This is a genomic window from Streptomyces violaceus (assembly GCF_036014075.1).
GTDB classification, from domain to species: domain Bacteria; phylum Actinomycetota; class Actinomycetes; order Streptomycetales; family Streptomycetaceae; genus Streptomyces; species Streptomyces violaceus.
Genome location: NZ_CP107911.1, coordinates 7068490 through 7526501 on the forward strand (window position 1 = coordinate 7068490; position 458012 = coordinate 7526501).

The window sequence follows — 458012 nt, forward strand, 5'->3', positions numbered from 1 at the left end:
CAGTGCGGAGGAGCTGAAGCCCGACGTCATCCTCATGGACGTCAAGATGCCGGGCATGGACGGTGTCGACGCCCTGCGCAGACTCCGCGAACTCGACAACCCCGCGCGCGTACTGGTCGTCACCAGCTTCACCGAGCAGCGCACGGTGGTGCCGGCCCTGCGCGCGGGCGCCGCCGGATACGTCTACAAGGACGTCGACCCCGACGCCCTCGCCGGAGCCATCCGCTCGGTCCACGCCGGCCACATCCTCCTCCAGCCGGAGGTCGCCGGCGCCCTGCTGTCCCAGGAGGAGGCCAACTCGGGCCCCGGAAGGGCCGGTTCGCTCACCGAGCGGGAGCGCGAGGTGCTTGGCCTGATAGCGGACGGCCGCTCCAACCGGGAGATCGCCCGTGCGCTCGTCCTCTCCGAGAAGACCGTCAAGACCCACGTCTCGAACATCCTGATGAAGCTCGACCTGTCCGACCGAACCCAGGCCGCCCTGTGGGCCGTTCGCCATGGCGTGACCGGCTGACACGCTCACCCCACGGCAACGCGGAAGGTTCCAGTCCGGACCGAGATTCATACTGTCGTGGGAATGTCCCCCGCATGGCGCATCCTCGGTGGATCCCCGCCGTTCTCCAGTGCGTGCTGCGGCGCCTGCCGCGGCGATCGCAAGGAGGGCTCAGAAGTGAAGAACCTGAAGAAGGCCGCTGCCGTGACGATGGTGACCGGTGGACTGCTGGCCGCGGGCGCGGGCATGGCCTCCGCCACCAGCGCCCACGCCGACGGCCAGGCCGTGGGCTCCCCGGGCGTCGCCTCGGGCAACGTGGTCCAGGCCCCGGTACACGTCCCGGTCAACGTGTCCGGCAACAGCGTGAACGTCGTGGGCATCCTGAACCCCGCGTTCGGCAACCTCGCCGTCAACCACTGACCTTCACCTCCGTCTCCGAGCCGAAGGTGACCCCCGGCCTCCCAGGCCCCCCTGGGAGGCCGTTCGGCTCAGCTGCGGGCAATCGCGAGCCGCCCCAGCTGCGGGCATGCGTGCCGCTAGGGGCGGCACGGGTGGGCGCAGCGGCACCCCGCTCCGCCGGGCTGCGCACCCACCCGACCCCAGCACAAACGCCGAGAACCATCACACCCCCCGGTCAGCACCCCGCCCCAGCTCAGCACCGACGCCGAGCCCTCACGCAACCCCCAGTCACCGCACCCCCCGCTCCCGCTCCTCCACAACGGAGTTGTACGCAGCGACCTGCGCCCGCCGAGCCGTCCGCTCCACCGGCCGCAACGCCTCCCGCCGCGCCCCCATCTCGGACGCACTCACCGCACCCCCGTGCCCACTCTCCGTCGCCACCACGATCAACGTCCCCACCCGCTGCGCCAGCTCCAGCACCCGCACCGCCCGCGGCGGATACCCCGGCGCCAGCACCTCCCGCCCCCGCTCGGCCCGCGCCCGATACGCGTCGACCGCCGCCTCGGCCACCGGCCCCGACCCGGCCACATCCAGCCGCGTCAGCACCTCCGTCGCCTCCCGCAGGGCCTCCGCCAGCTCCCGCTCGGCCTCACCCAGCGACGGCACATCCGCGGGCGGCGCCTCCCGCACGGGCAGCACATGCCATACGACCTCGACATGCACATCGCCCTCGGGCCCGGCCTCGTGCACCTCAGGCACCAGCCCGAACGAGGCGCCGTAACAGACCACCGCCTGCTCGGCATCCAGCGCCCGCGCGTTGAACTCGGGCGGCCCGCTCAGCCCCAGCGGATGCCCGGGTGCGGGCAGCGCGAGCCGCAGCCCGGTCACCCCGAGCGTCCGCAGCCGCCCCAGCGCGAGTGTGAGCCCGACGGGCGCCGACTCCCCGGGCAGCCCCTCCACCCGGTGCACCGCGTCCTCGCCGACGATGGCGAGCACGGCGTCATCAGGTGAGACAAGTCCGGCCAATAGGGCATTTCCCCAAGCTGCGAGACGTCCAGCACGCGGTTCCGAGAGCATGCTCCCACCCTAAGAGAGCCCAAGACCCGGACCGAGGGAATGCCCGGACCGACCGGTGGCGTAGATTTCATGGAGGGCTGCGCCCACCGGCGCGGCGGACCGAGCCACAGGCTTACGCGACAGCCGAGACGGCCACACTGCAAGGGGAGACAACGCGCTCATGAGCGATGTTCTGGAGCTTCAGGACGTATCCGTGGTCCGCGAGGGCCGGGCTCTGGTGGACCAGGTCTCCTGGTCGGTCAAGGAGGGCGAGCGCTGGGTCATCCTGGGCCCGAACGGCGCCGGCAAGACCACCCTCCTCAACCTCGCTTCCACCTACCTCTACCCCAGCGCGGGCACCGCCGCCATCCTCGGCGAAACCCTCGGCAGGCCCGGCACCGACGTCTTCGAGCTGCGCCCGCGCATCGGCATGGCCGGCATCGCCATGGCCGAGAAGCTCCCCAAGCGCCAGACGGTCCTGGAGACCGTACTGACCGCCGCGTACGGCATGACCGCCACCTGGCACGAGGACTACGAGGAGATCGACGAGCAGCGCGCCCGCGCCTTCCTCGACCGCCTCGGCATGAGTGACTACCTGGAGCGCAGGTTCGGCACGCTCTCCGAGGGCGAGCGCAAGCGCACCCTCATCGCCCGCGCTCTGATGACCGACCCCGAACTGCTGCTCCTCGACGAGCCCGCCGCCGGCCTCGACCTCGGCGGCCGCGAGGACCTCGTCCGGCGCCTCGGCCGACTCGCCCTCGACCCGATCGCCCCCTCGATGCTCATGGTCACCCACCACGTCGAGGAGATCCCCCCGGGCTTCACCCACGTCCTCATGATCCGCCAGGGCAAGGTTCTCGCCGCCGGCCCGCTGGAGCTCGAACTCACCTCCCGCAACCTCTCCCTCTGCTTCGGCCTCCCGCTCGTCGTCGAACAGGCGGGCGAGCGCTGGACCGCACAGGGCCTTCCGCTCTCCTGACCCGGCCGCCGCGCCACGCAAATCCCAAAGTAAGAACGGCATTTCACACGCCGGGCGCCCTGTCGGCGACAGGGGCGTCGGACCTACCATGACCATGTGGAAATCGACGCATGGCTGTGGTGGCTGATCGGCGCGGCAGCGCTCGGCATCGCGCTCGTGGTCACCGCGATGCCCGAACTCGGCATGCTCGCGGTGGGCGCCATCGCCGCGGCGGCGGTCACCGGCGTCTTCGGCGGCGGAGCCGTCGCCCAGGTCGTGGTCTTCGCCGTCATCTCGACCGCGGGTATCGCCGTCGTACGGCCCATCGCGAACCGGCATCGCGCCTCGCGGCCCCAATTCGCCACAGGTGTGGACGCGTTGAAGGGAAGACGAGCAGTCGTCCTGGAACGCGTCGACGCCTCCGGCGGCCGGATCAAGCTGGCCGGAGAGGTCTGGTCGGCCCGCGCCCTCGACACCGACCGCGCTTACGAAGTAGGCCAGGAAGTGGACGTCGTGGACATCGAGGGAGCCACTGCGATCGTCATGTGACCTCGCAGGACGTAACTGGAGTGAACTCCTCGCCAGCTACGCGACGGTCTGACAGACTCGACCAGCAAGATCTTCAACAACCATAAGATCTGCCGAAGTCGCCGAGGCGGAGAAGGGTACGGGGAACGACGATGGAACCGGTCATCATCGTCCTGATCATTCTGGTGGTGTTGGTCTTCATCGCCCTGATCAAGACGATCCAAGTCATCCCACAGGCCAGCGCGGCCATCGTCGAGCGGTTCGGCCGCTACACGCGGACACTCAACGCGGGCCTCAACATCGTGGTCCCGTTCATAGACACCATCCGCAACCGCATCGACCTGCGTGAACAGGTCGTCCCCTTCCCGCCCCAGCCGGTGATCACCCAGGACAACCTGGTGGTCAACATCGACACCGTCATCTACTACCAGGTGACCGACGCACGGGCCGCCACCTACGAAGTCGCCAGCTACATCCAGGCGATCGAGCAGCTCACCGTCACCACCCTCCGCAACATCATCGGCGGCATGGACCTGGAGCGGACCCTGACCTCCCGCGAGGAGATCAACGCGGCCCTGCGCGGCGTCCTCGACGAGGCCACCGGCAAGTGGGGCATCCGCGTCAACCGCGTCGAGCTCAAGGCGATCGAACCGCCCACCTCCATCCAGGACTCGATGGAGAAGCAGATGCGCGCCGACCGCGACAAGCGCGCCGCGATCCTCCAGGCCGAAGGTGTCCGGCAGTCCGAGATCCTGCGCGCCGAAGGTGAGAAGCAGTCCCAGATCCTGCGCGCCGAAGGTGAGGCCAAGGCGGCCGCCCTGCGCGCCGAGGGCGAGGCCCAGGCCGTCCGTACGGTCTTCGAGGCCATCCACGCCGGAGACCCGGACCAGAAGCTCCTCTCCTACCAGTACCTCCAGATGCTCCCGAAGATCGCCGAGGGCGACGCCAACAAGCTCTGGATCGTCCCCAGCGAAATCGGCGACGCTCTCAAGGGCCTCTCCGGCGCCATGGGCAACTTCGGCGGCCTCGGCGGTGGTTCCGGCGGCAACGGAGGCGCGTCCGGAGCCGGCGTCCCCGCCCAGGAACGCCGCGAGAAGCCGTCCATCGACTGACCCGGCACACACGAAGGGGGCCCGCTTCCCGGAGAAGCGGGCCCCCTTCGCATGACCGCTAGGCAGCGGGCTGCGCCAGCCACTCCGGCAGCGCGTCGAAGTCGTCCTGCCCCAGCGCCAGCAGCATCGCGTCCGCCGGCGTCGGCTCGAACGGCTCCCGAAGCAACGGCATACCCGCCTCCACCGGAGTCCGGTTCGCCTTACGGTGATTGTCCTCCGCACACGAGGCCACCGTGTTCAGCCACGTGTCCTGCCCGCCCCGCGACCGCGGTACCACGTGGTCGACGGTCGTCGCCCGCCTCCCGCAGTACGCGCACCGGTTCCGGTCCCGGACCAGAACACCCCGCCTCGACCACGGCGCTCGTCTTCGGAAGGGCACCCGCACGTACTGGCAGAGCCTGATCACACGGGGCGCCGGTATGTCGACCGCGGCTCCCCGCATCCGCAGTTCGGGGTGGGACTGCTCGACGACGGCCTTGTCCTGAAGCACCAGAACGACGGCTCGGTTCAGCGTTACCGTCGACAGCGGCTCGAAGCTCGCGTTGAGTACCAGCGTGTCCCGCATACCAGCCCACCTCCCGTGTGCACCGGCCCACCCCCTGGCGGGCTGGGATCAACTCTGGCCGGGCACGCCGAGATGGACAACGCAATATCTGCTGCTCCCACGGGGGGTGACCCCCATGACCCCCGGCAACAAAAATGCCCGCTCCTGATCAATTCCAAGACCAGGAGCGGGCAAACGTTCTGTGAACGCTGGGATCGCCGGGCGGTTGCTCAGCTTTCGGCGGGCACCTCGTACTCACCGATCAGCTGCGCCCGCGCGATCGTGTGGAACCGCAGGTTGAAGCCCACGACCGCGGGAGAAGCCTCCGCATCCGGACCGAGCTTCTCCGTATCCACGGCGTACACCGTGAACACGTAACGGTGCGAACCGTCCCCGGGCGGCGGCGCGGCACCACCGAACTCCTTGCTTCCGTAGTCGTTACGCGCCTGGATCGCGCCCTCGGGCAGACCCTCGAACGCGCCGCTGCCCGCACCGAGCGGCAGCTCGGTCACCGAGCCCGGAATGTCGAACACCACCCAGTGCCAGAACCCGCTGCCCGTCGGGGCGTCGGGGTCGTAGCAGGTCACGGCGAAGCTCTTGGTCTCGGGCGGGAAGCCCTCCCACCGCAACTGCGGCGAGGTGTTGCCGGCCGCGTAGACCTGAGCGTCCTGGAGCGTCGCACCTTCCTCGACATCCTTGCTCGTGACCGTGAACGACGGCACGGGCGGATGGAAGTCGTGGGGGAGCGGCCGCCGCTTGAGCTCGGTCACCTCGGTACCTCCTGATCGATTCGTTCAGTCAGCCCCGAGCCTAGGGCCTGCGTCTAGAACCAGTTGCGCTTGCTGCCGACCTCGGACAGCCACTGGTTGAGGTACGCGGTCCAGTCGGTGCCCTGATAGTCCTGGAGCCCCACCTTGAAGGAGCGGAAGGTGTCGCTGCTCTCGCTGAACAGCCCCGGCTTCTTGTCCATCTCGAGCACCACGTCCATGGCCTGCTCGTCGGCCACGAAGCTCAGCTCGACCTGGTTCAGCCCCCGGTACTGCTGCGGCGGGTAGAACTCGATCTCCTGGTAGAACGGCAGCTTCTGCCGCGTACCCCGGATGACACCGCGTTCCATGTCCGCGTTCTTGAACCGGAAGCCCAGCTGGATGAACGCGTCCAGGATCGCCTTCTGCGCCGGCAGCGGGTGCACGCTGATCGGGTCCAGGTCACCCGAGTCCACGGCCCGCGCGATCTCCAGCTCCGTGGAGACACCGATGTGCATCGAGCGCAGCGCCTGCCCGTCGATCATCGTGATCGGGGTCTCCCACGGGATCTCCAGCCCGAACGGCACCGCGTGCACCGCGTTCGCCTGGAGCTCGAACGCCCCGCCCAGCCTCGACTTCGTGAACTCGATGTCCTGCTTGTACTCCTGGTCGCCGCTCTCCACTTCGACCTTGGCCTGCAGCCCGACCGAGAGCCCCTCGATCTGCTGGTTCACGGACCCGCCCTGGATCCGCACCTCGCCCTGGACGACACCGCCCGGGACGACGTTGACCTCGTGCAGCACGGTCTCGACCGAAGCCCCGCCGGCCCCCAGGCTCGCGAGCAGCTTCTTGAACGCCATGTCTCTCCCTCTCGCCCACTACGGGTGGATCCTTGATCCATACAAACGCGATCCGGCCGTGGCCGGTTCCATTCCCTCACCCTGGCAAGGCCGGTGCCCGCTGGCCACCCCGCCGCACCACCTGTCTTTAGTACCCTCGGACGGCATGATCGCGACCCCCGACCGTACGCCCCTGTCCAGGGAGTTCTTCGACCGGCCCGTCCTCGATGTGGCCCCTGACCTCCTCGGCCGCATCCTGGTACGCACCACCTCGGACGGTCCGATCGCCCTCCGCCTCACAGAGGTCGAGGCCTACGACGGCTCCGACGACCCCGGCTCCCACGCCTATCGCGGTCGCACGGCCCGCAACGACGTGATGTTCGGTCCGCCCGGACACGTCTATGTCTACTTCACCTATGGCATGTGGTTCTGCATGAACCTGGTGTGCGGCCCGGAGGGCAAGGCGAGCGCGGTCCTGCTCCGCGCCGGCGAGATCATCGAGGGCGCCGAACTGGCCCGCACCCGTCGACTCTCGGCCCGAAACGACAAGGAATTGGCCAAAGGTCCCGCACGACTGGCCACGGCCCTGGGCGTGGACCGCTCCCTGGACGGCACGGACGCGTGCACCCCCGAGGACACCCCTCTCCGCATGCTGACCGGCAGTCCCGTGCCGTCCGACCAGGTACTCAACGGACCCCGCACCGGGGTGTCCGGCGACGGAGCCGTGCACCCCTGGCGCTTCTGGGTCGCCAACGACCCGACGGTGAGCCCCTATCGCGCCCACGTCCCGAGGCGCCGCCGAAGTTGACGCGTCCCCGCAAGGTGCGTAATGTGGCCCGAGCCGCTGAACCGGGTACGGCAATCGCCAGCAGTCGGAAGCGGCCAACCCACTACCTAGTTATCCCCCTCAGCAGGGGCGAATTCGGCGTGCCCGCATGCCTGAATTCGATGCCGACAGACTCGATTATGAGTTGGACGGCGAATCGGCTAACGTAGTGAATGTCGAAAGGCCGACAGGCGAAAGCCAGAGTCCAACGGCAAATCCCGCCGACAGGGAATCGGATCGAAAAAGGATCTGATAGAGTCGGAAACGCAAGACCGAAGGGAAGCGCCCGGAGGAAAGCCCGAGAGGGTGAGTACAAAGGAAGCGACCGTTCCTTGAGAACTCAACAGCGTGCCAAAAGTCAACGCCAGATATGTTGATACCCCGTCTCCGGCCATCAGGCTGGGACGAGGTTCCTTTGAAAAAACACAGCGAGGACGCTGTGAACGGTCGGGCTTATTCCGCCTGACTGTTCCGCTCTCGTGGTGTCATCCCGATTACGGGAAAACATTCACGGAGAGTTTGATCCTGGCTCAGGACGAACGCTGGCGGCGTGCTTAACACATGCAAGTCGAACGATGAACCACTTCGGTGGGGATTAGTGGCGAACGGGTGAGTAACACGTGGGCAATCTGCCCTGCACTCTGGGACAAGCCCTGGAAACGGGGTCTAATACCGGATATTGACCACCGCAGGCATCTGTGGTGGTGGAAAGCTCCGGCGGTGCAGGATGAGCCCGCGGCCTATCAGCTAGTTGGTGAGGTAATGGCTCACCAAGGCGACGACGGGTAGCCGGCCTGAGAGGGCGACCGGCCACACTGGGACTGAGACACGGCCCAGACTCCTACGGGAGGCAGCAGTGGGGAATATTGCACAATGGGCGAAAGCCTGATGCAGCGACGCCGCGTGAGGGATGACGGCCTTCGGGTTGTAAACCTCTTTCAGCAGGGAAGAAGCGAAAGTGACGGTACCTGCAGAAGAAGCGCCGGCTAACTACGTGCCAGCAGCCGCGGTAATACGTAGGGCGCGAGCGTTGTCCGGAATTATTGGGCGTAAAGAGCTCGTAGGCGGCTTGTCACGTCGGTTGTGAAAGCCCGGGGCTTAACCCCGGGTCTGCAGTCGATACGGGCAGGCTAGAGTTCGGTAGGGGAGATCGGAATTCCTGGTGTAGCGGTGAAATGCGCAGATATCAGGAGGAACACCGGTGGCGAAGGCGGATCTCTGGGCCGATACTGACGCTGAGGAGCGAAAGCGTGGGGAGCGAACAGGATTAGATACCCTGGTAGTCCACGCCGTAAACGGTGGGCACTAGGTGTGGGCAACATTCCACGTTGTCCGTGCCGCAGCTAACGCATTAAGTGCCCCGCCTGGGGAGTACGGCCGCAAGGCTAAAACTCAAAGGAATTGACGGGGGCCCGCACAAGCGGCGGAGCATGTGGCTTAATTCGACGCAACGCGAAGAACCTTACCAAGGCTTGACATACACCGGAAACGTCTGGAGACAGGCGCCCCCTTGTGGTCGGTGTACAGGTGGTGCATGGCTGTCGTCAGCTCGTGTCGTGAGATGTTGGGTTAAGTCCCGCAACGAGCGCAACCCTTGTCCCGTGTTGCCAGCAGGCCCTTGTGGTGCTGGGGACTCACGGGAGACCGCCGGGGTCAACTCGGAGGAAGGTGGGGACGACGTCAAGTCATCATGCCCCTTATGTCTTGGGCTGCACACGTGCTACAATGGCCGGTACAATGAGCTGCGATACCGCGAGGTGGAGCGAATCTCAAAAAGCCGGTCTCAGTTCGGATTGGGGTCTGCAACTCGACCCCATGAAGTCGGAGTCGCTAGTAATCGCAGATCAGCATTGCTGCGGTGAATACGTTCCCGGGCCTTGTACACACCGCCCGTCACGTCACGAAAGTCGGTAACACCCGAAGCCGGTGGCCCAACCCCTTGTGGGAGGGAGCTGTCGAAGGTGGGACTGGCGATTGGGACGAAGTCGTAACAAGGTAGCCGTACCGGAAGGTGCGGCTGGATCACCTCCTTTCTAAGGAGCACTTCTTACCGATCCCTTCGGGGTGAGGTCAGAGGCCAGTACATCAGCGAATGTCTGATGCTGGTTGCTCATGGGTGGAACGTTGACTATTCGGCCAGACCTCGGGTCGGAGGCTGCTAGTACTGCTCGTAAGAGCGTGGAACGCATGATCTCCGGGCGGGATGTGGCCGGGCACGCTGTTGGGTGTCTGAGGGAACGAAATTTCCTCAGTCGCCGGCCCCAGTGAACTCGCCTGTGAAGGGTGGGGTGATGGGTGGCTGGTCGTTGTTTGAGAACTGCACAGTGGACGCGAGCATCTGTGGCCAAGTTTTTAAGGGCGCACGGTGGATGCCTTGGCACCAGGAACCGATGAAGGACGTGGGAGGCCACGATAGTCCCCGGGGAGTCGTCAACCAGGCTTTGATCCGGGGGTTTCCGAATGGGGAAACCCGGCAGTCGTCATGGGCTGTCACCCTTGCCTGAACACATAGGGCAAGTGGAGGGAACGCGGGGAAGTGAAACATCTCAGTACCCGCAGGAAGAGAAAACAACCGTGATTCCGGGAGTAGTGGCGAGCGAAACCGGATGAGGCCAAACCGTATGCGTGTGAGACCCGGCAGGGGTTGCGTATACGGGGTTGTGGGATCTCTCTTTTACGGTCTGCCGGCCGTGAGACGAGTCAGAAACCGTTGATGTAGGCGAAGGACATGCGAAAGGTCCGGCGTAGAGGGTAAGACCCCCGTAGTCGAAACATCAGCGGCTCGTTTGAGAGACACCCAAGTAGCACGGGGCCCGAGAAATCCCGTGTGAATCTGGCGGGACCACCCGCTAAGCCTAAATATTCCCTGGTGACCGATAGCGGATAGTACCGTGAGGGAATGGTGAAAAGTACCGCGGGAGCGGAGTGAAATAGTACCTGAAACCGTGTGCCTACAAGCCGTGGGAGCGTCGCGCATTGAGTTTACTCAATGCGTCGTGACTGCGTGCCTTTTGAAGAATGAGCCTGCGAGTTTGCGGTGTGTTGCGAGGTTAACCCGAGTGGGGAAGCCGTAGCGAAAGCGAGTCCGAATAGGGCGATGGAGTAGCACGCTCAAGACCCGAAGCGGAGTGATCTAGCCATGGGCAGGTTGAAGCGGAGGTAAGACTTCGTGGAGGACCGAACCCACCAGGGTTGAAAACCTGGGGGATGACCTGTGGTTAGGGGTGAAAGGCCAATCAAACTCCGTGATAGCTGGTTCTCCCCGAAATGCATTTAGGTGCAGCGTCGTGTGTTTCTTGCCGGAGGTAGAGCACTGGATAGGCGATGGGCCCTACCGGGTTACTGACCTTAGCCAAACTCCGAATGCCGGTAAGTGAGAGCGCGGCAGTGAGACTGTGGGGGATAAGCTCCATGGTCGAGAGGGAAACAGCCCAGAGCATCGACTAAGGCCCCTAAGCGTACGCTAAGTGGGAAAGGATGTGGAGTCGCAGAGACAACCAGGAGGTTGGCTTAGAAGCAGCCACCCTTGAAAGAGTGCGTAATAGCTCACTGGTCTAGTGATTCCGCGCCGACAATGTAGCGGGGCTCAAGCGTACCGCCGAAGTCGTGTCATTGCAGCATAAGGGCCAACGCCTGCTGTGATGGGTAGGGGAGCGTCGTGTGCCGGGTGAAGCAGCCGCGGAAGCGAGTTGTGGACGGTTCACGAGTGAGAATGCAGGCATGAGTAGCGATACAAACGTGAGAAACGTTTGCGCCGATTGACTAAGGGTTCCTGGGTCAAGCTGATCTGCCCAGGGTAAGTCGGGACCTAAGGCGAGGCCGACAGGCGTAGTCGATGGATAACCGGTTGATATTCCGGTACCCGCTGTGAAGCGTCAAACATCGAGCATCGTGATGCTAAGGCCGTGAAGCCGTTCCGGACCCTTCGGGGAAAGGAAAGTGGTGGAGCCGCCGAACCAAGCGGTTAGTAGGTGAGTGATGGGGTGACGCAGGAAGGTAGTCCATCCCGGGCGGTGGTTGTCCCGGGGTAAGGGTGTAGCCCGTCATCTAGGTAAATCCGGGTGACATGAGGGTGAGACCTGATGCCGAGCCGATTGTGGTGAAGTGGATGATCCTATGCTGTCGAGAAAAGCCTCTAGCGAGTTTCATGGCGGCCCGTACCCTAAACCGACTCAGGTGGTCAGGTAGAGAATACCGAGGCGTTCGGGTGAACTATGGTTAAGGAACTCGGCAAAATGCCCCCGTAACTTCGGGAGAAGGGGGGCCACACCTGGTGAGAACACTTGCTGTTCGAGCTGGGGGTGGCCGCAGAGACCAGCGAGAAGCGACTGTTTACTAAAAACACAGGTCCGTGCGAAGCCGTAAGGCGATGTATACGGACTGACGCCTGCCCGGTGCTGGAACGTTAAGGGGACCGGTTAGTCACTCTTCGGGGTGGCGAAGCTGAGAACTTAAGCGCCAGTAAACGGCGGTGGTAACTATAACCATCCTAAGGTAGCGAAATTCCTTGTCGGGTAAGTTCCGACCTGCACGAATGGCGTAACGACTTCTCGACTGTCTCAACCATAGGCCCGGTGAAATTGCACTACGAGTAAAGATGCTCGTTTCGCGCAGCAGGACGGAAAGACCCCGGGACCTTTACTACAGTTTGATATTGGTGTTCGGTTCGGCTTGTGTAGGATAGCTGGGAGACTTTGAAACTCGCACGCCAGTGTGGGTGGAGTCGTCGTTGAAATACCAGTCTGGTCGTGCTGGATGTCTAACCTGGGTCCGTGATCCGGATCAGGGACAGTGTCTGATGGGTAGTTTAACTGGGGCGGTTGCCTCCTAAAGAGTAACGGAGGCGCCCAAAGGTTCCCTCAGCCTGGTTGGCAATCAGGTGTTGAGTGTAAGTGCACAAGGGAGCTTGACTGTGAGACCGACGGGTCGAGCAGGGACGAAAGTCGGGACTAGTGATCCGGCGGTGGCTTGTGGAAGCGCCGTCGCTCAACGGATAAAAGGTACCCCGGGGATAACAGGCTGATCTTCCCCAAGAGTCCATATCGACGGGATGGTTTGGCACCTCGATGTCGGCTCGTCGCATCCTGGGGCTGGAGTCGGTCCCAAGGGTTGGGCTGTTCGCCCATTAAAGCGGTACGCGAGCTGGGTTTAGAACGTCGTGAGACAGTTCGGTCCCTATCCGCTGTGCGCGTAGGAATATTGAGAAGGGCTGTCCCTAGTACGAGAGGACCGGGACGGACGAACCTCTGGTGTGCCAGTTGTTCTGCCAAGGGCATGGCTGGTTGGCTACGTTCGGGAGGGATAACCGCTGAAAGCATCTAAGCGGGAAGCCTGCTTCGAGATGAGTATTCCCACCTCCTTGAGAGGGTAAGGCTCCCAGTAGACGACTGGGTTGATAGGCCGGATATGGAAGCACGGTAACGTGTGGAGTTGACCGGTACTAATAGGCCGAGGGCTTGTCCTCAGTTGCTCGCGTCCACTGTGTTAGTTCTGAGACAACGAACAGTTGTCGGCTTTGAGCAGAACGAACAATTAAAGAGTGTGCTTGTTCGCTCGAAACCATTAGGGTTTCGGTGGTTATAGCGTAGGGGAAACGCCCGGTTACATTTCGAACCCGGAAGCTAAGCCTTACAGCGCCGATGGTACTGCAGGGGGGACCCTGTGGGAGAGTAGGACGCCGCCGAACAATCTTTGGAAGGACCCCTGGTCCCAGCGTTCAGCTGGGACCAGGGGTCCTTTTTTATTTTGCGGTGCGCGCCGGATGCCCGGCTGCGCGAGAATGACTTGCGGTACCGAAGACAGGAGTCACCATGTCCACCAACTCTCCCGACGACCGACCGGAGCGCGACCAGCGGCGACGGGAGGGGGACCGGAGCGACCGGAACGACCGCGGCGGTCAGCGCGGGGGCCGCGGCGGAGAGCGTGGAGGCTTCCGCCGCGACAACGACCGAGGCGGCAGCGACCGTGGCGGCAGCGACCGTGGCGGGTTCCGTCGGGATGACCGTGGTGGCCGCCCCGATCGTGGGGAGCGTGGCGGTTCCCGGCGTGACGACAACCGTGGCGGTGGGTACGGCCGGCGTGACGACCGCGATCGTGGACCGCGCAGGGACGATCGCGACCGTGGCGGGTTCCGCCGGGACGACCGCGGCGACCGCCCCGCCTTCCGGCGCGACGACCGGGACGACCGTGGTGAGCGCAGGGACGACCGCGACCGTGGCGGGTTCCGTCGGGACGACAACCGTGGCGGTGGGTACGGCCGGCGTGACGACCGCGATCGTGGACCGCGCAGGGACGACCGCGACCGTGGCGGGTTCCGCCGGGACGACCGCGGCGACCGCCCCGCCTTCCGGCGCGACGACAGGCGTGACGACCGCCGCGACGACCGTCGGGACGACAGGCGTGACGACCGCCGCGACGACCGTCGTGGCGAGCGGCGCGAGGGCGACCGTGGTGGGTTCCCCCGTCGCGACGATCGGGACCGTGGCGGTTTCCGTCGCGACGACAACCGCGACCGTGGCTTCCGCGGTGACGACCGGGACCGCGGGTTCCGCGGTGGCGATCGAGACCGCCCCAGGGACAGTGACCGCGGCTTCCGGCGTGACGACCGCGGTGGTTTCCGTGGCCGTGACGAGCGCCGTGACGAGCGTCGCGGGGACGACCGCGGGGAGCGTGGCGGCTTCCGGCGCGACGACGCCGGCCGCGGCGGGCGCCCCGGATTCCGTCGCGAGGACGGCCCCCGCAGCGACCGCGGCGACCGCGGCGACTTCCGTCGTGACGACCGTCGTGACGACCGCCGTGGGGACGACCGCGGTGGCTTCCGCGGCCGTGACGACCGCGGCGGGCACGGGCCCCGTCGGGACGACCGTGGCGACCGTCCGGCCTTCCGGCGTGACGGCGGCCGGCGTGACGGCGACCGGGGCGGCTTCCGCGGCCGGGACGACCGGCCGGGCGCCGGCCGGTTCCGTGAGGAGCGGGAGCGGGACAGGGAGCCGATCAAGCGGCTGCCGATCCCCGAGGACGTCACGGGCGACGAGATCGACAAGGACGTACGGCAGGAACTGCTGAGCCTGCCGAAGACGCTCGCGGAGGACGTCGCCAGGAACCTGGTGATGGTCGCGCGGCTCCTCGACGAGGACCCCGAGGGCGCGTACGGCTACTCGAGGGTCGCGCTGCGGTTGGCGTCGCGTGTCGCCGCCGTGCGGGAGGCCGCCGGGTTCGCCGCGTACGCCAATCAGAAGTACGGCGAGGCGCTGGCCGAGTTCCGGGCCGCCAAGCGGATGACCGGGAACATCGATCTGTGGCCCGTCATGGCCGACTGCGAGCGTGGGCTCGGGCGGCCGGAGAAGGCGCTGGACATGGCCGGGGCCCCCGAGGTGCACAAGCTCGACAAGGCCGGACAGGTCGAGATGCGGCTGGTCGCCGCCGGTGCGCGGCGTGACATGGAGCAGCTGGACGCTGCCATCGTGACGCTGCAGAGCCCCGAGCTGGCCGCCAACTCCGTGCAGCCGTGGACCGCGCGGCTGCGGTACGCGTACGCGGACGCGCTGCTTGCCGCCGGGCGGGAGAGCGAGGCGCGGGAGTGGTTCGCGAAGGCCGTGGAGGCCGACCGGGACGGCAGCACGGACGCGTCGGACCGGCTCGCCGAGCTGGACGGTGTGGAGTTCGTCGACGTCATGACCGATGACGAGAGCGGCACCGACGACGAGAGCGACGGCGGGGACTCCTCCGAGGAGGAGAAGGACTGACGTCCGGTGGAAGGGGGCGGATCCCGTCGGGGATCCGCCCCCTTCTCGTGTTCAGAGGTCCAGCGTGCGCAGTACCAGGCCCGATGCCGGCTTCGGGCCGAACGACGTCGACTTGCGCGGCATCGTCACGCCCTGGCGGGCCAGGTCGCGGACGACCTCCTCGCGGACCGGGTGCATCAGGACGGCAGTACCGCCGTCGTGTTCCGCCTTGGCGACCGTGGCGGCCGTGTCGTGGATGTAGGCGATGTGGGCGGGTGAGTCCTCGGGGATGTGCCAGACGTGCTCGAGGAGCGTGGCATGCAGGACCGTCGCGTCGAGGGTGCGCCAGGCCGCGGGGCGGTCGGCGGGGATCGTACGGGCCAGGAGATCCGGGTCCGGGTGGTCGACGAGGTGGAAGGAACCGTCGCCGGCCAGCAGGAACGCGTTGCTCTCGCAGGCCGCGTCCGCCAGCGCCTCCAGGGCCTCGGGCAGGGGGGCCACCAGGCGGCGTACCCGGAACAGACCGTGCAGGGCCGCCACGGCCCGGTCGACCGGCAGGTCGTGGAGGAGACGGTGGATGGCGCGGACCCGGAGGGGGTAGCGGGCGGTGTCGACCAGGAGGACCAGGCCGTGGTCCCACGGGCTGGGGGAAGGGTGTTCCGTGCGGAGCCGGCGGTAGGTCGCCCAGCGGTGGTGGCCGTCGGCGATGAGGGCCTGGTGACGGGCCAGGTCGGTCTGGATCGCAGCCAGGTCGGCCGGCGAGGTCACGGACCACAGGCGGTGGCTGAACCCGTCCTCCGTGGTGGTGGAGAGGAGGGGAGGCCGGTCGGCGGTGCGCTCGATCAGGTCTGCCGTGGCGGTCGTCGAGCCGTCGCCGCGGTAGGTCAGCAGGAGGGGCTCGAGGTTCGCGGAGGTGGCCCGCATCAGGGCCGCGCGGTCCGCGACGATGTGCGGCATGACGTCCTCATGCGGCAGCACCACCTGCTCGGCGGGGTCCGACACGCGCAGAGCGCCGATGATGCCGCGTTGCACCATGCCGTCGCCGTCCCGCTGCTCGTAGATGTACAGGCCGGGTTCCGGATCGGCGGCCAGGACGCCCTCGGAGAGCCAGCGGTGCAGGGTCTCGGCGGCCTGTTCGTTGCGGGCGCTGGGCGTGGCGGCCTGGGGCAGGATCAGACGCACGATGTTGTGCGGGTCGGAGGACTCGAGGTGGTGCAGGCCGTCGGGGCGTACCACGACGTCGTACGGCGGAGATGTCACGGCGGCAAGGCTGCCGACCCGGTCAGGGTCGTAACGAAGGCCTCGGAACGGGGTGAGTTCCAGGCCTCGGTGCTCCGTTGCCGCCGAGTGACCTGCTGTGTTCATCCCGGCATCGTACGGGTGTCAGTGGCATGGGGGATGATCGGGGGAAAGCCGTCGAACGAGGAGCGATGCGGGATGAGCCGGAGCGTCAGGACGAGGCCCGAGGGCAGTGGGCAGGCCCTGAGCGAGGCGTACGACACGGCGCTGCTCGATCTGGACGGGGTCGTGTACGCGGGAGGGAGCGCGATCGCGTACGCCGTCGAGTCCCTGGCCGAGGCACGGGCGGGCGGGATGCGGCTCGCCTACGTCACGAACAACGCGCTGCGGACTCCGGACACCGTGGCCGCGCATCTGACCGAGCTGGGGATACCGACCGGCGCGGACGACGTCATCACCTCGGCGCAGGCGGTCGCGCGGCTGATCAGTGAGCAGGTGCCGCAGGGCGCCCGGGTGCTGGTGATCGGCGGCGACGGGCTGCGGGTGGCGCTGCGCGAGCGCGGGCTCGTGCCCGTCGAGTCAGCGGACGACGATCCGGCGGCGGTGGTGCAGGGCTTCGGCGGGCCCGAGCTGCCGTGGGGCCGGTTCGCGGAGGCCAGTTACGCGGTCGCGCGCGGCGTGCCGTGGTTCGCGTCCAACACCGACCTGACGATTCCGAGCGGACGCGGGATCGCGCCGGGCAACGGCGCGGCGGTGGAGGTCGTCCGGATCGCCACGGGCGCCGAGCCGCAGGTCGCGGGGAAGCCGCTGCCGCCGATGCACCGGGAGACCATCCTGCGGACCGGGGCGAAGCGGCCGCTCGTGGTGGGGGACCGGCTGGACACGGACATCGAGGGCGCGTTCAACGGGGACGTCGACTCGCTGCTCGTCCTGACCGGGGTCACCGACGGCGCGCAGCTGCTGGCCGCGCCGCCGCAGCACCGGCCGACGTATGTGGACGCCGATCTGCGGGGGATGCTCAGCGGCCAGCCGGACATCGACGCCGCGGGTGACGGCGGGTTCCGGTGCGGAGGCTGGACGGTGACGGCTGGTGCGGAGGTGCTGGAGCTCGACGGGGACGGCGAGGCGCTGGACGGGCTGCGCGCGCTGTGTGCGGCGGCGTGGACGGCCGCCGGTGAGGGTGTGTGCGAGCTGGACGGGGGGAAGGCGCTGGCAAAGCTGGGCCTCTGAGCACCGGTTGGGATCCGCGGTGCGCGGGCACGCTACGGCTGCGCGTGCGTCCGGAGGGCCGTGGCCGGGCTCCGGAATCGTGATCGAATGGCAGGGTAGGCTAACCTAACCTGCGTGTTGGTCGAGAGTCCCCCCGAACAGCGCGCGGAGACCGCCCCCGCGCCCCCGACTCGACGGGTGGTACGAGCCTTTGGGCTGGTCCTGGCCGTCGCGATCCTGGTGCTCGTCGCGCTGGCGAGTATCGCGATCGGAGCGAAAGAGCTGTCTCTCGGGCAGGTCTGGCACGGTCTGTTCGAGGACTCGGGGACGTACGGCGATGTCGTCGTCGCTGAGCGGATGTCACGAACCGTGCTGGGGCTGCTCGCCGGTGCCGCCCTCGGTCTGGCCGGCGCGGTTCTGCAGGCCCTCACGCGCAACCCGCTTGCCGATCCCGGGCTGCTCGGCATCAACGCCGGAGCGTCCGCCGCGGTCGTCACGGCGATCACGTTTCTCGGGGTCACCTCGCTCAGTGGGTATGTCTGGTTCGCGTTCTTCGGCGCCGCCGCGGTCGGGGCGCTGGTCTGGTTCCTCGGTGGCAGCCGGGGTGCGACGCCGGTGCGGCTCGCGCTCGCCGGTACGGCGATCAGCGCCGCGCTCTACGGCTATCTCCAGGCCGTGATGATCATGGACGACGCGGCGCTCGGCAAGATGCGGTTCTGGACGGTGGGTTCGCTCTCCGCGGCGACCGACTCGACCATCGAGCAGGTCCTGCCGTTCCTGCTGGCCGGGACGGTCCTGGCGCTGGCCCTGGCCCGGCCGCTCAACGCCATGGCCATGGGAGACGACACCGCCAAGGCGCTCGGCGCCAACCTGAACCGGACCCGGGCGCTGTCCATGCTGGCCGCGACCGTGCTGTGCGGGGCCGCGACCGCCGCCTGCGGGCCGATCGTGTTCGTCGGGCTGATGGTGCCGCACGTGGTGCGTTCCTTCACCGGGCCCGACCTGCGCTGGATCCTGCCGTACGCGGCGATCCTGTCGCCCGTGCTGCTGCTCGGGGCCGACGTCATCGGCCGGATCGTGGCCCGGCCGGCGGAACTCCAGGTGGGCATCGTGACCGCGATCCTCGGCGGACCGGTGTTCATCTATCTCGTACGACGGCGGAGGACGGCGCAGCTGTGAAGACCATCAACCGTGCTGTGAGGTCCCCGGGCGGGCTCTCGATACGCCTGGACGTGCGGGCCTTCATCGTCGTGCTCGTGCTGCTGGCCGCGGCGCTCACGGCGAGTGTCGTGCTCATCGGCACCGGCGACTTCCCGATCCCGGCCGCCGATGTGCTGCGGACGCTGTTCGGCCAGGGCAACGAGGGCCAGGAGTTCATCGTCAACGAGCTGCGGCTGCCGCGGGTCCTGGTCGGACTACTGGTCGGCGCCTCCCTCGGACTCGGCGGCGCGCTGTTCCAGTCCATCTCCCGCAACCCGCTGGGCAGTCCGGACGTACTCGGCCTCGGACAGGGGGCGACGGCCGGCGCGCTCACGATGATCGTGCTGTTCTCCGGGGACGCGAACCAGGTAGCCCTGGGCGCGCTCGTGGGGGGCCTGGTGACCGGGCTCGCGATCTACGTGCTCGCCTGGAAGCGGGGCGTGCACGGCTACCGGCTGGTGCTGGTCGGCATCGGCGTCTCCGCGATCGTCACGGCGGTCAACGGCTATCTGCTCACCAAGTCCGACATCGTGGACGCGGCCCGCGCGGTCGTGTGGATGACCGGATCCCTCGACGGCCGTGACTGGGACCAGGTGTGGCCGCTGCTCGGGCTGTGCGCCGTGCTCGTGCCGCTCGCCCTCTGCAACGCGCGTGGGCTGCGGATGATGGAGATGGGCGACGACTTGTCGTACGCCCTCGGGGTGCGGGTGGAGCGGGTGCGTCTGCTGCTGATGGTGGCGGCCGTGCTGCTCACCGCGTCCGCGACCGCCGCGGCCGGTCCCGTCAGCTTCGTCGCGCTCACCGCGCCGCAGCTGGCCCGGCGCCTGACCCGTTCGCCCGGCCCGAACCTGCTGCCCTCCCTGTGCATGGGCGCGGCCCTGCTGGTCACCGCCGACTGGCTCTCGCAGCGGGCGTTCGGCGCCGAACAGCTGCCCGTGGGCGTGGTCACCGGCGTGCTGGGCGGTGTCTACCTGCTGTGGCTGCTGGTCACCGAACGCAGGGCGGGCCGGATATGAGCAAGAACCAAAGGAGCACTGTGAACCGTCTGTCCGCCGAGAACGTCACACTCGCCTACGACCAGCGGGTGATCGCCGAGCAGCTGTCGGTGGAGATACCCGACAACTCCTTCACCGTGATCGTCGGCCCCAACGCGTGTGGCAAGTCGACGCTCCTGCGGGCACTGTCGCGGATGCTCAAGCCCAGCGAGGGCCGGGTGCTGCTCGACGGCCAGGCCATCCAGTCGATGCCCGCGAAGAAGGTCGCCCGCACCCTCGGTCTGCTGCCCCAGTCGTCCATCGCGCCCGACGGCATCACCGTCGGCGACCTGGTGGGCCGTGGCCGCTACCCGCACCAGGGCATTCTGCGCCAGTGGTCGGCCGACGACGAGCGCGTCGTCCAGGAGTCCATGCGGCAGACGGGCGTCGCCGAGCTCGCCGAGCGTTACGTCGACGAGCTCTCGGGCGGTCAGCGCCAGCGTGTGTGGATCGCCATGGCGCTCGCCCAGCAGACCCCGCTGCTGCTGCTCGACGAGCCGACGACGTACCTGGACATCCAGCACCAGATCGACGTGCTGGACCTGTGCGCGGAGCTGCACGAGGAGCAGGGGCGCACACTCGTCGCCGTGCTGCACGACCTGAACCACGCCGCCCGCTACGCCACGCACCTCATCGCCCTGCGCGAGGGAAGCGTCATCGCCGAGGGCGCGCCGAAGGACATCGTCACGGCCGAGCTGGTCGAGGAGGTCTTCGGGCTGCGCTGCCAGGTCATCGACGACCCGGAGACGGGCACGCCGCTGGTGGTGCCGGCGGCGCGGCGGGTACGCGCCGGGGCAGCGGCCGGGGCCGAGAAGGTGTCCGCTACAGAAGCTTCCTGAGCTGGAGCAGGTCCCGCACGCCCGCGTGCAGCTTCACCCGGCCCGAGCCCCAGGCCTTTGCGAAGCTCAGCTCGCCGTCGACCAGCGCCACCAGATCGTCGCCGGCCATGACGAGTCTGATCTCGGCCTTGGCGGGCGGCGGTCCCTGCACGGTGTCGTGCACCTCGATCCGCCCGCCGCGCATCCGGCCGACGAAGGTGACGTCCAGGTCCGTGATGTGGCAGCTCACCGAACGGTCCATGGCCGCGGCGTCGCGGACGTCCCCTTCGGCGCGCTGCATGTTGTCCGAGAGCTTGTCGAGTGCGCTGCGGCACTCCTCGATCGTGGCCATCGCCGACGACGGTACCGCAGCGGTTCGCGGTAGCGTCGTGGCATGGACGACGCAGTTCCCGAAGCGGCGCCGGTGCGGGAAGAAACCGAGCCCGAGTGCGACCCCGCGGCCCCCGCGCCCCTGAACGTGCCCCGCACCCCCACGGGCGTCGCCGACGTGGACGCGTCCCTGGACCGGCTCGGCGACGCGGACCACCTCGCCACGGACGGACACATCGAGGTGTACGAGGATGTACACCGGGGGCTGCGCGACGCGCTCACCGCGCTCGACGCCCGCCCGGGACCTCCGGCGCCCCCGTCGCAGCACCAGCACGGACCTAGGAGCTGAACCGAACGTGGCAGGAGTCGCACGCCGCCGTCTCGACGCGGAGCTGGTCCGCCGGAAGCTCGCGCGCTCGCGTGAGCATGCCGGCCAGCTGATCGCCGCCGGGCGCGTCTCCGTCGGCAAGACCGTCGCGACCAAGTCCGCCACACAGGTGGAGACGGCGGCCGCGATCGTGGTGGCCCAGGACGACGGCGATCCCGACTACGTGTCCCGGGGCGGCCACAAGCTCGCCGGCGCGCTGGAGGCGTTCGTGCCGCAGGGGCTGGCCGTCGAGGGGCGCAGGGCGCTCGACGCGGGTGCGTCCACCGGCGGTTTCACCGATGTTCTGCTGCGGTCGGGCGCCGCTCATGTCGTCGCTGTGGACGTCGGATACGGACAACTCGCATGGGCCCTCCAGAACGATGAACGCGTCACCGTCAAGGACCGTACGAACGTACGCGAGTTGACGCTTGAAGCGATCGATGGGGAGCCAGTGGATCTTGTCGTGGGGGATCTGTCCTTCATCCCGCTCGGGCTGGTCCTGCCCGCCTTGGTGCGGTGCGTGAAACCGGACGCCGATCTGGTGATGATGGTCAAGCCGCAGTTCGAGGTGGGCAAGGAGCGCCTCGGCAGCGGGGGAGTCGTACGCAGCGTCCAGCTGCGGGCCGAAGCGGTACGGGGGGTGGCCGGGAAGGCCTGGGGGCTGGGGCTCGGGGTGAAGGGCGTGACGGCCAGTCCGCTGCCCGGGCCGTCGGGGAATGTCGAATACTTTCTGTGGCTGCGGGCCGGGGCACCGGAACTGGACCCGGCCGATGTCGACCGTGCAGTGGCGGAGGGGCCGCGTTGACCGAGAACCGAGCTCGTACTGTTTTCCTGCTCGCCCACACGGGGCGGCCCGCGGCCGTGCGCAGTGCCGAGCTGGTGGTGAAGGGGCTGCTGCGCTCCGGCCTCGGCGTGCGAGTCCTGGCGGCCGAGGCGCGTGACCTGCCGCTGCCGGACGAGGTGGAGCTGGTCAGGGAAGCCACTCCGCAGTGCCTCGACGGGTGCGAGCTGCTCATAGTGCTGGGCGGTGACGGCACGCTGCTGCGCGGCGCCGAGTTCGCGCGGGCGTCGGGCGTACCGATGCTCGGCGTCAACCTCGGACGGGTCGGGTTCCTCGCGGAGGCCGAGCGGGACGACCTCGACAAGGTCGTCGACCGGGTGGTGACCAAGGCGTACGAGGTCGAGGAGCGGATGACCGTCGATGTCGTGGTGCACCGTAACGGCGACATCGTGCACACGGACTGGGCGCTGAACGAGGCGGCCGTGCAGAAGGTGTCCGCCGAGCGGATGCTGGAGGTCGTCCTCGAGATCGACGGGCGGCCCGTCACCGGGTTCGGCTGTGACGGGATCGTGTGTGCGACGCCCACGGGGTCGACCGCCTACGCGTTCTCGGCCGGTGGACCGGTGGTGTGGCCGGAGGTCGAGGCGTTGCTGATGGTGCCGATCAGTGCGCACGCGTTGTTCGCGAAGCCGTTGGTGACATCGCCGGATTCTGTGTTGGCTGTGGAGGTTCTGCCACACATTCCGCCGGGTGTGCTGTGGTGTGACGGGCGGCGGACCGTGGAGTTGCCTGCGGGGGCGCGGGTGGAGGTGCGGCGGGGGGCTGTGCCGGTTCGGCTGGCCCGGCTGCATCATGCGTCCTTCACGGACCGGCTGGTGGCCAAGTTCGCGCTGCCTGTTTCCGGGTGGCGGGGGGCTCCTCATTAGCGTGGTTGCTCGTCGTCGGCGGGTGCGGGGTGTCTGTGGCTTGTCGCGCAGTTCCCACCAAGAAGGGCACTACCACTCGCGTGGGTGACAGGGGTGGGCCAGTCGCAATTGCTTGCCCGGACCTCGTAAGGTCGTGTCCGTGTTGGAGGAGATGCGGATACGGTCGCTCGGTGTGATCGACGATGCCGTGGTCGAGCTGTCACCCGGGTTCACCGCTGTCACCGGTGAGACGGGTGCGGGCAAGACCATGGTGGTCACCAGCCTGGGATTGCTGCTGGGCGGGCGCGCCGACCCTGCGCTCGTGCGGATCGGGGCTGGCAAGGCGGTCGTGGAGGGGCGGATCACCGTCCCGGACGACGCCACGGCCGCCGTACGCGCCGAGGAGGCCGGGGCCGAGCTCGACGACGGTGCCCTGCTGATCAGCCGTACCGTTTCCGCCGAGGGGCGCTCGCGGGCGCACCTGGGCGGGCGCAGCGTGCCCGTGGGGGTGCTCGCCGAGCTCGCCGACGAGCTGGTGGCCGTGCACGGGCAGACCGATCAGCAGGGGCTGCTCAAGCTGTCCCGGCAGCGGCAGGCGCTCGACCGGTACGCGGGCGACGCCGTCGCCGTGCCGCTGGCCAAGTACGGCGAGGCGTACAAGCGGCTGCGGGCCGCCTCCGTCGAGCTCGACGAGATCACCACGCGCGCGCGGGAACGGGCCCAGGAGGCCGACATGCTGCGCTACGGGCTCGACGAGATCGCCGCCGTCGAGCCCCGGGCCGGTGAGGACGTGGAACTGGCCGAGGAGGCCGAGCGGCTGGGGCACGCCGAGGCACTGGCATCCGCCGCGGCGGCCGCCCACGCGGCGCTCGCGGGCAATCCGGAGGACCCCGAGGGCGTCGACGCGGGGACACTCGTCGCGGGCGGCCAGCGGGCCCTGGACGCCGTACGGTCGTACGACCCGGCGCTGGCCGCGCTCGCCGACCGCATCGGGGAGATCGGGATCCTGCTTCGCGACGCGGCGGGGGACCTGGCCGGGTACGCCGACGATCTGGACGCCGATCCGCTGCGGCTGTCGGCCGTCGAGGAGCGGCGGGCCGCGCTCACCGGGCTGACCCGGAAGTACGGCGAGGACATCGCCACGGTGCTGGCCTGGGCCGAGACGAGTGCCGCCCGGCTGACCGAACTCGACGGCGACGACGAGCGGATCGGGGAGCTGACCGCCGAGCGGGACGCGCTGCGGTCCGAACTGGGTGGTCTCGCACAGGCGTTGACGGACGCGCGGGCGGAGGCCGCCGAGCGGTTCGCCGCCGCCGTGACCGCAGAGCTGGCCTCGCTCGCCATGCCGCACGCGCGCGTGTCCTTCGACATCCGGCAGACCGAGGACCCGGAGGGCGTCGAGGTCGGCGGACGGGCGGTCGCGTACGGGCCCGCGGGTGCCGACGAGGTCGAGCTGCTGCTGGCCCCGCACCCGGGCGCGCCGCCGCGGCCGATCGCCAAGGGGGCGTCCGGTGGTGAGCTGTCGCGCGTGATGCTGGCCGTGGAGGTCGTGTTCGCGGGGACGGATCCCGTGCCGACGTATCTCTTCGACGAGGTCGACGCCGGTGTCGGTGGCAAGGCGGCGGTCGAGATCGGCCGGCGGCTCGCGCGCCTGGCGAAGACCGCGCAGGTCGTGGTCGTGACCCATCTCCCGCAGGTGGCGGCCTTCGCCGACCGGCAGTTGCTGGTCGAGAAGACCAACGACGGCTCGGTCACCCGTTCCGGTGTGAAGGTGCTGGAGGGGGAGGACCGGGTCCGGGAACTGTCCCGCATGCTCGCGGGCCAGGAGGACTCCGAGACGGCCCGGGCGCATGCGGAGGAGCTGCTGGCGACGGCTCGGGCGGACATGTAGCGGGAGGGCGCACTGGCGTTCGGTCGCATGGTCGGGCAGGCGTGCCCCATCTTCACTCGTGTGGGTGACCCGGCCCGGCGCATTCCTCCCGATGCCGCGCCCCGCTGTCGCGCCGCAAGGCTTCCGGCGTTCCCGGGACCCCCGTATGTGCTGGCATCCTTGGCGGAGTACGCGTAGGAAACCGCGCGGTGCGTTCCCCGCGCTCGTTCGTTCTGTACGTTCGTCGTGACCGCCCGACCCGAACCAGGAGCCCGGCCACGTGACCCCCGTGAGCAGCCACTCACCGCCTGGCCAGTCGCCGCTGCGCACCGTGCAGGTGCTGGGTGGAGGCAATGCCGCCAGCAGTGCGCATGTGCGCTCGCTGGCCGCGGGGCTCGTCGCGAGGGGCGTGAAAGTCACGGTGTGCGCCCCCTATGAGGCGGATCACGCCTATGACTTCAGCGGCGTCGGGGCCGATCATGTGCACGTGCCGCGCAGCAGTGACCCGGTGTCGGTGGCGGCCCTGCGGGCGGCCTGCGCCAACGCCGATCTGGTGCATGCGCACGGGCTGCACGCCTCGTTTCGTGCCGTGCTCGCGCTCAGCGGGCGGCGCGTGGGTACTCCGCTGGTCGTGACGTGGCACGACCGGGCGCACGCCGACGGTGCGCGTGCCCATCTGCTGCGGGTGCTGGAGCGGCGGGTAGTGAAGGCGGCCACCGTCGTGCTGGGGACGACGTCGGCGCTCGTGGACGCGGCGCGGTGGACGGGTGCCCGGGACGCGCGGCTCGCGGCCGTCGCGTTGCCCGTCCCCCGCAGGCCCGTGGAGCCCGACGATCCCGACGGACTGCGCCCCAAGGTGCGTGCCGAACTCGGTGCCATCGGGCGGCCGCTGCTGATGGCCGTCGGCTCCCTGGAGCGGCATCGTGGCTACGACGTGCTGCTGGACGCCGCGCGCGCGTGGCGCCGCCTGGACCCCGTCCCCCTGGTCGTGATCGCCGGGGAAGGGCCGCTGCGCGGCGAGCTCCAGGAGCGGATCGAGGGCGAGGGGCTGCCCGTCCGGCTCATCGGGCGGCGCGACGACATCACCGACCTGCTCGCGGCCGCCGACCTCGCCCTGCTGCCGAGCCGGTGGGAGGAGGCACGCTCCGTCCTCGCCCAGGAGGCGCTCCATGCGCGCGTGCCGCTCGTCGCCACCGACGTCGGCGGTATTCCCGAACTCGTCGGCGACGCGGCCGAAGTCGTCCCGCACGGGAACGCGGAGGCGCTCGCCGACTCCGTCGTACGCCTGCTCGGCGACCCGGCGCGCAGGGAGTCGCTGCGGGAGAAGGGCGCCCGGCAGGCGGCCACCTGGCCGAGCGAGGACGAGACCGTCGCCCAAGTGCTCAGCGTGTACGACGAGTTGACCCAGATTCGGCCCCTCACCTGAGGATCTGGGAGACGTGCCTGCGGGCCCGCAGCGCCAGGCTCAGGGCCAGTACCGTCTGCGGGTCGTCGAGGTCCGTGCCCAGCAACTCCCCGATGCGGGCCAGGCGGTTGTACAGGGTCTGCCGGTTGAGGTGGAGTTCCCGGGCGGTCTCCGCCTTGCGTCCCGCGTGGGCGAGATACGTCGCCAGAGTGGGCAGCAGCGGTGGCCGGGAGCGGCGGTCGTGCTCCAGGAGCGGGCCGAGGGCCCGGTCGACGAAGGCGGCCAGGTCGGGGTGGTCGCGCAGCCGCCACAGCAGCAGGTCGATGTCCAGACGCCGGGCGTCGTACCAGGGCCGGTCCGGCAGGCCCTGGGCCGCGGTCGCCGTCTCGGCGGCGTGCCGCAGGCCCGCAGCCGCCGCCGTCCAGCCGCCGGCCATCCCCACGACCACCACCGGCGGCTGTCCGCCCGGCCGCAGCATCCCGGCCCGCTCCACCCCGGCCCGCAGCGCCGCCGCGACCCGGTCCGCGACCGTCTGCCGTTCCGGCTCCGAGCGCAGCCCGAGCAGCACCGGCACCCGGCCCTCCACCGGCCGCACCCCGAGCAGCACCGGTACGCCCACCGACGCCAGTTCCTCGGCGACCGCCCGGGCCAGCACGGCCCAGCCTCCCCCGCTCTCGGCTCCGCTCGAGCGGGCGGTACCCCCATCCGGGGACAGGGCGTCTCCGAGCCGCATGACCATCGGCAGCAGCGGGCCCTCGCCCGGTCTGAAGCCCAGCACGCGTGCCTGCGCCGGGGCGTCCTCCGCCGTGACCCGGCCCTCGGCGAGGTCCGTGAGGAAGTCGCCGCGCCCGCGTGCGGCCAGTTCCTCCTCCTGCCGGGCCTGCATCAGCACCACGGCCAGGATGCCCGCGGCCCGCTCGGCCGCCATCCGGTGCACGGGCGCCAGGGAGGTCCGCACGGGCAGCAGGACGAGACGCGCACGGACGCCACCGCTGCCGGGCCCGCCGCCCGGTACGTCCACCAGGACCGAGCCCGGGAGCGGCGGCTCGTCCTTGTGCTGGTCGCGCAGCCCCTCCCACACCTGGAGCGGGTCCGTACCCTCGGGACCGGCCCCGGCGGCGTACAGCAACTGCCCGTCCGCCGTCTCCAGGAAGACGGGGTTGGTGCCGAAGTCCGCCAGAATGCCCAGCACTTGGGGCACACCGCCACCGCCCAGGAGGGCCTCGGTACACCGCCGGTGCACCTCCTCGGCCCGCTGGAGCAGCGCGTAGTGGCCGTTGACGATCTCGGTGTGGACCTCCTCCGTGACCGTGACGAACGGCACCTCCCGGTGCAGCTGGACGAGCGGCAGGCCGGCCGACCGGGCCGTGTCGACGAGGGCGGCGGGCAGCCGTGTGAAGCGCGGGCCGAGCTCCACCACCAGGGCCGCGATACCGCGCTCGGCCAGCGTGCGCACGAACGCCCGCTGTTCGGCCGGGCGGGTGCCGAGGCCGTAGCCCGTGGTCAGCAGCAGTTCGCCGCCCTTGAGCAGCGAGGCGATGTGCGGCACCTCACCGGCGTGCACCCAGCGCACGGACCGCCCGAGCCGGTCGGCGCCCGCCAGCACCTCGGGCAGCCCGCTGCGCAGCCCAGGCAGCTCCAATGCCCGCTGCACGGTGATCCCGGCGCCCTGGGTGTCGTGACCGCTGTCCGTCCCGCTGTCCATGTGCCGGACGCTACCCGCGCCGGTGCCTCCCGGACATCTCCGGCGGGGCACGGAGTCGATCACGCCCCGGATTACGGCCTGATCGACCGGGTACGGGCGCTGTCATGGACATCAGCGTGGTGGCGGTAGGGCGGGAGGACGACAGTCCGGTCGAGGAGCCGTTGCGGGTCGCGGTGCTCGCCGACCGGCTCGGGTACCGGGAGGTGTGGGCGGGCGAGGGACCGACGTGGGACTCGTTCGTCCTGGCGGCGGCGATCGGCGCGGCCACCGAGCAGGCCGTGCTGACGGCCGGGCCCGTGCCGGTGTCGGTGCGCGACCCGCTCACCATCGTCCGGGGCGCTGCGTCCACCGCGGCCCTCACCGGCCGGCCCGTCGGTGTGGCACTCGGCACGTCCAGCAAGCGGGTCGTCGAGGGCGTGCACGGGCGGCCGCGGACCCGCCCCGCCGCCGCTCTCGAGGAGTCGGCGGCGGCCGTACGCGCGATGTGGGACAGCGTGCCGGGCGATCCGATCGTGCCCGGCAGCGACTTCCCGCGCCGTCTGCCGCCGCCCGGGGGTGAGGTCACCGTCGCGGCGTTCGGCGAGCGCGCGATCGCCGCCGCCGTCGGGCACGCCGACCGGATGCTGCTCGACATCGTCTCGCCGGAGCAGGTCCGCATCCTGCGGGCGCGTATGCTCGCGGCCGCCGAGCGGGCGGGCCGTACACCGCCCCGGCTGGCCTCCTGGCTGCCCGCCGCCGTGGACCCGAAGCCGGAGACGCTCACGCAGGTCCTGCGCAGCGTCGTCGGCTATCTCGCCGTGCCGGGCTACAGCGACATGTTCGTCGACGCGGGACTCGCCGAGGTCGTCGAACTGGCCGCCAAGGGCGCCGACCGGGACACCCTGCTGCGGGCCCTGCCGCCCGAGGCCGCGGGCACAGTGGCCCTCGTCGGCGACGCCGACACCGTCCGCGCCCGTATCGACGCCTACGCCGAGGCCGGCCTCGACGAGATCGCTCTGGTTCCGGCCACAGCGGGCGATCCGGCGGGGGAGCGCACGCTCACGGCCCTCAGGCCGCGGTGACAGAACGCGCCGCCGGACGCACGATCACCTCGCGTGTCCGGCGGCGCGCAGATCCGCCGTCCGGCCCGTTCAGCCCCCGTAGGCGCCCGAGGCCGTCAGACGCAGAGCCGTGTCGATCAGCGGCACGTGGCTGAACGCCTGCGGGAAGTTGCCCACCTGGCGCTGGAGGTGCGGGTCCCACTCCTCGGCCAGCAGCCCGAGGTCGTTGCGCAGGGACAGCAGCTTTTCGAACAGCTTGCGGGCCTCGTCCACGCGGCCGATCATCGCCAGGTCGTCGGCCATCCAGAACGAGCAGGCGAGGAACGCGCCCTCGTCGCCGGGCAGACCGTCGACGCCCGCGTTGTCGCCCTCCGTGGGGTAGCGCAGGATGAAGCCGTCCGGTGTGGACAGCTCCCGCTGGATCGCCTCGATGGTGCCGATGACGCGCTTGTCGTCCGGCGGCAGGAAGCCCATCTGCGGGATCAGCAGCAGCGAGGCGTCCAGCTCCTTCGAGCCGTACGACTGCGTGAAGGTGTTGCGCTCCTTGTCGTAACCCTTCTCGCACACGTCCCGGTGGATGTCGTCGCGCAGTTCCTTCCACCGCTCCAGCGGGCCGTCGGCGTCACCGGACTCGATGAGCTTGATCGTGCGGTCGACCGCGACCCAGGCCATCACCTTGGAGTGCACGAAGTGGCGGCGCGGACCGCGCACCTCCCAGATGCCCTCGTCCGGCTCCTGCCAGTGGCCCTCCAGGTAGCGGATCAGCTTCAGCTGGAGCAGCGAGGCGTAGTCGTTGCGCGCCAGGCCCGTCATGTGGGCCAGGTGCAGGGCCTCGGTGACCTCGCCGTACACATCCAGCTGGAGCTGGTGCGCCGCGCCGTTGCCGACCCGGACCGGGCCGGAGTTCTCGTAGCCCGGCAGCCAGTCCAGCTCCGCCTCGCCCAGCTCGCGCTCGCCGGCGATGCCGTACATGATCTGCAGGTTCTCCGGGTCACCGGCCACGGCCCGCAGCAGCCACTCGCGCCAGGCGCGGGCCTCCTCGCGGTAGCCGGTGCGCAGCAGCGAGGACAGGGTGATCGCCGCGTCGCGCAGCCACGTGTAGCGGTAGTCCCAGTTGCGGACGCCGCCGATGTCCTCCGGCAGGGAGGTGGTGGGCGCTGCGACGATGCCGCCGGTCGGGGCGTACGTCAGGGCCTTCAGCGTGATCAGCGAGCGGATCACGGCCTCGCGGTAGGGGCCGTGGTACGTACAGTGGTCGACCCACTCGCGCCAGAAGTCCTCCGTCGCCTCCAGCGACTGCTCCGGCTCGGGCAGCGGCGGCGGCTCCTTGTGCGAGGGCTCCCAGGAGATCGTGAACGCGATCCGGTCACCCGGCGCGACCGTGAAGTCCGCGTACGTCGTCAGCGACTTGCCGTACGTCTCCGCGGATGTGTCGAACCACACGGAGTCGGGACCCGCGACGGCCACCGTCCGCCCCTCGTGCTTGTGCACCCACGGCACCACGCGCCCGTAGGAGAACCGCATCCGCAGCGCCGAGCGCATCGGCACCCGGCCCGAGACGCCCTCCACGATCCGGATCAGCTGCGGGGCGCCGTCACGCGGCGGCATGAAATCGGTCACCCGGACCGTGCCCCGCTGGGTGTCCCACTCGGATTCCAGGATCAGCGAGTCACCGCGGTAGCTGCGCCGGGCGGCGGTGGGTGGCTCCTGGTCGGAGGCGTACGCGGGGCCGAGCCGCCAGAAGCCGTGCTCCTCGGTGCCCAGCAGGCCGGCGAAGATGGCGTGCGAGTCGAAGCGGGGCAGGCACAGCCAGTCGACTGTCCCGTCCCGGCAGACCAGGGCAGCGGTCTGCATGTCTCCGATGAGTGCGTAATCTTCGATGCGCCCGGCCACGTGCAACTCCAGTCGAACGGCCACGTCACCCCACAAGGGGCTGTCGCTAGTGCGGTCAAGGGGGGTTTCAGCAAGTCTTGCAATGCGTCGTTGAGCGATGAAGCAAAACAGGTAACTCAGCCGTGACGCAAAGCGCCCATTGTTGCTCAACGAACTGACGAGGTCACGTTGTTCCGGCGCTCACGGGCGGGGGGTGGTGCCGTTGGGCCGGGCGGGCTCGGCAGCGAGTGTCCGAGCAGGATACGACGCACGCAGATGATCTGTGTGCCGCTCCGGGCAAGGCGGGTACGCCGAACGAGTGAGCAACGGGTGAGAGACCGGTAACGGTGATCGCCTCCGTGTCGACGTGCGTGCGGAGCGTGGCCGGAAGCCGTCGCCCCGCGGCGCTGATACGCTGGTAGCCCGTGGACCGGTGGGCCAGCAAACCCCCGAACCGCAGCGACGGCAACCCCCGGAGAAGCCTCCGGCAGGCAGCCGAACCGCACCTCCAGATCGCGACCACGGGAGCCCCCTCTTGGCCATGCCGCCCGCTGCTTTTCGAAACTCGACGACCAAGCACATCTTCGTCACCGGGGGTGTCGCCTCCTCGCTCGGCAAGGGTCTGACGGCCTCCAGCCTCGGCATGCTGCTCAAGGCTCGCGGTCTGCGCGTCGTGATGCAGAAGCTCGACCCGTACCTGAACGTGGACCCGGGCACGATGAACCCCTTCCAGCACGGTGAGGTGTTCGTCACGAACGACGGCGCCGAGACCGACCTGGACATCGGCCATTACGAGCGCTTCCTCGACCGCGACCTGGACGGCTCCGCCAACGTCACCACCGGCCAGGTGTACAACACCGTGATCGCCAAGGAGCGGCGCGGCGAGTACCTGGGTGACACCGTGCAGGTCATCCCGCACATCACCAACGAGATCAAGCACCGCATCCGCCGCATGGCGACGGACGAGGTCGACGTCGTGATCACCGAGGTCGGCGGCACGGTCGGCGACATCGAGTCGCTGCCGTTCCTGGAGACCGTCCGCCAGGTCCGTCACGAGGTCGGCCGTGACAACGTCTTCGTCGTCCATATCTCGCTCCTGCCCTACATCGGCCCCTCGGGTGAGTTGAAGACGAAGCCCACCCAGCACTCGGTTGCGGCCCTGCGCAACATCGGAATCCAGCCGGATGCGATCGTGCTGCGCTGCGACCGCGAGGTGCCCACCGCGATCAAGCGGAAGATCTCGCTGATGTGCGACGTCGACGAGGCCGCCGTCGTCGCCTGCCCCGACGCCCGCTCGATCTACGACATCCCGAAGACCGTGCACGGCGAGGGCCTGGACGCCTACGTCGTCCGCAAGCTGGACCTGCCGTTCCGGGACGTCGACTGGACCACCTGGGACGACCTGCTCGACCGCGTCCACAAGCCCGACCACGAGATCACCCTCGCGCTGGTCGGCAAGTACATCGACCTGCCCGACGCCTATCTGTCGGTGACCGAGGCGCTGCGTGCCGGCGGCTTCGCCAACCGGGCCCGCGTGAAGATCAAGTGGGTCACCTCCGACGACTGCAAGACCCCGGCGGGCGCGGCCCAGCAGCTCGGCGACGTCGACGGCGTCTGCATCCCCGGCGGCTTCGGCGACCGCGGTGTGCTCGGCAAGGTCGGTGCGATCAAGTACGCCCGCGAGAACAAGATCCCGCTGCTCGGCCTCTGTCTCGGCCTGCAGTGCATCGTGATCGAGGCCGCGCGCAACCTGGTCGACATCGCCGACGCGAACTCCACCGAGTTCGATCCGGCCACCGGCCACCCCGTCATCTCCACCATGGCCGAGCAGCTCGACATCGTCGCCGGTGAGGGTGACATGGGCGGCACGATGCGGCTGGGCATGTACCCGGCCAAGCTGGCCGAGGGCTCGATCGTGCGCGAGGTGTACGACGGCAAGGAGTACGTCGAGGAGCGGCACCGTCACCGGTACGAGGTGAACAACGCCTACCGGGCGGAGCTGGAGAAGAAGGCGGGTATCCAGTTCTCGGGCACCTCCCCGGACGGCAAGCTCGTCGAGTACGTCGAGTACCCGCGCGACGTCCATCCGTACCTGGTCGCCACCCAGGCACACCCGGAGCTGCGCTCGCGCCCGACGCGTCCGCATCCGCTGTTCGCCGGGCTCGTCAAGGCCTCGGTCGAGCGGAAGACTTCGAAGTAACACACCAGTTGTACGGTGGCCGGGGTGCATCCCTTCAAAGGGTGTGCACCCCGGTTTCTTTTCAGCAGGTCGGGTCGGGTACGTGGAAGGACAGGCATGACGATCAAGGACACCCCGGAGGAGTGGGAGATCCGGGCGACGGACACCCCCTTCGTGGGCAACAAGACCTCCGTCCGCACCGACGACGTGGTCATGCCCGACGGCACCGTGGTCGGCCGTGACTACCAGGTCCACCCCGGCTCCGTGGCCGTCCTCGCCCTCGACGAGGCCGACCGCGTCCTGGTCCTGCGCCAGTACCGCCACCCCGTGCGTCACAAGCTGTGGGAGATCCCGGCCGGTCTGCTCGACGTCCCCGGCGAGAACCCGCTGCACGCCGCGCAGCGCGAGCTGTACGAGGAGGCGCACGTCAAGGCCGAGGACTGGCGGGTGCTGACCGATGTCTACACCACCCCCGGCGGCTGCGACGAGGCCGTACGGATCTTCCTCGCCCGCGATCTGTCCGAGGCCGAGGGCGAGCGCTTCGCGGTCGAGGAGGAAGAGGCCGACATGGAGCTCGACCGGGTCCCGATCGAGGACCTCGTCCGGGGCGTGCTGGCCGGCGAACTCCACAACAACTGCCTCGTGGTGGGCGTCCTGTCCCTGGTCGCCGCCCGCGCGGGCAACGGTCTGGACGCACTGCGCCCGGCCCAGGCACCGTGGCCGGCGCGGCCCTTCGAGGCGTAGAGGCTCCGCTGGGGGGGGCGCGGATGGTGGGTGCCGCGAAGGTCGTCGGTCGGGTGCGGCGTCGCCGTGGTTGGTCGCGCAGCTCCCCGCGCCCCTTCCAGGCGCCCCCGACGCTGTCAGTCCTACGATCTGCTGATCCGATCGGGGGATGTGGCTGCCGTGCCCGTCGTGCTCCACCCGGAACGTTGCAGAGCGTGAACTAGGCTCTGAGGCACGCCCGAACCGGATTCCCGGCGGGCTTGCGTGCGTGGGACGGGAGTGTGGCCCGTGACGGATCAGGTCGTGGAGACAGGCGACGTGCGGCTGACCGGACACGCTGCCGGCGAGAGTCAGTTCCTGGGCCGCACACGGGAGTTGAAGGAACTGCGCGCCGACATCGAGCGCGCCGGCCTGGACACCCTGGCCGGCCGCAAACCCCCACGCGCGCGGGTGCTGCTCATCGCCGGCCGGCCCGGCTCGGGACGCACCGCACTCGCCGAGGAACTCGTACAGCAGGTCGCGGACCGTTACCCGGACGGGGTGCTGCGTGCCCGCCTGACCGACCCCGACGGCACACCCGTACCCATCGAGCGCGCGGCCCGCGACCTGCTCGCCGCCCTGGACCGGGAAGCCCCGGCCGGGGCCTGCGGCGACGACCTCGCCGACTCTCTGCGCAGCGCCCTGGCCGATCGCCGCGCCCTGCTCCTGCTGGACGACGCGGCCGACGCCGAGCAGGTCGACGCCCTGCTGCCCGACACCCCGGACTGCCTGGTCGTCGCGGTCTCCAAGGGCCCGCTGACCGGCATCCCGGACGTCCGCCCCTGCACTCTGGGCGGCCTGGACGCCAAGTCCGGAGTGGAGCTGCTGTCCCGGCACACCGGCTCGGTCCGTATCACCGTCGACCCCCGGGCCGCCGAGGGACTCGCCGAGGAGTGTCAGGGGCAGCCCGCCGCGCTGATGCTGGCGGGCGGCTGGCTCGCCGCCCGCCCCAAGGCGGCCGTCCTGGATCTCGCCAAGCAACTGCGCACCGACCCCGCCGAGGGGACCGCCCTGAGCCGGGTCTTCCGCCTCGCCTACGACGCCCTGCCCGCCACCGCCGCGAGGATGCTGCGCCTGCTCGCCCTCGCCCCGGCCGGACTGGTAGACCCGCAGACCGCCTCCGCGCTCGTCGGCTGCTCGGTCGACAGCGCCCGCACCACCCTGGACGACTTCGTCGCCCTCGGCTTCCTGCACGCGGTGGACTCGCCGCTGCCCCAGTACGAGGTCCCCGGCTGTCTGCACCCGCTGCTCCGCGTCCTCGCCGGGCACCACGAGCGCCCCGCCGATCTCCAGGTGGCCCGGGCCCGGATGCTGGAGCGGACCGTGCGGCTGCTCCAGGTCTGCCGTGCCATCACCGAGACCGACAGCCTCCAGGCACGCCAGAAACTTCTCGACATGCCGCGTGCCCTGCGGTTTCCCACTCCCCGGGCGGCCGCCGACTGGCTGCGGCTGACCCGGCCCGCCCTGCTGGCCTCGGCCCGGCTCGCGGTCGGCGACGGGGAGCTGGACACCCTGGCCCGGCGACTGATGTCCCAGCTGGTGCGGGCGATGGTGGCGCACGTCGGTACCCAGGCGGCCGCGCCCGACCTCTACGACATCCACAGCCTGGTCCTCGAGGTGGCCGAGCGCCGTGACCTGCCCCGCGAGCGGGCCGCCGCCCTGCTCAACCTCGGCGATCTCGACGCCCGGACCGGCCGTACGGCCGACGCGCTGGTGCGCTACCGGGCCGCGCTGGACGCCGGACGCGAGGTCGACGACCCGTACGCGGCCGGACGGGCGATGGAATCCGTAGGCGGCGCGCACCTGGAGCTCGGTGACTTCGACCGGGCCGCCGACTGGTTCGGCCGGGCCCTGGTCGAGCGGCTCGCCCGGGGCGAGCGCGCCGACGCCGCCCGGCTGTACGGGCGGATCGCCGCCGCCCACACCTTCGCGGGCCGCTACGGCGAGGCCCTGCGGAACTGGCGCGCGGCGATCTCCGGGCACCGCAAGCTCGGCGACGTGGCCGCCCAGGCACGGGCCCTGAGCGAATTGGCGCGGGTCCAGGAGTACGCGGGCCGGCCCGACGAGTCGCTGCGCACCTGCCGGGAGGCCGTGGAATGGGCCCGGCGGGCCGAGGACTCGCGGTTGCAGGCCGCGCTGCACCTGCGGGTCGCCGACACCCTCGAACGCCTCGGCGACCCCGCGTCGGCCGGGCTGCACCGGGGCGCCGCCGAGCGGCTCCTCGGGGAGGTAAACCAGGAAGATGACGCTGACGCCTGCGAAATCCGTACCGCATCCGCTGAAGATTGATGTAATGAAAGGCTAGACAGCGGGAACACCTTCATTAGACTGGCTCTGCCGCACGTTCTCCTGCGGTCTCTCCCGGTGTGCCCGTGCGCGGCCGGGTATGTCTAGTAATGCCCCATACCCTCTGAGCCAAGGACCGTGATCGACGTGAAGGTCGGCATCCCCCGCGAGGTCAAGAACAACGAGTTCCGGGTGGCCATCACCCCCGCCGGCGTGCACGAGCTGGTGCGTCATGGCCACCAGGTCGTCATCGAGCGCGGCGCAGGTGCCGGCTCCTCGATCGTGGACGAGGAGTACGTCCTCGCCGGCGCCTCGATCCTGGGCACCGCCGACGAGGTGTGGGCCGCCGCCGACCTGCTGCTGAAGGTCAAGGAGCCCATCGCCGAGGAGTACCACCGCCTCCGCAAGGACCAGACGCTCTTCACCTACCTGCACCTGGCCGCCTCCAAGGAGTGCACGGACGCCCTCCTGGAGTCCGGCACCACGGCGATCGCGTACGAGACGGTCGAGCTGCCCAGTCGCGCGCTCCCGCTGCTCGCCCCGATGTCCGAGGTCGCGGGCAGGCTGGCCCCGCAGGTCGGCGCCTACCACCTGATGCGCGCCAACGGCGGCCGGGGCGTGCTGCCCGGCGGCGTCCCCGGCGTCCTGGCCGGCCGGGCGGTCGTCATCGGCGGCGGTGTCTCGGGCTGGCAGGCCGCGCAGATCGCCATCGGCATGGGCTTCCACGTGACCCTGCTCGACAAGGACGTCAACAAGCTCCGCGAGGCCGACAAGGTCTTCGGCACGAAGATCCAGACCGTCGTCTCGAACACCTTCGAGCTGGAGAAGGCCTGCCTGGAGGCCGACCTCGTCATCGGCGCGGTGCTGATCCCCGGCGCCAAGGCCCCGAAGCTGGTCACCAACGAGCTCGTCTCGCGGATGAAGCCCGGAAGTGTCCTTGTCGACATCGCGATCGACCAGGGCGGCTGCTTCGAGGACTCCCGCCCGACCACCCACGCCGAGCCGACCTTCCCGGTTCACGAGTCGGTCTTCTACTGCGTCGCCAACATGCCCGGCGCGGTGCCCAACACCTCCACCTACGCGCTGACCAACGCCACGCTGCCGTACATCGTGGAACTCGCGAACCACGGCTGGGCGCAGGCGCTGCGCCGCGACCCGGCGCTGGCCCGGGGTCTCAACACCCATGACGGCAAGGTCGTTTACCGCGAGGTCGCCGAGGCGCACGGCGTGGAGCACGTGGAGCTGGCCTCGCTGCTCGTCTGAGCCGCCCTTCCACCCTCGACGGCCGGTAAATCGGCTAAGTCATCAACCGGTAAAGGCGATACGTCAACACAGGCCGTCAACGCCGCGCACCTGGCCGGACCTTGCCCGACAAGGTCCGGCCGGATGTGTGTATGGTCACTTCGCGCTTCTCGAGCAACTCGCCTCGAACGTAACCCTTCAACCGATTCGCACACCGGTGAAACCTGCCGTGCGACGGCCGTACGCCCTTGACAGCGGGATGTTTCATTGCCGACACATCGGGCCGGGTCCGGCGGATTGTGTTGCTGCGGACGCCCGACACGCCATAGAGTCGCCAACCGTCGGCATGGTGCCACGCTGACCTGTCTAGAAGTTTCCTGGTCACCAAGGAGGTAAGACGACTTGTGAATGAGTCGACATTTACTCCCGGGGGTGGTCAACCAGGAATGCCTGCACGGGACCAGGGGCCCGCGGGATTCGCGGCTGTCGGCTCCGTCGCTGTGCGCACCTTCGCAGCCCACCAGAGTCAGCAGGCGACTCACACAGCACACCAGAAGATGGATGGCCATCACGTGAACGCCATGGCCGGCGGCGGAAGTGGCGCGCCCCACAACCAACTCGCCGACTACGACGAACTGCCCGAGGGGCACTTCTACGACCCCGACGCGGAGTACGAGCCCGACCCCGAGTACGCGGCCACTCTCGCGCCCGACGCGGCCAGACAGCGCCGGGAGCGCATCGGTCCGACCGGGCGCCCGCTGCCGTACTTCCCGATCCCGGGCCCGCTGGGCGACCACGGTCCCGCGAAGATCATCGCGATGTGCAACCAGAAGGGCGGCGTCGGCAAGACGACGTCGACCATCAACCTGGGTGCCGCGCTCGCGGAGTACGGACGCCGGGTCCTGCTCGTCGACTTCGACCCGCAGGGCGCGCTGTCGGTCGGTCTCGGCGTCAACCCGATGGAACTCGACCTCACCGTCTACAACCTGCTCATGGAGCGGGGCATGGCGGCCGACGAGGTGCTGCTGAAGACGGCGGTCCCCAACATGGACCTGCTGCCCAGCAACATCGACCTGTCGGCGGCCGAGGTCCAGCTGGTCTCCGAGGTCGCCCGCGAGTCGACGCTGCAGCGCGCCCTGAAGCCGCTGCTGCCCGACTACGACTTCATCGTCATCGACTGCCAGCCCTCGCTCGGCCTGCTCACGGTCAACGCCCTGACGGCCGCGCACAAGGTGATAGTGCCGTTGGAGTGCGAGTTCTTCGCGCTGCGCGGTGTGGCACTGCTGACGGAGACCATCGAGAAGGTCCAGGAACGGCTCAACCCGGAGCTGGAACTCGACGGGATCCTCGCCACGATGTACGACTCGCGCACGGTGCACAGCCGTGAGGTGCTCGCGCGTGTCGTGGAGGCGTTCGACGACCACGTCTACCACACGGTCATCGGGCGCACGGTCCGCTTCCCGGAGACCACGGTCGCCGGTGAGCCGATCACGACGTACGCCTCCAACTCCGTCGGTGCCGCCGCCTACCGCCAGCTCGCCAGGGAGGTGCTCGCCCGGTGTCACGCCGAGTGAGTCTGCCGGGGGCCGACGAACTCTTCCGTACGACAGGGGGGATGGCGCTGCAGTCGTCCACGCCCAGGCGCCAGGCCAATGGCGACGCCCGGGTGCCCGCTCCGGCGGGGGAGGGCGACGCGGCGGCGGCAGCGGGCGCGGAGGACGCGCCGCAGTCGGTGCCCGCGCAGGGCGGCGACGGCAAGGGCGCCGAGCATGTGGCGGCGGACTCGGAGTCGGCCGACGCCGGGGAGTCCCGTAGCCGCTCCGCGGCCGCGGAGCGCTCCGGCTCCGGGCGGCGCCAGGCGGCGCAGGAAGGTTCTGCCGCCGCTTCCGCCGACGCGGCGCCACGCAAGCGCGGACGGGCGGCCGCGCGCCGCCCCAGCGGCCGTGAGCGGCACGACGAGAAGATCACCGTGTACGTGTCCGCCGAGGAGCTCATGGACCTGGAGCACGCCCGTCTCGTGCTCCGCGGCGAGCACGGCCTGGCCGTCGACCGCGGCCGCATCGTCCGCGAGGCGGTCGCCGTGGTCCTCGCCGACCTGGAGACCCGCGGAGACGCCAGCATCCTCGTACGACGTCTGCGCGGGCGGTAACGGTAGCCTGCGGGGGCCATGACCTCGAACGCTTCCCCTCCACCCGCCGACGGCCCGCACGGCCGTCGGCGCGCGTTGGGGCGGGGACCGGGCGCCGGGCCCTTGCCGGGGGCTCCGCCGGTCGAGCCGGAGCCGCCTACGGCGGAGGCACGGCCCGAGGCCGCGCCGCCCGAGCCCATGGCACCGGCTGAGCCGACGGAGGCGGAGGCCTGGGCGCCGGCGGCCGAGCAGGTGGAGCCCGTCGAGCCCGTGCAGGCTGTCGCACCGGCGCAGCCCGTCGAGCCGCTGGCGCCCGTCGAGGCGGGCGAGGTGCCCGCGGCGGCGGTGGCTGGTTCGGCCGCGGTGGTTGCCGAGGAGCCGGTTGTGACGGGGCTTCGGGTCCCGGCCGGGGCGGAGGCGGAGTCCGTCGAGCCGGTCGCGGGGCCCGAGACCCCGGTTGACGCCGGTGACGGGGTCTTCAAGGTCCGGCTCGCCAACTTCGAAGGCCCCTTCGATCTGCTGCTTCAGTTGATCTCAAGGCACAAGCTGGACGTCACCGAGGTCGCGCTGTCGAAGGTGACCGACGAGTTCATGGCGTACATCCGGGCGCTGGGGCCGGACTGGGATCTGGACGAGACGACCGAGTTCCTCGTCGTCGCGGCCACGTTGCTCGATCTGAAGGCGGCCCGGCTGCTGCCCGCCGCCGAGGTGGAGGACGAGGGCGATCTGGCGCTGCTCGAAGCCCGGGACCTGCTGTTCGCCCGGCTGCTCCAGTACCGCGCGTACAAGCGGATCGCGGACATCTTCAGCGGGCGGCTCGATGACGAGGCCCGGCGATATCCGCGTACCGTCGGGCTCGAGCCGCAGCATGCCGAGCTGCTCCCCGAGGTCGTCATCAGCATCGGGGCGGAAGGGTTCGCCAAGCTCGCCGTGAAGGCGATGCAGCCCAAGCCCAGGCCGCAGGTGTACGTCGACCACATCCACGCCCCGCTGGTCAGCGTGCAGGAGCAGGCCCAGATCGTCGTGGCCCGGCTCAGGGAGCTGGGTGAGGTCAGCTTCCGGGCGCTCGTCGAGGACACCGACGACACACTCACCGTCGTGGCCCGCTTCCTCGCACTGCTGGAGCTGTACCGCGAGAAGGCCGTGGAGCTGGAGCAGGAGGCCGCGCTGGGCGAGCTGCTCGTGCGGTGGACCGGCGGGGACGGGGACGAGACACCGACCGTCACCGACGAGTTCGACCGGCCGCCCGAGCCGCCGAAGGAGGAGAAACAGGCGTGAGCGAAGAAATCACCGAGATCCCGGCCGGGCTGCGTACCGTCGCCGACCTCGACCTCAAGCCCGCTCTGGAGGCCGTCCTGATGGTCGTGGACGAGCCCGCGACCGAGGAACACCTCGCGAAGATCCTCGACCGGCCGCGGCGCCAGATCACGGACGCGCTGCGCGAGCTGGCCGACGAGTACACCGTCCAGGGGCGCGGCTTCGAACTGCGGTTCGTCGCGAACGGCTGGCGTTTCTACACCCGCTCCGAGTACGCGCCCGCCGTCGAGCGCTTCGTGCTGGACGGCCAGCAGGCCCGCCTCACCCAGGCCGCCCTGGAGACCCTGGCCGTCGTCGCCTACCGGCAGCCGGTCAGCCGCAGCCGGGTCTCGGCCGTACGCGGAGTCAACTGCGACGGCGTCATGCGGACCCTTCTGCAACGGGGTCTGGTCGAGGAGGCGGGCGCGGAACCCGAAACAGGTGCGATCCTGTACAGGACGACGAACTACTTCCTGGAGCGGATGGGCCTGCGCGGTCTGGACGAGCTCCCGGAGCTCGCGCCCTTCCTCCCGGAGGCGGAGGCGATCGAGGCCGAGACCCAGGAGGGCGTACCGTCGTTCGACCCGGACGCGCCTGATGACGACGTGCCGGGCCGCCCGGTCACCCCGGGTACCGACGACGAAGACGACCAGACGGAACTTTGATGCGAAGCAGCGGCAAAAACGGCGGACACGGCGGGCGCGGCAACCACCGCGGTGCCGGCAACAACAGGGATGACAAGCAGGGGCAGGGCCGCCCCAGCAAGCCCCGCCCCGAGGAGCGCCGCTACGACGTGGGCCCCGGGGCGACGAAGGACGGACCCAAGTCGGGGCGCGGCGGTGCGGCGCGCGGCGGCGCCAAGGGCGGTCCCAAGCAGCCTCAGCAGCGTGGGCGCTCGGCCCCGGCGCGCCCCCGCGAGTACGAGGCGCAGATCGAGGAGCGCAACCGCGACCGGTACGCCGGGAAGAAGGACGTCAAGCTGCCCAAGACCTTCCCGGGCGCCGAGCAGGAGGGCGAGCGGCTCCAGAAGGTCCTCGCGCGCGCGGGCTTCGGCTCCCGGCGCGCCTGCGAGGAGCTGATCGAACAGGCCCGCGTCGAGATCAACGGCGAGATCGTCCTGGAGCAGGGGCGTCGCGTCGACCCGGAGAAGGACGAGATCAAGGTCGACGGGCTGACCGTCGCCACGCAGAGCTACCAGTTCTTCGCGCTGAACAAGCCCGCCGGTGTCGTGTCGACGATGGAGGACCCGGAGGGCCGGCAGTGCCTCGGTGACTACGTCACCAACCGTGAGACCCGGCTCTTCCACGTCGGCCGGCTCGACACCGAGACCGAGGGCGTCATCCTGCTCACCAACCACGGTGAGCTGGCCCACCGGCTGACCCACCCGAAGTACGGCGTGAAGAAGACCTACCTCGCGCACATCGTCGGACCCATCCCGCGCGACCTGGGCAAGCAGCTCAAGGACGGCATCCAGCTGGAGGACGGCTACGCGCGTGCGGACCACTTCCGGGTCGTCCAGCAGACCGGCAAGAACTACCTCGTCGAGGTCACCCTCCACGAGGGCCGCAAGCACATCGTGCGCCGGATGCTCGCGGAGGCCGGTTTCCCGGTCGACAAGCTGGTGCGGGTCGCCTTCGGGCCGATCACCCTGGGCGACCAGAAGTCGGGCTGGCTGCGGCGGTTGTCCAACACGGAGGTGGGGATGCTGATGCAGGAAGTCGATCTCTAGGCGCAGCGCCGACCCCGACGTACTTGAGTTCCCCGTGCCCTGTGGGTGCGGGGAACTGTTCGTGACCGGCCGGAAGGACACCCCGCATGACTCTCCTCGTCCACAAGCAAGCCGCCACCGGGGCGCTCACCGGCCTCGCCCTGGGGGACGCGCTGGGGTACCCGACCGAGTTCAGCGGCGTGCCGGCGATCCTCGACGGATTCGGCCCCTGGCGGCAGCTGGAGCTGCCGACGCCGGCGATCGTCAGCGACGACACGCAGATGACGCTGGCGCTCGGGTGGGCGGTGCGGACGGCGATGGACCGGGGGCTGCTCACTCCGGCGCGACTGGCCCGGCCTCTCCGCGAGGAATTCGTGAACTGGTACCAGTCGCCCCAGAACAACCGGGCTCCGGGCCGCACCTGCCTGAAGGCCTGCTCGCTGCTGAAGGACGAGGCCCGGCCCTGGCAGGACGCCAGCCAGATCCACTCCAAGGGCTGCGGCGCCAACATGCGCGTCGCGCCCCTGGGCCTGATCCAGGGCCTGAGCGACGAACAGCGCGCGGGCGCCGCCCAGTTGCAGTCCGCCCTCACCCACGGGCACCCCACCGCGCTCGCCGCGTCCGACCTCACCGCGCACGCCATACGCCTGCTCGCACAGGGTGCCGAGCCGGCCGCGCTGATCGGCCTGCTCCGCTCGTACGCCCTGGAGAACCGCAGCCACTACCACGAGCGCTGGCTCGGCGACCTGTGGCGCCGGGCCCAGGACCCGAGCCCCGAGCAGTTCATCGCGCGCGGCTGGGACGAATGCCTGGAGATCCTCGACCGCCTCCACCACGCCGTGCGCACCGTCTCGCCCGAGGACGACCCGTGCCTGGCCACGGGAGAGGGCTGGATCGCCGAGGAGGCCCTGGCGACCGGGCTGCTGTGCTTCCTGCTCTTCGCCGACGAGCCGGTGGCGGCCCTGCGGCGCGCCGCCTGCACCGCCGGCGACTCGGACTCGATCGCCTGCCTGGCGGGCGCCTTCGCCGGCGCGTACCTGGGCGCGGAGGCATGGCCGACCGAATGGGCCGACCGCGTCGAGTACCGGAGCGACCTGCTCACCCTCGGGGCCCTCTGGGACGCGTGATGATGATCGACACCCTGGACATCGACCTGGCGCCCGTGGTGGCCGAGCAGCCCGACCCCGTGTTGTTCGCGACCGTCTCCGGCGCCCACCTCTACGGCTTCCCGTCGCGCGACTCGGACGTGGACCTCAGGGGCGTGCACCTGCTGCCGGCCGCCGACCTGGTGGGCCTGCGCGACCCGGACGAGACGCGCTCGCGGATGTGGGAGCGGGACGGCGTCGAGATGGACCTCGTCACCCACGACCTGCGCAAGTTCGTACGCCTGATGCTGCGCCGCAACGGCTACGTGCTGGAGCAACTGCTCTCGCCGCTCGTCGTGCACACGACCGCGACGCACGAGGAGCTGGTCGCGCTCGCCCCCGGCGTCCTCACCAGCCATCACGCCCACCACTACCGGGGCTTCGCGGCGACGCAGCTACGGCTGTTCGAGAAGAGCGGCGAGCTCAAGCCGCTGCTCTACACCTTCCGCGTCCTGCTGACCGGCATCCATCTGATGCGCAGCGCAGAGGTGCAGGCGCATCTGCCGACCCTGCTCGGCGAGGTCGACGCCCCCGCATACCTGCCGGAACTCGTCGCGGCGAAGGCCGAACGGGAGCACGGGGCGGCCGACGTCGACCACCTACGTGTGCGGTCGGACGTCGAGCGTCTGCAGGTCATGCTGGACGAGGCACAGCAGGTCTCAGCCCTGCCTCAGACCCCGGTCGTCCACGACGCCCTGCACGACCTCGTCGTACGGGTCCGTCTGGAGGGCTGAGGCGCGGCGGGCGCGGACGAGGAAGTCCTCCACGCGCCCTCTGTCCGGTTCCGCCGGGAGCGGGCTGTGGTGGGCGGACCGCTCGGCCTCCCGCTCCAGGCGGGTCATCCAGGACTCGACGTCGGACCAGGGCACCTCACCGCGCTTCACCGCGAGCAGGGCCTCACGATGGTCGCCGACATCGATCGTGAGCGTGCCCGTCCGCAGCACATCGCGGGCGCTGATGAGCAAGCGCAGCAGATGCATCGCGTGCTTCCAGCGCGGGGCGCCGTGGGTACGGACATCGGTCTCCAGCTTGCGGCGCTGGCCGTACGCGTACCGCGTGAACGTCTCGTGGACCCGCCGGGAGAGGAACGCCTCCCGCAGGGCCAGGAGTTCGCGGCCCGTGTCGTCGGCGTACTCCACGAGCGGGGAGTGCAGGCACTCCAGGATGTTCGGATTGGCGCGCAGGGCCAGCTCGCAGAAGCGCTCCAGCTCCCAGCTGAACTGCTCCTCGGCCGGGCCCTCGACGTGCGTCGGAGGCTTGTCGAGGCGCCAGAACAGAGGCGTGGGGGCCAGGAACACGCCACGGCGGTCGGTGTCGCTGCCGTCCGTCGCCAGCCCGAAGGCGCGGGAGCCCATCACGCAGGCGTAGATCGTGTGGTCGCGTATCAGGTGCTCGGGCCGCATGCCCGGGAGGGTACGCGGACTCTCACGTGAGGCGGATGGAGTTTCCCTCCACGGTGATCTGCTCGGCGGGCAGCGCCCGCGTCGCCGGGCCGTGGGCCACCGCGCCGTCGGCGATACGGAACTTGCTGCCGTGACAGGGGCAGTTGATCGTTCCGTCGGTGACGGAGCCCACCGTGCAGCGCTGGTGGGTGCAGATCGCCGAGAAGGCCTTGAACTGTCCCTGCTCCGGCTGGGTCACCACGACCTCCTCGTTCTTGAAGATCTTGCCGCCGCCGACCGGGATCTCGTCGGTCGAGGCCAGCTCCTGACCGGCGGGGGCGTCCGTCGTCTCCTTGCCGGTGGGGGAGACCGTCGACGTGGAGCCGTTGTCGCCGCCGCCCCCGCCGCAGGCCGCGACCAGGGCCACCGCGCCTGTCGCGCCCGTCGCGAGGAGAACCGTCCGGCGAGTGGTGTCGTACGTCATGTCGTCACTCCGAAAGCGCCAAAAAGGGAGAAAATGGACTTTTTTGAATCTTGGCACTGAAAATACCCAAAGAGTAGTAATTCCGGTGTCTCATCGGGCGGGCGCCGCGCATCCCGTTCGCGCGGGCTGACTAGGCTGGACGGACGTAGAGCGACACGCACGTCAGCAAGGAGCAGCGCCGTGGCGGTACGAGCGGTCCGGGGAGCCGTCCAACTCGAACGGGACGAGGCCGGGCACATGGACGAGCAGGTAGGAGCCCTGCTCACGGCCATCCTGGAGCGCAATGAACTCGCGGCCGACGACCTGATCAGCATCTGGTTCACGGCCACGCCCGACCTGCACAGCGATTTCCCGGCGGCCGCCGCCCGCAAGCTCGGCATCGTCGACGTACCGCTGATCTGCGCCCAGGAACTGGACATCGAGGGCGCCATGCCGCGCGTCGTCCGGGTCCTCGCGCACATCGAGTCGGACCGGCCCCGGGCTGGCATCGCCCACGTCTACCTCGGCGCCGCGGCCGCCCTGCGCAAGGACATCGCCCAGTGAGAACCGCACTCGTCATCGGCACCGGCCTCATCGGCACGTCCGCCGGCCTGGCCCTGTCCCAGCGGGGCGTCACCGTGCACCTCGCCGACCCCGACCCCGACCAGGCCCGCACGGCGGCCGCGTTCGGCGCCGGCACGGACGAGGCGCCGGACGGGCCCGTCGACCTCGCGATCGTCGCCGCCCCGCCCGCCCACGTGGCGGACGTGCTCGCCGACGCCATGCTCCGCGGTGCGGCGCGCGGCTACCTCGACGTCGCCAGCGTCAAGGGCGGGCCGCGCCGCGAGCTGGAGGCACGCGGCCTCGAACTGACCGCGTACATCGGCTCGCACCCGATGTCGGGCCGCGAGAAGTCCGGCCCGCTGGCCGCGACCGGGGACCTCTTCGAGGGCCGGCCCTGGGTGCTGACCCCGACCCGGGACACCGACACCGAGGTGCTGAACCTCGCCCTGGAGCTGGTCTCGCACTGCCGTGCCGTGCCGGTGGTGATGGACGCCGACGCCCACGACCGTGCCGTCGCACTCGTCTCCCACATGCCCCACCTGGTCTCCAGCCTGGTCGCCGCGCGTCTGGAGAACGCCGAGGAGGCGGCCGTACGGCTGTGCGGGCAGGGCATCCGGGACGTGACGCGGATCGCCGCCTCCGATCCCCGGATGTGGATCGACATCCTCTCCGCGAACCCCGGGCCGGTCGCCGACCTGCTCACGGACGTCGCCGGCGACCTGGAGGAGACCGTGCGGGCCCTGCGTGCCCTGCAGTCCACCGACGACCACAAGCGCCGCGAGGGCAGCACCGGCATCGAGGACGTCCTGCGGCGCGGCAACGCGGGGCAGGTCCGCGTCCCCGGCAAGCACGGGTCCGCTCCGCGGGTCTACGAGGTCGTGGCGGTGCTCATCGACGACCAGCCGGGACAGCTGGCCCGGATCTTCGCCGACGCGGGCATGGCCGGCGTCAACATCGAGGACGTACGGATCGAGCACGCCACGGGGCAGCAGGCCGGTCTGGTGCAGCTGATGGTGGAGCCGAAGGCGGCGCCCGTGCTGAGCGCCGCTCTGCGCGAGCGGGGCTGGGCGATCCGGCAGTAGTGCATGCTGGACGAGGCTGACCGACGCGCGGCCGGACGAGTGACCCGCACCCAGTAACCTTGTGCGGGGCAGTCGCGCCCTCACCCCGCCAGCCCGGTTCAGGAAGGTCTCCACTGTGGAAAGCCCCACGCCCGTGATTGTCGCCATCGACGGCCCCTCCGGCACGGGCAAGTCGAGCACCTCGAAGGCCGTGGCGGCGCAGCTCGGGCTGAGCTACCTGGACACCGGCGCCCAGTACCGGGCGATCACCTGGTGGATGGTGAGCAACGGCATCGACATCGACGACCCCGCCGAGATCGCCGCCGCGGCCGGCAAGCCGGAGATCGTCTCGGGCACCGACCCGCTGGGCCCGACCATCACCGTCGACGGCGTCGACGTGGCCGGCCCGATCCGCACCCAGGAGGTCACCTCCAAGGTCAGCGCGGTCAGCGCGGTGTCCGAGGTGCGGGCCCGGATCACCGAGCTGCAGCGCTCGATCGCCGCCTCCGCGGAGCAGGGCATCGTGGTGGAGGGCCGTGACATCGGCACGACCGTGCTGCCCGACGCCGACCTGAAGATCTTCCTCACCGCCTCCCCGGAGGCGCGTGCCGCCCGCCGCAGCGGCGAGCTGAAGGGCTCCGACGTCCACACCACCCGCGAGGCCCTGATCAAGCGGGACACGGCCGACTCCAGCCGCAAGACCTCGCCGCTCGCCAAGGCCGGCGACGCGGTCGAGGTGGACACCACCGAGCTCACGCTGGCCCAGGTCATCGAGTGTGTCGTCACCCTCGTCGAGGAGAAGCGGGCCGGGAAGTGACCGAGCTGCCTTCGGTACGGGGCGCCGAGGTCGGGCGGCGTATCGGCGTCGGCCTGATGTACGGGCTGTGGAAGCCGCGCGTGCTCGGCGCCTGGCGCGTGCCCGCGAACGGCCCGGTGATCCTCGCCGTCAACCACTCCCACAACATCGACGGTCCGATGGTCATGGGCGTGGCGCCCCGGCCGACGCACTTCCTGATCAAGAAGGAAGCGTTCATCGGCCCGCTGGACCCCTTCCTGCTCGGCATCGGGCAGGTGAAGGTGGACCGCGACACCACCGACCGCACGGCGATCACCCAGGCGCTCGGCATCCTGGAGAACGGCGGCGTGCTCGGCATCTTCCCCGAGGGCACCCGGGGCGAGGGCGACTTCGCCTCGCTGCGCGCCGGGCTCGCGTACTTCGCGGTGCGCAGCGGCGCCCCGATCGTGCCGGTCGCCGTGCTGGGAAGCACCGAGAAGCACGGACGGTTGATAAAGGGGCTGCCTCCGCTGCGCTCGCGCGTCGACGTCGTCTTCGGCGAGCCCTTCGACGCGGGCGACGGCAGCGGGCGCCGTACGCGCAAGGCGCTGGACGAGGCCACCGGCCGCATCCAGAAGCAGCTCGCCGCCCACCTGGAAAACGCCAGGCGCCTCACCAGGCGCTAGGCAACACTGAGTAGTGGATCAGCCCGGAAGACAGCGGGTACTCCACCGACCACCAAGATGAACGACGAGGTACGGACTTCATGAACGACCACATCCAGCCCGACGGCTCGGCCCCGCACGAGCACGACCACGGGGCGCTCGGCGACGCCGAGTACGCGGAGTTCATGGAGCTCGCCGCGGAGGAGGGCTTCGACCCCGAGGACGTCGAGGGCGCGATCGAGGAGGCCGGGCACGGCCCGCTGCCCGTGCTCGCCGTGGTCGGCAGGCCCAATGTCGGCAAGTCGACTCTCGTGAACCGCATCATCGGGCGCCGCGAGGCCGTCGTCGAGGACAAGCCGGGCGTCACCCGCGACCGTGTGACGTACGAGGCCGAGTGGGCGGGCCGTCGTTTCAAGGTCGTCGACACCGGCGGCTGGGAGCAGGACGTCCTCGGCATCGACGCCTCCGTGGCCGCCCAGGCCGAGTACGCCATCGAGGCCGCCGACGCGGTCGTCTTCGTCGTCGACGCCAAGGTCGGCGCCACCGACACCGACGAGGCCGTCGTGCGACTCCTGCGCAAGGCCGGCAAGCCGGTCGTGCTGTGCGCCAACAAGGTGGACGGCCCGAGCGGCGAGGCCGACGCCTCGTACCTGTGGTCGCTCGGCCTGGGGGAGCCGCACCCGGTCTCCGCGCTGCACGGCCGGGGCACCGGAGACATGCTGGACCAGGTGCTGGAGGCGCTGCCCGAGGCCCCGCGCGAGGCGTTCGGCCCGGGCGGTATCGGCGGACCGCGCCGCATCGCGCTGATCGGCCGCCCGAACGTCGGCAAGTCCTCGCTGCTGAACAAGGTGGCGAACGAGGAGCGCGTCGTCGTCAACGAGATGGCGGGCACCACCCGTGACCCGGTCGACGAGCTGATCGAACTCGGCGGCGTCACCTGGAAGTTCGTCGACACCGCGGGCATCCGCAAGCGCGTCCACCTCCAGCAGGGCGCCGACTACTACGCCTCGCTGCGCACCGCCGCCGCCGTGGAGAAGGCGGAGGTCGCCGTCATCCTCATCGACGCCGCCGAGTCGATCTCGGTGCAGGACCAGCGCATCGTCACCATGGCCGTGGAGGCGGGCCGCGCGATCGTCCTTGCCTTCAACAAGTGGGACACCCTCGACGAGGAGCGCCGCTACTACCTGGAGCGGGAGATCGAGACCGAGCTCGGCCAGGTGGCGTGGGCCCCGCGGGTGAACGTCTCGGCGCGCACCGGGCGGCACATGGAGAAGCTGGTCCCGGCGATCGAGACGGCCCTGGCGGGCTGGGAGACCCGGGTCCCGACAGGCCGGCTGAACGCCTTCCTCGGCGAGCTGGTCGCCGCCCACCCGCACCCGGTCCGGGGCGGCAAGCAGCCGCGCATCCTGTTCGGTACGCAGGCGGGCACCAAGCCGCCGCGGTTCGTGCTGTTCGCCTCCGGCTTCATCGAGGCGGGCTACCGGCGCTTCATCGAGCGCCGCCTGCGCGAGGAGTTCAGCTTCGAGGGCACGCCGATCCACATCTCGGTGCGAGTGCGCGAGAAGCGCGGCGCGAAGAAGAAGTAACGCGGAACAGTGGAAGGGCGGCCCCGAGGGGCCGCCCTTCCACTGTTCCGGTGCTCGCTCAGCCGCCGCTTCGCGGCCCCGGCGGCAGTGCGGCCGGCACGTAGTGCATCGCCGTGCCGTGTGCGCTGACGGTCCCGACGCGCTGCCAGTGCGGCTGCTGCCCGGCGGCATGGCGGGCGCTCTGGGCCCCCGCGCTGTACGCACTGTACGAGCTCCCGTACGAATGGCTGTACGAGCCCGTACTGTGCGGGCTGGTTCCGAAGGCGGTGAAACCCAGCTTTTCCTCGCCGCTGCGATCGCCGGGCAGTGCGCGGAAGGACTTGACGTACTCGGCGTAGAGCGCGTCGTAGATCGGCGTGGCCGATGGGCCGCACTGGGAGTCCTGGGCCGACCGCGCGGAGGGGATCGACGAGTAGGACTGGCGGCGTGAAACGTCGTATGCGTGCACGTATGTCCAAACGACCCTGCGGGTCAAGGGATGCGGCCCACGTACGGCTTTCGCAGGTGTGCGGGCTGTGCGGGTGACCCGCGGGCTCAGGTGCCGGCCAGCGGCAGGGCCGCGCCGACCAGCTTTCCGGTCGCCGCCGCCTTGTCCAGGGCGTCCCGCATCAGGTCCTCGCGCGGCTGATGGCCGATCGAGCCGACGGGCGCGGCGAACATCAGTACCTGCTGGTGCTTGTTGGCGGCCGCGCGCCAGGGGTCGGTCACCTGGAGCGGCTGGTGCGCCTGCCACCAGGCCACCGGCTGTCCGCCGTTGCTGCCCGGCTGGAGCACCGCGTGCAGCTGGCCCACGGCGAGCAGCACCGACCAGCCGTGCAGCACCGGCGGTACGGCGGACAGCTCGGTCAGCGGCATGAAGCCCTGCTCGATGAGCAGCGGCAGGAAGTCGTCGCCGGATCCGGTGGCGCCGGGCCGGGCGATCGGCGCGGTCGGCTCCACCACCAGGGCCGGGTGCAGCTCCCCGGCGATCAGGACGAGCCCGCTGGTCACGCCGAGCACCGCCTGCTCGGGCACCATCTGGTCGGGCTCGCCGCCGGCGTCGCCGGCGATGGACTTCACGGCGCCCCGGAGCTGCTCCTCGGTCACCTGGACGACCTGCGAGGGCAGGCAGCCGGAGTGGGCGAAGGCGAGGACAGCGGTCTCGTCCCCGATGAAGAGGACGGTGCTGGTGCGCTCCTGCTCGGAGTCGCCCGGAGTGCGGCAGGACGTGCAGTCGTAACTGCCCGGGGCGGTCTCTCCGGCGAGCAGACGGTCTGCTTCTTCGTCGCCGATCTCGGCGCGTACCTCGTCGCTGACGTCGAGCATGCGCGGCACGGGGGGCTCCCTCGGGGGTGCGGTGCGTGGCAAAGCCGGGTGGCTCCCGGCCTGTGGTCCGGGTAGGCCCCGGCTCATGAAGAAGACAACGGGTGATCTGTGGCGGGAGTCACGCCCCAGGGCGAACAGAATCGAACCATCCAGCGCACAGGGTCACGTTCGGCACGGAATCGCGCACTCACGGTCAAGTCCCTTGTTTGTAAAGGGCGTTGAAGTGGTGAGGTGGGTCACACCTCGTTGAGCCGGTTGGTCGATAAATCACGAAATCCAGGAATGAAGTGGGTGTCCGAAAGTTGCCGTTACCCGAGGTATCGGGGAACTGGCCTGGCATGACGGGCCGCTGCTTGATGACAGACCGTCAACTCCTTAGATTCCTCCGCCGTGTGCAGCGAGCACCGCTCGGGTACGTCCGCCGGCCGCACGGTTCTCCGGAACCGCGCAGCACCACCACCGGCGGGCGGGGCGAGCGCGACCCACGCGCCCCATGGCGCGGGGAGTGGCGTTCCGCCTTGGGGGACCCCGGGTGTTTCGAGAGGGAACTACATGTCCGAATGTGCCGATACCACGCGCGACAACGCTCGGAAGAACCCGGTTCGTACCACGGCGGTCCTCGCCGGGGCGGCGCTGCTCGCCCCCCTGGGACTGCTGGCGGCGACCGGCAACGCCGCGGCGGCTGACAGCGGAGTGTGGGACCGCATCGCCCAGTGCGAGAGCGGCGGCAACTGGCACATCAACACCGGCAACGGCTACTACGGCGGACTCCAGTTCGCCCCCTCGACCTGGCGCGCCTACGGCGGCACGGCCTACGCGGCCACCGCCGACCAGGCGAGCAGGTCCCAGCAGATCGCCGTCGCCACCAAGGTCCAGCGCGCCCAGGGCTGGGGCGCCTGGCCGACCTGCTCGGCTCGCGCCGGGGCGAGCGGAAGCGCACCCGCGGCTTCCGCCGCCGACCCGGCCACCTCCAAGCCCGCTCCGGCGAAGCAGTGGAAGGCGCCGGCGCGTTCCGCACAGCACCCGGACCGCAGCTCGTCCCGCGGCGACTACACCGTCCGCGAGGGCGACACCCTGAGCGGCGTCGCCGCCCGGCACGGGACCACCTGGCAGCGCCTCTACGCCGCCAACAAGTCCGCCATCGGCGGTGATCCCCACATGATCGTGCCCGGCCTGCGCCTCGACATCTGAGCCGCTGCTCCCCCTCGCCGGGACACGGGGTCCCGTCCGGCCGGTAGACCGGACGGGGCCTTGCGCGGGCCGGGCACCGGCCCTCGGTCATCGGCTGAGCTCGCCCGCCTCCCCGGCGAACACGACCGACCCGCGGCGCAGTTCGTAGACGAGGGCGGGCCGGTCCCGCAGATCGGGCGGCAGCCGCTGCTCGGCGATCACCACGCACGCGTCGAGCGCGCTCAGCAGCTCGTACGTCCGGGCCGCGACCGGGGGCGACATGCCCTGGGCGGGCTCGTCGACGAGCACCACGCGCGCGCGTGCCAGAAAGGCCCGGGACAGGGCGAGCATGCGCTGCTCCCCGCCGGAGAGGGTGCCGGCGCGCCGCTCCAGCAGGGGACGCAGCTGCGGATAGGCGTCGAGGGCCGGGGCGGGGTCAGGGGCGGCGAGTCCGAGGTTCTCGCGCACGCTGAGCGAGCCGAACACGGCCTGCCGCTCCGGCACCAGGCACAGCCCGCGCCGGGCCCGCTCGTAGGCCGGTACGCGGGTCACGTCGGCGCCGTCCCACACCACCGCCCCGCCCGACAGGGGCACGATGCCGGCCAGCGCGCGCAGGGCGGTCGTGCGGCCGGAGCCGTTGCGGCCCAGCAGAACGGTGAGGCCGGGGCCGGGGGCGGCGAGGGTGATGCCGTGCAGGGCCTCCAGGGGGCCGTAGCGCACGCGCGCGTGGCGCAGGGAGACGGTCGTCATGGGCCGGCCGCCGTTCCCAGGGCGTTCAGGACGTTTCCGGGTGGACCGGAGGCGACGATCCGCCCTGCGGTCATCACGTGCACGACATCGGCGAGCCCCGCGACCAGGTCAAGATCGTGCTCGACGACGAGCAGAGCCGTGCCGTCGGCGGCCAGGGCCTTCAGGGCCCGGGCCAGGGCGGCCACTTCGGCGCTGTCGAGGCCGGCGGCGGGCTCGTCGAGCAGCAGCGCGTGGGGACTGCCCGCGAGGACCCGGGCCAGTTCCACGCGGCGCAGCGTCCCCGTGGGCAGCCCGGCGGCGGGCAGTGCCCGCACCGGCCCGTCCAGCCCGAGCAGCCTGAGCGTCCGCTCCACGGCGCCCGGGTCGGCCACCCGGCCCTGCTCCGCGCCCACCCGGACGTTCTCGGACACCGTCAGCGACGGGAAGACGGCCAGTTGCTGGAAGGTCCGCGCCACACCGAGCCGGGTCCGGGCGTGAGCGGGCAGCGCGGTGATGTCCCGGCCGCCTAGCCGCACGGTCCCGCGCGCGGGGCGCAGCGTCCCGGCCAGACAGTGGAACAGGGTGCTCTTCCCGGCCCCGTTGGGGCCCACGACGGCGGTGACTCTCCCGGGGAAGAGGTCCAGGTCGACTCCGTCGAGGGCGGTGAAGCCGCCGTAGCGGGCGTGGAGATGGCGGGCCGTGAGGAGGGGAGCGGCAGGGGTGGGTGCTGTGGCTGAGGAGGTCTCAGGTGTGGGGGCGCCCGGGGGTGCCGGTGACCGACCGCCGCTTCCGGGTGCCGTACCCGCCGTCGCACCCGTAGCCACCGCTCCTGTCGCCGTCGCCCCCGTCGGCAGCGGTGCCGACCGGGCCGCCTGTGGTGGTGCCGGGCGCAGCCGTGCGCGGGCTCGGGCGCCCGCCGGTGTCAGGGCCGGTGTGCGGCGCAACCGCAGGCGTTCCGCCGCCGTGCGCAGTGCCTCGTACGGGCCGCCGGGGAAGCGGCCCACGAGGATCGCCAGGACGCCGATCAGCGCCGCGGCGACACCGCCCCGGGTGCCCGCGTCCAGGCCGACCAGGAGGGCCGCGGCGGCGAGGGCGCCGAGGGCGCTGTCGGAGCCCAGCACCACGACCGCCGCGAACCACAGCAGGCCGCGCACCGGGTCGTACGCGGCGGCGTCGAAGGCGCGCAGACCCATGCCGAGCATGCCGCCGCCCAGCGCGGCGAGCGCCGCCCCCGCGACGAAGGCCAGCAGCTTGAGGGACGGCACCTGGACGCCCGCGGCCTGCGCGCCCCGCTCGTGGTCCCGCATGGCCGCGAGGGCCCGGCCCGTCCGCCCCCGGCGCAGGGCGTGCGTCGCCAGCAGCGCGACCGCCAGCAGGAGCAGCTCCAGGACGTAGTAGGCACGGTCCCCGTCGAAGCCCGCCGGACGGCCCAGCGACAGGCCGGACGTGGCGTACGGCTGGGCGAAGACGAAGCGGCTCACCCCCACGCCGACGGCGAACGTCGCCAGCGCCAGCGCCAGGCCCCGGCGTCCGATCGCCGGCCAGCCGGTGAGCAGGCCGAGCGGCGCCACCAGGACGACCGCCACCGCGAGGGCCGCCAGCTCCGGCAGACGGGGCAGCCCCGGGAAGCGGCCGGCCGCCAGCAGCGCGGTGAACAGGGCGCCCAGACCCGCGTACGCCGCCTGTCCCAGAGAGATCTGGCCGCCCCGGCCCGTGACCACCACCAGGGACAGCAGAATCACGGCCAGCGCCGGCACCTGGACCGAGGTGTGCAGGTCCCGGCCGGCCAGGCCCAGCGGCAGCAGGAACAGCACGGCCGCCACGATCCACGCGCCGGGCGGTGTCGGGACCCGGGCGGTGGCGGTGCGCGGCAGCGCGTCCCGCGTGCCCACGCCCGGCAGCACCAGGGCCGCGATCAGCAGCGCGACGACGAACAGGTTCGTGCCGACGGCCTGGAGCAGCGGCTCGCCCCAGCCCGACGGATGCAGCCGCGTCAGCTGGCTCTGCGCCACCCCGATGCCCAGCGCCACCACCACCGCGACCGGCAGGCTCCGCATCCGCGCGGCAACCGCGACGGCCACGACCTCCATCACGAGCAACGGCAGCCCGTACGGGTCGAGACGCACGTACGGCACCAGCAGAACGCCCGTCAGACCCGCCGTGAACGAGCCGAACGCCCAGCCCGTCGCCGCGACCCGGTCCGCGTCGATGCCGCCGAGCACGGCGAGCTGCCGGTCGTCCACCACGGCCCGCAACTCCCGCCCGAACCGCGTCCGGCGGACCACCGCCGCCACCCCGGCGGCCAGCACCAGCACCACCGTCAGCTGCCCCCACGGCTCGTCCGGCACCAGCTCCGGCGCGTCCTCCCGCGCTCCCTGCCCCCACAGCAGCGCCGCCCCGCCCACCAGCAGCACGAACACCCCGATGGACGCCACCAGCGTCTGCGCCGGGTCGCCGCCGAGGACCGCCAGCGGCCGGAAGACGAACCGTTCCAGTACGACCCCCAGCCCCGGCGCCAGCACCAGCAGGGTCACCGTGGCCCCGAGCCACAGCGGCCAGCCCCAGTCGACCACGCACTGCCGCAGCACGTACGCGCACACCATCGCGATCGCGCCGTGCGCGAAGTTGAGCACGCCGGTCGCGCGGTACGTCACGATCAGGCCGATCCCGGTCAGCGCCGCCGCGCTGCCGACCGAGAGGCCGGCGAGAGTGAGGTCGTACGTCAGCGAGGACATCGGCCGGGCTCAGTCGGTTTCCCCGGTGGGCTCGCAGATCGGGCAGGGGCCCAGTTCACCGCTCGCCACCAGCTTGGAGTCCACCGGGACCGCCTCCGCCTTCCCCGCGACCAGCGGGCAGTCCGCGCGGTGCCACAGCGTGCCGCCCGGCACCATCAGCTGCTCGCCGCTGACCGCGAGCGGCGCGAGGGAGGCCTGCCCGGTCCCGGTGCGCCCCTGAGGGCCGTCGGGTTCGGCGGCCACCAGCAGGCCGTACAGCTCCTCCACGCGCGCGGCGGCGATCGAGCCCCGGCCGTGGGCCAGCAGCACCGCCCCGGAGACGATCAGTGCCGCGCCGGGGACCGTGCAGGAGGCGAGATAGGGCAACTGCCGTTCCGCGAAGCGCTCACCGGAGACGCCGTACCAGCCGACGACGCACAGCACCGCGCCCGCGGCCAGCGCGGCCCAGCCGGTCCACAGGACGGGATGCACGGTCCGCAGTCGGCTGGTACGCATCGCTGGCTCCCACACGTCGGTTCGGCTGTGTGCCTGGCTGCCTGTTCAAGTCCGGCGATCGCTTGCACTATGCCCTGTGGAAGCTGACCCTGAAAGCACCGGGCGCACATGGCCCGGACCGACACCCGGTGGTGAGCCAGATGGTTCTCGGCAGCGACCTCAGGCGGGGTAAAGCGACAGAGGGCCCGCGAGCCGCGGGACGGGGCACGGCGATCGCGGCCGCCCTGGTCCTGACCCTCGCCCCGGCCCTCGCGGCGTGCAGTGACGACAGCGGCGGCGGCAGCGAGAGCACGCCCCCCACACCGACCACGGAGCGGACCGCGAGCGCGCCGGCCAGCGCACCGGCGGACCGGGCCGCGGCCGAGAAGGAGATCAAGCAGAACTGGCAGACGTTCTTCGACCCGGGGACCTCGACCGAGGACAAGCAGGCCGTCCTGGAGAACGGCGACCGGATGGGCCCGGTCCTGCAGGCCTTCAGCGGTGACGAACGCGGCGGGCAGGTCCAGGCGAAGGTCACCAAGATCGAGTTCACCTCGGCGACCGAGGCCGACGTGACGTACACGCTCACCCTGAAGGGCGCCACCGCTCTGCCGGACGCCTCCGGGACGGCCGTCGAGCAGGAGGGCACCTGGAAGGTGTCCGCCAAGACGCTGTGCGCGCTGGTGCAACTGAGCGGCAATGCGTCGCCGATCCCGGGCTGCTGAGGTTCTCGCCGCGGTGCTGCTGCTCGCCCTGAGCGCGGCCTGCGGCAGCCGCCTCCCGGAGCGCGACTTCGAGCGCGACGGCCGCACCCCGGCGCTCCGCGACTCCGCGCCCCTGCGGGTCGGCATCATCACCAGTGCCACCAGCCCGGTCGGCGGCAGCGCCTTCACCGGCCCGCGCGACGGCGCCAAGGCCTGGTTCGACCGGCTCAACGCGCGCGGGGGCATCGACGGCCGCCGCGTCGAGGTACGCCTGTGCGACGACGGCGGCAGCGGCGTCGGCAACAACGAGTGCGTGCACAAGCTGGTCGAGGAGGACGAGGTCGTCGCCCTGGTCGCCACCACCGCACTGGACTACGCGGGCGCCTCCCGCGTCTCCCGCGCGCGCGTGCCCGACATCGGCGGCCAGCCCATCGGCGGCGCCTACGACACCTATCCGCACCTCTACGGCATCTACGGCAGCCTCGCGCCCCGCGACGGCACCACCGGCTGGGACGGCAAGCTGTACGGGGGGACCGAGGTCTACCGCTACTTCAAACGTGAGCACGGCGCCCGTACCGCGGCCGTCGTCTCCTACAACCAGTCCGCGTCCGCCGCCTACGCCCGGCTCGTCGAGCGGGGCCTGCGCGCCGAGGGCTACAAGGTCGTCACCGAGCAGGTCGACTTCGCCCTGCCCAACTTCCGCGCCGTCGCGGCCGATCTGAAGGAGCAGGGCGCCGACCTGGTCTTCGACGCCATCGACGGCCACGGCAACGCCCGGCTCTGCCAGGCCATGGACCAGGTCGGCGCCGACATCACCGCCAAGGTGACCAACGTGCAGAACTGGACGTCCACCGTCCCCGACGCCTACAAGGACGCCCCGCGCTGCCGCAACGCCCTCTGGGCGACCGGCGCGAGCCGCGACTTCGACGACACCGGCCACCCGGCCGTACGGGAGTTCCGCGAGGCGACGGAAGGCCTGAAGACACACTCCCAGTGGCAGCTGGAGGGGTGGGCCGCCGCACGCTGGTTCACGGACGCGGCGAAGTCCTGCGCGAGGACGGACATCACGCGCGCGTGCGTCGACGGCTTCATGAACCGCAGCCAGGGCTACACGGCGGGCGGACTGCTCCTGCCCGTCGAGTTCCAGCGGCTCGCCGAGCCCCCGAAGACCCGCGAGACCTGCCTGTCGGTGGCCCGCTGGCAGGACGGCAAGGGCTGGGTCGGCCAGGGCGACATGAACCGCACCTGCTTCGACGTACCGCAACTGGCCTACGAGCCTTGAGGACAGCAGCTGTCCGCAAGGGCTGACAGACTCGCCCCATGTTGGAGACCTCGGCACGCCTGCTGCGTCTGCTGTCCCTGCTCCAGGCCCACCGCGAGTGGTCCGGCGCCGACCTGGCCGACCGGCTCGGCGTCAGCGCCCGCACCCTGCGCCGCGACGTCGACCGGCTGCGCGAGCTCGGCTACCCGGTCAACGCCAGCCCCGGCACGGGCGGCGGCTACCAGCTGGGCGCCGGCGCCGAACTGCCGCCGCTGCTGCTGGACGACGACGAGGCCGTGGCCGTGGCGGTCGGGCTGCGCACGGCCGCCGGGCAGGGCATCGAGGGCATCGGCGAGACCTCGGTACGGGCCCTCGCCAAGCTGGAACAGGTGCTGCCGAACCGGCTGCGCCGCCGGGTGGGCGCCCTCAACGCCTTCACCGTGCCGATGCTGCGCGGCCCCGTGCCCGACGCCGTCGACCCCGTCGTGCTGACCGAACTCGCCCACCTCTGCCGGGACGCCGAGCGGCTGCGCTTCGAGTACCGCGGCTACGACGGCACCCTCAGCCGCCGCAGCGTCGAACCCCACCGCCTGGTGTGCACCGAGCGCCGCTGGTACCTGGTCGCCTGGGACCTGGAGCGGGAGGACTGGCGCACCTTCCGCGCCGATCGCATCACGCCCAGGCCGCCGCACGGCCCGCGCTTCGCACCGCGCGAGCCGCCCGCCGAGGACCTGGCCGCCTACGTCTCCCAGGGCGTCTCCACGCGCGCGTACGCCGCCCACGCCGTGGTGCGGCTCCTGGCGCCCCTGGAGGAGGCCGCCGCCCACATCTCACCCTCCGCCGGGGTGCTGGAGGCCGAGGGCCCCGGCAGCTGCCTGCTGCGCTGCGGCGCCGGCAGCCTCGACGTGATGGTCATCCACGTGGTGATGCTGGGCTTCGAGTTCGAGGTGCTGGAGCCGGTGGAGCTGATCGAGGCGATCAGGAGGACTCGCGACCGGCTTGATGGCGCCTTGGCTCGGGCTGCGCAGTCACCGCCGCGTACTCCGGATGGTGCAGGTCGAACGCCGGGGACTCGGACCGGATCCGGGGCAACGCCGTGAAGTTGTGCCGGGGCGGCGGGCAGGACGTCGCCCACTCCAGGGACCGGCCGTAGCCCCAGGGGTCGTCGACCTCGACCTTCTCGCCGTACTTGGCGGTCTTCCACACGTTGTAGAGGAACGGCAGCGTCGACATGCCGAGCAGGAACGCGCCGATCGTCGAGACGGTGTTGAGCGCGGTGAACCCGTCCGCGGCGAGGTAGTCCGCGTACCGGCGGGGCATGCCCTCGGCGCCCAGCCAGTGCTGCACCAGGAAGGTGGTGTGGAAGCCGACGAAGAGCACCCAGAACTGGATCTTGCCGAGCCGTTCGTCGAGCATCTTCCCGGTGAACTTCGGCCACCAGAAGAAGAACCCGGCGAAGATCGCGAAGACGACGGTGCCGAAGACGACGTAGTGGAAGTGCGCGACCACGAAGTACGAGTCCGTCACATGGAAGTCCATCGGCGGCGACGCCAGGATCACCCCGGTCAGCCCGCCGAACAGGAACGTCACCAGGAAGCCCGTCGCCCACAGCATGGGTGTCTCGAAGGACAGCGAGCCCTTGAGCATGGTGCCGGTCCAGTTGAAGAACTTCACGCCCGTCGGCACCGCGATCAGGAAGCTCATGAAGGAGAAGAACGGCAGCAGCACCGCGCCCGTGGCGAACATGTGGTGCGCCCACACCACCACCGAGAGGCCGGTGATCGCCATCGTCGCGCCGACCAGCGTCAGATAGCCGAACATCGGCTTGCGGCTGAAGACCGGGATGATCTCCGTGATGATCCCGAAGAACGGCAGCGCGATGATGTAGACCTCGGGATGCCCGAAGAACCAGAACAGGTGCTGCCACAGGATCGCCCCGCCGTTGGCCGCGTCGAAGACCTGCGAGCCGAACCGCCGGTCCGCCTCCAGCACCAGCAGCGCCGCCGCCAGCACCGGGAACGCCATCAGGATCAGGATCGACGTGAAGAGCGTGTTCCAGACGAAGATCGGCATCCGGAACATCGTCATGCCGGGGGCGCGCATCCCGATGATGGTGGTGACGAAGTTGACCGCGCCGAGGATCGTGCCGAAGCCGGACAGCGCCAGCCCCATGATCCACAGATCGGCCCCGAGACCCGGCGTGCGCTCCGCGCTGTTGAGCGGGGCGTAGGCGGTCCAGCCGAAGTCCGCCGGCCCCGAGGGCACCAGCAGCGAGCCGAGCACGATCAGCCCGCCGAACAGGAACAGCCAGTACGACAACATGTTCAGCCGGGGGAAGGCGACGTCGGGCGCGCCGATCTGGAGAGGCATCAGCTCGTTGGCGAAGCCCGCGAAGGTCGGCGTCGCGAACAGCAGCAGCATGATCGTGCCGTGCAGCGTGAACGCCTGGTTGTACTGCGTGTTGTCGATGATCTGGAGTCCCGGGCGGGCCAGCTCGGCGCGCATCAGCAGCGCCATCACACCGGCGACCAGGAAGAAGAGGAACGATGTGATCAGGTAGAGGTGGCCGATCTTCTTGTGGTCCGTCGTCGTCAGCCAGTCGACCACCACCCGCCCGTGCCGCTTCCTCGGCACGGGCCGCGCCGTCGCCTGTACGGTCTGCGTCCCCATCGCTCGCTCGCCCCTTCGCTCATCGCGTACCGGGCCGCCGAAGCCCGCGCCGCACATACCCCCGAGCTCACGCCATGATGCTCGGGTCACCGCGCGCTCCGACAGGGGCGTATCGGCCTCTCCGTGCCCGATCCACGCATTTCCCGTGCGGCGCCGGCTCGGCCGGACCGGTGACGGCGCCGGAATGGAATGGAGCTCCAGGGGTACTTCTCCGGGAACTTTCCGCCGGGCTTTTCCAGGAGCCCGCATGACACGCGGGAATTACGATCGAATGCCTGCGGAAGGCCTACAGAACCGCTCGTCCGTGTGACGGACATCGCCGGAAACAGCTGTCGTGATCTTGTGACAGAAGTGTGACCGGGGACGGACGGTCACCGGTCCTCGGGCCCGGACTACCGCGGTCGCGGGGCAGGACATAGCGTGGCGGCATGGCACCGATTCCGACACCTTCCGCGGAACCCGACGACAGCCCGGACACCTATGTCGGCCTGGCGGCCGACCGGGCCGAACACCTCGCGCGTGAGCGCGGCTGGCCGACGGTGCGCTCGCTGCCGCCGGGGGCGATCATCACGATGGAGTACCGCGTGGGACGGCTGAACTTCGAGGTCAAGGGCGGCCGAGTGGCGCGGGCCTGGAAGGGCTGAGACCGAGACACGGCGAAGGCCCCGGTTCCGCTTCGGAACCGGGGCCTTCGTGTGCCGGGAGGGGCGTGCGCGCCGGCTCTGCCGTCCGCCGCGGTCAGCCGCCCGTCAGGGGTGGGCCGAGGAGGTCGAGCCGCGCGGGAGCCGCTCCGGGTGCGGCGGGCGGCGGCTGCCGGCCGGGGTGACCGGGGTGCGCTCCGAGCGGGCCGTGTGCGGGCCCGGGGCCAGGTAGGCCGGGGCCCGGGGCGAACGGGCCGCGACGTCGTCCCGGTCGGCGGGCAGCGGCGTGACCACCACGGGCGGCGCGCTGACCGGGGCGGAAGCCGTACCGCTCCGGCGGGACCGCCAGCGGTCGCGCAGGTCGAAGATCCTGGCCTCGGCACGGGCGATCAGCGGCTCGAACCACGGCAGGGCGAGCAGGATCAGCAGCCCCGCGACCCAGCCCAGGAGCACATCGCTCAGCCAGTGCGTACCGAGGTAGACGGTGGCCATCCCGACGCCGAGCGAGGTCACCGCGGACACGGCGGACAGCCAGCGGCGCGCTCTCGGAGTGGAGGCCATATAGGCCAGGATTCCCCAGGTCACCACGGCGTTGGCGGTGTGACCGCTCGGAAATATATCGCCGCCGCGCCACATCTCGTTCGAGCCGATCACGGTCGCGTAGTGCGGTCCCAGCCGGCCCATGCCGTACTTGGCGGCGCCGACCGTGATGTTCAGCAGGAGCAGCGAGACGCCGAGGGCGAGCAGCGGACGCAGGGTGTGCTGCCGCCAGGAGCGCCAGCCCAGCCAGGCCGCGACCATCACCGCGGTCGGGCCGCGCTGGCCGAGCACCACGTAGTAGTCGACGAACCAGTGGATCTCCGACCACTGCTGGTACGGCCGGAAGAACATGACCTGCCAGTCGAGCCGGACCAGCCAGGACGTGATCACCACAGCCCACACGATCGCGCCGTAGAACGCCGCGGTGGCGGCGATGAGCACGACGCGGTGCCTGCTCATCTTCGGCACATCGATGTGGGCGGGTCGTTCCGGCTCACGATCCAGCCGGGCGAACACCCGGTCCAGACGGGTGAGCTTCGGTTCGGTACGCACCCAATCGACGTTACAGCGAGTGAGCTCTGATCCCGGGCGAATCAACGGCTTTGTGATGACGATGTGATGTGGGATTCCTCTCAGGAGGAGGTTTATTTCCACCGAATCCGCAATCGTCGGCCGCTGTGGCCTTCAATTCCTTTGATCATTCCGGATGGGGGTTTTATTGCGCTTTTGAATTCGTTCACCGGAGCATGGTGCGGAATTCCCCCGGCGCTCACAGCGGGTCAGGGCGGACCGGAGCCGTTCAGCCAGAACGCCCCGTACACCGCAGAGGCTACCGCCACGGACCCGAGCACCAGCGCTGACCTGCGCGTACGCAGCCGGGCCAGGGCCAGTGCGAGGGGCAGCAGAAGCGGGAAGGCGGGCATCAGCAGGCGCGGTTTCGAGCCGAAGTAGCTCGACGCGCACAGCGCGAGCGCGGTGACGACCCCGGTGTAGACCAGCAGCGGCAGCCGCTGGCGCTGACGAACCCCGACCACATACAGCCAGATGACTGACGCGACCCCGACGATCAGCCCGACGCCCGCCAGGGCCGAGGGGAACGACGTGAACTTCTCGGCGACGAACCGGGCGAAGGCGTACCCGCCGTCGAAGCCGTTGCGCCACCCGGCCTGCACGTCGAGATAGCCGAGCGGCCCCTTGCCCGTGTGGTGGCCGACCCACAGCACGTAGCCGGCGGTGCCGAGGGGGGCCAGCAGCATGCCGAGGACGCGAGAGGCATCGGCGGAGGCGGAGGCGGGGGCTGAGCCGGGGGCGGGGCCGGAGTCGGGGGCGCTTGGCGCGATCCGCGCGCCGTCCGGTTCGCTCGCGCGTCGGTCCCGCACGAAAGAGGCGAGGGCCGCCACCCACACCGCCGCCACCACCGCCATCCCCACCGGACGGGTCAGCCCCGCCAGCAGGGCCAGCGTGCCCGCCATCGGCCAGCGGCCGGTCAGGACCGCGTACAGCGCCCACGCGGCGAGCGCCGTGAACAGGGACTCGCTGTACGCCATCGACTGCACGATCCCGACCGGGAGGACGGCCCACAGCAGCACCGCGCACACCCCGGCCCGGCGGCCGTACACATGGTCGGCCACCGCGAAGATCCCCCAGGCCGCGGCGAGAGAGGCGAACAGACTGACGAGGAAACCCCCGTCCGCGTACGACAACGGGGACACCGCCGCCACCAGCCGCTCCAGCCAGGGCAGCAGCGGGAAGAACGCGAGATTCGAGTGCACGTCCCCGTTCGCCAGGCGCACCTCGTAGCCGTAGCCGAGCTCGGCGACCCTGGTGTACCAGAGCGCGTCCCAGCGAGCGGTCAGCAGTGTGTACGCGCTCTTGTCCCGGGCCGCGCTCCACACGGCCAGGGCGAGAAGGCCCAGGGCACGCACGGCCGCGTACCCCAGCAGCGCCGGGGCCGCCCGGCGCAGCGCCCCGGCGCGGGACGACGGGGTCGCGCGCGTCTCGAGATCGGTCACGGGCCCGATTATCGACCCGGGGCGGAACCGGGCGGCCGGCCGGGGCGTGGTCGACCCAGAGGGGAGTGGCGTACGCCACATCTTTCCGCCGGGACTGTGAGAGGTCCGCCACTAGGCTCCGGCGGGGACTCGCGTACGCTGACGTGTCACTCGCTTTTCGTTTGCGCGGGCCGGAGACCACCGCTCCTCTCCGGCCGAGTCGCGGGGGCGTCCCCCACCCCGTGAGCCCGCCGATCGCGAGGGAACATCTGGGAGGTACGTACATGTCCGGGACGACCACGGCTGCCGCTGCGCTGCGCCGTCGGGCGGCCGGGGCCGGTGCCAACCGCTGGGCGGTTCTCGTCGTCCTCTGCGTCAGCCTGCTGCTGGTCGCCGTCGACGCCACCGTGCTGCACGTGGCGGTCCCCGCCGTCACCGAGGACCTGAGGCCCGGCGGGATCGAGCTGCTCTGGATCGTCGACATCTACCCGCTCGTCTGCGCCTCGCTGCTGATCCTGTTCGGCACGCTGGGCGACCGCGTCGGCCGCCGAAGGGTCCTGCTCCTCGGGTACGCGCTGTTCGGCGTGGCCTCCGGTATGGCGGCCCTGGCGGACAACGCCCAGGTGCTGATCGCGGCGCGGGCGCTGCTCGGCGTGGGCGGCGCGATGATCATGCCCGCGACCCTGTCGATCCTGCGCCAGGTCTTTCCGGACCGGCGCGAGCGGGCGCTCGCGATCGGCATCTGGAGCGCCGTGGCCGCGGTGGGCGCGGCGGTCGGGCCGCTGCTGGGCGGCTTCCTGCTGGAGCACTTCTGGTGGGGTTCGGTCTTCCTCGTCAACATTCCGTTGATGCTGGTCAGTCTTCCGGTGGGGCGGTTGCTGCTGCCCGAGTCGAAGGGCGACGGCACCGGTCCCTGGGACGTCATCGGCGCCCTGATGGCGGCGGCCGGGCTGTTCGGCATGGTGCTGGGCGTCAAGCGGCTCGGAGGCGGGGAGCCGGTGTGGAGCATGTTCACCGTGCTGCCGCTGGTCCTGGGTGCGGCGCTGCTGGTGGCCTTCGTACGGCGGCAGCGGCGGCGGGCGTATCCGCTGGTCGACCTCAAGATGTTCGCGCGGCCGGCGTTCAGTACGTCCGTCGGCTGCATCGTTCTGGCGATGCTCGCGCTGGTCGGTCTCGAGCTGATCGCGGCTCAGTACCTCCAGCTGGTGCTCGGGCTGTCGCCGCTGGAGACGGGGCTGCGGCTGCTGCCGCTGACGTTCGCCGCGATGGCGGCCGGGCTGGCCGGTGCGCGGATGCTGCGGCGGTTCGGGCCGCGGCGGATGGTGAGCGTCGGGTTCTGCCTCACGGCGTTCGCGGTGGTGCTGCTGACGGCGCTGGGCCGGACCGACGACTGCGCGTTGATGCTGGCCGCGTTCGTGCTGCTGGGCTTCGGTCTTGAGACGACGCTCTTCGGGGCGTACGAGTCGATGCTGAGCGAGGCGCCGCAGGAGCAGGCCGGTGGGGCGGCGGCGATCGGGGAGACGTCGTACCAGCTCGGGGCGGGGATCGGGATCGCGCTGCTCGGCAGCGTGATGAACGCGGCGTACGCGCCTGGGCTGTCGGGTGTGCCGGGGGTGCCGGCGTCGGCGTCCTCCTCGGCCGGGCATTCGCTGGGGGAGGCGTACGAGGTTGCCGCGCAGCTGGGCGGGTCGGCCGGGGCCGCTCTACGGCATGCCGCCCGGGACGCGTTTGTGCACGGACTGCATGTGACGTTGCTGGTGAGCGCGGGGTTGTTGGTGCTCGGGGCGGTGATGGCGTTGCGGTTGCCGCGGACCATGCAGTGCGAGGAGGCGGGTGCGGGGGCTGTGGAGGTTCCTGCGCAGAGGGACGCCGCGGAGTCGCGCGTCTCGGTGTGAGTCGCCCACCCACGCACCACCCGTAACTGCCGACCGAGGGGTCAGGGTCGCCCGTGGGGGCGGGGCGCCGTCGGCGGCTTGTGGCAGTGGGGCTTCGGCGCCGGCCGGACGGTGCCCTGCGTGCTCTGCCGAGGCAGGAAGGCCCGCAGGCGCCGATGGTGCCCCGCTCCCGTCGGAGACCTGCCCCTCAGTTGGGAGCTACGGGTGGTGCGTGGGTGGGCAGGCGTCGTAGCGTCTTGACTAGCGGTGCTAGTTAAAGAGCCTCGGAGGGTGTCAGCATGTCCCAGTCGTCCAGAATTCCTCCCTTCGACCCCACCGATCCCCTCGGCCTCGACGACCTGCTGGATCCGGAGGACCTCGGCATCAGGGACACGGTCAGGGCCTGGGCCGCGGACCGGGTGCTGCCGTATGTCGCCGACTGGTACGAGAAGGGGGAGCTGCCGGAGATCCGGGAGCTGGCCCGGGAGCTCGGGGGTCTCGGCGCGCTCGGGATGTCGCTGAGCGGGTACGGGTGCGCCGGTGCCTCCGCCGTGCGGTACGGGCTCGCCTGCCTGGAGCTGGAGGCCGCCGACTCCGGCATCCGGTCCCTCGTCTCCGTGCAGGGCTCCCTCGCCATGTACGCCATCCACCGGTTCGGGAGTGAGGCGCAGAAGCAGGAGTGGCTGCCTCGCATGGCCTCCGGCGAGGTCATCGGGTGCTTCGGGCTCACCGAGCCGGACCACGGCTCCGACCCCGCCGCCATGCGGACGTACGCCAAGCGCGACGGTACCGACTGGGTCCTCAACGGCCGCAAGATGTGGATCACCAACGGCTCGGTCGCCGGCGTCGCCGTCGTGTGGGCGCAGACCGAGGACGGGATCCGGGGATTCGTGGTGCCGACCGGCAGCGCTGGGTTCTCCGCTCCGGAGATCAAGCACAAGTGGTCCCTGCGCGCCTCCGTCACCAGCGAACTCGTCCTCGACGACGTACGACTGCCCGCCGACGCCGTACTGCCGGAGGTCACCGGCCTGCGCGGACCGCTCAGCTGTCTGTCCCACGCCCGGTACGGAATCGTCTGGGGCGCCATGGGCGCGGCCCGCAGTTCATTCGAGGCCGCGGTCGACTACGCGAAGTCGAGGGAACAGTTCGGGCGGCCCATCGGCGGCTTCCAGCTCACCCAGGCCAAACTCGCCGACATGGCGGTCGAACTGCACAAGGGGATTCTGCTCGCCCATCATCTGGGGCGGCGCATGGACGCCGGCCGCCTGCGTCCCGAACAGGTCAGCTTCGGCAAGCTCAACAACGTACGAGAAGCGATCGAGATCTGCCGCACGGCCCGCACCATTCTCGGCGCCAACGGGATCTCGCTCGAATACCCCGTGATGCGGCACGCGACCAACCTCGAATCGGTGCTCACCTACGAGGGCACCGTCGAGATGCACCAGCTCGTGCTGGGCAAGGCGCTCACCGGACTCGACGCCTTCCGGTAGACCCCGTCCGGTGAACCCTGCGCGGGGGCAGGGCCGGTGAGCGGCCCTGCCTCAGCTCTGGTTGAAGAAGCCGTCCGTGCGGTGCCCGGCCGGGTCGCCGTTCACGATCTCCGTGTTGGCGGGGGTCAGCAGGAACACACGGGTCGACACCCGCTCGATCGAACCCCGCAGGCCGAAGATCAGCCCGGCCGCGAAGTCGACCACGCGCTTGGCGTCGGCGGCGTCCATGGCCGTGAGGTTCATGATGACCGGCACGCCTTCGCGGAACAGCTCGCCGATGGCGCGGGCGTCCCGGAAGCTGTCCGGGGTCACCGTGCCGATGCGGCGGCCTCTCTCCTCGGCGACGTCCGAGGCCACCTTGACGCGCGGATCGGTGACCCAGGCCTCCCCGGACTCGGTCCCGTCGGAGTAGTCGTCGTCGTAGTAACGCTCGTCTTCGTTGTCGTCGACGAGGCCAAGCCAGGCACTTGCCTTGCGTACCGATCCCATGGACGCCTCCTCTCACAGCGGTCATTCTGCTTTCCGCATCCCTATGGTCGTCCATGATGCGGATGGCGCGCCAAGTGGATAGACGCCGCACGGGGGGTTTGTGACGGTACTGGTGCACAGCGATTCCGTCGAGAGTCCGTGTTTCCCAAGGGCCTTGTCGTAAACGACTGCTGACTGTGAGTGAAATATGATTCTTCACGGCGTACGGGTGATGGGCGGTGCGTACGGGTGAACAGGTTGGCCGATACTATGCGGCCGCCCAAACATCGTACGGAGCGCGGGGGACGTCGTGTTCGGAATGGTCAGGCCCTGTCGGCATCGGCTCGGTGAGAGTCTCACCGCCCAGTGGATGGCGCATTTGTGTGGGCTGTGTCTCGCGTTGCGCGGGGACCACGGTCAGCTCGCGCGCATCGTGACCAACTATGACGGGCTTCTTGTCTCGGTATTGACGGAGGCTCAGACGGGCCTCGCGACCGGCGCGTCGAGTGGCGTGGGACGGCGTACGGCGGGTCCCTGTCCGTTGCGCGGGATGCGCACCGCGTCCGTCGCCCACGGTGAGGGAGCGCGGCTCGCGGCGGCCGTGTCGCTGGTGCTCGCCTCCGCCAAGGTGCGCGACCACGTCGCCGACGGCGACGGGCTGCTGGCCCGGGCGCCGGTGGCGCGCGCCGCGCGCCGGGTCGCGGCGGGCTGGGACCGGGCCGGGGCACGGACCGGCTCCGCCGTCGGGTTCGACACGGCCGTCCTGGTCGATGCCGTGGACCGGCAGGGCGGTATCGAGGCGCTCGCCGGGCCCGGGACGCCGCTTCTGACGGTGACCGAACCGACCGAGACCGCGACCGCCGCCGCCTTCGCGCACACGGCGGTCCTCGCCGGCCGGCCGTACAACGCCGAACCGCTCGCCGAGGCCGGACGCCTCTTCGGGCGCCTCGCCCACCTGCTGGACGCCGTGGAGGACCGGCACGCTGACGCCGCGTCAGGCGCCTGGAACCCGATCACCGCGACCGGCACCTCCCTCACGGAGGCCCGGCGGCTCGCCGACGACGCGGTGCGCGGCGTCCGGCTGGCGCTGCGGGAGGCGGAGTTCACCGACGGGCGGCTGGTGCACCGGCTCCTCGTGCACGAACTGCGCACCTCCGTCGACCGCGCCTTCGGCACGACCGCCTGCGCCCACACCGCCGGTCCCGAGGCGGCCGGCCCTCATGCGCCGCCCGGTACCGGCGCCCCGGGCGGGCCCGGCGCCCCGCTGCCGCCGGAGCCGCCGCGTGGCAACCGGCGCGGGCTGCTCACCGGATGCGCGGTGTGGCTCGGCCTCGCCTGTACGTGTCAGATGTGCTGCGGCACGTACCAGGACCCGTGGACGGGCGAGCGCAAGGAAGGGCAGTGCGGCAACTGCGACTGCAGCGGATGCGGAGACTGCTGCAGCTGCTGCGACTGTTGCGGCAACTGCTGTGACAACTGCGGCTGCGACGGCTGCGACTGCGGCTGCAACTGCTGAGGCACCGGCAGGACGCGTGAGCGCACGCCGGTGTGAGGCGTGGTGGGCAGGTCCCTCGTAGAGGTCGTTCAAAGGGCGACGGCCGAAAGGCACCCTTGCGCCTACCGGCCGTTCGGCCGAATACTCCCCCCAGCGCTTGTCAGGGGCACGGCGTGTTCGGAAACCGGACACGCGGTCCCAGGCTGCGCCTCACGGGCCCGAGACCCCACGAGGGCCCCCTACTTCCCCTGTGGAGGAACGAAAAGTGAGGATCAAGCGCACCACCCCCCGCAGCGGCATTACGAGACGGACCCGGCTGATCGCCGTTTCCACCGGCCTCGTCGCCGCCGCAGCGATCGCGATCCCCAGCGCGAACGCGTCCGACACCCCCACCACCTTCAGCGCCGCCGAGCTCAAGAGCGCGAGCGGCTCGATACTGAAGGCCGACGTCCCGGGCACCGCCTGGGCCGTCGACAGCAAGACCGACCGTGTCCTCGTCACCGTCGACAGCACGGTCACCCAGGCCGAGATCGCGAAGATCAAGCAGCAGGCCGGCGCCAACGCCGACGCGCTCACGATCAAGCGCACCCCCGGCAAGTTCAACAAGCTCATCCAGGGCGGCGACGCCATCTATGCGAGTAGCTGGCGCTGCTCCCTCGGCTTCAACGTCCAGAACAGCAGCGGTCAGCAGTTCTTCCTGACCGCCGGTCACTGCACCGACGGCGCGGGCACCTGGTACTCCAACTCCGGCCGTACCACGGTCATCGGCTCGACCGCCGGCTCCAGCTTCCCGGGCAACGACTACGGCCTGGTGCGCTACAGCGGGTCCGTCAGCCGGCCCGGCACCGCCAACGGCGTGGACATCACGCGCGCGGCCACCCCGAGCGTGGGCACCACCGTCATCCGCGACGGCTCCACGACCGGTACGCGCAGCGGCCGGGTCACCGCCCTCAACGCCACCGTCAACTACGGCGGCGGGGACATCGTCTCCGGCCTGATCCAGACCACTGTCTGCGCCGAGCCCGGTGACTCCGGCGGCTCGCTCTACGGCAGCAACGGCACCGCGTACGGTCTGACCTCCGGCGGCAGCGGCAACTGCTCCTCCGGCGGTACGACGTTCTTCCAGCCCGTCACGGAGGCCCTGAGCGCCTACGGGGTCAGCGTGTACTAGGCCCTACCGGGCAGCAGCAGCAGACAGCGTTCTGAGCCCCCGCACGCATTGCGTGCGGGGGCTTTCCTCTGCGGGGTGGGGCGGTTTGTAGCTGCTTGTCATGATTTAGGGAGAGTGCAGGGAAAGGTGTGTCAATATCCGCCCCTCGGATGCTGATTGCGGTCAGTTGGTTGGGCGATTTTCAGCCATGGCCAGACCTCGCAGAGTGGGCACACATTACTCACGCGTAATGTTTGCAGTGTGAACGCGCGTGAAGCGTGTGCGAGTTGGGTCCGTTTTGACCGTGCCCGGTCAAAATGTGGGGGCGTAGGGTCGGCAATCTACGCGCGTCCTGAACTCGACCTTGTGTGCTCCCCGTTGTCCTCGGAATAGTGGGCGCTCGTCAACAAGGCCTTCCGGCTCGCGAGGTCCCCACAACCTCCCGGGCCGACCCCCCACAGGAGGACGTGAGTTGAAGCACCGACGCATACCCAAGCGACGTGCAGCCCTGGCAGGTGCGGGTATCGCCGCACTGGTCGCCGCCGGAGTGACCTTCCAGTCTGCGAACGCCAGCGAGCCTGCGAAGGCCTCCGCCCCCGAGACCCTGTCGGTCTCCGCGGCCGGAAAGCTCGCCTCGACGCTGGCCAAGGACCTGGGCGCCGACTCGGCGGGTACGTACTACGACACGAAGAGCAAGAACCTCGTGGTGAACGTGCTCGACGAGGCCGCGGCCAAGGCCGTCGAGAAGGCCGGCGCCAAGGCGAGAGTCGTGGCGAACTCCCTCTCCGAGCTGAAGAGCGCCCGCAGCACGCTGAAGGCGGACGCGACGATCCCGGGCACCGCCTGGGTGACCGACCCGACGACGAACAAGGTCGTCGTGACCGCCGACCGTACGGTCTCCAAGGCCGAGTGGGCGACGCTGACGAAGGTCGTCGACGGGCTCGGGGCGAAGGCCGAACTGAAGAGGTCGAAGGGGGAGTACAAGCCGTTCATCGCCGGTGGTGACGCGATCACCGGTGGCAGCGGCCGCTGCTCGCTCGGCTTCAACGTGGTCAAGGGCGGCGAGCCGTTCTTCCTGACCGCCGGGCACTGCACCGAGGGCATCTCCACCTGGTCGGACTCCAGCGGCAAGGAGATCGGCACCAACGCGGACTCCAGCTTCCCGGACAACGACTACGGGCTGGTCAAGTACACCGCTGAGGTGGCTCACCCGAGCGAGGTGAACCTCTACAACGGCTCGACCCAGAAGATCTCGGGTGCCGCCGAGGCGACCGTCGGCATGGAGGTCACGCGGAGCGGGTCGACGACCCAGGTGCACGACGGGAAGGTCACGGGGCTGGACGCCACCGTGAACTACGGCAACGGCGACATCGTGAACGGTCTGATCCAGACCGACGTCTGCGCCGAGCCCGGTGACAGTGGCGGCTCGCTCTTCTCGGGCAGCAGCGCGGTCGGGCTGACGTCCGGTGGCAGTGGTGACTGCACCTCCGGTGGCGAGACGTTCTTCCAGCCGGTGACCGAGGCGCTGTCGGCGACCGGTACCGAGATCGGCTGACTCGTAGCTTTGTGAAGTCCCGCCCCTTGTGTGAGGGGCGGGGCTTTTGCGTGTGTCGCGCGCTGTTTGTCGTGTGCCGGTTGTGGTGGGTCGGGGCCGTGTCGGGGGGTGTCCGTCCTCGGAACGGCGCGTGGGGTTGCGTACCGACTGACTCTTCGTTGACGCGCCAACCAGCTGCGGGCGGACACCCCCCCGACACGGCCCCTTCCGTACGTGGGTGCGGGTGCGTGCGTCCTACGGTGTGTGCGCCGGGGGGCTTGTGTCTGCTCGCCTTCGCAGCGCGGCGGCTGCCAGGGTGATGGCGGCTCCTGTCACGGCCCAGGCCGTCAGCACCAGGAGTGATGTGGCCATGGCGTTGTTCTCGAAGTAGGCGATCGAGCGGGTGGCCCAGGTGCCTGCTCCTGGGGGGAGTGCCGGGCCGATCGCCTTCCAGAAGGGCGGGAGCAGGGGTGGGGGGAGGGCGCCGCCGGCGCTCGGGTTGCCGAGAATCACCACCAGGAGCACCACCAGGCCGATACCGATCGTGCCGAAGACGCCCTGGAGGGCGAGGGTGGCCGCTCCTACGGCGAAGATGATCAGGGCGCCCAGGCCCCAGAGGGTCGCTGTGCTGCCGGGGAGGGCGTCCAGGACCGGCCCGGTGATGAGGGCTCCGCCGAGGCCGCCGGTGATCGCGACCAGGGTCATGACCGCCAGGCGGATCGCGGCGCGGGTGGGGTTGGAGGGTTTCGCCCCGGCGCTGATGGCCAGGGCCGCGGCGCCCAGGTAGCCGCCCACGCACCAGCCGACCACCAGGTAGAAGGACGAGAGCCCGTTGGGGTCGTGGGCGGCGGACGGGATGACGTCGACCGTGCGGAGTGTGCGGTTCTCCGATCTCTCCAGGGTGGTGACGAGGGTCGTCAGGGTGTTGGCGAGGACCCTGCCGCCGCCGGAGGCCACGAGGAGGGTGTCCCTGCCCGCCGGGTTGATGATCAGGGCGCCGTCGATGTCCCGGTTCGTGATCTGGTTCCGGGCTGTGGCCGCGTCGGGCAGTGCGCGGGGGTCCAGGGGGGAGCCGGGCAGTCGTTCCAGTCGGGTCACCGCTTGTGCGGAGGCGGCCTGTGGGGCGACCACCGCGAAGGGCACGTCCCTGGGTTTCGGGTCGTGCAGTGCTCCCACGTAGGAGGCGATGAACAGCAGCTGGAGGGCGATCACGCCGAGGATGAGCAGCGTGGCCCGCGGGGTGACGGCGCCTTTCACCTCGCTGAGGAACGAGCTGTGCGGCATGCCTCCACGGTCGGGGGCGGTCGGGTGTTTCCGCAGGTGGGGCGGGGCCGAACGGATGTCGCACACACATTCGAGGATGGGGGTATGGTGGGGGTGAGGTAGCTGGGAACAGATGTTCGAGAGCTGGTATGGCTCACGAGTGCGGGAGGTGCGTGTGCCGGGGTTCACGCATCTGCACACCGTCTCCGGATTCTCGTTGCGATATGGAGCCTCGCATCCGGAGCGGCTGGCCGAGCGTGCCTCCGAGCGGGGCATGGACGCTCTGGCTCTCACTGATCGCGACACGCTCGCCGGTGCTGTCCGGTTCGCGAAGGCCTGTGCGAAGGCGGGGGTCCGTCCGGTGTTCGGGGCGGATCTGGCGGTGGCGGGCGCCCAGCCTTTGGAGAGCGGGGATCGGCGGGGGCGGCGTCGGACTCCGGTGCGGGGTGGGGCCTTCGTCGACGAGTCGGCTCCCCGCGTGATCTTTCTTGCCCGCGACGGTGCCCGGGGGTGGGCCGGGCTGTGCCGGCTCGTCTCGGCGGCGCATGCGGGGGAGGGGCCTACGCCTCTGCTGCCCTGGGAGCACCATCACGCCGAGGGGCTGACCGTGCTGCTCGGGCCCGAGTCGGATGTCGGACGCGCCCTGGCCGCGGGGCGCCCCGATCGTGCGGCGCGGCTGCTCGTGCCCTGGCGGGAGGTCTACGGCGACGACCTGCGGCTGGAGGCCGTCTGGCATGGCCGAAAAGGTACGGGTCCAGGGTCCCTGCGGCTGGCCGCCCGCACCGTCGGGTTCGCCGCCGAGCAGCGGATCCGGCCCGTGCTCAGCAACGCCGTACGGTACGCCGACTCGGGGCTGGGGCCGGTCGCCGACGTCCTGGACGCCGCCCGGCGTCTGGTGCCCATCGACCCGACCAAGGAACTGGATTCCGGCGAGGCCTGGCTCAAGGGAGCGGGGGCCATGTTCGAGGTGGCGGAGCGGGTCGTGGAGGCCGCGGGGTTCCGGCGGGACACCGCTCATCGGCTGGTGGAGCAGACCGAGGCCACGGCCGCCGAGTGCCTGGTCGATCCCGAGGACGACCTCGGGATCGGTACCGTCCACTTCCCCGAACCGCACCTGGTCGGCGCCGACCGCCGTACCGCCCAGCGGACGCTGGCCTCGCGGGCGGTGGCGGGGATGGTGTCGCGCGGGTACGACCGGCGGCGGGAGTACTGGGAGCGGATGCACCATGAGCTGGACATCATCGCCCACCATGGCTTCGCCTCTTATTTTTTGACCGTTGCCCAAGTGGTCGACGACGTACGGGGGATGGGGATCCGGGTTGCCGCCCGGGGGTCCGGGGCGGGGTCGCTCGTCAACCATCTGCTCGGGATCGCGCACGCCGATCCGATCGAGCACCGGCTGCTGATGGAGCGGTTCCTGTCGAAGGAGCGGGTCGTGCTGCCCGACATCGACATCGACGTGGAGTCCGCGCGCCGGCTGGAGGTCTACCGCGCGATCATCGGCCGGTTCGGCACCGAGCGGGTCGCGACGGTCGCGATGCCGGAGACGTATCGCGTGCGGCACGCGATCCGGGATGCGGGGGCCGCCCTGTCCATGGACCCGGCCGAGATCGACCGGGTCGCCAAGTCCTTTCCCCATATTCGGGCGCGGGACGCCCGTGCGGCACTGGAGGAGCTGCCCGAGCTGCGTGCGCTGGCGGGGGAGAAGGAGAAGTACGGGAGGCTGTGGGAGCTGGTCGAGGGGCTGGACGCCCTGCCGCGCGGGGTGGCCATGCATCCGTGCGGGGTGCTGCTCTCGGACGCCTCGCTGCTCGCGCGTACGCCGGTCATGCCGACCAGCGGCGAGGGTTTTCCGATGTCGCAGTTCGACAAGGACGACGTCGAGGACCTCGGGTTGCTGAAGCTGGACGTGCTGGGTGTGCGGATGCAGTCGGCGATGGCGCACGCCGTGGAGGAAGTGGAGCGGATGTCGGGTGTCAGGGTTGACCTGGATGCCCTGGCGCCGGGGGATCCGGAGACGTACCGGCTGGTGCGGTCCGCCGAGACGCTCGGGTGTTTCCAGATCGAGTCGCCGGGGCAGCGGGACCTGGTCGGGCGGCTCCAGCCGGCCACCTTCCACGATCTCGTCGTCGACATCTCGCTGTTCCGGCCCGGGCCGGTCGCCGCCGACATGGTGCGGCCGTTCATCGAGGCGCGGCACGGGCGGGCGCCGATCCGCTATCCGCACCCGGATCTGGAGGAGCCGCTGAAGGAGACGTACGGGGTAGTCGTCTTCCATGAGCAGATCATCGACATCGTCGACATCATGACCAGGTGCGGGCGTGGTGAAGCGGACCGGGTGCGGCGGGGGTTGTCGGATCCGGAGTCGCAGGGGCGGATCAAGGTGTGGTTCGCGCGGCACGCGGCGGCCCGGGGCTATGACGCGGAAACGATTCAGCGGACCTGGGAGATCGTCGAGGCCTTCGGGTCGTACGGCTTCTGCAAGGCGCACGCGGTCGCCTTCGCCGTGCCGACGTACCAGTCGGCGTGGCTGAAAGCGCATCATCCGGCCGCTTTCTATGCCGGGCTGCTGACACATGATCCCGGGATGTATCCGAAGCGGCTGCTGCTGGCGGACGCGCGGCGGCGGGGTGTGCCGGTGCTGCCGCTGGATGTGAACGCGTCGGGGATCGGACACCGTATCGAACTGGTGTCCGGTAAGTGGGGGCTGCGGCTGGCGCTTTCCGACGTGCATGGCATCAGTGAGGCCGAGGCGGCGCGGATCGCCGAGGGGCAGCCGTACGCCTCGCTGGTCGACTTCTGGGAGCGCGGCCGGCCCAGTCGTCCGCTGGCCCAGCGGCTCGCGCAGGTGGGAGCGCTGGACGCTTTCGGAGCCAACCGCCGTGATCTGCAACTGCATCTGACCGAGCTGCACCGGGGCGCGCGGGGTGCGGGCGGCGGACAGCTCCCGATGACCGGAGGACGGAAGACCGCCCCGGCCGGGCTGCCCGACCTCACCTCGGCGGAGCGGCTCAGTGCCGAGCTGGGCGTGCTGTCCATGGACGCCTCGCGCCATCTGATGGACGACCACCGGCGGTTCCTCGACGAGCTGGGCGTGGTCTCGGCGCGGCGGCTGCGCGAGGCCCGGCACGGGGAGACGGTGCTGGTCGCGGGCGCCAAGGCGGCTACCCAGACGCCGCCGATCCGGTCCGGCAAGCGGGTCATCTTCTCCACCCTGGACGACGGCACGGGCCTGGTCGACCTCGCCTTCTTCGACGACTCCCACGACGCCTGCGCCCACACCGTCTTCCACTCCTGGCTGCTGCTGGTGCGCGGGGTGGTGCAGCGGCGCGGCCCGCGCAGTCTCAGCGTGGTGGGCGCCGCCGCCTGGAATCTCGCGGAACTGCTGGAGGTGCGCCGGGAGGAGGGCCTGGAGGGCGTCGCGGCCCGGCTGGCCGGCACGGAGGGGGCGCCCGAACCGGCGGACTCCGCTGCCCAGGATCCGATGGAGCAGCGGAAGATCCGCATGCCCACGGGGTACGAGATGCACCCCTGGGCCGATCTGCGTCCCGCGGGCGAAGGACCCGCGGTGGGACGGAAGTTGTGGCACCAGAGTCCGGGGAGTGCGGGATGACCATCCTCTGCGTACGTTTCCAGCTGCCTCCGACACGCGAGGCCGATCTGCCCCGACTGCTCGGGATGCTCGAGGAGTTCACGCCCGTCGTCCAGGCCCTGCCACCGGACGGGGCGCTGGCCGACCTGCGGGGCGCCGAGCGGTACTTCGGGCGGGACGCCGTCGAACTGGCCTCGGTGATCCGGGTGCGGTCGCTCGCGCTGTACGGCGTCGACTGCGTGATCGGCGCCGGACCCGGGCCGATGCTGGCCCGTGTCGCGCTGGGCGACGCCGTGCCCGGGGTGACGTCCGCGGTGCCCGAGGGGCGGGACGCCATTGCGGAGTTCCTCGCGGAGAAGCCCGTCGCGGCGCTGCCCGGCGTCGGCACCGCGACCGCCCGTACGCTGGGCGACTACGGCCTCGACACCCTCGGCCTGGTCGCCGCCGCGCCGCTGTCCACGCTCCAGCGGCTGGTCGGCGCGAAGGCCGGCCGGGAGCTGCACGAGAAGGCGAACGGCGTCGACCGCGGCCGGGTCGTCCCGAACGCCGTCTCCCGCTCCCTCGCGACGGAACGCCCCTTCGAGCGCGACGAAGTGGACCCGGACCGGCACCGCCGGGCGCTGCTGTCGGCCGCCGAGGAGATCGGCGCCCGGCTGCGCGCCCTGGACAAGGTCTGCCGCACGCTCACTCTCACCGTGCGCTACGCCGACCGGTCGGCCACCACTCGCAGCCGCACGCTGACCGAACCGACCGCGCACTCACCGGCGCTGACCAGGACCGCGTACGGCATGTACGAGGCGCTCGGTCTGCAGCGCGCCCGGGTGCGTGCGATCGTCCTGCGTGCCGAGGGGCTCGACCCCGCCGACCAGGCCTCCTGCCAGCTGACCTTCGACCCCGTGGACGAGAAGACCCGCCGCATCGAGGAGGTCGCGGACCGCGCGCGAGCGAAGTTCGGGCCGCGGGCGGTGATGCCCGGGGGACTGGGCGGACTGGCGGCGTGAATCCTTCCACGTGACGTCAGTTGGCCCACGGCGGCGCGATGCGGGTGCCGTCGGCCAGGCGGGCCTCCAGACCGATGGAGGTGGTGACCCAGGAGTACGCGGTCCGGTCGGTGGGGTTCTCGACGGTCAGGGTGGCGCCGGGGTTGATGATCACCGTGTCGCCCGCCGTGATCCGGTCGGTGCGGCCGTCGAGGGTGATCAGCAGCTCGCCGTCGAGCAGATGGAAGATCTCCTCCCGGCTGACCGTGTGTGCGGGAGCCTTGAGACCGGCGGGAATCTCACCGCGCCAGGCGCACAGTTCCTTGCTCCCGCTCAGCGGTGTGGCGTACGAGACGAAACGGGTGCCGTGGATCTCGTGCGTGACGGCTTCCGAGGGGCGGATGACGGGCATGGCTGCCTCCGGTCGACTAGTTGGTCAAGCAACTTGACTATATGGTCAAGCTGCTTGACCGTCACGTCAAGGGTGTTTCAATGCATGCGTGCAGAACTCCGAGGCCATGGCCCTGTCCGCCGCCCTGCTCGCCACCGCCGGCGGGCTCACGCAGCGCATCCACGAGGGCGTGGTCGCGCGCGGCTTCGAGGGGGTGCGGCCCGCGCACGGCTTCGCCTTCGCCCGGCTCGCTCCGGACGGCGCGACGGTCACCGACCTCGCCGTCCATCTCGGGGTGACCAAGCAGGCCGCGAGCCAGCTCGTCGACGAGATGGTGCGCAAGGGATACGCCGAGCGGCGGGGGCACCCCGAGGACGCGCGGGCGCGGCTGATCGTGCTCACCGCGCGGGGATGGGCCTGCACGCGGGCGGCCGAGGAGGCGGCTGCGGAGGCGGTGCGGGAGTGGGGTGCGGTCCTGGGGGAGGGGGAGGCGCGGGTGCTGCGGGAGCAGTTGTCGCGGATCGCGCCGCGAGGTCCTCTGCGGCCTGCCTGGTGAGGAAGGGTCAGGCGGGCCGGCCGGCGTCGGTTATCGCTGGAAGTTTTTACTGACACGTAACTTCCCAGTTTGACTACTCGCTCGTAACTTGACGAGTGAACAGCATCCTCGTGATCCGGATCACAGGGCGTCGTGCCGTCGCACCTCCCTTGACCCGCAAGGAGATCACTCGATGCTGCCCTGGAAACGAGTGCTCAGACCCCTGGCCGCGCTGCTGCTGACCGCCGCGGCCGTCACCGTCCCCGCCACCACCGCACAGGCGGCCGCCGCCCCGAGCGCCGGCTGGAACGACTACTCCTGCAAGCCGTCCGCCGCCCATCCCCGCCCCGTCGTCCTGGTCCACGGCACCCTCGGGAACTCCGTCGACAACTGGCTCGGCCTCGCCCCCTATCTGAAGGTCCGCGGCTACTGCGTCTTCTCCCTCGACTACGGCCAACTCGAGGGCGTCCCCTTCTTCCACGGCCTCGGACCCGTCGAGAAGTCCGCCGGACAGCTGAAGGACTTCGTCGGCAAGGTGCTCGCCGCGACCGGCGCCGCCGAGACCGACGTCGTCGGACACTCGCAGGGCGGCATGATGCCCCGCTACTACCTGCGGTTCCTCGGCGGTGCCGCCCAGGTGAACGCCCTGGTAGGCATCGCGCCCAGCAATCACGGCACCACCCTGAACGGCTTCGCCAACCTGCTGCCCTACTTCCCGGGCGCCGCGGACCTGTTGGCGAAGAACACCCCCGCCCTCGCCGACCAGGCCGCCGGCTCCGACTTCCTCAAGCGGCTGAACGCCGGCGGCGACACCGTGCCCGGCGTGCGCTACACCGTCATCGCCACCAAGTACGACGAGGTGGTCACGCCGTGGCGCAGCCAGTACCTGAGCGGGCCGGACGTGCGCAACGTCCTGCTCCAGGACCTGTGCCCCGTCGATCTGTCCGAGCATGTGGCCATCGGGCTGTTCGACCGGATCGCCTTCCACGAGGTGGCCAACGCCCTTGATCCGGGGCGTGCCAGGCCCACCACCTGTGCGTCGGCGTTCGACTGACACGTGTAGGGGAAACGTTTCGGGGCCTGTCCGGCCTGAGCCGCCGGACAGGCCCCGAGTCAGGGGGCGGATGCTGGTCAGCGGCCGTGGCGGCCGCCGCTCACCGCCCGGCGCCGGGCCGACAGGAACAGGGCCGACGAGCCGAGCGCCAGCGCGGCGGCGCCGCCGATCGCGAGGTACGTCGTGCTGCTGTCGCCGCCCGTCTCGGCGAGGTTCTCGGCGGCACCGGCCGCCTTCGGCTGGTTGGGAGCGACTTCGGCCGCCTCGGGCCGGTTCCGTGCGGTGCTCTGCGGGGCACCGGCCGGCTCCGCCGAGGTGCTGGGGTCGTTGTCGCCGTGCCCGTGGTGCTCGATCGTCGACTTGTCGTTGCCCGCGTCGATCTGCTCCTTGGTGGGAGCGGAGGCCGTCGGGGCCGGGGCGGTGCCGCCTGCCGCGCTGTCGCCGCCTCCGAAGGTGACGTCCGAGCAGGAGTAGAACGCCTCCGGACTGTCCGACCGTTGCCAGACCGCGTACAGCAGATGTCTGCCCGAACGCTCGGGCAGGGTGCCGGAGAAGGTGTAGAAACCGCCCCTGGCGGCCGGGTCGGTGGACGTCGCCACCGGGTTCTTCAGATCCAGGTCGCTCCAGGCCAGCGGCTTGGCCGGGTCGTAGCCGGACTTGGTGAGGTACACCTTGAAGGTGCCCTTGTGGGGCGCCGTCACGCGGTACTTGAAGGTGTGCGAGCCGCTGCGCACGCCGGTCGCGGGCCAGTCGGCGCGGGCCAGGTCGAGCCCCTTGAACTGCGCGTTGTTCGCGCTGCACAGCTTGCCGTCCGGGATGAGCCGCCGGTGCCGTCCGCCCGCGTCGCCGATGCGGATGCCGTTCCAGTCGTAGAGGGCCTGCGTGCCGCCCGCAGCGACCGCTGCCTTGCACGCGGCCGACTTCGGGCTCTCGGGGCCCTCGGCGTAGCACTGCGAGACCCGGCTGACCGGGTCGCCCATGGAGCCGTGCGCGGCCGCCGGCGTGGCGGTCAGGGCGAGCGGAAGGCTGCCGAGGGCGGCGACGGTGGCTGCGACGCGGCGTGCGGGCATGCGGGAACTCCTCGAAACGGTTTCATGGGACAGGGCCGGGCCCGGGTGGGCCGGATCCCGTGGGGTGATCCGAAGCTAGCCCCGGAGAACCGCGAAATCGCCTGCTGAGGACGGGTGGAGGAGATCCTTATGGCCGCGTTAAGGGAGTGCTCAGACTGGCATCAGGTAGGTACCGTCGCGGCATGGCAGACGAGGAGATCCGGCCGGCCGGAGCCGCCGACGTACCGGCCGTCGAGGGCGTGATCGACGAGGCCTTCCGCCCCTACGTCGAGCGCATCGGCCGGGTGCCGCAGCCCATGGAGGAGGACCACGCGGCGAACGTGGCCGCGGGGAAGGTGTTCGTGACGGGTGAGCCCGTGACCGGCCTCGTCGTGGTCGAGGCCTTCGAGGACCATCTCTTCCTCGACATCATCGCCGTCCACCCCACCGCGCACGGCAGGGGAGTGGGGCGACGGCTGCTTCGGTTCGTCGAGGCACGCGCGCGTGCGCTGGGCCTGTCCGAGGTCAGGCTCTACACGAACGCGATGATGTGGGAGAACCAGAAGATCTACCCGAGGTACGGCTACGAGCTGGTGGAGCGCCGTGTGGACGGGCCCTACGACCGTGTCCACTACCGCAAGCGGCTGCTCTGAACCCGTCTCATGATCGGCACCGGCCGGTCAGCTGTCCGGCCACCACGTGCGTGCGACGTCCTTGCGGACCTCCGGGCGCCCGCCAGGGCACTCCTCGGCCTCCTCGCGGACCCTGCGGACGTCCGACTTCTTCAGGGGCTTCTGCACGGTCACACGGCGCATGGCTGCCTCCTTAGGGGCTACCGGGTTCCGCGTTCTCACGGAGGTAGACCTTTCGGGGGAGAGTTCCTCATCGCTCCCGGTCTGTCTGTGGCGTCTGTCACCATTCGGCTGTCAGTGGCGGGTGTCACTCTTGGGCGCATGGCGAACGACGGTGAACCCGTGACCTCGGCGAACACCGCCCGCCCCGACGTGGACTGGGACGAGCGGGCCGCCTCCTTCGACGAGGAGCCGGACCACGGGCTGCGCGCCCCCGGGGTGTGCCGCGCCTGGGACGGGCGGCTGCGCGGCTGGCTGCCCGGGCGCGCGGGTGACGTTCTCGATCTCGGCTGCGGTACCGGCAGCCTGTCGCTCCTCGCGTCCGAGCAGGGACACCGGGTGACGGGCGTGGATCTTTCCCCGGCGATGGTGACACTCGCCCGGGAGAAACTGGCCGGGCGCGACGCGGTGTTCCTCGTCGGCGACGGCGCGGCCCCGCCGATCGGGGAGCAGCGCTTCGACGCCGTGCTCGTCCGGCATGTCCTGTGGGCCCTGCCCGACCCCGGCCGCGCCCTCGGCACTGGGCCGGGCTGCTGAGGCCGGGAGGCTCGTGCTGGTCGAGGGCGTGTGGGGGACGGTCGCCCCGGTCGGTATACCGGTGGAGCGGCTCACCGCCCTCCTCGCCCCGGTCGCCGGGCAGGCGCGTGTGGAGCGGCTGTCGGACGATCCGCTGCTGTGGGGCGGGGAGGTGGCGGACGAGCGGTACGCGGTGGTCGTGGTGACGGGCTGAAGCGGGGGACGGGGAGGGCTCAGGCCAGGAGCGCGGCGAAGCCGCCGCCGCGGGCCAGCGCCTCCAGTTCGTCGAGCGCGGCCAGGGCGGCGGCCGCGGCCTCGGGGTCCGTCTCGGACAGGCCGCTGTCGGCGAACTCGTCCTCGTCCAGGCGGCGTACGTCCGTGCCGTCGGCGGAGCGCCACAGGTCCAGGTCGAGGTCCTCGACGACCAGCTCCGGGCCGGAGCGCCGGGCCGGGCGGGTGATGTCGCAGTACCAGCCCTTCAGCGTGCCCGTGGCGGAGCGGACCTCCTTCACCGCGTACCAGCGGTCACGCCAGTAGTACTCCGTGAAGACGTCCCCGGGCTCGAAGCGGACGAACCCGAAGTCGCGTACGCCGCTGCCCGCCCACGGGGCGCGGACCGCGACGCGGGTGCCGTCGTCCGTCAGCAGCTCGCCGGTGTAACGGATCTTCGTACGGCCCGCCTTGACGAGGACGACGTCCACCTCGCGGGGCCGGTCAGCCGAGTTCTCGGACATGGCGCACTTCCTTCGCACAGATCTCGTAGCCGAACCACTTGTTGATGGCGATCATCGGCTCGTTCCCGGTGTCGTTGCCGGTGAACGCCTCCGTGTACCCCGCGGCGCGGGCGCGGTGCAGGGAGTCGTTCTTGGCGAGCTTGGCCAGGCCCCGGCCGCGGAAGGCGCGGGCGGTGCCGGTCATGGCGGTGGCGTAGCGGGTGCCGCCGTCGGTGTACGCCACGCTGAAGGCCGCGGGGCTGCCGTCGACCATCGCGACCGTGGTCAGCTCGCGATCGAGGAGCGGGTGCTTCCAGTTCTCCTCGATCCAGGCCTCGTAGTCCGTGAACTCGACGTCGATGTCGCTCGGTTCGTCCGACGACGTCTCCGCGTCCAGCTCGAACATGGGGCGCGGGTCGTCCGCGAAGTCGGCGGCCGTACGCAGCTCGACGCCCGCCGGCGGCTCCTGGCGGGGTGGCAGGCCGGCAGCCAGGTCCAGGCGCAGGAAGTAGGCGGAGCGGCTGGCCCGGAAGCCGTTCCGCTCGGCGAAGGCGAGGTTCTCCGGCTCGTCCAGCACCCAGGCGAACAGCTTCCTGACGCCCAGTGCGGCCAGGCGTTCCTCGGCGGTGCGCAGCAGGAGCGAACCGGCGCCGCGGTGTCTGCGGTCGGGGCGTACGTAGATGTTGGCGGAGCCCTGGCCGGGTTCCGGGCTGTCGTGGGCGACGCTGATCTGGGCCGTGCCGATGATCTCGCCGTCCTCCTCGGCGACGAGCTGTCCGAAGCGGGCGTCCGGATGGGCGTGCGTCAGGGTGTGCACCACGGACTCGGGGCTGGTCAACATGTAGGGAAGGGCGAGGCTACGGGTGTCGGAGAACCCCTCGGCATCGGCTCGGACGTCGGGTCGCAGGTCGCGCACGATCATGGTCATGGAGGCGGACGTTACGCGGGGGCGCACCCCGGGTGCCTCTTATTTTCCGTCGGGTACGGGACAATCGGCCTGTGACGTTGAAGATCGACATCGATGACAGCGCTCCGCCGTACGAGCAGGTGCGGGCGCGGATCTCCGAGCAGGCCCGGTCGGGGGCGCTGCCGGTGGGCTACCGGCTGCCGACCGTGCGGGGGCTGGCCGAGTCGCTGGGGCTGGCCGCGAACACGGTCGCCAAGGCGTACCGGGCGCTGGAGGCGGACGGCGTGATCGAGACGCGGGGGCGCAACGGCACCTTCGTGGCCGCCGCCGGCTCGGCAGCGGACCGGGAGCTGGCGACCGCGGCGCAGGCCTATGTGGAGCGGGCCCGGCGGCTCGGGCTCACGGAGGCCGATGCGCTGGCGGCGGTACGGGATGCCCTGCGGGCGGCTTACGGGGAGTAGGGCGTCGGGCTGCTGGTCGGGTTGGGCTGTCGGCCGGGCAGGGATCGGCACCGCCGGATCGCGTTTGTGAGCGCACGGCTGTCGTCCGGGTGCGGGCCGGTGGGGGTTGTTCGCGCAGTTCCCCGCGCCCCTTGAGGGCGTCGCCCCGAGGGATCGGCACCGCCGGGTCGCGTTTGTGCGGGAGCGTACGGCTGTCGTCCGGGTGCGGGTCGGTGGGGGTTGTTCGCGCAGTTCCCCGCGCCCCTAGGGCGACGCCCTAGGGGCGCGGGGAACTGCGCGACCGGTCACAACGGCGCCGCAGCCGACGTACGGCCTTCCGCCGCACACCGTCGTGGCGAGCGACGTCGCGGCGGAGAGGAGTGTCCGGCTCAGCCGGCCTGCACCAGACGCTCAGGTGTCCGTGTGATCTCCAGGCCCGCCGACCTCCCCACCCGCGCGAACGTCCTCGCGTCCGCCACCGCCGCGCCCCCCGGGTCGTTGTTGAAGTACGCGTAGACGTCCTCGCCGTCGGACCAGGTCGTGGCGATGCGGTCGAGCCAGGTGGCCAGGGAGCGCCGGCCGTAGCGGGGCCAGGGGCGGGCGCGGCCCTGGTGGAAGCGGACGTAACCCCAGTCGGTGGTGCGCCACAGCGGCGTCGCGGGACGGGCCAGGACGTCGGCCCAGCACAGGGCGGCGCCCCGGGCCCTCAGGACCGCGCGGACCTCCGGTGTCCACCAGGAGTCGTGGCGGGGCTCCACCGCGACCCGGGTCGAGGCGGGGAAGCAGGCGAGGCAGGCTTCCAGGAGGCCCGGGTCGGCGCGCAGGTTGGGCGGGAGCTGGAGCAGGACCGGGCCGAGGCGGTCGCCCAGGCCCGCCGCGTGGCTCATCAGGCGGTGCACCGGCTCCTCGGGGTCCTTGAGCCGCTTGATGTGGGTCAGATAGCGGCTCGCCTTGACCGCGACGACGAAGTCCCCGGGCACCCGCCCCCGCCAGTCCTCGAAGGTCTCCCGCGCCGGCAGCCGGTAGAAGGCGTTGTTGATCTCGACGGTGGCGAAGTGCCCCGCGTACTCCTCCAGCCAGAGCCGCATCGGCAGCCCGGACGGGTACAGGACGTCCCGCCAGTCCTTGTACTGCCACCCGGACGTGCCGACGAACAGGGTCATACACCCATCAAAACACCGGCACCCGTCGGGCCCCCAGAGATGGAGGACCGGGTCAGAGATAGAGCCCCGCGTCGGCGTCCCCGCGCGGCTCCGGCAGGGCCGTCGGGGACGTGCCCCGGCGCAGCGCGTACAGCTCGGCCAGGGTCGCGCCCTCGCGGCCGACGCCGTCCTCGTGGCCCAGCCAGCTCACCGCCTCCCGCCGGGTCAGCGGACCCACCTCGATCCGGGCGAGGCAGCGGCCGGGGCGGACGACGGCGGGGTGCAGGCGCTCCAGATCCTCGTTGGTCGTGACACCGACCAGGACGTTGCGGCCCTGGCCGAGCAGTCCGTCCGTCAGGTTCAGCAGCCTCGACAGCGCCTGGCCGGCCGTGTGCTTGGCCTCGCCGCGGATCAGCTCGTCGCAGTCCTCCAGCAGGAGCAGCCGCCAGCGGCCCTTGCCCGTCGCGTCCTCCTCGCCGATCGCGATGTCCATGAGATAGCCGACGTCGGAGAAGAGCCGCTCGGGGTCCAGGACGCAGTCCACCTGGCACCAGTCCCGCCAGGAACGGGCCAGGGTGCGCAGCGCGGACGTCTTGCCGGTGCCCGGCGGGCCGTGCAGCAGGAGCAGCCGGCCCGCGATGTCCTCCGGCGTCGTCTTCATCAGGCGGTCCATGGCGTCCGCCACCGGCGCGGTGTAGTTGGGCCGCACCTCGTCCCAGGTGCCCGCCGCGATCTGGCGGGTCGTGCGGTGCGGGCCGCGGCGCGGGGAGACGTACCAGAAGCCCATCGTGACGTTCTCCGGCTGCGGTTCGGGTTCGTCCGCCGCGCCGTCCGTGGCCTGGTCGAGGACCTTCTGCGCCAGCTCCGCGCTGGTCGCCGTGACCGTGACGTCGGCCCCCCGGTTCCAGCGGGAGACCAGCAGCGTCCAGCCGTCGCCCTCCGCCAGCGTGGCGCTGCGGTCGTCGTCCCGGGCGACGCGCAGCACCCGGGCGCCGGACGGCATCAGCGTCGCCCCGGACCGTACGCGGTCGATGTTCGCCGCGTGGGAGTACGGCTGCTCGCCCGTCGCGAAGCGGCCGAGGAACAGCGCGTCGACGACATCGGACGGGGAGTCGGAGTCGTCGACGTTGAGCCGGATCGGCAGCGCCTCGTGCGGGTTTCCAGACATGCCGCCATGATCCGGCACAGGGGCGCCGCGTGCACCCGGTTTCCCTGTGCACGCGGCAGGTTCCTCCTGCGCAGGTCAGACCCCGAAGCGGGACACCAGCCGGCGTGCCTGCCGGGTTCTGCGGACCAGGGCGTACCCCTTGGTCAGGGCACGGTCCCTGGCGAACGTACGGGCGATCGCGCGGCCCTCGATCACCCGCTCGAACTCGTCGGTGCCGGTGCCGCGGCGCACCGTCACGCGCCGCAGGGCGTACGGCCCCTGCGCGCGGCGCGCGAGGCCGTTGCCCACGGCGAGTGCCTGGGCGTACCCCGTCTCGCGCACCGCCTGTCGGACCCGGCGGCTGGAGTAGCCGTAGGGGTAGGCGAACGAGGCCGGAACGGTGCCCAGTTGGTCCGCGACGATCTCCTTGCAGTGGATCAACTCGAACCGCAGCGTGGCATCCGAGACCTGGTCGAGCTGGGGGTGGCTGTGGCTGTGTCCGCCGATCTCGACGCCCGCCGAGGCGAGTTCGCGGACCTGGTCCCAGTCCAGCATGGTGTCCAGGCCGCCGCCGGTGTCGTACGGCCCCTGGATCCATCCGGTCGAGACGAACAGCGTGGCCGGGAAGCCGTGCTTGGCGAGCACGGGCAGCGCGTGCCGGTGCACGCCCTCGTAGCCGTCGTCGAACGTGATGAGGACCGGCCGTTCGGGCAGTGGGCGGCCGGAGCGCCAGCCCGCCGCGAGGCCGGCCGTGGTGACCGGCGTCAGACCCCGGTCCGCGAGCACCGCCATCTGCTCGGTGAACGCCTCCGGGGTCACGGACAGGGCGCGGGTCGCGTCGTTCGGATCGGCCGCGACCGCGTGGTACATGAGGATCGGAACGCGTACGTCACTCACGGACCCGCACCTCCGCCGGCCCGGACGGCTGCGCCGTATCCACCCCGGGGACCGAGAACGTGGCCCCGCCCCGGCGGGCCCGCACGCTCCCCACCACGTACCCGCCCGCAGCCGTGACCACCCCGGCGACGATCGCGCCCGCCCGCCCGGCACCGCCCGGCCGGGCCAGCAGGGCGTCCCGCAGGCCCCGGGCCACCCCGGCCGGCAGCACCCGGGACGTGTACCGGCGCTCCGACTCGAGTCCCTTCCCGGCGCCCACACTTCGGGCCACCAGGGCCTTGGACAGGCCCTCGGCGTAGGTGCGCGTACGGAAGTAGCGGAAGTGCTCGCGGACCTCGGGCACCCGGTGGTGGATCACCGCCCGGTCGTCGATCAGCAGCACCGCGTCGGGCCGGGCGCGGCTGAGGCGGATGCACAGTTCCGTCTCCTCGCAGCCCAGCGGGCGTTTGTCGCCGTCCCTGCCGATGCCGGTGGCGAAGCCGCCCGCCGCGTCGAAGGCGGTGCGGCGGAACGAGGCGTTGCCGCCGAGCACGTTGCGCACCCGGACCCGGCCGCGCGGCAGGCCCCGGTAGGTGCAGCCCACCACCCAGTCGAACTCCTCCGGGAACCAGTCCGGCCGCCGCCCCGACGCCCAGACCGGCACCGTGCGCCCGCCGACCGCCATCACCCGCGGGTCGGTGTACGCCTCGGCGAAGTGCCGCAGCCAGTCGCGCTCGGCCACGGCGTCGTCGTCGAGGAAGGCGACGATCTCGCCGCGTGCCGCCGCGATCCCGGTGTTGCGGCCCGCGGACAGGCCGCGGGGGCCCGCGTTGGCGAGCACCCGCACCACAGCGCCGTCGGAGGTCTCCTTGTACTCCTTGTACTCCTGGGCCAACCGCTCCCGGAGCGTCTCGTTGTGGTCGACGACCAGCAGCGTCTCCAGGGCCGGCCGTGACTGCGCCCGCACCGAGGAGACCGCCGCGAGGATGTCCTCCCAGCGGTCCTCGGTGTACGCGCAGATCACGACGGAGATGCCGGGACCGCTCAAGACACCTCTCCCCGCATCGCGTCCAGCATCGGCGACTGGGGCGAACGGCGGCGCAGCGCACGGCGGTTGGAGCGCTCCTGGAGGATCACCCTCAGCACACGCAGCCCGTCCCGCACGGCCCGCAGGTTGCTGGTGCCGTGGATGCGCAGGTACTCGTGGCTCGGGATCTCCTGCACCTTGAGCCCGGCCTTGACGACCCGGATGTTCATCAGGGTCTCGACCTCGAAGCCGGTGCAGTCGAGGTCGATCTTGTCGAGGCAGTGCCGCCAGAACGCGTTGTATCCGTAGCACAGGTCGGTGTAGCGGGCGCCGAACTTGCGGTTGACGACCGTGCACAGCGCCCAGTTGCCGAGCTTGCGGATGAAGGTCATGTCGTCGGTGCCGCCGCCGTTGGCGAAGCGGGAGCCCTTGGCGAAGTCCGCGCCGGAGACCAGGGCGGAGACGTACGACAGGATCTCGCCCCCGTCGGCCGAGCCGTCCGCGTCGACCATCACGATGATGTCGCCGGTGCAGGCCTGGAAGCCGGTGATCAGGGCGTCGCCCTTGCCCTTGCCGCGCTGCTCGACGACCTTGACCTCGGGCCACAGCTCGCGGGCCACCTGGACGGTGTCGTCGGTGGAGTTGCCGTCGACCAGGACCACTTCGTGTATCCAGTCGGGCAGGGACTTGAAGACGTACGGAAGGTTCTCCGCCTCGTTCATGGCCGGGATCACCACGCTCACCGGCGGCGCGATGGCCAGGTGAGAGGAGACGGGCCGGTACTTCCCGGCGGTCGGCGGATACTGCTCCGCCGCGGCCGGCTGCAGAACTGAGCTCATGAGTCTGGTCCCTCTCGTCCGGTGGACCGCCCCCCCAGGGCAGTCCGGATCCAATCCGGTTCGAAAGGGGGGTTCTCACCCGTGGCACGCCGAGATGGAGCTTCGGGCACGCCGGGTGAGCTGGCAAAGCTGGCCGGCAGCGAAAAACGGCAGCCGACCGCGCGGCACGGCTCGGTCACATGGTGCGGTCACCGAGCACGGCACCCCCCTACCGCGCCCCGCGCCGGTTCGTCGCGGTCCTTGAGCCCTCCCCTAGAGCCGCTTGCTGACGGACCGATGCGGGTGAGATGTATGACGGTATTGACGATTGAACCCGTATGGCAAGACCTGGAACGGCCTCTCACGTTTTTGTTGGTTTGGTCGTTACGTACTGTGTTTTATGAGTCGCAAGTTGAAAGGTTCCGGTCACGGAAACAGCCGTTCCCCGGAGGCGGGTCGAGCCTCCGGGGAACGGTTCTTCAGGTGCTTGGGTCCGTGCGGGTTACGGCACGAGCTTCAGCAGCCGGTTCGGCGAGCCCGAACCCGCGCTGGTGACCTTGCCGGTGCCGGCGCCGGCGACCAGGGCCGAGGCGACCTGGGCCGGGGTGGAGGAGGTGTGGCCCGCCAGGTAGACCGCCGCCGCGCCCGCGACGTGCGGGGTCGCCATCGAGGTGCCGGAGATGGTGTTGGTCGCGGTGTCGCTGGTGTGCCAGCCGGCCGTGATGGACGAGCCGGGCGCGAAGATGTCCAGGGCCGAGCCGTAGTTGGAGTAGCTCGCCTTGGCGTCGGTGTTGGTGGTGGCGCCGACCGTGATGGCCTCGGCGACCCGGGCCGGGGAGGACGAGGAGGCGGTGGTGCTGCTGTTGCCCGCGGCGACGGCGTACGTGACGCCGCCGGCTATGGAGTTGCGGACCGCCGCGTCCAGCGAGGCCGAGGCGCCGCCGCCGAGCGACATGTTGGCTACCGAGGGGCCGGAGTGGTTCCGCGTCACCCAGTCGATGCCCGCGATCACACCGGCCGTGGTGCCGGAGCCGCTGTTGTTCAGCACCCGCACGCCCACGATCTTCGCCTTCTTGGCGACACCGTAGGTCGTGCCCGCGATGGTGGTGGCCACGTGGGTGCCGTGGCCGTTGCCGTCGGAGGCGTTGTTGTCGCCGTCGACGGCGTCGTAACCGTGCGCGGCCCGGCCGCTGATCTGCTGGTGCGTGATGCGCACACCGGTGTCGATCACATAGACGGTCACGCCGCTGCCCGCGCTGTCCGGGTAGGTGTAGGTGCCGGAGAGCGGGAGCGAGGTCTGGTCGATACGGTCCAGACCCCAGGGAGCATTGGTCTGGGTGGCGGCGAGCTGCACACGCTGGTTCTGCTCGACCGCGGCCACGGCGGGGTCGGCGGCGAGCCGCTTGGCCTCGTTGGCGGAGAGGGCGGCGGAGTAGCCGTTCAGCGCCTTGCCGAAGGTCTTCTCGACCGTGCCGCCGTACTCCTTCACCAGGCCCTTGCCCGCGGCCGAGGACGCCTTCAGCCCCGCGCTCTTCTTGAGCGTGACGATGTAGCTGTCCTTGATCGCGGTCGCGGAGTCCGCGGCGAGCACCCGGCCCTCGGCGGGAGCGGCCTGGGCGGGGAGGGTGGTGAACCCGCCCACGAGGACGGCGGTCGCCGACAAGGTGATCGCGGCGAGTCCGAGTCTCTTGCTACGCAGTTGTGCCATTACGAGGGAGTCCTCCTCTAGGCGGCGCGCGCCTGGGTGGGGCGCGCGTCATGTGGGGGTGGTGCGCGTGCTCGCGCACCCGGCCGGGGAGCGTCGCGTTCCGCTCCCGGTCGGAGTAAAGCGTCGACCATCTACCGGCGTAGAACAAGAGAGTTGAGCACTAGTCAACAAATATGTCATGAGCACGCAACAAAACAACAGACTTGGCATGGACACTTCCTGTCAACACGCGTAGCTGCTACGACGGTTATGGCAGAGATCCTGCTAAAGGGAGGTTCCATGAGACGTTCCCGATTTGTCGTCCTCGTGAGCTCGCTCCTCCTCGCCGTAGGCACCGCCCTCACCGGGGCAGCGACGGCGCAGGCGTCCTCACTCGCAGCAACTGGCGGCTATGTGGCGCTCGGTGACTCCTACTCCTCCGGAGTGGGCGCCGGCAGCTACATCAGTTCCAGCGGCGACTGCAAGCGCAGCACGAAGGCCTACCCCTACCTCTGGGCCGCCGCCCACTCACCCTCGACGTTCGACTTCACGGCCTGCTCGGGCGCCCGAACGGGTGATGTTCTGTCCGGTCAGCTCGACCCGCTCAGCAGTGCCACCGCCCTCGTCTCCCTCAGCGTCGGCGGCAACGACGCAGGATTCGCCGACGTCATGACGACCTGTGTGACCCAGTCCGACAGCGCCTGCCTGTCCCGCATCAACACCGCCCGGGCGTACGTCGACTCCACGCTGCCCGGCAAACTCGACGGCGTGTACTCGGCGATCCGCTCCAAGGCACCCAACGCACGCGTCGTCGTCCTCGGCTACCCCCGCTTCTACAAGCTCGGCACCACCTGTCTCGGCCTCTCCGAAGCCAAGCGGAAGGCCATCAACGACGCCGCCGACCACCTCGACACCGCCATCGCCAAGCGCGCCGCCGACCACGGCTTCACCTTCGGCGACGTACGCACAACCTTCACCGGCCACGAGATCTGCTCCGGCGACTCCTGGCTGCACAGCGTCAGCTGGCTCAACATCGGCGAGTCCTACCACCCGAAGGCCCCCGGCCAGTCGGGCGGCTATCTGCCGGTGCTCAACGCCAACGACTGACCGGTCACCCGGAGTCCGAGTCCGAGCCTTCGTCGGTCTCCGTGTCCGTGTCCGTGCCCGAAGGAGAAGGGGAGGCCCCGTCCGTCGGGGTCTCCGTCTCGCACGTCACGGAGAACGGCACCCCCTCGGACGTCGTCCGCACCGGCTCCCGCACCTCGACGCTGATCTCGTTCTCGAACGCCCCGCTCTCCGCGTCCGTCGTCACGGTCACCGCGTCCTGCTTCGTACGCCCGTCCCCTTCCGGGAACGACAGCGTCTTCCAGCCTCCGTCGAGCGCCGAGCCGTCCTGCGTCACCCAGCGGTAGCGCACCTCGGCCGGCAGCCGGCCCACCGTGAACGTCGCCGTGAACTGCGGCGCCTCGGCGTTCGGCGGCGGGCACGGGCCCGAGTAGTCCGTGCGCCTGCCCTCCAGAGCCACCCGCACCGACTGCGGCGGCGGGCTGCTCTTCTCGGTCTCGCTCTCGCTCGGCGTCGGGGAGGGGCTCGACTTTCCGCTCCCGGTGTTCTCCTTCGGGCCGGTCTCGGCCGGCGTACTCGCCCCGGCCCCGCGGTCGTTGTCCCCGGAGCCGTCGCCGCCCCCACGGTTCAGCAGCGCGTACGTCAGCCCGCCCACCGCGAGGGCCAGTGCGACCACGCCCGCGACCAGCACCCGGCCGGTCCTGCGGTCGCGATCCTGACGAGTGGCCGTCGTCGTCCCACCCGAGCCGGCGGGCATCGGCTGCCCCGGGAAGGGCATCGGGGGCGTGGCGGCGGGCTCGGCGCGGGCCGCGGCCGCCGGCGGGAACGGGACCGCCCGTGTGGTGTCCGCGCGCGGCGCGCCGCCCGCGCCGATGACCCGCAGGTCCTGCTCGGCCCGCTCGGCCGGCAGCCGCTGCTCGGGATCCTTGCGCAGCAGTCCCTCGATGACCGGGGCGAGCGGCCCAGCCCGGTACGGCGGCGGCAGCTCCTCGTCGACGATCGCGCGCAGCGTGCTCAGCGGCGTGTCGTGACGGAAGGGGGAGTGGCCCTCGACCGCCGCGTACAGCAGCACCCCGAGCGACCACAGGTCGGACTCCGGACCCGGCGTGCGGCCGAGGGCCCGCTCCGGGGCGAGGAACTCGGGCGAGCCGATGACCTCCCCGGTCATGGTCAGCGCGGAGCTGCCCTCGACCATGGCGATCCCGAAGTCGGTGAGCACGATCCGGCCGTCGTTCGAGATCAGCACGTTGGCCGGCTTCACGTCCCGGTGCAGCACCCCGGCCTCGTGCGCGACCCGCAGCGCGGCCAGCACCTCGGCGCCGATGTGGGCGGCCCGCTGCGGGGGCATCGGGCCCTCGGCCTCCAGCACCTCCGCCAGTGAGAGCCCGCGGACCAGCTCCATGACGATCCACGGCCGGCCGCCGTCCGTCGCCACGTCGTACACCGTCACCACGTTCCCGCTGGCGACCCGGGCCGCAGCCCACGCCTCCCGCTCCAGCCGGGCGTACATCCGCTGCACGTCGTCGCCGGCCAGCCCGGCCGGGGCGCGCACCTCCTTGACGGCGACCTCGCGGTGCAGCACCTCGTCGCGGGCGCGCCACACCGTCCCCATGCCGCCCTCGCCCAGCGGCGCCAGGAGCCGGTAGCGGCCCGCGATCACACGCTCATGGCCCGGTTCTTCGGACACGGAGCCCCCATTCGCAGCCGGGCGAAATCTCCACGAGGTCTTTTTTCCCCACGAGGTCGGATTTCCTCACGACGTCCGTTTTCCCTCTGACGCCTGTTTTCTCACGAACGTAGCTCAGCCGAGTGCGGATGCCGCCCCCTTGAACACCAGTCCGGCGCCGAGTACCACCACGGCGAAGGCCGAACCGAGCGGTGCGGTGCGGCGAATCAGGGCCGCCATCGGGCCCGCCGTCCAGCGGGGGCGCCGGTCCAGGAGCCGCGTCATCCCGCTGCCCGCCTTGACGACGGCGTACCCGGCGGCCGTCAGGGTGAGCGCCAGCCCGACGCCGTACGCGACGACGAGCAGCAGACCGAACCAGGCCTGCCCGAGGGCCGCGGCGCCGACGAGCACCACCACGGCGGACGGGCTGGGCACGAGTCCGCCCGCGAAGCCCATGAGGATCGTGCCGCGGAGGGTGGGGGCGACGGCGTGGGAGTGGGTGAAGCCGCCGTGGGTGTGCACGACCGTGTGCGGATGGGAGTGGGGGTGGGCGTGGTCGTGCGGGTGGCTGTGGTCGTGGTGGTGGTGATCGTCGTTCGCGTGATCGTGATGGTGGTCGTGCGTGTGGCCGTGGCCGGTGTGCTCATGCCGGTGGTCGTGATCGTGATCATGTTTGTGGGGGTGGGGGTGAGGCGCGCGGCTGCGCAGCGCGCGGCGGACCAGGCTCGCGCCCGCCAGGGTCACCAGCAGGCCGCTGGCGATGCCGAGCCAGGCGATCACCGAAGGGGCCGCCGCCGAGCCGGCCGTGACCAGGAGGCCCAGGGCGACCACGCCCAGGGTGTGGGTGACCGTCACCGAGGCGGCCATGGGCAGGACGTCCTTCATCCGGGCCGCACCGCCCCGGGCCGCCGCCGTCGCGGCCATGATGGTCTTGCCGTGGCCAGGGGCGAGCGCGTGCATCGCGCCGAGGACGACGGCGATGCCGAGAGCCAGCGCGGCGAAGCCCGCGGTGAGGTCGTGCCGGGAGACCAGGTCGTCCAGGGCACGCGTCCAGCGGTCGGCGCCGCGTGGCAGCACGGAGGCGGCGGGGGCGTCCGACTCCTTCTCGGCCAGAGCCGCCCCGCCGGGGCGCACCCGCAGGGCGGCGGACGCGGTGTCGGCCGGAGAAGAGAGCAACTCCTCGGGGTATTTGGTCAGTTCGGCCGATATCGACTTCTCGGGTACGTCCGACGCGGTGAGCGTCATACGGTCGCCACGGGCCGTGATCTCCCGCCAGCCCGGGCCGGAGGAGGCGCCCGCGCCGCGGAAGCCGAGGGACACACTCTCCTTGTCCGACGGGAGGGGAGCGGTCAGCTCGCACTCCACGCGGAGGGTGTCGAGCCCCGCCTGCCCGGGCCGCACACGGGCGCGGCTGCGCTCGGCGGTGAGGGCGGCGCTGCGGCCGTCGACGGTCACCCTGCTGTCCGCGGCGGCCGTGGCGCACCGCTCGCGGGCCCACAGGGCGATGCCCAGCCGCTCGATGTCCGGCTTCGCCTGGGTCGCCGGGATCTCGGCGAGGTCCTCGACGTGCTGGACCCGGAGTTCGCCGGGAGCGGCGACGAGACCGTCGTAGCGGTTCACGGTGAAGTTGCCCAGCGGGTGGGCGCTCGCCGTGGCGGCGGGCAGCAGAATGAGCGCGCAGGCGGCCGTGAGGACGGCGGCGCCGGACGCGAACAGTCGGCGCAGGGTCACCGGTTCTTCTCCAGGTCCTTGAGCGCGGTACGGGCCTCGCGGGCGCCGAGGGGTGAGAAGCCGGGGTTCAGGTCGAGCGCGGCCTTCAGGTGCTCGCGGGCTTCGCGCTCGTCGCCGGTGGCGCGTTCGATGATCCCGCGGTGGAACAGGAAGGCGGCGTTGCGGTAGCCGGTGGCGGTGGCCCGGCGGGCGTACGGCAGGGCCTCCTCGTCGCGGCCGTTGACGTGCAGGGCCCAGGCGAGGGCGTCGGCGGTGTGCACGCTGTGGCGGCGGTCCCACTCGGCGCGGGCGGCGCGCAGGGCCTCCTTCCTGTCGCCGTGGTCGGCGGCGGCCATGGCCGAGTCGAGGTCGGCGTTGACACCGCCGGCGCGGGCCAGGGCCGTCCAGGCGTCGACGAGGGCGTACTGGTCGCCGGCCTTCGCCCGGTCGCCGTCGGCGCCGCGGTCCTCGTACAGCTCGCCGAGGGCGACGAGCGGGCCGGGCAGCGGGAAGCGGGCGACGACCTGCTCAAGTCCCGTCACGGCGGCCGCGCGGTCACCGTCCGCCGCCTCGGCGCGGGCGCGGCCCTCCAGGGCGGGCAGGTAGGCGTCGTCGACGGCGAGCGCGCGGGCATAGTGGTCGCGGGCGGCCTTGTAGTCGCCCTGGTTCCAGGCGAGTTGCCCGAGAGCGGTGGCTACGTACGCGATGTCGGCGGGTGAGTCGGCGGAGTCCAGGGCGCGTTCCAGCACCTCACGCGCCGTGCGGACGTCGCCGCGCAGCTCCCGCACGTACGCGTACCGCGTGAAGACGGGCACGCCGGGACGCCTGTCGTCGGCGGTGTCGGCGGCCTTCTCGGCGTCGTCGTACCGGCCGAGTTCGACGAGGGCGTCGATACGGGTGCACAGGGCACGTTCGTTGTAGGGGTTCTGCTTCAGGGCCCGGTCGGCGTACTTCAGGGCGCCGGGGAAGTCGTGCCGGGCCGCGGCGAGGGCACCCTGGCCGGCCAGGGCCGGGTCGTTGCCGGGCTTCAGCCCGAGGGACCGCTTCAGCGCACGCTCGGCCTGCGGGTAGCGCGAGGGGTCGCCCTTCGTCCGGGCCTGCTCGACGTAGGCGATGCCGAGGGTGGCCCAACTGCCGAAGTCCCTCGGCTGGGCACGGAGATGCTTCTGCAGGGACGCGATCCCGGAGTCGAGGTCCCCCCGGGCCAGCGCGCCCGGCGACAACGCCCCGGCCGCGGACACGGCGGCCGCGTCGCCGCCTGCCCGGCCGTTTCCCGCACCCCCGAAGGCGATGGCCCCACCGGTGAGCGCGACGGCCAGCAGCGCGGCGCACCCGGCCAGATGAGCCGCCCGCCAGCGCCGCGCGCCGTCAGCGGTCCGCCGCACCGCGGCCACGCGCCGGTCGACGTCCTCGCCGGTGGAGGGTGCGCTGTCGCCCTCGGGCAGGCCGCGCTCCGCATCGGCCTGTACCTCATCGGCCTGTGCCTCGCCGGCCTCCCCGGCACGCCCGGCCGTGGCATCAGCCTCCGGCTCGACGGCCGGCTCGTGGTCCGTGCGGGGACGGTCGTCGTCGCGCCTCTCCGGTGCGCTGTCCGTCGTACGCGGAGGCATGGGTCTCCTCAGTCGGCTGTGCAAGTGCGGGTGCGGGAGCAGACGGCGCGGCCCGTGCCGTGGGGGATGGGTGGGAACGGGCCGCGCCAGTCGGGGGGAGCGGAACGGGTCAGTACGCCCGGTTCCGCATACGGCGCCACCACATCAGGGCCGCGCCGATCAGGACGATTCCGCCCGCGCCGGCCCCGGCGGACGCGGCGATCAGGCGCATGTCGTCCGAGTTCTGCGCGCCGGCCGGCTGCAGCGCGTCGCCGAGCTGACTGCGGACGTCGTTGCCGCCGTCCACGCCCTTGGCGAGCGGGCCGCGCGAACCCTCGGTCGGGTTGGCCAGGTACGGGAAGGACTTGCCGAACTTCTTGTCGTTCTCGTTCACCGCGTCGCCGAGGTCGTTCTTGGCGCCCAGCAGTTCACCCTCGACGACCTGGAGCGACGCGTCGATCACGTCGTCGGTGAGCCGTCGTCCGTTCGGGAAGCCCGCGTTGTCACCGTCCAGGACACCCAGCCGCTTGGGCTTGGCGGCCGGCTTGATGGACGTGTTGAGCCGCAGCTGCTCCGACGGCGTCACATGCGGCGGCTGGTTGAGGTCCTTGACCCCCTTGAGGAACACGTCGACCAGGTCGTTGCGCGGCTCGTCGGGCGCCGGGATCTTGTAGATCCCCTCGATGAGCTTGGGCAGCTCCGGGTTGGTGACGTTCTCCAGGAACTGCGCGTCGTCCCGCGGGGCGGACGCGTTGAACTTGTCCTTGTCCTTCAGCGGGTTGACTACCTCGTTCACCAGCGGCATGCCGAGGCGCGAGACCTGCGCGTAGTAGCCCTTGGCGTTCTCGCGCTGCGTCGTCGACCAGATGCCGACGATCGGCTGTTCGTGCGACTCGGCGATGAAGCTGTTGGGGACCTGCAGGGCGATCGAGTTGACGTTGTAGCCCTTGAGCGTGTCGTTGCCGACCTCGGACAGGTTCCCGCCGTACAGCAGGTCGAAGACCCTCAGGTCCAGGAAGAACGGGTCGTCGGCCTGCCCGGCGAACGTCTGGGCGCCCCCCGCGAGCTTGTGGACCGCCTGCTTGCGCAGGGTGTTGTAGTCCGGCATCGACGCCTTGCCGACGTTCGACGGCGCCACCGGCACGTCGTCGGCGACCTTGGTCTTCGACACCGCCTTCAGATCGCGCAGCTTGATCAGCTCGAGGTCGTACGTCTGCGTGATGTTGAGGTCGGGGTCGTCGAGGCTCTCGACCGGACCCGTGTTGTAGAGGAACGTCTTGTCGTTCTTCGTGTGCGTCTTGAACGTGTACCGGAACAGCAGGTCTTCCTGCGCGTCACCGTTGCTGTCGATGCGCAGGTCGTACTCGGCGTCCTCGGCGAACGTGAAGAAGTTGGGTCCGCCCGCGGGTTCCTCCATCGGGATCCAGTTCGCGACGATGGTCGTCGTGTCCGGCTTGTCCGGGCTGACGAACGCGTACACGTCGGTGTTGTCGTACTGCGGTGTCCCCGAGATCAGCGGGGCCTCGCGGTGACTGGAGGCGGAGGCCTCCTCAGGGGCCAGCGCGGTCACACCGGCGGCGGTGAGCCCGCCGGTGGCCAGCGCGGCACAGATCACAGTCGCGATGCTCCGGCGCCCCGCGCCGGTCCTGAAGCTAGGTGTCATGCCGTCCGTCCTCGGTGCCAACTTGCCTGACACACACCATTCGGAGCGGTCGGCAGAGCGGATTGGTCGAATCTCAAACGTTCTTACGGCGCGACTGGAATGTTGTTTCATCGCAGGAGACCCGCGTTTTCGGCGAGTTGATCCGTAACCCCATCCGGAGGTGTGTGCGTTGCGAATACCTCGTGTGAGGGGACAGGCCCGATGCGGCCTCGGAGAGGGGGAACGAGTGGAGGCGGACGAGCTGCTGCTGCTCGTGGCGGGCGGGAACCACCAGGCCTTCGAGGAGCTGTACGGACTGGTGTCCGGCCCGGTGTTCGGTCTTGTACGGCGTGTGGTGCGCGATCCGGCTCAGTCGGAGGAGGTGGCTCAGGAGGTGCTGCTCGAACTGTGGCGGTCCGCCGCGAAGTTCGACCCGGACCGGGGAAGCGCGCTGTCCTGGATCCTCACCCTCGCCCACCGCCGTGCCGTCGACCGGGTGCGCAGCGCCCGCGCGGCGGGGGAGCGCGAGCAGCGCGAGGCCTGGCGCGCCCACTTCCCGGCCTTCGACCAGGTCACCGAGGAGGTCGAGGCGGGACTCGAACGCGAGTGGGTACGCCGCTGCCTGGACCGCCTCACCGAGCTCCAGCGCCAGTCCGTCACCCTCGCCTACTACGAGGGCTACACCTACCGTCAGGTGGCCGAGCGGCTCTCCCTGCCGCTGGGCACCGTCAAGACGCGCATGCGCGACGGGCTGACCCGGATGCGCGAGTGCCTGGGAGGTGTGGCATGAGCCTCTTCCGCCGCGAGGACCTGCACTCGCTCGCCGCGCCCTACGCGCTCGACGCCCTGGAACCCCCGGAGCGGGTCCGCTTCGAGAGGCATATGAAGGACTGCGACCGCTGCGCCGCCGAGGTGCGCGCTCTGTCCGAGGACGCCGTCCGGCTCGCCTGGTCCACGGCCGCCCCGGCCCCGGCCGCCCTGCGCGACCGCGTCATGGCCGCCGTACGGACGACTCCGCAGGACCCGGTGCCCCAGGAGCCGGCACGCGCGCGTGCGACGCAGCTGCCGCCGCACGTGTGGGGCGCCCAGCCGCCGCCGAGACAGCGGGTGCGGCGCAGGATCCCGCTGTTCGTGCCCTTCGCCACGGCCACCGCCGCCGCGGCCCTCGTCGTCGCCTCGCTGTTCGCCGTCCAGGCGAACCGGACCCAGGACGAACTGACCGCCGAGCGCGACCGGTCACGTGAGATCGCCCACGTTCTGGCGGCTCCGGACGCCCGTGCGAGCAGCGGCCGGGACGGGCGGGGCCGAACCATCGGAGTGATCGCTTCCGCGACGGAGGGGAGCGCGGTGGTCACCCTCGGCGGATACAGCACCCCGCCGGGCGGCCGAGTGCACCAGCTGTGGCTCATGCGCCCGGGCGCGCAACCACGCTCCCTGGGGCTCCTCAAAGGCGACACGCCCCTGGTCGCGACCAGTCTCGGCTCCTCCGCGACGTCACTGGCCGTAACCGTCGAGCCCGCCGGCGGATCACCGCAGCCCACCACCCAGCCCATCGTCCAACTCGCCCTGAAATCTGTTGGATTCGGAGAGTAATCGGAGATACATCGTCAACCCCCTTATGGGGAAGGTGAATCCTGTGACCGCGATACACGAGTGCCCGGGCGGGGAGATAGGGTTAACCTGCCCGGGCCGGGTGGACTCGTACGGGTGGGGAGTGACATGGAACAGATAACAGTGCGCAGCAGGGCGAGGGTCCCTGCGATCACCTGCGGGAGCAGCGCGACCAGTTCGCGCCTCGACCGCCATCTGTCGGTGCTGGGCGGTCCTGCCGTCCCGCAGCGGGAGACGGTCGAGGCGACCTCGCTGATGCGTGAACTGACCGCGCGTCAGCCGCACGACCGCAGTGGCAGGGGAGCGCGCGTACGCCGCGTCTCGCTCTTCGCACCGTTGCGCCGACTGCGCCGCTCGCTGTTCGGCGGCAGGTAGGGGCCCGCGCTCGGGCGGTCACACCGCCCCTGGCGTCACGCTGCGCACTCGTCGTCCGTCATCCCCACGGCACGCGGCAGCGCCAGGTGTGTTCCCGAGCGCGGTACGTCCCCTCCGGTTCAACGCTCCCCGCGCGCGTACTGACGCACGGCCAGCGGCACGAAGATCCCGAGCAGCACGGCGCACCACATGAGTGACCCCGCGACGGGGTGGGCCACCGGCCAGGCCGCTTCGTCGGGCACGGGCGCGTTGCCGAACAGGTCCCGCAGGGCCGTCGCCACCGCGCTGATCGGATTCCATTCGGCGACCGTCCGCAGCCACCCGGGCAGCCCCGTCGTCGGGATGTACGCACTGGACAGCAGCGGCAGCAGGAAGGTCGCCCCGCCGAGCTGACCGGCCGCCTCCTCGTTCCGGGTGAGCAGGCCGAGGTAGATCCCGGCCCAGGTGCACGCGAAGCGGAACAGCATCAACAGTCCGACGGCTCCCGCCGCTTCCAGCGGGCCGCCCTCGATCCGCCAGCCCACGGCGAGCCCCACCAGCAGGAACGGAACCGTCCCGACGGCCGTGACCACCACATCCGCCGCGGCCTGTCCGAGCGGTACGGCCGCCCGGCTCATCGGCAGCGTACGGAAGCGGTTCGTCACGCCCCGGTGCGTGTCCTGAGCCGCCTGGAACATGCCGGTCATGATGCCGCCCGCGGCGGTCGCCACCAGCAGGCCCGGCACGAGGAACGACCGGTAAGCCTCACCCGGCATCGCCAGCGCGCTGCCGAACACGTAGCCGAAGAACAACAGCATGCTGATCGGCATCGTCTGGGTGAGGATCAGCAGCCCCGGGTTGTTCCGCATCCGCAGCAACTGGCGCCCCAGCATCGCGGTCCCGTCGTACGCCAGCATGCTCATGCGGCACGCTCCTTGTCGTCGGCCGTGGTGGTGGCCGTGGTCGTGGTCTCCGTGAGCCGCAGGAACACGTCGTCCAGCGTCGGTGGCCGCAGGCTCACGTCGAGCAGCGGCACGCCCGCCGTGTCCAGTGCGCGCACCAGCAGTGGGAGGGTGAGCGTCGGGTCCTTGCTGACCGCGCCGACGGCGTTCCGCTCGTGGTCGAACGACGGCTGCGCGCCCGTGAGCCGGTCGAGCACGCCCGCCGCCCTCACGAGCACGTCCGTGTCCGTCACGACGACCTCGGCGTGCGCCCCGACGAGCGCCTTGAGCTGCGCCGGCGACCCGGTGTGTGCGACCCGGCCCCGGTCCACCAGGGCGATGTCGTCGGCGAGTTGGTCGGCCTCCTCCAGATACTGGGTGGTGAGGAGCACGGTCGTGCCCTCGGCGGTCAGATCGCGCACCGAGTCCCAGATGAGGTTGCGGCTGGCCGGGTCGAGGCCGGTGGTCGGCTCGTCCAGGAACAGCACCTCGGGGCGGCGGATCAGGCTCGCCGCCAGGTCCAGGCGGCGGCGCATGCCGCCGGAGTAGGTGGACGCGGGCCGGTCGGCGGCCTCCGTCAGCCCGAAGCGGTCGAGGAGCTCCGCGGTCCGGCCGGCCGGACCGCGCACCCGGTGCAGCCGGCCGAACAGCTGGAGGTTCTGGCGCCCGGTCAGGTCCCCGTCGATCGAGGTGTCCTGCCCGGTGACACCGATCCTGCTCCGTACGGCGGCGGCCTCGCGGACGAGGTCGTGCCCGGCGACCCGCGCGGAGCCCGCGTCGGGCCGCAGCAGCGTGGTCAGCAGCCGCACGGCCGTGGTCTTGCCCGCCCCGTTCGGCCCGAGGACCCCGCACACCGTGCCCTCGGCCACCGCGAGGTCCAGCCCGCGCAGGGCGTGAACCTCCCCGAATCGCTTCTCGAGACCTTCACTAAGTACAGCGTACGTAGAAGTCATGGGTCGACCATAGCGCACTACGTACGCTGTACGTAACTAGGATGGTGGCCGAGGTGATGATCGATGGCGGGCCGAGCGGCCGTACCCGAAGTGATCTGGGCGCGCCCCGAGCGCACCGGCCGTGGGCCGAAACCGGCGTTCACCCGCGCCGGCATCGCGGCGGCGGCCGTGCGGATCGCCGACGCGGAAGGGCTTGACGGGGTGTCCATGCGGCACGTCGCCGCCGAGTTGGGCTGCGGCACGATGTCGCTGTACAACTACGTCCCCCGAAAGGAGGATCTGTACGAGCTGATGGTGGACGCCGTCGGTGCCGAGCACGAGATGTTCGAGCCCACGGGCGACTGGCGCGCCGACATGCTCCGCAACGCGGAGGAGACGCGGGCCATCATGTACCGCCACACCTGGGTGCCACGCCTGATGCCAGGCGTGCACGGCTTCAGCCCCAACACCCTGCGCTATCTGGAGCACTGCCTGGCCTGCCTCGAACCGCTCGACGTTCCGGCCGGGACGAAGACGGAGCTGATCGCGCTGCTCAACGGCATCGTGACCACATACACCGCGAACGACATCGCCACCGTCGAGCGCACCCGCTCCATGCCGTGGTCCGAGGAGGAGGAGAACGCGGTGCGTATGGCCTACCTGGGCAGCCAGGTGGCCACCGGCGCGTACCCGCGACTGGCGGCGGCCTTCATGGAGCAGAGCGGGCCGGTCGATCTGGAGGCGGTGTTCAGGCGGGCGCTGGAGCGCGTACTGGACGCCTACGACCCCGAGCTGCGCTAGAGCAGCGCGAGCTGGCCCTCCGGGCCCTCCTCGGGGCCGTCCAGCACCGAGGCCGGCCGGCGGGCCGCCGCGGGCACCGGGAGGAGGCCCGCCTCGCGGAGTTCGGCCGTCGTGATCGGGTCGGGGAGCGCCGGCTGGTCCGCCGGCTCGTCCGAGGGGCGCAGTTCGGCCAGCAGGGCGAGGACCGTGATCAGCTCGAGCAGCTCCGACGTCCAGGTCTGTGTCCAGGTCGCGGGGCGGATCGCCGCGAGGGTGCCCGGTTCGCCCTCGGTGACGCGCGCCGCGAACCACCGTTCCAGGACGCGGACCCCGCCCGCCTCGAAGTCCCAGGCCTCCGGCGGCACCGGGGAGATGCGGCCCTCGTCCAGCAGCAGGGCCTCCTCGTCCCTGTCGTAGTCCAGGGCCAGCGGCCGGGAGGGCAGCGGGGCGCGGACGTAGGGGCGGCGGCCGCCGGGGAGCTTCGGGCGTGCGCCGTCGCGGCGCATCAGCCACAGCAGGCGGTGGCCCAGCTCCACGCCCCGCGTCCACGCGTCGCCGTCACCGGTGAGCGGGACGGTGAGGTCCGCGCGCGCCGTCGCCGTGATCCAGGCCAGTACGTCCAGCGGTGCGGGGGCCTCGCCCAGGCGGGCGCCCAGGTGCTCCAGCAGTCCGGGGGCCAGGTTGGGTTCCCGCCCGCCCGGCCGCCGGAACAGCGGGCGGACGCGGCCGGGGCGGAGCAGCGGGAGCAGTGAGGTGACGACGAGGGGAGGTGCGAGGGACTCGGGCGCCTCCACCACGAAGACCTGCCGCTCGTCCGCCACCCGCCACAGCTCCGGGCGGGCCGCGTCGATCAGCCTCTGGTCGGGGATCAGCCACTGTTCGTCGAAGGGCGCGTGCAGCACGCGCACCGGCTCCGGGCACGGGCCCGAGGCGCGGAGCAGCTTCTCCGTGCCGCCCGTCCGGCCGGGCAACTGGCCGACCGCCGTGTGCAGCGTGCGCGAGCGGGTCGGCTCGAGCAGGGTCTCGCGGTCGGGTCCCTCGGCCTTCACCAAGGCGTCCCAGCGGGCCTTCAGGGACGCCGCGTCGGGGGCCGCCGGCCAGCCCCGGCCGAGCCGCGGCGGTGCGACGGACCACGGCATGAGGTCCGCCAGCAGCGGAGCGTCGTCGTGCGTCACGCAGGGCATCGTACGACCTGGGCGCCACAGTCGGTCAGGTCGCATCCAGGGTCACCGTGAAGGAGAAACGGTCGCCCCGGTAGTGGATGACGGCCACGTCCAGGGGCCGCCCTTCGGTGTCGTACGTGATGCCCGTGTAGTGCAGGATCGGGCTGAGCAGCGGCACTTGGAGCAGCTTCGCCGTCTCCGGGTCGGCCAGCCGGGCCTCCACCGTGTCCGTGATGCGGCTGATGTCCACCCCGGCGACGTCCCGCAGCACCTTGGTCATGGGCCACCGGACGAGGTCGTCCAGGTCGATCCGCGCGGCCAGTTCGGGACGGACGTAGTTCCGGGCGTGATTCGTCGGCTCGCCCGTCTTCTCGTCGCTCCGCAGCCGGTGGTACGTCGAGACCTCCCGCACCCCCGGGAAGAACTCGGCGAGTTCGCCCGGCACGGGGGTCGTGCCGTGGTCCAGCAGTTCGGTCGTCATGCCGGACTGCTGGGCCACGATCGCGTCCACCGAGCCGAGCAGGCGGACCGGGGAACCCCTGCGCGCGTGCGGCTCGATGAAGGTGCCCCGCCGGCGGTGGCGTGTGATCAGCCCCTCGTCCTCCAGTTCCTTCAGCGCCTGCCGCATGGTCAGCACGCTCACGCCGTAGTGCCCGGCCAGCTGTTCCTCGGTGGGCAGGCGCAGCGGGTCCTGGGGCGAGCGGCCGAGGATCGAGGCGCGCAGCGACTGCGACACCTGGTACCAGAGCGGCAGCTTGCGGTTCAGGACGATCGAGTCCGGAGCGAAGGAGGTCACGGGCCATCCGTACCGGTCAGGGGTGTTCAGTGCAAGGGACGGAAGTGCCGCTCCAGGCCCTGCCAGACGTCGTCGTAACGCTGTTGGAGGTGTTCCGCCCGGGCCGCGTGCGGCGTGAGGGCCAGCGGCCAGCGGGTCTCGAACATGAACGCCAGTCCGTCGTCGATCTTCTGCGGCTTCAGCTCGGCGGCGCTCGCCCGGTCGAAGGTCTCCCGGTCCGGGCCGTGCGCCGACATCATGTTGTGCAGCGACCCGCCGCCCGGCACAAAGCCTTCCGCTTTCGCGTCGTACGCGCCCTCGATCAGGCCCATGTACTCGCTCATCACGTTCCGGTGGAAGTACGGCGGCCGGAAGGTGTCCTCGCCCACCAGCCAGCGCGGCGCGAACACCACGAAGTCGACACCGGCCAGGCCCGGGGTGTCCGACGGGGACGTCAGCACCGTGAAGATCGACGGGTCCGGGTGGTCGTAGGTGATGGTGCCGAGCACATTGAAACGGCGCAGGTCGTAGACGTACGGCACATGATTGCCGTGCCAGGCGACGACATCGAGCGGGGAGTGGTCGTAGGTGGCCGTCCAGAGGTTGCCGCAGAACTTGTTCACCACCTCCACCGGGCCCTCGACGTCCTCGTACGCGGCGACCGGGGCGCGGAAGTCCCGGGGATGGGCGAGCCCGTTCGCGCCGATCGGGCCCAGGTCCGGGAGGCGGAAGGGCGCGCCGTAGTTCTCGCACACATAACCTCGGGCCGACGCGTCCAGCAGCTCCACACGGAAGCGGACCCCACGCGGGACGAGCGCGACATGGCCCGGCTCCACATGGAGCAGACCGAACTCGGTGCGCAGCAGCAGCCCGCCACGCTCCGGGACGATCAGCAGCTCGCCGTCGGCGTCGCTGAACACCCGCTCCATCGAGGTGTTGGCGGCATAGAGGTGCACGGCGACGCCGGTGCGCTGGGCGGCGTCGCCGTTGCCGCCCAGCGTCCACAGTCCGGCCAGGAAGTCGGTCTCGGGGGCCGGGTCGGGAAGGGGGTTCCAGCGCAGGCGGTTCGGGTCGGGCACGGTCTGGGTGAAGGGAGCGGTGCGGATCGCGCCGTTGTGGGTCCGGGTGAACGCCGGGTGCGCGGCCGACGGGCGGATCCGGTACAGCCACGAGCGGCGGTTGTGGGACCGCGGTTCGGTGAAGGCCGTACCGCTCAGCTGCTCCGCGTACAGCCCGAGCGGAGCCCGCTGGGGCGAGTTGCGTCCCTCGGGCAGCGCGCCCGGGACGGCCTCGGAGCCGTGCTCGTTGCCGAAGCCGGAGAGATAGGTCAGCCCTTCGGCGGTCTTCCGCGCTCCCTCACGCTCGAACACGCTCGCGCGGGAGGTACCCCCATCGCTCATGATCGCTGCTCCCTTGCGGTCTGATTCCTATGTACCACCGTAGGATTGCGTTTTCCCCGGCGCAAGGGGGACACGCCCCCTCCTCTCGACGGATGACCTGAACCCGACTTGAGGACGATCCGCCGGGCCGGACGCGCGTTCTACGCTCGCGGAATGTCGTGGACACGAAGACCTCTCACCCTCCTCGCTGTCTGCGTCCTGCTGACCGGAGCCGCGGGCTGCGCCTCCGGTGATGCGCGGGAGCGGGGGAGCGGAGCATCGCCCACGCCGGTGGGCACGCTCCTGGAGGACCGGGACACGGAGGGGCGGCCCTACCGGCAGGTGGCCCAGCGGGACGCCCCCGACGTCGGCATCGAGGTGCAGCCCGACGCGGCCGACGGCTGGGACGTCCGTCTGACCGTCCGGAAGTTCCGTTTCTCGCGGGCGGGTGCGGCGGGTGCGGCGGTGGCCGGGCGCGGACTCGCGCATCTCTATGTGGACGGCCGTCTCGTCACCCGGCTCCGCACCTCCGAGTACCGGCTGGCCGCCCACCTCGTGCCGCGCGGCACGCACCACGTCACGGCCCGTCTCTACGCCGACGACGGCACCGCCTGGGCGGTGGACGGCAGGCCCGTGGAGAGCACGGCCGACGTCACCGCGTCGGAGCCCGGCCCGGGCGCGACGCCGAGTGCGAGCGCCCCGGGCAAGCCGAGTGCGACCACCTCGGGCAAGCCGAGTGTGACCACCTCGGGCAAGCCGAGTGTGACCACCTCGGGCAAGCCGGGTGCGACCACCTCGGGCAAGCCGGGTGCGACCACCCCGGGCAAGCCGGGTGCGACCACCCCGGGCAAGCCGGGTGCGACCACCTCGGGCAAGCCGCGTGCGACCACCCCGGGCAAGCCGAGTGCGAGCGCCCCGGGCGAAGCGCGGACGCACGGCACCCGGCGGATCGGGGGGCGAGGTTCACCCGACCGCGCCGGAAAGGCATCATGAAACCCGTGCCCCACGCGACATCGCTCCGTCGTGCGCCCGTCCAGCGGCGCAGTGCCGAACGCCTGACCAGGATCCTCGACGCCTGCGCCGACCTTCTCGACGAGGTCGGCTACGACGCCCTGAGCACCCGCGCCGTCGCCCAGCGGGCCGGCGTCCCCATCGGCTCGGTCTACCGCTTCTTCGGCAACAAACGCCAGATGGCCGACGCGCTGGCCCAGCGCAACCTCGAGCGGTACTCCGTCCGCGTCACCGAGCGCCTGCGGGAGCCGGGCGACGGGGGCTGGCGCACGGCCATGGACGCCGTGCTCGACGAGTACCTGGAGATGAAGCGCACCGCGCCCGGCTTCTCCCTCGTCGACTTCGGCAACCAGATCCCGGTCGGCGCCCGCCACGGCGAACCCAACCACCGCGTCGCCGACCGCCTCACCGAGCTCCTCTCCGGCTACCTCGACCGCGAGCCCGACGAGGAACTGCGCCGGGTGTTCCTCATCGCCGTGGAGACCGCCGACACGCTCGTGCATCTGGCGTTCCGGGTCGCGCCGGAAGGGGACCCGAAGATCATCGAGGAGATGCGGGAGATGCTGCGGGCGTATCTGTCCCGGGTGCTCGACTGACCCGATGCCGTCAGGGCCTCCCCTCCGTGCATACCGGTCGGTATGCTCGGGCGCGTTCGTGCGTCGCCGTAGCCGCCGTCCCCTGGAGGACCCGTGTCCCGCACCGCCCTGCGTATCTGTCCCCTGTGCGAGGCCACCTGCGGCCTGACCCTCACCATCGAGGGGACGCGCGTCACCCATGCCCGCGGTGACCGCGACGACGTGTTCAGCGAGGGGTTCGTCTGCCCCAAGGGCGCCTCCTTCGGCGCCGTCGACTCCGACCCCGACCGGCTGCGCACCCCGCTGGTGCGCAGGGACGGCGAGCTGCGCGAGGCCACCTGGGAGGAGGCCTTCGACGCCGTCGCCGCCGGTATCCGGCCGGTCGTCGAGCGGTACGGCCCGAACTCCGTCGGTGTCGTCCTCGGCAACCCCAACGTGCACACCATGGCCGGCGCCCTCTACCCGACGGTGCTGCTCGCCGGACTCGGCACCCGCAGCGTCTTCACCGCCTCCACGGTCGACCAGATGCCCAAGCACGTCTCCAGCGGACTGCTCTACGGCGACGCGAACGCCATCCCCGTGCCCGACCTCGACCACACCGACCATCTGCTCCTCATCGGCGCCAACCCGCTGGAGTCCAACGGCAGTCTGTGCACCGCCCCCGACTTCCCGGGCAAGCTCAGGGCGCTCAAGGCGCGTGGCGGCACCCTCGTCGTGATCGACCCGCGGCGCACCCGGACCGCCAGGCTCGCCGACCGGCACATCGCCGTGCGGCCCGGCACCGACGCGCTGCTGCTGGCGGCGATGGCGCAGGTGCTCTACTCCGAGGGCCTCGTCGAGCCGACTCCGCACGTCCAGGGTGTCGAGGAACTGGCCGACGCCCTGCGGGAGTTCACCCCCGAAGCCGTGGCCCCGGCCTGTGACGTCGACGCCGGCCTCATCCGCACCCTCGCCCGCGAACTCGCCGCCGCCCCCACCGCCGCCGTATACGGCCGCATCGGCAGCTGCACCGTCCCGCACGGCACCCTGGCCAGCTGGCTCGTCGACGTCCTGAACATCCTCACCGGCAACCTCGACCGGCCGGGCGGCGCGCTCTTCCCGCAGGCCGCCACCGACAAGACCCCGCGCCCGGCCGGACCCGGCCGCGGCTTCGCCCTCGGGCGCTGGCACTCCCGGGTGAGCCGGCACCCCGAAGCGAAGGGCGAACTGCCCCTCTCGGCTCTCGCCGAGGAGATCGACACCGCCACCGAGGAAGGCGAGCCGGTCCGCGCGATCGTCGCCGTCGCCGCCAACCCCGTGCTCTCCGCGCCCGACGGTGACCGGCTCGACAAGGCGCTCGACTCGCTCGACTTCATGGTCAGCGTCGACCCCTACCTCAACGAGACCTCACGCCACGCCCATGTGGTGCTGCCCCCGCCCCCGCCCTCCCGGAGCCCGCACCACGACTTCGCCTTCAACACCCTCGCCGTGCGCAACCAGGTCCGCTACACCCGCCCCGCGATCCCGCTCGAGCCGGGCCGCATGGCGGAGACGGAGATCCTGGCCCGGCTGATCCTCGCCGTGACGGGCATGCACGGGGCCGACCCCGCCGCCGTCGACCAGATGGTCATCGACCAGACCCTCGGCAAGGCCGTCAAGGAACCGCACTCGCCGGTCCACGGCCGCGATCCCCGCGAACTCGCCGACGGGCTCCACGGCGACACCGGCCCCGAACGACGGCTGGACATGATGCTGCGCCTCGGCCCCTACGGCGACGGCTTCGGCGTACGGCCGGACGGGCTGACCCTGGAGAAGCTGCTCGCACATCCGCACGGCATCGACCTCGGCCCGCTGCGGTCCCGGCTCCCGCAGCCGCTGAAGACCCGCAGCGGCCGGGTGGAGCTGCTGCCGGGACCGATCGCTGCGGACCTGCCCCGCCTGCGCGCGGCCCTGGCCGAACGCCCCGAGGGGCTCGTCCTGGTCGGCCGCCGTCATCTGCGCTCCAACAACAGCTGGATGCACAACGTGCCCGCCCTCACCGGCGGCTCCAACCGCTGCACCCTGCACATCCACCCCGAGGACGCCGAACGGCTGGGCGTGATGGACGGGGCGCCGGTACGGGTGAAGGGCGCCGGGGGAGAGGTGACCGCACCGGCCGAGGTCACGGACGCCGTCCGCAGGGGCGTGGTGAGCCTGCCGCACGGCTGGGGCCACGACCGGCCCGGCACCCGCCTCAGCCACGCCTCGACCGACCCCGGCGTCAACGTCAACCAGCTTCTCGACGGCCGTCTGCTCGACCCGCTGTCGGGCAACGCGGTCCTCAACGGAGTGCCCGTCGAATGCGCCCCGGCGGCCGAAAAGCTCATGCCTCTGACCTGAGCAAAGCTGTGACCAGCAGTTTTGCGCTTATTGCTCGCACGTCAACGTCTTGTTAACGCTGCTTGACGGGACCTAACGTCTCGGGAACCGCCGGCCCTGGTGGAATGTTCAAGGGCGAACGTTAGGTACCCACTCATGCTGACCATCCTCGGCTTCGCCATGATCGCGACCTTCCTGGTCCTGATCATGATGAAGAAGATGTCGCCGATCGCGGCGCTCGTGCTGATTCCCGCTCTCTTCTGCGTGTTCGTCGGCAAGGGCGCCAAGCTCGGCGACTACGTCCTCGACGGCGTGACAGACCTCGCCCCCACCGCGGCGATGCTCATGTTCGCGATCGTCTACTTCGGTGTGATGATCGACGTCGGTCTCTTCGACCCGATCGTCCGCGGGATCCTCAAATTCTGTAAAGCGGACCCGATGCGGATCGTCGTGGGCACCGCCCTGCTCGCGGCGATCGTCTCGCTGGACGGCGACGGCTCCACGACCTTCATGATCACCGTCTCGGCGATGTACCCGCTGTACAAGCGCCTGAAGATGAGCCTGGTCGTGATGACCGGTGTCGCCGCGATGGCCAACGGCGTGATGAACACCCTCCCCTGGGGCGGCCCGACCGCCCGCGCCGCGACCGCGCTCAAGCTCGACGCCAGCGAGATCTTCGTCCCGATGATCCCGGCGCTCCTGGTGGGTCTGCTCTTCGTCTTCGGCCTTTCCTACGTGCTCGGTGTGCGTGAGCGCCGCCGGCTGGGCGTGCTGACGCTGGACGAGGTGCTGGACGAGGAGAAGGAGACCGAGACGGTCCTCGTGGGCTCCGGCGGCTCCGGCGACGGCAAGGTCTCCATGCGCAAGGGCGGTGGCACGGGCTCCGGCGCCGACGCGGGCTCCGGCAGTGGCGCCGACGCCGAGGACGACACCGAGGACGACGGCTTCCAGGGCCTCGACCCGAACCGGGCCACCCTGCGCCCCAAGCTCTACTGGTTCAACGCGCTGCTCACGGTCGCGCTGCTCACCGCCATGATCATGGAGTGGCTGCCGATCCCGGTGCTGTTCCTGATCGGCGCCGCGCTGGTCCTCACCGTGAACTTCCCGCACATCCCCGACCAGAAGGCCCGCCTGGCCGCCCACGCCGACAACGTCCTGAACGTCTCCGGCATGGTCTTCGCCGCCGCCGTCTTCACCGGCGTCCTCCAGGGCACCGGCATGGTCGACAACATGGCCAAGTGGATGGTGGACGTCATCCCCGCGGGCATGGGTCCGCACATGGCCATCGTCACCGGTGTGCTGAGCCTGCCGCTGACGTACTTCATGTCGAACGACGGCTTCTACTTCGGTGTCCTTCCCGTCCTCGCCGAGGCCGGTGCCGCGCACGGCGTTTCTCCGGTGGAGATGGCCCGCGCCTCGCTGGTCGGCCAGCCGCTGCACATGTCGAGCCCGCTCGTCCCGGCCGTCTACGTCCTGGTCGGCATGGCCAAGGTGGAGTTCGGCGACCACACCAAGTTCGTCGTGAAGTGGGCCGCCCTCACCTGCCTGGTCATCCTCGGGGCGGGCATCCTGTTCGGGATCATCTGACCTTGTCCGACCCCCGTGGGAGAACATCATGAGGTCCGGTGGGAACCGCGGCTGGCTGCTCCGCCTCGTCATCGCCTTCAGCTTCGCGCAGGCGGCGGTGTCGATGGCGCGGCCCGCCGTCTCCTACCGGGCCCTCGCGCTGGGAGCGGACGAACGCGCGGTCGGTGTGATCGCCGGTGTGTACGCGCTGCTGCCGCTGTTCGCCGCCGTCCCCCTGGGCCGCCGTACCGACCACGGCCGCTGCGCGCCCCTGCTGCCCTTCGGCGTGGTCCTCATATCCGGCGGCTGCGCCCTCAGCGGCGTCGCCGGATCCCTGGGGACGATGGCCCTGTGGAGCGGGGTGATGGGCCTCGGCCACCTCTGCTTCGTCATCGGCTCCCAGTCCCTGGTCGCCCGCCAGTCCGCGCCGCACGAGCAGGACCGCAACTTCGGCCACTTCACCATCGGCGCCGCGCTCGGCCAGCTGGTCGGCCCCGTCGCGGCGGGCGCGCTGATCGGCGGCGAGGACATGGCGCGCACCAGCGCGCTCGCCCTGATCGTGGCGGGCGGGACCGCGGCGGTCGCGTTCACCTCGCTGTGGCGCATCGAGCACCGACGCACGGCAGCCACGTCCCGCACGGACAAGGGCGACCGCGTCCCGGTCCGGAGCATCTTGCGCACCCGGGGCGTGCCGGCCGGCATCCTCATCAGCCTCGCCGTGCTGTCCGCGACCGACATCCTCACCGCCTACCTCCCGGTGGTCGGCGAGCACCGGGGCATCGCGCCGTCCGTGATCGGCGTCCTGCTCAGCCTGCGCGCGGCGGCCACCATCGCCTGCCGCCTGGTGCTGACGCCCCTGCTGCGGCTGCTCGGCCGGACCATGCTGCTCACCGTGACGTGTCTGCTGGCGGCCCTGCTGTGCGCGGGCATCGCCCTGCCGGTGCCGGTGTGGGCGCTCGGTCTGCTGCTCGTACTGCTCGGCTTCTGCCTGGGCGTCGGGCAGCCGCTGTCCATGACGACGGTCGTCCAGGCCGCACCCGACGAGGCCCGTTCCACGGCCCTCGCCCTGCGTCTGACCGGCAACCGGCTGGGCCAGGTCGCCGCGCCCGCCGCGGCCGGGCTGATCGCCGGGGTCGCGGGGGTGGCGGCGCCGTTCGTGATGCTGGGGGTGCTGTTGCTGATGTCGTCGGGGGTCGCGGTGCGGTCGCCGCGGGAGCCGGACGAGGCAGGCGGAGAGGATCCCGAACCACGCCGGAACGGGATGCCGTTGGGCCGGAAGAGCGACATCTGACGCGTCGTGGGCGCTGCTCCGGCGTTTCCGGGTGACATGTGGCAGATAGTCAGGTGACGAGGTGTTTGTATGAAAATCATCTGACTTGGAGGCATGTTCATGCCCGTCGTACCCCTCGCACGCCGTGCCGGCACCCGCACCGCCGTCCTCGCTGCTCTCACTCTCGCCGGGACCACCCTGAGCGGGGTGCTGCCCGCTGTCGCCGCTCCGGGGGACAACGGGGATGTCAAGATCCACGCCACCGAGACGGCCGCCGGCGATCGGCGCAACGATCCGAAGGTCTGCGACTTCTATCTCGCCGCGTTCGACTTCGAGGCGGGCGAGACGGTCAACTGGACCATCCAGGCGCTGCCCGAGGTGCCGGCCAAGAGCGGCTCGGTCACCCTCGACGCGGCCGGAGCGGGCCGCTCCCCGCTCGTCGACCTGCCCAACGGGCAGTACAAGCTGACGTGGCTCACCGACCGTGCTCACGGCGCGGGCAAGTTCAAGGTGTTCCAGGTCGCTTGCCCGGACTCCAAGGCCACCATCACCCCGAACGGCGGTGCGCCGGCGGGTGGTGGTGGCATCGCCCGTGCCGAGGCCTTCACCCCGGTCGCCGGCGCCGCCGCCGTCGGCCTGGCCGCCGTCGCCGGAGCGGTCTGGTTCCGCCTCCGCCGCCGCCCTGATGGCGCGGCGTAGGACACCTTCCGCGTATCGCGCCGCTCCTGTGGGGCGGCGCGAGTCCGGGGTGGGCGGTGGTGCGGGTTCGGTGGGGCGGGGCGGGGGTGGATCTGGAGCTGCCCCCGGGGTTCGGCGTGGGGGCGGGCCGGGGTCTGTGGCTGAGCCGGGGGGCCGGCGAGGGAGTGGGGTCGATACCGGTGGTGTCCCGGTGGGGTGGCGTGGGGTTGGTTCCGGTTCCGACGATGTCCCGGTGTGGTGGCGTCAGGCCGGTTCGGGTTCTGACGGTGGTTCGGTGGGGCGGCGTGGGGCTGGTTCGGGTTCTGACGGTGGTTCGGTGGGGCGGCGTGGGGCTGGTTCGGGTTCTGACGGTGGTTCGGTGGGGCGGCGTGGGGGTGGTTTCCGTTCGGATGGCGCTCCGGTGGGGCGGCGTGGGGGCGGGGCGGGCGATGGTGCGGGCTCGGTGGGGCGGCGGCGTGGGGCTGGGGCTGCGGCTGAGCCGGGGGTTCGGCGTGCGGTCGGAGCCGGTTCTGGTGCTGGTCCGGTGGGGCGGCGTGGGGCTGGGGCGGGGGCTGGGGCCGCCTCGGTGGCTCGGCGTGGGGGCGGGCCTGGGTCCGTTGCCACGTCGGGGGTGCGGCGTGGGGCTGGTTCCGGATCCGTCGCCTCCTCTGCCCGGCGAGGGGCCGGGGCTGGTGCTGCCGCCATGCCAGTGGGCCGGCGAGGCGGCGGGGCGGGGGCCAGTGCCGAGCCGGGGGTTCGGCGTGGGGCCGGTGGCCGGAGTGAGGTCGGAGGCGGTCCCGCGGGGTGGCCCCGGCGGTCGCGCAGGCCCTGGTACCGGACGCGCGCCTACCGGCTGACGCGGACGATCGCGGTGGCCTTCTCGTTGCTGTTGCTCGGTGTCTGCTGGGACCCGGGCGACGAGGCCGGCCGAACCGTCACGGCTCTTCCGACCGGCTCCGCCGGAGCTGCCGCGGCCGCCCTGCCGAGCGACTTCGGCACCGCCCCGGCCCCCTCGGGCGAGGTCGATCCCACCCCTGCCCTGCCCGGGCGCTCCGCCGCGCCCCCTACCCTTCCGGGCGACTCCGCCACCCCCGCCCTTCCGGGCACCCCCTCAGGCTCCCCGGCCGCCCGGCCCGGCCCCTCCCGAGCCCCCGGCACGGCCCCCGGCACCGGCACGCCTCAGGCACCCGCATCCCGTACCGCCCCAGCCCAAGGGCCCGGCCCTCACCCCTCCAAACCCCGCACCGACAGCCGAACCGCCCCGCCCCAGCGCCCCACAGCCGGCACCCCCAACCCGGCCCGCACTCAACCCCCCACCCGCACCCAACCCCCTACCCTCCGCCCCCTGCCCCGCTCCCGAGCCACACGCCTCCTCATCCCTCACCTCCGTATCGACGCCCCGATCATGCCCCTGGGCCTCGACCGCGAACGCCGTCTCACCGCGCCCCCGGAGGACAACCCGAAACTGGTCGGCTGGTACCAGCACGGCGCCTCGCCCGGCGAGCAGGGCACCGCCGTGGCCGTCGGGCATCTCGACACGGACCGTGGTCCCGCCGTCTTCGCGGGGCTGACGGAGCTGAAGCGCGGCCGGGTCGTAGAGGCTCGCCGCGCCGACGGGCGGATCGCCGTCTACACGGTCGACGCGATCAAGTCGTACGAGAAGGCGCGATTCCCGAACCAGGAGGTGTACGGCGCCCGGGGCCGCCCCGAGTTGCGCCTGATCACCTGCGGCGGGGCCTACGACCGCAGGAAGGGCTACTCCGGGAACGTCGTGGTCTTCGCCCATCTCACCGCCATCCGCTGACGCCTTGACCGAATCAGGCCGTCCGCCTTCTCACCAGATGGACCGAAGCCCCCGATCCCGCCCGGTGTCTTCCCCTGGCCGCACACATTCCGTTAACTTCCGTGACCCACAGCCCCGTACGACCCGCACGGGGCTTCCGACTCGCGGAGCACCAGCGCCCTGAAGACCCCTCGGGGGCACTCATGACACGCGCCATCTCCCTGCACGACGTGAGCAAGGCCTACACGCGAGGCGCCCGCGTGGTGGACCGGCTGTCGCTGGACATCGCCCCGGGCGAGTTCCTCGTGCTGCTCGGCCCGTCCGGCTGCGGCAAATCGACCGTGCTCAGGATGATCGCCGGGCTGGAGGAGATCGACGAGGGCGAACTGCTGCTCGACGGTGAGTACGCCAACGACCTGCCGCCGTCCGGCCGGGACATGGCGATGGTCTTCCAGAACTTCGCCCTCTACCCGAACATGACCAGCCGGGCCAACATCGGCTTCCCGCTGCGCATCGAGGACCCCGGCACGGATCCCCGCCCGCGTGTCGACGCCACCGCCCGCATGCTGGGCATAGAGGACCTCCTCGACCGCCTGCCCGCCCAGCTCTCCGGCGGCGAACGCCAGCGGGTCGCCATGGGCCGGGCCATCGCCCGCCATCCCTCCGCGTTCCTGATGGACGAGCCGCTGTCCAACCTCGACGCCAAGCTCCGCACTCACCTGCGCGCCGAGATAACCCAGCTCACCGGGGAGTTGGGCGTCACCACGGTCTACGTCACCCACGACCAGGCCGAGGCCATGTCGCTCGGCGACCGGGTCGCCGTGCTGCGCGGCGGCGTGCTCCAGCAGGCCGACAGTCCGCGCGCGGTGTACGCGCTGCCCAGCAACGTCTTCGTCGCCGCGTTCATCGGCACCCCGCGCATCAACCTCCTGCGCGGCCTGGTGCGCGCCCCGCTGGACGGCGCGATGACCATCAGCCTGGGCAAGCAGTTCCTGCGCCTGCCCGAGCCGCTCTCCCTGGACCACCAGTTGCTGCGGGTCCAGCAGGGCCGCGAGGTCATCGTCGGCCTGCGCTCGGAAGCCGTCCGGATCGCCAAGCACTCCTCGGCCCGTCCCGGCGAGGTGCCGATCACCGGCCTGGTCGAGCATGTGGAGTTCCAGGGGCACGAGATCCTCGTCCACTTCAACACCGGCTCCAGCCCCGCCGTCGTCCCCGACCTGGAGGCCCCGCGCCCCCGTCCCGGCAGCCCCGCCCGGCGCCGCCGCCGCGAGGGCTCGGTGCTCACCCGGCTGCGGGAGCGGTCCGGAGCCGGGCGGGCCGGACCCGTGGTCGCCCTGGACCACTCCGAGGCCGCCGCCCCCGCCACCGCCGAACCCCGCCTGCCCGGGGACCTCATCGTCCGCACCACCCCGGACCTGGCCCTCCGCCACGGCATGCAGGTGCCGCTCCTCGTCGACCTCGCCCACCTCTTCGTCTTCGACCAGAACGGCGACCGCATCTGTCCGCACCCGGCGCGTCTGCCCGACCTGGGGGAGTGAGGAGCCGCACACCCGTGCAGGGCCCTCCCCGTGCTGTGATGACCAGGGTGACCGGGACGTCTGGCGTCAGAAAACTATCGCCGCTAGTTTATGTGCCGGACGACGACGCCCCGCCCCCGGAGGAAGCGCGATGAAGGCACACGACGGCATGTACATCGGGGGCGCCTGGCGCCCCGCCGCCGGCCAGGACGTGATCGAGGTCGTGAACCCGGTCGACGAGCAGGTCATCGGCACGGTCCCGGCGGGCACCGCCGAGGACGTCGACACCGCCGTACGGGCCGCCCGCGCCGCCCTCGGCGACTGGGCCGAGACCCCGCCCGCCGAGCGTGCGACGCGCCTGGCCGTCCTCCGGGACGTGCTCGTGGCCCGCGCGGACGAGATCGCCGAGACGGTCACGGCCGAACTCGGCTCGCCCCTGAAGTTCTCGCAGGCCGTCCACGCGGGCGTGCCGATCGCGGTCGCGGGCTCCTACGCCGAGCTGGCGGCGACGTACGCCTTCGAGGAGAAGACCGGCAACTCGGTCGTGCACCACGAGCCGGTCGGTGTCGTGGCCGCGATCACGCCCTGGAACTACCCCCTGCACCAGATCGTCGCCAAGGTCGCCCCGGCCCTCGCGGCGGGCTGCACGGTCGTCGTGAAGCCCGCCGAGGACACCCCGCTGGTCGCCCGTCTCTTCGCCGACGCCGTGCACGAGGCCGGCCTCCCGGCGGGCGTCTTCAACCTGGTCACCGGCCTCGGACCGGTCGCCGGCCAGGCCCTCGCCGAACACCCCGGCGTCGATCTGGTCTCCTTCACCGGCTCCACCGCCGTCGGCCGCCGGATCGCCGCGATCGCCGCCGGGCAGGTCAAGAAGGTCGCCCTCGAACTCGGCGGCAAGTCCGCCAACGTCATCCTCCCGACCGCCGACCTGGCCAAGGCGGTCAACGTCGGGGTCGCCAACGTCATGTCCAACTCCGGTCAGACATGCAGCGCCTGGACCCGCATGCTCGTCCACCGTGACCGGTACGACGAGGCGGTGGAACTCGCCGCGGCCGCCGCCACCAAGTACGGCGACCGCATCGGCCCCGTCGTCAACGCCAAGCAGCAGGCGCGGGTACGCGGCTACATCGAGAAGGGCGTCGCGGAAGGCGCCCGCCTGGTCGCCGGCGGCCCCGAAGCCCCGCGCGAGACGGGCTACTTCGTCAGCCCGACCGTCTTCGCCGACGTCACCGAGGACATGACCATCGCCCAGGAGGAGATCTTCGGCCCGGTCCTGTCGATCCTCCGCTACGACGACGAGGAGGACGCCCTGCGCATCGCCAATGGCACGGTCTACGGCCTGGCCGGCGCCGTCTGGGCCGGGGACGAGGCCGAGGCGGTGGCCTTCGCACGCCGGATGGAGACCGGCCAGGTCGACATCAACGGCGGCCGCTTCAACCCCCTCGCGCCCTTCGGCGGTTACAAGCAGTCGGGCGTCGGCCGCGAGCTCGGCGTGCACGGCCTCGCCGAGTACCTCCAGACCAAGTCCCTCCAGTTCTAGACAGGGAGTCCCTTCCGTCATGGCTGTCCGCGCCGCCGTCCTGCCCGCCATCGGCTCCCCGCTGGAGATCACCGGCATCGACCTGCCTGACCCCGGACCGGGCCAGGTCCGTGTCCGGCTCGCCGCCGCCGGGGTCTGCCACTCCGACCTGTCCCTGTCCGACGGCACCATGCGGGTGCCCGTCCCCGCCGTCCTCGGTCACGAGGGCGCCGGCACGGTCGTCGCCGTCGGCGAGGGCGTCACCCACGTCGCACCCGGCGACGGGGTCGTCCTCAACTGGGCCCCGTCCTGCGGCGCCTGCCACGCCTGCTCGCTCGGCGAGGTCTGGCTGTGCGCCAACGCCCTCAACGGCGCCGCCGACGTCTACGCCCGCACCACGGAGGGCGCCGACCTCCACCCCGGTCTGAACGTCGCCGCGTTCGCCGAGGAGACGGTCGTGTCCGCGGCCTGCGTCCTGCCCGTGCCTCAGGGCGTCCCGCTCACCGACGCGGCCCTGCTCGGCTGCGCCGTCCTCACCGGCTACGGCGCCGTCCACCACTCGGCCCAGGTCCGGCCGGGCGAGACGGTCGCGGTGTTCGGCGCCGGGGGAGTGGGCCTGGCCGCCCTCCAGGCGGCGCGGATCGCGGGCGCCTCGAAGATCGTCGCGGTGGACGTCTCCGCCGAGAAGGAGGAGCTGGCCCGGGCGGCCGGTGCCACCGACTACGTCATCGCCTCCGAGAACACCGCCCGCGAGATCCGCGCCCTCACCGGCAAACAGGGCGTCGACGTCGCCGTCGAGTGCGCCGGCCGCGCCGTCTCCATCCGTGCGGCCTGGGACTCCACCCGCCGCGGCGGCCGCACCACGGTCGTCGGCATCGGCGGCAAGGACCAGCAGGTCACCTTCAACGCCCTGGAGATCTTCCACTGGGGCCGGACCCTCGCCGGCTGCGTCTACGGCAACTCCAACCCCGCGGAGGACCTCCCGGTACTGGCCGAGCACGTCCGCGCGGGCCGCCTCGACCTGAGCGCGCTGGTGACGGAACGCATCGCCCTGGACGGCATCCCGGCAGCGTTCGACAACATGCTGGCGGGCAAGGGCGGCCGGGCCCTGGTCGTCTTCTAGCCCGGTTCTCCCGCACCCCGGCCTCCACGCGAGGCCGGGGCCTCAGGTGTGCCCGGACGCGTTGTCGGTGTCCCGTACAGGCAAAAGTCCTGGTGCGCGACCCGTTGACGTCCATACCGTCCGGTCAGTACGTTCCCGGAACCCGAACCACCCCCCGTTCCGTCCCCGCACTCACCGGAGCGTGCACCGCATGGACACGGCACCTTCCGCTCAGCCCGCCACCACCACCCCGGCCGCCGGCAACCGCCGCCGGGTAGCCACCGCGGCAGCGCTCGCCTCCGCCGTCGAGTGGTACGACTACTTCGTCTTCGGCATCGCCGCCGCCCTCGTCCTCGGCGATCTCTACTTCCCCGCGGGCAGCCCCACCGCCGGCGTCCTGGCCTCGTTCGCCACCTTCGCCGTCGGCTTCCTCGCCCGCCCCATCGGCGGCATCGTCGCCGGCCACCTCGGCGACAAGCGCGGCCGCAAGCCGATGCTGGTCCTCGCCCTCACGCTGATGGGCGTGGCCACCACCGGCATCGGCCTGCTGCCGACGTACGACACGATCGGCGTCGCGGCCCCGATCCTGCTGGTCCTGCTCCGCGTCGCCCAGGGCGTCGCCGTCGGCGCCCAGTGGGGCGGCGCGATGCTCCTGGCCACCGAGTACGCCCCGGAGGGCAAGCGCGGTGTCTACGGCAGCGTCGTCCAGCTCGGCGTCCCCATCGGCGTGGTGACCGCCAACACGGTCTTCCTCGTGGCCGGCGCGCTCACCACCGACTCGGCCTTCGCGGCCTGGGGCTGGCGTGTGCCGTTCCTGGTCGGCCTGCTGGTCCTCGCCCTCGCCTGGTACATCCACACCCGGGTCGAGGAGACCCCGGCGTTCCGGGAGGCCGAACGCGCGCTCGCGGAGAAGGAGAAGACCGAGCAGAGCTCGCCGCTGCGCACGATCCTGCGCGGTCACCTCGGCACGGTGCTCCTCGCCGGCGGCTCCTTCGCCGTGAACACCGCGACCTTCTACATCCTGATCACCGGCGTCCTCGACTACACGACCCGCGAGCTGGACATGAAGAAGAGCGCGGTGCTCACCGTCTCGCTCTGCGTCAGCCTCACCCAGCTCGTGCTGATCCCGGCCGCCGCCGCGCTCTCCGACCGCGTCGGACGCATCCGGATCTACGCCCTCGGAGCTGTGGGCATCGCGCTGTGGGCCGTACCGCTCTTCCTGCTGATCGACACCGGCTCGCTGCTCTGGCTCGCGGTCGGCACGTTCGTCGCCAGCTGCTTCCTGAGCATCATGTACGGCCCCCAGGCCGCCCTGTTCGCCGAGCTGTTCACGCCCGAGATGCGCTACACCGGCGCCTCCCTCGGCTACCAGATCGCGGCCGTCGCCGGCGGCGGGCTCGCACCCTTCGTCATGGTGCTGCTGCTGGAGGCGACAGGCACCTCGATGGCCGTGTCCGGCTACATCATCGTGCTCTCGGTGATCGCGCTGGTCTCGATCAAGGTCCTCGCGGACCGGGCGCGTGCGGCCGAATCGTCCGAATCGGAGGCCGAGCCGGAGACCAAGTCCGCGACCGAGTCAGCGGGCTGAGTCCGCGGCCTCCTCGGGCCGGGGCTCCGGAGCCGCTCCCGGAGCCCCGGCCCGAGCCGTCCGCGACCGCGAGCGGGACACCGCGACACCCGCCAGGCACAGCGCGCCGCCGACCAGGGTCAGCAGCCCCGGCACCTCGCCGAGGAACAGCCAGGACATCAGGACGACCAGCGCGGGTGCCGCGTACGTCGTCGCGCCCATCTTGCTCGCGGTCGTCCGGGACAGGGCGTACGCCCACGTCGTGAAGGCGAGGGCGGTCGGGAAGATGCCCAGGTACACCATGTTGAGCGTCGCGGAGGCCGGCGCGTCGGCGGCCTCCTGGACGAGCTGCCCGGCGAACGGCAGACACAGCACCGCGCCGACCAGGCACCCGAACGTCGTCACCTGCAAGGGACTCGCCGTGCCCAATGCCGGCTTCTGCGCCACGACACCACCCGCGTACGCGACCGCCGCCAGCAGGCACAGCACCACCCCGAGCACCGAGGATCCGCCCTCACCCGACATCGAGAGACCCACTGTCACCGCGCCGGCGAACGACACCGCCATCCCCGCCAGCAGCCGCGGCGGCATCGCGTCCCCGAGCAGCCGGGCCCCGAGCAGCGCGATCAGGATCGGCCCGGTGTTCACGACCAGGGCGGCGGTACCCGCGTCGACCTGCTGCTCGCCCCAGTTGAGGGCGACCATGTAGAAGCCGAACCACAGCAGTCCCGATATCGCGATCCCGCGCCAGGCCGGGCGCGGCGGCCATCCCTCCCGCCGCAGCAGACAGATCACCCCCAGCGTCAGCGCCCCGGCCAGCAGCCGTCCGAGCGCCAGCGCGCCCGGCGAGTACGCGTCACCCGCGCTGCGGATCGAGACGAAGGCGGACGCCCACAGCACGACGGTGACCGCGGCCGCTCCGGCGGCCAGCAGCTCCGCCCGGCGGGCGGGAGGGGTGGGGGAGTTCATCATGCTCCAGAGGCTAGGAGGGATGGAGGGACGAACGCTCGCGGTTTTCGGACCGGGCGTCGATCCCTGCCGAGCGGTTTATCGGGGATTGTCCGGCCAGGCTTCGGGGTCAGCGCAGCGCCGCCGTCTCCACGCCCAGCAGATCGAGGAAGGCCTGTTCACCGGCCGCCGTCACCTTCACGGCCCGCTCGGAGCCGATGCGCACGCACCACCCCGTGTCCAGGGCGTGCCGGCACAGGGCTGCGCCCGCCACGCCCGCGAGATGGGGCCGGCGTTCGGTCCAGTCGAGGCAGGCACGCGCCAGGGGTCGCCGGCCACGCCGCTCGAGGCCGATACCGGCCGACGCGAACCAGGCCACGCCCGTGTCGGTGAGCGCGAACCCGGTCTCCTGCTGCAGCAGCCCGCGTGCCGTGAGCGCGTCGGTGACCGCGATGCCGAGCCGGCCCGCGAGATGGTCGTAACAGGTGCGGCCCCGGGCCATCGCCGAACCGGCGCTCGACTCCCGCAGGCTCCGCGGTCGTACGGCCGTGCCCGGCGCGACCTGCGCGGCCAGGTCCTCCACCAGCTGCGCGACCCGCGCGTCGGCCAGCCGGACGTACCGGTGCCGGCCCTGCCGCTCCTCGGCGAGCAGCCCGCCCGCGACGAGCCTGCTCAGGTGCTCGCTCAGCGTCGACGCGGCGACACCCGCGTGCCGCGCCAGCTCGCTCGCGGTCCAGGCCCGCCCGTCGAGCAGCGCCAGCAGGCACGCCGCCCGGGTCTCGTCCGCGAACAGCCCGGCGAGCCGTGCCAGGCCCGTGGCCCGCGGGTCCCTCGTCGTCATGGCCCCAGCATGGAACAAGGACCGTTCGGTCGCCGCCGAAGTGTCCCGTCGAAGTGTCCCGTCGAAGTGCGCCTACGCCGTCCGCCGCACCTGCTCGTACTGCCGTGCCAGCCCGTCCAGCAGGGCCGTCAGCCCCGTCTCGAAGGCCCGCTCGTCGATCTTCTCCTGCTGCTCGGCGAGGAGATGGGCCTGCTGGAGATGGGGGTAGTCGGCGGGGTCGTAGGCGCTCGCGTCGTCGACGAAGCCCCCGGCGAAGGAGCCGAGCGCGGAGCCCATCACGAAGTACCGCATCAGCGCGCCGATGGACGTGGCCTGCGCCGGCGGCCAGCCCGCGGCGACCATCGCGCCGTAGACGGCGTCCGCGAGGCGCAGCCCCGCCGGACGGCGGCCGGGGCCGCGGGCCAGCACCGGGACGATGTTCGGGTGGTCGCGCAGCGCGGCCCGGTAGGAGACGGCCCAGTCGTGCAGCGCGGTCCGCCAGTCGCGGCCGTCCTCGAACATCGTCAGATCCACCTGGCCGCTCACCGAGTCGGCGACCGCCTCCAGGATCTCGTCCTTGGTGCGGAAGTGGTTGTAGAGCGAGGGTCCGCTGACCCCGAGTTCGGCGGCCAGCCGGCGGGTGGAGACGGCCGCCAGGCCCTCCGCGTCCACGAGCGCGCGGGCCGTCTCGACGATCCGGTCGGTGCTGAGCAGGGGCTTGCGCGGTCGGGCCATGGCGCACATAGTAGGGCTGCGGACAGAAACTAGCAGTGCTAATTTAAAGGTCCGGCTTTCAATGACGTACGGCTTTCCCTGGGGTGACGTGTGGTGAACCTGGAACTCGGCGAGGAGCAGACCGCGGCCCGGCAGCTCGCGCGGGACTTCGTGGAGCGTGAGATCACCCCGAACGTCATCGACTGGGACCGCGCCGAGGAAGTCGACCGCGCGATCGTCAAGAAGCTCGGCGAGGTCGGCTTCCTGGGTCTGACGATCGACGAGGAGTACGGCGGCTCCGGCGGTGACCACCTCGCGTACTGCCTGGTCACGGAGGAGCTGGGCCGGGGCGACTCGTCCGTGCGCGGCATCGTCTCCGTCTCGCTGGGGCTCGTCGCCAAGACCGTCGCCGCCTGGGGGAGCGAGGAGCAGAGGCGCCGGTGGCTGCCGGGGCTCACGTCCGGCGAGGCGGTCGGCTGCTTCGGCCTGACCGAGCCGGGCACGGGCTCGGACGCGGGCAACCTCGCGACGCGGGCGGTACGGGACGGCGACGACTACGTCCTCAGCGGCACCAAGATGTTCATCACCAACGGCACCTGGGCCGATGTCGTCCTGCTCTTCGCCCGGTCCACGGACGCCCCGGGCCACAAGGGCGTCACCGCCTTCCTGGTTCCCACCGACACACCGGGCCTGACGCGCCGCACGATCCACGGCAAGCTGGGGCTGCGCGGCCAGGCCACGGCCGAGCTGGTGCTGGAGGATGTACGCGTGCCCGCCTCGGCGATGCTGGGGGAGGAGGGCAAGGGTTTCTCGATCGCCATGTCCGCCCTCGCCAAGGGGCGGATGTCGGTCGCCGCCGGCTGTGTCGGCATAGCGCAGGCCGCGCTGGACGCGGCGGTGCGGTACGCGGGCGAGCGCGAGCAGTTCGGGAAGCCCATCGCCCGGCATCAGCTCGTCCAGGAGCTGATCAGCGACATCGCCGTGGACGTCGACGCCGCCCGGCTGCTGACGTGGCGGGTCGCCGATCTGATCGACCGCGGACAGCCGTTCGCCGTCGAGTCGTCCAAGGCCAAGCTGTTCGCCTCGGAGGCGGCCGTCCGCGCCGCGAACAACGCGCTCCAGGTCTTCGGCGGGTACGGATACATCGACGAGTACCCGGCGGGCAAGCTGCTGCGGGACGCCCGCGTGATGACCCTCTATGAGGGCACCAGCCAGATCCAGAAGCTGGTCATCGGGCGTGCGCTTACGGGGGTTTCGGCGTTCTGAGTACCTTCTGAGTACGTCGGCGGATGTGGCACGGGCCACTTCGGCCGAAGCTTGCCCCCATGAGTGACACACCGGGCAAGCAGCAGAACACGGCCGCCTTCTACGGCCAGGCCGTCGCCTCCTTCGCGGTCGCCATGGCGGCCACCGCCATCGGCATCTACCAGCTGAGCGCCGACGCCTGGGTCCGGGGCTTCCTCGCCGTCGCCGTCCTGTACCTGGTCACCTCCGCCTTCACCCTGGCCAAGGTGATCCGGGACCGGCAGGAGGGGGCGGCGGCGACGCCCACGTACACCCCTTTCGAGAAGCGCTGAGCGACCGCACTAAGCGACCGCTCACCTTCGGCGGTATGGTGGTGGCCCTGCCAGTGGAGAGGGGCACGTGATGGGTACGGCGGAGGAGACGGCCGGCGGCGAGGCGCAGGCGTGGGGCGAGGTCACGCCCGACGCGGCGCGGCGGCTGCTGATCGCCGCGGTGGAGGCCTTCGCCGAGCGCGGGTACCACGCCACGACGACCCGTGACATCGCGGGTCGGGCGGGGATGAGCCCGGCCGCGCTCTACATCCACTACAAGACCAAGGAAGAGCTGCTGCACCGCATCAGCAGGATCGGGCACACGAAGGCCCTGGAGATCCTGCGGACGGCGTCCCGGCGCGAGGGCAGCGCCCGCGAGCGTCTGGCCGACGCGGTCGGCTCCTTCGTCCGCTGGCACGCCGGCGGACGCACCACGGCCCGGGTCGTCCAGTACGAGCTGGACTCGCTCGGGCCGGACGCCCGGGCCGAGATCCTCGCGCTGCGCCGGCAGTGCGACGACGAGGTGCACGGGGTCATCGAGGACGGCGTGGCGTCGGGCGAGTTCGACGTGCTCGACGTCAAGGGGACCACCCTCGCGGTGCTCTCCCTCTGCATCGACGTGGCCCGCTGGTTCAACGTCGACGGGCCGTGGACGCCGGACGAGGTCGGCGCGCTGTACGCCGACCTCGTGCTGCGGATGGTCGGGGCCGGGGAGCCGGCGCCGGCTCAGAAGTAGTAGCGCGCCACGGACTCGGCGACGCAGACGGGCTTGTCGCCGCCCTCGCGTTCCAGGGTGAAGGCGACGGTGACCTGGACACCGCCGGTCACGTCCTCGACGCCGGTGATCGTGGCCGTCGCGCGCAGCCGGGAACCGACCGGTACGGGCGCGGGGAAACGCACCTTGTTCGTCCCGTAGTTGACGCCCATCTTCACGCCCTCGACGGCGATCAGCTGCGGCCCGAAGAGGGGGAGCAGCGACAGGGTCAGATAGCCGTGCGCGATGGTCGTGCCGAAGGGGCCCGCGGCGGCCTTCTCCGGGTCGATGTGGATCCACTGGTGGTCACCGGTGGCGTCCGCGAAGAGGTCGATCCGCTTCTGGTCGATGTCGAGCCAGTCGGTGTACCCAAGCTGCTCGCCCACCGCCGACTTCAGGTCGTCGACGGACGTGAAGATCCTCGGCTGTGCCATGTCCCGGCCTCTCGCATGTCAGGGATGCTGTTTGTCTAAGCGACTGCTTAGCATGGTCGGGTGCGGGGGGTCGTGTCAACGGACTGGGTAGGGTTCGATGGGTGCCCCAGATTTCAGAGAAGATCCATGAGCTCACGGTCGGCCAGCTCGCGGCGCGGAGCGGCGCGGCCGTCTCCGCGTTGCACTTCTACGAGTCCAAGGGCCTGATCGGCAGTCGCCGAACCTCCGGCAACCAGCGCCGCTACTCGCGTGACACGCTCCGCCGGGTCGCCTTCATCAGGGCCGCGCAACGCGTCGGCATCCCGTTGGCGACGATCCGCGAGGCGTTGGCGGAACTCCCCGAGGAGCGGACGCCGACGAAGGAGGACTGGGCGCACCTCTCGGAAGCCTGGCGCTCCGAACTGGACGAACGCATCAAGCAGCTGAACCGCCTGCGCGACCACCTCACCGACTGCATCGGCTGCGGCTGCCTCTCCCTCGAAGGCTGCGTCCTCTCCAACCCGGACGACGCCTTCGGCGAACGCCGGGCGGGCTCCCGCCTGATGGTGGACAAGGGGCGCGCGTAGCGCCTGACGCCGGGTGGTGGGTCGGGGCCGTGCCGGGGGGTGTCCGTCCTCGGAACGGCGCGATGGGGTTGCGTACCGACTGACTGTTCGTTGACGCGCCAACCGCTGCGGGCGGACGCCCCCCGACACGTCCCCTTCTCGCCGTACGCGGGTGCGGGCGCGTCGTGGCTTACGCCATCCGCCCCAGCTGCGGGCATGCGTGCCGCTAGGGGCGGCACGGGTGGGCGCAGCGGCACCTCGTCGCGCCGAGCTGCGCACCCCCCGGCCCCAGCAGTAACGCCGAGTACCTGGCAGCTAACCCGCCCCGTACTCACCCAACCCCGCGACCACCAACTCCGCGTTGGACCCGGCCCGCCTCCCGTCCGGCAGCACCAGCACATCCTCCAGCCCGACCCGCGTAGCCACTCCCAACCGCCCCGCGAGTCGCAGCACAGGCCACGCACCCCCGTCCTCCCCGTGCAGCAGCACAGGACGGCCATGGGCAGAACCGATGTCGGACAGCAACGCCCGCGCAGACGAAACGGCACTCTCCGCATCCGCGTCCGTCACCTCGGCCAGCACCCGCAGAACCTTCGGCCCGAGCCGTGAGACGGCGAACCGCTCCGCCCCGTCCGTCCCCGACCAGATGCCGGCCTCAACCCCCACCCCGAGATCGATGAGCGCGGCGGCCACCTCCTCCGCCCCCGGCTCATGCCAGTTGACCGACGCATGATCGGGCAGCACGGTCCAGCCGCGGACGCGGTCCAGCCTGGCGGCAGGGTCCGGCTCCGCCCACGTCCCCGTCGTCACACCGACCGGCACCGACACCCGCGCCCGAATCGCCTCCAGCGTCACCGCGAGCACCCGCGGCGACAACGTGTCCCGCCCGCACGGTGTCTTGGGATGGACATGGATGTCCGTGGCCCCGGCCGCGACGGCCTCCGCCGCCGAATCGGCCATCGCCTCGGGCGACAGCGGCACCGCCGCACCGTCGGCCGCTCCCCGCGCCCCGTTCAGACACACCTGCACCATGTCCCGATGGTGCCACTCACCACTGACAGCCGGTCCCGGCGACGCCAGTGGGGGTGCGGCATCCCCGGCGCACCCCCCGCGCACCCGCGTTCGTCAAGCCGACATCAACAGCGGCCTCGCCCGCCTGGCGTACGCCAGGGACTCGGGCGTGAGCACGGGGCGCGGTACCAGGATTCCGCAGTCCGTGCAGACCGGACCCGCCGATGGTTCGTGGTCCAGGTCGTACTTCCAGGCGAGTTGCTCCCCGCCGCACACCGGGCACGCCGAGCCCGGTTCGCGCTCCAGCGCGGCGATCAGCCGGCGCAGCACCTCGGCCAGCGGTTCACGGGGATGGACCGCCGGATCGTCGCACCACGCCACGCCGAAACCGCCCCAGGTCAGCCGGTGCCAGTCGTCCACGGTGCCCGGCCGGCGCAGTCCGTCGTGCTTCTCCTTCTTGCGGCGCTCGGCGAACTCGACCTCGTAGGCCAGCCAGACCGCCCGCGCCTCCTCCAGTTCGTCCAGTGCGGCCACGAGCCGCACTGGATCGGGGGACCGGTCCTCGGGACCGAACCCTGCCCGGGAGCACAAATGGTCCCAGGTCGCCCTGTGCCCGTAAGGGGCGAACCTCTCAAGGCACTTGCGCAGCGAATAGCGCCGCAAAGCCAGATCGCACCGCGGATCGCGGACCTGTCTCGCCAGACTCCGGAAACCGGCCATCGTCCTGCACCTCCGTCACACCTGCACCTGTAATCCGGTCACTTCGGCGTCGTCGTACGGACGTCGCCGAATAGACGTATCGACAAGCGAATCGGCTCCATCCGATTTCAAATGCCCTCCATAAGCCGACCTAAGAGGCTCGCGAGTCGACTGCCGTGGTCCGTGTGCCTGTTGTGCTGACTCCAAGAAGTGACGCTTGTTCATCTTCAAAGCCGGGGATACCGGCGGTAACATCCGGCCACCCCCTCGCGAGGAGCCCCCATGCCACGGCGTACCCCACGCACCGTTCCCGGCAGAATGAGAACTCCCCGGGGAATCCCCGGGTTCCTGAAGACCGCTTCGGTATGCGCCCTGATCGCAGGACTTTTGTCGCCGCTCGCTCCGGCGGCCGCCGCGGAAACGCCGACCGGGCAGGCCGCGGCCGTGGCGAACGACTACTGCGGCAACCAGTGTTCGGACATCCTCCCGCCCGGCCAGAACGGCAACGCCACCCTCGCCCAGATCCTCCTCAACCAGGCCTTCGGCACCCAGCCCGAGCACGCCGAGGACCAGCTCGGGCCCTACGCGAATCTCGCCAAGGGCTACACCGGCCTCACCAACGACAAGATCAACAGCTTCTTCAACGACGCGTCCTTCGGAGTCCCGGCGGACCAGGTCGCCTCCACCGTCAAGCCCGCCGGGCGCGGCGACGTGACGATCGTCCGTGACAAGAAGACGGGCGTGCCGCACATCACCGGCACCACTCGGTACGGCACCGAGTTCGGAGCCGGCTACGCGGCCGCCCAGGACCGGCTGTGGCTGATGGACGTCTTCCGGCACGTCGGGCGCGGCCGGCTGACCGCCTTCGCCGGCGGCGCGCCCTCCAACCAGGGCCTGGAGCAGCAGTTCTGGCGGCACGCCCCGTACACCGAGGCCGATCTGCAGGCGCAGATCGACAACGCCGTCGCCACCAACGGCGAGCGCGGCAAGCAGGCCCTCGCCGACGCCACGGCCTATCTCGACGGCATCAACTCCTACATCGACGCCTCCGACAGCGGCCGCTACTTCCCCGGCGAGTACGTCCTCACCGGCCACAAGGACTCCGTCACCAACGCCGGGAAGATCGAGCACTTCAAGATCACCGATCTGGTCGCGCTGGCCTCGGTCATCGGCGCGCTCTTCGGTTCCGGCGGGGGCGGCGAGGTCAACAACGCGCTCTCGCTGCTCGCCGCCCAGGAGAAGTACGGCGTGGCGGAGGGCACCAAGGTCTGGGAGTCCTTCCGCGAGCGCAACGACCCGGAGGCCGTCCTCACCGTCCACGACGGCAGCTTCCCGTACGCGACCAAGCCCGACGACCCGCAGGGCACCGCACTGCCCGACGCCGGTTCCGTGGAGCCCGAGCCGCTCGTCCACGACCGCACCGGCAGCGCCACGGCCCCCAGTGCCACCGGTGCGTCCGGCGAGGCGGCCAAGACGGCCCTGTCGTCCGCCAAGCGCGGCATGTCCAACGCCCTCGTGGTCGGCGGCGAGCACACCGCCAGCGGCCACCCCGTCGCCGTGTTCGGCCCCCAGACCGGCTATTTCGCCCCGCAGCTGCTGCTGCTCCAGGAGATCCAGGGCCCGGGCATCAGCGCCCGCGGCGCCTCCTTCGCGGGCCTGAGCATGTACGTCGAACTCGGCCGCGGCCAGGACTACGCGTGGAGTGCCACGACCTCCGGACAGGACATCATCGACACCTACGCCGTCGAACTGTGCCAGGACGACTACCACTACCTGTACCGCGGCACCTGCACGCCGATGGAGAAGATCGAGCAGAAGAACGCCTGGAAGCCGACCACCGCCGACGGCACCGCGGCCGGCTCGTACACGATGCGCGTCTGGCGCACGAAGTACGGCCCCGTCGAGTACCGCGCGACGGTCGGCGGCAAGAAGGTCGCCTACACCACCCTGCGCTCGTCCTTCATGCACGAGGCCGACTCCATCATCGGCTTCCAGATGCTGAACGACCCCGGCTACGTCAAGGGCCCGGAGTCCTTCCAGAAGGCGGTGCAGCACATCAACTACACCTTCAACTGGTTCTACGCCGACTCCGAGCACACCGCGTACTACAACAGCGGCGACAACCCGGTGCGCGCGAACGGTGTCGACGCCGAGTTCCCGGCGTGGGCGCGGCCGGCGTACGAGTGGCGGGGCTGGGACCCGGTGACCAACACGGCCGACTACACCCCGCCCTCCGCCCACCCCCACTCGATCGACCAGGACTACTACATCTCCTGGAACAACAAGCAGGCCAAGGACTACACGACCGCGCCCTGGGGCAACGGGTCCGTGCACCGCGGCAACCTGCTGGAGGACCGGGTGAAGAAGCTGGTCCGGCAGGGCGGGGTGACCCGGGCCTCGCTGGTGAAGGCCATGGCCGACGCGGGAACGGCCGATCTGCGGGCGGAGGACGTCTTGCCCAAGCTGCTGAAGGTCGTCACAGGTTCGCCGGTCACCGACTCCGCCACAGCCGCCGCCGTCAGCAAGCTCCAGGCCTGGGTCGCGGCCGGCGGCAAGCGCACGGAGACCTCGGCCGGCTCCAAGAAGTACGCCGACGCCGACGCGATCCGCATCCTGGACGCCTGGTGGCCGCTGCTGGTCAAGGCCGAGTTCGAACCGGGCCTCGGCAGCGAGCTCTACGCGGCCATGACCGCGAACCTGCCCGTCGACGAGTCCCCGTCGGCCGGCCACGGCCCGACCGGCTCGCACGCCGGAAGCTCCTTCCAGTACGGCTGGTGGAGCTATGTCGACAAGGACATCCGGGGCGTGCTCGGCGAGCAGGTGCAGGGTCCGCTCGCCAGGAGGTACTGCGGCGACGGCAGCCTCGGTGCCTGCCGTGACACCCTCGTCAGCACCCTGAAGGAGGCGGCCGGCAAGACCGCTGCCCAGGTCTACCCCGGCGACGACCAGTGCTCGGCGGGCGACCAGTGGTGCGCGGACTCGGTCATCCACCGCACCCTCGGAGGCATCAAGCACGGCAAGATCAGCTGGCAGAACCGGCCGACCTACCAGCAGGTCGTGGAGTTCACCTCGCACCGGTGACGCAAGGGTCTCTGTGGCTGACGGCGGGTCAGCGGACGCGGCCCGCCGTCAGCACCAGCCGGGCCAGCTCCTCGTGCAGGATGTCGCTGTGGGCGCCGGCCGGCGGGCCGCCGCGTCTGACCACCGCCGACGCGTCGACGTTCACGCACCCCGAGCCGGGCAGTTTCGCCGTCAGGGCCTTGGCGAGGGTGTACGCGCGCGTGCCCGGCATCGCCTGCACCCCGCCGTAACCCATCGCGCCCCACTTCGCGCCCAGGGCCCGCCCGAGGTCGAGGCCTGCGACCGACCGGCTGTCGCCCGCCATGCGCGAGGCCAGCGGATACACCGTGCCGAGGGCCGTGTCGTGCCGGGAGTGGCAGCACACCAGGGGACCGTCGATGCGGTTCTGCTGCCCCTGGAGCACCCCTCCCGCTCGCGCGTCGTGCGGCAGCCGGGCCGCGAACGCGTAGTGCGAGAACGCCCCTTGGAGCAGCGTCACGGACTTCACCGTGCGCACGCCCTCGGGGAGCCCGCGCAGCGCGAACGACACCAGCCGCGCGCCGAAGCTGTGCCCCACGAGGTGCACACGCACGCCCGGCGCCGTCGCCGCGAGCTGCCCGACGACCCGGCCGAGACCGCGCTCACCGACGGTTCCCGCGCGCCGCTTCATCGCGTAGTACGTCGCCTGCCGCAGCAGTTCGTGCGCACCGTCCCAGGGGGTCGGGAGCCGGAAGCCCTGCTGCGCGTCGGACGCTTCGAGCTCCGCGAGCGCCCGCGCGAACTCGTCGCAGGCCGCCGCCGAGGATCCGGCGAACATCTCAGGCTCGCTCTGCGGCACCCCCTCCGCCACCGTGTCCGCCGCGAACAGCGCCTGCGGGCCGGGCGCCACCACCTCCACCAGCAGCCGCACCAGCCGCCCGAACTCCTCCAGCTCGGCCTCCTCCGGCGGCTGCTGCTCCAGCAGCCGCGCGATCTGGTCCACTAGGATCGCCCGGCCCGGGAAGGTCTCCAGCAACGCGTGCCGCGTGTCCTTGTCGAGGACGGGGCGCCTGGAGACGTCGGCCGCCACGGCCCGTGGCAGGTCCGGGATCGGTTCGTCGGAGAACCGCATCGCCGGCCACAGCACCCCGACGTACCCGACCCGGGCCGTCGGGGCCAGCCGCGGGACGGGTGCGAGGAAGCGGTCGTAGAGCCGGGTCGCGCCCGAGCGGTCGTTGTTCCAGCCGTGCGCGAAGACGATCAGGTCGCGCACCTTCCGTTCGCTCACCCCGGCGAGCAGCCGGTCCCGCTGGCGGCCCGCCGGGTCCCCGTCCGCGTCGAAGGTCAGCTCCCAGTAGGGAGTCACACTCATCGCCGGATCCGCCATGACAGGCCCCCTATGTCGTGTCCGCAAAGTCCCGGCGTCCGCCCGGAGGGCGGCCCCGCGGCGTCTGGTGCGTGCTCTCGGCGTGCCGGGTGGAGTCCCTCGTACTGGATGTACTTGGGAGTTCGCCCGGTGCGGCGAGTGGGGGCACCTCCCACGCCCTTGAGGCAGTGGGGGAGCGTGCCAGGCGTCGCGGGGCAGGCGGGACTTTGCGGACACGACCTTAGCCCCCGGGTGACGCCACGATCTGGGCGCATCGTCCTGCCAACGGGGGAGCTTGGCCATACGTCACGGGCTCATTGGGGGGTGGAATGCCGTGCTCAGCGGTAGACGAGGTACTCCCGCCGCATCCTCCGGAACGCCGCCAGTTCGCTCTGCCATCCCGCAACGACCTCGTCGGTGTCCGCGCCCGCGTCGATCATCGTGCGCACGCGCGTGGAGCCGGTGAGCTTGTCGATCCAGTTGTCCGGGCGCCAGGCGAAGCCGCTCCAGACCTGCCTGGCGGTCACGAGCAGGGCGATTCCCGTGCGTACGGGGTCGAACGCGGCCCGGTCGTGCACATGGACCTGTACGCCGCCGATGGTCTTGCCCTGGAACTTCGAGAAGGTGGGCGCGAAATACGCCTCCCTGAAGTTCGCGCCGGGCAGGCGGAGTTCGTTCGCCTCGGCCGCCCAGCGCCGGTCGATGCCCTCCGCGCCCAGCAGCTCGAACGGCCGGGTCGTGCCGCGCCCCTCCGACAGGTTCGTGCCCTCGAAGAGGCACGTGCCCGAGTACACCAGCGCCGTCTCCGGCGTCGGCATGTTCGGGCTCGGCGGCACCCAGGGCAGGCCGGAGGCGTCGTAGAACTCCGAGCGCTTCCAGCCCGACATCGGCACGGTCTCCAGCGGCACGGGGTCGTTCAGGAACTCGCCGTTGAACAGCCGCGCCAGCTCCGCGACGGTCATCCCGTGCGCCTGGGAGATGGGCTGCCGCCCGACGAACGTCGCGAACTCCTTGTGCAGCACGGGCCCCAGCGCCGCCCGCCCCGTCACCGGGTTGGGCCGGTCCAGGACCACGAACCGCTTGCCGGCGAGCTGTGCGGCCTCCATGCAGTCGTACAGCGTCCAGATGTACGTGTAGAAGCGGGCGCCGACGTCCTGGATGTCGAAGACGACCGTGTCCACACCGGACGCGGTGAAGATGTCGGCGAGGGGCCGGCCGCTCTTGAGGTACGTGTCGTAGACGGGCAGGCCGGTCGCGGGATCGTCGTAGCGGCCTTCGGAGCCGCCGGCCTGGGCGGTGCCCCGGAAGCCGTGCTCGGGGCCGAAGACGGCGGTGAGGCCGACGCGGTCGTCCTCGTGCATGACGTCGACGATGTGGCGGGCGTCGCGGGTGATGCCGGTGGGGTTGGTGACGATGCCGACCTTCTGGCCGTCGAGCAGGGTGTAGCCGTCGTGGGCGAGTCGTTCGAAGCCGGTGCGCAGGTGCCTGCGGCGCTGGGCGGCGGCTGCGGTGGAGGTGGCTGATACGGCTGCCGCCGTGGCGGTGGTGAGTACGGCTCGTCTGGAAGGGCGCATGCGGTGACCTCCTTGAGCGGGGGCGGTCGGCATGGGCACGGTATGCGCTTCCGCGGGCCGTGGGGAGGCTGCGGGCCGTCTGTGGCTTGTCGCGCCCACCGGCGGAGCCGCATACGGGTACAGCCCCGCGCCCCTTCGGGGGCGTTGCCGGTAGCCCCTTCCGTGGTACATACCGACCGGTTAGTCTGGCGCCATTGCTGAGCCGCGTCTAAGGAGACCGATGGTGGGAGCCTTTCAAGGGGCTGGAGTCGTTGTCACGGGGGCCGGTGGTGGTATCGGAGCCGCGCTTGCCCGGCGCTTCGCCGCCGAGGGGGCCCGGGTCGTCGTCAATGACCTGGACGCCGAGCGGGCCAAGCACGTCGCGGACGAGGTCGGGGGCGTCGCCGTGGCCGGTGATGCCTCGGCGATCGTCGGGGACGCCCGGGACGCGCTCGGTGGGACCGTCGATCTGTACTGCGCCAATGCCGGTGTCGCCTTCGACGGCCTCGATTCCGGTCGGGCGTTGGACGAAAAGGCGTGGGCGACCTCCTGGGACGTCAACGTCATGGCTCACGTCCGGGCCGCTCAGGAGCTGCTGCCCGCCTGGCTGGAGCGCGGCAGTGGCCGGTTCGTGTCCACCGTGTCCGCCGCCGGGCTGCTCACCATGATCGGCGCCGCGCCCTACGCCGTCACCAAGCACGGCGCCCTCGCCTTCGCCGAGTGGCTGTCGCTGACGTACCGGCACCGGGGCGTGAAGGTCCACGCCATCTGCCCGCAGGGCGTCCGCACCGACATGCTGGCCGCCACCGGCAGCGCGGGCGACCTGGTGCTCCAGTCGACCGCGATCGAGCCGGAGGCCGTGGCGGACGCCCTGCTCAAGGGCATCGAGGAGGACCGGTTCCTGATCCTGCCGCACCCGGAGGTCGCCGCCTACTATCAGGCCCGGGCCGGTGACCCCGACCGGTGGCTGACCGGCATGAACCGCATCCAGCAGCAGTGGGAGGAGACCCGGTGACCGAGTCCCGTTACGCGGCCAAGCCCTGGCTCGCCCTGCTCAGCGAGGCCCAGAAGGGCGCGATAAGCCCGGCCGGCTCCCTCGTGCACGCCCTGCGACGGGTGGTGGCCGAGACGCCGGACAGCGACTTCCTGGCCTACTTCGACGGCCGTCTGACCTACCAGGACGTGGACGAGCTCAGCGACTCCGTCGCCGGGCATCTCGCGGCGCGCGGCCTGGAGCGCGGTGACCGGGTCGCGGTGCTGCTCCAGAACTCCCCGCACTTCGTGCTCGCCGTGCTCGGCGCGTGGAAGGCGGGTGCGGTCGTCGTGCCCGTCAACCCGATGTACAAGTCGGGCGAGGTGGCCCATGTGCTGCGGGACGGCGAGGTGGCCGCGCTGATCTGCTCGGACCGGGCGTGGGTGTCGTATCTGCGCGAGACGGCCGCGGACTCGCCCGTGCGGATCGCGCTCACCGGATGCGAGCGGGACTTCCAGACGCGTGACGACGCGCGCGTGCTGACCTTCGAGCGGCTGCCGCAGGCCCCGGACGCCGATGACCTGGTGACGGTGGCGCGAGCCGGGAACAAGGCGCCGACGGACCGTACGCCCGGGCCCTCCGACATCGCGCTGATCAGCTACACCTCCGGCACGAGCGGCACGCCCAAGGGCGCCACCAACACGCACGGCAACATCATGTACAACGCCGAGCGGCAGCGGACCGGCCTGGGGCTGCCCGAGCGGCCCGTGTACTTCGCGATGGCGCCCCTGTTCCACATCACGGGCATGGTCTGCCAGTTCGGAGCCTGTCTGACCAGCGGGGGCACGCTCGTGCTGGCCTACCGCTTCGAGGCGGGCACGGTGCTGGACGCGTTCGCCGAGCACGCGCCGCACTACACGGTCGGCCCGTCCACGGCCTTCATGGCCCTGGCCGCCCACCCCTCCGTCACCCGTGAGCACTTCTCCTCCTTCCGGGTGATCTCCTCCGGCGGCGCCCCGCTGCCGCCCGCGCTGGTGGAGAAGTTCCGGGCGGGTTTCGGGCCGTACATCCGCAACGGCTACGGGCTGACCGAGTGCACCGCGCCCTGCGCCTCCGTGCCGCCCGGTCTGGAGGCGCCCGTCGACCCGGCCTCCGGGACGCTCGCCGTGGGGCTGCCCGGCCCGGACACGGTCGTACGGATCGTCGACGAGAACGGCGAGGAGGTGCCGTTCGGCGAACAGGGCGAGATCGCCGTACGCGGCCCTCAGGTCGTGCCCGGCTACTGGCGGCGCGCCGACGCCACCGCCGAGACCTTCCCCGGTGCCGAACTGCGCACCGGCGACATCGGCTTCATGGACGAGCAGGGCTGGCTGTACGTCGTGGACCGCAAGAAGGACATGATCAACGCGTCCGGCTTCAAGGTGTGGCCGCGCGAGGTCGAGGACGTGCTCTACACGCACCCGGCGGTGCGCGAGGCCGCCGTCGTCGGGGTGCCCGACGGCTATCGCGGGGAGACCGTCAAGGCGTACATCAGCCTGCGTCCGGACGCCGAGACGGACCCGGATGCACTCGCCGCCTACTGCAAGGAGAGACTGGCCGCCTACAAATACCCGCGCCAGGTGGAGATCCTGCCCGACTTGCCGAAGACGGCCAGTGGGAAGATCCTCCGGCGGGAACTCCGTTCCCGTACGCAAGACAACTGACAGCAGTACGGAAAGGCAGGTGGCGGCAGTGCCCAGGACCACGGACTCGGACGGCACCCCCGTGCCTCAGCGGCTCCTGGCCGCCGCCACCCGGCTCTTCGCCGAGCGGGGTTACGACCGCACCTCGGTGCAGGAGATCGTCGAGGCGGCCGGCGTCACCAAGGGGGCGCTGTACCACTACTTCGGCTCCAAGGACGACCTTCTGCACGAGGTGTACGCGCGCGTGCTGCGCATCCAGCAGGAGCGGCTGGACGCCGTCGCGGACGCGGACGAGCCGGTGGAGAAGCGGCTGCGGTCCGCGGCCGCGGACGTCGTGGTGACGACCATCGACAACCTCGACGACGCGATGATCTTCTGGCGGTCGATGCACCACCTCGGCCCTGAGAAGAACAAGCAGGTCCGCTCCGAGCGCCGCCGCTACCACGAGCGCTTCCGGGCGCTGGTCGAGGAGGGCCAGGAGTCGGGCATCTTCTCCAAGGCGACCCCGGCGGACCTGGTGGTCGACTACCACTTCGGCTCGGTCCACCACCTGTCGACCTGGTACCGCCCGGATGGTCCCATGAGCCCCCAACAGGTGGCCGACCACCTGGCGGACCTGCTGATGCGTGCGCTGCGCCCATAGCTGCCCCACCCAGCCCGTCCGGCGTTTGAGGACGAGGCCGTTCAGGCCGATCGGGGTCCAGGGGGCGCAGCCCCCTGGCGGAGTCGAAGGGGCGGAGCCCCTGGGGATGGGACGGGTAGGGGCGGCGGGGGCGAAGAAAGCCCCACCGCCCGCACCACCTACAGGTACTTCTTCAACTCCCGCCGAGCCAGCGACCGCTGATGCACCTCATCGGGCCCGTCCGCGATCATCAGCGTCCGCGCCCCGGCGTACAGCTCCGCCAGCGGGAAGTCCTGACTGACACCCCCCGCACCGTGCAGCTGGATCGCCCGGTCGAGAATGTCCACCACCGCACGAGGCGTAGCGATCTTGATCGACTGGATCTCGGTGTGCGCCCCCTTGTTCCCGACCGTGTCCATCAGCCACGCCGTCTTCAGCACCAGCAGCCGCAACTGCTCGACCGTCACCCGCGCGTCCGCGATCCAGTTGTGCACCACACCCTGCTGTGCCAGCGCCTTGCCGAAGGCCGTACGGGACGCGGCCCGCCGGCACATCAGCTCGATCGCCCGCTCGGCCATGCCGATCAGCCGCATGCAGTGGTGGATCCGGCCGGGACCGAGCCGGGCCTGCGCGATGGCGAAGCCACCGCCCTCCTCGCCGATCAGGTTCGACGCCGGCACGCGCGCGTCGTCGAAGATCACCTCGGCGTGGCCGCCGTGGGAGTGGTCCTCGTAGCCGAACACCCGCATGGCGCGCTTGACGGTCACGCCCGGCGTGTCGCGGGGGACCAGCACCATGGACTGCTGACGGCGGATGTCGTCCCCGTCCGGATCCGTCTTCCCCATCACGATGAAGATCTTGCAGTCGGGGTTCATCGCCCCGGAGATGTACCACTTGCGGCCGGTGATGACGTACTCGTCGCCGTCCCGCCGGATGTGCGTGGTGATGTTGGTGGCGTCCGAGGAGGCCACCTCCGGCTCGGTCATCGCGAACGCCGAGCGGATCTCACCGGCCAGCAGCGGCTCCAGCCACTGCTTGCGCTGCCGCTCGTCACCGAACTGGGTCAGCACCTCCATGTTCCCGGTGTCGGGCGCCGCGCAGTTGGTCGCCGTCGGCGCCAGCTGCGGGGACCGGCCCATGATCTCGGCGAGCGGCGCGTACTGCAGGTTGGTGAGCCCGGCCCCGTACTCGGAGTCCGGCAGGAAGAGGTTCCACAGGCCCTGCCTGCGCGCCTCGGCCTTCAGCTCCTCGACCACGGGCACCGTCTCCCACGGCGAGGCGAGCCCGTCGCGCTGCTCCTCCGCCACCGCCTCGGCCGGATAGACGTACTCGTCCATGAAGGCGAGGAGCTTGACGCGCAGTTCCTCGGTGCGTGCGTCGAACGCGAAGTCCATACGGATCAGCCCTCCTGAAGGCCCTCGTGAAGCGTGGTCAGCCCGTGCCGGACGAAGACGGGCACGAGGTCGCCGATGCGGTCGAACCCGCGCCCGACCGTCTGGCCGAGCGTGTAGCGGTAATGGATGCCCTCGAGGATCACGGCGAGCTTGAACCAGGCGAACGCCGTGTACCAGGAGACCGCGGAGACGTCGCGCCCCGAGCGTGCGGCGTACCGCTCGATGAGCTCGGACGGCGACGGATGCCCGGGGGCCTCGGCGGTCGTGGAGACGGGGGACTCGGGCATGCCCAGCGGCATGCTGTACATGACCAGCAGGCCGAGGTCGGTGAGCGGGTCGCCCAGCGTCGACATCTCCCAGTCGAGGATGGCCCGGATCGTGTCGTCCTCGCCGATCAGCACGTTGTCGAGCCGGTAGTCGCCGTGCACGACGGCCGGGGCGGGGGAGCGGGGCAGGTCCCGGCCGAGCGCGGCGTGCAGTTCGTCGATGCCGTCCAGATCGCGGTTGCGGGAGGCGTCCAGCTGCTTGCCCCAGCGGCGCAGCTGCCGGTCCAGGAAGCCCTCGGGCCGCCCGAAGTCCGCGAGACCCGCCTCGGCGGGGTCCACCGCGTGCAGCTCCACCAGCGTGTCCACGAGGTTCAGCACCGCGCCCCGGGTCCGCTCCGGGCCGAGCGGCACCAGTTGGTCGGCGGTGCGATAGGGCGTGCCCTCGACGAACTCCATGACGTAGAAGGGCGACCCGAGCACCTCCTCGTCCTCGCACAGCAGCACCGGCCGCGGAACCGGCACGGCGGTCGGATACAGCCCGCTGATCACCCGGTGCTCGCGCTTCATGTCGTGCGCGGTGGCCAGGACATGGCCGAGGGGAGGCCGTCGTACGACCCATCGGGCGGTCCCGTCGGAGACCATGTACGTGAGGTTCGACCGTCCGCCCTCGATCAGCCGGCCGGACAGCGGGCCGTTCACCAGGCCGGGCCGCTCCCGGTCGAGCAGGCCGCGCAGCCGGTCGAGATCGAGTCCGGGCGGGTGGTCGGGGCTCATGCGCGCTCCTACGGGCAGATGGACGGTTCCCGACAATGATGCCGACCGGTCGGTATGTCGTCCAGAGGGGGGCCGAAACGTGATCGGAGCCACGATAGGCCGACGGCTCCTCACGCGAGACGCCGGGGAGCCATCGGAAGGCCCCTGGCCGCTTCGTTCAGGCCATTCCGGCTTGCGTGCCGCGCGGGGAGCCCGGAAGGTCGGAGCCATGAAGGCCATCAGCTACTCACGGTACGGCGGACCCGAGGTGCTGGCGTTCGGAGAGGTCCGCGAACCCAAGGTCGGCCCGGACGCGGTGCTGGTGAAGGTGCGGGCGGCGTCCGTGAACCCCGTCGACTGGAAGGCCCGCGAGGGCTACCTCGACGCCATCCTCGAACCCGCCTTCCCCGTGGTGCCCGGCTGGGACGTCTCGGGCGTCGTCGTACGGCCCGGCGTGGCCGTCTCGGAGTTCGACGTCGGGGACGAGGTCATCGGGTACGTGCGCGAGGACTTCCTCTCCCGGGGCACCTTCGCCGAGTACGTGGCCGCGCCCCTGCGCGCCCTCGCCCGCAAGCCGCGCAACCTGTCCTTCGAGGAGGCGGCCGGGCTGCCGCTGGTCGGGCTCACCGCCTACCAGGTGCTGCTCAAGGTGCTCCAGGTGAAGCGGGGTGAGACCGTCCTGGTGCACGCGGCGGCCGGCGGCGTCGGCTCGATCGCCGTGCAGCTCGGCACCCACCTCGGCGCCCGGGTGATCGGTACGGCGAGCGAGTCCAACCACGACTTCGTGCGGGGCCTCGGCGGGGAGCCGGTGACGTACGGCGAGGGCCTGGGCGAGCGGGTGCGGGGACTGGCGCCCGAGGGTGTGGACGCGGTGTTCGACACGGTCGGCGGGGACGCGATGAAGGTCTCGGCGAACCTGCTGGCCCCCGAGGGCCGCCTGGTATCGATCGCCGACGGCGACGTCGTGAACTACGGCGGCCGCTACTACTTCGTACGCCCCGACGCCGAGGACCTCCAGCGGCTGACCGACCTGGCGGAACAGGGCGTGGTGAGCGTGCACGTCTCCGAGACGTTCCCGCTGGAGCGGGCGGCGGACGCGCACCTGCGCAGCCAGGAGGGCCGGACCCGCGGCAAGATCGTCGTGACGGTGGACTGGGAGACCGAGGGCGTGTAGCCCCCTGGTAGCCGGCCTAGTGCCCCGGCAGGCAACGTTTGCCGTCAAGGAGCGGCGTCCGGTGCGTGCTCTGGGGGTCCCCCCGGCCGAAGGCTGGGGGAGTGCCGGCCGGAAGCCCTCGTACTGGATGTACTTCGGCTTCGGCCGGTGCGGCGAGTGGGGGCACCTCCCGCGCCCTTAAGGCAGTGGGGGAGCGTGCCGGGCGTCGCGACGGGGCAAACGTTGCCTGTCGGGGCACTAGAGAACGAGGGCGGCCCCGCACACCGCCATCGCCACCGTGCAGAGCGCCGCGGCCGTGGCATGCCGGGGCGCGAACGCCGCTGGGCTGCCGGGGGCGGCGAGGGTGCGGATGCGGCGGTGGGCGACACCGAGGAAGCCCAGCCACAGGACACAGCACAGGGCGCACGCGACGACCCCGGCCACCGACGCGCCGCCGTGCAGCGCGGTCTTCACGGCGAGGACGGCGGAGACCGTGCCCGAGAGGGTCGTACGCCGCCACGCGAGCCGGGTCCGCTCGGGCTGGAGCCCGGGGTCGCGGTCAGGGTTGCGAGGCGCGCTGTCGGCCGCGCTCACCCCTCCCACCCCACGAGCACCACAAGCACCATCGCGACGGCGACGACCGCGACGACGAGGCTCAGCAACGCCGGGAACCGGGATACCGGCAGATCCTCGCCCCGGCGCATGGCCCGCTCGCAGCGCACCCAGTGGTTGACCGCCCGCAGCGAGCACAGCACCCCCGCCGCGAGCAGCGCGAGGGCCAGCCCCACCCGCCAGCCCCAGCGCAGGTCCGGCAGGAACTGGTCCACGGCGAAGCCGCCGCCGATCAGCGCCAGCGCGGTGCGCAGCCAGGCCAGGAAGGTGCGTTCGTTCGCCAGGGAGAACCGGTAGTCGGGCGTCTCGCCGTCCTGCCGTACCCCGGCGGGCGCGAACCACAACCGGACGTTCCGTACGAACTCGATCACGTGCGCGACCCTACCCGGGAGGTGCTCGCCGGGCGCTGTGGGTGCCGGGCCCTCAGCCCCTACGCCCATACGCCCTCGGCTCATACGCCCTCAGCCCATCGACCGGAACGCCTTGAGCCGCTCGTACGCCGCCAGCCCGTCCGGCACCCACTCCCAGTCCCCGAGGCGCCGCTCCACCTCGTCCTCGGGCAGGAAGTCGTGCCAGGCCACCTCCTCGACCTGCGGCCGTACGGGAAGCTCGCAGCGGACCTCGTACACCGCCGACCACCAGCTCTGGCCGGCGCCGTTGTCGTAGAGGAACTTGAAGAGGTACCGCGGGTCCGGCAGGCCGGTCACGCCCAGCTCTTCCTCGGCCTCGCGCAGGGCCGCCGTGTCGTAGGCCTCGCCCGCGCCGACCACTCCGCCGACGAACATGTCGTAGAGAGAGGGGAAGACCAGCTTGGTGGGTGTCCGCCGGTGCACGAAGAGGCGCCCCTCGGTGTCCCGGGCCTGGATGAACACACAGCGGTGCCGCAGGCCCTCGGCGTACACCTGGCCCCGGGGGTACTGCCCGATGACCTGGTCGTTCTCGTCGACGATGCCGAGGATCTCGTCAGCAGCGCTCATGCCCTCATCCAAGCAGGGGCCGCGTCCGAGCGGCGGGCGGCGCCGGGTTCACACCTGCTGCGGCTGTGCCTGCAGCGTCCCCGTACGGGCCCGCTCCGCCAGCCCGTGCGGCATCGCCGGATGCAGACCCAGCAGCACGATCCCGGCGACCACGGCCAGCAGACCGCCGACCTCCCAGCTCAGGGCCACCGCGTCGGTCCGCAGGCGGTCGCCGAGGAAGCCGACGCCGCAGATGATCCCGGCGAGCGGCTGGGCCGCGGTCAGGGCGGGCAGCGACTTGCGCAGGGAGGCGGTCTCGAAGGCGCTCTGCACGAGGACCAGTCCCGTGACGCCCAGCGCGAGGACCGCGTACGGCTGCCAGCCGGTCAGCAGCTCGGCGAAGCCGCCCTCGGAGAACTTCTGCCCGCTCACCCGGGTCAGCGCGTCCTGCACGCCGTACAGCAGCCCGGCGGCCAGGGCCAGCAGCACCGGTCCGGAGCTCAGCCGCGAACGCTTGGCGTGTGTCGTGAGCAGCAGGGCGAGCCCGACCATGGCCCCGATGATCAGGTACTGCCGCACCGGATCGGCCGTCGCGGCGCCGCCCTGTGGCTGACCCGCCACGATGAACGCGGTCACTCCGCCCGCCAGCAGCAACAGGCCCGCCCAGCCCTGGCGGCCCAGTGGCTGCTTGGTCTGCCTGCGGGACAGCGCGAGCGCGAACAGCAGATTCGTCGCCAGCAGCGGTTCCACCAGTGACAGCTCGCCCTGCCCCAGTGCGGCGGCGCCCAGCGCCATGCCGACCACCATCAGCGCGATGCCGCCGAGCCAGCGCGGCACCTTCACCAGGTCGATCAGCAGCCGGAAGGAGAGGAAGTCTTTCAGGGGGGCCCGCTGGGCCGCGTTCTGCTGCAGGACGAAGCCGAAGCCCAGACAGCAGGCGGCGCTCAGGGCGAGCACGAGAACTAGAACCGACACGCGGTGTACCTCGATCATCAGGTCGGGTCACGGTTGCGTAAGGGCCGACTGTACCGGCCGGCTCCGCCCGGCGCGCCCGTACGTCCTGCCATCGTCCGGGGCGAACCCGGCCAACGCTATGACGTACGTCACAAAGGGCGAAACGGATAAATCGGGTGCTGTTGACATGAGTCTCCGCCTCCCCGTTGATCACAAGAACCTCACAAGTAACACCAGTTGACGCGTGTAACGCCACGGCGGCCCTTGACGCCAACCGTTGGCTGGGGGTTGGCTGTGTGTGATCAGTTCATGGCATTGCGCACACCCGCGCCCCATTGACCGCCGTGAGCCGAAACACAAGAAGAGCGCGTGAGGAAGTCCCGCGGTGTCCCCACCCCCGCCTCCCCTCGGCCGTGGCCGCAGACGTGCGGCACAGGCCTTCGACGAGGCCCTCGACGACGCCGACCTCGTGACCGCGCGCGCCGCACTGGCGCAGGGCCGCTGGCAGCAGATCCGTTCCCTGCTGGCCCAGACCGGGGACGACTGGGACCGCCGCGGCCACCGCATCACGGTCCTCGCGGGGGAGTCCTACAGCGCCGCCTGGGCCCGTGAGTGGCTGCTCGCCGAACCCGAGTCCGCCGACGCCTCCGTCCTGCTCGCCCTCGCCGAGGTCCGGCGCGTCCTGCGCGGCAAGGGCAAACCGGCCCGCGCCCGCGAGGCCTGTCAGAACGCCGTCGCCCGCACCCCGGCCGACCCCACCCCCTGGCTCGGCCTGCTCATGCTGGAGTGCGCGACCGGCAGTGACATGGACGTGGTCCGGCAATTCGAGGCGGTCCGCGGCCGGTACGCCGACCACCACCACGCCCACCACCTGATGGTCGCCCGGCTCGCCGCGCGCCGCACCGATGCCGGCCCCGACCCGCTGCACGAGGTCTACGACTTCGCCAACTGGGCCGCCGAGCAGGCACCGGCCGACTCCCCGCTCGCGATCCTGCCCGTCATCGCACACGCCGAGCGCTACCGCGTGCTGGCGGCCGCCGGGTACGAGCCCGCCGATCCGGCCACCTCGGGCCACTGGGCCGGCCGCCGCGCCCGGCAGGTGATGAAGGCCGCCTTCGACTGGTGGCTGGAGTGGGAGCTGGAGGGGCACCCGCGCCGGCTGATCGACCTGAACTTCCTCGCCCACGCCAAGTTCTGCGAGGGGCGGGGCGCCGAGGCCGCCGCCCTGTTCCACCGGATCGGCCGGTACGCCACCCCGGCGCCCTGGTCGTACCCGGACCGCGACCCGCACACCGCCTTCGTCGCCGCCCGCGCCGGCGCGCTCGGCACGGCCTGACCCCCGCATCCCAGAAGTGAGGACGCTCTCCCGATGACCACGGACAGTTCGAGCACGAGCACGTCCGCCGCCGACGGCGGCATCAGTACCTTCAAGGGTCAGGAGCGCGCCCTGCGCGCCGACCGCCTCGGCACCGGGGGACTGCTGCTCTCCGTCCTCGCGGCGACCGCCCCGCTCATGGTGGTCGCGGGTGTCATGCCCACTACATTCGCGGTGATGGGCATCGTCGGCCAGCCACTGCTCTTCGTCCTCCTCGGCGTCGTCCTGATCCTGTTCAGCGTGGGCTACGCCGAGATGAGCCGCCACGTCCACAACGCGGGCGCCTTCTACGCGTACATCTCCCGGGGCCTCGGCGGCACCGCCGGCGCGGGCGCCGCCCTGGTCGCCCTCGTCGCCTACAACGCGCTCCAGATCGGCATCTACGGCATCTTCGGCTTCGAGGTCTCCGGACTCCTCGCCACATACGCCGACGTGCGGATCGCCTGGTGGATACCGGCCCTCGTGGCCGCCCTCGCCGTCGGACTGCTCGGCTGGCTGAAGATCGACGTCAACGCGCGGGTGCTCGGGGTGCTGCTGGTCATCGAGGTGCTCCTCGTCGTGATCTTCGACATCGCCGCCCTCGCCGACCCCGGCAAGGAAGGCCTGTCGCTGCACGCCTTCAACCCCGACACGCTCACCGGCGCGGGCGTCGGCACCGCCCTGTGCTTCTGCATCGCCGCGTTCCTCGGCTTCGAGCAGGCCCCCGTCTACGCCGAGGAGACCAGCCGCCCGCACGTCCTGGTGCCGCGCGTGATGTTCTTCGCCGTCGGCGGGGTCGCCGTCTTCTTCGCGCTGAGCAGCTGGGCCCTCACCGTCGCCACCGGCCCCTCCGCGATCGTCGGCACGGCCCAGAAGCAGAGCGCCGGAATGCTGTTCTTCCTCACCGAGTCCCGCCTCGGCGGCACCTTCACGGACGTCCTGCACGTCCTGTTCGTCACCGGCATGTTCGCCGCCCTGCTCAGCTTCCACAACGTCGTCGCCCGGTACGCCTTCGCCATGGGCCGCGAGGGACTGCTGCCCGCCGCCTTCGGCCGCACCAGCGGCACCAGCGGCGCCCCCGGCACCGGCTCGCTGCTGCAGACCGCCGTGGCCGTGGTGGTCGTGGCCGCCTTCGCGATCGCCGACGACAAGCCGGTCGGCGACCCGACCGCGCCCGTCCTGCGGCTGTTCACCTGGCTCGGCAACATCGGCGCCCTCGGCGTGATCCTCCTGATGGCGGCGGCCTCCCTGTCCGTCGTCGTCTTCTTCGTCCGCCGCGGCGCCGCCGGCGCCCAGGCCTGGCGGCTGGTCACCTCCGTGCTGTCGGGCCTCGCCCTGCTCGTGATCGCCGGCTACACGGTGAAGGACTTCGAGGTGCTGGTCGGCGCCGGCCCGGACTCCTCGCTGAGCTGGGTGCTGCCCGGCGTCATCGGGCTCGCCCTGGTCGCCGGCCTGCTCCTGGGCCTGGTGCTGCGCGCCCGCGCCCCCGAGAAGCACGCCCGGATCGGGCTCGGCAACGAGGCGTTCCAGCTGGACAAGGCGGCGTCGTCCTGAGGCGGCCCACGTAAGAAGTGGTTACGGAAGTCTGACGAGCACCCGCGATCCCTGTCCTGCCGGGGGTCGCGGGTGTTCGAATGAGAACGTGGACGAGGATGTGAATGGGGGCGTGCGCGAGGACGTACAAGACGGCGTGAACGACGGACACCCCGAGGAGCGGGGCACCCCGGTCGGCCGCCGCGTCTTCCTCGGCACCCTCGCCGTGGGCGCCCTGGGCGTCGTCGCCGCGCCCAAGCTGCAGCGTGGCCTGGAGGGCTTCCTCGGCGGCGCCGCCGACAAGGACCCCACCGGCCTGACCGGACTGCTCCCGAACGGCGGCGGCTTCCGCTACTACTCGGTCGCCTCGTCCGTCCCGCGCAAGAACGCCGACACCTACCGTCTCAAGATCGACGGCCTGGTCGACCGCCCCACGACCTACACGCTGGACGCGTTGAAAGCCCTGCCGCAGACCCGGATGGTCCGCGACGTCCAGTGCGTCACCGGCTGGCGGGTCCCGGACACACCGTTCGAAGGCGTACGCCTCTCCCGGCTCCTCGACGCGGCCGGAGTACGCCCCACCGCGAAGGCGGTCCGCTTCACCTGCTTCGACGGCACCTACACCGAGAGCCTCACCCTCGCCCAGGCCCGCCGCGCGGACGTCCTGGTCGCCCTGCGCATGCAGGACAAGGATCTCGGCCACTCCCACGGCGGCCCGGTCCGCCTCTATGTGGCGCCCATGTACTTCTACAAGTCCGCCAAGTGGCTCTCCGGTATCACCCTCACCGACGACGTCGAGCCGGGCTACTGGGAGGAGCGCGGCTACGACATCGACGCCTGGGTGGGCCGCTCGAACGGACGCGACGATGCACCCACGAGCTGACACCGCGGCCGATGTCAGCCGCTTCACCCAGGCCGAGCGCTGGATCCACCGCACGACGGCCGCCCTGATGGGCGTCTGCGTACTGACGGCGGCCTGCCTCTACGTCCCCCAGCTCGCCGAACTGGTGGGCCGCCGTGCCCTGGTCGTCACCCTGCACAAGTGGTCAGGCCTCGCCCTGCCCCTCCCGGTCCTGGCAGGCCTCGCCTCCCGCGCCTTCCGAGCCGACCTGGGCCATCTCAACCGCTTTGGCCCGCACGACCGCACCTGGCTGCGCGCCGCCCTGCACCGTGACAAACGGCAGGCCTCCCGCCCGGCCGCCAAGTTCAACGCCGGCCAGAAGGTCTACGCGGCCTGGATCGCCGGAGCGACCCTCGTCATGCTCGCCACCGGCCTGATGATGTGGTTCACCCACCTCACCCCCCTGCTCTGGCGCACCAGCGCAACCTTCGTCCACGACTGGCTGGCCCTCACCATCGGCATCGTCCTGGCGGGTCACATCGGCATGGCCGTGGCCGACCCGGAATCCCGCAGAGGTATGCGCACGGGCACGGTGAGCAAAGAGTGGGCGGACCGCCAGCACCCTCTATGGCGCCAGTAGTTGTCGGACCTCAGGGGCGCGGGGAACTGCGCGACAAGCCACAACGCACCCGCAGCCGCCCGCCGGCATCAACCCCTACGGCGCGCCGTCAAAATCCAACAGCACCTTGCAAGACCGACTCCGATCAGCAGCCAGGGCAAAAGCACCCTCGGCCTCCCCCACGGGAACCACCGCACTGACCAGCCCGTCGAACGCCGACTCCACCGCCAGCAACTCCAGCGCCGCATCGAACTCCGTGTCGAAGCGGAACGCCCCCCGCAGCTCGATCTCCCGGCTCACCACAAGGTTCCCCGCGAACGGACTCTGCCCCGGCGGCAACATCCCCAACTGCACGACAACCCCACCGCGCCGCACCCGCCGCAGACACGTGTCAAGTCCCGCGGCCACTCCGGACGCCTCGATCGCCACATCGACCTCATCGGGCCACCCGGCGTCGTCGGGATCGTCGGCCCGGACAACCGTGTCCGCACCGGCGACCCGGGCATACTCCAACGCCTCGGGCAGCAGGTCCGTCACGGTGACATGCGCCGCTCCCGCCGCCTTCGCCGCCGCGACCACCAGACACCCGATCGGCCCGGCACCGGTCACCAGAACATGCCGCCCGGCCACGTCCCCGGCCCGCCGCACCGCGTGCAGCGCGACGGACAGCGGCTCGGCGAGCGCGGCCCGGCGCAGCTCCAGACCGTCCGGCAACGCCCGCAACTGCTCACACGGCACGGCTACCTGCGCCGCGAACCCGCCCTGCACATGCGGAAAACGCGCCGCACTGCCCAGGTAGCTGGTGTCGCGGCACACGTTCCGCCGCCCGGCCGAGCACTCCGGGCACACCCCGCACGGGGTCGCCGGGTGCACGGCCACGGCCGTACCCGGAGCCGGGCCCGAGGCGCCGGCCCCGTACTCGAGCACCGTCCCGACGACCTCGTGCCCGAGCACCATCGGCTCCCTGAGCCGGAAGTCTCCGACGCCGCCGTGCCGCCAGTAGTGCAGATCGGAGCCGCACACCCCGCCGTACCGGACGGCGACCAGGGCCTGCCCCGGCCCGGGCTCCGGAACCGGCAACTCCGCGACCCGGAGGTCGTCCTGACCGTGGATCACACAACCCAGCATCGAAACCTCCTGAAGGGTCACAGCACGCTCGTCATGCCGCCGTCGACGTACAGCACCTGCCCGCTGACGAAGTCGGCGGCCGGGGAGGCGAGGAACAGCACCCCGCCCACCAGGTCCTCGGTACGGCCCCAGCGCCCGGCCGGGGTACGCCGCCGCACCCAGGCGCTGAACTCCTCGTCGTCGACGAGAGGCTTGGTCAGCTCGGTCTCGATGTAGCCCGGGCCGAGCCCGTTGACCTGCACTCCGCTCGGGCCCCAGTCCGCGCACATGCCCTTGGTGAGCATCTTCAGCGCGCCCTTGGTGGCGGCGTACGGCGCGATCCCGGGCCGCACGACCTCGCTCTGCAGCGAGCAGATATTGATGATCTTGCCGTGGCCGCGTTCCGTCATCCGGCGCGCCGCCTCACGGCCGGTCAGGAAGGCACTGGTCAGGTTGGTGTCCAGAATCCGGTGCCAGTCCGAGTCGGTGAACTCCAGCAGCGGGGCGCGCAGTTGCATGCCCGCGTTGTTGACGAGGATGTCGAGCGGGCCCACCCGCTCCTCGACCTCGGCGATCCCGTCCGCCACGGACGATCCGTCGGTCACGTCGAACGCGGCCGTGTGCACCTTGTCGCCGGGCAGCCCGGCGGCGGCCTCGGCCAGCCGGTCCTTGTCGCGACCATTGAGGACGACCGTGCAGCCGGCTTCCGCCAGGCCACGGGCGAGGGCGAGTCCGATGCCCCGGCTGGAGCCGGTGACCAGGGCCGTGCGGCCACCGATGTCGAAGAGAGGGTGAGCCGTCATAGCAGTGCCTACTCCTAAATCACCAGGGACAACAACAGGACGATGCCGCCGGCGACCACCGAGATGATCGTCTCCATGACGGACCAGGTCTTGATGTTCTGGCCGACACTCAGCCCGAAGTACTCCTTCACCATCCAGAACCCGGCGTCGTTGACATGGCTGAAGAAGAGCGAGCCGGCGCCGATGGCGAGGACCAGCAGGGCCGCGTGCGTGGTCGACATGTCGGCCGCGAGCGGGGCGACCAGACCGGCCGCGGAGACCGTCGCCACCGTCGCCGAACCGGTCGCCAGCCGGATCGCCACCGCGATCAGCCAGGCCAGCAGCAGTGCCGGGATCGACCAGTCCTCGGAGATCTCCAGGACCATCTGGCCCACGCCGGTGTCGATCAGCGTCTGCTTGAAGCCGCCGCCCGCGCCGACGATCAGCAGGATGCCCGCGATCGGCATGAGGCTCTTCTCGACGAGCGGCGATATCCGCTCCTTGGAGAACCCGGCGGGCCGCAGCAGCGTGAAGATGCCGACCAGCACCGAGGCGAGCAGTGCGATCATCGGGGCGCCGACGACGTCGAAGACGCGCTGGACCGGGTTCTCCGGGTCGTCCACGACGATGTCGACCAGCGCCTTGGCGAGCATGAGGATCACCGGCAGCAGCACCGTGAACAGCGTGGCGCCGAAGCCGGGGCGCTTCTCCAGGTCCTCGGAGGCGCGCTGCGGAATCATGTTGTCGGGGGCGGGTACGTCCACCCAGCGGGCCGCGTACTTCGAGAACACCGGACCGGCGATGATCACCGTGGGGACGGCGACGAGGACACCGAGCGCCAGCGTCACGCCGAGGTCGGCCCCGACCGCGTCGATAGCGACCAGCGGACCGGGGTGCGGGGGCACCAGGCCGTGCATCACGGACAGGCCCGCGAGCGCCGGGATGCCGATGCGCATCAGTGAGTAGTTGCCGCGCTTGGCGACCATCAGCACCACCGGGATCAGCAGCACGATGCCGACCTCGAAGAAGAGCGGCAGTCCGATCACGGAGGCGATCAGCACCATCGCCCACGGCATCGACCGCCCGCCGGCCTTCTCGAGGATGGTGTCGACGATCTGGTCGGCGCCTCCGGAGTCGGCGAGCATCTTGCCGAGGATCGCCCCGAGGGCGATCAGCACGCCGACGCCGGCGACGGTGGTGCCGAGGCCGGCGCTGAAACTGAGGAGGACCTTGTCCAGCGGCGCCCCGGCGATCGCGCCGAGCGCCAGCGACCCGATGGTCAGCGCCAGGAACGCGTGCAGCTTGAACTTGGTGATGAGCAGAACGATGACGGCGATGCCCGCCAGGACGGCGATGCCCAGCTGCGCGTGCCCGGCCGAGGTGATCGGCTCGGGTGCGTCCGCTGCCAGCATCTCGACGCTGAGTCTGGTCACGGGAGAGGTGTCCTTGGAGTGAGGGGAGTCGTGGAAAGGGAGTGAGGGGCTACTGGACGGGCTCGGGAAGATCCGCGAGCGCGTTCGCCGCCCGTTCGGTGATCTCCTCCGGGCTGCCCAGGACGTCCACGCCGACCCCCGCCTCGTCGCTCTCCAGCGGCTGGAGCGTGGCGAACTGGGAGTCGAGCAGCGCCGTGGGCATGAAGTGGCCCTCTCGGTGCGACATCCGGTCCTCGATCAGCGCGCGGTCACCGGTGAGGTGCACGAAGACCACGCCGGGCCCGGCGGCCCGCAGCCGGTCGCGGTACGACCGCTTCAGCGCCGAGCAGCTGACCACCCCGCCGAGTCCGGCCCGTCCGTGCGCCCACTCGCCGATGGCGTCCAGCCAGGGCCAGCGGTCCTCGTCGGTGAGGGGCGTACCGGCCGACATCTTGGCGATGTTGGCCTGCGGGTGGAAGTCGTCGCCCTCGGCGTACGGAACGCCGAGCCGGGCTGCGAGCAGGGGACCGATGGTGGTCTTGCCGGTGCCCGCGACGCCCATGACCACGACGACGTGGGGGGTGTTCATCGCTGCCTCACTGTCTGCTGTCTTCGTCGACACGTGATGTCGACGCAACTGAAACCCATTAGGTACGACTAATTCAAGAGGCCGTGACAAATAAGTCTGACTTTTTGTCTCCGTGATCTACCCCGTACGCTGAGTGCATGAGCACACCGGGTCGAGGGCTGCACGGCCATGTACTGGACACCCTCGGCCCCGAGATCACGGCGGGCGAGTACCCGCCGGGCAGCGTCCTGCGCACCGACGAACTCGCCCAGCGTTTCGACGTGTCGCGCTCCGTGATGCGCGAGGCGGTCCGCGTCCTGGAGTCCATGCACCTGGTCGAGTCCCGCCGCCGCGTCGGTGTGACGGTCCGCCCCAAGTCCGAGTGGAACGTCTACGACCCCCAGGTCATCCGCTGGCGCCTGGCAGGAGCCGACCGCCCCGGGCAGTTGCGGTCCCTCACGGTGCTGCGCTCGGCGATCGAACCGGTCGCGGCGGGCCTCGCCGCCCGGCACGCCACCGCCGAGCAGTGTGCCGAACTCACCGAGTGCGCCCTCGGCATGGTCGCCAATTCACGCGGTCACAAGCTGGAGGAGTACCTCGTCCACGACGTCGCCTTCCACCGCGCCGTCCTGGCCGCCTCCGGCAACGAGATGTTCGCCCGCCTCGGCGACGTAGTCGCCGAGGTCCTGGCCGGCCGCACCCACCACGACGTGATGTTCGAGGACCCCGACCCGGCTGCCGTCACCCTGCACGTACAGGTCGCCGAGGCGGTCCGCGCGGGCGACGCGGTCCGCGCGGAGGAGCTGACCCGCGAGATCACGGTCGGCGCCCTCCAGGAACTCGACATCCTGGCGCCCTAGCTCTCAGCGGTTCTCAGTCGAGGATGTCTCCGTCGACGTACACCCAGGCCCCGTCGACGCGCTCGAACCGGCTCCGCTCGTGCAGCGATCCGCCCCGGTACGAGGCCCGGAACGTCACGGTCCCACTGGAATGAAACGCGGACCCCGCACCGGTCCCCAGGATCTCCAGCCCGGTCCACCGCATCCCCGGATCCAGCTCGAGCCGCCCGGGCCGCGTCCTCGGGTGCCACGTCCGCAGCAGGTACGCGACGTCGCCCTGCACGAAGGCGCAGTACCGCGACCGCATCAACGCCTCGGCGGTCGGCGCGGCGGCTGCCCCGATGGGGGTCCCCCCGGTCGAGGTTGTTCGAGACTGGGGGAGGTAGCGCCCACAGCAATTGCCGTAGGCCTCGGGGAGGCCGCAGGGGCAGGAACGCGTAGTCATGCCGGCCATTGTCCTAGACGGCCCCACCCGTGTGGGGCGAGGGCAGCGGCGGCAGCGTCATCCCGTACAGCCACGTGTCGAACAGCGCGTCCAGCGGCTCGTCCGTGAACCGCCCCACGTGCGCGGTGAAGTTCGCCGTCGTCACGGCCCCGCCCCGGTGCTGCCCCGCCCACCCGCGCAGCATGCGGAAGAACGCGTCGTCGCCCAGCGCGCACCGCACCGCGTGCAGGACGAGCCCGCCCCGCTGGTAGAGACGGTCGTCGAACATCGACTTCCGTCCCGGATCGGCCAGCCGGAGGTCCTGAGGCAGCGAGAACAGCAACCGGTGTGCACCGGCGGCCAGTTGCTGGGCGCTACGGCCTCCCGAGCGCTCCGACCACAGCCACTCGGCGTACTTCGCGAACCCCTCGTTCAGCCAGATCTGACGCCAGTCGGCGATGGACACGCTGTTGCCGAACCACTGGTGCGCCAGCTCGTGCGCGACCAGCCGCTCCGAGCCCCGCTCCCCGTCCACGTGGTTGGACCCGAACAGCGACAACCCCTGCGCCTCGACGGGGACGTCGAGCTCCTCCTCGGTCACCACCACCGCGTACTCGTCGAACGGGTACGGCCCGAACAGCTCCTGGAACAGCTCCATCATCGCGGGCTGCCGTGCGAAGTCCCGGGCGAAGCGGGGGAGCAGGTGCGCCGGAATGTGCCCGTGCTGCGGAACCCCGCCAGGGCCCGGGTCACCCAGCAGCACGGTCTGGTACTTCCCGATCGACAGCCCCACCAGGTAGCTGGACGTCGGCGCCGCCTGCTCGTACACCCAGGTGGTCGTCGAGGCCTTCGTCGTGCGGGTGAGCAGGCGTCCACCGGCCACCACCGCGTAGGCCGAGGGCGTCGTGACCGAGATGTGGTACGAGGCCTTGTCGGCGGGCCGGTCGTTGCACGGGTACCACGACGGCGCCCCCACCGGCTGGCTCGCCACCAGCGCCCCGTCCTCCAGCTCCTCCCAGCCGAGGCCGCCCCAGGGGCTGTTCACCGGCCGGGGGTTCCCCGACCACTGCACCTCGACGGTGAAGGCCGCACCGGCGCGCACCGGCTTCGCGGGACGGACGCGCAGCTTGCCGCCCCGGTGCGTGTAGTGCGGCGTACGGCCGTCGACCTTCACCCGGCCCACCCGGAAGTCCGCGAGGTTCAGCTGGAACTCGGTGAGCTGGCCACGGCCCGCGATCGCGTTGATCCGCGCGGTTCCGGAGAGCCGGTTCGGCGCGGGGCGGTAGTCCAGCGTGAGCTCGTACCGATGCACCCGGTACCGGAGATCACCGTTGCCCGGGAAGTACGGGTCCTGACCCACTGACTGCTGAACCGCCACTGTTGCGTCTGCTCCCTGCACTGCGCTCGTACGACATCCGGTCGGCCCCCGGCCCCGCGGGGGTTCCGCCTAGCGACGCCATGCCTCGATCGGGTTGCCCAGCCAGCGCGTGTCGTCGGGCACGGACTCCGCGGCCATCACCAGGGACGCCGGACCCAGCGTGGCGCGGGCTCCGACGGCGCTGCCGGGCAGGACGATTCCGCCCGGGCCCAGAGTGGCGCCCTCACGGAGGACCACAGTATCCGTCCGCAAGATCCGGTCGTGGAAGAGGTGGGTCTGGAGCACACAACCCCGGTTCACGGTCGCCGCGTCCCCCAGCGTCACCAGATCCGTCTCCGGCAGCCAGTAGCTCTCGACCCACACCCCCCTGCCGATGTGCGCACCGAGCCCGCGCAGCCACGCCGACAGCAGCGGCGTGCCCGGCACCGCACCGGCCAGCCACGGCACGGCCAGCACCTCGACGAAGGTGTCCGCCAGCTCGTTGCGCCACACGAAGGAGCTCCACAGGGGGTGCTCACCCGCGCGATGCCGTCCCACGAGCAGCCACTTCGCCGCGATCGAGACGAGCCCCGCCGCGCAGCCCGCCCCGAGCAGCACCAGACCGGACAGAAGGGGAGCCCACACCCCGAGCGCGCACAGCGCCGCCGCCGTCCCCATCGCCAGCGCCGCCGAGCAGAACACCGGCACGATCCGGCAGAGCTCCACCAGCCCGCGCGCCCACAGCAGCCGCGCGGGCGGGTCGTACGTCCGGCTCTGGTCGCCGCCGGACGCGGCACGCGGCAGCTTCATCGGCGGCAGCCCCAGATACGAGCTGCCCTTCTTGGCCTTCTTCGGCGTCGCCGACAGCACACCCACCAGGCCACCGTCCGGCACGCTCCGCCCCGGCCCGGTCATCCCCGAGTTGCCGAGAAACGCCCGCCGGCCGATCTCCGCGCGCCCGACCCGCAGCCAGCCGCCGCCGAGCTCGTACGGCGCGGTCAGTGTGTCGTCCGCCAGGAACGCGCCCTCGCCGACCGTGGTCAGGCTGGGCAGGGCCAGCACAGTGGACACCTCGGCCCGCCGCCCGATCCGCATCCCGAGCAGCCGCAGCCACACCGGCGTGACCAGCCCCGCGTACAGCGGGAACAGCACGTCCCGCGACCGGTCCATCAGCTGGGTCACGGTCCAGGCCTGCCAGCCCACCCGGCTGTGCGTGGCGTGTGTGCCCTCCCGCAGCCCCAGGCTCAGCAGCCGTACGGCGAACACGAGCAGCAGCGCGTACGCCAGCCCGAACGCGAGCGTCGCCGGCACCAACGCGAGCACGGCACCACGCAGTGCCGCACCGAGCCCGGCGTCCGGGGCGACGAACAGCCCCGCCACCAGCAGCGCGGCAGCCGCCGAGACCACCGGCAACGCGGTCAGCGCGAAACCCGTCACGCCGTACATCACCCGCCAGAACGCGCCCCGCCCGGGCCGGTCCCCCGGCCAGTTGCGCTTGGCCCGGCCCAGCTTGACCGCGGGCGCGCCCGCCCACCGCTGCCCGGTGGGAATCTGTCCGGTGACCGCCGAACCCGGCGCCACCTCGGCCCGCTTGCCCACCCGCGCGCCCGGGAAGAGCAGGCTGCGCGTGCCGACGACGGCGTGCGCGCCCACCTTCACCGGCCCGACCTCCAGCCGGTCACCGTCCAGCCAGTACCCGGACAGGTCCACCTCGGACTCGACGGCCGCGCCCCGGCCCAGCTTGAGCATGCCGGTGACCGGCGGCAGCGAGTGCAGGTCCACGTCCGGCCCGACCTTGGCGCCCAGCGCCCGCGCATACCGTTCCAGCCAGGATCCGGTCAGTGAGGTCGCCCCGCTGAACTCGGCCAGCCGCTCGGCCGTCCACAGCCGCAGATGGACGCTCCCGCCGCGCGGGTACCGGCCCGGCCGCACCCCCCGGAGCAGCAACCTGGCCCCGCCCGCGGCGAGCGCCAGGCGCCCGGGCGGACTGAAGAGCAGCAGGGCTCCGGCCGCGACGAGCCACCAGGGCGCGGCCGGCAGCCAGGACCAGGCGGGCAGCACGTTCCCGAGCGCGGCGAGCACCACGGTCCAGCGCAGTCCGAGCAGCGTGAACAGCGGAACCAGCAGCAGGAGCTGGACGAGCTGGGCACGCCTCGGCACCGGTGCCACGACCCGCCGGGCGTTGTCGTCCTGTACCGACTCCTCCAGATGCCGGGCCAGCTTCCGCAGGACGGGCCGCTGGTAGATGTCGAGGACTGCGGCGCTCGGATAGCGCGTGCGCAGCCTCGTCGTCAGCTGGGCGGCGGCCAGACTGCCCCCGCCGATCGCGAAGAAGTCGTCGGAGGCCGACGTGACCGGAATGCCGAGGACGTCCGTCCACTGCTCGGCGAGCCAGGCCTCGGTGCCGTACAGCGGCTCGGCCGGGCCGCCCGTCTCCAGCCCCTCCAGCGGCCAGGGCAGCGCGTTCCGGTCCACCTTGCCCGACGTACGGGTCGGCAGTTCGCCGACCGGCGCGAGCAACGGCACCAGAGCGGCGGGCAACTCGGCGCGCAGCCGCTCGACGGCGGTCGAGTGGTCCCAGCCGTCCTGGGTGACGACGTAGCCGACGAGGAGCTGGTTGCCGCTGCGGGCCGTCCGCACCGCGGCGGCGGCCCCGGCCACTCCGGGCAGCGCCTGAAGCGCCGCGTCCACCTCACCGAGCTCGATACGGCGCCCACCGAGCTTGATCTGCTCGTCCGCCCGCCCGAGGAAGACCAGCCCCTCCGGCTCGGCCCGCACCAGGTCACCGCTGCGGTACGCACGCTCCCAGCCCAGCGACTCCAGTGGCGCGTACTTCTCCGCGTCCTTCTCGGCGTCGAGATACCGGGCGAGTCCGACGCCGCCGATCACCAGCTCACCGCTGCCGCCCATCGGGACGGGCTCCCCGGCCTCGTCCACGACGGCCAGCTCCCAGCCGTCCAGCGGCAGCCCGATCCGGATCGGCTCCTCGCCCCTCATCAGCGACGCGCACGCAACGACGGTCGCCTCGGTCGGCCCGTAGGTGTTCCACACCTCGCGTCCCTCGGTCACCAGACGCTGCGCCAGCTCGGGCGGGCACGCCTCGCCGCCGAAGATCAGCAGGCGTACGTCGTTGAGCGTCTCCGGCTCCCACAGCGCCGCCAGCGTCGGCACGGTGGACACGACGGTGATCTCCTGCTCGACCAGCCAGGGCCCGAGATCGGCACCGCTCCTGACCTGCGAGCGCGGCACCGGCACCAGACAGGCCCCGTGCCGCCACGCCAGCCACATCTCCTCACAGGACGCGTCGAACGCGACGGACAGCCCCGCCATGACCCGGTCACCGGGCCCGATCGGCTCGTCGGTCAGGAACAGCGCGGCCTCCGCGTCCACGAAGGCGGCGGCGCTGCGGTGGGCGACGGCCACGCCCTTGGGCTTCCCGGTGGAGCCGGAGGTGAAGATGATCCACGCGTCGTGCCCGACACCGGGCCGGGCGGCGGTGTGCCCGGCGGCATCGCCCAGGGTCAGCTCGTGACCGGCCCCGATGACCGCCCGCACCCCGGCCTCGCCGAAGACCAGCGCGGCCCGCTCGTCAGGGTCCTCGGCGTCCACCGGCACGTACGCGGCACCGGCGGCCAGTACGCCGAGGATCGCCACGTACAGATCGTTGGTGCCCGAGGGGACCCGGACACCGACGCGGTCCCCGAGCCCGACCTCGGCGGCGGCCAGTCTCCGCCGCAGGTTGTCCACCTCGACGGCCAGCGCGCGGTAGGTGAGCAGCCGATGGCCGTCGTCGAGTGCGGGCTCGTCGGGGAACGAACGCACGGACGCCTCGAAGATGTCGACCAGGGTGCGGGGCGAGGCCGCGGGATCCGCGGCGAAGCGGGCCACGTCGCGCAGTCCTGTGCTCAGCTCCCGGTCCAGCAGAGTGAGGTCGGGGCTTTCGTGCAGGGCGGCCATCGGATCCTCGCGTCTCGAACCCGGACCATCCGGGGCGCCGACGGGCCCGCAGGTCTGCCTGGGGATGTTCCGTTCCGGCGCGAACAAGCCCAATACTCTAGTGGTCGGGTGACTTCGTCCTGTCATGTCCGCCACTCGGAGGCAAACGCCAGACACCGCTCAGATGCGGCGCCGCCCACTCCCACCTGGGCTTCTCCCGGCGGGGCGAGACGTCGCCCACATTCCTCCGGACCCAGGGAGAAACGACGAAAAGCCCCTCGACGAGAGGGGCTTTTCGATCTGTGTCCGAGGGGGGACTTGAACCCCCACGCCCGATAAAGGGCACTAGCACCTCAAGCTAGCGCGTCTGCCATTCCGCCACCCGGACAAGGTGTCTGTCGCGCGGGTTCTCCCCGCGGCGACGACGTAAACATTACCAGGCTTTCGAGGGTGGCCGATCACCCCCGCCGCGCCCCGGCCGGGGTGTGAACGGCGTGTGACGGGCCGGGAGCGGTCTTGGGGACCGGGCCGTGTGGAGAGAGGATGAGAGGGACCCACCAGCAGTGACAGCGGGAGGAAGCACGTGAGCGAGACGGACACGGCCAGGAGCGTCACCGGCGAGGACGAGGTCGTGGACCTCTGCCGCGAGCTGATCCAGATCGACACCAGCAACTACGGCGACCACTCGGGTCCGGGCGAGCGCAAGGCGGCCGAGTACGTCGCCGAGAAGCTCGCCGAGGTCGGGCTCGAACCGCAGATCTTCGAGTCACACCCGGGCCGCGCCTCCACGGTGGCCCGGATCGAGGGCGAGGACCCCTCCCGGCCCGCGCTCCTCATCCACGGCCACACCGACGTCGTACCGGCCAACGCCGACGACTGGACCCACCACCCCTTCTCCGGCGAGGTCGCCGACGGCTGCGTGTGGGGCCGGGGGGCCGTCGACATGAAGGACATGGACGCGATGACCCTGGCGGTCGTCCGCGACCGGCTGCGCAGCGGGCGCAAGCCCCCGCGCGACATCGTCCTCGCGTTCCTCGCCGACGAGGAGGCGGGCGGCACCTACGGTGCCAAGCACCTCGTGCGCAAGCACCCCGGCCTGTTCGAGGGCGTCACCGAGGCGATCAGCGAGGTGGGCGGATTCTCGTTCACCGTGAGCGAGCAGCGCCGGCTCTACCTCATCCAGACGGCCGAGAAGGGCATGCACTGGATGAAGCTCACTGTGGCCGGCACGGCCGGGCACGGGTCGATGATCCACCGGGACAACGCGATCACCGAGCTGTCGGAGGCCGTCGCGCGGCTGGGGCGGCACAAGTTCCCGGTGCGGGTCACCAAGACCACCCGTGCCTTCCTCGACGAGCTCGGTGACGCGTTCGGCACGGAGCTCGACCCGGAGGACATGGAGTCGACCCTCGCGAAGCTCGGCGGCATCGCCAAGCTCATCGGCGCGACCCTGAGCAACACGGCCAACCCCACGCAGCTCGGTGCCGGCTACAAGGTCAACGTCATCCCGGGCGAGGCGACCGCCCACGTCGACGGACGGTTCCTGCCCGGGTTCGAGGAGGAGTTCCTCGCCGACCTCGACGGGATCCTCGGCCCGAAGGTGCGGCGCGAGGACGTCCATGCGGACAAAGCCGTCGAGACCACCTTCGACGGGGCGCTCGTCGAGGCGATGCAGTCCTCGCTGCTGGCCGAGGACCCGACCGCCAAGGCGGTCCCCTACATGCTCTCCGGCGGGACGGACGCGAAGTCCTTCGACGACCTGGGCATCCGGGGCTTCGGCTTCGTGCCCCTGAAGCTGCCGCCGGAGCTGGACTTCGCGGGCATGTTCCACGGCGTCGACGAGCGGGTGCCGGTGGACGGCCTGAAGTTCGGCGTGCGGGTGCTCGACCGGTTCATCGACGCGTCCTGAATCGGACCACCGGTACGACGATATTCGCTCGCCCGTACGGAACCGACTGGGAAGAGTGAATGTGACCATAAGCTCGTAGCCTCATTACTCCCTCCTCGTTACAGGTAATGCGATCGCAAGATGGGTCGCTTTGCCAACTAGGAGGAATAATGATCAAGAAGGTCGTCGCTGCTGCGGCTGCCACCGGTGGGCTGGTTCTCGCGAGCGCGGGCCTGGCCGTCGCCGATTCGGGTGCCCAGGGTGCCGCCGTGCACTCCCCGGGTGTCGTGTCCGGCAACGTTGTTCAGGTGCCCGTTCACGTCCCGGTGAACGTCTGCGGCAACACGGTCTCCGTGATCGGCCTGCTGAACCCCGCCTTCGGCAACACCTGCGTCAACAAGTGACGCTTCCCCCTCTCTGAGGGGAGCTCAAAAGCCATCGGTCCCGGAGCGCGTGCCATGCGCTCCGGGACCGAACGCTTCTTTCGATGAATTCGATAAGAATTCGAGAATTCGAGACAGGGCCGAAGGTAGGTATTCAGCAATGCGACAGGTCACCCGCAAGGGTCTGATGACCGTGGCGGCCGCGACCGGCGTGATCGCCGCCGCGGGCGGCTCCGCTTACGCCGACTCGGGCGCGCAGGGCTCCAGTTCGGGCTCGCCCGGCGTGCTCTCCGGGAACACGGTGCAGGCGCCGGTGCACGCGCCGGTCAACGTCTGCGGGAACACGGTCAACGTCATCGGTGTCCTCAACCCGTCGGTGGGCAACTCGTGTGCCAACAAGGGCGGTGGATCGCCGTCGGGCGGCCACGGCGGCTCGCACGCGGGCGGCCACGCCAGTGACTCGCCCGGCGTCGGCTCGGGCAACCACGTCCAGGTACCGGTCCATGTGCCGGTGAACGCCTGCGGCAACAGTGTCGACGTCATCGGCGTCGGCAACTCGACCACGGGCAACGACTGCGCGAACGGCTCCGGCGGGCATCACACCGACCCGCCCGGCGGCGGATACGAGACGCCCGGGCAGCCTGGCGAGCCGGGGAATCCCGGGAACCCCGGCAACCCGGGGGAGCCCGGCAATCCTGGTGAGCCCGGCAACCCGGGGGAGCCCGGCAACCCGGGGGAGCCCGGCAATCCTGGTGAGCCCGGCAACCCGGGGGAGCCCGGGAACCCCGGTGAGCCTGGCAACCCCGGGAACCCGGGCAATCCTGGTGAGCCTGGCAACCCCGGGAACCCGGGCAATCCTGGTGAGCCTGGCAACCCCGGAAACCCGGGCAACAAGCCGGGCGGCCAGTTCGTCACTCAGCCCGAAGGCGACGCCCAGCTCGCTGAGACCGGCAGCGACCTGCCGCTCGGCCTCACCCTGCCGGCCGGTGCGGGCGCGCTGCTGGCGGGCGTGATCCTCTACCGCAAGGCGCGTGCCTCGGCCTGACACCCCCGGCAAACGGAGCGGGCCCCGCCGATGCGGGGCCCGCTCCCGTGTACGCCTTCTCCCGGTGCGCCGTCTCAGCTCACCACGTGGCCCGCACCTGGCGGATGATCCGCCGGCGCAACCGCACCTTGCGGCTGCCGTCGCGCAGCAGGCTCAGACGGTGCAACTCCCAGTGTCCGTACTCGGCGTGGTCCGTCAGCAGACGTGCCGTTTCCTTGCGGGAGACCCCGCGCGGTACGTACACGTCGACAAATTCGTATTCCGGCATCGCATCTATTGTGCGGGCTGGGGCCTGGTACGGATAGCGTCTGCACTATGTCTGATGCTGCGCAGCCCACCGCTGCCGAGGTACGCGCCGCCGCCGAGGCGGTCAAGACCGCGCTCGACCGCCACCTGGCCGCGGTCGAAGGCAGGTCGGGGGAGGACGACCCGGCCGTCTACGAGGCGTTCAACCAGCTGGCCGCGGCCGCAGAGGTGTACGACGAACTGCTCTACGACCGATACGACGAGGTCACCCCCTTCGAGATCCCCGGTGCGGAGGACGCGCTGCCCCCGTACGCGGGCCCCGAGGAACCGCACGCGCTGAGCGTACTGATCCGCCGCGACTACGCCGTGGCGGAGCCGCAGCGTCTCCTGGCGCAGGCGCAGCGGATCGAGGCCGCGGAAGGCGAGGACGGCCCGGCCGCCTCCGGGACGACCCACGGCGCGCTCGGCCTGCTGTTCGGCGAGTTCGAGCCCGACGAGATCGCCTCCCGGCACAAGGAGTTCGGGCTCGAGGAGGGCGACTCCACGCTCTGGGTGATGGCGGCGGACGAACCGGCCGACCCCGGAGAGTGGCTGGAGGCCCCGTTCGAGCAGGTCGACCCGCAGCAGGTGGTCTGCCGCTTCGACGTCAGCGCCGTCTTCGACGATGTCGAGGACGACGATGACGATGACGACGAAGACGAAGAAGAGGGCGACGAAGGAGAGGACGACGACGGCGACGACCTCGACACCGACCTGGACGAGGACGAGGACGAGGACCTGGAGCGCCTGGACGCGGACCGTCGCTGAGCGCACACGTCAGTCGCCGGACGGCGGTGGTCACGGGGACGGCCCCGTGACCACCGCCGTTGTCAGCTCCCGGCGACCTGCGGAGCGAGCAGCACCGGAAGCCGGGTTGTCCGGGGCTTCGCCGAAACCTCGGCCACGGCTCGGGGCAACGCCTGTTCCACGCCGTGCACCACGGACAGATGGCGCTCGGCCCGCCCGAACGCCGTGTACACCCAGGGCCGGCTGAGCGCCTGCGCGGCATCGCCGGGCAGCACCACGACCACCGCGGGCCACCGGCTTCCCACCGCCTGGTGCGCGGTCAGCGCCCACCCGTGCCGTACCGACTGCTCCACCCGCTCCTTCGGTACGACGACGGCCTCGCCCTCGCACGACAGGTGGAGCCCCTCGGCGTCCGCCTTCACCACCCGGCCCGGCAGCGCACGGCCCGGCACGGGGGAGTGGACGATCCGGTCACCGGGGTCGAAGCCGCCGAAGCGGCCCGGGCCCGGATTGAGCCGCTCCTTCAACGCCGTGTTGAGCGCACGGGTGCCGACGGCGCCGCCGTGTCCCGGTGTGATCACCTGCGTCTCCTCGGCCGGTACACCGATCGCCCGCGGCACCGAGTCGACGACGAGCTGCACCGCCCGGTGCACCGCCTCGCCCGCGTCCCGAACCGGCACGATCACGACCTCCTTGCCGGGGGCCTCGACCTGGTTCAGCTCGCCGATGCCGATACCCGAGACCAGCTCGCCCAGCGGCCCGGGATCCGGCCGCCGCGAGGCGACCTGCGGGCAGATCCGCGCCGCGAGCAGATCCGCGAACACCCGCCCCGGCCCCACGGACCACAGCACCGCCGGGTCCCCGGCCAGCACCAGCCGTGCCCCGTCGGGCAGAGACTCCGTCAGCAGCGCCGCCGTCTCGACGTCCAGCTGCGGCGCGTCGAGCACGATGAGCAGATCGAGATCCAGGGCCCCGTCGGCATCCCGGCCGGGCCCTTCGAGGCCGGCGAGCAGCCCGGAGACGGTGGTGACGGGGATGCGGCCCTGATCCGCCGTGCCGTCCGGATCGGAGCCCAGCAGGGCGGCGAAGCGGGCGCGGCCGATCGGGCCGTGCGTGGCGGCCCAGGCCCGCAGTCCGAGGGAGTGCGCGGCGGTCAGCAGCGCGGCCGGCTCGGCCAGGGACGCCTCCCCGCCGGTGTGCAGGACCAGGCCATGACCGGCGACCGCGCGCAGCAGCTCACCCGCCGACCCCTGGGCCGCGGCGGCGACCCGCTCCCACTCCTCGGCCGAACCGTCCTGCTTGGGCGCCGAGTTGACCAGCCGGGCCAGACCGTCGGCCAGGCTCTCCTCCGCGAGCGCGTACCGCTCGAGACCGACCAGGACACGGACCGGACGCTCCTCGTCCTCCTCCGCGTCGTCCTGCTCCGCCCGGGCCGGCGCACCGGTCTCCTCCAAGGCGTCCTGGAAGGCCAGCGCGTCACCCTCCGCGATCGCGTCCTGCACGGCGCTGTCGGGCTCCGGCACGCCCCGCTGTGCCAGGGCCGCGAGGAGCGCCGGCATCTCCAGGGCGGTGTGCCCGGCCAGCGCGGCCTGCTCCAGAAGCCAGACGGTGACGGCCCGGCCCCGTCGCTCGTCGTCCGGGCCGCACTCGGCGCCGAGCAGCGCCCGCGCGAACCCGTCGGCCTGCTCGGGCCGCACGCCGGCGACCCGCAGCAACTGCCAGGGGTCCGCACGCAGCCGCTCGTCCGCACCCTCGCCGAGTGCCTCGGCCACCTGCGGCGCGAGCGTCTCCGGAGCACCGCCCTCGCCGAGCACCCGCCGCACGGCCTGCACCGCCTCCGGCGCGGGAGCCGGTGACGCGGCGATGGTCTCGGCCGGCACCGGCCGCGGTTGCCGTACCGGCTCCGGAGCGGAGCGCCGGGGCGCGGGCGAGGGCTCTTCGAACACCGTGGCCGCCGGCTTCTCACCGCCCTCCACGGCCCGTACGGCGGCGAGCAGATCGGCGGCCCTGCCGCTCAGCTTGGTGCCGCTCTCGATCGGGGCCTTCTTCTCGGCCTTCCGCTGCTCGATGCGCTCCCGCTCGGCCTGCTGGGCCCGCAGCTCGGCCTCGGCCTCGGTCACCTGACCGGCATCGGCCGCGTCCCCCTGGGCCTCCTCGGTCTCCGCACCACCGGTCGGCTTCCCCGGCTCGTCGTCCTCCGTGGTCTCCGGCTCCGTGCTCACAGCGTGCTCCAGTCGTGATCGGGATAGCGGTGCACAGGCGCCGACACATCGTCGAGCGCCCGGCAGATCTCGTCAGGAAGACTAAGGGCCTCCACTGACAATGCGGCCGTGAGCTGCTGCGCGTTGCGCGCGCCGACGACGGGAGCGGCCACCCCCGGCCGGTCACGGACCCACGCCAGGGCCACCTGGAGCGGCGTCACGGCGAGGCCGTCGGCGGCGGTCGTCACGGCGTCCACGATGCGGCTCGCGGTGTCGTCGAGGTAGGGAGCGACGAACGGGGCGAGGTGCTCCGAGGCACCGCGCGAGTCCGGCGGAGTCGTGTCGCCCCGGTACTTGCCCGTCAGCACCCCACGCCCCAGCGGGGAGGAGGGCAGCAGCCCGATGCCCAGGTCCAGCGCGGCCGGCAGCACCTCGCGCTCGATGCCGCGCTGGAGCAGCGAGTACTCCAGTTGCGTGCCCGCCAGCCGGGTCCGGGTGCCGGGGGAGGCGAGCTGCCAGGTGCCGGCCTTGGCCAGCTGCCAGCCGCAGAAGTTGGAGACGGCGGCGTAGCGGGCGCGGCCGCTGGCGACCGCGAGGTCCAGGGCCTGGAGGGTCTCCTCCAGCGGGGTGTCCGGGTCGAAGGCGTGCACGTGCCACAGGTCGACGTAGTCGGTTCCGAGCCGGGAGAGCGAGGCGTCCAGCGCGGAGAGCAGATGGCCACGGGAGCCGTCGAAGCGGCGATCGGGGTCCGGTACGCTGCCGGCCTTGGTCGAGATGACCAGGTCCCGGCGGGGCACCAAGCCGTCTATGAGCCTGCCGAGCAGGTACTCGGCCTCTCCGTCGCCGTACACGTCCGCGGTGTCGACGAGGGTCCCGCCCGCTTCCCAGAACGTCTTCATCAGGTCCGCGGCGTCGTGCTCGGCGGTGTCCCGCCCCCAGGTCAGGGTGCCGAGCCCGATCCGCGACACACGAAGGCCGGTGCGGCCGAGATGCCTCTGCTCCATGAACGCCGAGATTACTGGCCAGAACCTACGGTGTGGGGGGCTGTGGACGACGGATTTCCGCGCGCTATGGTCTGCGGACAAGGCACGTTACTGATGGGTAAGGGGAATCGGGATGCAGCTCGGTATCAACCTCGGCTACTGGGGTGCCGGCATGGACGCGGACAATCTGGCCGTCGCCCAGGAGGCCGACCGGCTCGGATACGCCGTCTGCTGGGCCGCCGAGGCCTATGGATCCGACGCCGCCACCGTACTGACCTGGGTCGCCGCCCAGACCGAACGGATCGACGTCGGCTCCGCCATCTTCCAGATCCCGGCCCGCCAGCCGGCGATGACCGCCATGACGGCCGCCACCCTCGATTCGCTCTCCGGCGGCCGCTTCCGGCTCGGCCTCGGCGTCTCCGGCCCGCAGGTTTCCGAGGGCTGGTACGGCGTCAGGTTCGACAAGCCGCTGGCCCGCACGCGTGAGTACGTCGAGATCATCCGCAAGGCCATGACGCGTGAGCGCCTGTCGTACGAGGGACAGCACTGGACGCTGCCGCTGCCCGGCGGCCCGGGCAAGCCCATCAAGCTGACCGTGCACCCGCAGCGCGAGCACATCCCGCTCTACATCGCCGCGATCGGCCCGAAGAACCTCGAGCAGACCGGCGAGATCGCCGACGGCGCCCTGCTGATCTTCCCCTCCGCCGACCACCTCGAGGACACGGCGATCCAGTACCTGCGGGCCGGCCGTGAGAAGGCGGGCAAGACCCTCGACGGCTTCGACATCTGCCCGACCCTGCCCCTGGCCGTCGGCGACGACAAGGACGTGGCCACGCTCGCCGACACCTTCCGCCCCTACACCGCGCTGTACGTCGGCGGCATGGGCAGCCGCAAGCAGAACTTCTACAACCAGCTCGCCCAGCGCATGGGCTACGAGAAGGAAGCAGCCGAGATCCAGGACAAGTACCTGTCCGGCGACAAGCAGGGCGCCGCGGCCGCCGTACCTCACGACCTGATCGACAAGACGACCCTGCTGGGTTCCGTGGAGCGCATCGCGGATCGGATGAAGGCCTATGCGGAGGCCGGTGTCACCACTCTCACCCTGGCCCCGGCGGGCTTCACGCTCGACGAGCGGATCGCGTCCCTGCGCGCCGGCACGGAGGCCCTGGAGCGCGCCGGGCTCGCCTGACGCGGCTGAGCCGACGGAGATTTCTGCGGCCGTGGTGGGGGCTCGGGGGGTCTTCCCCGCCACGGCCGTCACGCAGAACAACGCGGGGAGCCGCCGACGGTTACGTCCTCCATTTGGCGGAGTTGTCCGTCGCACCTGTTGCAGCACCGTACGGCCCGCACTTGACTCGTTCTTTGCGGAAACTGCGGAATCCTGCAGCACGCGCACGCGCGCGGGAGAGGTGCCCACGATGCTTTCGGCCAAGAGTCTGTTCCAGGAGATCCTCGCCAACGACGAGTCCTTCGCCCTGTTCTGCTCCATCGCCGCGAGCGGTGAGTCCCAGGGCGGCTGGGAGAACGCCCGTATCGCCGCGCTCGTCCCGGAGAGCGAGCGGGGTCTCGCCCCCAAGATCACCCGCCACGGTGCCGACGAGGACAAGCACGGGCGGATCTTCAACGCCCTGATGAAGAAGCGCGGTCTCGATCCCGTCCCGGTCCCGCCGGAGACCGACTACACAATGCTCCTGGAGAAGAACGGCATCGGCCTCGCGCACGAGCAGCTGGGGCGCGACGAGCGGCTCGCGGTCCAGGACATCGTCACGTACCTCTCGCACAGCAGGGTCACCGAACAGCGCGCCTCCGAGCAGATGGACCTGCTCCGCAAGCACTTCGCGGACGACCCCGACATCGGCCGCGCCGTCAAGCAGATCTCCGACGACGAGGACAACCACCTCGCCTACTGCCACGAAGAACTGCTGCGCTTCGCCTACGCCGGGCACGGCCGGGCCATCCAGCGGACCCTGCGGGAGTGCGCGCTCGCCGAGATCCGGATCTACCGGGACGTCAGCCTCGCGGTCATGGCGAACATGGGCCGCATCCTGGGCTGGTCGAAGGCCAAGTCCGCAGTGCTCGCGGCGGGCATCCACGCCGTGTACGCGTACGAACGGCTGGGCGGCTGGCGCCGGATGGTGTCCCTGGAGATGCCCGAGCGCCGCGACGCGCTCGGCGGACCCGCGTCCGCGGCACCCGAGTTCGCCTGAGCCGGCCCGCCTACAACCAGCCCCGGCGTTTGAACAGGCGGAACACCAGCACCTCGAGGACGGCCATCACCGCGATCAGCACGGGGTAGGACCACTCCCAGCGCAGCTCGGGCATGTGGTCGAAGTTCATGCCGTAGATCCCCGCGACCATCGTGGGGATCGCGGCCATGGCCGCCCACGCGGAGATCTTCCGCATGTCGTCGTTCTGCCGGACGCTCATCTGCGCCAGATGAGCCGAGAGGATGTCCGACACCAGCCGGTCCAGGTTCTCCACCGACTCGTTCACGCGCGTGAGGTGGTCGCTGACGTCCCGGAAGAAGGGCCGGGCCCGGTCGTCCACGAACGGCACCGTCACGCCGGACTGCGCCGTGCCCGCCAGCCGGCTCATCGGCAGGGCCAGCGGCCCGGTCGCCCGGCGGAACTCCAGGACCTGGCGTTTGAAGTCGTAGATCCGGGACGCGGTGTGCCGTGAGCCGCCGTCGTCCGGCGAGAAGACCTCCGTCTCCAGCCCCTCCAGGTCGGCCTGCAACTCGAACGCGACGTCCAGGTAGTGGTCGACGGTGGCGTCGGCGATCGCGTACAGCACGGACGTGGGGCCGTTGCCCAGCAGCTCCGGCTCCTGCTCCAGCCGGTGCCGTACGGCCTTGAGCGGGGCGCCCTCGCCGTGCCGGACGGTGACCGCGAACGAGTCACCCAGGAAGATCATGAGCTCGCCGGCGGAGACGGCGTCGCTCCGCGGCTCGTACACCACCGGCTTGAGGACCACGAAGAGCGAGTCGTCGTACACCTCCAGCTTGGGCCGCTGGTGGGCCTTGAGGGCGTCCTCGACGGCCAGTGGATGCAGCCCGAACTCCTGGGTCACATGGTCGAATTCGCGCTCCGTCGGCTCGTGCAGCCCGATCCACACGAAACCGCCTGCCGTACGGGCCGCACCCAGGGCGTCGGAGAGATCCTCGGGCCCTTCCGTGCGCTGCCCGTCGCGGTAGATGGCACAGTCGACGATCACGAAGCGAGTCTCCCGTCACTCGAACGACACCGTACGCACGCGTGCGCCTACGCTGGATCGCATGCCCACGTTGATCCTGGTCCGGCACGGACGTTCCACCGCCAACACCGAGGGACTGCTCGCCGGCTGGACGCCCGGTGTCGCCCTCGACGAACGGGGCGCCGCGCAGGCCGCCGAGCTGCCCGGGCGGCTCGCCGAACTGCCCCTCGCCGAGATCGTCACCAGCCCGCTCCAGCGGTGCCAGGAGACGATCAGGCCCTTTCTCCAGGCCCGGCCGGAACTGAACCCGCACACCGACGAGCGCATCGGCGAGTGCCACTACGGCGACTGGTCCGGGCGCAAGCTCGCCGAGCTCAAGGACGAGCCCCTGATGGAGGTGGTGCAGGCGCACCCGTCCGCGGCGGCCTTCCCCGGCGGCGAGTCGATGCGGGCCATGCAGACGCGCGCCGCCGAGGCCGTGCGCGAGTGGAACGCGCGCGTGGAGCGCGACCACGGCGCCGACGCCGTCTACCTCATGTGCTCGCACGGCGACATCATCAAGTCGCTCGTCGCCGACGCACTCGGACTTCATCTGGACCTCTTCCAGCGGATTTCCGTTGAACCGTGTTCCATCACAGCGATCCGTTACACACGACTGCGACCGTTTCTCGTCCGCCTCGGCGACACCGGCGACTTCACGTCCCTGGTGCCGCGCGAGGAACCGCCGGGCGACGAGGCCCAAGTCGGGGGTGGTGCGGGCGCACCGTGATCGTCGGCCGCAGTAGGGTGAAGCGGTCGCACCAGTGCCGTAGTCACACGGTTCCCACGATTCCAATGGAGACAGGACGTGTCCCGTCAGGTGTTCCTCTACGACCATCCGGAGCGTTTCGTGGCCGGTACGGTCGGGCTGCCCGGGCGCCGTTCGTTCTTCCTCCAGGCCACCGCCGGCTCCCGGGTGACCAGCGTGGCCCTGGAGAAGACTCAGGTCGCCGCGCTCGCCGAGCGCATGGACGAACTGCTCGACGAGGTCGTACGCCGTAGCGGAGGCAGCGCCTCCGTCCCCGCCGTCGCACCGTCGGAGATCAACGACAGCGCCCCGCTGGACACCCCCGTCGAGGAGGAGTTCCGGGTCGGCACCATGGCGCTCGCCTGGGACGGCGACGAGCAGCTCATGATCGTCGAGGCGCAGGCGCTCGTCGAGCTCGACGCCGACTCCGAGGAGGACCTCGCCGAGGCCGAGGAGCGGCTGCTCCAGGACGAGGAGAACGGGCCGCCGATGCTGCGGGTCCGGCTCACCGGCGCGCAGGCGAGGGCCTTCGCCAAGCGCGCCCTCGACGTCGTCAACGCCGGGCGGCCGCCGTGCCCGCTGTGCAGCCTCCCGCTCGACCCGGAAGGACACGTATGTCCGCGCCAGAACGGATACCGCCGCGGAGCGTGACACCTCCCGAAGACCCCGCCGAGCTGCTCGCCCGGGGCGAACTCACCGCACGCGGACGCATCCGTGACGCATCCAACGCCGCCCTGTACTGCACGGTGTCGTACGACGGCCGGGAAGCGGCCTGCATCTACAAACCGGTCGCCGGGGAGAGGCCCCTGTGGGACTTCCCCGACGGGACGCTCGCCCAGCGCGAGGTCGCCGCGTACGAGGTCTCCGAGGCGACCGGCTGGGGCCTCGTACCGCCCACCGTGCTGCGCGACGGCCCCTACGGCGAGGGCATGTGCCAGCTGTGGATCGAGGCGGCGCCGGACAAGGAACTGCTCGCGCTGGTCGACGGTGAGGAACCGGAGCCGGGCTGGAAGGCGATCGGCTTCGCCGAGGTCGGCGAGGGACGAACCGCGCTGCTCGTGCACGCCGACGACGAGCGGCTGCGGCGGCTCGCGGTGCTGGACGCCGTGATCAACAACGCCGACCGCAAGGGCGGACACCTGCTGCCCACCGGCGACGGGCGGTTGTACGGGATCGACCACGGGGTGACCTTCAACGCCGAGAACAAGCTGCGGACCCTGTTGTGGGGCTGGGCGGGGGAGCCGTTCACGCGGGAGGCCGCCGACGTCCTCGAGGGCCTCAGGAAGGATCTGGCCGAGGGCGGGGCCCTCACCGCGCGGCTCGAACCGCTGATCACCGGCGCCGAGATCGACGCCGCACGCGCGCGTGTCGGTGCGCTGCTCGCCTCGGGGACGCATCCGGAGCCGAGCGGGGAATGGCCGGCGATTCCCTGGCCACCCGTGTAGCAGCACAGACACCGAGCTCGCGCAAGAACGCCTTCTCGGCCGTCCGGACCGCTCCCATTCGTATATGGAACTTCAGTCCGGTTACGCTCATGACATGCATGCCTGGCCCGCTTCCGAGGTCCCCGCCCTGCCTGGTCAGGGCCGCGACCTGAGGATCCACGACACCGCGACCGGCGGTCTGGTCTCCCTCGACCCCGGTCCCGTCGCCCGTATCTACGTCTGTGGCATCACCCCGTACGACGCCACCCACATAGGGCACGCGGCGACGTACAACGCGTTCGACCTCGTGCAGCGCGTGTGGCTCGACACCAAGCGGCAGGTTCACTACGTCCAGAACGTCACCGACGTCGACGACCCGCTCCTGGAGCGGGCGCAGCGCGACGGTATCGACTGGGCCGCGCTCGCCGAGAAGGAGACGGTCCTCTTCCGCGAGGACATGACGGCCCTGCGGATGCTGCCGCCGCGGCAGTACATAGGCGCAGTCGAGGCGATACCCGGGATCGTGCCGCTCGTCGAGCGCCTGCGGGACGCGGGCGCGGCGTACGAACTCGAGGGGGACGTCTACTTCTCGGTCGAGTCCGACCCGCACTTCGGCAAGGTCTCGGGTCTCGACGCCGAGGCGATGCGGCTGCTGTCCGCCGAGCGCGGCGGCGACCCGGAGCGGCCGGGCAAGAAGAACCCGCTCGACCCGATGCTCTGGATGGCGGCCCGCGAGGGCGAACCCAGCTGGGACGGCGGATCGCTCGGGCGCGGACGTCCCGGCTGGCACATCGAGTGCGTGGCCATCGCCCTCGACCATCTCGGCATGGGCTTCGACATCCAGGGCGGCGGCTCCGACCTCGCCTTCCCGCACCACGAGATGGGCGCCTCGCACGCCCAGGCCCTCACCGGCGAGTTCCCCATGGCCAAGGCGTATGTGCACGCCGGCATGGTCGCCCTCGACGGCGAGAAGATGTCCAAGTCCAAGGGCAACCTGGTCTTCGTCTCCAGGCTCCGGCACGACGGCGTCGACCCCGCCGCCATCCGGCTCGCGCTGCTCGCCCACCACTACCGCGCCGACTGGGAGTGGACCAACCTGGTCCTCCAGGACGCCGTGGCCCGGCTCGGCCGCTGGCGCGCCGCCGTGTCCCGGCCCGACGGCCCGCCCGCGGAGGCGCTCGTGGAGGAGATCCGCGAGGCCCTCGCGAACGACCTGGACGCCCCGGCCGCGCTCGCCTCGGTCGACCGCTGGGCCGCCCTCCAGGAGAAGAGCGGCGGTACGGACATGGGCGCCCCCGGGGTGGTCTCCCGGGCGGTGGACGCCCTGCTGGGCGTAGCGCTGTAACCGAAGAGCGACTGAAGGGGCGCCTCCCGGCCGGGAGGCGCCCCTTCAGCTGTGCATACGTGCCTCAGTCCTCCGACGACTCCTCGTCGTCCGTGCCCGGCTTGGGCTGAGCCGACGACTCCTCGTCGTCCGTGCTCCGCTTGGGCTGAGCCGACGACTCCCCGTCGTCCGTGCCCGGCTTGGGCGGCTTCGGCGGTCGCGTGCGGCCGCTGGGGCTGTCCCGCAGATACGACGTGCTGTCGCTGCCGTCCGCCGTCGCGTGTCCGCCGGAGGCGGTCGGTCCGCCGCCGTCCCGGCGTCTCAGATAGCGCTCGAACTCGCGCGCGATGGCCTCGCCCGAGGCCTCCGGCAGCTCGGCGGTGTCCCGGGCCTCCTCCAGCGACTGGACGTACTCGGCGACCTCGCTGTCCTCGGCGGCCAGCTGGTCCACGCCCACCTGCCAGGCGCGCGCGTCCTCGGGCAGCTCGCCCAGTGGGATGCGCACGTCGATCAGGTCCTCCAGGCGGTTCAGGAGGGCCAGCGTGGCCTTCGGGTTCGGCGGCTGCGACACATAGTGCGGCACCGCCGCCCACAGCGAGACGGCCGGCACGCCCGCGTGCGTGCACGCCTCCTGGAGGACGCCGACGATGCCCGTGGGGCCCTCGTACTTGGTCTCCTCCAGGTCCATCCGGCGGGCCAGGTCGGCGTCGGACGTCGTCCCGCTGATCGGAACCGGACGGGTGTGCGGGGTGTCGCCGAGCAGGGCGCCCAGGACGACCACCAGTTCCACGCCCAGTTCGTGCGCGAAGCCCAGCAGTTCGTTGCAGAACGAGCGCCACCGCATGGACGGTTCGATGCCCCGGACGAGAACGAGATCGCGCGGCTTGTCCCCGCCGACCCGGACCACCGACAGCCGTGTCGTCGGCCAGGTGATCTTGCGGACGCCCGCTTCCATGAACACCGTGGGGCGGTTCACCTGGAAGTCGTAGTAGTCCTCGGCGTCCAGCGCCGCGAACACCTCGCCCTTCCATTCCCTGTCCAGATGCGCGACCGCGGTGGAGGCGGCGTCGCCGGCATCGTTCCAGCCCTCGAACGCGGCCACCATGACCGGGTCGACCAGCTCGGGAACCCCCTCGAGCTCGATCACCCAGTGCCTCCTTCCGACGTACCCTCGCGAACGCCCCAACCTTACGGCGTGCCAAGGGGGCGCCCGCAGCCCCCTCGCAGGGGGAGTGACCCCATCACTGCCCCGCGATCCGCCCCTGAACACCCTGGATTCATCCGAGCTGTCCGTGAGGCGCCGGTCACAGGGTCGAGCGCAGCCACTGCTCCACGCTCGCGATGTGCACGGTCGCCCACGAGCGTGCCGCCTCGGTGTCCCGGTCGCGCAGGGCGGCGAGGATCGCCCGGTGCTCGCGCAGGGTGCGGGCGACGGCGTCCTCCTGGGTGAGGCCGCGCCAGATCCGCGCCCGGGTGGTGGGGCCGGACAGCCCGTCGAGCAGCGAGCACAGCACGGAGTTGCCCGAGCTGTGCACGATGCCCCGGTGGAACTCCAGGTCGCAGGCGACGAGATCCTCCACGGACGGGGCCTCACCGAGCTTGTCCAGCTGGGACGTGAGCGCGTCCAGCTGCTGTTCGCTGATCCGCAGCGCCGCCATGGCCGTCGCGGCCGGCTCCAGGATGCGGCGTACGGCGAGGAACTCCAGGACCGTGTCGTCGCGGTGGAAGTCCACGACGAAACTCATCGCCTCCAGCAGGAGTTGCGGGTCGAGGCTCGTCACATACGTGCCGTCGCCCTGCCGGACGTCCAGGATCCGGATGAGGGACAGCGCGCGTACGGCTTCCCGCAGGGAGTTGCGGGACAGGCCGAGATCGGCGGCGAGTTCGCTCTCCTTGGGCAGCCGGTCTCCCGGGCGCAGCGCGCCGGAGACGATCATTCCCTTGATTTTCTCGATCGCCTCGTCGGTGACTGCCATGGCCGGCCTCCTGTCGCTTAAGACCTCCGACGTATCACGTCATTATGCGGGGACGGACACGCGGAGGGGGCGGCTCCGTCGGCGTGGAGCCGCCCCCTCGGGTACGGGTCGAGAAATCGCGCCTACTTCTTGTCGAGCAGATCCTGGACCTTGGCGCGGACGTCGTCCGTGGCCAGGCCGCGGATCGTCAGCGTCGTCCGGCGGCGCAACACGTCGTCCTGGGTCTCGGCCCACTCGTGGTCCCGGGCCCAGACGACCTGCGCCCAGATCTCCGGGGCGTCCGGGTGCACGCGCTCGGCCAGCTCCGGGCTGTCGTTGGCCAGGCGGGCGATGTCGAACGCCAGCGAGCCGTAGTGCGTGGCCAGGTGCTTGGCGGTGTCGGCTCCCATACGCGGGCCGGGCGCCGGGCGGTCGGTGAGCAGCCGGTGGGCGACCGCGCGCGGGTTGGCGATGCCGGGCAGCGGCAGCTTCTTCGGCAGCGAGCTGATCGGCTCGAAGTCGTCGCCCAGGGGGTGGCCCGGCAGCGACTCCAGCTTCTGCATGATCGTCCGGCCGATGTGCCGGAAGGTGGTCCACTTGCCGCCCGCGACGGACAGCATCCCGCCCCGGCCCTCGGTGACCACCGTCTCCCGCTTGGCCTTGGAGGTGTCGCCGGGGCCGCCCGGCAGCACCCGCAGGCCCGCGAAGGAGTAGGTGATGAGGTCGCGGCTCAGCTGCTGGTCGCGGACGGAGAAGGCGGCCTCGTCGAGGATCTGGGATATGTCCTTCTCGGTGACCGAGACATCCGCCGGGTCGCCTTCGAACTCCTCGTCGGTGGTGCCGAGCAGCAGCATGTCCTCCCAAGGGAGGGCGAAGGTGATGCGGTACTTGTCGATCGGGGTGGCGAGCGCGGCCTTCCAGGGAGAGGTGCGCTTCAGGACCAGGTGGGCGCCCTTCGACAGCCTGATGGACGGCGCCGAGTTCGGGTCCTCCATCTTCCGCAGGTGGTCGACCCACGGGCCGGTCGCGTTCAGCACCAGCCGGGCGCTGACGCCGAACTCGTCGCCGGACAGCCGGTCCTTCAGCTCGGCGCCCGTGACGCGGCCCTGGGTGAAGCGCAGGCCCGTCACCTCGGCGTGGTTGAGGACGACCGCGCCCGCCTCCACGGCGCCGCGGACCGTCATCAGCGCCATGCGCGCGTCGTTCATCTGGTCGTCGCCGTACACGGCCACGGCCTTGAGGTTCTCGGTGCGCAGCTCGGGCACGTCCTGCGCGGCCTTGGCGGGGGAGAGCAGGTGCCCGACGCCGTCACCGAACGCGGAGAGCGCGGAGTAGGCGAAGACGCCCGCCCCGAGCTTCGCCGCGCCGTGCGGCCCGCCCTTGTACACGGGGAGGTAGAAGGTGAGCGGGTTCGCCAGGTGGGGGGCCACCTGGCGGGAGACCGCACGGCGCTCGAAGTGGTTCTCCGCCACCAGCTTCACCGCGCCGGTCTGCAGGTAGCGCAGACCGCCGTGGAGCAGCTTGGAGGAGGCGGAGGATGTGGCACCGGCGAAGTCGCCGGCGTCGACCAGAGCCACCCTGAGGCCGGACTGCGCGGCGTGCCAGGCGGTGGAGATGCCCAGAATGCCGCCGCCGATCACGAGAAGGTCGTACGACGCCTTGGCGAGCTGCTCCCTGGTCTCGGCTCGGCTCGGGTTCGAGCCGGAGGCCGGGTGCGTCCCCAGGGCAGGCACGGACTGCAGGGTGGACTGAGTGGTCATGCTGTTTCTTACTCCTCGTCCTCGAGCCAGCCCATGGTCCGCTCGACGGCCTTGAGCCAGCTCTTGTACTCACGGTCGCGGATTTCCGCGTCCATGCGGGGGGTCCACTCGGCGGCCCGGCGCCAGTTGGCGCGCAGGTCGTCGGTGCTGTTCCAGAAGCCGACGGCGAGGCCGGCGGCGTAGGCGGCGCCGAGGCAGGTGGTCTCGGCGACCATCGGGCGCACCACGGGGGCGTCCGCGAAGTCCGAGAGCGTCTGCATCAGCAGGTTGTTGGAGGTCATGCCGCCGTCGACCTTGATCGCCGCGAGCTCGACGCCGGAGTCCTTCGTCATGGCGTCGGTGATCTCACGGGTCTGCCAGGCCGTGGCCTCCAGGACGGCGCGCGCGAGGTGCGCCTTGGTGACGTACCGGGTGAGACCGGCGATCACACCGCGGGCGTCGGAGCGCCAGTACGGAGCGAACAGACCGGAGAAGGCCGGCACGAAGTAGGCGCCGCCGTTGTCCTCGACCGAGAGCGCGAGCGTTTCGATCTCGGCGGCGGTGGAGATCAGGCCCATCTGGTCGCGCATCCACTGCACCAGCGAACCGGTGACGGCGATCGAGCCCTCCAGGGCGTAAACCGCCTTCTCGTCTCCGATCCGGTAGCCGACCGTGGTCAGCAGCCCGTTGTACGAGTTGACCGGCTTCTCACCGGTGTTCATCAGCAGGAAGGTGCCGGTGCCGTACGTCGACTTGGCCTCGCCCTCGGCGAAACAGGTCTGGCCGAACAGGGCCGCCTGCTGGTCGCCGAGCGCGGAGGCGACCGGGATGCCGCCGAGCAGGTCACCAAGCTTGCCGCCGGTGATCGCGCCGTAGACCTCGGCGGAGGAGCGGATCTCGGGCAGCATGGCCAGCGGGACGCCGATGGACTCGGCGATCTTCTCGTCCCACTGCATGGTGTGCAGGTTCATCAGCATGGTGCGGGACGCGTTGGTCACGTCGGTGACGTGCTTGCCGCCGTTGACACCGCCGGTCAGGTTCCAGATGACCCAGCTGTCCATGGTGCCGAAGAGGATGTCGCCCGCCTCGGCGCGCTCGCGCAGGCCCTCGACGTTGTCGAGCAGCCAGCGGGCCTTGGGGCCGGCGAAGTACGAGGCCAGCGGAAGGCCGGTCTCGCGGCGGAAGCGGTCCTGGCCGACGTTGCGGCCGAGCTCCTTGCAGAGGGCGTCGGTGCGGGTGTCCTGCCAGACGATGGCGTTGTGGACGGGCTCACCGGTGTTCTTGTCCCAGAGCAGAGTGGTCTCGCGCTGGTTGGTGATGCCGATGGCCTTGATGTCGTCGCGGGTGATGCCGGCCTTCGCGACGGCCCCGGCGACGACCTCCTGGACGTTCGTCCAGATCTCGGTGGCGTTGTGCTCGACCCAGCCCGGCTTCGGGAAGATCTGCTCGTGCTCCTTCTGGTCGACGGAGACGATCCGGCCGTCGCGGTCGAAGACGATGCAGCGGGAGGAGGTCGTGCCTTGGTCGATGGCGGCGATGAAGGGGCCGGCGGTGTGCGCGTCGGTCACTGTGTGCTCCTGGAAATTCCGTGTTTATGGGGCTTTACGTACGGCGCGTGCTGAGAGTTTCACGCGGAGCGGGAATGGCCGCAGCTCCTGCGCGAGGAATACCGCTCCTAAGCGAATGCGACGTTGTAGATGCCTGCGGCGATGGCCCCGCCGATGAGCGGACCGGCCACCGGGATCCAGGCGTAGCCCCAGTCGGAGCCGCCCTTGTTGGGCAGCGGCAGCAGGGCGTGCACGATACGCGGACCGAGGTCACGGGCCGGGTTGATCGCGTACCCCGTCGGGCCGCCGAGAGACAGACCGATGGAGACCACCACGAGCGCGGTGATCAGGGCACCCAGGGTGCCCAGGCCGTTGCCCTCGTCGTTCAGGCCCTGGGTGAGGACGGCGAGCACCAGCACGATCGTGCCGATGATCTCCGTGGCCAGGTTCTGCCAGGCGACCCGGACCTCGGGCCCGGTGGAGAAGACGCCCAGCACGGGGCCGGCGCCCTTCTCCTGGGCCTCCACGGCCTTGGCCGCGGTGTCCTGCGCACCCGGACCGCCGACGATCTCGCGGTCGGTGAGGTGGGCGTGGAACTGACCGTAATAGGCGATCCAGACCAGTCCCGCGCCGATCATGGCGCCGAGGATCTGTCCGGCCCAGTAGACCGGGACGTTGTTCCAGTCGCCGTCCTTGATGGCGAGGGCGAGCGTCACGGCCGGGTTGAGATGGGCGCCGGAAAGCGGCGCCGTGGTGTAGACCGCCGTGAGCACCGCGAAGCCCCACCCGAAGGTGATGGCGAGCCAGCCGGCGTTACGGGCCTTGGAAGCCTTCAGTGTGACGGCGGCGCAGACTCCGCCGCCGAGGAGGATGAGTATGGCGGTACCGATGGTCTCGCCGATGAAGATGTCGGAGCTGGACACCCGCGACTCCTTTGTCCTTCGTCCAGGGGGAAGTTCGATACCGGCCTGGCGTTGTCCCACTCTAGCGCGTATTGCCGGTAGCTGTTCGACAATGTCGACCGATGGACGGGAGTCTTGCTTCGGGGTTACGAGCACGTCAAGAGCTCTGTTGGCGAAAACACGATCGTTACTGATCGCTGCCCGTTCTGTGGATCTCCGATGCCCGCGTCGCGGACATGCCGAGGACCGGAACGCCGTACGACGCCCCGGTCCCGCTGTGTGCCGTCAGAACCGCCCGGCGCCCAGGTCCCGCGACACCGCGCGGGCGCAGTCCCGGACGGCCGCGATGAGCTCCGGCCGCACCGCGCCCTCCTCGTCGGACCGGCACAGCCGCTCCACGGCGCCGGTGATGCCGACCGAGCCGACCGGCATGCGCCGCCGGTCGTGGATGGGCGCGGCCAGGGAGGCGACGCCCTCCCAGGTCTCCTCGACGTCCGCCGCGTAACCACGCGCGCGGGTGAGGTCGAGGATGTGCTCGAAGTCCTCCGGGTCGCACACGGTCCGGTCGGTGAACGCCTTGCGGTCGTTCTCCAGGGCCTCGCTGTGCGCCACCGGGTCGTAGGCGGACAGCACCTTGCCCAGGGCCGTGGAGTGCAGCGGCTGCATGGCCCCGATCTCCAGGACCTGCCGGCTGTCGTCGGGCCGGAATACGTGGTGCACGATCAGCACGCCCTGCTGGTGCAGGACGCCCAGGTAGACGCTCTCGCCGCTGGAACGGGCCAGGTCGTCGGCCCACACCAGGGCGCGCGCCCGCAGCTCGTGCACATCGAGGTAGGTGGTGCCCAGGCGCAGCAGCTCCGCGCCCAGCTGGTAGCGGCCGGAGGCGTCGTCCTGCTCCACGAAACCCTCCTGCTGGAGCGTGCGCAGGATGCCGTGGGCGGTGCCTTTGGCCAGGCCCAGCGACGAGGCGATGTCCGACAGGCCGAGCCGCCGCTCGCCGCCCCCGAGCAGCCGCAGCATCGCGGCCGCCCGTTCGAGCGACTGGATGTTCCGTGCCATCGCCGTACTGCCTCCGTCCCCTTTGACCGCCGACAAGCGGCACCACAGCCCTTGTTCGGCAATGTCGAACACTACCGGTCGATGCCAACCTCCCGCTAATGGCCGGACGCCATTTGTTGCGTCACAGACGGTTCATCGGACGCCCGACGGCCGCCCCGCCGCCATCTGCGTCCGCCTCGTGGACGCGCTGCCCATCCAAGCCGACTCCCGGTTACGCTGGCGCGGTGCGCCTTTCCCGGATGACCTCCGGATGTCCGGGAAGCCGCAAAGCCGACAGCCGTCGCATCCGAGGGAGCCCCGTACATGGCCTCGTTGCCGCTGACCCCTTCCGCTGACAGCCGGACCCGTGTGTCCGCGCTCCGAGAGGCCCTGGCCACCCGTGTGGTGGTGGCCGACGGAGCCATGGGCACCATGCTCCAGGAACAGGACCCGACCCTTGAGGACTTCCAGAATCTCGAGGGCTGCAACGAGATCCTGAACCTCACACGGCCGGACATCGTCCGTTCGGTCCACGACGCGTACTTCGCGGTGGGCGTGGACTGCGTCGAGACCAACACGTTCGGCGCCAACCACACGGCCGCGGCGGAGTACGAGATCTCCGACCGCGTGCACGAGCTGTCCGAGGCGGGTGCCCGGATCGCCCGCGAGGTGGCCGACGAGTACGCGGCCCGGGACGGCCGGCCGCGCTGGGTGCTCGGCTCCGTCGGCCCCGGCACCAAGCTGCCCACGCTCGGCCACGTCGCGTACGCCACCATCCGCGACGGCTACCAGGCCAACGCCGAGGGCATGCTCGCCGGCGGCGCGGACGCGCTGCTCGTGGAGACCACGCAGGACCTGCTCCAGACGAAGGCGTCCATCCTGGGCGCCCGCCGGGCCATGGAGGCCACCGGCGTCGACGTGCCCCTGCTGTGCTCGATGGCCTTCGAGACCACCGGCACCATGCTGCTCGGCTCCGAGATCGGCGCGGCGCTGACCGCGCTGGAGCCCCTCGGTATCGACATGATCGGCCTGAACTGCTCCACCGGTCCCGCCGAGATGAGCGAGCACCTGCGCTATCTGACGCGCCACTCGCGCATCCCGCTGCTGTGCATGCCGAACGCCGGCCTGCCCATCCTGACCAAGGACGGCGCGCACTTCCCGCTCGACGCCGAGGGCCTGGCCGACGCCCAGCAGAACTTCGTCCAGGACTACGGCCTGTCCCTGGTCGGCGGCTGCTGCGGCACCACCCCCGAGCACCTGCGTCAGCTGGTGGAGCGCGTCCGCGACGTCACCCCGACCGAGCGCAGCCCGGAGCCGGAGCCGGGCGCGGCCTCCCTCTACCAGAGCGTGCCGTTCCGGCAGGACACCTCCTACCTGGCCATCGGCGAGCGCACCAACGCCAACGGCTCGAAGAAGTTCCGCGAGGCCATGCTGGACGCCCGCTGGGACGACTGCGTGGAGATCGCCCGGGAACAGATCCGCGAAGGCGCGCACATGCTCGACCTGTGCGTCGACTACGTCGGCCGGGACGGCGCCGCCGACATGGAGGAGCTGGCCGGCCGCTTCGCCACCGCCTCCACCCTGCCGATCGTGCTGGACTCCACCGAGATCGACGTCATCCAGGCCGGCCTGGAGAAGCTCGGCGGCCGCGCGGTGATCAACTCGGTGAACTACGAGGACGGCGACGGTCCCGAGTCCCGCTTCGCCAAGGTCACCCAGCTCGCCAAGGAGCACGGCGCCGCCCTCATCGCGCTGACCATCGACGAGGAGGGCCAGGCCCGCACCGCCGAGAAGAAGGTCGAGATCGCCGAACGGCTCATCGACGACCTGACCGGGAACTGGGGCATCCACGAGGAGGACATCCTCGTCGACTGCCTGACCTTCACCATCTGCACCGGCCAGGAGGAGTCCCGCAAGGACGGCATCGCCACCATCGAGGGCATCCGCGAGCTGAAGCGGCGCCACCCGAAGGTGCAGACCACGCTCGGCCTGTCCAACATCTCCTTCGGCCTCAACCCGGCTGCCCGCATCCTGCTCAACTCCGTCTTCCTCGACGAGTGCGTCAAGGCGGGCCTGGACTCGGCGATCGTGCACGCGAGCAAGATCCTGCCGATCGCCCGCTTCAACGAGGAGGAGGTTCAGACTGCCCTGGACCTCATCCACGACCGCCGCGCCGAGGGCTACGACCCGCTGCAGAAGCTCATGCAGCTGTTCGAGGGTGCCACCGCCAAGTCCCTGAAGGCCGGCAAGGCCGAGGAGCTGGCCGCCCTGCCGCTGGACGAGCGCCTCAAGCGGCGCATCATCGACGGCGAGCGCAACGGACTGGAGGCCGACCTGGACGACGCCCTCCAGGAGCGCTCCGCCCTCGACATCGTCAACGCGACCCTGCTGGACGGCATGAAGGTCGTCGGCGAGCTGTTCGGCTCCGGCCAGATGCAGCTGCCGTTCGTCCTCCAGTCCGCCGAGGTGATGAAGACCGCCGTCGCCCACCTCGAACCGCACATGGAGAAGACCGACGAGGCGGGCAAGGGCACCATCGTCCTGGCCACCGTCCGCGGCGACGTGCACGACATCGGCAAGAACCTCGTCGACATCATCCTGTCCAACAACGGTTACAACGTCGTCAACCTCGGCATCAAGCAGCCGGTCTCCGCGATCCTGGACGCCGCCGAGGAGCACAGGGCCGACGTGATCGGCATGTCCGGGCTCCTGGTCAAGTCCACCGTGATCATGAAGGAGAACCTGGAGGAGCTGAACCAGCGCGGACTGGCGGCGAACTTCCCGGTCATCCTCGGCGGCGCCGCCCTCACCCGCGCCTACGTCGAGCAGGACCTGCACGAGATCTACGAGGGCGAGGTCCGCTACGCTCGCGACGCCTTCGAGGGCCTGCGCCTGATGGACGCCCTGATCGGCGTCAAGCGGGGCGTGCCGGGAGCGAAGCTGCCCGAGCTGAAGCAGCGCCGCGTCCGGGCCACCGCCGCGGCCGTGGTGGAGGAACGCCCCGAGGAGGGGCACGTCCGCTCCGACGTCGCCACCGACAACCCCGTTCCCGAGCCGCCCTTCCGGGGCACGCGCGTGATCAAGGGCATCCAGCTCAAGGAGTACGCGAGCTGGCTCGACGAGGGCGCCCTGTTCAAGGGCCAGTGGGGCCTGAAGCAGAACCGCACCGGCGAGGGCCCGTCGTACGAGGAACTCGTCGAGACCGAGGGCAGGCCCCGGCTGCGCGGCCTGCTGGACAGGCTCCAGACGGAGAACCTGCTGGAGGCGGCCGTGGTCTACGGCTACTTCCCGTGCGTCTCCAAGGACGACGACCTGATCCTCCTGGACGACCGGGGCAACGAGCGCACCCGCTTCACCTTCCCGCGCCAGCGCCGGGGCCGCCGCCTGTGCCTGGCCGACTTCTTCCGCCCGGAGGAGTCCGGCGAGACGGACGTCGTGGGCCTCCAGGTCGTCACCGTCGGCTCGCGCATCGGCGAGGAGACCGCCCGGATGTTCGAGGCCAACGCCTACCGCGACTACCTCGAACTGCACGGGCTGTCCGTGCAGTTGGCCGAGGCGCTCGCCGAGTACTGGCACGCGCGCGTGCGCTCCGAACTCGGCTACGCCGGCGAGGACCCGGACGAGATGCAGGGCATGTTCGAGCTGAAGTACCGGGGCGCCCGCTTCTCCCTCGGCTACGGCGCCTGCCCCAATCTGGAGGACCGCGCCAAGATCGCCGACCTGCTCCAGCCGGAGCGCATCGGCGTCCACCTGTCCGAGGAGTTCCAGCTGCACCCCGAGCAGTCCACGGACGCCATCGTGATCCACCACCCGGAGGCGAAGTACTTCAACGCCCGCTGAGCCGCCCCACCAGGCACACGGGCCAAAAGAGGCGCTTCGTCCGCGCAGGACGTAGACTGGTCGGTCCACCGCAGGCCGGTTCCCCCGTGGGAACCGGCCTGAACGTCCCTCAAGGAGGTACGTGGATGACCAGTACGGTCCCCGCGCTCGGAACCCGCACGGCCGAGGGCTCCGCCCTGCAGGCGGTGCTCCTCGACATGGACGGCACCCTGGTGGACACGGAGGGTTTCTGGTGGGAGGTCGAGGCGGAGGTCTTCGCCTCCCTCGGCCACACGCTCGACGAGTCCTGGCGCCATGTCGTGGTCGGCGGCCCCATGACCCGCAGCGCGGGGTTCCTGATCGAGGCCACCGGCGCCGACATCACCCTCGACGAGCTCACCGTGCTGCTCAACGACGGCTTCGAGGACCGCATCGACCGCGCCCTGCCGCTGATGCCGGGCGCGGGCCGGCTGCTGGCCGAGCTGTACGAGTACGAGATCCCGACGGCCCTGGTCTCCGCCTCGCACCGGCGCATCATCGACCGGGTGCTGACCTCGCTGGGCGCGCACCACTTCCGTCTGACGGTGGCCGGTGACGAGGTGCCGCGCACCAAGCCCCACCCCGACCCGTACCTGGCGGCCGCCGCCGGACTCGACGCGGACCCGGCCCGGTGCGCCGTCATCGAGGACACCGCGACCGGGGTCGCCGCCGCCGAGGCCGCGGGCTGCCACGTCGTGGCGGTGCCCTCCGTGGCCCCCATCACCCCGGCCCTCCGCCGTACGGTCGTCACCTCCCTCGAAGAGGTCGACCTGACATTTCTGCACGGTCTGATGACGGAAATGCGCTAGCTGTTCACCCAGCGTGCAGCGGAGTTAAGACAGCAATTTCGCAGATGAATTCGACCCTCTCCGGACGATCTCCGGACGGTCGAATTACCGTACTCCGGAACCCGTTTGCAGTGTGACGTTCCCCACGCGGCCAGGGGTCGACAGAGGATCCGGCGTGTGCCCAGGGGGGCCGCTGACGTGCCCTTGTGTCCCGATTGGTGGAACGCTGTACCAAAGCTTCCGCCATCGGGTTTTCGGTGTGTCCACGCCCGGTTCCGTAGCGTGATGAGGGCTCAACTCCGGTCGCTGCGAACCTTCCTGCCGGCCCGGACTAATCTCGTTGCGAGAACATCGCCCCACCCCCCGTGATCCGCTGCGCCACCCCTGCATGCCGGATACACGGAGTCGACAGCTCTGGAGTAACTCGAGCATGAACCGCAAGACTTTGGTGCTGCCGGCCGTGATCGGCCTGCTCGCGCCGGTGCTCGCCGCCTGCGGCGGGTCCGGCAGCGGGAGCGACGACGGCGGCGCGATCGTCGTCGGCACCACGGACCGGTTCACCGCCTCGAAGGAAGCTCCCGCACCCCTCGACCCGGCGTACGCCTACGACGTCGGCACCTGGAACATCCTGCGCCAGACCGTGCAGACCCTGATGATCCAGCCGCGCGGCGAGGGCGCCCCGGTGCCGGAGGCGGCCGAGAGATGCGGCTTCACCGACACCGGCAACGAGCGCTACGCCTGCACCCTGCGCGACGGCCTGAAGTTCGCGAACGGCGACCCCGTCACCGCGTCCGACGTGAAGTACTCCATCGACCGCGCCCGCTCCCTCAAGGCCGACAGCGGCGTGTTCGCGCTGCTGTCCACCATCGACACCGTCGAGACGCAGGGTGACCGCGACGTCATCTTCCACCTGAAGACCGCCGACGCCACCTTCCCGTACAAGCTGTCGACCCCGGTCGCCGGCATCGTCGACCCCGACGACTACCCGAAGAACAAGCTGCGCGACGGCTTCGACCTCGGGGGCTCGGGCCCGTACACCGTCAAGGCCGACGTCGAGGGCGACGAGCTGGTCAGGGCCGAATTCACCCGGAACCCCGACTACAAGGGGAGCCTGAAGGTGAACAACGACAAGATCGACATGGTCTCCTTCAAGGACACCGACTCCATGGGCGAGGCGCTCGACAAGGGCGACATCGACCTCATGACCCGCGCCATGTCGCCGGACCAGATCCGCAAGCTCTCGGGTGACGCGGACACCGGTGTGGACCTTGTCGAGATGCCCGGCCTGGAGATCCGCTACCTGGGTTTCAACACCGACGCCCCGACCGTGAAGTCCAAGGCCGTACGCCAGGCGATGGCCCAGGTCGTCAACCGCAGCGAGCTGGTCTCCAAGGTCTACGGCTCCCAGGCCGAGCCGCTGTACTCGCTGGTCCCGGCCAGCGTCACGGGCCACTCCAACTCGTTCTTCAACAAGTACGGCGACGCGAACGTCACCAAGGCCCGGTCCCTGCTGAACCAGGCGAACATCACCACCCCGGTGAAGCTGACGCTGCACTACACGACCGACCACTACGGCCCGGCCACCAAGAAGGAGTTCGAGGTCCTGCGCGACCAGCTGAACTCCAGCGGCCTCTTCGACGTAGGTATCAAGGGAACGCCGTGGGACACGTTCCGCCCGGCCGAGAAGAAGGGTGAGTACGACGTCTACGGCATGGGCTGGTTCCCCGACTTCCCGGACGCCGACAACTTCCTCGCGCCGTTCCTCGACAGGGACAACACCCTTGGCTCGCCGTACGACAACAGCCAGATCCGCAACACCCTGATCCCGGAGTCCCGCCGCGAGGCGGACCGGTTGTCCGCCTCCACCAGTCTGACGGACATTCAGGACATCGTCGCCTCCGACGTGCCGGTGCTGCCGCTGTGGCAGGGCAAGCAGTACGTCGCCGCGCGCGACGACATCACGGGTACCGCCTACGCGCTCAACTCCGCGTCGACGCTCCAGTTGTGGGAGCTCGGCCGGGGCGTGAGCGGCTGACGTACCCGCTGGAACCCCGGGGCCTGTGACCACGGCCCCCGGGGAACCGTGCCCCGGAGCCAGGGACATGCTCCGGGTGTTCTCGAGAACCGACGACAAGGCACACACGTGAACATACGCAACCAGTGGCCGGTCCTGCCGATCGTGGCGGGGCTCGCCTCCGGCCTGCTGACCGGCTGCGGCACGGAGACCGGGGACTCCGCGGGAGAGGGCTCCAACGTGGTGGTGGGGATGTCCGATGACGTCCTGGCCACCGACCCGGCCTCCGGCTACGACCCCGGCTCCTGGCTGTTGTTCAACAACGTCTTCCAGTCGCTGCTCAGCTTCCCCAAGGGCGCCACGGAACCGCAGCCGGAGGCAGCAGAGAGCTGCGCCTTCACCGACACGCAGTCCTCGGTCTACAGGTGCACGCTGAAGGACGGCCTCAAGTTCAGCAACGGTGACGCCCTCACCTCGGAGGACGTCAAGTTCTCCTTCGAGCGGATGCTGAAGATCAACGACCCGGACGGGCCCGCGATCATGTTCCCCACGCTGGACGAGGTCGAGACCCCGGACGAGCAGACGGTCGTCTTCCACCTCAACACGTCCGACGCCACCTTCCCCAGCAAGATCGCCTCCGGTGCCGGCTCCATCGTCGACCACAACGAGTACGACGCGGGCAAGCTGCGCAAGGACGGCGGGGCCGTCGGCTCCGGCCCCTACAAGCTCGACTCGTTCGACGACGGCCAGGCCGTCTTCTCCGTCAACGAGAACTACAAGGGCACCGCCAAGGTGAGCAACACCGGCGTGACGCTGAAGTTCTTCGACGGCGACCAGACCGCCCTGAAGCAGGCCATCCAGAACGAGGAAGTCGACATCGCCTACCGCGGCCTCACCGCGGGCGACGTCGCCGACATGGAGAAGGCCGACGACGGCACCGGCACCGAGGTCGTCGAGGGCAGCAGCGCCGAGGTCCAGCACCTGGTGTTCAACATGGACGACCCGGTCGCAGGAAAGCTCGGCGTACGCAAGGCCATCGCCCACCTGCTCGACCGCGAAGCCCTCATCAAGGATGTCTACCAGGGCACCGCGACCCCGCTGTACTCGATCATCCCGGCCGGTGTCGCGGGCCACAACACGGCCTTCTTCGACACCTACGGCGCCCGCCCCTCCCGGTCCAAGGCGGCCGACGCGCTGCGCGCCGACGGCATCACCGGAAAGGTGAAGCTGACCCTCTGGTCGACACCGTCCCGCTACGGCCCCGCCACCGACCAGGAGTTGACGGCCATCGCCGGCCAGCTCAACGCCAGCGGCCTGTTCGACGCGGACGTCAAGTCGGTCTCCTTCGCCCAGTACGAGAAGGACATCGCGGCCGGCAAGTACGGCGTCTACGTGAAGGGCTGGGTGCCCGACTACCCGGACGCCGACAACTTCACGGCCCCCTTCTTCGGCAAGGGCAACGTGCTGAACAACAACTACGACAACGACACCATCACCGGCACGCTCATCCCGAGCACCGCGGCCCTGACCAACCGCGCCGCCACCGACAAGGAGTTCGGGGAGCTGCAGGACATCGTCGCCGACGAACTCCCCGTCCTGCCCGTGTGGCAGGCCAAGCAGTACGCGGTCGCACGTGAAGGTGTCTACGGACTGGAGTACTGCCTCGACGCGTCGACCGTGTTCCGCTTCTGGGAGCTGAGCAAGGATTCCTGACGCACACACGTGAAGGGCGCCCCCTGCCTCGGCAGGGGGCGCCCTTCACGTTTCCGCTGCGCCGCGGGCTACTGTGCGCCGGGGCGCACCAGCCCGCTCTCGTACGCGTACACCGCGGCCTGCACACGGTCGCGCAGGCCCAGCTTGGTCAGCACATGCCCGACGTGCGTCTTGACGGTGGTCTCGCTGACGAACAGGTCGGCGGCGATCTCGGCGTTGGACAGCCCGCGCGCCACCAGCTTCAGCACCTCGACCTCGCGGTCGGTGAGCGTGTGCAGCGTGTCCGGCACCGGCTCCTCACCGGAGGGCAGATGCGTGGCGTACTTGTCGAGCAGCCGGCGCGTGATGCTCGGCGCGAGCATCGCCTCGCCCGAGGCCACGACCCGGATCGCCTGCACCAGCTCGTTGGCCGGGGCGTCCTTCAGCAGGAAGCCGCTGGCACCGGCGCGCAGCGCCTCCACCACGTACTCGTCGAGGTCGAAAGTGGTCAGCACCAGCACCTTCGCCGGGCCGTCCCGCTCGGGGCCCGTGATCTGCCGGGTCGCCTCCACACCGTCCATCCGCGGCATGCGGATGTCCATCAGGACCACGTCGGGCTGCAGGGCCCGCACCTGGTCGAGCGCCTGGAGGCCGTCTCCGGCCTCGCCGACGACCGCGATGTCCTGCTCGGCCTCCAGAATCATCCGGAAGCCCGTGCGGAGCAGCGGCTGGTCATCGACCAGTAGGACGCGGATGGCCACGTAAGTCTCCTTCGCTAGTCCGGCCCCATTCTGCCCTGCTCGGGCCCGCCGAACTCCGCCGCCCTCACCGGCAACGGGTAGGGCGGGGGAGTGCCGCCGAACTCCGGGCAGTGGGCCTGGTGGTCGCACCAGCCGCACAGCTTCGTGGGACGGGGCCGCCAGTCGCCCGTCTCCGTCGCCAGCCGGATCGCCTCCCACAGCGCCAGCAGCTTGCGCTCGACCCGCTCCAGGTCGGCGAGGACCGGGTCGTACGTCAGCACCTGACCGCTGCCCAGATACACCAGCTGGAGCCGCCGGGGCACCACGTTCTTCAGCCGCCAGACCACGAGGGCGTAGAACTTCATCTGGAACAGGGCGCCCTCGGAGTACTCGGGCCTGGGGGCCTTCCCCGTCTTGTAGTCGACGATCCGGACCTCGCCCGTGGGGGCCACGTCGACCCGGTCGATGATCCCGCGCAGCCGCAGCCCGGAGTCCAGCTCGGTCTCGACGAACAGCTCCCGCTCGGCCGGCTCCAGCCGGCTGGGGTCCTCCAGGGAGAACCAGCGCTCGACGAGCTGCTCCGCCTCGCCCAGCCAGCGCGCCAGCCGCTCGCCCTGCGGATCGTCGGCGAACAGCTCCACGACCTCCGGCCGCGACTCGCGCAGCCGGTCCCACTGGCCCGGGATCAGCGACTTCGCCCGGGGCGCCGTGCGCTCGGCCGCCGGGGCGTCGAAGAGCCGCTCCAGGACCGCGTGCACCAGCGTGCCCCTGGTCGCCGCCTCGCTGGGCTTCTCCGGCAGCCGGTCGATGACCCGGAAGCGGTAGAGCAACGGGCACTGCATGAAGTCGCTCGCACGCGAGGGGGACAGCGTCGAGGGAGGTATGGCGGTGGGCGCGGTCACGGTCGCCGTCTCCACTGCCGTCTCGATGACCGCCTCCACGGGCCCTGCCGGGACCGGCGGATCCACCGCCGCGGCAGGGCTGCTGTCGGGCTGCGCCGCGCCCTCGGTGCTCGTCTCCATGCCCCAGACCATACGGCCCGCCACTGACAGTGACCCAGCCGCGGTCGCGCCGTGTACGACGCCGGGAGCCGGGAAGGGACGGGACGGACGGGAAACACAGGGGTGCCGGGGCGGAACGCGCCTCGACGGACGCATACCATCGACTCGAGACCCTTCCGGCCGGCAGGCGCGGGAGACGCTTCGAACGAGGGGACACCGGTGGACGAGAGCGGCGGGCGCGGGGAGCCGCGGTCCGGCAACGACGAGTCGGCCGAGCGCCACGCAGGTGCTCCGGCCCGGGCCGCCGACCCGACCCCCGCCGACGAACAGCCCGCGGACGGACGGCGTTTCACCTCAGAGCAGCACGACGACGCCCCGGAGGCAGGCCCCGCGGCCACACCGCCGGCCGGGCCGGACGGGCCCGAGGACGACTCCGCGGCGGACCAGGACCCCGGCGCAGCCGAAGGAGAGCGCCCGTCGTTGCGGAAGCCCGGCCCGCAGGGCGACTCCGGGACCGGCCAGAACGCTGGTGCGGCCCCCTCCCCGGACCCCACCTCTGACCCGAACAGCCCGAACAGCCGCACCGAGCCCGCCGCGCCCGGCACCGGCGACCGCCCCCTCGCCCACTCCGCCGACGGCAAGGGGCCCGCCCCCCAGCGGCCTCCGGAGCCCCGGGGCGGCCTGCTCATGGGACGGCCCTTCGGGGTGCCCGTGTACGTCGCGCCCAGCTGGTTCCTCGTCGCCGCGCTGATCACCTGGGTGTTCGGCGGGCAGCTGGAGCGCGTCCTGCCCGAGCTCGGCGCCGCCCGGTACCTGGTCTCCCTGTTCTTCGCGGTCGCCTTCTACGCCTCCGTGCTCGTCCACGAACTGGCCCACACCGTCGCCGCCCTCCGCTTCAAGCTCCCGGTCCGCCGCATCCAGCTCCAGTTCTTCGGCGGCGTCTCCGAGATCGAGAAGGAGGCCGAGACCCCCGGCCGCGAGTTCGTGCTCGCCTTCGTCGGGCCTCTGCTCTCCCTCCTGCTCGCGGGCGTCTTCTACCTCGCCATGCAGATCGTGGACCCCGGCACCGTCCCGGGCGTCCTGCTGGCGGGCCTGATGATCTCCAACCTCATCGTGGCCGCGTTCAACCTCCTGCCCGGCCTGCCCCTCGACGGCGGCCGCATGCTCCGCGCCGTCGTCTGGAAGATCACCGGCAAGCCGATGACCGGCACCGTCGCCGCCGCCTGGGTCGGCCGCGCCCTCGCCGTCTGCGTCCTCATCGGCCTGCCGCTGCTGACCCAGTCCGGCGCCCTCGGCGCCGACGCCGTCGACAACGTCGGCATGGACACCGTCCTGGACGCCCTGCTCGCCGCCATCCTCGCCGCGATCATCTGGACCGGCGCCGGCAACAGCCTGCGCATGGCCCGGCTGCGCGAGCACCTCCCCGAACTGCGCGCCCGTGCGCTCACCCGCCGCGCCGTCCCCGTCGAGACCCACACCCCGCTCTCGGAGGCCCTGCGCCGCGCCAACACCGCCGGAGCCCGCGCCCTGGTCGTCGTCGACGCCGACGGCAAGCCCCTCTCACTGGTCCGCGAGGCCGCCATCGTCGGCGTACCCGAGCACCGCCGCCCCTGGGTCGCGGTCAGCGGCCTCGCCCAGGACCTCACCGACGGCATGCGCGTCTCGGCGGAACTGTCGGGCGAGGAACTGCTCGACGCCCTCAGGGCGACGCCCGCCACCGAGTACCTCGTCGTCGAGGAGACCGGCGAGATCTACGGCGTGCTGTCGGCGGCCGACGTGGAGCGGGCCTTCGTGAAGGCCATGGCGAGGCCCAGCTGAAGTGGTCGGCACCCCCTCCGGGGACCGGTAGGCTGTTCACATGTCCGAACCGACCGGTGCCGCCCGCAGGCGCGGGCCCTTCAAGGTCGGGGACCAGGTTCAGCTGACCGACCCCAAGGGCCGCCACTACACGTTCACGCTCGAGGCCGGGAAGAACTTCCACACCCACAAGGGTTCCTTCCCCCACGACGAACTGATCGGCGCTCCCGAGGGCAGCGTTGTCCGCACCACAGGTAACGTCGCCTATCTCGCGCTGCGCCCCCTGCTCCCCGACTACGTCCTGTCCATGCCCCGCGGGGCAGCCGTCGTCTACCCGAAGGACGCGGGGCAGATCCTCGCCTTCGCCGACATCTTCCCCGGCGCTCGCGTCGTCGAGGCCGGCGTGGGCTCCGGCTCGCTCAGCAGCTTCCTGCTGCGCGCCATCGGCGACCAGGGCATGCTGCACAGCTACGAGCGCCGCGCGGACTTCGCCGAGATCGCCCAGGCGAACGTCGAGCGCTACTTCGGCGGCCCGCACCCCGCCTGGCAGCTCACCGTCGGTGACCTCCAGGACAACCTGTCCGATGCCGACGTGGACCGCGTCATCCTCGACATGCTCGCCCCCTGGGAGTGCCTGGAGGCCGTCTCCAAGGCGCTCGTCCCCGGCGGCATCCTGTGCTGCTACGTGGCGACCACCACCCAGCTCGCCCGGACCGTCGAGTCCATCCGCGAGATCGGCTGCTTCAACGAGCCGACCTCCTGGGAGACGATGATCCGTAACTGGCACATCGAGGGCCTGGCCGTCCGCCCGGACCACCGGATGATCGGCCACACCGGCTTCCTGCTCACCGCCCGCCGCCTCGCCGACGGAGTCGAGCCGCCCATGCGCCGCCGCCGCCCCGCCAAGGGCGCCTACGGCGAGGACTACGCCGGACCCAACGCCGACGGCGGCACCGGCCGCTGAGGCGACCCCGCCGCCGCACACAACGCACCGGCGCCGTGGCCAAGTTCCCTGATCCACTCCGGGAACTCCGCCACGGCGCCTTTCCGTTGTCCCTGACGGCCGCCCCGGGTGAACCACGGCGCACACCGGTTGACCCCACAGATCACGACCGCGGCCGGCCCCGCCGACACGATGCGCGGCGGCAGCGGCCCGTGCCGCAGCGGGCCCGCTGACACAGCGGCAGGAACCGTAACTCTTCTGACTTCCCCGGCACAGGACGTGCACACCCCGCCGTTCCCACGTGATGTGACGTGTGGCACCATCTTGGCCATCCCCCCTTGGCCATCCCACCGGCACAGCCCTCAGGAGACACTCCTAGTGCAGCCTTCCGCCGTCCCGGAGCTCGCCCACACCCACACCCGCCCCATCCACTGGCTCGCCACCGCCACGGCCGTCGCCGGCGTCGTGGCCCTCTCCTCGTTCCTGCAGCCGGGTGCGGCGACAGCGGCCCAGGCGGCCGCCCCGGAGACCAGAAGCGCTCCGGCGGCCGTCGCTCCGCCCGACCCGGCCGCGGTGACGTTCCCGATCGAGTGCGGCCCCGTGAAGGCCGTGGTGAAGAAGCGGGCTTCCGGAGACCTCGACGGCGACGGTTCCCCCGAGACGGTGGCCGTGGTCCACTGCGACTCCCCGATGGGCACCCCGCCGGACGGCGTCTACGTCCTCACCCGGGACGGCGACGGCGGCAAGCCGCGCGTGGTGGCGACCCTGCTCGACCCCAAGGACGGCAACACCGTCAGTGACTTCGCCGTACGTCAGGGCGCCGTCGCGGCCACGCTTTTCGGCTACTCGTCGGCCGACGTGCCGCGTTGCTGCCCCGACGTGAAGAGCGACGTGAAATGGCGTTGGCAGAACGGCGCGTTCGTCCGCTCGGCACCGTCCGGGGCCCGCAGCGTGTGAGGCGCCCGCGTCCCGCGTGTGAGATATCAAACAGCGGTGACGGAGTGTATGGAAGGAGTCACTCTGCGTCCGGACCGTAGACCTCGGCCCTGTCCGAAACTCGACGTACGTGGATGCACTCGCCCGGACACTCCTTCGCGGAGTCGACCACGTCCGTGAGAAGCGGCAGCGGTACGGGCGTTGTGGCGCCCTTGTCCTGGAGCAGCTCGTCCTCGGCGCCCTTCACATAGGCCAGACCGTCGATGTCCAGCTCGAACACCTCGGGCGCGTACTGGGCACAGATGCCGTCGCCGGTACACAGGTCCTGGTCGATCCAGACCTCCAGAGCCTCGCCGTCGACCCCGGCCTCCTGCTGCACGCTCATGTCTCCTGCCGTTTCATGCGTCGAGCCGTATCGGGAATCCGGCCAGCTCTGACGGGTGTTGAACGCTTCGACCCTACCTCCGGCTGGGTTCCATTCATGTTCGGTGGGTATTCCCCTGGCGTGAGGGAGAGCGCAAGGGTGAAGATCGGACACACCCCGACCGTCTTTGTGATCTAGGGGTTTCAATCGACACCCGCCCAGGTAGGGTCTGGAAGCGTCCAGCTCCCCTTGGAGGAGGTGAGGACCGTGGCAGCCCACGACGACGACATGAACCGCGGCATCCGCCCGGGACGGGGGTCCGACGACCCGGCCGGGCAGATTGCCTATCTTGAGCAGGAGATCGCCGTCCTGCGACGCAAGCTCGCCGACTCTCCGCGACACACGAGGATTCTCGAAGAGCGGATCGTCGAGCTGCAGACCAATCTGGCCGGCGTGTCCGCACAGAACGAGCGGCTCGCCAACACGCTCCGTGAGGCCCGTGACCAGATCGTGGCCCTCAAGGAGGAGGTAGACCGGCTCGCGCAGCCGCCGGCCGGCTTCGGGGTCTTCCTGCAGGCGAACGAGGACGGCACCGCCGACATCTTCACCGGCGGCCGCAAGCTCAGGGTGAACGTCAGCCCCAGCGTCGAGCTCGACGAGCTCCGGCGCGGCCAGGAATTGATGCTCAACGAAGCGCTCAACGTGGTCGAGGCCATGGAGTACGAGAGCGTCGGTGACATCGTCACACTCAAGGAGATCCTCGAGGACGGCGAGCGGGCCCTGGTGCTCGGGCACACCGACGAGGAGCGGGTGGTACGGCTCGCCGAGCCGCTGCTGGACGTCACCATCCGCCCCGGCGACGCCCTCCTGATGGAACCCCGCTCCGGCTACGTCTACGAGGTCGTGCCGAAGAGCGAGGTCGAGGAGCTCGTCCTCGAAGAGGTCCCCGACATCGGCTACGAGCAGATCGGCGGTCTCGGCGGCCAGATCGAGGCCATCCGCGACGCGGTCGAGCTCCCGTACCTCTACCCGGACCTGTTCAAGGAGCACGAACTGCGGCCGCCGAAGGGCGTCCTGTTGTACGGGCCCCCTGGATGCGGAAAGACCCTGATCGCCAAGGCCGTGGCCAACTCGCTGGCCAAGAAGGTCGCCGAGGTGACCGGCCAGGCCGCCGGCAAGAGCTTCTTCCTCAACATCAAGGGCCCCGAGCTCCTGAACAAGTACGTCGGTGAGACGGAGCGGCAAATCCGCCTCGTCTTCCAGCGGGCCCGTGAGAAGGCCAGCGAGGGCACCCCCGTCATCGTCTTCTTCGACGAGATGGAGTCGCTCTTCCGTACCCGTGGCTCCGGTGTCAGCTCGGACGTGGAGAACACCATCGTCCCGCAGCTGCTCGCCGAGATCGACGGCGTGGAGGGCCTGCAGAACGTGGTCGTGATCGGCGCCTCCAACCGTGAGGACATGATCGACCCCGCCATCCTGCGGCCCGGCCGGCTCGACGTGAAGATCAAGATCGAGCGTCCGGACGCCGAGGCGGCCAAGGACATCTTCGGCAAGTACCTCACCGAGCGCCTCCCGCTGCACGGCGACGACGTCGCCGAGCACAGCGGCTCCAAGGCGTCCACGGTCCAGAGCATGATCCAGACGGCCGTCGAACAAATGTACGCCGAGTCGGAGGAGAACCGCTTCCTGGAAGTCACCTACGCCAACGGTGACAAGGAAGTCCTCTACTTCAAGGACTTCAACTCCGGCGCCATGATCGAGAACATCGTCGGCCGCGCCAAGAAGTCGGCGATCAAGGACTTCCTCGAGAAGAACCAGAAGGGTCTCCGCGTCTCCCACCTCCTCCAGGCCTGCGTGGACGAGTTCAAGGAGAACGAGGACCTGCCGAACACCACCAACCCGGACGACTGGGCCCGGATCTCCGGAAAGAAGGGCGAGCGGATCGTGTACATCCGTACGCTCATCACCGGAAAGCAGGGCGCGGACACCGGACGCTCCATCGACACGGTGGCGAACACCGGTCAGTACCTGTAAAAGGCAGGGCGGCTGCGGGTGCCCTCGGCGGGTACCCGCAGCCGACTGTTTTTCAGGCCACGGCTGGAGCAACGCAATGACGCAAATGATCTCCCCACCAGCGCAAAGGCGTTCTAGGCTCTTCCGTACCGCCGAGTCGCGCAGTGCGGGGACGGGCACCGCACACGCAACCGAGCGCCAGCGGTATCTGAGTGGCGCCCACGACCGAGGGTGCCGCCGGGCAAGGAGGGCCGCATGACCGTACGGCGAGTAATGGGCATCGAGACGGAGTACGGGATCTCCGTCCCCGGCCACCCCAACGCCAATGCCATGCTCACCTCGTCCCAGATCGTGAACGCCTACGCGGCGGCGATGCACCGGGCCCGCCGGGCTCGCTGGGACTTCGAGGAGGAGAACCCGCTGCGGGACGCGCGAGGCTTCGACCTCGCCCGCGAGGCCGCCGACTCCAGCCAGCTCACCGACGAGGACATCGGCCTGGCCAACGTGATCCTCACCAACGGTGCACGGCTCTACGTCGACCACGCACACCCCGAATACAGCGCCCCCGAGGTCACCAACCCCCGGGACGCCGTCCTCTGGGACAAGGCCGGCGAGCGGATCATGGCGGAGGCCGCGGAACGGGCCGCCCAGCTGCCCGGTGCCCAGCCGATCCACCTGTACAAGAACAACACCGACAACAAGGGCGCGTCCTACGGCACGCACGAGAACTACCTGATGAAGCGGGAGACCCCCTTCTCGGACATCGTGCGCCACCTGACGCCGTTCTTCGTCTCCCGTCAGGTCTTCACCGGGGCGGGCCGCGTCGGCATCGGCCAGGACGGGCACGAGCACGGCTTCCAGCTCAGCCAGCGAGCCGACTACTTCGAGGTGGAGGTCGGCCTCGAGACGACGCTCAAGCGCCCGATCATCAACACCCGCGACGAGCCGCACGCGGACGCCGAGAAGTACCGCCGCCTGCATGTGATCATCGGCGACGCGAACCTGTCGGAGATCTCGACGTATCTGAAGCTGGGTACGACGGCTCTCGTCCTGTCGATGATCGAGGACGGCTTCATCGCGGTGGACCTGGCCGTCGACCAGCCCGTTCGCACGCTGCACCAGGTATCGCACGACCCCTCACTGAAGCGCCTGGTCACCCTCCGTAGCGGCCGGACGCTCACCGCGGTCCAGCTGCAGATGGAGTACTACGAGCTCGCGCGCAAGTACGTGGAGGAGCGCTTCGGGGCCGACGCCGACGACCAGACCAAGGACGTCCTGTCGCGGTGGGAGGACACCCTCACCCGACTGGAGCACGACCCGATGAGCCTGGCCGGCGAGCTGGACTGGGTTGCCAAGCGGGAGCTCATGGAGGGCTACCGGCGCCGGGACAGCCTCGACTGGGACGCGGCACGGCTGCACCTGGTCGACCTCCAGTACGCCGACGTGCGCCCCGAGAAGGGCCTGTACAACCGTCTGGTGGCCCGTGGGCGCATGAAGCGGCTGCTGACCGAGGCGGACATCGAGCGGGCCCGTACGGCGCCGCCTGAGGACACTCGCGCGTACTTCCGCGGTCGCTGCCTGGAGCAGTACGCGGACGACGTCGCGGCGGCCTCCTGGGACTCGGTGATCTTCGACCTGCCGGGCCGCGATTCCCTGCAGCGCGTTCCAACCCTGGAACCGCTTCGCGGAACGCGTAATCACGTCAAGGAGCTCCTGGACCGCTGCCGCACGGCGGAAGACCTGGTCAGGGTCCTGTCCGGCGGATGATCGCGTTCCGTGGGTACTCGGGAGGAGACGGCCGGACAGGGTGGAAAATCCCAGGTCCGGGAATCATCGAGGTGGTCCCCGTACGTTGGAGCAACTGCGGGGCCATTGTCAGACCCGGCGAGTAGGGTCTGATCTTGACCGAGCAACTGTGTCGGGCGAACCGAGCGGGGTGAGGGATATGGCGACCAAGGACACCGGCGGCGGACAGCAGAAGGCCACCCGGTCCACCGAGGAGGTCGAGGAGCAGGCGGCGGAGACGCAGGCTTCGGAGGACCTCAAGGAGCGTCAGGAGAAGCTGAGCGACGACGTGGACTCGGTTCTGGACGAGATCGACGACGTCCTCGAGGAGAACGCCGAGGACTTCGTGCGCTCCTTCGTTCAAAAGGGTGGCCAGTAAGGCGCCTTTGCCTTCATTCCGAAGGTGAACGGGTGTGGGTGATGGACGGGCGGAGCGCGGAGCGCTGCGCGCGGGGCAGTGAGTGATGTGATGCCCTCGTGTGCGGCGCTCCGGGCGTCGGTGACGTCCGGCAAGTGCGGCGTCGATCCGGTGGAGTTGGTCCCGCCGGACATGTGGATCACCGCCGAAGGACGGGTAGGGTCCGAGGCATACCGTGCCCCCGGTCACAACCGGACCGGGGTTGTTCCAAGGATCGGCCCGACGTCACAGGGCGGGCTGTCGCATACGTGGAAGGAATCGCGTGGAAGCCAACACTCGTAGCACCGGGCGTCTACCAGCTGCCTTCCTGACGCCAGGGTCTTCCTCCTTCATGGACTTCCTGTCCGAGCACCAGCCGGAGATCCTGCCCGGCAACCGGCAACTGCCTCCCACCCAGGGCGTGATCGAGGCGCCGCACGGGACCACGATCGTCGCCGTGACGTTCCCCGGGGGCGTCGTGCTGGCCGGTGACCGCCGGGCGACGATGGGGAACGTCATCGCGCAGCGGGACATCGAGAAGGTCTTCCCGGCCGACGAGTACTCCGCGGTGGGCATCGCCGGTACGGCGGGTCTGGCCGTGGAGATGGTGAAGCTGTTCCAGCTGGAGCTGGAGCACTTCGAGAAGGTCGAGGGCGCGCAGCTGTCCCTGGAGGGCAAGGCGAACCGGCTGTCGACGATGATCCGCTCCAACCTCGGCATGGCCATGCAGGGCCTGGCCGTGGTGCCGCTGTTCGCGGGGTACGACGTGGGGCGCGATCGGGGCCGGATCTTCTCCTACGACGTGACGGGCGGCCGCTCCGAGGAGACGAACTTCGCGGCCACCGGCTCGGGCTCGATCTTCGCGCGTGGCGCCATGAAGAAGCTCTTCCGTGACGACCTGAGCGAGGAAGAGGCCACGACCCTGGTGGTCCAGGCCCTGTACGACGCGGCCGACGACGACTCGGCGACAGGCGGTCCCGATGTCGCCCGCCGGATCTACCCGATCGTCACCGTGATCACCGAGGACGGTTTCCGCCGGCTCACCGAGGAGGAATCCTCCGGGATCGCCCGCTCGATCCTGGCGCGGCGCCTGGAGCAGCCGGACGGCCCGCGGGCCGCACTGCTGTAGACAGCGGCCGTTTCTTGTCAGGGTGATCCAGTGACTTCCACAGAAAGGGACGGATAACCGGTGTCGACGCCGTTCTATGTTTCACCTCAGCAGCAGATGGCCGACCGGGCGGAGTACGCCCGCAAGGGCATCGCCCGTGGCCGCAGCCTGGTCGTGCTGCAGTTTGCCGACGGCATCGTGTTCGTCGGCGAGAACCCGTCCCGTGCGCTGCACAAGTTCAGCGAGATCTACGACCGGATCGGTTTCGCGGCCGCCGGCAAGTACAACGAGTACGAGAACCTGCGGATCGGTGGCGTGCGGTACGCCGACCTGAGGGGTTACACCTACGACCGCGACGACGTGACGGCCCGTGGCCTGGCCAACGTCTATGCGCAGACCTTGGGCACGATCTTCTCCTCCGCGGCCGAGAAGCCGTACGAGGTGGAGCTGGTGGTCGCCGAGGTGGGGGAGACCCTGGAGGGTGACCAGCTCTACCGTCTCCCGCACGACGGCTCGATCGTGGACGAGCACGGCTCGGTCGCGGTGGGGGGCAACGCGGAGCAGATCAGCAGCTACCTGGACCAGCGCCACCGGGACGGTATGACGCTGGCCGAGGCCCTGAAGCTGGCGGTGCAGGCGCTGTCGCGCGACACCAACGGCAGCGAGCGGGAGATTCCCGCGGAGCGGCTGGAGGTGGCGGTGCTGGACCGTACGCGGCCGCAGAAGCGCAAGTTCAAGCGGATCGGTGGGCGTCAGCTCTCTCGCCTGTTGGGGGCGGAGGGGGACGGGGGCGCCGAGGAGACGGCGTCCGAGGACGCCGAGGACTCCGAGTAGCTCGGCTCGATCGTTTACGTCGCGCGCCCTGGTCGCTGTTGCGGCCGGGGCGCGCGTCGCGCCTGCGCGGTGGTGGTGGGTCGGGGCCGTGTCGGGGGGTGTCCGTCCTCGGAACGGCGGGATGGGGTTGCGTACCGACTGACTGTCCGTTGACGCGCCAACCAGCTGCGGGCGGACACCCCCCGACACGGCCCCCTCCGTGCGTGCGCATCTAGCTGCGGGCAATCGTGCCGCTAAGGGCGGCACGGGTGGGCGGTGGGGGTCCCCCCGCTCGAGCGAAGTCGAGAGTGGGGGAGGCACCTCGTCGCGCCGAGCTGCGCACCCACCCGGCCTCAGCGCCCACGCCGAGTGGCTACGGCAGCCCCGGCGGCGCCGTGGAGCCCCGTACCACCAGTTGCACCGGGATGTCCCCGCCCTCGGGTGCGCGGCCCTCCAGGACGGCCAGCAGGGCCCGCATGCCCCGTTCCCCGAAGAGCTCCGCGTCCAGGCGGACCGTTGTCAGTTCCGGGTCGATGGCCGTGGCAAGGGCCAGATCGTCCAGGCCGGTGACCGAGACGTCGTCCGGGACGCGCAGACCCAGGCGGCGAACCGCCTTGTACGCACCGGCGGCCAGCTTGTCGTCGTCGCACACCAGGGCCGTGGGGCGCGGCCCGGGGAGCGAGAGGGCGGCCTCCGTGGCTGTCACGGCGCCCTCGATGGAGATCGGCGCGCGGGTCGTGCGTACCGACGTACCGGGCAGATCGCTCAGCCGGCTCGCCAGTTCCCGGGCCCGTACCTCGAAGGTCCAGGACGGTACGTCCGCGGCCAGATGGAGGAAGCGGCGGTGGCCCAGGGACAGCAGGTGTTCCGCGACCTGGCGGACACCGTCGGCGATGTCCAGGTTCACGGTCGCCGCCCCCAGGCTCCCCTCCGGGTCGCTGTCCAGCATCACCAGGGGCAGCTGGTCCCCGCGGATCGCGGTGAGCGCGTCGGCGGCCATGGAGGAGGCGATCACGCCGTCCAGGGCGGCCTGCGCGGAGGCGAAGGGGTCGCGGGCGGGTCCGACGCCCTCGGGGGAGGGGTAGAGGACGACGCCGAATCCGTGTTCGGCGGCGACTCGGGCGGCGCCCGTGTAGACGCCCGCGAAGAACTCCGTGGTGAGGGCCGGTACCACCAGGAGGACCGTGCGGGTGCGGCCCAGGCGCAGGTTGCGGGCGGCCAGGTTCGGGCGGTAGCCCAGGTCGCGGGCGGCCTCGCGGACCCGCTCCGCGGTCGCCTCCGAGACGCGGCCGCGCCACTTGTCGCCCAGGACCAGGGAGACCGCCGCCTGGGAGACGCCGGCGGCCTGGGCGACGTCCCGGCTCGTGGGGCGTGTGCTGCCTCGTGCCACCGTCGGGCCGCTCCTTCGTCTGGACTCGTGAACAGCGGACATGGTACGTATGAAACGTTGACGTTATACGTAAAACCTAGGGCGGGGACATGGCTACGGGATACCTGGAGATCCTTCGGGCGCGACACGCCGCCCGGCTGCTCGTCGGCACGCTCGTGGGCCGGCTGCCCAATGCCACCGGCGCCATCGCGATCCTGCTGTTCGTGCGGGCGGAGGGCGGCTCGTACAGCCTGGCGGGGGCGCTGGCGGGGGTCTACGGCGTCGCCAACGCCGTGGGGCAGCCCGTGCTGGGCAGACTCGTGGACCTGCGCGGGCAGCCGCGCGTGCAGTTGCCGGCGGCCGTTCTGTCGGGGCTCGCCATGGCCGTGTTCGCCTTCGCCGGGATCGGGTCGCTGCCGCTCGCGTATGCCGCCGTCGCGGCCGCGGGGCTCTTCACGCCGCCCCTGGAGGGCGGGCTGCGGGCCCTGTGGTCCTCGGTCCTCCGAAAGGAGGACCAGGTGCACACGGCGTACGCCATGGACGCCGTGGCCCAGGAGGTGATGTTCACCGTCGGGCCGCTGCTCGTGACGCTGTGCGTGTCCCTGTGGTCGGCCCAGGTCGCGCTGCTCGTGCTGAACGTGGTGGGAGTGCTGGGGGCGCTGTCCGTGGTCGTCTCGCCGCCCTCGCGTGCTTGGCGATCGGCGCCGCGGGAGGCGCATTGGCTGGGCGCGCTGCGCTCGGCGGGGCTGCTGGCGCTGCTCGCGGCGTTTCTGTTCATCGGGATGGCGCTCGGGTCCATCACCGTCGCCTCGGTGCCCTACGCGGACGCGCACGGCGGTGACGCCGTGTACGGCTGGCTGATGGCGGCCCTGGGATTCGGGGCGCTGGTCGGCGGCGCCGTCTACGGGGCCCGGCAGTGGGCCGGTGAGCCCGCGCGGCGACTCCAGGTGCTGGTAGCCCTTCTGGTGGTGTGTTACCTGCCGCTGCTTCTCATGCCGGACGCGGTGCCCATGGTGGCGCTGACCGCGCTCGCCGGAGTCTTCCTCGCACCCGCCATCGCCTGCGCGTTCGTCCTGGTCGACCGTCACGCCCCGCGCGGCACGGTCACCGAGGCGTTCTCCTGGCTGGTGACCACGTTCACCGTGGGCCACTCGGTCGGCGCGGGCGTCGCGGGGCCCGTCGTAGAGGTGGGCGGGGCCCTGTGGGGCTTCGCCGTGCCGGGGGCCGCGGGCGGCGTGTCCCTGCTGGTTTTGGCCGCCACAGGACGGGTACTCGCAGCTCCCGGCGGGGGAGCGGTTGTTGTGTCCGGTTCGGAAAATGATCCAAACCGTGCCCCCGAACCCCGTTTCAGTTCAGGGGATCGGGCGTAATGTTCCCTCATGGACCGCCGCATTTTCGGGCTGGAGAACGAGTACGGCGTCACGTGCACGTTCAGGGGACAGCGCCGCCTGTCTCCTGACGAGGTGGCGCGGTACCTCTTCCGCCGTGTCGTGTCATGGGGCCGCAGCAGCAATGTCTTTCTGCGAAACGGCGCCCGCCTCTATCTCGACGTGGGCTCACATCCGGAATACGCCACACCGGAATGTGACAACGTGACCGAACTGGTCACCCACGACAAAGCGGGCGAGCGCATTCTCGAAGGACTCCTGGTGGACGCCGAACGACGCCTGCACGAGGAGGGAATCGCGGGCGACGTCTACCTCTTCAAGAACAACACCGATTCGGCGGGCAACTCCTACGGCTGCCACGAGAACTATCTGGTCGCCCGGCACGGGGAGTTCTCCCGGCTCGCGGACATTCTCATTCCGTTTCTGGTCACGAGGCAGCTGCTGTGCGGTGCCGGCAAGGTGCTGCAGACGCCGCGCGGAGCCGTCTACTGCGTCAGCCAGCGTGCCGAGCACATCTGGGAGGGCGTCTCCTCGGCGACGACCCGCTCCCGGCCGATCATCAACACGCGCGACGAGCCGCACGCGGACGCCGAGCGCTACCGCCGCCTGCACGTCATCGTGGGCGACTCCAACATGTCCGAGACGACCATGCTGCTCAAGGTCGGCGCCACCGACCTGGTGCTGCGCATGATCGAGGCGGGCACCGTGATGCGCGACCTGACCCTGGAGAACCCGATCCGGGCGATCCGCGAGGTCAGCCACGACATCACCGGCCGGCGCAAGGTGCGCCTGGCCAGCGGCCGCGAGGCCTCCGCCCTTGAGGTGCAGCGCGAGTACTACGAGAAGGCCGTGGACTTCTGCGAGCGCCGCGGCATCCGCACCGGCACCGTCGAGCAGGTCCTGGAGCTGTGGGGCCGCACGCTGGACGCGATCGAGGCCGAGGACCTCGACCGTATCGGCACCGAGATCGACTGGGTCATGAAGTACAAGCTCATCGAGCGGTACCGCAGCAAGAACAACATGACCATGTCGCACCCGCGGGTCGCGCAGATAGACCTCGCCTACCACGACATCCACCGCCGTCGTGGCCTGTACTACCTGCTCGAGAAGAAGGGTCAGGCAGCACGCATCTGCAACGACTTGAAGATCTTCGAGGGCAAGTCGGTTCCGCCGCAGACCACTCGGGCCCGGCTGCGCGGCGACTTCATCCGGCGGGCCCAGGAACAGCGCCGTGACTTCACGGTCGACTGGGTTCACCTCAAGCTCAACGACCAGGCCCAGCGCACCGTCTTGTGCAAGGATCCGTTCCGTTCCGTGGACGACCGGGTGGAGAAGCTGATCGCCGGAATGTGAGGAAATGCGCCGGCGGGGAATTAGCCGGAACGCCACACGGGCGCCGTACGTTACAAGTACGGCGCCCTGCTCACGCCGTAGAGTTGCGCGCACGCCATCAAACGAGATCGATCGATTACGAGGCCCCCACAGTGCGCCGACGCTCACTTCTCATCTCTGTACCCGCAGGACTGGCCACACTCGCCGCATGCGGCGACGACAAGTCGGATTCGAGCAAGGCCAGCGACAGCCCTTCGCCCTCGCCCTCGGCATCGGCCCCGTCCTCGGCGCCGCCGCCGAAGATCGTGGACGGTCCGCTGCCGGCGGTCACCGCGGGCACCAAGCTCGACGAGAAGCCGACGATCGCCAAGGGCAGCGGAGAGCCGTCGAAGCAGCTCGCGGTGAAGACGCTGATCGCGGGCAGCGGCAAGACCGTCGCGGAGAACGACTTCGTCGTCGCGAACTACCTGGGCCAGGTCTGGAGCACCGCCAAGGTCTTCGACAACTCCTACGACCGCAAGACGCGCCTGGCCATCCAGCTCGCCCAGGGCCAGATCATCGACGGCTGGCGGTACGCGCTGGCCGGCAAGAAGGCCGGCAGCCGTGTCGAGATGGCCGTCCCGCCCACCTGGGGCTACGGCTCGCAGGGCAACCCGCAGGCAGGCATCAAGGGCACCGACACGCTGGTCTTCGTCGTCGACGTGCAGGACACGTTCAACGCGACCAGCTCCGCCAAGGGCGAGGAGGTCGCCCAGGGCGACGCGGACCTGCCCAAGGTCGGCACCAACACCGACGGCAAGGCGCCCTCCATCGAGGTGCCCAAGGCGACCGCCCCGAAGAAGCTCGTCGCGGATTACGTCCTGGAGGGCGACGGCGAGAAGGTCGCCGCCGACGACAGCGTCCTCGTGCAGTACAAGGGCGTGCTGTGGGACGGCGGCAAGGAGTTCGACTCGTCGTACGCCAACAAGCAGCTGGTGTCGTTCTCGCTCCAGCAGGTCGTCAAGGGCTGGGCGCAGGGCCTGACCGGCAAGAAGGTCGGCAGCCGGGTCCTCATCGTCATCCCCCCGGAGCTGGGCTACGGCGACAAGCCGCCGCAGGGCAGCGGCATCAAGAAGGACTCCACGCTGGTCTTTTCGGTGGACATCCTCGCGAAGCTGTGACGTGCGGGGGATGTAAGACTGTGCGTGTTCGCCTTTTCGCAGACAAGCAGGAGCCAGAGACGTGAGCATCGACAAGCCCGAGATCGACTTCCCGGGCGGCGAGCCCCCGGCGGACCTCGAGATCAAGGACATCTGGGAAGGCGACGGCCCGGTCGCGCAGGCCGGCCAGACCGTCACCGTGCACTACGTCGGTGTCGCCTTCAGCACCGGCGAGGAGTTCGACGCCAGCTGGAACCGTGGCACCCCGTTCCGCTTCCCGCTGGGCGGCGGCCGGGTCATCCAGGGCTGGGACCAGGGCGTGCAGGGCATGAAGGTCGGCGGCCGCCGCCAGCTGACCGTCCCCGCCCACCTCGCCTACGGCAACCAGAGCCCGACCCCTCTGATCAAGCCCGGCGAGACGCTGATCTTCGTGGTCGACCTGCTCGGGGTCTGAGCAAGGTTCGACAGACTCGATCACCTGGGGCCCATGCCTGTTCGGGCATGGGCCCTCGGCTTTGCCGGGCCACCGCGGGGCGGTACGGTCATCGGTCGTAAGCACCATAGGGAGGCGAAGGGCGTCGATGGCCATTGCCAAGGCCGAGCGGCTGATGAATCTGGCGCTGTGTCTGCTCGGGACGCGGCGGCCGCTCAGCAAGCGTGAGCTGCGCGACTCCATCGAGGCCTACGTCGAGGCCTTCGGTCCGGGGAACGGCGCCACCGGCTCCGACGACTCCTTCAACCGCATGTTCGAGCGCGACAAGGACGACCTGCGCGAACTCGGGCTGGTCATCGAGACCGTCGAGAGCCTCGACGGCGACATCGGCTACCTGGCCCGGCGTGACAGCAACCGCCTCCCGCCCATCACCCTGGACGCCGAGGAGGCCGCAGCCCTCGGGGTCGCCGCCAAGGTGTGGCAGCAGGCCCGGCTCGCCGGCGCGGCCAGCGGCGCGCTGCAGAAGCTGCGCGCGGCGGGCCTCCCCGAGGATGTCGACCCCTATGGGCCGCACGGCGCTCTGGAGCCGCGGATCCCCGTGCACGAGGCGGCGTTCGAGCCGCTGATGCTCGCCTGCCGGGACCGCCGCCCCGTTGCCTTCGACTACCGCAAGGCCACCGCCGCCCAGCCCGAGCAGCGGCACGTGGAGCCGTGGGCTCTCGAGTGCTGGCGCGGTCACTGGTACCTCGCGGGCTGGGACCGCGACCGGGGCGCCGAGCGGGTCTTCCGGCTGTCCCGGATCACCGGCAAGGTCCGCTCGCGCGGCGGCCGGTACACCGCTCCCGTGCCGGACGTCGTCACCGTCCGTGAGACCGTAGCCGGCTGGGCCGGGGAGATCGCCGACCGCTCCGCCCGGATCCGGCTGCGCTCGGGCGCGGGATACCCCCTGCGGGCGAAGGCCACCGCCGTACGGGAACTCGGAGACGGCTGGGACGAGTTGGAGATTCCGTACGGCCACGGGCTGGACGCCTGGCTGGTGGAGTTCGGGCCGGACGTGGTCGTCCTGGAGCCCGCCGAGCTGCGGGCAGACGTGGTGGACCGGCTGCGGGCCGTGGCCAAGGGCTGAGGGGGAGCGGACGAGACAGTGGCAGGCAAACCGGTCAGGCCCGTGAACGCCATCGACCAGACCCGGCGGATGCTCTCGCTGGTGACGTATCTGAAGGAGCGCCCCGGTGCCCGGGTCGAGGACGTCGCGCGCGCCTTCGGCATCACCGAGGACGAACTGGTCTCCGACCTCGACGTGCTGCCCATGTGCGGCACCAGCTTCCGCGGCGGCGACCTGCTCGACATCGACACCGACGGCGAGCGCATCTGGTGGCACAATTCGGCCGCCTTGGCGGAAGAAGCCGCCGAGCCGCTCAGGCTCGCCGCCGACGAGGCCACCGCCCTGCTCGTCGCCGCCCGGGCCGTGGCCACGCTGCCCGGACTGCGCGAGAGCGACCGCCAAGCACTGCTGCGGGCGACGGCCAAGGTGGAGACCGCGGCCGGCGAGATGGCGGGCGCCAGCTCGCGCCTGTCGGTGACCTTCGAGTCCGAGGGCGGAGTCTTCGCTGACGTCGACCGGGCGATCGCCGAGCGTCGCCGCTTGTGGATCCGCTACTACTCGCCCGCGCGCGACGAGGTCACCGAGCGGGAGATCGACCCCATCCGCTTGGTCAGTGTCGGGCACACCTACGTCGAGGCCTGGTGCCGGCGTTCCGAGGCGCGCCGCACGTTCCGGCTCGACCGGGTCGCCGAGATCAAAATCCTGGACGAGCCGTCGGCGCCGCCGGAGATGGAGCTGCGGGACCTGTCGGAGGCCTTGGTGCAGCCCGCGGCCGAGGACCCGGAGGTCGTGGTCGAGGTCGGGCCCGGCGGCCGCTGGGTCGCCGAGTACTACCCGCACGACAGCGCGGACGAGCTGCCCGACGGCGGTCTTCGGATCACCCTGCGCACGCCCGACCCGACGTCGCTCCGCCGCCTGGCGCTGCGGCTCGGGCGGGACGGCCGGATCGTCTCGCCGCCGGAGCTCGCCGACAGCGCCCGGCAGGCGGCCCACGAGGCGCTGACGGCGTACGACGGGATCGAGGCGGTCGGGACGGCCGGCGGGGCGGAGACGGCCGAGGCCGGCGGGCCGCGTGGCGTGCGCGCGGTGCGCCGCGTCCCGGACGGGCCGGACGGCGGTCTCGAGTGATGCGAGGGTGCCCACGGCGTCGACTGCCGGGTGGGGCCGCCCCCGGCACCGGCCGCGGTGCCGGGGCACGGACCCGGCCGACGTCGGTGGTGGGCCGGCCCGCACCGGCGTCCCCCGGGCGCCCCGGAGGCGTACCACCCGAGAAAGAGGAGCGAGGCCTGTGAGCGATTCGGCGACGCCCGGTGCGCGCGGCATGACGGTGGAGTCCGCGTTCGCCGGGATGACGAGCGTGTCCCCGGTGGTCTTCAAGGCGGGCTGCCCGGACTGCCGGGAGCGCTTCGAGCTCACCGCCGGCGCCCTGCGCCTCGCCATAGGCGCCACCAGCCGCACCACGTTCTACTCCTTCACCTGCCCGCAGTGCGGCGCGTCCGTCCGCAAGCCCGCCGGGGAGCGGATCGTGGAGCTGCTCACGGGCGGCGGCGTGCGGACCCTGCGCCTTGCTCCGACCCCCTGAGGGTCTGGGCGTCCGCCCCTCCCGGAGGGTCTAGGCTCGACGGCATGTTCTGGCCGATGTTCGCGGTTGCCGTGGGGTTCGTGGGTCTCGTCGTGCTCGGGGTGTTCGCCGTCCGGGTCTTCGTGGAGGCACAGCGCCTGGGCAGGCAGGTCACGGATTCCGCGCGTCGTATCAACCGGGCCGCCGAGGACCTGGAGCGGGCCGCGGGGAGCGCGGCCCGGTCCGTGGACGCCCTCTGAGCCGTTCGGCAGGCGGCTGTGAGTTGCGCTTTGGGCCACTTCGCCCTGTCACCTCCGCGGTTCGGACAGGTACGCTGCTGGTCGCGGCCCGGTTAACGAGGCACTGGCCGCGGAGCGGGAGTACGTACAGGGGATGCAGAGGGATTGCCTCACGTTTACCCCGGAGCGTTACGATCGCTGTCAACACGACCGTTCGGACAAGTGTCCGACCGGTCGGACAGCACCCCACCCCAGCCGCCTCGGTGAGAAGGTAAAGACTTATGTTCGGAAGGCTCGGAGCCCCCGAGATCATTCTCATCCTCGTCGTCATCATCCTGCTGTTCGGCGCGAAGAAGCTTCCGGACATGGCTCGGTCGCTCGGCAAGTCCGCCCGCATCCTCAAGAGCGAGGCCAAGGCGATGAAGGACGACAGCAAGTCGTCCACGACCCCGGCCGGCCCGCCCAACAACGACGAGCAGCCCTCGCAGCGCACCATCCAGGCGGCGCCCGGTGACGTGACCAGCTCGCGCCCGGTCAACGAGCCCACGGACACGACCAAGCGCTGAAGCCGGGCCGGTGACCTCCGGCCCGCCGCACGAGATGGGAACGTGGGTTGCTGAAGTCTGCCCGCAAGCAGGAGAAGGATCCGGAGGGGCGGATGCCCCTCGCGGAGCACCTTCGCGAGCTCCGCAACCGGCTCGCCAAGGCGATGCTGGCGATCGTCCTCGTCACGGTCGTCGCCGCCTTCTTCTACAACGACATCATCAACTTGATCACCAAGCCGATCCTCGACTCGGTCGGCTGTGACAAGACCTTCCAGGAACTGGCCAGGTCGCAGTCCTCGAAGCCGTGTGCGCAGATCACCATCAACGGTCTGATCACCCCCTTCACGCTGGCGCTGAAGGTGTCCCTGATGGCCGGTGTCGTGCTGGCCTCGCCGGTCTGGCTCTACCAGCTGTGGGCCTTCGTCGCGCCGGGCCTGCACCGGCACGAGAGGAAGTACGCCTACGCCTTCGTCGGCACGGGCGCCCCGCTGTTCATCACCGGCGCCTACTTCGCCTACACGGTGCTTCCCACCACGGCGAGGGTGCTCCTCGAGTTCACCCCGGGGGGCACGTCCAACCTCCTCCCGCTGGACGACCTGCTCGACCTGGTCATGCGGATGGTGATCGTCTTCGGCCTCTCGTTCGAGCTGCCCCTGCTGCTGGTCATGCTCAATCTCACCGGGGCGATCACCGGCAAGCGGATGCTCGGCTGGTGGCGCGGCATGATCATGGGCATCACGGTCTTCGCGGCCATCGCCACGCCCAGCACCGACCCGCTGACCATGCTGATGCTCGCCGGGCCGATCTGGATCCTGTACTTCGCGGCCGTCGCCTTCTCCCTGCTCAACGACCGCCGTCGCAGCCGTCGCGAGGCCTTGGGCCCCGCCGACGACGAGGCCTCCGAGCTGGACCTCACGCCCGACGACATCGGCGAGATCGAACCCGTGACCACCGGCCGCGCCGCCCTGCCCGAGCAGGCGAGTTCGGAGCGCTCGGACCGGGTCAACGGTTATGACGACGTGACCTGAAGATCGGCGGGCAGCTCATAGGGTCGGTCGCGTGACCAGCGAGATCACCCTCTTCGTCAACCCCACCGCGGGCCGCGGCCGGGGCGCCCGCGCGGCGCAGCCGGCCGCTTCCGCTTTGCGGGCGGCCGGTTTCTCGGTGCGTACGGTGCTCGGCGAGGACGCCGCGGACGCCCTCACCCGCGCGCGTGCCGCCGTCGAAGGCGGTACCGGAGCGCTGATAGCCGTCGGCGGTGACGGCATGGCCAACCTCGCGCTGCGGGCGGTCGCGGGCACCCGTACCCCGCTCGGCCTGGTCGCCGTCGGCACCGGCAACGACTTCGCCCGCGCCCTCGGCCTGCCCGTGCGCGAGCCGGCCGCCGCGGGACGCATGATCGCCGACGCCCTCAAGTGCGGCCGGATCCACGACATCGACCTCGGTCAGGTGGGCGACCGCTGGTTCGGCACGGTCCTCGCCTCCGGCTTCGACTCCCGCGTCAACGACCGCGGCAACCGCATGCGGTGGCCCGCCGGCCGCTTCAAGTACGACCTGGCGATGATCGCCGAACTCGCCGCTTTCCGGCCCGTCCCGTACTGGATCAGGCTCGACGACGGCGAGGTCCGTGAGGTCGAGGCGACCCTGGTGGCCGTCGGCAACGGCTCGTCGTACGGCGGCGGTATGCGGATCTGCCCCGGCGCCGACCTCACCGACGGGCTGTTCGACATCACCGTGGTCGGGGACTGCAGCCGTACGACACTGCTGCGGGTGTTTCCGAGGGTGTACCGGGGGACCCACGCGGGGCATCCGGCGGTGACCGTGCTGCGGGCGGCCCGGGTCGAGATCGCCGCTGAGGGGATCACCGGGTACGCGGACGGGGAGCCGCTCGGCCCGCTGCCCCTGAGCGCGCGCTGCGTGCGCGGGGGCGTACGCGTCGTCGGCCCCTGAACTGCGCCGATCCCCGGTTTCACAGGAATGGATCCGGATAATGATCGTCCTGTTGTCAGTGCGGCCCGGTACGCTCGAAAGCACGATGACAGAGGACCTCTCACCGGCCGAGCGGTACGCGGCAGCCCGCAAGCGTGCTGTCGAGCAGGCCACCGCGCTCGCCTCCTTCCGCGAGATGTACGACTTCGGCCTCGACCCCTTCCAGATCGAGGCCTGCCAGGCGCTCGAGGCTGGGAAGGGCGTCCTGGTCGCCGCGCCCACCGGCTCGGGCAAGACGATCGTCGGCGAGTTCGCCGTCCACCTCGCTCTCCAGCAGGGCAAGAAGTGCTTCTACACGACACCCATCAAGGCGCTGTCGAACCAGAAGTACGCCGACCTGTGCCGCCGTTACGGCACGGACAAGGTGGGCCTGCTCACCGGCGACAACAGCGTCAACTCCGACGCCCCGGTGGTCGTGATGACCACCGAGGTGCTGCGGAACATGCTGTACGCCGGTTCGCAGACCCTCCTGGGCCTCGGCCACGTGGTCATGGACGAGGTGCACTACCTCTCCGACCGGTTCCGGGGCGCCGTGTGGGAAGAGGTGATCATTCACCTTCCCGAGTCGGTCACGCTCGTGTCGCTGTCGGCGACCGTGTCGAACGCCGAGGAGTTCGGCGACTGGCTCGACACGGTCCGCGGCGACACCGAGGTGATCGTCTCCGAGCACCGGCCCGTACCGCTGTTCCAGCACGTGCTGGCCGGGCGGCGGATGTACGACCTGTTCGAGGAGGGCGAGGGCCACAAGAAGGCCGTCAACCCCGACCTCACGCGCATGGCGCGCATGGAGGCGAGCCGGCCGTCGTACCAGGACCGCCGGCGCGGCCGGTCCATGCGCGACGCCGACCGCGAGCGCGACCGCAGACAGCGCTCCCGGGTGTGGACGCCGAGCCGGCCCGAGGTCATCGAACGGCTCGACGCCGAGGGGCTGCTGCCCGCCATCACCTTCATCTTCAGCCGCGCCGCCTGCGAGGCCGCCGTCCAGCAGTGTCTGTACGCGGGGCTCAGGCTCAACGACGACGAGGCGCGCGAGCGGGTACGTGCCCTCGTCGAGGAGCGCACGGCGTCCATCCCGAACGAGGATTTGCACGTCCTCGGCTACTACGAGTGGCTGGAGGGCCTCGAGCGCGGCATCGCCGCCCACCACGCGGGCATGCTGCCGACCTTCAAGGAGGTCGTCGAGGAACTGTTCGTACGTGGCCTGGTCAAGGCCGTGTTCGCGACCGAGACCCTCGCCCTCGGCATCAACATGCCCGCCCGCTCGGTGGTGCTGGAGAAGCTCGTCAAGTGGAACGGCGAGCAGCACGCGGACATCACGCCCGGTGAGTACACGCAGTTGACGGGGCGTGCGGGGCGGCGCGGCATCGACGTCGAGGGCCACGCCGTGGTGCTGTGGCAGCGCGGCTCGAGCCCCGAGCACCTGGCGGGTCTGGCCGGCACGCGCACGTACCCGCTGCGCTCGAGCTTCAGGCCGTCGTACAACATGGCGGTCAACCTGGTCGAGCAGTTCGGCCGGCACCGGTCGCGCGAGCTGCTGGAGACGTCCTTCGCGCAGTTCCAGGCGGACAAGTCGGTCGTCGGCATCTCCCGCCAGGTGCAGCGCAACGAGGAGGGTCTTGAGGGCTACAAGGCCTCCATGACCTGCCACCTCGGCGACTTCGAGGAGTACGCGCGGCTGCGCCGCGAGCTGAAGGACCGTGAGAACGACCTGGCCCGGCAGGGCGCGGCACAGCGGCGCGCCGAGGCCGCCGTCGCGCTGGAGAAGCTGAAGCCCGGTGACGTCATCCACGTGCCCACCGGCAAGTACGCGGGCCTGGCACTGGTGCTGGACCCGGGCCTGTCCGCGGGCCGTTCGAACGGCCACCGGGGCTTCGAGCACCACGACGGGCCGCGCCCGCTGGTGCTGACCGCCGAGCGGCAGGTGAAGCGGCTGGCGTCCATCGACTTCCCGGTACCGGTCGAGCCGCTGGAGCGGATGCGGATCCCGAAGTCCTTCAACCCGCGTTCCCCGCAGTCCCGTCGGGACCTCGCCTCCGCGCTGCGCACCAAGGCCGGGCACATCCCGGCCGACCGGCACCGCAAGCGGCGCTCCCAGGCAGCCGACGACCGCGAGATCGCCCGGCTGCGGACCGAGCTGCGGGCACACCCCTGCCACGGGTGCGACGACCGTGAGGACCACGCCCGTTGGGCCGAGCGCTACCACCGGCTGCTGCGGGACACCTCGCAGCTGGAGCGGCGGATCGAGGGCCGTACGAACACGATCGCGCGGACGTTCGACCGTATCGTCGCGCTGCTGACCGAGCTCGACTACCTGCGCGGCGACGAGGTCACCGAGCACGGCAAGCGGCTCGCGCGGCTGTACGGCGAGCTGGACCTGCTCGCCAGCGAGTGCCTGCGCGAGGGGGTCTGGGAAGGGCTCGGCCCGGCTGAACTGGCGGGCTGTGTCTCGGCGCTGGTGTACGAGGCGCGTGCGGCGGACGACGCGATGGCGCCGAAGCTGCCGTCAGGGAAGGCCAAGGCCGCGCTGGGGGAGATGGTGCGGATCTGGGGGCGGCTGGACGCGCTGGAGGAGGAGTTCCGGATCACCCAGACCGAGGGTGTCGGACAGCGTGAGCCGGACCTGGGATTCGCCTGGGCCGCGTACATGTGGGCCTCCGGGGCGGGGCTCGACGAGGTGCTGCGCGAGGCGGAGATGCCGGCGGGGGACTTTGTGCGGTGGTGCAAGCAGGTCATCGATGTGCTGGGGCAGATCGCGGCGGCGGCGCCGCAGGGTTCTTCTGTGGTGAAGAACGCGCGTAAGGCTGTTGATGGGTTGCTGCGGGGAGTTGTCGCCTACTCGTCCGTGGGGTGATCGTTTGGCGCGCGGGTGCCGGCCGTACGTGGTTGCTCGCGCAGTTCCCCGCGCCCCTTTAGGGGCGTTGTTCTGAGGGTCCCTCACCCGTAGCGGTGAGGGACTTTCGTATGCCTGTACGTCGTTACGTACAGCATTCGAACGATGTCGCAGCGTGTAAACGACCGAGCGTACTATCCCTTCGCGTCCGGTTTCCGGCAGTTGCTGAATATGACACGGCGATGATCCGGTCGGACTAAGCTCGCCCGCAGCGCACCGGCTTGAGATGAATTCGTGCGCTTGTTCCCCAATGTGTGGAACCCCAGCCGACTCCTGTCAGAAGGCCTACATGGTGAGTGTTCAATCCCCTCCCGTTCGCCGTGAACTTCCTTACGCGCGCGTGCTGCTGCTGCCGGCCATAGCGATGGCCGCGGCGTCCGGATCCGCCGTCGCCCTGGTGACGGAGTCGGCCCGGCTCGCCGTCGGCTGGTGCGGCGGCATCGCCACCGCGCTGGTGATCGCGACGGCGGCCGAGGCGGTCCGCCGCGGCCGTGCCCTGCGGAACCAGCGTGCCGAGCACGCCCGCCACAGCGCGTATCTGGAACAGCGGATCGCCGGCCACGAGCACGAGTTGGTCCGCTTCTCGAGGGAGATCGTCCCTGCCGCGCTCGACCTGCTGCGCACCGGAGAATCCCCCAGGGAGGTGATTCGCAAGCTCGGCCTGGCCGACCCCGCGTACCGCGACCTCCCCGAGCCGGAGGTGGAGACGCTCCTGACGGTGCTCAGGATCGTCGACCACGAAGTGACCATGCGTGACGCCGCCGCTCGCTCCTTCGTCACGGTGGCCCGCCGCGTCCAGGCGATCGCCCACCAGCAGGCCGAGGAACTCCGGGAGATGGAGGAGGACCACGGCCGCAACCCCGAGGTCTTCGACGACCTGCTGCGCATCGACCACGGCAACGCCCTGATCGGCCGCCTCGCCGACTCCGTCTCCGTCCTCGGCGGCGGCCGCCCCGGCCGCCAGTGGCCCGAGCCGGTGTCCCTGTACAGCACGCTGCGCGGCGCCATGTCCCGCATCCTGGAGTACCGGCGCATCCAGCTGTCCTCCATCGCCAAGGTCAGCGTCAAGGGCATCTACGTCGAGCCCGTCATCCACGCCGCCGCCGAACTCCTCGACAACGCCACGCGCTACTCGCCGCCGCAGACCAAGGTGCATGTCACCGCCACCGAGGTGCAGACCGGCGTCTGCATCGAGATCGAGGACGGCGGCGTCAACCTCAACGAGGAGGCACGGGCCCGGATCGAGGGCATGCTGGAGGCCGCCAAGGCGGGCGTCGACCTCCAGGACATCGGTGAGCACCCGCGCCTGGGCCTGGCCGTCGTCGGCCGCCTCTGCACGGCGTACAACATGCAGGTGTCGCTGCGGGCCTCCGCGTACGGCGGTGTCCGCGCCATCCTCATCGTGCCGAGCGAGATGATCACCCACGAGCCCGGCGTCGGACTCGCCCACGGCATCGGCGCCACCGGCATCCCCATGACGGTCGGCATTCCCGAGGGCCCGAAGCGCGCGCCCAAGAGGCGACGCCCCACCAGCCCGAAAGTCCCCGACACAGTCCTGCTGGAGGACGACGACGTCCCCGAGGTCACCGAGTGGACGACGAACGGCCTGCCGCAGCGCCGCAGCCGGGTGAAGATGCCGCTCGCCGAGCGACTCGCCCAGCAGGCCGCCAACGAGAAGGCCGACCGGGAGGCCGCCGAACGGGGTGAGTACAACCCCTGGGCGGCGGTATCGGAGCCCGAGACCAAACCCCTGCGTGACATGTCGGCCCCCGACGCCCCGGGCAAGGGCCTCGAGGCCTTCTGGGAGGGACTCAAGCAGGGCATCGAACCCGGCACCCACCCGACCGACTTCATCCGGAACCCGACCAAGTACCTGCACCTGATCAACGACCCGGCCCCCAGCGAGGCCGACGACGAGGGGGACCTCAAGTGATCCAGCAGCGAGGCAACTTCGACTGGATGCTCAAGCAGCTCGCCGACGGCGTGCCGGGCATCGAGATGATCGTGGTGCTCTCGGCCGACGGCCTGCGCATCGCCCGCCACGGCGGCGAGCCGGACGCGGCCGACCGGGTCGCCGCAGCCTGCGCCGGCCTGCAGTCCCTCGCGGGCAGCATCTGCCAGGAACTCACCGTGGGCGAGGGCGAGATGAAGCTCGTCATGATCGAGATCGACCGCGGCTACTTCTACCTGATGAACGCCGGCGCCAACGCCTTCCTCGCGGTGCTCTCCGACGTGCGGTGCGAACCCGGCCGGATGAGCGCGATGATGCGTGACCTCGTCGTCCGGATCGGCGGCCATCTGACCAGTCCGCCCCGGCGGAACGGGCAGATCGTATGACGCCTCCGCAACGCCAGAGGCGCGACCCCACCCCGGAATCGCCCCCGCCCCAGGAGGGCGAGGGCAAGGTCAGGAACCCCGAGCGGATGTACGTGGTGGCCGGCCCGGACGGTGAACGGGCCGAGCTCGACCTGGTGACGTTAATCGTGGCGCGTGCCGAAGACCCGCCGCCTTCCGCCTCCCCCGAGCAGGCGGCGCTGCTCCGGCTCTGCGCCGCCCCCCTGTCCGTGGCCGAACTCTCGGCCTACCTCCACCTGCCGTTCAGCGCGATGGGCGTGCTGCTCACCGAGCTGCTGACGGCGGAACTGGTGCAGGCGCGCGCCCCGATCGTCCGCCAGTCACGCACCGACCGTTCCCTCCTCGAAGCGGTGATGAATGGACTTCAAAGGCTCTGACACCATCCCGGGCCCCCGGGCCGAGGACCAGTTGCCCCACACGGCACAGTCCGCGGCCAAGATCGTGATCGTGGGTGGCTTCGGCGTCGGCAAGACGACCATGGTCGGCTCGGTCAGCGAGATCACACCGCTGACCACCGAGGAGACCATGACGCAGGCCGGCATCGGTGTCGACGACAACTTCGGCTCCGCGTCCAAGACGGCCACCACCGTCGCCATGGACTTCGGCCGCATCAGCATCACCGACCAGCTCGTGCTCTACCTCTTCGGCACACCCGGCCAGCAGCGCTTCTGGTTCCTGTGGAACGGCCTGTTCGAGGGCGCGCTCGGCGCGGTGGTGCTGGTCGACACCCGTCGGCTGGAGGTCAGCTTCGATGTCATGGGGCGCCTGGAGGAGCGCGGTGTGCCGTTCGTGGTGGCGGTCAACTCCTTCCCGGACGCGCCCCGTTACGACCTCGAGGAGCTGCGCACGGCCCTCGACCTCACCCCGGACATCCCGATCATGGAGTGCGACGTACGCCGCAGGGCGTCCAGCCGTGACGTCCTGATGACCCTCATGCGCTTCCTGCACTCGCTCGCCATGACGGGCTCGCTCACCTGACCCCGCACCTGCCCGCCCCACCCCCACCTTCCCCCACCAGACACCTGGATTCACTTCAGTTTCGGAGCGACCACTGTGACGCCTGAATCCCACGCCCCGACCGATACGGACGCCCCCCGGATCGGCCCGCCTCCCGGCTGCCCCGCACACGGCCTCGGGCCCGGCGGACTGCACCGGCTGCACGAGTCGGAGGATCTGGGAGCGCTGTACGAGCAACTACGGAAGGACCACGGCCCCGTGGCGCCCGTGCTGCTCCACGACGACGTCCCGATCTGGGTCGTCCTCGGCCACGCCGAGAACCTGCACATGGTGCGCTCGCCCTCGCAGTTCTGCCGGGACAGCCGTATCTGGACCCCGCTCCGGGACGGCCTGGTCAAGCCCGACCACCCGCTGATGCCGCACATCGCCTGGCAGCCCATCGCCGCGCACGCCGAGGGCGACGAGCACAAGCGGCTGCGCGGCGCGGTTCAGGGCGCCATCTCGACCATCGACTTCCGCAGCCTGCGCCGCTACATCAACCGCAGCACGCAGGCCATCGTCAACCGCTTCTGCGAGGAGGGCGAGGCCGACCTCGTCGGCCAGTTCGCCGAGCACCTGCCGATGGCCGTGATGTGCGAGATCCTCGGCATGGCCGACGAGTACAACGACCGTCTCGTCGAGGCCGCCCGCGACGCGCTCAAGGGCACCGAGACCGCGATCGCCAGCCACTCCTACGTCATGGACGCCCTGAGCCGGCTCACCGCACGGCGTCGCGCCCGGCCGGAGGAGGACTTCGCCAGCTATCTGATCACCCACCCGGCCCGGCTTACGGACGACGAGGTCAGGGAACACCTGCGCCTGGTGCTCTTCGCCGCCTACGAGGCCACCGCCAACCTGCTGTCCAACGTGCTGCTCACGGTGCTGATCGACCCGCGCTTCCGTGCCCAGCTCAACGGCGGCCAGATGACGGTGCCGGAGGCGGTGGAGCAGTCCCTGTGGAACGAGCCGCCGTTCAGTACGGTCTTCGCCTACTTCGCCAAGCAGGAGACCGAGCTGGGCGGTCAGCGCATCCGCCGGGGCGACGGACTGCTCTTCGCCCCGGCCCCGGCCAACGTCGACCCGCGGGTTCGGCCGGACCTGTCCGCCAGCATGCAGGGCAACCGCTCCCACCTCGCGTTCGGCGGCGGCCCGCACGAGTGCCCCGGCCAGGACGTCGGCCGATCCATCGCCGATGTCGGCGTCGACGCGCTGCTGATGCGGCTGCCCGATGTCGAACTCGACTGCGACGAGGAGGAGCTGCGCTGGACGGCGTCCATCGCCTCCCGGCACCTGGTGGAAATGCCGGTGCAGTTCTCGCCCAAGCCGCCGCAGGACGTGACGGAGCCGCCGAACCACAAGCAGGTCCCCGCGCAGCGCTCCGACTGGCAGATCGGCACCCCGCAGCCGCAGCCCGCACCGGTCACCCCGCAGCCGCGGCCCGCACCGGTCGCCGCGCAGCCGCAGCCGGCCCAGGCGCAGCCACAGCCGGCCCCTGTGCACCCGCAGGTTCAGCCGACGGCTCAGGAACCGGCCCGCCGCAAGGGCGCCTGGCAGCGCTTCCTGAGCTGGTGGCGCGGCTACTGACCGGCTGACGGGCCGTCGTACGTCCCGGCGGCCCACCGGTCGTACGACGCCCACGCCGCGAGCTCCCGGCCGCTGCGGAACCGGTGCTCCTCGCCCGTGACCGGATCGGTGAACCCCAGGGCCCGTGCCAGCAGTTGGAGCGGGCGCCGGAAGTCACCGGCCGGTACGGGTCCGGACACCTCCGGGTAGAGCGGGTCGCCGAGGATCGGCACGCCCAGCGCGGTCATGTGTACCCGCAGCTGGTGCGTCTGCCCGGTGCCGGGCACCAGCCGGTACCGGGCGAGTCCGCCGGCCCCCTCCGGACGGTGCCCGACGAGTTCGACACGGCTCACCGCGTTCGGCTCGCCCGCCACCTCCCGGGCCTGGAGCACCCCGCGCTCCTTCACGATCCGGCTGCGTACGGTCCGGGGCAGGGTGAGACCGGGGTCGTACGGGGCGACGGCCTCGTACTCCTTGTGGACCCGGCGGTCACTGAACAGCGTCTGGTACGCGCCGCGCTCCTCGGGGCGCACGGTGAACAGCACGAGTCCCGCGGTGAGCCGGTCCAGGCGGTGTGCGGCGCCGAGCGCGGGGATGTCCAGCTCCCGGCGCAGCCTGGCCAGCGCGGTCTCGGTGACATGGCCGCCGCGCGGGGTGGTGGCGAGGAAGTGGGGTTTGTCGACGACGACGATGTGCTCGTCCCTGTGCACGACCTCCAGCGGGAAGGGCACCGGCACCTCCTCGGGCAGCTCCCGGTGGAACCACACGAACATTCCCGGCACGTACGGCGCGTCCGCCGCCACGGCCCGTCCGTCCGCCCCGACGATCCGACCCGCGTCGAACATACCGTCGACGACACCGGCACCCGCCCCGCTGAGCCGCTCCACCAAGTGCTCACGCACCGTGGCCCAGGACCCCGTGACGGGCAGCCGCACCCGCACCGGATCCACGCCATGGCGCTGCGGCAGGGGAGAGGGCGGGATGCGGGGCTTGCGTCTCATCGGGGCCCAGCGTACGAGGCCCGGCGCGCCGGGCGGAAAACCACTGTTACCGCCCCTCGCGCCCTTGTCAGGATGCGGGGCATGCCGTTCCTCACCAGCCCGGTCCTGACCGCCGGGACTCTCGCCCGCCGTCCGCAGCCCACCCTCGCCACCGGCGACGGACTCCTCCTGCGTCCCTGGCGGGCCGCGGACGCGCCCGCGGTGTACGAGGTCTTCCAGGATCCCGTGATGCACCAGTGGCACGCCCGGGCCGCCGACTCCGAGGAGGAGGTCGCCGGCTGGATCGGCGACTGGCACCGGACGTGGGAGGAGGAGCGGGAGGCGCAGTGGGCCGTCACCGACGCGGACTCCGGCTCGCTGCTGGGGCGGGTCGCGCTGCGCGAGATACGGCTCGACGACGGTATGGCGGAGGTGGCGTACTGGACCGTCCCGGCGACACGGGGCCGGGGCATCGCCGCGCGTGCCACGACCGCGCTGTCCCGCTGGGCCCTCGACGAGACCGGCTTCCACCGCCTCGAACTCCTGCACGCCGTACGCAACGAGGCGTCCTGCCACGTCGCCACCAGGACGGGCTTCCCTCTCGAGGGGACGAAGCGCAGCGCCGTCCTGCACGCGGACGGCTGGCACGACATGCATCTGCACGCGCGGGTGCGGGGCGACTGAGGGGCGTCGCGGCAGGCCGTCGCGCTCGCGTCGCTCAGGCGGCCGGGCTGCTCTCCTGTTCCGCTTCGATGCGTGCGTTCCAGTCCCGCTTCGAGGCCTGCCAGCCGTCCTCGTTGTGGCCGCGCCGCCAGTAGCCGGAGATCGACAGGTCCTCGCGCGCGATCTGGCGCTCGACCCGGAGCAGATGGCGCAGCTCCTTCACGAAGTGCGCCTCGCCGTGGACGAAGGCGTGCACCCGGCCCTCGGGGAACTCCAGGTTCCGTACCGCCTCGACCAGCGCCTCGCCGAGGGGCCTCTCGCGGCGGTGCAGCCAGACGACGTCCACGTCCGAGTCGATCTTCTGCTCTTCCTCGGGGCCGGAGATCTCCACGAAGGCGTAGGCCTTGGCGCCGCGCGGCAGGGCCTCCAGGGCGCAGGCGATCGCGGGCAGCGCGCTCTCGTCACCGACGAGGAGATGCCAGTCGGCGTCGGTGTCGGGCGCGTACGCCCCGCCGGGGCCCATGAACCGCACGGTCTCGCCCGGCTGGACGCGCACCGCCCAGGGGCCGGCCAGGCCCTCGTCACCGTGGATGACGAAGTCCAGGGTCAGCTCGCGGTGCTCGGCGTCCCACTGGCGCACCGTGTACGTCCGGGTCACCGGCCACTGTTCGCGGGGGACCTCCTCGCGAATGCGCTGCATGTCGAAGGGTTCCGGGTAGGTCACGCCCTCGGGCGCGAACAGCAGCTTCACATAGTGGTCGGTGCACGTGCCCGCCGCGAAGTCGGCGAGGCCCTCGCCGCCGAGCACCACACGCTGCATGTGCGGAGTCAGCCGCTCGGTGCGGACGACCTGAGCGGAGTGCGGCTTGCGCGGCTGGCGTCCCGGTCGCTCTGCCATGAGGACCTCCCTGTCTCGCATAGTTAGGCTTACCTAAGTTAGCACCTCGCCCCCACTTAACACCTCTTGAATGAGAGGTTCATGAACACCGCCGGTCTCCGGAAGGCCGTCGGCCCGCCCCCGTCACACCGCCAGCGTGGTCAGCAGACGCTCCAGTGAGCCGCCCAGGCCCCAGCGGGTCGCCAGTGTCCGAAGCTCCGCCGGGTCGCGCGGGGCCCGCGGCAGCGCCGTGGTGACATCGGGCAGGGGTACGTCGTCCGCGACCCGGACCACCTTCGGCGCGACCGCGAGATAGGGGCGCGCTTCGTCCAGCCGCCTGCGCTGCGTCGGCGTGAGCTTCGACCGCCGGTCCTCGATCGCCGCCATGATCCCGGCCAGGTCCCCGTACTCGGCCAGCAGCTTGGCGGCCGTCTTCTCTCCGATGCCCGGCACGCCCGGCAGGCCGTCGCTGGGGTCGCCGCGCAGCAGGGCCAGATCCGCGTACCCGCTCCCGTCGACCCCATACTTCCCACGGAGCCATGCCTCATCGGTGAGCTGGAGGGTGCCCACGCCCTTCAGCGGGTACAGCACGCGGACCCCGCGCGCGTCGTCCACCAGCTGGTACAGATCGCGGTCGCCCGTGACGATGTCGACCGGGCCCTTCGCCCGCGCGGTGAACGTGCCGATCACATCGTCCGCCTCGTACCCCGCGACGCCCACGCGCGCGATGCCCACCGCGTCCAGCACCGCCTCGATGACCGGCACCTGCGGCGACAGCGTGTCGGGCACCTCCTCCTCGTCCGGGCCGGCCGCGTGCTCCTCGGCGACGCGGTGGGCCTTGTAGGACGGGATCAGCTCTACCCGCCAGTGTGGCCGCCAGTCGGCGTCCATGCAGGCCACGAGCTGGTCGGGCCGGTGGTCCTTGACCAGCCGGTCGATGAAGTCGAGCAGTCCGCGCACGGCGTTCACCGGCGTTCCGTCCGGGGCCCTGACCGAGTCCGGGACGCCGAAGTAGGCGCGGAAGTACAGGGAGGCGGTGTCGAGGAGCATCAGTCGTCCGGTCACGCCACGCATCATGCCGTAAGCCACTGACAGCCACTTGCCGCTGCGCGGCGGGTCGCCGTGTGTGCGTCTTGTGTGAAGCGCCCCACTTGTGGGTTTGCCTTTCCCGATCGGGGGGAGGCGCCGCCGCAGAGCGAGGCTGGTTGCGCATTTCAACTGTTTGCGGCCCTGTCCTCGCTCTGTTCTGTTGCCGTCGAGATTGAGGTGCACGTGTCAGCGAGGCTTCAGGCAGAGAGCCTGTACAAAGTGTTCGGCAGGAGACCGGACCGAGCGGTCGAGCGGCTCCGCGACGGAGCCGACCGGGAGGAACTGCGTGCCGAGGGCACGACCGCCGCCGTGATCGACGCGTCCTTCACCGTGGAGCCCGGCCAGATCTTCGTCGTCATGGGTCTGTCCGGATCCGGCAAGTCCACCCTGCTGCGCATGCTGAACGGCCTGCTCGAGCCGACCTCCGGGCACGTCCGCTTCGACGGCCAGGACCTGACCACGCTCGGCGACCGCGAGCTGCGCAAGGTCCGCTCCCGGAAGATCAGCATGGTGTTCCAGCACTTCGCGCTCTTCCCGCACCGCAGCGTGCGCGAGAACGCCGCCTACGGTCTGGAAGTGCAGGGCGTGCCCCGCGCCGAGCGCGTACGCCGCGCCGACGAGGCGCTCGCCCTGTGTGGCCTGGCCGGCTGGGAGAAGTCCTGGCCCGACGAGCTGTCCGGCGGCATGCAGCAGCGTGTCGGTCTCGCCCGCGCGCTCGCCACCGACGCCGACCTGCTGCTGATGGACGAGTCCTTCAGCGCCCTGGACCCGCTGATCCGCCGAGACATGCAGGACCAGCTGCTGGAACTCCAGCAGAAGCTCAAGAAGACGATCGTCTTCATCACCCACGACCTGAACGAGGCCATGCGCCTGGGCGACCGCATCGCCGTCATGCGCGACGGTGAGATCGTCCAGATCGGCACCGCCCAGGACATCCTGCTGCGGCCGGAGAACGACTACGTCGCCTCCTTCACCCAGGACGTCGACCGCTCCCGCGTCCTGACCGCGGGCGAGATCATGGACCCCTCGGTCACCGCCGACGACCCCGGCTGCCACTGCCGGACCGCCACGGCCGACACCCCGTTCACGGAGCTGTGCGCGATCAGCGCCGGGCTCTCCCACCCCGTCTCGGTCGTGGACCAGGACAACAAGCAGATCGGCGTCGTCCCCCGGCAGCGTCTGATCGGCTTCCTCGGCGACGAGCAGGACGCCACCCCGCAGCCCTGCGACTCCCCGCAGGACAAGGGCGGAGAGAAGGTGACCGCCCGTGCCTAGGATCGAGCTCGGCAGCTGGGTCAACGACGCGGTCGACTGGCTCACCACCCACATGGCGTGGCTGTTCGACTTCTGCAAGACCGTCTTCCTCGGCCTCTACGACGGCATCAACGCCGTCCTCCAGGCCCCCGAACCGCTGCTCCTCGCGGGCATCTTCGCCGTGGTCGCCTTCTGGCTGCGCGGCACGCTCGCCGGTGTCCTCACGTTCGCCGGATTCGCGTTCATCGACTCCCTCGAACTGTGGGAGAACGCGATGATCACCCTGGCGCTCGTCCTCGTGGCGACCGTCATCGCGCTCGTGATCTCCATACCCGTGGGCATCTGGGCGGCCCGCTCGGACCGCGTCAGCGGTCTGGTCCGGCCCGTCCTGGACTTCATGCAGACGCTGCCCGCGATGATCTACCTCATCCCGGCGATCCTGTTCTTCGGCACCGGCGCTCCCGCCGGCATCGTCGCCACGCTGATCTTCGCGCTCGCACCGGGCGTGCGCATGACCGAGCTGGGCATCCGGCAGGTCGACAAGGAACTGGTCGAGGCCGCCGACGCGTTCGGCACCACGCCCCGCAACACCCTGCTGCGCGTCCAGCTCCCGCTCGCCCTGCCCACCGTCATGGCCGGCGTCAACCAGGTCATCATGCTCGGCCTGTCCATGGCCGCGATCGCCGGCATGGTCGGCACCGGCGGCCTCGGCGGCGACGTCAACGAGGCCATCGGCCAGCTCAACGTCGGCCTGGGCTCCGAGGCCGGTGTGGCCATCGTGATCCTCGCGATCTACCTGGACCGCATGACGAGCGCCCTGGGCACCCAGGTCTCCCCCCTCGGCCGCCGCGCCGCCGCCAAGCTGCGCGCCGCCCAGGGGCTGAAGATCTGGTCCTACCGGCCCCGCCCGGTCGTCGCCGTGATCGGCGTCGTCGTCCTCGCGCTCACCGCGGGCGGCATGGGAATGTTCGGCGGCAGCACCGGCACCACGGCCGCGGCCGACGGCAAGAACGTCGGCCAGGGCAAGAAGATCAGCATCGGCTACATCCCCTGGGACGAGGGCGTCGCCTCCACCTTCCTCTGGAAGGACGTCCTGGAGCAGCGCGGCTACGAGGTCGAGGCCAAGCAGTACGACGCGGGCCCGCTGTACACCTCGCTCGCCCAGGGCAACGTCGACTTCCAGACGGACGGCTGGCTGCCCACGACCCACGCCCAGTACTGGAAGAAGTACGGCAAGCAGCTCGACGACCTCGGCTCCTGGTACGACAAGACGTCCCTCGAGCTCTCCGTGCCCTCCTACATGAAGGGCGTCGACTCCCTGGAGGACCTCAAGGGCAAGGCGTCCGAGTTCGGCGGCAAGATCACCGGCATCGAGCCGAGCGCCGGCGAGATGGCCCTGCTCAAGAGCAAGGTCCTCAAGGACTACGGCCTGGACAAGGAGTACAAGGTCGTCGACAGCTCCACGCCCGCCATGCTGGCCGAGCTGAAGCGCGCGTACGCCAAGAAGGAGCCGATCGTCGTCACGCTCTGGTCGCCGCACTGGGCCTACAACGACTACGACCTCAAGAAGCTCAAGGACCCCAAGGGCGCCTGGGGCAAGGGAGACGGCGTGCACACGCTGTCCCGCAAGGGCTTCGCGGACGACGACCCGACGGTCGCCAAGTGGCTGAAGAACTTCAAGATGACCGAGAAGGAGCTCACCAGCCTCGAAGCCGGGATCAACAAGGCGGGCAAGGGCAACCAGCAGGAGGCCGTCCGCGCCTGGCTGAAGCAGAACCCCGGCTTCGCCGACAAGATGGCCCCGGTCGCGAACGCCGCCGGCAGCACACCCGCCGAGGCCAAGCAGCCCCTGGACGTGGCCTGGTTCCCCTGGGACGAGGACATCGCCGTCACCTACCTGTGGAAGAACGTCCTCGAACGGCGCGGCTACAAGCTGAACCTGAAGCAGATGGACGTCGGCCCCGTCTACACGGGCCTGGCTTCGGGCGATCTCGACCTCAACTTCGACGCCTGGCTGCCCTACGCCCAGAAGAACTACTGGGACAAGAACAAGGACCGGCTCAAGGACCTCGGCACCTGGTACGAACCTACCTCCCTGGAGATCGCCGTCCCGTCCTATGTGAAGGGCGTCGACTCCCTGGAGGACCTCAAGGGCAAGTCGGGCACCTTCAAGGGGAAGATCATCGGCATCGAGCCGGGCACCGGCGAGATGGATCTGGCGAAGAACAAGGTCCTGCCCGGCTACGGCCTGGACAAGGAGTACGAGGTCGTCGACGGCTCCACCCCGGCCATGCTGGCCGAGCTGAAGCGCGCGTACGCCAAGAAGGAGCCGATCGCCGTCACCCTCTGGTCGCCGCACTGGGCGTACAGCGACTACGAGCTGACCAAGCTGAAGGACCCCAAGAAGGCCTTCGGCGAGGGCAACACGATCCGCACCATCTCCAACGAGAAGTTCCCCGGGCAGTACCCGCAGCTCACGAAGTGGATCAAGAACTTCAAGATGAGCGAGGGCGAGCTCGGCAGCCTGGAGAGCGAGATCAAGAACCGCGGTCAGGGCCATGAGGAAGAGGCCGTCGCCGCGTGGCTGAAGGAGCACCCCGACATGGTGGGGCGCATGACGCCGCAGTGAGGCCGGACGCGGGGCGGGACGCGACACGACGCGTCCCGCCCCGCACCCGTATCCACGAGCGGGATCCGGACAACCACAGAGCGCAACGCCACCCCCCAAGCCTCGTCTCTCGCTCTGTTCCTCCCGCCTCCCACCCGGTTCCTCCCGTAGGAGGAAATCCGTACGCTGCCCCGGGAGCGGCGGATCCCCTGGCGCGAACTGTGAGGTCGTGCACCGCCCTGTATGACGTCGATGTGACGGGCGCGGGAAACGGTTTGCCGAACATGCGTAGGGTGCAGACAACTCAACAGAAGCAGTGCGCCGGGACGCCGGTGCACGGGGACCGGATCGACGGGCGAAGGAGGGAGCCGGAGCGATGGGCGACCACAAAGAGCAGTCCCTTCGGGTGGGCGCGGCCGTGCGCCGCAGGCGCCGCGCGCTGGAGCTCACCCTCGCGGCCGTGGCCGAGCGCAGCGGCCTGTCGGTCCCGTTCCTGAGCCAGGTCGAGAACGACCGGGCGCGCCCCAGCCGAAGCTCCCTGGAGAAGGTCGCCGACGCCCTGCGCACCACCGCCGTGGAGCTCCTCGCCGCGGCCGACCCGGCGTGCAGCGTGGACGTCGTCCGTGCCGACGGCGCCGAGCCGCCGCCCCAGCCCCGGACCCGGTCCCTGGTGCGCGGCCACCACCAGATGCACGCCTCCGAGTTCATCGGCGACCACGACGCGGGCCGTGAATTCCAGTACCGCAACGACCAGTTGATGTACGTCGCCGACGGCGCGGTGGAGATCGAGGCGGAGGGCCGCGCCTACCGGCTCGGCCGCGGCGACACGCTGTACCTCACCGGCGGCGTTCGGCACCGCTGGCGTGCCACGGAGTCGGACACCCGCGTGATCGTCGTCGCCGTGGCGGAGCACATCGAGGCGGTCCGGGACCGGCCACGCCGGTGAGGGTCGTCTCGCTGGTCCCCTCGCTGACCGAGGCCGTGGCCCGGTCCGCCCCCGGCACCCTGGTCGGCGCTACCGACTGGTGCACCCATCCGCCCGGCCTGGACGTCGTACGCGTCGGAGGCACGAAGAACCCGAAGCCCGACCGGATCGTCTCCCTCGCCCCCGACCTGGTGATCGCCAACGAGGAGGAGAACCGCGAGCCCGACCTCGCGGCCCTGCGCGCGGCGGGAGTCCAGGTCCTGGTGACGGAGATCCGCGACGTGCCGGGGGCCTTCCGGGAACTGGCCCGGGTCCTGGACGCCTGCGGGGCGACGGCGCGCCCGCGCTGGCTGGACGAGGCGGAGGACACCTGGTCCTCCCTGCCGCGGCCGGTGACCCGCCTGACGGCGGTCGTGCCGATCTGGCGCCGCCCCTGGATGGTCCTGGGCCGCGACACCTTCGCGGGCGACGTCCTGGCCCGCCTCGGCGTCGACCACGTGCACGCGGCGCACCCCGACCGCTACCCCCGCATCGCGCTGGAGGAGTTGCGCGCGGCCACACCGGATGTGGTGATCCTCCCGGACGAGCCGTACCGCTTCACCGCGGACGACGGCCCCGAGGCCTTCCCCGGCCTGCCCTGCGCGCTCGTCAGCGGACGGCACCTCACCTGGTACGGGCCGTCGCTGGCCGAGGCGCCACGGGTGCTGGACCGGGCCCTGCGAGCAGTTCGCCCCTGAGCAGCCCGCGTACGGTGCCCGCGGCGGCGGTGGCCCACGCGACGACGAGCACCGCGTACAGGACGACCGCCGGCCCTTCGTAGGCCACGAGCCCGGTGTGCCGGCCCAGGGCCTCGGCGCCCGTGACACAGGTGCCGACCGGGAAGGTGAACGACCACCACGTCATCGCGAACCGCAGCCCGTGCCGCCGGGCGCGCAGCACATGAACGGTGGCGAGGCAGAACCACAGCAGCGCGAACGCCATCACGGGCACGCCGTAGAGCACGGCGAGCACACCGAAGCCCTGGCTGTACGGCGCCGGTACGACTCCGGGGGCCGTGTCCGCGAACGCTCCGACGGCGGTCGTCGACTGACCGAGCGGCCCCAGCACCAGGAACAGTGTGGGGGTGAGGGCGACGGGCAGCGGCCCGCCGGTGATCAGCCGCCCGAAGACCAGCGGCAGCATCACGAGCGTGGCGAGCAGACTGAGCCCGAACAGCGCGAAGCAGACGAGCAGCAGTGTCTCCCGGGGCTGACCTGGAGGCAGATGAGGAACCAGCAGCGGCCCGACGGCGGCCGACACCATGGGCGCGACCAGCGGCAGCAGCCAGACGGGGGTGGCCTGTCCCGGCTCCACCCGGTGCCGTACGGCCATCAGATACGGCACGGCGACGGCGGCGGCCAGCCCGAGAGCCGTGCCGGCGCTGAACAGCACGGCGTCGAGCGCGACGGCCGCCCGCATGCCGATCACGTCCCGGCCCACGGTCAGGGCACCGCCGCCCACGGCGAGCAGGGCCATGGCGAGACAGCCGTAGAAGGGGGCCGTCGCCGGGTCGAGGAGATGGGCGCGGGCCTGGTCCCGGTGGTGGACCCAGTGCGCCGCCCGGGCCCCGAGCAGGGTCAGGAGCAGGACGAACGCGAGGGCCCAGACACCGGCGAGCACGGGACGCAGCCCGGGAAGGTGCGTCGGGAGGGCGGCTCCGGCGGTGGCGACGACGGCGGTGCCCATGACGGTGGCGTACCAGTTCGGCCCGAGGTGACGGACCGACACGGGGTACGCGAGGGGCTGGGCTGCGGTGACCATGACTCTTACGGTCGGTGAGCCGGAGCTGTACCACCAGGGAGCAAGCCTCTATGGCGACATAAGCTGGGTTTATGAGCAGGACGGATGAGCAGGGTGACGTGCCGACCGCCGGAGCCGGGTCCTTGGGGCACCGGGTGCCGGATCTCGGCGCACTGGAGCTGCTGTTGGCGGTGGCGCGGCTCGGCAGCCTCGGTGGGGCGGCGCGGGAACTCGGCATCACCCAGCCCGCCGCGAGCAGCCGGGTCCGGTCGATGGAGCGGCAGCTCGGCGTCGCACTGGTCGACCGTTCGCCGCGCGGGTCCCGGCTGACGGACGCCGGTGCGCTGGTGACGGACTGGGCGCGGCGGATCGTCGAGGCGGCGGAGGCGTTCGACGTGGGGGCGCAGGCGCTGCGCGATCGCCGTGACTCGCGGTTGCGGGTGGCGGCGAGCATGACCATCGCCGAGTACCTGCTGCCGGGCTGGCTGCTCGCGCTGCGTGCCCAGCGGCCCGACACGGCGGTCTCCCTGCACGCCGGCAACTCGACGGTGGTGGCGGAACGCCTGCTGTCGGACGAGGCGGATCTGGGCTTCGTGGAGGGCTTGTCCGTTCCGACAGGGCTGGACTCGGTGGTCATCGCCCACGACCGCCTGATAGTGGTCACGGCCCCCGGCCACCCCTGGGCCCGCCGCCGACGGCCCCTGGCGGCGGGGGAGTTGGCGTCGACGCCGCTGATCCTGCGCGAGAAGGGTTCGGGTACGCGGCAGGTGCTGGACACGGCGCTCGGGGGACTGGCCCGGCCGCTGATCGAGTTGTCCTCGACGACGGCGGTCAAGGCGGCGGCGGTGAGCGGGGCGGGGCCGTCGGTGCTGAGCGAACTGGCGGTGGGGGAGGAGCTGGCGATGCGGCGGCTGGTGAGTGTGCCGGTGGAGGGGGTGGCCTTGGCGCGGGATCTGAGGGCGGTGTGGCCCACGGGGCATCGGCCTACCGGGCCTGCCAGGGACTTGCTGTCGCTGACGCGGGGGTAGTTTTCTCGCCCCCGCCGCCCCTGCCCGTCCCATCCGCAGGGGGCTCCGCCCCCTGGACCCCCGATCGGCCTGAACGGCCTTGTCCTCAAACGCCGGACGGGCTGGAGGGGGGCGAGCTTGGCCTCTCGGCTGACCGATTCGGGTGGTGGGTGGGCATAGGCCGGGGGTCCAGGGGGCGGAGCCCCCTGGGGGTCAGGTCACCGACGCTGCCTCTACCAACGCCCGCATCACCCGCACGTCATCTCCCATCTCCGGGTGCCACTGCACACCCAGCACCCACCCCGGGTGGGTCGGCAGTTCCAGCGCCTCGATCGTCCCGTCCGCCGCGTACGCCGACGGGACCAGACCCTTGCCCAGCCGGTCCACGGCCTGGTGGTGATACGTCGGTACGAACGTCTCCTCCGGCACGACACCGCCGTACAGACTCCCCGGCACCGGCTTGACCGCGTGGCCGCCGAAGACGCCCACGACCTCCGCATGCCCCTCGATGTGCTGGACGAGCGTCCCGCCGAGGGCCACGTTCAGCAGCTGCATGCCCCGGCAGATCCCCAGCAACGGCACACCGGCCGCCAGCGCCGCGTCGATCAGGGCCAGCTCCCACGCGTCCCGCTCCCGCGCTGGCGGCCCGGTCCGCGGCTCGCGCTCCGCGCCGTAGCGGACCGGCTCGACATCCGGCCCGCCCGCGATGACCAGCCCGTCCAGCCGGGCCACGATGTCGGCCGCGTGCAGCGGGTCGTCCGGCGGAAGCATCGCGGCCAGGCCGCCCGCCCGCCGCACCAGCCGCGGGTAGCCGGCCGGCAGCAGTGCCGCCTCCAGCTCCCACACGCCCCAGCGCGCACCGGACTCCAGATACGTGCTGACCCCGATCAGCGGCTTGGACACAGAACCTCCCGCACCTCGACTCCTCGGTCCACCTCAGTCCCGTGACAACTCTGCCTCGGCCGCCGCCAGCGCCGCGAACTCCTCCTCCGGGGCCTTCGCCACCAGCCGCTTGCGGCTGTACAGGCCGAAGTACCCGATGGCGACGACGTACACCACGAGCGCGATGACCGCCGCCGTCACATCCACCAGGAACGTGGCCACCAGCGCCGCACAGGCCAGCACCAGGGCGACCGAGGAGGTCACCACGCCGCCCGGCGTGCGGTAGGGCCGCGGCAGCTCCGGCTCGCGGCGGCGCAGCACGATGTGCGACAGGGACATCAGCGCGTAGGAGATGGTCGCGCCGAAGACGGCGATGTTCAGCATGCGGGCGCCGTTGCCCGACAGCGCCGCCAGCAGGAAGCCGATCGTGCCGGGCACCAGCAGGCCCAGGTACGGCGCCTTGCGGCGGCTGGTGAGGGACAGGAAGCGGGGCAGGTATCCGGCGCGGGACAGGGCGAAGAGCTGGCGCGAGCCCGCGTAGATCAGGGAGAAGAACGAGGCCACCAGGCCGGCCAGGCCCGCGTAGTTCACGATCCGGCTCAGTGTCGTCGCCTTGCCGTTCGGCTGGAGCGCCTCGACCAGCGGATTGCCCGCCTCCTGGATCGCCGCGGAACCGCGTGCGCCCGCCGCCGCGAAGAACGTGACCACGGCCAGCACCACCAGGATGCCCATCGACCAGCGGATCGCCTTCGGCAGCGTACGGGCCGGCTCCCTGGTCTCCTCGGCGGCCAGCGGCACCCCTTCGACGCCCAGGAAGAACCACATGCCGAACGGGAACGCCGCCCAGATGCCGAGTAGGCCGAACGGCAGCCAGGAGCTGGATCCCGCGGCGGAGGCGTCGACCGGGATGTCGTCCAGCGACGCGAAGGAGAAGTCGGGCAGAGCCGCCAGCGCGAACACGATCAGGGCGACCACCGCGATGCCGGTGACGACGAAGCTGAACCGCAGCGCCTCACCCACGCCCCACAGGTGGATGCCCAGGAAGATCGCGAAGCAGACCAGGTACATCGGCCAGCCGGACTCCAGGCCGAACAGGCCCAGAGACTCGACGTAGTCCCCGATGAAGATGACGATCGCGGCGGGCGCGAGGACGTACTCGATGAGGATCGCCGTACCGGTCAGGAAGCCGCCCCAGGGGCCCAGCGCCCGCCGGGCGAAGCCGTAGCCGCCGCCCGCCGTCGGCAGGATCGAGGACAGCTCGGCGAGGGCGAAGACCATGCAGGTGTACATCGCGCCCATGAGCACCATGGCGATCGCCAGGCCCCCGAAGCCGCCCTCGGCCAGGCCGAAGTTCCAGCCCGAGTAGTCCCCGGAGACGACGTAGGCGACGCCGAGACCGGTCAGCAGCACCCAGCCGGCGCTGCCGCGGCGCAGTGCTCTGCGTTCCAGATAGTCGTCCCCCTCCGGGGCGGCTGGTGTGCTGGTGGGTTCCTGGGACATGGGCAGACTCCCGAAGGGCGGCGGCGGTTCACGGGGTCGAGCGGGCTGAGACTCAATGGAATGGAGCCATACCTTTGCGGTGCCGACCAGGGGAAGGCAATACCCGTGCGTTAATCGCCCGTAAATCCTCACCACGCCGAGACATGGCCGGGCTCAGCCGAGGAACCCCCGCAGCAGCGCCGCCGTGCCCCCGCAGTGCTCGCGCATGATCTCCCGCGCCTGATCGGCGTCGCCCTCGATCACGGCCTCCACCAGGGCGGTGTGCTGCCGCTGGGAGTGCTCCAGGTTGCGCACGAGGAGCGGGATGCAGTCGAGCAGGTCGTTGACGCTCGCGCGCACGGCCGCGTACTGGGCCGTGAGGGTGGGGGAGCCGGACAGCTCGGCGAGCGTGAGGTGCAGCAGCGTGTCCAGGCGGCGGTACTCGGCGAGCGGGGCGTCGTGCGTGCGGGACAGGGCCTCGCGGAGCTGCCCGGCCTGCCTCTCGTCCAGCCCGTGCGCCGCGCACAGCCCCGCGGCGCCCACCTCCAGCACCTCCCGGAAGCGCAGGACGTCCTCTATGTCGACCTCGGCGACCCGGCGCCGCAGCTCGTCCTCACCGCCGGCGTCCGTGCGCGGCCGTACGAACGTCCCGCCGTACCGGCCGCGCCGTGACTCGACCAGGCCCTGGTCCTGGAGCACCTTCAGCACCTCGCGCAGCGTCACCCGGCTGATGCCCAGCCGCTCCGCCAGCTCCCGCTCGGCCGGCAGCCGCTCGCCCCCCGCCACCAGACCCAGCCGTACGACCTGAAGGATCTGCTCCAGCGCCTCCTCGAAGCCGTTGCCCGCGCGTACCTGCCGCAGCACCGGCGTCAGCCGGTCCCGCACCTCGCCGCCCGTTTCCTCCGGCATGTGGCCGTACCCCCTTCCCAAGCAATGGTTCTCCGCAATACCTTATGGCTCCCGGCGGATCCAAGGAGCCTAGGAGGCTTTCCCGTGGCAGACCGCACACCCCCGCTGAGCGTCGAGGAGCTGCACGCCCTCGTCGCGGGCGGTGAGATCGACACTGTCGTCCTGGCCTTCCCCGACATGCAAGGGCGGCTCCAGGGCAAGCGGTTCGCCGCCCGTTTCTTCCTCGACGAGGTGCTCCAGCACGGCACCGAGGGCTGCAACTACCTGCTCGCCGTCGACACCGAGATGAACACCGTCGAGGGCTACGCGATGTCCTCCTGGGACCGCGGCTACGGCGACTTCGCGATGCACCCGGACCTGAGCACGCTGCGCCGCGTCCCCTGGAACGAGGGCACGGCCATGCTCCACGCCGACCTCGCCTGGAGCGACGGCTCCCCGGTGGTCGCCGCGCCCCGCCAGATACTGCGCCGCCAGCTGGAGCGCCTGGCCGAGCTCGGCTACACCGCCCAGGTCGGCACCGAGCTGGAGTTCATCGTCTTCAAGGACACCTACGAACAGGCGTGGGACGCGAACTACAGAGGCCTGACCCCGGCCAACCAGTACAACATCGACTACTCGGTCCTCGGCACCGGCCGTATCGAGCCCCTGCTGCGCCGGATCCGCAACGAGATGGCGACAGCCGGCCTCACCGTCGAGTCCGCCAAGGGCGAGTGCAACCCCGGCCAGCACGAGATCGCCTTCCGCTACGACGAGGCCCTGCTCACCTGCGACCAGCACTCCGTCTACAAGACCGGCGCCAAGGAGATCGCCGCCCAGGAGGGCATGTCGATCACCTTCATGGCCAAGTACAACGAGCGCGAGGGCAACTCCTGCCACATCCACCTCTCGCTCGCGGACGCGGACGGCGTCAACGCCATGGCCGGGGACGGCGAGGGCGGCATGTCGGACGTCATGCGGCACTTCCTCGCCGGCCAGCTCGCGGCCCTCCGCGACTTCTCCCTCCTCTACGCCCCCAACATCAACTCCTACAAGCGGTTCCAGCCCGGCTCCTTCGCCCCGACCGCCGTCGCCTGGGGCCACGACAACCGCACCTGCGCGCTGCGCGTGGTCGGCCACGGCCGCTCGATGCGCTTCGAGAACCGGCTGCCCGGCGGCGACGTCAACCCCTATCTGGCCGTCGCCGGACTCGTGGCGGCCGGGCTGCACGGCATCGAGCAGAAGCTGGAGCTGCCCGAGCCCTGCCCCGGCAACGCCTACACCGCCGACTTCGCCCACGTCCCCACCTCCCTGCGCGAGGCCGCCGAGCTCTGGGAGAACAGCACCATCGCCAAGGCCGCCTTCGGGGACGAGGTCGTCGCGCACTACCGCAACATGGCGCGGGTCGAGCTGGACGCCTTCGACGCCGCGGTGACCGACTGGGAGCTGCGCCGCTCCTTCGAACGTATGTGAGGCCCTCTTGTCTTCCGAGCACCTCCTGGAAGTACTGAACCCCGCGACCGAGGAGGTCGTCGCCGCCATCGCGGCGGCCGGCCCGGCCGACGTCGACGCGGCCGTCACCCTGGCCGCCCGGGCGCAGACCGTCTGGGCCGCCCTCGCACCCGGCGACCGCGCCCGGCTGCTGCGCCGCTTCGCGGCCAAGGTCGACGAGCATCTCGAGGAACTGGCCCGCCTGGAGGTCCGCGAGGCCGGCCACACCATCGGCAACGCCCGCTGGGAGGCCGGCAACGTCCGTGACCTGCTGGACTACGCGGCCGGGGGAGTGGAGCGGCTCACCGGCCGGCAGATCCCGGTCCCGGGCGGCCTGAACGTCACGATCCTCGAACCGCTCGGCGTCGTGGGCGTGATCGCGCCCTGGAACTTCCCCATGCCGATCGCCGCCTGGGGCACGGCACCGGCCCTCGCGGCCGGCAACGCGGTCATCCTCAAGCCCGCCGAGACCACCCCGCTCACCGCCCTGCGCCTCGCCGAACTCGCCCTGGAGGCCGGGCTCCCGGAGCACCTCCTCCAGGTCCTGCCGGGGCACGGCGCCGTCGCGGGCGAAGCACTGGTACGGCACCCCGGCGTCGCCAAGATCGTCTTCACCGGCTCCACCCGCACCGGAACGCGCGTCGCCGCGCTCGGCGCCGAGCAGGTCAAGCCCGTCACCCTCGAACTCGGCGGCAAGAGCCCCAACATCGTCTTCGCCGACGCCGACCTCAAGACCGCCGTCGACCCCTTCTCCTTCCTGGACAACTCCGGCCAGGACTGCTGCGCCCGCACCCGCGTCCTGGTCCAGGAGACGGTCTACGACGAGGTCCGCGAGCTGCTCGCCGAGGCCCTGGCCGCCGTCGTGGTGGGCGACCCGGCCGACGAGAAGACACAGATGGGCCCGCTGATCTCCCGGCAGCAGCTCGACCGCGTCCGGGGCTTCGTCCCCGAGGACGCCCCGGCCCTGCGCGGCAGCGCACCCGAGGGGCCCGGCTTCTGGTTCCCGCCGACCGTGCTCACCGGCGAGCGGCCCGACTCCGCCGCGGCCTGCGAGGAGATCTTCGGCCCGGTAGCCGTCCTGCTGCCGTTCACCGACGAGGCGGACGCGATCCGCCTGGCCAACGACACCCCGTACGGCCTCTCCGGCTCCATCTGGACCCGGGACGTCGGCCGCGCCCTGCGCGTCTCCCAGGCCGTCCGCGCCGGCAACCTGTCCGTCAACTCCCACGCCAGCGTCCGCTACTGGACCCCGTTCGGCGGCTACAAGCAGTCGGGCGTCGGCCGCGAGCTCGGCCCCGAGGCCCTGGCCGCCTTCACCGAAACCAAGAACGTCTTCATCAGCACGGAGGGCCCCGCACAGTGACTGCTCAGGACACCATCTGCCGCCGGCTGGTCGGCCGCACCGCCGTCGTCACCGGAGCCGGCAGCGGCATCGGCCTCGCCGCCGCGCGCCGCCTCGCCTCCGAGGGCGCGCACGTCGTCTGCGGCGACGTCGACGAGGTCCGCGGCAAGGCCGCCGCCGAGGAGACCGACGGCACCTTCGTCAAGGTCGACGTCACCGACCCCGAGCAGGTCGAGGCCCTCTTCAAGGCCGCCCACGACACCTACGGCAGCGTCGACATCGCCTTCAACAACGCCGGCATCTCCCCGCCCGACGACGACTCCATCCTGGAGACCGGCCTGGAGGCCTGGAAGCGCGTCCAGGAGGTCAACCTCACCTCCGTCTACCTGTGCTGCAAGGCCGCCATCCCGTACATGCGCCGCCAGGGCAGGGGCTCGATCATCAACACGGCGTCCTTCGTCGCGAGGATGGGCGCCGCCACCAGCCAGATCTCGTACACGGCCTCCAAGGGCGGCGTCCTCGCCATGTCCCGGGAACTGGGCGTCCAGTTCGCCCGGGAGGGCATCCGCGTGAACGCCCTGTGCCCCGGCCCGGTCAACACCCCCCTCCTCCAGGAGCTGTTCGCCAAGGACCCGGAGCGCGCCGCACGCCGCCTGGTGCACATCCCGCTGGGCCGCTTCGCCGAGGCCGAGGAGATCGCCGCCGCCGTCGCCTTCCTGGCCAGCGACGACTCCTCCTTCGTGAACGCCACCGACTTCCTGGTCGACGGCGGGATCGCGGGGGCGTACGTCACACCCCTGTAGGCCCCTGGCTCTAGAGTGCCGGGATGAGCATGACGCCTCCGCCCGGCTGGTACCCCGACCCGCACGGCCCGCACCAGGAACGCTGGTGGGACGGCACGGCCTGGACCGAGCACCGCCGTGCGCCCGGGGCCACCCCGGTGCCCCCGCCCCCGGGCGGCGGCACCGGGCGCGCGAAGGCGGTCGCCCTCGTCGCCGCCGGGGCGGTCCTGGTCGCGGCGACCGTCACCGGAGTCCTGGTCCTCACCAGCGGCGACGACAGCGGCTCGGAGACGAGGACGGCTCCGACATACCCCGGCCCCACGGCGTCACAACCGTCGGAGCCGACCCCCGAGACGTCCACATCCGAGCCGTCCGCCGACGACCCGGCCGTCGTCGAGGACCAGCTCAACGGCGTCACCTTCCCGCTGCTCGACGGCTGGGTCCGCCCGCAGCACGTCGCCGAGGACGACGTCGTCATGACGACGGACGGCACCTACGACTGCCCCGGCGACGGCACCGTCTGCCGCCACGGCCTCGTCGTCTCCCGCACCGTCACCGCGAACGACGAGAAATCCCCCGAGGCCCTCGCCAAGGCGGACATCTCCGAGGCGGCCGAAGAGGCCTTCGACCGCGACAGGATCGGCCGCAAGCCCTACGGGGGCATGGAATCCCACGAGGTCGTCAAGTCCGGGCCGGTCGCGGTGGCAGGCCGCGCCGGGTACTTCGTGCGCTGGCGCGTCCACACCGCCAAGGGGCCGGGCGGCTACGTCCAGTCGCTCGTCTTCCCCTCCAGCGTCGGCACCGAGTCACCGGTCCTCGTCCGGTACGTCTTCGACGCGGGCGAGGACGGACCCCCGCTCGCCGACATGGACCGCGTCACCAAGGGCATCCGCCCGGTCGGCGACGCGGACACGGGCGGCGGCGTGGGCAGCAGCATCGGCCCCTCGGACTGAACGGCCGACCGGCTGACGGGCTACAGGAACGTGTGCCCCTCGCCGCGGTAGGTCGGCACGGTCGCCGTCACCGCGTCGCCCTCGATCAGCCGCAGTTGGTCGAACCGCTCGCACAGCTCACCGGCCTTCGCGTGCCGGAACCAGACCTTGTCACCGATCAGCAGATCGTCGGCGGGCGAGCCGAGCAGCGGCGTCTGCACCTCACCGGCCCCCTCCTGCGGGTCGTAGCGCAGCCCCTCGGGCAGGTACGGCACGGGCGACCGGTCGGCCCCGGCGGCCCCGGAAGCGGGATACCCGCCACCGAGCACGGTCACCACGCCCACCCCCGGCCGCCGTACGACCGGCTGCGCGAACAGGGCCGCCGGACGGCCGCTGAACGACGTGTAGTTGTCGAACAGCCGCGGCAGGTACAGCCCCGACCCGGCGGCGATCTCGGTCACCGATTCCTCCGCCGCCGTGTGCTGCACCGAGCCGGTGCCGCCGCCGTTGACGAACTCGAGACCCGGCACGACGGCCCGCACTGCGCGCACCACCTCCGCACGCCGCTCGGCGAGTTCACGCTTGGCGGCGGCCTGCATCAGCCGTACGGCACGGGACCGCAGAGGGCGGCCCGCCACCGCGTCACCGACACCGGCGACGTGTCCCTCGTACGCCATGATCCCCACGACCTCGAAGCCGGGCCGCCGGGCCACCGCCCTGGCCACGTCCGCGACCTGCGCGGGGGAGTGCAGCGGCGAACGCCGGGCCCCGACGCGCACGCGTCCGCCGAGCAGCCTCAGGGACGTGTCCAACTCCAGGCACACCCGCACCACTTCACGGCCACCGCCCCGCGAGGCGTCGATCAGATCGAGCTGGGCGACATCGTCGACCATGACGGTGACGGCGGCGGCGAGCTTGGGATCACCGGCGAGTTCGGCGTACGCGGCACGGTCGGCCGACGGGTAGGCGAGCAGCACGTCCTCGAACCCCGACCGGGCCAGCCACAGCGACTCGGCGAGCGTGAAGGACATGATCCCGGCGAAACCGTCCCGGGCCAGGACGCGTTCCAGCAGCGCCCGGCACCGCACGGACTTGCTGGCGACCCGGACGGGCTTGCCCCCGGCGCGACGCACCAGATCGGCGGCGTTGGCGTCGAAGGCCTCCAGGTCCACGATCGCGAGAGGGGCGTCGAGATGGGCTGTGGCCCGGTCGTAACGGGCCCGGTCGGCGGCGCGCGCAGTCATGAACGCAGCCTGCCAGACTGGATTACCGCAGGGTAGGGGGACGTTCCGGGCAGATGCCCCGGGGTCGTGGACTGGTTCCCGTTCGTGCAGGAACAAGCCGTAGAGTGACGCGCACGTACGGCGGAACGAGCCGGCCGGGGATCCGCGCCGGGATGACGCTCCGTTCGTACGGGTATGTGTGCCCGGGACGATTCCGTGCCGGGCCTCGGGCAGGACGCCACCGGCCCGCGCGGAACGCAGCGGCCCGGGCGAGGAAACGGGGGGTGCATGAGCACGGAAGCGCGGCGCGCCTCCTTCCCCCCGCGCCCGAGCAGCCCTCCGGGCCCCAGCAGCCCACCGCGTCCCCCACACCCCCCGCAGAACACGGCAGCCGAACCGTCCGACACAGCCGCGGACGACGCCACTCCGGGTGCGGACGGGCGCGAGTCTTCCGACGCCGGCCGGTCGAGTACGACGAGGGGCGAGGGCTCGACGGCGGGTTCACGGAGGCCGTCCCCGGCGCGGGACACCGACCAGGCCGGGCCTGCCACCGGGCGTGTGTCGTCGGGTGGCGGTGTTTCGGTGCCGCGTGCGTCGGCTCCGGCGCAGACGGACGGGCGCGGGCGCTCCGGCGGCGGCCCGGCGGCGGGGTCGTCGCGGACGTCCGCGGGGCGGGACACCGACCGGGCCGGGTCTGCTGACCCCGGGACGCGTGCTGCGTCGGACGGGCGCGGATTCTTCGGTGCCGCGGGCCCGATGACAGATGCGCGGCGGCCCTCCTCGGCGCGTGAGGCGGCCCCGACGGGCTCTGCCGCCGAGGGCCAGGGCTCGTCCCGCGGGCGTTTCGGCACGGGTGGTACATCGGCAGAAGAGGTCCCCGGCCCCGGAACGGCGGCTCGGGGCGGCGGTACGGCCGGTCCGGCGTCACCCGGCTCCGGTGGCGGCTCGAAATCCGGCGGCGCCTCGAACGGGCGCCCTCGCTTCCCGAGCCTCGGCGCCGCCGCGCCCGAGCGCACCGAGTCCACGGCACCGCCCCCGCCGCTCGCCTCCGCCCGCTTCCCGGACACGCCGCCCGGCGTCCGCCCCGAGACCCGGTCCGAGTCGAACAGGCCGTCCGCCCCGCCGGACACCCCTCCGCGACCGCGTCACCTTCCGGGCCCCTCCGGCAGGCCCGGGCCGCTCCCCGCGCCACGCCGTACCGGCGCCCCCGCCGAGAACGCGGCGGAGACGACCCGACGCCTGCGGCCGATCCCCGCGGACCCGTCGCCCGCCGAGCGGTCCGAGCGGCCCGACTCCGAGACCGCCGAAACCTCCGGCCGTCCCGGTTCCGTACGCCCCGGCACCCCGCCGCGCCCCACGCGTGAGCCGCAGGCATGTGCGGGCTTGCCCGCCGGAGCCGATACCGGTTCTGGCGCCGGCCCTGGTATGCGCATGCCGCCCGCGCCCACCCAGCGGCCACGCTCCGCGGCCCCGGCCCCTCCGCCCCCGGACTCCGCCCCCGCCTCCCGCGTCTCGCCCGACCCGGCCTTCTCCTGGAGCGCCCCCCTGACGCCCGGCGGGACATCCACCGGCGCGCGGCCCGTCGTGTGGTTCGGGGAGCCCGAGGGATACGACGGTGACGCACGGCCCCGCCCGCTCGGCCGACGCGGCGCATCGCAGGCCGCCGCGGCCGCCGCCTGTCTCGTGCTCGGGCTGGGACTCATCTCGGGTGCGGTCACCGGCAGCTGGCTGGTCGGCGACTCCGGCGAGGAGGGCTCGCGCAGCACCTTCGCCACGGCCGGAAGCCTCTGGCACAGCGTCCCCGTCGACCAGCTGTTCCCGCCCACCGTGCAGGGCCAGGGCGCCGGCCCCGGCGGAGCCGACCGCACCTGGACCCGTATCGCCGTCGCCCCGGACAGCGGCTGCAAGGACGCCTTCGACCCCCTGCTGCGCAAGGCCCTCGCCCCCGTCGGCTGCGAGCGGCTCCTGCGCGCCACCTACACCGACGCCACCCAGAGCTACGTGACCACCGTCGGCCTGCTCTTCACCACGGCCGACGCCCCGGGCATGACCTCCCTCGCGAACCGTTTCCGCAAGGAGCGCCTGGACCGCCGCAGCGACCTGATGCCCCTGCCGTACGCCGCGCGGAACACCCCCGCCGCCCGCTTCGGCACGGGGCAGCGCGCCTCCTGGACCGTCTCCGTGCTCACCGAGGCCCCGGTCGTCGTCTACGCCGTCTCCGGCTGGGCCGACGGCCGCACCGTCGACGACCCGCAGCCCGCCGAGGACGCCATGGAGCCCAACGCCACCACCGCCCCGGCCCAGGCCGGCCTCGGCAACGAGGCGCAGGGCCTCGCCGACCGCGTCGAACGCGGCCTCCGCAAGAACGTCCGCTCGGCCACGGAGCAGCCGTCGTGAAAGCCGCAAGCCGCCCGGCCAGGCGCGCCGCCGCGACCCGGCGGGCCGGAGCCGTCGGCGTCCTGCTCGCCGCGGGCCTCGTCCTTCTCCCCGCTCCCGTCGCGCACGCCGACAGCATCCGCGCCCAGCAGTGGGCCCTGGAGGCCATGCACACCCAGGAGGCCTGGCAGACCACGAAGGGCGACGGCGTCACCGTCGCCGTCCTGGACACCGGCGTCGAGGCCGACCACCCCGACCTGGTCGGCAACGTCCTCACCGGCAAGGACCTGGTCGGCTTCGGAGCCGAGCCGGGCGACCGTGCCTGGGCCCGGCACGGCACCGCCATGGCCGGCATCATCGCCGGCCACGGACACGGCCCGGGCAACGCCGACGGCGTCCTCGGTATCGCCCCCGAGGCGAAGATCCTCCCCGTCCGCGTGATCCTGGAGGACGGCGATCCCTCCCGCGCCAAGGCCCGCAGCACCCGCGGCAACGCCCTCGCCGAGGGCATCCGCTGGGCCGCCGACCACGGCGCCGACGTCATCAACCTCTCCCTCGGCGACGACTCCGCCTCCGCGCACCCCGAATCCACCGAGGACTCGGCCATCCAGTACGCCCTGAAGAAGGGCGTGGTCGTCGTCGCCTCCTCGGGCAACGGCGGTGAGAAGGGCGACCACATCTCCTACCCGGCCGCCTATCCGGGCGTCATCGCCGCCACCGCCGTCGACCGCTCCGGGACCCGCGCCTCCTTCTCCACCCGCCGCTGGTACGCCACCGTCAGCGCCCCCGGCGTCGACGTCGTCATCGCCGATCCCGACCACAAGTACTACGAGGGCTGGGGCACCAGTGCCGCCGCCGCCTTCGTCTCCGGCGCCGCCGCCCTGGTCAAGGCCGCCCAGCCGGACCTGACCCCGGCCCAGATCAAGTCGCTCCTCGAGGACACCGCCCGCAACGCCCCCGTCGGGGGCCGCGACGACTCCCGGGGCTTCGGCTTCGTCGACCCGGCCGCCGCCATCAAGGCCGCCGACGGGCTCGAGCCGGAGGGCCTGCGCTCGGCGGCGCACGGCGAGAAGTACTTCGGCAGCGGCCCGGACGCCGCCTCCGGCGACGACACCGCCGACTGGGCCGCCCCCCTCGCGGGCAGCGCCGGTGCTGTCCTGCTGGTGGCGGCCGTGGTCCTGTGGCGCGGCCGCCGTACGAACCGCGACGAGTTCTAGCAGCCGGCCACCGGAACCGCTGCCGAAGCGGCGGCACCCGGCCGATAGGGTCGAGGACCGTGGCGAACAAGAACATCCCCGACCCCGGCTTCTCCGACGACGACGGCTCCGCCGACCCCCGGCTGAGCGCGGCGCTCGCCGCCTGGTCAGAGGACCGCGGCGCGGTCGGCCCGGTCCTTGACGCCCTCAAGGGCGCCCGGCTGCTCGTCCCCGTCGTGGCCGTGCTCGGCGAGGTCGAGGAGGACGAGCGGGGGCTGCGCCGCGAGAAGACCAGCGACATGGCCGTACCGACGCTGAAGGCCGGGAGCCGCACCGCCCTCCCCGCCTTCACGTCCACGGACTCCCTCGCCCGCTGGGACCCGGCGGCCCGCCCCGTCGCCGTCCCCCTGCACCAGGCCCTCCAGGCCGCCGCCCACGAGAAGGCGGACACGGTCGTGCTGGATCTGGCCGGACCCGTGCCCTTCGAACTGACCGGCTCCGCACTGCTCGCCCTCGCGGAGGGCCGGTCGACCACCGACCCGCTGGCCGACCCGGCCGTGATCACGGCCGTACGCGATGCCGTGGCCGCCGAGCCCGCCGTCCTGCGTGCCCATCTCGGACCGGGCCGGGCCGACGGCACCCTCGCCCTGGTCCTCGACGCGTACGCGCCCCCGGCCGAGGCCGCCCGGGCCGTCGCCGAGCGGCTCGCCGCCGACGAAACACTGAGGGCCCGCCTGGTGCGCGGCCTCGACCTGGCATTGCTGCCGGCCGAGGCGACGCCCCCGGGCGAGCCCTTGTACGAACGCTGACGGACCGGACTGCCGGCCGGCCTCGGGACTAGCCGTAGACCGGGCCCGTGTACTTCTCGCCCGGCCCCTGGCCCGGCTCGTCCGGGCGCAGCGATGCCTCGCGGAACGCCAGCTGCAGCGACTTCAGACCGTCGCGCAGCGGCGACGCGTGGAAGGAGCTGATCTCGGTCGCGGAGGCGTCCAGCAGGCCGGCCAGAGCGTGCACCAGCTTGCGGGCCTCGTCCAGGTCCTTGTGCTTGTCGCCCTCCTCGGTCAGGCCGAGCTTCACCGCGGCGGCGCTCATCAGGTTGACGGCGACCGTCACGATCACCTCGACCGCCGGGACCTCGGCGATGTCGCGGGCCATGGCGTCGAAGTCGGGGGACTCAGGAGGGGTCTCACTCATGCCCCACACGATAGGCGCAGGACGGACGCGCGCCGCACCAGGGCCGGGGGCGCCCCAATTAGCCCTTGCTGGCCATTGCTGGTAACCTCGTGTAACGACCGGTCGGACCCGTATGCCTCACAGCCCGCGAGTCCGGCCCACAAGTGGAGGCTTTCGAACTCCCACCCAGCCGCCCCCAGGGCGGCGGGTCACCGGTCAGGCGGTCCCGTCCCAAGCGGCGGCGATCCGTCCGAAATCGCGCCCCGCGGTCACCGCGGCGGTGCTCCGGTAGTTCGAGGAGCCCCGCCTGGGATCGTCCGGGGCATTTTTTCTGCTTCGACGCGGTTAGGTCTATCGAATAGAGACGTTACGCGGCCGTCCGCCAGACCGTCGCGTGGTGCTACCGAGGAGGATCCATCAGCGCCGAGCCCCGCATCAACGACCGGATTCGCGTTCCCGAGGTGCGACTTGTCGGTCCCAGTGGCGAGCAGGTGGGCATCGTCCCGCTGGCCAAGGCACTGGAGCTTGCGCAGGAGTACGACCTGGACCTGGTCGAGGTCGCGGCGAACGCCCGTCCGCCCGTGTGCAAGCTCATGGACTACGGGAAGTTCAAGTACGAGTCGGCCATGAAGGCCCGTGAGGCGCGCAAGAACCAGGCGCACACGGTCATCAAGGAGATGAAGCTCCGGCCGAAGATCGACCCGCACGACTATGACACCAAGAAGGGTCACGTCGTCCGGTTCCTCAAGCAGGGCGACAAGGTCAAGATCACGATCATGTTCCGTGGTCGCGAGCAGTCCCGGCCCGAGCTGGGCTACCGACTGCTGCAGCGTCTCGCGGAGGACGTCCAGGACCTCGGTTTCGTGGAGTCGAACCCGAAGCAGGACGGCCGAAACATGATCATGGTCCTCGGTCCGCACAAGAAGAAGACCGAGGCGATGGCCGAGGCTCGCCAGGCGCAGGAAGCCCGCAAGGCGGACGCGAAGGCCAACCCCGGCCGCTCGCAGAACGCCGCGGAATCCGACGCTGACGCCGAGGCCGACGTGGACGTCGAGGCACCGGCCGAGGAGCACGCCGAGGCGTGACCCCTGGGGACGCGAGTCCCAGGAAGCAACCGAAACAAGACGACGCTCCACCGTGCCCGGTTTTCGCAACCGGGCACCGGAGCGCCACCGACGAGGAGAGTACGGCGCTATGCCGAAGAACAAGTCGCACAGCGGGTCCAGCAAGCGCTTCAAGGTCACCGGCTCCGGCAAGGTGCTCCGCGAGCGTGCCGGCAAGCGCCACCTGCTCGAGCACAAGTCGTCCCGTGTGACGCGTCGCCTCACCGGCAACGCCGAGATGGCCCCGGGCGACGCCAAGAAGATCAAGAAGCTTCTCGGCAAGTGACGTTTCGGCGCGTGAGCGCCGTACGTCAGGACCGGGACCCAATCGATTTCGGGCCGTGTGAGGACCACCGCGGCCCCGCTACAAGGAGTTAAAAAGTGGCACGCGTCAAGCGGGCAGTGAACGCCCACAAGAAGCGCCGGGCGATCCTCGAGCAGGCTTCCGGCTACCGCGGTCAGCGTTCGCGCCTTTACCGCAAGGCCAAGGAGCAGGTCACCCACTCGCTGGTCTACAACTACAACGACCGCAAGAAGCGCAAGGGTGACTTCCGGCAGCTGTGGATCCAGCGCATCAACGCCGCTGCCCGCGCCAACGGCATCACGTACAACCGCTTCATCCAGGGTCTGAAGGCCGCGAACGTCGAGGTCGACCGCAAGATCCTGGCCGAGCTGGCCGTCAACGACGCCGGTGCGTTCGCCGCGCTCGTCGAGGTCGCTCAGAAGGCGCTGCCGAGCGACGTCAACGCGCCCAAGGCTGCGTGACGCCGCGCCGGCCGCAAGCCGACGTGATTCAAGGACCCGCAGGCCGAACGGCCTGCGGGTCTTGTTGTGCAGCTACGAGAAAGTGAACAGGATGTCCCCCGCCACGCCCGAGCTCATCTCCCCCCGCTCGCCCCGCGTCCTGGCCGCGCGGCGGCTGGCCAAGCGGAACTTCCGGGGGAAGGAGCGGCTGTTCCTCGCGGAGGGACCGCAGGCCGTGCGCGAGGCGGCCGGGCACCGGACCGGGGACACGGCCACACTCGTGGAGCTGTTCGCGACGCTGGAGGCCGCCGAGCGGTACGCCGACATCGTGGGGGCCGTCCGGGACACCGGCGCCCGGGTGCACCTCGCCTCCGAGCAGGTCATCGCCGATATCTCCACCACCGTCACCCCGCAGGGACTCGTCGGCGTCTGCCGGTTCCTGGACACGCCCTTCGAGGAGGTCCTCGAGGCGCGACCCCGGCTCGTCGCCCTCCTCGCCAACGTCCGCGACCCCGGCAACGCCGGGACCGTGCTGCGCTGCGCCGACGCGGCCGGCGCCGAGGCCGTCGTCCTGACCGACGCCTCCGTCGACGTGTACAACCCCAAGGCCGTCCGTGCCTCCGTCGGGTCCCTGTTCCACCTGCCCGTCGCCGTCGGCGTCCCCGTGGAGCAGGCGGTCGACAGGCTGCGGGCCGCCGGTGTCCGGGTCGTCGCCGCCGACGGGGCGGGCGACCGCGACCTCGACGAGGAGCTCGACAAGGGCACCATGGGCGGGCCGACCGCCTGGGTCTTCGGGAACGAGGCCTGGGGCCTCCCGGAGGAGACCCGCGCCCTCACCGACGCCGTCGTGCGCGTCCCGATCCACGGGAAGGCCGAGAGCCTGAACCTCGCCACCGCCGCCGCCGTATGTCTCTATGCGTCCGCGCGTGCACAGCGCGCCGCCGGAGGGTGCCGTTCCGTCACCGGGAACTAGTAGGGTGACCAGCTCAGGGACCCTCCCCCAAGCTGTCGGCTGCGCTCGAGCAGGGGGGACCCCCATGGAACCTGAGAGGTGGGGAACGGGGATGAGCGTCGGCACGAGCAGCGCACCGGGAGCCCAGGACGCCGGGAACCCGCCCGCCGCGTTCCGGCCGCCCGGTGATCTCGCCGCCCTCGGCATCGACCCCGACCAGCTGCCCGACGGACTCGTCGTCGCCGACGAGCAGGGCCGCGTCATCTGCTTCAACGCCGCCGCCCAGCGCATCACCGCCGTCAGCGCCCGGGACGCCCTCGGACAGCAGTTGGAGAAGGCCCTGCCGTTAGAGGACCTGGAGGGGCGCCGCTGGTGGCAGCTGACCGACCCGTACGGTGGCCTCGCCATCCGCGTCGGACAGCCCGAGCGCAATCTCCTTCTGCCCGGCGGGCGTGAAGTGCTGGTCTCCGCGCGCTACGTCCGCACCCGGCCCACCGGGCCCGTCCGGCGACTCGTCGTCACCCTGCGCGACACCGAGGCTCGCCGCCGCACCGAGCGCAGCCACGCCGAGCTGATCGCCACCGTCGCCCACGAACTGCGCTCCCCGCTCACCTCGGTCAAGGGCTTCACCGCCACCCTGCTCGCCAAGTGGGAACGCTTCACCGACGACCAGAAGCGGCTGATGCTGGAGACCGTCGACGCCGACGCCGACCGGGTCACCCGGCTCATCGCCGAGCTGCTCGACATCTCGCGGATCGACTCCGGCCGGCTGGAGGTGCGCCGCCAGCCCGTCGACATCGGCGCCGCCGTCGGACGGCACATCCAGGCCTACGTCGCCGCCGGGCAGTCGGCCGACCGGTTCCTGCTGCGCGTCCAGCAGCCGCTGCCCGATCTGTGGGCCGACCCCGACAAGATCGACCAGGTGCTCAGCAACCTCCTGGAAAATGCCGTGCGGCACGGCGAGGGAACTGTCACGATCGACGTCACGGCCACGGCGTCCCTCCGCGAGGGCGAGTTCGCCGAGAACGCAGCCACGTCGGTCACGGTGAGCGACGAGGGGCCCGGCATCCCGGAGGAGTCCATGAACCGCGTCTTCACCCGCTTCTGGCGGGGCAGCAAGCGCGGCGGCACCGGCCTCGGGCTCTACATCGTCAAGGGCATCGTCGAGGCCCACGGCGGCACCATCACGGTCGGCCGCGCGCCCGGCGCCGGCGCCGAGTTCCGATTTACGTTGCCCGTGAGCGCTCCGGCTTATCTCGCCTGAGCCGCCCGCGGGCGCATTCGTATACCTCCACCCCGTTAGACTCGGCCCTTGGCACCTTTGTGTCCCGGAGACGGCCGTCGGAGTCGGTGACGGGGACCTTCAGCCAGCAATCGGAAGCACGGGAAGAGATGTCGGCACCGAATAAGTCGTACGACCCTGTCGAGGTCGAGACGTTGAAACCGGAAGAGATCGAGCGCATGCGGGACGAGGCGCTCGCCGCCTTCGCCGCCGCGGACTCCCTCGACGCGCTCCAGGAGGCCAAGGTCGCCCACACCGGCGGCACCTCCCCGCTGGCCCTCGCCAACCGCGAGATCGGCGCTCTGCCCCCGCACGCCAAGGCGGACGCCGGCAAGCGCGTCGGCCAGGCACGCGGCGCCGTGAACAAGGGCCTCGCCGCCCGCCAGGCCGAACTCGAGGCCGAGCGGGACACCCGCGTACTCGTCGAGGAGGCCGTGGACGTCACGCTGCCCCACGACCGCGTACCGGCCGGCGCCCGGCACCCGCTCACCACGCTGTCGGAGCGCATCGAGGACATCTTCGTGGCCATGGGCTACGAGGTCGCCGAAGGGCCCGAGGTCGAGGCCGAGTGGTTCAACTTCGACGCCCTGAACATCGGCCCTGACCACCCGGCCCGCGGCGAGCAGGACACCTTCTTCGTCAAGGGCCCGCAGGGCGGCACCGAGTCCGGCGTCGTGCTGCGCACCCACACCTCGCCCGTGCAGATCCGCTCCCTGCTCGACCGCGAGCTGCCGGTCTACGTGATCTGCCCCGGTGTCGTCTACCGCACCGACGAGCTGGATGCCACGCACACGCCGGTCTTCCGTCAGGTCGAACTGCTCGCGGTCGACGAGGGCCTCACCATGGCCGACCTCAAGGGCACCCTGGACCACATGGTCCAGTCGCTGTTCGGCGAGGGCATGAAGACCCGGCTGCGGCCGAACTTCTTCCCCTTCACCGAGCCGTCCGCCGAGATGGACATGGTCTGCTACGTCTGCCGTGGTGCCTCCGTCGGCAACCCTGACCGCTCCTGCCGCACCTGCTCGTCCGAGGGCTGGATCGAGCTGGGCGGCTGCGGCATGGTCAACCCGCGCGTGCTGCGGGCCTGCGGTGTCGACCCGGAGAAGTACAGCGGTTTCGCCTTCGGGTTCGGCATCGAACGGATGCTGATGTTCCGCCACAACGTCGAAGACATGCGAGACATGGTCGAGGGTGACGTCCGGTTCACCCGGCCGTTCGGGATGGAGATCTGATGCGGGTCCCGCTTTCTTGGCTGCGGGAGTACGTCGACCTGCCGGAGACGGAGACCGGTCGTGACGTGCAGGCCAAGCTGATTTCGGCCGGTCTGGAGGTCGAGACCGTCGAGCAGCTCGGCGCCGACCTCAAGGGTCCCCTGGCCGTGGGCCGGGTGGCGACCATCGAGGAGCTGACGGAGTTCAAGAAGCCGATCCGCTTCTGCACCGTCGACGTCGGCCAGGCCAACGGCACCGGCGAGCCCCAGGAGATCGTCTGCGGCGCCCGTAACTTCGCCGTCGGCGACAAGGTCGTCGTCGCCCTGCCCGGTGCCGTGCTGCCCGGTGACTTCCAGATCGCCGAGCGCAAGACCTACGGCAAGATGTCGCGCGGCATGATCTGCTCCAGCGACGAGCTGAACATGGGCGACGACGGCACCAAGGGCATCATCGTGCTGCCGCCGGAGACCGAGGTCGGCAAGGACGCCGTCGAGCTGCTGGAGCTGGTCGACGAGGTCCTGGACATCGCCGTCACCGCCAACCGCGGCGACTGCCTGTCCATCCGCGGCGTCGCCCGCGAGACCGCCATCGCCTACGGCCTGCCGCTGCGCGACCCGGCGCTGCTCGACGTGCCCGGCCCGAACGCCTACGGCTACCCGGTGCGGATCTCCGACCCCACCGGCTGCGACCGCTTCACCGCCCGTACGGTGGCAGGCCTGAGCGCCGAGGCCCGCTCCCCGATCTGGCTGCAGCGCCGGCTGCAGAAGGTCGGCATGCGCCCGATCTCGCTCGCCGTCGACGTCACCAACTACGTGATGATGGAGCTCGGCCAGCCGCTGCACGCCTACGACCGCGGCCTGGTCCAGGGCACCATCGGCGTGCGCCGGGCCGAGCAGGGCGAGAAGCTCACCACCCTCGACGGTGTCGAGCGCACGCTGGGCGCCGAGGACCTGGTGATCACCGACGACCGCGGCCCGATCGGGCTCGCCGGTGTCATGGGCGGCGCCAACACGGAGATCGCCGACCACGACGACCTGGAGAACGCCACGGCCGACGTGGTGATCGAGGCCGCCCACTTCGACGCGGTGTCGATCGCGCGCACGGCACGCCGGCACAAGCTGTCCTCCGAGGCGTCCCGGCGCTTCGAGCGCGGCGTCGACCCGCAGGCAGCGGCGGCCGCCGCGCAGCGCACCGTCGACCTGCTGGTCCTGCTCGCGGGTGGCACCGCCGAGACCGGCGTCACCGAGGTCCTCGCTCCGACCGCGCCGCACACCATCACCCTCCCGGCCGACCACCCGGACAAGGTCGCCGGCGTCGTGTACGGCCGCGAGACCGTCGTACGCCGCCTCCAGCAGGTCGGCTGTGACGTGTACGGCCAGGACGAGCTGATCGTCACCGTGCCGTCGTGGCGGCCCGACCTCACCGACCCGAACGACCTGGCCGAAGAGGTCATCCGGCTGGAGGGCTACGAGAACCTGCCCTCCACGCTGCCCAGGCCGCCGGCCGGCCGTGGCCTGACCCACCGGCAGCGGCTGCACCGCCGCGTCGGCCGGGCCCTGGCCGGGGCCGGGTACGTCGAGGCGCCGAACTACCCGTTCCTCAGCGAGCAGGTCTTCGACCAGCTCGGCCTGGAGCCCGACGACCCGGCCCGCCGTGTCGTGAAGCTCAGCAACCCGCTGAGCGACGAGGAGCCCGCGCTGCGCACCTCGTTGCTGCCGGGCCTGCTGGGTGCCCTGCGGCGCAACGACGGCCGGGGTTCGCACGATCTCGCGCTGTTCGAGACCGGTCTGGTCTTCCAGCCGCGCGAGGAGCAGCCGACCGCCGCCGTGCTGCCCGTCGACCGCCGCCCGACCGACGAGGAACTCGCCGAGCTGAACGCCGCACTGCCCGAGCAGCCGCGGCACGCCGCCGTCGTCCTGGCCGGTGCCCGCGAGCAGTCCGGCTGGTGGGGCAAGGGCCGTCCGGCCGACTGGGCCGACGCGGTCGAGGCGGCGCGGAGCGTCGCCCGAGAGGCGGGCGCCGAGCTGATCATCCACAAGGGGCAGTACGGACCGTGGCACCCGGGCCGGTGCGCCGAGCTGGCGATCACCGTGGACGGTGCCGAGCGGGTCGTGGGGCACGCGGGGGAGTTGCACCCGCGCGTCGTCAAGGCGCTGGGGCTGCCCGCGCGTACCTGCGCGATGGAGATCGACCTGGACGCGGTGGAGAAGGCCGGCGATGCCACGCTGACGGCGCCGCGGATCTCCGCGTTCCCGGTGGCCACGCAGGATGTCGCCCTGGTCGTCGATGCGGTGGTTCCGGCGACGGAGGTCGAGGAGGCCCTGCGTGCCGGGGCCGGTGAGCTGCTGGAGTCGATCCGGCTGTTCGATGTGTACGAGAACGTGGAGCAGTTGGGTGAGGGGCGGAAGTCGCTCGCGTACGCGTTGCGGTTCAGGGCGGCTGACCGGACGCTGACGGTGGATGAGGCGTCGGCGGCTCGGGATGCGGCGGTGGTCCTTGCGGGGGAGCGTGTAGGGGCTGAGTTGCGGAGTTAGCGCCGTGGGGGCGTGTTGTCTGCCGGCCGCGGGTTCGTTGTGGCTGGTCGCGCAGTTCCCCGCGCCCCTGAGGGGCGGGTCGCCTCACTCGTTTGAGTGGTAAAGGCAGGCGATTCTGCCCTTTCGGGTGTGCTGTCGACAGAATCGGACCGGCCTTCTTGGGCCGGTCCGATTCTGTGTGTCTGGGCCTATTTGGGGGGCCATCGGCATGATCCGCATCAGGGGTCGGGTGCGCGGCCTCGGTCTGCCCAGTGCCGTCTTCTTCGTGGTCGGTACCGGGGTGATCCTCCATGTGGGGCGGACGCTGATGCGTGAGCTGCGTCAGCTGCGCCGGGTCGCGGATGCCGCGCAGAACGCGCTGCTGCGGCCGCTGCCCTCGCGGATCGAGGGACTGGACGTCGCCGCCGCCCAGTTGTCGGCGGAGCGCGGGGCCGCGATCGGGGGTGACCTGTACGAGGTCCTCGCCACCGAACACGGCGTACGGGCTGTGATGGGCGATGTACGCGGGCACGGGATCGGCGCGTTCGGGACCGTCGCCGCCGTGCTCGGCTGTTTCCGCGAGGCCGCCTACGACGAGGAGGACCTCGGCGGGGTGCTGCGCCGGCTGGAACGCGCCCTGGACCGGCATCTGCGCCGAGAGCATCCTGCGAGTGTCGCCGAGGAGTTCGTGACCCTGCTCCTCGTGGAGATCCGCGCCGACGGCGAGATGGCAGCCCTGAACTGCGGGCACCCGTGGCCGTACCGGCTGAGCGGCACCCGAGTCGAACAGCTCGCCCCCGTCGACCCGTACCCGCCCCTGGGCGTTTTTCCCTTGCCGGACGTGCTGTCGACCGTAGGTCTGGGGCATCTCCCGCCCGGCGACGCGCTGTTCCTCTACACGGACGGTGCTCAGGACGCGAGGGACGCCCGTGGCCGGTTCTTCCCCCTGTCGGTCGTGCTGGCGAGCGTCGCACGGGAGGAGTCGCTCGCACCGCAGGCGATTCTCCGCGGTGTCCAGAGCGCGCTGGCCGATCATTCCGACGGCACCCCGGCCGACGACATCGCCCTGTTGGTCCTGAGGAACGGCGCATGCATGCCTTCAGGGGCGCGGGGAACTGCGCGAACGCCCACCACGCACCCGCAGCCGACAACGCGCCTCTGACCCACCGGCGATGACTCGCCCGGCCGGCCGGCGATGCCGTCCGCCCCGCCACGGAGTGTCGGGCAGGCAGCCGGGCGGACGGCGGGAGCGGGCCGCCGCACTGTACGAGGGGGAGCCGGCGGCCCGGCCAGCCTCTTGCGAGGCATTTCAGTCAACCGGCTCGCGACTCTGCGCGACAGTGCGCACACAGTGCGGATTCGAGCACTCCGTTCACACCCCGTGTGAAGGCGGAACCACTAATCTGGCCGCACCGAGCCACCGGGGGGCCCACATGCAGCCCAACACTCTGCTCGACGCGATCCTGGACGAAGCCGGGATCTCGCACGCGGGGCTGGCCGCACACGTCAACCAGGCGGGACGGGCACGGGGCCTGTCCCTGAGGTACGAACACACCGCCGTCGCCCGGTGGTTGAAGGGGCAGCGCCCCAGGGGCCAGGTACCCGACCTGATCTGCGAGGTGCTCGCCGCCCGGCTCCAACGGCATGTCACCCTCGACGACATCGGCCTCGGCGTGCCGGGCGAGCCGGCCGCCCCGCACACCGGTTCCCTGTCCGGTTTCGTCGAGCGGGCCACCGCCCTGTGGCGTTCCGACCAGCAGCAGCGCCCGCACCTCCTGGGCGCCCCCGCGCTCACCGGTACGCCCGCCGTCATGCCGGTGTGGGAGTGGGAGAACCCGCCCGAGGACGTGGATGTCTCCCGCGGCGGCAGACACCGGGTCACCGCAGGCGATCTGGAGATGCTGCGGTCGGCCCGGACCCACTACGAGCAGATGTACCGCAAGGCCGGGGGCATCGCGACCAGGGCCCGGATCGTCGGCTTCCTCAACTCCGAGGCCGCCCCGCTGCTGCGCGGCAGCTATACCGACGAGACCGGCCGGCAAGTCCACCGGGCCACGGGCGGGTTGGTGGCCGTCGCCGGCATCTGTGCGTACGACTCCGACGCGCACGGCCTCGCGCAGCGCTACTTCCACCAGGCCCTGCGCCTGGCGAAGGCCAGCGGGGACCAGGGGCTCGGGGCGTATGTGATCGCCCTGCTCGTCAACCAGTCGCTGTTCATGCGGGAGTACCGGCAGTCCGTCGCCTTCGCGGAGGCCGCGCTGCGGGCCGCCGGCAAGCAGATCACCCCGGCGCTCGCCTCCGACCTGTACGCGATGCAGGCCAAGGCGTACGCGCATCTCGGCGACGGCACCAGTGCCCTGTCCTGCATCCGGCGGGCCGAGCGGTCCGCCGAACGCATCCGGCCTGGGTACGAGCCCGACGAGACCGGCTATGTCCAGCCGGGGCTCGTCAATGTGCAGGTGGCGGAGGCGCTGCTCAGCCTCGGGGAGATCGCGGCGGCCGGGGAGCATGCCGCTGCCGCCGTCGACAACCCGGCGCACGACCGCGGCCGGGTGCACCGGCTGGCCATGCTGAGCACCATCGAACTGCGGCAGGGCAATGCCGACAAGGCGGTGGTCATCGCCGTGCAGATGGCCGAGCAAGCCCGCGGCATGGAGTCCCAGCGGCTGCGGGACCGGCTGCGCGCGGTGCGCGAGCATCTGGTGCGCAGCGGTAGCGCGGGCACGGCCGAGGCCGCCGAACTCATCGACGGGGCACTGCGCGTACCGTTGTAGATCCGGGGCAGCGGCGTCCGCGTCATCCCGAGCGACTTCCTGTGCGCCTGCTGCCCAGTACGTCCCTGCTGCGATATTGCCACTTACTCGACGGAAGGTGGCAGAACCGTGCAGTGGACGAAACGCAACGAACAAACTGTGTACGCAAACCGCTGGTTCAGCGTCAATCTCGCGGATGTCGAACTGCCGGACGGCCGGCACCTCGACCACTTCCTCATACGGCTGCGGCCGGTTGCGGTGGCCACGGTGGTGAACGAGGCCAACGAGGTGCTGCTGCTCTGGCGACACCGTTTCATCACGGACAGCTGGGGGTGGGAACTCGCGGCGGGTGTCGTCGAGGACGGCGAGGACATCGCCCGCGCGGCCGCCAGGGAACTGGAGGAGGAGACCGGCTGGCGGCCGGGACCCCTGCACCACCTCATGAGCGTGGAGCCGTCCAACGGGCTCACCGACGCCCGGCACCACGTGTACTGGGCCGACGAGGGCGAGTACGTCGGGCACCCCGTGGACGACTTCGAGTCGGACCGCCGGGAATGGGTCCCCCTCAAGCTCGTCCCCGACATGGTCGCCCGCGGCGAGGTCCCGGCCGCCAACATGGCGGCCGCGTTACTTCTGCTGCACCATCTCAGGCTCGGACAGGACGCGTTGCCCTAGGCCGGGCAGGGCCTAGCGTCCCAGCGCCTGCCAGATCGCCAGGACGAGGGCACCCACGGCGGTGAGGGCGGCGACCGCGGGCAGCGGCCAGCGCGTGTGTTCGAGCGTGTGGATCCGGGTGTTGAGCTCGTCGATTTCCTTGGCGGTCTCCTCGGTGCGGTGGCTGAGCAGAGCCAGCCCGCCCTCGACGCGGGCGTAGGCCACGTCGAGGCGGCGTCGTAACTCTGCGAGTTCTCCATGAACGACGGGATGCTCGGGATCGGCGGCCACGAGTCCGCTCCTTTCCGTAGTCGTTTCACATCCCTTGCATGCGCATGTGGAGTCAACTCGCCTGGTGGGCGCCTGGGGAGAGTGTGCGAGGGGCATATGCGAGCCCGGCGCGCACACGGTGTGTGAATACTGCGGGCCCGGCACTCATTCAGGTGCCGGGCCCGCAGCATGGCCGAAATCTGACCGACCGTAACCGGCCTCGGGGGGTACCCGGAGGCGTATGGCGAAGTGGCAGAAGAACGCGGCGTATGCGCTGGCGCTCTACGCGCTGTTGGTCGTGGTGTTCCGGTTCTCCTCCGGCGGACAGGGGTGGGGCACGGCGCTGCTGCTCGCTCTCGTGGCCACTCCGCTCGCCCTCTGGATGGGCTGGCTGCGCCGTCGCCTCAATGAGCAGGCGGCGGAATGGGGACGCCGCCGGGCCCGGCCGTGGCCGGAGGAACGGCGGCGTTGAGGTGGCGGCGTCGGCCGGCCGGTCAGTCGTACGTGTAGAAGCCCGAGCCCGTCTTGCGGCCCAGGCGGCCCGCGTCGACCATGCGCTGGAGCAGCGGGGGAGCGGCGTACAGGGGCTCCTTGTACTCCTCGTACATCGACTGGGCCACCGACGCGACCGTGTCCAGGCCGATGAGGTCGGAGAGCTTCAGCGGGCCCATCGGGTGGGCGCAGCCCATTTCCATGCCGTTGTCGATGTCCTCGCGGCTCGCGATGCCCGTCTCGAACATGCGGATCGCGGAGAGCAGGTACGGGATCAGCAGCGCGTTGACCACGAAGCCGGAGCGGTCCTGGGCGCGGATCGCGTGCTTGCCCAGCAGCTTCTCGGTGAACTGCTCGGCCCGGCCGATGGTGTCCTCGGACGTGGTGAGCGCCGGGATCAGCTCGACGAGCTTCTGCACCGGGGCCGGGTTGAAGAAGTGGATGCCGATGACCCGGTCGGGCCGCGAGGTCGCCACCGCCAGCTTCACCAGCGGGATGGAGGAGGTGTTGGAGGCCAGGATGGCGTCGGGCCGGTTCACGACCTGGTCGAGCACCTGGAAGATCTCGGTCTTGACGTGCTCGTTCTCGACGACGGCCTCGATCACCAGATCACGGTCGGCGAACTCGCCGAGGTCCGTGGTGAAGCTCAGCCGGGCCTGCGCCGCCTCGTGCTCCTCCTCGGTGATCTTGCCGCGCTCCGCCGCCTTGGCCAGGGAGTTGAACAGCCGGGTCCGGCCGATCTCCAGGGCCTCGCCGGTGGTCTCGGCGACCATGACGTCCAGACCGACCCGGGCGCACACCTCGGCGATCCCCGCGCCCATCTGACCGCAGCCCACGACTCCGACGCGTGCAATGTCTCCCGCTGGGATGTCCGTCACATCGTCCCTTTCGCTGCTGATCCACGTCCGGGCAGGTGCTCCGTGGTCCGGTGCCTGCTCCGTTCGAGCACGTTACTCCCAAGTATCGATGATCGATCGCGGGGGTCGGCCCAGAGTCGGGCATTCTGGGCCCGGAGCGATCCGCGACCGGGCGGATCCGCGGCATTTTGGGGCATGCGGATGGGACGAGTGTCACGCAGGGCGTTCGCGGTGGCGGCGCTGTCGGCTTTCACGATGGTGCCTCCGGCGTCGGCCGCGCCCAAGGAGGACGTCACCAGGGACGGCAAGGGAGGAGACAGGGCGGCCTCCGCGATGCGGGGCGTATGGCTGGCCACCGTGGCCAACCGCGACTGGCCGTCCAAGCCGGGGCTGAGCGCGTCGAAGCAGCGCGCCGAGCTGCGCAAGCACCTCGACACGGCGGTGAGCAGGCGGCTCAACACCGTGTTCTTCCAGGTCCGGCCCACTGCGGACGCCCTGTGGCCCTCACCGTACGAGCCGTGGTCGCAGTACCTCACCGGCACCCAGGGCAAGGACCCGGGCTGGGACCCGCTGGGCACGGCCGTCGAGGAGGCCCACGCCCGCGGTCTGCAACTGCACGCCTGGTTCAACCCGTACCGGGTCGCGACGCACGCCGACCCGTCCCGGCTCGCCGCCTCCCACCCCGCGCGCCGGAACCCGGACTGGGTGGTGACGTACGGCGGGAAGCTCTACTACAACCCGGGGCTGCCCGAGGTCCGTGCCTTCGTGCAGGACGCGATGCTCGACGCGGTGCGGAAGTACCCCGTGGACGGCGTCCACTTCGACGACTACTTCTACCCGTACCCGGTGGCGGGCCAGAGCTTCGACGACGACGCGGCCTACGACGAGCACGGGGGCGCCTTCCCGAGCCGGGCCGCGTGGCGGCGGGACAACATCAACAAGCTGGTGCGGGAGACGGCGGGCCGCATCAAGAAGGTCAGGCCGAGCGCCCGCTTCGGAATCAGCCCCTTCGGCGTGTGGCGCAACGCCGCCACGGACAAGCGCGGCTCGGACACCCGGGCCGGTGTGCAGACGTACGACGACCTGCACGCGGACACCCGCAAATGGGTGCGTGAGAGCTGGATCGACTACATCGTCCCGCAGCTGTACTGGAACATCGGCTTCGCCGCCGCCGACTACGCCAAGCTGGTGCCCTGGTGGGCGGAGGTCGCGCGCGGCACCTCGACGCAGCTGTACGTGGGGGAGGCGCTGTACAAGGCCGGTGACCCGGCGCAGCCCGCCGCCTGGCAGAACCCGGCCGAGCTGTCCCGGCACCTGGCGCTGGCCGAGGACTACGCACAGGTGCGCGGGCACGTCTTCTTCGCCGCCAAGGACGTGGCGACCGATCGGATCGGGGCCATGGCGAGGGTGGTCGCCGACCACTACGAGTAGCCGGCGTCGCCGCCCCGCGCCGCATCACGGCCCGGTGGTGGTCTCCCGGTGCCGGATCTCGGTGTCGGGTCCCGGTGAGCACACTCCCTCGTGCCCGTCCTCGAACCGGACGCGGTACGGGGGATTGCCCTCCTGGCCGAGCACTTCGACGATCTCGCCGACCTTGTCGTGCTGACCGACCACCCTGCCGTGCTGGACAAGCTGGTCGCCCACTATTGCGCGCATCTGGGGCCTCCTCACGAGGTGCGGAGCAGCGGTCCGTGGCCTCGAGTCTACGGTGGGGAGCGCTACTTGGCAGGTGCCGTGCGCGCCCCGCTCAGCCGCGCGCCCGCTGTGTGACGGCGATGCAGACCAGCACCGCCGCTGCCGTCAGCGGGGCGGCCACCGGCAGGTGCTCGCCCAGCAGCAGCACTGACCACACCAGTGTGAGCAGGGGCTGGGCGAGCTGCAACTGGCTGGCCTTCGGGATGCCGATGGCCGCCATGCCCCGGTACCAGACGACCAGGCCGACGAACTGCGAGCCCACCGCGACCCACAGCAGCCCGGTGACGCTGTGCGCCGTCAGCCGCACGGGCTCCTGCGCCAGTGCGAGCGTGGCCATGGGCACGGTCAGCGGCAGGCACAGCACCAGCGCCCAGCCGATGACGTGCCAGCCCGGCATGACCCGGGCCAGCCGGCCGCCCTCGGTGTAGCCGGCCGCGCACACCAGCAGCGCCGCGAAGAGGTACAGGTCGGCCGTGCTCAGGGCGCCGCCGCTCTGCTGCACGGTGAAGGCCAGCACGGCCGCCGCGCCCGCGAGGGCAGCCGTCCAGAAGGTGCGCGAGGGCCGGGTGCCGACCCGCAGGGCGGAGCAGAGGGCGGTGGTGAGGGGGAGCAGGCCGACCACGACGGCGGCGTGCGCGGTGGTCGAGGTCTGCAGCGCCAGCGTGGTCAGCAGCGGGAAGCCGAGCACCACCCCGGCCCCGACGACCGCGAGGCCCGGCCAGTGCCGGCGGACGGGCAGCGGCACGCGAAGGCCGAGCAGACAGCCGCCCGCGATCACCGCGGCCAGGACGCTCCGGACGGCGACCAGCGACCAGGGCCCGAAGCCCTCAAGACCCCAGGCGGTGGCGGGGAACGTGAGGGAGAAGGCGATGACGCCGAGGGCGGCCTGGAGGATACCGAGGCCGGGGCGGTCCCGATCCTTGGCGACTGCTATCCGAGGTGCGGTAGTAGCGCTACTCTGTGCTCTCATGCACGAGCGTAGCAGTGTCGCTGAACTGGCGGAACGGCTCCGGAGGGAGCTCGACCGCTACTCGCCTGGTGGAAAGCTGCCGTCGAGCCGGGCCCTCGTCGAGCGATTCCGGGTGAGCCCCGTGACCGTGTCCCGGGCCCTGGCGCAGCTCGCCGCCGAGGGGCTGGTGGTCACCCGGCCCGGCGCGGGCGCGTTCCGCGCACAGACCAGGACGGCACCGGCCCCGGCCGGGGACACCTCCTGGCAGGAGGTCGCGCTCAGCGCGGACGGCGCCGCCGACCTCGTACCGCGCTCGGTGGACGCCTCCGGGGTGCTGGTGTCGCTGGCCGCCCCGCCGCCCGGCGTGATCGAGTTCAACGGCGGCTACCTGCATCCGTCGCTGCAGCCGGAGCGGGCGATGGCCGCCGCCCTGTCGCGCGCCGGACGGCGTCCCGGTGCCTGGGGGCGCCCGCCCATGGAAGGACTGCCGGAGCTGCGGGAGTGGTTCGCGCGCGGCATCGGCGGGTCCTTCACCGCCGCCGAGGTGCTGATCACCGCAGGCGGACAGTCCGCGCTCACCACCGCCCTGCGCGCCCTCGCCCCGCCCGGCGCCCCCGTCCTGGTCGAGTCGCCGACCTACCCCGGCATGCTCGCCATCGCCCGTGCCGCCGGTCTGCGCCCGGTGCCCGTCCCGGTGGACGCCGACGGTGTGAAACCGGCGCTGCTCGCCGACGCCTTCCGTGCCACGGGCGCGCCGGCCTTCGTCTGCCAGCCGCTCTTCCAGAACCCCACCGGTGCCGTGCTCGCGCCCGAGCGGCGTGGCGAGGTACTGCGCATCGCGCGCGAGGCGGGCGCGTTCGTCGTCGAGGACGACTTCGTGCGGCGGCTCGTGCACGAGGACGCCGGGCCGCTGCCGCGCCCGCTGGCCGTCGACGACCCCGACGGCGTCGTCGTCCACGTCTGCTCGCTGACCAAGGCGACCTCGCCGAGCTTCCGGGTGTGCGCCCTGGCCGCGCGCGGGCCGGTCCTGGAGCGGCTGCGCGCCATCCAGGTCGTCGACACCTTCTTCGTGCCCCGGCCCCTTCAGGAGGCCGCGCTAGAACTCGTCGGCTCGCCCGCCTGGCCGCGTCATCTGCGGTCCGTCTCGGCCGAGTTGAAGGCACGCCGGGACGCGATGACCGCCGCGCTCGGGCTGCACCTGCCGGATTTCACGCTGCCGCACGTCCCGTCCGGCGGCTATCACCTGTGGCTGCGGCTGCCCGACCGTGCGGAAGAGTCTGTCCTGACCGCTGCCGCCCTGCGCGCGGGCGTCGCGATCACTCCCGGCCGCCCCTACTTCAGTGCCGAGCCGCCGGCCGCGCACATCCGGCTGAGCTTCGCGGCGGTCGCGGGGACCGGGGAGATCGCGGAGGGCGTACGGCGGCTGCGTACGGCCTGCGACGAGGCGCTGGGATAACCGCTGAGGTGCTGGGATAACCGCTCGACGCAGCTGTCGCCGCCCTGCGAGCATCGCGCCATGACCGACACGCCGAGCCTGCCCGAGGGCTACGAGATCTCCACCGACCCCGGCCGTATCGACCGCGAACGCGTCCACCGCTGGCTGTCCACCGACGCGTACTGGGCGCTGGGCCGCCCCCGGGAGAAGCAGGACCGGGCGATCGAGGGCTCGCTCAACTTCGGCGGGTACGAGACGGTCTCGGGGGATCAGGTGGCGTACGCCCGGGTCATCACGGACCGGGCGACCTTCGGGTGGCTGTGTGACGTGTACGTGGACCCGTCGGTGCGCGGCAAGGGAGTCGGCAGCGCGCTCGTGGCGGCCGTACGGGAAGAGCTGCGGGGGTACGGGGTGCGCCGGGTCCTGCTCGCCACACACGACGCGCACGGCGTCTACGGGAAGCTCGGGTTCGCGGAGTTGGAGCACCCCGAGCACTGGATGGCGCTCATCTTCGGCCCGTGAGGGCCGGTGCACCCTGGGTAACTCCCCGGTAACACCTCTTGACCTGCGCACTTGCGGGACCCACGATCGCCGCATGCCACTTCGGGTCACGTTCGTCGCCGCAGCGCGCAGCTCCCCGCTGCTCGCCGAGAGATTCGAGGACGACCGGCCGCTGGACCAGGCCGGCTGGGGTGAGGTGGAGCGCGCCGCCCAGGAGCTGCTGCCGCTCGCCGCGGCCGAACTGCGCTACTGCTCGCCGACCCCGCGCAGCCGTGCGACGGGGGAGGGGCTCGGGTATGCGCCGCTGGTGCAACTCGCCCTGCGGGACTGCGGCATGGGCCGGTGGCGCGGGCTGACCCTGGGCGAGGCGATGGCCCGGGAGCCGGAGGCCGTGGACGCCTGGCTCGCCGACCCGCGTGCCACACCGCACGGCGGTGAGTCGCTGGTGGACTTCATCACCCGGGTCGGCCGCTGGCTCGACACCCGGCCCGTCGATGACGGCTGCCGTGTCGTGGCGGTGGCCGAGCCCTCCGTGATCCGTGCCGCCCTGGTCTACGCCCTGAAGGCGCCGCCCTCGACGTACTGGAACATCGACGTCCGCCCGCTGTCGACGACCTCCGTGACGGGCCGGAGCGGGCGCTGGAATCTGCGCTTCGACGGGGTGTCCGCTCAGCCCTCGCGCGCGTAGTCGGTGCGCAGCACCAGGTCCTTGGCCGGGCCGCGCACCCGCCACACCGTCCGCCAGTGGTCCGCGTCCCGGACCGTGAACTCGCCGCGGTAGAGGTCCGCCGCGCAGGGGTGGTCGGCGACGTACCGCCCGGACGTCAGGTCCAGGTCGTGGAACGGCCGGCCGTCCGCGAACCGCACGTCCGCGGTGCCGTCCGGGCCCGGCAGGAACCGCAGCGTGCGCTCGGCGGGCCGGGCGACACCCTGCCAGACGAAGGTGCCCGACTCGTGGTGCAGCAGGCCGCCGGCCTCCTCCGGCCGGAACACGGTGGTTCCGGAGAACTCCCCCTGCGCGCCGCTCGCGAGATCCCGCACCGACCGCGCCACGCTCCAGCGCCCGGCCAGATACGCCAGCACGTCCGGCACTGGCCAGAACTCGCCCATTCCGTCCCGCTCTCCGTCCCAACCGTTGCTGCGTGACCCATTGACGCGCCACAGCCCCCTCCCTATCTTGCCGTTCGAAGTGCTGATCAATGTCTGATATTTCGAACACTCCTCTACCAGAGAGCCGCGGAGTATCCATGCCACGCACCGCCCGCACCCGATGGAGACTGGGTCTCACGACCACCGCCCTCCTGACGGCAGCAGCCCTCGTACCGGCCCCCGCGCACGCCGAGGACGCCACCGACTACGCGATCACCGTCGACCCGTCCGCGAAGGGGGCGGCGATCGACGACACGATGTACGGCGTCTTCTTCGAGGACATCAACCGGGCCGCCGACGGCGGTCTGTACGCCGAGCTCGTGCAGAACCGATCCTTCGAGTACTCCACCGCCGACAACGGCTCCTACACGCCCCTGACCTCATGGACGGTCGGCGGCACCGCCGAAGTCGTGAACGACTCGGGCCGCCTCAACGCGCGCAACCGCAACTACCTCTCCCTGGGCGCCGGTTCGTCCGTCACGAACGCCGGATACAACACCGGCATCCGGGTCGACAAGGGCAAGCGGTACGACTTCTCCGTCTGGGCCCGCGCCGAGAGCGGCAGCACGCTCACGGTGTCGCTGAAGGACACCGCGGGCACGCTGGGCACCGCCCGCCAGGTCGCCGTGAAGGGCGGCTGGGCCAAGTACAAAGGCACCTTCACCGCGACCCGCACCAGCAACCGCGGCCGCCTCGCCGTGGCCGCGACGAACGCCGCCGCGCTCGACGAGGTGTCGCTGTTCCCGCGCGACACCTACAAGAACCAGCCGAACGGCCTGCGCAAGGACCTCGCCGAGAAGATCGCCGCCCTCAAGCCGGGCTTCGTGCGCTTCCCCGGCGGCTGCCTGGTCAACACCGGCTCCATGGAGGACTACAGCGAGGCCTCGAACTGGGAGCGCAAGCGCAGCTACCAGTGGAAGGACACCATCGGTCCGGTAGAGGAGCGCGCCACCAACTCCAACTTCTGGGGCTACAACCAGAGCTACGGCCTCGGCTACTACGAGTACTTCCGCCTCTCCGAGGACATCGGCGCCATGCCGCTGCCCGTCGTCCCGGCCCTGGTGACCGGCTGCGGCCAGAACAAGGCCACCGACGACGACGCCCTGCTCAAGCGGCACATCCAGGACACCCTCGACCTCATCGAGTTCGCCAACGGGCCGGCGACCTCCACGTGGGGCAAGGTGCGCGCCAAGATGGGCCATCCCAAGCCGTTCCACCTCACCCACATCGGGGTCGGCAACGAGGAGAACCTCCCCAAGGAGTTCTTCGCCCGCTTCCAGCAGTTCCGGGCCGCCATCGATGCGAAGTACCCGGACATCACTGTCATCTCGAACTCGGGCCCGGACGACGCCGGCACGACCTTCGACACCGCCTGGCAGCTCAACCGCGAGGGCAACGTCGACATGGTCGACGAGCACTACTACAACAGCCCGAACTGGTTCCTGCAGAACAACGACCGCTACGACTCCTACGACCGCAAGGGCCCCAAGGTCTTCCTCGGCGAGTACGCCTCGCAGGGCAACGCCTGGAAGAACGGCCTCTCCGAGGCCGCCTTCATGACCGGCCTGGAGCGCAACGCGGACATCGTCAAGCTGGCCTCCTACGCCCCGCTGCTCGCCAACGAGGACTACGTCCAGTGGCGGCCGGACATGATCTGGTTCAACAACCGGGCGTCCTGGAACTCGGCCAACTACGAGGTCCAGAAGCTGTTCATGACCAACGTCGGTGACCGCGTGGTCCCGTCGAAGGCGACCACCACGCCGAACGTCAGCGGCCCCATCACCGGCGCCGTCGGCTTGTCGACGTGGGCGACCAGCGCCGCGTACGACGACGTGGAGGTCACCTCGGCGGACGGCTCGACCCTGCTGAGCGACGACTTCTCGGGTGACGCCTCGAAGTGGACGAGCAGCGGCCGTGGCAGCTGGACCATCCAGGACGGGCAGTACGTCCAGACGGACACCGCGACCGAGAACACCATGGTCACGGCGGGCGACCCGGCCTGGAAGGACTACGACCTGCATGTGAAGGCCACCAAGAAGTCCGGCAAGGAGGGCTTCCTCGTCGCCTTCGGCGTCAAGGACACCGGCAACTACTACTGGTGGAACCTGGGCGGCTGGAACAACACCCAGGGCGCCATCGAGCAGGCCGTGGACGGCGGCAAGGGCACCCTGATGACGAAGGCCGGGTCGATCGAGACCGGCCGCGCCTACGACATCGACATCAAGGTGCGCGGCCGCCAGGTCACGCTGTTCCTGGACGGCAAGGAGTGGGGCGGCTTCACCGACGACAAGCCGGCCGAGCCGTTCCGCCAGGTCGTCACCAAGGACGCCAAGACCGGTGACCTGATCGTCAAGGTCGTCAACGCCCAGTCCACCGAGGCCCGTACCGCCGTCGACCTGGGCGGGGCGAAGGTCGCCTCCACCGCCCGTGTCACCACGCTGGCCGCCGAGCCGGACGCGGTGAACACCGAGACGGACACGCCGGTCACGCCGGTGACGTCCACCCTCCGGGGGGTGTCCGGGAAGTTCACGTACACCTTCCCGGCGGACTCCGTCACGTTCCTGAGGATCAAGCAGAGGTAGGGCCCGCCGTCGTGGGCCGCTGTCCCCCGGGCAGCGGCCCACGACCGGCCGTCATCCGTAGCACAGCCCGTTGCGGGACCACGTCCACAGCGTTCCGCATCCGCTGTCGGAGCTTGCCGTCGCAGGCGTGGGAGACGGCGCTGGAGATCGTGCGGCAGGTCGCGCACGATCCGTCGAAGGCGAGCACCCAGCGCGGTTCCGGTTTCTCCATGGCAGCATCCCCTTTGTCCGCCCGGCGGTCGACATCGCTGAGGCAGAGTCTGGGCAGCGGGGCGGATCCGGCGCACCGCCTTTAGAGCGCCTTCGAAAGACCCTTCTCCGGGCGAGCGTCAGACGGCCGAGCCGTGGCGCCCCTCGAGCAGGGCGGCCCCGAGCGGGGTGGTGGTGTGCAGGACCGCGTTGCCCAGCCGGTGGGTGCTGAGCAGGCCCGCGTCGCGCAGTACGGAGGCGTGGTAGCTGGCGGTGGCGGCGGAGACGCCGGTGCCGTGGGCCAGTTCCGTGGTCGTGGCACCGTTCTCCGAGGCGTGGCGGAGGATCTCCGCCCGGGTCCGCCCCAGGAGCGCGGCCAGGGACCGCGACGGTGCCCGGGTGTCGCCGGCCACCCGGTCGGCCGGATTCAGTGCGCCCTGGTGCGTCATGGGATAGACGACGACCGGAGGCAGTGCGGCATCCCTCAGCACGGTCGGATAGCGCCAGCAGAAGTAGGACGGCAGCACCAGCAGTCCGCGCCCGCGCAGATGCACGTCCCGCTCCACGCGCAGCCCGCCCACCGTCAGCACCGGGGGCCGCCAGTGGAGTTCGGGGTGCAGCGCGTCGAGCAGGCTCCCGGAACCGACGCCCGGAGTCCGGGTGCGCAGGGCGCGTTCGGCCTCGAAGCGGGCGCGGACATGATCCCAGTAGGGCGCCAGTCCGGCCCTGACGTAGGTCCGCAGGGTCCGTCCCAGATGGTGGACCGCCGCCCCGTCGCCGTCCGCCAGAGCCCGGCCCCACGGCGGGAGTCTGCGCCCGTCGGCCGAGAGTTCGAGCACGTCGTGGCGTAATCGCGCGCGGGGCGTGGACAGCAGGGCGTCGATCCCCGGCTCCAGACCGCTCTCGCCGGCGGCGGGCGTGAGGAAGTCCGGCGAGTAGCCGACCGGTGGGGCCAGGCGCAGCAGCTGGTGTTCCGGTGCGCCGAGGGCCGGGCGGACCCGGGCCCGCCAGCTGCCGAAGACCGCCCAGCCGTCCCGGGTCTGGAGCATGTGCATGCTCTGCAGGGCTTCCCACATCGGGTCGGGTGCCTCGGCGAACCTGATGCGGGTGAGGTCGTCGTCGGTGAAGTGAATGCGCAGGGCCATGCGAGCCATCCCCGTGGACACCGTGGGCATCCCCCGTGGTTGCCCCCCGGCGCCTCGCCACCCATGGTCGGCATCCGTCACGCGTGTCGCGGGGGCCTTCACAACATACCCACGCCGGGTACGGCTCCATACGCCGCGTTCCAGCCACCGAGCCCCTGCCCGCACCTCTCTCGCCTGCCATGATCTCCCGTAGGCGCGGTCATGCACGGGACAAAGCAGGGATTGCATAAACGTGCAGCGAAACGTATAGTCATGCTCTCTAAGGAGGAGGTTCCATGGCGGTACGTGCGGCAGTGGCCGGAGCGAGTGGATACGCGGGCGGGGAACTGCTGCGTCTGCTGCTGGCCCACCCCGAGGTAGAGATCGGCGCCCTCACCGGCAACTCCAACGCGGGGCAGAAGCTCGGTGCGCTCCAGCCGCACCTGCTGCCCCTGGCCGGGCGAGTGCTCCAGGAGACCACCCCCGAGGTCCTCGCCGGCCACGACGTCGTCTTCCTCGCCCTGCCCCACGGGCAGTCCGCCGCCGTCGCCGAGCGGCTCGGCCCGGACGTGCTGGTGGTCGACATGGGCGCGGACTTCCGGCTGACGGACGCCGCCGCCTGGGAGAGGTTCTACGGCTCGCCGCACGCCGGAACCTGGCCCTACGGGCTTCCCGAACTGCCGGGTGCCCGCGCCGCGCTGGAGGGTTCCAAGCGCGTCGCGGTGCCCGGTTGCTACCCGACCGCCGTCTCCCTGGCCCTCTTCCCGGCGTACGCCGCCGGGCTCGCCGGGAACGAGGCCGTGATCGTCGCCGCCTCCGGCACGTCCGGCGCGGGCAAGGCACCCAAGGCCCACCTGCTGGGCAGCGAGGTCATGGGGTCGATGACCCCGTACGGCGTCGGCGGCGGGCACCGGCACACGCCCGAGATCACCCAGAACCTCAGCGCGGCCGCCGGCGAGCCGGTCTCCGTGTCGTTCACGCCCACCCTGGCGCCGATGCCGCGCGGGATCCTCGCCACGTGCAGCGCTGCCGCGAAGGAGGGCGTCACGGCCGACTCCGTGCGCGCCGCCTACGAGAAGGCCTACGCCGACGAGCCCTTCGTGCACCTGCTCCCCGAGGGGCAGTGGCCCGCCACGGCGTCCGTCTACGGTTCGAACGCCGTTCAGGTGCAGGTCGCGTACGACGAGGCCGCCGGGCGGATCATCGTGATCAGCGCCATCGACAATCTCACCAAGGGCACCGCGGGCGGTGCCGTCCAGAGCATGAACATCGCCCTCGGTCTCGACGAGACCACCGGACTGACGACGATCGGAGTTGCGCCGTGAGTGTGACGGCAGCACAGGGGTTCACGGCGGCGGGCATCGCCGCGGGGATCAAGGAGAATGGCAACCCCGACCTGGCCCTCGTGGTCAACACCGGGCCCCGCCGCGCCGCCGCCGGCGTCTTCACCGCCAACCGTGTGAAGGCCGCGCCGGTCCTGTGGTCCGAGCAGGTGCTGAAGAGCGGACAGGTGTCCGCCGTGGTCCTCAACTCCGGTGGCGCCAACGCCTGTACGGGGCCGAAGGGCTTCCAGGACGCGCACGCCACCGCCGAGAAGGCGGCCGAGGTGCTCGGCCGGGGCGCGATCGAGGTCGCCGTCTGCTCGACCGGCCTCATCGGCCTCCTCCTGCCGATGGACAAGCTGCTCCCGGGCGTCGAGACGGCCGCCGCCCAGCTCTCCGAGCACGGCGGTGAGAAGGCCGCGATCGCCATCAAGACCACCGACACCGTCCACAAGACGTCCGTCGTGACCAAGGACGGCTGGACCGTCGGCGGCATGGCCAAGGGCGCGGGCATGCTCGCCCCGGGCCTCGCCACCATGCTCGTCGTCCTCACCACCGACGCGGACCTGGAGAACGACGTCCTGGACAAGGCCCTGCGGGCGGCCACCCGGACGACCTTCGACCGGGTCGACTCCGACGGCTGCATGTCCACCAACGACACCGTGCTGCTGCTCGCCTCCGGCGCCGCCGGCGTCACCCCCGGGTACGAGGAGTTCGCCGAGGCCGTACGCCAGGTCTGCGACGACCTCGGCCAACAGCTCATCCGGGACGCCGAGGGCGCCAGCAAGGACATCAAGGTCGAGGTGATCAACGCCGCGACCGAGGACGACGCCGTCGAGGTGGGCCGCTCCATCGCCCGCAACAACCTCCTCAAGTGCGCCATCCACGGCGAGGACCCCAACTGGGGCCGGGTGCTCTCCGCGATCGGCACCACGCGGGCCGCCTTCGAGCCCGACCGGCTCAACGTCGCCATCAACGGCGTCTGGGTGTGCAAGAACGGCGGTGTCGGCGAGGACCGCGACAAGGTCGACATGCGCTACCGCGAGGTGCACATCGTCGCCGACCTCGCCGCCGGGTCCGAGACCGCCACCATCTGGACCAACGACCTCACCGCCGACTACGTCCACGAGAACAGCGCCTACTCCTCATGAGTACTACGCGAAAGCACACCGCCCTGCCCAAGGCGCAGATCCTCATCGAGGCACTGCCGTGGCTGGTCCGGCACAACGGCAAGACCGTCGTCATCAAGTTCGGCGGCAACGCCATGATCGACGAGGACCTGAAGGCCGCCTTCGCCCAGGACGTGGTGTTCCTGCACCACGCCGGCCTCAAGCCCGTCGTCGTGCACGGCGGCGGCCCGCAGATCAGCGCCGCCCTGGACAAGCACGGCATCGTCAGCGAGTTCAAGGCGGGGCTGAGGGTCACCACCGAGGACGCCATGGACGTCGTACGGATGGTGCTGGCCGGGCAGGTCCAGCGGGAGCTGGTCGGGCTGCTCAACGAACACGGGCCGCTGGCCGTGGGGCTGACCGGCGAGGACGCGCACACCATCACCGCCACCAAGCACCAGCCCGAGATCGACGGCGAGCTCGTCGACATCGGGCGGGTCGGCGAGATCACCGCGATCGACACGGGCGCGATCGAGGCCCTGCTCGCCGACGGCCGTATCCCGGTCGTCTCCTCGATCGCACGCTCCCAGGACGACAGTGATATGGGGCATGTCTACAACGTCAATGCTGATACGGCGGCTGCGGCACTCGCTGCTGCTCTGGGCGCCGAAACCCTCATGGTCCTCACGGACGTCGAGGGGCTCTACGAGGACTGGCCGAACAGCGACGAGGTGATCAGCCGCCTCACCGCCTCCGAGCTGGAACGGCTGCTGCCGGACCTGTCCTCCGGCATGGTGCCGAAGATGGAGGGCTGTCTGAACGCCGTACGGGGCGGCGTGACCACCGCCCGCGTGATCGACGGCCGTGTCCAGCACTCGATCCTGCTGGAGATCTTCACCGACGAGGGAATCGGCACGATGGTCGTGCCCGACGAGAAGCCCGAGGGACCGGGCGAACAGGGGGAGTCGTGAACAACGCCGTGAACAATGTCGCGGGCAATCAGGAACTGACCGCGCGGTGGCAAGGCGCGCTCATGAACAACTACGGCACTCCGCTGCTGCCCCTGGCACGCGGCGAGGGCACCCGCGTCTGGGACGCCGACGGCACCTCCTACCTCGACTTCGTCGGCGGCATCGCCACCAACGCCCTCGGCCACGCCCACCCGGCGATCGTCGAGGCCGTGAGCCGCCAGATCGGCTCCCTCGGCCACATCTCCAACTTCTTCATGGCCGAGCCGACCGTCGCCCTCGCCGAGCGACTGCTCCGCCTCTTCGGCCGGGACGGCAAGGTCTTCTTCTGCAACTCCGGCGCCGAGGCCAACGAGGCCGCCTTCAAGATCGGCCGGCTGAGCGGGCGGACCCATGTGGTGGCCACCGAGGGCGCCTTCCACGGGCGGACCATGGGCGCCCTGGCGATGACCGGCCAGCCCGGCAAGCGGGAGCCGTTCCTGCCGCTGCCCGACGACGTCACCCACGTCCCCTTCGGCGACGCGCAGGCACTGGCCGCCGCGGTGACCGAGGAGACCGCGCTCGTCATCATCGAGCCGATCCAGGGCGAGCTCGGCGTCGTCGTCCCGCCCGCCGGCTACCTCAAGGCCGCCCGTGCCATCACCGCCTCGACCGGGGCGCTCCTCGTCCTCGACGAGGTGCAGACCGGCATCGGCCGGACCGGGCAGTGGTTCGAGTACCAGGCCCACGAGGGTGTCCTGCCCGACGTCGTCACCCTGGCCAAGCAGCTCGGCGGCGGGCTGCCGCTGGGCGCGACCGTCGCCTTCGGGCGGGCCGCGGAGCTGCTCCAGCCCGGGCATCACGGCACGACGTTCGGCGGGAACCCCGTCGCCTGCGCGGCCGGGCTCGCCGTCCTCGACACCATCGAGAACGAGGGGCTGCTGGAGAACGTCAAGCGGCAGAGCGCGACGTTGCGGGACGGGATCGAAGGCCTCGGCCACGAGTTGATCGATTTTGTCCGGGGCGCGGGCCTACTCCTGGGTATCGTGCTCACCGAGCCTCTCGCGCCCCAGGTGCGCCAGGCGGCTCAGGAGGCCGGTTTCCTGGTGAACGTGCCCGCCCCGGACGTCGTCAGGCTGATGCCGCCGCTGAACCTCGGCGACGACGAGGTGGACGCCTTCCTCGGGGCGCTGCCCGGCATCCTCCAGGCAGTCAGCGGGGACGGACGATCCGGAGAATGAGACGACGATGAGCCAGGCGCAGGAGCACGAGCAGGGGGCGAACGGGTCCGCCGTGCCGCAGACCCGCACCGCACGCCACCGCCGGATCGTGGACATCCTCAACCGGCAGCCGGTGCGGTCGCAGAGCCAGCTGGCGAAGCTGCTCGCCGACGACGGGCTGAGCGTCACGCAGGCGACGCTCAGCCGGGATCTGGACGAGCTGAACGCGGTGAAGATCCGCAACACCGACGGTGACCTGATCTACGCGGTGCCGAGCGAGGGCGGTTTCCGTACGCCCCGGGCGCCGCTGGGCGGGTCGGCGAAGGAGGATCGGATGCGGCGGTTGTCGCAGGAACTGCTCATCTCCGCGGAGGCTTCGGCGAATCTCGTGGTGTTGCGTACGCCGCCGGGGGCCGCGCAGTTCCTGGCGTCGGCGATCGACCAGGCCGAGCTGCACGACATCCTGGGAACGATCGCCGGGGACGACACGTTGCTGCTGATCAGCAGGGAGCCGGACGGGGGGCAGGCGCTGGCCGAGCACTTGCTCCGGCTGGCGCAGAACGGGCACTGAGCGCCGTAGGGGTTCATGCCGGTGGTTGTGTGCGGGTGGACTGTGGCTCGTCGCGCAGTTCCCCGCGCCCCCAAGCGCCTTAGCTGCGGGCAATCGTGCCGCTAAGGGCGGCACGGGTGGGCGCAGCGGCACCCCGCCAGCGGGTGAGCGTAGCGCCCTGACCTCAGCCCAAAGCTACCCCAGCCGCGCCGCCAACCCCCCAGTGCACCGCACCTCGTCACCCGCCGTGATCAGCAGCGCCTCGACATCCGGCAGGGACTCCAGCCAGGCCAGTCCCTCCCGCGACCCCATCGCGAACGCCGCCGTGGCCCAGCAGTCCGCCCACGTCAGTCGAGGTCCGACCACGGTCACGGCGACCAGGTCGGTCACGGCCGCATGCCCCGTACGCGGGTCGAGAATATGCGCGCCCCGCTCCGCAGTACCGGACGTGGCCACGGACAACTCGTCCACCCCGGCCGCCGAGACGACGGCCGCGAGACCCCCCGGCCGCAACGGGTCCGACACACCCACCCGCCACGGCCGCCACGGCCGCTGCGCCCCCGGCGCCCCGAGCAACTGCACATCGCCGCCGCCGTTGACGCTCACCCCGCACACTCCCGGCACCGCGGACAACCGACGCGCCGCCCGCTCGACCGCCCAGCCCTTGACGATGCCGGTCGGGTCGAGGCGGCCCTGGTACGACGTGCTGAACCAGCCGTCGCTCAGCCGCTCCGCCTCGGCCGCCAGCTCCAGGACCTCGGCGACCTCGGGATCGCACTCCGCGACGGTCAGTTCACCGCGTTGCAGCCGGGCGATCTGGCTGTCCTCGCGGTAGGTGCTGAACACCTCGTCGACGCGGTGCAGTCCGGCGACGGCCTCGTCCAGGGCCGCGCGCACGGCGGCCGGTTCCCCGCCGCGGACGTCGAGGGAGAAGACGGTCCCCATCGTCTCTTCCACATGACGTACCGCGGCGGGAGCCTGTGCGGAGTCGGCCACCGTGTCAGCCACCGGCCTGGTCCAGCGCCGACTGGAGGGACTGCTTGTAACCCGCGCTGGTGTAAGTCGCCCCGGAGACGGCGTCGATCTGCGCGTTGCCGGCCGCGACCGCCGCCTGGTTGAGGCGGGGGACGGAGGAGGAGGTGATCTGGTCGCTGCGTCCGCCCTTGGGGGCCTGGACGGCCTCGGCCTTGGTGATCTTCCCGCCCGCGACGGTGATACGGACCTGGACGGGGCCGTACTGCGTCTGCGCGGCGGTGCCCGTGACCGTCTTGGCCTGGGCGCCGCCCGCTCCGGAGCCCTGCCCGGAGCCCTGCGCGGCGCCGCCGCCCCCTGCCGGAGCCTTGTCCAGTGCGGACTGAAGCGACTTCTTGTAGCCCGCGCTCGTGTAGGTGGCGCCCGAGACGGCGTCGATCTGCGCGTTGCCGGCCGCGACCGCCGCCTGGTTGAGGCGGGGGACGGAGGAGGAGGTGATCTGGTCGCTGCGTCCGCCCTTGGGGGCCTGGACGGCCTCGGCCTTGGTGATCTTCCCGCCGGCCACGGTGACCCGGACCTGGACCGGGCCGTACTGCGTCTGCGCGACATCGCCGGTGAGGGTCTGGGCGTTGCCCGAGCCCTGCGCGGCGCCGCCCGCGGCCTTGGCCTTGTCCAGTGCCGACTGGAGGGACTTCTTGTAGCCGGCGCTGGTGTACGTCGCCCCGGAGACGGCGTCGATCTCCGCGTTCTGCGCGGCGACCGCCGCCTGGTTGAGGCGGGGCACCGAACTGGCGGTGATCTGGTCGCTGCGTCCGCCCTTGGGGGCCTGGACCGCCTCGGCCTGGGTGATCTTTCCGCCGCTCATGGTCAGACGGACCTGCACCGGGCCGTACTGCGTCTGCTGCGCGTCACCGGTGACCGCGCCGTTCACGCCGCCCTGCGGCGCCTGCCCGGCCGCAGCGGGCGGGACCTGGCCGCCGGCCGCCTGGGCACCGCCCGGGTCGGAGGCCGGCTTCATGGACAGCAGCAGCACGATCCCGGAGACGGTGGCTGCGCCGGCGAGCACGGCACGCCGGACGGGGTGACTCTTCCTCATCGTTTCTCAAGCTCCTGAAGGGCCGTTGATGTCCCGTCGCTCACATCTCGAACGACTCGTGATGGATACGGCGGGCGGGGACTCCCGCGCCGCGCAGTGCTTCGTAGACCGACTGCGCGAAGCCGGGCGGCCCGCACATGAAGACGTCGTGGTTGTCGACGTCGGGGATCTTCCGCTGGAGGGACTCCGCGGAGATGTCGGGGCGTTCCCCGTCGGGGCTGTTGACCGCGTACATCAGCCGCGCGCCGCGCTCGTCGGCGATCTTGGCGAGCTCGCCCCACAGGGCCAGGTCCTGGGTGCTGTTGGCGCGGTAGAGGAGCGTGATGTCGCCGGACGAGCCCGGCAGTGTTTCGAACAGGGCCCGCATCGGGGTGATGCCGACACCGCCCGCGACCAGCAGCACCTTGCCGCGGCTGCGGCGCTGCGCGGTCATCGCGCCGTACGGGCCCTCGGCCCACACCTTGGTACCGGGCGTGAGCTCGCGCAGCCGGGAGGTGTGGTCGCCGATCGCCTTGACGGTGATCCGCAGCATGTCCGGGCGGGGCGCCGCCGACAGGGAGTACGGGTGCGAGCTGAAGCGCATGCCGGGCGCCTTGAACCGCCAGCGGAAGAACTGCCCGGCCTCCGCGCCCATCCGGTGCAGCTTGCGCCCGCCGATCAGCACGGACACGATCCCCGGGGTCTCCTCGATGACCGCCTCGACCCGCATACGGTGCCGCAGGTTCAGGCGGATCGGGGTGATGATCCGGTACCAGAGCACCAGCGCGGTCACCACGCCGTAGAGCCCGTACCAGAAGGTCTTCGCGGTCGGCTCGACGGCGAACTCGTTGCCGGTCGTGATCTGGTGCCAGAACGTCAGGTACACCGACGCGTAGGTGAGCAGGTGCACGTGGTACCAGGTGTCGTACCCGATCATGCGGCGGACCCCGCCGATCGAGAGGATCCCGATGAGGAACAGCAGGCCCGTGCCGATGGCGGCCTTGCCCATGTCCGGCAGCTGGTTGATGGAGTCGGTCGTCTGCTGGACGATGTCGCCGAGCGTCTTGCCCGCCTGCAGGGCGTAGCCCCACATGGTGAGGAAGACATGGGCGAGGACCAGGCAGAGCGTGTAGCGGCCGGTCATGGCGTGCCAGCGCGCGACCCGGTCGGTGCCCACCCGTCGCTCCAGCGCGGGCACCCGGGCCATCTGGAGCACCACCAGCGCCATGAGGTAGCCGGCGAGCAGGCCGGTGATCCGGCCCGCGGCCAGGATCTTGCTCGTCGTGTCCGCGAGGGACGGTGTGTTGTCCCACCACAGCCACAGCACGGCCGCCGCTCCCGCCCACAGGGCGATCAGCAGCGGGACGGCCGGGGAGCGGCGCGGGCGGATGCGGCGCATCGTCTGGCGACGGGCGGCACGGCCGCCTGCGAGCGTGGTGGTCACGGTTCCTCCGTGGGGACTTGACCCTTGGCCCACAGATACGTGCCGGGACACGGGAGTGTTCAGCCGCGTACCGAGTCAAGTGCGGACGGGAGTGACCGGCGGTAACGCGCACACGTGCCCGCGCGGCGTCCCCGCCTCAGTAGCGTGTGACGGCGGTGGTCCCGCTCGTCGTCCCGACGGCGATGTGGGGACGCTTCGCCGGGTCGGCCCAGGTGAGGATCCGCCGCATCGCGTCCTTCGGCACGGAGACGCAGCCGGCCGTCGCTCCCCGCCCGTTGACATGCAGGAAGATGCCCGCGCCACGCCCCCGGACGGGACGCTCGTAGTTGAAGTCGATGACGAGCGCGTGCGCGTACTGCGCCCGGTAGCTGATCAGCTGCTCGGACTCGGCGGCCCGGCAGTCGGCCGCGCGGGGCTCGGTCCAGCGGTTGTAGGAGCGGGAGTCGTTGTCCTGGCACCACCAGGAGTCCCGGTGCACCCGGCGGTAGGTGTACGCCGTCCCGCGCGGTGCCGCCTTGATGCCGAAGGCGTACGGCAGTCCGTACAGGCCCGTGGGTGTCGTGTCCGTGCCCTGCTTGCGGGCGGTGCCCTCGACGAGTCCGTTCGCTCCGAAGCGCGCGGGCGCGGAGCCGGTCCTCACCCACCGCCGGCCCCTGAGGTCCCACCAGGTGACCGTGCCCGTGGTGGAGGCCCGCTCCGGGGCCACCGCGGTGATCAGCTGGGTGCCGCCGCCGGTGTCCGCCATCCGGTCCGGCAGGGGCGCCGCCCGGTCGGGCGGCCCGGCGCCGAGCGCGAGGAGGGAGGAGACGGCGAGGGCGACGGCACCTGGACGCATGTCTCAGACCGTAGAGGGAGGCAGCGGCAACGGCAGCCCGGGTAGTCCGTCCAGGCTGGTCGCGATGTGCTCCTTCTTGGTGAAGTAGGCGTCGAGCGAGGCGTCGTCCTCGCGTGCGAAACGCTTGCCGTGCAGATCGCGGTCCGCCTCGTACTCCATGAAGGGCACCGCGTAGCCGCAGGTGTCGCGGACGAGTTCGGCCGTCACGACGATGACCGCGCGCAGGCCGTGCTGAGCCGGGTCGATGTCCGGGAAGCGGGCGAGGAGTTCCCGGAAGCGCGGGTCGTCGCGGAAGACCGGCTCGCCCCGCCCGTGCACGCGGACGATGTTCGGCGGGCCCTGGAAGGCGCACCACATCAGGGTGATCCGCCCGTTCTCCCGCAGATGGGCGATGGTCTCGGCGTTGGAGCCGGCGAAGTCGAGGTAGGCGACGGTGTGCTCGTCGAGCACCGCGAAGGAGCCCTTGAGTCCCTTGGGGGAGAGGTTGACCGTGCCGTCGGCGGACAGGGGAGCGGTGGCGGTGAAGAAGACCGGCTGCGCCTCGATGAACGAGCGGAGCCGGCCTTCTATGCGCTCATGAGTCTTTCCCATGTCAGACGATTATGGGCGCAGGTCTTTCGACTGTCTAAGGAATTACGGGATCGGGTCACCTCTGCCGGATCCCGAGCTCAGACGCCTGCCCGTGGCCGCCCCGGCCGGCGCTCACTCGGGGCGGCCACGGCGCCTGTCACCTCACTGGTTGAGCTGGCAGGCGGCGAAGGCCTCGAGGCCCTCGGGCTTCTCGGCGGCACGGCCGATGGCGGTCTCGATGCGGTTGAGGGCGGCGACGCGCTTGTCCTCGAGCGGGCCGAGGATGGCGTTCTGGACGAAGTTGGGTCCGCCCTGGCCGACGGTGTCGACGAGACGCTTGTTGGCCTCCTGGATCTGGGTGTCCAGATCCCCCAGGTTGCGGTCGACCTCGGCCTGCGCCGAGGCGGGGACCGCGGGAAGCTCCCCGGTGACGTCCGGGCAGCTGATCGCGCCGGCCCCGGCGTTCCCCGCCTCGCCCGCACCCGCGCCCGCGTCCTCTCCGGCGCCCGCACCCGCTTCCGCACCGGCACCGGCCTCGGCGCCCGCACCCGCTTCCGCACCGGCACCGGCCTCGGCACCCGCACCGGCCTCTTCACCGGCGCCCGCCTCGCCTCCCGCTGCCTCGCCCGTCCCGGCGCCGCCGTCGGCGTTGAGCTGGCAGGCGGCGAAGGCCTCGAGGCCCTCGGGCTTCTCGGCGGCACGGCCGATGGCGGTCTCGATGCGGTTGAGGGCGGCGACGCGCTTGTCCTCGAGCGGGCCGAGGATGGCGTTCTGGACGAAGTTGGGTCCGCCCTGGCCGACGGTGTCGACGAGACGCTTGTTGGCCTCCTGGATCTGGGTGTCCAGATCCCCCAGGTTGCGGTCGACCTCGGCCTGCGCCGAGGCGGGGACCGCGGGAAGCTGCCCGGTGACGTCCGGGCACGAGATGGTGCCGGGACTCGCCAGCGTCCGGGCGTTCGTCCCGCCGCTCTCGGGCGTCTCCCCGGCGAGGGCGAAGCCGGCGATCACCGTGCCGGACAGTGCCACCGCGGCGGCGCCGCCGATGAACGCGACGCGACGCTTGTTGTACTTCGGAAGAGCCCTGGACATGCGGATGCCTCACTAGGGGTCGGGGGAACGGGGGGTCCTCGGTGTGCGAAACGCGGCGCCTGCGTTCGGCGAGAGGTACGGGTAAGCGGTTTCCCGCGTTCAAAGGATCTTCAAATTCTTCTAGGCCTGGCCAAAAACCGATTCTCGCCCGGAGCTGGATTGACGAATCATGCAGTGCTCTGCATACTCATGCATGTCAGTGTTCGCAGTATGAGGGGAAGAACCCGTGACCGAGCGCGTCGTACTCGCCTACTCCGGCGGTCTTGACACCTCCGTCGCCATCGGCTGGATCGCTGAGGAGACGGGCGCCGAGGTCATCGCGGTCGCGGTCGACGTCGGCCAGGGTGGCGAGGACCTGGACGTCATCCGCAAGCGTGCGCTCGCCTGCGGTGCCGTCGAGGCCGAGGTGGCGGACGCCAGGGACGAGTTCGCCGAGGAGTACTGCCTCCCGGCGATCAAGGCCAACGCCCTCTACATGGACCGCTATCCACTGGTCTCCGCCCTGTCCCGGCCGACGATCGTCAAGCACCTGGTGGCCGCCGCCCGGAAGCACGGCGCCACCACCGTCGCCCACGGCTGCACCGGCAAGGGCAACGACCAGGTCCGCTTCGAGGCCGGCATCGTCGCCCTCGCCCCCGACCTGAAGTGCATCGCCCCGGTCCGTGACTACGCCATGACCCGCGACAAGGCCATCGCCTTCTGCGAGGCCAAGGGCCTGCCGATCGCGACCTCCAAGAAGTCGCCGTACTCCATCGACCAGAACGTCTTCGGCCGCGCCATCGAGACCGGCTTCCTCGAGGACATCTGGAACGCGCCGATCGAGGACATCTACGAGTACACCCAGGACCCGGCCCTCGCCCGGGAGCCGGACGAGGTGGTCATCTCCTTCGAGGCGGGCGTCCCGGTCGCCCTCGACGGCAGGCCCGTCACGGTCCTCCAGGCGATCCAGCAGCTCAACGAGCGCGCCGGCGCCCAGGGCATCGGCCGGATCGACATGGTCGAGGACCGGCTCGTCGGCATCAAGTCGCGCGAGGTGTACGAGGCTCCGGGCGCGATCGCCCTGATCACCGCCCACCAGGAGCTGGAGAGCGTCACCGTCGAGCGCGAACTCGCCCGCTACAAGCGCGGCGTAGAGCAGCGCTGGAGCGAGCTGGTCTACGACGGCCAGTGGTTCTCCCCGCTCAAGCGCGCCCTGGACGGCTTCGTCGACGAGGCGAACCAGCATGTCACCGGGGACGTCCGGATGACCCTGCACGGCGGCCGCGCGGTCGTCACCGGCCGGCGTTCGCAGCAGTCGCTGTACGACTTCAACCTCGCGACCTACGACACGGGCGACACCTTCGACCAGTCCGCGGCCAAGGGCTTCATCGACATCTACAGCCTGTCGTCGAAGATCGCGGCGAAGCGCGACCTGGCGTAGGCATTCACGCGACCTGGCCTGGGCGTATAAAGGTCTGCGTCACATCCACACCCCTCTAGGAGCAACGCAAGTGAGCAGCAACAGCGGTGATGTCCGGCTCTGGGGCGGCCGTTTCGCCGACGGTCCCGCCGAGGCCCTGGCGAAGCTGTCCGCGTCCGTCCACTTCGACTGGCGGCTCGCGCCGTACGACATCGCCGGTTCGCGTGCGCACGCGCGCGTGCTGCACAAGGCCGGGCTGCTCACGGACGACGAGCTGACGAGGATGCTCGAAGGCCTGGACCGGCTCGAAGCGGACGTCGCCGACGGCTCCTTCGTCGGCACCATCGCCGACGAGGACGTGCACACCGCGCTCGAGCGCGGCCTGCTGGAGCGGCTCGGCCCCGACCTCGGCGGCAAGCTGCGCGCGGGCCGCTCCCGCAACGACCAGGTCGCGACCCTCTTCCGGATGTACCTGCGCGACCACGCCCGGGTCGTCGGCGGCCTGATCGCGGAGCTCCAGGACGCTCTGATCGGCCTGGCCGAGGCCCACCCCGACGTGGCGATGCCCGGCCGTACGCACCTCCAGCACGCCCAGCCGGTCCTGTTCGCGCACCACGTCCTGGCCCACGTCCAGTCCCTCTCCCGGGACGCGGAGCGGCTGCGCCAGTGGGACGCGCGCACGGCCGTGTCGCCCTACGGCTCGGGCGCCCTGGCGGGCTCCTCCCTGGGCCTGGACCCGGAGGCGGTGGCGAAGGACCTCGGGTTCGAGCACGGCTCCGCCGGCAACTCCATCGACGGCACGGCCTCCCGCGACTTCGTCGCCGAGTTCGCCTTCATCACGGCGATGATCGGGGTCAACCTCTCCCGGATCGCCGAAGAGGTCATCATCTGGAACACGAAGGAGTTCTCCTTCGTGACCCTGCACGACGCGTTCTCGACGGGCTCGTCGATCATGCCGCAGAAGAAGAACCCGGACATCGCGGAGCTGGCCCGCGGCAAGTCCGGCCGCCTGATCGGCAACCTGACGGGCCTGCTGGCCACGCTCAAGGCCCTTCCCCTCGCGTACAACCGCGATCTCCAGGAGGACAAGGAGCCGGTCTTCGACTCCATCGACCAGCTGGAGGTCCTGCTGCCGGCCTTCACCGGCATGATGGCCACGCTCACGGTCCACCGCGAGCGCATGGAGGAACTGGCCCCGGCCGGGTTCTCCCTCGCCACGGACATCGCCGAGTGGCTGGTCAAGCAGGGCGTCCCGTTCCGCGTCGCCCACGAGGTCGCCGGCGAGTGCGTGAAGGTCGCCGAGGCGGAGGGCAAGGAACTGGACGACCTGACGGACGACCAGTTCGCCAAGATCTCCTCCCACCTGACCCCCGAGGTCCGCACCGTCCTCAACGTCCCCGGCGCCCTGGCCTCCCGCAACGGCAGGGGCGGCACGGCCCCGAGCGCGGTCGCCGCCCAGTTGGCGGAGGTGAAGGCGGACGTGGCGGTCCAGCACGAGTGGGCAGTGGCCAAGAAGCAGGCCTGAGGGAAACGCACCTCTAAGGGGCGCGGGGAACTGCGCGACAAGCCACACACAACCCGCACCCGCCCCAACACAGCAAGACCAGAGCTCTCAGGCGAAGGTCATCGCGGGGGTTACGTTGGTCGAAAGCCGCAGCCGACCGAACGGAGCCCGCGATGCCCTTCGCCCGCCTGGCCACAGCAACCACCCCCACATGCCACATCGGTCTTGGTCTCGCCGCAGTCGGACGCCCCGGCTACATCAACCTCGGCCGGGACGAAGACCTCGGAGACGACCGAAGCGTCGAGACGCTCCGCAACCGCACACACGAACTCCTGGACGCCGCCTACGCCCAAGGCGTCCGCTACTTCGACGCGGCCCGCTCCTACGGCCGCTCGGAGGAGTTCCTCGCCGACTGGCTCAAGGCGAGGCCCGCCTTCGACGACATCGTCGTCGGCAGCAAATGGGGCTACACCTACACCGCCGACTGGTCCACCGACGCCGATCGCCACGAGGTCAAGGACCACGCCCTGCCCGCCTACGAACGGCAGCGCGCGGAGAGCGACGCCCTGCTCGGCGACCGGCTCGACCTCTACCAGATCCACTCGGTGACCCCCGACAGCCCGGCCCTCACCGACAAGGAACTGCACGCGAAGCTCGCGGAGGCCGCGGCCCAGGGACTCACGATCGGCTTCTCCACCAGCGGTCCCGCCCAGGCGGACGCGATCCGCGCCGCCCTCGCCGTGACGGTCGACGGCGAACCCCTCTTCCGTACCGTCCAGTCCACGTACAACGCGCTGGAGACCTCCGCCGCGACCGCACTCGCCGAGGCGCACGACGTCGGGCTCACCGTGATCGTCAAGGAGGGCATGGCCAACGGCAGGCTCGCCGGGCCGCACGCCCCGGACGCCATGAGGGAGGTCGCCGAGGAGGCCGGACTGGGCTGCGACGCCGTCGCCCTGGCCGTGATCCTGCGGCAGCCCTGGGCCGGGGTGGTCCTCTCCGGCGCGGCCACCACCAACCAGCTCGCCTCGAACCTGCACGCCGCGGTCGTCGACCTCGACGACGCCCAGCTGGCCCGCCTCGCCACGCTGGTCGAGGAACCGCACGCGTACTGGGAGCGGCGCGGGCAGCTGCCCTGGCACTGAGTACTGAGCACTGAGCACTGAGCATCACCTCTCCGTAAACCGCCGGCCGTGAGTCACGCATGCCCAGCATGAGACATCAGTGTCTCATCTGGGCTATGCTCGTCTCATGGCTGTCGATCCTGACCACGTGCTGCGCACTGCCGCGGCCCTGCTGACCCGTAAATCCACCGCGACCATGGACGAGGTCGCCAAGGCCGCCGGGATCAGCCGCGCCACCCTGCACCGCCACTTCGCCGGGCGTGACGTCCTCGTCCGCGCGCTGGAGTCGCTGGGCATCGCGGAGTGCGAGGCCGCGCTGGACGCGGCCCGGCTGGAGGAGGGCACGGCGAGTGAGGCCGTACGCCGGCTGGTCGGGGCCATCGAGCCCGTCGCCGGACTGCTCGCGTTCCTCTACTCCGAGAACCAGTTGTTCGAGGGCGAGGAGCTGAACGCGGGCTGGACCCTGATAGACGACCGGATCTCCGCCCTGTTCCGGCGCGGCCAGCTCGGCGGCGAGTTCCGCATCGACCTCACCCCCGCCTGGCTCACCGAGGCGCTCTACGGCCTGATGGCCTCCGGCGCCTGGATGGTGCACAGCGGCAAGGGCGCCCCCAAGGACTTCCAGCACATGATCGTCGAGCTGCTGCTCGGCGGCGCACTACGGAGAGAGGAATCATGACCAGCACCCTGCCGGCGGCGGAAGCGACCGAGGCGGTGAAGCGCCCGGGCCGCTGGCTCGCCCTCGGCGTCCTCGTGCTCGCCGTGCTGCTGGTGGCCGTCGACGCGACCGTGCTCGGTCTCGCGACCCCCTATATCAGCGAGGACCTGAAGCCTTCCGGTACACAGCTCCTGTGGATAGGCGACGTCTACTCGTTCGTCATCGCCGGTCTGCTCGTCTCCATGGGCAGCCTCGGCGACCGCATCGGCCGCAAGCGGATCCTGCTGATCGGTGCCACGGCGTTCGGCGCGATATCCGTGTTCAACGCCTATGCCACCACCCCCGAGATGCTGATCGTCGCGCGGGCGCTGCTGGGCGTCGCCGGCGCCACCCTGATGCCGGCCACGCTCGCGCTGATCCGCAACCTCTTCCACGATCCGCGCGAACGCAGTCTCGCCGTCGGCATCTGGGGCGCCACCGCCTCCGCCGGCACGGCCGTGGGCCCGATCGTCGGCGGGTTCCTGCTGGAGCACTTCTGGTGGGGCTCGGTCTTCCTGATCAACCTGCCCGTGATGGCGGTCCTGGTCCTTGTCGGGATCAAGCTGCTGCCCGAGTCGCGGACCGCGCATGCCGGACCCTGGGACCTGGTCAGCGTCGTGCTGTCGCTGGTCGGCATGGTCGGTGTCGTGTACGCGGTCAAGGAAGCCGCCACACACGGCTTCGCGTGGGCCACCCTGGGTGCCGGTCTGCTGGGCGCGGCCGCCCTGTACGGGTTCGTACGCCGCCAGCTCACGCTCCCCGCCCCGCTGCTGGACATGCGGCTGTTCCGCCACCGCGGCTTCAGCGGGGCCGTGCTGGCGGACCTGCTGACCATTCTCGGCCTGTCCGGGCTGGTGTTCTTCCTCTCCCAGTACCTGCAACTCGTCCAGGGCAGGCGCCCGTTCGAGGCGGGCCTGGCTGAACTGCCGGCCGCGATCGGCGCGGTGGCGGCCGGTCTGATGGCGGGGCGTGCCGCCCGCCGTTTCTCGGTGCGGGCCGTCGTCGCCGGGGGCCTCGCGGCGATCGGCCTCGCGCTGGCCGCGCTCACGGTGATCGGCCAGTCCACCGGCTATCCGCTGCTCGGGACCGCGCTGCTGGTCGTCGGGGTCGGTGCCGGTTTCTCCTTCACGGTGACCGCCGACGTGATCCTCTCCAGCGTGCCCAAGGAGCAGGCGGGCTCGGCCTCCGCCGTGTCCGAGACGGCGTACGAACTCGGCGCGGCCCTCGGCATCGCCGTGCTCGGCTCCATCGTGACCGGCGTCTACCGCGACTTCAACGGCCCGGCGGGCACCCCGGCCGCGGCCCACGAGTCACTCGGCGGTGCCGTCGAGGCGGCCGCGAGCATGCCCGCACACAGCTCAGCGGTGATGCTGGACGCGGCCCGCACGTCCTTCGTCGACGGCCTGGCACTGGCGGCCGGCGTCGGCGCGGTGGTCCTGCTGGCCGCGGCGGTGGCGGCGTGGTTCCTGCTGCGGGGGCAGCGGCTCGAAAGCGGGGCGGGACACTGACGGCAGAACAAGCCGGCAGGGGCGTGGGGCCGGGGCGCGATGCCCCTGCCCCACGCCCCTGACACAGGAGAACTACGCCGCTTCCTTGGCCTTGCTGGCGTACATGTCCACGTACTCCTGCCCGGACAACCGCATGACCTCGCTCATCACCGAGTCCGTCACGGCCCGCAGCACATAGCGGTCCCGGTCCATCCCCTCGTACCGGGAGAACTCCATCGCCTCACCGAACCGCACGGTGACCTTCCCCGGACGGGGGAGACCCGCCCCACCCGGCTGAAGCCGGTCCGTGCCGATCATCGCGAACGGCACCACCGGCGCGCCCGTCATCAGCGTGAGCCGGGCGATGCCGGTACGCCCCCGGTACAGCCGGCCGTCAGGCGAGCGCGTGCCCTCCGGGTAGATCCCGAAGACCTGGCCCTCCTCCAGCACCCGGCGCCCGGTCATCAGCGCGGCGACCCCGCCCCGGCCGCCGTCGCGGTCGACAGGGATCATGCCGACGCCGGTGAAGAACCAGGCCATCAGCCGGCCCTTGAAGCCCTTCCCGGTCACGTACTCGTCCTTGCCGATGAAGAAGACCTGCCGGTCGCAGACCAGCGGCAGGATCATCGAGTCGATGAACGTCAGGTGGTTGCCGGCCAGGATGACCGGACCGTCGCCGGGAATGTGCTCCGCACCTTCCACCTGTGGGCGGAACATCAGGCGCATGACCGGACCGAGCACTGCCTTGATGAGCGCGAAGCGGGACAACGGACCCTCCGGTGTCAAGGGAATCTGTATGAGTATGTGCAGGTGAGGACGATACTCGTGGCCCCGGGGGTCGCGCACATCGGGCACGGCGACTTAACCGAGGCCTTACGCACTGTTGACGCGTGTTTACCTGCGGTGGCGTGTCGTCGGCGGTGTGTAACCCGGCCGCCATGGTGTGACGGACATCGCCTCGGACGCACCGGACGCGTTCCCAGAACCGCCGCACCGAATCGAACGGGATACGACGAATCGTCAGTTCACCGCCCCCACCAGCCACTACGACATCCGGCGTCACCCGCGTGTTCCGCCCGGGGTCTCCCACCCGTCATGTACGCGCCCCTACGATCAGCCCGCACTGACGAGTCGACGGCAGGGAGGGCGCTCAATGGGAACGCAGGAGTCGAACGAAGAAACGAGCGGGACCGGACGGCGGGCCCTGCTCGGCGCGGCGGTGCTGACCGCCGGCGGAGCGGTCCTCGGCATGACCGGCACGGCGCGAGCGGACGGCTCCCGGCACGGCGGCGGACACGGCGGACTCAAGAGCCTGCCCAAGCCGACGATCGTCGGCCACCGCGGGGCCAGCGGCTACCGCCCCGAGCACACCCTGGGCTCGTACCAGCTGGCCCTCGACCTGGGCGCCGACATCGTCGAGGCCGGCGACCTGGTGCCGACGAAGGACGGGCACCTGGTCTGCCGGCACGAGCCGGAGATCGGCGGCACCACCGACGTCGCCGACCACCCCGAGTTCGCCGGCCGCAAGAAGACCAAGCTCCTCGACGGCGTCTCCACCACCGGCTGGTTCGCCGAGGACTTCACGCTCGCCGAGCTGAAGACGCTGCGCGCGATCGAGCGCATCCCGGCCAACCGCCCGCACAACACCCTCTACAACGGCCGCTGGGAGATCCCCACCTTCGAAGAGGTCCTGAAGTGGCAGGACGACCAGACCCGCAAGCGCGGCAAGCAGGTCTGGATCTACCCCGAGCTCAAGCACCCCACCTACTTCCGCAAGCAGGGCCTGCCGCTGGAGGAGCGGGTCGCCAAGGTGCTGCGCAAGTACCGCAAGGACCGGCGGACCTCCCCGGTCATCATCCAGTCCTTCGAGCCGACCAGCATCGAGCGCCTCAACAAGCTCGTCGACAACCCCCTGGTCGTCCTGCTGTCGTCGGCGGACACCCGCCCCTGGGACTTCGTCGAGACGGGCGACCCGCGCACCGTCGCCGACCTGGTCAAGCCGGCCGGCCTCAGGGAGATCGCCTCCTACGCGCAGGGCATCGGCCCGACCCTCGACCTGGTCGTCCCGCGCGACGCCAAGGGCAACCTCACGCAGCCGACGACGCTCGTCCCGGACGCGCACAAGGTGGGACTGATCCTCCACCCGTGGACCCTGCGCAACGAGAACCCCTTCCTGCCCGCGAACTTCCGCAAGGGCACGGACGCGGACGCCTACGGTGACGTCTTCGGCGCGTACAAGGCGTACTTCGCGACCGGCATCGACGGCGTCTTCACCGACCAGCCCGACACAGGTCTGCTGGCTCGCGAGGCCTTCGTCAACGGCTGACCTCACACCACCCGGTCGAGTGAGCTTCGGCCGCCCGGGCAACCCGCCGCCCGGGCGGTCGCGTCGCTCCGCATATGACGCCCGACCTGGTCACCGCCCTGGGCCCGCTGCTCACCGCCGAGGCCTCCGCTGAGGCATATGCCGCGGGAACCGAGCCGAGTGACCTGGAGCAGGCGGTCTGGCTCCGTCTGCTGGAGCGCCTCGACGCCGACGACCCGCCGCTCGACCCTCAGGGATGGCTCCGCCGTGCCGTCCGCTCGGAGGTCCGCCGCACCCGCCGTACGAGCCGCCTCGAACGGCCGTACGCCGGTGAACCGGTCGACGACGGTGACCGCGATCCCGAACAGCTCGCTCTCGCCGCGGCCCGCGGCCGTGCCCTGCGCGAGGCCGTACGCCGCCTCCCGGGCCGCTGCCCCCGGCTGATGGAGGCCCTGCTCTCCCCGCAGGACCTGACATACCGGGAAATCGCGGGGGAGTTGGGTATCTCACAGGGGAGTCTTGGCCCGGAACGTTCCAGATGCCTGGGATGTCTGCGCAGATTGCTCGCGCCGGAGGTTGCGGCCCGCTGAGGACGGGGATAGGAGTGAGGAACGACAGGTGATCAGATGAGCGGGAGGCGTGCGCACATGGGCATGAGCGTGACCATCTCTGCGGCGACCGAGCAGGACGCGGAGCAGATCTTCAGGCTGCAGTACCTGTGCTTCCAGCGGGAGGCGGCGCTGTACGGGAACTACCGCATCGACCCGCTCGTCCAAACCCTCGACTCGGTCCGCGAGGAGGTCACCCGGGACTGCGTCTTCGTGGCCCGGCTCGGCGACGAGGTCGTCGGCTCGGTCCGCGGCTCGGCCACCGAGGACGGCGCCGCCGCGATCGGCAAGCTCTGCGTCCACCCGCGCCTCCAGGGCCACGGCATCGGAGCCCGCCTCCTCCGAGCGGCCGAATCGGCCCTCGCCGACCAGCACGGCGCCAAGCGCTTCCGCCTCCACACCGGCCACCGCAACGAGGGCAACCTCCGCCTCTACCGCAAGGTGGGCTACGAGACCGTAGGCACGTCCCAGGGGGCAGACGGCATCCCCATGATCGTCCTGGAGAAGCCGGCGGGCACCTACGCGGCGACAGCTTGAGGCTTGCCCTCAGGGGCGCGGGGAACTGCGCGACAAGCCACATCCGGCCCGCGGCCGCCTGTTCACCTCAGGCGGCATCCCCATCCCGCGAACGCGAAGCCCGCAGCCAGTAAATGGCAGACAGCGGCAACAGCACGGGGATGAACAGATAGCCCATCCCGAAGTCCGACCACACGGTCGCGTCAGGAAACGCCGACGGCTCGGCCAACGTCCAGGTCCCCACCGTCAGCACACCCACCAACTCCGCGACACAACACACCAGCGCCGCTCGCCGAGCCGTCTCCCCACCCCGCACCAACGAGTACGTGATGAACCCGTACACGACACCCGCCACGGCGGACAGCGAGTACGCCAGCGGCGCCCGGTCGAACTCCGTCGCGATCTGATACGCCGACCGCGACACCGCCCCGACGACCATCACGCCGTACAGCCACACCAGCAGCGTGCCCGGCCCACTGATCAGCCGCTGCCGGCTCACCTCAGCCTCCCCAGATGTCATAGAGCCGCACCTCCAGCACCGCCAGCACCACACCGCCGGCGGCAACCGTCACCGAGCCCCACCGCGTGCGCTCGGCCAGCGACATGAACCCCGCCGCCGGGACGCACGCGAACGCCCCCAGCAGATACGCCACGAAGATCGTCGTGCCCTGCTCCGGCTTCTCGCCCTGCGCCAGCAGCACGATCCCCACCACCAGCTGGACCAGCGACAGCAGGGTGACCACGGCCATCCCGATGAAGTGCCAGTCCTTCGTCGGCTGGTCACGGTAGGCCGCCCAGCCGCACCAGGCGGCGAGCAGCAGCGCGGCGACGCCGGTCACCAGCGTCAGAGCAGCAAGCATGCTGCGACCTTATTACGGCCGAAAAGGCCCGATGCTTCCGGCCCTGGCCTGCACCGTAGGGTCGAGGGCATGAAGATCCACGCGCAAGCCCTGCTGTTCGACAACGACGGAACCCTGGTCTCCTCCCTCGACTCGGTGGACCGCTGCTGGACGCGGTGGGCCGCGGAGTACGGGATCACGGCCCAGGAGTTCGCGCGGGTCGAACTGCACGGCCGGCCGGCAGCCGAGATAGCCGCCGATCTGCTGCCCGCCGAGATCGTGCCGCAGGCCGTCGCGCGGATCGAGGACCTGGAGGTGGAGGACGTACCCAACGGCGGTGTGCACCTCCTGCCCGGGACGCGCGCGTTCCTCGGCTCCCTGCCCGCCGAGCGCTGGGCCGTCGTCACCTCCGCCACCCGGCGGCTGGCCGAGGCGCGGCTCGACGCCGTCGGCATCCTCCCCAAGACGCTCGTCGCCGCCGACGACATCACCCGCGGCAAGCCCGACCCCGAGCCCTACCTGCTCGCCGCCCGCACCCTCGGCGTCGACCCGGCCCGCTGCGTCGTCTTCGAGGACGCCCCCGCGGGTTTGACGGCCGGTCGCGCCGCCGGCATGACCACCGTGGCGTTGACCACAACCCACCAGGCCCACGAGCTCGACGCCGACCTGGTCGTCGAGAACCTGTCGGCCCTGTCCGCACTGGTCACCGAGCAGGGGGTGGAAATCTCCCCCCGCGGCTGACGCGTCCCGGCCCTTGTCCACCGCTGTCCAGCATCCGGACAGCGGCGTGACTGTCAGGACCGTACGCGTGTTTTACTGGCGACATGACCACGACGAGCGACCGCATCCCCGCGACCGAGGCGACCATGACGCCCGGTGCTCGTTGTATGTGTCGAATGTGCGCCTTCTAGAGGGCCCCCGCACCACCCCCTGAGCTCGCGCCCCGAAGCGAGACAGCGGCAGGTCCGCACGCCCCTGAGCGGTGCGAGACGCCACGCCGCCCCGCGCGCATGTTCTCCCCGGTTCCCCGCCTCAGCGAGAACCGTGTCGCGTCCCTGAACGAACGCATCTGTGCCCGGGCACACCCACGCCCGCGCACTCGACAGTGACGGAAACACACGTGATCACCACAACGGACCTGACCAAGGTCTACCGTTCACGCGGCCGCGAGGTCACCGCCCTGGACGGCGTCGACCTGCACGTCCGCGAAGGCGAGGTGTACGGCGTCATCGGCCAGTCCGGCGCCGGCAAGTCCTCGCTGATCCGCTGCGTCAACCTGCTGGAACGCCCCACCTCCGGCACCGTGACCGTCGCCGGACAGGACCTCACCGCCCTGGCCGGCCGCGGCCCGCGCGCCGGAAAGGAACTGCGGGAGGCGCGCAGCCGGATCGGCATGGTCTTCCAGCACTTCAACCTGCTGTCCTCCCGGACCGTCCAGGACAACGTCGAACTGCCGCTGGAGATCCTCGGCAAGTCCGGCGGGGAACGCTCCCGCAAGGCGCTGGAACTGCTCGACCTGGTCGGCCTCGCCGACAAGGCGGGCGCCTACCCCGCGCAGCTCTCCGGCGGCCAGAAGCAGCGTGTCGGCATCGCCCGCGCCCTCGCCGGCGACCCCAAGGTGCTGCTGTCCGACGAGGCCACCAGCGCCCTCGACCCGGAGACCACCCGCTCCATCCTGGCGCTGCTGCGCGACCTGAACCGGCAGCTCGGCCTGACCGTCCTGCTCATCACGCACGAGATGGACGTCGTGAAGTCGGTCTGCGACTCCGCCGCGCTCATGGAGAACGGCCGCGTCATCGAGTCGGGCACGGTCAGCGAACTGCTCGCGACCCCCGGCTCCGAACTGGCCTCCGCGCTGTTCCCGCTCGGCGGCGAGGCCTCCGGGGACGACCGCACCGTCGTCGACGTCACCTTCCAGGGCGAGAGCGCGACCCAGCCCGTCATCTCGCAGCTCGCCCGCACCTACAACATCGACATATCGATCCTCGGCGCCGCCATCGACACCGTCGGCGGCCTCCAGGTCGGCCGGATGCGCATCGAACTGCCCGGCCGCTACGAGGACAACGTCGTGCCGATCGGGTTCCTGCGCGAACAGGGCCTGCACATCGACGTCCTGGGCCACGAGTCCGAACTGGTGAAGGAGGGTGTCAAGTGACCTGGTCCGAGATGCAGCCACTGCTGGAGCAGGCGTGTTGGGACACGCTCTACATGGTCGGCTGGTCCACGCTCATCGCCGTCGCCGGCGGACTGCCGCTCGGGATCCTGCTGGTCCTGACCGACCGCGGCGGCCTGCTCCAGAACCTCGCCGCCAACAAGGTCATCGGGCAGATCGTGAACATCGCCCGCTCCCTGCCGTTCATCATCCTGATGGTCGCGCTGATGGGCTTCACCCGCTCGATCACCGGGACGACCATCGGCGTCGAGGCCGCCATCGTGCCGCTCGCCGTCGGCGCCATCCCCTTCTTCGCGCGCCTGGTCGAGACGGCCGTCCGCGAAGTGGACCACGGGCTCGTCGAGGCCGTGCAGTCCATGGGCGGCAACACCTGGACCATCGTCCGCAAGGTCCTCGTGCCGGAGTCCCTGCCGTCGCTGATCTCCAGCACCACCACCACGATCGTCGCGCTCATCGGCTACTCGGCCATGGCGGGCACGGTCGGCGCCGGCGGCCTCGGAGACATCGCCATCCGCTACGGCTACCAGCGCTTCGAGACCCAGCTGATGTGGATCACCGTCGCGATCCTCGCCGTCGTCATCTCGGTCATCCAGTTCGCCGGCGACTACGCGGCCCGCTCCCTGCACCGCCGCGGCGCCCACTCGGGCCCCGCCCCGAAGCTGCGGCTGCTGAAGGCCGCCTCCTGAACTCCCCCCACAAGGGGGTCGCACCACTCGCAAGGCCATAAGGAAAGGCACTTTTCGTGCGTAACACCGCCAAGATCACCACCGCCGTCCTCGCTGCCGGAGCCCTCACCCTCGGGCTCAGCGCCTGCGGCGCGGGCGACTCCGGCTCCGACGGACCGCTGATCGTCGCCGCCAGCCCCACCCCGCACGCCGAGATCCTCACCTACGTCAAGGACAACCTGGCGAAGAAGGAGGGCCTCGACCTGGAGGTCAAGGAGTTCACCGACTACGTCACGCCGAACACGGCGACGCAGGACGGCTCCGTGGGCGCCAACTACTTCCAGAACCAGCCGTACCTCGACGACTTCAACAAGAAGAACGGCACCGACATCGTGCCCGTCGTCACGGTCCACCTGGAGCCGCTCGGCCTCTACTCCCACAAGGTCAAGAAGGCCGACGCCCTGAAGAGCGGTGCGACCCTCGCCATCCCCAACGACACCGTCAACGAGGCCCGCGCCCTCAAGCTCCTCGCCGCCAACGGGCTCATCACCCTCAAGGCGGGCGTCGGCAACGAGGCGACCCCTTCGGACATCACCAAGAACCCGAAGAACCTCAAGTTCAAGGAGCTGGAGGCGGCCCAGACCCCGCGCTCCCTCGACGACGTGGACGCCGCCGTCGTCAACGGCAACTACGCCCTCGAGTCCGACCTGAAGCCGGCGAAGGACGCCCTCGTCCTGGAGTCCCCGAAGGACAACCCGTACGGCAACTTCCTCGCCGTGAAGAAGGGCGAGGAGAACGACCCGCGGGTGAAGAAGCTCGCCAAGCTCCTCACCTCGCCCGAGGTGAAGAAGTTCATTCAGGACAAGTACGCCGGCGCCGTGCTCGCCTCGTTCTGAGGCCGCTCGAGGCACTCGCCCAGCACGGGGTCCTCCCTCGCCCGGCGGGGAGGACCCCGTGATGCGGATCAGTGCTTTCATGCTGCATGCTGGGCAGTTGAGCAGGCCCCGAAGGTTCACCGAAGGTTACGGAGCGGCGCATGACGAGCACCTTTCCCAACGTCTCCATCAACACGGAGCGGTTGGTGCTGCGTCCCCTTGACGAAGACGACGTCGCCGCCCTCGCCGCGATGATGAACGACGAGCAGGTGGCCGCCTGGACCTCCGTCCCCCAGCCCTTCACGGAGGACGGCGCCCGCACCTGGATCACCGAGTACGCCCCCACCGAGCGCACCGAGGGACGCGGCCTCGACTTCGCGGTCACCGAGTTCCTCACCCAGCGCCTGGTCGGCGTCATCCAGCTCGGCAAGACCAACTGGCACGTACGCTCCACCGAACTGTCGTACATCATCGCCCCCTGGGCCCGAGGCGAGGGCTACGCCTCCGAGGCCGCCCTCGTCACCGCCCGGTGGCTCTTCTCGGACCAGAAATTCGAACGCATCGAACTGCGCACGGCGGCCGACAACACCGCCTCCCAGCAGGTCGCCCAGAAGATCGGCTGTATCAGCGAGGGCGTGCTGCGCAACGCCTGTATAGCCCGCAGTCGTGCCGAGGACGGCACGTGGACGGACGTACGCACCGACTTCATCGTCTGGAGCCTGCTCCCCGAGGACCTGGAGGGCGTCGGCGACCAGCCGGCCGACGGATTCACGTCCTTCGACGACTGGAACTGACCGGAACGGCCACCGTGCGCGACAGCACCGCCGTCCCCTCAACCGGCTCCACCGGGTACTCTCACCAAGCCCGACCACGGGCCGCCCGCGACACGACACGCAGACGACCTGCGACATCCTCTGGAGACTGACGACGATGGCCGACCGGGTCACGGTGATCGGCTGGGACGGTTCGCCGCTGACCGACGCGGCACGCGCCGCCCTGGGCGCCGCCACGCTCGTGGCGGGTGCCGCCCACCACCTGGCGCTCCCCGAGGTACCCGCAGGCGCCGAGCGCATCCGCCTCGGCAGTGTCGCCCTCGCCGCCCGCCGCATCGCCGGACACCGCGGCACGGCCGTCGTGCTCGCCGACGGCGACCCCGGCTACTTCGGCGTCGTACGGACCCTGCGCGCCCCCGAGTTCGGCCTCGAGGTCGAGGTTGTCCCCGCCGTCTCCTCCGTCGCCGCCGCCTTCGCCCGCGCCGGTATGCCCTGGGACGACGCACAGGTGGTCGTCGCACACCGCCGCACGCTGCGCCGCGCGGTGAACGTATGCCGCGCCCACACCAAGGTGGCCGTCCTCACCTCACCAGGCGCCGGCCCGGCCGAACTCGGCCTGCTCCTCGAAGGAGTCCACCGCTCCTTCGTCATCTGCGAGGAACTCGGCACCGAACGCGAGCGCGTCACGATCGTCACCTCCGACAAGGCCGCCGACCACGCCTGGCGCGACCCCAACGTCGTCATCGTCCTCGGCGGCCCGGCCGGACCCGGCACGGCGGGGGAGGCCGGCGGCTGGATCGCGGGCCGCGACCCGTCCGCCGGGCCCCGCGGCTGGTCCCTGCCCTCCGAGGCGTACGGCGCCCACCTCGGCGAGGGCGAGACCCAGCCGCTGCGCGCCTCCCAACTCGCCCGCCTCGGACCGCGCGTCGGCGACCTCGTGTGGGACATCGGCTGCGGCAGCGGCGCCTTCGCCATCGAGGCCGCACGCGCCGGCGCCGCCGTCATCGCCGTCGACAGCGACCGGGCCGCCTGCGCCCGCACCGACGCCACCGCCCGCCGCCTCGGCGTCCAGCTCCAGATCGTGCACGGCACCGCCCCGCACATCCTGGAGAACCTCCCCGAACCGGACGTCGTCCGCGTCGGCGCCGGGGGAGCGGCCGTGGTCTCGGCGGTCGCCGACCGCCGCCCGCAGCGGATCGTCACGCACGCCGGCACCCGCGACGCCGCCGAACTCATCGGCCGCGACCTGACGGAGCACGGTTACGGCGTCGAGTGCGCCCTGCTGCAGTCCGTCGAACTCGACACCCGGGCCTGGACGGAGAAGGAACGGAGCGTCGCGTTCCTGCTCAGCGGCGTGCTGCCGCGGCGCAGCGCCTGATGCCGCCGTCGTCCCCGTGATCGGGTTGTCGTACTGCGCGCGGTAGGCTGGCCGATCGTTGCACCGCACGCGGACGCCCGGCACTTCGTCGGTCAATGTCCGGAAAACCCGCCCGTTTTGGGGTGTGTGTGGTACGGCAGAAGCGGAGGACGCGCAACGTGGCGCAGTCCACAGCGGAACCGTCGCGGATCAAGCTGCCGCGAGGGTGGTACGGCCGCAACAATGCCAGTGAATGGCTTTGTCGCCTTTTTGGGGCGGGCCGCTCGTGCCGCTGGGGACGCACGCTCGTTCTTCACAGCGGGGCGGTCGGTGCGCCGTCCCGGGCGAGCTGGTCGTAGGAGCACTAACCGATGGGCGAGGGGTACGCATGACCGACACCGGCCAGGTCCCGGGCGAGGGACTGCCGGAGAACGCAGGCATGGTGGAGCAGCCGGGCGCCCCCGCGCACGGTTCGTACACCTACCTCTCCGAGCCCGAGACCACCGCCGAGGACGACGACCTGCTGCTGTTGCCGGGCGCCCAGGGCGCCTGGGGCAACGAGGTCGCCCCGCCCGCACCGGAGCCGGTCGCCGAGACCGTGCACGAGCCGGGCCCGCACGAGATCTCCGGCCGCGACAGCGGCTCGGTCGACCTCGGCGGTGTCCGGCTGCCCGACCCTCCGCCGATCCCGCCCGTCACTCCGCGCCGCCCGTTGCACCTCGGCCCGCCCTTGCCGGACAGCTCCGCCAGCCCGGTCCGTTCCCTCGCCGACCGCGGCCCGGCGGACGCGCCGCTGCGACAGCCCGCGCCGTCGTCGGCAGGGCCCGAGTACCTCGACGCCCCGCGCGCCCCGGAGATGTCCTCGCCCCCGGCGGCGCCCTGGGACGCGCAGGTCACCCACCAGGCTCAGGTGAGCGCCGGGGCGGCCCCTGCGGAAACGGTTGTTCCGGAAGCGCAGCCGGTGCCCGCGGACGTCGCGACCAGTGTGGCGACGGAGGCGGAGCAGGCGACGCCGACGCCACCGGCCGGGGCCGAGCAGGGCGCCTACGCCGAGCAGCCCGCGCAGGCGGTCCCGGTGCAGGACGTCCCCGTGCAGGTGGCTGAGGCCGAGGCGGGGGCCGTTTCCGTGCCTGGACCGGTTCCGGGGGAGGTGCCGGTCGTGGACGGTTCTGGTCAGGACGGTTCGGGTCAGGACGGCGAGCCGGAGCTTGTCGGTGGTTCTCCCGAGGCCTCCGAGCCGGGCGCCGTCGGCGACTCCACCGATGCAGGCGAGGAAGTTCCGGCGGCTGTCGCGGAGCAGGACGTGGTTTCCGCTCCTGTGGCTGAGGCCGTACCGGCCCCTGAAGCGGTCCCGTTCCCGGAGGCTGCCCCTGCGCCCGAGGCCGGTGCCGTGGAGGCGGTCGGTGTTCCCGAGGCTTCCGCGGAGGCGCCCGGGGCAGTCGCTCCCGAGGCCGTTGCGCAGGCGCCCGCAGAGGAGGTTGTCGGCCCCGAGGCCGCCCCACCCGGTCCGGACGCGACCGCCCCCGAGGCCGTCACGCGGGAGCCGGACGCCCCCGGCGGTGAAGCCCCCGCGCCGGTTGCCGAGCCGCTCGCCCCGCAGGCCGCCCCCGCTCCTCAGGCAACTGACGCCGAGGCAGCCGCCCCTGCCCCCGAGACGACGGCTCCACAGACCGCCACTCCCACCCCAGAAGCGCCGGCTCCGGTGACCCCGGCCCCGGCCGCCGACGCACCCGAGACCGGGGCACTCGCCGACGCACCGGAGACAGCAGCCGCATCGGCTCAGCCCCCCGCGGCACCGGCCCCTGCCCAGGTCACCGAGACACCCGAGGCAACCGAGGCAATCGAGCCCGCCCTCGTGGCTGAGGCAGTCGCTCCCGAGCCCGCCCCCGTGGCCGAGGCAGTCGCTCCCGAGCCCGCCCCCGTGGCCGAGGCAGTCGCTCCCGAGTCCGCCCCTGTGGCCGAGGCGCCCGAGCCCGTGGCCGAGGAGGTCGCTCCGGAGCCCGCCCCCGAGCCGGTGACCCCCACGCCCGAGACCACGGACGTTCCCCCGGCATCCGCCGAGGACGTCACCGTCGTACTCCCCGAGCCGATCGCGGACGAGCAGGCAGACGTGAAGACGGACGAGCCGAGCATGCAGCCCGTCCAGGGCCCGCAGCAGTCCCAGCCGCCCGCCGCCCCCGAGCCGGCACAGCCCGAGGCGCCGGCGCCGCCGGCCCCCGTCGCCACCGTCCCCGCCCCCCGGGACGGCGAAGCCGAACTCGTACAGAGCGCCGACGACCTGGACACCCGGGCCGCCCACCAGGAAGACCTGGCTGACCAGGCACGCCACGACGAAGAGAGCGCGGCCGCAGTGGCAGAAGCACGACAGTCCACCGGCCCCGCCGCCCCCGGCTACGACCCCGCCGAGCGCGAGGCCGTACTGAAGGTCATGCGCGAACGCCGCGACATCCGCAACGGCTTCCGCAGCGACCCGATCCCGCACGAGGTGCTGCTCCGTGTCCTGGAGGCCGCCCACCACGCGCCCTCCGTCGGCCACTCGCAGCCCTGGGACTTCGTCGTCATCCGCTCCGCCGACACCCGGCGCGCGATGCACGAACTGGCCGTGCGCCAGCGTGACGCCTACGCGAAGTCCCTCCCCAAGGGCCGGGCCAAGCAGTTCAAGGAACTGAAGATCGAGGCCATCCTCGACACCCCGGTGAACATCGTCGTCACCGCTGACCGGACCCGCGGCGGCCGCCACACCCTCGGCCGTCACACCCAGCCCCAGATGGCGCCGTACTCGGCGGCCCTGGCCGTGGAGAACCTCTGGCTCGCCGCCCGCGCCGAAGGCCTCGGCGTCGGCTGGGTCAGCTTCTTCGACGAGCGCGAGATGGTCAGCGCCCTCGGCCTGCCCGAGCACCTCGAAGTCATCGCCTATCTGTGCGTCGGTTACGTCGACGAGTTCCCGGACGAGCCCGAGCTGTTGCAGGCGGGCTGGTCCAAGCGCCGCCCGCTGTCCTGGGTCGTGCACGAGGAGACGTACGGCCGCCGCGCACTGCCCGGAGAGGAACCGCACGACCTGCTCGCCGAGACCGTCGCGCAGATCCGCCCGCTGGACGCCAAGGCGCTCGGCGAGGCGTGGGAGCGCCAGAAGCGCATGACCAAGCCGGCCGGTGCGCTGGGCATGCTGGAGATCATCTCCGCACAGTTGTCCGGCCTGTCCCGCCAGTGCCCGCCGCCCATCCCGGAGCCCGCGGCCGTCGCGATCTTCGCCGGTGACCACGGCGTGCACGCGCAAGGGGTGACCCCCTGGCCGCAGGAGGTCACGGCCCAGATGGTGGCCAACTTCCTCGGTGGCGGCGCCGTCTGCAACGCCTTCGCCACCCAGGTGGGCGCCGAGGTCTGCATCGTCGACGTGGGCGTCGCCGCCGACCTCCCGGCCACCCCGGGACTGCTGCCCCGCAAGGTCCGGGCCGGTACGTCCGACCTGACCACCGGGCCCGCGATGACCCGCGAGGAGGCCAAGCAGGCCATCGAGGTCGGCATCGAGACCGCCCGCGACCTGGTCGCCGCCGGCAACAAGGCCCTGCTCACCGGCGAGATGGGCATCGCGAACACGACCGCGTCCGCCGCCCTGATCTCCGTCTTCACGGGTGCGGACCCGGCCGAGGTCACGGGCCGGGGCACCGGCATCAACGACGAGACCCTCGCCCGCAAGACGGAGGTCGTCCGCCGCGCGCTGGAACTCCACCAGCCGGACCCGGCCGACCCGATCGGCGTGCTGGCCGCGATCGGCGGCTTCGAACACGCCGCCATCGTCGGCCTCCTCCTCGGCGGCGCCTCCCTGCGTACGCCGGTGATCCTGGACGGCGTCAGCGCCGGTGCCGCCGCCCTGGTGGCCCGCGCCATCGCCCCCGAGGTCCTGGCCGCCTGCATCGCCGGTCACCGCAGCGCCGAACCGGGCCATGTCGCGGCCCTCAACAAGCTGGGCCTGCGCCCCCTGGTCGACCTCGACCTGCGCCTGGGCGAGGGCACGGGCGCTCTCCTGGCCCTGCCGCTGGTGCAGAGCACGGCCCGGGCGATGCACGAGGTGGCGACGTTCGATTCGGCGGGAGTCACTGAGAAGTAGGTGCCGAGGGCCGGCCACGGTGCTCAGCCACTGGACCACCGGAGCCGCCCTGACTCCTGCCCATTAAAATTCGCACGTCAGGGCTACCGCACCGCCGTCAACAGGAGCCGCACTCCCATGGCCGAACACCCCGCCTACCCCGTAGGCCTCCGCCTCACCGGCCGCCGCGTGGTCGTTCTCGGTGGCGGCCAGGTCGCCCAGCGCCGCCTCCCGGCACTGATCGCAGCAGGCGCGGACATCTTCCTCGTGTCCCCCGGGGCCACCCCCTCCGTCGAAGCCATGGCGGACGCCGGCGAGATCACCTGGCAGAGGCGCCGCTATGAGGAAGGCGACCTCGAGAACGCCTGGTACGCCCTCATCGCCACCGGTGACACGGAGGCGAACACCCGGGCCTCCGCCGAAGCGGAGCGCCGCCGCGTCTGGTGCGTCCGTTCCGACGACGCCGACGAGGCGACGGCCTGGACCCCGGCCACCGGCCACAGCGAGGGCGTCACGGTCGCCGTCCTGACCACGGACGCCAAGGGGCGCGACCCCCGCCACACCGCCGCCATCCGCGACGCGGTCGTGGAGGGCCTGCGCGACGGCACACTCGTCGCCCCACACCACCGCACCCGTACGCCCGGAGTCGCCCTGGTCGGCGGCGGCCCCGGCGACCCGGACCTGATCACGGTCCGCGGCCGCCGCCTGCTCGCCGAGGCGGACGTCGTCATCGCGGACCGCCTCGGCCCGCGCGACCTCCTCGCCGAACTCCCGCCCCACGTCGAGGTGATCGACGCGGCGAAGATCCCCTACGGTCGCTTCATGGCCCAGGAGGCCATCAACAGCGCGCTGATCGAGCACGCGAAGCAGGGCAAGTCGGTCGTCCGCCTGAAGGGCGGCGACCCGTACGTCTTCGGCCGCGGCATGGAGGAGCTCCAGGCCCTCGCCGAGGTCGGCATCCCGTGCACGGTCGTTCCCGGGATCTCCAGCTCGATCTCGGTCCCGAGCGCGGCGGGTATCCCGGTCACCCACCGCGGCGTCGCCCACGAGTTCACCGTGGTCAGCGGCCATGTCGCGCCCGACGACGAGCGCTCCCTGGTCGACTGGCCGTCCCTGGCCAGGCTGACCGGCACGCTGGTGATCCTCATGGGCGTCGACAAGATCGGAAAGATCGCCGAGACGCTCGTCGCGCACGGAAAGCCGGCCGACACCCCCGTCGCCCTCGTCCAGGAGGGCACGACGGCCGCTCAGCGCCGGGTCGACGCGACCCTCGCGACGGTCGCGGAGACGGTCCGTACCGAGGACGTGAAGCCCCCGGCGGTCATCGTCATCGGCGAGGTCGTGAAGGTCGGCCCCACGGCTTCCGCACCTCGCGAGTAACCCCGGGTAACACAAACCGTACCGAGCCGTTGGCACCGCACCCAGGACAAGGCAGTATCACCCTGTGGCCGATCTCATCACCGTCGAGGATCCCGACGACCCGCGCCTCTCCGACTACACCGGCCTGACCGACGTGGAACTGCGCCGCAAGCGCGAACCCGCCGAGGGCCTGTTCATCGCCGAGGGCGAGAAGGTCATCAGAAGGGCCAAGGAAGCGGGCTACGAGATGCGGTCCATGCTGCTCTCGGCCAAGTGGGTCGACGTCATGCGCGACGTCATCGACGAGCTCCCGGCCCCGGTCTACGCGGTCAGCCCGGAGCTGGCCGAGCAGGTCACCGGCTACCACGTGCACCGCGGCGCGCTCGCCTCCATGCAGCGCAAGCCCCTGCCCACGGCGGCCGACCTCCTGAGGACCACCCGCCGTGTCGTGATCATGGAGTCGGTCAACGACCACACCAACATCGGCGCGATCTTCCGCTCGGCCGCCGCCCTCGGCATGGACGCGGTCCTGCTCTCCCCGGACTGCGCCGACCCCCTCTACCGCCGCAGCGTGAAGGTCTCCATGGGCGCGGTCTTCTCCGTCCCGTACGCCCGTCTGGACACCTGGCCCAAGGGCCTGGAGTCGGTCCGCGAGGCCGGCTTCACGCTTCTCGCCCTCACCCCCGACGAGAAGGCCCGGCCCCTCGACGAGGCCGCCCCGCACACCATGGACCGCGTGGCCCTGATGCTCGGCGCCGAGGGTGACGGCCTGTCCACCCAGGCCCTGGTCGCCGCCGACGAGTGGGTGCGCATCCCCATGTCCCACGGCGTCGACTCCCTCAACGTGGGCGCGGCAGCGGCCGTGGCCTTCTACGCCGTGGCCACCGGCCGCCCTCGGGCCTAGGGACAGCGGCAGGCACCCGACCGCAACCCCGGCCCGTCAGCCGCGCGTCGTACCGCCCGGCCGCGTGGGTACGTCGTCCAGCGGCTGCGACCGGTGGACCTGCTGCTTCCGAACGCCGTCTCCGTCGCCGCCGAGTCCCCGTGCCGGGCCCTGACAGCCCTGCACCAGGGCGATGCCGATCGCCACCACCAGCGTGACCACGACGAACACGAACAGCCGCTGCCGCAGCAACCGTGGATTGGCGGGCCGCAGCCCGGTTCCCGTTCTGGACGGACGTCCGGTACCGCTGTGCGGGGCGGGGCGGCTGCCGCTGCCCGATCGGGTCCCGTTGCGCCCGGTGGGTGTCGGCCGCGTCCCGGACCGCGCAGGTGCGCCGCGGCCGCGCGCCGGAGTCCTGCCGCGGTTCGCGCCACCCGCCGACCGGTTACCGTTCCCGCTTCCCGCAGGCCGGGCTCCGCCCCGGGCACCGGCTCCGCCCTGGGAAGCCGTACCGTCCGCGGACGGAACCCCGTCCCGGGACGGGGAGGAGCCCCGCGGTGGGGGAGTGCCCCGGCCCCGCTGCGCGCCGGCCGCCCCCGAACCCTGCTGTCCCTGCGGACGCCGGCCCCGCTCGGGGTAGGTGTCGACGGGCCGCTCGGTCTCGGCGCCGCGCGGCGCGGGCGGCCGCACCCCGGAGAGGTCCTGCGCCTCCCGGGCCGCGATCTCCTTGAGCCGCAGCGACAGTTGGAGCGTGCTGGGCCGCTCCTCGGGGTCCTTCGCCAGGCACGCCCGGACGAGCGGAGCCAGCGCGTCGGGCACGCCGTGCAGCTGCGCCTCCTCGTGCACGACGCGGTACAGCATCACCTCGGAACTGCCGTGCCCGAACGGTGAGTCGCCCATCGAGGAGTACGCGAGCGTGGCCCCCAGCGAGAACACGTCCGTGGCCGGTGTGACGGCCGCCCCGCGCACCTGCTCCGGTGCGAGGAAGCCCGGCGAGCCGACCGCGGTGCCGACGTGGGTGAGCGTCGAGGCACCCGTGGCCCAGGCGATGCCGAAGTCGATGATCCGCGGCCCCTTCGGGGACAGCAGGATGTTGGACGGCTTCAGGTCCCGGTGCACGACCCCGGCCTCGTGCACGGCGACCAGGCCCTCCGAGAGGGCGGCCCCGACGGCCGCGACATCGGCGGCGCCGAGCGGTCCCTCGGCGGCGATCTTGTCGTGCAGGGAGGGTCCGGGTACGTACTGTGTGGCGAACCAGGGCCGGTCCGCTTCGAGGTCCGCTGCCACGAGCCGGGCCGTGCAGCCGCCGCGGATCCGCCGTGCCGCCGAGACCTCACGCGCGAAGCGTGAGCGGAACTCCTGATCCTCTGCAAGGTCGGGCCGGATGACCTTGAGCGCGACCCGTTGCCCCTTCTTGTCGGAGCCCAGGTAGACCACGCCCATCCCGCCCGCGCCGAGCCGTCTGTGAAGCCTGAACGAGCCGACGACGCGCGGGTCCTCGCGCCTCAGGCGCATCATCGCCATGTTCATCCCCGCTGCCCGGTCCTGTGACGTGCCACAGCTTACGTTTCCACGGCCGCCCACGCGCAGAGGCCGCGCCCTCTCGGGCCGATGGATTGTCAGTGGTGGGTGGGAGACTTGAAGTGTGGTCAGGGGGCGCGCGGACAGGCCGTGTTCACGCGCGGGGTGACCCCAACCACCTGCCGCGGAAGGGGGATTGGACCCGTGAAGGGTGACCGTGTGGAGATAGTGGTGGACGCCGGTGACACGACGCGCACGTATGAGGTGGTGGCGAGCAGGGCGGGCCGCAGGGTGGAGACCGCGGTACGTCGAGGTGTCGTAGAAGTGAGCGAAGTCACCCGTACCGGGGCTGTCGTACGTACGGCCCGCTTTATGGCAAACCGGGTGCTGGCGCTGGTGGAGCAGCCGGTTCCGCGGGAGGAGAGCTCGGACAAAGCGGGGTGAGCCAGGCACCCCTTCGGGGAAGACCCTGAGACCTGGCTCTCCGTCTCCACCCAGGGGAGTACATCGCAGGTGGCGGCTCATCCTCCGGGAGGCCCGGCAATAGGTACGAGGGCATGACGCCCAAGGAGGGCCGGACGCCTAGATTTGAGGTCAAGCGGCGGGTGTAGCACTCGTCCCCCGAGGTCAGACGCCCGCCGCTGCCAATGACAACTGAGAACGGTCAGGAGAGGGACCATGGCCCACACGGCACCGCGGACGTCGGTCCGCACGCGGGAGCGCATCGCGCTCCGGCCCCGCCGCACGGGCCGTCGCCACCCCCTGGTGGCGACGGTGATGGCCCTTCCCCTGGCGGTCCTGCTCCTCCTCGTCTTCGACGGGTGGGAGACAGTGGCCACACAGGCGTCGTCCGTGGGAGAGATGCTGGGGCGCTGAGCGGCGACCCCAGGCCCGGAAGAGCGGTCCGGGCGGGGACATCCACCCATGAAACCCCGTGGGGACGGGGGTGCGGCGGACGGCAAAAAATGCCGGCGCAGCTGGGGAGCTGCGCCGGCATTGCTCTGTCTCGACCCAGCTGCGGGCATGCGTGCCGCTAGGGGCGGCACGGGTGGGCGCAGCGGCACCTCGTCGCGCCGAGCTGCGCACCCACCCGGCCCCAGCACCAACGCCGAGCACCCTTAGCCGACAGCCCCCTACGGCCCCGCCCCCACCTGCCTGCCCGTACCCTCACCCCGTGACCCCCGCCCCGCTCCTGGCCGACCTGACCGCCAAGGCCCGAGCAACCGCCCACGCCCGCTCGTCGTCCTGCCCCTGCGGAGCCGCCACCCTCGCGGACCGCCCCGACGGGATCGTCGTCCGGCACGCGGACACCGTCGCGAAGGCCCACCCCCCGGAATCCGACCCCACCGAACTGACCAGCCGGCTCACGGTCGCCACCCGCAACCCCGAGATCCTCCTGTCACCCCTCGCCCCGGCACCGGCCGACCTGCACGGCCGACTCGTGACGTTCTGGCCGTACGGAACTCCCGTGGACCCGGACGACCCGGACGCCGCGCCCTGGGAAGCGGCCGCCACTCTCCTCGCCCGGCTCCACCGCACCCCCGCCCTCGACGCCCTCCCCACCATGCGAGGCCCCGCCAAGGCGGCCCGCGCCATCGACAAGCTCCGGAACGGCGCCCCGCATCCCGCCGCCGCCCCCGTCCTGCGGGCCTGGGACACCCTCCCCGCCTGGGCCCGTGCCGAGGCCCCGATGCCGCACACCCGCACCCTCTGCCACGGCGACCTCCACCTAGGCCAGCTCATACGCCACCCCGCCCCCGAAGGCCCCTGGCTGCTGATAGACGTCGACGACCTCGGTGTCGGCGTCCCGGCCTGGGATCTCGCCCGCCCCGCCGCCTGGTACGCCTGCGGACTGCTCCTGCCCGAGGAATGGGCCCGGTTCCTCGCCGCCTACCGGGAGGCCGGCGGCCCGGCAGTACCCGCCGACGGCGACCCCTGGCCCGCTCTGGACGTCCCCGCTCGCGCCCTCACCGCGCAGACCGCGGCCCGGGCCGTCGCCAAGGCGGCCGCGGCCGGGCGCGACCTGGACGAGGTGGAGCAGTCCGTTGTGGACGCCTGTGACCGAATGGCTACCCTCCCGCCGCAGTTGACGCAGGAGCACGCGAAGTAGGGTGCAACCGACCACAGCGGGACAGAGTCTGTCCTGGTGAGACACGAAGCAGGACCGACCGGCGAGGAGTTGAACCACCATGCAGTGTCCGAAGTGCCGTGCGCCGATGCACACGTACAACCGCAACGGTGTCCAGATCGAGCAGTGCAGCGGCTGCCGCGGGATCTTTCTCGACTACGGCGAGCTGGAGTCGCTGACCCGTCTGGAGTCCCAGTGGTCCCAGGCCGCGCCGCCGCCCCCGCCCGCCCCGCAGGCCTACCCCGCCCCTCCGGCCCCCGCCTGGGGCGCCCCGCACGGCGGCCACGGTCACCACGGCGGCCACGGCCACCATGGTCACCACCGCAACAAGGGTTTCGGGCACATGCTGTTCTCGTCGTGACGCGAGTCGTGACACAAGTCGCGACGCGGATCGCGACACGACAAGAGCCCCCGGCCGCGAACGGCCGGGGGCTCTTGTGTGGTGTGGACGATACTGGGATTGAACCAGTGACCTCTTCCGTGTCAGGGAAGCGCTCTCCCGCTGAGCTAATCGTCCTCGGGACCATGACCACTCGACGCAGCCGATCATGGGCACTGCGTGCGCGATACTGGGATTGAACCAGTGACCTCTTCCGTGTCAGGGAAGCGCTCTCCCGCTGAGCTAATCGCGCGGGTTCGGATCTTCGAGCAGATCCAGTGGACGATACTGGGATTGAACCAGTGACCTCTTCCGTGTCAGGGAAGCGCTCTCCCGCTGAGCTAATCGTCCTTGGAGGTGGAGACGGGATTTGAACCCGTGTAGACGGCTTTGCAGGCCGTTGCCTCGCCTCTCGGCCACTCCACCAGGAGTGCAGGGGGCCGGGAAGCTCCCTGTTCCTGCGAGCGGACGACCAGGTTCGAACTGGCGACCTCAACCTTGGCAAGGTTGCGCTCTACCAACTGAGCTACGTCCGCTTGTCGTTTCCGGTCCGCTCTCGCGGCCCGGCGACGTGTTGAACTCTAGCGGATTCCGGGGCCAGCACAAAAACGCGTTTGTGCAGCGTGCTGCGCTTCCCCTGCTCAGGGATGCCGCGGAGCCTCCGGAAGGGACATCCTCCGGTCACCCCCAGGACACCGCCATAGACTCGACTGCGTGTCCGAGCTCCCTCCCCTGGCCCGCTTCGGCGACCGCGTCGCCACCGGGCTCCTCGACGTCACCGAGGACCCCGAAGCCCTGGAATCCAGCGGCTTCTGGGCCGTCTGCGCCGACTTCGAGGGCCGTCTGACCTGCGCCCGCTTTAGAGACGTGCGGGAGCAACCCGTGCCCGCCCCCGTGCCCGGCGCGTGGCGTGCACCGGCGGCGGACGACTGGACGTCCTCGCTCGACCACGCCGCGTACACGGCGGCCGTACGGCGGATCCGCGAGCACATCGCCGCCGGCGAGGTCTACCAGGCGAATCTGTGCCGGGTGCTGTCGGCGCCCGTCGCGCCCGGCGCCGATGTGGACGCCCTCACCGCGCTGCTGGCCCGCGGCAACCCGGCGCCGTATGCAGGAACGATTCGCTTGCCCGGTCACGGTGTGGAGATCGCCACCGCGTCCCCCGAACTGTTCCTGCGGCGCGACGGACGGGTCGTCGAGTCCGGACCCATCAAGGGCACCGGCCGCACCGAGGCGGACCTGCTGGAGAAGGACTACGCCGAGAACGTGATGATCGTGGACCTGGTCCGCAACGACATCGGGCGGGTCTGTGCCACGGGCAGTGTGACGGTGCCCGATCTGTGTGCCGTCGAGAAGCATCCAGGGCTGGTCCATCTCGTGTCCACCGTCCGCGGTGAGCTGGGAACCGGGGTTGGCTGGGCCGAGCTGCTCGGCGCCGCCTTTCCGCCCGGTTCGGTCACCGGCGCGCCCAAGTCGAGCGCCCTGCGGATCATCGACGCGCTGGAGACGGCCCCCAGAGGGCCGTACTGCGGGGGGATCGGCTGGGTCGACGCCGACCGGCGGGCCGGTGAGCTGGCCGTCGGTATCCGTACCTTCTGGATCGACCGGGCCGACGGCGTGCTGCGCTTCGGCACCGGCGCCGGCATCACCTGGGGCTCGGATCCCGAGGGGGAGTGGCGGGAGACCGAACTGAAGGCCGCCCGGCTGCTCGCGATAGCGTCGGGAGGGTATGAGGTGAGTGGAGAGGACCTGACGTGAAGATCTGGCTCGACGGCGGGCTGCAGGACAGCGAGTCCGCCCGCGTCTCCGTCTTCGATCACGGACTGACCGTGGGCGACGGCATCTTCGAGACGGTGAAGGCCGTGGACGGCAGGCCGTTCGCGCTCACCCGGCACCTCGACCGGCTGACCCGGTCGGCGCGCGGCCTCGGTCTGCCCGACCCGGACCACGACGAGGTGCGACGCGCCTGTGCCACCGTCCTCGAGGCCAACCCCGCGCCGCTCGGCCGCCTCCGGATCACCTACACCGGCGGCTACGGCCCGCTCGGGTCCGACCGCGGCGAGCACGGCCCGACCCTCGTCGTCGCCCTCGGCGAGACGAGCCGCCGCCCCGACTCCACCGCCGTGATCACGGTCCCCTGGACCCGCAACGAGCGCGGCGCGCTCTCCGGCCTGAAGACCACCTCGTACGCCGAGAACGTCGTGGCGCTCGCCCGCGCCCGCGAACGTGGCGCGTCCGAGGCCCTGTTCGGCAACACGGTGGGACAGCTCTGCGAGGGCACCGGTTCCAACGTCTTCGTCGTCCTCGACGGCGAGATCCACACGCCGCCGCTCGCCTCGGGCTGCCTCGCGGGCATCACGCGCGCGTTGGCGATCGCATGGACCGGTGCCCGGGAGACCGACCTGCCGCTGGACGTGCTCGAGCGGGCCGACGAGGTCTTCCTGACGTCCACGCTGCGGGACGTGCAGGCCGTGCACCGCGTCGACGACCGTGAGCTGCCGGGCGCGCCGGGCCCGGTGACCGCCAAGGCCATGCGGGTCTTCGACGAGCGCTCCGGGCACGACCTCGATCCCTGACAGCCCTCTTTTATTCGGCTGAACAGGGGCCTGGTTGCGGGTAGAACACCCCTGATGACCACGACCCTGCGGCCGACCGAGCCGCTTCAGCAGAACGCCGACGGGACGCGCTCACGCCGCTTCCAGGTGTGTGTGAACAGCCGTCCCGTAGGAGCGATACACCTCGGCACGCATCCCGTGTTCGGCGACGCGGTGGCCCGGATCATGAAGGTGCGCATCGAGGAACCGGACCGCAGACGCGGCCGGGGCACGGTGGCCGCGCTCGCCGCCGAGGAGGTGGCGCGCGGCTGGGGGTGCCGGCGCATCGAGGCGACGGTGCCCGCCGACGCCGAGCCGGCGTTCCGGCTCGCCACCGCGCTCGGCTACGTCGTGCGCAACCGCGGCATGGAGAAGCCGCTCGGCGACACTCCGCCGGAACTGCCGCAGGGCAGCCGGGCCCGGCCCATGACCGAGGCGGAGTTCGGCCCCTGGCTGGAGAAGGGCAAGGAGGACTACGCGCAGAGCTGGATCGAGCGGGGCGTGCCGGAGGCAGAGGCCCGGGCCAAGTCGGAGCGGGACCATGCCACCCTGTTGCCCGACGGCCTCGCCACTGACGGCATGCTCGTCAGTGTCGTGGAACACCAGGGGACAGCGGTGGGCACGCTGTGGCTGGCGGTGCGCGAGACCGGATCCTTCGTCTTCGACGTCGAGACCCACCCCGCCCGCCGGGGGAGGGGACACGGCCGCACCCTCATGCTGCTGGCCGAGGCCCAGACGATCGCCGAGGGCAGGCGGACCATCGGCCTCAACGTCTTCGCCGGCAACACCCCGGCCGAACGGCTCTACGCGTCACTCGGCTACGAGACCCGGCAGTACGCCATGTACAAGCCGCTGTTTTAGGGGGTCTGGCGGGGGCCGGGTCAGCCCTGCTCCTGCCCGGCCAGCAGCCGGTCCGCGATCTCCTCGATCCGCTCGCGCAGCCCCTCCTGGCTCTTGCCGCCGTCGAGCCGCTCGCCGTCGATGACGTAGGTCGGGGTGCCGGTCACGCCGATCGCCTTGCCCTCGGCCTGGTCGGCGTCCACGATCAGGATGTGCCGGCCGTCGATCAGCGCGGTGTCGAACTCCTCGGCATCCAGGCCCAGTTCGCGGGCCACGTCGACCAGGACGGGTTCTCCTTCACGGGCCAGATCCTCCACCCGTCCCAGCAGGGCCTCGGCGTAAGGCCATCCCCGGCCCTGCTCCCACGCCTCCTCCGCGGCCTGGGCGGCGGCGAAGGCGTGCTTGTTCTTCTCCAGGGGGAAGTGCCGCAGCCGCAGCTCCAGACGATCGCCGTAGCGGGCGCGCAGCGATCGGAGGTCGTCCAGCGCGGTGCGGCAGTCCGGGCACTGGAGGTCGCACCAGATCTCGAGGACGGGGGCGGTGGACGGGGCGGGAGAGGAGTTGCTCATGCCGACAGTCTTCCAGTCCGTACACCTGCACCGGCACCTGCGGAGGAGGCGACCCGGAGATCTCCCTGATGTAGGGGCGAGGCATGGCCCGCCGGGGTGCGGCGGGTGCAGGATGGAAAGGACGAAGTGCCCCTGCCCGACCGCGCCACGCCTGGAGGACCGGATGATTGCCGAGACCGTCTGCTCCGCCGTGTCCGCGGCAGGCCTGGGCATTGCGGCCATCACGGCGTACCGCAAGCGTTTCCTGGCCGCGGCCCGAATCGCGGCGTACTCGCTCGTGCCGATCGGCCTGGTCATGACGGGAGTCGTCGAATGGCTGGCCGACACCGCGTTCAGCCCGACCGCCTGGGCGGGCTTCGGTGTGCTGGGCCTCGCGTGGGCGCTGTTCGCGACCACCCGCGTCGTGGAGCGCCGCCGCGGCGGCACCCGCAAGGAACGCAGGGCGGCCCGGGCGGCGGACCGGCCGGAGGCGGTGGCCCCGGCGGCCTCGGCGCCCTCCCTGGGGCAGGGCGGGCAGGTCGGGCAGGGCTCCCGTCCGGCCTCCCGGCCCGCGGCGGCGTCCCGGGGAGAGGAAGACTTCAGCGACATCGAGGCCATCCTCAAGAAGCACGGCATATGACGGCCTGCCGCGCGCCGGACTGAATCGTCACAGTGGGTCCGAGGGCGCGCGGAAGTGATCACAACCCGAACCGGACCTCACGGAATCGGTGCACTCCCGCACGGAACGACTGCGCTGATCGCGCCGGCAGGGCGACTGCGTCATCATCGCCGCGAGATGCTGGACACGACGAGACAGAGCGACCCCGCGCCGCCGCAGGACGAGCCACGTGGTTGTCTCTTCGCCCTTTCCCAGCCACCGCTGATGATCTTCCTTGCGGTGATCGGGTGTCTGCTGCTCATGGCCTCGTTGCATGATCTGCTGTTGCTGTGAGCCTTACCCGCGGTACCCGGCGCCACCCGCCGGGGCCGCGTCGGCATCGATGGCCTTCTGAGTCCCCCGCATCACGGAGACGGCTGTCAGCCGGCCGCCTCCTTGCGGCGCGCCCGGTACGCGGCCACGTGCAGGCGGTTTCCGCAGGTGCGGCTGTCGCAGTACCGCCTGGAGCGGTTGCGGGAGAGATCGACGAAGGCACGGCGGCAGTCGGGCGCCTCGCACCGCCGCAGCCGCTCCTGCTCCCCGGCGACCACGAAGAACGCCAGTGCCATCCCGCAGTCGGCCGCCAGGTGGTCGGCGACGGAGGCACCCGGTGCGAAGTAGTGCACATGCCAGTCGTAGCCGTCGTGGTCCGTGAGCCGGGGCGTGGTGCCGGCGGCCGCGACCAGCTCGTTGATCTGGCCGGCGGCGGCCCGGGCGTCGGGGGCCGCGAAGACGGCGGCGAACCGCCCGCGGATCTTCCGCACCGCGGAGAGGTCGAACTCGGTGAGCGCTCCGACGTCGCTGATCTCGTGGTTGCTCACGAAGTCCGTGAGCGTGGCCACGTCCGGCAGCCCGTCCGCTGCCGTGTCGTCCTCCGGTGCGGTGTTCACCAGATCGACCACGGTGTCGAGGGCGCACCGGGTGTCGTGGGTGATCAGCACGATTCGCTCCCTGGCCTGGAGGGCGGGCAGGTGCCCGCCGATGCTGGCCGATGGTAATGGCTCCGCGTCCACCGGACCGCCCTCATGCCCGCACATGGCTTCGAATAGAACGCTGCCGGGTCCGCCATGGTTCCCGCTACCGACAGTGACGACAGCCGTTCCCGTCACCTCCCCGGCCTTCCCGCCGGCGCACATGAACCGGCGCCGACTCCGCGTGATCCGCGGTGCCGGCGCCGGTGTATCCCGTATGCGGTTGTCCAAGCCCGAGCCGTCTCCCCGAGTCGACGGCGCCGGGCGGCCTTGTGAGGGCCTCGCCCTAGCTTTCCGCCAGGATGTGCGAGAGCTCCTGATCGAGGTCGAAGTGCCGGTGCTCCGTGCCGGGCGGCACGGCGGCGTCGGTCCGCTTCAGGAAGGACTCCAGGGCCCGTGCCGGGGCCTCGAGCAGGGCCTCGCCCTCCGGTGAGCTCAGGGCGATGCACACGACGCCCTGGCCGTGACTGCGCGACGGCCAGACGCGGACGTCGCCGGTGCCGGTAGGGCGGTGAAGTCCCTCGGCGAGGAGGTCGCGGGCGAACACCCACTCGACGGTCTCCTCGGCTCCGGTGTGGAAGGTGGCGTGCACGGCGTAGGGGTCGGCCGTGTCGTACCGCAGGCCTGCGGGGACAGGCAGGGAGGACTCGCTCGACACAACGAGGCGCAGGTGCAGCTCGCAGCTGACCGTGGTGTTCATAAGCGCCAGGGCCTTTCGCTCAGTGTGCGCTCGGGGATTCGCACGTCGGCGAAATCGACATGCCACCTACGGTGCCGTTGTAAACCCCTCTGAGTGTTTTGCGTGCCTTTACGTAACTCTTCCGGCCGAGAGATCGTTCGCGTCGTGCGTCCATTCCGGTGACTGGTTTCGCTCGGGTAGTGTTTGGCCGTATGAATACGGGGAGTAACGAGCCGGGCGAGGTGGCCGTGGCATCGGACGAGACGGGGACGGACGAGGTGCGCAGCGAGCAAGAGCAGGGACTTGGCTCGCGGGCGCCGGAATTCATCAAAGCGCGCCGGGCGCTGCACGTGAGCTGGCAGGTCGGGGTTTTCATCATCGGGCTCGCGGTCGTCGTGGCCGGCATCATCATGCTGCCCCTGCCCGGGCCGGGCTGGGTCGTGATTTTCGGCGGCATGGCGATCTGGGCGACCGAGTTCGTGTGGGCCCAGCTGGTGCTCCGCTGGACCAAGCGGAAGGTCACCGAGGCGGCGCAGCGTGCCCTCGATCCGCGGGTGCGGCGGCGGAACATCATCCTGACGAGCATCGGGCTGGTGATCGTGGCCGTACTGGTCGGTATCTACGTGTGGAAGTTCGGCATAGTCATGCCGTGGAAGATCAAGAACCAGTGAGCCGCGCCGGGGTGCCGGTGCAGGCCCCGTGCTGGTCACAGGCACCCCCTGACATGGGGTAATGTTCTTCCTGCGTCCGGGCGATTAGCTCAGTGGGAGAGCGCTTCGTTCACACCGAAGAGGTCACTGGTTCGAACCCAGTATCGCCCACCCGGATCAACGGCCCACCTGCGATTGAGCGGGTGGGCCGTTGTCGTTGTGTGTGGCCTGTGGGGCTTGGGTGGGGGTGCGCGTAGCGCCATCTCCGCCGGTGGTGGGTCGGGGCCGTGTCGGGGGGTGTCCGTCCTCGGAACGGCGCGATGGATTCGGATACCGACTCGCTGTTCGTTGACGCGCCAACCGCTGCGGGCGGACACCCCCCGACACGTCCCCTTCCGTGCGTCGGCGGGTGCGGGTCCGCCTAGCTGCGGGCATGCGTGCCTCCCCCAGTGCCTTAAGGGCCTGGGCGGTGCCCCCAGGGCGGCACGGGTGGGCGGTGGGGGGCCCCCCGCTCGAGCGAAGCCGAGAGTGGGGGAGGCACCCCGCTACGCCGGGCTGCGGACCCACCCCCGGCCCCAGCCGTCACGGCGAGTACCTCGGACCTGGCTCCGCTCCGGTCTGTCAGTCCTCGTCGGCCATCGCGTGGCCAAATCCAGCCCCCGCCCGCCCCTCCACCTCACCGTCGTCTTTCGGTCGTGCCCGAAATTCCGGCGGCCGGCCCGTCCGTGTTCGCTCCCTCGACCGTGCGCACCTCACCAGCGACGTCGCCCCAGCCGCTCGTCGGCCCCGACACCCCGCCCCGCCCGGCACCCTCCTCCCTCGGTAAGAAATTCTTGTCCGAATCATTGACGCACTCTCAGCCCCTCCGTACCTTGTGCCAGCAAGCGCTTACTTGAAACGATTCATGCGAGCGGGACGACGTGCGGGGAGGTCCAACCGTGGTGAACGGCAGGAATGTTGAGAGACGTACGATTCTGAAGGCGGCCGGGGCCACGGCGGCCACGCTGGGGCTGGCCGCGACCACCGCCTGCGGTGGCGACGGAGGGACCTCCGCGGACGGGACGGTGACGATCCGTTACGCGTGGTGGGGAGCGGAGGACCGTGCCGAGCGCATCAACAAGACCATCGCGCTCTTCGAGAAGAAGTACCCGAAGATCAAGGTGAAAACGGACTTCCAGCCTTATCTCGACTTCTGGAAGAAGTTCAACACCCAGGCTTCCGGCGGAAATCCGCCGGACGTCTTCCAGAATGCCATCGGGTTCCTGCGCAAATACGACGCGAAGAACGTGCTGCTCGATCTCAGCGAGCAGGTCAAGGCCGGCAACCTCCGGATGGACGGATTCCGCGCCGGTCTGGAGAAGTTCGGCGAGATCGACGGCAAGCTCCTCGGAGTTCCGGTCGGTTCCAACTCGATGGCTATGGTCATAGACAAGCCCGTCTACACCAAGGCGGGCGTGAAGCCGGAGATGGGCTGGACCTGGGACGACTTCGACGCGGCGATGAAGAAGATCCGCGACAAGTCGGGCCGCGCCGGCGACAGCGGTATGTACGGCGTCATGTACCTCTACGACCTGTACCTGCGTCAGAACGGCAAGGCGTTCTTCACGGAGGAGGGTCTCGGCTTCACCGAGTCGGACCTGTCGGACTGGTGGACGAAGGCCAAGAAGGGTGTGGAGGACGGCCGCTACGCCGACGCCAAGAAGGTCGCCCAGATCAAGCCCAAGTCCGCGGTCACCGGGGAACTCGCGGGCGGCGAGTTCACCTGGGACAACTTCACGGTCCGCTACACCGCCGAGGGCAAGAGCGAGTACGCCCTCGCTCCCATCCCGACCACGGACGGCAAGAAGACCGGCCAGTACCTCGGCTCGCTCATGCTGAGCGCCTCCAAGCGCACCCAGCACCCCAAGGAGGTCGCCCAGTTCATCGACTTCATGGTGCACGAGCCCGAGGTCGCCAAGATCATGGGCTACGACCGGGGCGTGCCCGCGACGCAGGCCCAGTACGACGCGTACAAGCCGACCGACGAGGTCAACAAGGCGATAGCCGCCTACGAGGAGTCCCTCGTCGAGGCGGGTGTCCTGGAGCCGATCACCCCGCACCCGAACGGGGCGGACATCTGTGAGTCCGCCTTCCTGCGCATCGCCGAGGAACTCGCCCTGGGCAAGCGGTCGGTGGACGAGGCCGTCAAGCAGTTCTTCACCGAGTCGAAGACGGCTCTCGGCACCTGATGGGAACCACCGTGACACACGCCCCTGCGATGGAGGGCCTGTCCCAGGACTCCGAGCCGCGGCACGGTCCGGTGAAGCCCGAGCGCCCCGCCGCCCTCAAGCGGCGGCGGCGCCGGGAGAACCTGGCCGGCTATCTCTTCATGTCTCCCTGGATCGCCGGGTTCCTGCTGCTCACCGCGGGCCCGATGGTCGCCTCGCTCTACTTCGCGTTCACCGACTACAACCTGTTCGACGCGCCCAAGTGGATCGGCCTCGGCAACTTCTCCGAGATGTTCGGCGATCCCCGCTGGCGCCACTCGGTGCAGGTGACGCTCTGGTACGTCGTCGTGGGAACGCCGCTCAAGCTGGTCGCGGCCCTCGGTGTGGCCCTGCTCCTCGCCCAGAAGCGGCGCGGACAGGCCTTCTACCGGGCCGCCTTCTACGCGCCGTCACTGATCGGCGCGAGCGTCTCCGTCGCGATCGTCTGGAAGGCGATCTTCTCGGACGACGCGATCGTGGACCGTACGCAGAAGATCTTCGGGATCGACGTCGGCGGCTGGACCGGCGACCCGGACATGATCATCTACAGCCTGGTGGCGCTCACCGTCTGGCAGTTCGGCGCCCCCATGGTCATCTTCCTGGCCGGCCTCAAGCAGGTCCCGCGCGAGCTGTACGAGGCGGCCGAGGTCGACGGGGCGGGCAAGCTGCGGCGGTTCTGGAACATCACGCTGCCGATGATCTCCCCGGTTCTTTTCTTCAACGTCCTGCTGGAGACCATTCACTCCTTCCAGATCTTCAGTTCGGCGTACATCGTCGGCGGCGGCGCCGGAAGCAACGCCTGCGGTCCCGCTGATGGCTCGATGGTCTACACCTGCTACCTCTACGTCCAGGGCTTCGAGAACAGCCGGATGGGTCTGGCCTCCGCCATGGCCTGGATGCTGCTCGTCGCGGTCGCCCTGGTGACGGCGGTGCTGTTCTGGTCCCAGAAGCGCTGGGTGCACTACGAGGAGGGCGCCCGATGAGTGCGCAGGCCACCGACGCCACCCCACGAGCGGGCGGCCTTCGGCACAAACTGCCCGGATCCCTCGCCTGGCACATCGGGTCCCTGCTGATCCTCGCGGTGATCCTGTACCCGGTGATCTGGGTCATCGGCGGCTCCCTCAAGAAGAGCGAGGACATCGTCGGCAGCCTGGACCTCCTGCCGGGCGAACCGATCCTCGACAACTACAAGAGCCTCGCCGACGGCATCGCCGACATCTCGATCTCCACCTTCTTCTTCAACTCGCTCTTCCTCGCGGTCGGTTCGGTGATCGGGATCGTGGCGTCCTGCTCGCTGACGGCGTACGCCTTCGCGCGGATCAGGTTCGCGGGCCGGAATCTGCTGTTCACGCTGATGATCGGCACCCTCCTGCTGCCGTACCACGTGCTGCTGATCCCGCAGTACGTGCTGTTCCGCAACATGGAGATGATCAACACGTACACCCCGCTGCTGCTGGGGAAGTACCTGGCCACGGAGGCGTTCTTCGTCTTCCTGATGGTGCAGTTCATGCGCAACATGCCCAAGGAGCTCGACGAGGCGGCCCGTCTCGACGGCTGCGGGCACTTCCGCATCTACTGGTCGATCATGCTTCCGCTGTGCCGCCCGGCTCTGATCACCAGCGCGATCTTCACGTTCATCAACTCCTGGAACGACTTCATGGGCCCGCTGATCTACCTCAACGAGCCCGACAAGTACACGGTCTCCCTGGGTCTGAAGATGTTCGTCGACCAGGAAGGGCTGGCCAACTACGGCGGCATGATCGCCATGTCGCTGGTCGCCCTGTTGCCGGTCCTCGCCTTCTTCCTCGCCTTCCAGCGGTATCTGATCGACGGCATGGCGACGTCCGGTCTGAAGGGCTGAGGTGATCCGGCCATGGCCACGACGCGAGTGAAAGCACGGGGGGAGTCGGCCTTCGCCGAGCGGTTCGGCGTGTTCGCCGAGTGTCTGCTGACGGGGGTGTGGATCGCGGTGGCCTCGCTGGGGGTCGTCACGTATCCCGCCGCGTTCGCCGCGGGTGCGCGGCACCTGCGGCGCCGTATCGCGCACGAGGGCGGTGGCTGGGGGGAGTTCGTCGCCGACTTCCGTACGGCCGTGCGCGGCGGGTGGCTCGCCGGGCTCGCCGGGTGGGCGGCGGTGGCCGCGGTCTGGGTGGACGTCCAGGCGGTCCGTGCGGGGATTCCCGGCGGGCCGCTGGTCGGGGCCGTCGGAGTGCTCGCGCTGATCGGCCTCGTCGTGGCCGGGCTGCGTGCGGCGGCGGTCTGGGAGCCGGACGCCCGCTGGCGGACCCTGCTCGCTGCCGCCTGGCGCCGGACGGTCCTCGACCCGGCCGGGTCCTTCCTGATCATCGCCGGGCTGGCCGTGGTGGCCGTGTCCGCCTGGTTCACCGCGCCGCTGGCGATCCCCGTCCTCGGGGCCGTCGCGGCGGCGGCGGTCGCCGTGGAGGAGCGGTACCGGCACCGCTGACCGGCGGTGCCCCCTCATCTCAGGTCGGCGCCTCCGGGCGCCGCGCCTCGCACTGTCATGCCCCTGATCAGCGCACGGATTTGCTTCCCGTACGGACAAGGAAAGGCAGCATCTCTATGTCTCCCATCCCCCGCAGGTCCCTCCTCAAGGCGGCCGCCGTCGCCGGAGCCGCCGCCCAGTTCAGCTGGGCCCTGGGGGCGCAGGACGCGCAGGCCGCCCCCAGAGCCGAGCCCGCCGACGCCGATCCGGTGACCCTCGACTGGCTGGAGGACGGCGGACTCGGCGCGGCCCCCGGCTCCACCGTCGGCGTCCCCTGGCCGAAGGGCGCCTATCAGAAGGACCAGACCTTCGCACTCACGGACGCGGGCGGCAAGGCCGTTCCCGTGCAGTCCTGGCCGATCGCCTACTGGCCCGACGGGTCCCTCAAGTGGACCGCGCACGCGGTCGGTTCGGGCAACGGCAAGCTCACCCTCGCCGCCGGTGCGCCCGCCGCCCCCGAGAAGAAGGTCACCGTCGACAAGAACGGCGGCACCATCGACATCTCGACCGGCGTCATCACCGCGAAGATCGGCAAGTCCGGTTCCACGATCGTCAAGTCGGTCACGCGGGGCTCGACGGAGATCGCGAAGAACGGCCGGCTCGTGCTGATCCGCCAGCCCGAGATCGAGGACGAGGACCAGGGCGCGGTCAAAACCGAGCGCTTCGACGGCGCCGTCTCCAAGGTCGAGGTCGAGCAGGCAGGCCCGGTCCGCGCCGTCGTCCGGATCGACGGCAAGCACCGCAAGGGCGGCCGCAGCTGGCTGCCGTTCTCGATCCGGCTCTACTTCTACGCGGGCGCCGACTCCTTCCGCATGGTCCACACCCTCACCTTCGACGGCACCCAGGAGCCCGCGAAGGCGAGCGGCGACTTCATCCGCGGACTCGGCGTGCGCTTCCAGGTGCCGATGCGGGACAAGGCGTACGACCGTCACATCCGCATCGGCGGCGACGGCACCGGCCTGCTCCGTGAGGCCGTCCAGGGCATCACCGGACTGCGCCGCGACCCCGGCGCTGCCGTACGCACCGCCCAGTTCGAGGGCAAGAAGCTGCCCGACCCGGCCACCTGGGATCAGCGGGTCACCACCCGCCTCCAGTACATCCCCGAGTGGGGCGACTACACCCTGTCCCAGCTCTCCGCCGACGGCTTCACGGTCCGCAAGCGGACCAAGAAGGGCCACGGCTGGATCGGCGCGGGCGGCGGCCGGCGCGCCAGCGGCTTCGGATACGTGGGCGGCGCGAGCGGCGGATTCTCCTTCGGCCTGCGGGACTTCTGGGAGAAGTTCCCCGCCCAGCTCGACATCCGCGACGCCCAGACCGACACGGCCGAGGTCACCCTCTGGCTCTGGTCGCCCGAAGCACAGCCCATGGACCTGCGCTTCTACCACGACGGCATGGGCCAGGACACCTACCCCGAACAGCTCGAAGGCCTCAACATCACCTACGAGGACTACGAACCCGGCTTCGGTACCCCCTATGGCATCGCCCGCACCAGCGAACTCCTCTTCTGGGCCCACGACTCCACCCCGGGCGCCGAGGCGATGGCCCAGCAGGTCGAGGCCGTACGCACTCCTCCGCAGCTCGCCGCCCCGCCCCAGCAGCTCATCAAGGCCGGCGTCTTCGGCAAGCTGTTCTCCGCGCCGGACCGCTCCACCAGCGCCAAGGCGAAGATCGAGGACCACCTGGACTTCCTCTTCACCTACTACAAGGACCAGGTGGAGCAGCGCCGCTGGTACGGCTTCTGGGACTACGGCGACATCATGCACAGCTACGACCCCAGCCGTCACCAGTGGTGCTACGACGTCGGCGGCTACGCCTGGGACAACTCCGAGCTCTCGCCCGACCTGTGGCTCTGGTTCGCCTACATGCGCTCCGGCCGCGCCGACATCTTCCGCTTCGCCGAGGCCATGACCAGGCACACCGGCGAGGTCGACGTCTACCACCTCGGCAAGTGGGCGGGCCTCGGCACCCGGCACGGTGTCCAGCACTACGCCGACAGCGCCAAGCAGCAGCGCATCGCCAACACCACCTATCGCCGCTACTACTACTTCCTCACGGCGGACGAACGCGTCGGCGACCTCATGCACGCCAACGTCGACTCCGACGAGACCTTCCTCGTCCTCGACCCCATCCGCAAGATCCGCACCGAGCCCTACACCCCCGACCGCAACGCCCTGTCCATCGGCTTCGGCACCGACTGGAGCGGCCTGGTGTCCGCCTGGCTCACGGAGTGGGAGCGGCGCGGACCCAAGTGGGAGAAGGCCAAGGCCAGGGTCCTGTCCACGATGGAGACCATCGCCGCCCAGCCCAACGGCTTCGTCCAGGGCAACGCGCTCTACGACCTGGACACCGGGAAGTTCGCCATCGCGGCAGAACCCAAGGTGGGAGTCTCGCACCTGTCGGCCATGTTCGGCCTGGTCGAGCTGTGCGCCGAGCTGATCGACCAGATCGACATGCCGAAGTTCAAGGAGGCGTGGCTCGACTACTGCCGCTACTTCAACGCCACCAAGGCCGAGCAGAAGGCCCGTTACGGCTCCGACTTCGGTTCCCTGCTGCTCTTCCAGGGGCACTCCCGGCAGGACGCTTACGCCGCCGTCCAGGCGGGCGACGACAAGCTGGCCGCCCGGGCATGGCGGCAGTTCTACAACAGCGCGGACACCTGGGACTACAAGGAGTCCACCGACTGGTCCACGAAGAAGATCGAGGGCCCGACCGGCCTCGTCCCCGGCAGCGAGGCGGCCTGGGTGTCCACCAACGCCACGGCGCTGTACGGCCTGGCGGCGATCCAGAACCTGGCGCTGGTCGGGGACAAGATGCCGTAGCCGTTCCGCAGGAGACGGGCTAGTTCATCCTCCCGAGGACCTCCCGTACTCGCCGGACGTCCCTGATCCGCTGCTCGTACGTCGCCCCGAGTGCGAGCAGCAGGAGTCCGGCGAGGGCGGGAGGCGCCCAGCGGGGGAGTGCGCCCGTCACCTGCACGACGTACGGGGCGAGTTCGTGCAGCGTGACCAGGGCCAGCACCGAGCCGCCCAGCACCAGCGGCGCCTGGAGGTGGTGCCGCGCTCCCAGCAGAGTGACCAGCAGTGCCGCCGTGCCCAGCAGCAGCGGTCGTGTCCAGTGCGGGTCGGCCCAGGCCGCGACGAGGCTCGGCAGGAGGGTGGCGGCGAGTCCGGGGCCGTACGCCGTCCAGGAGGACGCCCGCGGATCGCGGCGCCGGCGCAGGGCGCCGACGAGCAGTGCGGGCACGGTCACCGGGAGCGTGTAGGCCTCGGGTGTGCCGACGTCCCAGCCGGCCAGGCGTACCCAGGAGGCCAGCACGAACAGGGCCGTGGCCGCGTAGCCGACGGGACGACGACCGGGACGCAGAGCCGTGCCCGCGGCGATCACCCCGCACAGGGCCAGCACCAGGGCGAGCAGTGGCGGATCGGTGACGGCGAGGCCCACGGCGAGCAGGCCGGTGGCGGCTCCCACGATCTCGACCGGCACGGTCGCCGGGTGCTCACCGAGACGCGCCGCGAGCAGGGCGGCGGACGCGGGGACGGCCAGGACCAGCAGGGCGGTTCCGGCGGGCGGCCAGTCCGCGGCGGCACCGGTCGCAGAGGCCAGGGCGGCGGCGTACACCAGGGCGGCCGGAGCCGTGACGGGGGCGGCGCTCGCCCGCCATGAGGCCGCGGCGAAGAGTGCCACCAGCACGGACAGCACCACGAGGGTCGCGGTCTGGGAGGCGAGCGCGGTCAGGGCGAGGCTGACGGAGGTGACCAGGGCGAGGACGAGAGCGGTGAGTCCCGCGGCCGGCACCGTGGTCCGGCGCACGTACAGCGCGGCCGCCGTCATGACCCCCAGGACCGACATCCCCGCGACGTACGGAATCCCGAGAGCAGCAGGAAGCAGCAGCGCCGTCGCCCAGAGGAGGCCCAGCGCTCCGAGCCGGGCCCGCGCACGCCACCGCTCCGTACGGACCGCCAGGGCGAGTACGGCCGCGACGGCGACCAGCACGGCGGGAGCCGCCGCCGAGTCCGCAGGCCAGGGCGCCTCGACGGTCACCGCGGTGCGGGCGTCCGAAGGAGCGCCGCTCCACACGCGGCCCACCCAGCCGGCCGGTCCCAGCAGCACCACGGTGACGACGGGCAGGGTCCACAGCAGCGCCAGTGCCTGTACGACGCCGGAGGCCCAGGCGTACCCCCGCCGAATCGCGCCGGGCAGCCGCCCGGCCCGCACCGCCGCCAACAAGGCGATCCCGCACACCAAATAGGCCGGAACCGCCCACTCCGACGGCAGTCCGGAGCGAGCGACCCCACCGAACGCACCCACGGTGAGCAGCCCCGAGGCGATCGCGAGACCAAGGGGGTGCCGCGTGCCCGGGCCCCGCCAGGCCGCGCCCAGCGCGATCCCCGCCGCGAGCAGGAGAAGCCCCCCGGCTCGGGCAGCGTCGCCCGGACCGTCAGCCGTCAACGACAGCCAGCCGGCGGCCAGGACGCCCCAGCCACCCATGCCGTATGCCCCGACGACAGCGGTGATCCGCACGGACCCGGCAGTCACCCGCAGCGCCGCCACCACGTCGAGCCCGGCCGTCACCAGCAGCGCGGCCGTGATCACGTACGGACCCGCGTCGGCCGCCAGGGCCCACAGCAGCAGCGGGAACTGGGCCGCGGCCAGGGCGGAGGGCAGGGGCAGCCGCAGGGCGGCCGTCGCCGGAAGCAGGCCGTACGCCGACCAGATCACCGCGAGAACCGCTGACGCGGCAGCGGCGTATCCGGTCCCGTCCGTCCCGGTGAGAGCGGCCTCGTGCAGCGCGTACGCGTCCAGGACGGTCAGGGCGAGCCCGAGCCCCGCCACGGACTCGGCCGTCGAACGCAGCCCCCGCTTCAGCAGAAGGGCCGGCCCGGCGAGCGCGGCCAGCGTGACCGCGCCGAGCACCAGCGCCCGCCCGGTGATACCCATATGACCCCAGCTGACCAGCGTGAACACCGCGGCCGCGAGCGTGAGCAGTACACCGCCGAGGACCAGGAGGACGTTCTGCACGCTGGGCGCGGCGGTCTCCGGGCGGGACGGTGTAGCGGGTGACAGTGCCACCGGCGGCGGCTGCTGGGTCCGTTGCAGGGCAAAGACCAGCCAGGCGCGACGTGTCAGCAACTGGGCCCGGCGGGCGTCCAGTTGCCGGAGTTCGGCATCGAGAAGCCGCAACTCCTCGGCCGGGGGCGGAAAGTGCGTCATGCCTGGCAGTGTGGTCCGCGTCACCTCGGACGGCATGAGTGCGGATACTCAGGCGCGTACTCAGACAAGCCCCCACCAGGAGTGGGCAGACTGCGGGCATGGACTGGAACCACTACCGCTTCCGCAGTCTGTGGCCCCTGACCGCGCCGCCCGCCACCGTCTACGAGGCGCTGGAACGGGCCGAGGACTACCCCCGCTGGTGGCGCCAGGTCCGGCAGGTGACCCGGCTCGACGAGGCCACCGGCATCATCCGGATCCGCTCCGTCCTGCCGTACGACATGACCTTCACGGCACGGGAGGTACGGCGCGACCCCGCGGCCGGTGTGCTGGAGACCGCCCTGTCCGGGGACATCGAGGGCTGGGCGCGCTGGACGGTCACGCCGCTCGGGCCGGGCAGCCTCGCGCGGTACGACCAGGTCGTGAGCGTGACCAAGCCGCTGCTGAGGAGGCTCGCCGTACCGGGACGGCCCGTCTTCCGCGCCAACCACACGCTGATGATGCGGTCCGGGCGGCGCGGACTGGTCAGGCACCTCGAAGCGGTTTGAAGGAAACGTGCCGGGGCCTGTATTGTTCAGTCCGTTCCCGGGCGATTAGCTCAGTGGGAGAGCGCTTCGTTCACACCGAAGAGGTCACTGGTTCGAACCCAGTATCGCCCACCGGAAACAGCCGGTCCGTCTCAGACGGGCCGGTTTTTTCTACCCGGACCAGGTGCTCAGGCCGCCGCCGGCAGGTCCGGACGCAGGGGCCAGGCCGGGTCGACCGACTCCTCGACACCGCTGCGCGCGAACCACGCCTGGAGTCCCCGGGCCTGCGCCGCGTGCCACACCGCCTGCAGGGTATGCAGTTCACCGGGGGCGAGCCGCTCCAGCCGGGACGCGAACCGGCGGCCCACCGCCCGGGTGACCTCCAGTGCCGCCACGGCGTCGGCCGCCGCGTCGTGGGCGCCCTCCAGGGTGACGCCGTAGTGCGCGCACAGGTCGGTCAGCGTGCGGCGGCCCTTGCGGTAGCGGTCCAGGTGCTTGTCCAGGACCCTCGGGTCGAGCACGAGCAGCGGCGCCGGCTCGAACCAGCGGTCCAGGCCCGAGGCGCGATGGCGGCGCAACTCCCGGTCCAGCAGGGTCAGATCGAACGGCGCGTTCATCACCACCACCGGGCGGCCGGCGTGGGCCTGCTCGGCCAGCACCTCCGCTATCTCGTACATCACCGGCGCGGGCCACCTGCCGTTGTGCTGCAGGTGTTCCTCCGTCAGCCCGTGCACCGCCGTCGCCTCGGCGGGCACCGGCACCCCCGGGTTCACCAGCCAGCGGCTGACCCGCGGCCGGACGCCCGGGGCGTCCTGGACGACGACGGCGGCCGACACGATCCGGTCGGTCTCGACGTCCACGCCCGTCGTCTCCGTGTCGAAGGCGGCCAGCGCCCCCTCGTACCAGCACGTCGTCATAGCCACACAACCCCTCGTTCACCTTCGGCAGTTGACGCACCGTCCGCTGCCCGATTCGGTGATACCCGGGCTGTTTGCGTACTACGCCGGAAGGAGACAACAGGAGTACGGGTTGTTGCAGTTCAGCGGCCCGCCACGGGGACTCACTTGTTCTGGAAGGCTGTTGGCCATGGCCATTGCGCAGCCCGAACGGGGCGGGCTGCTGCCCGAGCGCACGGCTCCCTCCCGCGGCACCCTCGCCACCACCGCCTGCATGGAGACACTGCAGGTCGGCTATCTGCACGCCGTCGCGGCGGCCGCCGGCTGCTCGCTGTCCCAGCCGTTTCCCGACAACGGCATCGACTGGCACGTCAGCCACAGCGCCCCCGGGCACACGGTCGACGACGAGGTCACCATCAAGGTGCAGCTCAAGGCCACCTACCAGGTGCCGCCCAATCCGCCGGGCCGCACCTTCTCCTTCACGCTCGACAACGCCCACCTGGCGAAACTCGCCCGCACACCCGTGTCGGTGCACAAGATCCTGGTGGTGATGCTGGTGCCGCGCTCCCAGGACGACTGGCTGCGCGCCGGCCACGACCGGCTCGACCTCAGGCACTGCTGCTACTGGACCAACCTCGCCGGCCAGCCGATCACCGGCCGCGGCCGCACCACCGTGCGCATACCGACCGCACGCATCTTCGACGACCGGGCCCTGTGCGAGATCATGACGCGGGTCGGGACGGGAGGGAAACCGTGACGCACCGCCCGACCGGGGAGCCACTGAGGGCCGTGCGGCCCCACCCCGTCGACTCCTGGAGCGGCCCTCAGCCCGAGCCCCGCGAGGTCGACCCGGCCGTGCTGAGCGCCCTGCTGCGCCGGCACGGCTGGCTGCGGCGCGGCGGCGCCCCCGGACGCTACGGCCGCTGGACCCCGCCCGGCCCCGGCGGCAACGGCACGAGCCTGCTGGTGCCGGAGAGCCGCGCCTTCCCCGACAGCGAGGACCTCCTCGGCGAGGCCCTGCTCGCCCTGTCCCGCAGCGGCTCGCCCTCGGCCCGCGAGGTCCTCGTCTCCCTCGCCGTGCCCAGTGACGAGATCCGCTGGTGGCACGACGTCCCCGCCGGGCCCGCCGGTGCGGCGTCCTGGGTCGTCGAGGACCGGCTGCGCACCGCGGCCCGCCGGATGCTGCTCGCGGCGGCACTCGCGGCACGTGCGCGTGCCGGCTATCACGGCGCCCGCCATCGGCGCTCCGCCGCCGCCTCCCTGGAGGACGTCCTCGTCGGCTCCGCCGCCGACGGCCGGCTCACCGCCTTCGTGCCCGTCGCCGGCGGCCGCCCCGTGGCCGTACGCCTCCACCAGGCGCTGTACGCCGCCCGTGAGGCCATCGACTACCAGCGCGCCACGGGCGGCATGGACGCCTTCGACGCCGCGGTCGAGGCAGGGGTGAGCCACGAGCTCACCGAGGCCCTGGTCGCCCTCGTCCGGGGCACGGAGGGAGCCCGGATCGCCGTCGAGTGGGCCCCGGCGGCCGGTGTGCCGGAGGGCTGCGCGCCCTCCGCCGAGCCCGTCGAGTTCTCGCCCGGCGACCTGCCGGTCCTGCGCGAGGCGGGCGCCCGCTATCTGCGCGAGGAACCCGCCGTGCCGGTGCGGATCACCGGAGCGGTGGTGCGGCTGCGCAGGTCGGGGCCGCGCGGCGAGGGCACCGTACGGCTGCGCGTACTGGCCGGGGCCGAGGTCCCGAACGTGCGGATCACCCTGGACGAGGAGGGTTACCGGATCGCCGGGCACGCCCACCTCGTCGGGCTGCCGGTGCGGGTGCAGGGGCGGCTGGAGAGCCGGGGCGGTTTCCGGCGCCTGACCGGTGCCCACGGCGTCGTACCGGTGCAGGTCGACGACGCCGAACGGGACCGGCTGATGAAGGCGCTCCAGGAGAACGCTGGGATGGCGGCCTTCTTCGAGGAGGCCTGCGGAGGCGATAGCGGGGACCGCGAGGACTGATTTCGCGGTGGGCGGTCCGGGGTCGGTACGATCCATACTCGTGCGCGCTCCCGTATGGCGCCGCAGCCCCCTTCAGTCAGGAGAGACCGGTGTCAGACGTCCGTGTGATCATCCAGCGCGATTCCGAGCGGGAAGAACGCGTGGTGACGACGGGCACTACGGCCGCCGAGCTCTTTGCCGGCGAGCGCTCGATCGTCGCCGCGCGTGTGGCCGGCGAGCTCAGGGACCTGTCGTACGCCCTGTCCGAGGGCGACGAGGTCGAGGGCGTCGAGATCTCCTCCGAGGACGGCCTGAACATCCTGCGCCACTCCACCGCGCACGTCATGGCGCAGGCCGTGCAGGAGCTCTTCCCCGACGCCAAGCTCGGCATCGGCCCGCCCGTCAAGGACGGCTTCTACTACGACTTCGACGTCGAGAAGCCGTTCACGCCCGAGGATCTCAAGGCCATCGAGAAGAAGATGCAGGAGATCCAGAAGCGCGGGCAGAAGTTCGCCCGCCGCGCGGTCACCGACGAGGCCGCCCGCGAGGAGCTGGCCGGCGAGCCGTACAAGCTGGAGCTGATCGGCCTCAAGGGCGCGGCGTCCTCCGACGACGGCGCGGACGTCGAGGTCGGCGCCGGCGAGCTGACGATCTACGACAACCTGGACGCCAAGACCGGCGAGCTGTGCTGGAAGGACCTCTGCCGCGGTCCCCACCTGCCCTCCACCCGGAACATCCCGGCGTTCAAGCTGATGCGCAACGCGGCCGCCTACTGGCGCGGCAGCGAGAAGAACCCGATGCTCCAGCGCATCTACGGCACCGCCTGGCCCACCAAGGACGAGCTCAAGCAGTACCTGGAGTTCCTCGCCGAGGCAGAGAAGCGCGACCACCGCAAGCTCGGCAGCGAGCTGGACCTGTTCTCCGTCCCGGAGCAGATCGGCTCCGGCCTCGCCGTCTTCCACCCCAAGGGCGGCATCATCCGCCGGGTCATGGAGGACTACTCGCGGCGCCGTCACGAGGAAGAGGGCTACGAGTTCGTCTACACCCCGCACGCCACCAAGGGGAAGCTCTTCGAGACCTCGGGCCACCTGGACTGGTACGCCGACGGCATGTACCCGCCCATGCAGCTCGACGAGGGCGTGGACTACTACCTCAAGCCCATGAACTGCCCGATGCACAACCTGATCTTCGACGCGCGCGGGCGTTCCTACCGTGAACTGCCGCTGCGCCTCTTCGAGTTCGGGACCGTGTACCGCTACGAGAAGTCGGGCGTCGTGCACGGCCTGACCCGGGCCCGCGGCTTCACCCAGGACGACGCGCACATCTACTGCACCCGCGAGCAGATGTCGGAGGAGCTCGACAAGACGCTCACCTTCGTCCTCGGCCTGCTGCGCGACTACGGCCTGACCGACTTCTACCTGGAACTCTCCACCAAGGACCCGGAGAAGTTCGTCGGCTCGGACGAGGCCTGGGAGGAGGCGACGGAGACCCTGCGCCAGGTCGCTGAGAAGCAGGGCCTGCCCCTCGTGCCCGACCCGGGCGGCGCCGCCTTCTACGGCCCGAAGATCTCCGTCCAGACCAAGGACGCCATCGGTCGCACCTGGCAGATGTCGACGATCCAGCTCGACTTCAACCTGCCGGAGCGCTTCGACCTGGAGTACACCGGGGCGGACGGCGCCAAGCAGCGCCCCGTCATGATCCACCGCGCGCTGTTCGGCTCGATCGAGCGCTTCTTCGCGGTGCTCCTGGAGCACTACGCGGGCGCCTTCCCGGCGTGGCTGGCCCCGGTCCAGGCGGTCGGCATCCCGATCGGCGACGCACACGTCGAGTACCTGGAGAAGTTCGCGGCGGCGGCCAAGCGGAAGGGCCTGCGCGTCGAGGTCGACTCCTCCTCCGACCGGATGCAGAAGAAGATCCGCAACGCTCAGAAGCAGAAGGTGCCCTTCATGGTCATCGCGGGCGACGAGGACATGTCCCACGGGTCCGTGTCCTTCCGCTACCGCGACGGATCGCAGGAGAACGGAATCCCCTTCGACGAGGCCATCGCGAAGATCCAGAAGGTCGTCGAGGAGCGGGCGCAGGTCTGATCACACGGCGCACGGGCCCCCGGGGAGATCCCGGGGGCCTTTGCCGTCCCCCCAGCTCGACGCCATATGCTGCACTGCATGACGAGTGAGCCGGAGCAGCAGCTGGGAGTGGGGACGCAGGACGCGTTCCAGCGTCTGTGGACGCCCCATCGGATGGCCTACATCCAGGGCGAGAACAAGCCGACCGGCCCAGGCTCGGGCGACGGCTGCCCCTTCTGCTCGATCCCGGCCAAGTCCGACGAGGACGGGCTGGTCGTCCGGCGCGGCGAGCAGGTCTACGCCGTGCTCAACCTCTACCCGTACAACGGCGGTCACCTGATGACCGTGCCCTACCGGCACGTCGCCGACTACACCGATCTCACGGCGGGGGAGACCGCTGAACTCGGCGAACTCACCAAGCAGGCGATGACGGCCCTGCGCACGGCCTCCGGCGCGCACGGCTTCAACATCGGCATGAACCAGGGCACGGTCGCGGGCGCGGGCATCGCGGCGCATCTGCACCAGCACATCGTGCCGCGCTGGGGCGGGGACACGAACTTCATGCCGGTGGTGGGACATACGCGGGTGCTGCCGCAGCTGCTGGCGGACACCCGGAAGATGCTGGCGGAGGCCTGGCCGACGAGCTGAGTCCGGCGCGGCCCGGCACTTCCCAGCCCGTCCGGCGTTTGAGGACGAGGCCGTTCGGGCCGATGGGGGTCTGGGGGCGCAGCCCCCAGGGACACCAACCCCCGGGTCTGGGGGCGCAGCCCCCAGGGACACCAACCCCCACCTGCCCGCGGGTGATCGGCCCGACCGCCGGAGGCTTACGCGTCGTAGACGTCGGCCTTCTTGGGCGAAGTCTCCTGCACAGCCCCACTCAGCGCCGCCGACCTGGACCCGAACTTCTCCACATCCACCCCGTTCTCCCGCAGCACCTTCAGCGCCGCCGCATGCACCACACGCAGCACAGGCGTAGCCGCCCGCAACGCGTCGTCGGCCATGAAGCGGTGCCGCCACGGCTGGTCGGCCCACGCATGCCGCAGACCGAACGGCTCCGGGAGCGTCAGACTGCCGCCGAGCCAGTTCAGCAGCGGCGGATACCAGGTCAGCGGGGCGCGCGCGGCCAGCCGTACCACCTCGTCGGCGTCGATCAGGGGGAGCTTCACGGTGCGGGTCTCCCAGAACCGGAGAGCCTTCTGCACCGCCTTCTCCTTGGCCGCCGGCTTCTCGTTGAACAGCGGGTTGACCGGCCCCAGGGCGTGTCCGGTGACCTCGATGCGCAGGGTGTCGTGGAGCACGGTCACCGTGATCAGCATCGTGATCACCAGATGGCCGTCCCAGAGGGTCCACTGCACGCCGAGGTAGTGCCGGTCGCCGCTGCCGAACTGCTGCTTGTTGCAGATGTCCTGTATGGCGTGCGTCCGGACCGTGTACGCGTCGACGTCCGTGCCGCTCGGCCGGGACACTTCCGTCGCCTTCTCGCCGATCGGCGTGACGACCCAGTGCGTGATGGACGGCTTGGGGAAGCCGCCGGTGTTGATGGACGTGCGCTCCAGCATGCCCAGGCCGCCCTGGATCGCCACGATGACGTCCCAGCTGCGGAAGGGGTGGAACTCCTTGTCCGGATCGGCGGAGACCAGCTCCTCGGCCAGCTGCCAGCTGCCCCACCGCGTGCCCATGCCGAGTATGCCCTTGGGGCCGGCGTAGAAGACCGAGTTGGACCGCTGCTCCGCGCCGAGGCGGGCCAGCTCCTTGCGCACCTGCTCGGCCGCGTCGCCCGGGTTGCCCGGAACTGCTTCGGGGATCTTGGCGCCCACGCCGCCGCCCGACAGCAGGCTCGACCAGCGCTCCCGCAGGTCACGGGCCGTCCGCTCGCAGATCTGCTTGGCCCAGAACCAGCCGACGACCGGCATGATGATCGCCGCGCGCCCGTACAGGGCCCAGAATCCCGTGAAGGGCATTTTGATCAGGAACAGCACGGCGAGCGCGCCCACCGCGACCAGCAGGGTCGTGGCGAGGGCGCCGGCGCGCTTGTCCTCGCGCTTGGCCATGGTGGTGCGCAGCGTGAACACCAGCAGCCACACGAGGAAGCCCGGCAGGAAGAGCACCCCGCAGATGACCGTGATCGCCGAGAGCCAGTTGTCGCGATCGCGGCGGATGCGGTGGGCCGCCAGGCAGTGCTCCACGACGACCTGGGGTTCGATGCCGAAGGACTGGATGACGGGGTTGCGCCCGGCACCCAGCATCCGGTCGATGATGGCGCGGGAAAAGGCCTCGCCGAACCTGGGACGGAAGATCTTCGCCCAGGGGCGCGGCGGTTTCACCTTGGACTGGTGCCACTCGTTGTCGGCGTTCAGGATCTTGGTGACCTCGTCGTCCCGGTACGCCGCCGCGGCCAGTGCGTAGGTCGCCGCCGTCTGCCCAGCCGAACCCGCCAGAGGCACCTGGGCCCCTGGGCTGAAGTCGAATCCGTCTGTCACTGCCGCCCCCATCGCTGCCGCATCCGCATCTGCGGCCTTCCCGACTTCCGCGCTCCGCACACCTGTTGATCAGGTCATCAGCGTATCCGCACGCACCGACATCCGTCGGCGGGCGGCTGTCAAGCCGCCCGCCGATGCGGAGGGAAGCCCTCACGAGGGCCACTTGGTGGCTCCGGGCGCGAACTACGAGGCCTTGCGCTCCTCTTCACGCACCCGGTCCGCGACCTGCTGCGGCATCGGCTCGTGCCGCGCGTACCGACGGCTGAACCCCGCTGTGCCGTGCGCCATCGACCGCAGGTCGATCGCGTACCGGCCGATCTCGATCTCGGGCACCTCGGCCCGGATCAGGGTGCGCCCGCCGGGTGTCTGCTCGGTGCCGAGCACCCGGCCTCGCCGCCCCGACAGGTCGCTCATCACGGCGCCCACGAAGTCGTCGCCGACCAGCACCGACACCTCGGCCACCGGCTCCAGCAGATGAATCTTCGCGTCGGCCGCGGCCTCCCGAAGCGCGAGCGCCCCGGCCGTCTGGAAGGCGGCGTCGGAGGAGTCCACCGAGTGCGCCTTGCCGTCCAGGAGGGTCACCCGTACGTCGAGGAGCGGGTAGCCGGCCGCTACTCCCTTGGCCGCCTGGGCCCGTATGCCCTTCTCCACCGACGGGATGAACTGCCGGGGCACCGCGCCGCCCACGACCTTGTCGACGAACTCGATGCCGGACCCGCCGGGCAGCGGCTCGACCTCGATCTCGCAGATCGCGAACTGCCCGTGCCCGCCGGACTGCTTGACATGCCGGCCGCGTCCCCCCGACTTGACCGCGAAGGTCTCGCGCAGGGACACCTTGTGCGGCACGACGTCGACCTGGACGCCGTACCGGCTGCGCAGCCGCTCCAGGGCCACGTCGGCGTGCGCCTCGCCCAGGCACCACAGGACCACCTGGTGGGTGTCCTGGTTCTGTTCGAGCCGCATCGTCGGGTCCTCGGCCACCAACCGGGCCAGGCCCTGGGAGAGCTTGTCCTCGTCCGGCTTGCTGTGCGCCTGGATGGCCAGCGGCAGCAGCGGGTCGGGCATCCGCCACGGCTCCATGAGCAGCGGATCGTCCTTGGCGGACAGGGTGTCGCCGGTCTCGGCGCGGCTCAGCTTGGCCACGCACGCCAGGTCGCCCGCGATGACGTGCGACACCGGGCGCTGCTGCTTGCCGAACGGCGTGGACAGGGCGCCGATCCGCTCGTCGACGTCGTGGTCCTCGTGCCCGCGGTCGGCCAGTCCGTGCCCGGAGACGTGGACCGTCTGGTCGGAGCGCAGGGTGCCGGAGAACAGGCGGATCAGCGACAGCCGGCCGACGTAAGGGTCGGAGGAGGTCTTCACGACCTCGGCGACCAACGGCGCGTCCGGGTCGCACGGCTTGAGCTCGCGCGGCTTGCCGTCGATCGTCGTCACCCGCACCGTCTCGTGCTCCAGCGGCGTAGGGAAGCCCCGTGTGATCAGCTCCAGGACCTCCACCGTGCCGAGCCCCTGCCGGGCGCCGTCGGACGCGGGGGCGGCGGCCAGGACGGGAAAGAAGACCCCGCGCGCCACGGCACGCTCCAGGTCCTCGATCAGCGTCCCGACGTCGACCTGTTCCCCGCCGAGATAGCGGTCCATGAGGGTCTCGTCCTCGCTCTCCGAGATGATCCCCTCGATCAGCCGGTTGCGGGCCTCCTCGATCAGCGGCAGCTCGTCCTCGCCCGGCTCGGACTCCTTGCGTTCGCCGGTCGAGTAGTCGAACAGCTTCTGCGACAGCAGGCCTATCAGCCCGGTCACGGGCGCGTGCCCGTCGGGCGCCTGCGGGCCGTGCAGCGGCAGGTAGAGCGGCAGGACCGCGTCGGGATCGTCCGCGCCGAAGGCCTCCGCGCAGATCCGCGTCATCTCCTCGAAGTCGGCGCGCGCCGCCTCCAGGTGCGTGACGACGATGGCCCGGGGCATGCCCACGGCCGCGCACTCCTCCCACACCGTGCGGGTCGAGCCGTCCACGCCGTCCGAGGCCGAGACGACGAAGAGGGCCGCGTCCGCCGCTCGCAGACCGGCCCTGAGCTCACCGACGAAGTCGGCGTATCCGGGGGTGTCGAGAACATTGACCTTGATGCCGTCCCACTCGACGGGCACCAGGGAGAGCTGCACCGAGCGCTGTTGCCGGTGCTCGATCTCGTCGTAGTCGGAGACGGTGCCGCCGTCCTCCACACGGCCCGCCCGGTTCACCGCCCCCGCTGTGAGCGCGAGGGCCTCCACCAACGTGGTCTTGCCCGATCCGGAGTGGCCGACCAGCACCACATTCCGTACGGACTGAGGGTGGTCGGCCGCTCGTGCCCTGCCGGCGGCCCCAGGGTGTGTCTGTCCTTTGTCGCCCATGATCCTGCCTCCCGTGCACGGTGAGGTCACTGTGGGCGCGGACACGCGGGATCCGCGTGCATGGCGGCTCCGGCGACGCCCGCGGTTATTCGACCTTCCCACTCCCGTCACGGTGCGTCCATACGAAGGACGCGATCGCGCCGCCCACCAGCGGCTCGCCGGATCCCCCGAAGGGGTCCGGGTGCCCGCCCCTCGCCCACAAGCGCGCGTGGCTACGATGGGCCAGCCGGTGGCCAGCAGGGGCCATGCGGCGACACCGACCCTCGGGAAGGCCATGCTGAACAAGTACGCGCGTGCATTCTTCACGCGTGTCCTCACACCGTTCGCCGCGTTTCTCATCCGGCTGGGCGTCAGCCCCGACGCCGTCACGCTCATCGGCACCGCCGGCGTGGTCGCGGGCGCGCTGGTCTTCTACCCCATGGGCGAGTTCTTCTGGGGCACGGTCGTGATCACACTCTTCGTCTTCTCGGACCTCGTCGACGGAAACATGGCCCGCCAGCTCGGCCGCTCCAGCCGCTGGGGCGCCTTCCTGGACTCCACGCTCGACCGCGTCGCCGACGGCGCGATCTTCGGTGGCTTCATCCTCTGGTACGCCGGGGGCGGCGACGACCTCGTCCTGTGCGCCGTCTCGATCTTCTGCCTGGCCAGCGGCCAGGTGGTGTCGTACACCAAGGCCCGCGGTGAGTCGATCGGTCTGCCGGTCGCCGTCAACGGGCTCGTCGAGCGGGCCGAGCGGCTGGTGATCTCGCTGGTCGCGGCCGGGCTCGCGGGCCTGCACGCGTTCGGTGTGCCCGGCATCCAGTACCTGCTGCCCATCGCCCTGTGGATCGTCGCCGTGGGCAGCCTCGTCACGCTGATCCAGCGGGTCGTCACGGTCCGCCGGGAGTCCGCCGAGGCCGAGGCGGCCGCGCAGGACAATGAGGGCAAGCAGCACAACGCCTCTCACGGGAGCGAGGCGGCCACGTGAACGCACAGGACCGGCTGACGGACGCGCTGTACGGTCTCGGCTGGAGCACGGTCAGGAAGCTCCCCGAGCCGGTCGCCGTACAGCTCGGGCGCACCATCGCCGACCTCGCCTGGAAGCAGCGCGGCAAGGGCGTACAACGCCTGGAGAGCAACTACGCGCGCGTGGTGCCCGACGCCGGTCCCGAGCGGCTGGCCGAGCTCTCCCGCGCGGGCATGCGCTCCTACCTGCGCTACTGGATGGAGTCCTTCCGGCTCCCCGCCTGGAGCAAGGAGCGGATCAAGGGCGGCTTCGACCCCAAGGACATCCACTACCTCACCGAGGGTATGGCCGCCGGCAAGGGCGTCATACTCGCCCTGCCGCACCTGGGGAACTGGGACCTCGCCGGCGCCTGGGTCACCACCGAGCTGGGCATCCCCTTCACGACGGTGGCCGAGCGCCTGAAGCCGGAGACGCTCTACGACCGGTTCGTCGCCTACCGCGAGAGCCTCGGCATGGAAGTACTGCCGCACAGCGGCGGCACCGCCTTCGGCACCCTGGCCCGGCGGCTGCGCGACGGCGGCCTGGTCTGCCTGGTCGCCGACCGCGACCTGTCCGCCTCCGGTGTCGAGGTCGACTTCTTCGGCGACACCGCCCGGATGCCGGCCGGACCCGCCCTGCTCGCCCAGCAGACGGGCGCCGTGCTGCTCCCCGTCACCCTCTGGTACGACGACTCGCCCGTGATGCGGGGCCGCCTCCACCCGCCGGTCGAGGTGCCCGAGTCAGGTACGCGCGCCGAGAAGACGTCAGTGATGACACAGGCACTGGCCGACGCCTTCTCCTCGGGGATCGCCGACCATCCGGAGGACTGGCACATGCTGCAGCGCTTGTGGCTCGCGGACCTCGATCCAGCGAAGGGATCCACGTGAGGATCGGCATCGTCTGCCCGTACTCCTGGGACGTACCGGGCGGCGTCCAGTTCCATATCCGCGATCTGGCCGAGTACTTCATCCGCCTCGGCCACGAGGTGTCCGTCCTCGCCCCGGCGGACGACGACACCCCGCTGCCGCCGTACGTCGTCTCCGCCGGGCGCGCGGTTCCGGTGCCGTACAACGGCTCGGTGGCCCGGCTGAACTTCGGCTTCCTCTCGGCGGCCCGGGTGCGCCGGTGGCTGCACGACGGCTCGTTCGACGTGATCCACATCCACGAGCCGACGTCGCCCTCGCTGGGCCTGCTGACCTGCTGGGCGGCGCAGGGCCCGATCGTCGCCACCTTCCACACGTCCAACCCGCGCTCCCGGGCCATGATCGCCGCGTACTCGATCCTCCAGGCCGCACTGGAGAAGATCAGCGCGCGGATCGCGGTGAGCGAGTACGCCCGGCGCACGCTGGTGGAGCACCTCGGCGGGGACGCGGTGGTGATCCCGAACGGCGTCGACGTCGACTTCTTCGCCGAGGCCGAGCCCAAGGCCGGGTGGCAGGGCGACACGATCGGCTTCATCGGGCGCATCGACGAGCCCCGCAAGGGGCTGCCGGTGCTCATGAAGGCCCTGCCGAAGATCCTCGCCGCGCGCCCGCAGGCCCGGCTGCTCGTCGCCGGGCGCGGCGACGAGAAGGAGGCGGTGGAGACCCTCCCGGCCGAGCTGCGCTCCCGCGTCGAGTTCCTCGGCATGGTCAGCGACGAGGACAAGGCGCGCTTCCTGCGCAGCGTCGACCTGTATGTCGCGCCCAACACCGGCGGCGAGAGCTTCGGCATCATCCTGGTCGAGGCCATGTCCGCCGGAGCCCCGGTCCTCGCCTCCGACCTGGACGCCTTCGCGCAGGTCCTGGACCGGGGGGCGGCCGGCGAACTCTTCCCGAACGAGGACGCCGACGCCCTGGCCGACGCCGCTGTCCGCCTGCTGGAGGATCCGGCGCGGCTCGCGGAGCTGCGTGAGCGGGGGAGCGCGCATGTACGGCGCTTCGACTGGTCGACCGTCGGCGCGGACATCCTCTCCGTCTACGAGACGGTGACGGCGGGCGCGGCGGCGGTGGCCGAGGACGAGCGGACGACGGGGCTGTGGGGGCGCTTGGGGCTGGCGCGGGACTGACGGGCGACCTGCTGACCGGAAGGGCGGCCGAGGACGGACTCGGCTCGCCCGGCGTCCGAGGACGAGGCCGTTCGGGCCGACGGCGGGGAGCCCGAGGCGGCTGCGCCGGCAGCGTCCCGAACACCCCTGGCACGACACCCCGCAATCCCGGGTGAGCGCACCGGTAGCCTCTGGGCCGTGACCGCAACCCTCATCTGGATCCTCGTCGCCCTCGTGGTGATCGGCCTGTACCTGAGCTGGACGGCCGGGCGGCTCGACCGGCTGCACGCGCGCATCGACGCCGCACGCGCCGCGCTCGACGCGCAGCTGCTCCGCCGCGCCTCCGTCGCCCAGGAACTGGCCACCTCCGGAGTGCTCGACCCGGCCGCCTCGATCGTCCTCTACGAGGCCGCCCACGCAGCCCGGCAGGCCGAGGAGGAACAGCGGGAGGTCTCCGAGAGCGAGCTGAGTCAGGCACTGCGCGCCGTGTTCGCCGAATCCGCGCAGGTGGAGGCGGTACGCGAGGCGCCCGGGGGAGAGGAGGCGGCCCGGGAGCTCACCGAGGCAGTCCGCAGGGTGCCGATGGCCCGGCGCTTCCACAACGACGCCGTACGGGCGGCCCGGGCCCTGCGCCGGCACCGCAAGGTGCGCTGGTTCCGGCTGGCCGGTCACGCGCCCTTCCCGATGGCCTTCGAAATGGACGACGAGCCTCCGGCGGCTCTGGTGGAACGGGTCGCCTAGACCGACCTCCTTTGTGCACGAGCGAACGTCAACTGGTCGGCCACCTACGGCGCCGCACGGTGAGCCTTTCTCAGCGACAGGCCCCTCCTCCCGCCCTGAAGTGACGCGGGTGTTCTCGCTCTCGGGCGGGTTCCACGGGAGAGATCAGGCTTTCTCGTGCTGGGCGGGTGGAAGCGGGCGAACCGCGTGCCTCCTGTCGGGAGGTTCCTCCGACACCCTGAAACGAGAGAAGAGAGCCAGCATGGGTCTGGGAATGCGCAGACTGAACCGAGCGCAGGATGTCGTCGAGGAGTTCGGTGACGATGTGGAGGATTCGTTCCTCGCGTTGTGCGCGCGAGCGCCGGAGAGCAGCCTGCGGCGGGGCATCTCGCCGTACGACCTGACGATGTTCAACACCCCCCAGTTGGAGCGCCTTGTGGTGGAACTCGAAGAGCTGCGAGAGGAGGAGAAGACCCCCGTGGTGAGGCGTGTCATCGAGGAGGTCCACCAGGCGATCCGCCGCTCGGGCTACCTGCTGTTCATCGGGGATTAGACGCGCCCTCCGTCGTTGAGGGCGCCGGGCCGGGGGTGGGTCCCGGATCGGCATCAAGCAGGCAAGAAGGCTGGGAGACGAGTATGTGCACATCTTCACGCTGCCGAGCTGCCAGCCATGGCTGACGGATTCATCCGGTGGTACCGGGAGTCGGGGGCCACGTCGGCCTTCGCCGAACAGGTGGAGGTGTTCGAGGCACACGGCATGAGGCTCGTGCACCCGGTCAGAGGTGCGGCCGTGGTGCTCGACATCGAAGGGGAACAGGTCCTCATGCGCCCTCAGGAGCTGGGCCGTCTTCTGGGCCTGCGCATCGCGTCCATCACGATGGAATGGTGGTTCTCCGCCGACATCAACGTCATCGACGCGTACGCGTACGAACCGCTCGGGTGCGAGACCCAGACACTCTGGCTGGACGGCCTCACACTGCAGCAGGCCGACGCGGTCGAGGCAGCCGTCGTCGCAGCGGCGACGGGGCTTCCGACGCCGACCCGCGCCGTGATCGTCGACCGGCGGGGTTACGGTGACCCTGACGACTGGGATTCGGCCGTGCTCTACGACGGGGAGAGGCTGCCGGCCATCGCGGACCGGGTGCTCATGCGCGACCCGCTCAAGGAGAAGCTGCTGAGGTCGTTTCCGGAGTCGAGGAGCGAGGAGGCCGGGGCAGGCCTGACCCTGATCTCTCCCGCTCGTCCGCTCTGACACCCGCTCGGTCCGTGCCCGCGACGGTCTCCGGGCGGAAGGCCCCGCCGAACCACCACGTTCGGCAGGGCCCTCGGCATGCGTATGGGGACGGAAAACGATCCACCGGCTTCCCATTGGCCCTTGCTGTGGCCTGCTCCCCTCACGTTTCCTCGGTGCTGCACAAAACCCCTCTTTCCCAGCAGCGAGGTCACCCGTGTCCATCTCCGAAAACCAGGCTCCCGAGACCGGCACCGCCCGTGTGAAGCGCGGCATGGCCGAGCAGCTCAAGGGCGGCGTCATCATGGACGTCGTCACGCCGGAGCAGGCGAAGATCGCCGAGGACGCGGGCGCCGTCGCCGTCATGGCCCTCGAGCGGGTCCCGGCCGACATCCGCAAGGACGGCGGCGTGGCCCGCATGTCCGACCCGGACATGATCGAGGGCATCATCGACGCCGTCTCGATCCCGGTCATGGCCAAGTCCCGCATCGGACACTTCGTCGAGGCCCAGGTCCTGCAGTCCCTCGGCGTCGACTACATCGACGAGTCCGAGGTCCTCACCCCGGCCGACGAGGTCAACCACAGCGACAAGTTCGCCTTCACCACCCCCTTCGTCTGCGGCGCCACCAACCTGGGCGAGGCCCTGCGCCGCATCGCCGAGGGCGCCGCGATGATCCGCTCCAAGGGCGAGGCCGGCACCGGCAACGTCGTCGAGGCCGTCCGCCACCTGCGCCAGATCAAGAACGAGATCGCCCGCCTGCGCGGCTACGACAACAACGAGCTGTACGCCGCCGCCAAGGACCTGCGCGCCCCGTACGAGCTGGTCAAGGAGGTCTCCGAGCTGGGCAAGCTCCCCGTGGTGCTGTTCTCCGCCGGCGGCGTCGCCACCCCGGCCGACGCGGCCCTGATGCGCCAGCTCGGTGCCGAGGGCGTCTTCGTGGGCTCCGGCATCTTCAAGTCCGGCGACCCGGCCAAGCGCGCCGCCGCCATCGTGAAGGCCACCACCTTCTACGACGATCCGAAGATCGTCGCTGACGCGTCCCGCAACCTCGGCGAGGCCATGGTCGGCATCAACTGCGACACCCTCCCCGAGACCGAGCGCTACGCCAACCGCGGCTGGTAAGGCACAGGAACCCATGAGTGACACCCCCGTCATAGGCGTCCTGGCCCTCCAGGGCGACGTACGGGAGCACCTCGTCGCCCTGGCCGCGGCCGACGCCGTGGCCAGGCCGGTGCGGCGCCCCGAAGAGCTCGCCGAGGTGGACGGCCTCGTCATCCCCGGCGGCGAGTCCACCACCATCTCGAAACTGGCCGTCCTGTTCGGCCTGATGGACCCGCTCCGCGCGCGCGTGCGGGACGGCCTGCCCGTGTACGGCACCTGCGCCGGCATGATCATGCTCGCCGACAAGATCCTCGACCCGCGCTCGGGCCAGGAGACCATCGGCGGCATCGACATGATCGTGCGCCGCAACGCCTTCGGCCGGCAGAACGAGTCCTTCGAGGCGGCCGTCGACGTCGAGGGCGTCGACGGCGCCCCGGTGGAGGGCGTCTTCATCCGCGCCCCCTGGGTCGAGTCCGTCGGTGCCGCGGCCGAGGTGCTCGCCGAGCACGACGGCCATATCGTCGCGGTCCGCCAGGGCGTGGCTCTGGCCACGTCGTTCCACCCGGAACTGACCGGCGACCACCGTGTGCACGGCCTGTTCGTGGACATGGTGCGCGCGAACCGTACAGCCGAGTCCTTGTAGGATTCCTGCGTTCGTTGCTGAGATGGGTTACGCGAAGGAGACAGGCAGATGTCCGGCCACTCTAAATGGGCCACGACCAAGCACAAGAAGGCCGTCATCGATGCCAAGCGTGGCAAGCTCTTCGCGAAGCTGATCAAGAACATCGAGGTCGCGGCGCGCATGGGCGGCGTCGACCTCGAAGGAAACCCGACGCTCTACGACGCCGTCCAGAAGGCGAAGAAGCAGTCGGTTCCGAACAAGAACATCGACTCCGCGATCAAGCGCGGTGGCGGTCTCGAGGCCGGCGGTGCCGACTACGAGACGATCATGTACGAGGGCTACGGACCGAACGGCGTCGCGGTGCTCATCGAGTGCCTCACCGACAACCGCAACCGCGCCGCCTCCGACGTCCGCGTCGCGATGACCCGCAACGGCGGCAACATGGCGGACCCGGGCTCCGTGTCGTACATGTTCAGCCGCAAGGGCGTCGTCATCGTCCCCAAGGGCGAGCTGGCCGAGGACGACGTCCTGGGTGCGGTCCTGGACGCGGGCGCCGAAGAGGTCAACGACCTCGGCGAGTCCTTCGAGGTCATCAGCGAGGCCACCGACCTGGTCGCGGTCCGCACCGCCCTCCAGGAGGCCGGCATCGACTACGACTCCGCCGACTCCAGCTTCGTGCCCTCCGTCCAGGTCGAGCTGGACGAGGAAGGCGCCAAGAAGATCTTCAAGCTGATCGACGCGCTCGAGGACAGCGACGACGTGCAGAACGTCTTCGCCAACTTCGACGTCAGCGACGAGATCATGGAGAAGGTCGACGCGTAACGCCGCCGCGGGCTTCAACGGCTGCACGGGCCGACGGGACATCCCGTCGGCCCGTCGCGTTGAACGGGTGTGGGTGCGGGGCGTTGTCGGTGGCACCCGATAGCCTGCACAAACAGGCAATCGAATGGGAGGGCGCGCGTGCGCGTGCTGGGGGTGGACCCGGGACTGACCCGGTGCGGTGTCGGCGTGGTCGAGGGCGTCGCCGGACGGCCGCTCACGATGATCGGCGTCGGCGTGGTCCGGACACCGGCGGACGCCGACCTCGGCCACCGCCTCGTCGCCATCGAACAGGGCATCGAGCAGTGGCTGGACGAGCACCGGCCGGAGTTCGTCGCCGTGGAGCGCGTCTTCAGCCAGCACAACGTCCGTACGGTGATGGGCACCGCCCAGGCCAGCGCCGTCGCCATTCTGTGCGCCTCACGTCGCGGAATCCCCGTGGCGCTGCACACCCCGAGCGAGGTCAAGGCCGCCGTCACCGGCAGCGGCCGGGCCGACAAGGCCCAGGTGGGCGCGATGGTGACCCGCCTGCTCCGGCTCAGCGCACCGCCCAAGCCCGCCGACGCGGCCGACGCCCTCGCCCTCGCCATCTGTCACATCTGGCGCGCCCCCGCGCAGAACCGACTCCAGCAGGCCGTCGCCCTGCACGCATCGAAAGGCCGTACGGCATGATCGCCTTCGTCAGCGGCACGGTCGCCGCGCTCGCCCCCGATGCCGCGGTCGTCGAGGTCGGCGGCGTCGGCATGGCCGTGCAGTGCACGCCGAACACGCTGTCCACGCTCCGCATCGGCCGGCCCGCCAAGCTGCACACCTCCCTCGTCGTACGGGAGGACTCACTGACCCTGTACGGTTTCGCGGACGACGACGAACGGCAGACCTTCGAGCTGCTCCAGACGGCGAGCGGCGTGGGACCGAGACTCGCCCAGGCGATGCTGGCCGTGCACACCCCGGACGCCCTGCGCCGGGCGGTCGCCACCGCCGACGAGAAGGCCCTCACGGCAGTTCCCGGCATCGGCAAGAAGGGCGCCCAGAAGCTGCTCCTGGAACTGAAGGACCGGCTCGGCGAGCCGCTCGGCGCCCCGGCCGTCGGTACGCCCGTCAGCACCGGCTGGCGCGACCAGCTGCACGCGGCCCTGATCGGCCTCGGATACGCGACCCGGGAGGCCGACGAGGCCGTGACCGCCGTGGCTCCGCAGGCCGAGGCCGCCGAGGGTGCTCCGCAGGTCGGCCAGTTGCTGAAGGCCGCCCTCCAGACCCTGAACCGCGCCCGCTGAACCCCCACACACCGAGGCACATCATGAACTGGGACGACACGACCGACACCTCCGCCGCCGAGCGGCTCGTCGGGCCCGCCGCGGAGCGGCTGGTGGACTCCGTCGCCGACGGTGAGGACCAGGCTGTCGAGGCCGCCCTGCGCCCCAAGGACCTGGACGAGTTCATCGGCCAGGAGAAGGTCCGCGAGCAGCTCGACCTCGTGCTGCGCGCCGCACGCGCGCGTGGCGCCACCGCCGACCACGTGCTGCTCTCGGGCGCCCCCGGACTCGGCAAGACCACCCTGTCGATGATCATCGCGGCCGAGATGGGCGCCCCCATCCGCATCACGTCGGGCCCCGCCATCCAGCACGCCGGCGACCTCGCGGCGATCCTCTCCTCCCTCCAGGAGGGCGAGGTCCTCTTCCTCGACGAGATCCACCGCATGTCCCGGCCCGCCGAGGAGATGCTGTACATGGCCATGGAGGACTTCCGCGTCGACGTCATCGTCGGCAAGGGCCCGGGAGCCACCGCCATCCCGCTGGAGCTGCCCCCGTTCACCCTGGTCGGCGCCACCACGCGCGCGGGACTGCTGCCGCCCCCGTTGCGCGACCGTTTCGGCTTCACCGCCCACATGGAGTTCTACGAACCGGCCGAACTGGAGCGGGTCATCCACCGCTCGGCCCACCTCCTCGAGGTCGAGACCGAGCCGGAGGGCGCCGCCGAGATCGCCGGCCGCTCCCGCGGCACCCCCCGCATCGCCAACCGTCTGCTGCGCCGCGTCCGGGACTACGCCCAGGTCAAGGCCGACGGACTGATCACCAAGGACATCGCGGCGGCGGCCCTCGCCGTCTACGAGGTGGACGAGCGGGGCCTCGACCGCCTGGACCGAGGCGTCCTGGAAGCCCTGCTCAAGCTGTTCGGCGGCGGCCCCGTCGGCCTGTCCACGCTCGCGGTCGCGGTGGGGGAGGAGCGTGAGACCGTGGAGGAGGTGGCCGAACCCTTCCTGGTACGGGAAGGACTGCTGGCCCGCACCCCGCGCGGCAGGGTCGCCACCCCCGCCGCATGGGCGCATCTCGGCCTCACCCCGCCCGGCTCCCAGACCACCGGAAACGGACAACAGGACCTGTTCGGGGCGTGACGACGCCGTCACCGCTCCGGGTCGGCGAGGCCAGTGGCCGCAGCAGGAACCCCGGTGCCATGCTGAGCGTTGTTCCATGCGCGCGGACTCGCTTAGACTCCGCCGATGCCGCCTTTGTCGGCGGCGTACATACCCCCAACCATCTGGCCGCTCACAGCGCGGTCGTGTGAAGGAAGTACCGACCCGTGAGTCTCCTGACCCTCCTCCCGTTCATTGTGCTCATCGGGGCCATGTTCCTCATGACCCGGTCGGCCAAGAAGAAGCAGCAGCAGGCCGTGGACATGCGGAACCAAATGCAGCCCGGCAGCGGTGTCCGCACCATCGGGGGCGTGTACGCCACGGTCAAGGAGGTGCACGAGGACACCGTCCTCGTCGACGCCGGTCCGGGTGTCGAGCTCCTCTTCGCCAAGAACGCCATCGGTGCCGTCCTCACCGACGACGAGTACAACCGCATCGTTCACGGCGTCGAGCACGACCTGAAGTCCGACGCCGACATCGTCCCGGACGACGCCTCCTCCCTCACCGGGACCGACGACTCCGCCGCCGAATCCGGCGCTGACGACAAGGCCGTCGACCTCGGCAAGAAGGACGCGGCCGACGAGCCGGCCGGCGACGACGCCCCGGCCGATGGCACCCCGGCCGCCGAGGCGAAGACGGACGCAGAGCCGAAGAAGACCGACGGCGGCTCCGAGGCGAAGTAGTCGTGTCCCGGGGTGCGCGGGCCCGGCCCGCGCACCCCGGGACACGCCCAGCTCGCACGGAGTCCCGACACCATGTCATGGCCGCCCGTCCGCCGATCCGGAGCGAGGTGGCCCGAGAGGGAGTACGAGAAGGTGGCCACACCTAAAAAGGGCCGGAACGCGAGCGCCCAGAGCAAGCCGGGGCGCTCGCTGGCCCTGATCCTGATCGCCCTCGTGGCGCTCGCCGGTGGGATGTTCGCCTCGGGGCACACGAAACCGCGTCTCGGCATCGACCTGGCCGGCGGTACGAGCATCACGCTACGCGCGGTCCCCGAAGCCGGCAACGAGGCGGCCATCAACAAGACCAACATGGACACCGCCGTCTCCATCATGGAACGACGTGTCAACGGTCTTGGCGTCTCGGAGTCCGAGGTCCAGACGCAGGGCCGGGAAAACATCATCGTCAACATCCCCAAGGGGACGAACTCCGAGCAGGCCCGCAAGCAGGTCGGCACCACCGCCAAGCTCTACTTCCGCCCGGTCCTCGCCACCGAGGTATCCGGCGGCCAGGGCACGGCCAGCCCCTCCCCGAGCCCCACCGGCAGCCCCTCGGACAAGCCGTCCGGCAAGGCCACCGAAAAGCCCAAGGCCACCGACAAGAACTCCGCCTCCCCGTCGGCCACGCCCACCACGCAGGGCCGCCCGGTCACCGACGCGCTGAAGGCCGACGCCACACCGTCGGCGAGCGCCTCGGACGACAAGGCCAAGGCCAGCCCCTCCCCGTCGTCGAGCGGCGGCTCCGCCGAGGCCGACGCGAGCGCGCTGCAGGCGAAGTACGCCAAGCTCGACTGCACCAACGAGAAGACCCGCTCCACCGTGGGCGACGGCGTCAAGGCCTCCGAGATGACCCTGGCCTGCGGCAAGAACTCGCAGGGCCAGTGGCAGAAGTACATCCTCGGCCCCGCCGCGGTCGACGGCACCGACGTCGACAAGGCCCAGGCCACCCTGAACACCCAGACCGGCGCGGGCTGGACGGTCCAGATGGACTTCACCGACGGGGGCGCCAAGAAGTTCGGCGACATCACCGGCAAGCTGGCCCAGAATCAGCCGCCGCAGAACCAGTTCGCTATCGTCCTGGACGGCGACGTGGTCTCCGACCCGTCCGTCAAGGAGGCCCTGACCGGCGGCAACGCCGAGATCTCCGGCAACTTCAACCAGCAGTCCGCCCAGGAACTGTCCAACATGCTGTCCTACGGCGCGCTGCCGCTGACCTTCAAGGTCGACAGCATGACGACCGTGACCGCAGCGCTGGGTGGTGACCAGCTGAAGGCCGGACTGATCGCCGGCGCCATCGGTCTCGCGCTGGTCGTCATCTACCTGCTGGCGTACTACCGCGGCCTGTCGTTCATCGCGATCCTCTCGCTGCTGGTCTCCGCGGCCCTCACCTACACGCTCATGGCCCTGCTCGGCCCGGCCATCGGCTTCGCGCTGAACCTGCCGGCCGTGTGCGGCGCCATCGTCGCCATCGGCATCACCGCGGACTCGTTCATCGTGTACTTCGAACGCGTTCGTGACGAGATCCGCGAGGGCCGCTCCCTGCGCCCCGCCGTCGAGCGGGCCTGGCCGCGCGCCCGGCGCACCATCCTGGTCTCCGACTTCGTGTCGTTCCTCGCCGCCGCGGTGCTGTTCGCCGTCACCGTCGGTAAGGTCCAGGGCTTCGCGTTCACGCTCGGCCTGACCACCCTGCTCGACGTGGTCGTAGTGTTCCTCTTCACCAAGCCGCTGCTGACGCTGATGGCCCGGCGCCCGTTCTTCGCGAACGGCCACAAGTGGTCCGGCCTCGACCCGAAGAGCCTGGGCGTCCAGCCGCCGCTGCGCCGTACCCGCCGCCCCGCCGCCCCTGCCGACCCGAAGGAGGCCTGAGATGTCGAAACTCGGCAACCTCGGCGCCCGACTCCACCGCGGCGAGGTCGGCTACGACTTCGTCAAGAACCGCAAGATCTGGTACGGCGTCTCCATCCTGATCACCATCCTGGCCATCGCCGGCCTGGCGGTGCGCGGCCTGAACATGGGCATCGAGTTCCAGGGCGGCGCCGTCTTCAACACCCCGAAGAACACCAGCGCCTCGGTGTCCCAGGCCGAGCGGTACGCGGAGGAGGCCTCCGGCCACGACGCGATCGTCCAGAAGCTCGGCGACGGCAGCATGCGCATCCAGGTCGCCGGCATCGACACCGGCGCGGCGAACGACATCAAGAACACGCTCGCCGACGACCTCAAGATCGACTCGGAGCAGATCAACGCCGAGCTCGTCGGCCCCAGCTGGGGCGAGCAGATCGCCAACAAGGCCTGGCAGGGCCTCGGCATCTTCCTGATCCTCGTGGTGATCTACCTGGCGATCGCCTTCGAGTGGCGCATGGCCGTCGCCGCCTTCGTCGCGCTGATCCACGACATCACCATCACGGTCGGCATCTACGCCCTCGTCGGCTTCGAGGTCACACCCGGCACGGTGATCGGTCTCCTCACCATCCTCGGCTACTCGCTCTACGACACGGTCGTGGTCTTCGACAGCCTCAAGGAGCAGACCAAGGACATCACCAAGCAGACCCGTTGGACCTACAGCGACATCGCCAACCGCTCGATCAACAGCACCCTGGTCCGCTCGATCAACACCACGGTGGTCGCGCTGCTGCCGGTCGCGGGCCTGCTGTTCATCGGTGGCGGTGTCCTCGGCGCCGGCATGCTCAACGACATCTCGCTGTCGCTGTTCGTCGGCCTCGCCGCCGGTGCGTATTCCTCGATCTTCATCGCCACGCCGCTCGTCGCCGACCTCAAGGAGCGCGAGCCGCAGATGAAGGCCCTGAAGAAGCGCGTCCTGGCCAAGCGGGCCGCCAAGGGCGAGACCCCTCAGGCGGAGACCGGGGACGAGTCCTACGCCGACGAGCCCGAGGACGTCGCACCCGCGGTCGTCGGCCCGCGCAACCAGCCCGCTTCCCGCAATCGCGGCCGGGGCCGCCCCTCGGGGAAGCGCCGATGACCGACATCAAGGAACTGCTGCTCAGCCGCATCAGGGATGTGGCCGACTACCCGGAGCCGGGCGTGATGTTCAAGGACATCACCCCGCTCCTGGCGGACCCGGCGGCGTTCACCGCGCTCACCGACGCCCTCGCCGAGATCGCCGAGGCCGCCGGCGCCACCAAGATCGTCGGCCTCGAGGCCCGCGGCTTCATCCTCGGCGCCCCGGTCGCCGTCCGCGCCGGCCTCGGCTTCATCCCCGTACGCAAGGCGGGCAAGCTCCCCGGAGCCACCCTCGGCCAGGCCTACGACCTGGAGTACGGCTCGGCCGAGATCGAGGTCCACGCCGAGGACCTGACCGCCGACGACCGCGTCCTGGTCATCGACGACGTCCTCGCCACCGGCGGCACCGCCGAGGCCTCGCTCCAGCTCATCCGCCGGGCCGGCGCAGAGGTCGCCGGTCTCGCCGTCCTCATGGAGCTCGGGTTCCTCAGCGGCCGAGCCCGTCTGGAGCCGGCCCTGCGCGGTGCCCCGCTGGAGGCCCTGCTCACGGTCTAGAAAGCCCACAGCAGCCCGGTGGACACCGGCACGACACCGCGGAGGCGGGCCCGGAGGAGTCCGGTGCCCGCCTCTCGCGTTCCCCGGGTAGACGGTCCTCACATTGGCCTGAAGGCGATCCTGGAGCTCAGGATCGCTACCATGGGGTCTCCGGAGCCTGACCGGGGGTCCCGGAACGCGCACGAGGAGCCCTCTTGCCAGACGAGGCCCAGCACCTGACCGCCGCCAAGCCCGAGTCCGCCTCGGCAGCCGCGGCCAAGCCCGCGCCGAACGCGCCGCACGCGAAGAACGACAGCCGCGGGCCGGTCGAGCACGCCCAGGCGGCGCCGGTCGACAAGCCCGCCGAGCAGTCGCGCCCCAAGCCGGTCCCTCCCGCGGTGCGCCAGGCCGGCGGCCAGCCCGCCCGCAGCGGCTCCTCCAACCGCGTCCGCGCCCGTCTGGCCCGGCTCGGCGTCCAGCGTGCGAACCCCTACAACCCGGTCCTGGAGCCGCTGCTGCGGATAGTGCGCGGCAACGACCCGAAGATCGAGACGGCGACGCTCCGCCAGATCGAGCGCGCCTACCAGGTCGCCGAGCGCTGGCACCGCGGCCAGAAGCGCAAGAGCGGCGACCCGTACATCACGCACCCCCTCGCCGTGACCACCATCCTCGCCGAGCTGGGCATGGATCCCGCCACGCTGATGGCTGGTCTGCTGCACGACACAGTCGAGGACACCGAGTACGGCCTGGACGACCTGCGCCGCGACTTCGGCGATGTCGTCACCCTGCTCGTCGACGGCGTCACCAAGCTGGACAAGGTCAAGTTCGGCGAGGCGGCCCAGGCCGAGACCGTGCGCAAGATGGTCGTCGCCATGGCCAAGGACCCCCGCGTCCTGGTCATCAAGCTCGCCGACCGCCTGCACAACATGCGCACCATGCGCTACCTCAAGCGTGAGAAGCAGGAGAAGAAGGCGCGCGAGACCCTGGAGATCTACGCGCCGCTCGCCCACCGGCTGGGCATGAACACCATCAAGTGGGAGCTGGAGGACCTCGCCTTCGCGATCCTCTACCCCAAGATGTACGACGAGATCGTCCGCCTGGTCGCCGAGCGCGCTCCCAAGCGCGACGAGTACCTCGCCATCGTCACCGACGAGGTCCAGCAGGACCTGCGGGCGGCCCGCATCAAGGCGACCGTGACCGGCCGCCCCAAGCACTACTACAGCGTCTACCAGAAGATGATCGTCCGCGGCCGTGACTTCGCGGAGATCTACGACCTGGTGGGCATCCGCGTCCTCGTGGACACCGTCCGCGACTGCTACGCGGCCCTCGGCACGGTGCACGCGCGATGGAACCCGGTCCCCGGCCGGTTCAAGGACTACATCGCGATGCCCAAGTTCAACATGTACCAGTCGCTGCACACGACGGTGATCGGCCCCGGCGGCAAGCCCGTCGAGCTGCAGATCCGCACCTTCGACATGCACCGCCGCGCCGAGTACGGCATCGCCGCGCACTGGAAGTACAAGCAGGAGGCCGTCGCAGGCGCCTCGAAGGTGCGCAGCGACGCCCCCAAGTCGTCCGGCAAGAGCAAGGACGACCACCTCAACGACATGGCCTGGCTGCGCCAGCTGCTGGACTGGCAGAAGGAGACCGAGGACCCGGGCGAGTTCCTGGAGTCCCTGCGCTTCGACCTCTCCCGCAACGAGGTCTTCGTCTTCACCCCCAAGGGCGACGTCATAGCGCTCCCGGCGAGCGCCACCCCGGTGGACTTCGCGTACGCGGTCCACACCGAGGTCGGGCACCGCACCATAGGCGCCCGTGTCAACGGCCGCCTGGTCCCGCTCGAATCCACCCTCGACAACGGCGACCTGGTCGAGGTCTTCACCTCCAAGGCGGCCGGCGCCGGCCCCTCCCGCGACTGGCTCGGCTTCGTCAAGTCGCCGCGGGCCCGCAACAAGATCCGGGCCTGGTTCTCCAAGGAGCGCCGCGACGAGGCGATCGAGCAGGGCAAGGACGCCATCGTCCGCGCGATGCGCAAGCAGAACCTGCCGATCCAGCGCATCCTGACCGGCGACTCACTGGTGACCCTCGCGCACGAGATGCGCTATGCCGACATCTCCGCGCTGTACGCGGCGATCGGCGAGGGGCATGTCTCCGCGCAGAACATCGTGCAGAAGCTCGTCCAGGCTCTCGGCGGCGAGGAGGCGGCCACCGAGGAGATCGACGAGTCGGTCCCGCCGGCCCGTGGCCGCAGCCGCAAGCGCCGCTCCAGCGCCGACCCGGGCGTCGTCGTGAAGGGCGTCGAGGACGTGTGGGTCAAGCTGGCCCGCTGCTGTACGCCCGTACCCGGCGACCCCATCATCGGCTTCGTCACCCGTGGTAGTGGCGTATCGGTTCACCGCAACGACTGCGTGAACGTGGAGTCGCTGTCCCGCGAGCCCGAGCGCATCCTCGAGGTCGAGTGGGCGCCCACTCAGTCCTCGGTCTTCCTGGTCGCCATCCAGGTCGAGGCGCTGGACCGCTCCCGGCTGCTGTCGGACGTCACCCGCGTGCTGTCCGACCAGCACGTCAACATCCTCTCCGCGGCCGTCCAGACCTCCCGCGACCGCGTCGCCACCTCCCGCTTCACCTTCGAGATGGGCGATCCGAAGCATCTCGGCCATGTGCTGAAGGCGGTCCGGGGCGTAGAGGGCGTCTACGACGTGTACCGGGTGACGTCGGCGCGCAGCAGGTCGTGAACACCACGCGAAAGAGGGCCCCGTACGTGCCGTACGGGACCCTCTTCCTTTCGGCTTTCCTTCGACCGCTTCGGCCGACGGATCAGCCTCCGAACTCCTGCAGACCCTTCAGCGCCTGATCCAGCAGCGCCTGGCGGCCCTCGAGCTCACGCTCGAGCTTGTCGGCCCTGGCGTTGTTGCCCTGCGCGCGGGCCTGCTCGATCTGGCCCCGCAGCTTGTCCACGGCGGCCTGGAGCTGGCCGGTCAGACCCTCGGCACGCGCGCGTGCCTCCGGGTTCGTCCGGCGCCACTCGGCCTCCTCGGACTCCTGGATGGCCCGCTCGACGGCGTGCATCCGGCCCTCGACCTTGGGCCGCGCGTCGCGCGGCACATGGCCGATGGCCTCCCAGCGCTCATTGACCGAACGGAACGCGGCCCGGGCCGCCTTCAGGTCCGTGACCGGCAGGAGCTTCTCGGCCTCCTCGGCCAGCTCCTCCTTGAGCTTCAGGTTCTCCGCCTGCTCGGCGTCCCGCTCGGCGAAGACCGAGCTGCGGGCCGCGAAGAAGACGTCCTGGGCACCGCGGAAGCGGTTCCACAGATCGTCCTCGTGCTCACGCTGCGCACGGCCCGCGGCCTTCCACTCCGCCATCAGCTCCCGGTAGCGGGCGGCCGTCACCCCCCAGTCCGTCGAGTTCGACAGCGCCTCGGCCTCGGAGACCAGCCGTTCCTTGGTCCGCCGCGCCTCCTCGCGCTGGGCGTCCAGCTGCGCGAAGTGCTGCTTGCGCCGCTTGGAGAACGCCGACCGCGCGTGCGAGAACCGGTGCCACAGGTCGTCGTCGGACTTGCGGTCCAGGCGCGGCAGGCCCTTCCAGGTGTCCACCAGGGCCCGCAGCCGCTCACCGGCCGCCCGCCACTGGTCGGACTGCGACAGCTCCTCCGCCTCGGCGACCAGCGCCTCCTTGGACTTGCGCGCCTCGTCGGACTGCCGCGCCCGCTGCGCCTTGCGCTCCTCGCGGCGCGCGTCCACCTGTTCCACGAGCTTGTCCAACCGGACCCGCAGGGCGTCCAGGTCGCCCACCACGTGGTGCGCGTCAACCTGCTCCCGGATGTGGTCGATGGCGGCCTGGGCGTCCTTCGCCGACAGGTCGGTGGTCTTCACTCGCTTTTCGAGGAGGCCGATCTCGACAACCAGGCCCTCGTACTTGCGCTCGAAATAGGCCAGCGCCTCCTCGGGGGAGCCCGCCTGCCAGGAACCGACGACCTGCTCGCCGTCGGCCGTACGCACGTACACGGTCCCCGTCTCGTCGACGCGGCCCCACGGGTCGCTGCTCACAGCGCCTCCTCCACATGATGCCTGCGAGGGGCCTCAGCACCCCCGGGCATCGTCCACAGTTTCGTCACGGCCAACATAGGCGACCGGCGGGGGGCGTGTCCGCATCCCGCGCGACCGAAATTTCGCAGTTGGGGGTCAGGATTCGGTGATCGTGGCCTTGTTGATCACGACCGTCGCGTTGGGCGCCGTGTTGCCCGTCTGAGGGTCGGGAGCCTGCGCTCCGGCCTTGGCGATCTTCGTCAGGACCTTCATGCCCGCCTCGGACACCGTACCGAACGGTGTGTAGTCGGGCGGCAGCTGACTGTCCTGGTAGACGAGGAAGAACTGGCTGCCGCCGCTGTCACGCCCCTGCTTCGTCTGGGCGTTGTACTGGTTCGCCATCGCGACCGTGCCCGCCGGGTACACCCCGCCCTTGAGGCTCTTGTCCTTGAGGTTCTCGTCCGGGATCGTGTAGCCGGGGCCGCCCATGCCGGTGCCCTGCGGGTCGCCGCACTGCAGGACGTAGATGCCCTGGTTGGTGAGCCGGTGGCACTTGCTGTGATCCAAGTACCCCTTGCCGAGAAGGTAGTTGAACGAGTTGACGGTGTGCGGCGCCGCCGACGCCTTCAGCGCGACGTCTATCTCACCGCAGGTCGTGTCGAGCTTCATCGTGTACTTCGCCGACTCATCGATCGACATCGCAGGTTCCTTCTTCCAGGTCTGCGACTTGACCTTGCCCGCGGCGGGCTTCTCGCACGGGTCCGGGGCCTTGCTGGGCGAGGCGCTCGGCGTGACGTCCGCGTTCGCGTTCTCCGTCTTGCCGTTGTCCTCGAACGGCTTGGTCAGAAAGACCGTCACGGAGAGCACCACGATCACGCCGAGAGCCGAGGCGATCACGGAGTTGCGGATACGGGCCTTGCGTCGAGCGTCCGTGCGTCGCTGCTGCTGCCGCAAGAACTTCTCCCGGGCGAGCTGACGCCGCCGCTGTTCCTGGCTGACCACCGGGTTCTCTCCTCATTGGGTCTCGAACGTCGACCGGTACGCGTGCGTCCTGTGTGACGGCCGCCTGCGTGTGACCCGTACCGTATATGGGTTCGCTGAGGAATCGGCAGCGCCGGTAGGCTCTGTCACCAGCCGCAGCCTCACGTATCGACACAACGAAGGACGATCGTGCTCATTGCCGGGTTCCCCGCCGGGGCCTGGGGGACGAACTGCTACCTCGTCGCCCCCGCCGCCGGTGAGGAGTGCGTGATCATCGACCCCGGCCATCAGGCCGCCGACGGCGTCGAGGAAACGATCAGAAAGCATCGGCTCAAGCCTGTCGCCGTCGTCCTCACCCACGGCCACATCGACCACGTGGCCTCGGTCGTCCCGGTGTGCGGCGCGCACGACGTGCCGGCCTGGATCCACCCCGACGACCGGTACATGATGAACGACCCCGAGAAGGGGATCGGCCGTTCCATCGGGATGCCGCTGCTGGGCGAGCTGACCGTGGGGGAGCCGGACGACGTCAAGGAGCTGGCCGACGGGGCGAAGCTGGAGCTGGCGGGCCTGGAGCTGTCCGTCGCGCACGCGCCCGGCCATACCAAGGGGTCGGTGACCTTCGGCATGCCCGAGGCGGCGGACATCCCGCCGATCCTGTTCTCGGGCGACCTGCTGTTCGCCGGCTCCATCGGACGCACCGACCTGCCCGGCGGCGACATGGCCGAGATGCTCGACTCGCTGGGCCGCGTGTGCCTGCCGCTCGACGACTCGACCGTGGTGCTGTCCGGCCACGGCCCCCAGACGACCATCGGCCAGGAGCGCGCCACCAACCCGTATCTGCGGCAGGTGGCCGCCGGCCAGGGACCTTCTCCGGCTCCCCGACGAGGAATGTGACGAGACCTTCCGTGAGCACCTTCAAGGCCCCCAAGGGCACGTACGACCTGATCCCGCCGGACTCCGCGAAGTACCTTGCGGTGCGTGAGGCGATCGCCGCGCCCCTGCGGGACTCCGGCTACGGCTACATCGAGACGCCGGGCTTCGAGAACGTCGAGCTCTTCGCGCGCGGTGTCGGCGAGTCGACGGACATCGTGACGAAGGAGATGTACGCCTTCGAGACCAAGGGCGGTGACAGACTGGCCCTGCGCCCCGAAGGCACGGCGTCCGTCCTCCGCGCCGCGCTGGAGGCCAACCTGCACAAGGCGGGCAACCTCCCGGTCAAGCTCTGGTACTCCGGCTCGTACTACCGCTACGAGCGTCCCCAGAAGGGCCGCTACCGCCACTTCTCGCAGGTCGGTGCCGAGGCGATCGGCGCGGAAGACCCTGCGCTGGACGCCGAGCTGATCATCCTGGCCGACCAGGCGTACCGCTCGCTGGGCCTGAGCGACTTCCGGATCCTGCTCAACAGCCTGGGCGACAAGGAGTGCCGCCCGGTGTACCGGACGGCACTGCAGGACTTCCTGCGCGGGCTGGACCTGGACGAGGACACCCTGCGCCGTGCGGAGATCAACCCGCTGCGCGTTCTGGACGACAAGCGTGAGTCGGTCCAGAAGCAGCTGGGGGAGGCCCCGCTGCTGCGCGACTACCTCTGTGACGCGTGCAAGGCGTACCACGAGGAGGTCCGCGAGCTGATCACGGCGGCGGGCGTCGCCTTCGAGGACGACGTGAAGCTGGTCCGCGGCCTGGACTACTACACCCGCACCACCTTCGAGTTCGTCCACGACGGTCTGGGCTCCCAGTCCGCGGTGGGCGGCGGCGGCCGTTACGACGGGCTCTCCGAGATGATCGGCGGCCCGGCCCTGCCGTCCGTCGGCTGGGCCCTCGGCGTCGACCGCACGGTCCTCGCCCTGGAGGCGGAGGGCGTCGAGCTGGAACTCCCCGCCACCACCAGCGTGTTCGCCGTCCCGCTCGGCGAGGAGGCCCGCCGGGTCCTGTTCGCCAAGGTCACGGAACTCCGCAAGAACGGCATCGCCGCGGACTTCTCCTACGGAGCCAAGGGCCTCAAGGGCGCCATGAAGAACGCCAACCGCAGCGGTGCCCGCTACACGGTCGTGGCCGGCGAACGCGACCTCGCCGAGGGCGTCGTCCAGCTCAAGGACATGGAGTCGGGCGAGCAGACGGCAGTGGGCGTGAACGAGATCGTGGCGGAACTGGAAGCCCGGCTGGGCTGAGCCGCCGCTCCTGCCTGGGTGGTCTCGCCCTCTCAGCCCGTCCGGCGTTTGAGGACGAGGCCGCTCAGGCCGATCGGGGGTCCAGGGGGCGGAGCCCCCTGGCGGGGTCGAAGGGGCGGAGCCCCTGGTGGTGGGACGGGTAGGGGCGGCGGGGGCGAGAATCCTCAGTCCAGCAACCCGTACCGCATCGCGCTCGTGACCGCCGCCGTCCGGTCGTCCACGCCCAACTTGCCGAAGATCCGCAGCAGATACGTCTTCACCGTCGACTCCCCGATGAACAACCGGCGCCCGATCTCCGCGTTCGTGCAGCCCTCGGCAACCAGGCGCAGCACCGTCGTCTCGCGTTCCGACAGCCGGGGCCGGTCCGGCTTGGTCCGCAGCTGGTCCACCAGCCGGGCCGCGACGGACGGTGCCAGTACCGTCTCGCCTCGTGCCGCCGCCCGTACGGCCTCCGCGAGTTCGGCACGCGGCAGGTCCTTCAGCAGATAACCCGCGGCCCCGGCCTCCACCGCCCGCAGGATGTCCCGGTCCGTCTCGTACGTCGTCAGCACGACCACCCGGCACGGCAGCCCGGCCCGCGTCATCCGCACGATGGAGTCCACACCCCCGCCCCCCGGCATCCGCAGATCCATCAGCACGATGTCCGGCCGCAACTCCGCCGCCAGCGCCTCCGCCTGCGGGCCACTGGACGCGTCGGCGACGACCTCCAGATCGGACTCGGCACTGAGCATCGCCCGCAGCCCCTCCCGTACGACCGGATGGTCGTCGGCCAGGACGATCCGGATCACGGCGTCTCCCTCCTCACGACCGGCAGCCGGACGGTCACGGCCGTCCCGTCACCGGGGGCACTGCGTACCTCCGCGGTTCCGCCCACCTCGACGGCCCGAGCCCGCAGCCCCGCGAGACCGTATCCGCCGCGGACCGCTGCCGGGTCGAAGCCGCAGCCGTCGTCCCGTACGGACACCATGAGCGAGTCGTCCCCGTACGCCAGCGACACGCCGACCGTCACCGAACTCCCCGCGTGCTTACGGGCATTGGCCAGCGCCTCCTGGCAGGCGCGCAGCGCCACCACCTCGGGCCCGGCGGGCAGCATCCGGACCGGCCCGGTCACCTCCAGCGTCGCGGCATGGCGCGCGGCGAGCCGGTGCAACGCGTCCGGCAGGGACGCACCGTCCAGGTCGGCGGGAGCGCCCCCGGCGACCAGGGCCCGGGCCTCGGCGAGGTTCTGCCGGGCCGTCTCGTCCATCAGCCGCAGATGACGCCGCGCCGTGGGCACGTCGTGATCCAGCTCCGCCTCGACCGCCTGGACCAGCATCACCAGACTCGTGAATCCCTGCGCGAGCGTGTCGTGGATCTCCCGGGTCAGCCGCTCCCGCTCGGCCAGCGCCCCATGGGCCTCGGACAGCCGGCCGATCTCGTGCCGGCTCGCGTCCAGCTCCGCGATCAGCTCGGCCCGTTCCTGGCTCTGCTCGATGATCCGGATCGTCCAGCTGCCGAGCGCCACCGAGAACACCAGGGTGACCAGGCAGAAGAGCAGGTTGAAGACCACATCCCGGGCATCGGGGCGCCACAGCAGCGCCCAGCCCACCACGGGCACGAGGTTGATCACGGCCACGGCCACCAGCGCCGACCGCAACCGCAGCGTCATGAAGCACTGCGGGATCAGCGCGAAGGTCAGCAGCCGCGTCTCACCGGCGAGGACGGCCGACGGCAGGAACAGCGCCAGTGCCGCCGTGAGATAGCCGATCGCCTGCCGCTGGTCGGGCGGGTCGCCCTGGATCAGACGGCGCCCGACCACCACATACAGCGGGAGCAGTGGAACCAGCAGCGAGGAAGCGACCGCACGGACCGGCCAGCCGGGATGTTCCGCGGCCAGCACGTAGGCCACAGTGACCACCCAGATGAGCGCGAAGTACGTGTCCCAGAGCCGGAACGAACGCTCCCAGGTGTAAGCGCTGCCGGCATCCGCCGCATCGCTCATCCCTCGCGCCGGTCCTTCCAGCGGAACGTCAGCAGGCACAGCACCAATCCTCCGACGCACCACGCGGCGAGCACCAGAGCCACGCGTCCGAGCTCCCAACTGCCCGCCTGCTCCAGCACCTGCGCCGACTCCGGCAGGAACACCCCGCGCAGCCCCTGGCACATCCACTTCAGCGGGAACAGCGCACCGACCGTCAGCATCCAGTCCGGGATGGTGCCGATGGCGATGTACACCCCGGAGATGAACTGCAGCACCAGGAACGGCAGGACGACCACGGAACTGGCACTGTTCGCGGACTTCGGCACCGAACTGATCGCGATGCCGAGCAGGGCACACGCCGTGATCCCCAGCACGAAGATCCACGCCAGGTCGAACCAGCGGCCCGCGTCCGAGGGCAGGGCCACGTCGTAGAAGGTGGTGCCGATCAGGAGCAGGATCACCGTCTCCAGCAGACCCGTGAAAAGAACCAGCCAGATCTTGCCGAGGAAGTAAGCCGTCGGCGGCATCGGCGTGCCGCGCAGCCGGCGCAGTACCTTCTCCTCGCGCTCGATCGCGATCGAGACACCGAGCGCCTGGAAGCTCGTCGACATGATGCCGGCGGCCATCATCGCCGGGACGTACAACTGCGAGGCGGTGATCCCCGCGCCCTCCACGTCGTCCCGGAAGATCGACGCGAACAGGAACAGGAAGACGACCGGGAAGGCGAAGGTGAACACCACCTGGTCGCGCTGCCGGAAGAACTGCCTGATCTCCAGCGCGCCCCGCCGCAGCCCGAGCCCCCACGCACCGGGCAGCCGCTGCGCACCGACCTCACGGCGCTCCCGGACGACGGTCGTGGTCATGCCCCCTCCTCCTGTCCGGTGAGCCGGAGGTAGACGTCCTCCAGCGTGGGGCGGCTCACCGTCAGCCCCGGGATCTCGCCGTCGAAGCGGTGCAGGAGCCCGGCGATCGTGCGGGTCGGCGTCTCGGTGCGCGCCCTGCGCGGGCGGCCGTCCGGCTCGGTCCACTCGACGACGGCCTCGGTGCCGTACCGCTCCCGCAGCGCCCCGGGCTCGCCCTCGGCGACGATCCGGCCCTTGGCGACGATGGCCAGCCGGTGCGCGAGGGCCTGAGCCTCCTCCAGGTAGTGCGTGGTCAGCAGGATCGTCGTGCCGTCGTCGGCCAGGGCGCGGATCAGCGACCAGAACTGCCGCCTGGCCGCCGGGTCGAAACCGGTCGTCGGCTCGTCCAGGAGCAGCAGGTCCGGGCCGCCGATCACACCGAGCGCCACGTCCAGGCGCCGGCGCTGACCGCCCGACAGCGCCTTGATCCGGCTGTCCGCCTTCGCCTCCAGACCGACCAGGCCGATGACCTCCTCGGGGTCGCGCGGCCGGGGGTAGTAGCGGGCGAAGTGCCGTACGGTCTCCCGGACCGTCAACTCGGCGGGCGCGGATTCGTCCTGCCAGACGATTCCGACGCGTGAGCGCCACGCGCGCGTGGCGGTCGCCGGGTCCGACCCGAGCACGGACACCTCGCCCGCGTCCCGGGCCCGGTTGCCCTGGAGGATCTCCACGGTGGTGCTCTTGCCCGCGCCGTTGGGTCCGAGCAGGCCGAACACCTCGCCGCGCCGGATGCCGAGATCGACACCGTCGACGGCGGTCACGTCCCCGTAGCGCTTGCGCAGCCCTCGCACGTCCACGGCGAGGTCGTACCCGTGTGCTGTCATGCGACGATCATCGGCCGGAACCGAACCCTCAGGGCCGACCGTGCGGACATGCTTATGTCCACTGAACGGTGGACAGACCCCCGTGTGCGGCACAATGGCCATGCCCGAAGATGGTCAGGCCTCAAGCGACGGAATCGGCGTGATGAGCAAGACGACAGTCAAGGACGTCTCCATGGAGCCCGAGACGGAGCGCGCCGAGATCGCGCCCCGCACCGAGGGCGGCAGCCGGGCCCTCGCCCTGCTGCTGGTGATCACCGGCGCGGCCGGACTGCTCTCCGCCTGGGTCATCACGATCGACAAGTTCAAGCTCCTCGAGGCCAAGGTCGAGGGCAAGACGTTCACGCCCGGCTGCAGCCTCAACCCCGTCGTCTCCTGCGGCAGCGTCATGGAGAGCAAGCAGGCCGCCGTCTTCGGCTTCCCGAACCCGATGCTCGGCCTCGTCTGCTACGGCATCGTCGTCGCCGTCGGCATCAGCCTCCTCGCCCGCGCCCGCTACCCGCGCTGGTACTGGCTCACCTTCAACGCCGGCTGCCTGTTCGGCGTCGTCTTCTGCGCCTGGCTGATGTTCCAGTCCCTGTACCGGATCAACGCACTGTGCCTGTGGTGCTCCCTGGCCTGGGTCGCGACGATCCTCATGTTCTGGTACGTGACGTCGTTCAACATCCGCAAGGGCTTCCTCCCGGCCCCGAACTGGCTCAAGAGCTTCTTCGGCGAGTTCACCTGGGTCCTGCCCGTGCTGCACATCGGGATCATCGGCATGCTGATCCTGACCCGCTGGTGGGACTTCTGGACCAGCTGACCCGGCCGCACCGGGGCCCCGCGGGATTGTCAGTGCCGTGATTTAGGGTTTCTGACGTGGAGCCCGACCTGTTCACCGCCGCAGCAGAAGAACGCCAGGAGAAGGAGCCGTCCAGCAGCCCCCTGGCGGTGCGGATGCGCCCGCGCACCCTCGACGAGGTCGTGGGACAGCAGCATCTGCTGAAGCCGGGCTCGCCCCTGCGCAGACTGGTCGGCGAGGCCTCCGGCCCCGCCGGCGCCTCCTCCGTGATCCTCTGGGGCCCGCCCGGCACCGGCAAGACCACCCTGGCGTACGTCGTCTCCAAGGCCACCGACGCCCGCTTCGTCGAACTGTCGGCGATCACCGCGGGCGTCAAGGAGGTCCGCGCGGTCATCGACGGCGCCCGCCGCGCCTCCGGCGGATACGGCAAGGAGACCGTCCTCTTCCTGGACGAGATCCACCGCTTCAGCAAAGCCCAGCAGGACTCCCTGCTACCGGCCGTCGAGAACCGCTGGGTGACGCTGATCGCGGCGACGACGGAGAACCCGTACTTCTCGGTGATCTCGCCGCTGCTGTCCCGCTCCCTGCTGCTCACCCTCGAACCGCTCACCGACGACGACATCAAGGACCTCATCCAGCGCGCCCTCACCGACGAGCGCGGCCTCAAGGGTGCCGTCGCCCTCCCCGGGGAGACCGAGAGCCACCTCCTGCGCATCGCCGGCGGTGACGCCCGCCGCGCCCTCACCGCCCTGGAGGCGGCCGCCGGAGCCGCCCTGGACAAGGGCGAGACGGAGATCGGCCTGACCACCCTGGAGGAGACGGTCGACCGGGCCGCCGTGAAGTACGACCGCGACGGCGACCAGCACTACGACGTGGCCAGCGCCCTGATCAAGTCCATCCGCGGCTCCGACGTCGACGCCGCCCTGCACTATCTGGCCCGGATGATCGAGGCCGGCGAGGACCCCCGCTTCATCGCCCGCCGCCTGATGATCTCCGCCAGCGAGGACATCGGCCTGGCCGATCCGAACGCGCTGCAGATCGCGGTCGCCGCCGCCCAGGCCGTCGCCATGATCGGCTTCCCCGAGGCCGCCCTCACCCTCAGCCACGCCACGATCGCCCTCGCCCTGGCGCCCAAGTCCAACGCCGCGACCACCGCGATCGGCGCCGCCCTCGAAGACGTACGCAAGGGGCTCGCCGGGTCCGTGCCCGCGCACCTGCGCGACAGCCACTACAAGGGCGCGACCAAGATCGGTCACGGCCAGGGCTACGTCTACCCGCACGACCTGACCGAGGGCATCGCCGCCCAGCAGTACGCCCCGGACGCGCTCAAGAACCGCGAGTACTACACACCGACCCGGCACGGCGCGGAGGCCCGCTACGCGGACGCGGTCGAATGGACCCGGAAGAACCTCGGTCGAAAGCGGTCCTGAGCACCCTGTAAACTCGGTCGGAGTGCCGCGTCCCGTGCAGTCAGAACGGGACAGTCGGCCGGAGCCGATCCTCGGACCGGCTCCAGGAGCGTCGCGCACCGTCGAACGGTGTCGCGGGCAGCCCACCACCACCCGGGGTTCCGGGACCGGCCGGTGGGCCACTCGCGTGCTGCACGTATGTGCCCAGACCAGGGAGCGGCTGCCCACCCCGTCCGCACGGACGAGGCGGGTTTCCCCGGCTGCGGATGCGACCTCCCACAACCCTGACAAGCCGAAACCAGGAAAAGAGAAACAGTGGCGAACCAGTCCCGCCCCAAGGTCAAGAAGTCGCGTGCCCTCGGCATCGCGCTGACCCCGAAGGCCGTCAAGTACTTCGAGGCCCGCCCCTACCCGCCGGGTGAGCACGGCCGCGGCCGCAAGCAGAACTCGGACTACAAGGTCCGTCTGCTCGAGAAGCAGCGTCTGCGCGCGCAGTACGACGTGTCCGAGCGCCAGCTCGTCCGCGCCTACGACCGTGCCTCCAAGGTCCAGGGCAAGACCGGTGAGGCCCTGATCATCGAGCTCGAGCGCCGTCTCGACGCGCTGGTCCTGCGTTCGGGCATCGCCCGCACGATCTACCAGGCCCGTCAGATGGTCGTCCACGGCCACATCGCGGTCAACGGCAAGAAGGTCGACAAGCCCTCCTTCCGTGTCCGTCCGGACGACGTCGTGCAGGTCCGCGACCGCTCCAAGGAGAAGACGCTCTTCACGATCGCCCGTGAGGGTGGCTTCGCCCCCGACGGCGAGACCCCGCGCTACCTCCAGGTGAACCTCAAGGCCCTGGCGTTCCGCCTGGACCGCGAGCCGAACCGCAAGGAGATTCCGGTGATCTGCGACGAGCAGCTCGTCGTCGAGTACTACGCCCGCTGATCCTCGGCAGGCACGCGGTACAACAGCCCGCCGTCTCCCCGTCCCTTCCGGGCGGGCGAGGCGGCGGGCTTTCGCGAATCCGCCGTCGCCGGGCGGCAATCCGGTACGGAGCCGCACCCCCGGCGCGATAGGCTCGTGGCACGACTTTCTCGTATTCAGGCAGATGTTCAGGCACGTTTCAGGGAGCGGGTGCACACAGTGTCCGGTGGAGAGGTGGCCGGAATCCTGGTGGCCGTCTTCTGGGCGATTCTGGTCTCCTTCCTCGCCGTCGCGCTGGCGAGGGTGGCCCAGACGCTCAGGGCGACCACCAAGCTCGTGGCGGATGTGACCGACCAGGCCGTCCCGCTGCTGGCCGACGCCTCCTCGGCGGTGCGCTCCGCGCAGACCCAGATCGACCGGGTCGACTCGATCGCCTCCGACGTCCAGGAGGTGACGTCGAACGCCTCCGCGCTGTCGACCACCGTCGCCTCCACCTTCGGCGGCCCCCTGGTCAAGGTCGCCGCCTTCGGCTACGGCGTGCGCCGGGCCCTCGGCGGCCGCAAGGAGGACGTGCCCGCCAAGGCGTCCAGGCGTACCGTGATCGTGGGCCGCACGGTCTCTCGACGGAACGCCCGAGGGAAGAGGGACTGAGAGCAAGCGATGTTCCGCCGTACCTTCTGGTTCACCACGGGCGTCGCCGCCGGCGTGTGGGCCACCACCAAGGTCAACCGCAAGCTGAAGCAGCTGACGCCCGAGAGCCTCGCCAGAACCGCGGGAAACAAGGCGATCGAGGCTGGCCACCGGCTCAAGGACCGCGCGGTCGACTTCGCGCTCGACGTCCGGGACAACATGGCCCAGCGGGAGGAAGAGCTGGGGGAGGTCCTTGGCATCAACAGCGACCCCGAACTCCCCGCGCCCAGGCGGTTCGCCGCCATCGAGAACCGCAGCACCCCGAAGTCCGTCGACAGCGACAGGACGACGTACTCGTACAACCGGAATGAGGACCACTGATGGAGTCGGCTGAGATTCGCCGCCGCTGGTTGAGCTTCTTCGAGGAGCGCGGTCACACCGTCGTCCCTTCGGCGTCGCTCATCGCGGACGACCCGACTCTGCTCCTCGTCCCGGCCGGCATGGTGCCCTTCAAGCCCTACTTCCTGGGTGAGGTCAAGCCGCCCTTCGACCGCGCCACGAGCGTGCAGAAGTGTGTGCGCACGCCCGACATCGAAGAGGTCGGCAAGACCACCCGGCACGGCACGTTCTTCCAGATGTGCGGCAACTTCTCGTTCGGCGACTACTTCAAGGAAGGCGCCATCAAGTACGCCTGGGAGCTGCTCACCAGCCCCCAGAACAAGGGTGGTTACGGCCTGGAGCCGGAGAAGCTCTGGATCACCGTCTACAAGGACGACGACGAGGCCGAGCGCATCTGGCACGACGTCGTCGGCGTGCCGAAGGAGCGCATCCAGCGCCTCGGTATGAAGGACAACTACTGGTCGATGGGTGTCCCCGGACCCTGTGGCCCCTGTTCCGAGATCAACTACGACCGCGGCCCCGAGTTCGGCGTCGAGGGCGGCCCCGCCGTCAACGACGAGCGGTACGTGGAGATCTGGAACCTCGTCTTCATGCAGTACGAGCGCGGCGAGGGCATCGGCAAGGACAACTTCGAGATCCTCGGCGACCTCCCCAGCCAGAACATCGACACGGGCCTCGGCCTCGAGCGACTCGCCATGATTCTGCAGGGCGTGCAGAACATGTACGAGATCGACACATCCATGGCCGTCATCAAGAAGGCCACCGAGCTGACGGGTGTGGCCTACGGCGACGCCCATGACTCGGACGTCTCCCTGCGCGTGGTCACCGACCACATGCGCACGTCCGTGATGCTCATCGGCGACGGCGTGACCCCCGGCAACGAAGGCCGCGGTTACGTCCTGCGCCGCATCATGCGCCGTGCCATCCGCAACATGCGCCTGCTGGGTGCCACCGGTCCGGTGGTCAAGGACCTGATCGACACCGTGATCGGCATGATGGGCCAGCAGTACCCCGAGCTCATCACCGACCGCGAGCGCATCGAGAAGGTCGCCCTCGCCGAGGAGAACGCCTTCCTCAAGACGCTGAAGGCCGGCACCAACATCCTCGACACGGCCGTCACCGACACCAAGGCCTCCGGCGGCTCCGTGCTGCCCGGCGACAAGGCCTTCCTGCTCCACGACACCTGGGGCTTCCCGATCGACCTCACCCTGGAGATGGCCGCCGAGCAGGGCCTGTCCGTGGACGAGGACGGCTTCCGCCGCCTGATGAAGGAGCAGCGGGAGCGCGCCAAGGCCGATGCCCAGGCCAAGAAGACCGGCCACGCCGGCACCGGCGCCTACCGCGAGATCGCCGACCGGGCCGGTGCCACCGACTTCATCGGCTACACCGCCACCGAGGGCGAGTCGAGGATCGTCGGCATCCTCGTCGACGGCGCCTCCTCCCCGGCCGCCACCGAGGGCGACGAGGTCGAGATCGTCCTCGACCGCACCCCGTTCTACGCGGAGGGCGGCGGCCAGATCGGCGACACCGGCCGGATCAAGGTCGACACGGGTGCCGTCATCGAGATCCGCGACTGCCAGAAGCCGGTCCCGGGCGTGTACGTCCACAAGGGCGTCGTCCAGGTCGGCGAGGTCACCGTCGGCGCCACGGCCCATGCCTCGATCGACTCCCGCCGCCGTACGGCCATCGCCCGCGCCCACTCGGCCACGCACCTCACCCACCAGGCGCTGCGTGACGCCCTCGGCCCGACGGCCGCCCAGGCAGGTTCCGAGAACCAGCCTGGCCGCTTCCGCTTCGACTTCGGCTCGCCGTCCGCCGTTCCCACGGCCGTGATGACCGACGTCGAGCAGCGGATCAACGAGGTACTCTCCCGCGATCTCGACGTGCGCGCCGACGTCATGGGCATCGACGAGGCCAAGAAGGCCGGCGCCATCGCCGAGTTCGGCGAGAAGTACGGCGAGCGCGTGCGCGTCGTGACCATCGGCGACTTCTCCAAGGAGCTGTGCGGTGGCACGCACGTGCACAACACCGCCCAGCTGGGCCTGGTGAAGCTGCTCGGTGAATCCTCCATCGGCTCCGGTGTCCGCCGTATCGAGGCCCTGGTCGGTGTCGACGCCTACAACTTCCTCGCCCGTGAGCACACGGTCGTCGCCCAGCTCCAGGAGCTGATCAAGGGCCGTCCGGAGGAGCTCCCGGAGAAGGTCTCCGCCATGCTCGGCAAGCTGAAGGACGCCGAGAAGGAGATCGAGAAGTTCCGCGCCGAGAAGGTCCTCCAGGCCGCCGCCGGTCTCGCCGAGTCCGCCAAGGACGTCCGTGGCATTGCTGTCGTGACGGGTCAGGTTCCGGACGGCACGACGGCCGACGACCTGCGCAAGCTCGTGCTCGACGTGCGCGGACGCATCCAGGGCGGACGTGCCGCCGTCGTGGCCCTGTTCACGGTGGCGAACGGCAAGCCGCTGACGGTCATCGCCACCAACGAGGCCGCCCGCGAGCGCGGCCTCAAGGCCGGCGACCTGGTCCGTACGGCCGCCAAGACCCTCGGCGGCGGCGGTGGCGGCAAGCCGGACGTGGCGCAGGGCGGCGGCCAGAACCCGGCTGCCGTCGGTGACGCCGTCGACGCGGTCGAGCGCCTGGTCACCGAGACGGCCAAGTAAGAAACGGGTCAGGAAAGATGCGCAGAGGACGTCGACTCGCGATCGACGTCGGGGACGCCCGTATCGGGGTCGCCTCGTGCGATCCCGACGGGATCCTCGCCACCCCGGTGGAGACGGTCCCGGGGCGTGACATCCCCGCAGCTCAGCGGCGGTTGAAGCAACTCGTCGAGGAGTACGAGCCGCTCGAGGTCGTCGTCGGTCTCCCACGCTCCCTCAAGGGGGGCGAGGGCCCGGCCGCGGTCAAGGTCCGTGCCTTCGTCCAGGAACTGGCCCGCATGATCGCCCCGGTTCCGGTCAGACTCATTGACGAACGTATGACCACGGTGACGGCCAGTCAGGGACTGCGCGCTTCCGGCGTGAAGACCAGGAAGGGCCGTTCCGTGATCGACCAGGCAGCTGCGGTGGTCATCCTCCAGCAGGCGCTTGAATCCGAACGGGTGTCAGGTAAAGCACCCGGCGAAGGCGTCGAAGTGGTCATCTGATCGCGATACGGTAACGTTCCGCGCGATGCGCCGGTGTTCGAACAGCTGACGCACCAGAGAGAGGCGGACGGAAGCCCGGCCGGAAGCCGAGCGACCGCCGCCTCGCGGCTCTAGGGGATCGATGACTGAGTATGGCCGGGGCCAAGGCTCCGAACCGTGGCATCCGGAGGACCCGTTGTACGGGGACGGCGGATGGGGAGGACAGCAGGCCCACCAGGGTCAGCAGTCCCCCTACGGCGGCCAGCCGCAGCACTATCCAGAGCAGCCGCAGCAGCCGCAGTACGGCGACTGGGGCACCGGTGAGCAGGCCGGATACGGTCAGGCGCAGCAGCACTACCAGTACGACCAGCAGTACGCGGCACAGACTCACGGGCATCAGCAGTACCCGGGGCAGGGGGACCACGGTCACCCCCAGGACCAGGGGTATCACCAGCAGCAGTACGACAACGGCGGGTGGGCCACCGGCCCGCACCAGCAGGTCTCGTACCCCGGCGACCCCGCCGACCCGTACGGGCAGCAGACCGGTGCCTACGGCGGGGGGCAGTCCGACTACTACGGAACGCCCGACGCCTATCCGCCACCGGAGCCGCCAGGCCGACGGCGGGCCGAGCCGGAGCCGGAGACCGACTGGGACCCTGGACCCGACCAGGGCGAGCACGCGTTCTTCGCGGGCGACGACGATGACGACGGCGACGAGCCGGGAGACCGTCGCCGGCGCGACGAGCAGCGCGGGCGCGGCGGCAAACCCAAGAAGCGCCGCAACGGAATGGCCTGCCTGGTGGTCGTCCTCATCCTCGGCGGAGGCGTGGCCGGCGCCGGTTACTTCGGCTACCAGTTCTACCAGGATCGTTTCGGCGACGCCCCGGACTTCGCGGGCGACGGCAGCGGGCAGCAGGTCACCGTCGAGATCCCCAGGGGAGCGCTCGGCTACAAGATCGGGCAGGTGCTGAAGGACGCCGGCGTCGTCAAGAGCGTCGACGCGTTCGTCACGGCCCAGGCCAACAATCCCGACGGCCAGAAGCTCCAGGACGGCGTGTACACGCTGCAGAAGCAAATGTCGGCCGCCAGTGCGGTCGAACTGATGCTCAGCCCGGAGAGCCGCGACAACCTGATCATCGCCGAGGGCAAGCGCAACGCCGACATCTACCGGCTCATCGACAAGCGGCTGGAGGTCAAGGAGGGCACCACCGCCGCGGTCGCCAAGAAGGACTACAAGAAGCTCGGCCTGCCCTCCTGGGCGCTGAACCAACCGAACGTCAAGGACCCGCTGGAAGGGTTCCTCTATCCCTCCAGCTACGGCATCGCCAAGGGGCAGAAGCCCGAAGGCGTGCTGAAACAGATGGTGACACGGGCCACCGAGACCTACGAGAAGCTCGGGGTGGAGAAGAAGGCCGCGAGTCTCGGACTCGAAGACCCGTGGCAGTTGATCACGGTCGCGAGCATGGTTCAGGCCGAGGGCACGAGCCACGCCGACTTCCGCAAGATGGCCGAGGTCGTCTACAACCGGATGAAGCCCGGGAACCCGCAGACCAACGGCCTGCTGGAGTTCGACTCCACGTACAACTACATCAAGAACCAGAGCAAGATCGACCTCAGCCTGAGCGAGCTGCGGAACTATGACAACCCGTACAACACGTACTTCCACAAGGGGCTGACGCCCGGGCCGATCGATAATCCCGGCGAGGACGCGATCAAGGGCGCCCTCAACCCGACGGACGACGGCTGGTACTACTTCATCTCGCTGGACGGCAGGACCAGTGAGTTCACCAAGACCAACGCCGAGCACCAGAAGCTGGTCGACAAGTTCAACGCCTCGCGGAACAACTGAGGAAGACCCTGATGGCCGCACCACGCCGGGCCGCCGTACTCGGCTCCCCGATCGCCCACTCGCTCTCCCCGGTCCTGCACCGCACGGCCTACCAGGAGTTGGGGCTGAGCGGCTGGACGTACGACAGGTTCGAGGTCGACGAGGCCGCCCTGCCCGGGTTCTTCGAGACGCTCGGTGCCGAGTGGGCGGGGCTGTCGCTGACCATGCCGCTGAAGCGGGCCGTGATCCCACTGCTCGACGGGATCAGCGAGACCGCGGCCTCGGTCGACGCGGTCAACACGGTGGTCTGCACCCGGGACGGCCGCCGGACCGGCGACAACACCGACATCCCGGGTATGGTCGCGGCTTTGCGCGAGCACGGTATCGACAAGGTCGAGGCCGCCGCGGTCCTCGGCGCGGGTGCCACCGCCTCGTCCGCGCTGGCCGCTCTGTCGCGGATCTGCCCCGGCGAGATCGCGGTGTACGTCCGCAGCGAGGCCCGGGCCGCCGAGATGCGGCAGTGGGCCGAGCGGCTGGAGGTCTCGGTGCGCATCGCCGACTGGGCGGACGCCGAGCAGGCCCTGCGCGCCCCGCTGGTGATCAGCACCACGCCGGCCGGTGTCACCGACACCCTCGCCCGGTCCGTGCCGGAGCGGCCGGCGGCCCTCTTCGACGTCCTCTACGACCCCTGGCCCACCACCCTCGCCGCCCGCTGGTCGGCGTACGGCGGCGCGGTCGTCAGCGGCCTCGACCTGCTGGTGCACCAGGCCGTGCTGCAGGTCGAGCAGATGACGGGGCAGGCCCCGGCCCCCCTGGACGCCATGCGAAAAGCGGGCGAACGCGCTCTCGCGGCCCGATAAGATCCGCTCTCGGTTCCGCAGGGGGCGGAACAGGGGAGGGGATAACGAACCATGTCCACAGGCATGCCTCAGGCGTCCGTGAAATCCCAGATATTCGAGTCCCTGCTGGGATTCCTGCCCGACTGGGTGCAGATCACGGTGATCGCCCTGATCGTGCTCGCGGTCCTCGCGTCCTGGGCGGTCAAGATCAAGCGCAAGATCGCCCATCGGCGGGCCGTGCGGGGCGGGCAGCCCGTCCACGCGGCGGCCCAGTACGGGCAGGGGCGCGGAGCGGACTACCTGGGGGAGTACGCACCGCAGCAGGCAGTGCGGCAGGGCAGTGGGGCCGACCATCTCGGCGCCTGTGCACCGCAGCAGGCGCAGTCCGCGCGGCAGCCGAGCGGTGCGGACTTCCTCGGCTCGTACGCGCCGCAGCGGCAGACCGGTGGCCCGGCCTCGTCCGCCTGATGGACCGGCGGCCGGGTCCGCGCCCCGGACGTGGGAGGATCGTAGGTGGCGGACCGGGGCCGCGCACCCGGTCTGGCCGTCGCCGTACGAGATGACGCGCGTACGCAGGGCAGTACGGGCGCGAGCACTGAGGAGCACCGTTGAGCAGGTTGCGCTGGCTGACCGCTGGGGAGTCCCACGGTCCCGCACTCGTCGCGACGCTGGAGGGTCTGCCCGCCGGCGTGCCGATCACCACGGACATGGTGGCGGACCATCTCGCGAGGCGCCGCCTGGGCTATGGGCGTGGCGCCCGGATGAAGTTCGAGCGCGACGAGATCACCTTCCTCGGCGGCGTCCGGCACGGCCTCACCCTCGGCTCCCCGGTCGCGATCATGGTGGGCAACACCGAGTGGCCGAAGTGGGAACAGGTCATGGCGGCCGACCCGGTCGACCCCGAGATCCTCGACGGGCTCGCCCGCAACGCCCCGCTGACCCGCCCGCGGCCCGGCCACGCCGACCTCGCCGGAATGCAGAAGTACGGCTTCGACGAGGCCCGGCCCATCCTGGAGCGCGCCTCGGCGCGTGAGACCGCGGCCCGTGTGGCCCTCGGCGCGGTGGCCCGGTCGTACCTGAAGGAGACGGCCGGCATCGAGATCGTCTCCCACGTGGTGGAGCTGGCGGCGGCGAAGGCGCCGTACGGCGTGTACCCGACGCCGGCGGACGTGGAGAAGCTGGACGCGGACCCGGTGCGCTGCCTGGACGCCGACGCGTCGAAGGCGATGGTCGCCGAGATCGACCAGGCCCACAAGGACGGCGACACCCTCGGCGGTGTGGTCGAGGTGCTGGCCTACGAGGTGCCGGTCGGCCTCGGTTCCCACGTGCACTGGGACCGGCGTCTCGACGCCCGGCTGGCCGCCGCGCTCATGGGCATCCAGGCGATCAAGGGCGTGGAGGTCGGTGACGGCTTCGACCTGGCGCGGGTGCCCGGCTCCAAGGCCCACGACGAGATCGTGACCACCGACGAGGGCATCCGGCGCACCTCCGGCCGCTCCGGCGGCACCGAGGGCGGGCTGACCACCGGTGAGCTGCTGCGGGTGCGGGCGGCGATGAAGCCCATCGCGACCGTCCCGCGGGCGCTCAAGACGGTGGACGTCGTCACCGGTGAGGCGACGGCCGCCCATCACCAGCGCTCCGACGTGTGCGCGGTGCCGGCCGCCGGCATCGTCGCCGAGGCGATGGTCGCGCTCGTCCTCGCGGACGCGGTGGCCGAGAAGTTCGGCGGCGACAGCGTGGCCGAGACCGGCCGCAACGTACGGTCGTACCTCGACAACCTGGCCATCCGGTGACCCCGCTGATCGTCTTGGTCGGCCCGATGGGCGTCGGCAAGTCCACCGTCGGGCAGCTGCTGGCCGAGCGGCTCGGGGCCGGATACCGGGACACCGACGACGACATCGTCGCCGCGCAGAACCGGACGATCGCCGAGATCTTCGTGGAAGAGGGCGAGGCGGCCTTCCGCGCGATCGAGAAGCAGGCCGTGCGCGAGGCGCTGGCCGGGTACGACGGCGTGCTGGCCCTGGGCGGCGGCGCCGTCCTCGACCAGGACACGCGCGAGCTGCTCGCCGGGCAGCGGGTGGTGTACCTGTCGATGGATGTCGAGGAGGCGGTCAAGCGCACCGGCCTCAACGCGGCCCGGCCGCTGCTCGCCATCAACCCGCGCAAGCAATGGCGCGAGCTGATGGAGGCCCGTCGGCATCTGTACGAGGAAGTCGCCACGGCCGTCGTCGCCACCGATGGCCGTACGCCCGAAGAGGTCACCCAAGCCGCCCTGGACGCACTGGAGTTGAAGGAAGCATGAGCGAGGCAGTGACGCGGATCCAGATCGGCGGCACGGCGGGCACCGAGCCCTACGAGGTCCTGGTGGGCCGGCAACTCCTGGGCGAACTGGCCGGGTTGATCGGCGGCAGGGCCAAGCGGGTCGCGATCGTCCACCCCGAGGCGCTGGCCGAGACGAGTGACGCGCTGCGCGCCGACCTGGCCGAGCAGGGCTACGAAGTCGTCGCCATCCAGGTGCCCAACGCGGAGGAGGCCAAGACCGCAGAGGTCGCCGCCTACTGCTGGAAGGCGCTGGGCCAGTCCGGGTTCACGCGCACGGACGTCATCGTCGGTGTCGGCGGCGGCGCGACCACGGACCTGGCCGGGTTCGTGGCCGCCACCTGGCTGCGCGGGGTGCGCTGGATCGCGATCCCGACCACCGTGCTGGCCATGGTCGACGCCGCCGTCGGCGGCAAGACCGGCATCAACACCGCCGAGGGCAAGAACCTGGTGGGGGCCTTCCACCCGCCCGCCGGTGTGCTCTGCGACCTGGCCGCACTGGACTCGCTGCCGGTCAACGACTACGTCTCCGGACTCGCCGAGGTCATCAAGGCCGGCTTCATCGCCGACCCGGTGATCCTCGACCTCATCGAGTCCGACCCCGAGGCCGCCCGCACCCCGGCCGGCCCGCACACCGCCGAACTCATCGAGCGCTCCATCCGGGTGAAGGCCGACGTGGTGTCGTCCGACCTGAAGGAGTCGGGCCTGCGCGAGATCCTCAACTACGGCCACACGCTCGGCCACGCCATCGAGAAGAACGAGCGCTACAAGTGGCGCCACGGCGCGGCCGTGTCCGTGGGGATGCACTTCGCCGCCGAACTCGGCCGCCTGGCAGGCCGGTTGGACGACGCCACGGCCGACCGCCACCGCACCGTCCTCGAAGCCGTCGGCCTGCCGCTGTACTACCGCCACGACCAGTGGCCCAAGCTGCTGGAGACCATGAAGGTCGACAAGAAGTCCCGCGGCGACCTGCTGCGCTTCATCGTCCTCGACGGTCTGGCCAAGCCCACCGTGCTGGAGGGACCCGACCCGGCCGTGCTGCTCGCCGCGTACGGCGAAGTGGGACAGTAAGTCCTCCCGCGCTCCTTCCGCCCGAAACAGCCTTACGGCGCCGGGCACTTCGGGCCGCCCCCGGCCGTTCACACAACGATCGCCGGGGGCGGTACCGTTCGGTAGCAGCGGGATCCGCCCCCGCAGTCAGCGCCCATCGCCTGTACGAGACGGAGTGGCACCGGATGCAGCACGCAGTGGGTTCTCCGCTGCCGCCGCCCCACCAGCCGGGGCAGGGACCGGCCGCCGGCTGGTCGCCGGCCGCACACCACCCGGGTTCGCACCACCCGGGCGCGCACCAGGGCTCCGTCCCCGTGCCCCCGCCGCCCCCGGCACCGGGATACCCCGCGCCACCGCCCGGGCCGGCCGCACCCCCGCACCAGGCCTCCGCTCCTCCCACGCCGGACACCACCGGTCATGTGCCGCTGCCGCCGGGCGGTCCGGTCGCCATGCCCAGCGCGCCGCCGGCCGCGGCGGGCCCCGACCTGGCCGGCACGACGCTCGCGGTGCTGCTCATCGGCCCCGCGGGCGCCGGGAAGACCAGCGTCGCCAAGTACTGGGCGGACCATCGCCGGATCCCCACCGCACACATCAGCCTCGACGACGTACGCGAATGGGTCCGCTCGGGCTTCGCCGACCCCCAGTCCGGGTGGAACGACAACTCGGAAGCGCAGTACCGCCTCGCTCGCCGCACCTGCGGCTTCGCCGCGCGGAACTTCCTGGCCAACGGCATCTCGTGCATCCTCGACGACGCCGTCTTCCCCGACCGGCCCGTCGTCGGCCTCGGCGGCTGGAAGCGACACGTCGGGCCGGGCCTGCTGCCGGTCGTCCTCCTGCCGGGCCTGGAGATCGTCCTGGAACGCAACGCCGAACGCTCCGGCAACCGCCGCCTCAGCGACGACGAGGTCGCCCGCATCCACGGCCGCATGGCCGGCTGGTACGGCTCGGGCCTCCCGATCATCGACAACTCCCAGCTCGACATCCCGCAAACGGCCCAGGTCCTGAACGACGTCCTGACCCGTTCCATCGCCAGCCCGCCCCAGTGGTAGCCACCCCGCTGCCCCACTCGGCCTCTCTCGAACGGCGCCGAACCCGCGAAGCTCATACGCTCGGGTCATGTCAGAGGTGTACGCGGCCCGCCGGACGCGTCTGAAGGAATACTGCAACGCGGGCGGCAGCGCGGCGGCGCTGGTCACCCGCCCCGCCAATGTGCGCTATCTCGCGGGCCCCGCCCCGCGCGGCGCCGTTCTGCTGCTGGGCAAGACCGAGGACCTCCTGGTGTGTGCCGGCCCGATCGAAGGCCGCTCCGCGCAGGAGCGCCCCGACGAGGCCCTGCGCGTCCAGAGCCTGCCCGGAACCGGTGGCGGCGACCCGGCCGTCGCGGCCGCCGGCCTCGCCGCGGGCCAGGGCGCGGACTCCCTCGCCGTGGAGGAGCACCACCTCACCGTGGCCCGGCACCGTGCTCTCGGCTCGGTCGCCCCCCGGCTGCGCCTGGCCGGCCTCGGCTGCGCTGTCGAGCAGCTCAGGGTGGTCAAGGACGAGGAGGAGATCTCCTGCCTCCGCATCGGCGCCGAGATCGCCGACCAGGCCCTGGGCGAACTGCTGGAGTCCATCCTCGTCGGCAGGACCGAGCGCCATCTCGCCCTGGAGCTCGAAAGACGCCTCGTCGACCACGGAGCCGACGGACCGGCCTTCCCGACCTCCGTCGCCACCGGGCCCAACGCCGGCCGCCCCGGCCACCGGCCCACCGACCGCCGTGTCGAGGAGGGCGACTTCCTCTCCGTCTGCCTCGGCGCGACGTATCGCGGCTACCGCTGTGAGATCGGCCGTACGTTCGTCATCGGCACGGCTCCCGCGGACTGGCAGATCGAGCTGTACGACCTGGTCTTCGCCGCCCAGCGGGCCGGACGTGAGAGCCTGGTACCCGGCGCCGCCTGCCGGGACGTCGACCGGGCCGCTCGCCAGGTGCTGGACTCCGCGGGGTACACGGAGGGCCTCACGGCACTGACCGGACACGGGGTCGGGCTCGAAATCGACGAGGACCCTCAATTGAGTCCCGCGGCCATGGGTAAACTGGACGCTTGCGTGCCGGTCACCGTCGAACCGGGGGTCCACCTCCCGGGCCGGGGCGGTGTCCGGATCGATGACACGCTCGTCGTCCGCCCCGAGGCGGACGGCGGACCCGAGCTACTCACCATCACGACCAAGGAGCTGCTCGCCCTGTAGGTAGGCAGGTGCGTGCCCCAGGGTCGTACGTCAGTCCAGGAGATTCCGCAACCGTGGCTTCCACGAACGACCTCAAGAACGGCATGGTGCTCAAGCTCGAAGGCGGCCAGCTCTGGTCCGTCGTCGAGTTCCAGCACGTCAAGCCCGGCAAGGGCCCGGCCTTCGTGCGCACCAAGCTCAAGAACGTGCTCTCCGGCAAGGTCGTCGACAAGACCTTCAACGCCGGCGTCAAGGTCGAAACGGCCACCGTCGACAAGCGGGACATGCAGTTCTCCTACATGGACGGCGAGTACTTCGTCTTCATGGACATGGAGACCTACGACCAGCTGCACGTCGACCGCAAGTCGGTGGGCGACGCCGCCAACTTCCTGATCGAGGGCTTCACCGCCACCGTCGCGCAGCACGAGGGCGAGGTGCTCTTCGTCGAGCTGCCCGCCGCCGTCGAGCTCGTCATCCAGGAGACCGAGCCGGGCGTCCAGGGCGACCGCTCCACCGGTGGCACCAAGCCCGCCACGCTGGAGACCGGCCACCAGATCCAGGTGCCCCTCTTCATCACCACCGGTGAGAAGATCAAGGTCGACACCCGCACCAGCGACTACCTCGGCCGGGTGAACAGCTAACCGTGGCTGCCCGCAACACGGCCCGCAAGCGCGCCTTCCAGATCCTCTTCGAGGGCGACCAGCGCGGCGCCGAGGTCCTGACGGTCCTCGCCGACTGGGTCCGGCTCTCCCGGGCCGACACCCGGCAGCCGCCGGTGAGCGAGTACACGATGGAGCTCGTCGAGGGCTACGCGCAGCGCGCGAAGCGCATCGACGAGCTGATCGCCCAGTACTCGGTCGGCTGGACACTCGACCGGATGCCGGTCGTCGACCGCAACATCCTGCGGCTCGGCGCCTATGAGCTGATCTGGGTCGACGAGACCCCGGACGCCGTCGTCCTGGACGAGATGGTGCAGCTGGCCAAGGAGTTCTCCACGGACGAGTCGCCCTCGTTCGTGAACGGCCTGCTCGGTCGGCTGAAGGACCTCAAGCCCTCGCTCCGCCGCGACGAGGACTGAGAGAGACGGAACGCCGGAGGGCCCGCAGCGCGACTGCTGCGGGCCCTCCGGCGTCCCCGTACGGTCCGGGGGCCGTCAGGCTCCCAGAACGCCGCCGGGGTGGCCGGAACCGTATGGTTCCAGCCACCCCGGCGGTACGTTTCTGCGCTGCCCGCTAAGGGCTCAGGCCTCCTCGTGGGAGGCGACCGCGCGGCGCGCGTCCGCGTCCAGGACACCCCAGCTGATCAGCTGCTCGGTGAGGACCGAAGGCGACTGGTCGTAGATGACGGCGAGTGTGCGCAGGTCGTCCTGGCGGATCGAGAGCACCTTGCCGTTGTAGTCACCGCGCTGCGACTGGATCGTGGCCGCGTAGCGCTGCAGGGGGCCCGCCTTCTCGGCCGGCACCGTGGCCAGCCGCTCCAGGTCCAGAACCAGCTTCGGCGGCGGCTCGGCGGCGCCGCCCGGGGTGGTGCCCGGGAGTAGCTCCTGCACGGGGACGCCGTAGAAGTCCGCCAGCTCGGCGAGGCGCTGCACGGTCACGGCGCGGTCGCCGCGCTCGTACGAACCGACCACGACCGCCTTCCACCGTCCCTGGGACTTCTCCTCGACACCGTGGAGGGAAAGGCCCTGCTGGGTGCGGATCGCCCGGAGCTTGGCCCCGAGCTGTTTGGCGTATTCGCTGGACATATAGCTCCCCGGCACTGTGTCGACGCGGTCAGCTGTGTTGCCGGACCGCGCGGCTGGTAACTCACTGTGAGGTTACGCAGCGTTACTCTGCCGCGTCAAGCCGAATGGTCCGCACCGACTCTTCCGTGGTATCAGCACTCGGTTAGGCCGAACGGGTGATCCGAGGGGCTGTCGGAATGATCGCGGGGACCTGCTACCGTGTATGGCGCAATCCCGACGTCCTTTAAGGTCCGTCCCGTGAGGCGGAGAAGGAGGTCCGTTTCGTATGGACACGCACGACACGCAGTCCGATGCCCGGCCCGTTCTCGAAGGGCCCGACATCGCGCGGGTGCTGACCCGCATCGCCCATGAGATCGTCGAGCGCGCCAAGGGCGCCGACGACGTGGTGCTCCTCGGCATTCCGACCCGGGGCGTCTTCCTCGCCCGGCGGCTCGCCGACAAGCTCGAGCAGATCACCGAGCGCAAGGTTCCGTGCGGCTCGCTCGACATCACCATGTACCGCGACGACCTGCGCATGCACCCACCGCGTGCGCTGGCCCGCACCGAGATCCCCGGTGACGGCATCGACGGCAAGCTGGTCGTCCTCGTCGACGACGTGCTCTTCTCCGGCCGCACCATCCGGGCCGCCCTGGACGCACTGAACGACATCGGGCGCCCGCGCGCGGTGCAGCTCGCCGTCCTCGTCGACCGCGGTCACCGCGAACTGCCCATCCGCGCCGACTACGTCGGCAAGAACCTCCCCACGTCGCTGCGGGAGACGGTCAAGGTCCAGCTCGCCGAGGAGGACGGTCGCGACACCGTGCTGCTCGGTGCCAAGCAGACCTCCCAGTAGCGCTTCAGGCGTACGCCGCTGTCGTACGCCGGCTCAGTGCGCCCCCGGGCGCGCCCGTCTGCCCGAATTCTCCTGAACTGCCTTACGGAGCCTGACAGATGCAGCGTCATCTCATCTCGGCCGCCGACCTCACCCGCGACGACGCCGTCCTGATCCTCGACACCGCCGAGGAGATGGCCCGGGTCGCCGACCGGCCGATCAAAAAGCTGCCGACCCTGCGCGGCCGCACGATCGTCAACCTCTTCTTCGAGGACTCCACCCGGACCCGGATCTCCTTCGAGGCCGCCGAGAAGAGGCTGTCCGCGGACGTCATCAACTTCTCCGCCAAGGGCTCCAGCGTCTCCAAGGGCGAGTCCCTGAAGGACACCGCCCAGACCCTGGAGGCCATGGGCGTCGACGCCGTGGTCATCCGGCACGGCGCCTCCGGAGCCCCGTACCGGCTGGCGAACTCCGGCTGGATCGACGCGGCCGTCGTCAACGCCGGCGACGGCACCCACCAGCACCCCACGCAGGCCCTGCTGGACGCCTTCACCATGCGCCGCCGCCTGGTCGGCACGGACGCCGGACTCGGCCGGGACCTCGAAGGCAAGCGCATCACGATCGTCGGCGACGTCCTGCACAGCCGGGTCGCCCGCTCCAACGTCGACCTGCTGCACACCCTCGGCGCCGAGGTCACCCTCGTCGCCCCGCCGACCCTGGTGCCCGTCGGCATCGAGACCTGGCCCTGCGAGGTGTCGTACGACCTCGACAGCACCCTGCCCAAGTCCGACGCGGTGATGATGCTGCGCGTCCAGCGCGAGCGCATGAACGCCGCCTTCTTCCCGACCGAGCGCGAGTACTCCCGGCGCTACGGCCTCAACGGCGACCGCATGGCGCGGATGCCCGAGCACGCCGTCGTGATGCACCCCGGCCCGATGGTCCGCGGCATGGAGATCACCGCCGAGGTCGCCGACTCCGACCGCTGCACCGTCGTCGAGCAGGTCGCAAACGGAGTGTCCATCCGGATGGCCGTCCTGTACCTGCTGCTCGGTGGCAACGAACCCGCCGTCACCCAGTCCCGTACCGAGGAGAAGTAAGACCCATGAGCAAGATCCTGATCCGTGGTGCGAAGGTGCTGGGCGGCGAGCCGCAGGACGTGCTGATCGACGGCGGGACGATCGCGGAGGTGGGCAGCGGGCTGTCCGCCGAAGAGGCCGAGATCGTCGAGGCCGACGGCAAGGTGCTGCTGCCGGGCCTGGTCGACCTGCACACCCATCTGCGCGAGCCCGGCCGTGAGGACTCCGAGACCGTCCTGACCGGCACGCGGGCGGCGGCGAGCGGCGGCTTCACCACCGTGTTCGCCATGGCCAACACCTTCCCGGTCGCCGACACCGCCGGTGTCGTCGAGCAGGTCTGGCGGCTTGGCAAGGAGCACGGCTACTGCGACGTCCAGCCCATCGGTGCCGTCACCGTCGGCCTGGAGGGCAGGAAGCTCGCCGAGCTGGGCGCCATGCACGAGTCGGCCGCCGGGGTCACCGTCTTCTCCGACGACGGCAAGTGCGTCCACGACGCCGTGATCATGCGCCGCGCCCTGGAGTACGTGAAGGCCTTCGGCGGTGTCGTCGCGCAGCACGCGCAGGAGCCGCGGCTGACCGAGGGCGCCGAGATGAACGAGGGCATCGTCTCGGCCGAGCTGGGGCTCGGGGGCTGGCCGGCGGTGGCCGAAGAATCGATCATCGCCCGGGATGTCCTGCTCGCCGACCACGTCGGCTCCCGCGTCCACATCTGCCACCTGTCGACCGCCGGGTCCGTCGAGATCGTCCGCTGGGCGAAGTCCCGCGGCATCGCCGTCACCGCCGAGGTCACCCCGCACCACCTCCTCCTCACGGATGAGCTGGTGCGCACGTACAACCCCGTCTACAAGGTCAACCCGCCGCTGCGCACCGAGCGCGACGTGATGGCCCTGCGCGAGGCCCTCGCCGACGGCACGATCGACATCGTCGCCACCGACCACGCCCCGCACCCGCACGAGGACAAGGACTGCGAGTGGGCCGCGGCCGCCATGGGCATGGTCGGCCTGGAGACCGCGTTGTCAGTGGTGCAGGAGACCATGGTCGACACGGGGCTGCTGGACTGGGCCGGCGTCGCCGACCGGATGTCCGTCAAGCCCGCGCAGATCGGACAGGCCATGGGCCACGGACGTCCCGTCTCGGCAGGTGAGCCCGCCAACCTCACCCTGGTCGACACGGCATACCGTGGGCCCGTGGAACCCGCGGGCTTCGCCTCGCGCAGCCGGAACACCCCCTACGAGGGGCGTGAGCTGCCGGGCCGTGTCACGCACACGTGGCTGCGGGGCAAGGCCACGCTCGTCGACGGGAAGCTCACGTGACACCTGTACTCCTGCTGGCCGCCGAGAAGGAATCGGCGCAAGTGACCGACTGGGCCGCCCGCATCGGCTGGGTCGTCGGCCTCGCCCTCTTCGTCGCGCTCGTCTACTGGCTGATGCGCGAGGGCTGGAAGTGGCGCGGCACCCTCCAGGGCGACCTGCCCGAGCTGCCCACCGCCCCGGACGACCCGGGCCCCGAGAAGCTGGCCATGAGCGGCCGTTACCACGGCTCCACCACGGCCGGTCAGTGGCTCGACCGCATCGTCGCCCAGGGCCTGGGCACCCGCAGCCGCGCCGAGCTCACCCTCACGGACGCAGGGCTCGATGTCGTACGCCCCGGGGCGAGCGACTTCTTCGTCCCGGCCGCACAGCTCCGCGAGGCCCGGCTCGACAAGGGCATCGCCGGCAAGGTCCTCACCGAGGGCGGCCTGCTGATCGTCACCTGGGCGCACGGCGACCGGCTGATCGACTCCGGGTTCCGCTCCGACCACGCGGCCGAGCACAACGAGTGGGTCGAGGCCCTCAACTCCATGATCGAAACGAACACCAGGGAAGGCGTCGAACGATGACCACCTCCACAAGGGGAGCTGCCAGGACTCCCGCCGTACTCGTCCTGGAGGACGGCCGGATCTTCCGCGGCCGTGCTTACGGGGCCGTGGGGGAGACCTTCGGCGAAGCGGTGTTCTCCACCGGCATGACCGGCTACCAGGAGACCCTCACCGACCCCTCGTACCACCGCCAGGTCGTGGTGATGACCGCCCCGCACGTCGGCAACACCGGTGTGAACGACGAGGACCCCGAGTCGAAGAGGATCTGGGTCTCCGGGTACGTCGTGCGCGACCCCGCGCGCGTGCCGTCCAACTGGCGCTCCCGGCGCTCGCTGGACGAGGAGCTCGCGACGCAGGGCGTCGTCGGCATCTCCGGCATCGACACCCGCGCCCTCACGCGGCACCTGCGGGAGCGCGGCGCCATGCGCGTCGGCATCTTCAGCGGGGAGGCGGTGCGGGAGGACGGCGCGCTGCTGGCCCGCGTCCAGGAAGCCCCCCAGATGAAGGGCGCGAACCTCTCCGCCGAGGTCGCCACCACCGAGCCGTACGTCGTGCCCGCCGTCGGTGAGAAGAAGTTCACCGTCGCCGCCGTCGACCTCGGCATCAAGGGCATGACCCCGCACCGCATGGCCGAGCGCGGCATAGAGGTGCACGTGCTGCCCGCCACCGCGACCGTCGAGGACGTCTACGCGGTCAACCCGGACGGCGTCTTCTTCTCCAACGGCCCGGGCGACCCGGCCACCGCCGACCACCCCGTCTCCGTCATGCGGGGCGTTCTGGAGCGCGGCACCCCGCTCTTCGGCATCTGCTTCGGCAACCAGATCCTGGGCCGCGCGCTCGGCTTCGGCACCTTCAAGCTGAAGTACGGCCACCGCGGCATCAACCAGCCCGTGCAGGACCGTACGACCGGCAAGGTCGAGGTCACCGCGCACAACCACGGCTTCGCCGTCGACGCACCGCTCGACCAGGTCTCCGAGACCCCGTTCGGCCGCGCCGAGGTGTCGCACGTCTGCCTGAACGACAACGTGGTGGAGGGGCTGCGGCTTCTCGACCGCCCCGCCTTCAGCGTCCAGTACCACCCCGAAGCGGCAGCCGGCCCGCACGACGCCGCCTACCTGTTCGACCGCTTCGTATCCCTGATGGAGGGCCAGCGTGCCTAAGCGCACCGATATCCAGTCCGTCCTGGTCATCGGCTCCGGCCCGATCGTCATCGGCCAGGCCGCCGAGTTCGACTACTCCGGCACCCAGGCGTGCCGCATCCTGCGCGCCGAGGGCCTCCGGGTCGTCCTGGTGAACTCCAACCCGGCGACGATCATGACCGACCCGGAGATCGCCGACGCCACGTATGTCGAGCCGATCACCCCCGAGTTCGTCGAGAAGATCATCGCCAAGGAGCGCCCGGACGCCCTGCTGCCCACCCTGGGCGGCCAGACGGCCCTCAACACGGCCATCTCGCTGCACGAGGCGGGGACCCTCGACAAATACGGCGTCGAGCTCATCGGCGCCAACGTCGAGGCGATCAACAAGGGCGAGGACCGCGACCTCTTCAAGGAGGTCGTCGAGGCCGTACGTCAGAAGATCGGGCACGGCGAGTCCGCCCGCTCGGTCATCTGCCACTCCATGGAGGACGTCCTCGCGGGTGTCGAGACGCTCGGTGGCTACCCGGTCGTCGTCCGCCCGTCCTTCACCATGGGCGGCGCCGGCTCCGGCTTCGCCCACGACGAGGAGGAACTGCGCCGCATCGCCGGGCAGGGCCTCACGCTCTCGCCGACCACCGAGGTGCTCCTGGAGGAGTCCATCCTCGGCTGGAAGGAGTACGAGCTGGAGCTGATGCGCGACAAGCACGACAACGTCGTGGTCGTCTGCTCCATCGAGAACTTCGACCCCATGGGCGTGCACACCGGCGACTCGATCACGGTCGCGCCCGCGATGACGCTGACCGACCGCGAGTACCAGACCCTGCGCGACATCGGCATCGCCGTCATCCGCGAGGTAGGCGTCGACACCGGCGGCTGCAACATCCAGTTCGCGGTGAACCCCGAGGACGGTCGCGTGATCGTCATCGAGATGAACCCGCGCGTGTCGCGTTCCTCGGCCCTCGCCTCCAAGGCGACCGGCTTCCCGATCGCCAAGATCGCCGCCAAGCTCGCCGTCGGCTACACGCTGGACGAGATCCCGAACGACATCACGCAGGAGACCCCCGCCTCCTTCGAGCCGACGCTCGACTACGTGGTCGTGAAGGCCCCGCGCTTCGCCTTCGAGAAGTTCCCGAGCGCGGACGCCACCCTCACCACCACCATGAAGTCGGTCGGCGAGGCCATGGCCATCGGCCGCAACTTCACCGAGGCCTTCCAGAAGGCCCTGCGCTCGCTGGAGAAGACGGGCAGCCAGTTCACCTTCGTCGGTGAGCCCGGCGACAAGGAGGAGCTGCTCCGCGAGTCCGTCCGCCCCACCGACGGCCGCATCAACACCGTCATGCAGGCCATCCGCGCGGGCGCCACCCCCGAGGAGGTCTTCGAGTACACGAAGATCGACCCGTGGTTCGTCGACCAGCTCTTCCTCATCAAGGAGATCGCGGACGAGCTGGCCGGGGCGCCCGAGCTGACCGCCGGTCTGCTCGCCGAGGCCAAGCGGCACGGCTTCTCCGACACGCAGATCGGCGAGATCCGAGGCCTGCGCGAGGACGTCGTCCGCGAGGTCCGGCACGCGCTGGGCATCCGCCCGGTCTACAAGACGGTCGACACCTGCGCCGCCGAGTTCGCCGCGAAGACGCCGTACTTCTACTCCTCCTACGACGAGGAGACCGAGGTCGCCGCGCGCGAGAAGCCGGCCGTCATCATCCTGGGCTCCGGCCCGAACCGCATCGGCCAGGGCATCGAGTTCGACTACTCCTGCGTCCACGCCTCCTTCGCGCTGAGCGACGCGGGCTACGAGACCGTGATGGTCAACTGCAACCCGGAGACCGTCTCCACGGACTACGACACCTCCGACCGCCTGTACTTCGAGCCGCTGACGCTCGAGGACGTGCTGGAGATCGTCCACGCCGAGCAGCAGGCCGGACCCGTCGCGGGCGTCGTCGTGCAGCTCGGCGGCCAGACCCCGCTGGGTCTGTCGCAGGCGCTCAAGGACAACGGCGTGCCGATCGTGGGCACCTCCCCGGAGGCCATCCACGCCGCCGAGGACCGGGGCGCCTTCGGACGGGTCCTCCAGGAGGCCGGCCTCCCGGCCCCCAAGCACGGCACGGCCACCACCTTCGCCGAGGCCAAGGCCATCGCCGACGAGATCGGCTACCCGGTCCTGGTGCGGCCGTCGTACGTCCTCGGCGGGCGCGGCATGGAGATCGTCTACGACGAGACGCGCCTGGAGGCGTACATCTCCGAGTCGACCGAGATCAGCCCGTCCCGGCCGGTCCTGGTCGACCGGTTCCTCGACGACGCGATCGAGATCGACGTCGACGCGCTCTACGACGGCCACGAGCTCTACCTCGGCGGTGTCATGGAGCACATCGAGGAGGCCGGCATCCACTCCGGCGACTCGGCGTGCGCCCTGCCCCCGATCACGCTCGGCGGCTTCGACATCAAGCGCCTGCGGGCCTCCACGGAGGGCATCGCGAAGGGCGTCGGGGTGCGCGGCCTGATCAACATCCAGTTCGCGATGGCGGGCGACATCCTCTATGTCCTGGAGGCCAACCCGCGCGCCTCCCGGACCGTCCCCTTCACCTCGAAGGCGACGGCGGTGCCGCTGGCCAAGGCAGCCGCCCGGATCTCGCTGGGCGCCACGATCGCCGAGCTGCGTGCCGAGGGCCTGCTCCCGGCCACCGGCGACGGCGGCGAGCTCCCGCTCGACGCGCCGATCTCCGTCAAGGAGGCCGTCATGCCGTGGTCGCGCTTCCGCGACATCCACGGCCGCGGCGTCGACACGGTCCTCGGCCCCGAGATGCGCTCCACGGGTGAGGTCATGGGCATCGACTCCGTCTTCGGCACGGCGTACGCCAAGTCGCAGGCGGGTGCCTACGGCCCGCTGCCCACCAAGGGCCGCGCCTTCATCTCGGTCGCCAACCGCGACAAGCGCTCGATGATCTTCCCGGCGCGCGAGCTGGTCGCCCACGGCTTCGAGCTGATGGCCACGTCCGGCACGGCCGAGGTGCTCAAGCGCAACGGCATCAACGCCACCGTCGTGCGCAAGCAGTCCGAGGGCACCGGCCCGAACGGCGAGAAGACCATCGTCCAGCTCATCCACGACGGCGAGGTCGACCTCATCGTCAACACCCCGTACGGCACCGGCGGCCGCCTCGACGGCTACGACATCCGTACGGCGGCCGTGGCACGGTCCGTGCCCTGCCTGACGACGGTCCAGGCGCTCGCGGCGGCGGTCCAGGGCATCGACGCCCTCAACCGCGGCGACGTGAGCGTCCGCTCGCTCCAGGAACACGCGGAACATCTGACCGCGGCCCGCGACTAGCAGCCCCGAGGGGGACACCGGAAACGGTGTCCCCCTCTTCGTGAGGACGCCACGTCTTCGTGAGGACATCATGTACAAGATCTTCTTCAGTCTCGTCTTCAAGCGGCTGGACCCGGAGCAGGCGCACCACCTCGCCTTCCGCTGGATCCGCCTGGCCGCCCGCGTCCCCGTGCTGCGCACCTTCCTCGCGGCCGCCCTCGCGCCCCGCCACAAGGAGCTGCGCACCGAGGCCTTCGGGCTGCGCATGCACGGACCCTTCGGGCTCGCCGCCGGCTTCGACAAGAACGCCGTGGGCATCGACGGCATGGCGATGCTCGGCTTCGACCACGTCGAGATCGGCACGGTCACCGGCGAGCCGCAGCCCGGCAACCCCAAGCAGCGGCTGTTCCGGCTGGTCAAGGACCGGGCGCTGATCAACCGCATGGGCTTCAACAACGACGGCTCGCTCCGCGTCGCCGCCCGCCTGGCCTCCCGTACGCCGGTCTTCAGGACCGTCGTCGGCGTCAACATCGGCAAGACCAAGGTCGTACCCGAGGAGGAGGCCGTCGCGGACTACGTGAAGTCCGCCGAGCGGCTGGCCCCCTACGCCGACTACCTGGTCGTCAACGTCTCCTCCCCGAACACGCCGGGGCTGCGCAACCTCCAGGCGACCGAGGCGCTGCGCCCCCTGCTGAGTGCCGTCCGCGAGGCCGCCGACGGCGCGGTGTCCGCGCGGCGCGTCCCGCTCCTGGTCAAGATCGCGCCGGACCTCGCCGACGAGGACATCGACGCCGTCGCCGACCTGGCCGTGGAACTCGGCCTGGACGGGATCATCGCCACCAACACCACCATCGCGCGCGAAGGACTCGGCCTGAAGTCGGACGCCTCCCTCGTCAAGGAGACCGGTGGCCTGTCCGGGGCGCCGCTGAAGGAGCGCTCCCTGGAGGTCCTGCGCCGCCTCTACGCGCGCGTGGGCGACCGGATCACCCTGGTGGGCGTGGGCGGCGTCGAGAACGCCGAGGACGCCTGGCAGCGCATCCTGGCCGGTGCCACGCTGGTCCAGGGCTACAGCGCCTTCATCTACGAGGGGCCGTTTTACGCTCGCGCCCTCCACAAGGGGCTCGCCGCGCGTCTGCGCACCAGCCCGTACGCCACGCTCACCGACGCGGTGGGCGCCGACGTGAGGAAGACGGCATGAGTGGTCTCGAACCCTTCGGCGCGCGCCTGCGCCGGGCCATGGACGAGCGCGGCCCGCTCTGCGTCGGCATCGACCCGCACGCCTCCCTGCTCGCCGAGTGGGGTCTGAACGACGACGTGGCAGGGCTGGAGCGGTTCAGCCGCACGGTCGTCGAGGCGCTGGCCGACCGGGTCGCCGTGCTCAAGCCGCAGAGCGCGTTCTTCGAGCGGTTCGGCTCGCGTGGACTGGCCGTCCTGGAGACGTCGGTGGCCGAGGCGCGGGCGGCGGGTGCCCTGGTCGTGACGGACGCCAAGCGCGGCGACATCGGCTCGACCATGGCCGCGTACGCCGAGTCGTTCCTGCACAAGGACGCGCCGCTGTTCTCCGACGCGCTGACCGTCTCGCCCTACCTCGGCTACGGCTCGCTCAGCCCGGCCGTCGCACTGGCCCGGGAGAGCGGCGCCGGGCTGTTCGTGCTGGCACTGACCTCCAACCCGGAGGGCGGCGAGGTCCAGCACGCCGTACGGTCCGACGGCCGGAACGTCGGAGCGACGATGCTCGCGCACCTGTCCGCCGAGAACGCGGGGGAGGAGCCCCTGGGATCCTTCGGCGCGGTCGTCGGCGCCACCCTCGGTGACCTGTCGTCGTACGACCTGGACATCAACGGTCCGCTCCTCGCGCCCGGCATCGGCGCCCAGGGGGCCACGCCGGCCGATCTTCCGGGGGTCTTCGGGGCGGCGGTGCGCAACGTCGTGCCGAACGTCAGCCGGGGAGTGCTACGCCACGGTCCCGACACGGTCGCGCTGCGTGACGCCGCGGAACGCTTCGCGGAGGAGATCCGTCACGCTGTGACCTCGTCCTGACCACTTCCCGACCTTCTTGTGAGTCCTCCGATGAGTGCGCGGGGGCGGGCTTGAGTCTGAATACATCCTCAAATCCGGGGCAGTATGTCCTAAATGTCTGTTCAGATGAAGGCTGACCAGGACTTTTCCGCTGTTCTCGCTGACTCTGGCGGACTTGCCCGCTAGTCTCCGACGAGAGTCAACGGGCGAGCGTGTTGCTCGTGGCTCCCCAGGTGTGGGGCGACTAGGTTCCTCACCGGTCCGTATCCGACAGTTCGACATCCGAGGTGACGTAGGCGTGGCTCTTCCGCCCCTTACCCCTGAACAGCGCGCAGCCGCGCTCGAAAAGGCCGCCGCGGCTCGCCGGGAGCGGGCCGAGGTCAAGAATCGACTCAAGCACTCCGGCGCCTCCCTCCACGAGGTCATCAAGCAGGGCCAGGAGAACGACGTCATCGGAAAGATGAAGGTCTCCGCTCTTCTTGAGTCCCTGCCGGGCGTGGGCAAGGTCCGCGCCAAGCAGATCATGGAGCGACTCGGCATCTCCGAGAGCCGTCGTGTGCGCGGCCTCGGTTCCAACCAGATCGCCTCCTTGGAGCGCGAGTTCGGCAGCACCGGTTCCTGAACCGGGCACTCCGGGGATGCGAGTCCCGGGCACTCCGGGATTGCTGGATAATCGCTGCATGGCTGCAACACCCCGGGGGACGACCCCCGTACCCCCGGACGTACGTCCGCGGCTGACCGTGCTCTCCGGCCCCTCAGGGGTCGGCAAGAGCACGGTTGTCGCCCATATGCGCAAGGAACATCCCGAGGTCTGGCTCTCCGTGTCGGCGACGACCCGCAAGCCCCGCCCCGGCGAGAAGCATGGAGTCCACTACTTCTTCGTCACCGACGACGAGATGGACAAGCTGATCGCCAACGGCGAACTGCTGGAGTGGGCCGAGTTCGCCGGCAACCGCTACGGCACGCCGCGTGCGGCCGTGCAGGAGCGCCTGGAGGCCGGCGAGCCGGTCCTCCTCGAGATCGACCTGCAGGGAGCCCGTCTGGTCCGGGAGTCGATGCCCGAGGCCCAGCTGGTGTTCCTGGCTCCTCCCTCCTGGGAGGAGCTGGTGCGCAGACTCACCGGGCGGGGTACCGAACCGCCCGAGGTGATCGAGCGCCGGCTCGAGGCGGCGAAGATCGAACTCGCCGCCGAGCCGGAGTTCGACACCACCCTGGTCAACACCTCCGTCGAGGACGTGGCTCGCGAGCTGCTAGCCTTGATGGACGTGGTGTGACCATCGCTGATCGATCCGATCCTCGCTGATCACCCCGACAGACTCTTTCCCACCCATCGGAAGGTAGAGCGTGTCCTCTTCCATCTCCGCGCCCGAGGGCATCATCAACCCGCCGATCGACGAGCTCCTCGAGGCCACCGACTCGAAGTACAGCCTCGTGATCTACGCGGCCAAGCGGGCCCGCCAGATCAACGCGTACTACTCGCAGCTCGGCGAGGGCCTCCTCGAGTACGTCGGTCCCCTCGTCGACACCCACGTCCACGAGAAGCCGCTCTCGATCGCCCTCCGCGAGATCAACGCGGGGCTGCTCACGTCCGAGGCCGTCGAGGGCCCGGCGCAGTAAGTAGCGTTTCCAGCTTCATGCTGACTTTTCCACAGGCCCGGCAGGTCGACTGCCGGGCCTGTGGTGTGTCATGGAGTCGTACGTTGTGCCGGTTGCCGAGGTCCGGGGAGAAGCGGTGGACAAGCCGAAGGTCGTTCTGGGGGTCAGTGGCGGCATCGCCGCGTACAAGGCCTGTGAGCTGCTGCGGCGGCTGACGGAGTCGGGCCATGACGTGCGCGTGGTGCCCACGGCCTCCGCGCTGCACTTCGTAGGCGCCGCCACGTGGTCCGCGCTCTCCGGGCACCCGGTCTCCACCGAGGTGTGGGACGACGTCCACGAGGTCCCGCACGTCCGCATCGGACAGCATGCCGACCTGGTCGTCGTCGCCCCGGCCACGGCCGACATGCTCGCCAAGGCGGCCCACGGTCTCGCCGACGACCTGCTCACCAACACCCTGCTCACCGCCCGCTGCCCGGTCGTCTTCGCCCCCGCCATGCACACGGAGATGTGGGAGCACCCGGCCACCCAGGAGAACGTGGCGACGCTGCGCCGCCGCGGTGCCCTCGTCATCGAGCCGGCCGTGGGCCGTCTCACCGGCGTCGACACCGGCAAGGGCCGGCTGCCCGACCCGGGTGAGATCTTCGAGGTGTGCCGCCGGGTGCTGGCCCGTGGCGTGACCGAGCCGGACCTCAAGGGCCGGCATGTCGTGGTCAGCGCGGGCGGCACCCGCGAGCCCCTGGACCCGGTCCGCTTCCTGGGCAACCGCTCCTCCGGCAAGCAGGGCTACGCCCTCGCCCGCACCGCGGTCGCCCGCGGCGCCCGCGTCACACTGATCGCGGCCAACAGCACCCTGCCGGACCCGGCCGGGGTGGACGTCGTCCCCGTCGGTACGGCCACGCACCTGCGCGAGGCGGTGCTGAAAGCCGCCGCCGACGCCGACGCCGTGGTCATGGCGGCAGCGGTGGCGGACTTCCGTCCGGTGACCTACGCGGCCGGGAAGATCAAGAAGAAGGACGACCAGGAGCCGGAGCCGATCGCCCTGGTGCGGAATCCGGACATCCTCGCGGAGATCTCCACCGACCGGGTTCGCCCCGGACAGGTGATCGTCGGCTTCGCCGCGGAGACGGACGACGTGCTCGCCAACGGCCGCGCCAAACTGAAGCGCAAGGGCTGTGATCTGCTGGTGGTGAACGAGGTCGGGGAGCGCAAGACCTTCGGTTCCGAGGAGAACGAAGCCGTGGTGCTCGGCACCGACGGCAGCGAGACCGGGGTGCCGTACGGGCCCAAGGAAGCCCTGGCGGAGACCGTGTGGGACCTGGTGGCCGGGCGCCTCGGCTGATGTCTCAGTCGCCCTGCGCCTCTGCCGAAACCCGGCCGATCGGGGCGTGGCGCCTCTGGCCAACGGCGCTCGCGATTGGGCAGAATGCCCGTGCCGCAGGTCACAGCACTCCCGAGTGGCGAGACAGGGGGGCCGTGGCCGAAGCGTGACCCGTAAACTGTTCCACGGACGGCGCGAGGTGCAGCCCTCGCCGTCCGCCAATGATCAGACAGCAGCCGCTGCAACCCCAGGGAGCGTTGTGTCCCGTCGCCTGTTCACCTCGGAGTCCGTGACCGAGGGTCACCCTGACAAGATCGCTGACCAGATCAGCGACACCATTCTCGACGCGTTGCTCCGCGAGGACCCGACCTCTCGGGTCGCCGTCGAAACCCTGATCACGACCGGCCTGGTGCACGTGGCCGGCGAGGTCACGACCAAGACGTACGCGGACATCGCGACGCTGGTCCGGAACAAGATCCTCGAAATCGGCTACGACTCCTCGAAGAAGGGCTTCGACGGCGCCTCCTGCGGCGTCTCGGTGTCGATCGGCGCACAGTCCCCGGACATCGCCCAGGGTGTCGACACGGCGTACGAGTCCCGTGTCGAGGGCGACGAGGACGAGCTCGACAAGCAGGGCGCGGGCGACCAGGGCCTGATGTTCGGCTACGCGACGGACGAGACCCCGACGCTGATGCCGCTGCCGATCTTCCTGGCCCACCGCCTGTCCAATCGCCTGTCCGAGGTGCGCAAGAACGGCACCATCCCCTACCTGCGCCCGGACGGCAAGACCCAGGTCACCATCGAGTACGACGGCGACAAGGCGGTCCGCCTGGACACCGTCGTGGTCTCCTCCCAGCACGCCTCCGACATCGACCTGGACTCGCTGCTGGCTCCGGACATCAAGGAGTTCGTCGTCGAGCCGGAGCTGAAGGCGCTCCTGGACGAGGGCATCAAGCTCGACACGGAGAACTACCGTCTCCTGGTCAACCCCACCGGCCGCTTCGAGATCGGCGGCCCGATGGGCGACGCCGGCCTGACCGGCCGCAAGATCATCATCGACACCTACGGCGGCATGGCCCGCCACGGCGGCGGTGCCTTCTCCGGCAAGGACCCGTCCAAGGTCGACCGCTCCGCGGCGTACGCGATGCGCTGGGTCGCGAAGAACGTGGTCGCCGCGGGTCTCGCCACCCGCTGCGAGGTCCAGGTCGCGTACGCGATCGGCAAGGCCGAGCCGGTGGGCCTGTTCGTCGAGACCTTCGGCACCGCCAAGATCGACACGGAGAAGATCGAGAAGGCGATCGACGAGGTCTTCGACCTCCGCCCGGCCGCCATCATCCGCGACCTCGACCTGCTCCGCCCGATCTACGCCCAGACCGCGGCGTACGGCCACTTCGGCCGTGAGCTTCCCGAGTTCACTTGGGAGCGGGCGGACCGTGTGGACGCGCTGCGCAAGGCGGCGGGCCTGTAGGTCCGACGCTCTAACGGCACCGAATGAGGCCCGGCACCCTTCGGGGGGCCGGGCCTCGTCGTACCTCCGGGGGCGTCGCCGGGGCCGCCGGTTGTCAGTGGTGTTTGGTAAGAATGCAAGCGTGAGCAGCGAGAACGGACAGGCGGACGGCGGTGCGGAGGGTGCGCCGCCCGAGCAGCTCGCGCTCATCCGGGAGAGCGTGCGGAAGGCCAAGACGCCCCGGGCGAAGCCGCGGACCTGGCGGGGAGCCGCGCTCGCCAAGGAGCTGCCTGTCGCGCGCGTCCTCGTCGACAAGGGCGTGCTCCATCTCGACCGGTACTTCGACTATGCCGTGCCCGAGGAGCTGGACGCCGAGGCCCAGCCGGGCGTGCGGGTGCGGGTGCGGTTCGGGGCCGGGCGGCACCGGGTGCGGGACGGGCGGCGCGAAGGCGGCGGGCTGATCGACGGGTTCCTCGTCGAGCGACTGGCCGAGTCCGAATACTCCGGGCCGCTGGCCGCCCTCGCTCAGGTCGTGTCGCCCGAGCGGGTGCTGAGCGGGGAACTGCTGGGGCTGGCCCGGGCGGTCGCCGACCGGTACGCGGGCAGCCTCGCGGACGTCCTGCAACTCGCCGTACCACCGCGTAACGCGCGCGCCGAGCAGCGCGCCTCTCCCACCCCCCTGCCGCCGCCCCCGGCCCCCGAGGCGGGATCCTGGCAGCGGTACGACCGGGGAGCGGCCTTCGTGGAGTCCCTGGCGTCCGGCGGTGCGCCACGGGCCGTGTGGAACGCGCTGCCGGGGCCGCGGTGGAGCGAGGAGCTGGCCCGGGCCGTCGCGGCGACGCTGGCGTCCGGGCGCGGGGCGCTCGTCGTCCTGCCCGACGGACGGGCCGTCGCGCGGGCCGACGCCGCGCTGACCTCCCTGCTCGGGGAGGGGCGGCACGCGGTGCTCACCGCCGACGCGGGGCCCGAGAAGCGGTACGCGCAGTGGCTCGCGGTGCGGCGCGGATCCGTACGGGCCGTGATCGGGACCCGGGCCGCGATGTTCGCACCGGTCCAGGACCTCGGGCTCGTGGCCCTCTGGGACGACGGGGACGACAGTCACAGCGAACAGCACGCCCCGCAGCCGCATGCGCGTGAGGTGCTTCTGCTGCGGGCCGCCCAGGACAAGTGCGGCTTCCTGCTGGGCAGCTGGGGCTGCACCGTGGAGGCCGCCCAGCTCGTCGAGAGCGGGTGGGCCCGGCCGCTGGTCGCCGGGCGGGAGCAGGTCCGGGGAGCCGCCCCGCTCGTGCGCACCGTGGGGGACGGGGACCTCGCTCGGGACGAGGCCGCCCGGGCCGCCCGGCTGCCTAGCCTCGCCTGGCAGGCCGTCAGGGACGGCTTGCGGCACGGCCCGGTGCTGGTGCAGGTGCCCCGGCGGGGATACGTGCCGCGCATGGCGTGCGCCAACTGCCGGGCGCCCGCGCGGTGCCGGCACTGCTCCGGGCCGATGGAGACGCGGGACGGCGGTGCCCTGTGCTGCGCGTGGTGCGGCCGCGAGGAGAGCGGCTGGCACTGCCCGGAGTGCGGTGCCTTCCGGCTGCGCGCCTCGGTGGTGGGGGCGCGGCGGACCGCCGAGGAACTCGGGCGCGCCTTCCCCGCGGTTCCGGTGCGGACCTCGGGGCGTGAACACGTGCTCGACACGGTCCCGGGGGCGCCCGCGCTGGTGGTGAGCACGCCGGGGGCCGAACCGGTCGCCGAGGGCGGGTATGCGGCGGCGCTGCTGCTGGACGGCTGGGCCATGCTCGGGCGGCCCGACCTGAGGGCCGGGGAGGACGCGCTGCGGCGATGGATCGCCGCCGGGGCACTCGTCCGGCCCCAGTCCGCCGGCGGGACGGTGGTGGTCGTCGCCGAGCCGACGCTGCGCCCCGTCCAGGCGCTCGTACGGTGGGATCCCGTCGGTCACGCGGTGCGGGAACTCGCCGAGCGGGCCGAGCTGGGGTTTCCGCCGGTGTCGCGGATGGCGGCCGTGTCGGGGCCGGCGGAGGCGGTGGCCGAGTTTCTTCGTACGGCCGGACTGCCGCCGGAAGCCGAGGTGCTGGGGCCGGTGCCGTTGCCCGTCCCCGCCGCGGGGCGACCGCGGCGGGTGGGGGCGCCGCCGCCCGGGGAGCGGTGGGAGCGCGCGTTGCTGCGGGTGCCGCCGGGGAAGGGGGCCGCGCTGGCCGCCGCGCTCAAGGCCGCGCAGGCCGCGCGGATGGCTCGGGGGGGCGGGAGTGGGGCCGGCGTCTGGGTGCGGATCGACCCGGCTGACATCGGGTGAGCCGTGGAGCGGGTGAGCTGCCGCACCAGATCCGGCGGGGCGTCGCCCGGATGTGCGGCTGCCCTCCCGAAGGCGTCCCGGGAGGGCAGGGCAAGGGGCGGTTCAGCCGTTGCGCGGGCCGGGGAACGCCGTCGGCCGTGCCTCGTCGCGGAGTGCGGGGCTGCCTGCCGTCGGCTGTGTGGGCATGGAGCGGGCCGCGGGGACCGTCGGGACCGTGGGCAGGCCGGTGGGCATGCTGACCGTGCGACTGGCCGTCGGCTCCGGTGTGCGCTCCGGCTCGGCCGCGGCCGACTGGGCCGTGGCCGCGGCACGGCGTGCGCCGTAACGGCGGTGCACCGCCTGTTTGGTGACTCCGAGCGCGGAGCCCACCGCGTCCCAGGAGAAGCCGAGTGAGCGGTCGAAGTCCACGGCCGCGGTGACCAGGGTCTCGACACTGTCCCGCAGCTCCTGGGCGAGACGTACCGTCGGGGCGGGGGCGCGTCCGTAGACGACGAAGCCCGTGGCGGGGCCGGAGCGGCGCGGGCGGTAGACATTGCCCAACTGGGCGGTGAGTGTGCGCAGTGCGTCCACCTGCCGGCGGACCCGCTCGATGTCCCGCACCAGCAAGTGCAGGCTGGCCCGAGCCTGGGCGTCGTGGGTTGCGTGGTCGGCCATGAACAAGCCTCTCGAACCGGCGTTGAAAGGAATGGGCCGTGATCACGGCCCGTTGTGGTCAACTCTGTCTTGACCAACGCGGATTCGCTCCGCGGGTCACGGTGTGGGGGCGTGGGGGCATATGCGTGCGCCTGTGCGCCGGGGGAGTGCGCCTCGGCCTGCAGCCTCGGTTTGTCTCCCACCCGCGCACCACCCGTAACAGCCAACCAAGAGGCTGAGCTCTCCCGTGGGGGCCGGGCGCCGTCGGCGGCCTTCCGTCGTGTGGCTCATAGACTGGTGTGCTGCCCGTCGTTCATCCCCGCCCGAGAGGCCCCCACCACCCCATGAAGCTCGTCTTCGCCGGTACACCCGAGGTCGCCGTTCCCGCTCTGGACGCTCTTCTCGCCTCCGGGCGGCACGAGGTGGCCGCCGTCGTCACGCGGCCCGACGCGCCGGCCGGGCGCGGGCGCAGGCTGGTCGCGTCGCCCGTCGCCGAGCGGGCGGAGGAGGCCGGGATCGAGGTGCTGAAGCCCGCGAAGCCGAAGGACCCCGAGTTCCTGGAGCGGCTGCGGGAGATCGCGCCGGACTGCTGTCCCGTCGTCGCGTACGGGGCGCTGCTGCCCCGTGTCGCCCTCGACGTCCCCGCCCAGGGCTGGGTCAATCTGCACTTCTCCCTGCTGCCGGCCTGGCGCGGGGCCGCGCCCGTGCAGCACGCCATCATGGCCGGCGACGAGATCACCGGGGCTTCCACGTTCCTGATCGAGGAGGGGCTCGACTCGGGGCCGGTGTACGGGACGGTGACCGAGGAGATCCGGGCCACCGACACCAGCGGGGACCTGCTGACGCGGCTCGCCTTCGCCGGTGCCGGGCTGCTCGCGGCGACCATGGACGGCATCGAGGACGGCACGCTGAAGGCCGTACCGCAGCCGGCCGAGGGGGTCAGCCTGGCCCCGAAGGTCAACGTCGAGGACGCCCACCTCGACTGGGGCGCTCCCGCGCTGCGCGTCGACCGGATGGTACGAGGCTGCACCCCGGCTCCGGGCGCCTGGACCACCTTCCGCGGTGAGCGGCTCAAGCTCATCCAGGTCGCCCCCGTGCCCGACCGGGCGGGCCTCGCCCCCGGGCAGATCTCCGTAGCGAAGAACAACGTGTACGTCGGCACCGGTTCGCACGGTGTCGAGCTGCTGTGGGTGCAGGCCCAGGGCAAGAAGCCGATGAGGGCGGCGGACTGGGCGCGCGGCGTGCGGATCGGCGAGGGGGAGCGGCTCGGGGGCTGATGCCCCGCTCCATGCGGCGTAGGCTGGACGGCGCACTTCTTCTCACACCCGGAGCACATTTTTCGTGAGCGAACAGCCCCGTCGGCCCCGCACGTCCGGCAAGCCCTACCGTCGGCCCAAGAAGGACCCCGTCCGCATCCTCGCCTTCGAGGCGCTGAGGGCCGTGGACGAGCGGGACGCCTACGCCAACCTCGTTTTGCCGCCGTTGTTGCGCAAAGCGCGGGAGAACGAGGGACCCGAGAAGTTCGACGCGCGGGACGCGGCGCTCGCCACCGAGCTGGTGTACGGGACGCTGCGGTGGCAAGGGACGTACGACGCGGTCATCGCGACCTGCGTGGACCGGCCGCTCGGGGACGTCGACCCGCCGGTGCTGGACGTGCTGAGCCTCGGTGCGCACCAGTTGCTCGGGACGCGGATCCCGACCCACGCGGCCGTGTCCGCCACCGTCGAACTCGCGCGCGTCGTGCTCGGCGACGGACGGGCCAAGTTCGTCAACGCCGTGCTGCGGAAGATCGCGCAGGACGATCTGGACGGCTGGCTGGAGCGGGTCGCGCCTCCCTACGACGAGGATCCCGAGGACAACCTCGCCGTCGTCCACTCGCATCCGCGGTGGGTCGTCTCCGCGCTGTGGGACTCCCTCGGCGGCGGGCGCGCCGGGATCGAGGAGTTGCTGCGCGCCGACAACGAGCGGCCCGAGGTGACCCTGGTGGCGCGGCCCGGGCGGGCCACCGCCGAGGAACTGCTCGGTGAGGACGCCGCGGTGCCGGGGCGCTGGTCGCCGTATGCCGTGCGGCTGACCGAGGGCGGCGAGCCGGGCGCCATCGAGGCCGTCCGGGACGGGCGCGCGGGTGTGCAGGACGAGGGCAGCCAGCTCGTGGCGATCGCCCTCGCCAACGCGCCGTTGGAGGGGCCCGACCGGCGGTGGCTGGACGGGTGCGCGGGGCCCGGCGGCAAGGCCGCGCTGCTCGGCGCCCTGGCCGCCGAACGGGGTGCGATGCTGCTCGCCTCCGAGAAGCAGCCGCACCGGGCCGGGCTCGTGGCCAACGCGCTGGACGGCAATCCAGGGCCGTATCAGGTGATCGCCGCGGACGGGACCCGTCCGGCGTGGCGGTCCGGCAGCTTCGACCGGGTCCTGGTCGATGTGCCGTGCACCGGTCTCGGTGCCCTGCGGCGCCGCCCCGAGGCACGCTGGCGGCGCCGGCCCAGCGACCTGGAGGGGTTCGCGCCGTTGCAGCGCGGGCTCCTGCGCACCGCCCTGGAGTCGGTGCGGGTCGGCGGTGTCGTGGGCTACGCGACGTGCTCGCCGCACCTCGCCGAGACCCGGGCCGTGGTCGCCGATGTGCTCAAGCAGATCCCGGACACCGACCTCGTCGACGCGCGGCCGCTGCTGCCCGGCGTACCGGAGCTGGGCGACGGACCCGACGTGCAGCTGTGGCCGCATGTGCACGGGACCGATGCCATGTACCTGGCACTCATTCGCCGGACCGGCTGACCCCCGCTTGGACACTCTCCCGGTTCGCCGCACCGCCGTCCTCCCTGGCCAGCCGGTGCGGCCACCACACCTTCGGTCCCACGTCCAGGAACAGCGACGTCACCAGGACCGAACGCACGATGAACGTGTCGATGAGGACGCCGAGGGCGACCGCGAAGCCGATCTCGGCGAAGGCGACCATCGGGAGGGTGCCGAGGGCGGCGAACGTGCCGGCCAGCACCAGCCCCGCGGAGGTGATGACCGCGCCGGTGGCGGCGAGCCCCGTGACCACGCCCCGTCTGGTGCCCTGGCGGGCCGCCTCCTCGCGGATGCGAGTGGTGAGGAAGATGTTGTAGTCGATGCCCAGGGCGACCAGGAAGACGAAGACGAACAGCGGGAAGTCGGTCGCCTCGCCCGCGTAGTCGAAGACGTACCGGAAGGCCAGCGCGCTGAGGCCGAGCGCCGCAGCGAACGACAGGATCACCGTGCCGACCAGCAGCAACGGGGCGATCAGGGCGCGCAGCAGGGCACAGAGGATCAGCAGGACGACCAGCAACACCAGCGGGATGATCAGCACGTTGTCGTGCGTGGTCGCCTTGTCCATGTCGAGCAGGGCCGCCGTACCGCCGCCCACCTGGGCGTCGGCGCCCGGCACTCCGTGCACGGCGTCCCGGACCCGCTCCACCGTCTGTTTGGCGGCCTCGCTGTCCGCCGGGGCGGTCATGGTGGCCTCGAAGAGGACCTTGCCCTCGTAGATCGGTTTGGTGCCCGGCGGCAGTCCCAGAGACGTCGGGACCACGCCTTGCGTCTCCGCGACCGCGCGGCCCACCTGCTCGGCCTGCGCCCGGTTGCTCACGATGACCAGGGGATCGCCGCTGCCCGCCGGGAAGTAGCGCGCCGACACCTCCTGGCCCGTGATCGAGTCCGGTTTCCCGGTGAACGCGTCCGCGTTGCTGATGCCCTCCGCGCGCAGTTGGACCAGGCCCAGTGAGCAGACCGCCAGGGCCAGCGCCGTCACGGCCCAGGTGATCCGGGGGCGCCCGGCGATACGGCGGCCCGTGCGCGCCCAGATGCCGCGCTCGGTCGGGTCGGGGCTGCCGTAGTGCGGGATCGCCGGCCAGAAGATCCACCGACCGCAGACCACCAGCAGGGCCGGGAACAGGCTCATCATCGCCAGCAGGGCGACGGCGACGCCGATCGCGGCGACCGGGCCCAGGCCGCTCGTGGAGTTCATCTCGGCGGCCAGCAGCACCAGCATGCTCAGGACGACCGTCGCGCCGGAGGCGAGCACGGCCGGGCCGGCCCGGTGCAGTGCCAGGGCCATCGCCTCGTGCCGGTCCTCGTGCCGGCGCAACTCCTCCCGGTAGCGGGCGACCAGCAACAGGGCGTAGTCCGTCCCCGCGCCGAAGACGAGCACCGTGAGGATGCCGGCGCTCTGGCCGTTGACCGTCAGGCCCGCGTGCTCGGCCAGCAGGTAGATCAGTGCCTGGGAGGTGAACAGCGCGCAGACCACCGCGATCAGCGGCACCACCAGCAGGGTCAGGCTGCGATACGTGATGAGCAGCATGACGATGACGACGACCATCGCCGAGAACAGCAGCGTCGAGTCGATGCCCTCGAAGGCCTCGGCGAAGTCCGCGGAGGTGCCGCCCGGGCCGGTGATGTGCACGGCCAGACCGCCGCCGCCCTCGCCGACGTCGTCCCTGATGGAGTCGACGGCGGGTGAGATCCGCTCCCAGCCCTGCTCGTCCATCGTGATCGGCACCAGGACCTGCGCGGCCCGCGGGTCGACCTGCCGGTCGTAGACCGGCCCGCGCGTCTCCGCGCCCCGGATGCCGTGGTCCCGCAGCTCCTTGAGCTGTCCTACGTCCTCGGCGATCTGCGCCCGGTCCCGGTCCGTCAGCCCGCTGTCGCGGGCGTAGATCACGACCGCCGGGATCTGCTCCGGCCGGAAGTCCTCGGAGATCTCCAGCACCTGCGTCGACTCCGCGGACCCCGGCAGCCAGGACGCCGCGTCGTTGTCCTGGGCATCGGTGAGCTTCATCGCGAACGGTGCCGCCACGAACAGCACGACCAGCCACAACACCAGCACCAGCCACTTGGCCCGCCGCCCGCAGACGAGATGCCCGATACCGCGGTTGCTCGTCATGCGGACCTCCGCACCGATGCCCTGAAGGGGCGCGGGGCCGTGACATGTGCGGCTCCGCCGCGTGGGCGCGACCAGCCACACACGACCCGCGGCCGACGAGAACCGCCAGTCCCGGGACCCCCACCGCCCAAGCCCAGCGCAGCGCATAGGCTTAGGCCATGGCCGCGCAGATCAACCCCAGCATCCTGTCCGCCGACTTCGCTCGCCTCGCGGACGAGGCGAAGGCGGTGGAGGGAGCCGACTGGCTCCACGTCGACGTCATGGACAACCATTTCGTCCCGAACCTCACGCTAGGGGTGCCGGTCGTAGAGTCGCTCGCCCGTGCGACGGACACTCCGCTGGACTGCCATCTGATGATCGAGGCCCCCGATCGGTGGGCGCCCCAGTACGTGGAAGCGGGGGCCGGTTCCGTCACCTTCCACGTCGAGGCGGCCGCCGCTCCGGTCCGGCTCGCCCGGGAGATCCGCGCCAAGGGCGCCCGCGCCTCCATGGCGCTGAAGCCCGCGACCCCCATCGAGCCGTACGAGGACCTGCTCCCCGAGCTCGACATGCTGCTGATCATGACGGTGGAACCGGGCTTCGGGGGACAGGCCTTTCTCGACATCATGCTTCCGAAGATTCGCCGCACCCGCGAGTTGATCAGCAAGCACGGTCTGGAACTCTGGCTCCAGGTCGACGGCGGAGTTTCGGCTTCCACCATCGAGCGGTGCGCCGACGCCGGAGCCGATGTCTTCGTGGCCGGATCGGCGGTCTACGGGGCAAAAGACCCGGCCGAGGCGGTACGTGCACTACGCACGCAGGCTGAGGCGACGACGGCCAAGGCATCCTGGGCCTGCGACCACTGAGCCACAGCAAAGTGAACGGCTCCGATCAGGGCTGATCAAGTGCGCCGGATCTGCAAGGATGAACGGCGAATCCAGAGTGTGAACAGCAGTGAGGAGATCGCCGTGTCGGGTATGTCGGCGGGCCGGTCAGCCATGCGGATGGGACCCGCTGAGCTGGTGCAGGCGGCGGCCATGGCCCGCCGCTTCTACCTAGAGGGCAAGTCCAAGATCCAGATCGCGGAGGAGTTCGGCGTCAGCCGCTTCAAGGTGGCCCGGGTCCTGGAGACCGCCCTCGAACGGGATCTCGTGCGTATCGAGATCCGTGTGCCGGCCGAACTGGACGCCGAGCGCTCGGACGCGCTCCGTGCCCGCTACGGCCTCAGGCACGCTGTCGTGGTCGAGTCCCCGGCCGAGGCCGAGGAGACACCGGACCCCGAGAACCTGGGAGAAGTGGCCGCCGACCTGCTCGGCGAACTGGTCAACGAAGGTGATGTGCTGGGACTGGCCTGGGGCCGTTCCACGATCCACATGGCGGCGGCGCTCGACCGCCTGCCGCCGTGCACGGTGGTGCAGCTGACGGGCGTGTACGACGCCGGGACCGCCGAGCGCGGCTCGGTCGAGGCCGTACGCCGCGCCGCCCAGGTGTCCGGGGGCGACGCCCACCCCATCTACGCACCGATGCTGCTGCCCGACGCGGCCACGGCCACCGCACTGCGCAACCAGACGGGGATCGCACGGGCGTTCGAGCACTTCGACAAGGTCACCGTCGCCTGCGTCTCCATCGGATCCTGGGAGCCGGGCATCTCCACGGTGCACGACATGCTCAGTGACGAGGAGCGCTCCCACTACGCCTCCCTCGGTGTCGCCGCGGAGATGTCCGCGCACCTCTTCGACGCCGAGGGCCGCAGGGTCGGCCGGGACCTGGGCGAGCGGTGCATCACGGTCAAGACCCACCAGCTCCGCCGCGTCCCCGAGGTCGTCGCGATCGCGGGCGGGCAGCGCAAGGGACCCGCGATCGACGCGGTGCTGCGGTCCGGGCTGGTCACCAGCCTGGTCACGGACACGTCTGCCGCGGACTACCTGATGACGGCGGGCCCGGCGCCCAGGTCCGCGCTCAACAGGACCGATCCGGACGGGGTCTGACGAGTGGTGAGGGAGTCGCACGGGGTGCCGGACGACCCGGCGGGCCGGATCGTGGTCGTTCTGGACCTCGACGGGGTCACGGACAAGGCGGGCCTCATGGACCGCTGCGCCCGTGATCTGGCCCTGCCCGACTGGTTCGGCCGTAACTGGGACGCCCTGGCCGACTGCCTGGCCGACCCCGCCCTCTGGCCCGAGGGCTCCGAGGAGCGGGGACTGCTGGTCGTCGTGACGGGCTGGCGGACGTACGCCATGACGCGGCCCGAGGAGTGGCAGGTCGCGGAGGAGATCTTCGCCGAGGCGACGGACCGGGGCCCTGGTCTTTTCGTGACCCTCGGTCTTGGAGCATCCTCCGAGAGGCCCCCTGACCAGCCTGGATGATCAGCTGGGGGACGTCCGGACCTCGGGCATGGGAGAATGAAGTACGTGCTCTTTCCCCCTGGCCGGCCGGTCCGGGGGTCACCTCTGATCGACTGGGATGTGCAGCACGTGCGTTTCCTCAATGACATCCAGCCCGGGTACGACCTGACGTACGACGACGTCTTCATGGTGCCGAGCCGCTCCTCGGTGGGCTCGCGGCAGGCCGTCGACCTCAGCTCCCCGGACGGCACGGGCACCACCATCCCGCTCGTCGTCGCCAACATGACCGCCATCGCCGGCCGCCGCATGGCCGAGACCGTGGCCCGCCGCGGTGGCCTCGTCGTCATACCGCAGGACATCCCGATCGACGTGGTCACCGACGTCGTCTCCTGGGTGAAGAGCCGGCATCTGGTGCTGGACACCCCGATCATCCTGTCCCCGCACCAGACCGTCGCGGACGCGCTGGGGCTGCTGCCCAAGCGGGCGCACAACGCCGGTGTCGTCGTCGACGAGAACCACAAGCCCATCGGGGTAGTCACCGACTCCGACCTCTCCGGTGTCGACCGCTTCACGCAGCTCGCCGAGGTCATGTCCCGGGACCTGCTGCTCATCGACGCGGACAAGGACCCGGGCGAGGCCTTCAACACCCTCGACCACGCCAACCGCCGCTACGCCCCCGCCGTCCACAAGGACGGCACGCTTGCCGGCATCCTCACCCGCAAGGGCGCCCTGCGCGCCACGCTCTACAAGCCGGCCACCGACGCGCAGGGCAGGCTGCGCATCGCCGCCGCCGTCGGCATCAACGGCGATGTCGCGGGCAAGGCCCAGCAGCTGCTGGACGCGGGCGTCGACGCGCTCGTCATCGACACCGCGCACGGACACCAGGAGTCGATGATCAGCGCCCTGAAGCTGGTGCGCGACCTCGACCCGCAGGTGCCGATCGTCGCGGGCAACGTGGTGGCCGCCGCGGGCGTGCGCGACCTCATCGAGGCGGGCGCGGACATCGTCAAGGTCGGCGTCGGACCCGGCGCCATGTGCACCACCCGCATGATGACCGGCGTCGGCCGGCCCCAGTTCTCCGCCGTCCTGGAGTGCGCCGCCGAGGCGAAGAAGTACGGCAAGCACGTGTGGGCCGACGGCGGCATCCGCCACCCGCGCGACGTTGCGATGGCGCTGGCGGCCGGCGCGTCCAACGTGATGGTCGGCTCCTGGTTCGCGGGCACCTACGAGTCCCCGGGCGACCTCCAGCACGACGCGCAGGGACGGGCGTACAAGGAGTCCTTCGGCATGGCGTCCGCGCGTGCCGTGCGCAACCGCACGTCGGAGGAGTCGGCGTACGACCGCGCCCGCAAGGCGCTGTTCGAGGAGGGCATCTCCACCTCCCGCATGTTCCTCGACCCGGCCCGCCCCGGCGTCGAGGACCTGATCGACTCGGTCATCGCGGGCGTCCGCTCCTCCTGCACCTACGCCGGTGCCGGCTCCCTGGAGGAGTTCGCCGAGAAGGCCATCGTCGGCATCCAGAGCGCCGCCGGCTACGCCGAGGGCAAGCCCCTGCACGCCAGCTGGAGCTGACACGCCAACGCCCTTTCGTAAGGCCCCCGGTGTCCCGCCCTGCGGAAACCGGGGGCCGTTCGGCAGGCGCGGGTCCTACCGTCGCGCGGATGGAGATCGCCGCCTGCGGGGCCCAGGACATCGAGGTGCGACTGGCGCGCGAGCGTGGAGTCGGGGACTCCGACGGCGTCCCGCATGACCGGGCCGACCCCTGCACGTTTCGCGTGAAGGCCCTCTGACGGCCCATTACGCAACGGTCGACAGCCATTCCGCAACGAACACCCACCGAGCCCCGAGGAACGCAACGATCTTGCGGGGATGCGCAAGGTTGCTGCATTTCACCAGCAACGCCGATCCTCGTAGGCTGTCGCCTCGTACGTGGCGTGGCAGGGACCCCGCTCGGTGGGTCTCTGCTCCAGAGGTGCCGCCGGTCCCTGCCGCCCTGACCGGCAGCGATAAGGAGCCCAGCACGTGCTCGACCAAGGCGCACCCCCGCACAGCAGTAGTCAGACCACCCCGCCCGCCCCGGGTGTCGGTGCGCGCCTCATGCGTCGCAAGCCGGTGGAACACCTGGTCGCGGAGGGTGGCCAGGGTGAGGGAGGGTCGCTGCGGCGCTCCCTCGGCCTCTGGCAGCTCACCATGATCAGCATCGGTGCCACCCTCGGCACGGGCATCTTCGTCGTCCTCGGCGAGGCCGTCCCCAAGGCGGGCCCGGCCGTCACGCTCTCCTTCGTCATCGCCGGCCTCACCGCCCTGTTCTCGGCCCTGTCGTACGCCGAGCTCGCCGGGACCATCCCGGTCGCCGGGTCCTCGTACTCCTATGCGTACGCAACGATGGGCGAACTGGTCGCCTGGATCTGCGGCTGGTGCCTGGTCCTGGAATACGGCGTGTCCGTCGCCGCCGTCGCGGTCGGCTGGGGCGAATACCTCAACGAACTGCTCGACGGGACCATCGGCGTCACCATCCCGGCCGCCCTGTCCGCCCCGCCCGGCGACGGCGGTGTGTTCAACCTGCCCGCGCTGATCGTCGTGCTGCTCGCGATGGCGTTCCTGCTGGGCGGCGCCCGCGAGTCCGCCCGCGCCAACACCGTCATGGTCATCGTGAAGATCGCCGCCCTGGTGCTGTTCTGCGCCATCGGTGTCCAGGGCTTCCGCTCCGGCAACTACGAGAACTTCATGCCGCTCGGCATGGCGGGTGTCAGCGCCGCCGGGGCGACGCTGTTCTTCTCCTACATCGGCTTCGACGCCGCCTCCACCGCCGGCGAGGAGGCGAAGAACGCCCAGCGCGACCTGCCCCGCGCGATCATGCTGTCGCTGGTCATCGTCACCGCGCTGTACGTCCTCGTCGCCGCCGTGGCGGTCGGTGCCAAGCCCTGGGAGAACTTCACCGACTCCGAGGCCGCCCTCGCCCAGATCATGCGCGAGGTCACCGGGCAGACCTTCTGGGGAACGCTGCTGGCCTTCTGCGCGGTCATCGCCATCGCCAGTGTGGTCCTGACCGTGCTGTACGGCCAGACCCGCATCCTCTTCGCCATGTCCCGCGACGGGCTGGTGCCGAAGGTCTTCTCCAAGGTCCACCCGAAGACCAAGACCCCCCGCGCCAACACCCTGATCGTGTCGCTGTTCTGCGGTGTGCTGGCCGCCGCGATCCCGCTCGGGCAGCTCGCCGACGCCACCAGCATCGGCACCCTGTTCGCCTTCGCGCTCGTCAACGTGGCCGTCGTGGTGCTGCGCCGGACCCGCCCGGACATGCCCCGCACCTTCCGGGTGCCGCTCTCCCCGGTCATGCCGGCGCTGGGCTTCGGCTTCTGCCTGTGGATGATGGGCAGCCTGTCGGCCGTGACCTGGGTGGTCTTCGGTGTCTGGATGGCCGCCGGGCTCGTGTTCTACTTCGTGTACGGCTATCGCCGTTCCCGACTCGCACCATCCGAGAAGTGATCAACCCACTGTGCTGAACGATCTCGACGAACGCATCGTGCACGCCCTCGCCGAGGACGCCCGCCGCTCCTACGCCGACATCGGCCAGATCGTCGGCCTGTCCGCACCCGCCGTGAAACGGCGCGTGGACCGGTTGCGCGCCACCGGAGCCATCACCGGCTTCACCGTCCGGGTGGACCCGGGCGCCCTCGGCTGGGAGACCGAGGGGTTCGTCGAGATCTACTGCCGCGGGAACACCTCCCCGGAGACCATCCAGCGGGGCCTGGAGCGCTATCAGGAGGTCGTGGCCGCGTCCACCGTCACCGGGGACGCGGACGCGATCGCCCAGGTCTTCGCCTCCGACATGCGGCACTTCGAACGGGTCCTGGAGCGGATCGCCGGGGAGCCGTTCGTCGAGCGGACCAAGTCCGTGCTCGTGCTGTCGCCGCTGCTGCGGCGCTTCTCCTCGGGATCGCCCACGTAATTCAGCGGCGTGATCAGCCCGACCGGCCTACCATCGGTGTCATGACCTGGCGACATTGATCCACAGCAGAGCCTTCCGAGGACCGTCCCGGCCGCCGTACGCGCCACCGCTCCGGCGTCCGCCGGCTGACCGGCACGCTGTACGGCTACGCGTTCCTCGAAGACTTCGTCCTGCTCTACCCGGTGTACGCGCTGCTGTTCCGCGACACCGGTCTGTCGGTCTGGCAGATCTCCTCCCTGTTCGCCCTGTGGTCGGTCACCGGCGTGCTGCTGGAGGTCCCCTCCGGCGCCTGGGCCGACTCGGTGTCGCGTCGTCGGCTGCTGTGGATCGGCCCGCTGCTCACGGCCGCCGGCTTCGCCCTGTGGACGTTCCTCCCGTCGTACGGCGCCTTCGCGCTGGGCTTCGTGCTGTGGGGCGCGGGCGGAGCCCTCGCCTCCGGCGCGTGCGAGGCACTGGTCTACGACGAACTGGAGCGGCTCGGCGCGGCCGACCGGTACGCCCGTGTCATGGGCCGGGCCCGTGCGGCCGGCCTGGTGGCCGTGATGGCGGCGACCGGACTGGCCGGACCGGTGTTCGCCTGGGGCGGCCACACGGCCGTCGGCGCCGCCAGCGTGCTGGTGTGCCTGCTGGCGGCGGCGACGGCGGCCCGGCTCCCGGAACACCGGACCCCGGCGGCCGGGCAGGACAGCTGGACCGCGACCCTGAAGGCCGGGCTCGCCGAGGCCCGCGCCGACCGGTCCGTACGCGGAGCGCTCCTGCTGGTCCCGGCCGTCACCGCCGTGTGGGGCGCCCTCGACGAGTACACGCCGCTGCTGGTCCGGGACACCGGTGTCTCCGACGCGCTGGTGCCCTACCTCCTCCTGCTGATCTGGGCGGGAGCCACAGCCGGAGGACTGCTGGCCGGGGCGGGCGAACGCCTCGGCCCGAAGGGCCTCGCGGCGCTGCTCGCGGGTGCGGCACTCGCCCTGGCCGTGGGCGCCGGTGCCGGCACCCTGGCTGGAATCGCCCTCGTGGCGCTCGCCTTCGGCGGCTTCCAGGCGGCGAGCGTGCTGGCCGACGCCCGGCTCCAGCAGCGCATCGACGACTCCGGCCGGGCCACCCTCACCTCGGTCGCCGGGCTGGGCACGGAACTGGCCACCGTCGCCGTGTACGTCGGCTACGGGGCGCTCGGCACGGCCACCGGACATGGCACGGCCTTCGCGTGGTTCGCCGTGCCGTACCTGGTGACCGCGCTCCTGCTGGCTGCTAGAGGTCGGGCTGCCAGGGGGTGACCGAGAAGTCGCCGGTCCCCTTCTTGACCTTCTCGAACGGCGCCGAACCCACGCACTTGGGCAGGTCCTTCGTTTCGACCGGGGTGCCCGTCGAGGCCCAGCTGTAGCCGAGCCGGTCGCGGTGACCGAGGTCTTGCACGGTGATCCCGACCCGCTTGCCCTTCGCGCCGGGCAGGTCGGAGGAGGTGATGACACCGGAGACGACGGCCACCTTGCCGCCGGTGAGCAGGCAGTCCACCTTCGCCTTCGCCCGGGCGCCCTCGCCGTTCAGGTAGTGGCTCCACTCGAAGGTGCCGGTGGCCTTCATCGGGTCGGCCTTGTCCTTCGCGGCCAGGTGCGCGTCGAAGGAGAAGGTGATGTCGTCCCCGGCCGAGCGGTACAGCTTGGCCTTGCCGGTGAGCGCGGCGGCCTCGCGCGCTCGCACCGGGGAGCCGGAGCCGGAGTCGGAGGACGCGGCGGCGGAGGCCGCCGCGGCGGTCGCGGTGAGCAGCAGCGCGGCCCCGAACACGGCGGTCTTCGTACGGCGGTTCATGGCGGTCCTTTCCGCAGGGATGCAGGTCGCTGGAACGCTCACCACTGTCCCGGCGCGGCGCCCGCGCCACATCGCTCCGGGGACGTGACCCCGCCTCCGCCGCCCGGCGGGGGAGCGCCGCACCGGTCTGCGCCCACGGATGGACCGACATACGACCGCGGTCCCGCAACGAATCGCCGCCGAGCCGTCGAGGGACGCAATGATCAGCTCACCGGCGCGCAATGGCTGCTCCTTGTCCGGCCGAGCCCGCCGACCGTACCGTCTATCAGGCCCCCGAAAACCCTCCGCGTCCCGGTGAGGAACACGCATGCGCACCGCCCTGCTCCAGAGCTCCGGCCGCCCCGGCTCCACCGTCGAGAACCTCAAGGTCCTCGACGAGGCCGCGGGCCGGGCCGCCGCCGCGGGCGCCGGGCTGCTCGTCACGGCGGAGATGTTCCTGACCGGGTACGCGATCGGCGACGACATCGGCCGCCTCGCCGAGCCCGCCGGCGGAGACCACGCGGACGCCGTCGCCGAGATCGCGACCGGCCACGGCCTGGCGATCGCCTACGGCTACCCCGAGCGGTCGGGCGACGCCGTGTTCAACTCCGCCCAGCTGATCTCCGCCGACGGCACCCGTCTCGCGAACTACCGCAAGACCCACCTCTTCGGCTGCTTCGAGCGCGACCACTTCACACCGGGGGACCAGCCGGTCGTGCAGGCGGAGATCGACGGTCTGCGCGTCGGGCTCCTGATCTGCTACGACGTGGAGTTCCCGGAGAACGTCCGCGCCCACGCCCTCGCCGGCACCGACCTGCTTCTCGTCCCGACGGCCCAGATGCACCCGTTCCAGTTCGTCGCCGAGTCGATGATCCCGGTGCGTGCCTTCGAGAACCAGATGTACGTCGCGTACGTCAACCGGGTCGGCCGGGAAGGCGAGTTCGAGTTCGTGGGGCTGTCCACGCTCGCCGGGCCCGACGGGGTCGCCCGCACCCGGGCCGGACGGGGCGAGGAGCTCGCCCTCGCCGACGTCGACCCGGCCTTCCTCGCCGCGTCCCGCGAGGCCAACCCGTATCTGCTGGACCGGCGCCCGGGCCTGTACGGGTCGCTCGCCTGATCCCCTCACACCTGTTTGTTTCTTCTGCAAGGAGTCCGTAGCCCATGACGTCCACCGTGCCCAACGCCGTCGAGCACGCAGACGCGCAGCAGCCGCCGATCACCATGTTCGGCCCGGACTTCCCGTACGCGTACGACGACTTCCTCGCACACCCGGCGGGTCTCGGGCAGATACCCGCGACCGAGCACGGCACGGAGGTCGCGGTCATCGGCGGCGGCCTGTCCGGCATCGTCGCCGCGTACGAGCTGATGAAGATGGGCCTCAAGCCGGTCGTGTACGAGGCGGACCAGATCGGCGGCCGGCTGCGGACGGTGGGCTTCGACGGGTGCGACGAGTCTCTCACCGCCGAGATGGGCGCGATGCGCTTCCCGCCGTCGTCCACCGCCCTCCAGCACTACATCGACCTGGTCGGCCTGCAGACGCGGTCCTTCCCCAACCCCCTCGCGGAGGCGACCCCGTCGACCGTCGTCGACCTCAAGGGCGAGTCGCACTACGCCGAGACGATCGCCGACCTGCCCCAGGTCTACCGGGACGTCGCCGAGGCCTGGAACAGGTGCCTGGAGCAGGGAGCCGACTTCTCCGACATGAACCGGGCCCTGCGCGAGCGGGACGTCCCGCGCATCCGCGAGATCTGGTCCCGGCTCGTCGAGAAGCTCGACAACCAGACCTTCTACGGCTTCCTCTGCGACTCCGAGGCGTTCAAGTCCTTCCGGCACCGCGAGATCTTCGGCCAGGTCGGCTTCGGCACGGGCGGCTGGGACACCGACTTCCCCAACTCCATCCTGGAGATCCTGCGTGTCGTCTACACCGAGGCCGACGACCACCACCGCGGCATCGTCGGCGGCTCCCAGCAGCTGCCACTGCGCCTCTGGGAGCGTGAGCCGGAGAAGATCGTCCACTGGTCCTACGGGACCTCGCTCGCAAGCCTGCACGAGGGCGGCGAGCCGCGCCCGGCGGTGACCCGGCTGCACCGCACGGCCGGCAACCGCATCACGGTCACCGACGCGAACGGCGACATCCGCACCTATCGGACGGCGATCTTCACCGCCCAGTCCTGGATGCTGCTGTCGAAGATCGCCTGCGACGACTCGCTCTTCCCGATCGACCACTGGACCGCGATCGAGCGGACCCACTACATGGAGAGCTCCAAGCTCTTCGTGCCGGTTGACCGGCCGTTCTGGCTGGACAAGGCCGTCGACGACAGGGGAAATCCGACCGGCCGGGACGTCATGTCGATGACGCTCACCGACCGTATGACGCGCGGGACGTACCTGCTCGACGACGGCCCGGACAAGCCCGCCGTCATCTGCCTCTCCTACACCTGGTGCGACGACAGCCTGAAGTGGCTGCCGCTGTCCGCGAACGAGCGGATGGAGGTCATGCTGAAGTCGCTCGGCGAGATCTATCCCAAGGTCGACATCCGCAAGCACATCATCGGCAACCCGGTGACCGTCTCCTGGGAGAACGAGCCCTACTTCATGGGCGCGTTCAAGGCCAACCTGCCCGGCCACTACCGCTACCAGCGGCGCCTGTTCACGCACTTCATGCAGGAGGAGCTGCCCGAGGACAAGCGCGGCATCTTCCTCGCCGGCGACGACATCTCCTGGACGGCCGGCTGGGCCGAGGGCGCCGTCCAGACCGCCCTCAACGCGGTCTGGGGCGTCATGCACCACTTCGGCGGCACGACCGACCCGACCAACCCGGGGCCGGGCGACGTGTACGACGAGATCGCGCCCGTCGAGCTGCCGGAGGACTAGGAGTACTCGGGCAGGGGCGTGAGCAGCATGCGCCCCGCGAGGCCCGCCGTCATGTCCAGGTGTTCGGTGAACTCCTGGGCCACGTCGGGGAGTCCGCGCAGTGCCCACAGGGCCCGGGCCGCCGTCCAGGTGGCGTCCCGGGCGCGGTCCAGGCTCCAGGAGCCGAGCAGGTGGGTCAGCGGGTCGGCGATCTGGAGGAGGTCGGGGCCCGGCATCAGATCTTCGCGGATGCGCTCCTCCAGCGAGACGAGGAGATCGCCCACCGTGTCGAACTCGTCCTCCAGGTCGGCGGGAGCGCAGTCGAGCGTACGGCAGGTGTCCACGACGGCCAGGGCGAGATCGTGCCCGATGTGCGCGTTGATGCCCGCGAGGGCGAACTGCAACGGCCGTACCCCGGGATGGCGGCGGAACTGGAACAGCGGCCGCCAGCAGGCGGGTGGGCGCTGTTCCAGTTCCGCCGCCTCGACGGCCTCCAGGTACCGCTCCGCGAACCGTACGTCCAGCGTGATCGCGGCGTGCGGGTTCGCGAACCGCCCGGTGTCGACGTACCGGTCCACCGCCTCCGTCACGGCGAGGTAGACGCGGTTGAAGACCGCCACCCCATCCCGGGGGTGCAGGGCCGCGTCGAGGGCGCGCATGCGGGAGATGACTGCGTCGACCGGAGTGTCCACGGCTGGGGGGACTTGTTCGCATCGCGGCATGCGGGCAGAGTCCCAGCTCTAGGCTGGCGGGAGTACCGGCTGGCCCGGCGCTTCCCCGAAACGGGGGAACGCCGCCCACCGCAGGGGGAGGGGGAGCAGCACCGTGTCAGGCTTACGTGCCCAGCGCCTGGCCGCCCGCAGGGCCGAGCGCAGGCGCGCCGCCCGGCGCGGCGCGATGGTCGTGGCGGCCTCCGTCGTGGTCGCGGCCGGCGCGGTCGCCGGGGTGCTCTCCGCGGTCGGCGACCGGCGATCCTCGGACGAGGCCCGGCCCCCCGAGGTGTCCGCCTCGCCCCGCTTCGCGCCCCTGCCCGCCGTGCCGTCTGTGTCCCCGTCGGTCTCCGGCTCCGCCTCGCCCACACCGTCTGTGACGAAGAGCGCAGTCTCAGCGCCTTCACCCCCGAGGACGGAGACCGAGAAGCAGAAGCCCGCCCGTGCCGTGACCGGCCGGCTCTACCGCCACCCCGACTCCCAGGTGCTCGACTGGATCCGGGCCCACGACGGTGACCCGCGCCACGAGGTCATCGCGTCCCGCATCGCCGGCCGGCCGGCCGCCGTCTGGTTCGCCGACTACTCCCCGGACACGCTCACCGCCCGGGTCGCCGCGGTGACGTCCGGCGGTGCCGCACAGGGCCGGGTGCCCGTCGTCGTGCCGTACGCGATACCCGGCCGGGACTGCGGCGGCTACTCCGAGGGCGGGGCGCCCGACCTGGACGCGTACGACGCCTGGATCGACCGGTTCGCGGCCGGTCTGGGCTCCGGCGAGGTCATCGTCGTCCTGGAGCCGGACTCGGTCGCCCAGACCGAGTGCCTCTCCGCCGGTGAACGCGCGGACCGCTTCGCCTCGCTGGCCCGGGCCGGCCGCGTCCTGAAGGCCGCCAACCCGCGGGCCCGCGTGTACTACGACGCGGGACACTCGGGCTGGAACGCGCCCGGCAAGCAGGCGGCCTGGCTGCGGAAGGCCGGTGCCGCCTCGCCCGAGTCCTCCGACGGGATCTTCAGCAACGTCTCCAACTTCCACACCACGGCCGACGAGGTCGCCTACGACCGGCGGGTCCTCGACGCCCTGACACCAGCCGCAACGGCAACGGCGCCCCGGCCGACGGGGAGTGGTGCGACCCGTCGGGCCGCAAGCTCGGCCGGACACCGACCCTCGCCACCGGCGAGGCCCGCATCGACGCCTACCTGTGGGTGAAGCTCCCCGGGGAGTCGGACGGCTGCAAGGGCAGGCCGGGGACCTTCACGGCGACGTACGCCTACGACTTGGCTTCGTCGTAGGACGCTACGACTTGGCGTCGTCGTAGGACGAAGTGCCCTCGTCCAGCAGCGGATGCTGCGTCTTCAGATGGGCCGGGGCGAAGGCGCGCAGCGCGTGGTAGCCGGTGATGACGACGACCGTGCCGAGCGCGATGCCGCTCAGCGAGAACGTGTCCGTGAACTCCATGGAGACGTTGCCGACGCCGATGATGATGCCCGCCGCCGCCGGGACCAGGTTCAGCGGATTGCGCAGATCCACCCCGGCGTTGAGCCAGATCTGGGCGCCGAGCAGGCCGATCATGCCGTACAGGATGACGGTGATGCCGCCGAGCACACCTCCCGGGATCGCCGCGACGACCGCGCCGAACTTCGGGCAGACGCCGAACAGCAGGGCGAAGCCGGCGGCGGCCCAGTAGGCGGCCGTCGAGTAGACGCGGGTCGCGGCCATCACGCCGATGTTCTCGGAGTACGTGGTGTTGGGCGGGCCGCCGACCGCGGTGGACAGCATCGAGCCGACGCCGTCGGCCGAGATCGCCGTGCCGAGCTTGTCGTCCAGCGAGTCGCCGGTCATCTCGCCGACCGCCTTCACATGCCCGGCGTTCTCCGCGACCAGCGCGATGACGACCGGCAGGGCGACCAGGATCGCCGACCACTCGAAGGACGGGCCGTGCAGCGTCGGCAGCCCGATCCAGTCGGCCTTGCCCACGCCGGAGAGGTCGAGCCGCCAGTGGTCGGTGAGCTTGCCGCTAGCGTCCAGCGAGTGGATCTTGCCGAAGACCAGATCGGACACCCAGGAGACGCCGTATCCGAAGACCAGTCCCAGGAAGATCGCGATCCGGGACCAGAAACCCCGCAGGCAGACGACCGCCAGACCGGTGAACAGCATCGTCAGCAGGGCCGTCCACTGGTCCTGCGGCCAGTACGTCGAGGCCGTCACCGGCGCCAGGTTGAAGCCGATCAGCATCACCACGGCGCCGGTCACGACCGGCGGCATCGTGGCGTGGATGATCCGCGCGCCGAACCGCCGCACGGCGAGCCCCACCAGGAACAGCGCGGCGCCGACGACGAAGACCGCGCCGGTGACGGTGGCGCTGCTGCCGCCCTGCGCGCGGATGACCGCCGCCACACCCACGAAGGACAGCGAGCAGCCCAGGTAACTGGGGACGCGGCCGCGCGTGGCCAGCAGGAACACGACGGTCGCGACGCCCGACATCATGATCGCGAGGTTGGGGTCGAGGCCCATCAGGACCGGAGCCACGAAGGACGCCCCGAACATGGCCACCACGTGCTGGGCGCCGAGCCCGGCCGTGCGGGGCCACGAGAGCCGCTCGTCGGGACGGACCACCGCGCCGGGCGCCGGGGTGCGTCCGTCGCCGTGCAGTTTCCAGCGGACGCCGAGATCCATGGTGCGGTATCGCTTTCGTCGTGCGTGCGAGTATCCGGACCATTGTCCGGGTGCGTCGGCGGCGCTGGTGACCGGGGCTGATCAGGGCGACAGCGTCTCCACCGGGCCGGGCGCCGGCTCAGGGCCGCGGGTCGGGAACCGCCGCCGTCTCCGGGCGGCTGATCTTCGCCCGGTCGCCGGGGCGCAGCACAGGCGCGAACGCCACCAGGCCGCCCGACAGCAGCGTCACCAGGCAGAACGACACCATCAGGCTGGTCGCCTGGGCCAGCATGCCGATCGCGCTCGGCGCGATCAGGCCCGAGGTGTACGTGATGGTCGCGACGCCCGCGATGGCCAGGCTCGGGTTGGAGCCGCTGCGGCCCGCCGCCGCGAAGCACAGCGGTACGACGACCGCGATGCCCAGGCCCATCAGCGCGAACCCGCTCATGGCCACCGCCGGACGGTCCGCGACGACGATCAGCAGACCGCCGAGAACGGCGAGCACACCGCTGACCCGTACGGTCCGTACGGCACCGAAGCGGTCCACGATCCGGTCGCCGGCGATCCGGGCGATGGCCATGGTGAGCGTGAAGCCCGTCGTGCACGCCGCCGCGAGACCGGCCGAGGTCTCCAGCTGCTCCCGCAGGTAGACCGCCGACCAGTCCAGGCTCGCGCCCTCGGCGAACACCGCGCAGAACCCGATCGCGCCGATGAGCAGCGCCGACCGGGGCGGCAGCGCGAACCTCGGGGGCGGCTCCTCGTCCTCGGCGGGCTGGAGATCGAGCACCCACTGGCAGGACAGCACGCCGATGACGGTGAGGACCACCGCGGCCAGCACGTGATGCAGCCGGGCGTCCGAACCGAGGTGTGCGGCGAGCGTGCCGGCCGCCGAGCCGATCAGGGCACCCGCGCTCCACATGCCGTGCAGCCCGGACATGATCGACCGGCCGAGTCGGTTCTCCACCTCGACACCGAGCGCGTTCATCGCCACGTCCGCCATGCCCGCCGTCGCGCCGTACGTGAACAGGGCCAGGCACAGCGTGAGCAGGTTCGGGGCGAGGGACGGCAGGACCAGCGAGAGGGTCCACAGGGCGATCAGTCCGCGCAGCGCGTTGCGGGCTCCGAACCGGTGGCTGACGCTGCCGGCGAGCGGCATCGCGACGGACGCGCCGAGCGCGGGGAAGGCGAGCGCGATCCCCAACTGCCCGGCGCTCACGTCCGCGTGGTCCTGGATCCAGGGCACGCGGGTGGCGAACGAGCCGGTCACGGCGCCGTGCACGGCGAAGACCGCGGCAACGGCGTACCGGGACCGTTTCACCTCGCGCAGTTCGTCGACCACGTTGCCCATTCTGCGGTCCCCCTCCAGATCTCTGCCGCACTCACGTCATGCGGGCGTAAACTATCAGGAACCCTGCCTGATAATAAGAGGGTTTCCCGTCGGGTCACGGCCGACGGTCTCGCCGATCTGGAAGGATCCCGGCATGCCCGCATCCCCGAGCACCGCCCGGGCCATCAACGACCGGCACGCCCTGCGTCTGCTCCAGCAGGAGGGCCCGCTGACGGCAGGGCAGTTGAAGCAGCTCACCGGTTTGTCCCGGCCGACCGTCGCCGACCTCGTCGAACGCCTCACCGCCGCCGGACTGATCGCGGTGGTCGGCGAGGCGGGGGAGCAGCGGCGCGGGCCCAACGCCAAGGTGTACGGCATCGTCGCCGACCGGGCGCACCTCGCCGCGCTGGACGTACGCACCGAGGGTGTCTCCGTGGCCGTCGCCGACCTGGTGGGCCGGGTTCTGGCCGAGGCCTCAATGCCCATCACGGGTGACATGGGAACGGGTCCCGCCGTGGAACAGGCGGTCGCGCTGGTCGAGCGGGTGGTGAAGGAGGCCGATGCCGACCGGCTGCACACCGTCGGCATCGGGGCACCCGGCCTGATCGACCCGGCCAGCGGCGAACTCCGCGACTCCTCCGGGCTGCCCGAGTGGCACCGGCGCCTGGTCGCCGCCCTCCAGGAGCGGCTGCCCGAGGCAGGAGTGAGCGTCGAGAACGAGACCAACCTCGCGGCACTGGCCGAGCAGCGCGACGGCGTCGCCCGGGACCGGGACACGTTCGTCCTGCTGTGGCTGGGCCACGGCACGGGCGCGGCCGTGGTCCTCGACGGCGCACTACGCCGCGGCGCCTCCGGCGGCACCGGCGAGATTGGCTTCCTCCCGGTCCCGGGCACGACCACGCTGCCGTCCGCGCCGGACTGCGAGGGCGGCTTCCACGGCTTGGCCGCCTCAACCGCGGTCGTGGAACTGGCGGCGGCGCACGGGGTTCCGGCGGAGCCGGGGCAGGAGCCGTCGGTGGTGGGGGTTTTGCGGGCGGCGGTGGGAGTGGTGAGGGCTGCGGTGGGCCAGGTGCGGGGGGTGGAGGGCGGCGGGTCTCGGCCTGAGGGTGGGGCCGAGGCGTCCCGGCCCGAGAGACCGGGCGAGACGCCCGGGCCCGCGAGTGAGGACGAGGTGTCCCCGTCCGCGTCCGCCACCCCCGCCGCCCGTTTCCTCGATGCCCTGGCCGATCGTCTCGCCGTCGGAGTCGCCTCGGTGGTGGCGATTCTGGACCCCGGGTGCGTGGTGCTCGGGGGTGAGGTCGGGCAGGCCGGTGGTGAGGAGCTCGCCGGCCGGGTGCGGGACCGTATCGCCCGGATGACGCCCCTGCCCACGGAGGTACGGACGACCACCCTGGGCGGCGGCGCTGTCCTGCGCGGCGCCCTCCTCACGGCCCGAGACCGCGCTCAAGAGGAACTCTTCACCCCCGGAGAGCGGCCGATCCAGCGCTGGTAGGGCGCCCCGGGCCCCCGGCCGAGTCCCCGCTATGCCTGGGACCGCCCGCTCCCCGTCCGCACCTGCCCGCCCCCGAACCGCCCCACCAGATACTCCTCGAACGTGCCCTTGCCGACCGCCCGCTGCGGCGTCAGATGACCCCCGCTCCGGAAGCCCCGGTACGCCGCTCCCCACAGCGGTACGTTCACCACCGCCCGGCGTCGGCCGGACGCCTTCAGATAGGCGCGGGCCAGGGACTCGAACGTCCGTGTCTCCGGCCCGCCCAGGTCCTCGACCCGCCCGGCGGGCGCACCCGCCGCCAGCTCGACCAGCCGGTCCGCGACCTCGGCCACCTCGACGGGCTGGTCCCGGACACCGGCCGGCAGGAACAGTACCGGCAGCTTCGACAGCCCCTGCAGCACCATGACCAGCAGGTCGTGGAACTGCGTCGCCCGCAGCACGGTCCAGCCGAGCCCCGACTCCTCGACCAGCCGCTCCACGGCGAGCTTGCTCTTGTAGTAGCGGAGCGGCACCCGGTCGACGCCCACGATCGAGATGTAGACGAGGTGCCGCACGCCGGCCCCGCGCGCCGCCCTGATCAGGTTCGCCGCCGCCTGCTCATCGCCCTTCTGCGCCGACGCGCAGTGCACGATCGTGTCCACACCCGTGACGGCTGCGTCCAGCGCGCCTCCGCCCTCCCTCAGGTCGACCGCGTACGGCTGGGTGTGCCGGCTGAGCACCCGCACCTCGTGCCCGTCCGCGCGCAGCCGCTCGGCGACGAGCCGGCCGAGTGTTCCGGTGCCGCCGGTCACCAGGATCGTGGTCATGCCGTTCAGTCCCTTCGAAGGCCCGGGCGCTCCGGCTGGAGCGCCCCTCGTCAGCTGAGACCGAACACCCCCTGCCGAATGTGACAGACACGCCCGGCGATCCCGCGACCGCGCCCGACGGACCTACGACCGGGCGAGCTGACGCCGTGCGAACGCCAGCTTCTCCGGATTGACCACGGCCCGCACCCCGGTGACCAGCCCGTCGCGCACCTCGAACGCCGCCAGCCCCACGAGCGTGTCGCCCGCCCAGGTCGCCAGCCCTGTCGCGCCGTTGACCTCGACCGGCACGAAGTCCAGGCCCACCGAGAACTTCGGGCCCCCGCCCGCCAGGAAGTGGGCGATCCTGGGACCGCCCTCGATGGGCCACCGGGCCGCCGTGACCTTGCCGCCACCGTCGCTCCACCACGTGGCATCGGCCGCGAGCAGTTTCTCCAGCCCGGCCAGGTCGCCTTCGCGGGCCGCCGTGATGAACGACGCGACCAGTTCCTCCTGCTGCTCGGACGCGGGCTCGAAACGGGCCCGCGGCTCGCCCACCCGCCGCACGGCCCGCCGGTACACCTGACGGCAGTTCGCCTCGCTCAGATCCAGGACCCCGGCGATCTCCCGATGCCCGTACCCGAACGCCTCCCGCAGCACGTACACCGCCCGTTCGGTCGGCGTGAGCCGCTCCAGGAGCACCAGCATCGCCATCGACACGGCGTCCCGCTGCTCGGCCGACTCCAGCGGACCGAGTGCGCCGTCCCCGGTGGCCACCGGCTCCGGCAGCCAGGTGCCGACGTACCGCTCGCGCCGGGCGCGCGCGGATGTCAGCCGGTTCAGGCAGAGGTTCGTGACGACCTTGGCGAGCCAGGCCGCCGGATGCTCGATCCCCGCACGGTCGGCGCCGCTGTAGCGCAGATACGCGTCCTGGACCGCGTCCTGCGCCTCCTCGGCGGAGCCCAGCAGCCGGTAGGCGAGCGAGAACAGCCGGGGCCGGTGGACCTCGAACTCGTCGGCGATCGTCGTGGTCATGGGGCCCACCCTGCCAGAACGCCGGCCGCACGGCGTGGGAAGGCCCGGCGGCGGGCAAGGGCCGTCGTCACCGCCGCCGGGCCGGTCCGCGAGGTCGTGTCAACCCTGGAGCCGACCCTAGAAAGGACTAGACCACACCGTCAATAGGTGTGTACCAACCTGAGTGAGGGCGACAACACGGTCTGTGAGGCAGCCCACACCGTCCGCCTCTTTGAACGTCGATCAGGCGTGGCACACTGGCCGTGTACCAGTAGCAGCGCACTCCGGGGTCGGTGAAAGTCCGAACCGGCGGTTACAGTCCGCGACCCGGTCGCCTCCAGCGATCGGTTGACCAGGTGAAATTCCTGGACCGACGGTTAAAGTCCGGATGGGAGGCAGTGCGCGGCGGGCAGGCATACGTGTGTGCCGCCGAAGAGGTCCGTCCTCGGGGCGGACTCCGTCCGGCGTCACCCCCGGCGTCCCTGCTCGTACATCTGTCGTCATCGACAGCCCCGGAGTCCGTGCCCGAAGAGGCAGGAGGACCCGGGAAGTGTTCACCGGAATCGTCGAAGAGCTGGGCGAGATCACCGCCGTCGAGACCCTCGACGACGCCTGTCGCTTCCGTCTGCGCGGCCCCCTCGTCACCGAGGGCGCGAAGCACGGCGACTCCATCGCCGTCAACGGCGTCTGCCTCACGGTCGTCGACCACGAGGGCGACGAGTTCACCGCCGACGTGATGGCCGAGACCCTGAACCGCTCCAGCCTGGGCGCCCTCGCGGTCGGCACCCGCGTCAACCTCGAACGCCCCATGGCCGTCGGCGAACGCCTCGGCGGGCACATCGTGCAGGGCCACGTCGACGGCACGGGCGAGATCCTGGAGCGCAAGCCCTCCGAGAACTGGGAGATCGTGAAGATCTCCCTCCCCGCGGACCTCACCCGCTACGTGGTCGAGAAGGGCTCCATCACCGTCGACGGCATCAGCCTCACGGTCGTCGACGCCGGTCCGGACCACTTCACGGTGAGCCTCATCCCCACGACCCTCGCCCTGACCACGCTCGGCCACAAGGGACCCGGCGACCCGGTCAACCTCGAGGTGGACGTCATCGCCAAGTACGTCGAGCGGATGCTGGGCGACCGTGTGCTGGGGGCGGACCGGTGAACTGGCTCAACTCCGAGGCCTTCTCGCTCTTCGGCCAGCACATCAAGTGGTCGGACATGATCGGCAACGTGATCGGCCTGATCGCCCTCGCCCTCGGCTGGCGGCGCTCCATATGGACCTGGCCCGCCCAGTTCGTGTCCGGCCTGATCCTCTTCACGGCCTTCGCCACCGCCCACCTCTCCGGCAGCGCCGGCAAGCAGATCGTCGTGATGCTCGTCGCCGGCTACGGCTTCTGGCAGTGGAACCGCGGCCGGCAGCAGGCCCAGGACGGCTCCATCGCCGTACGGTTCGCCACCTGGCGCGAGCGCGGGGCACTGGCCGGCGCGGCCGCCGTCGGCACCCTCGCGGTCGGCGGCCTGTTCACCGCCTTCCCGACCCTCTCCTGGGACCCGTGGCCGGACGCGTACATCTTCGTCGGCACCATCGTCGCGATGTACGCCCAGGCCCGCGGCATGGTCGAGTTCTGGTTCGCCTGGCTCCTGGTCGACCTGGTCGGCGTCCCGCTGAACTTCGCCAACGGCTTCGCCTTCTCCGGCTTCGTCTACATCATCTACGGCGCGCTCGTCCTGTGGGGCCTGCGCGACTGGTGGCTGCGCTCGCGCGCGGCAGCACAGCCCACCCTGGAAGGAGCGCCGGCATGAGTGCCGCAACCGTCCTGTACACCGACGACATCGAGGACTTCGCGCTCGACCCCGTCGAGCAGGCCATCGCCGACATCGCGGCCGGCCGCCCGGTCGTGGTCGTCGACGACGAGGACCGGGAGAACGAGGGCGACCTCGTCATCGCCGCCGAGAAGGCGACCCCCGAGATCGTCGCCTTCATGATGAGCGAGTGCCGCGGCCTGATCTGCGCCCCCATGGAGGGCGACGAACTCGACCGGCTGCGCCTGCCGCAGATGGTCGAGGACAACACCGAGTCGATGAAGACCGCGTTCACGGTCTCCGTCGACGCCTCCGCCGCGCACGGCGTGAGCACCGGCATCTCGGCCGCCGACCGCGCCACCACGCTCCAGCTGCTCGCCGACGGCGTCACGGGGCCCGACGACTTCGTCCGCCCCGGCCACATCTTCCCGCTGCGCGCCCGGCCCGGCGGGGTCCTGACCCGCAACGGCCACACCGAGGCCGCCGTCGACCTCGCCCGCCTCGCGGGTCTGCGTCCGGCCGGAGCGATCGTCGAGATCGCCGGCGAGGACGGCACGATGCTGCGCCTGCCCGAGCTGATCCCCTTCGCCCGCAAGCACGGCCTGACGATCATCTCCATCGAGGACCTGATCGCCTACCGCCGCGGCAGCGAGCCGACCGTCCGCCGTGAGGCCAAGACCCGACTGCCCACCGCCCACGGCACGTTCACGGCGTACGGCTACCGCTCGACCGTCGACGGCGTCGAGCACGTCGCCCTCGTGCACGGTGAGATCGGCGACGGCCAGGACGTCCTCGTCCGCGTCCACTCCGAGTGCCTCACCGGCGACGTCTTCGGATCCGCCCGCTGCGACTGCGGCCCCCAGCTGGACTCCTCCCTGGCCCGTATCCAGGCCGAGGGCAGGGGAGTGGTGGTCTACCTGCGCGGACACGAGGGCCGCGGCATCGGCCTGATGTCCAAGCTGCGCGCCTACGAACTCCAGGAGCGCGGCCGCGACACCCTCGACGCCAACCTCGAACTCGGCCTGCCCGCCGACGCCCGCGACTACGCCGCGGGAGCCCAGATCCTCGCCGACCTCGGCGTGCGCGGTGTGCGTCTGCTGACCAACAACCCCGACAAGAGCGACGCCCTCGTCCGCCACGGCATCGCCGTCACGGCACGCGTGCCGATGCCCGTGAGCGCCGGCGAGCACAACCTCCGCTACCTGCGCACCAAGCGGGACCGGATGGGCCACGACCTGCCCTGGCTCGACACGACCACCGTGCCGGCCTGCAGCAACCAGTAAGACAGCACAGCAAGTCAGCAGTGCGAAAGCTCTGAGGAGAGACGTGAGCGGCAAGGGTGCACCGGAACTGTCGGTACGCAATGTGGGTGACCTCAGGGTCGCCGTCATCGCGGCACAGTGGCACGAGAAGGTGATGGACGGTCTGGTCGACGGCGCCCTGCGCGCCCTGCACGACCTGGGCATCGACGAGCCGACCCTGCTCAGGGTCCCCGGCAGCTGGGAGCTCCCGGTGGTCGCCAAGGTCCTCGCGGGCCGCGGCTACGACGCGATCGTGGCCCTGGGCGTCGTCATCCGCGGTGGCACCCCCCACTTCGAGTACGTGTGCCAGGGCGTGACCCAGGGCCTGACCCAGGTGTCGGTCGAGACCGGCGTACCCGTTGGCTTCGGCGTGCTGACCTGCGACACCGACGAGCAGGCACTGGACCGCGCGGGCCTGCCGGGCTCGAACGAGGACAAGGGACACGAGGCGGTGACGGCGGCGGTGGCGACCGCCGCCACCCTCCGCTCGGTATCCGAACCCTGGCGCTGAGGCGCCCCCTACACCGCGTAGGCTAGGCGTCACCATGTCCAAGAAGACGTTCGAGGAGCTCTTCACCGAGCTCCAGCACAAGGCCGCCCAGGGCGATCCCGCCACCTCCCGCACCGCAGAGCTGGTCGAGAAGGGCGTCCATGCCATCGGCAAGAAGGTCGTAGAAGAGGCCGCCGAGGTCTGGATGGCCGCAGAGTACGAGGGCAAGGAGGCGGCCGCCGAGGAGATCTCGCAGCTGCTGTACCACGTCCAGGTGATGATGGTCGCCCGCGGCATCTCCCTCGACGACGTCTACGCCCACCTGTAAGCCGCGGCCAGCCGCACCCGTTCCCGTAAGACACCACGCAAAGGAAGCCGACCTCATGCTGCGCATCGCCGTCCCCAACAAGGGTTCCCTGTCCGGCCCTGCGGCGGAGATGCTGCATGAGGCCGGCTACCAGCAGCGCCGGGAATCCAAGGAGCTGCGGATCGTCGACCCGGTGAACGAGGTCGAGTTCTTCTACCTCCGCCCCCGCGACATCGCCATCTACGTCGCCTCCGGTCAGCTGGACATCGGCCTCACCGGACGCGACCTGCTCATCGACTCGGGCGCCGACGCCGAGGAGATCCTCGCGCTCGGGTTCGCCCGCTCCACCTTCCGCTACGCCTGCAAGCCCGGCACCATCGGCGGCCTGGCGGACCTCGCCGGCAAGACCGTCGCCACCTCGTACGAGGGCATCGTCGCGGCGCACCTCGCCGACCACGGCATCGACGCCTCCGTCGTCCACCTCGACGGCGCCGTCGAGACCGCCATCCAGCTCGGCGTCGCCCAGGTCATCGCTGACGTCGTCGAGACCGGCACCTCGCTGCGCAACGCGGGCCTCGAGGTAGTCGCCGAGCCGATCATGAAGTCCGAGGCCGTCGTGATCCGCCGCACCGGCGCGGACGCCGACGACCCCAAGGTGCAGCAGTTCCTGCGGCGCCTCCAGGGCGTCCTGGTCGCCCGGACGTACGTGATGATGGACTACGACTGCCGTGTGGAGCAGCTGGAGAAGGCCGTCGCCCTCACCCCCGGTCTGGAATCGCCGACGGTCTCCCCGCTGCACAACGAGGGCTGGGTCGCCGTCCGCGCGATGGTCCCGGCCAAGGAGGCGCAGCGGATCATGGACGACCTCTACGACATCGGCGCCCGGGCCATCCTGACCACGGCCATCCACGCCTGCCGTCTCTGAGGGGCGTACACCGATGTCCGATCTGCCCACCCTGCCTGTCACCTTCCGGCCGGGCAGCACCCGAGCGGTGCTGCTCACCGCCGCCGTCGCGATCCTGATCGTGATCACGGCCGTCGCGATGCTGCTGAAGCAGCTCGGCCCCGCCGAGCGCCTCAGCTTCGTCCTCACGGCGCTTCTGCTGGACGCGGTGCTGCTCCTGCTGGCCCGGCCCAAGGTCGTCGCCGACGAGTCCGGCGTCACCGTGGTGAACCTCACGAACAAGCGCCGGCTGGAGTGGGCGGAGATCCTTCAGGTGACTCTCCGGCCCGGCGACCCCTGGGTATTCCTCAACCTCAGCGACGGCACCAGCCTGCCTGTCCTCGGTATTCAGCCGGGTATCGCCAGGCAGCGGGCGATCGCCGACGCCCGGGCCCTGCGCGCGCTCGCCGAGGCCCGTTCCGTGGCGGACGAGCGGCATCAGAGCTGACTCGGCACATCCACAGGGCGGCCGCCACTGCCGCACGGGGCCGTGTCTTGATTAATCTGTTGACGGAGGCTTGAACGGATGGGCCTCCGCCTCTGTTGCCCCGCCAGGTGCACAGAGGCTCCTGCTAACCGAGGAGTGACCCTCTCCGGCGATGGACGGATCGTCCTGTAGTACTTGCGCCGCCCCCTGCCGACATAGCGCGGACCCCGTTTTCGAGGTTCGCGACCTTGCGGAGGCGGCGGCATCATGACCACCCCCCTGCTGCTCCTGGCAGCCGCGTTCCTGCTGATTCTCGCCAACGGATTCTTCGTGGCGGCCGAGTTCGGACTCGTGACGGTCGAGCGGCCCGAGGCCGAGAAGGCCGCCGCCGAGGGCGACCGGCGCGCCCACCGCGTCGTCGAGTCGCTCAAGGAACTGTCCTTCCAGCTCTCCGGCACCCAGCTCGGCATCACCATCACCTCCCTCGTCGTCGGCATGCTCGCCGAACCGGCGCTCGCGGAGCTGCTGCACGGCCCGTTCACCTCGATCGGCATCCCCGAGGGAGCCGTCTCCGGTGTCACGGTCGTCGTCGGCATGCTGCTGGCCTCCGCCGTGCAGATGGTGATCGGCGAGCTCCTGCCCAAGAACTGGGCGGTGTCCAGGCCGCTTCAGGTCGCGCGCTTCGTCGCGGGCCCGCAGCATGTCTTCGCCCGGCTGTTCCGCCCGGTCATCGCCGGCCTCAACGCCGTCGCGAACCGGCTCGTACGTGCCCTGGGCATCGAACCCGCCGAGGAGCTGGCCTCCGCCCGCACCCCCGGCGAACTCGTCTCCCTGGCCCGCCACTCGGCCCGGGCCGGCGCCCTGGAACAGGACACGGCCGACCTCTTCGTCAGAACCCTGTCGCTGGGTGAGCTGACCGCGCAGCACGTGATGACGCCGCGCGTGAAGGTCAGCGCCCTGCAGTCCTCGGCCACCGCCGAGGACGTGGTCAACCTGACCCGGGCCACGGGCCTGTCCCGCTTCCCCGTCTACCGGGAGAGGATCGACGAGGTGGTCGGCATGGTCCACCTCAAGGACGCCCTGGCCGTGCCCGTGCGGGACCGGCTGCGCACCCCCGTCGGCCGCATCGCCCGCCCCGCGCTGCTCGTCCCCGAGACGCTGCCCGTACGGCCGCTGCTCGCCCGTCTGCGCAGCGAGCAGCCCATCGCGGTCGTTGTCGACGAGTACGGCGGCACGGCCGGCGTCGTCACACTGGAGGACATCGTCGAGGAGATCGTCGGCGAGGTCCGCGACGAGCACGACGGACACGACCTCCCCGAGCTGGCCTCCGCAGCGCCGGAAGACGGCAGGCCCGCCTGGGACGTCGACGGCAGCTGCCGTGTCGACATCCTGCTGCGCATAGGCCTCGAGGTGCCGGAAGGCCCGTACGAGACCGTCGCGGGCCTGATCGCGGATCTGCTGGGCCGCATCCCGGCCGTCGGCGACAGGGCGGAGCTGCCCGGCTGGCGGCTGTCGGTGCGCCAGGTCGGCCACTACCGCGCGGAGCGGGTCCGGCTCGTGCGGACGGCCCCGGTGGCAGCCATGGTGGAGGCCGTCCGATGAGCGTGCTCCAACTTCTCTTCGCCGCGCTGCTCGTGCTCGCCAACGGCTTCTTCGTCGGTGCCGAGTTCGCGCTCGTCTCCGTACGCCGCAGCCAGATCGAACCGCTCGGCACGGCCCGCGCCCGGCAGGTCCTCTACGGGCTCGAGCGGCTGCCGCAGATGATGGCGGCGGCCCAGTTCGGCATCACCGTCTGCTCGCTGACCCTCGGCGCGGTCGCCGAACCGACCGTCGCACATCTGCTGGAGCCGGTCTTCGAGTGGATCCACCTGCCGCACGGCATGATCCACCCGCTGACCTACGTCATCGCTCTCGCCGCGGTGGTCTTCTTCCACCTCGTCATCGGCGAGATGCTCCCGAAGAACCTGGCGATGGCGGCCCCCGAGAAGGTCGCGCTGTGGCTCAGTCCCGGCCTGGTCTGGTTCGCCCGGTTCTGCAAGCCGATCACCGCCGCGCTCGGCGCGGTCTCCCAGGGCATCCTGCGGCTCTTCCACGTCGAGCCCAGGGACGAGGTCGAGGCCGTCTTCACCAGCGAGCAGCTCAACCGGCTGGTGGAGGACGCCGGCCACGCGGGCCTGCTCGACCCCGAGGAGGCCGAACGCCTGGAGGACGCCCTGGAGCTGGGCTCGCGCCCGGTGACGGACGTCCTGCTGAAGCGCGAGTCACTGGTGACGGTCAGCCCGTCCGTCACCCCCGGGCGCATCGTCGAGCTCACGGCCCGGACCGGGTACTCCCGGTTCCCGGTCGCGGCGGAGAACGGGGCGTTCATGGGCTATCTGCATGTGAAGGACGTCCTGGACCTGGAGCACTCCGACCGGGCCGTGCCGCAGCAGTTGTGGCGGCCCATGACGACGTTGCGGTCCGAGCTGCCGCTGGACGACGCGCTGACGGTGATGCGGCGGGCCGCGACACACCTGGCCCAGGTGGCCGACGGGTCGGGGAAGGTGCTCGGACTGGTCGCGCTGGAGGATGTGCTGGAGCTGTTGGTGGGCGAGGTGCGGGATCCCGCGCATCGGGAAGTCCCCGAGATCAGGCTGACCGAGCCGAGGTCCGGCGAGGAGGTACTGGCGACGTAGTCGCTGTTGGGTGGGTGCGCAGCCCGGCGCCGCGGGGTGCCGCCTGCGTCCACCCGTGCCGCCCCAGCAGCACGACTGCCCGCAGGCTCGGCCGGTCACAGTCCGGGCGGATCCTGCGGCCCCCGCCCGGACAGCACCTCCCCGTACGCCTGCATCAGATCCGGCAACCGCAGGGTCGCCAGGTCTTCCCTGCCCAGCACCCCGGGATACACGGACAGCCGCAGATCCCGGTACGCACAGCTCTTCTCGTACAGGGTCCGCAGGAACCGTCCGTTGCCCAGTTCGTCGATCCACCCCTGGTCGACCACATGCCCGGCGATGGACCGCAGTTCGTCGTGGGCCTCCTCGTCCCAGAGGTCGCCGTTCTCCGCTGCGAGCACCTTGCCGATCTCGGTGAGTTCGAGGGGACGGTAGGAGGGGAAGTCGACGCGGCTGGTGAAGCGGGAGGACAGCCCGGGGTTCGCGGCGAGCAGGCGGTCCATGCCCTCCGGGTAGCCGGCCAGGATCACCACGAGATGGTCGCGGTTGTCCTCCGCCCGCTTCAGCAGCACCTGGAGCGCCTCGTCGCCGTACGCATCGCCCTTGCCGTAGCCCGAGTTGGACAGCGAGTACGCCTCGTCGACGAAGAGGACGCCCCCGAGGGCCGAGTCGATCAGCTCGTTGGCCTTCACGGCCGTCTGCCCGAGGTACTCGCCGACCAGGTCGGCCCGCTGGGCCTCCACGAGATGGTCGCCGCCGAGCAGCCCGAGGGCGTAGAAGACGCGGCCGAGGATGCGGGCGACGGTGGTCTTGCCGGTGCCGGAGGGGCCGGAGAAGACGAAGTGCCGTTTGGGCGGCTGGACCGGCAAGCCCTGACCGGCCCGCAACCGAGCCATGTTCAGCTGCGCCGACAACGCTTTGACCTGGCGTTTCACCGGCTCCAGACCCACCATGCGCTCCAGCTCGGCGAGTGCCTCCTCCAGTAACGCGGGATCGGTGGGCCCGGCGGGCAGGGACGGGGCGGGGGAGAACTTCTCGCGCACGGCCGGATCCGTCACCGGTGGCAGGGGAGCGGAGCCCGGCGGCTCGAGGTCGGGCAGTCTCAGGTCGCGGCCCTCGGTGCCGAAGAGCGGGTCGAATCCGTCCGGCCCGTCCACGGCGTCCTGGCCGAGGCCCGGGAGCGTGATCGCCGCGAGGTCGGTGGAGTCGTCGTAGCCGTCGCCCTCGGCGATCGCGGCGAGCCGGGCCGAGGTGTCCATGAAGGCCGGGTCGATGCGGTGCACGGCCCGGTACAGGGGGAGCGCGGCGGCGCTGCGGCCGGTGCCCTCGTGCGCCCGGGCCAGCCAGTAGCGCAGCTCCTTGCGCTGCGGTTGCTCGCTGCGGCAGCGCATCAGCGCGGCGGACAGCAGCGGTTCGGCCTGGCCGTACATCTCCAGACGGACCCGGGCCATGCCGCCGAAGAGCCCCGTCTCGATGCCGAGCATCGGGTCGGCGAGGAGCGGGTCGGTGTGGCGGACCAGTTGCTCCCAGTCCTTGACCAGATAGGCGCGGCAGGCGTGCAGGAAGCGGACCTGGGCGTCGGTGTCCACCGGCGGAAGCCCGGCGAGGGCCCGGTCCAGCTCGGGGACGTGGCGGCCGTCCAGCCAGTGGGAGGCGTGCGCGAGCAGCAGGTCGCGGGGGCTCTCCAGCACGGGCTGCACCCACCAGCCCAGCCAGTACCAGGAGTTGAGGGTGCGGCGGTAGCGGGAGCGCTGCTCCCCGAAGCGGTCCCGGTGCCGGAACATCCTGAGCAGCGCGGTCGTCGTGTCGACGCGCAGCGCGTGCAGCCCGAGCCAGCCGTCGGCCATCCCGGGGTCCATCCGTACGGCGGCGCGGAACTCCTCCTCCGCCTGCGGATAGGCGCCCATGGTGTAGGCGTCGACGCCTCGCAGCCAGGCGAGGTCGGCCGGGGCCTGCGGGCCCTGCGTGCCGAATTCCATCACGTCCCCCACGAACCGTGCCCCCGTCGGTATGCCAACGAGCCGTCCCCCCAGCCGGCTGCCCTGCTCGAACCGCTGTGCCACGGACCGGAGTTGCGAGGTGCGCGGAGCAACCGTCCGTAGGTCGCGACGAGGGCATCGTACCTGCGGGGGCGGCGCCCCCGAAGGGTGCCGCACGGGCCGTTCGGCGAGGTGGGAGCGGATGCGGTCCACTCGCGCACGGTGACCGAGTGTGAGCGTTCGGCGCCTCACGAGGCCCGGAAAACGGAAGAAGACAGAACGAAGCCCCCGATCACGGGGGAACAACCGGGGGCTTCGCGTCTGTGGGCGGCTCCGAATGGCCGCACATTCAGAACGTAAGTCCTGTACGGCCCACCGGTCAAGCCGAGTTGAAGCACTCCGGCAAGTTGCACCGCAAGGGCTTTCACAAGTTCAGCACACTGCGGGCGGTCCGTCACCGTGCGTGAGGGGCTGGTCCGGTCCAACAGTCCCAGCAGGTCCCGGAAACACCTCGTACCCCTTCTCTCCCTGCCGTACCAGGAGATCCGCGAAGGGCCGCGAGGGATCGTCGGCGAAATGCCGGCGCTCCGCCGGGACCCATCCGTTCCAGAACTCCCGCTGTTCCTCCCCGTCCCGCGACCGTCCCCGCGCCCAGGCCTCCTCGCCCGGCAGCTCCATCCACAGCAGCAGGGCCAGGTGGGGGCGCAGTGCCCGGCGCCCCGCGCCGACGCCCTCGACGAGGATCACCGGTGCGGGCGGCAGGGGGCGGGGAGGGCCGAAGCGGCGGGCCCGCCAGTCGTAGGGGGCGTAGTGCGCGGTCCGGCCGTCGGCCAGCGGCTCGATCACCTGGTCCAGCAGCCGTCCGGTCCAGCCGAACAGTTCGTCGTGGCTGGCGATGTCGTCGAGGCGCAGCACCGGCGCGCCGCCGAGCGCCCCCGCCAACTGCTCGGCGAACGTGGTCTTCCCGGAGCCGGCGTGCCCGTCGACGCCGACGAGACGGACCGGGCCGCAGGAGGGGGAAAGGCGGCGGATCCGGGAGGCCAGGTCGCGGACGGCGGGTCCCGGTGCGGAGCGGAAGGACGGATTCATCTCGCGCAGCACTCTAGGGCCTGCCTGGCGACGCAGTTCACGGCTCCTGCGCTCCTGCCACTGGTCGACGCCAATATTGGTGGGCGTGGCGCGGGTCGAAGTGCTGGCAGGACCCGGCGGGCTGTGCTCATATGTGGCGCACACGCATGCGCGACCGACCGTGCAACGGACCTGCCCCGCCCCTGCCCGACTCCGACATCCGGGGGTCCCCGCCATGAGCAGAGCCGAACAGCCGTCCCGCAGAACCGTCCTGGCCGCAGCGGTCGCCGCCGCCGTCACCGCGAGCGCGGGTCCGGCGGCCGCCGACACCGAGGTCTCCATGACGACCGACACCGCGGACCCCTCCCGGGCGGTCCCGGCCCGCACCGTGGACAACCGGGCCTGGGTCTCGCACGGTGACTGGCGCGGCGGCACCGCCCGGGGTACCCGTGCGGTCGCGGGCGCCCGACCGGGTCTGGTGATCGCGAAGCCCGCCGGAACCGCCGACTACAAGGACCCGCACACCGGCACCACCGCCCCCTGGGAGTACGGCACCTGGACGTCCCCCGTCCACCGGCTCGCCGTCCCCGCGACGGAGGCGATCGTCTCCTGGAACGCGCGCACCCCGGCCGGCACCTGGATCCAGGCCGAGTTCATGGGCACGTACACCGACGGCACCAGCAGCCCCTGGTACGTGATGGGCCGCTGGGCGGCGGGCGACCAGGACATCCGGCGCACCTCGGTCGACGACCAGAGCGACGGCAAGAGCACCGTCTGGACGGACACGCTGGCCGTCGACGACCCGGCGACGGGCCTGCGCCTGGCCTCCTACCGTCTGCGTCTGACGCTGTACCGCAAGCCGGGCACCAAGGCCACGCCCACCGTGTGGCGGCTCGGCACGATGGGCTCCGACGTCCCCGACCGGTTCACCGTCCCGGCGTCCGCGCCCGGCCTCGCGAAGGAACTGACCGTCCCGCGGTACTCGCAGGAGATCCACAAGGGTCAGTACCCCGAGTACGACAACGGCGGCGAGGCCTGGTGCAGCCCGACCTCCTCCCAGATGATCATCGAGTACTGGGGCGGCCGGCTCAGCTCCGAGCAGCTGGCCTGGGTGGAGCCGTCGTACGCCGATCCGCAGGTGTGCCACGCGGCCCGGTTCACGTACGACTACCAGTACTCGGGCTGCGGCAACTGGCCCTTCAACGCCGCCTACGCGGCCACGTTCAAGGACCTCCAGGCCGTGGTCACCCGGCTCGGCTCGCTCACCGACCTGGAGACGCTGATCGCGGCGGGCATCCCGGCCATAACGTCCCAGTCCTTCCTGAAGGAGGAGCTGACCGGCGCCGGGTACGGCACCGCGGGGCACCTGATGACCGTCATCGGCTTCACGGCCGGCGGCGACGTGATCGCGAACGACCCCGCCTCGGCGACCAACCAGGCCGTGCGGCGCGTCTACCGGCGGCGCGAGTGGGAGAACATCTGGCTGCGGACCAAGCGGTACAACGCCTCCGGCAAGGTCGTCTCCGGTACCGGCGGCGTCTGCTATCTGTACTTCCCGGCGCGCCCGACCGCGGCCCAGCGCAGGGCGCTGACAGCCGTGGGCGTGCGCGTGTGACCAAACTCTCGGCCGCAAAAGCCGCTCCGGGTGGCAAGGTGGGCGGAACTTCGGGGGAAGTCCGTCCGCCCCACCGGATCAGCGAGAAGCCATGACCGCACACTCAGCCACCGCCGCCGGCGTCCGCACGGGCGGCCCCCAGGACGACGGCCCGAAGATCGTCGAGCACGTCATGGGCTGGACGCTCGTCGTGGTCGTCGCGATGCTCGTGACTCAGCTCGGGCTGTTGTGACCCTGGCCGGAGCGCTGTGACCTGACCCACGACCCGGCCCTCCGACCTGCCATACTGCGGATGTCCCTCCTCGCCCGCCTGGAACCAGGGTCGAAATTGAATATCAGTCAACAGCCTGCCGCGCGTCCCAGAGCCCGCGGCACCGAGCGCTCGCTGGCGCGCCGTGCCGAACTCATCGCCATCGGCCGGAGGTTGTTCGCAGACACGTCCTACGACGCCCTCTCGATGGACGACATCGCCCGGCAGGCGCACGTCGCCAAGGGGCTCATCTACTACTACTTCCAGTCCAAGCGGGGCTACTACCTGGCCATCATCCAGGACTCGGTCACCGACCTGGTCACCCTGGCGGCGAGCGGACTCGAACTGCCCCCGGTCGACCGTGTCCAGCGCACGATCGACAGCTATCTGCGCTACGCCGAGCACAACCAGGCCGCGTACCGCACGATCGTCAGCGGCGGAGTCGGCTTCGACACCGAGGTGCACGCCATCCGGGACGGTGTGCGCGAGGCGATCGTCGCCACCATCGCCGAGGGCGCGTACGGCCGCGTCGACATCACCCCGCTGGCGCGGATGGGGCTGCTGGCCTGGGTGTGCAGCGTCGAGGGCGCCACCCTCGAATGGATCGACCGCCCCGAACTGCCCCGCGAGACCATGTGCGAGCTGCTGGTGAAGGGCCTCGGCGGCGCCCTGCGGGCGATCGAGGACCTGGACCCCGCCTACCCGGCCCCGCAGGCGGCCGCCCGCCAGGACGCGTGAGACGGGGGCGGAGGGCCCGTCACGGTCCCTCCGCCCCTGATCGCCCTGCCTTATTTGATGGCCCTGATCAGCTCACCGTTCGCCGTGTCGCCGCTCAGCTCCCAGAAGAACGTGCCGCCCAGACCCTGCTGGTTCTTGTACGTCATCTTGGTCCCGATGGTCGCCGGGGTGTCGTAACTCCACCAGTCGTTCCCGCACTTGGCGTACGCCGTGCCGGCGTCCGTCCCCGTCGCCGGGCACTTGGTCTTGAGCACCTTGTAGTCGTCGATGCCCTGCTCGTACGTGCCCGCCGCCGGGCCGGTCGCGGTGCCGCCGGGGGCCGACTGGGTGACGCCGGTCCAGCCGCGGCCGTAGAAGCCGATGCCGAGCAGCAGCTTCGAGGCGGGGATGCCGAGGCCCTTGAGCTTCGCGATGGTCGCCGACGTGTGGAAGCCCGCCTTCGGGATGCCGGAGTACGAGGTCAGCGGAGAGTGCGGGGCCGTCGGGCCGGCGGCGTCCCAGGCGCCGAAGAAGTCGTACGTCATCGGGTTGTACCAGTCGACGTACGGGGCGGCGCCCGCGTAGTCCGCCGCGTCGATCTTGCCGCCCGGGGTGGCGTCGGCCGTGATCGCCGCGGTGACGAGGTTGCGGGAGCCGAACTTGGCGCGCAGGGCCTGCGCCAGGTCGCGGAAGGCCGCCTTGCCGCTGGTGTCGCAGGTCGCGCCGCAGGCGTTCGGGTACTCCCAGTCGATGTCGATGCCGTCGAAGACGTCGGCCCACTTGGAGTTCTCGACCAGGTCGTAGCAGGACTGGGCGAAGGCGGCCGGGTTCCTGGCGGCCTCGCCGAAGCCGCCCGACCAGGTCCAGCCGCCGAAGGACCACAGGACCTTGAGGTTCGGATGCTTCTGCTTCAGTTTGCGCAGCTGGTTGAAGTTGCCGCGCAGCGGCTGGTCCCAGGTGTCGGCCTTGCCGTCGACGGAGTCGGCGGCGGTGTAGGCCCGGTCGGTGGCCGCGTAGGCGTCGCCCATGGCGCACTTTCCGCCGGTGACGTTGCCGAACGCGTAGTTGATGTGCGTGAGCCTGGCCGCCGAGCCGGACGTCTCGATGTTCTTGACGTAGTACTTGCGGTCGTAGGTGCCCCATTCGGTGAAGTACCCGATGACCTTGGAGCCGGCGGCCCTGGAGCCGGGCGCGGCCTTCGATGCCGCGGCGGCCTCCTGAGCCGAGGCCGCCGCGGTGGCGGTCGAGGTGCCGGCGCCGGCCAGCAGACCGGCGCCGAGGACGGCGCAACAGGCCGCGGACACGATGGCCCGGAAGCGGGAGCGGTGGGGGGTGTGCATCCGGTGTCTCCTCGTGGGGAGAGGGAACGCGCGCCGATTGGCATGAACGCGATGACTCGGTGAAGCGAAACGGTAGGAGGACTAGACCAGTTCGGTCAATGGTGCGGACCAATTCCGATCCGGCGGATGTGCTCGGGCATTACCTGAAGTAAGCGGTCGTTAACTGGTGACTGCATGCCTCCGATCGGGCATACTCACAGCGCACAGCCGCTGGTCAGCAGCTTCCGAGACCCGGGACTGCAAGCATCGGCCAGGCACCAGATCGACCCGGCGGCGCCCCCCACCCATGGGCCCGTCCGCCAGTGCCCGACAGGGAGGAGAGCGTCGCCATGCCCGACCGCGCCCCGCAGCCGGTGGACCGACAACTGCCCACGGAGGAGGCCCGGGAGCTGATCTCACTCGTCCGTGACATCGCGCGGCAGGAGATCACCCCGAAGGCGGCCGAGGAGGAGGACGCCGGCCGCTTCCCGCGGGACCTGTTCACCCTGCTCTCGCACTCCGGCCTGCTCGGCCTGCCGTACGCGTCCGAGTACGGCGGCGGCGATCAGCCGTACGAGGTCTATCTCCAGGCCCTCGAAGAGCTCTCCGCGGCCCGCCTCACGGTCGGCCTCGGCGTCAGCGTCCACTCCCTGTCCTCCTACGCGCTCGCCGCCTACGGCACCAAGGAGCAGCAGGTCGAGCACCTGCCCGGGATGCTCGGCGGCGGCTTGCTCGGTGCCTACTGCCTCTCCGAGCCGCACTCCGGATCGGACGCGGCGGCCCTGCGCACCAAGGCGGTGCGGGACGGCGACGGCTGGGTGATCACCGGCACCAAGGCCTGGATCACCCACGGCGGGATCGCCGACTTCTACACGGTCATGGCGCGCACCGGCGAGGAGGGACCGCGCGGGATCACCGCGTTCCTGGTGCCCGGCGACGCGCCGGGGGTGAGCGCGGCGGTGCCCGAGAAGAAGATGGGCATGAAGGGCTCGCCCACCGCCCAGGTTCACTTCGACGGCGTACGGATCTCCGACGACCGGCGCATCGGCGAGGAGGGGCAGGGCTTCGCGATCGCCCTGTCCGCGCTGGACTCGGGGCGGCTCGGCATCGCGGCGTGCGCGATCGGCGTGGCGCAGGCGGCGCTCGACGAGGCGCTGGTGTACGCGGCCGAAAGGCGCCAGTTCGGGAAGGCGATCGCCGACTTCCAGGGGCTTCGCTTCATGCTCGCCGACATGGCGACGCAGATCGAGGCGGGCCGTGCGCTCTACCTCGCGGCGGCGCGGCTGCGGGACGCGGGCCGGCCGTTCGCCCGGCAGGCGGCCATGGCCAAACTGCACTGCACCGACACCGCGATGCGGGTCACCACCGACGCCGTGCAGATCCTCGGCGGCTACGGCTACACCGCGGACTTCGCGGTCGAGCGCTACATGCGCGAGGCCAAGGTGCTGCAGATCGTCGAGGGCACCAACCAGATCCAGCGGATGGTCATCGCCCGCCATCTCGTGGGGCCAGAGGAACGCTGAACTGGTCGAGGCCCCGCCAGGGCGCCGCGAGCCGCATCCACTCCGGGTCGTGCCGGCCCGGCAGGGTGCGGCCGCCCTCGGCCCAGGTCCGCATCAGGTCGCGGTAGATCGGGGGGTCCTGGTAGCGCGGCGCGGTCGGCCGAACCGATTCTGCGGGTGCCGGGACGAAGAGGAGGCGCTGACGCCCGGTCGCTGAGGAGATGGGGGTCATGCCAGGGCAACGCGGCGAAGGCCGGACAGGTCACCGGATGGTGGAATCGGGCGTGCGTTTCAGGGCTCCCCCTGGTCGCTCCGGCAGGGCCCGGGGAGTGCGCGCCACCCGTGTGCTCCGGACGCACTGAACCGCACCACGGCACCCTGCGAGCCGTGGTGCGGAGCAGTCACTGGGGTGGAGCGAGCGGGCCGGGAAGGCCCGCGCTCAGGCCGCCTGGCGGCGCATGACGGGGACCCTGATCGGGCGCGAGCCCGGGCCGCCGACGTGCGAGAAGGGCTGGGTCCGCCAGTCGAGCCCCTGAGGGAGCGTCAACAGCAGGGCGGTGTCCTGCTCCTGAGGATCCGCGGACTCGTCCGCGGGGCTGGCGTCCGTGGCCCTGCGGCCGGTGCCGGCACAGACCGTGAGTCCGAACGGGTTCCACGGCGAGGCGCACAGCGCGTGCTCCGGCAGAACCTCTTCGTCCGCCAGCAGCGCGATTGGCTGAGCGCAGTCCGGGCAGACGACCCGGAACATCTCGAAGGTGTCGTAGGAGTCGAGCTCGTCGTCGAAGGTGTCGGGTTCGACGCCCTCCGGCTCGGGCTCGACGACGAGCTGCGGCCGCTTGGGCGCGGTGCGACCAGGGCGCTTAAGACTCTGCATTGGGTTCTCCCCCTCGGACTGGGCCGTTCAGGCACTGCGGCCTCGACCACAGCAAGCACTTCCCGTCCCCTCTCGGCGGTAATCACGAGAACATCACGGAGACCGTTCGAGCCCTGTGGCGTTCGTCACATGCCGCGCGCAGGTGCCCACTGTGGTGGTTTTGTCCCCCGGGCGGCTGACCGTCGGCTTCCGGCCACATCACGAACCGGGCATGACCTGGGCTGCTCGGGTATCCGAGGAGATCAACCGCACTGTAGGTTCTTGCGCCATGGAGGAGCTGGACCGACAGATCGTGCAGCTGCTCGTCAAGGACGGGCGGATGAGCTACACCGACCTGGGCAAGGCCACGGGTCTGTCCACGTCGGCCGTGCACCAGCGGGTGCGCCGGCTGGAGCAGCGCGGCGTCATCCGCGGCTATGCCGCGGTCGTCGACCCGGAGGCCGTCGGGCTCCCCATGACCGCGTTCATCTCGGTCAAACCGTTCGACCCCAGCGCCCCTGACGACATCGCGGAGCGGCTCGCGGGCGCGCCGGAGATCGAGGCGTGCCACAGTGTCGCGGGGGACGAGAACTACATCCTCAAGGTGCGGGTCTCGACGCCGCACGAGCTGGAGGAACTGCTGGCCCGGGTGCGGACGTTGGCGGGGGTCTCGACGCGGACGACGGTGGTGTTGTCCACGCCGTACGAGGCGCGGCCGCCGCGGATCTGATCACCGTCGGGCGTTGCGGGCGACCCATGTTCGGAGTGACCGGGGTCAGGCGCGAGACTGTTGTCCATGAGTGAGTCCAGCGCCCCGTCGAAGACCGTCCTGCTCCGCCGTGGAGAGGTTCACAGCCCTGCCGACCCGTTCGCCACCGCGATGGTCGTGGAACGTGGCCAGGTTGCCTGGGTGGGGTCGGAGGGGGCCGCCGACGCCTTCGTGGACGGGGTCGACGAGGTGATCGACCTCGACGGCGCACTGGTCACTCCGGCATTCACCGATGCGCATGTGCACACCACTGCCACCGGCCTCGCGCTCACCGGCCTCGATCTGTCCGCCGCTCCCTCTCTCGAGGCCGCCCTGACCCTCGTACGGGACTTCGCCGCCTCCCGCCCGGACGACCGCGTCCTGCTCGGACACGGCTGGGACGCCGCCCGCTGGCCCGGCGGTCGCCCCCCGACGCGTGCGGAGCTGGACGAGGCCGCCGGACACCGGCCCCTCTACCTCAGCCGGATCGACGTCCACTCGGCGGTCGTCACGACGGCCCTGCTCGACCTGGTTCCCGACGCCGTCCGCGCGGACGGACCGCTCACCGCCGACGCCCACCACGCCGTACGGGCCGCCGCGTTCGCGGCCGTAACGCCTCAGCAGCGCGTCGACGCGCAGCGCGCCGCGCTCGCGCACGCCGTCTCCCTCGGCATCGGCACGGTCCACGAGTGCGCCGGCCCGGAGATCTCCTCCGAGGACGACTTCACCGGCCTGCTGCGCCTCGCCGCCGGGGAACCCGGGCCGCGCGTCGTCGGCTACTGGGCCGAGCGGGACGTCGCCAGGGCGCGAGAACTGGGCGCGATCGGCGCCGCGGGCGACCTGTTCGTCGACGGCGCCCTCGGCTCGCACACGGCCTGCCTGCACCAGCCGTACGCCGACGCCGGCCACACGGGCAACGTCTACCTGGACGCCGCCGCCGTGGCCGCCCATGTCGTCGCCTGCACCGAGGCGGGTCTCCAGGCCGGCTTCCACGCCATCGGCGACGCGGCGGTGGACGCCGTGGTCGAGGGCGTGCGCGCCGCCGCCGAGAAGCTGGGCCTCGCCCGCGTCCGCGCCGCCCGCCACCGCGTCGAGCACGCCGAAATGCTCACTCCGGACGCCATCGCCGCCTTCGCCGAGTTCGGCCTCACCGCCTCCGTGCAGCCCGCCTTCGACGCCCTGTGGGGCGGCCAGGACGGCATGTACGCGCAGCGGCTGGGCGCCGAGCGGGCACGTGCGATGAACCCGTTCGCCGCCCTGCTGCGCGCCGGTGTCCCGCTCGCCTTCGGCTCCGACAGCCCGGTCACCCCGCTCGACCCGTGGGGCACGGTCCGGGCCGCCGCCTTCCACCGCACGCCCGAGCACCGCGTCTCCGTGCGCGCCGCGTTCACGGCGCACACGCGCGGCGGATGGCGGGCCGTGGGGAGGGACGACGCGGGCGCCCTGGTGCCGGGCGCCCCCGCCGACTACGCGGTGTGGCACACCGGCGAACTCGTGGTGCAGGCCCCGGACGACCGGGTCGCCCGCTGGTCGACGGATCCCCGCTCCGGCACCCCGGGGCTGCCCGACCTGACCCCGGGCCGCGACCTGCCCGTCTGTCTGCGCACCGTGGTGGGCGGACGCACGGTCTTCGTACGGCCGGGCGAGTGATCTACGGGGGTGGCGCGCACGCGATCGTGTGCCGCGCCCCCGGCACGCGACCTGCGTATCCTCCGCACTGACCAGGCCTTTGGCGGGAGATGCGCAGGTCAAACGGCTGTTGACAGGCGGCCGCAGGTGGCCGGTAGGTTCGGCGGAGTCCACCACCGGACGCCCGACCGGGAACGTCCGCGCACTCGCCGCAGCGCCGCCGGGTCAGGGACGGTGTGCCGCACCGGGCACCGCCACTGGGAGCCAGGCTCAGGCCGGCGCAGCGCCGAGGGAACGTTCCGGCCGGTCGGGGAGGTGTGACCCGGGAGGGGCCCGGACGCTCAGTAGACAACGGCTTTCGGTCGACCCGCAGCCAGCGGGTCCCAGGTCGGCCCGAAGGGCGCCGGGCCCCCATCCGCCGTACGCTCGCCCGCGAAAGCGCATTCTTACCCGCGCCCTGCGGATTCGACACCACGGTTTCGAACGTCCTGTCACGTCACCGCAGGCCGGGCCCACTATGGTGGATCCCTGCGTACGGACTTGAAGGGGCATCAGTGAACGACGGCGACGGAACCCTCGCGGCAGGAGCCCAGGGGAGGAAGTTCGGCCCGCTCGGCACGGCCTTGGTGATCATCCCGACCTACAACGAGGCGGAGAACATCAAGAGCATCGTCGGCCGGGTGCGCGAAGCCGTCCCCGAGGCGCACGTACTCGTGGCCGACGACAACAGCCCGGACGGCACGGGCAAGCTGGCCGACGAGCTGACGGTGGAGGACGACCACGTCCACGTGCTGCACCGCAAGGGCAAGGAGGGCCTGGGCGCCGCCTACCTGGCGGGCTTCCGCTGGGGCCTGGAGCGCGACTACGGCGTGCTGATCGAGATGGACGCCGACGGCTCCCACCAGCCCGAGGAGCTGCCTCGTCTGCTCACCGCCCTCAAGAGCGCCGACCTGGTGCTCGGCTCGCGCTGGGTGCCCGGCGGCCGGGTGGTGAACTGGCCGAAGTCCCGTGAGGTGATCTCCCGGGGCGGCAGCCTCTACTCCCGGCTCGCGCTCGACCTGCCGCTGCGCGACATCACCGGCGGCTACCGGGCCTTCCGCCGCGAGACCCTGGAGGGCCTCGGCCTCGAGGAGGTCGCCTCGCAGGGCTACTGCTTCCAGGTCGACCTCGCGCGTCGCTCGGTCAAGGCCGGCTACCACGTCGTCGAGGTGCCGATCACCTTCGTCGAGCGCGAGCACGGCGACTCCAAGATGAGCCGCGACATCCTCGTCGAGGCGCTGTGGCGGGTCACGGCGTGGGGCGTGGGGGAGCGGGTCGGCAAGGTCACGGGGCGCGGCGGCAAGCCGGCCAAGCCCTAGCGGACCTCTGAGGTCGCTGACAGGAGCGGCTGATCTGCCCTTATCCCGGACTGAGCCGGGTCCAGGCACACTGGAGTCATGACGACTGGCGCTCAGACCCCCAGCACCCCTGCCCGGCCCCGGCGCTCCCGGCTGCGTACGTTCCTGCCGTTGGGGCTCGCCGCGTGGCTCGTGCTGGAGATCTGGCTGCTCACGGTGGTCGCGGGGGCGTCCAGCGGGCTGGTGGTCTTCCTCGTCCTGCTCGCGGGCCTCGTCCTCGGCTCGGTCGTGATCAAGCGGGCCGGCCGGCGCGCCTTCCGCAACCTCTCCGAAGCGCTGCAACAGCGGCAGAGCGGTGCGATGCCGGAGGCGGCCCGGCCGAACAGCGAGGGCAACGGCCTGATGATGCTGGGCGGTCTGCTGCTGATGATCCCCGGCCTGGTGTCGGACGCGGTGGGCCTGCTCCTGCTGCTGCCGCCGGTCCAGAAGGCCGTGAGCCGCTCCGCGGAGCGCACCTTCGAGCGCAAGCTCCGCGAGGCCGACCCGGGCACCCTGGGCGGGGCGTTCCAGCAAGCCCGTATGCACCGCCCCGACGGCAAGGTCGTCCAGGGCGAGGTCATCAGGGACGAGCCGGGCGACGCCCCGAAGGAGCCGCGCCCGCCGCTGACGCACTGAGCGTCCCGGCAGCCAGGCACACGAGGCACAAGAGACACACGAGGCACGACAAAAACCGCGGGCGCCGTACGTGAAGTACGGCGCCCGCGGTTCTGACGCGCTGTTCGGCCGGGCCCGCAGGGGTTCAGGCCGACTTGCGGCTGCTGTCCCGGGGATGAATCGCGATGTTCATCGCACCGGAGCGCAGAACCGCCAGGCGCTCCTCGAGGACCTCTTCGAGTTCCTCACGGGTGCGCCGCTCCATCAGCATGTCCCAATGCGTACGCGCGGGCTTGCCCTTCTTTTCTTCCGGGACATCGCCGTCCACGAGGAGTGCCTGGGCCCCGCAGACCTTGCACTCCCACTCCGGCGGGATCTCCGCCTCGACCGAGAAGGGCATCTCGAACCGGTGCCCCTTCTCGCATGCGTACTCCACGGCCTGGCGCGGAGCCAAGTCGATGCCGCGGTCCGTCTCGTAGCTGGTCACCACGAGGCGCGTGCCGCGAAGAGCTCGCTCACTCATGAATCGTGCCTCCCGGGCTTGTCGCCCACAGGACAGGTGTCGCTGTCGTCGTCATCCGGTCAACGTCCGGTCGGCGGTAAAGATTCCCGTTCCGAGTCCCGTTCCGGGTCATGCGTCGCCGTCGTAGCCGCAGCCTTGTTAACCCTTGCAGTACCCACCAGCGTCCGGTTTGTCACATCTGCTAGCAGATGTAACCCAGCGTTTCGGCATCTTTGACGCGCAGTAACGGTACGCCTGGCAGGCCAAACGCGTACACTACAGCCCTTTCGCGCCGAGTGCTAAATCCTGTCAGGAACCGGATTCCCCGCTTCACGGATCGCACGCCCCACGGGTACCCGGGCGAGCAGGACGAATCCGATGACGAAGAACCCCACCAGCGAGATGATCGCGTCCCGGTAGCTCCCGGTCAGCTGGTAGGTGAGCCCGAACAGCAGCGGCCCGAGCCAGCTCATGCCGCGGTCGCTCATCTCGTACGCGGAGAAGTATTCGGCCTCCTTCCCGGGCGGGACGAGATGGGAGAACAGGGAGCGGGACAGCGCCTGGCTGCCGCCGAGGACCAGGCCGATCCCGGCGGCCAGGACGAAGAACCACACCGGCGCCCCGGCCGGCAGGAAGTAGCCGGCCGCCAGCGTCATCGTCCACGCGACGAGTGAGCCGAGGATCGTGCGCTTGGCCCCGTACGTCCGGGCCAGCCTGCCCATCGTCAGCGCGCCCGCCACCGCCAGCACCTGCACCAGCAGGATGGCGCCGATCAGCGTGGACTGCCCGAGGCCCAGTTCCTCGGAGCCGTAGACCGAGGCCTGGGAGATCACCGTCTGGATGCCGTCGTTGTAGACGAGGTACGCGAGCAGGAAAGCCAGGGTCAGCGGGTGGCGGCGCATGTCGCGGACGGTCGCCGCGAGCTGCCGGAAGCCGGGGAGGGTCGCCACGTGCGCGGTGGACCTGCGGTCGCGCAGCCGCCGGAGCGGAATGAGGGCGAACGCGCCCCACCACAGGCCGGCCGACGCCAGGCAGATGCGGACCGCCGTGCTCTCGGAGATGCCGAAGCTCTCGTGCCCGGTATAGAGGACGAGGTTGATGACGAGGACCAGCGATCCCGCCGCGTAGCCGAAGGCCCAGCCGCGGGAGGAGACCGCGTCCCGTTGCTCGGGCGGGGCGATCTGCGGCAGGTAGGAGTTGTAGAGCATCATCGCCACGGACTGCGCCGCGTTCGCGACGACCAGGAGCGCCCCGCCGAGCAGATAGCGGTCGCCGTCCAGGAAGAACATGGCCGTCGTGGCCGTGGCCCCCGTGTAGGCGGCGGCCGCGAGCAGGGGCTTCTTGCGGCCGGTGCGGTCGGCGGCGGCGCCCGCCAGGGGCATCACCAGCACGGCCACGATCACCGAAAGGGACACCGAGTACGCGAAGAAGGACCCGGCGCGCACCGGGATCCCGAGGGGGTGGACGTACCCGCCGGCGTCGGCGGCCGATTCGGCGACCGATGTCAGATAGGGGCCCAGGAAGACGGTGAGCACGCTCGTCGAGTAGACGGAGCACGCCCAGTCGTAGACGTACCAGCCGCGCTGCTCGCGTCCGAGATCCGCCGCCCCGTCGTCCTGCGGTGTCCGCACGGTGCCGGTGCCCACCCGTGCCCTCGCTTCCCCGTGAACGCGCAGAGGCGGCGGGGCGGGGTGTCAGACCCAGACGCCGCGGTCCTCCATGACCTTGCGCAACGTGTCGATGTGATCGGTCATGATGCCATCCACACCCAGGTCCAGAAGCCGGTGCATGCTCTCCGGGTCGTTGACGGTCCACACATGTACCTGGAGTCCGCGCGCGTGGGCGGCGTGGAGGAAGCGGCCGTCCACGACCTGGATACCGGACTGGATCTCGGGGACCTGGGCGGCGACCGCCGAGCGGCGCACCGCGGCGGGCAGCCCCCAGGAACGCAGCCGCAGATTGAGCACGCCCCGGGTGCCGTACGAGGTGGCCAGGCGCGGGCCGGCCAGCCGCTGGGCGCGCACCACGCGCGCCTCGGAGAACGAGCCGAGGCAGATCCGGTCCCAGGAGTTCGTCCGCCCGATCAGGTCCAGGAAGGGCAGCAGGGCGGCCTCCGCCTTGACGTCGACGTTCCAGCGCACGTCGGGGAAGGTCTCCAGGAGTTCCTCGAAGAGGGGCACCGGTTCCTCGCCCGCCACGCGCGCGTGCCGCACCTCCTGCCACGGCAGGTCGGCGATCAGGCCCGCCCCGTCCGTCACCCGGTCCAGGGTCGCGTCGTGGAAGGCGACGAGTTCGCCGTCCCGGGTGGTGTGGATGTCGGTCTCGATGTACCGGTAGCCCGCCTCGACGGCACACCGGAACTGCCGCACGGTGTTCTCCAGACCGTCCGCGGCCCCGCCCCGGTGGGCGAAGGCGATCGGGCCGGGATGGTCGAGATAGGGATGGCGTATCCGCGGGGTCACGGACGCAGTATCGCTCCTCGGGGTTGACCGGTGGCAACGACCGTACTGCCGCCGGATGCCGGGGGGACGGCGAACACGCGCAGGAACAGCTGGGCGAGGGGGCCGATCGAGACCGCGTACAGGAGAGTGCCGACGCCGACGGTGCCGCCCAGGGCGAAGCCGGTCGCCACGACCGCGAACTCGATGGCCGTGCGCACCAGGCGGATCGAGACCCCCGTGCGCTGGTGCAGGCCCGTCATGAGGCCGTCGCGCGGACCCGGGCCGAAGCGGGCCGCGATGTACAGGCCGGTCGCCGCGCCGTTCAGGACGATCCCCGTCACCATCAGCGTCACGCGCGCCACCGGGCCGTGCGCGTCGGGCACCAGGGCCAGCGCGGCGTCCATCGCCATGCCGATGACCAGCACGTTGGAGATCGTGCCCAGGCCCGGCCGCTGGCGCAGCGGGATCCAGGCGAGCAGCACCGCCGCGCCCAGGAGGGTCAGCACCACGCCGATCGACAGTCCGGTCCGCTCGGCGAGGCCCTGGTGCAGCACGTTCCACGGCTCCAGGCCGAGCCCTGACCGGACGAGCAGCGCCGAACTCGCGCCGTACAGCGCGAGACCGGCGTAGAGCTGGGTCAGCCGCCGGGTGAGATGGCGCCGCGTGGACATGATGTGCCCCCCTGTGGTGTCAGTGGACTGATGCATGACACCCTGTGGCTTGGGTGGAGAGGCCATCCATGGCCAATCCGGGGAAGGTGGACTGATTCCGATGGCACAGTGGACTTCGGCCGTGGGTGCGGCGCAACTGGCCCGGCTGCTCAACTCCCAGCAGGAGCGGCCGGCAGGGCCCGGCACGCGCCGGCCGCCCGCCTACCGCGCGCTCGCCGACGGCATCCGCCTGCTGGTGCTCGAAGGACGGGTCCCGGTGGCCGCCAGGCTGCCCGCCGAGCGGGAACTCGCCCTTTCCCTGACCGTCAGCCGTACGACGGTCGCCGCCGCGTACGAGGCGCTGCGCAGCGAGGGCTTCCTGGAGTCCCGGCGCGGCGCGGGCAGCTGGACCGCCGTACCGGCCGGGAACCCGCTGCCCGCGCGCGGCCTGGAACCGCTGCCGCCCGAGACGCTCGGCTCGATGATCGACCTGGGCTGTGCGGCGCTGCCGGCCCCCGAGCCGTGGCTGACCCGGGCCGTGCGGGGCGCCCTGGAGGAACTGCCCCCGTACGCGCACACGCACGGCGACTATCCCGCCGGGCTGCCGGCGCTGCGGGCGATGATCGCCGAGCGGTACACGGCGCGCGGGATCCCGACCATGCCCGAGCAGATCATGGTGACGACCGGGGCGATGGGCGCGATCGACGCGATCTGCCATCTGTTCGCCGGGCGGGGTGAGCGCATCGCCGTCGAGTCGCCCTCGTACGCCAACATCCTCCAGCTCATGCGGGAGGCCGGGGCCCGGCTCGTGCCCGTCGCGATGGCCGAGGGGCTCACCGGCTGGGACATGGACCGCTGGCGGCAGGTCCTGCGGGACGCCGCGCCCCGGATCGCGTATGTCGTCGCCGACTTCCACAACCCGACCGGTGCGCTCGCCGACGAGGACCAGCGGCGGCGGCTGGTGGACGCGGCGCGCTCCGCGGGGACCGTGCTGATCGCCGACGAGACGATGAGCGAGCTGTGGCTCGACCCGGATGTGCGGATGCCGCGGCCGGTGTGTGCCTTCGACCCGGCCGGGTCCACGGTGATCACGGTGGGGTCGGCGAGCAAGGCGTTCTGGGCCGGGATGCGCATCGGATGGGTGCGGGCCGCTCCGGACGTGATCCGCAGTCTGGTCGCCGCGCGGGCCTACGCCGACCTCGGCACGCCCGTCCTGGAGCAGCTGGCCGTCAACTGGCTGTTCGGGACGGGGGGCTGGGAACAGGCCGTGGAGGTGCGGCGGGAGCAGGCGCGGGAGAACCGCGACGAACTCGTGGCAGCGGTGCGGCGGGAGCTGCCCGAGTGGGAGTTCGAGGTGCCCCGGGGCGGTTTGACGCTGTGGGTGCGGACCGGAGGGCTCTCGGGGTCGCGGCTGGCCGAGGCGGGGGAGCGGGTGGGGGTGCGGGTGCCGTCAGGACCGCGGTTCGGCGTGGACGGGGCGTTCGAGGGGTATGTGCGGCTGCCGTTCACCGTGGGGGGTGCGGTGGCCGAGGAGGCGGCTGTGCGGCTGGCCGCGGCGGCGCGGATCGTGGAGGAGGGCGGTGCGGGGGCCGGAGAGGCGCCGCGGACGTTCGTGGCGTAGCGCTCCGGTGTGGCGTAGTGCTCCGCGTCGGTGTGGCCGGGGCGCCTGGCGTGGCTAGGTTGCCTTCGCTTTCGACTTCGTCGGCTTCGTCAGTACGGGTACCGGATTGGGAATCGAGTCCTTCGGCTTCGTCAGGACCGGTACCGGATCCGGCACGGGGTCCGGCTTCGGGTCCGTCGTGAGCGGCTCCGCTTCCGTCCCCTCCGGCTCGGGGACCGTCTCCCCGTCCGCCGGTGTCGTGCGCGGCGGGAGAAGGCCCAGGACCGCTTGGCGGTGGGCGTCGGACGTGGCGTCGTCGTAGGGGTTCGGCGTGGCCGGGACCTGGAGGCGGTGGACCGGGCCCATGCCGAGGCGGGCGTAGCCGCGGCCGGGCGGGACCTCCTCGACGGGGGTGGTGTGCGGGGGTGCGCCCAGGACGGACTCGAGCTGCGCGGCCGTCGCCGGCCCGAGGACCACGCGCGCGCGGGTGTGCTGGCGTACCGGTTCGCCGAGGGCCTCCACGGTGTCCAGCTGCTCGGCCACGACCACCGTCACGTTCGCCGGGCGGCCGTGCCGGAGCGGGACCTGGAGGAGGGACTGCGGGTCCTTGCGGTCCTGGGCGGCGGCCAGGTGGGTGAACGCCGTCGGGCGGTCCAGGAGGATCCACAGGGGACGCTTGGTGTCGTCCGGTGGCGGGTGGCCCGCCTGGTGGGCACGGTTGGCGGCGATCAGCCGGCGCTCGGTCTCGGCCGCGGCCCACTCCAGGCTCGCCAGCACCCCGGGGAGGCCGCATTCCACGGCCAGCACCCCGTCCCGGCCGGTCAGGCAGGCGTACTCGCCGGTGCCTCCGCCGTCGATGATCACCACGTCGCCGTGCTGGAGGACCTGCAGGGCGATGGACCGCAGCAGGGTCGAGGTGCCGGTGCCCGGCTGGCCGAGGGCGAGCAGATGCGGCTCGGTGGAGCGCAGGCCCGTGCGCCAGACGACCGGGGGCACGTCCCGCTGCTGCTCGCCGTAGGACAGGGGGAGGGTGCGCTGGACCCGGCTGGGGTCGGTGAAGCCGAGGACCGTCTCGCCCGGAGCGGTGACGAAGCGCTGGGCGGCGATGTCGACGGCGAGCGGCGTGAGCACGCTGACCGTCAACTGGTTGCCCTCCTCTTCCCACGAGAAGTGGTATTCGCGCCCCCGGCCCGACTTGGCCGCCAGCAGGCCCTCGATCCGGGCACGGGCCTCGGCCTCGCCGTCGGCGAAGTACGCCGGGTAGTGGATCACCAGGTGCGAGATCCGGCCGGTGCCGTCGAAGGCGTAGGTGGGGAAGGCCTTCTCCCAGGTGCCGCCGTGGGAGTACAGCGGCTCGGGGTCCTCGGCGGTGGAGAAGTACGGCACGAGCGCCTCGTACAGCGACTGCAGGCGCTGGGCCTGCGACTCGTCGGGCCCGTCGGATGCCGAAGCGGCGCGTTCCCGGCCCTGCCATGCGGCCGCCGCCATCAGGGTGATGGCGGCGAGCAGCGGTCCGTACGGCATCAGCGCCACGACCAGGATGACGGAGGCCACCAGGAACAGCAGCGCTCCCCGTTTGTCCTTGGGGGTCTCGCTCCATCTGCGCCGTCCGGCCGCTGCCAGCCGGCGCAGACCGCGTGTGATCGTGATCAGCGGGTGGAGGACGTCGGTGGCGCTGTCGGCGGCCGTCCGGGCCAGCTCCCGGCTCCGGACGAGCTGCGCGCTGCCGTTGCTCAGAATGCGGGGGAGGGGGCGCCGGGCCACTGCTGCCTCCAGAGAGTGCCTACGGGCGGGATGTGTACGGGGTGCGGGGCCGTCAGAACTTGATTCCGCCGAGGAGGCTCGCCAGGCTCTCGCCGCCTGCCTTGATGCTCGGGGCGATGGCCGTACTGGCCAGGTAGAAGCCGAAGAGCATCGCGACCACGGCGTGCGACGCCTTGAGGCCGTCCTTGCGGAAGAAGATGAAGACGACGATGCCGAGCAGGACCACGCCTGAGATGGAGAGAATCATTTGGGTTCTCCTGGTTCGCGGGGACAGTCACCATGAGTACTTCCAGGCTCACAGGATGTATCCATACGATAAAAGGTGCAACTGGGTGGAAATGGGGCGCTTTCCCTCGGGCTGCGGAGTGGTCCCGGAACCGGTCGAGCTGGGGTGTTGTGCTCACCCGGGTCTGTAGTGATCTTTACCTCGGGCACATCGGGTCATGTGCCGCGCGAGCCAGTACCCTGGCGATTCACTCGTACGGCTGCACTACTCGCAGACGTGCGCACCCGACGTGATGAGTAGTGGAGAGGCGGTCCGGCCGATGACCGAAGTCCCCGACCCCGAGGTCGTGGAGCTGGCGACCAAGATCTTCGATCTGGCCCGGCGGGGACGGACCGAGGCGCTCGTGGCGTATGTCGACGCGGGTGTTCCGGCCAACCTCACCAATGACCGCGGCGACTCGCTCGTGATGCTCGCCGCCTATCACGGCCATTCCGACGCGGTGCGCGCGCTCCTCGCCCGTGGCGCCGAGGCCGACCGGGTGAACGACCGAGGCCAGACCCCGCTCGCGGGAGCGGCCTTCAAGGGCGAGACGGACGTGATCAAAGCCCTCCTGGAGGGCGGCGCCGACCCGTCCGCCGGCACCCCCTCGGCCGTCGACACGGCCCGGATGTTCGGCAGGACCGAATTGCTCGAACTGTTCGGCGAGCGCTGAGCCGACCAGTCTGACCTGGAACGACACAGAAAACGGGGGAGGCGGTACAGGGCCGCCGAAATTTCGGTCGCGGCAGACGGAAGAGCCGAGTCATCATGACGACGTGGTTCACGGACGTGATGGTTGGGCAGGTGTTGCCGCACCGCGCGGGCCGTGACGCGGTCCGCAGGGGCCACCGACGAGAGGCAGAGGAAGATGGTCTACAGCAAGCAGGAAACGGCGGACACTCCGACGTGTTGTCGCGCGGCCAGGTAGTACACGTCCCCGGTTGCGTCGACGCTTGATGTGAGGCTGTTTCCCATGTTCGATCCGGTCATAGCGCCCAGCGGTACGCTGCTCGGCCTGCTCCAGCGGGGCCGCGGCGACGGCACGCTGCACGCGCTCACCGCCCCGCGCCCCGAGGCGCTCGCGGCGTTGAACCACTGTGTGCTGCGCGATCCCCGCCACGACTGGCAGGTGGAGAACCGCTCCCTCTACTACGCCCGCCTCTACCTCGACCTGAACGGCGAGCTGGACGCGATCGAGGGCCATCTCTTCGACGCCGAGGACGTCCTCGACACCGAGGAGTCACGCACCGGGCTCGCCCTCGCCGTCCTCGGGCACCTCGCCTCCTACGGCAGGCGGGACGCGCTCGCACTGCTGCGCAGGTACGCCGCCCACGGCTCGAACTGGGCCTGGGCCCTCGACGAACTCGCCCTCAGGGACGACGACGCGGGCCTGCGTGCCCTCGCCGCGCCCGTCCTCGCCCGGTTCCCGGCCGATCCGGAGGGCGAGGCCGAGCTGGCCGCCACCGTCCGCGATGCCTTCGAACCCCGTCCGTGGCGGCTGTGGGCCGAGGATCCGCGCGAATCCATCGCCACACGCGTGCGTGCCGCCCACGAGGCCGGCAGCTTCGACCGCTGGCAGCGGCAGATGCGGCCGACGGGCCCGCGCCCGGGATGGAGCGTGCAGGCCGTCTTCGAATGGGCCCAGCATGGCCTCGACCGGGGCGCCGCACTCCATGTCCCGGCTGCCCGCTGCCTCACCGCGGTGGCGGGGCCCGAGGACCGGGCCGAGATCGTCCAGGCCGCGAAGGACGGCGGCGACGGAGCCCGGTGCACCGCCCTGCGCTACCTCGCCGACGGCAACGATCCCGACGCCCTCGACCTGATCGAGGGTGCCGTGGCCACCGGCTCGACGGTCGTCGTGGAGGCCGCCGTCGACGCCTTCGAACGCATGCGCAGTCTCGCCGCCGTGGACCGGGCCCGCGGCTGGGCGCACCGGCCCGACGAGCTGGGTGCCGCCGCCGGACGCGTCCTCGCCTGCCTGGGCGGGGTGCAGGACCGGGATCTGGTCCTCGCGGCACTACGGGAGGCGGTGCGCGGCGAAGGCCCCGACGCGCCGACCCTGTGGACCCTGGTCGACGGCACCGGACGGCTCGGCATCGCCTGCGCCGCACCCGTGCTCCGTCACGTCTACCGTGAGACCGCCTCCTCCCATCTGCGCGGCCGGGCCGCCCGGGCCCTCGCCGCCACCGACCCCTCCTTCGCCACCGGCTTCGCCGTCGAATGCCTGTGGGACTGCGAGGAGACCACCCGCGAGATCGCCGCCCGGCACGCCGAGACCGGCGACACCCGGGTCGTGGAGCGACTGCGCCGGCTCGCCGCCGACCCGGCCGAGGAGGCCGAGGTCCAGACAGCCGTACGCAGCCGGATCGGTCCCGAGGAGACCGCTGTGTGACCCCCCTCCGCGGCAGGACGCCGGGGCGGAATCAGGCCGCCCGGGTGAACGAGGGGTGACTCGCGGGTCAGGAGCGCATGGACGCGGCCTGACCTGCGCGGGTGCACCTCAGAACGCTCATAGGACGTTCCTCGTCCGGAAAGATCCACGTTGACGCGGCCACGTTCGGCCCGGCGAGAACACCGGTATGCGTGTCGTCATCGTGACCGAATCCTTTCCCCCCGACGTGAACGGCGTGGCCCACTGCGCGCTCCAGACCGCCCGGCACCTCGTCGATCGCGGTCACACCCCCGTCGTCGTGGCCCCGGCCCCGGCGCCCGGGAACAAGCCCGACGCCTCCGCGCCGTGCCGCGTCGTCCACGTCCCCTCCCTCCCGCTCCCCGGCTACCCCCAGGTCCGCGTCGCCCTCCCCAGCCGCCGCCTGGCCGCCACCCTCATCGAGCACCGTGCCGATGTCGTCCACCTCGCCAGCCCGTTCGTCCTCGGCGTGCGCGGCATGGCCGCCGCCGCCCGCCTCGGCGTCCCCGCCGTCGCCGTCTACCAGACCGACCTGGCCGGATACGCCCGTACGTACATGGGTGCCGGAGAGGCCGCCGCCTGGCGGCGCATCCGCTCCGTCCACGGCGCCGCCGACCTCACCCTTGCCCCGTCCAGCGCTGCCCTCAACGACCTGGAGACGCACGGAGTGCCCCGGGTCGAGCTGTGGCCGCGCGGGGTGGACACCGAACGCTTCCGGCCGGACCGCCGCGACGAGGCCCTGCGCCGCGAGCTGGCCCCCGACGGCGAGCTGATCGTCGGCTACGTGGGCCGGCTCGCCCCCGAGAAGCAGGTCGAACTCCTCGCCGGTGCCTGCGGCCTGGAGGGCGTCCGGGTCGTCATCGTCGGCGACGGCCCCAGCCGGCCCGGCCTGGAGCAGGCGCTGCCCGGCGCGGTCTTCCTCGGCCGCCGTACCGGTGACGATCTCGCCCGGATCTTCGCCTCGCTCGACGTCTTCGCGCACACGGGACCCTTCGAGACCTTCTGCCAGACCGTGCAGGAGGCCATGGCCAGCGGTCTGCCGGTCGTGGCGCCCGCCGCGGGCGGGCCGCTGGACCTGGTCGCGCACGGGCACACCGGGCTGCTGGTGCCGCCGCGCGACGCGACCGCAGTACGGGACGCGGTGCGGTCCCTGGCCGCCGATCCCGGGCTGCGGGCCGCCTTCGGTGCCGCCGGGCGCGCCACGGTGGAGGGCCGCACCTGGGCGGCCGTCGGCGACCAGCTGATCGGGCACTACACGAACGTGCTCGCCGGGCGCAGGACGGTGGTGGCGGCATGAGCGACTCGCGTTCGGGCAACCACGCCAGCCGCCAGTCACTGCGGATCGTCCGGCTCGCCAACTTCGTCGCACCAGCCTCCGGCGGTCTGCGCACCGCTCTGCGCGAACTCGGCAAGGGCTTCAAGGCGGCGGGGCACGAGCCCGTCCTGGTCGTCCCCGGCGAGCGGATGAGCGACCGCGAGACCGAGCAGGGGCGGGTGATCACCCTCCCCGGGCCGCTGCTGCCCGGCACCGGCGGCTACCGCGTCCTCGCCGACAAGAAGCGGGTGGCCCGGCTCCTGGAGGAGCTCGCGCCGGACCGGCTGGAGGTGTCCGACCGTACGACCCTCAGGTGGACCGGCAAGTGGGCGCGGCGCGCCCGGGTCCCGGCCGTGATGGTCTCTCACGAGACCGCCGACGGCGTGCTGCGCACCTGGGGCCTACCCGAGGGGGCCGCCCGGCGTGCGGCCGACGCCCTCAACGTCCGCACGTCCCACACGTACGCGCGCGTGGTGTGCACCACCGAGTTCGCCGAGCGGGAGTTCGTGCGGATCGGGGCCCGCAACGTCGTCCGGGCCCCGCTGGGCGTCGACCTGGTGCAGCGGCACCCGGCGCTGCGCGATCCGGAACTACGGGCGCGGCACGCGCGCGGGGACGAGACGCTGCTGGTGATGTGCTCGCGGCTGTCCGTGGAGAAGCGGCCCGGCACGGCGCTGGACGCCCTGGAGAAGCTGCGGCGGCGCGGGCGACGGGTGGTGCTGGTGGTGGCGGGCGACGGTCCGCTGCGCGCGCGGCTCGAACAGCGGGCACGCGAGAGCGCCTTGCCGGTCACCTTCCTCGGGCATGTCTCCGACCGCGGGCTGCTCGGCGCGCTCCAGGCGTCCGCCGATGCCGCCCTGGCACCAGGGCCCGCCGAGACGTTCGGGCTCGCCGCGCTGGAGGCCATGGCGTGCGGCACTCCCGTGGTGGCCAGCGCGTCGTCCGCGCTGTCCGAGGTGATCGGCCCGGCCGGGCTCGTCGCCGCGGACCACGGGGAGGCCTTCGCGGACGCCGTGGACCTCCTGCTCGAAGGCCTGGAGGCGGACCGGCGCGAGGCCGCACGCGCGCGTGCGGAGTGCTTCGGCTGGAACGCGGCGGTCGATGCCTTCCTCGCCGCACACGACGCGGCCGTCCCCGTGCGCCCGTACGTGCCCGGAGGCGTGGCATGAGACCCCCGCGGTTCGTGGGAGCCCCGCGTTTCGTGGCCCTCGGCGACTCGCTGACCGAGGGCGTGGGCGACCCCGTCGGCGACGGGTGGCGCGGCTGGGCCGCGCTGCTCGCCGACGGGCTCTCCGAGGGGCCGGGCCGGTTCACCAACCTCGCGGTGAGCGGGGCGCAGACCCGGGACGTGCTGGAGCGGCAGCTGCCCGCCGCGCTGGAGCTGCGGCCCGGGCTCGTGTCCGTCGTCGTCGGCGTCAACGACACCCTGCGCTGCACCTTCGACATCCAGGCCGTGGCGGCCCGGCTCGACCGGGTGTACGGGGCCTTCACCGGGCAGGGCGCGGTCCTGCTCACCGCGTGCCTGCCCGACCCGGGCACCATGCTCGGCCTGCCGGGGGCGCTGGCCCACCCGCTGGCGCGGCGGCAACGGGCCGTGAACGCGGTCGTCCATGCCCTGTCCGAACGGTACGAAGCCCTGCACCTGCACGCGTGCGAGGGCGACTGGACCACGGACCGTGCCATGTGGAGCGCGGACCGGCTGCACCCCGGCGAACGGGGACACCGGCAACTGGCCCTGCGCTTCCACGCGCTGCTCACGGAGCACGGCCTCGCGACCGGGCCGGCGCCCTCGCCCGAGCCCGACATTCCCGTCCCGACGAAGTCGGCGAGCCTGTGGTGGCTGGCCACGGCCGGCACCGGCTGGGTGGCGCGCCGCTGCACCGACCTGCTGCCCCAGCTCCTGACACTGGCCGCCGACGAGCTACGGCACCGCGCCCGGGGGACCAGCGCCCGGCTCGACCTGCGGGCCTCCGCGGCGGTGTCGGCCGCACTGGCCGCGCTGTCGGTGGCGGAGCAGCCGGACGCCGCCTGACCCGGTACTCCTCAGCGACGCCGCACGGCCACGAAGCGCACCGGCGTGCCCGGGACCGCCTGGGCGGCGGCCGGAAGGTCGGCGGCTCGGACCACCGCGATCACCGGGTAGCCCCCGGTGGTGGGATGGTCGGCCAGGAACACCACCGGTCTGCCGTCGGGCGGGACCTGGACCGCGCCCAGCACCATGCCCTCACTGGGGAGTTCACCGTGCCGGGCCCGCTCCAGGGCGGGGCCCTCCGTGCGCAGCCCGATCCGGTTGCCGGCGGCGGACACCCGGTAGGCGCGTGAGACGAAGGCGCGTACGGCCTCCGGCGTGAACCAGTCGTCGCGTGGGCCGAGTGCCACCCTCAGGACCAGCTCGGCCGGTGGCGCCGGCTGCGGGGCGACGTCCACGCGCGCGTGCACACCGGTCGGCCGGCCCAGCGGCAGCACCGTGCCGTCCGTGAGCGGGGCCGGGCCGAGCCCCGACAGCAGGTCCGTCGAACGGCTGCCGAGCACGGGCTCGACGGCGATGCCCCCGGAGAGACCCACGTACGCGCGAACGCCAGACACGGCCGGACCGACGTCCAGCAGCGCCCCTGCGGGCACGCTCACCGGCGCACCCCAGGGGACGGGCCGGCCGCCCACCGTGACCCGGCAGTGCGCGCCCGCCACCGCGATCGTGACCGTCGAACGGGGGCGCACGGCACAACCGTTGACCGTCGTCTCCAGCACGGCCGCCCCGGGCGGATTGCCGACCAGCCGGTTGACGAGGTCCGCGGCGGGCCCGTCCAGGGCACCGGATCGGGGGACGCCGAGGTGGGCATGCCCGGGGCGCCCGAGGTCCTGCACGGTGGTCAGGGCCCCGGCCCGTACGACGGCGAGGGCGCGATCCGTCATGACCCCGCCTCCGGGACGAACCGCACGCGCGTGCCCGGCGACAGCAGCGCTGCCGGTACCCGCGCGTGGTCCCACAGAACGGTGTCCGTCGTGCCGATCAGCTGCCAGCCGCCCGGCGACGAGCGCGGGTACACACCCGTGTACGGGCCCGCCAGCGCCACCGACCCGGCGGGGACGGCCGTGCGCGGGGTGGGCCGGCGCGGGACGTCGTAGCGCGACGGCAGCCCGGTGAGGTAGCCGAAGCCGGGGGCGAAGCCGCAGAAGGCGACCCGGAACTCCGTCTCCGCGTGGATGCGGGCGACCTCCCGCTCCCGCACGCCCCAGAGCGCTGCGACATCGGCCAGATCCGGGCCGTCGTACCGCAGGGGGATCTCGACCACCTCACGCGCGCGCGGGGGAGCGGGCGGCAGTTCGGCGGCGGTCAGTTCGGCGGCCAGCCGGGCGGGGGCGTCGAGTCCGTCGAGGAGGACCGTGCGGGCCGCGGGGACGATCTCGCGGGCCGACAGCGAGCCCTCCGCGCGGCGTCGCAGCAGCTCCGCGTGCAGGGCCTGGGCCTCGTCGCCCGAGGCGACCTCGACGAGCAGCGCGTCCTCGCCGACGGGCCGGACCTTCATGCGAAGGCCTCCACCCGGATCCCCGACGTCTCCAGCCGTTCCCGCACCCGGTGCGCCAGTTCAACCGCGCCGGGCGTGTCGCCGTGCAGGCACAGGGAACGCGCGCGTACCTCGATCCGTGTCCCCGAGTGGGAGGAGATTTCGCCGGAGCGGGCCAGGGTCAACGACCGCTCCACGACGGCCTTTGGGTCGGTGACCACGGCGCCGTCCAGCGTGCGCGGCACCAGCGTGCCCGAGTCGGTGTACGCCCGGTCCGCGAACGCCTCCGTCACGACCGGCAGTCCGGCCTCGCCCGCCAGGTCGAGCAGACGCGAGCCGGGCAGGCCCAGCACGGGCAGCGCGGCATCCGCGAGGAGTACCCCGTCGACGACCGCGGCGGCCTGCTCCTCGTCGTGCACGACCCGGTTGTAGAGCGCGCCGTGCGGTTTGACGTAGGCCACGCGGGAGCCCGCGGCGCGGGCGAAGACCTCCAGGGCGCCGATCTGGTAGGCCACTTCGGCCGCCAGCTCGGCGGACGGCACGTCCATCGCGCGCCGCCCGAACCCGGCCAGGTCCCGGTAGGACACCTGGGCGCCGATCCGTACCCCGCGCTCGGCCGCCAGCTCGCACACCCGGCGCATGGTGGCCGCGTCCCCGGCGTGGAAGCCGCACGCCACATTGGCGCTGGTGACCACGGACAGCAGCCGTTCGTCGTCGGTGAGCCGCCAGCGGCCGAAGCCCTCGCCGAGGTCGGCGTTCAGGTCGATCGAGGTCACGTGTCGCATCTCCTGTCAGGCCACGCGGTACTGCTCGTCGCGGGCGTCGGTGAGGAACATCTGCCCCGGGGCGTGCGTGAGGGCGAACGGCGGACGCGAGGCCATAACGGCCGCCTGCGGGGTCACTCCGCAGGCCCAGAACACCGGGATGTCGTCCGGTTCGTTGTCCACCGGGTCGCCGAAGTCGGGACGGCCGAGGTCCTCGATGCCGAGCCCCGACGGATCGCCGCAGTGCACGGGGCTGCCGTGCACCGCCGGCAGGAGACTGCTCTCGCGGATCGCCGCGGCCAGGTGCGGGGGCGGCACCGGCCGCATGGACACCACCAGCGGTCCGTGCAGCCGCCCCGCCGGACGGCACTGCCGACTCGTCACGTACATCGGGACGTTGCGGCCCTGCTCGACGTGGCGGATCGGGACGCCCGCCTCGCTCAGCGCCCACTCGAAGGTGAAGCTGCATCCGATCAGGAACGACACCAGGTCGTCCCGCCAGTAGGCGCGCACATCCGTCGGCTCGTCCACCAGTTCGCCGTCCCGCCACACCCGGTAGCGCGGCAGGTCGGTGCGCAGGTCCGCGCCGTCGGCGAGCACGGTGGTCCAGGATCCGGCGTCCGTGACGTCGAGGACCGGGCAGGGCTTGGGGTTGCGCTGGCAGAACAGCAGCATGTCGTAGGCCCAGTCGGCGGGCACCGAGATCAGGTTGACCTGGGTGTGGCCCGCCGCGACCCCGGCCGTGGGGCCCGTCAGGCCCTCCCGGAAGCGGGCGCGGGCCGTTTCCGGGCTCCACGCGTGCGCGTGCTCGTCGACGAGGACGACGGGGCGGTCCTCGGTACGGGTGCGTGTGCGTGCGTCGGTGTCGGTGTCGGTGCGGTTCACGTGAGCTCCTTCCCGCGCGTCTCCGGCAGCCCGAGCAGCGCGAGCGCCGCCAGACCGTAGCCGATCGCCCCGAAGACCAGCGCACCGCCGACGCCCCAGCTGTCGGCCAGGAAACCGACCATCGTGGGGAACACGGCGCCCACGGCGCGCCCGGTGTTGTACGTGAAGCCCTGCCCCGTGCCGCGTACCGCCGTGGGGTACAGCTCGCTCAGGTAGGAGCCGAATCCGCTGAAGATCGCCGACATGCAGAACCCGAGCGGGAAACCGAGCACCAGGAGCAGGGTGTTGGCGCCGCTCGGAATGTTCGCGTACGCCAGGATGCAGATCGCCGACAGCAGGGCGAAGAGCCAGATGTTGCGCTTCCGGCCCAGCTTGTCGGTGAGGTAGCCGCCGGTGAGGTAACCGATGAAGGCGCCCGATATCAGGAACGTCAGATAGCCGCCGGTGCCGACGACCGACAGCTCGCGCTCGGACTTCAGATACGTCGGGACCCAGGTGGCCAGCGTGTAGTAGCCGCCCTGGACACCGGTCGAGAGCAGCCCCGCGAAGATCGTCGTACGCAGCAGTCCGGGCTTGAAGATCGCTGTGAAGGAACCCTTGTCCGCGCTCCGCTCACGAGCGGCGGCGGCCTCGGGAGCGTCGTGCACACTGCGCCGCAGCCAGATGACGAGCAGCGCGGGCAGCGCCCCGGTCCAGAACATGATGCGCCAGGCCAGGTCGTCGCCGGCCACCGAGAAGACCAGCGTGTAGGCGATCACGGCGAGGCCCCAGCCCACGGCCCAGGAGCTCTGGATCGCGCCGAGCGTGCGGCCCCGGTGCTTGGCGCTCGCGTACTCGGCGACGAGGATCGCGCCGACCGCCCACTCGCCGCCGAAACCGAGGCCCTGGAGGGCGCGGAAGACCAGCAGAGTCTCGTAGTTGGGCGCGAAGCCGCAGGCGACGGTGAAGACCGCGTACGTGATCACCGTGATCATCAGCGCCTTCACCCGGCCGATGCGGTCCGCGAGGACGCCCGCGAGGGCGCCGCCGATCGCGGAGACCACCAGCGTGACCGTCGTGAAGAGACCGGTCTGGCCGCTGTTCAGGCCGAAGTAGGCGGACAGCGCGACCATGCTCAGCGGCAACGTGAAGTAGTCGTACGAGTCGAGGGCATAGCCGCCGAAGGCGCCGGCGAACGCGCGGCGGCCACGCGGGCCGAGAGCGCGCAGCCAGCCGAGCGCCCCGTCGTCGGCGGTGCGTCCGGCCGCGTCGGGGCGTGTGTCGTCGGTCAGGGCCTGCGGTGGAGGGGTCGTGCTCATGGGCACCTCGCAGAGGGAGGACGGGGGGTGCTTCGGAGTGAGCCGTGCCGTGCGGAAGCGGTCGGCGCCGTGTGGGGAGGCGACGCCGTGCGTAGCACCGTAGGGGATTGTTCAACGATCCCTCAATACCCATGTTGGTTCTTCTTGTGATGTGCGATTGAATTCCCGCATGGCAGAGCAGCTGAAGGACCTCGCCGACGATCGGGCTCTCCTGGGGCGCACCAGCACCGCCGAACGGGTCTCGGACATCCTCAGGAGCCGGATCGCCGAGGGCTACTTCCCGCCCGGGACGCGCCTGTCGGAGGACAGCATCGGCGGCGCGCTCGGCGTCTCCCGCAACACGCTGCGCGAGGCGTTCCGCCTGCTCACGCACGAACGCCTGCTCGTCCACGAGCTGAACCGGGGGGTCTTCGTCCGGGTCCTGACCGTGGAGGACGTCGAGGACATCTACCGCACCCGCCGGCTCGTCGAGTGTGCCGTCGTCCGTGGCCTCGGCGAGCCGCCGTACGGCCTTGACGGGCTCGCCGGTGCCGTCGCGGAGGGGCGGCGGGCGGCTCGGGAAGGTGACTGGAAGGGAGTGGGTACGGCCAACATCCACTTCCACCGGGAACTGGTCGCCCTCGCCGTGAGTGAGCGCACCGCCGAGTTGATGCGCAGCGTTTTCGCCGAACTGCGTCTCGCCTTCCATGTGGTGGACGAGCCGCAGCGGCTGCACGAGCCGTACATCGCACGAAATATCGCGATTCTCGAGGCTCTTCAGGCCGGGGAGCGCGGCAAGGCCGAGCGTCTGCTCGCCGGCTATCTGGACGACTCGCTGGAGCGGGTCGTGGAGGTGTACCGGCGGCGGGTCGGCGAGGACGGCTGACGGGGCCGCCGAGGGGGCGTACCCGCGTCGTTTGGGTGGTTGTCAGACCCAGGACCTAGTCTGTGCACCGTGACTTCGCCTGCATCGACGGACAGCGTTCCGCCCCAGTTCAGCGCGGGGCCGCGCCCCGCGCCGGGGCCGGCCGCCGACGAGGGCCTGGCGCGGCGTCTGCGCGCGCTCGCCTGCACCGCGCCGCTCCACGACCTGGACGCGCGCAAGGCCAACCTCGCGGGTGAGTACTCGGTGTACGGCATGGCGGAGGTCGCGCTCGCGGCCATCGACCTCGTCACCCTGAACATGGACTTCGACACGGGTGCGGACCACGACCAGATCGTCGCCCGCCTCATCCCGCGCATCGCCGCGCAGGCGTCGCAGCGGCCCGCCGCCGAGCACGAGCGGGTGGCCCGCTGGGTCCTGGAGAACCTGATCAACGTCGGCAGCGTCGACCGCGGCTTCCGCGCCGTGTACGGCACCTTCGGCGCGGACGGCACGTATGTGCGCCGTGACTACGACTTCAAGCTGATCGAGGAGGTCCCGGGCCCCGGCGGCACGGTCTATCTCCGTACGACGGACGAGGCGGTCAACGTCCTCGTCGGCGCCCTCGACACCGATGTCACCAGCGCGCAGATCGCCGCCGAGGTCAAGCTGGAGGTGCTGATCAGCCGCGGCCGGCTCGCCGACGCCCAGCTCGCGGCCGAACAGGCCCGTTACCGCACCGTGCAGTACTCGGAGACCCTGCGCAGGGCCCTCGACGCGACCCGGCGCAATGTGCGCGCGGTGGACTGGCTGAGCACCGTGCCCGACATGATCGCCGAGGCCCTGGAGCACGTCGCCGACCGCTATCGCCACGAGAACGCGATCCTGACCAACATCCGCAAGGCCCGTGACGAGTCCGAGGACCCCGAGCACAAGCGCCGGGCCGCCGAGCTCGTCGACATCGTCAAGGACTGCATCCGCCGGCACACGCAGTTGCAGTCCCGGCTGCTCGAGGCCGGACCGCTGTTCCGTGCCGAGCAGGACCGGCAGGCCTTCGCCACCCCGATGACCACGTCGGGGATCGACCTCTACGGCCATCTCGTCGCCCCCGTCCTGCCGCTGTCGCTCGAGCGGGCCGTCCGCGTCACGGACGCCTTCTTCGCCCGTGGCACCGGGCTGCGCACGCCGGTGTCCGTCCGGGTCGGGGACCTCGTCGACATACTGCTGACGCCGCCGGTGGAGCGGGAGCATCTGGGCGCGGAGATGCCCGAGCCGGATGTCATCGCCACGCCCGACGACAGCCGGTTCAGCGAGGAGCAGATGGCCGCCGCGCAGGAGCTGCTCGACCTCCCGGCCGACGCCCCGCGCCGGCTGTCCGGGCTGCTCGCCGAGGCCCGCCGCCAGGATCCCGAACTGCCGTACCTGGTGGCCCTGCTGGCGGTGCACGCGGCCAGTCCGCCGGTCGGTACGGCTTATCGGCAGGGCGAGCAGAGGCTGCTCTTCGCCGTGGACGACGGAGCCGAGCTCGATGATCCGGAGTTCGGCGGGGCGGACCTGATCGTCGGGACGGCGTTGCTGGACGCGGCGGGGATGGCGGCGGATCGGACCGAAGCGGCATGAGTGTGTACCGGCGGTATGAGTGAGTACCAGCGGCATGAGCGAGTACCAGAGGAACAAGGAGCCCCGACCGTGAGCGAGCACGTCGAGTGGAGTGAGCCGGAGGGACCGGCGCCGACGGCCACCGCCGCCGTCACCCCCGCCGACGCCGCCGACGCGGCGCGGCTCGTCTCCTTCGGGCTGCAGCCCAAGCTGCAGCCCGCCCGCGACCAGGAGTACGCGGACCTGCTGCGGCGGTACCGCGAGGACCCGCCGTTCGCCCGGCTCGCCGACGCCGTGGCCACGGGTTTGGGGCTCATCGTGCTGGAGGTGTCCCCGCGCGCGGGCATGGCCGTGACCGCTGCCGAGGACTCGGTGTTCGCCGTGCGCATGGGCGACTACGCGCGTCGTACGTCCGCCGACGGCGGCGACCGGTTCCTGCACGGGCTCGCCCATCTCGCCGTCGCCGCCTTGGCGTTCCCGCGTCCCGAGGACCTCG

Annotated in this window: 415 protein-coding genes, 8 tRNA genes, 3 rRNA genes, 3 pseudogenes and 1 riboswitch (2 of these 430 only partly in view); of the genes and pseudogenes, 285 read left to right on the forward strand and 144 right to left on the reverse strand. The window is 71.1% G+C overall.

Going from position 1 to position 458012, the window contains the following annotated elements; all coding sequences use genetic code 11:
- A protein-coding gene (locus tag OG542_RS31805) for a response regulator transcription factor (RefSeq protein ID WP_328415336.1) crosses the window boundary here: on the forward strand, positions 1 to 511 show its 3' portion. It extends 131 nt beyond the left edge of the window; the window shows 511 of its 642 coding nt (coding positions 132-642); its start codon lies off the left edge, out of view; the stop codon is at positions 509 to 511.
- A 156-nt stretch (positions 512 to 667) separates the two neighbouring features.
- Complete coding sequence (locus OG542_RS31810; RefSeq protein ID WP_114251215.1) at positions 668 to 910, forward strand: chaplin; 243 nt, start codon at positions 668 to 670, stop codon at positions 908 to 910.
- Positions 911 to 1177: 267 nt separating this feature from the next.
- Here OG542_RS31810 and OG542_RS31815 read toward each other — a convergent pair whose 3' ends face one another.
- Complete coding sequence (locus OG542_RS31815; protein WP_328415338.1) at positions 1178 to 1966, reverse strand: hypothetical protein; 789 nt, start codon at positions 1964 to 1966, stop codon at positions 1178 to 1180.
- A 160-nt stretch (positions 1967 to 2126) separates the two neighbouring features.
- On the opposite strand from OG542_RS31815, the gene OG542_RS31820 reads away from it, so the two are divergent.
- The 3 genes from OG542_RS31820 (at position 2127) to OG542_RS31830 (ending at position 4543) form a co-directional block, all read left to right on the forward strand.
- Complete coding sequence (locus OG542_RS31820) at positions 2127 to 2924, forward strand: ABC transporter ATP-binding protein (RefSeq protein ID WP_193480841.1); 798 nt, start codon at positions 2127 to 2129, stop codon at positions 2922 to 2924.
- A 96-nt stretch (positions 2925 to 3020) separates the two neighbouring features.
- The gene (locus OG542_RS31825; RefSeq protein ID WP_311124915.1) at positions 3021 to 3452 is read left to right on the forward strand and encodes an NfeD family protein; all 432 of its coding nucleotides are present in this window, start codon (positions 3021 to 3023) and stop codon (positions 3450 to 3452) included.
- Between the two features lie 131 nt (positions 3453 to 3583).
- The gene (locus OG542_RS31830) at positions 3584 to 4543 is read left to right on the forward strand and encodes an SPFH domain-containing protein (protein ID WP_193480843.1); all 960 of its coding nucleotides are present in this window, start codon (positions 3584 to 3586) and stop codon (positions 4541 to 4543) included.
- A gap of 58 nt (positions 4544 to 4601) precedes the next feature.
- On the opposite strand, the gene OG542_RS31835 is transcribed toward OG542_RS31830, so the two are convergent.
- The 3 genes from OG542_RS31835 to OG542_RS31845 all read right to left on the reverse strand — a co-directional run bounded on the left by OG542_RS31835 (position 4602) and on the right by OG542_RS31845 (position 6693).
- Positions 4602 to 5108 (reverse strand): HNH endonuclease, encoded by a 507-nt coding sequence (locus OG542_RS31835; protein ID WP_184599740.1) that lies wholly within the window; start codon positions 5106 to 5108, stop codon positions 4602 to 4604.
- A 209-nt stretch (positions 5109 to 5317) separates the two neighbouring features.
- On the reverse strand, positions 5318 to 5857 hold the full coding sequence (locus OG542_RS31840; RefSeq protein ID WP_311124914.1) for a YbhB/YbcL family Raf kinase inhibitor-like protein: 540 nt from the start codon (positions 5855 to 5857) through the stop codon (positions 5318 to 5320).
- Between the two features lie 53 nt (positions 5858 to 5910).
- Positions 5911 to 6693: a sporulation protein gene (locus tag OG542_RS31845; protein WP_193480845.1), complete on the reverse strand. Its 783-nt coding sequence runs from the start codon at positions 6691 to 6693 to the stop codon at positions 5911 to 5913.
- 145 nt (positions 6694 to 6838) lie between these two features.
- Between OG542_RS31845 and OG542_RS31850 the strand changes: the two genes are divergently transcribed.
- The 5 genes from OG542_RS31850 (at position 6839) to OG542_RS31870 (ending at position 15243) form a co-directional block, all read left to right on the forward strand.
- A complete protein-coding gene (locus OG542_RS31850) occupies positions 6839 to 7480 on the forward strand; it encodes a DNA-3-methyladenine glycosylase (RefSeq protein WP_328415341.1) in 642 nt (213 codons plus the stop codon).
- Positions 7481 to 8005: 525 nt separating this feature from the next.
- Positions 8006 to 9531 (forward strand): 16S ribosomal RNA (locus tag OG542_RS31855).
- A 309-nt stretch (positions 9532 to 9840) separates the two neighbouring features.
- A 23S ribosomal RNA gene (locus OG542_RS31860) occupies positions 9841 to 12962 on the forward strand.
- A gap of 105 nt (positions 12963 to 13067) precedes the next feature.
- A 5S ribosomal RNA gene (gene rrf, locus OG542_RS31865) occupies positions 13068 to 13184 on the forward strand.
- Together the 16S, 23S and 5S rRNA genes form the textbook arrangement of a ribosomal RNA operon.
- 1315 nt (positions 13185 to 14499) lie before the next feature.
- Positions 14500 to 15243, forward strand: coding sequence for a tetratricopeptide repeat protein (locus OG542_RS31870; protein WP_311130263.1), 744 nt, complete (start codon positions 14500 to 14502; stop codon positions 15241 to 15243).
- Positions 15244 to 15294: 51 nt separating this feature from the next.
- On the opposite strand, the gene OG542_RS31875 is transcribed toward OG542_RS31870, so the two are convergent.
- Positions 15295 to 16587: a DUF1015 domain-containing protein gene (locus OG542_RS31875; protein WP_328415342.1), complete on the reverse strand. Its 1293-nt coding sequence runs from the start codon at positions 16585 to 16587 to the stop codon at positions 15295 to 15297.
- A gap of 72 nt (positions 16588 to 16659) precedes the next feature.
- Here OG542_RS31875 and OG542_RS31880 point away from each other — a divergent pair, with 72 nt between their 5' ends.
- From OG542_RS31880 to OG542_RS31895, 4 genes are all read left to right on the forward strand, one after another.
- Entirely contained in the window at positions 16660 to 17691 is a 1032-nt protein-coding gene (locus OG542_RS31880; RefSeq protein WP_328415344.1) for an HAD hydrolase-like protein, read from the forward strand.
- A gap of 114 nt (positions 17692 to 17805) precedes the next feature.
- Positions 17806 to 18849: a FecCD family ABC transporter permease gene (locus OG542_RS31885; RefSeq protein ID WP_193480452.1), complete on the forward strand. Its 1044-nt coding sequence runs from the start codon at positions 17806 to 17808 to the stop codon at positions 18847 to 18849.
- Entirely contained in the window at positions 18846 to 19886 is a 1041-nt protein-coding gene (locus OG542_RS31890; RefSeq protein WP_328415347.1) for a FecCD family ABC transporter permease, read from the forward strand. The genes OG542_RS31885 and OG542_RS31890 overlap by 4 nt, the downstream gene beginning before the upstream one ends.
- Positions 19883 to 20743, forward strand: coding sequence for an ABC transporter ATP-binding protein (locus OG542_RS31895; protein WP_328415349.1), 861 nt, complete (start codon positions 19883 to 19885; stop codon positions 20741 to 20743). Before OG542_RS31890 ends, OG542_RS31895 begins: the two co-directional genes overlap by 4 nt.
- Here the strand turns inward: OG542_RS31895 and OG542_RS31900 are convergent.
- A complete protein-coding gene (locus tag OG542_RS31900) occupies positions 20727 to 21074 on the reverse strand; it encodes a sterol-binding protein (RefSeq protein ID WP_184597687.1) in 348 nt (115 codons plus the stop codon). The genes OG542_RS31895 and OG542_RS31900 overlap by 17 nt on opposite strands.
- A gap of 42 nt (positions 21075 to 21116) precedes the next feature.
- Between OG542_RS31900 and OG542_RS31905 the strand changes: the two genes are divergently transcribed.
- The 5 genes from OG542_RS31905 to OG542_RS31925 all read left to right on the forward strand — a co-directional run bounded on the left by OG542_RS31905 (position 21117) and on the right by OG542_RS31925 (position 26401).
- Positions 21117 to 21401, forward strand: a complete 285-nt coding sequence (locus OG542_RS31905) for a hypothetical protein (RefSeq protein WP_311124908.1) — start codon at positions 21117 to 21119, stop codon at positions 21399 to 21401.
- A gap of 7 nt (positions 21402 to 21408) precedes the next feature.
- On the forward strand, positions 21409 to 22224 hold the full coding sequence (locus OG542_RS31910) for a TlyA family RNA methyltransferase (protein WP_193480449.1): 816 nt from the start codon (positions 21409 to 21411) through the stop codon (positions 22222 to 22224).
- Positions 22221 to 23126 (forward strand): NAD kinase, encoded by a 906-nt coding sequence (locus OG542_RS31915; RefSeq protein ID WP_184597681.1) that lies wholly within the window; start codon positions 22221 to 22223, stop codon positions 23124 to 23126. Before OG542_RS31910 ends, OG542_RS31915 begins: the two co-directional genes overlap by 4 nt.
- A gap of 151 nt (positions 23127 to 23277) precedes the next feature.
- On the forward strand, positions 23278 to 24996 hold the full coding sequence (gene recN, locus OG542_RS31920) for a DNA repair protein RecN (protein ID WP_328418192.1): 1719 nt from the start codon (positions 23278 to 23280) through the stop codon (positions 24994 to 24996).
- A 259-nt stretch (positions 24997 to 25255) separates the two neighbouring features.
- On the forward strand, positions 25256 to 26401 hold the full coding sequence (locus tag OG542_RS31925) for a glycosyltransferase family 4 protein (RefSeq protein ID WP_328415352.1): 1146 nt from the start codon (positions 25256 to 25258) through the stop codon (positions 26399 to 26401).
- Here OG542_RS31925 and OG542_RS31930 read toward each other — a convergent pair.
- A complete protein-coding gene (locus tag OG542_RS31930; protein ID WP_328415354.1) occupies positions 26394 to 28085 on the reverse strand; it encodes a PucR family transcriptional regulator in 1692 nt (563 codons plus the stop codon). The genes OG542_RS31925 and OG542_RS31930 overlap by 8 nt on opposite strands.
- 104 nt (positions 28086 to 28189) lie before the next feature.
- Between OG542_RS31930 and OG542_RS31935 the strand changes: the two genes are divergently transcribed.
- Positions 28190 to 29146, forward strand: coding sequence for an LLM class F420-dependent oxidoreductase (locus OG542_RS31935; protein WP_328415356.1), 957 nt, complete (start codon positions 28190 to 28192; stop codon positions 29144 to 29146).
- A 69-nt stretch (positions 29147 to 29215) separates the two neighbouring features.
- On the opposite strand, the gene OG542_RS31940 is transcribed toward OG542_RS31935, so the two are convergent.
- Positions 29216 to 31018: a glycoside hydrolase family 15 protein gene (locus OG542_RS31940; protein WP_311124904.1), complete on the reverse strand. Its 1803-nt coding sequence runs from the start codon at positions 31016 to 31018 to the stop codon at positions 29216 to 29218.
- A gap of 520 nt (positions 31019 to 31538) precedes the next feature.
- Between OG542_RS31940 and OG542_RS31945 the strand changes: the two genes are divergently transcribed.
- The 11 genes from OG542_RS31945 to OG542_RS31995 all read left to right on the forward strand — a co-directional run bounded on the left by OG542_RS31945 (position 31539) and on the right by OG542_RS31995 (position 44477).
- Positions 31539 to 33197, forward strand: coding sequence for a CTP synthase (locus OG542_RS31945; RefSeq protein ID WP_193480446.1), 1659 nt, complete (start codon positions 31539 to 31541; stop codon positions 33195 to 33197).
- Positions 33198 to 33293: 96 nt separating this feature from the next.
- On the forward strand, positions 33294 to 33920 hold the full coding sequence (locus OG542_RS31950; RefSeq protein ID WP_328415358.1) for an NUDIX hydrolase: 627 nt from the start codon (positions 33294 to 33296) through the stop codon (positions 33918 to 33920).
- A 267-nt stretch (positions 33921 to 34187) separates the two neighbouring features.
- Positions 34188 to 36227, forward strand: coding sequence for a tetratricopeptide repeat protein (locus OG542_RS31955; protein ID WP_328415360.1), 2040 nt, complete (start codon positions 34188 to 34190; stop codon positions 36225 to 36227).
- Positions 36228 to 36362: 135 nt separating this feature from the next.
- Positions 36363 to 37487, forward strand: a complete 1125-nt coding sequence (ald, locus tag OG542_RS31960; RefSeq protein WP_311130261.1) for an alanine dehydrogenase — start codon at positions 36363 to 36365, stop codon at positions 37485 to 37487.
- A gap of 425 nt (positions 37488 to 37912) precedes the next feature.
- Positions 37913 to 39040, forward strand: a complete 1128-nt coding sequence (locus OG542_RS31965; RefSeq protein WP_184597667.1) for a ParA family protein — start codon at positions 37913 to 37915, stop codon at positions 39038 to 39040.
- Positions 39025 to 39615 carry a hypothetical protein gene (locus OG542_RS31970; RefSeq protein WP_311124902.1) on the forward strand — a complete coding sequence of 197 codons (591 nt, stop codon included), beginning with the start codon at positions 39025 to 39027 and terminating at the stop codon, positions 39613 to 39615. Before OG542_RS31965 ends, OG542_RS31970 begins: the two co-directional genes overlap by 16 nt.
- 18 nt (positions 39616 to 39633) lie before the next feature.
- The gene (locus OG542_RS31975) at positions 39634 to 40872 is read left to right on the forward strand and encodes a segregation/condensation protein A (RefSeq protein ID WP_328415364.1); all 1239 of its coding nucleotides are present in this window, start codon (positions 39634 to 39636) and stop codon (positions 40870 to 40872) included.
- Positions 40869 to 41555 (forward strand): SMC-Scp complex subunit ScpB, encoded by a 687-nt coding sequence (gene scpB, locus OG542_RS31980; protein ID WP_311124900.1) that lies wholly within the window; start codon positions 40869 to 40871, stop codon positions 41553 to 41555. The genes OG542_RS31975 and scpB overlap by 4 nt, the downstream gene beginning before the upstream one ends.
- On the forward strand, positions 41555 to 42619 hold the full coding sequence (locus OG542_RS31985; RefSeq protein ID WP_311124899.1) for a pseudouridine synthase: 1065 nt from the start codon (positions 41555 to 41557) through the stop codon (positions 42617 to 42619). The genes scpB and OG542_RS31985 overlap by 1 nt, the downstream gene beginning before the upstream one ends.
- Before the next feature lie 86 nt (positions 42620 to 42705).
- The gene (locus tag OG542_RS31990; RefSeq protein WP_328415366.1) at positions 42706 to 43725 is read left to right on the forward strand and encodes an ADP-ribosylglycohydrolase family protein; all 1020 of its coding nucleotides are present in this window, start codon (positions 42706 to 42708) and stop codon (positions 43723 to 43725) included.
- Between the two features lie 2 nt (positions 43726 to 43727).
- Positions 43728 to 44477, forward strand: a complete 750-nt coding sequence (locus OG542_RS31995) for a nucleotidyltransferase domain-containing protein (protein WP_311130260.1) — start codon at positions 43728 to 43730, stop codon at positions 44475 to 44477.
- Here OG542_RS31995 and OG542_RS32000 read toward each other — a convergent pair.
- Together OG542_RS32000 and OG542_RS32005 are read right to left on the reverse strand one after the other, a co-directional pair.
- On the reverse strand, positions 44403 to 45146 hold the full coding sequence (locus tag OG542_RS32000; RefSeq protein ID WP_328415368.1) for a nucleotidyltransferase domain-containing protein: 744 nt from the start codon (positions 45144 to 45146) through the stop codon (positions 44403 to 44405). The genes OG542_RS31995 and OG542_RS32000 overlap by 75 nt on opposite strands.
- A gap of 22 nt (positions 45147 to 45168) precedes the next feature.
- Positions 45169 to 45609 (reverse strand): Rieske (2Fe-2S) protein, encoded by a 441-nt coding sequence (locus OG542_RS32005; RefSeq protein ID WP_261682742.1) that lies wholly within the window; start codon positions 45607 to 45609, stop codon positions 45169 to 45171.
- A gap of 180 nt (positions 45610 to 45789) precedes the next feature.
- Between OG542_RS32005 and aroH the strand changes: the two genes are divergently transcribed.
- The 5 genes from aroH to der all read left to right on the forward strand — a co-directional run bounded on the left by aroH (position 45790) and on the right by der (position 50239).
- Entirely contained in the window at positions 45790 to 46152 is a 363-nt protein-coding gene (gene aroH, locus OG542_RS32010) for a chorismate mutase (RefSeq protein WP_189731135.1), read from the forward strand.
- Positions 46149 to 47234: a prephenate dehydrogenase gene (locus tag OG542_RS32015; RefSeq protein WP_328415371.1), complete on the forward strand. Its 1086-nt coding sequence runs from the start codon at positions 46149 to 46151 to the stop codon at positions 47232 to 47234. Before aroH ends, OG542_RS32015 begins: the two co-directional genes overlap by 4 nt.
- Before the next feature lie 115 nt (positions 47235 to 47349).
- Positions 47350 to 48030 (forward strand): (d)CMP kinase, encoded by a 681-nt coding sequence (gene cmk / locus OG542_RS32020; RefSeq protein ID WP_328415373.1) that lies wholly within the window; start codon positions 47350 to 47352, stop codon positions 48028 to 48030.
- Positions 48027 to 48674 (forward strand): lysophospholipid acyltransferase family protein, encoded by a 648-nt coding sequence (locus OG542_RS32025; protein WP_311124892.1) that lies wholly within the window; start codon positions 48027 to 48029, stop codon positions 48672 to 48674. The genes cmk and OG542_RS32025 overlap by 4 nt, the downstream gene beginning before the upstream one ends.
- Positions 48675 to 48754: 80 nt before the next feature.
- A complete protein-coding gene (der, locus tag OG542_RS32030) occupies positions 48755 to 50239 on the forward strand; it encodes a ribosome biogenesis GTPase Der (protein WP_311124891.1) in 1485 nt (494 codons plus the stop codon).
- Positions 50240 to 50297: 58 nt separating this feature from the next.
- Here der and OG542_RS32035 read toward each other — a convergent pair whose 3' ends face one another.
- On the reverse strand, positions 50298 to 50687 hold the full coding sequence (locus tag OG542_RS32035; protein ID WP_311124890.1) for a hypothetical protein: 390 nt from the start codon (positions 50685 to 50687) through the stop codon (positions 50298 to 50300).
- A gap of 86 nt (positions 50688 to 50773) precedes the next feature.
- Complete coding sequence (locus OG542_RS32040; protein ID WP_193480432.1) at positions 50774 to 51553, reverse strand: hypothetical protein; 780 nt, start codon at positions 51551 to 51553, stop codon at positions 50774 to 50776.
- Between the two features lie 543 nt (positions 51554 to 52096).
- On the opposite strand from OG542_RS32040, the gene OG542_RS32045 reads away from it, so the two are divergent.
- Positions 52097 to 52735 (forward strand): LysM peptidoglycan-binding domain-containing protein, encoded by a 639-nt coding sequence (locus OG542_RS32045; RefSeq protein ID WP_328415376.1) that lies wholly within the window; start codon positions 52097 to 52099, stop codon positions 52733 to 52735.
- A gap of 87 nt (positions 52736 to 52822) precedes the next feature.
- On the opposite strand, the gene OG542_RS32050 is transcribed toward OG542_RS32045, so the two are convergent.
- The 3 genes from OG542_RS32050 to OG542_RS32060 are packed head-to-tail and all read right to left on the reverse strand — an operon-like array spanning position 52823 to position 56673.
- Positions 52823 to 53464 (reverse strand): ATP-binding cassette domain-containing protein, encoded by a 642-nt coding sequence (locus OG542_RS32050; RefSeq protein ID WP_328415378.1) that lies wholly within the window; start codon positions 53462 to 53464, stop codon positions 52823 to 52825.
- Positions 53461 to 56178, reverse strand: a complete 2718-nt coding sequence (locus OG542_RS32055) for an ABC transporter permease subunit (protein ID WP_328415380.1) — start codon at positions 56176 to 56178, stop codon at positions 53461 to 53463. The genes OG542_RS32050 and OG542_RS32055 overlap by 4 nt, the downstream gene beginning before the upstream one ends.
- A 9-nt stretch (positions 56179 to 56187) precedes the next feature.
- On the reverse strand, positions 56188 to 56673 hold the full coding sequence (locus tag OG542_RS32060) for a hypothetical protein (RefSeq protein WP_311124886.1): 486 nt from the start codon (positions 56671 to 56673) through the stop codon (positions 56188 to 56190).
- A gap of 140 nt (positions 56674 to 56813) precedes the next feature.
- On the opposite strand from OG542_RS32060, the gene OG542_RS32065 reads away from it, so the two are divergent.
- The 3 genes from OG542_RS32065 to OG542_RS32075 are packed head-to-tail and all read left to right on the forward strand — an operon-like array spanning position 56814 to position 59717.
- The gene (locus OG542_RS32065) at positions 56814 to 57377 is read left to right on the forward strand and encodes a hypothetical protein (RefSeq protein WP_328415383.1); all 564 of its coding nucleotides are present in this window, start codon (positions 56814 to 56816) and stop codon (positions 57375 to 57377) included.
- The gene (locus OG542_RS32070; protein ID WP_328415385.1) at positions 57352 to 58638 is read left to right on the forward strand and encodes an ABC transporter substrate-binding protein; all 1287 of its coding nucleotides are present in this window, start codon (positions 57352 to 57354) and stop codon (positions 58636 to 58638) included. The genes OG542_RS32065 and OG542_RS32070 overlap by 26 nt, the downstream gene beginning before the upstream one ends.
- A 38-nt stretch (positions 58639 to 58676) precedes the next feature.
- Positions 58677 to 59717 (forward strand): helix-turn-helix transcriptional regulator, encoded by a 1041-nt coding sequence (locus OG542_RS32075; RefSeq protein WP_328415387.1) that lies wholly within the window; start codon positions 58677 to 58679, stop codon positions 59715 to 59717.
- On the opposite strand, the pseudogene ctaD reads toward OG542_RS32075, so the two are convergent.
- Positions 59716 to 61536 (reverse strand): annotated as a pseudogene (ctaD, locus tag OG542_RS32080) (aa3-type cytochrome oxidase subunit I); the annotation flags it as partial. The gene OG542_RS32075 and the pseudogene ctaD sit on opposite strands and share 2 nt — an antisense overlap.
- Positions 61537 to 61715: 179 nt before the next feature.
- Here ctaD and OG542_RS32085 point away from each other — a divergent pair.
- The gene (locus tag OG542_RS32085; RefSeq protein ID WP_184597626.1) at positions 61716 to 61931 is read left to right on the forward strand and encodes an I78 family peptidase inhibitor; all 216 of its coding nucleotides are present in this window, start codon (positions 61716 to 61718) and stop codon (positions 61929 to 61931) included.
- Between the two features lie 105 nt (positions 61932 to 62036).
- On the opposite strand, the gene OG542_RS32090 is transcribed toward OG542_RS32085, so the two are convergent.
- Entirely contained in the window at positions 62037 to 63020 is a 984-nt protein-coding gene (locus tag OG542_RS32090) for a phosphatase PAP2 family protein (RefSeq protein WP_328415388.1), read from the reverse strand.
- Positions 63021 to 63247: 227 nt separating this feature from the next.
- Positions 63248 to 64480 carry a hypothetical protein gene (locus OG542_RS32095; RefSeq protein ID WP_328415390.1) on the reverse strand — a complete coding sequence of 411 codons (1233 nt, stop codon included), beginning with the start codon at positions 64478 to 64480 and terminating at the stop codon, positions 63248 to 63250.
- Between the two features lie 263 nt (positions 64481 to 64743).
- Here OG542_RS32095 and OG542_RS32100 point away from each other — a divergent pair, with 263 nt between their 5' ends.
- Both OG542_RS32100 and OG542_RS32105 read left to right on the forward strand, forming a co-directional pair.
- Positions 64744 to 66354, forward strand: coding sequence for an MFS transporter (locus tag OG542_RS32100; protein WP_328415392.1), 1611 nt, complete (start codon positions 64744 to 64746; stop codon positions 66352 to 66354).
- A 278-nt stretch (positions 66355 to 66632) separates the two neighbouring features.
- Positions 66633 to 67823, forward strand: a complete 1191-nt coding sequence (locus OG542_RS32105) for an acyl-CoA dehydrogenase family protein (protein WP_328415394.1) — start codon at positions 66633 to 66635, stop codon at positions 67821 to 67823.
- 51 nt (positions 67824 to 67874) lie between these two features.
- On the opposite strand, the gene OG542_RS32110 is transcribed toward OG542_RS32105, so the two are convergent.
- Complete coding sequence (locus tag OG542_RS32110) at positions 67875 to 68312, reverse strand: cell division protein SepF (protein WP_184597617.1); 438 nt, start codon at positions 68310 to 68312, stop codon at positions 67875 to 67877.
- Between the two features lie 289 nt (positions 68313 to 68601).
- Between OG542_RS32110 and OG542_RS32115 the strand changes: the two genes are divergently transcribed.
- The 3 genes from OG542_RS32115 to OG542_RS32125 all read left to right on the forward strand — a co-directional run bounded on the left by OG542_RS32115 (position 68602) and on the right by OG542_RS32125 (position 72491).
- Positions 68602 to 69807: a DUF5685 family protein gene (locus OG542_RS32115; RefSeq protein ID WP_328415396.1), complete on the forward strand. Its 1206-nt coding sequence runs from the start codon at positions 68602 to 68604 to the stop codon at positions 69805 to 69807.
- 244 nt (positions 69808 to 70051) lie between these two features.
- Entirely contained in the window at positions 70052 to 70957 is a 906-nt protein-coding gene (locus OG542_RS32120) for a S1 family peptidase (RefSeq protein ID WP_261682004.1), read from the forward strand.
- A 451-nt stretch (positions 70958 to 71408) separates the two neighbouring features.
- A complete protein-coding gene (locus tag OG542_RS32125; protein ID WP_193480416.1) occupies positions 71409 to 72491 on the forward strand; it encodes a S1 family peptidase in 1083 nt (360 codons plus the stop codon).
- Between the two features lie 234 nt (positions 72492 to 72725).
- On the opposite strand, the gene OG542_RS32130 is transcribed toward OG542_RS32125, so the two are convergent.
- Positions 72726 to 73754: a DUF3533 domain-containing protein gene (locus OG542_RS32130; protein ID WP_328415398.1), complete on the reverse strand. Its 1029-nt coding sequence runs from the start codon at positions 73752 to 73754 to the stop codon at positions 72726 to 72728.
- Positions 73755 to 73908: 154 nt separating this feature from the next.
- Here OG542_RS32130 and OG542_RS32135 point away from each other — a divergent pair, with 154 nt between their 5' ends.
- Positions 73909 to 77346, forward strand: coding sequence for a DNA polymerase III subunit alpha (locus tag OG542_RS32135; RefSeq protein ID WP_328415400.1), 3438 nt, complete (start codon positions 73909 to 73911; stop codon positions 77344 to 77346).
- Complete coding sequence (locus tag OG542_RS32140; protein ID WP_328415402.1) at positions 77343 to 78326, forward strand: DNA polymerase Y family protein; 984 nt, start codon at positions 77343 to 77345, stop codon at positions 78324 to 78326. Before OG542_RS32135 ends, OG542_RS32140 begins: the two co-directional genes overlap by 4 nt.
- A gap of 16 nt (positions 78327 to 78342) precedes the next feature.
- On the opposite strand, the gene OG542_RS32145 is transcribed toward OG542_RS32140, so the two are convergent.
- On the reverse strand, positions 78343 to 78717 hold the full coding sequence (locus OG542_RS32145; protein ID WP_328415404.1) for a cupin domain-containing protein: 375 nt from the start codon (positions 78715 to 78717) through the stop codon (positions 78343 to 78345).
- 88 nt (positions 78718 to 78805) lie between these two features.
- On the opposite strand from OG542_RS32145, the gene OG542_RS32150 reads away from it, so the two are divergent.
- Complete coding sequence (locus OG542_RS32150; protein ID WP_328415406.1) at positions 78806 to 79252, forward strand: MarR family winged helix-turn-helix transcriptional regulator; 447 nt, start codon at positions 78806 to 78808, stop codon at positions 79250 to 79252.
- A 172-nt stretch (positions 79253 to 79424) separates the two neighbouring features.
- Entirely contained in the window at positions 79425 to 80285 is an 861-nt protein-coding gene (locus OG542_RS32155; protein WP_328415408.1) for an esterase/lipase family protein, read from the forward strand.
- A gap of 77 nt (positions 80286 to 80362) precedes the next feature.
- On the opposite strand, the gene OG542_RS32160 is transcribed toward OG542_RS32155, so the two are convergent.
- Positions 80363 to 81355: a lytic polysaccharide monooxygenase auxiliary activity family 9 protein gene (locus tag OG542_RS32160; protein ID WP_328415410.1), complete on the reverse strand. Its 993-nt coding sequence runs from the start codon at positions 81353 to 81355 to the stop codon at positions 80363 to 80365.
- A 182-nt stretch (positions 81356 to 81537) separates the two neighbouring features.
- On the opposite strand from OG542_RS32160, the gene OG542_RS32165 reads away from it, so the two are divergent.
- Positions 81538 to 81987 carry a GNAT family N-acetyltransferase gene (locus tag OG542_RS32165; protein ID WP_328415412.1) on the forward strand — a complete coding sequence of 150 codons (450 nt, stop codon included), beginning with the start codon at positions 81538 to 81540 and terminating at the stop codon, positions 81985 to 81987.
- Positions 81988 to 82014: 27 nt separating this feature from the next.
- Here the strand turns inward: OG542_RS32165 and OG542_RS32170 are convergent, their stop codons facing one another.
- Positions 82015 to 82149, reverse strand: a complete 135-nt coding sequence (locus OG542_RS32170; RefSeq protein ID WP_261682013.1) for a hypothetical protein — start codon at positions 82147 to 82149, stop codon at positions 82015 to 82017.
- A 138-nt stretch (positions 82150 to 82287) separates the two neighbouring features.
- Between OG542_RS32170 and OG542_RS32175 the strand changes: the two are divergent.
- Positions 82288 to 82915: pseudogene (locus OG542_RS32175) on the forward strand (class I SAM-dependent methyltransferase).
- A gap of 19 nt (positions 82916 to 82934) precedes the next feature.
- Here OG542_RS32175 and OG542_RS32180 read toward each other — a convergent pair.
- Positions 82935 to 83435: a DUF402 domain-containing protein gene (locus tag OG542_RS32180; RefSeq protein ID WP_328415414.1), complete on the reverse strand. Its 501-nt coding sequence runs from the start codon at positions 83433 to 83435 to the stop codon at positions 82935 to 82937.
- Positions 83416 to 84342 carry a GNAT family N-acetyltransferase gene (locus tag OG542_RS32185; protein ID WP_328415416.1) on the reverse strand — a complete coding sequence of 309 codons (927 nt, stop codon included), beginning with the start codon at positions 84340 to 84342 and terminating at the stop codon, positions 83416 to 83418. The genes OG542_RS32180 and OG542_RS32185 overlap by 20 nt, the downstream gene beginning before the upstream one ends.
- Before the next feature lie 71 nt (positions 84343 to 84413).
- Between OG542_RS32185 and OG542_RS32190 the strand changes: the two genes are divergently transcribed.
- Positions 84414 to 84782, forward strand: a complete 369-nt coding sequence (locus OG542_RS32190) for a GntR family transcriptional regulator (RefSeq protein WP_184597596.1) — start codon at positions 84414 to 84416, stop codon at positions 84780 to 84782.
- A 368-nt stretch (positions 84783 to 85150) separates the two neighbouring features.
- On the opposite strand, the gene OG542_RS32195 is transcribed toward OG542_RS32190, so the two are convergent.
- The 6 genes from OG542_RS32195 to OG542_RS32220 form a co-directional block, all read right to left on the reverse strand.
- Positions 85151 to 85924, reverse strand: a complete 774-nt coding sequence (locus OG542_RS32195; RefSeq protein WP_328415419.1) for a DUF72 domain-containing protein — start codon at positions 85922 to 85924, stop codon at positions 85151 to 85153.
- A gap of 52 nt (positions 85925 to 85976) precedes the next feature.
- Positions 85977 to 87071, reverse strand: coding sequence for a DUF5925 domain-containing protein (locus OG542_RS32200; protein ID WP_311124867.1), 1095 nt, complete (start codon positions 87069 to 87071; stop codon positions 85977 to 85979).
- Positions 87072 to 87146: 75 nt separating this feature from the next.
- Positions 87147 to 87947: a polysaccharide deacetylase family protein gene (locus OG542_RS32205; protein ID WP_408057805.1), complete on the reverse strand. Its 801-nt coding sequence runs from the start codon at positions 87945 to 87947 to the stop codon at positions 87147 to 87149.
- A complete protein-coding gene (locus tag OG542_RS32210; protein WP_328415423.1) occupies positions 87940 to 88974 on the reverse strand; it encodes a glycosyltransferase family 2 protein in 1035 nt (344 codons plus the stop codon). The genes OG542_RS32205 and OG542_RS32210 overlap by 8 nt, the downstream gene beginning before the upstream one ends.
- Positions 88971 to 89792 (reverse strand): glycosyltransferase family 2 protein, encoded by an 822-nt coding sequence (locus OG542_RS32215; protein ID WP_193480399.1) that lies wholly within the window; start codon positions 89790 to 89792, stop codon positions 88971 to 88973. Before OG542_RS32215 ends, OG542_RS32210 begins: the two co-directional genes overlap by 4 nt.
- A gap of 481 nt (positions 89793 to 90273) precedes the next feature.
- The gene (locus tag OG542_RS32220; protein ID WP_328415425.1) at positions 90274 to 91479 is read right to left on the reverse strand and encodes a S8 family peptidase; all 1206 of its coding nucleotides are present in this window, start codon (positions 91477 to 91479) and stop codon (positions 90274 to 90276) included.
- 279 nt (positions 91480 to 91758) lie between these two features.
- On the opposite strand from OG542_RS32220, the gene OG542_RS32225 reads away from it, so the two are divergent.
- Positions 91759 to 92565, forward strand: a complete 807-nt coding sequence (locus OG542_RS32225) for an SGNH/GDSL hydrolase family protein (RefSeq protein ID WP_328415427.1) — start codon at positions 91759 to 91761, stop codon at positions 92563 to 92565.
- 4 nt (positions 92566 to 92569) lie between these two features.
- Here OG542_RS32225 and OG542_RS32230 read toward each other — a convergent pair whose 3' ends face one another.
- The 4 genes from OG542_RS32230 to OG542_RS32245 form a co-directional block, all read right to left on the reverse strand.
- Positions 92570 to 94210, reverse strand: coding sequence for a serine/threonine-protein kinase (locus OG542_RS32230; protein ID WP_328415429.1), 1641 nt, complete (start codon positions 94208 to 94210; stop codon positions 92570 to 92572).
- A gap of 114 nt (positions 94211 to 94324) precedes the next feature.
- Positions 94325 to 95920 carry a HoxN/HupN/NixA family nickel/cobalt transporter gene (locus OG542_RS32235; protein ID WP_328415430.1) on the reverse strand — a complete coding sequence of 532 codons (1596 nt, stop codon included), beginning with the start codon at positions 95918 to 95920 and terminating at the stop codon, positions 94325 to 94327.
- Positions 95917 to 97509 carry a tetratricopeptide repeat protein gene (locus OG542_RS32240; RefSeq protein WP_328415431.1) on the reverse strand — a complete coding sequence of 531 codons (1593 nt, stop codon included), beginning with the start codon at positions 97507 to 97509 and terminating at the stop codon, positions 95917 to 95919. The genes OG542_RS32235 and OG542_RS32240 overlap by 4 nt, the downstream gene beginning before the upstream one ends.
- Before the next feature lie 109 nt (positions 97510 to 97618).
- A complete protein-coding gene (locus OG542_RS32245; protein ID WP_328415433.1) occupies positions 97619 to 99151 on the reverse strand; it encodes a DUF4331 domain-containing protein in 1533 nt (510 codons plus the stop codon).
- Between the two features lie 226 nt (positions 99152 to 99377).
- Between OG542_RS32245 and OG542_RS32250 the strand changes: the two genes are divergently transcribed.
- The 3 genes from OG542_RS32250 (at position 99378) to OG542_RS32260 (ending at position 101116) form a co-directional block, all read left to right on the forward strand.
- Entirely contained in the window at positions 99378 to 99920 is a 543-nt protein-coding gene (locus OG542_RS32250) for a sigma-70 family RNA polymerase sigma factor (RefSeq protein ID WP_328415435.1), read from the forward strand.
- The gene (locus OG542_RS32255) at positions 99917 to 100723 is read left to right on the forward strand and encodes an anti-sigma factor (protein ID WP_328415437.1); all 807 of its coding nucleotides are present in this window, start codon (positions 99917 to 99919) and stop codon (positions 100721 to 100723) included. Before OG542_RS32250 ends, OG542_RS32255 begins: the two co-directional genes overlap by 4 nt.
- A gap of 126 nt (positions 100724 to 100849) precedes the next feature.
- A complete protein-coding gene (locus tag OG542_RS32260) occupies positions 100850 to 101116 on the forward strand; it encodes a hypothetical protein (protein ID WP_184562045.1) in 267 nt (88 codons plus the stop codon).
- A gap of 119 nt (positions 101117 to 101235) precedes the next feature.
- Here OG542_RS32260 and OG542_RS32265 read toward each other — a convergent pair whose 3' ends face one another.
- A complete protein-coding gene (locus OG542_RS32265; protein ID WP_261682223.1) occupies positions 101236 to 102018 on the reverse strand; it encodes an ABC transporter permease in 783 nt (260 codons plus the stop codon).
- On the reverse strand, positions 102015 to 102989 hold the full coding sequence (locus OG542_RS32270; RefSeq protein WP_328415439.1) for an ATP-binding cassette domain-containing protein: 975 nt from the start codon (positions 102987 to 102989) through the stop codon (positions 102015 to 102017). Before OG542_RS32270 ends, OG542_RS32265 begins: the two co-directional genes overlap by 4 nt.
- Before the next feature lie 63 nt (positions 102990 to 103052).
- Between OG542_RS32270 and OG542_RS32275 the strand changes: the two genes are divergently transcribed.
- A complete protein-coding gene (locus OG542_RS32275) occupies positions 103053 to 103769 on the forward strand; it encodes a TetR/AcrR family transcriptional regulator (RefSeq protein WP_193480389.1) in 717 nt (238 codons plus the stop codon).
- Here the strand turns inward: OG542_RS32275 and OG542_RS32280 are convergent.
- From OG542_RS32280 to hmgA, 3 genes are read right to left on the reverse strand one after another with little or no spacing between them, the layout of a single operon-like run.
- Positions 103766 to 104932 (reverse strand): type ISP restriction/modification enzyme, encoded by a 1167-nt coding sequence (locus OG542_RS32280; RefSeq protein WP_328415442.1) that lies wholly within the window; start codon positions 104930 to 104932, stop codon positions 103766 to 103768. The genes OG542_RS32275 and OG542_RS32280 overlap by 4 nt on opposite strands.
- 25 nt (positions 104933 to 104957) lie before the next feature.
- On the reverse strand, positions 104958 to 105707 hold the full coding sequence (locus tag OG542_RS32285) for a GntR family transcriptional regulator (protein ID WP_311124854.1): 750 nt from the start codon (positions 105705 to 105707) through the stop codon (positions 104958 to 104960).
- A 26-nt stretch (positions 105708 to 105733) separates the two neighbouring features.
- Positions 105734 to 107086 (reverse strand): homogentisate 1,2-dioxygenase, encoded by a 1353-nt coding sequence (hmgA, locus tag OG542_RS32290; RefSeq protein WP_328415445.1) that lies wholly within the window; start codon positions 107084 to 107086, stop codon positions 105734 to 105736.
- Between the two features lie 153 nt (positions 107087 to 107239).
- Between hmgA and OG542_RS40780 the strand changes: the two genes are divergently transcribed.
- From OG542_RS40780 to OG542_RS32345, 11 genes are all read left to right on the forward strand, one after another.
- Positions 107240 to 108058 (forward strand): hypothetical protein, encoded by an 819-nt coding sequence (locus OG542_RS40780; RefSeq protein ID WP_408057806.1) that lies wholly within the window; start codon positions 107240 to 107242, stop codon positions 108056 to 108058.
- Positions 108055 to 108672 (forward strand): TetR/AcrR family transcriptional regulator, encoded by a 618-nt coding sequence (locus OG542_RS32300; protein ID WP_328415447.1) that lies wholly within the window; start codon positions 108055 to 108057, stop codon positions 108670 to 108672. Before OG542_RS40780 ends, OG542_RS32300 begins: the two co-directional genes overlap by 4 nt.
- A gap of 93 nt (positions 108673 to 108765) precedes the next feature.
- Positions 108766 to 111009, forward strand: a complete 2244-nt coding sequence (locus tag OG542_RS32305; protein WP_328415449.1) for a molybdopterin oxidoreductase family protein — start codon at positions 108766 to 108768, stop codon at positions 111007 to 111009.
- 135 nt (positions 111010 to 111144) lie between these two features.
- On the forward strand, positions 111145 to 112575 hold the full coding sequence (locus OG542_RS32310; protein WP_311124850.1) for a CitMHS family transporter: 1431 nt from the start codon (positions 111145 to 111147) through the stop codon (positions 112573 to 112575).
- A gap of 28 nt (positions 112576 to 112603) precedes the next feature.
- Complete coding sequence (locus OG542_RS32315) at positions 112604 to 113845, forward strand: MFS transporter (protein ID WP_311124849.1); 1242 nt, start codon at positions 112604 to 112606, stop codon at positions 113843 to 113845.
- Between the two features lie 93 nt (positions 113846 to 113938).
- Complete coding sequence (locus OG542_RS32320) at positions 113939 to 114523, forward strand: hypothetical protein (protein WP_184597550.1); 585 nt, start codon at positions 113939 to 113941, stop codon at positions 114521 to 114523.
- Between the two features lie 682 nt (positions 114524 to 115205).
- Positions 115206 to 116306, forward strand: a complete 1101-nt coding sequence (locus tag OG542_RS32325) for a class F sortase (protein WP_328415452.1) — start codon at positions 115206 to 115208, stop codon at positions 116304 to 116306.
- Between the two features lie 182 nt (positions 116307 to 116488).
- Positions 116489 to 117823, forward strand: coding sequence for an ABC transporter ATP-binding protein (locus tag OG542_RS32330; RefSeq protein ID WP_328415454.1), 1335 nt, complete (start codon positions 116489 to 116491; stop codon positions 117821 to 117823).
- A gap of 130 nt (positions 117824 to 117953) precedes the next feature.
- Positions 117954 to 119342 (forward strand): aldehyde dehydrogenase family protein, encoded by a 1389-nt coding sequence (locus OG542_RS32335; protein ID WP_328415456.1) that lies wholly within the window; start codon positions 117954 to 117956, stop codon positions 119340 to 119342.
- Between the two features lie 19 nt (positions 119343 to 119361).
- Positions 119362 to 120444, forward strand: a complete 1083-nt coding sequence (locus OG542_RS32340; protein ID WP_311124845.1) for a Zn-dependent alcohol dehydrogenase — start codon at positions 119362 to 119364, stop codon at positions 120442 to 120444.
- A 190-nt stretch (positions 120445 to 120634) separates the two neighbouring features.
- Positions 120635 to 122011, forward strand: a complete 1377-nt coding sequence (locus OG542_RS32345; RefSeq protein ID WP_311124844.1) for an MFS transporter — start codon at positions 120635 to 120637, stop codon at positions 122009 to 122011.
- Here OG542_RS32345 and OG542_RS32350 read toward each other — a convergent pair.
- The 3 genes from OG542_RS32350 to OG542_RS32360 all read right to left on the reverse strand — a co-directional run bounded on the left by OG542_RS32350 (position 122000) and on the right by OG542_RS32360 (position 124493).
- On the reverse strand, positions 122000 to 122962 hold the full coding sequence (locus OG542_RS32350) for a DMT family transporter (RefSeq protein WP_408057807.1): 963 nt from the start codon (positions 122960 to 122962) through the stop codon (positions 122000 to 122002). The two genes, OG542_RS32345 and OG542_RS32350, sit on opposite strands and share 12 nt — an antisense overlap.
- 106 nt (positions 122963 to 123068) lie before the next feature.
- Positions 123069 to 123779 (reverse strand): ArsR/SmtB family transcription factor, encoded by a 711-nt coding sequence (locus tag OG542_RS32355; protein WP_311124843.1) that lies wholly within the window; start codon positions 123777 to 123779, stop codon positions 123069 to 123071.
- Between the two features lie 72 nt (positions 123780 to 123851).
- Positions 123852 to 124493, reverse strand: a complete 642-nt coding sequence (locus OG542_RS32360) for a TetR/AcrR family transcriptional regulator (RefSeq protein WP_261683994.1) — start codon at positions 124491 to 124493, stop codon at positions 123852 to 123854.
- 93 nt (positions 124494 to 124586) lie between these two features.
- On the opposite strand from OG542_RS32360, the gene OG542_RS32365 reads away from it, so the two are divergent.
- The 3 genes from OG542_RS32365 to OG542_RS32375 all read left to right on the forward strand — a co-directional run bounded on the left by OG542_RS32365 (position 124587) and on the right by OG542_RS32375 (position 126764).
- On the forward strand, positions 124587 to 125738 hold the full coding sequence (locus OG542_RS32365) for an acyl-CoA dehydrogenase family protein (protein WP_328415459.1): 1152 nt from the start codon (positions 124587 to 124589) through the stop codon (positions 125736 to 125738).
- Positions 125739 to 125797: 59 nt separating this feature from the next.
- Positions 125798 to 126049, forward strand: a complete 252-nt coding sequence (locus OG542_RS32370; RefSeq protein ID WP_193480371.1) for a YiaA/YiaB family inner membrane protein — start codon at positions 125798 to 125800, stop codon at positions 126047 to 126049.
- 70 nt (positions 126050 to 126119) lie between these two features.
- A complete protein-coding gene (locus OG542_RS32375; protein WP_193480370.1) occupies positions 126120 to 126764 on the forward strand; it encodes a TetR/AcrR family transcriptional regulator in 645 nt (214 codons plus the stop codon).
- On the opposite strand, the gene OG542_RS32380 is transcribed toward OG542_RS32375, so the two are convergent.
- Positions 126755 to 127216: a MaoC family dehydratase gene (locus OG542_RS32380; RefSeq protein ID WP_189726631.1), complete on the reverse strand. Its 462-nt coding sequence runs from the start codon at positions 127214 to 127216 to the stop codon at positions 126755 to 126757. The two genes, OG542_RS32375 and OG542_RS32380, sit on opposite strands and share 10 nt — an antisense overlap.
- Before the next feature lie 101 nt (positions 127217 to 127317).
- Between OG542_RS32380 and soxR the strand changes: the two genes are divergently transcribed.
- Positions 127318 to 127782, forward strand: a complete 465-nt coding sequence (soxR, locus tag OG542_RS32385; protein WP_193480369.1) for a redox-sensitive transcriptional activator SoxR — start codon at positions 127318 to 127320, stop codon at positions 127780 to 127782.
- A gap of 294 nt (positions 127783 to 128076) precedes the next feature.
- Here soxR and OG542_RS32390 read toward each other — a convergent pair whose 3' ends face one another.
- Both OG542_RS32390 and OG542_RS32395 read right to left on the reverse strand, forming a co-directional pair.
- Positions 128077 to 128793, reverse strand: a complete 717-nt coding sequence (locus tag OG542_RS32390; RefSeq protein ID WP_328415461.1) for a 3-keto-5-aminohexanoate cleavage protein — start codon at positions 128791 to 128793, stop codon at positions 128077 to 128079.
- 93 nt (positions 128794 to 128886) lie between these two features.
- Positions 128887 to 129492 (reverse strand): hypothetical protein, encoded by a 606-nt coding sequence (locus OG542_RS32395; protein WP_193480367.1) that lies wholly within the window; start codon positions 129490 to 129492, stop codon positions 128887 to 128889.
- Positions 129493 to 129753: 261 nt separating this feature from the next.
- On the opposite strand from OG542_RS32395, the gene OG542_RS32400 reads away from it, so the two are divergent.
- On the forward strand, positions 129754 to 132552 hold the full coding sequence (locus OG542_RS32400; protein ID WP_328415464.1) for a penicillin acylase family protein: 2799 nt from the start codon (positions 129754 to 129756) through the stop codon (positions 132550 to 132552).
- Positions 132553 to 132580: 28 nt separating this feature from the next.
- On the opposite strand, the gene OG542_RS32405 is transcribed toward OG542_RS32400, so the two are convergent.
- Positions 132581 to 133897, reverse strand: a complete 1317-nt coding sequence (locus OG542_RS32405) for a serine-threonine protein kinase (protein ID WP_328415466.1) — start codon at positions 133895 to 133897, stop codon at positions 132581 to 132583.
- 317 nt (positions 133898 to 134214) lie between these two features.
- Positions 134215 to 135450, reverse strand: coding sequence for an exo-beta-N-acetylmuramidase NamZ family protein (locus OG542_RS32410; protein WP_328415468.1), 1236 nt, complete (start codon positions 135448 to 135450; stop codon positions 134215 to 134217).
- 220 nt (positions 135451 to 135670) lie between these two features.
- Here OG542_RS32410 and OG542_RS32415 point away from each other — a divergent pair, with 220 nt between their 5' ends.
- The 3 genes from OG542_RS32415 to OG542_RS32425 are packed head-to-tail and all read left to right on the forward strand — an operon-like array spanning position 135671 to position 138727.
- The gene (locus OG542_RS32415) at positions 135671 to 136444 is read left to right on the forward strand and encodes an SDR family oxidoreductase (protein WP_328415470.1); all 774 of its coding nucleotides are present in this window, start codon (positions 135671 to 135673) and stop codon (positions 136442 to 136444) included.
- On the forward strand, positions 136441 to 138105 hold the full coding sequence (locus tag OG542_RS32420; protein WP_328415472.1) for a class I adenylate-forming enzyme family protein: 1665 nt from the start codon (positions 136441 to 136443) through the stop codon (positions 138103 to 138105). Before OG542_RS32415 ends, OG542_RS32420 begins: the two co-directional genes overlap by 4 nt.
- Before the next feature lie 28 nt (positions 138106 to 138133).
- Positions 138134 to 138727, forward strand: coding sequence for a TetR/AcrR family transcriptional regulator (locus tag OG542_RS32425; RefSeq protein WP_193480361.1), 594 nt, complete (start codon positions 138134 to 138136; stop codon positions 138725 to 138727).
- Positions 138728 to 138885: 158 nt separating this feature from the next.
- On the opposite strand, the gene OG542_RS32430 is transcribed toward OG542_RS32425, so the two are convergent.
- A complete protein-coding gene (locus tag OG542_RS32430; protein WP_311124834.1) occupies positions 138886 to 140100 on the reverse strand; it encodes an acyl-CoA dehydrogenase family protein in 1215 nt (404 codons plus the stop codon).
- A 5-nt stretch (positions 140101 to 140105) separates the two neighbouring features.
- Complete coding sequence (locus OG542_RS32435) at positions 140106 to 141140, reverse strand: phosphotransferase family protein (RefSeq protein WP_328415474.1); 1035 nt, start codon at positions 141138 to 141140, stop codon at positions 140106 to 140108.
- A 208-nt stretch (positions 141141 to 141348) separates the two neighbouring features.
- On the opposite strand from OG542_RS32435, the gene OG542_RS32440 reads away from it, so the two are divergent.
- A complete protein-coding gene (locus tag OG542_RS32440; RefSeq protein ID WP_328415476.1) occupies positions 141349 to 142293 on the forward strand; it encodes an NADP-dependent oxidoreductase in 945 nt (314 codons plus the stop codon).
- A gap of 237 nt (positions 142294 to 142530) precedes the next feature.
- On the opposite strand, the gene OG542_RS32445 is transcribed toward OG542_RS32440, so the two are convergent.
- The 4 genes from OG542_RS32445 to OG542_RS32460 form a co-directional block, all read right to left on the reverse strand.
- Positions 142531 to 142866 carry a DUF202 domain-containing protein gene (locus OG542_RS32445; RefSeq protein WP_328415478.1) on the reverse strand — a complete coding sequence of 112 codons (336 nt, stop codon included), beginning with the start codon at positions 142864 to 142866 and terminating at the stop codon, positions 142531 to 142533.
- Positions 142863 to 143255, reverse strand: a complete 393-nt coding sequence (locus OG542_RS32450) for a YidH family protein (RefSeq protein WP_184597509.1) — start codon at positions 143253 to 143255, stop codon at positions 142863 to 142865. Before OG542_RS32450 ends, OG542_RS32445 begins: the two co-directional genes overlap by 4 nt.
- Before the next feature lie 90 nt (positions 143256 to 143345).
- Positions 143346 to 143861: an NUDIX hydrolase gene (locus OG542_RS32455; RefSeq protein WP_328415480.1), complete on the reverse strand. Its 516-nt coding sequence runs from the start codon at positions 143859 to 143861 to the stop codon at positions 143346 to 143348.
- Positions 143862 to 143909: 48 nt separating this feature from the next.
- The gene (locus OG542_RS32460; RefSeq protein WP_328415482.1) at positions 143910 to 144815 is read right to left on the reverse strand and encodes a DMT family transporter; all 906 of its coding nucleotides are present in this window, start codon (positions 144813 to 144815) and stop codon (positions 143910 to 143912) included.
- Positions 144816 to 145179: 364 nt separating this feature from the next.
- On the opposite strand from OG542_RS32460, the gene OG542_RS32465 reads away from it, so the two are divergent.
- The 4 genes from OG542_RS32465 (at position 145180) to OG542_RS32480 (ending at position 149162) form a co-directional block, all read left to right on the forward strand.
- Positions 145180 to 146130 carry a hypothetical protein gene (locus tag OG542_RS32465; protein ID WP_328415484.1) on the forward strand — a complete coding sequence of 317 codons (951 nt, stop codon included), beginning with the start codon at positions 145180 to 145182 and terminating at the stop codon, positions 146128 to 146130.
- Between the two features lie 33 nt (positions 146131 to 146163).
- The gene (locus OG542_RS32470) at positions 146164 to 147702 is read left to right on the forward strand and encodes an APC family permease (RefSeq protein ID WP_328415485.1); all 1539 of its coding nucleotides are present in this window, start codon (positions 146164 to 146166) and stop codon (positions 147700 to 147702) included.
- Positions 147703 to 147838: 136 nt separating this feature from the next.
- A complete protein-coding gene (locus OG542_RS32475; RefSeq protein ID WP_261679733.1) occupies positions 147839 to 148564 on the forward strand; it encodes a molybdopterin-dependent oxidoreductase in 726 nt (241 codons plus the stop codon).
- Positions 148548 to 149162: a cytochrome b/b6 domain-containing protein gene (locus OG542_RS32480; protein WP_311124826.1), complete on the forward strand. Its 615-nt coding sequence runs from the start codon at positions 148548 to 148550 to the stop codon at positions 149160 to 149162. Before OG542_RS32475 ends, OG542_RS32480 begins: the two co-directional genes overlap by 17 nt.
- Positions 149163 to 149237: 75 nt before the next feature.
- Here the strand turns inward: OG542_RS32480 and OG542_RS32485 are convergent, their stop codons facing one another.
- Genes OG542_RS32485 through OG542_RS32500 form a run of 4 tightly spaced genes read right to left on the reverse strand, consistent with a single transcriptional unit; the run spans position 149238 to position 153031 of the window.
- Positions 149238 to 150269 (reverse strand): L-idonate 5-dehydrogenase, encoded by a 1032-nt coding sequence (locus OG542_RS32485; RefSeq protein ID WP_328415487.1) that lies wholly within the window; start codon positions 150267 to 150269, stop codon positions 149238 to 149240.
- A gap of 17 nt (positions 150270 to 150286) precedes the next feature.
- Positions 150287 to 151051, reverse strand: a complete 765-nt coding sequence (locus OG542_RS32490; protein WP_328415489.1) for an SDR family oxidoreductase — start codon at positions 151049 to 151051, stop codon at positions 150287 to 150289.
- A gap of 14 nt (positions 151052 to 151065) precedes the next feature.
- Positions 151066 to 152463, reverse strand: coding sequence for a GntT/GntP/DsdX family permease (locus tag OG542_RS32495; RefSeq protein WP_311124823.1), 1398 nt, complete (start codon positions 152461 to 152463; stop codon positions 151066 to 151068).
- A 49-nt stretch (positions 152464 to 152512) separates the two neighbouring features.
- Entirely contained in the window at positions 152513 to 153031 is a 519-nt protein-coding gene (locus OG542_RS32500; RefSeq protein ID WP_328415492.1) for a gluconokinase, read from the reverse strand.
- 137 nt (positions 153032 to 153168) lie between these two features.
- Here OG542_RS32500 and OG542_RS32505 point away from each other — a divergent pair, with 137 nt between their 5' ends.
- Complete coding sequence (locus OG542_RS32505) at positions 153169 to 153870, forward strand: FadR/GntR family transcriptional regulator (RefSeq protein ID WP_193480348.1); 702 nt, start codon at positions 153169 to 153171, stop codon at positions 153868 to 153870.
- Positions 153871 to 153883: 13 nt separating this feature from the next.
- Here OG542_RS32505 and OG542_RS32510 read toward each other — a convergent pair whose 3' ends face one another.
- The 4 genes from OG542_RS32510 to OG542_RS32525 all read right to left on the reverse strand — a co-directional run bounded on the left by OG542_RS32510 (position 153884) and on the right by OG542_RS32525 (position 159954).
- Positions 153884 to 154294 (reverse strand): YchJ family protein, encoded by a 411-nt coding sequence (locus tag OG542_RS32510; RefSeq protein ID WP_311124820.1) that lies wholly within the window; start codon positions 154292 to 154294, stop codon positions 153884 to 153886.
- Between the two features lie 13 nt (positions 154295 to 154307).
- A complete protein-coding gene (locus tag OG542_RS32515; RefSeq protein ID WP_328415495.1) occupies positions 154308 to 155651 on the reverse strand; it encodes a M1 family metallopeptidase in 1344 nt (447 codons plus the stop codon).
- 69 nt (positions 155652 to 155720) lie between these two features.
- Positions 155721 to 159587, reverse strand: coding sequence for a Pls/PosA family non-ribosomal peptide synthetase (locus tag OG542_RS32520; RefSeq protein WP_328415497.1), 3867 nt, complete (start codon positions 159585 to 159587; stop codon positions 155721 to 155723).
- 282 nt (positions 159588 to 159869) lie between these two features.
- Positions 159870 to 159954 (reverse strand) — tRNA-Leu (locus OG542_RS32525).
- 195 nt (positions 159955 to 160149) lie between these two features.
- Between OG542_RS32525 and OG542_RS32530 the strand changes: the two genes are divergently transcribed.
- The 3 genes from OG542_RS32530 to OG542_RS32540 all read left to right on the forward strand — a co-directional run bounded on the left by OG542_RS32530 (position 160150) and on the right by OG542_RS32540 (position 162882).
- Positions 160150 to 161475 carry a M20/M25/M40 family metallo-hydrolase gene (locus OG542_RS32530; RefSeq protein WP_193480344.1) on the forward strand — a complete coding sequence of 442 codons (1326 nt, stop codon included), beginning with the start codon at positions 160150 to 160152 and terminating at the stop codon, positions 161473 to 161475.
- Between the two features lie 149 nt (positions 161476 to 161624).
- Positions 161625 to 161858 carry a chaplin ChpH gene (gene chpH, locus OG542_RS32535; protein ID WP_193480343.1) on the forward strand — a complete coding sequence of 78 codons (234 nt, stop codon included), beginning with the start codon at positions 161625 to 161627 and terminating at the stop codon, positions 161856 to 161858.
- A 139-nt stretch (positions 161859 to 161997) separates the two neighbouring features.
- Positions 161998 to 162882, forward strand: a complete 885-nt coding sequence (locus OG542_RS32540; protein WP_328415499.1) for a chaplin — start codon at positions 161998 to 162000, stop codon at positions 162880 to 162882.
- A 79-nt stretch (positions 162883 to 162961) separates the two neighbouring features.
- Here OG542_RS32540 and OG542_RS32545 read toward each other — a convergent pair whose 3' ends face one another.
- Positions 162962 to 163150 (reverse strand): DUF5703 family protein, encoded by a 189-nt coding sequence (locus OG542_RS32545; RefSeq protein ID WP_010045410.1) that lies wholly within the window; start codon positions 163148 to 163150, stop codon positions 162962 to 162964.
- 47 nt (positions 163151 to 163197) lie between these two features.
- Here OG542_RS32545 and OG542_RS32550 point away from each other — a divergent pair, with 47 nt between their 5' ends.
- Positions 163198 to 163935, forward strand: a complete 738-nt coding sequence (locus tag OG542_RS32550; RefSeq protein ID WP_328415500.1) for a hypothetical protein — start codon at positions 163198 to 163200, stop codon at positions 163933 to 163935.
- A 62-nt stretch (positions 163936 to 163997) separates the two neighbouring features.
- On the opposite strand, the gene OG542_RS32555 is transcribed toward OG542_RS32550, so the two are convergent.
- The gene (locus OG542_RS32555; protein ID WP_328415501.1) at positions 163998 to 166136 is read right to left on the reverse strand and encodes a helix-hairpin-helix domain-containing protein; all 2139 of its coding nucleotides are present in this window, start codon (positions 166134 to 166136) and stop codon (positions 163998 to 164000) included.
- Positions 166133 to 167119 carry an aldo/keto reductase gene (locus tag OG542_RS32560; protein ID WP_184597476.1) on the reverse strand — a complete coding sequence of 329 codons (987 nt, stop codon included), beginning with the start codon at positions 167117 to 167119 and terminating at the stop codon, positions 166133 to 166135. Before OG542_RS32560 ends, OG542_RS32555 begins: the two co-directional genes overlap by 4 nt.
- A gap of 112 nt (positions 167120 to 167231) precedes the next feature.
- Here OG542_RS32560 and OG542_RS32565 point away from each other — a divergent pair, with 112 nt between their 5' ends.
- Positions 167232 to 168287 (forward strand): LLM class F420-dependent oxidoreductase, encoded by a 1056-nt coding sequence (locus tag OG542_RS32565; RefSeq protein WP_328415504.1) that lies wholly within the window; start codon positions 167232 to 167234, stop codon positions 168285 to 168287.
- Between the two features lie 229 nt (positions 168288 to 168516).
- On the forward strand, positions 168517 to 169305 hold the full coding sequence (locus OG542_RS32570; protein WP_328415506.1) for a ferritin-like domain-containing protein: 789 nt from the start codon (positions 168517 to 168519) through the stop codon (positions 169303 to 169305).
- A 10-nt stretch (positions 169306 to 169315) separates the two neighbouring features.
- Here OG542_RS32570 and corA read toward each other — a convergent pair whose 3' ends face one another.
- Positions 169316 to 170311: a magnesium/cobalt transporter CorA gene (gene corA / locus OG542_RS32575; RefSeq protein ID WP_328415508.1), complete on the reverse strand. Its 996-nt coding sequence runs from the start codon at positions 170309 to 170311 to the stop codon at positions 169316 to 169318.
- A gap of 61 nt (positions 170312 to 170372) precedes the next feature.
- Between corA and OG542_RS32580 the strand changes: the two genes are divergently transcribed.
- The 4 genes from OG542_RS32580 to mshC all read left to right on the forward strand — a co-directional run bounded on the left by OG542_RS32580 (position 170373) and on the right by mshC (position 173846).
- Positions 170373 to 171059 carry a histidine phosphatase family protein gene (locus tag OG542_RS32580; RefSeq protein WP_328415510.1) on the forward strand — a complete coding sequence of 229 codons (687 nt, stop codon included), beginning with the start codon at positions 170373 to 170375 and terminating at the stop codon, positions 171057 to 171059.
- Positions 171060 to 171137: 78 nt separating this feature from the next.
- Positions 171138 to 171728, forward strand: a complete 591-nt coding sequence (locus OG542_RS32585; protein ID WP_184597466.1) for a DUF3090 domain-containing protein — start codon at positions 171138 to 171140, stop codon at positions 171726 to 171728.
- Positions 171692 to 172522 (forward strand): SCO1664 family protein, encoded by an 831-nt coding sequence (locus OG542_RS32590; protein ID WP_328415513.1) that lies wholly within the window; start codon positions 171692 to 171694, stop codon positions 172520 to 172522. Before OG542_RS32585 ends, OG542_RS32590 begins: the two co-directional genes overlap by 37 nt.
- 94 nt (positions 172523 to 172616) lie before the next feature.
- Positions 172617 to 173846 (forward strand): cysteine--1-D-myo-inosityl 2-amino-2-deoxy-alpha-D-glucopyranoside ligase, encoded by a 1230-nt coding sequence (gene mshC / locus OG542_RS32595; protein WP_328415515.1) that lies wholly within the window; start codon positions 172617 to 172619, stop codon positions 173844 to 173846.
- Positions 173847 to 173910: 64 nt separating this feature from the next.
- Here mshC and OG542_RS32600 read toward each other — a convergent pair whose 3' ends face one another.
- From OG542_RS32600 to OG542_RS32625, 6 genes are all read right to left on the reverse strand, one after another.
- Positions 173911 to 174972 (reverse strand): PAC2 family protein, encoded by a 1062-nt coding sequence (locus OG542_RS32600; RefSeq protein WP_328415517.1) that lies wholly within the window; start codon positions 174970 to 174972, stop codon positions 173911 to 173913.
- Positions 174973 to 175129: 157 nt separating this feature from the next.
- Positions 175130 to 175801: a FadR/GntR family transcriptional regulator gene (locus OG542_RS32605; protein ID WP_328415519.1), complete on the reverse strand. Its 672-nt coding sequence runs from the start codon at positions 175799 to 175801 to the stop codon at positions 175130 to 175132.
- Between the two features lie 122 nt (positions 175802 to 175923).
- A complete protein-coding gene (locus OG542_RS32610; RefSeq protein WP_261679952.1) occupies positions 175924 to 177540 on the reverse strand; it encodes a glycerol-3-phosphate dehydrogenase/oxidase in 1617 nt (538 codons plus the stop codon).
- Between the two features lie 8 nt (positions 177541 to 177548).
- On the reverse strand, positions 177549 to 179087 hold the full coding sequence (glpK, locus tag OG542_RS32615) for a glycerol kinase GlpK (RefSeq protein WP_328415521.1): 1539 nt from the start codon (positions 179085 to 179087) through the stop codon (positions 177549 to 177551).
- Positions 179088 to 179194: 107 nt separating this feature from the next.
- Positions 179195 to 179989 carry an MIP/aquaporin family protein gene (locus OG542_RS32620; RefSeq protein ID WP_328415523.1) on the reverse strand — a complete coding sequence of 265 codons (795 nt, stop codon included), beginning with the start codon at positions 179987 to 179989 and terminating at the stop codon, positions 179195 to 179197.
- A 264-nt stretch (positions 179990 to 180253) separates the two neighbouring features.
- Positions 180254 to 181027 (reverse strand): IclR family transcriptional regulator, encoded by a 774-nt coding sequence (locus OG542_RS32625; RefSeq protein WP_311124807.1) that lies wholly within the window; start codon positions 181025 to 181027, stop codon positions 180254 to 180256.
- 303 nt (positions 181028 to 181330) lie between these two features.
- Between OG542_RS32625 and metH the strand changes: the two genes are divergently transcribed.
- The 4 genes from metH (at position 181331) to OG542_RS32645 (ending at position 189379) form a co-directional block, all read left to right on the forward strand.
- A complete protein-coding gene (gene metH / locus OG542_RS32630; RefSeq protein ID WP_328415526.1) occupies positions 181331 to 184846 on the forward strand; it encodes a methionine synthase in 3516 nt (1171 codons plus the stop codon).
- 125 nt (positions 184847 to 184971) lie between these two features.
- Positions 184972 to 185673: an HAD family hydrolase gene (locus tag OG542_RS32635; protein WP_311124805.1), complete on the forward strand. Its 702-nt coding sequence runs from the start codon at positions 184972 to 184974 to the stop codon at positions 185671 to 185673.
- 409 nt (positions 185674 to 186082) lie between these two features.
- Positions 186083 to 187687, forward strand: coding sequence for an ABC transporter substrate-binding protein (locus OG542_RS32640; protein ID WP_328415528.1), 1605 nt, complete (start codon positions 186083 to 186085; stop codon positions 187685 to 187687).
- Between the two features lie 108 nt (positions 187688 to 187795).
- On the forward strand, positions 187796 to 189379 hold the full coding sequence (locus OG542_RS32645) for an ABC transporter substrate-binding protein (protein WP_311124803.1): 1584 nt from the start codon (positions 187796 to 187798) through the stop codon (positions 189377 to 189379).
- 68 nt (positions 189380 to 189447) lie between these two features.
- Here the strand turns inward: OG542_RS32645 and OG542_RS32650 are convergent, their stop codons facing one another.
- Both OG542_RS32650 and OG542_RS32655 read right to left on the reverse strand, forming a co-directional pair.
- The gene (locus OG542_RS32650; protein WP_184597440.1) at positions 189448 to 190119 is read right to left on the reverse strand and encodes a response regulator; all 672 of its coding nucleotides are present in this window, start codon (positions 190117 to 190119) and stop codon (positions 189448 to 189450) included.
- A gap of 14 nt (positions 190120 to 190133) precedes the next feature.
- Entirely contained in the window at positions 190134 to 191120 is a 987-nt protein-coding gene (locus tag OG542_RS32655; RefSeq protein WP_328415532.1) for a RecB family exonuclease, read from the reverse strand.
- 198 nt (positions 191121 to 191318) lie between these two features.
- On the opposite strand from OG542_RS32655, the gene OG542_RS32660 reads away from it, so the two are divergent.
- The 3 genes from OG542_RS32660 (at position 191319) to OG542_RS32670 (ending at position 194796) form a co-directional block, all read left to right on the forward strand.
- Positions 191319 to 192917: a site-2 protease family protein gene (locus OG542_RS32660; RefSeq protein WP_328415534.1), complete on the forward strand. Its 1599-nt coding sequence runs from the start codon at positions 191319 to 191321 to the stop codon at positions 192915 to 192917.
- Between the two features lie 40 nt (positions 192918 to 192957).
- Entirely contained in the window at positions 192958 to 193860 is a 903-nt protein-coding gene (locus OG542_RS32665; protein ID WP_020274881.1) for a tRNA (adenine-N1)-methyltransferase, read from the forward strand.
- 357 nt (positions 193861 to 194217) lie between these two features.
- Positions 194218 to 194796, forward strand: a complete 579-nt coding sequence (locus tag OG542_RS32670) for a hypothetical protein (protein WP_328415538.1) — start codon at positions 194218 to 194220, stop codon at positions 194794 to 194796.
- 58 nt (positions 194797 to 194854) lie between these two features.
- Here OG542_RS32670 and OG542_RS32675 read toward each other — a convergent pair whose 3' ends face one another.
- Complete coding sequence (locus OG542_RS32675) at positions 194855 to 195160, reverse strand: ferredoxin (RefSeq protein ID WP_261679941.1); 306 nt, start codon at positions 195158 to 195160, stop codon at positions 194855 to 194857.
- Positions 195161 to 195406: 246 nt separating this feature from the next.
- On the opposite strand from OG542_RS32675, the gene arc reads away from it, so the two are divergent.
- From arc to prcA, 5 genes are all read left to right on the forward strand, one after another.
- Positions 195407 to 197173 carry a proteasome ATPase gene (gene arc / locus OG542_RS32680; RefSeq protein WP_261679940.1) on the forward strand — a complete coding sequence of 589 codons (1767 nt, stop codon included), beginning with the start codon at positions 195407 to 195409 and terminating at the stop codon, positions 197171 to 197173.
- Between the two features lie 234 nt (positions 197174 to 197407).
- Positions 197408 to 198919 carry a depupylase/deamidase Dop gene (gene dop, locus OG542_RS32685; protein ID WP_344985039.1) on the forward strand — a complete coding sequence of 504 codons (1512 nt, stop codon included), beginning with the start codon at positions 197408 to 197410 and terminating at the stop codon, positions 198917 to 198919.
- A gap of 178 nt (positions 198920 to 199097) precedes the next feature.
- The gene (locus OG542_RS32690) at positions 199098 to 199316 is read left to right on the forward strand and encodes a ubiquitin-like protein Pup (RefSeq protein WP_019757212.1); all 219 of its coding nucleotides are present in this window, start codon (positions 199098 to 199100) and stop codon (positions 199314 to 199316) included.
- Between the two features lie 301 nt (positions 199317 to 199617).
- Entirely contained in the window at positions 199618 to 200463 is an 846-nt protein-coding gene (gene prcB / locus OG542_RS32695) for a proteasome subunit beta (protein ID WP_193480320.1), read from the forward strand.
- Between the two features lie 60 nt (positions 200464 to 200523).
- Positions 200524 to 201276, forward strand: coding sequence for a proteasome subunit alpha (gene prcA, locus OG542_RS32700; protein WP_184597424.1), 753 nt, complete (start codon positions 200524 to 200526; stop codon positions 201274 to 201276).
- A 352-nt stretch (positions 201277 to 201628) separates the two neighbouring features.
- Here the strand turns inward: prcA and OG542_RS32705 are convergent, their stop codons facing one another.
- The gene (locus OG542_RS32705) at positions 201629 to 202645 is read right to left on the reverse strand and encodes a LacI family DNA-binding transcriptional regulator (protein WP_311124797.1); all 1017 of its coding nucleotides are present in this window, start codon (positions 202643 to 202645) and stop codon (positions 201629 to 201631) included.
- 89 nt (positions 202646 to 202734) lie between these two features.
- Here OG542_RS32705 and OG542_RS32710 point away from each other — a divergent pair, with 89 nt between their 5' ends.
- The 17 genes from OG542_RS32710 (at position 202735) to OG542_RS32790 (ending at position 220180) form a co-directional block, all read left to right on the forward strand.
- Positions 202735 to 203994 carry an MFS transporter gene (locus OG542_RS32710; RefSeq protein ID WP_311124796.1) on the forward strand — a complete coding sequence of 420 codons (1260 nt, stop codon included), beginning with the start codon at positions 202735 to 202737 and terminating at the stop codon, positions 203992 to 203994.
- A 9-nt stretch (positions 203995 to 204003) separates the two neighbouring features.
- On the forward strand, positions 204004 to 205365 hold the full coding sequence (gene pafA / locus OG542_RS32715; RefSeq protein WP_184597419.1) for a Pup--protein ligase: 1362 nt from the start codon (positions 204004 to 204006) through the stop codon (positions 205363 to 205365).
- A 131-nt stretch (positions 205366 to 205496) separates the two neighbouring features.
- Entirely contained in the window at positions 205497 to 206504 is a 1008-nt protein-coding gene (locus OG542_RS32720; RefSeq protein ID WP_311124795.1) for an FKBP-type peptidyl-prolyl cis-trans isomerase, read from the forward strand.
- 61 nt (positions 206505 to 206565) lie between these two features.
- Positions 206566 to 206937, forward strand: coding sequence for an FKBP-type peptidyl-prolyl cis-trans isomerase (locus tag OG542_RS32725; RefSeq protein WP_184597416.1), 372 nt, complete (start codon positions 206566 to 206568; stop codon positions 206935 to 206937).
- 127 nt (positions 206938 to 207064) lie between these two features.
- A complete protein-coding gene (locus tag OG542_RS32730) occupies positions 207065 to 208042 on the forward strand; it encodes a helix-turn-helix transcriptional regulator (protein ID WP_261683592.1) in 978 nt (325 codons plus the stop codon).
- Between the two features lie 18 nt (positions 208043 to 208060).
- Entirely contained in the window at positions 208061 to 209149 is a 1089-nt protein-coding gene (locus OG542_RS32735) for a helix-turn-helix transcriptional regulator (protein WP_328415547.1), read from the forward strand.
- Between the two features lie 160 nt (positions 209150 to 209309).
- Positions 209310 to 209603 (forward strand): hypothetical protein, encoded by a 294-nt coding sequence (locus tag OG542_RS32740; protein WP_311124793.1) that lies wholly within the window; start codon positions 209310 to 209312, stop codon positions 209601 to 209603.
- Positions 209604 to 209647: 44 nt separating this feature from the next.
- Entirely contained in the window at positions 209648 to 209842 is a 195-nt protein-coding gene (locus OG542_RS32745) for a hypothetical protein (RefSeq protein ID WP_311124792.1), read from the forward strand.
- A 260-nt stretch (positions 209843 to 210102) separates the two neighbouring features.
- A complete protein-coding gene (gene tatA, locus OG542_RS32750) occupies positions 210103 to 210387 on the forward strand; it encodes a Sec-independent protein translocase subunit TatA (RefSeq protein WP_311124791.1) in 285 nt (94 codons plus the stop codon).
- 47 nt (positions 210388 to 210434) lie between these two features.
- Positions 210435 to 211394 carry a twin-arginine translocase subunit TatC gene (tatC, locus tag OG542_RS32755; RefSeq protein ID WP_311124790.1) on the forward strand — a complete coding sequence of 320 codons (960 nt, stop codon included), beginning with the start codon at positions 210435 to 210437 and terminating at the stop codon, positions 211392 to 211394.
- 31 nt (positions 211395 to 211425) lie between these two features.
- The gene (locus OG542_RS32760; protein ID WP_328415548.1) at positions 211426 to 212316 is read left to right on the forward strand and encodes a diacylglycerol kinase; all 891 of its coding nucleotides are present in this window, start codon (positions 211426 to 211428) and stop codon (positions 212314 to 212316) included.
- Between the two features lie 40 nt (positions 212317 to 212356).
- Entirely contained in the window at positions 212357 to 215206 is a 2850-nt protein-coding gene (locus OG542_RS32765; RefSeq protein WP_311124788.1) for a DEAD/DEAH box helicase, read from the forward strand.
- A gap of 328 nt (positions 215207 to 215534) precedes the next feature.
- A complete protein-coding gene (locus OG542_RS32770) occupies positions 215535 to 217178 on the forward strand; it encodes a sensor histidine kinase (protein ID WP_328415550.1) in 1644 nt (547 codons plus the stop codon).
- Entirely contained in the window at positions 217175 to 217582 is a 408-nt protein-coding gene (locus tag OG542_RS32775; RefSeq protein ID WP_184597403.1) for a roadblock/LC7 domain-containing protein, read from the forward strand. Before OG542_RS32770 ends, OG542_RS32775 begins: the two co-directional genes overlap by 4 nt.
- Entirely contained in the window at positions 217579 to 217977 is a 399-nt protein-coding gene (locus OG542_RS32780) for a DUF742 domain-containing protein (protein WP_184597401.1), read from the forward strand. The genes OG542_RS32775 and OG542_RS32780 overlap by 4 nt, the downstream gene beginning before the upstream one ends.
- Positions 217958 to 218578, forward strand: coding sequence for a GTP-binding protein (locus tag OG542_RS32785; RefSeq protein ID WP_189726564.1), 621 nt, complete (start codon positions 217958 to 217960; stop codon positions 218576 to 218578). Before OG542_RS32780 ends, OG542_RS32785 begins: the two co-directional genes overlap by 20 nt.
- A 75-nt stretch (positions 218579 to 218653) precedes the next feature.
- Positions 218654 to 220180: a cytochrome P450 gene (locus OG542_RS32790; RefSeq protein ID WP_328415553.1), complete on the forward strand. Its 1527-nt coding sequence runs from the start codon at positions 218654 to 218656 to the stop codon at positions 220178 to 220180.
- Here the strand turns inward: OG542_RS32790 and OG542_RS32795 are convergent.
- Positions 220174 to 221160 (reverse strand): RluA family pseudouridine synthase, encoded by a 987-nt coding sequence (locus tag OG542_RS32795; RefSeq protein WP_328415555.1) that lies wholly within the window; start codon positions 221158 to 221160, stop codon positions 220174 to 220176. The genes OG542_RS32790 and OG542_RS32795 overlap by 7 nt on opposite strands.
- A gap of 81 nt (positions 221161 to 221241) precedes the next feature.
- Here OG542_RS32795 and OG542_RS32800 point away from each other — a divergent pair, with 81 nt between their 5' ends.
- Positions 221242 to 221823, forward strand: a complete 582-nt coding sequence (locus OG542_RS32800) for a GNAT family N-acetyltransferase (protein WP_328415557.1) — start codon at positions 221242 to 221244, stop codon at positions 221821 to 221823.
- Positions 221824 to 221857: 34 nt separating this feature from the next.
- On the opposite strand, the gene OG542_RS32805 is transcribed toward OG542_RS32800, so the two are convergent.
- On the reverse strand, positions 221858 to 222700 hold the full coding sequence (locus OG542_RS32805; RefSeq protein WP_311124782.1) for a siderophore-interacting protein: 843 nt from the start codon (positions 222698 to 222700) through the stop codon (positions 221858 to 221860).
- Positions 222701 to 222823: 123 nt separating this feature from the next.
- Positions 222824 to 223753: a 5'-3' exonuclease gene (locus OG542_RS32810; protein WP_311130256.1), complete on the reverse strand. Its 930-nt coding sequence runs from the start codon at positions 223751 to 223753 to the stop codon at positions 222824 to 222826.
- A 198-nt stretch (positions 223754 to 223951) separates the two neighbouring features.
- Here OG542_RS32810 and OG542_RS32815 point away from each other — a divergent pair, with 198 nt between their 5' ends.
- From OG542_RS32815 to OG542_RS32830, 4 genes are all read left to right on the forward strand, one after another.
- On the forward strand, positions 223952 to 225043 hold the full coding sequence (locus tag OG542_RS32815; RefSeq protein ID WP_261680635.1) for a quaternary amine ABC transporter ATP-binding protein: 1092 nt from the start codon (positions 223952 to 223954) through the stop codon (positions 225041 to 225043).
- Positions 225036 to 227651, forward strand: a complete 2616-nt coding sequence (locus tag OG542_RS32820) for an ABC transporter permease/substrate binding protein (RefSeq protein ID WP_328415559.1) — start codon at positions 225036 to 225038, stop codon at positions 227649 to 227651. The genes OG542_RS32815 and OG542_RS32820 overlap by 8 nt, the downstream gene beginning before the upstream one ends.
- A 355-nt stretch (positions 227652 to 228006) precedes the next feature.
- Positions 228007 to 228576 carry a helix-turn-helix domain-containing protein gene (locus tag OG542_RS32825; protein ID WP_328415561.1) on the forward strand — a complete coding sequence of 190 codons (570 nt, stop codon included), beginning with the start codon at positions 228007 to 228009 and terminating at the stop codon, positions 228574 to 228576.
- The gene (locus tag OG542_RS32830; protein ID WP_328415563.1) at positions 228573 to 229292 is read left to right on the forward strand and encodes a helical backbone metal receptor; all 720 of its coding nucleotides are present in this window, start codon (positions 228573 to 228575) and stop codon (positions 229290 to 229292) included. Before OG542_RS32825 ends, OG542_RS32830 begins: the two co-directional genes overlap by 4 nt.
- Here OG542_RS32830 and OG542_RS32835 read toward each other — a convergent pair.
- Positions 229219 to 230355, reverse strand: coding sequence for a TDT family transporter (locus OG542_RS32835; RefSeq protein ID WP_328415565.1), 1137 nt, complete (start codon positions 230353 to 230355; stop codon positions 229219 to 229221). The two genes, OG542_RS32830 and OG542_RS32835, sit on opposite strands and share 74 nt — an antisense overlap.
- Positions 230356 to 230426: 71 nt before the next feature.
- Here OG542_RS32835 and OG542_RS32840 point away from each other — a divergent pair, with 71 nt between their 5' ends.
- Complete coding sequence (locus tag OG542_RS32840) at positions 230427 to 231362, forward strand: LysR family transcriptional regulator (protein WP_328415567.1); 936 nt, start codon at positions 230427 to 230429, stop codon at positions 231360 to 231362.
- 192 nt (positions 231363 to 231554) lie between these two features.
- Here OG542_RS32840 and OG542_RS32845 read toward each other — a convergent pair whose 3' ends face one another.
- The 3 genes from OG542_RS32845 to OG542_RS32855 all read right to left on the reverse strand — a co-directional run bounded on the left by OG542_RS32845 (position 231555) and on the right by OG542_RS32855 (position 234611).
- Positions 231555 to 232232, reverse strand: a complete 678-nt coding sequence (locus tag OG542_RS32845; RefSeq protein WP_328418201.1) for a gamma-glutamyl-gamma-aminobutyrate hydrolase family protein — start codon at positions 232230 to 232232, stop codon at positions 231555 to 231557.
- Between the two features lie 45 nt (positions 232233 to 232277).
- On the reverse strand, positions 232278 to 233723 hold the full coding sequence (gene eat, locus OG542_RS32850; protein WP_311124776.1) for an ethanolamine permease: 1446 nt from the start codon (positions 233721 to 233723) through the stop codon (positions 232278 to 232280).
- Positions 233724 to 233876: 153 nt separating this feature from the next.
- The gene (locus OG542_RS32855; RefSeq protein WP_311124775.1) at positions 233877 to 234611 is read right to left on the reverse strand and encodes a FadR/GntR family transcriptional regulator; all 735 of its coding nucleotides are present in this window, start codon (positions 234609 to 234611) and stop codon (positions 233877 to 233879) included.
- A gap of 84 nt (positions 234612 to 234695) precedes the next feature.
- On the opposite strand from OG542_RS32855, the gene OG542_RS32860 reads away from it, so the two are divergent.
- The 4 genes from OG542_RS32860 to OG542_RS32875 are packed head-to-tail and all read left to right on the forward strand — an operon-like array spanning position 234696 to position 239155.
- The gene (locus OG542_RS32860) at positions 234696 to 236060 is read left to right on the forward strand and encodes a glutamine synthetase family protein (RefSeq protein ID WP_328337507.1); all 1365 of its coding nucleotides are present in this window, start codon (positions 234696 to 234698) and stop codon (positions 236058 to 236060) included.
- 7 nt (positions 236061 to 236067) lie between these two features.
- Complete coding sequence (locus OG542_RS32865; RefSeq protein ID WP_328415570.1) at positions 236068 to 237441, forward strand: aldehyde dehydrogenase family protein; 1374 nt, start codon at positions 236068 to 236070, stop codon at positions 237439 to 237441.
- Complete coding sequence (locus tag OG542_RS32870) at positions 237438 to 238223, forward strand: 3-oxoacyl-ACP reductase (RefSeq protein ID WP_328415572.1); 786 nt, start codon at positions 237438 to 237440, stop codon at positions 238221 to 238223. The genes OG542_RS32865 and OG542_RS32870 overlap by 4 nt, the downstream gene beginning before the upstream one ends.
- Before the next feature lie 29 nt (positions 238224 to 238252).
- Positions 238253 to 239155 carry a DUF2510 domain-containing protein gene (locus OG542_RS32875; RefSeq protein ID WP_328418203.1) on the forward strand — a complete coding sequence of 301 codons (903 nt, stop codon included), beginning with the start codon at positions 238253 to 238255 and terminating at the stop codon, positions 239153 to 239155.
- Positions 239156 to 239175: 20 nt separating this feature from the next.
- On the opposite strand, the gene OG542_RS32880 is transcribed toward OG542_RS32875, so the two are convergent.
- Complete coding sequence (locus OG542_RS32880; protein ID WP_328415574.1) at positions 239176 to 240378, reverse strand: amino acid deaminase/aldolase; 1203 nt, start codon at positions 240376 to 240378, stop codon at positions 239176 to 239178.
- Positions 240379 to 241113: 735 nt separating this feature from the next.
- Here OG542_RS32880 and OG542_RS32885 point away from each other — a divergent pair.
- The 3 genes from OG542_RS32885 to OG542_RS32895 are packed head-to-tail and all read left to right on the forward strand — an operon-like array spanning position 241114 to position 244738.
- Positions 241114 to 242754 carry a hypothetical protein gene (locus OG542_RS32885; protein ID WP_328415576.1) on the forward strand — a complete coding sequence of 547 codons (1641 nt, stop codon included), beginning with the start codon at positions 241114 to 241116 and terminating at the stop codon, positions 242752 to 242754.
- The gene (gene mycP, locus OG542_RS32890; protein ID WP_328415578.1) at positions 242751 to 243950 is read left to right on the forward strand and encodes a type VII secretion-associated serine protease mycosin; all 1200 of its coding nucleotides are present in this window, start codon (positions 242751 to 242753) and stop codon (positions 243948 to 243950) included. The genes OG542_RS32885 and mycP overlap by 4 nt, the downstream gene beginning before the upstream one ends.
- A 59-nt stretch (positions 243951 to 244009) precedes the next feature.
- Positions 244010 to 244738, forward strand: a complete 729-nt coding sequence (locus OG542_RS32895; RefSeq protein WP_328415580.1) for an SseB family protein — start codon at positions 244010 to 244012, stop codon at positions 244736 to 244738.
- Between the two features lie 28 nt (positions 244739 to 244766).
- Here OG542_RS32895 and OG542_RS32900 read toward each other — a convergent pair whose 3' ends face one another.
- Positions 244767 to 245123: a DUF1844 domain-containing protein gene (locus OG542_RS32900; RefSeq protein ID WP_184597362.1), complete on the reverse strand. Its 357-nt coding sequence runs from the start codon at positions 245121 to 245123 to the stop codon at positions 244767 to 244769.
- Between the two features lie 395 nt (positions 245124 to 245518).
- Between OG542_RS32900 and infC the strand changes: the two genes are divergently transcribed.
- From infC to OG542_RS32950, 10 genes are all read left to right on the forward strand, one after another.
- Complete coding sequence (gene infC / locus OG542_RS32905; RefSeq protein ID WP_311130253.1) at positions 245519 to 246187, forward strand: translation initiation factor IF-3; 669 nt, start codon at positions 245519 to 245521, stop codon at positions 246185 to 246187.
- Positions 246188 to 246296: 109 nt separating this feature from the next.
- Positions 246297 to 246491, forward strand: coding sequence for a 50S ribosomal protein L35 (rpmI, locus tag OG542_RS32910; protein ID WP_003989075.1), 195 nt, complete (start codon positions 246297 to 246299; stop codon positions 246489 to 246491).
- Positions 246492 to 246586: 95 nt separating this feature from the next.
- Positions 246587 to 246970: a 50S ribosomal protein L20 gene (gene rplT, locus OG542_RS32915; RefSeq protein WP_004002577.1), complete on the forward strand. Its 384-nt coding sequence runs from the start codon at positions 246587 to 246589 to the stop codon at positions 246968 to 246970.
- Positions 246971 to 247061: 91 nt separating this feature from the next.
- The gene (locus OG542_RS32920; protein WP_328415582.1) at positions 247062 to 247922 is read left to right on the forward strand and encodes a TrmH family RNA methyltransferase; all 861 of its coding nucleotides are present in this window, start codon (positions 247062 to 247064) and stop codon (positions 247920 to 247922) included.
- Positions 247923 to 248013: 91 nt separating this feature from the next.
- The gene (locus OG542_RS32925; protein ID WP_311124766.1) at positions 248014 to 249165 is read left to right on the forward strand and encodes a sensor histidine kinase; all 1152 of its coding nucleotides are present in this window, start codon (positions 248014 to 248016) and stop codon (positions 249163 to 249165) included.
- A 128-nt stretch (positions 249166 to 249293) separates the two neighbouring features.
- Positions 249294 to 250415, forward strand: coding sequence for a phenylalanine--tRNA ligase subunit alpha (pheS, locus tag OG542_RS32930; RefSeq protein WP_311124765.1), 1122 nt, complete (start codon positions 249294 to 249296; stop codon positions 250413 to 250415).
- Positions 250415 to 252928 carry a phenylalanine--tRNA ligase subunit beta gene (pheT, locus tag OG542_RS32935; RefSeq protein WP_328415586.1) on the forward strand — a complete coding sequence of 838 codons (2514 nt, stop codon included), beginning with the start codon at positions 250415 to 250417 and terminating at the stop codon, positions 252926 to 252928. The genes pheS and pheT overlap by 1 nt, the downstream gene beginning before the upstream one ends.
- A 208-nt stretch (positions 252929 to 253136) precedes the next feature.
- Entirely contained in the window at positions 253137 to 254069 is a 933-nt protein-coding gene (locus tag OG542_RS32940; protein WP_328415588.1) for a PP2C family protein-serine/threonine phosphatase, read from the forward strand.
- Between the two features lie 271 nt (positions 254070 to 254340).
- Positions 254341 to 255681 (forward strand): transcriptional regulator, encoded by a 1341-nt coding sequence (locus OG542_RS32945; protein WP_311124762.1) that lies wholly within the window; start codon positions 254341 to 254343, stop codon positions 255679 to 255681.
- Between the two features lie 108 nt (positions 255682 to 255789).
- Complete coding sequence (locus tag OG542_RS32950; protein WP_311124761.1) at positions 255790 to 256335, forward strand: NUDIX hydrolase; 546 nt, start codon at positions 255790 to 255792, stop codon at positions 256333 to 256335.
- A gap of 12 nt (positions 256336 to 256347) precedes the next feature.
- Here the strand turns inward: OG542_RS32950 and OG542_RS32955 are convergent, their stop codons facing one another.
- Complete coding sequence (locus OG542_RS32955) at positions 256348 to 256605, reverse strand: hypothetical protein (protein WP_184597347.1); 258 nt, start codon at positions 256603 to 256605, stop codon at positions 256348 to 256350.
- 220 nt (positions 256606 to 256825) lie between these two features.
- Here OG542_RS32955 and OG542_RS32960 point away from each other — a divergent pair, with 220 nt between their 5' ends.
- Entirely contained in the window at positions 256826 to 257056 is a 231-nt protein-coding gene (locus OG542_RS32960; RefSeq protein ID WP_193480283.1) for a hypothetical protein, read from the forward strand.
- A 22-nt stretch (positions 257057 to 257078) separates the two neighbouring features.
- On the opposite strand, the gene OG542_RS32965 is transcribed toward OG542_RS32960, so the two are convergent.
- A complete protein-coding gene (locus OG542_RS32965) occupies positions 257079 to 257954 on the reverse strand; it encodes a 3-hydroxybutyryl-CoA dehydrogenase (protein ID WP_328415591.1) in 876 nt (291 codons plus the stop codon).
- Positions 257955 to 258134: 180 nt separating this feature from the next.
- On the opposite strand from OG542_RS32965, the gene OG542_RS32970 reads away from it, so the two are divergent.
- Positions 258135 to 259364, forward strand: coding sequence for a glycoside hydrolase family 10 protein (locus OG542_RS32970; protein WP_311124760.1), 1230 nt, complete (start codon positions 258135 to 258137; stop codon positions 259362 to 259364).
- A 24-nt stretch (positions 259365 to 259388) separates the two neighbouring features.
- Here the strand turns inward: OG542_RS32970 and OG542_RS32975 are convergent, their stop codons facing one another.
- Positions 259389 to 259589, reverse strand: a complete 201-nt coding sequence (locus OG542_RS32975) for a DUF1918 domain-containing protein (protein ID WP_193480281.1) — start codon at positions 259587 to 259589, stop codon at positions 259389 to 259391.
- 91 nt (positions 259590 to 259680) lie between these two features.
- Positions 259681 to 260598, reverse strand: a complete 918-nt coding sequence (locus OG542_RS32980) for a DMT family transporter (RefSeq protein ID WP_328415593.1) — start codon at positions 260596 to 260598, stop codon at positions 259681 to 259683.
- Here OG542_RS32980 and OG542_RS32985 point away from each other — a divergent pair.
- The 3 genes from OG542_RS32985 to OG542_RS32995 all read left to right on the forward strand — a co-directional run bounded on the left by OG542_RS32985 (position 260597) and on the right by OG542_RS32995 (position 263201).
- Positions 260597 to 262033 (forward strand): aminotransferase-like domain-containing protein, encoded by a 1437-nt coding sequence (locus tag OG542_RS32985; RefSeq protein WP_328415595.1) that lies wholly within the window; start codon positions 260597 to 260599, stop codon positions 262031 to 262033. The genes OG542_RS32980 and OG542_RS32985 overlap by 2 nt on opposite strands.
- 60 nt (positions 262034 to 262093) lie before the next feature.
- Positions 262094 to 262534: a GNAT family N-acetyltransferase gene (locus OG542_RS32990; RefSeq protein ID WP_328415597.1), complete on the forward strand. Its 441-nt coding sequence runs from the start codon at positions 262094 to 262096 to the stop codon at positions 262532 to 262534.
- A gap of 73 nt (positions 262535 to 262607) precedes the next feature.
- Positions 262608 to 263201 (forward strand): histidine phosphatase family protein, encoded by a 594-nt coding sequence (locus tag OG542_RS32995; protein WP_311124756.1) that lies wholly within the window; start codon positions 262608 to 262610, stop codon positions 263199 to 263201.
- Here the strand turns inward: OG542_RS32995 and OG542_RS33000 are convergent.
- On the reverse strand, positions 263183 to 263623 hold the full coding sequence (locus OG542_RS33000) for a DUF6314 family protein (protein WP_193480276.1): 441 nt from the start codon (positions 263621 to 263623) through the stop codon (positions 263183 to 263185). The genes OG542_RS32995 and OG542_RS33000 overlap by 19 nt on opposite strands.
- A gap of 137 nt (positions 263624 to 263760) precedes the next feature.
- On the opposite strand from OG542_RS33000, the gene OG542_RS33005 reads away from it, so the two are divergent.
- Positions 263761 to 266244, forward strand: coding sequence for an alpha-L-arabinofuranosidase C-terminal domain-containing protein (locus OG542_RS33005; RefSeq protein WP_328415600.1), 2484 nt, complete (start codon positions 263761 to 263763; stop codon positions 266242 to 266244).
- A gap of 329 nt (positions 266245 to 266573) precedes the next feature.
- On the opposite strand, the gene OG542_RS33010 is transcribed toward OG542_RS33005, so the two are convergent.
- Positions 266574 to 267578, reverse strand: coding sequence for a winged helix-turn-helix domain-containing protein (locus tag OG542_RS33010; protein WP_328415602.1), 1005 nt, complete (start codon positions 267576 to 267578; stop codon positions 266574 to 266576).
- 275 nt (positions 267579 to 267853) lie between these two features.
- On the opposite strand from OG542_RS33010, the gene argC reads away from it, so the two are divergent.
- Genes argC through OG542_RS33035 form a run of 5 tightly spaced genes read left to right on the forward strand, consistent with a single transcriptional unit; the run spans position 267854 to position 272726 of the window.
- Entirely contained in the window at positions 267854 to 268882 is a 1029-nt protein-coding gene (argC, locus tag OG542_RS33015; RefSeq protein ID WP_328415604.1) for an N-acetyl-gamma-glutamyl-phosphate reductase, read from the forward strand.
- The gene (gene argJ, locus OG542_RS33020; protein ID WP_328415606.1) at positions 268879 to 270030 is read left to right on the forward strand and encodes a bifunctional glutamate N-acetyltransferase/amino-acid acetyltransferase ArgJ; all 1152 of its coding nucleotides are present in this window, start codon (positions 268879 to 268881) and stop codon (positions 270028 to 270030) included. Before argC ends, argJ begins: the two co-directional genes overlap by 4 nt.
- Positions 270027 to 270959, forward strand: a complete 933-nt coding sequence (gene argB, locus OG542_RS33025; protein WP_193480269.1) for an acetylglutamate kinase — start codon at positions 270027 to 270029, stop codon at positions 270957 to 270959. Before argJ ends, argB begins: the two co-directional genes overlap by 4 nt.
- Entirely contained in the window at positions 270956 to 272176 is a 1221-nt protein-coding gene (locus tag OG542_RS33030) for an acetylornithine transaminase (RefSeq protein ID WP_408057809.1), read from the forward strand. The genes argB and OG542_RS33030 overlap by 4 nt, the downstream gene beginning before the upstream one ends.
- 7 nt (positions 272177 to 272183) lie before the next feature.
- The gene (locus OG542_RS33035) at positions 272184 to 272726 is read left to right on the forward strand and encodes an arginine repressor (protein WP_328415610.1); all 543 of its coding nucleotides are present in this window, start codon (positions 272184 to 272186) and stop codon (positions 272724 to 272726) included.
- A 174-nt stretch (positions 272727 to 272900) separates the two neighbouring features.
- On the opposite strand, the gene OG542_RS33040 is transcribed toward OG542_RS33035, so the two are convergent.
- The 6 genes from OG542_RS33040 to OG542_RS33065 all read right to left on the reverse strand — a co-directional run bounded on the left by OG542_RS33040 (position 272901) and on the right by OG542_RS33065 (position 278690).
- Positions 272901 to 273713, reverse strand: coding sequence for an FAD:protein FMN transferase (locus OG542_RS33040; RefSeq protein WP_328415612.1), 813 nt, complete (start codon positions 273711 to 273713; stop codon positions 272901 to 272903).
- Positions 273706 to 274773 carry an FMN-binding protein gene (locus OG542_RS33045; protein WP_328415614.1) on the reverse strand — a complete coding sequence of 356 codons (1068 nt, stop codon included), beginning with the start codon at positions 274771 to 274773 and terminating at the stop codon, positions 273706 to 273708. The genes OG542_RS33040 and OG542_RS33045 overlap by 8 nt, the downstream gene beginning before the upstream one ends.
- A 40-nt stretch (positions 274774 to 274813) precedes the next feature.
- On the reverse strand, positions 274814 to 276196 hold the full coding sequence (locus OG542_RS33050; protein WP_328415616.1) for a ferredoxin reductase family protein: 1383 nt from the start codon (positions 276194 to 276196) through the stop codon (positions 274814 to 274816).
- Positions 276197 to 276332: 136 nt separating this feature from the next.
- On the reverse strand, positions 276333 to 277031 hold the full coding sequence (locus OG542_RS33055) for a L,D-transpeptidase family protein (protein ID WP_328415618.1): 699 nt from the start codon (positions 277029 to 277031) through the stop codon (positions 276333 to 276335).
- A 3-nt stretch (positions 277032 to 277034) separates the two neighbouring features.
- Positions 277035 to 277622, reverse strand: coding sequence for a pyridoxamine 5'-phosphate oxidase family protein (locus OG542_RS33060; RefSeq protein WP_328415620.1), 588 nt, complete (start codon positions 277620 to 277622; stop codon positions 277035 to 277037).
- 141 nt (positions 277623 to 277763) lie between these two features.
- The gene (locus OG542_RS33065) at positions 277764 to 278690 is read right to left on the reverse strand and encodes a hypothetical protein (protein ID WP_328415622.1); all 927 of its coding nucleotides are present in this window, start codon (positions 278688 to 278690) and stop codon (positions 277764 to 277766) included.
- A gap of 226 nt (positions 278691 to 278916) precedes the next feature.
- On the opposite strand from OG542_RS33065, the gene OG542_RS33070 reads away from it, so the two are divergent.
- The 5 genes from OG542_RS33070 to OG542_RS33090 all read left to right on the forward strand — a co-directional run bounded on the left by OG542_RS33070 (position 278917) and on the right by OG542_RS33090 (position 284922).
- The gene (locus tag OG542_RS33070) at positions 278917 to 280110 is read left to right on the forward strand and encodes an argininosuccinate synthase (RefSeq protein ID WP_184597308.1); all 1194 of its coding nucleotides are present in this window, start codon (positions 278917 to 278919) and stop codon (positions 280108 to 280110) included.
- Positions 280111 to 280180: 70 nt separating this feature from the next.
- On the forward strand, positions 280181 to 281614 hold the full coding sequence (gene argH / locus OG542_RS33075; RefSeq protein WP_328415624.1) for an argininosuccinate lyase: 1434 nt from the start codon (positions 280181 to 280183) through the stop codon (positions 281612 to 281614).
- A gap of 152 nt (positions 281615 to 281766) precedes the next feature.
- Positions 281767 to 282738 (forward strand): aldo/keto reductase, encoded by a 972-nt coding sequence (locus tag OG542_RS33080; protein WP_328415626.1) that lies wholly within the window; start codon positions 281767 to 281769, stop codon positions 282736 to 282738.
- Between the two features lie 106 nt (positions 282739 to 282844).
- The gene (locus tag OG542_RS33085; protein ID WP_184597305.1) at positions 282845 to 283396 is read left to right on the forward strand and encodes a TetR/AcrR family transcriptional regulator; all 552 of its coding nucleotides are present in this window, start codon (positions 282845 to 282847) and stop codon (positions 283394 to 283396) included.
- Positions 283393 to 284922: an MFS transporter gene (locus OG542_RS33090; protein ID WP_328415628.1), complete on the forward strand. Its 1530-nt coding sequence runs from the start codon at positions 283393 to 283395 to the stop codon at positions 284920 to 284922. Before OG542_RS33085 ends, OG542_RS33090 begins: the two co-directional genes overlap by 4 nt.
- A 72-nt stretch (positions 284923 to 284994) precedes the next feature.
- On the opposite strand, the gene OG542_RS33095 is transcribed toward OG542_RS33090, so the two are convergent.
- Positions 284995 to 285669, reverse strand: coding sequence for a lysophospholipid acyltransferase family protein (locus tag OG542_RS33095; RefSeq protein ID WP_189726505.1), 675 nt, complete (start codon positions 285667 to 285669; stop codon positions 284995 to 284997).
- A 385-nt stretch (positions 285670 to 286054) separates the two neighbouring features.
- On the opposite strand from OG542_RS33095, the gene OG542_RS33100 reads away from it, so the two are divergent.
- The 3 genes from OG542_RS33100 (at position 286055) to OG542_RS33110 (ending at position 288351) form a co-directional block, all read left to right on the forward strand.
- Positions 286055 to 287227, forward strand: coding sequence for a glycerophosphodiester phosphodiesterase (locus OG542_RS33100; RefSeq protein ID WP_328415630.1), 1173 nt, complete (start codon positions 286055 to 286057; stop codon positions 287225 to 287227).
- Positions 287228 to 287301: 74 nt separating this feature from the next.
- Complete coding sequence (locus OG542_RS33105) at positions 287302 to 287796, forward strand: RNA polymerase sigma factor (RefSeq protein ID WP_311124739.1); 495 nt, start codon at positions 287302 to 287304, stop codon at positions 287794 to 287796.
- Between the two features lie 57 nt (positions 287797 to 287853).
- Positions 287854 to 288351, forward strand: a complete 498-nt coding sequence (locus OG542_RS33110) for a GNAT family N-acetyltransferase (protein ID WP_193480464.1) — start codon at positions 287854 to 287856, stop codon at positions 288349 to 288351.
- A 67-nt stretch (positions 288352 to 288418) separates the two neighbouring features.
- On the opposite strand, the gene OG542_RS33115 is transcribed toward OG542_RS33110, so the two are convergent.
- Both OG542_RS33115 and OG542_RS33120 read right to left on the reverse strand, forming a co-directional pair.
- The gene (locus tag OG542_RS33115) at positions 288419 to 288850 is read right to left on the reverse strand and encodes a hypothetical protein (RefSeq protein WP_328415632.1); all 432 of its coding nucleotides are present in this window, start codon (positions 288848 to 288850) and stop codon (positions 288419 to 288421) included.
- Positions 288831 to 289190, reverse strand: a complete 360-nt coding sequence (locus tag OG542_RS33120) for a hypothetical protein (RefSeq protein WP_184597297.1) — start codon at positions 289188 to 289190, stop codon at positions 288831 to 288833. The genes OG542_RS33115 and OG542_RS33120 overlap by 20 nt, the downstream gene beginning before the upstream one ends.
- A gap of 69 nt (positions 289191 to 289259) precedes the next feature.
- Here OG542_RS33120 and OG542_RS33125 point away from each other — a divergent pair, with 69 nt between their 5' ends.
- The 9 genes from OG542_RS33125 (at position 289260) to OG542_RS33165 (ending at position 301362) form a co-directional block, all read left to right on the forward strand.
- Positions 289260 to 289910 (forward strand): HAD family hydrolase, encoded by a 651-nt coding sequence (locus tag OG542_RS33125; protein WP_311124737.1) that lies wholly within the window; start codon positions 289260 to 289262, stop codon positions 289908 to 289910.
- Between the two features lie 379 nt (positions 289911 to 290289).
- Complete coding sequence (locus OG542_RS33130; RefSeq protein ID WP_311124736.1) at positions 290290 to 291324, forward strand: methionine ABC transporter ATP-binding protein; 1035 nt, start codon at positions 290290 to 290292, stop codon at positions 291322 to 291324.
- Positions 291321 to 292028, forward strand: coding sequence for a methionine ABC transporter permease (locus OG542_RS33135; RefSeq protein ID WP_311124735.1), 708 nt, complete (start codon positions 291321 to 291323; stop codon positions 292026 to 292028). Before OG542_RS33130 ends, OG542_RS33135 begins: the two co-directional genes overlap by 4 nt.
- Before the next feature lie 56 nt (positions 292029 to 292084).
- Positions 292085 to 292903 carry a MetQ/NlpA family ABC transporter substrate-binding protein gene (locus OG542_RS33140; protein WP_193480254.1) on the forward strand — a complete coding sequence of 273 codons (819 nt, stop codon included), beginning with the start codon at positions 292085 to 292087 and terminating at the stop codon, positions 292901 to 292903.
- A gap of 140 nt (positions 292904 to 293043) precedes the next feature.
- Positions 293044 to 293676 carry a GNAT family N-acetyltransferase gene (locus OG542_RS33145; RefSeq protein ID WP_193480253.1) on the forward strand — a complete coding sequence of 211 codons (633 nt, stop codon included), beginning with the start codon at positions 293044 to 293046 and terminating at the stop codon, positions 293674 to 293676.
- Positions 293677 to 293812: 136 nt separating this feature from the next.
- Positions 293813 to 295033: a precorrin-6y C5,15-methyltransferase (decarboxylating) subunit CbiE gene (cbiE, locus tag OG542_RS33150; RefSeq protein WP_311124734.1), complete on the forward strand. Its 1221-nt coding sequence runs from the start codon at positions 293813 to 293815 to the stop codon at positions 295031 to 295033.
- A 367-nt stretch (positions 295034 to 295400) separates the two neighbouring features.
- The gene (gene cobT, locus OG542_RS33155; RefSeq protein ID WP_328415636.1) at positions 295401 to 299120 is read left to right on the forward strand and encodes a nicotinate-nucleotide--dimethylbenzimidazole phosphoribosyltransferase; all 3720 of its coding nucleotides are present in this window, start codon (positions 295401 to 295403) and stop codon (positions 299118 to 299120) included.
- A gap of 117 nt (positions 299121 to 299237) precedes the next feature.
- Positions 299238 to 300479 carry a uroporphyrinogen-III C-methyltransferase gene (cobA, locus tag OG542_RS33160; RefSeq protein WP_261683880.1) on the forward strand — a complete coding sequence of 414 codons (1242 nt, stop codon included), beginning with the start codon at positions 299238 to 299240 and terminating at the stop codon, positions 300477 to 300479.
- Positions 300480 to 300543: 64 nt separating this feature from the next.
- Positions 300544 to 301362 (forward strand): TrmH family RNA methyltransferase, encoded by an 819-nt coding sequence (locus OG542_RS33165; protein WP_328415639.1) that lies wholly within the window; start codon positions 300544 to 300546, stop codon positions 301360 to 301362.
- A 36-nt stretch (positions 301363 to 301398) separates the two neighbouring features.
- Here OG542_RS33165 and OG542_RS33170 read toward each other — a convergent pair whose 3' ends face one another.
- On the reverse strand, positions 301399 to 302871 hold the full coding sequence (locus OG542_RS33170; protein WP_328415641.1) for a serine/threonine-protein kinase: 1473 nt from the start codon (positions 302869 to 302871) through the stop codon (positions 301399 to 301401).
- 195 nt (positions 302872 to 303066) lie between these two features.
- On the opposite strand from OG542_RS33170, the gene OG542_RS33175 reads away from it, so the two are divergent.
- The 4 genes from OG542_RS33175 (at position 303067) to OG542_RS33190 (ending at position 305351) form a co-directional block, all read left to right on the forward strand.
- On the forward strand, positions 303067 to 303306 hold the full coding sequence (locus OG542_RS33175) for a hypothetical protein (RefSeq protein WP_086565650.1): 240 nt from the start codon (positions 303067 to 303069) through the stop codon (positions 303304 to 303306).
- A gap of 234 nt (positions 303307 to 303540) precedes the next feature.
- Complete coding sequence (locus tag OG542_RS33180) at positions 303541 to 303738, forward strand: hypothetical protein (RefSeq protein WP_328415647.1); 198 nt, start codon at positions 303541 to 303543, stop codon at positions 303736 to 303738.
- Positions 303739 to 304036: 298 nt separating this feature from the next.
- The gene (locus OG542_RS33185) at positions 304037 to 304972 is read left to right on the forward strand and encodes a phosphotransferase family protein (protein WP_328415649.1); all 936 of its coding nucleotides are present in this window, start codon (positions 304037 to 304039) and stop codon (positions 304970 to 304972) included.
- A gap of 79 nt (positions 304973 to 305051) precedes the next feature.
- Positions 305052 to 305351, forward strand: coding sequence for a TFIIB-type zinc ribbon-containing protein (locus OG542_RS33190; protein WP_328415651.1), 300 nt, complete (start codon positions 305052 to 305054; stop codon positions 305349 to 305351).
- Between the two features lie 84 nt (positions 305352 to 305435).
- Here OG542_RS33190 and OG542_RS33195 read toward each other — a convergent pair.
- The 5 genes from OG542_RS33195 to OG542_RS33215 form a co-directional block, all read right to left on the reverse strand.
- Positions 305436 to 305507: transfer RNA gene (locus OG542_RS33195), tRNA-Val, on the reverse strand.
- Positions 305508 to 305550: 43 nt separating this feature from the next.
- Positions 305551 to 305622: transfer RNA gene (locus OG542_RS33200), tRNA-Val, on the reverse strand.
- A gap of 26 nt (positions 305623 to 305648) precedes the next feature.
- Positions 305649 to 305720: transfer RNA gene (locus tag OG542_RS33205), tRNA-Val, on the reverse strand.
- 1 nt (position 305721) lies between these two features.
- Positions 305722 to 305795 (reverse strand) — tRNA-Cys (locus OG542_RS33210).
- Positions 305796 to 305832: 37 nt separating this feature from the next.
- A tRNA-Gly gene (locus OG542_RS33215) sits at positions 305833 to 305905 on the reverse strand.
- A gap of 178 nt (positions 305906 to 306083) precedes the next feature.
- Here OG542_RS33215 and OG542_RS33220 point away from each other — a divergent pair.
- Genes OG542_RS33220 through OG542_RS33230 form a run of 3 tightly spaced genes read left to right on the forward strand, consistent with a single transcriptional unit; the run spans position 306084 to position 308824 of the window.
- Positions 306084 to 307127, forward strand: coding sequence for a chorismate-binding protein (locus tag OG542_RS33220; protein ID WP_328415653.1), 1044 nt, complete (start codon positions 306084 to 306086; stop codon positions 307125 to 307127).
- Positions 307124 to 307945, forward strand: a complete 822-nt coding sequence (locus OG542_RS33225; RefSeq protein ID WP_328415655.1) for an aminotransferase class IV — start codon at positions 307124 to 307126, stop codon at positions 307943 to 307945. The genes OG542_RS33220 and OG542_RS33225 overlap by 4 nt, the downstream gene beginning before the upstream one ends.
- 54 nt (positions 307946 to 307999) lie before the next feature.
- Positions 308000 to 308824 (forward strand): GNAT family N-acetyltransferase, encoded by an 825-nt coding sequence (locus OG542_RS33230; RefSeq protein WP_328415657.1) that lies wholly within the window; start codon positions 308000 to 308002, stop codon positions 308822 to 308824.
- Positions 308825 to 308844: 20 nt separating this feature from the next.
- Here OG542_RS33230 and OG542_RS33235 read toward each other — a convergent pair whose 3' ends face one another.
- Positions 308845 to 309372, reverse strand: a complete 528-nt coding sequence (locus OG542_RS33235; RefSeq protein WP_328415659.1) for a DsbA family protein — start codon at positions 309370 to 309372, stop codon at positions 308845 to 308847.
- A 163-nt stretch (positions 309373 to 309535) separates the two neighbouring features.
- Between OG542_RS33235 and OG542_RS33240 the strand changes: the two genes are divergently transcribed.
- Both OG542_RS33240 and OG542_RS33245 read left to right on the forward strand, forming a co-directional pair.
- Positions 309536 to 309991, forward strand: coding sequence for a hypothetical protein (locus OG542_RS33240; protein WP_328415661.1), 456 nt, complete (start codon positions 309536 to 309538; stop codon positions 309989 to 309991).
- Between the two features lie 156 nt (positions 309992 to 310147).
- Positions 310148 to 310303, forward strand: a complete 156-nt coding sequence (locus OG542_RS33245; RefSeq protein ID WP_184597274.1) for a hypothetical protein — start codon at positions 310148 to 310150, stop codon at positions 310301 to 310303.
- Between the two features lie 86 nt (positions 310304 to 310389).
- On the opposite strand, the gene OG542_RS33250 is transcribed toward OG542_RS33245, so the two are convergent.
- Complete coding sequence (locus OG542_RS33250; protein WP_328415663.1) at positions 310390 to 310950, reverse strand: CGNR zinc finger domain-containing protein; 561 nt, start codon at positions 310948 to 310950, stop codon at positions 310390 to 310392.
- Between the two features lie 316 nt (positions 310951 to 311266).
- Positions 311267 to 311680, reverse strand: coding sequence for an SsgA family sporulation/cell division regulator (locus tag OG542_RS33255; protein WP_004002642.1), 414 nt, complete (start codon positions 311678 to 311680; stop codon positions 311267 to 311269).
- A 191-nt stretch (positions 311681 to 311871) separates the two neighbouring features.
- On the opposite strand from OG542_RS33255, the gene OG542_RS33260 reads away from it, so the two are divergent.
- From OG542_RS33260 to OG542_RS33290, 7 genes are all read left to right on the forward strand, one after another.
- Complete coding sequence (locus OG542_RS33260; protein WP_311124722.1) at positions 311872 to 312330, forward strand: TIGR02611 family protein; 459 nt, start codon at positions 311872 to 311874, stop codon at positions 312328 to 312330.
- A 78-nt stretch (positions 312331 to 312408) separates the two neighbouring features.
- Positions 312409 to 312480, forward strand: a tRNA-Val gene (locus OG542_RS33265).
- Positions 312481 to 313247: 767 nt separating this feature from the next.
- Positions 313248 to 314537, forward strand: a complete 1290-nt coding sequence (locus OG542_RS33270) for an ABC transporter substrate-binding protein (protein WP_328415666.1) — start codon at positions 313248 to 313250, stop codon at positions 314535 to 314537.
- Entirely contained in the window at positions 314537 to 315538 is a 1002-nt protein-coding gene (locus tag OG542_RS33275) for a carbohydrate ABC transporter permease (protein ID WP_328415668.1), read from the forward strand. Before OG542_RS33270 ends, OG542_RS33275 begins: the two co-directional genes overlap by 1 nt.
- The gene (locus OG542_RS33280) at positions 315535 to 316416 is read left to right on the forward strand and encodes a carbohydrate ABC transporter permease (protein ID WP_193504557.1); all 882 of its coding nucleotides are present in this window, start codon (positions 315535 to 315537) and stop codon (positions 316414 to 316416) included. The genes OG542_RS33275 and OG542_RS33280 overlap by 4 nt, the downstream gene beginning before the upstream one ends.
- 12 nt (positions 316417 to 316428) lie before the next feature.
- Positions 316429 to 317019 (forward strand): hypothetical protein, encoded by a 591-nt coding sequence (locus OG542_RS33285; RefSeq protein ID WP_328415674.1) that lies wholly within the window; start codon positions 316429 to 316431, stop codon positions 317017 to 317019.
- 116 nt (positions 317020 to 317135) lie between these two features.
- On the forward strand, positions 317136 to 319877 hold the full coding sequence (locus tag OG542_RS33290) for an exo-rhamnogalacturonan lyase family protein (protein ID WP_328415676.1): 2742 nt from the start codon (positions 317136 to 317138) through the stop codon (positions 319875 to 319877).
- A 19-nt stretch (positions 319878 to 319896) separates the two neighbouring features.
- Here the strand turns inward: OG542_RS33290 and OG542_RS33295 are convergent, their stop codons facing one another.
- Positions 319897 to 322305: an SCO7613 C-terminal domain-containing membrane protein gene (locus tag OG542_RS33295; RefSeq protein WP_408057811.1), complete on the reverse strand. Its 2409-nt coding sequence runs from the start codon at positions 322303 to 322305 to the stop codon at positions 319897 to 319899.
- 62 nt (positions 322306 to 322367) lie between these two features.
- Between OG542_RS33295 and OG542_RS33300 the strand changes: the two genes are divergently transcribed.
- Positions 322368 to 322814 (forward strand): SRPBCC family protein, encoded by a 447-nt coding sequence (locus OG542_RS33300; protein WP_311124715.1) that lies wholly within the window; start codon positions 322368 to 322370, stop codon positions 322812 to 322814.
- Between the two features lie 39 nt (positions 322815 to 322853).
- Positions 322854 to 322925 (forward strand) — tRNA-Val (locus OG542_RS33305).
- Between the two features lie 56 nt (positions 322926 to 322981).
- Here OG542_RS33305 and OG542_RS33310 read toward each other — a convergent pair.
- Positions 322982 to 323710, reverse strand: coding sequence for a 3'-5' exonuclease (locus OG542_RS33310; RefSeq protein WP_261684051.1), 729 nt, complete (start codon positions 323708 to 323710; stop codon positions 322982 to 322984).
- 169 nt (positions 323711 to 323879) lie between these two features.
- Between OG542_RS33310 and OG542_RS33315 the strand changes: the two genes are divergently transcribed.
- From OG542_RS33315 to OG542_RS33330, 4 genes are all read left to right on the forward strand, one after another.
- The gene (locus OG542_RS33315) at positions 323880 to 324446 is read left to right on the forward strand and encodes a DUF4365 domain-containing protein (protein ID WP_261684048.1); all 567 of its coding nucleotides are present in this window, start codon (positions 323880 to 323882) and stop codon (positions 324444 to 324446) included.
- Positions 324443 to 325684, forward strand: a complete 1242-nt coding sequence (locus OG542_RS33320; protein WP_328415681.1) for a hypothetical protein — start codon at positions 324443 to 324445, stop codon at positions 325682 to 325684. The genes OG542_RS33315 and OG542_RS33320 overlap by 4 nt, the downstream gene beginning before the upstream one ends.
- A gap of 89 nt (positions 325685 to 325773) precedes the next feature.
- Positions 325774 to 327750, forward strand: coding sequence for a threonine--tRNA ligase (thrS, locus tag OG542_RS33325; protein ID WP_328415683.1), 1977 nt, complete (start codon positions 325774 to 325776; stop codon positions 327748 to 327750).
- Positions 327751 to 327816: 66 nt separating this feature from the next.
- On the forward strand, positions 327817 to 328377 hold the full coding sequence (locus tag OG542_RS33330; protein ID WP_311124712.1) for an HIT family protein: 561 nt from the start codon (positions 327817 to 327819) through the stop codon (positions 328375 to 328377).
- Between the two features lie 176 nt (positions 328378 to 328553).
- On the opposite strand, the gene OG542_RS33335 is transcribed toward OG542_RS33330, so the two are convergent.
- Positions 328554 to 330221 carry a hypothetical protein gene (locus OG542_RS33335; RefSeq protein WP_311124711.1) on the reverse strand — a complete coding sequence of 556 codons (1668 nt, stop codon included), beginning with the start codon at positions 330219 to 330221 and terminating at the stop codon, positions 328554 to 328556.
- 171 nt (positions 330222 to 330392) lie between these two features.
- A complete protein-coding gene (locus OG542_RS33340) occupies positions 330393 to 332591 on the reverse strand; it encodes an elongation factor G-like protein EF-G2 (protein ID WP_328415686.1) in 2199 nt (732 codons plus the stop codon).
- Between the two features lie 217 nt (positions 332592 to 332808).
- Here OG542_RS33340 and pgsA point away from each other — a divergent pair, with 217 nt between their 5' ends.
- The 17 genes from pgsA to relA all read left to right on the forward strand — a co-directional run bounded on the left by pgsA (position 332809) and on the right by relA (position 349452).
- Positions 332809 to 333558 carry a phosphatidylinositol phosphate synthase gene (gene pgsA / locus OG542_RS33345; protein ID WP_189726686.1) on the forward strand — a complete coding sequence of 250 codons (750 nt, stop codon included), beginning with the start codon at positions 332809 to 332811 and terminating at the stop codon, positions 333556 to 333558.
- Entirely contained in the window at positions 333555 to 334463 is a 909-nt protein-coding gene (locus tag OG542_RS33350) for a phosphatidylinositol mannoside acyltransferase (protein ID WP_328415688.1), read from the forward strand. The genes pgsA and OG542_RS33350 overlap by 4 nt, the downstream gene beginning before the upstream one ends.
- Positions 334460 to 335623: a glycosyltransferase family 4 protein gene (locus OG542_RS33355; RefSeq protein WP_328415690.1), complete on the forward strand. Its 1164-nt coding sequence runs from the start codon at positions 334460 to 334462 to the stop codon at positions 335621 to 335623. The genes OG542_RS33350 and OG542_RS33355 overlap by 4 nt, the downstream gene beginning before the upstream one ends.
- A 177-nt stretch (positions 335624 to 335800) precedes the next feature.
- On the forward strand, positions 335801 to 336343 hold the full coding sequence (locus OG542_RS33360) for a LemA family protein (RefSeq protein ID WP_328415692.1): 543 nt from the start codon (positions 335801 to 335803) through the stop codon (positions 336341 to 336343).
- A gap of 253 nt (positions 336344 to 336596) precedes the next feature.
- Positions 336597 to 336875, forward strand: coding sequence for a hypothetical protein (locus OG542_RS33365; RefSeq protein ID WP_328415694.1), 279 nt, complete (start codon positions 336597 to 336599; stop codon positions 336873 to 336875).
- A 117-nt stretch (positions 336876 to 336992) separates the two neighbouring features.
- Positions 336993 to 337574, forward strand: coding sequence for a hypothetical protein (locus OG542_RS33370; protein WP_328415696.1), 582 nt, complete (start codon positions 336993 to 336995; stop codon positions 337572 to 337574).
- Between the two features lie 196 nt (positions 337575 to 337770).
- Positions 337771 to 338676: a pyridoxal 5'-phosphate synthase lyase subunit PdxS gene (gene pdxS, locus OG542_RS33375; protein ID WP_184597240.1), complete on the forward strand. Its 906-nt coding sequence runs from the start codon at positions 337771 to 337773 to the stop codon at positions 338674 to 338676.
- Positions 338677 to 338689: 13 nt separating this feature from the next.
- Positions 338690 to 339298, forward strand: a complete 609-nt coding sequence (gene pdxT / locus OG542_RS33380) for a pyridoxal 5'-phosphate synthase glutaminase subunit PdxT (RefSeq protein ID WP_328415700.1) — start codon at positions 338690 to 338692, stop codon at positions 339296 to 339298.
- Positions 339299 to 339346: 48 nt separating this feature from the next.
- A complete protein-coding gene (locus OG542_RS33385; protein ID WP_193480225.1) occupies positions 339347 to 340099 on the forward strand; it encodes a YebC/PmpR family DNA-binding transcriptional regulator in 753 nt (250 codons plus the stop codon).
- A 138-nt stretch (positions 340100 to 340237) separates the two neighbouring features.
- Entirely contained in the window at positions 340238 to 340768 is a 531-nt protein-coding gene (ruvC, locus tag OG542_RS33390) for a crossover junction endodeoxyribonuclease RuvC (protein ID WP_193480224.1), read from the forward strand.
- The gene (ruvA, locus tag OG542_RS33395; protein ID WP_184597235.1) at positions 340765 to 341370 is read left to right on the forward strand and encodes a Holliday junction branch migration protein RuvA; all 606 of its coding nucleotides are present in this window, start codon (positions 340765 to 340767) and stop codon (positions 341368 to 341370) included. Before ruvC ends, ruvA begins: the two co-directional genes overlap by 4 nt.
- Positions 341371 to 341393: 23 nt before the next feature.
- Complete coding sequence (gene ruvB / locus OG542_RS33400; protein ID WP_184597233.1) at positions 341394 to 342488, forward strand: Holliday junction branch migration DNA helicase RuvB; 1095 nt, start codon at positions 341394 to 341396, stop codon at positions 342486 to 342488.
- A gap of 185 nt (positions 342489 to 342673) precedes the next feature.
- A complete protein-coding gene (gene yajC / locus OG542_RS33405) occupies positions 342674 to 343189 on the forward strand; it encodes a preprotein translocase subunit YajC (protein WP_328415703.1) in 516 nt (171 codons plus the stop codon).
- Positions 343190 to 343321: 132 nt separating this feature from the next.
- Positions 343322 to 345091 (forward strand): protein translocase subunit SecD, encoded by a 1770-nt coding sequence (secD, locus tag OG542_RS33410; protein WP_328415705.1) that lies wholly within the window; start codon positions 343322 to 343324, stop codon positions 345089 to 345091.
- Between the two features lies 1 nt (position 345092).
- Entirely contained in the window at positions 345093 to 346202 is a 1110-nt protein-coding gene (gene secF / locus OG542_RS33415) for a protein translocase subunit SecF (protein ID WP_328415707.1), read from the forward strand.
- Positions 346199 to 346738 (forward strand): adenine phosphoribosyltransferase, encoded by a 540-nt coding sequence (locus OG542_RS33420; RefSeq protein ID WP_328337434.1) that lies wholly within the window; start codon positions 346199 to 346201, stop codon positions 346736 to 346738. The genes secF and OG542_RS33420 overlap by 4 nt, the downstream gene beginning before the upstream one ends.
- A 194-nt stretch (positions 346739 to 346932) precedes the next feature.
- Positions 346933 to 349452: a GTP pyrophosphokinase gene (gene relA / locus OG542_RS33425; RefSeq protein ID WP_311124700.1), complete on the forward strand. Its 2520-nt coding sequence runs from the start codon at positions 346933 to 346935 to the stop codon at positions 349450 to 349452.
- An 82-nt stretch (positions 349453 to 349534) separates the two neighbouring features.
- Here the strand turns inward: relA and OG542_RS33430 are convergent, their stop codons facing one another.
- Together OG542_RS33430 and OG542_RS33435 are read right to left on the reverse strand one after the other, a co-directional pair.
- Positions 349535 to 350764: a DUF349 domain-containing protein gene (locus OG542_RS33430; RefSeq protein ID WP_328337432.1), complete on the reverse strand. Its 1230-nt coding sequence runs from the start codon at positions 350762 to 350764 to the stop codon at positions 349535 to 349537.
- Positions 350765 to 350899: 135 nt separating this feature from the next.
- Positions 350900 to 351745 (reverse strand): peptidylprolyl isomerase, encoded by an 846-nt coding sequence (locus OG542_RS33435; RefSeq protein ID WP_261679021.1) that lies wholly within the window; start codon positions 351743 to 351745, stop codon positions 350900 to 350902.
- 168 nt (positions 351746 to 351913) lie between these two features.
- Between OG542_RS33435 and OG542_RS33440 the strand changes: the two genes are divergently transcribed.
- Together OG542_RS33440 and hisS are read left to right on the forward strand one after the other, a co-directional pair.
- Complete coding sequence (locus OG542_RS33440) at positions 351914 to 352621, forward strand: MBL fold metallo-hydrolase (RefSeq protein ID WP_184597217.1); 708 nt, start codon at positions 351914 to 351916, stop codon at positions 352619 to 352621.
- Between the two features lie 11 nt (positions 352622 to 352632).
- Positions 352633 to 353895 (forward strand): histidine--tRNA ligase, encoded by a 1263-nt coding sequence (gene hisS / locus OG542_RS33445; protein ID WP_311124698.1) that lies wholly within the window; start codon positions 352633 to 352635, stop codon positions 353893 to 353895.
- A 164-nt stretch (positions 353896 to 354059) separates the two neighbouring features.
- Here hisS and OG542_RS33450 read toward each other — a convergent pair whose 3' ends face one another.
- The 4 genes from OG542_RS33450 to OG542_RS33465 are packed head-to-tail and all read right to left on the reverse strand — an operon-like array spanning position 354060 to position 357581.
- Complete coding sequence (locus tag OG542_RS33450) at positions 354060 to 354683, reverse strand: response regulator transcription factor (protein ID WP_328415712.1); 624 nt, start codon at positions 354681 to 354683, stop codon at positions 354060 to 354062.
- The gene (locus OG542_RS33455; RefSeq protein WP_328415714.1) at positions 354680 to 355876 is read right to left on the reverse strand and encodes a sensor histidine kinase; all 1197 of its coding nucleotides are present in this window, start codon (positions 355874 to 355876) and stop codon (positions 354680 to 354682) included. Before OG542_RS33455 ends, OG542_RS33450 begins: the two co-directional genes overlap by 4 nt.
- Complete coding sequence (locus OG542_RS33460; RefSeq protein ID WP_311124695.1) at positions 355873 to 356718, reverse strand: ABC transporter permease; 846 nt, start codon at positions 356716 to 356718, stop codon at positions 355873 to 355875. Before OG542_RS33460 ends, OG542_RS33455 begins: the two co-directional genes overlap by 4 nt.
- The gene (locus tag OG542_RS33465) at positions 356715 to 357581 is read right to left on the reverse strand and encodes an ABC transporter ATP-binding protein (protein ID WP_328415716.1); all 867 of its coding nucleotides are present in this window, start codon (positions 357579 to 357581) and stop codon (positions 356715 to 356717) included. The genes OG542_RS33460 and OG542_RS33465 overlap by 4 nt, the downstream gene beginning before the upstream one ends.
- 142 nt (positions 357582 to 357723) lie before the next feature.
- Between OG542_RS33465 and OG542_RS33470 the strand changes: the two genes are divergently transcribed.
- The 17 genes from OG542_RS33470 (at position 357724) to nusB (ending at position 374140) form a co-directional block, all read left to right on the forward strand.
- Positions 357724 to 358380: a vitamin K epoxide reductase family protein gene (locus OG542_RS33470; RefSeq protein ID WP_193480210.1), complete on the forward strand. Its 657-nt coding sequence runs from the start codon at positions 357724 to 357726 to the stop codon at positions 358378 to 358380.
- A gap of 56 nt (positions 358381 to 358436) precedes the next feature.
- Positions 358437 to 359789: a replication-associated recombination protein A gene (locus tag OG542_RS33475; RefSeq protein ID WP_328415718.1), complete on the forward strand. Its 1353-nt coding sequence runs from the start codon at positions 358437 to 358439 to the stop codon at positions 359787 to 359789.
- A gap of 294 nt (positions 359790 to 360083) precedes the next feature.
- Positions 360084 to 360698, forward strand: coding sequence for a 30S ribosomal protein S4 (gene rpsD, locus OG542_RS33480; RefSeq protein ID WP_193480208.1), 615 nt, complete (start codon positions 360084 to 360086; stop codon positions 360696 to 360698).
- Positions 360699 to 360887: 189 nt separating this feature from the next.
- Positions 360888 to 361328, forward strand: coding sequence for a DUF948 domain-containing protein (locus OG542_RS33485; protein WP_184597204.1), 441 nt, complete (start codon positions 360888 to 360890; stop codon positions 361326 to 361328).
- 9 nt (positions 361329 to 361337) lie between these two features.
- Positions 361338 to 361688, forward strand: a complete 351-nt coding sequence (locus tag OG542_RS33490; RefSeq protein WP_311124692.1) for a hypothetical protein — start codon at positions 361338 to 361340, stop codon at positions 361686 to 361688.
- Positions 361688 to 364360, forward strand: a complete 2673-nt coding sequence (gene alaS, locus OG542_RS33495; protein ID WP_328415721.1) for an alanine--tRNA ligase — start codon at positions 361688 to 361690, stop codon at positions 364358 to 364360. Before OG542_RS33490 ends, alaS begins: the two co-directional genes overlap by 1 nt.
- Positions 364361 to 364377: 17 nt before the next feature.
- Positions 364378 to 364842 (forward strand): Holliday junction resolvase RuvX, encoded by a 465-nt coding sequence (ruvX, locus tag OG542_RS33500; protein WP_328415723.1) that lies wholly within the window; start codon positions 364378 to 364380, stop codon positions 364840 to 364842.
- 121 nt (positions 364843 to 364963) lie between these two features.
- The gene (mltG, locus tag OG542_RS33505) at positions 364964 to 366670 is read left to right on the forward strand and encodes an endolytic transglycosylase MltG (RefSeq protein ID WP_328415725.1); all 1707 of its coding nucleotides are present in this window, start codon (positions 364964 to 364966) and stop codon (positions 366668 to 366670) included.
- Between the two features lie 11 nt (positions 366671 to 366681).
- A complete protein-coding gene (locus OG542_RS33510; protein WP_328415727.1) occupies positions 366682 to 367509 on the forward strand; it encodes a shikimate dehydrogenase in 828 nt (275 codons plus the stop codon).
- A 51-nt stretch (positions 367510 to 367560) separates the two neighbouring features.
- A complete protein-coding gene (locus OG542_RS33515) occupies positions 367561 to 367956 on the forward strand; it encodes a hypothetical protein (protein WP_328415729.1) in 396 nt (131 codons plus the stop codon).
- A 140-nt stretch (positions 367957 to 368096) separates the two neighbouring features.
- The gene (aroC, locus tag OG542_RS33520) at positions 368097 to 369281 is read left to right on the forward strand and encodes a chorismate synthase (protein WP_311124687.1); all 1185 of its coding nucleotides are present in this window, start codon (positions 368097 to 368099) and stop codon (positions 369279 to 369281) included.
- 26 nt (positions 369282 to 369307) lie between these two features.
- Positions 369308 to 369790: a shikimate kinase gene (locus OG542_RS33525; protein ID WP_230529481.1), complete on the forward strand. Its 483-nt coding sequence runs from the start codon at positions 369308 to 369310 to the stop codon at positions 369788 to 369790.
- On the forward strand, positions 369787 to 370878 hold the full coding sequence (gene aroB / locus OG542_RS33530) for a 3-dehydroquinate synthase (protein WP_189726437.1): 1092 nt from the start codon (positions 369787 to 369789) through the stop codon (positions 370876 to 370878). Before OG542_RS33525 ends, aroB begins: the two co-directional genes overlap by 4 nt.
- 164 nt (positions 370879 to 371042) lie before the next feature.
- Entirely contained in the window at positions 371043 to 371906 is an 864-nt protein-coding gene (locus tag OG542_RS33535) for a Pro-rich N-terminal domain-containing protein (protein WP_311124686.1), read from the forward strand.
- Positions 371907 to 371973: 67 nt separating this feature from the next.
- The gene (locus tag OG542_RS33540; RefSeq protein ID WP_311124685.1) at positions 371974 to 373083 is read left to right on the forward strand and encodes an aminopeptidase P family protein; all 1110 of its coding nucleotides are present in this window, start codon (positions 371974 to 371976) and stop codon (positions 373081 to 373083) included.
- Between the two features lie 53 nt (positions 373084 to 373136).
- Complete coding sequence (efp, locus tag OG542_RS33545) at positions 373137 to 373703, forward strand: elongation factor P (RefSeq protein WP_193480198.1); 567 nt, start codon at positions 373137 to 373139, stop codon at positions 373701 to 373703.
- Positions 373704 to 373705: 2 nt separating this feature from the next.
- Positions 373706 to 374140 (forward strand): transcription antitermination factor NusB, encoded by a 435-nt coding sequence (nusB, locus tag OG542_RS33550; RefSeq protein WP_184597187.1) that lies wholly within the window; start codon positions 373706 to 373708, stop codon positions 374138 to 374140.
- Between the two features lie 162 nt (positions 374141 to 374302).
- On the opposite strand, the gene bldD is transcribed toward nusB, so the two are convergent.
- Entirely contained in the window at positions 374303 to 374806 is a 504-nt protein-coding gene (gene bldD / locus OG542_RS33555; protein ID WP_018570201.1) for a transcriptional regulator BldD, read from the reverse strand.
- Between the two features lie 265 nt (positions 374807 to 375071).
- Between bldD and pyrR the strand changes: the two genes are divergently transcribed.
- The 14 genes from pyrR (at position 375072) to OG542_RS33625 (ending at position 391667) form a co-directional block, all read left to right on the forward strand.
- Positions 375072 to 375638: a bifunctional pyr operon transcriptional regulator/uracil phosphoribosyltransferase PyrR gene (gene pyrR / locus OG542_RS33560; RefSeq protein ID WP_184597184.1), complete on the forward strand. Its 567-nt coding sequence runs from the start codon at positions 375072 to 375074 to the stop codon at positions 375636 to 375638.
- A 98-nt stretch (positions 375639 to 375736) separates the two neighbouring features.
- Positions 375737 to 376714 (forward strand): aspartate carbamoyltransferase catalytic subunit, encoded by a 978-nt coding sequence (locus tag OG542_RS33565; RefSeq protein ID WP_328415732.1) that lies wholly within the window; start codon positions 375737 to 375739, stop codon positions 376712 to 376714.
- 5 nt (positions 376715 to 376719) lie between these two features.
- Positions 376720 to 378006: a dihydroorotase gene (locus tag OG542_RS33570; protein WP_328415734.1), complete on the forward strand. Its 1287-nt coding sequence runs from the start codon at positions 376720 to 376722 to the stop codon at positions 378004 to 378006.
- The gene (locus tag OG542_RS33575) at positions 378003 to 378572 is read left to right on the forward strand and encodes a PH-like domain-containing protein (protein WP_184597178.1); all 570 of its coding nucleotides are present in this window, start codon (positions 378003 to 378005) and stop codon (positions 378570 to 378572) included. The genes OG542_RS33570 and OG542_RS33575 overlap by 4 nt, the downstream gene beginning before the upstream one ends.
- Complete coding sequence (carA, locus tag OG542_RS33580; RefSeq protein ID WP_311124681.1) at positions 378569 to 379711, forward strand: glutamine-hydrolyzing carbamoyl-phosphate synthase small subunit; 1143 nt, start codon at positions 378569 to 378571, stop codon at positions 379709 to 379711. The genes OG542_RS33575 and carA overlap by 4 nt, the downstream gene beginning before the upstream one ends.
- Positions 379704 to 383012: a carbamoyl-phosphate synthase large subunit gene (carB, locus tag OG542_RS33585; RefSeq protein WP_328415737.1), complete on the forward strand. Its 3309-nt coding sequence runs from the start codon at positions 379704 to 379706 to the stop codon at positions 383010 to 383012. The genes carA and carB overlap by 8 nt, the downstream gene beginning before the upstream one ends.
- 70 nt (positions 383013 to 383082) lie before the next feature.
- Positions 383083 to 384189 carry a quinone-dependent dihydroorotate dehydrogenase gene (locus tag OG542_RS33590; protein WP_328415739.1) on the forward strand — a complete coding sequence of 369 codons (1107 nt, stop codon included), beginning with the start codon at positions 383083 to 383085 and terminating at the stop codon, positions 384187 to 384189.
- The gene (gene pyrF / locus OG542_RS33595) at positions 384186 to 385031 is read left to right on the forward strand and encodes an orotidine-5'-phosphate decarboxylase (RefSeq protein WP_328415741.1); all 846 of its coding nucleotides are present in this window, start codon (positions 384186 to 384188) and stop codon (positions 385029 to 385031) included. Before OG542_RS33590 ends, pyrF begins: the two co-directional genes overlap by 4 nt.
- 277 nt (positions 385032 to 385308) lie before the next feature.
- Positions 385309 to 385632 (forward strand): integration host factor, encoded by a 324-nt coding sequence (locus tag OG542_RS33600; protein ID WP_003977346.1) that lies wholly within the window; start codon positions 385309 to 385311, stop codon positions 385630 to 385632.
- Between the two features lie 58 nt (positions 385633 to 385690).
- Positions 385691 to 386284, forward strand: a complete 594-nt coding sequence (gmk, locus tag OG542_RS33605) for a guanylate kinase (protein WP_184597168.1) — start codon at positions 385691 to 385693, stop codon at positions 386282 to 386284.
- A gap of 70 nt (positions 386285 to 386354) precedes the next feature.
- A complete protein-coding gene (gene rpoZ / locus OG542_RS33610; protein WP_003988945.1) occupies positions 386355 to 386627 on the forward strand; it encodes a DNA-directed RNA polymerase subunit omega in 273 nt (90 codons plus the stop codon).
- Between the two features lie 115 nt (positions 386628 to 386742).
- Positions 386743 to 387945, forward strand: a complete 1203-nt coding sequence (gene coaBC / locus OG542_RS33615; RefSeq protein WP_328418212.1) for a bifunctional phosphopantothenoylcysteine decarboxylase/phosphopantothenate--cysteine ligase CoaBC — start codon at positions 386743 to 386745, stop codon at positions 387943 to 387945.
- Between the two features lie 238 nt (positions 387946 to 388183).
- A complete protein-coding gene (gene metK, locus OG542_RS33620) occupies positions 388184 to 389392 on the forward strand; it encodes a methionine adenosyltransferase (RefSeq protein WP_193480190.1) in 1209 nt (402 codons plus the stop codon).
- A 121-nt stretch (positions 389393 to 389513) separates the two neighbouring features.
- Positions 389514 to 391667, forward strand: coding sequence for a primosomal protein N' (locus OG542_RS33625; protein ID WP_328415744.1), 2154 nt, complete (start codon positions 389514 to 389516; stop codon positions 391665 to 391667).
- A gap of 102 nt (positions 391668 to 391769) precedes the next feature.
- Here OG542_RS33625 and OG542_RS33630 read toward each other — a convergent pair whose 3' ends face one another.
- A complete protein-coding gene (locus OG542_RS33630) occupies positions 391770 to 392321 on the reverse strand; it encodes a hypothetical protein (RefSeq protein WP_328415746.1) in 552 nt (183 codons plus the stop codon).
- A gap of 323 nt (positions 392322 to 392644) precedes the next feature.
- Between OG542_RS33630 and fmt the strand changes: the two genes are divergently transcribed.
- Together fmt and OG542_RS33640 are read left to right on the forward strand one after the other, a co-directional pair.
- On the forward strand, positions 392645 to 393577 hold the full coding sequence (gene fmt, locus OG542_RS33635; protein WP_328415748.1) for a methionyl-tRNA formyltransferase: 933 nt from the start codon (positions 392645 to 392647) through the stop codon (positions 393575 to 393577).
- A 64-nt stretch (positions 393578 to 393641) separates the two neighbouring features.
- The gene (locus OG542_RS33640; RefSeq protein WP_328415750.1) at positions 393642 to 395069 is read left to right on the forward strand and encodes an RsmB/NOP family class I SAM-dependent RNA methyltransferase; all 1428 of its coding nucleotides are present in this window, start codon (positions 393642 to 393644) and stop codon (positions 395067 to 395069) included.
- Here the strand turns inward: OG542_RS33640 and OG542_RS33645 are convergent.
- Positions 395050 to 397197, reverse strand: coding sequence for an MMPL family transporter (locus tag OG542_RS33645; protein ID WP_328415752.1), 2148 nt, complete (start codon positions 397195 to 397197; stop codon positions 395050 to 395052). The genes OG542_RS33640 and OG542_RS33645 overlap by 20 nt on opposite strands.
- Positions 397198 to 397355: 158 nt before the next feature.
- Here OG542_RS33645 and rpe point away from each other — a divergent pair, with 158 nt between their 5' ends.
- From rpe to OG542_RS33685, 8 genes are all read left to right on the forward strand, one after another.
- Complete coding sequence (gene rpe / locus OG542_RS33650; RefSeq protein WP_189726416.1) at positions 397356 to 398042, forward strand: ribulose-phosphate 3-epimerase; 687 nt, start codon at positions 397356 to 397358, stop codon at positions 398040 to 398042.
- 78 nt (positions 398043 to 398120) lie between these two features.
- On the forward strand, positions 398121 to 399164 hold the full coding sequence (locus OG542_RS33655) for a sugar-binding transcriptional regulator (protein ID WP_261679906.1): 1044 nt from the start codon (positions 398121 to 398123) through the stop codon (positions 399162 to 399164).
- Positions 399165 to 399188: 24 nt separating this feature from the next.
- Positions 399189 to 399542: a barstar family protein gene (locus tag OG542_RS33660; RefSeq protein WP_328415756.1), complete on the forward strand. Its 354-nt coding sequence runs from the start codon at positions 399189 to 399191 to the stop codon at positions 399540 to 399542.
- Positions 399543 to 399650: 108 nt separating this feature from the next.
- Positions 399651 to 401093 (forward strand): GuaB1 family IMP dehydrogenase-related protein, encoded by a 1443-nt coding sequence (locus tag OG542_RS33665; protein ID WP_311124670.1) that lies wholly within the window; start codon positions 399651 to 399653, stop codon positions 401091 to 401093.
- A gap of 89 nt (positions 401094 to 401182) precedes the next feature.
- Positions 401183 to 401311, forward strand: a complete 129-nt coding sequence (locus OG542_RS33670) for a hypothetical protein (RefSeq protein WP_328415757.1) — start codon at positions 401183 to 401185, stop codon at positions 401309 to 401311.
- A 232-nt stretch (positions 401312 to 401543) separates the two neighbouring features.
- Entirely contained in the window at positions 401544 to 403010 is a 1467-nt protein-coding gene (locus OG542_RS33675) for an amino acid permease (RefSeq protein ID WP_261679902.1), read from the forward strand.
- Positions 403011 to 403020: 10 nt separating this feature from the next.
- A complete protein-coding gene (locus tag OG542_RS33680) occupies positions 403021 to 403473 on the forward strand; it encodes an Lrp/AsnC family transcriptional regulator (protein WP_003988931.1) in 453 nt (150 codons plus the stop codon).
- Between the two features lie 125 nt (positions 403474 to 403598).
- Complete coding sequence (locus OG542_RS33685) at positions 403599 to 404744, forward strand: MFS transporter (protein ID WP_328418214.1); 1146 nt, start codon at positions 403599 to 403601, stop codon at positions 404742 to 404744.
- Here the strand turns inward: OG542_RS33685 and OG542_RS33690 are convergent.
- The gene (locus OG542_RS33690; RefSeq protein WP_328415761.1) at positions 404719 to 405276 is read right to left on the reverse strand and encodes a Repetin; all 558 of its coding nucleotides are present in this window, start codon (positions 405274 to 405276) and stop codon (positions 404719 to 404721) included. The two genes, OG542_RS33685 and OG542_RS33690, sit on opposite strands and share 26 nt — an antisense overlap.
- A gap of 307 nt (positions 405277 to 405583) precedes the next feature.
- On the opposite strand from OG542_RS33690, the gene OG542_RS33695 reads away from it, so the two are divergent.
- Positions 405584 to 406372 carry a carbon-nitrogen hydrolase family protein gene (locus OG542_RS33695; protein ID WP_328415763.1) on the forward strand — a complete coding sequence of 263 codons (789 nt, stop codon included), beginning with the start codon at positions 405584 to 405586 and terminating at the stop codon, positions 406370 to 406372.
- A gap of 44 nt (positions 406373 to 406416) precedes the next feature.
- Positions 406417 to 408129: a flavin monoamine oxidase family protein gene (locus OG542_RS33700; protein WP_311124666.1), complete on the forward strand. Its 1713-nt coding sequence runs from the start codon at positions 406417 to 406419 to the stop codon at positions 408127 to 408129.
- Here OG542_RS33700 and OG542_RS33705 read toward each other — a convergent pair.
- Positions 408126 to 408830: a DUF5995 family protein gene (locus OG542_RS33705; protein WP_328415767.1), complete on the reverse strand. Its 705-nt coding sequence runs from the start codon at positions 408828 to 408830 to the stop codon at positions 408126 to 408128. The two genes, OG542_RS33700 and OG542_RS33705, sit on opposite strands and share 4 nt — an antisense overlap.
- Before the next feature lie 175 nt (positions 408831 to 409005).
- On the opposite strand from OG542_RS33705, the pseudogene OG542_RS33710 reads away from it, so the two are divergent.
- A pseudogene (locus tag OG542_RS33710) lies at positions 409006 to 410105 on the forward strand (glycoside hydrolase family 6 protein).
- A gap of 4 nt (positions 410106 to 410109) precedes the next feature.
- Here OG542_RS33710 and OG542_RS33715 read toward each other — a convergent pair.
- Both OG542_RS33715 and OG542_RS33720 read right to left on the reverse strand, forming a co-directional pair.
- Positions 410110 to 411489, reverse strand: coding sequence for a uracil-xanthine permease family protein (locus OG542_RS33715; protein ID WP_328415769.1), 1380 nt, complete (start codon positions 411487 to 411489; stop codon positions 410110 to 410112).
- Between the two features lie 118 nt (positions 411490 to 411607).
- Positions 411608 to 412816 (reverse strand): MFS transporter, encoded by a 1209-nt coding sequence (locus OG542_RS33720; RefSeq protein WP_328415772.1) that lies wholly within the window; start codon positions 412814 to 412816, stop codon positions 411608 to 411610.
- Between the two features lie 133 nt (positions 412817 to 412949).
- Here OG542_RS33720 and OG542_RS33725 point away from each other — a divergent pair, with 133 nt between their 5' ends.
- On the forward strand, positions 412950 to 414287 hold the full coding sequence (locus OG542_RS33725; RefSeq protein ID WP_328415774.1) for an ROK family transcriptional regulator: 1338 nt from the start codon (positions 412950 to 412952) through the stop codon (positions 414285 to 414287).
- 29 nt (positions 414288 to 414316) lie between these two features.
- Here OG542_RS33725 and OG542_RS33730 read toward each other — a convergent pair whose 3' ends face one another.
- Both OG542_RS33730 and OG542_RS33735 read right to left on the reverse strand, forming a co-directional pair.
- A complete protein-coding gene (locus OG542_RS33730; RefSeq protein WP_328415776.1) occupies positions 414317 to 415093 on the reverse strand; it encodes an SDR family oxidoreductase in 777 nt (258 codons plus the stop codon).
- 123 nt (positions 415094 to 415216) lie between these two features.
- Entirely contained in the window at positions 415217 to 416104 is an 888-nt protein-coding gene (locus tag OG542_RS33735) for an RNA polymerase sigma-70 factor (protein WP_328415778.1), read from the reverse strand.
- Between the two features lie 254 nt (positions 416105 to 416358).
- Positions 416359 to 416489: riboswitch (FMN riboswitch) on the forward strand.
- Between the two features lie 144 nt (positions 416490 to 416633).
- Between OG542_RS33735 and OG542_RS33740 the strand changes: the two genes are divergently transcribed.
- From OG542_RS33740 to OG542_RS33780, 9 genes are all read left to right on the forward strand, one after another.
- A complete protein-coding gene (locus tag OG542_RS33740) occupies positions 416634 to 417242 on the forward strand; it encodes a riboflavin synthase (protein ID WP_328415780.1) in 609 nt (202 codons plus the stop codon).
- Positions 417239 to 417883, forward strand: a complete 645-nt coding sequence (locus OG542_RS33745; protein ID WP_311124658.1) for a nicotinamide mononucleotide transporter family protein — start codon at positions 417239 to 417241, stop codon at positions 417881 to 417883. The genes OG542_RS33740 and OG542_RS33745 overlap by 4 nt, the downstream gene beginning before the upstream one ends.
- Positions 417880 to 419166: a bifunctional 3,4-dihydroxy-2-butanone-4-phosphate synthase/GTP cyclohydrolase II gene (locus tag OG542_RS33750; protein ID WP_261678705.1), complete on the forward strand. Its 1287-nt coding sequence runs from the start codon at positions 417880 to 417882 to the stop codon at positions 419164 to 419166. Before OG542_RS33745 ends, OG542_RS33750 begins: the two co-directional genes overlap by 4 nt.
- A 43-nt stretch (positions 419167 to 419209) precedes the next feature.
- Positions 419210 to 419695, forward strand: coding sequence for a 6,7-dimethyl-8-ribityllumazine synthase (gene ribH, locus OG542_RS33755; protein ID WP_184597131.1), 486 nt, complete (start codon positions 419210 to 419212; stop codon positions 419693 to 419695).
- 34 nt (positions 419696 to 419729) lie between these two features.
- Positions 419730 to 420002, forward strand: coding sequence for a phosphoribosyl-ATP diphosphatase (locus OG542_RS33760; RefSeq protein ID WP_003988914.1), 273 nt, complete (start codon positions 419730 to 419732; stop codon positions 420000 to 420002).
- A 55-nt stretch (positions 420003 to 420057) separates the two neighbouring features.
- Positions 420058 to 420906, forward strand: coding sequence for an ATP phosphoribosyltransferase (gene hisG / locus OG542_RS33765; RefSeq protein WP_193480168.1), 849 nt, complete (start codon positions 420058 to 420060; stop codon positions 420904 to 420906).
- A gap of 13 nt (positions 420907 to 420919) precedes the next feature.
- A complete protein-coding gene (locus tag OG542_RS33770; protein WP_328415785.1) occupies positions 420920 to 421372 on the forward strand; it encodes a PH domain-containing protein in 453 nt (150 codons plus the stop codon).
- 246 nt (positions 421373 to 421618) lie between these two features.
- On the forward strand, positions 421619 to 422953 hold the full coding sequence (locus OG542_RS33775; protein WP_311124657.1) for a hemolysin family protein: 1335 nt from the start codon (positions 421619 to 421621) through the stop codon (positions 422951 to 422953).
- Positions 422950 to 424026, forward strand: a complete 1077-nt coding sequence (locus OG542_RS33780) for a hemolysin family protein (protein ID WP_311124656.1) — start codon at positions 422950 to 422952, stop codon at positions 424024 to 424026. Before OG542_RS33775 ends, OG542_RS33780 begins: the two co-directional genes overlap by 4 nt.
- A gap of 95 nt (positions 424027 to 424121) precedes the next feature.
- On the opposite strand, the gene OG542_RS33785 is transcribed toward OG542_RS33780, so the two are convergent.
- The gene (locus OG542_RS33785; protein ID WP_328415787.1) at positions 424122 to 425984 is read right to left on the reverse strand and encodes an AAA family ATPase; all 1863 of its coding nucleotides are present in this window, start codon (positions 425982 to 425984) and stop codon (positions 424122 to 424124) included.
- A gap of 432 nt (positions 425985 to 426416) precedes the next feature.
- Positions 426417 to 427073: a uridine kinase family protein gene (locus OG542_RS33790; protein ID WP_328415789.1), complete on the reverse strand. Its 657-nt coding sequence runs from the start codon at positions 427071 to 427073 to the stop codon at positions 426417 to 426419.
- A gap of 214 nt (positions 427074 to 427287) precedes the next feature.
- Here OG542_RS33790 and OG542_RS33795 point away from each other — a divergent pair, with 214 nt between their 5' ends.
- The 3 genes from OG542_RS33795 to OG542_RS33805 all read left to right on the forward strand — a co-directional run bounded on the left by OG542_RS33795 (position 427288) and on the right by OG542_RS33805 (position 429655).
- Positions 427288 to 428667 (forward strand): peptidase C39 family protein, encoded by a 1380-nt coding sequence (locus OG542_RS33795; RefSeq protein WP_328415791.1) that lies wholly within the window; start codon positions 427288 to 427290, stop codon positions 428665 to 428667.
- Positions 428668 to 428758: 91 nt separating this feature from the next.
- On the forward strand, positions 428759 to 428899 hold the full coding sequence (locus OG542_RS33800) for an SCO1431 family membrane protein (RefSeq protein ID WP_184597117.1): 141 nt from the start codon (positions 428759 to 428761) through the stop codon (positions 428897 to 428899).
- Positions 428900 to 428995: 96 nt separating this feature from the next.
- Positions 428996 to 429655 carry a TetR/AcrR family transcriptional regulator gene (locus OG542_RS33805; protein ID WP_261678698.1) on the forward strand — a complete coding sequence of 220 codons (660 nt, stop codon included), beginning with the start codon at positions 428996 to 428998 and terminating at the stop codon, positions 429653 to 429655.
- Between the two features lie 50 nt (positions 429656 to 429705).
- On the opposite strand, the gene OG542_RS33810 is transcribed toward OG542_RS33805, so the two are convergent.
- Positions 429706 to 430974 (reverse strand): glycoside hydrolase family 18 protein, encoded by a 1269-nt coding sequence (locus OG542_RS33810; RefSeq protein WP_328415795.1) that lies wholly within the window; start codon positions 430972 to 430974, stop codon positions 429706 to 429708.
- Between the two features lie 329 nt (positions 430975 to 431303).
- Between OG542_RS33810 and OG542_RS33815 the strand changes: the two genes are divergently transcribed.
- Entirely contained in the window at positions 431304 to 432476 is a 1173-nt protein-coding gene (locus tag OG542_RS33815; RefSeq protein ID WP_311124651.1) for an acyl-CoA dehydrogenase family protein, read from the forward strand.
- On the opposite strand, the gene OG542_RS33820 is transcribed toward OG542_RS33815, so the two are convergent.
- Together OG542_RS33820 and OG542_RS33825 are read right to left on the reverse strand one after the other, a co-directional pair.
- Positions 432439 to 432687: a hypothetical protein gene (locus OG542_RS33820; RefSeq protein WP_328415798.1), complete on the reverse strand. Its 249-nt coding sequence runs from the start codon at positions 432685 to 432687 to the stop codon at positions 432439 to 432441. The two genes, OG542_RS33815 and OG542_RS33820, sit on opposite strands and share 38 nt — an antisense overlap.
- Positions 432688 to 432894: 207 nt before the next feature.
- The gene (locus OG542_RS33825) at positions 432895 to 433329 is read right to left on the reverse strand and encodes a hypothetical protein (RefSeq protein ID WP_193480159.1); all 435 of its coding nucleotides are present in this window, start codon (positions 433327 to 433329) and stop codon (positions 432895 to 432897) included.
- Between the two features lie 268 nt (positions 433330 to 433597).
- Here OG542_RS33825 and OG542_RS33830 point away from each other — a divergent pair, with 268 nt between their 5' ends.
- The 4 genes from OG542_RS33830 to fxsA all read left to right on the forward strand — a co-directional run bounded on the left by OG542_RS33830 (position 433598) and on the right by fxsA (position 437697).
- A complete protein-coding gene (locus OG542_RS33830; RefSeq protein ID WP_328415800.1) occupies positions 433598 to 434038 on the forward strand; it encodes an Lrp/AsnC family transcriptional regulator in 441 nt (146 codons plus the stop codon).
- A 66-nt stretch (positions 434039 to 434104) separates the two neighbouring features.
- The gene (locus OG542_RS33835) at positions 434105 to 435706 is read left to right on the forward strand and encodes an amidohydrolase (protein ID WP_328415802.1); all 1602 of its coding nucleotides are present in this window, start codon (positions 434105 to 434107) and stop codon (positions 435704 to 435706) included.
- A 533-nt stretch (positions 435707 to 436239) separates the two neighbouring features.
- A complete protein-coding gene (locus OG542_RS33840) occupies positions 436240 to 437043 on the forward strand; it encodes a polyprenol monophosphomannose synthase (protein WP_261678691.1) in 804 nt (267 codons plus the stop codon).
- 78 nt (positions 437044 to 437121) lie between these two features.
- On the forward strand, positions 437122 to 437697 hold the full coding sequence (fxsA, locus tag OG542_RS33845; protein ID WP_328415804.1) for an FxsA family membrane protein: 576 nt from the start codon (positions 437122 to 437124) through the stop codon (positions 437695 to 437697).
- Between the two features lie 124 nt (positions 437698 to 437821).
- Here fxsA and OG542_RS33850 read toward each other — a convergent pair whose 3' ends face one another.
- From OG542_RS33850 to yczE, 4 genes are all read right to left on the reverse strand, one after another.
- The gene (locus OG542_RS33850; protein ID WP_184597099.1) at positions 437822 to 438199 is read right to left on the reverse strand and encodes an RNA polymerase-binding protein RbpA; all 378 of its coding nucleotides are present in this window, start codon (positions 438197 to 438199) and stop codon (positions 437822 to 437824) included.
- Positions 438200 to 438477: 278 nt separating this feature from the next.
- Positions 438478 to 439824 carry an MFS transporter gene (locus OG542_RS33855; RefSeq protein ID WP_328415806.1) on the reverse strand — a complete coding sequence of 449 codons (1347 nt, stop codon included), beginning with the start codon at positions 439822 to 439824 and terminating at the stop codon, positions 438478 to 438480.
- A gap of 48 nt (positions 439825 to 439872) precedes the next feature.
- Complete coding sequence (locus OG542_RS33860; protein ID WP_328415808.1) at positions 439873 to 440640, reverse strand: glycerophosphodiester phosphodiesterase; 768 nt, start codon at positions 440638 to 440640, stop codon at positions 439873 to 439875.
- Positions 440637 to 441290 (reverse strand): membrane protein YczE, encoded by a 654-nt coding sequence (yczE, locus tag OG542_RS33865; protein WP_328415810.1) that lies wholly within the window; start codon positions 441288 to 441290, stop codon positions 440637 to 440639. The genes OG542_RS33860 and yczE overlap by 4 nt, the downstream gene beginning before the upstream one ends.
- Positions 441291 to 441390: 100 nt before the next feature.
- On the opposite strand from yczE, the gene OG542_RS33870 reads away from it, so the two are divergent.
- Positions 441391 to 442890: an SCO1417 family PLP biosynthesis transcription factor gene (locus tag OG542_RS33870; protein WP_311124645.1), complete on the forward strand. Its 1500-nt coding sequence runs from the start codon at positions 441391 to 441393 to the stop codon at positions 442888 to 442890.
- 54 nt (positions 442891 to 442944) lie between these two features.
- Here OG542_RS33870 and OG542_RS33875 read toward each other — a convergent pair whose 3' ends face one another.
- Both OG542_RS33875 and OG542_RS33880 read right to left on the reverse strand, forming a co-directional pair.
- The gene (locus OG542_RS33875; protein ID WP_328415813.1) at positions 442945 to 444633 is read right to left on the reverse strand and encodes a hypothetical protein; all 1689 of its coding nucleotides are present in this window, start codon (positions 444631 to 444633) and stop codon (positions 442945 to 442947) included.
- Between the two features lie 52 nt (positions 444634 to 444685).
- Positions 444686 to 444880: a hypothetical protein gene (locus OG542_RS33880; protein ID WP_030843336.1), complete on the reverse strand. Its 195-nt coding sequence runs from the start codon at positions 444878 to 444880 to the stop codon at positions 444686 to 444688.
- 298 nt (positions 444881 to 445178) lie between these two features.
- Between OG542_RS33880 and OG542_RS33885 the strand changes: the two genes are divergently transcribed.
- The 5 genes from OG542_RS33885 (at position 445179) to OG542_RS33905 (ending at position 450655) form a co-directional block, all read left to right on the forward strand.
- Complete coding sequence (locus OG542_RS33885; RefSeq protein WP_184597089.1) at positions 445179 to 445571, forward strand: ankyrin repeat domain-containing protein; 393 nt, start codon at positions 445179 to 445181, stop codon at positions 445569 to 445571.
- Between the two features lie 300 nt (positions 445572 to 445871).
- Positions 445872 to 447290 carry a HEAT repeat domain-containing protein gene (locus OG542_RS33890; RefSeq protein WP_328415815.1) on the forward strand — a complete coding sequence of 473 codons (1419 nt, stop codon included), beginning with the start codon at positions 445872 to 445874 and terminating at the stop codon, positions 447288 to 447290.
- A gap of 187 nt (positions 447291 to 447477) precedes the next feature.
- On the forward strand, positions 447478 to 448605 hold the full coding sequence (locus OG542_RS33895; RefSeq protein ID WP_311124642.1) for a glycosyltransferase family 4 protein: 1128 nt from the start codon (positions 447478 to 447480) through the stop codon (positions 448603 to 448605).
- Entirely contained in the window at positions 448602 to 449792 is a 1191-nt protein-coding gene (locus tag OG542_RS33900; protein ID WP_328415818.1) for a glycosyltransferase, read from the forward strand. Before OG542_RS33895 ends, OG542_RS33900 begins: the two co-directional genes overlap by 4 nt.
- Positions 449789 to 450655 carry an SGNH/GDSL hydrolase family protein gene (locus tag OG542_RS33905; RefSeq protein ID WP_328415820.1) on the forward strand — a complete coding sequence of 289 codons (867 nt, stop codon included), beginning with the start codon at positions 449789 to 449791 and terminating at the stop codon, positions 450653 to 450655. Before OG542_RS33900 ends, OG542_RS33905 begins: the two co-directional genes overlap by 4 nt.
- Before the next feature lie 11 nt (positions 450656 to 450666).
- Here the strand turns inward: OG542_RS33905 and OG542_RS33910 are convergent, their stop codons facing one another.
- Genes OG542_RS33910 through OG542_RS33930 form a run of 5 tightly spaced genes read right to left on the reverse strand, consistent with a single transcriptional unit; the run spans position 450667 to position 455076 of the window.
- Entirely contained in the window at positions 450667 to 451536 is an 870-nt protein-coding gene (locus OG542_RS33910; RefSeq protein WP_328415821.1) for a 5-oxoprolinase subunit C family protein, read from the reverse strand.
- Complete coding sequence (locus tag OG542_RS33915) at positions 451533 to 452150, reverse strand: 5-oxoprolinase subunit B family protein (protein ID WP_311124638.1); 618 nt, start codon at positions 452148 to 452150, stop codon at positions 451533 to 451535. Before OG542_RS33915 ends, OG542_RS33910 begins: the two co-directional genes overlap by 4 nt.
- Positions 452147 to 452905 (reverse strand): LamB/YcsF family protein, encoded by a 759-nt coding sequence (locus OG542_RS33920; RefSeq protein ID WP_328415824.1) that lies wholly within the window; start codon positions 452903 to 452905, stop codon positions 452147 to 452149. The genes OG542_RS33915 and OG542_RS33920 overlap by 4 nt, the downstream gene beginning before the upstream one ends.
- Positions 452906 to 452920: 15 nt before the next feature.
- On the reverse strand, positions 452921 to 453778 hold the full coding sequence (locus tag OG542_RS33925; RefSeq protein ID WP_328415826.1) for a putative hydro-lyase: 858 nt from the start codon (positions 453776 to 453778) through the stop codon (positions 452921 to 452923).
- A complete protein-coding gene (locus tag OG542_RS33930) occupies positions 453775 to 455076 on the reverse strand; it encodes an MFS transporter (RefSeq protein WP_328415828.1) in 1302 nt (433 codons plus the stop codon). The genes OG542_RS33925 and OG542_RS33930 overlap by 4 nt, the downstream gene beginning before the upstream one ends.
- 169 nt (positions 455077 to 455245) lie before the next feature.
- Here OG542_RS33930 and OG542_RS33935 point away from each other — a divergent pair, with 169 nt between their 5' ends.
- The 3 genes from OG542_RS33935 to OG542_RS33945 all read left to right on the forward strand — a co-directional run.
- Positions 455246 to 455941, forward strand: a complete 696-nt coding sequence (locus tag OG542_RS33935; RefSeq protein ID WP_193480139.1) for a GntR family transcriptional regulator — start codon at positions 455246 to 455248, stop codon at positions 455939 to 455941.
- Positions 455942 to 456010: 69 nt separating this feature from the next.
- Positions 456011 to 457537: a hypothetical protein gene (locus OG542_RS33940; RefSeq protein WP_328415830.1), complete on the forward strand. Its 1527-nt coding sequence runs from the start codon at positions 456011 to 456013 to the stop codon at positions 457535 to 457537.
- 69 nt (positions 457538 to 457606) lie between these two features.
- Positions 457607 to 458012: the 5' end (the start) of a hypothetical protein gene (locus OG542_RS33945; protein ID WP_328415831.1), read on the forward strand. The gene runs 476 nt beyond the window's last position; the window shows 406 of its 882 coding nt (coding positions 1-406); its start codon is at positions 457607 to 457609; its stop codon lies beyond the right edge, outside the window.

Bases quoted from the DNA above. Each gene is read 5' to 3' on its own strand.
- OG542_RS31815 (WP_328415338.1), bottom strand. From the start codon at position 1,966: ATGCTCTCGGAACCGCGTGCTGGACGTCTCGCAGCTTGGGGAAATGCC.
- OG542_RS31820 (WP_193480841.1), top strand. From the start codon at position 2,127: ATGAGCGATGTTCTGGAGCTTCAGGACGTATCCGTGGTCCGCGAGGGC.
- OG542_RS31830 (WP_193480843.1), top strand. From the start codon at position 3,584: ATGGAACCGGTCATCATCGTCCTGATCATTCTGGTGGTGTTGGTCTTC.
- OG542_RS31835 (WP_184599740.1), bottom strand. From the start codon at position 5,108: ATGCGGGACACGCTGGTACTCAACGCGAGCTTCGAGCCGCTGTCGACG.
- OG542_RS31845 (WP_193480845.1), bottom strand. From the start codon at position 6,693: ATGGCGTTCAAGAAGCTGCTCGCGAGCCTGGGGGCCGGCGGGGCTTCG.
- OG542_RS31850 (WP_328415341.1), top strand. From the start codon at position 6,839: ATGATCGCGACCCCCGACCGTACGCCCCTGTCCAGGGAGTTCTTCGAC.
- OG542_RS31875 (WP_328415342.1), bottom strand. From the start codon at position 16,587: ATGAACACAGCAGGTCACTCGGCGGCAACGGAGCACCGAGGCCTGGAA.
- OG542_RS31880 (WP_328415344.1), top strand. From the start codon at position 16,660: ATGAGCCGGAGCGTCAGGACGAGGCCCGAGGGCAGTGGGCAGGCCCTG.
- OG542_RS31895 (WP_328415349.1), top strand. From the start codon at position 19,883: ATGAGCAAGAACCAAAGGAGCACTGTGAACCGTCTGTCCGCCGAGAAC.
- OG542_RS31900 (WP_184597687.1), bottom strand. From the start codon at position 21,074: ATGGCCACGATCGAGGAGTGCCGCAGCGCACTCGACAAGCTCTCGGAC.
- OG542_RS31905 (WP_311124908.1), top strand. From the start codon at position 21,117: ATGGACGACGCAGTTCCCGAAGCGGCGCCGGTGCGGGAAGAAACCGAG.
- recN (WP_328418192.1), top strand. From the start codon at position 23,278: ATGCGGATACGGTCGCTCGGTGTGATCGACGATGCCGTGGTCGAGCTG.
- OG542_RS31930 (WP_328415354.1), bottom strand. From the start codon at position 28,085: ATGGACAGCGGGACGGACAGCGGTCACGACACCCAGGGCGCCGGGATC.
- OG542_RS31935 (WP_328415356.1), top strand. From the start codon at position 28,190: ATGGACATCAGCGTGGTGGCGGTAGGGCGGGAGGACGACAGTCCGGTC.
- OG542_RS31945 (WP_193480446.1), top strand. From the start codon at position 31,539: ATGCCGCCCGCTGCTTTTCGAAACTCGACGACCAAGCACATCTTCGTC.
- OG542_RS31950 (WP_328415358.1), top strand. From the start codon at position 33,294: ATGACGATCAAGGACACCCCGGAGGAGTGGGAGATCCGGGCGACGGAC.
- OG542_RS31965 (WP_184597667.1), top strand. From the start codon at position 37,913: ATGCCTGCACGGGACCAGGGGCCCGCGGGATTCGCGGCTGTCGGCTCC.
- OG542_RS31975 (WP_328415364.1), top strand. From the start codon at position 39,634: ATGACCTCGAACGCTTCCCCTCCACCCGCCGACGGCCCGCACGGCCGT.
- OG542_RS31985 (WP_311124899.1), top strand. From the start codon at position 41,555: ATGCGAAGCAGCGGCAAAAACGGCGGACACGGCGGGCGCGGCAACCAC.
- OG542_RS31990 (WP_328415366.1), top strand. From the start codon at position 42,706: ATGACTCTCCTCGTCCACAAGCAAGCCGCCACCGGGGCGCTCACCGGC.
- OG542_RS31995 (WP_311130260.1), top strand. From the start codon at position 43,728: ATGATCGACACCCTGGACATCGACCTGGCGCCCGTGGTGGCCGAGCAG.
- OG542_RS32000 (WP_328415368.1), bottom strand. From the start codon at position 45,146: ATGCGGCCCGAGCACCTGATACGCGACCACACGATCTACGCCTGCGTG.
- OG542_RS32005 (WP_261682742.1), bottom strand. From the start codon at position 45,609: ATGACGTACGACACCACTCGCCGGACGGTTCTCCTCGCGACGGGCGCG.
- der (WP_311124891.1), top strand. From the start codon at position 48,755: ATGAACGACCACATCCAGCCCGACGGCTCGGCCCCGCACGAGCACGAC.
- OG542_RS32045 (WP_328415376.1), top strand. From the start codon at position 52,097: ATGTCCGAATGTGCCGATACCACGCGCGACAACGCTCGGAAGAACCCG.
- OG542_RS32050 (WP_328415378.1), bottom strand. From the start codon at position 53,464: ATGACGACCGTCTCCCTGCGCCACGCGCGCGTGCGCTACGGCCCCCTG.
- OG542_RS32055 (WP_328415380.1), bottom strand. From the start codon at position 56,178: ATGTCCTCGCTGACGTACGACCTCACTCTCGCCGGCCTCTCGGTCGGC.
- OG542_RS32060 (WP_311124886.1), bottom strand. From the start codon at position 56,673: ATGCGTACCAGCCGACTGCGGACCGTGCATCCCGTCCTGTGGACCGGC.
- OG542_RS32065 (WP_328415383.1), top strand. From the start codon at position 56,814: ATGGTTCTCGGCAGCGACCTCAGGCGGGGTAAAGCGACAGAGGGCCCG.
- OG542_RS32070 (WP_328415385.1), top strand. From the start codon at position 57,352: ATGCGTCGCCGATCCCGGGCTGCTGAGGTTCTCGCCGCGGTGCTGCTG.
- OG542_RS32075 (WP_328415387.1), top strand. From the start codon at position 58,677: ATGTTGGAGACCTCGGCACGCCTGCTGCGTCTGCTGTCCCTGCTCCAG.
- OG542_RS32085 (WP_184597626.1), top strand. From the start codon at position 61,716: ATGGCACCGATTCCGACACCTTCCGCGGAACCCGACGACAGCCCGGAC.
- OG542_RS32100 (WP_328415392.1), top strand. From the start codon at position 64,744: ATGTCCGGGACGACCACGGCTGCCGCTGCGCTGCGCCGTCGGGCGGCC.
- OG542_RS32105 (WP_328415394.1), top strand. From the start codon at position 66,633: ATGTCCCAGTCGTCCAGAATTCCTCCCTTCGACCCCACCGATCCCCTC.
- OG542_RS32110 (WP_184597617.1), bottom strand. From the start codon at position 68,312: ATGGGATCGGTACGCAAGGCAAGTGCCTGGCTTGGCCTCGTCGACGAC.
- OG542_RS32130 (WP_328415398.1), bottom strand. From the start codon at position 73,754: ATGCCGCACAGCTCGTTCCTCAGCGAGGTGAAAGGCGCCGTCACCCCG.
- OG542_RS32140 (WP_328415402.1), top strand. From the start codon at position 77,343: ATGACCATCCTCTGCGTACGTTTCCAGCTGCCTCCGACACGCGAGGCC.
- OG542_RS32145 (WP_328415404.1), bottom strand. From the start codon at position 78,717: ATGCCCGTCATCCGCCCCTCGGAAGCCGTCACGCACGAGATCCACGGC.
- OG542_RS32155 (WP_328415408.1), top strand. From the start codon at position 79,425: ATGCTGCCCTGGAAACGAGTGCTCAGACCCCTGGCCGCGCTGCTGCTG.
- OG542_RS32160 (WP_328415410.1), bottom strand. From the start codon at position 81,355: ATGCCCGCACGCCGCGTCGCAGCCACCGTCGCCGCCCTCGGCAGCCTT.
- OG542_RS32165 (WP_328415412.1), top strand. From the start codon at position 81,538: ATGGCAGACGAGGAGATCCGGCCGGCCGGAGCCGCCGACGTACCGGCC.
- OG542_RS32170 (WP_261682013.1), bottom strand. From the start codon at position 82,149: ATGCGCCGTGTGACCGTGCAGAAGCCCCTGAAGAAGTCGGACGTCCGC.
- OG542_RS32180 (WP_328415414.1), bottom strand. From the start codon at position 83,435: ATGTCCGAGAACTCGGCTGACCGGCCCCGCGAGGTGGACGTCGTCCTC.
- OG542_RS32185 (WP_328415416.1), bottom strand. From the start codon at position 84,342: ATGACCATGATCGTGCGCGACCTGCGACCCGACGTCCGAGCCGATGCC.
- OG542_RS32195 (WP_328415419.1), bottom strand. From the start codon at position 85,924: ATGACCCTGTTCGTCGGCACGTCCGGGTGGCAGTACAAGGACTGGCGG.
- OG542_RS32200 (WP_311124867.1), bottom strand. From the start codon at position 87,071: ATGTCTGGAAACCCGCACGAGGCGCTGCCGATCCGGCTCAACGTCGAC.
- OG542_RS32215 (WP_193480399.1), bottom strand. From the start codon at position 89,792: ATGAGCTCAGTTCTGCAGCCGGCCGCGGCGGAGCAGTATCCGCCGACC.
- OG542_RS32220 (WP_328415425.1), bottom strand. From the start codon at position 91,479: ATGGCACAACTGCGTAGCAAGAGACTCGGACTCGCCGCGATCACCTTG.
- OG542_RS32225 (WP_328415427.1), top strand. From the start codon at position 91,759: ATGAGACGTTCCCGATTTGTCGTCCTCGTGAGCTCGCTCCTCCTCGCC.
- OG542_RS32240 (WP_328415431.1), bottom strand. From the start codon at position 97,509: ATGCCTCCGCGTACGACGGACAGCGCACCGGAGAGGCGCGACGACGAC.
- OG542_RS32245 (WP_328415433.1), bottom strand. From the start codon at position 99,151: ATGACACCTAGCTTCAGGACCGGCGCGGGGCGCCGGAGCATCGCGACT.
- OG542_RS32255 (WP_328415437.1), top strand. From the start codon at position 99,917: ATGAGCCTCTTCCGCCGCGAGGACCTGCACTCGCTCGCCGCGCCCTAC.
- OG542_RS32260 (WP_184562045.1), top strand. From the start codon at position 100,850: ATGGAACAGATAACAGTGCGCAGCAGGGCGAGGGTCCCTGCGATCACC.
- OG542_RS32265 (WP_261682223.1), bottom strand. From the start codon at position 102,018: ATGAGCATGCTGGCGTACGACGGGACCGCGATGCTGGGGCGCCAGTTG.
- OG542_RS32270 (WP_328415439.1), bottom strand. From the start codon at position 102,989: ATGACTTCTACGTACGCTGTACTTAGTGAAGGTCTCGAGAAGCGATTC.
- OG542_RS32275 (WP_193480389.1), top strand. From the start codon at position 103,053: ATGGCGGGCCGAGCGGCCGTACCCGAAGTGATCTGGGCGCGCCCCGAG.
- OG542_RS32280 (WP_328415442.1), bottom strand. From the start codon at position 104,932: ATGCCCTGCGTGACGCACGACGACGCTCCGCTGCTGGCGGACCTCATG.
- hmgA (WP_328415445.1), bottom strand. From the start codon at position 107,086: ATGAGCGATGGGGGTACCTCCCGCGCGAGCGTGTTCGAGCGTGAGGGA.
- OG542_RS40780 (WP_408057806.1), top strand. From the start codon at position 107,240: ATGTCGTGGACACGAAGACCTCTCACCCTCCTCGCTGTCTGCGTCCTG.
- OG542_RS32300 (WP_328415447.1), top strand. From the start codon at position 108,055: ATGAAACCCGTGCCCCACGCGACATCGCTCCGTCGTGCGCCCGTCCAG.
- OG542_RS32310 (WP_311124850.1), top strand. From the start codon at position 111,145: ATGCTGACCATCCTCGGCTTCGCCATGATCGCGACCTTCCTGGTCCTG.
- OG542_RS32315 (WP_311124849.1), top strand. From the start codon at position 112,604: ATGAGGTCCGGTGGGAACCGCGGCTGGCTGCTCCGCCTCGTCATCGCC.
- OG542_RS32320 (WP_184597550.1), top strand. From the start codon at position 113,939: ATGTTCATGCCCGTCGTACCCCTCGCACGCCGTGCCGGCACCCGCACC.
- OG542_RS32325 (WP_328415452.1), top strand. From the start codon at position 115,206: ATGCCAGTGGGCCGGCGAGGCGGCGGGGCGGGGGCCAGTGCCGAGCCG.
- OG542_RS32330 (WP_328415454.1), top strand. From the start codon at position 116,489: ATGACACGCGCCATCTCCCTGCACGACGTGAGCAAGGCCTACACGCGA.
- OG542_RS32335 (WP_328415456.1), top strand. From the start codon at position 117,954: ATGAAGGCACACGACGGCATGTACATCGGGGGCGCCTGGCGCCCCGCC.
- OG542_RS32340 (WP_311124845.1), top strand. From the start codon at position 119,362: ATGGCTGTCCGCGCCGCCGTCCTGCCCGCCATCGGCTCCCCGCTGGAG.
- OG542_RS32345 (WP_311124844.1), top strand. From the start codon at position 120,635: ATGGACACGGCACCTTCCGCTCAGCCCGCCACCACCACCCCGGCCGCC.
- OG542_RS32350 (WP_408057807.1), bottom strand. From the start codon at position 122,962: ATGATGAACTCCCCCACCCCTCCCGCCCGCCGGGCGGAGCTGCTGGCC.
- OG542_RS32355 (WP_311124843.1), bottom strand. From the start codon at position 123,779: ATGACGACGAGGGACCCGCGGGCCACGGGCCTGGCACGGCTCGCCGGG.
- OG542_RS32360 (WP_261683994.1), bottom strand. From the start codon at position 124,493: ATGGCCCGACCGCGCAAGCCCCTGCTCAGCACCGACCGGATCGTCGAG.
- OG542_RS32370 (WP_193480371.1), top strand. From the start codon at position 125,798: ATGAGTGACACACCGGGCAAGCAGCAGAACACGGCCGCCTTCTACGGC.
- OG542_RS32375 (WP_193480370.1), top strand. From the start codon at position 126,120: ATGGGTACGGCGGAGGAGACGGCCGGCGGCGAGGCGCAGGCGTGGGGC.
- OG542_RS32380 (WP_189726631.1), bottom strand. From the start codon at position 127,216: ATGGCACAGCCGAGGATCTTCACGTCCGTCGACGACCTGAAGTCGGCG.
- OG542_RS32390 (WP_328415461.1), bottom strand. From the start codon at position 128,793: ATGGTGCAGGTGTGTCTGAACGGGGCGCGGGGAGCGGCCGACGGTGCG.
- OG542_RS32395 (WP_193480367.1), bottom strand. From the start codon at position 129,492: ATGGCCGGTTTCCGGAGTCTGGCGAGACAGGTCCGCGATCCGCGGTGC.
- OG542_RS32400 (WP_328415464.1), top strand. From the start codon at position 129,754: ATGCCACGGCGTACCCCACGCACCGTTCCCGGCAGAATGAGAACTCCC.
- OG542_RS32405 (WP_328415466.1), bottom strand. From the start codon at position 133,897: ATGGCGGATCCGGCGATGAGTGTGACTCCCTACTGGGAGCTGACCTTC.
- OG542_RS32410 (WP_328415468.1), bottom strand. From the start codon at position 135,450: ATGCGCCCTTCCAGACGAGCCGTACTCACCACCGCCACGGCGGCAGCC.
- OG542_RS32415 (WP_328415470.1), top strand. From the start codon at position 135,671: ATGGTGGGAGCCTTTCAAGGGGCTGGAGTCGTTGTCACGGGGGCCGGT.
- OG542_RS32430 (WP_311124834.1), bottom strand. From the start codon at position 140,100: ATGGACTTCGCGTTCGACGCACGCACCGAGGAACTGCGCGTCAAGCTC.
- OG542_RS32435 (WP_328415474.1), bottom strand. From the start codon at position 141,140: ATGAGCCCCGACCACCCGCCCGGACTCGATCTCGACCGGCTGCGCGGC.
- OG542_RS32440 (WP_328415476.1), top strand. From the start codon at position 141,349: ATGAAGGCCATCAGCTACTCACGGTACGGCGGACCCGAGGTGCTGGCG.
- OG542_RS32455 (WP_328415480.1), bottom strand. From the start codon at position 143,861: ATGAGCGCTGCTGACGAGATCCTCGGCATCGTCGACGAGAACGACCAG.
- OG542_RS32470 (WP_328415485.1), top strand. From the start codon at position 146,164: ATGACCACGGACAGTTCGAGCACGAGCACGTCCGCCGCCGACGGCGGC.
- OG542_RS32480 (WP_311124826.1), top strand. From the start codon at position 148,548: ATGCACCCACGAGCTGACACCGCGGCCGATGTCAGCCGCTTCACCCAG.
- OG542_RS32485 (WP_328415487.1), bottom strand. From the start codon at position 150,269: ATGCTGGGTTGTGTGATCCACGGTCAGGACGACCTCCGGGTCGCGGAG.
- OG542_RS32490 (WP_328415489.1), bottom strand. From the start codon at position 151,051: ATGACGGCTCACCCTCTCTTCGACATCGGTGGCCGCACGGCCCTGGTC.
- OG542_RS32500 (WP_328415492.1), bottom strand. From the start codon at position 153,031: ATGAACACCCCCCACGTCGTCGTGGTCATGGGCGTCGCGGGCACCGGC.
- OG542_RS32505 (WP_193480348.1), top strand. From the start codon at position 153,169: ATGAGCACACCGGGTCGAGGGCTGCACGGCCATGTACTGGACACCCTC.
- OG542_RS32510 (WP_311124820.1), bottom strand. From the start codon at position 154,294: ATGACTACGCGTTCCTGCCCCTGCGGCCTCCCCGAGGCCTACGGCAAT.
- OG542_RS32520 (WP_328415497.1), bottom strand. From the start codon at position 159,587: ATGGCCGCCCTGCACGAAAGCCCCGACCTCACTCTGCTGGACCGGGAG.
- chpH (WP_193480343.1), top strand. From the start codon at position 161,625: ATGATCAAGAAGGTCGTCGCTGCTGCGGCTGCCACCGGTGGGCTGGTT.
- OG542_RS32540 (WP_328415499.1), top strand. From the start codon at position 161,998: ATGCGACAGGTCACCCGCAAGGGTCTGATGACCGTGGCGGCCGCGACC.
- OG542_RS32545 (WP_010045410.1), bottom strand. From the start codon at position 163,150: ATGCCGGAATACGAATTTGTCGACGTGTACGTACCGCGCGGGGTCTCC.
- OG542_RS32550 (WP_328415500.1), top strand. From the start codon at position 163,198: ATGTCTGATGCTGCGCAGCCCACCGCTGCCGAGGTACGCGCCGCCGCC.
- OG542_RS32560 (WP_184597476.1), bottom strand. From the start codon at position 167,119: ATGGAGCAGAGGCATCTCGGCCGCACCGGCCTTCGTGTGTCGCGGATC.
- OG542_RS32565 (WP_328415504.1), top strand. From the start codon at position 167,232: ATGCAGCTCGGTATCAACCTCGGCTACTGGGGTGCCGGCATGGACGCG.
- OG542_RS32570 (WP_328415506.1), top strand. From the start codon at position 168,517: ATGCTTTCGGCCAAGAGTCTGTTCCAGGAGATCCTCGCCAACGACGAG.
- OG542_RS32580 (WP_328415510.1), top strand. From the start codon at position 170,373: ATGCCCACGTTGATCCTGGTCCGGCACGGACGTTCCACCGCCAACACC.
- OG542_RS32590 (WP_328415513.1), top strand. From the start codon at position 171,692: ATGTCCGCGCCAGAACGGATACCGCCGCGGAGCGTGACACCTCCCGAA.
- mshC (WP_328415515.1), top strand. From the start codon at position 172,617: ATGCATGCCTGGCCCGCTTCCGAGGTCCCCGCCCTGCCTGGTCAGGGC.
- OG542_RS32605 (WP_328415519.1), bottom strand. From the start codon at position 175,801: ATGGCAGTCACCGACGAGGCGATCGAGAAAATCAAGGGAATGATCGTC.
- OG542_RS32610 (WP_261679952.1), bottom strand. From the start codon at position 177,540: ATGACCACTCAGTCCACCCTGCAGTCCGTGCCTGCCCTGGGGACGCAC.
- OG542_RS32625 (WP_311124807.1), bottom strand. From the start codon at position 181,027: ATGGCACGGAACATCCAGTCGCTCGAACGGGCGGCCGCGATGCTGCGG.
- metH (WP_328415526.1), top strand. From the start codon at position 181,331: ATGGCCTCGTTGCCGCTGACCCCTTCCGCTGACAGCCGGACCCGTGTG.
- OG542_RS32635 (WP_311124805.1), top strand. From the start codon at position 184,972: ATGACCAGTACGGTCCCCGCGCTCGGAACCCGCACGGCCGAGGGCTCC.
- OG542_RS32640 (WP_328415528.1), top strand. From the start codon at position 186,083: ATGAACCGCAAGACTTTGGTGCTGCCGGCCGTGATCGGCCTGCTCGCG.
- OG542_RS32655 (WP_328415532.1), bottom strand. From the start codon at position 191,120: ATGGAGACGAGCACCGAGGGCGCGGCGCAGCCCGACAGCAGCCCTGCC.
- OG542_RS32665 (WP_020274881.1), top strand. From the start codon at position 192,958: ATGTCCGAACCGACCGGTGCCGCCCGCAGGCGCGGGCCCTTCAAGGTC.
- OG542_RS32675 (WP_261679941.1), bottom strand. From the start codon at position 195,160: ATGAGCGTGCAGCAGGAGGCCGGGGTCGACGGCGAGGCTCTGGAGGTC.
- dop (WP_344985039.1), top strand. From the start codon at position 197,408: ATGACCGTACGGCGAGTAATGGGCATCGAGACGGAGTACGGGATCTCC.
- OG542_RS32690 (WP_019757212.1), top strand. From the start codon at position 199,098: ATGGCGACCAAGGACACCGGCGGCGGACAGCAGAAGGCCACCCGGTCC.
- OG542_RS32710 (WP_311124796.1), top strand. From the start codon at position 202,735: ATGGCTACGGGATACCTGGAGATCCTTCGGGCGCGACACGCCGCCCGG.
- pafA (WP_184597419.1), top strand. From the start codon at position 204,004: ATGGACCGCCGCATTTTCGGGCTGGAGAACGAGTACGGCGTCACGTGC.
- OG542_RS32730 (WP_261683592.1), top strand. From the start codon at position 207,065: ATGGCCATTGCCAAGGCCGAGCGGCTGATGAATCTGGCGCTGTGTCTG.
- OG542_RS32745 (WP_311124792.1), top strand. From the start codon at position 209,648: ATGTTCTGGCCGATGTTCGCGGTTGCCGTGGGGTTCGTGGGTCTCGTC.
- tatA (WP_311124791.1), top strand. From the start codon at position 210,103: ATGTTCGGAAGGCTCGGAGCCCCCGAGATCATTCTCATCCTCGTCGTC.
- OG542_RS32765 (WP_311124788.1), top strand. From the start codon at position 212,357: ATGATCGTCCTGTTGTCAGTGCGGCCCGGTACGCTCGAAAGCACGATG.
- OG542_RS32770 (WP_328415550.1), top strand. From the start codon at position 215,535: ATGGTGAGTGTTCAATCCCCTCCCGTTCGCCGTGAACTTCCTTACGCG.
- OG542_RS32780 (WP_184597401.1), top strand. From the start codon at position 217,579: ATGACGCCTCCGCAACGCCAGAGGCGCGACCCCACCCCGGAATCGCCC.
- OG542_RS32785 (WP_189726564.1), top strand. From the start codon at position 217,958: ATGGACTTCAAAGGCTCTGACACCATCCCGGGCCCCCGGGCCGAGGAC.
- OG542_RS32795 (WP_328415555.1), bottom strand. From the start codon at position 221,160: ATGAGACGCAAGCCCCGCATCCCGCCCTCTCCCCTGCCGCAGCGCCAT.
- OG542_RS32800 (WP_328415557.1), top strand. From the start codon at position 221,242: ATGCCGTTCCTCACCAGCCCGGTCCTGACCGCCGGGACTCTCGCCCGC.
- OG542_RS32805 (WP_311124782.1), bottom strand. From the start codon at position 222,700: ATGGCAGAGCGACCGGGACGCCAGCCGCGCAAGCCGCACTCCGCTCAG.
- OG542_RS32810 (WP_311130256.1), bottom strand. From the start codon at position 223,753: ATGCGTGGCGTGACCGGACGACTGATGCTCCTCGACACCGCCTCCCTG.
- OG542_RS32825 (WP_328415561.1), top strand. From the start codon at position 228,007: ATGGGCGACCACAAAGAGCAGTCCCTTCGGGTGGGCGCGGCCGTGCGC.
- OG542_RS32835 (WP_328415565.1), bottom strand. From the start codon at position 230,355: ATGGTCACCGCAGCCCAGCCCCTCGCGTACCCCGTGTCGGTCCGTCAC.
- OG542_RS32840 (WP_328415567.1), top strand. From the start codon at position 230,427: ATGAGCAGGACGGATGAGCAGGGTGACGTGCCGACCGCCGGAGCCGGG.
- eat (WP_311124776.1), bottom strand. From the start codon at position 233,723: ATGTCCCAGGAACCCACCAGCACACCAGCCGCCCCGGAGGGGGACGAC.
- OG542_RS32855 (WP_311124775.1), bottom strand. From the start codon at position 234,611: ATGCCGGAGGAAACGGGCGGCGAGGTGCGGGACCGGCTGACGCCGGTG.
- OG542_RS32875 (WP_328418203.1), top strand. From the start codon at position 238,253: ATGACGCCTCCGCCCGGCTGGTACCCCGACCCGCACGGCCCGCACCAG.
- OG542_RS32880 (WP_328415574.1), bottom strand. From the start codon at position 240,378: ATGACTGCGCGCGCCGCCGACCGGGCCCGTTACGACCGGGCCACAGCC.
- OG542_RS32885 (WP_328415576.1), top strand. From the start codon at position 241,114: ATGACAGATGCGCGGCGGCCCTCCTCGGCGCGTGAGGCGGCCCCGACG.
- OG542_RS32900 (WP_184597362.1), bottom strand. From the start codon at position 245,123: ATGAGTGAGACCCCTCCTGAGTCCCCCGACTTCGACGCCATGGCCCGC.
- rpmI (WP_003989075.1), top strand. From the start codon at position 246,297: ATGCCGAAGAACAAGTCGCACAGCGGGTCCAGCAAGCGCTTCAAGGTC.
- OG542_RS32920 (WP_328415582.1), top strand. From the start codon at position 247,062: ATGTCCCCCGCCACGCCCGAGCTCATCTCCCCCCGCTCGCCCCGCGTC.
- OG542_RS32925 (WP_311124766.1), top strand. From the start codon at position 248,014: ATGAGCGTCGGCACGAGCAGCGCACCGGGAGCCCAGGACGCCGGGAAC.
- pheS (WP_311124765.1), top strand. From the start codon at position 249,294: ATGTCGGCACCGAATAAGTCGTACGACCCTGTCGAGGTCGAGACGTTG.
- pheT (WP_328415586.1), top strand. From the start codon at position 250,415: ATGCGGGTCCCGCTTTCTTGGCTGCGGGAGTACGTCGACCTGCCGGAG.
- OG542_RS32940 (WP_328415588.1), top strand. From the start codon at position 253,137: ATGATCCGCATCAGGGGTCGGGTGCGCGGCCTCGGTCTGCCCAGTGCC.
- OG542_RS32945 (WP_311124762.1), top strand. From the start codon at position 254,341: ATGCAGCCCAACACTCTGCTCGACGCGATCCTGGACGAAGCCGGGATC.
- OG542_RS32960 (WP_193480283.1), top strand. From the start codon at position 256,826: ATGGCGAAGTGGCAGAAGAACGCGGCGTATGCGCTGGCGCTCTACGCG.
- OG542_RS32970 (WP_311124760.1), top strand. From the start codon at position 258,135: ATGGGACGAGTGTCACGCAGGGCGTTCGCGGTGGCGGCGCTGTCGGCT.
- OG542_RS32975 (WP_193480281.1), bottom strand. From the start codon at position 259,589: ATGCGCGCAATAGTGGGCGACCAGCTTGTCCAGCACGGCAGGGTGGTC.
- OG542_RS32985 (WP_328415595.1), top strand. From the start codon at position 260,597: ATGCACGAGCGTAGCAGTGTCGCTGAACTGGCGGAACGGCTCCGGAGG.
- OG542_RS32980 (WP_328415593.1), bottom strand. From the start codon at position 260,598: ATGAGAGCACAGAGTAGCGCTACTACCGCACCTCGGATAGCAGTCGCC.
- OG542_RS32990 (WP_328415597.1), top strand. From the start codon at position 262,094: ATGACCGACACGCCGAGCCTGCCCGAGGGCTACGAGATCTCCACCGAC.
- OG542_RS32995 (WP_311124756.1), top strand. From the start codon at position 262,608: ATGCCACTTCGGGTCACGTTCGTCGCCGCAGCGCGCAGCTCCCCGCTG.
- OG542_RS33000 (WP_193480276.1), bottom strand. From the start codon at position 263,623: ATGGGCGAGTTCTGGCCAGTGCCGGACGTGCTGGCGTATCTGGCCGGG.
- OG542_RS33005 (WP_328415600.1), top strand. From the start codon at position 263,761: ATGCCACGCACCGCCCGCACCCGATGGAGACTGGGTCTCACGACCACC.
- OG542_RS33010 (WP_328415602.1), bottom strand. From the start codon at position 267,578: ATGGCCCTGCGCATTCACTTCACCGACGACGACCTCACCCGCATCAGG.
- argC (WP_328415604.1), top strand. From the start codon at position 267,854: ATGGCGGTACGTGCGGCAGTGGCCGGAGCGAGTGGATACGCGGGCGGG.
- argB (WP_193480269.1), top strand. From the start codon at position 270,027: ATGAGTACTACGCGAAAGCACACCGCCCTGCCCAAGGCGCAGATCCTC.
- OG542_RS33035 (WP_328415610.1), top strand. From the start codon at position 272,184: ATGAGCCAGGCGCAGGAGCACGAGCAGGGGGCGAACGGGTCCGCCGTG.
- OG542_RS33045 (WP_328415614.1), bottom strand. From the start codon at position 274,773: ATGAGGAAGAGTCACCCCGTCCGGCGTGCCGTGCTCGCCGGCGCAGCC.
- OG542_RS33055 (WP_328415618.1), bottom strand. From the start codon at position 277,031: ATGCGTCCAGGTGCCGTCGCCCTCGCCGTCTCCTCCCTCCTCGCGCTC.
- OG542_RS33060 (WP_328415620.1), bottom strand. From the start codon at position 277,622: ATGGGAAAGACTCATGAGCGCATAGAAGGCCGGCTCCGCTCGTTCATC.
- OG542_RS33065 (WP_328415622.1), bottom strand. From the start codon at position 278,690: ATGTCCAGGGCTCTTCCGAAGTACAACAAGCGTCGCGTCGCGTTCATC.
- OG542_RS33080 (WP_328415626.1), top strand. From the start codon at position 281,767: ATGCCCTTCGCCCGCCTGGCCACAGCAACCACCCCCACATGCCACATC.
- OG542_RS33085 (WP_184597305.1), top strand. From the start codon at position 282,845: ATGGCTGTCGATCCTGACCACGTGCTGCGCACTGCCGCGGCCCTGCTG.
- OG542_RS33090 (WP_328415628.1), top strand. From the start codon at position 283,393: ATGACCAGCACCCTGCCGGCGGCGGAAGCGACCGAGGCGGTGAAGCGC.
- OG542_RS33100 (WP_328415630.1), top strand. From the start codon at position 286,055: ATGGGAACGCAGGAGTCGAACGAAGAAACGAGCGGGACCGGACGGCGG.
- OG542_RS33105 (WP_311124739.1), top strand. From the start codon at position 287,302: ATGACGCCCGACCTGGTCACCGCCCTGGGCCCGCTGCTCACCGCCGAG.
- OG542_RS33110 (WP_193480464.1), top strand. From the start codon at position 287,854: ATGGGCATGAGCGTGACCATCTCTGCGGCGACCGAGCAGGACGCGGAG.
- OG542_RS33115 (WP_328415632.1), bottom strand. From the start codon at position 288,850: ATGACATCTGGGGAGGCTGAGGTGAGCCGGCAGCGGCTGATCAGTGGG.
- OG542_RS33120 (WP_184597297.1), bottom strand. From the start codon at position 289,190: ATGCTTGCTGCTCTGACGCTGGTGACCGGCGTCGCCGCGCTGCTGCTC.
- OG542_RS33125 (WP_311124737.1), top strand. From the start codon at position 289,260: ATGAAGATCCACGCGCAAGCCCTGCTGTTCGACAACGACGGAACCCTG.
- OG542_RS33145 (WP_193480253.1), top strand. From the start codon at position 293,044: ATGACGAGCACCTTTCCCAACGTCTCCATCAACACGGAGCGGTTGGTG.
- cbiE (WP_311124734.1), top strand. From the start codon at position 293,813: ATGGCCGACCGGGTCACGGTGATCGGCTGGGACGGTTCGCCGCTGACC.
- cobT (WP_328415636.1), top strand. From the start codon at position 295,401: ATGACCGACACCGGCCAGGTCCCGGGCGAGGGACTGCCGGAGAACGCA.
- cobA (WP_261683880.1), top strand. From the start codon at position 299,238: ATGGCCGAACACCCCGCCTACCCCGTAGGCCTCCGCCTCACCGGCCGC.
- OG542_RS33170 (WP_328415641.1), bottom strand. From the start codon at position 302,871: ATGAACATGGCGATGATGCGCCTGAGGCGCGAGGACCCGCGCGTCGTC.
- OG542_RS33180 (WP_328415647.1), top strand. From the start codon at position 303,541: ATGGCCCACACGGCACCGCGGACGTCGGTCCGCACGCGGGAGCGCATC.
- OG542_RS33190 (WP_328415651.1), top strand. From the start codon at position 305,052: ATGCAGTGTCCGAAGTGCCGTGCGCCGATGCACACGTACAACCGCAAC.
- OG542_RS33230 (WP_328415657.1), top strand. From the start codon at position 308,000: ATGACCACGACCCTGCGGCCGACCGAGCCGCTTCAGCAGAACGCCGAC.
- OG542_RS33235 (WP_328415659.1), bottom strand. From the start codon at position 309,372: ATGAGCAACTCCTCTCCCGCCCCGTCCACCGCCCCCGTCCTCGAGATC.
- OG542_RS33240 (WP_328415661.1), top strand. From the start codon at position 309,536: ATGATTGCCGAGACCGTCTGCTCCGCCGTGTCCGCGGCAGGCCTGGGC.
- OG542_RS33245 (WP_184597274.1), top strand. From the start codon at position 310,148: ATGCTGGACACGACGAGACAGAGCGACCCCGCGCCGCCGCAGGACGAG.
- OG542_RS33255 (WP_004002642.1), bottom strand. From the start codon at position 311,680: ATGAACACCACGGTCAGCTGCGAGCTGCACCTGCGCCTCGTTGTGTCG.
- OG542_RS33260 (WP_311124722.1), top strand. From the start codon at position 311,872: ATGAATACGGGGAGTAACGAGCCGGGCGAGGTGGCCGTGGCATCGGAC.
- OG542_RS33275 (WP_328415668.1), top strand. From the start codon at position 314,537: ATGGGAACCACCGTGACACACGCCCCTGCGATGGAGGGCCTGTCCCAG.
- OG542_RS33280 (WP_193504557.1), top strand. From the start codon at position 315,535: ATGAGTGCGCAGGCCACCGACGCCACCCCACGAGCGGGCGGCCTTCGG.
- OG542_RS33285 (WP_328415674.1), top strand. From the start codon at position 316,429: ATGGCCACGACGCGAGTGAAAGCACGGGGGGAGTCGGCCTTCGCCGAG.
- OG542_RS33290 (WP_328415676.1), top strand. From the start codon at position 317,136: ATGTCTCCCATCCCCCGCAGGTCCCTCCTCAAGGCGGCCGCCGTCGCC.
- OG542_RS33295 (WP_408057811.1), bottom strand. From the start codon at position 322,305: ATGCCGTCCGAGGTGACGCGGACCACACTGCCAGGCATGACGCACTTT.
- OG542_RS33300 (WP_311124715.1), top strand. From the start codon at position 322,368: ATGGACTGGAACCACTACCGCTTCCGCAGTCTGTGGCCCCTGACCGCG.
- OG542_RS33310 (WP_261684051.1), bottom strand. From the start codon at position 323,710: ATGACGACGTGCTGGTACGAGGGGGCGCTGGCCGCCTTCGACACGGAG.
- OG542_RS33315 (WP_261684048.1), top strand. From the start codon at position 323,880: ATGGCCATTGCGCAGCCCGAACGGGGCGGGCTGCTGCCCGAGCGCACG.
- OG542_RS33330 (WP_311124712.1), top strand. From the start codon at position 327,817: ATGCTGCACTGCATGACGAGTGAGCCGGAGCAGCAGCTGGGAGTGGGG.
- OG542_RS33335 (WP_311124711.1), bottom strand. From the start codon at position 330,221: ATGGGGGCGGCAGTGACAGACGGATTCGACTTCAGCCCAGGGGCCCAG.
- OG542_RS33340 (WP_328415686.1), bottom strand. From the start codon at position 332,591: ATGGGCGACAAAGGACAGACACACCCTGGGGCCGCCGGCAGGGCACGA.
- pgsA (WP_189726686.1), top strand. From the start codon at position 332,809: ATGGGCCAGCCGGTGGCCAGCAGGGGCCATGCGGCGACACCGACCCTC.
- OG542_RS33365 (WP_328415694.1), top strand. From the start codon at position 336,597: ATGCGCAGACTGAACCGAGCGCAGGATGTCGTCGAGGAGTTCGGTGAC.
- OG542_RS33370 (WP_328415696.1), top strand. From the start codon at position 336,993: ATGGCTGACGGATTCATCCGGTGGTACCGGGAGTCGGGGGCCACGTCG.
- pdxT (WP_328415700.1), top strand. From the start codon at position 338,690: ATGAGTGACACCCCCGTCATAGGCGTCCTGGCCCTCCAGGGCGACGTA.
- OG542_RS33385 (WP_193480225.1), top strand. From the start codon at position 339,347: ATGTCCGGCCACTCTAAATGGGCCACGACCAAGCACAAGAAGGCCGTC.
- ruvA (WP_184597235.1), top strand. From the start codon at position 340,765: ATGATCGCCTTCGTCAGCGGCACGGTCGCCGCGCTCGCCCCCGATGCC.
- ruvB (WP_184597233.1), top strand. From the start codon at position 341,394: ATGAACTGGGACGACACGACCGACACCTCCGCCGCCGAGCGGCTCGTC.
- secF (WP_328415707.1), top strand. From the start codon at position 345,093: ATGTCGAAACTCGGCAACCTCGGCGCCCGACTCCACCGCGGCGAGGTC.
- OG542_RS33420 (WP_328337434.1), top strand. From the start codon at position 346,199: ATGACCGACATCAAGGAACTGCTGCTCAGCCGCATCAGGGATGTGGCC.
- OG542_RS33455 (WP_328415714.1), bottom strand. From the start codon at position 355,876: ATGAGCGATGCGGCGGATGCCGGCAGCGCTTACACCTGGGAGCGTTCG.
- OG542_RS33460 (WP_311124695.1), bottom strand. From the start codon at position 356,718: ATGACCACGACCGTCGTCCGGGAGCGCCGTGAGGTCGGTGCGCAGCGG.
- OG542_RS33465 (WP_328415716.1), bottom strand. From the start codon at position 357,581: ATGACAGCACACGGGTACGACCTCGCCGTGGACGTGCGAGGGCTGCGC.
- OG542_RS33470 (WP_193480210.1), top strand. From the start codon at position 357,724: ATGAGCAAGACGACAGTCAAGGACGTCTCCATGGAGCCCGAGACGGAG.
- OG542_RS33490 (WP_311124692.1), top strand. From the start codon at position 361,338: ATGTTCCGCCGTACCTTCTGGTTCACCACGGGCGTCGCCGCCGGCGTG.
- alaS (WP_328415721.1), top strand. From the start codon at position 361,688: ATGGAGTCGGCTGAGATTCGCCGCCGCTGGTTGAGCTTCTTCGAGGAG.
- ruvX (WP_328415723.1), top strand. From the start codon at position 364,378: ATGCGCAGAGGACGTCGACTCGCGATCGACGTCGGGGACGCCCGTATC.
- mltG (WP_328415725.1), top strand. From the start codon at position 364,964: ATGACTGAGTATGGCCGGGGCCAAGGCTCCGAACCGTGGCATCCGGAG.
- OG542_RS33510 (WP_328415727.1), top strand. From the start codon at position 366,682: ATGGCCGCACCACGCCGGGCCGCCGTACTCGGCTCCCCGATCGCCCAC.
- OG542_RS33515 (WP_328415729.1), top strand. From the start codon at position 367,561: ATGTCCACAGGCATGCCTCAGGCGTCCGTGAAATCCCAGATATTCGAG.
- OG542_RS33525 (WP_230529481.1), top strand. From the start codon at position 369,308: ATGGGCGTCGGCAAGTCCACCGTCGGGCAGCTGCTGGCCGAGCGGCTC.
- aroB (WP_189726437.1), top strand. From the start codon at position 369,787: ATGAGCGAGGCAGTGACGCGGATCCAGATCGGCGGCACGGCGGGCACC.
- OG542_RS33535 (WP_311124686.1), top strand. From the start codon at position 371,043: ATGCAGCACGCAGTGGGTTCTCCGCTGCCGCCGCCCCACCAGCCGGGG.
- OG542_RS33540 (WP_311124685.1), top strand. From the start codon at position 371,974: ATGTCAGAGGTGTACGCGGCCCGCCGGACGCGTCTGAAGGAATACTGC.
- bldD (WP_018570201.1), bottom strand. From the start codon at position 374,806: ATGTCCAGCGAATACGCCAAACAGCTCGGGGCCAAGCTCCGGGCGATC.
- pyrR (WP_184597184.1), top strand. From the start codon at position 375,072: ATGGACACGCACGACACGCAGTCCGATGCCCGGCCCGTTCTCGAAGGG.
- OG542_RS33565 (WP_328415732.1), top strand. From the start codon at position 375,737: ATGCAGCGTCATCTCATCTCGGCCGCCGACCTCACCCGCGACGACGCC.
- OG542_RS33570 (WP_328415734.1), top strand. From the start codon at position 376,720: ATGAGCAAGATCCTGATCCGTGGTGCGAAGGTGCTGGGCGGCGAGCCG.
- carA (WP_311124681.1), top strand. From the start codon at position 378,569: ATGACCACCTCCACAAGGGGAGCTGCCAGGACTCCCGCCGTACTCGTC.
- OG542_RS33590 (WP_328415739.1), top strand. From the start codon at position 383,083: ATGTACAAGATCTTCTTCAGTCTCGTCTTCAAGCGGCTGGACCCGGAG.
- pyrF (WP_328415741.1), top strand. From the start codon at position 384,186: ATGAGTGGTCTCGAACCCTTCGGCGCGCGCCTGCGCCGGGCCATGGAC.
- gmk (WP_184597168.1), top strand. From the start codon at position 385,691: ATGGCTGCAACACCCCGGGGGACGACCCCCGTACCCCCGGACGTACGT.
- OG542_RS33630 (WP_328415746.1), bottom strand. From the start codon at position 392,321: ATGGCCGACCACGCAACCCACGACGCCCAGGCTCGGGCCAGCCTGCAC.
- fmt (WP_328415748.1), top strand. From the start codon at position 392,645: ATGAAGCTCGTCTTCGCCGGTACACCCGAGGTCGCCGTTCCCGCTCTG.
- OG542_RS33645 (WP_328415752.1), bottom strand. From the start codon at position 397,197: ATGACGAGCAACCGCGGTATCGGGCATCTCGTCTGCGGGCGGCGGGCC.
- rpe (WP_189726416.1), top strand. From the start codon at position 397,356: ATGGCCGCGCAGATCAACCCCAGCATCCTGTCCGCCGACTTCGCTCGC.
- OG542_RS33670 (WP_328415757.1), top strand. From the start codon at position 401,183: ATGGAGATCGCCGCCTGCGGGGCCCAGGACATCGAGGTGCGACTGGCG.
- OG542_RS33690 (WP_328415761.1), bottom strand. From the start codon at position 405,276: ATGAACCGCCGTACGAAGACCGCCGTGTTCGGGGCCGCGCTGCTGCTC.
- OG542_RS33695 (WP_328415763.1), top strand. From the start codon at position 405,584: ATGCGCACCGCCCTGCTCCAGAGCTCCGGCCGCCCCGGCTCCACCGTC.
- OG542_RS33700 (WP_311124666.1), top strand. From the start codon at position 406,417: ATGACGTCCACCGTGCCCAACGCCGTCGAGCACGCAGACGCGCAGCAG.
- OG542_RS33705 (WP_328415767.1), bottom strand. From the start codon at position 408,830: ATGCCGCGATGCGAACAAGTCCCCCCAGCCGTGGACACTCCGGTCGAC.
- OG542_RS33715 (WP_328415769.1), bottom strand. From the start codon at position 411,489: ATGGATCTCGGCGTCCGCTGGAAACTGCACGGCGACGGACGCACCCCG.
- OG542_RS33720 (WP_328415772.1), bottom strand. From the start codon at position 412,816: ATGGGCAACGTGGTCGACGAACTGCGCGAGGTGAAACGGTCCCGGTAC.
- OG542_RS33725 (WP_328415774.1), top strand. From the start codon at position 412,950: ATGCCCGCATCCCCGAGCACCGCCCGGGCCATCAACGACCGGCACGCC.
- OG542_RS33730 (WP_328415776.1), bottom strand. From the start codon at position 415,093: ATGACCACGATCCTGGTGACCGGCGGCACCGGAACACTCGGCCGGCTC.
- OG542_RS33735 (WP_328415778.1), bottom strand. From the start codon at position 416,104: ATGACCACGACGATCGCCGACGAGTTCGAGGTCCACCGGCCCCGGCTG.
- OG542_RS33750 (WP_261678705.1), top strand. From the start codon at position 417,880: ATGAGTGCCGCAACCGTCCTGTACACCGACGACATCGAGGACTTCGCG.
- OG542_RS33760 (WP_003988914.1), top strand. From the start codon at position 419,730: ATGTCCAAGAAGACGTTCGAGGAGCTCTTCACCGAGCTCCAGCACAAG.
- hisG (WP_193480168.1), top strand. From the start codon at position 420,058: ATGCTGCGCATCGCCGTCCCCAACAAGGGTTCCCTGTCCGGCCCTGCG.
- OG542_RS33770 (WP_328415785.1), top strand. From the start codon at position 420,920: ATGTCCGATCTGCCCACCCTGCCTGTCACCTTCCGGCCGGGCAGCACC.
- OG542_RS33775 (WP_311124657.1), top strand. From the start codon at position 421,619: ATGACCACCCCCCTGCTGCTCCTGGCAGCCGCGTTCCTGCTGATTCTC.
- OG542_RS33780 (WP_311124656.1), top strand. From the start codon at position 422,950: ATGAGCGTGCTCCAACTTCTCTTCGCCGCGCTGCTCGTGCTCGCCAAC.
- OG542_RS33785 (WP_328415787.1), bottom strand. From the start codon at position 425,984: ATGGAATTCGGCACGCAGGGCCCGCAGGCCCCGGCCGACCTCGCCTGG.
- OG542_RS33790 (WP_328415789.1), bottom strand. From the start codon at position 427,073: ATGAATCCGTCCTTCCGCTCCGCACCGGGACCCGCCGTCCGCGACCTG.
- OG542_RS33795 (WP_328415791.1), top strand. From the start codon at position 427,288: ATGAGCAGAGCCGAACAGCCGTCCCGCAGAACCGTCCTGGCCGCAGCG.
- OG542_RS33800 (WP_184597117.1), top strand. From the start codon at position 428,759: ATGACCGCACACTCAGCCACCGCCGCCGGCGTCCGCACGGGCGGCCCC.
- OG542_RS33810 (WP_328415795.1), bottom strand. From the start codon at position 430,974: ATGCACACCCCCCACCGCTCCCGCTTCCGGGCCATCGTGTCCGCGGCC.
- OG542_RS33815 (WP_311124651.1), top strand. From the start codon at position 431,304: ATGCCCGACCGCGCCCCGCAGCCGGTGGACCGACAACTGCCCACGGAG.
- OG542_RS33820 (WP_328415798.1), bottom strand. From the start codon at position 432,687: ATGACCCCCATCTCCTCAGCGACCGGGCGTCAGCGCCTCCTCTTCGTC.
- OG542_RS33825 (WP_193480159.1), bottom strand. From the start codon at position 433,329: ATGCAGAGTCTTAAGCGCCCTGGTCGCACCGCGCCCAAGCGGCCGCAG.
- OG542_RS33830 (WP_328415800.1), top strand. From the start codon at position 433,598: ATGGAGGAGCTGGACCGACAGATCGTGCAGCTGCTCGTCAAGGACGGG.
- OG542_RS33835 (WP_328415802.1), top strand. From the start codon at position 434,105: ATGAGTGAGTCCAGCGCCCCGTCGAAGACCGTCCTGCTCCGCCGTGGA.
- fxsA (WP_328415804.1), top strand. From the start codon at position 437,122: ATGACGACTGGCGCTCAGACCCCCAGCACCCCTGCCCGGCCCCGGCGC.
- OG542_RS33850 (WP_184597099.1), bottom strand. From the start codon at position 438,199: ATGAGTGAGCGAGCTCTTCGCGGCACGCGCCTCGTGGTGACCAGCTAC.
- yczE (WP_328415810.1), bottom strand. From the start codon at position 441,290: ATGTCCACGCGGCGCCATCTCACCCGGCGGCTGACCCAGCTCTACGCC.
- OG542_RS33870 (WP_311124645.1), top strand. From the start codon at position 441,391: ATGGCACAGTGGACTTCGGCCGTGGGTGCGGCGCAACTGGCCCGGCTG.
- OG542_RS33880 (WP_030843336.1), bottom strand. From the start codon at position 444,880: ATGATTCTCTCCATCTCAGGCGTGGTCCTGCTCGGCATCGTCGTCTTC.
- OG542_RS33885 (WP_184597089.1), top strand. From the start codon at position 445,179: ATGACCGAAGTCCCCGACCCCGAGGTCGTGGAGCTGGCGACCAAGATC.
- OG542_RS33890 (WP_328415815.1), top strand. From the start codon at position 445,872: ATGTTCGATCCGGTCATAGCGCCCAGCGGTACGCTGCTCGGCCTGCTC.
- OG542_RS33895 (WP_311124642.1), top strand. From the start codon at position 447,478: ATGCGTGTCGTCATCGTGACCGAATCCTTTCCCCCCGACGTGAACGGC.
- OG542_RS33900 (WP_328415818.1), top strand. From the start codon at position 448,602: ATGAGCGACTCGCGTTCGGGCAACCACGCCAGCCGCCAGTCACTGCGG.
- OG542_RS33905 (WP_328415820.1), top strand. From the start codon at position 449,789: ATGAGACCCCCGCGGTTCGTGGGAGCCCCGCGTTTCGTGGCCCTCGGC.
- OG542_RS33910 (WP_328415821.1), bottom strand. From the start codon at position 451,536: ATGACGGATCGCGCCCTCGCCGTCGTACGGGCCGGGGCCCTGACCACC.
- OG542_RS33915 (WP_311124638.1), bottom strand. From the start codon at position 452,150: ATGAAGGTCCGGCCCGTCGGCGAGGACGCGCTGCTCGTCGAGGTCGCC.
- OG542_RS33930 (WP_328415828.1), bottom strand. From the start codon at position 455,076: ATGAGCACGACCCCTCCACCGCAGGCCCTGACCGACGACACACGCCCC.
- OG542_RS33935 (WP_193480139.1), top strand. From the start codon at position 455,246: ATGGCAGAGCAGCTGAAGGACCTCGCCGACGATCGGGCTCTCCTGGGG.